The sequence below is a fragment of the Pseudohongiella sp. genome, from assembly GCF_011050365.1.
Classification (GTDB): domain Bacteria; phylum Pseudomonadota; class Gammaproteobacteria; order Pseudomonadales; family Pseudohongiellaceae; genus Pseudohongiella.
In genome coordinates, this window is the sequence record NZ_DRFV01000008.1 from 1 (window position 1) to 422124 (window position 422124).

Below are 422124 nucleotides of genomic sequence, written 5' to 3' on the forward strand. Positions count from 1 at the left end.
GTACTATGTACTATGTATTATTTACTGTAGGCAATGGCCATCAGGTATCGCATTGCCTGAGACCGCCGTTAATGCAATCGGTTTCATGCCTGAGGTCAGTTTACCATCACCGCAAAAAATTGTGGCACTGAGATAAACCGGCCTGACCGCTTGACCTTGTCACAATGGTAAGGTTGAGACTAGGCTGATACACAGGAATAGCGGGAGAGCCCACCATGAACATCAGCGACGCCGCCCGCCGGAGCGGGCTTAGCAACAAGATGGTCAGACACTACGAATCGGTGGGCCTGATACAGCCACCACCGCGCAGCGCTGCCGGCTATCGGCAATATTCGCAACGCAATATCGATGAACTGACGTTTATTGCCCACGCGCGAACACTGGGCTTCTCCATCGCCCAGATAGGTGACCTGCTGAGCCTGCGCCACGATCCGCATCGCGCCAGCCGGGAAGTCAAAGCGGTGGCACAACAACACCTGCAGGAACTGAACGCCAAAATGCAGGAACTCAAACGCATGCAAACGCTGCTCTCGGACATGATAGCCAAATGTCCGGGCGACGATGATCCGAACTGCTCGATTTTGCAGCAACTTGACGCGTCCGATGGTGAATCGCACAACACGGAGTACCGATCATGAGCAAAACCCTGCAACTGGATATCGACGGCATGAGCTGCGCCTCATGTGTCGGGCGAGTAGAAAAAGCGCTGACGGAAACACCCGGTGTGAGCCGTGCAACCGTCAATCTGGCGACCGAGCAGGCGCAGGTGGTGACCGACGACAATACCCCGGTGACAAGTTTGCTGGCGACACTCGACAAGGTCGGGTACCCCGGCCGCGTTCATGACAACGGCAGTGACGCAGAGACCAGCCAGCAGGACAAAAAGGCGCATGAGATCACGGTGCTGACCCGCGATTTTATTATCGCTGCGGGGTTAACCCTGCCGGTTGCCATCCTGGAAATGGGGGGGCACCTGATACCCGCTTTTCACCAATGGATCATGCAGAACATAGGCCAGAGCAATAGCTGGACCCTGCAGTTTGTGCTGACCTCGCTGGTGCTATTTGGTCCGGGCATTCGCTTTCTGCGCCTGGGCATCCCGGCGCTGTTAAAAGGCGCACCGGAGATGAACTCGCTGGTGGCTCTGGGCACCCTGTCTGCGTGGTCCTTTTCTGTGGTCGCGCTGTTTGCCGGCGACCTTCTGCCTGCCGGCACCCGCAACGTTTATTTTGAGGCCGCTGCCGTTATTGTCACCCTGATTCTGCTCGGGCGACTACTGGAAGCGCGCGCCAAAGGCCGCACCGGCGATGCCATCAGGAAACTGGTGGACCTGACACCGGAAACTGCGCATGTGGAACGCGATGGCAAAACCGTTGAAATACCGGTGGCAGAAGTGCAGCTCGGAGATGTCCTGCACCTGCGCCCGGGGCAGCGGGTCGCCGTCGACGGCGAGGTGATATCCGGCGACAGTTATATCGACGAGTCGATGCTGACGGGAGAGCCGATACCGGTGGCCAAAACGGTCGGCGACGAAGTGGTCGGTGGCAGTATCAACAAAAACGGCCAGCTCACTTTCCGGGCCACCCGCATTGGCCAGGATACGCTGCTGTCGCGCATCGTACAGATGGTTCAGGATGCACAAAGTGCCAAGTTGCCTATTCAGGGGGTGGTCGACAGGGTAACAGCGATTTTTGTGCCGGTTGTCATGGTGCTGGCGCTGGTGACTTTCCTGGTCTGGTTACTGTTTGGCCCTGAGCCGGCACTGACGTTTGCCCTGGTCAATGCCGTCGCCGTACTGATCATTGCCTGCCCCTGCGCCATGGGCCTGGCAACGCCGACGTCAATCATGGTCGGTACCGGACGCGCGGCTGAGCTGGGGGTGCTGTTTCGCAAAGGCGATGCCTTGCAGTCCTTGCGTGATTGTCAGGTCATTGCGCTGGACAAAACCGGCACGCTGACTGAAGGCAAACCGGTGCTCAGCGATTTTGTCGTCCAAGACGGTTTTGATCATGACGACGTGCTGCAATTGCTGGCATCAGTCGAGCAACATTCTGAGCACCCGATCGCTCAGGCAATTGTTGCCGCTGCCAGCGAAAGATCGCTGCCGCTGCTGGTGACGGAACAGTACAGGACGGTGCCGGGCATGGGTGTATCGGCCAGTATCAAGGGTACACAAATTGATATTGGCGCAGATCGGTTTGCACAGGAAAAGTCGATAGCGCTGACAACCGTTCGCGACATCAGCGACGAGCTGGCTGCCACCGGCAAGTCGCCGTTGTACGCCATCATCAACAATAAACTGGCGGCTGTTATTGCGGTTGCCGACACGATCAAGGCGTCAACCCCGGATGCCGTGGCGGCGTTCCACGCCATGGGGCTGAAAGTCGCGATGATTACCGGTGACAATCAACGCACAGCTGATGCCATTGCCAGACAGATCGGCATTGATGAGGTCGTCGCCGGTGTCATGCCCGACGGCAAAGTAACGGCGATACAAAAGTTGCGCGAGCAATACGGCGCCATTGCCTTTGTCGGCGATGGCATCAACGACGCACCGGCGCTGGCGGAAGCCAATATTGGTATCGCCGTTGGCACCGGCACGGACATCGCTATTGAGTCATCGGATGTGGTGTTGATGAGCGGAGATCTGAACGGTGTGGTCAATGCGCTGGCGGTCAGCCACGCTACCCTGCGCAATATCAAACAGAATCTGTTCTGGGCATTTGCCTACAATGCCGCACTGATTCCGGTGGCGGCGGGCGCGCTGTATCCCGCTGCTGGTGTGCTGTTGTCCCCCATGCTGGCGGCCGGTGCGATGGCCATGTCCAGTGTGTTTGTGGTGACCAATGCGCTGCGCCTGCGGCGCCTCAAGCTGACGCACTAAGGCGCAGACTGTTATTTTGTCTGGCGGAAGGTCAGGTTGATACGGGCCCGACCGGTGACTGCGTGTTCACCGTCCTTGAGCGGCGCCACACCGTGGAAACGCAGCCGGTCTTCGCCACCCCAGACCACCGCATCCCCGTGCCGCAACATGATGCGCTGGGTTTTACCCACGCGCTGCCAGCCACCCCAGATAAACGTGGCCGGCAGGCCCAGGGAGAATGAGACAATGGGCGCCGTCAGATTGGCTTCGTCCCTGTCCTGGTGTAAACCCATGCGCGCGCCCGGGGCATAATAGTTGATCAGGCACACGGTAGGCTCAAAACCGGGATAGCCACCGTCACCTGCCGCCTGTTGTGCCAATGCCCGCAGGCGTGCCGGCATCGCCGGCCAGACCGTTGCCGTTAACGGATCAATGGTCTGATAACGATACCCGGCGCGATCGGACACCCAGCCCTCCGCGCCGCAATTGGACATGGCCACTGACATGCGCTTGCCGCCGGGTGTGCTCAGATGCCGATACGGCGCCTGCGCCACCACCCGGTCGATCTCCGCCATGACCTCGTCGGCATGCGCCACCAGAAAACCATGGATCCATGTTGCACCTGATCCCAATGCTTCCTGCCAAACACCGTCTTCGTCATGGATATCAAACAGATCCTGCATGGCTAACCTGCGTTGCGCGCTGACTCCGCGCCAAATTGATGTAGTATAGAAGTGCAGGAGCCAAAGGGACACCGTATGATGACCAGAGATTCGCTGCTACCGATGTTGCGCCGATTGTTGCTGCTTCCCGAGCGGCGCGACGCCGACCTCTTGCAATGGCGCATCAGCATCATGCGCAGCATTCAGCTGGCCACGCTGACCCTGGGCTCGCTGACCATGCTGGCACTTACCCTGTTTCCGATCCCGGATCAGCTAGCCATGCTGACGGCAGACTCCGTTGCCCTGCTGTGTCTGGCAGCGATAACCTTTGCCCCTCGCCTGAGCCACCCGACGCGGGCCTGGGTGTTTCTGGCCCTGGTGTATTGTTTCTGGTTGTGGATGTTCACCTTTGTCGGGGTTGTCAGTCTCGTTTTTCTGCTGAGCGTGCCACTGTTCGCAGCCATGCTGGTCGGTCTTGGCGCCGGCATCATCATGCTCACACTAAGCTGCACAGGTCTTTTTGTCATGGGTCTGGCCTACTTGCCCGGACTTGTCATCGGCGATGCCAATGCATTGTCGCCGCTGCAAACCTGGTTAATTTTGCTGATCAACTTTGCCTTTTGTGCCAGCCTGCTTACCATTACCTGTGGTGTGCTGATCAATCGCCTGGAGCTGGCCCTGGCTCTGCGCCGACAGGCGGAGGAGCAGTCACGCGCGATGGCGCAGCACGTTCAGGAGATGGAGAAGTTGCGGGCGGTCGGCACCCTGGCCAGCGGCGTGGCACATGATTTCAATAATATCCTGACCATCATCATGTCGCTGACGGAATCAATAAAAGACAAACGCCGTGACAACGCAGCCACAGAACAACTGGATCAGGTATTGTTGGCCAGTGAACGCGGGCGCGACATTGTGCGCCAGCTACTGATGTTCACCCGGGAATCCCTGCCCGATCGCAGGCTGATCGACCTGAACACGGTGCTCCGGCAAATGGAGCCTTTGTTGCGTGCGCAAATGCCGGCCGGCACGCGCTTTGGCCTGACCACCGAAGATGCTTCGATGTCATGCCATATCTACGCCAATGCCTCGGAAATCCAACAGGTTATGATGAACCTGGCGGGTAATGCTGTCCTTGCATTAAAACCCGTCGACAGCAGTGACGAAGCGCAGGCAGACGAGATTGGTATCACCGTCAGGTCACTGCACCCCGACGATCCATTGCTGGCCTCGTTGTCACTTGATGGCCAGAGACTCTACGTCAGCGTGACTGTCCGTGACACCGGTATCGGCATACCGCCGGCTGTGATCAGTCGCCTGTTCGAGCCCTTTTTTACCACGCGTGAGCCCGGTCAAGGGACCGGCCTGGGCCTGGCCAGCAGCCACGGCATCGTCAGCTCACTGGGCGGTGGTATTGCCGTTGCGTCTGAGCCCGGCAACGGCAGCGCCTTCACGGTCGTGTTGCCGCTGGCGGAACCAGATGTAAAGACTGCGGCACCCGACCCTGCGTCATCTCCGACTGCAGAGGCGCGACCCGCCGGACTGTCGCCGGTATTACTGGTGGACGATGAACCCCTGATTTTGCGCACCGGCTGCGCCATGCTGGAAAATGCCGGCTATCCGGTGACCGCGGCAGTCAACGCTGTTGATGCCCGGGCTGCGCTGGAACACACAGAGTTTGCCATCCTCATCACCGATTATTCCATGCCCGGCGAGAATGGCGTGTCACTAATTCGTCAGGCACGCGCGCTGCAGCCGGACATTCCTGTCATACTGGTCAGCGGACTGGGTCATGTTGATGAGCTGGACAATGAGCTGGCAACCAGATTGGTGATGTTGCCCAAACCCTATAAAAAACAGGATCTGCTTGACGCCATCGCCGGCCTGCTAGCGAACCGTTAGCCGGTAAACCCACACACTTTTTTTGGAGTCCCGCTTTCTGACATGAGTCAAATGCTGACACTTCACACTGGTCCGGAGCCTTGCCTGTCATTGCACGGTGACTGGACGCTGCCGCATTATCGTAACTTGCGCAAACAGCGGATCGGGCCCGCCGACGATGTGCAGCGCCTCGATGCCGGGGCGTTGACGGCACTGGACACAGCTGGCGCAACGGTACTGCTGCAGTTACTGGGGGCCGAGCGCTTACGCACGCTGGTGCCCCACACGAGCGGCCTGTCTGCGGAACGTCAGGCGTTGCTGCTGGCCGTAGCGGACGCCATGGCCACGCAAAGTAACGCGCCGCCCAAACCCGGTTATCGCTTTGGCGACGGGCTGGCACAACTGGGTCGTCAGGTTCTCAGCGCCTGGCAACAACTGCTGGCATTTCTGAACTTCCTGGGCCTGACGCTGGTCACCTTGTTCAGTCTGTTGCCACGGCCATGGCGCTGGCGCATGACCGCGCTGGTAGCGCAAATGCACCAGGCAGGCCTGAACGCAGTACCTATTGTCGCCGTGCTCAATTTTCTGGTAGGCGCCGTGGTGGCCTTTCTGGGGGCGACCGTGCTGCGTGAATTCGGCGCCACCATATACACCGTTGATCTGGTTGCCTATGCCTTTATGCGGGAACTGGGTGTTTTGCTGGCAGCTATTCTGCTGGCGGGCCGCACCGCCAGTGCGTTCACCGCACAGATTGGCTCCATGAAGGTCAACGAAGAACTGGACGCGCTGAAAGTTCACGGCATGAGCGCCATCGAAATGCTGGTCATTCCTCGCCTGCTGGCGTTGCTGATCACCCTGCCCATGCTGGCGTTTGTCGCCATCCTGGCGGGTATTGCCGGCGGCGCAGTGGTCTCGGTACTGACACTGGACATCAGCCTGACCCGTTACATTGCCATCGTGCAGGAGGTGCCGGTGAAACATCTGCTACTGGGCCTGAGCAAGGCTCCGTTTTTTGCCGTGCTGATTGCGCTGATTGGTTGCCTGGAAGGTTTCAAGGTTGCCGGCAGCGCACAATCGCTGGGCGAACGCACAACATCTGCGGTCGTGCAGTCCATCTTTGTGGTGATCCTGGTCAATGCCATCGCTGCCCTGTTCTTTATGGAGATGGGCTGGTGACATCAACGCAAGCCATCATCAAAGTACGCGGTTTGTGCAATCAGTTCGGCAGCAACGTCGTGCATCAGGATCTTGACCTTGATGTTTACCGTGGCGAGATTCTGGGCGTCGTCGGCGGCTCCGGCACCGGCAAGTCGGTGTTACTGCGCTCTATTGTGGGACTCATGACGCCAACGGCAGGTGAAGTTAACCTGTTCGGGAAAAACATGCTCACGCTACCTGCAGCAGAACGTGCCGCGATGGAACAGCGGGTAGGCGTGTTATTTCAGAAAGGCGCGCTGTTTTCATCGCTGACTGTGATGGAGAATATCTCCCTGCCGCTGATCGAACATGCGGGACTGACGCGCCAGGAAGCCAGTGAAATTGCCCGCGTAAAAATTGCACTGACCGGGCTCGCTGCGCATGCCGCTGACCTGTATCCGTCGGATTTGTCCGGTGGCATGATAAAACGGGCATCACTGGCCAGAGCGCTGGCACTGGATCCGGACATTCTGTTTCTGGATGAACCGACGGCGGGTCTTGATCCGATCGGCGCTGCGGCATTCGACCAGTTGCTGAAAACGCTACGCGATGCGTTTAATCTGACGGTATTTCTGGTCACACATGATCTGGATACCCTGTACACTGCCTGTGACCGGGTTGCCGTGCTGTCGCAGAAAAAAGTCCTGGTGGCGGATCGTCTGGAGGTAGTTGCCGGCACTGATGACCCATGGATCCGGGATTATTTTCAGGGCCCGCGAGGCCGGGCGGCGTCGCAGGCCGCTGATCGTATCGAGCGCTAAACCGTTAAGAGCATTACACTCAATAAGCGTTATTTGGAGGCAAGTCAATGGAGACCCGGGCGCACCACATTCTGATTGGTTTGTTCACACTGACCGGCGGCGCGGCCATTCTGCTGTTTATTTTGTGGATGGTGAATTTTGGTGTTGACCGCAATTATCAGACCTACGATATCGTGTTTCGGGAAGCCGTCAGCGGTCTCAATGTCGGCAGCGCTGTGCAATACAACGGCATAGGCGTGGGTCAGGTGGAATCGCTGACACTCGATCCCAATGACCCGCGCCAGGTATGGGCACGGGTGAGCGTCGCCAGTAGCACGCCGATTAAGTCCGATACTCAGGCGCGCCTGACCCTGCTTAACATCACCGGTGCCTCCGGCATTGAACTGAGCCAGGGTACGCCTGACAGCCCCTTGATGGGGACCGATCAGGCGGGCGTGCCGGTTATTATCGCGGAGCCCTCGTCACTGGCGCGGCTGCGCGGCGACAGCGAGGAGCTGATACTCAGCGTCACCACCTTACTGGACAGTGCCAATCGGCTCCTGTCCGAAGAGAATTCAGCCTATATCACCCGGGTGCTGGACAACCTGGATACGGTAACCACCGCGCTGGCGCAAGAGCAGGACACGTTGCGCGAGGGCTTGCAGAGCCTGATTACCGCCGGTCAGGATGTCAGCGGCCTGATCGCGCGTTTTGACCAGCAAACCTCGGATTACGCCGAGCCGCTGTTATCCAGTGCGGTGCAGACCATGAACAATATTGAGCAAATGAGCATGCGCCTGGATACATTACTGAGCGAAAACTCACAGGCGCTGACCACCGGCATGCAAAGTCTGAATGAGTTGGATCCGGCTATTCGCGAATTACGCGATACCATGAGCAGTTTCAGTGCCATTGCTGATCGTCTGGAAGCCGACCCCTCTGGCTTTTTGCTGGGTGGCGACAATATCAGGGAGTTCACACCATGACAAAACGCTTGCTGTTGCTAATGACCACGCTCTTCATAAGTGCCTGTCAGATTCTGCCGGAACGGCCCGAGGTGGCGCTGTATCAGTTACCGCCTTCGTCCATGGCAGCTGCGTCAGAAACTGGCAGTACTGTCGCCGCCAGCCTGCGCCTGGACCGGCCGGGCACCAGTGACGCGCTGGGTGGCAACCGCATACTGGTACTGGCTGCCAACAACAGTTTTGAGGCCTACCCCGGTGCCCGCTGGTCGGCACCGGTTCCGACCCTGTGGCGCGACTGGCTGCTGGATGCATTCTGGCGTGATGGCTCCATAGCTCAGCTCAGTGTGTCCGCAGATGGCTTACAGGCGCAGTTTGAACTGGGCGGTATGTTGCGGGCGTTGCATACCGAGTATCGCGATGGCAGAGCGCAGGCGCTGGTTCATTACGATGCCCTGCTGATTGACACGCGCAGCCGTGAAATTGTCGCCAGACAGCGCTTCGAAGCACGCGAGCTCACCACTGACAGTACTGCCGAATCGGCGGTGCAGGCCCTCGGCGTTGCCGCCGACAGACTGGCAGCAGAACTGATCCAATGGACACTGATCACGATCAGCGACTCGCACTAACGAACCAGGTTGGGCGTTGTTCACGATAGACTGGAGTACTTGCAATGACAATATCGACCGGCATCAATGGTTTTGGCCGCATCGGCAGGCTGGCGCTGCGCGCCGCCTGGGACCGACATATTCTGCAGATTACCCACATTAATGATCCGGCAGGTGATACTGCGACACTGGCACATCTGTTGAACTTCGACTCGGTACATGGTCGCTGGCATCACGAGGCGCGGGCCGACAGTGGGCCAGATGGCGAATTCATCATCATTGAAGATCAGCGAATCCGGGTCACGCAGAATACACAAATCGCTGACACCGACTGGTCGGCATGCCAGGTCGTGATTGAAGCCTCTGGTAAAATGAAAACCAAAGCATTGTTGCAGGGCTACCTTGACCAGGGTGTGCGTCGAGTTGTGGTCACCGCACCGGTCAAGGAAGACGACGTACTTAACGTGGTGATGGGTGTTAATGACAATGAATACGACCCGGCTCTTCATAGTATAGTGACCGCAGCGTCCTGCACCACCAACTGCCTGGCACCTGTGGTCAAGGTGATTCATGAATCACTGCGCATCAAACACGGTTCCATGACCACGATTCACTCGGTGACCAACACCCAGACCATTCTCGATGCACCACACAAGGATCTGCGCCGCTCGCGTGCCTGCGGCCTGAGCCTGATTCCCACCACCACCGGGTCAGCCACGGCCATCACGCATATCTTTCCCGAGCTCAAGGGCAAACTCAATGGCCATGCCGTGCGGGTGCCTTTGTCCAATGCATCACTAACCGACTGCGTGTTTGAAGTTGAACAACCAACCACCGCAGAGGCAGTCAACGACCTGTTCAAAGCCGCCGCTGCCGGCCCGTTGCAGGACATTCTGGGATACGAGGAACGACCGCTGGTCTCTATCGACTACAAAACTGATCCGCGCTCCAGCATCGTTGATGCGCTGTCTACCATGGTGATCAATGGCACACAGGTGAAAATCTATGCCTGGTATGACAACGAGTGGGGTTACGCCAATCGCACGGCCGAACTGGCCGAGCGGGTTGGCCGAATCGATCAGGACGGCTAGCCTGTAACCATTATGCTGGCCAACCTGTCCTCCGACATCAAACAGTATCTGGTAGTCACCGGCAACTACTGGGCGTTTACGCTGACCGATGGTGCACTGCGCATGCTGGTTGTGTTGCACTTCCACAGCCTGGGTTACAGTCCCCTGCAGATTGCCATGTTATTTCTGTTCTACGAGATTTTTGGTGTCATCACCAATCTCTGCGGCGGCTGGCTGGGCGCCCGTATCGGTCTCAACCGCACCATGAACATCGGGCTGTTTCTGCAGATACTGGCGCTGGGCATGCTGCTGGTGCCCGCCGCCATGTTGACCGTGCCCTGGGTGATGGCGGCGCAGGCATTATCGGGTACCGCCAAGGATCTGAACAAAATGAGCGCCAAAAGTGCCATCAAGATACTGGTGCCCGCCGATGCCCAAAACAGTCTGTATCAGTGGGTGGCCTTGCTGACCGGGTCCAAGAATGCGCTGAAAGGTGCGGGCTTTTTTATGGGGGGCGCCCTGCTTACGGCTATCGGTTTTGCCGGCGCAGTAATGGCGATGACTGCAGGCCTGTTGCTGGTATTTTTGACCAGCCTGTTGTTATTGAAAAAAGACCTTGGGCGCGCTACCAACAAGCCCCGCTTCACTGATATTTTTTCCGGGGACCCGGCGATCAATCGGTTGTCCGCAGCACGAATGTTTCTGTTCAGTGCGCGCGATGTCTGGTTTGTGGTAGCGCTGCCGGTGTACCTGTCACAAACACTGGACTGGGATCACTGGCAGACCGGTGGCTTCCTCGCCGCCTGGGTAATAGCTTACGGTATTGTGCAGGCGCTGGCACCGCGCCTGACAGGCATTGCCAGGGCAGCGCCCGACGGACGCAATGCGCTGCGCTGGGCCTGCATCCTGGCGACAGTACCAGCGTTAATAGCACTGGGACTGATGAGTTCGACAGCCGTGAGTATTTTCATGAACCCGGCGACAGTACTCATTGTCGGTCTGATGATGTTTGGTGTGGTATTCGCCATCAATTCGGCGTTGCACAGCTACCTGATAGTCAGCTATGCGCGCGCGGACGGTGTCTCACTGGACGTCGGCTTTTACTACATGGCCAATGCCATGGGCCGTTTGTTGGGTACGGTGTTGTCGGGCTGGGTGTTTCAGGTCGCCGGCCTGGTCGCGTGTCTGTGGATTTCCTGCGCCATGATTGTGCTAACGGCGCTGATCTCGATCAGATTGCCAGCGCGACATCAGGGTCTGAGTTCGTAAACACAGAAACCATCTTCGGCCAGCAACAAGCGACATTGGGAAAAATATTTACCGGCGTGTTTCTCCAGTGGCACAAACTGATTAACGACGAAAATGGCCCGCGTGCTGCGGCGGCTTAAGCGCGAAGCGGCGGCGAGGAACTTTTCTGTCAGCGTGTCGCTGACGGCAAAGCCCTGGTGGAAAGGCGGGTTACAGAGAATCATGTCAAAGCGGCCACGGATGTTGCCCGCGCAATCATCCGCGACGCAATCAACCGTCAGGCCATGTCCGGCAAAATTTCTTTGCGCTGCGTCAATAGCCGCCACGTTATTGTCAGTAGCACAACGTGTCTCTACATCCCACTCTTTGGTTGCCAGCATCAGGTAGCCCCAGCCACAACCCAGGTCAAGCACGCTGTTTACTGATTTCATATAGCGCTGAATGGTGGGCAGAACGGTCGTCAGCAACTCACTGCCGCGGTCGATTTTTTCCCAGCCGAACACGCCCGGCTTGGAATAAAACGTGACGTTTTTATGTTGCACCTGGCGCAGTTGTCCATAGTCGTTGTCTGGCAACAATTGTTTATCGGTCAGCGATACTGGCCGGTTAAAATTTGCCAGATAACTGTTACCAACTTTGCGGGTGTTGTTCTTCAGACCGTAGGTTTTTGCCGTATTTTTGGCAATGGACTTAAGGCCATCCTGTTTGCCGCCAATGATCGTCAACACGCCATCATGACTCAGGTGTCTGAGGGCCTGATTGATACAATGGTGCGCCACCAGTTTTTCTTTGGAAACGCGATACACAATGCTCGGGAACTCGCCCAGCTGCGAGAAATCGAAATCACTGAGCAGTGTCGTGACGCCTTTGGACTGGAGATCTGCATGAATATCATAGCGGTTGGTCATGGCTGTTAAAGCGGCAGCGCCGGGTACCGTCATCAGTGATTCAACCGGCAGACTTTCATCCACAACCCACAAAGTGGGCTGCATGTCTGCGCCCGGAGACAACTGTTGCAGCACCAGGCTCAGGTTGTGATCTTTTACGCCAGACGTGCTCAAGAGCTGACATCTCCGATCTCGGCCCGGGTCAGTGCCCGGTACTCGCCCGGTGCCAGTGCAGTGTCGAGTTCGATGCCGCCCACCTTGATCCGGTGCAATTTTTCCACGTGTCGGCCACAAGCCGCGAACATGCGCTTGACCTGATGGTAACGACCTTCACCAATGCTGACTTCCACCTGCTGGCCCTGCAGTGATCTGAGCATGGCGGGTCTGGTCGGTTTGACCTCATTGCGCAGGGTAAAACCCTCGCTGAAGCGTTGCACAATGGCCTCATCAATCGGTGCATCCAGTTCCGCCACATAGGTTTTCATGCATTCGCGCCGCGGCGAGATGATGCTGTGCACCCATTGGCCATCATCACTGAGCAACACCAGACCAGTGGTGTCCTTGTCGAGACGACCGGCAATGCTCAGGTCATCACCATCAAAACCCATCAGATCAAGCACGGTAGGATAATCGCCGTCAGTGGTGGCGCAGACATAACCTTCAGGTTTGTACAACATGAAGTATCGTGGTCCGCGTATTTCCACGACCTCATCGTCCAGCATCACGGTATCTTCAATGGTAATGCTGAGCGAGGCGCTTTTGACGACCTCATCATTTACCGTCACTCGCTTGCCCCTCAGGGCCCGACGCGCCAGCTCGCGGGACAGTTCAGTGGCATGAGCGAGGAATTTATCCAGACGCATGGGAAATTTGGCAGAGGACATGGGCAATGGCTTCAATAAGGTGGCGTGATGATTGTTTGATTGAAATAGTGACTGATCTGAGCGACAACCGATTCAGTCAGCCTCTCACGCACCCAGCCAGGTGTCGCTAGCATAGCAGGCCAGACATGGCGCAACAAACCGGCGATCGGTTTACTGCCCTCTCCAGCTGGCTTTTAGCAGTCATCAGCAGGCCAATTACCGGAAACTTTCGTATACACTCGACATAACTTACTTGTTGCGAGGTGCCGAACATTGACTGTGCTACCGACCCTGCTGACCAGAACGCTGCGTTACGTCTGCCATTCAGTGCTGATAATCGGCTGCCTGCACTCTCCGGCGATGGCGCAGAACATGGATCGGGCCAGCATCATTGAGACGCTGAAGCTGGAACAGCTGGGCCAACAGGCCGGGGAGCTGCCCAGAATCCACAGCTTGCTGATCAGTCATCAGGGCGAGCGTATTTTTGAACAGTATTATGCCGGGCGCACAGCCAACCAGCCGGCCAATATGAAATCGGCCTCCAAAAGTGTGATCTCGGCACTCGTGGGCATTGCCATCGACCAGGGTTACATCAGTAGCATAGATGAGCCGGTCGCCACGTTCTTCCCGGCATTCAACCATCCCCAATCACCTGAGCAATGGCAGTCACTGACTATTCGCCACCTGCTGACGATGCAGGCCGGATTGCAAAGTACCAGCGGACGAAACTACGGTCGCTGGGTGGTAAGCGATGACTGGGTAGAGAGCGCCCTGTCCCGGCCCTTTATCGCCGAACCCGGCTCAAACATGATCTACAGCACCGGCAGCACTCATATTCTGTCCGCGATCCTGACCACCGCCACGGGCATGAGCACACGCGAATTTGCCCAGCAGTATCTGGCGTCTCCGATGGGCTTTCGCATGGCGTACTGGAGCCAGGATCCGCAGGGCATCTTTTTTGGTGGTAACGATATGGAGATCACGCCGCGGCAAATGCTCGCCTTTGGTGAATTGTACCTGAACAACGGGCAGTACAATGACACGCAGATCGTATCGACTGACTGGGTTGAGCGTTCGCATCAGTCACACGCAGTATCCCCACGTGGCCAGGGTCGTTTTTACGGCTACGGCTGGTGGCTGCGTGAGATGGCCGGCATGCTGGTGCCATTGGCATGGGGATATGGCGGGCAGCTGATTTTTGTTGTCGAAGAGTACGACCTGGTGATTGTAGCAACCTCCGACAGCACACCCGGCAGTGGTCGATCTGGTCACTTGCGACAACTTTATGCGTTTATGGAAAATAATATTCTTGCCCGATTACAGGCAGAAAACGCCTCGGCCTGGTAACACATTTCCATTTACCAATTACCGGTGTCGGGCATACCCAACATGCCTTCACGGCCGAATCAATGGCTTAGCAAAAGGCCCGCTAATGTGTCCCGTTAACACGACAGTTTTTGGCACTTTTTTAGGAGTTTTTTTAAAATTTTCAGGGTAATACCTGAATACTGGATACTTTGCTATCTGGCATAATCTTTGCGACTATGTAACTTGCAAACAGGGATTCATTCGACACAATGATGTCTTAGGAGGATAGCAATATGTTGAGTTGGGCTATTACATTTTTGATCATTGCCATCATCGCAGGCCTATTGGGCTTCACTGGCATCGCAGGCACGGCAGTTGGTATTGCTGAATTATTGTTCTTTGTCTTTATCATTCTGTTCATCGTTGCGATGATCGCACGCGCCGTTCGCGGCAAACCGCCGGTCTAGCCGCGTACCTGTACATTGCCGGGTGAAAGGAGTGACCTGACAAAGGACTGATAGATGCAATGGAGTGCACAAGGGACTATAAGGACGAGAAGCAGAAGAAGGATTTTTGAATAACCGGTGTGTGTTATGTCACACTATCAAGGAAAGTCAGCTAGCCACGAGCCGGCTAGTTGGCTGTTTAATAATGTCCAGGAGGATATATGAATAAGCTTTATTTACTTTTTATTGTCGCTGTATTGGGCCTGGCTGCCTGTGAGCAGCAAGGTCCGGCTGAAGAAGCGGGTGAAAACATCGACGAGGCCATGGAAGAAGTGGGCGATGAGATTGATGACGCGACCAATTAAGTTGCCGTCACCCTGCTACTGACTTCCCCGCGGTAACAAAGCGGCTCAGAAGCAGCGGCAGTAAGCAAAGGTCTGCCAGCAGCGCCAGCAACATTGCCAGCGCTGTTAGCAGTCCGAACACAACACTCGGCACAAAATCCGAGAATGCCAGCATCGAAAAGCCGGCACCGATCAACAGACTTGTATAAAGCATTGCCATACCGACTGTGGCGTGCGAACGTGTGACCGCCTCCGCCGCATTCCCTGCCTTTTTCAATTCCGCCAGATACCGGTGCACATAGTGTATGGTATCGTCCACGGCTATCCCCATCACGATCGCAGCGATGGTAATAGTCATCAGATCCAGCGGCAAACCGACCCAGCCCATAACGCCAAAAATGGCAGCAGTTGATAACAGGTTCGGCGCGATAGCAACCAGCGCCACTGTCAGTGATTTAAAGATCAGCATAAAAGTCAGCGTTAACGCGATGTAGACAATTGCCAGCGTGGTGACCTGAGAGTCAGCGAGTTGTTGCATGATATCCTGATACAACATAAACAGATTGGTCAGCTGGTATTCCGATTCCGCTATCCCTAGTTCGGACATGTCGTTCTTCACACTCTGCAGCAAACCGGCACGGTTGAGACCTTCAGTCAGGTCTTCCACCCAGATATTGAACCGAACCTGATTGTTGTCTTCATCGAAGAATGATCCGATGAGGTCGTCGCGAAACGATTCATCCATCATCCAGTACAGCGCGGTGAGTTCATATTCGGTCAGCGGCCGATCATTATTCACTTCACGCGCCAGATCCGTCATGTTGACCGGCGACAGTATGCGCCCGGTGGCATCATAACGATTGAGCCGGTTCTGGATACGTTGCATGCTCAACACGCTTTCAGCACTCATCACGATATCCGGATCGCCCGATTGTTCGGGCAAGGTGTAGATGATGTCCAGCGGAGTGGTGCCGCCAAAGTGCTGATCAATGTAGGCGAGTTCCTGATAGATCTGGGTAGAGGGTTTGAAGTAGTTGATGAAGCTGTTCTCCACACTCAACCGCATGGCACCTGACACGCCCACACCCAGTATCAACAGACACAGCACCCAGACCACCGCCTGGTATTTCAGTACCAGTGCGCGAAAGCCTTTAACCAGCGCAACCAGCACTGACAAATCCTTGCGAACTTTTTCCCGTGGCAGCAGGTCGATCAGCACCGGGAACAGTATCAGACTTACCACAATCGACACCGACATCGCGATAATCATCATCCAGCCGAAGGAGATAACCGGCTGGATGCCACTGAAAACCAGTGAGGCAAAACCCACCGATGTGGTGATGCCGGCAAAAAAGCAGGGCCCCATCTTTTCATCCAGCGTAGCGCGGACCAACTCGCGCTGCGTCAGACCATTGTCACTTTCGGCTAACTGGCGGTACTGCACAATCAGATGGATGACGATGGCCAGGGTCAGAATAAGCTGCAACGCGATAAAGTTGGCCGAGATCACTGTCGCTTTCATGCCAAACATGGCCAGCAGGCCTATCGTTGGCAGTACGCTGCAAATACAACACACCACCGGAATCAGGATCCAGCGCAGACTTCTGAACAGAATCAGAAGCACAAGGCAGATCATCACTGCTATCGCGGCACCGAAAATGACCAGATCATTACTGATAATTTCAATGAGCTGATAGGCGATGACGTGCACGCCGCCCAGTCTGATATTTGCCTCGTCGGCATACTCGGCGGCAAGTGCCCGTAGCTGATCAATTTCTTCGATACGGGTTTGCTCAAGCGCCTGTTCAATGGGCTCCCGCTCTATGCTGAGGGTTTCCAGTTCCTGCTGTTCTTGTTGCGTCAGTTCGCGATCCACACTGGCGCTGTTGAGGGCGTTGATGCGGCCGTTGAGTTCCTGCAGGCGAGCATCAGTGCGAAACAGAATTTGCAATGCTGCCGCAGTCTGTTCACGATTGACCAACAGATCCGCGTAGATGGGGTGATCGTCGAATTCCTCTTCAATCTGCTGCATCTGAAACTCACCATCATTGATGGTCATGTTTTCCAGATCGCCGCTGACGTCCTGTACGTTGTCAACATTGGCAAAAAGCGGCACATTCAGCATATTGCGCACGGACTCGACGCGTTCCATCGCGAGCACGGCAGCGGTCAGGGAGCGGATACTGGTAAAGGTGGTCTCGGAATACAGTTCGTGGCCAGTGGGCTCATACGTGAGCAGCAGGAATTCCTGCGGCGCATAGCGCTGATTGACATCCTGGGTCTGGATATACAGTTCATTGCCCTGGGTGAGCAAGGTGTCTGGGGATGCGTCGATTTCAAAGTGACGGGCCTGCCAGCCCAGTATTGCAACCAGTATCAGGAAGCCCGCAAGAATGGTCCCGGGCCAGTTCAGCATCAGCTTGATGAAACCGGCTTTCAGCGAACTGAAGATTCCCTCTGCCTGTTGTGATTTATCCTGCCTCGCCGTGTCCTGCGAGGGCACATCCTGTTCAGACTTTGGCGATGGCATCCTGCGACTCCTCACTGCAATGGACGCCCAGAATAGAAGTATTGTCATGCAAAGTCTACGCTGCCGCATGCATTGCTATCAGCGTTCAGCTTGTTTATGATTTTCTGATACTTGCAACTCCGATAATAATCACAAAGAAGGATGTTTTATGGCAGGTCGACTACAACACAAGATCGCTCTTATTACCGGTGCCACCAGCGGTATTGGTGAAGCCACGGCTCGCGTCTTTGCCGCCCAGGGGGCGCAACTAGTGATCGCCGGCCGAACCGTCGACAAGGGCGAAGCGCTGGCCGCTGAGCTCAGCGACGAGTTTGGTGTCCGGGTCGTATTCAAGCGTACTGACATCATGCGGGAAGCCGATATCGCCGCGGCAGTCGACATCGCCATGACTGAGTTCGGCCGACTCGACTGCCTGTTTAACAACGCCGGCGCCGGCGAGCGCAGCAGCGCCGAGTCGGTGACCGAAGAAGACTTCGCCCGGGTCATGCGACTCCTTGTCGGCGCCCCGGTTTTTGGTATCAAACATGCCGCCCGTGTCATGAAACCCGCCGGTGGCGGCAGTATCATCAACAACGCCAGCATTGCCGCGCATCGCTATGCGCAGGGTGGGTATCTGTATTCAGGCGCCAAGGCGGCGGTTACCCACCTGACCCGTCTGGCCGGGGTAGAACTCGGCCCCTGGAATATTCGCGTCAATGCCATTTCCCCCGGCGCCATCGCAACCCCGATTTTCTGGGGCGGTTCGGCTCGTGCGCAAACGCTGAGCGATGCCGAGAATCAGGCCAAAATGGCCAAGCTTGAAGGCAACCTTGCCAACGCCACGCCCATTCCCCGCTCGGGCCTGGCGGAAGACATTGCCAATGCGGCATTGTTCCTGGCCAGTGATGACAGCAGCTATGTGAACAGCCACGACCTGGTCGTGGACGGCGGCCGCATCGCCATGTTCAATGAGAAGTCGTCGTGAAGCCGGCAACGCCGCTGTGGCGACCCTCGGCAGGTCGCATCGCCGATGCCGGCATCACCCGCTATCAGCAATGGCTGAAGGAAACCCGGGGCTTGTCGTTTGCACGCTACGATGACCTGTGGCAATGGTCTGTTACCGAGATAGAGACATTCTGGCAGACCATCTGGGACTATTGCGGCGTGATTTCACATTCGCCCTACGACCAGGTGCTGGTCGAGCGCACCATGCCCGGTGCGAGCTGGTTTGAAGGCGCAACGCTCAACTATGCCGAACACAGCCTGGCCCGCGCGCATATTGCCGTCGCCGCAGATCAGCCGGCCATCATTTTTCAATCCGAACTGGTGGAGCGTGCTGACGTTTCATGGCGCAGCCTTAACGGCCAGGTCGGGTCGATCGCTGCCACATTGAGGGCGCTTGGTCTGGAGCCCGGTGATCGCGCCGTAGCGTATATGCCCAACATACCCGAGACCGTGGCGGCGATGCTTGCGGTCACCAGCCAGGGCGGCATCTGGTCCTGCACCGCACCTGACATGGGCGCAGTGGGTGTGCTGGATCGCTTCCGGCAGATCGAACCCAAAGTCCTGTTTGCCATTGACGGTTATCGATACGGCGGCCGCGACTACGACCGGCGCGAAACCGTGCAACAGCTGGTGCGTCAACTCCCCAGTGTGGAAACCGTGATTTTCGTGCCGTATCTGGATCCTGCTGCCGAACTGACGCTGGCGTTTCCGGACACACCGGAGCGTCAGGTCAACGTTATTGATTTCAAGGCCGCATCCGGCCAGCCGCAACAGGTCGATTTTGTCGCCGTGCCGTTTTCCCATCCTCTGTGGATAGTGTATTCCTCCGGCACCACCGGCATGCCCAAACCCATCGTTCACGGCCACGGTGGCGTGGTCATCCAGAATCTCAAGGCCGGGCTGTTGCATGGCGACTCCCGACCCGGTGACCGCGCATTCTGGTTCACCTCAACCAACTGGATCATGTGGAACTCTGTGATAAATGGCCTGATGAATGGTGTCACCATCATGCTGTTTGATGGCAATCCCGGTTATCCCGACTGCACTACCCTGTGGCGGTATGCCGAGCGCGAGCGGGTCAATGCCTTTGGCACCAGTCCGGCATTCATTGCACTTTGCATGAAAGCCGGCATCAGTCCGGGCGAGCAATTCGATTTGAGCCCACTGCGCTCTATCGGCTGCACGGGATCCCCGCTGAGCGAAGAAGGTTACCGCTGGGTTTACTCTCATGTTAAAAGCGATGTCCGTCTCGGTTGTATTTCCGGTGGCACCGACCCCGGCGCCTGTTTTCTGACAACCTGTTCCATATTGCCGGTGTACGCCGGGGAGATGCAGTGTCGGGAAATGGGCGTGGCGACGCACGCCTTTGATGATGAAGGCAATTCCATTATAGATGAGGTAGGCGAACTGGTAGTTACCCAGCCCATGCCATCAATGCCCCTGTTCTTCTGGGGCGACACCGATGGCTCAAGGTATTACGAAAGTTACTTTGAGACCTTTGCAGACACCCGCCCCGGTGTCTGGTGTCACGGAGACTGGTTGCGGTTGATTCCTCGCGAAGAAGCAGTGACCGGCATTATTTATGGTCGCTCGGACTCCACCATCAACCGGCACGGCATCCGTATGGGTACCAGCGAAATCTACCGTGTCGTTGAAGAACATGACGATATTCTGGATTCGCTGGTAGTAGACCTGGAGTATCTGGATCGGCCATCGTATATGGTCCTGTTTGTGGTCCTGCGCACACCCGGCGTCACTGACGTGGTGCTTAGCGGCCCTGCCCCTGACGGCAAAATCGCGGGCGCTGCTTCCCGCGGCAAGGCGACGCCGCAGCAAACCGGTGTGCCCACTGCCCTGCGAAACGAGCTGCTGAATGCGATTCGCACGACCTTGTCATCACGGCATGTGCCCGACGAAGTATTTGCCATTCCGGCAGTGCCGCGCACGTTGTCCGGTAAAAAACTGGAAATTCCGGTCAAGAAAATATTGCTGGGCAAGGACATCAGCAAGTCGGTGAATCGCGACTCAATGGCGAACCCCGATGCCATCGACTGGTTTGTCGACTTTACAGCGGCTCGTGGCTGATCAGTTGTCTTCTGCGCGAGCCTGCTCAGCATACGCAGCATCACGCTGAATACCCTGAATATGCAGGTTGCGCATAAAGATATAAGGGTCTTCACTTTCTGCCGTAATATCAAGATAGGACTGGATCATGGGGCTGTAAAGCTGGAAATTATCAAACACCCGAATGACAGTGCCTTCCGGGTCATCAACCAGATACTCGATGGTGTTTAACGGCATCTCCAGCAACATGCCACCCACATTGCGCAGATTGGATGAGCCAATAAACGGCAGTACCAGGTAGGCGCCGTAACCTACCCCGTACTGTGCCATGGTGTCACCGGCGCTGGTTACCTGGCGCTCCATTTTCAGCCACGAGTCAGCCGGGTCGAATATACCGGCGATTCCCACGGTTGTGTTGACGACAAACCGGGCCAGGTCTTTCGCTGTCTGGTCCGGCTTGCCCTGGAACAGATGATTCAGGGCATAAATCGGCGTACGCAGGTTGTAGAAAAAATTGCCAATGCCGGCTTTGACAGGGTCAGGCGTCACATTCTGATAGGTTCTCGCTGCCGGCACCAGTACATAGCGATAGGAGACATCGTTGAAAGCAAACACGGCACGATTGAAACCAATCAGGGGATCGTTATAGCCGGCCACTGCCACCATGTCAGGGCCGAAGCGTTCAGAGTCGCTATTCGACCCGTCAGCCCGCTCGACGTTTGGCACCACATTGGGCTCAACATCGTCATCAACCGGTTGGCCGGCTTGCGCCCAGGTTTCTGATCCGGTCGCTAACAACAATAATGGCAACGCCAGATACAGGCTGCGTAATGTCTTCAATTCAATTCCCACTGTCATCTCCCTGCAGCCAGGCAAGCAGCACGCCCGGCTAATAGCCACTTCGGTGATTTAGTTTCCTGGTATAGCATTTCTCGAGCATACTCACAGTGCGGTCGCCGCACAAACGAATTCGACGGCAACACCCGCGTACCTGCTATCCTTGCCGCACCGGCGCTGCTTGGATAGAATTCGCCATTGCGCTAGATTCCACTCGTTACCACCTGCCGCAGGCCAGATACGCCATGGATGCCTTTTTAGTTTCAACCGGTCTGGTCACGCTGGCCGAAATGGGTGATCGCACCCAGTTATTGGCATTTTTGCTGGCCGCGCGTTATCGCAAACCGCTGCCTATCATTCTCGCTATTCTGCTGGCGACCATTGCCAACCATGCCTTTGCCGGCCTGATCGGTACCTGGCTGACCGCATTGATGGGACCACAGACGCTGCGCTGGGTGCTGGGTCTGTCGTTTATTGCCATGGCCGTCTGGGTGCTGATACCTGATGATCTGGACAACACCGAAACCCACGCATCGCGCTACGGCGTGTTCGGCGCCACGCTGGTGACCTTTTTTATCGCGGAGATGGGCGACAAAACACAGATCGCCACCGTCGCCCTGGCGGCGCAATATCAGAGTCTGCTTTGGGTGGTACTGGGCACCACGCTGGGCATGATGATCGCCAACGTGCCGGCCGTGTTTCTGGGCGACAGACTGGCGCACAAATTACCTATCAGGGCTATCCATGTCGTCGCTGCTGCCATCTTCCTGGCACTCGGCATTGCCACGTTGCTGGGCGCCGGAGGCGATTTCGGCCTTTCCCCCGGCGGGTGACCTGACCATGGCAAACGCCAACAGCTCCCTGCCCATTGATGCCATGCTGCCCGCGCTTCGCGCCAGCCTGCAGACAAATCCTCGTTGTGTGCTGGTGGCACAGCCCGGGGCCGGTAAAACCACGCGGGTGCCCTTGGCGCTGCTGGCAGACACACCCGCGAAGCAGCGCTGGCTATTGCTGGAACCACGCCGGGTCGCCGCCCGCCTGGCTGCCGGTTTCATGGCAGAACAACTCGGTGAGCGTGTCGGGCAAACAGTCGGCTACCGGGTACGCGGCGACAGCCAGGTCAGTGCGCAGACCCGTCTGGAGGTGGTAACGCAAGGCATTCTGACACGTATTCTGCAGGATGACCCGACACTGGACGGGATCGCCGGACTGATTTTCGATGAATTTCACGAACGCAGCCTGGATGCCGACCTGGGTCTGGCACTGGCACTGGATGTACAGCAAGGCCTGCGGCCGGATCTGCGGTTGCTGGTCATGTCGGCAACGCTGGACACGGATGCATTATTGCGAGTTCTGGGCGGTGACACGCCGGTGCTGGATTGTCCCGGTCAAAGCTGGCCGGTGGCCACGCACTACCGCCCGCCACCTGGCGGCAACAATCGCCGCGACGCTATCGTCATGCATCAGGCGAGTGTGATCAACGAAGCGCTCTCGGCCCATGACGGTGACGTGCTGGTATTTTTGCCGGGTCAGGCCGAAATCCGACGTCTGCAAGGCCAGCTGGCAACCGTATTGCGGGATATCGACGTGTGTCCTTTGCACGGGCAAATGCCGCTGGCCGAACAGCAGCAGGTACTTCGCGGCGCACATGACGGTGGCCAATCCAAACGGCGCCGGGTCATCCTCGCCACTGCCATCGCTGAATCCAGCGTCACCGTACCCGGTGTGCGCATTGTGATTGATGCCGGCCGCGAACGCGTACCCGTATTCCAGCCCCGCTCGGGGCTGTCGCGACTGGACACCCGCACTGTCAATCGCGCCAGCGCCGATCAGCGTCGCGGCCGGGCGGGCCGGGAGGGCCCCGGCTATTGTTACCGCTTGTGGTCGCAGGAGCAGGTGCTGACATCACACCGCGAACCGGAAATTTTGCAGAGCGATTTGGCATCGCTGGTATTTGAGCTGGCTCGCTGGGGTGTGACCGATGCCGGCGCCCTGAACTGGATGACACCACCGCCGGCAGCTGCGCTAAGCAGTTGCCGGCATCTGTTGCTGTCATTGGGTCTGCTGGACACCAACGCCAGACTGACGGTGCTCGGCCAGCGCTGCGCTGAATGGCCGACGCATCCGCGCTACGCATTGATGCTGGAAACCAGCCGTCGGCAACCCGGACTGGCCGCAACAGCGTGTTGGCTGGTGGCCTGGCTGGAAGAGCGCCCGGGCGAATCCGAACTGGATATGGCCCAGTGCCTGGCGCAGCGTCCCCGACAGGCCACCCGAGGTGCACCCGGACGCTGGCTCATGCTGGCGCGGCAGTGGGCACAACGGTTGCGCTGCCAGCTCGATGACGCCGACATCGAGGCGGCACCGACACTGCTGGCGCGCATTTTCCCTGAGCGTATTGCGCAGAATCAGGGTGACGCTCGTTTCAAACTCGCCAGCGGTGGTCAGGCCTTGTTGCCCGAAAGCCATGCGCTACGCAATCAACCCTTGATCGTTGCCATTGAGCTGGACGGTCAGGCCACCGCTGCCCGCATTTTCCACGCCATCGCCATCAGCCCTGATGCGCTTGTGCAGGCCTTGCCGGCAGTGGCCGAATGGCAAAACATCGCATACTGGGATGACAAGGCAGGACGCCTGGTGGCGGAGCAGCAACAGCAACTGGGTGACCTGGTGCTGGCGCGTCGTCAGGCCAGTAGCGCCGCAACCAGCCTGTCGCCAGCCATCGTCAGTCAGGCGTTGATAGACGCGCTGCGCCGGACCGGACGCCTGTCCTGGTCTGACGAAGACCTGGAGCTGCTTGGTCGCCTGCGTTTATTGCACAACACCTTGGGCGAACCGTGGCCTGATGTCAGCGATGACACTCTGATCGACACGCTGGAAACCTGGCTGGCTCCGCACCTGTCGGGCATTCGCCGGCTGGACCAGGTGCAGCGCCTGCCGCTGGCGCGGTTGTTGGTGCAAAGTCTTGACTGGGCTCTGCAAAGACAACTGGACGAGTTAACGCCCACTCACCTCAAGGTACCCAGCGGATCCAGCATCAAGCTGGACTACAGCGGCGATGAACCGGTGCTGGCGGTCAAACTGCAGGAAATGTTCGGCCAAACCGCCACGCCGGCCATCATTAACGGCCGGGTGCCGCTGCTGATTCACCTGCTCTCCCCTGCGCGGCGCCCGGTACAGGTGACCCGCGATCTGGCCGGATTCTGGGCCAACAGCTATTTTGACGTGCGCAAGGATCTGCGCGGTCGTTACCCCAAACATCCATGGCCGGATGATCCCCTGCAGGCACCGGCCACGCGTTTTACCAAACAGCGTTGATCGTCGCCACCATTACCAGCCCGGCCGGTACCAGCCCAGTCGGTTTACAAACCTAGCCGGTTGCGCAACTCATCTGCCGCGCTGCGGGCGGCATCTTCTGCCTGCTCCAGCTGCTGCTGCAACTCTTCAACGGCCTGACCGGCGTTATCACGCAATTGTGAGGCCGGGATATTGCCGAACGCAGCCGCCGCGTTGCGTGCCAATTGTGTCAGTAATGGCCTTGCGATCTGGCGCGCCAGCTCTGGCGGTGTACCTTCGACAGGCGGCAGGTTGATGTTGCCCAGATTGACATTAACGGGCGTCGACAACAGGTTGGATTGCAAGGTGCCTTGGATGCCACTGATCGTCACTGCCTCTATGCCGATGACCGGTTGCGGCCCCGGCGTGGGTTCGGCAGCCGTTTCCTGGGCCGGAAAGCGCGCCCGGACCACATCAATATTTGCCTGGGTACCCTGCAGTTCGTACAGCACATAGGGGTTTACCGTGCGAATACTGCTGATGCGGATAACCTCGGATCCGATACTGCCCAGATCAATAGCAACACTCAGTTCATCAAATCTCACCATATCCTGATTGCTGAAGCCTTCCGGGTTGGCGATGCTGAAACCCGAAAGCGTAGCGGTGCCTGCGGTCAGATCGATAGCCACGGAATCCACCCGGACGTCAGTGCCGAGCGCGTCAGTACCTGCGCTCTCGATACCATTTTTTACGATAGAGTCGAGGTTGCTGACGACATAAAACATGCCGGCACCAATCAACACTACCAGCACCAGCAATCCAATGAATAATTTTTTCATACGTCCAGCTCCTTGTATTCTTCGTAGAGTCAACACTATGAGTGCCAAGCACTTACATCGTCAAGATAGCTTTATTAGATCCCGGGAATCCATTAGCATGGTCAGCCCGAGTTGTCCCATTTCAGGAGAATAACAATGTGTGACCTCGATACGCTTGAAGAGAACAATGAGTTTTTGCGCAAGTCCGGTCAAATCAGCCGTCGCCAGTTCAATACCCTGACTGCCGGTGCAACCCTGGCCATGATGTTGCCGGCAGTGGCCAATGCCCAGGATGTTATCGAGTCTGACGTCATGATAGAGACGCCTGACGGCGTCGCCGATTGTTATTTTGTCCACCCTGCCAGCGGCAAACATCCTGCCGTGATCATGTGGCCCGATATTCTGGGCCTGCGCCCGGCGTTCCGTGAAATGGGCAAACGACTCGCCCAGTCCGGCTACTCGGTATTGGTCGTGCATCCGTTCTATCGCAATGCGCCATCGCCGGTGGTGCCCGAAGGCGCCAGTTTTGGTGACCCTGCTATCCGCGAAATTGTCATGCCCATGGCCCGGGCCCTGAACGCGGAAACGCACGTCACCGATGCCCGCACGTTTGTCGCCTGGGTTGACCAGCAGGCAGCCGTAGATACCAGCCGCAAGATCGGCACCATGGGCTACTGCATGGGCGGCCCCATCGTCATGAGAACCGCCGCAGCACTGCCCGAACGTATCGGTGCCGGCGGTTCCTTCCACGGCGGCGGCCTGGCAACTGACAGCCCTGACAGTCCACATCTGGGCATTCCCAATATGGATGCGCACATGCTGATTGCGGTCGCGGAGAATGACGACGAACGTGACCCGGAAACCAAGCACATTTTGCGCGCAGCGTTTGACGCGGCCAATGTGCCGGCTGAAATCGAGGTCTACGAAGACGCCATGCACGGCTGGTGCGTCATCGACTCAACGGTTTACCATCAGGAGCAGGCCGAGCGGGCGTGGGGACGCATGCTGGCCATTTTTGAAACCGCGCTGTAGTGCAAAACGCTTGAAAGCACGCGCTGCACACAGTGTTTTAACATAGACGTTAACGACAACAGAGGTATCTGATGAATAACAGGCAATCTTTCACCCACCGCCGTTTATGGTTGACGGCAGCGCTGTCCGGCGCCATATCGTTGCTGGCAGGGTCCGCCCTGGCGCAGCCCGGCGCCACCGGCCCGGCCGAACACGCCGATGTCACTCCCATCAATAACCTGCCCAATCCGTATGAAACCATCCGCGACTGGGGCACCTTGCCGGACGGCCGTAGCTGGGGTTCAGTGAGCGCTGTGCACGTTGATGTGGACGGTGTTCACATCTGGGCCGGTGATCGCTGCGGCGCCAACTCATGCGCCCTGTCCGATGTAGACCCCATCGTGAAACTGGATCCAGAAGGAAATGTGGTACAGAGCTTTGGTGCCGGACAGATTTTGTGGCCCCATGGCATGGAAGTGGACCATGAAGGTAATATCTGGGTGGCCGACGCTCGCTCGGCCAATGCTCAGGAGCTGGCCCAGAACCCGGACGCGTACGGTGGTCACCAGGTCGTGAAATTCAGCCCGCAGGGCGAAGTGTTAATGGTACTGGGCACGCCGGGTGAAGCGGGCGACCTGCCCACTCATTTCACCGAGCCCAATGACGTACTGGTAGCGCCCGACGGCCATATTTTTGTCTCGGAAACGCACAGCGCGCAGTTCCGTGACGAAGACGGCCCGACCTCCATGAGTCGAATTTCCAAGTTCGCGCCGGATGGCACTTTTGTGACAAGCTGGGGCAGCTGGGGTTACGATGACGGCGAGATGCGATCCCCGCACGCGCTGGCAATGGACTCACAGGGACGCCTGTTTGTTGCCGACCGCGGCAACCGTCGAATCCAGATTTTCGATCAGGAAGGCACGCACCTGGATACCTGGTATCAGTTCAGCCGCATCAGTGGTCTGTTTATCGACGATAACGATGTGCTGTATGCCATTGACTCGGAGTCAGACAGCAACTACAACCCGGGCTGGCGTAAAGGTATGCGTATCGGCAGCGCCCGCACGGGCGAGGTGTGGTACTACATTCCCGAGCACAACTCCGAGCGTCCCACCGGTATGGGTGGCATCGGCGCCATGGGCGAAGGCGTGACCGTGGATAGCGCGGGCAATATCTATGCGGGCGAAGTAGGCCCGGTGCAGGGCATGACCAAGTTCATCCCGAGACTGTTGCCAGACAACTTTCCTTCGCATTGATACAGCTGTCGTTTTCAGCGCCCGCTGATAACGGCTTACGGTGACGCTGAACCGGGTGTGGCAACCGCCACTCTCAGTTCAGCAGATCCAGAATCACCGGCAGCATCGACAGCACCAGCAAACCTGCCATCAGGTAATTGAAACGCCGCAGCCACTGCGGATCCGCCAGCAATTTCTGTAACCCGACCCCGAACAGCAACCAGGTCAACGCGCTGGGCACCGCTGCCGTGATAAAAATCATCGCCATGTTAAGCACTTGCTGATTCATGCTGCCTGCCGTGGTAGTGAATGCAGCAATGGCACCGGTCGCCATGACCCAGGCCTTGGGATTGACCCACTGAAACGCCGCTGCCTGCAGAAAAGTCAGTGGCTTGATGTCCCTGACCTGCTCCGGCTGGCCGCTGCGGGCAATACGCCAGGCCAGATACAACAGGTAAATGATACCCACCACCGAGATCAGGGTATGCACTTGCGGATAACGCTGGAATACAGCGCCCAGACCCAGGCCAATGCCGACGAACATGGCCGGAAATCCGATACAGACACCCAGCAACAAAGGTACACTGCGGCGGATGCCAAAATTGACACCCGAGCTCATCAGCATGACATTATTGGGACCCGGGGTGATCGCTGCCGACAACGCGAACAAAAAAACCGATATCATGAATTGTGTAGTGATAGGGAAATACCTGAGTTCTAGTAAACTGTTGGACAGTCTGTCACTAAATCATTTGCCGCGGGTAGTATACTCGCTGCCCCTGTTTAAGGAGAAACACTCATGAAACTATCCATGCTTGCCGGCGCCTTCGCGCTGACCTTCACCACGTTGACCAGCGCACAGGATTTCACCGCTGGCGTGCCTCTGGGCACGGTCAATGAAGCCGGCGAACCCACTCCGATGTCGTCGAACGTCAAGGTATACGGCAGTTTCCGTTTCGCCGAGAGTTGCACTTTCGACCCCGAGCGCAACCTGATTCTGGCCATGAATGCCGGCGTACCCCAGGTCATGGAAGAAAATGACGGTTACGTTTCGCTGATCAATCCTGACGGATCAGTGCATACCGCCAAATGGATCGGTAGCAGCCGCGACGGCCTGACTTTGAACCAACCCCTGGGCAGTGCCGTGCGCGATGGCGTGTTGTACGTTGCCGACACTGATACTGTGCGCACGTTCAATCTCGCCAGTGGCCAGCCGCTGGCCTCACACTCAGTCGCCGATGCGGGCGCCAATGGCCTCAATGGCATTGCGGTTGCCGCCGACGGGACCATCTATGCCTCCAATACCCGTGATCCCCAGCGCGTCTATCGCGTCAGCCCTGACGGTGCGGCGTCCGTGTTTATCGATGGGTCGCCGCTGATATTGCCTAACGGTGTTGCGGTGGATAACGATGGCAATGTGGTAGTTATCAATATCGGTAATAACCATGTTATGACCTTCAACACTGATGGTGAGTTGATCAATACCGAATACGCGGCAGAAAGTGGCAACGACGGCATCATTGTCACTGAAGACGGCACCCAGTATGTCAGCAGCGTGCGTTATGGCAGCATTTCAAGGATTGTGCCGGGTGGTGAGGCCGAGGTGATTGCGGAAGGCATTCCGAGTGCGGCGTCGATCTGTTATGACTCGGTGCAGAATCAGATTGTGATTCCGATGAATAACAATAATGCGCTGGGGTTTCTGCCGTTGGATTGATTGGGCGACTTGTCAGCGGTTTAACTGCAGGGTCGGTGCATGGAAACTTAGAGGGGATGGCCCAAGCCAGTTGGGGCATGCCCCTCTAAGTTTCTGCTACTGACTGTGGAAGATTCTGGTGATGTTGTCAGTTTAGGCGATTAGCCAGCCGATCGCGGCGCTGGCGAGAACCACGAGCCAGGGGGGAAGTTTCCAGGCCATCAGGGCGATCAGGGCGACGAGTGCCATGGCGAATTCTTTGGGGCCGACGATGGCGCTGGTCCACACGGGATCGTAGAGGGCAGCTAAAAGCAGGCCGACAACGCCAGCGTTGATGCCCATGAGTGCCGATTGCATGCGGGTATTGGCGCGAAGTTGTTGCCAGAATGGTAATGCACCGGCGATGAGCAGGAAGGACGGCGCGAAGATGGCGAGCAGGCAGATCAGCCCACCCAGCCAGGCAGTTGGCGGGAATGTCATGGCGGCGCCGAGAAAGGCGGCGAAGGTAAACAGGGGACCTGGCACGGCTTGCGCCGCACCATAGCCGGCGAGAAACACATCTTCCGGTACCCAGCCGGTCGGGACAACCTCGGCCTGCAGCAGCGGCAACACCACATGGCCGCCACCGAACACCAGCGAACCGGCGCGATAGAATGCATCGATAAGCGCCAGCGTCTGAGAAGGAAATAGCTGCATGGCTATTGGCAGCGCCAGCAGCAACACAAAAAACAGACTCAGCCAGAACAGGCCGGCGCCACGACTGACCGGGACCCGCCAGTCATCATTGGCGTCGCTGGCCGCCGGTTTGAAGGCGAACAGACCCACCACACCCGCGGCGACGATGACACCGACCTGCGCGTACACTGATGGCAACAGCAACACCAGACAAGTGGCAACGGCCATCAACGTGAGACGCGGGGTATCCGGGCACAGATTGCGTGCCATTCCCCATACGGCCTGCGCTACCACGGCCACCGCGACGACTTTCAATCCGGTTAACAGACCTGAGGAAACCGCACCGTCGGCAAACCCGTAAATGCCCATGGCCAACAGTATCAGAACCAGTGCCGATGGCAGCGTGAAGCCGAGCCAGGCCGCCAGTGCGCCGCGATAACCGGCACGTGACAAACCCAACGCCAGTCCGACCTGGCTACTGGCCGGACCCGGCAGGAATTGGCACAGCGCTACCAGGTCGGCATAGCTGCGTTCGTTTAGCCATTGACGACGGCTGACAAATTCATCGCGGAAATATCCGATATGGGCAATCGGCCCGCCAAATGAGGTTAAGCCCAGGCGCAGGAAAATCAGAAACACCTGCAATGCATTGTCGGTGCCTTCAGCAGCAGGCCTGGTTAGATTGTTTGCTGACACGATTCAAAATCCCCTTTTCACTATCAACTGCGCAGCGTTGCCAAAAACTCACGCACGGCATCGGCTCTGCCCCTGAACACAACACGCTCCGGGTGTTTCTGCCCCTGATAATCGTACATGGGGTCGTAGTAATCGCGTAGCAGGCTGCGAATCCACACCCGATGTTCGGCGGCATCACCTTCGCGGTGCGTCCGGATGGCATTTTCCAGTTGTTCACTCACCACCGCGTAACGCTCACCGCCCAGACGTTTACGCACGCGGAACAGGGACTCACGCAGGTCCTCGATAAAAAGCTCAAAGCCCTGCTCTGCACCGGCATGTTGCTGCCATTCCGCTGATTTACGCAAAATGTAATTGAGGTAAGAGTGTTCCGTTCGCGCGTCCAGATCACTTTGCAACTGAATCAACGGTGCTTTTGCCATGGCCTCGCGCAAACCATGCGGCAGCGCACAGCGACCGATCAGTCGGCTCTCGTCTTCCAGAACAATTGCTTTACCCGGGTGCCGGTGCTGATGTTTAAGCATGGCAATGATCAGCCGGTTTTCAAAATCAATCTGTGACGGTTGTCCATCGGCGCGCCGGCCGAATGAACTGCCCCGGTGATTGGCAATACCTTCCAGATCAACAGAGTCAGGTAACTCATTTAACAGATCAGTTTTGGCAGAACCTGTGTGTCCCGCCAGTACCAGAATTTTCTGGCGGCTGCAGATCTGCTCCAGGCTACCGAGCAGAAACTGACGCATGGCTTTGTAGCCGCCCTCGACTCTGGGGTAATCCAGTCCCGCCTCATGTAGCCATTGCTGACAGATTTGTGAGCGCAGGCCGCCACGGAAACAATACAGATATCCATTCGGATGCTGACGCGCCTGTGACAGCCACGCGTCCACACGCAGTGCTTTGATATCGCCGTTGACCATTGAATGGCCGAGCGCCATTGCAGCCTGCTGTCCCTCCTCCTTGTAGCAGGTGCCGACCGCTGCCCGCTCGTCATCGGTCATCAGTGGCAGGTTGACGGCATTGGGGAAAGCCCCGCGTGCGAATTCGACCGGTGCACGGGTATCTATCAGGGGCGCATCATCAAGAAACAACGCCAGATAGTCCTGGGTGTCAGCTCGCATATCAACGCAGCCTGACGCGGATATCGTCATCGGCGCTGGCAGACGACAGTTCACCGATTGGCTGGCAAAGTTCCTCTGGCACACCCTGTTGCCGCAGCAGTGCCTCCACTTCATCACGGCTCTCCGGCAGCACTGCTATCAGCAGGCCGCCGCTGGTTTGCGGATCACACAACAGGTTACGCTGAGCGTCGTCCATTGGCGCCAGCCGGTGACCGTAGCTGTCGTGGTTACGCAGGGTGCCGCCGGGCACGCAGCCCAATGCCAGATAATCACGCACTGACGGCAATACCGGCACTCGCGCGATATCCAGCTCGGCAATCAGATCACTGCCTTCACACATTTCCAGCAGGTGACCCATCAGACCGAACCCGGTGACATCAGTCATGGCTTTGACGCCGGCTATTTGTGCCAGGGCAAGGCCGGGTTTGTTGAGTTGACACATGACATCACGCGCCAGAAACTCATGCTCCGGCTTTAGCCTGTTCTGCTTTTGTGCCGTGGTCAGCACGCCGACACCCAGCGGCTTGGTCAGGTACAGCAGGCAACCGTCGGTCGCGGTATTGTTCTGCTTCAGGTGCTCACGCTGCGCCAGACCGGTCACGGCAAGTCCGAACACTGGCTCCGGGCAATCAATGCTGTGACCACCGGCCAGCACGATACCGGCGTCCGAACACGCCTGACGCCCGCCATCGACTACCTGCCCGGCGATTTCCGGCGACAGTTTGTCTATCGGCCAACCCAGTATGGCGATGGCCATCAACGGACGTCCACCCATGGCATAGATATCACTGATGGCATTGGTGGCGGCGATGCGCCCGAAGTCAAAGGGATCGTCGGCAATCGGCATAAAAAAGTCGGTGGTGCTGAGAATAACCTGGCCATTGCCGATATCATAAGCGGCCGCATCGTCTTTCGAGCTGTTGCCCACCAGCAGAGCCGGATCGGTGGCAAACTGGCGTTGTGACGCCAGTATACGGTCCAGTACCGCAGGTGCGATCTTGCAGCCACAGCCGGCACCATGACTGAAAGCAGTCAGACGAACCGTCTGGCTATTGTTTGTATCCGGAGATGACATAGAATTCCCACGATTTAATGTTTTACGGATTATAACGCGCCAACGGCACCATTGCTCTTCAGGGCCACATGTTGACCCATTTTGCGATTTATATGATGCTGATGCTTCTGAAATATAACGTGGTTGGTTTCAAGGAGATGCGGCAATGCTCAAGCACTGGCTTTACATTTCGGTTCTCGGCGCCGGGTTGGCAGCCTCAGCGCCTGTTTGGGCGCAACCGGGAGGCAGTAATGCACTGCCGGACGGACCGGGCAAGGATCTGGTGGAAATTGCCTGCACAACCTGCCACGGCCTGAATCTCATCTCTCGCTCGGCAGGTTATGCCTCTGCCGCTGACTGGCATCGGGTGTTTTCCACCATGGTCGAGCTGCCAGCCGCCCAGGCGGAAACCATTGCCACCTATCTGGCAGCCCACTTCCCTGAAGATACCAGCCGTCGCCCGACACTTGTTGCCGGTGACTTCGACATTGAAATCACCGAGTGGCAGGTACCCACTCTGGGTCAGCGTTCACGCGACCCGGCCGAAGCCCCTGATGGCTCAATCTGGTGGACCGGCATGTGGGCCAGCCTGGCCGGCCGACTGGACCCGGAAACCGGCGCCATGGAAGAGTTTCACTTACCGCCAACGGCGCGGCCACACACCATCGTGCCCGATGAAGACGGCAATATCTGGTACACCGGTAACAGCAATGGCACCATTGGCATGCTTGACCCGGAAACCGGCATGGTGACTGAATATGCAACTGAAGCACGCGATCCCCACTCGGCGGTTTTCCATCCCAACGGCAACCTGTATTTCACCTCTCAGGGTGCTGCGATGCTGGGCCGCCTGAACCCGGACTCCGGCGAGCTTCGGGAGATCAATACCGAACCCAGGCCCTATGGCATCAAGGTAGACCAGGGTGGCGACGTGTGGATTGCCTATAACGGCACCAACAAGCTGGGACGCATGGATCCCGACTCCATGGAAGTGCGCTATTACGAAGTGCCCGATGAGCGCACCCGTATCCGCCGACTGGATCTGGATAGCGCGGGCAACGTCTGGTTCGTCAATTCCACCATGGGCAAGATCGGCAGACTGGAGCCGGAAACTGGTGATATCACGCAATGGGACTCGCCAAGCGGGCCTGATTCACACCCCTACTCCATGGCCGTCATTGATGACGTGATCTGGTACAACGAATCCGGCATGCGTCCCGATGCACTGGTCCGGTTTGACCCGTCCTCGGAACGATTCCAGAGCTGGGCTGTACCATCCGGCGTGGGCATCATCCGCCATGTCTGGGTGACCGAGGACAACAACCTGCTGATTCACCAGAGCAGCAGCAACAAAATCGGCCTGGTACAGATTCCCTAGTCCCTATAACGGACACGCTGATGAACCGGATTGGCTGGCAAATGGTCAATCCGGTTTTAGCGATGCCGTTTACCTCAGCTCGCTGCGGAATCGGCAACGTCCACGTGACCACTGTGCAGATTGACCAGCTGCCAACCAGTCTCGCGATTGTTGCTGGCGATCGGCACTGTCAGCACCGGTATATGGCTGGCTGCCTCTGCGCTGCGCTGCGGACTGGGCCACGGCCACGCGGTCGCAACCACAGAATCGAACTGGATATTGCCGATGCGGTTGTGCAGTCGCTGGTGCACATGCCCATAGATGACATTGACCTGATCAAATGGCGCCAGCATGGCCTGCAGGATGTCGGCATCATCGGTCCAGAAATTCCAGGCTTTGCGAATCTTCTGCAAGGGTGCGTGTGACAGCACCACGATCGGTGTCGTTTTGTCCGTGTTGTCGAGGTCCTGTTGTAGCCATTGACGCTGGGCTGCACCCACCATAAAGGGTGACATGCGCGGGCTGTCCAGACCGGTCATTTCCGCCATGCGGCGTTCAGCTGAATGCCAGCGCCGCAATGTCCAGTCTTCGCAGGTCAGCACGCTGTTCAACACAATAAAATGCACGCCTTTGTGATCAAAGCTGTAGCTCGGCTCGCCAAACAGCGAACGCCAGCGTTCGCCCAGATCCAGGTAGTAATCATGCTCTCCCATGACCATATGTAACGGACTGCGCAAGCGGGACAGGATATCGGCACCATGGTCCAGTTCGGCACGGCTGCCGAGTTGCGCCAGATCACCACCAAACACAACAAAATCCGGACGGGGGCTCATCTGGTTGATTTCTGACACAGCTCGCTGCAACGCCTGTTCCTGCCTGGCGACAAACTGTCTGCCGCGAATCTGCTGCAAATGCGCATCGGAGATGCAGGCAAAACTGAAATCCCGGGTCGACTGACCTGAGTTCGCGAAAGCCACCTTCACCACGCTGACCGGGAGCACACCGGCAATCGTCACGTTGGACAAACATTGCATTGCCGTGCTGATGAACTGGCGCCGATCCATTGCTGATCTCCTGTAAGCCATTGCCCGCAACCGGTGACTCAGCCGGGCAGACCTGTTTTGATTGTTCTCCGTCCGCTGCGCTGCGTCAACCATCCATTGTGTGAGCTCGCGCCATGGATGTACCGGCTGACAGTGGACACCCGGGGCAGGATTGACTATAGTTCTGCCGCATCACCACCCACTCCTTCACCTGACACAGTACCGCCGACAATTCTATGGCCCGAGGCACGCTTTACACAATTTCCGCTCCTTCGGGCGCCGGCAAAACCAGTCTGGTCAACGCATTGCTGGCCGACGGTGACGACACCCTGTGCGTATCGGTATCACACACCACACGTAGCAAGCGTCCCGGCGAGCAGCATGGCGTCAACTACCATTTTGTTGACCGTGACCAGTTTCTGGCCATGCGCGAGGCGGGCGACTTTCTGGAGTCGGCAGAAGTCTTTGGCAACATGTACGGCACATCACGTGTCTGGGTGCAGCAGCAACTGGACCTGGGCATGGATGTCATTCTGGAAATCGACTGGCAGGGTGCTGAACAGGTGCGCAAGCTGATCAGCCCGGTGAAGAGCATCTTTATCCTGCCACCGTCACTGACCACACTGCAGGAGCGCCTGACCGGCCGCGGCCAGGACGATGCAGCGACCATTGCCGGCCGCATGCAATTGGCCAAAAATGAAATATCGCACTACGGTGAAGCTGACTATCTGGTGATCAACGATCAGTTCGACGCGGCGCTGGACGATCTTCGCGCCATCTTGCGGGCCGCCCGCCTGGAGCGCGAACAGCAGTTGCGCAATAACGGCAACCTGCTACAGGATTTGCTGGCCTGACAGCGCTGTTTTTCGCCGTTTTTGCCCCCGGTTCACTGAATTTGCATGCAAGCGCTGCATAAATTCAGTATCATAGCCGGTCCTCTGTTATATGCCACGACGTTTTCCGGCCTGCAGTCCGCGTCCGTCAATCGTCTATCAGCGGCGTAACTGATTTTTAGCAACAGACTTTTAACATCGAATTCTAACATCGGATTCAAGTTCAACAAGGCAGGTTTTATATGGCACGTATTACCGTAGAAGATTGTCTGAGCAAAGTAGACAATCGCTTTCAACTGGTGATGATCTCCAGCAAGCGCGCGCGTCAATTGCAGACCGGTGGCAAAGATGCCCTGGTGCCGGAAGACAATGACAAGCCCACCGTGATCGCGCTGCGCGAAATCGCCGAAGGCCTGGTTGATGTCAGCATTCTCAAGGCACGCCCCGCACCGGCCCGCGAAGTCGCCGAAGCCGAACTGGACGCCACCGCAGCCATGATGGGCGCTATTGTGGCTGACCCTGACGCAGAGCCGGCAGAAGAGCCCCTGTCAGACGACGAGTAAGGTCTAAAGGAGTCGGCTGGTGACATTAACAATCGACTCTCTTGCCAGCAGCCTTTCAGGCTATCTGGCATCCGATCAGGTGAACAGTGTCCGCCGTGCCTACTTCTATGCGGAGCAGGCACATGACGGGCAGTTCCGCCGCAGTGGTGAACCTTACGTCACCCACCCGCTTGCCGTTGCCAATATCCTCAGTGAAATGCATATGGACCATCAAAGCCTGATGGCTGCCATGTTGCACGATGTCATTGAGGATACCGGTGTCAGCAAAACTGCCGTAAAAGGCCAGTTTGGCGAAACGGTTGCTGACATGGTTGATGGCGTCAGCAAACTCAACAAGATTACCTTCAGCAGCCATGCTGAGGCCCAGGCCGAAAACTTCCAGAAGATGGCGCTGGCCATGGCGCGCGACCTGCGCGTGATTCTGGTGAAACTGGCGGACCGCCTGCACAATATGCGCACGCTGGACGTACTGAGCCCGGAGAAGCGCCGCCGCATCGCCAAAGAAACCCTGGATATTTATTCGCCGATTGCTGCCCGGCTGGGCATGAACGCGGTACGGGTAGAGTTCGAGGAGCTGGGTTTTGAAGCGCTGTTCCCGATGCGGGCACGACGCATCAATGCCGCCGTCAAAGCCATCCGTGGCAACCGCAAGGAAATCGTCAAACAAGTGCAAAGCGCTATCGAAGCCTGCCTGGAGCGCGAAGGGCTGCCCGGGCGCACCATCGGTCGCGAAAAGCACCTGTACAGCATCTACGAGAAAATGCGCACCAAGCGCAAATCTTTCTCGGAGATAATGGATGTCTATGCTTTCCGTATTGTAGTCGACTCAGTTGACACCTGTTATCGTGTTTTGGGCGCCGTACATAATCTTTTCAAGCCTGTTCCCGGGCGTTTCAAGGATTATATCGCCATCCCCAAAGCCAATGGTTATCAGTCGCTGCATACCACGCTGTTTGGCATGCACGGCGTACCCATCGAAATCCAGATCCGCACCGAGGAAATGGAAGCCATGGCCAATAACGGCATTGCCGCCCACTGGCTGTACAAGTCGTCGGATGATACCCCCAGCAACGCCCATATCCGCGCCCGCCAGTGGGTCAACGGCTTGCTGGAAATGCAGCAAAATGCAGGCAACTCCCTCGAATTTATTGAAAATGTAAAGATCGACCTGTTTCCGGATGAAATCTACGTATTTACGCCCAAGGGTCGCATCATGGAATTGCCTGCCGGCTCCACTGCGGTGGATTTTGCCTATGCCGTACACACCGACGTGGGTAATAGCTGTGTCGCCTGCCGTATCAGTCGCCGCCTGGCGCCACTGAGCGAACCGCTGGAAAGTGGCCAGACCGTGGAGATCATCACCACGCCCGGTGCACAGCCCAATCCTGCCTGGCTCAGTTTTGTCGTCACCGGCAAGGCGCGCAGCAATATACGCCACTACCTGAAAAACCAGCGTGAGTCCGAATCCATTGCCCTCGGTCGTCGCCTGCTCAACAAGTCGCTGGCCGGTCACGGCGCGCAACTGGAGAAGCTCACCGGCGAACAGCTGCAGGAGCTGCTGACCAACCTTAACGTCAGCGAACTTGATACCCTGCTCAGTGACATCGGCCTGGGTAATCGCATGGCCCACATCGTGGCGCAGAAGATGTTCCCGGAAGAAGCCAGGGAGATGCCCAAGGCCATCAGCAAGGACTCCAAACAGGCGTCTCTGGCCATCCGCGGCTCGGAAGGTATGGTGATGAGTTATGCCAAGTGTTGTTATCCTATTCCCGGCGACCCGATTGTGGGCCATATCAGCTCCGGTCGCGGCATGGTGATTCATACCGAAACCTGCAACAACATCGCCGAAATTCGGCAAAATCCGGAAAAAGTGGTATCAGTGCGCTGGGATCCGGATGTCGAGGGCGAGTTCGCGGTAGAGATTCGCGTCGAGCTGGAAAATGAACGTGGCATCATTGCCAAACTGGCTACCGCCATCACCAGCAAGGAAGCCAATATCGAACGTATCAGTACCGTCGAACGCGATGCCCGGTTCAGTATCGTCAATCTGCTGCTGAACGTGCGCAATCGTATTCACCTGGCCCGCGTGATGAAGCACGTGCGCCTGATCAAACCGGTCACCCGGGTGGCGCGGGTGAAAAGCCGCAAGCTGGTAAAGCCCATAAAAGGCAGCATTACACCCGAAGCTTTAAAGCGTCAGCATTGAAAGTAAGCAGTCACTGACCATCGTCCCTCCACACCTCTGACAAGGAGCCTAACATGGCTGACAAACAGGCAATTTCAACTGAACTCGCACCCTCGGCCATCGGCCCGTATTCGCAGGCCATCAAAAGCGGCAATATGGTATTCCTGTCCGGGCAGATTCCGCTGGATCCGGTTTCCATGGACGTTGTCGAAGGTGACATTGAGGCGCAGGCCCGCCAGGTGCTGGACAATCTGGCAGCGGTAGCAGCTGAAGCGGGCGGCACTCTGGACGATTGTGTCAAACTGACTATCTATATGATCGATCTGAGCCATTTTGCTGTGGTTAACACCACCATGCAGCAATACTTCCAGACACCCTACCCGGCGCGCGCCACCATTGAAGTGTCGGCCCTGCCGCGCGGCGTCCAGGTCGAAATCGACGCCATCATGATGCTGCCTGCGACGGCTTGAACCCGGCCACCATGTCAGGCCCGGTGGCGCTGAGCGATATCCCGGTAACCCAACTCAACGGTGTCGCGGCGCGGCTGGCCGAGCGTTTGGCTACGCTGCATATCCACACAGTGCAGGACCTGCTGTTCCATTTGCCGCTGCGTTACCAGGACCGCACCCAAATCGCCTCCATCGGACGGGTGCGGCTGGGCGATGATGTCATGTTGGAAGCTGAAATCCTCAGCTGTGACATCGACTTTGGTCGCCGGCGCAGCCTGGTATGCAGGATCAAGGATGCCGGCGGCATCATCAGCCTGCGTTTTTTCCATTTCAGCGCGGCGCAAAAGAAGATGCTGGCGCCGGGCAATGTGCTGCGCTGCTACGGCGAGATTCGCAGCGGCAAAAACGGCTACGAGCTCTATCATCCCGAATACCAGGTGCTCAAACCCGGCGAAATTGCTCCGGTAGCTGACCGACTGACGCCAATTTACCCCGCCACCGAAGGTCTGCAACAAACCCGATTGCGCAAACTGATCGATCAGGCGCTGGCGTTGCTTCAGTCCCCTGAATCACTGCCGGACTGGATTCCCGCCTCTGTGCTGAATCGCGTCGCCTTTCCCGGCCTCGCCGACGCGCTGCAGTATCTGCACCACCCACCGGTGCAGGCGCCGGTGACACAGCTGCTCAATGGCGAGCACCCGGCGCAACAGCGACTGGCATTTGAAGAGCTACTCAGCCATCGTTTGTGCCTGCGACGTCTGCGCCAGCAATCGGCACAACATCATGCGCCGTTGATGGCCGCGCACAGTGATCTTGGCCAGGCCTTCCGGCAACAACTGCCGTTTGCCCTGACCCGCGCACAAACCCGGGTGAGCAACGAAATCAGTCACGACCTGGGGCTTGAGCAGCCGATGCTGCGCCTGTTGCAGGGCGATGTCGGTTCCGGCAAGACGGTGGTGGCAGCGCTGGCGGCATTGCAGGCGGTAGACAGCGGCTACCAGGCGGTCATCATGGCGCCCACCGAGATCCTGGCCGAACAACATCACGTCAATTTCACCCAGTGGCTGGCACCTTTGGGTCTGCAGCCCGGCTGGCTCAGTGGCAAGGTCAAGGGTCGTCAGCGCCAGCAGACCCTGCAGGGCTTGCGGGACGGCAGCAGCAAGATCGCCGTCGGCACTCATGCCCTGTTTCAGGAAGGCGTTGAATTCAGCAATCTGGGCCTCATCATTATCGATGAGCAGCACCGCTTTGGCGTCCACCAACGCCTCGCACTGCGCGAGAAAGGCAATACCGGGATGACCATTCCCCACCAACTGGTGATGACAGCCACACCTATCCCGCGCACGCTGGCCATGAGCGCCTACGCCGATCTGGATTGCAGTGTGCTGGACGAACTGCCTCCGGGGCGCACGCCAGTCAATACGGTGATTATTTCCAACGAGCGTCGGGATGAGGTCATCGCCCGCATCCATCAGGCCTGCCTGCAGGGCAATCAGGCCTACTGGGTATGCACGCTGATCGATGAATCAGAGGCCTTGCAGGCGCAGGCGGCAGAGGCCACACTGGCAGCGTTGCAGACCCAGTTGCCGGATCTGGCCATTGGGCTGGTGCACGGACGCATGAAAGCCACTGAAAAAAGTGCGGTGATGGCGGCGTTCAAAAAAGGGGAACTGCACCTGCTGATTGCCACCACTGTGATTGAAGTGGGTGTCGATGTGCCCAACGCCAGTCTGATGATTATCGAGAATCCGGAACGGCTGGGGCTGGCACAGCTACACCAACTGCGGGGCCGGGTGGGCCGCGGCGCCAAGGCCAGTCACTGCCTGTTGTTGTATCAGACACCGCTGTCACAGCTGGGCAAACAGCGACTGGGCATCATGCGTGACAGCAATGACGGTTTTTACATCGCGGAACAGGATCTGGCCATTCGCGGACCGGGACAGGTGCTGGGCACCCGTCAGACTGGACTGATGAGTTTCAGAATTGCCGATTTGGCGCGTGACGCTGCCTTGCTTGATCCGGTAAAATCCGCAGCAGACACAATTGAACACGACTATCCTTCACATATCGACCCGCTGGTAAACCGCTGGCTCGGCGACCGGGAACTTTACGGCAATGTCTGATTATAAACCTGCAGTGCGCTGCGTTCTGTTAAAGGACGATCGCAACCTTGTGCAATGTATTTTGCCCACCGAATCCTTGCTGGATCTGCGCACGCTGCAAAGTGTGACTGAACGCGGTTTCGTTCCAGTGGCACAGGAAGATATCGTCAACGCCAGTCGCAGCCGGCGCCTGCAGCCGCTATCGGAGTGCCGCGACTTTTTTGTGCTGCCAACATTTATCGACAGCAGCCTGAGTGCCGGCGACAACCTGATCGTCGATGCAGACGGCCTGACGTTGTCGGCGCTGCGCGAGACACTGCATGCACGGGAAGTCAATATCCGCCATGTTGCCTTCACGCTGGCTGCCGACTCCCTGCAACGCGACTTGCCCGAAGCTGAACATGACACACAACAGATCAGCGATTCCATCCGTCACTTCACTTCCCTGCGCATTCGTCAGCGACTGGACGAAACCCTGGAAATTCCGCCGCTGTCAGCCACGGCTGATCGCATCATGGCTCTGCGTGCCAATCCCAATGCCACCGTGGCCGAGCTGACCAGTATCGTCGAGGCCGATCCGAGCCTCGCCGCGCAAGTGGTCAGCTGGGCATCTTCGCCCTATTACGCGGCACCGGGCAAGATCCGCTCAGTACAGGACGCGATTGTCCGTGTACTGGGCTTTGATCTGGTCAGCAATCTGGCGATCGGTCTGATACTGGGTAAAACCGTTGAGGTACCCAAAGACCAGAGCGCCGGTTTCACCCCCTACTGGTTGCAGGCGGTATATTGCTCCACGGCGTTAGAAGCCATGGCCCGCATGGTGCCGGCCAGCAAACGGCCGCGCCAGGGCATGATTTACCTGTCCGGCCTGTTGCACAACTTTGGTTATCTGGTGCTGGCACATACCTTTCCGGAGCACTTCTCTACTATCTGTCGCTACGCGGAAGCCAATCCCGAAATCAGCCACGTTGCCATCGAAAAGCACCTTATTGGCATCAGTCGCGAACAGATCAGTGCCTGGCTGATGCAGTCGTGGAATATGCCGGAAGAAGTCTCCACCGCTCTGCGTTACCAGCAGGACGCCGAGTACACCGGCCCGCACGCCATCTACGCCAACCTGATTTTTATTGCCATGCGTCTGTTCCGCCAGCACGGTATCGGCGACGCGCCACCCGAACCCGTCAGCGATGCCATGTTCGAGCGCTGCGGGCTGGAGCGCGGGCGCTGCGAAGAGCTTATCGACAAGCTGGTGCTGTCAGCTGACATCACCCTGATCGCAGATCAGATGTCGATCTGAAACAACCCCTGGACCAACGCATGCGACCGGTACTTTTTATAAACTCTCAGTTGCAAAAATATTTGCCGCGCGTTCATGCGCGTCTGCCTGCGTTTATTTTATTGACCAGACTGAACCGGCCCATTGGCACACTGCTGTTGTTGTGGCCCACCCTGGGCGCTCTCTGGCTCGCTGCCGGTGGCCGGCCTGACTGGCAATTGATCGTCATCTTTGCCTTGGGTACTTTGCTGATGCGCTCGGCGGGCTGCTGTATCAATGATTTTGCCGACAGTCATATCGACGGTGACGTGCTGCGTACCGAGAATCGCGCCATCGTGACAGGTCAGGTCACCCGCAAAGAAGCCATGCTCTGTTTTCTGGGTCTTTGCCTGGCCGCCTTTGGCTTGTTGTTGTTCACCAATGTGTTGACCGTGTGGATGTCCCTTGGTGCGGTTGTTCTTACCGCCATATACCCGTTCATGAAGCGCTACACACACCTGCCGCAGCTCGTGCTGGGCATGGCGTTTTCGTGGGGCATCCTGATGACATTCACCGCGCAGACCGGCGAGCTGCCACCCGCCACGGCCTGGCTGCTGTATGTGGCCAACTGTTTATGGACCGTTGCATACGACACCCAGTACGCCATGGTGGACCGGGAATACGATCTGAAAATCGGCGTCAAATCCACTGCCATTCTGTTCGGCGATGCCGATCGTATGATGATCGGTGCGCTGCAGGCCATGTTCCTGTTCGCCATGTTCCTCGCCGGCGGGCAGTTTCAATTGTCAGCCATTTATTACCTGGCGCTGTTTGTTGCCGCCGGCCTGTTTGTCTACCAGCAATGGCTGATCCGCAATCGCGACACTGACGCCTGCTTCCGGGCCTTTCTCAACAACCACTGGGCTGGCCTGGCGGTGTTTGTCGGCGTGATTCTCAGTATCTGACAGCCAGCGCCACAATTGCGATTGCCTTGCCAGTGCGAGATAATCCGCGCAGCAGCGTCACATCGACGCTACCCAATTCTTACCACTTTCCTGGATTTTAAACTATGAACAAAATACTGTTCGCGACATTGCTATTGCTGATGTTTGCCGCCTGCAGCGAACCTGCAGCACCACCGCCCGCGCCGGAAACCAATACGGCAGAAACGACTGCGCCGGCAGAGACCCAAACCGAAACCGAGCGCCTTAACGCCTGGTTTGATGAAAAGTATGAAGAGCAACTGCAATTGAGCCCGATTGCCATGACTTTTCAGGGTATCAAGCAGCGTTACGACGAGCTTGATGACTATTCTGTCGAGGCCGAGGAAGCACGACTGGAGTGGAGACGCCAGAGCGTTGAGGAAATGCAGCGCGAGTTTGACTACGACGCTCTGACCCAGGAAGCTCAAACGTCCTGGGACATCTGGACCTACCAATATGAACAGGCCGCCCTCGCCGCCGAGTTCCGCTACAACGGTCTCGTTTTCGAACAGATGAATGGCGCTCAGGGCTTTCTGCCCACCTTCCTGATCAGTTTCCACAATGTAGCTGACGTGTCGGATTACGAGGCGTTCGTTTCCCGTTTGTCTGAAACCGGCCGTGCGCTTCGCCAGTTGATTGAGCGGGCCGAAGAATCAGCCCAACGCGGCGTGATCACCCCCGGCTTTGCGCTGGAGAAAGTCATCGATCAATCACAGAATGTAATTACCGGTGCACCGTTTACTGACGGTGAAGACGCCGCCATCTGGGCTGCTGCCAAGACCAACCTGGCGACACTGGTGGATGCTGGGCAGCTGGAGCAACCGGACGCTGATGCCCTGCTTGAGCGCACTGAGACGGCATTGATGCAGGATTTTGCGCCTGCGTTTGAGGGCATCGTTGCCTGGGCCGAATCAGAGATGGACAAGGTGCCGGAAGTATCTACCGGTCTGGTCTCGCAGCCCAATGGCGAGGCTTACTACGAGTACCGCCTGGCCAATCAGACCACCACTGACCTGAGCGCTGACGAAATCCATGACATCGGCCTGGCTGATGTGGCACGACTGCGCGGGGAAATGGAAGCGGTCAAGGACAGCACCGGCTTTGATGGCACCTTGCAGGAATTTTTTGTCATGCTGCGTGAAACCCGGGATGACGAACGCTTCTATTACCCCAACAATGATGAAGGTCGTCAGGGTTATATCGATGATGCTACGGCAGCCATCGAGAACATCAAGGCGCAGCTGCCCAACTACTTTGCCACGCTGCCACAGGCTGACCTGGTGGTACGCCGCGTGGAAGCCTTCCGTGAACAGGATGGCGCCCCACAGCATTATTACGCCGGTACACCCGATGGCTCACGCCCTGGCGTGTATTACGCGCACCTGTCTGACATGAACGCCATGCCCAAGTCCGAGATGGAAGTGATTGCCTATCACGAGGGTCTGCCCGGTCACCACATGCAGATCTCCATCGCGCAGGAACTGGAAGACATGCCGCGCTTCCGCACCCAGGCCGGTTTTACTGCCTACTCTGAAGGCTGGGGTCTGTACTCCGAGCGTCTGGCCAGTGAAATGCCGGACACCTACGAAGACCCCTACTCCCAGTTTGGTCGTCTGACCTCGGAGATGTGGCGCGCCATCCGTCTGGTGGTTGATACCGGCCTGCATTCCAAAGGCTGGACCGAGCAGGAAGCCATCGACTATTTCGCGGCTAACTCCTCTGTGCCGTTGGCGGCCATCACCACCGAAGTGCAGCGCTACATCGTGATGCCGGCGCAGGCTACGTCGTACAAAATCGGCATGATCAAGATCCTGGAGCTGCGCGAAACTGCGCGTGACGCACTGGGCGACGATTTTGATATCCGCGAGTTCCACGACGCCATCCTGCTGGGTGGTGCCATGCCGCTGCATTTGCTGGAACGACGCGTGAACCAGTGGATTGAAGAGGTGCAGGCGCGCAGCTAAAACCTGCTCAAGCTGGACCACCCAAGCTAAAGGGGCGTCATACTATGACGCCCCTTTTTTTGTCAGGCGCCTTTACGTTGGAATAAACCGCAACGCCGCCCCATTGCTGCAATAGCGTATGCCGGTTGGCGGCGGCCCATCCTCAAAGATGTGCCCATGATGGCCATCGCACCGGGCGCAGCGATACTCGGTGGGTGCGCGGAAAGCATAAATGGGTTTGCGGGTGGTGAGATGCTCATCGATCGCCCGCCAGAAGCTGGGCCAACCGGTGCGGCTGTTGTACTTCCAGTCGGATTTGAACAGGGGCAGGTCGCAGCCGGCACAGACGTAGGTGCCGGCTCGATACTCGTGGAGCAAGTCGCTGCTGCCGGCGAACTCGGTTTGCGAGAAGCGCAATACCTCGTATTGCTCGGCAGTCAGACGCTCACGCCATACCTGGTCGCTCAGGTAGAGTTTTTCCACTGCTGGCGGCGTATCAGCCTGCAGCCGGGCACCACGCCCGATGGCGCCAGCCAAAGGTGCAGCGGCGATAATTGTGAGAAACGTGCGTCGGCGCAAGCGTGCAACCTCAATAGAATGTTTTATGATCTGTCTTGTGACCTTTCTTGAGGCCCTGGGGGATAGTATCGCGCTCCAGGCCTCCTGAGAACCTGTCAGAACTATTCCCGATTTATTCCCGGCAAGGGCTTTTAGCCTGTCCATACAGCCTTTTTCTGATTTTGCCACATATGAGTGCAGCCCCATAATGGGTCGCACCACACCAGTGCGGCGCGTATGCCCGAAACACTCATCTCGTCCGTCAAACAGCGTAGTTGGCCGTACTTTTCAACGTTGGCCCACTCTTTGCAGAGTACCCGTCAAGAAAGTCACTACTTTCGAAAGCGTAAAAATAACGCAGAACAGCTTACTATCAAGCACGGATTTATCTTGGAGAAAACTTATGAAAAGATTGACTCAACTCACAGCAGGCCTGGTACTGGCATCAAGCGCACTGGTTGTATCCACCAGCGCATCAGCCGAAGTCTCCTACAACATCGGTTATGCATCTGAGTACTACTTCCGCGGTGTCTTGCAAAAGAACTCTTCTGCCAGCGCTGGTATCGACTATGAGTCCGAAGGATTCTACGCGGGCAGCTGGGCGGCAGACGTGGGTGATGGCCTGGAAGTCGATGGTTACTTCGGCTACGGCATCGAAACGGAATCGGGTCTTTCTGCCAGTATCGGTTACACCGGCTACTTCTACACGGGTGAGTTCGACGACACCTATCAGGAAATCAACTTCGGTCTGGGTTATGGCATGTTCAGCCTGGGCTATTCCGTCGGTGAATGGGACGGTTTCGGCGCCAGCCAAGATTATGACTTCCTTGATCTGACCATCACTGGCGAGTCTGGCCTGTACGGCACAGTCGGCATGTGGGGCGACGAGTTTGACGGCGAATACCTGGAAGTGGGTTACGGCTTCAGCTTTGCCGACTTCGATATGGGTATTGCAGGCATCATCAACAGCGAAGAGCTGTCTGACGAAGTGGGTTCAGGCGGCAGCCCAACCACTGGCGAAGCCATTGTGTTCTCAATCGGCAAATCCTGGTAAGTTCTATACAGGTCCACATCTGTATCAGACATAAAAAAGGCTCCTTCGGGAGCCTTTTTTATTGGTTTGAAATGGGGGGGTAAAGGGGACAAAGGGATTTGCGTAGCAAATCTGACCTCAGTCCCCTTTAAACCCTTTAAAACCATCAATAGAGGTAGATGGCCTGGCGGTCGCCGTTGGGATAGATCAACCAGTAGTCCCCGACGCCATTGCCGCTGAGGTCGCCTGCGAAGGTGTAACGCATCGGACCGCCCGCTGGTTCGGCGCCTTCGCGCACCATCAGCTCAACACGCAGGCGCAGGGTGCCGGCGTCCTGCTCCACCGTGATCAGGCCCAGCTCATTGATGCTCACATCGCGCACATCATCACCCAGTTGCCACAGCAGGTCACTCAGCGCGTTCCAGTCTGCCGGCACCGCGATGATGTCCTGCTCCAGCAACGTGCCGTCGGCAGATTCAAACACCTGTGACATGCCCTGAACGTTACCGAGTCCGGGCATGGCGTGGAAATGCAGGCCTGGCGTGTCATGGCGGTAGGCAGGCACGGCCAGCAGGCCCGGACGTACGACGTAGTAAAGGTTCGGAACATCTTCCGAAGACACGCTCAGGGCAACAGTCTCCCCGGCACTGGCCTGAGTCTCCTGCTCCGCGGCACCCGTCGACGGTCCCGGTTCTCTCGCTACCAGCACACTGCCATCAGACGCCAGTTCCAGACCAATCTCATCATTGAGTACCCCCTCAAATTCATCGGCTGAAACAAGCATCGGCACCAACTCAATCCGCAACCCCTCCGGCGATGCAAACAACACATGACCCTCGGCGGTCACCCGCACCTCTTCATCGCCATCATGACGCTGCACCGACACCGGCACCAGTGCTGCCCGTCCATCGTCCAGCATCAGAGAGAACTCCCCTTGTTGCGAATCAAAACCCGCCTCCGACAACTGCGCGCCGAAGTCCGGCAGATCCGTGATCAGGCTGGCCAGGGTCCGGTCGCCGGACGCCAGCACACTGGCGTTGAGATCCGGTACCGATACCGATTCATCACCATTCCAGCTCAGTTGCGGCAGGGTCTGTGCCAACTCCGTATTCTCCGGAATCTGCTGGACAGAGCTGAAACGCACCCCCTCACCCAGTTCAACACCCGGCTCAAGAACGGTGCCCACACCAATCACCACATGCGATAGTTGCGCGCCAGCGCTCACCGTAGCACCCACAATTCGGCCCGGCGCTGACGGCTGGCCACTCAGGTTCCCGGAAACAACACCGCCGCTAATGATTGCCGACGCACCCAGGGTTACATCACCGGTGATTTCACCTGCGTTGTTCACCGTCCCGTTGATGACACCGCCGTCCAGCACGCCACCCGCCAGGATGGTGCTCACACCATTGAGTGTGGCACCCGTCACCATCCCGCCTACGGTGTTGCCAGAGACCGGTGGCGTCACCGGCGCTGGCGCTGGCGCCGACACACTGACCACTGAAGTCAAAGCCAACACCGTCGTGTTTTCGTCGGCGAATGCCGCGCCACCATCGTCCTGCAGCTCGATCAGCGTTATCTCGCGGCTGGCGTTCGCTGAAATGTCGCCATCGTGCCGATAGCGTATTCCGTCCACCAGTGCATTCATGCCGGCACTATTCAGACTCGTCCCCGTCACACTCACTGTCGCAGTGGAACCCACAACAGAGACCGCAACAGTCAGACCGGTATCCGCCGTGGCGACAGAGTTACCGTCCTGCAACTCAACATCGCTGCCGTCAATAACAAGCCATTCATCCCCGGCTCCACCCAGATCACTCACGGTCAGGGTCAGCGATTGCAGCAACTGACCCGTACGCACCGTGGCGGCCGCATCAGCAAAGAGCTGAACAGCCGCGTCGCCTTCAACAAATTCAGGGTCCAGCGCTGTTACCAACAACGCCGGTGGTGCCAACTCTCCCGTATAGAAAGCATTCACCGAACTCCACTCACCAGCGACCGTGCCCGCATTTTTCGCTCGCACGCGCCAGTAATAAACTGTATCCGCATTCAGTGAAGGCATGTCGACTTGTGTCACGTTGCCGGCCACGTTCAGCGTGGTCTGCGTCGTCGTGAAGCTCTCGTTATCAGCAATAGCCAGTTCATAGCTGTCAGCACTAATTGCTGCAGCCCAGGTAAATACCGGGTCGGCCGTCGTCACGGCCGCCTGGTCCGCGGGTGAATCAAGCACAGCAATGCCCGGCATGGAAACCGGAATATCCAGGTACGGGTAGCCAGCATTGACTTGTGAATCGAGACTCCAGATATTGGCAAAGTCCCAATTGCTGCTATAAGACGAACTTTGCTGCATTTGGGCCGTGATCCACCCTTCGCCTGCCGCACTTTCATCCATGTCGCTGGTAGCCGTGTCCCAGACACTGTCCAGGGTGTTAGGGTCGGATGCAAATATGCCACCTACCAATCCTCCGGCCCCGCCCGAACCTCCGCTCACCATTCCGGTTGAAAAACTGGTCTCGGTACTGGCGTTCTCAAAGTACTGCTCACCGATCAGTCCTCCCACGTCGCTGTCCCCGGTGACCGCTCCTCGCGCAAACGAGTCCACGATCAGAGCACCTTTGTAATTTTGGCCGACCAGACCGCCAATATCGTTGGCACCGGAAACGTCTCCGATGGCAAAACTTTCCCGAATGATTGTTCCGGATCCAAATTGATAGCCTACCAGCCCACCGACCCGGCCAAAAGTGCTGCTGACCTGCACGTCCGCGCCACTGCGTCGAATCTTACTACCGTCCTGACTCCGGCCGACCAATCCGCCAACATTGTAACCTTCGCTGCTTACCTGCCCCGAAGCCCATACGTCTTCTGCCACTGAATTTACAAATTTTCCGACGAATGCACCGACTTCATTTGAGCCGGTTACATTCACATCGGTGAGAAACAGGCTGCGTACTGCACCGCCACTGATCTCGCCAAACAGACCGACGCTAATACCAGTGCTGTTTATATTCAGTCCACTGATCGTGTGTCCGTTTCCGTCCAGCTCACCGGTAAAGGCGGCCGATTCGGATCCGATTGGCACCCAGTCCCCGGCTAACTCGCCCAGATCAATATCCGCCGTCAGTTCAAAATGATCCGAGAGATGTTCACGCATCAAATCAAGCTGCTCCGCGCTGGCTATCTGCCAGGGGTCGGCACTGCTGCCATCACCATCGGCAAATACCACCGCCGGTGTGGTAAACGTGGTGGTCTGCCACTGCCCGATGCTGTCACCAACAACCGCCCGCACGCGCCAATGGTACTCAGTGTCCTTTTCAAGCACCGGACCATCCACACTGGCTGTGGCCAGGCCCGATTGCTCCAGCACAATATCGTTGAAACCCGCATCACGGGCCAACTGGAAGTCATAACTGACCAGATTTGACGTTGTACCCGTATTCCAGGTGAAGGTCTGCGGCAGTGCCGGTTCGGAAAGGTTACCTACGGGTGCCTGAATAGCCAGCGTCGCCCCGGCGGCCACATTCCAAAGTAGCACGGGGTAACCACCATTCAGGCTGCTATCCATGCCCCAGGTACTGTCGAAATTCCAGCCTGAAAAGATGCCGGATGCGGCCATGGTCCCGGCATCAGTCAACTCGTCAGTATCACTGCCGATGCCACCGTCACTGGTACTCTGCCCGCTTGTCACGGTATCCCAATAGCTATCCGTGATATCAGCGACAGTGCCATCCGCAGAGCCAATAAGCCCGCCCTGCGTGTCAGTCGTCGCGGAGGTGGTCACCGGGCCTGTAGCATAACTGTTTTGCACAGTGGCGCCATTCCGGGTATACCCCAACAGCCCGCCGATGTTGGACCCTCCCGATGTCACAGCCCCCCGGGCGAAGCTGTCCTGGATCTCTGAATTGTCGACGTCTCCTGAAAGGCCACCAACATAGCTGTACGTCGCGTTTACATCACCCAGAGCAAAGCTACGCTTTATCACTGTGTCTGTACCCGAGCCAATCAGCCCCCCAGCGAAATTCCCACCTTGTACGCGAACATCTGCACCGCTATCACTTAGCGTGGAGCTTTGAACAATACCAATCAAACCACCGGCATAGTTCGACGCCAAGCCTCTCACCTCGACATCCCCACTGACATAGACATGAGACACTGTGGAACCCGCAGCCCCGCCGGCCAGAACCCCGACTTTGTTGACGCCATGGTCCGAGGTAACGATTTGCGCATCCGTCACATGTAGGTCACGAACCTCTGCGTCTCTCAGATAACCGAACAGACCCTGATCTGACGCATCCCTGTCAAAGTTGAGGTGCAGTCCATTGATGGCGTAGCCATTGCCATCCAACACTCCTCTGAAGCTGTCACTATACTCTGGGCCGATTGGGGCCCAGCTTGTCCCGTCAAGATCAATATCCGCAGTCAGTTCAAAATGGACTGTGGAGTTGTTGAGGTAATTGCGCACCTCATTGAGCTGCTCCACCGTGGCGATTTCATAAGGCGAGCCAGAATCTCCGCTACCACCCGCAAATTCAGCAGCATGGCTAAAACCCGACGCCGCCACCAGGGCGAGCACGGAGAAGAAACGGAACAGGGAAAGGGTGTAGTGACGAGACGGACAAAACGGGAAAATCACGGGGCAGATTACTCCTGAAACGATCGCTGATTCGGTAGCGATTACTTGATCTGCGGCGATTCTACAGAGGTACGGGGGGGGTGACTTGACTCTACAGTGCAGGAAAATTGACTCTACGCCTCAATAACAGCACACTTGGCACCATGAACAGGATACGCCGGTCACAGTTCAGCACCGCAGAACTGCCACCACAGCAACGCTTTGCCGACTGGCGCGACAGCATTGGTACGCTGTTCGATGTGCGCACCCACTCGATGCAGACCGACAGCGCTTTCAGAGCCACGCTGGACAATCTGTTGATCGATGGCCAGTTGATGCTGACACATTGCAGCACACTCGCCCAGCGCTTCGAACGCAGTGCCTACCGGGCCGCCTCGGACGGCCTGGAGCATTATCTGGTGCAGACTCACCTGAGCGGCGAGCAGCAGATCCGGCGTGGCAGGCGGCAAACCACTGTCAAACCCGGTAACCTGCTGATCATCGATCTGGCTGAAGAGCACGAAGCTGTGAGCACGGATTTCAGTCACCTCAGCCTGCTTGTGCCGCGCCCCTTGCTTGCCCCGCTACTGAACCACGCAAACAGTCAGCACGGGCGCGTGCTGCCCGCCGGGAACCCTCTGGTGACGCTTTTAGTCAATCACATAATCACCCTGGCAGACGTCGCGGAACGACTCGGGGACGATGACGCTCAGCAGTTGGTCACGCCCACCCTGCAATTGCTGGCCGGATCCCTCAACGGTGCGCCCGACAGTGTGCCGGAAGGCACGCAGGCCGTGCATAACAGCCTGTTCCTGCAGGCACGCCGGTATATCGCCAGCCGCCTGTATGGGCACATCAGTCTCGACGCGCTTTGCGCGCACCTCAAGTGCTCGCCGGCAACGCTATCCAGGGTGTTCCAGCCCCATCACGGAGTGCGCAGCTACATCCAGGAACAACGTCTGCGCAGCGCCGCGCGTCGCCTCGCCAGTCAGCGCGACGCCCACCTGCGAATCGTCGACATTGCCTGCGAGTCCGGTTTCACCAGCGACGCGCACTTCAGCCGCGCCTTCCGCCGACGCTTTGGCCTGACCCCCTCCGACGCTCGCCATCTACGCCACGACCCGCTGGCCAGCGACACGGACGGAGCGTCCAGGGAACGAGATTACGAGCGCTGGGTCGTAGACAGCCTGACCTGAGGGTTTAAAGGGGACGGAGGAATTTAACTCCTCCGTCCCCTTTATGCGGGATTCGGGTAGATACCTCAACCGCAACAACCGCGCCTGTGTACTGTCATTTGTATTTTTCTCAATGGCGTGCTCAGCCGCCCAGAAACGGCAGGCTCAGCTTCGCCAGTGCATCGCGTGCCACCAGGAAACCAGCTATTCCGATGATCCAGCCCACAGTGGTTTCCCCATGCCGGGAGATCCAGGCATCCAGCTTCAGTAGCACCGGCTCCACCAGGCGCTGGCTGAAACGCCGCAGTGCCAGTAACAAAAGCGCTGGCACCACCATGACCAGGCAGTAGGCCGCCAGCAACCCGACAACTGCAGGTGCGGCAAGTTCAGTAGTGCTCAATATGGCCATGGCAGCCAGGTAGGGCAGCATGGTCGCCACTTCCGCCATGGCAGCGAGCAGTGCCATTGTCATCAGAAAACGGGAGGTGGCGTTTTCGCCGGAGGCCCGTTCCCGCCAGCGCGCGGCCCGGTCCGGTTTCCCCAGACGGCGGCTGCGCTTACTGTCGAACCGGAAGCTCAGCACAAACAGACCCACACCCAGAAGCAGTTGCGCCCAAACCACGATCGGGTTGCCGGTGAACCGGCCGAGCGCATCAAACAACGGCGCTGCGCCTAACATCAGCAAGATCCCGACCAGAAGATAAAACAGGGCGATCGTGGCCACGTAAAGCAATACCCGCACTGGCTTGACGCCGCCGGGAGCCATCAGCAGCCAGATCGGTATGAAAAGGGTTCCGATACTGGTGCTGTCCAGCAGCGCCAGCCCGATCAGACTCAGGATAAGTGGTAGATCCACGAGGGCAGTTCCATTTTGGGTCTGAAGAAGAGTTCCGAAAAGTTAGCACAAACGCGTCAAGTCAGTTTACTAAAACGCTGCGTAAAAACAATATCGGGCACAGGCCACAGGCCGGGGAGATCACTGAAGTGGATTACTGCGTTACCTTTGCCGACAGCTGCTGCCGACAACCAGGGCAGGTGATTTTTGTCGTGATGTATTTATACCTTTACGAGGGGGACAGAGAATATTTATAAAGAATATTCTCTGTCCCCTTTCTTGCAGTCTCTTTACGGATCAGAAGAAGGCTTGAATACCGGTTTGCGAACGTCCCAGAATCAACGCATGGATATCCTGCGTACCTTCATAGGTGTTCACTACTTCCAGGTTTTGCATGTGGCGCATCACCGGGTATTCATCAGAAATACCATTGCCGCCCAGCATATCGCGTGCTTCACGTGCCACTTCTAATGCTTTCAGGCAGGAGTTACGCTTGAGCAGGGAGATCAGCGGAATGCCCAGCTTGCCATCGTCTTTCAGACGGGTGGCCTGCAGACAACCCAGCAGCGCAAGGCTGATGTCGGTCTGCATTACCGCCAGTTTTTTCTGAATCAGCTGGTTCGCCGCCAGCGGGCGCTTGAACTGCTTGCGATCCATGGTGTAGCTCAGTGCTGTGTGCCAGCAGGTTTCGGCGGCGCCCAGCGCGCCCCAGGCAATGCCCAGACGAGCGGAGTTCAGACAGCTGAACGGACCTTTCAGGCCTTCCACATGCGGCAGCATGTTTTCTTCCGGCACAAACACATCTTCCATCACGATTTCACCGGTGATGGAGGCACGCAGGCCCAGCTTGCCTTCAATCTTGGGCGCAGACAGGCCTTTCATGCCTTTGTCCAGAATAAAGCCCTTGATAATGCCGTCATCGTTTTTGGCCCAGACAATAAACACATCGGCGATCGGCGAGTTGGAGATCCAGTTCTTGGCGCCGTTCAGCGTGTAACCGCCATCAACGCTGCGGGCACGGGTGACCATGCCGCTGGGGTCAGAACCGTGGTCAGGCTCGGTCAGACCGAAGCAGCCGATGTACTCGCCGCTGGCCAGTTTGGGCAGATACTTCTGTTTCTGCTCTTCGCTACCGAAAGCGTGAATCGGATGCATGACCAGTGAGGACTGTACGCTGAACATGGAGCGGTAACCGGAGTCGACCGCTTCCACTTCCTTGGCGATCAGGCCGTAGCTGACATAGTTGGTGCCGGTGCAGCCGTAACCGTCCAGTGCCGGGCCCAGCAGACCCAGCTCACCCATTTCACGGAAGATGGCCGGATCGGTGTTTTCATTGCGGTAGGCGTCACGCACGCGCGGCAACAGTTTTTCCTGGGCGTATTGTCTCGCGGTATCCCGGATCATGCGCTCTTCTTCAGTGAGCATGCTTTCCATCAAAAAGGGATCTTTCCAGTCAAAACTCGCGTTGTCTGGTTTTGCAGACATAATCAACTCCTACCTAGAACTTCAAAGAATGTTTGTGAACGGCATTATATACGCTCGGCGCGGAAATTTGGGGCACTGTTTGGGACACTGTGTGTACAGCCGCCCCCGCTACCGAGCAAAGGTTCGATATTTTATCAGCAAGACCTTCCGGTAAAAAGCGCTAATTTGCCCGTGTGTACGCACCCGGTTCCAGCTAGAATACGAGGTTATGGACGTATCTTACATTCTTGACTCCCTGAACGACGAACAACGCCGCGCCGTGGCCGCGCCGCCCGCCAGCATGCTGGTGCTGGCCGGTGCCGGCAGTGGCAAAACCCGGGTGCTGGTGCACCGTATCGCCTGGCTGATGCAGACCGAGGGCGTATCGCCTCACAGCATCATGGCAGTGACGTTTACCAACAAGGCCGCGCGCGAGATGCGCAGCCGCATCGAAGAGCTGCTCACCCACCCGCCCGGTGGCATGTGGGTAGGCACCTTCCACGGCCTGGCACACCGGCTGCTGCGCATGCACTGGAAAGAAGCCAACTTGCCGGAAAACTTCAATATTCTGGACAGCGATGACCAGCTGCGGCTGATCAAGCGTCTGTGCAAGGCACTGGGCGTCAGCGATGACAAGTGGCCACCCAAACAGATCCAGTGGTACATCAACGGCCAGAAAGATGAAGGCCTGCGCGCCAAACACATCGAACACATGGGTGATGAATACACCCGCACCATGCTGACCGTGTATACCGCCTATGAAGAAGCCTGTCAGCGTGGCGGCATGGTGGATTTTGCCGAAATTCTGCTGCGCGCTCACGAATTGTGGCTTAACAACCCCGAATTACTGGCGCATTACCAGCACCGCTTCCGGCATATCCTGGTCGACGAGTTCCAGGACACCAATGCGGTACAGTATGCCTGGCTGCGGGTGCTGGCCGGCGCCAGTGGTCACCTGATGGTGGTCGGCGACGATGACCAGTCCATCTACGGCTGGCGTGGCGCGCGCATCGAAAACATCCAGCAGTTCAATACCGACTTTGCCGGAGCCGAGATCATCCGCCTGGAACAAAACTATCGCTCTACCTCCAACATCCTGAAGGCCGCCAATCACCTGATTGCCAACAATCAGGGCCGGCTGGGCAAGGAGCTGTGGACTGACGGTAACGAGGGAGAAACCATCTCCTTGTACGACGCGTTTAATGAGCAGGACGAAGCGCGCTTTATCGTCGATCGTCTCACAGACTGGATGAACACCGGCCATCGCCTGACTGAGGCTGCTATCCTGTATCGCTCCAATGCACAGTCGCGGGAACTGGAAGAAGCCCTGCTGCGCGTCGCCATGCCCTACCGCATCTATGGCGGTCAGCGCTTCTATGACCGCCTGGAGATTCGTAATGCCCTGGCCTACCTGCGTCTGGTGATCAACCGCCACGACGACACGGCCATGGAACGTGTCGTCAACGTGCCCACGCGGGGCATCGGCTCCAAAACCCTGGATGGTCTGCGCGACATGGCCCGCCGCGAAGGTTATTCACTGTGGGCGGCGTGTCAACAAAGCATCGACCACAAGCTGTTGCCGGCCCGGGCGGCGGCGGCGGTGCAGGCCTTCCTGCGACTGATTGACGACATGGACGCGCATTGCCAGACCCTGGAGCTGGGCGAAAAAGTCGCGCACGTCATCAAACAAAGTGGTCTGGTTGCCCATCATGAAAAAGAAGGTGGCGATAAAGCCCAGGCCCGACTCGAAAACCTGGACGAACTGATTACCGCCACCCGTAGCTTTGCCGAGGATGCCACTGACGACATGCTGGTGGATGAGGACAATCCGGTCAATGACCGTGACGTGCTGTCCGCGTTTCTCGATCAGGCAGCACTGGACGCCGGCGAAGCCCAGGCCTCGGAAAGCGATGACGCCGTGCAGTTGATGACGCTGCATAGCGCCAAGGGCCTGGAATTTCCGCTGGTGTTCATGTGCGGCATGGAGGAAGGCCTGTTTCCGCACAAGATGTCGATGGAAAATCTCAGCGGCATCGAGGAAGAGCGTCGCCTGTGTTACGTCGGCATTACCCGCGCGATGCAGAAGCTGTACCTGAGCAGCGCCGAGTCGCGCCGTCTGCACGGCGACGTTAATATCTGCCGGCCCTCACGCTTTATTCGCGAGCTGCCGCAAGAGCTGATCGAACCGATCCGCATGAAAACCACCATTCAGCGACCCGCACCAACCCCACCGGGCCGGCAACCACATTACCGCTCCGGCGCTGATGTACCGGACACCAACATCACGCTGGGTCAACGGGTGCGGCACGGCAAGTTTGGTGAAGGTGTGGTGCTCAATTATGAAGGCAGTGGCCCCAATGCCCGCGTCCAGGTGAACTTCACCGACGTCGGCAGTAAATGGCTGGTGTTATCGTATGCACGTCTGGAGCCGGTGGCCTGACCGGCTGCCTGGCGACTGTCCGCTGCCTGCGAAAGCCCATTGCTGCCTTTTATTTCATAAGCTTAGTCACAAAAACCGTTTGCTACTGACACTGTTTAAGGGCTATAACGGGCCAATAATAATCAAGGGAGCCCCTCCATGTCAGTTCTGACACTTCTCGGCATTGTCATTTTTATCGCACTGTTGTTTGGCCTGTACAAGCTCAGGAAGCCTGAGACCAGCCTCGCCAAACAGGTCTTTATCGCCTTGCTGCTGGGTGTTGCCTTCGGCTTCTTCCTGCAACTCATCCACGGCGGTGATATTGAGCAGATCCGCCCCACGTTGACATGGACCGATTTGCCGGGCGATATCTACGTGTCACTGCTGCGCATGATCATCATGCCGCTGGTGCTGGTGACCATGATTGCTGCGGTGGTAAAGCTGCATGAAGTGGCCGCCCTGGGCAAAATCGGCGGCTCGGTGATTGGCATACTGGTGCTCACCACCATGATTGCCGCACTGGTCGGCATTCTGGTAACTACCGTATTTGGCCTCAGCGCCGAAGGCATGGTGGGCGGCGAACGCGAAGTTGCCAGGGCAGCCGTGCTGGAAACCCGGGCGCCCGTGGTCGCAGATCTGACCATTGCCCAGACCATTGTTAACTTTATTCCCAGAAACATCTTTGCCGACCTGACTGATGCGCGCAGCACCTCCATTATTGCGGTGGTGATTTTTGGCATGCTGTTTGGTCTGGCGGGGCTGCTGCTGAGCCGTGAGAAGCCGGAGTACGCAGACCGCATCAAGGGTGGCACCGAAACTTTTCAGGCCATCATCATGCGTCTGGTCAAGATCATCATGAGCCTGACGCCGTATGGCATCCTGTCCCTGATGACCTATGTGGTGGCCAGCTCCAACGGCAGTGATATCCTCAACCTGATCGGCTTTGTGGTGGCCTCCTATCTGGCCATTGCCATCATGTTTGTGGTGCATGCCCTGCTGCTTAGTCTGTCCGGCAACAACCCGATGGATTTTTTCCGCAAGATCTGGCCGGTGCTGACCTTCGCCTTTGCCACCCGCAGCTCGGCTGCGACCATTCCGCTGAATATCCGCACCCAGATCGAGGAGCTGAAGGTACCGCCGTCGATTGCCAGTCTGTCAGCGTCCTTTGGCGCAACCATTGGGCAGAATGGCTGTGCCGGTATCTACCCGGCCATGCTGGCAGTGATGGCGGCGCCGACGGTGGGTATCGATCCACTGGCCCCCGGCTTCATCCTGACACTGGTCATCATCATTGCCATCAGCTCGTTCGGTGTTGCCGGTGTCGGCGGTGGCGCCACGTTTGCTGCACTGATTGTGCTGCCGGCCATGGGGCTACCGATTGAGCTGGTGGCGTTGCTGATTTCCATTGAGCCCTTGATCGATATGGGCCGCACCGCGCTTAACGTCAGCGGAGCGATGACCAGTGGCAAGATTACCAGCAGGATTGTGACTGAAGGGGTGTCCTGACAGGCTGCTGTGTGTTGGTCATTTTAACATTGCCGGATCACTTGATCCGGCGTGTGCGTCCATTGTCGTCAATGGCAACAAAGATAAACAGGCCTTCGGCCACCTTGCGCTGGGCTGCCTGAGTCAGTGAATTGGAGATCCATACCTCAATGTTGATGTGCATGGAACTTCGGCCTGTTTCCAGGATCTCCGCATAACAACTCACCACCGAACCAACGCTGACCGGCGCCAGGAACTCGACATTCTTGATGGCAACGGTGGCGGAGCGTCCGTGGGTGACCTGCTTGGTGGCGATACCTGCCGCCAGGTCCATCTGTGACACCAGCCAGCCGCCGAAAATATCACCATTGGCATTGGTATCGCGCGGCATCGCCAGCGTCTGCAGTGCCAACTCACCGGCGGGCGTGGGGTCCCTGTCCATATCGTCATCAATCAGGCCCATCGAAAAACTCCTTATTGTATTGTTATTGCGCAGTTTGCGTATGTTAGCAGCAATCTTTTACATCTGTGCCACGTAGACCAGTTAATTCATTCTTATCCATGCAGCGGCGAGCTGGAAAGTCACCACCACCAGGGCCAGGCTGACCAATAGCATGAACCATGCAAACAGATGATAGAGACCACGGTGCAGTCTGATTTTAACGCGCGCCCACCATGCCATCTCAGGCGTGGCCATGGCCGGTATCCGGGCAAACATATTGATGCCGGACAACAGCAGCAACAGCCAGACAGATATCAGCACAGCAGGTATCAGCCAGCGATCCTGCAACTCTGGCGAAGCCCCGGTAAACACCCAGGCGGTGATCAGCAACATGACCATGAGACCCAGCACAGTGGGCCATTTCAGACCCTGTAGACGGGTCGCAAAGCGTTCAAAGAGTACCAGCATAATGTTTCGCGGGTTACAATAAGCCCTGTTTGACAATGAATTGACACGATCCGGCCCATCTGGCCGGGCATCCGGGAAGCCAACCCCATGGACCAAGCGCAAGAACCCATTCAGATACCGCTGATTGCCGGCTACAATGACAACAACGAACCCGTTGTTGAGCAGGTCAGTGTTGTGCCCGTTGCCGATGCAGGCCGGAAGCAGGTCACTGATCCTGCGGCTTTATTGTCAAAAGCCGGGCTTGAGCAGCCCGTTGAGTTTCGCCTGACCAAATCCCCGGCGTTTATCCGCGGACTGGCCGCCGATGACAGGATTCGGTATCCGGTAGACAACCCTACTACCTATGAACTGCTGGAACACAGCGGTAACCTGAGTGTTCGTGTTTTCAGCAAGCTTAACACAGAGGAACTGGATCAGGCGCTGACGCCAGAAATCGAGCTCATTGACGGCCGCATCGATATCAGCAGCCCTGGACTGCTGGTCTACACCATCCATGTTTCCATTGGTTTTCAGCAGATCGAGGCGGTGCTCAACAAGGTGCTGGCCGGGTTTCCGGACACCATCTGGTTCTATGGCAATGTCTATGACCCCGAGGATGGCGTCACACCATTGAACTGGTGGCAGGACATTGCGCAATCCGTTTAGCCGCTTCTACGTATCAATCGTATCTCTATCAATATCCAAGCTCACGTTATCTGAGGCCCTTATGCTGTTGGTTCTATCGCCCGCCAAGTCCCTGGATTTTGACAAGCCTGTGCCCACCGGCAAGTTTACTCAGCCAGACTATCTGGATGACTCGGCACAATTGATCAAGACCCTGCGCCAGAAATCCCCGGAAGAGCTATCAGCGCTGATGCATATCAGCGCAAAGCTGGGTGAGCTCAATTTTGAGCGCAACCTGAACTGGCAAACACCGTTTGACACCAGCAACGCCCGGCAGGCAATTTATGCCTTCACCGGTGATGTTTACCTCGGCCTGGACGCCCATGCGCTGACCCAGAAAGACATGGCCTACGCGCAGAACCATGTGCGCATCCTGTCCGGTCTTTATGGCCTGCTCCGGCCACTTGATCTGATGCAACCCTATCGGCTGGAGATGGGCACCTCCCTGCAGCATGGCGACAACCGGAACCTCTACGAGTTCTGGGGAACTCGCCTGAGTGAGAGCCTGAATACGGCCATGAACGGACACAAGAACCGCGTTCTGCTGAACCTGGCATCTAATGAATATTTCCGTTCGGTCGATAAAAAGGTACTCAATGCTGACATCGTCAGTCCGGTTTTCAGGGACTACAAAAACGGCCAATACAAGATCATCAGTTTCTTCGCCAAAAAAGCGCGCGGCATGATGGCAGCGCATGTCATCAGAAATCGTATCGATTCGCTGGCAGGTATCCGTGAGTTCGACATGGCCGGTTACCGCTTCAGTGAGAAAGACTCCACCATTCAAGCGCCGGTATTTTTACGTAAACAGGCTGGGTAACCTTGATATGAAAATTCGAATCCTGCTGATTGATGATGCGAGCTTTATTCGCGACCTCATCAAACGTACCTTGCGCAAGTATCTGCCCCAGTGCGAAATCATTGAGGCGGCTGACGGGCGCAAAGCGCAGTCCATCCTGGGCCGGCAACCTATTGATCTTATTCTCAGTGACTGGGAAATGCCCGGGCTTAGCGGAGAAGAGCTGTTGCAATGGGTACGCGCCGATGAAAAGCTGGCAGTTATACCGTTTGTCATGATCAGCAGCCTGGGTGGCAAAGAACATATCATGCGCGCGGTGCAGGCCGGCGTCAGTGATTATCTGGGCAAGCCGTTTACCGGCGAAGAGCTGATGCAAAAAGTACAGAAGGCGCTGATCAAATCCGGTAAGCTCAACAAGGCGGCCTCCGGTTCGCCCAGCAAGGGCGGACCTTTCAGCTCGCTGGAAATTCTCAGTGGCAAGTCCGACGGCATGCCCGGCAGTTCCTCACTGGAAGCATTGACCGGCGCCGCCAAAACCAAAGAGGCACCCAAACTCAAAGGTACGGCACTGGTAGCATGGGGCAAAATTGAATTTCGCTGTATGATCAAGGCCATCAGTGTTGACGAGGTGCTGCTGGTTTGTAAGCGTGGCACTGAACACCCCAGTGTTTTTGCAGACACCACGGTGACGCTGTCGCCAGGCAATCAGGCAAGCAAGGCCATCAGTGACCTGCAGGCATATGTCCACAGCATCTCTGCTGTGGAGAAGCGCCCTGATGCCGAGTTTCTCAACCTGCTCATGCGCTTTGACAATCCCACTGAGGAACAGCGCGTATTGCTCAGCAGCTTTATTCTGGAGAATCCCTGACCGTATCGGTCTGACGGAACGGCAATTGTTCAATGGCCGCTGACTGATAGGCGGCCACATGTGCCATTTCCTGCTGACAAAAGTCGGCAATCGCGGCCCGAAACGCGGGGTCTTTTATCCAGTGAAACGATTGCGTGGTGACCGGTTCAAAGCCTCGACGCAGTTTGTGTTCACCCTGCGCCCCAGCATCAAACAGGCTGATATTGTGCTCGATGCAGTATTCAATGCCCTGGTAGTAACAGGTTTCAAAATGCAGATTGTCGTAGTCCTGTTCGGCACCCCAGTATCGGCCGAACAATGTGTCCGCGCCTTTGAAAAATAGTGCACCAGCGACATAGTTACCGGCTTGCGACGCCATCACCAGAAACAGATTTTCTGGCATGCTCCGGTTGATCAAACGGAAGAAGTCCCGGGTCAGGTAACCCTGCTGCCCGCGAATCTGATAGGTATTCTGATAGTAGCGGTAAAATACATCCCAGATATCTTCGGTAATATCCTCTCCTTCCAGGCACTGAAACTGAATACCCTGAGCAACGACATCAGCACGTTCCTTGCGCAGATTTTTGCGTTTGCGCGAACTGAAGCTTGCCAGGAAATCGTCGAATGTTTTATAGCCTTTATTTTGCCAATGAAACTGGCTGGCTTCGCGTCTGATCAGGTCTGCTTGCCGGAGCACGGAAGCGTTGGCGCGGTCGGGAAACAGAATATGCCAGGAACTGGCGCCGATCTTGTCGGCATACGTCAGCACCGCCTGTTCGATATGCGGCAGCCATTGCTGCAGAGTTTCGCCGTCAGCGACCAGGACCCGGGGCGACTGACTGGGTGTGAACGGTATTGCGGTCAGCAGTTTGGGATAATACTGCTGGCCATAGCGCTGATAGGCGTCAGCCCAGCCCCAGTCGAACACATATTCTCCGTAAGAGTGATTCTTGATATACAGGGGCATGGCTGCCAGCATTTTCTCCCCGTCACCGGCATTGACCATGACGGTCAGGTGACAGGGTTGCCACCCCGATTCTGCCTGCACGGAACCGCTTTGCTCCAGCGCGCGCAGAAATGCATGTTGCAGGAACGGACTCTGATCTCTGACCAGGTTGTCCCACTGCTCAACATCAATGTCCTGCATGGACAGGCCGATGCGTATTTCCGGTGAGTCGTCTGTCATGCGTTTAAGATAACCCTAAGGATGGTACTGAAACCGTGCTTCCTGTTATATTCACTGCCAGCAGTGTAACAGGAAGACAGCGGTGGATGCCCACAATCTGATCAGCAAAATCAAGGAGCGACGCGAGTTGCTGCGCAAGTCGGAACGTAAAGTGGCCGACTTTGTTATCGACAACGCCACCGCAGTGCTGGGCATGCGTATTGTCGATGTCGCCGCACGTGCCGATGTCAGTGAACCGACCGTGGTGCGTTTTTGCCGGGCGCTGGATTTTGATGGGTTTCAGTCGTTCAAGTTGCAACTGGCGCAGCATTTGGGCGCCAACAGCAGCTATTCCCAGTTCTCGGTGGACGATCGCGACACTATCGCCGATCTTAATCACAAAGTATTCGACTCAACCATTGGCTCTCTGCTTACCGTGCGCGATGAGCTTGATCCGGCGGCACTGGAGCAGGCCATTGCCGCGATCAATGAGGCCAATCGGGTCGAGTTTTACGGATTCGGCGCATCCGGATCGGTGGCGTCTGATGCCCAGCACAAGTTCTTCCGCCTGCAGCTGTCCAGCACCGCCTACACTGATCCACACATACAGCATATGTCAGCGATCTCGCTCAGCCCCAAAGACGTGGTGGTGGCCATTTCGCAATCGGGTCGCACCAAGGCCCTGATTCAGAGTGTCGAGCTGGCGCTTGAGGCCGGCGCTACAGTCGTCGGTCTGGCTCCGCAGGACACGCCCCTGAGCAAGCTCAGTACTATCCCCATTTACGTCAACATGGAGGAGGACCTGCAGGTGTTCACGCCAGTCTCATCGCGCATTGCGCACCTGCTGGTGATTGACGTGCTGGCGATGGGCGTGGCGCGGCTGCGCAAGGATTTACTGAAAGACTATCTTAAACGCATTAACAAGAGCTTGCGTGCTCTGCGGACACAGAAACCCAGCGAGTGAATGCAACCTTCAGGTTACGGGTCGCCGATCACAGTCGTTGTTTTCAGAGCCAAGTGCGCAGTCACTCCACCGTAACCGACTTGGCCAGGTTTCTCGGGTGATCGACGTCTGTCCCCTTCAGAATGGCAACATGGTATGACAGTAATTGCAGCGGGATGGTGTAGAGGATAGGCGCCAGCACATCGGGTACCGGTGGCATGCGAATCAGTTTGTAATCGCCATCATCATCAAAGCCTCCGGTTTCATCGGCAAACACAAACAGCTTTCCACCCCGGGCGCTGACTTCGGCCAGATTGCCTTTCAGTTTTCCCAACAGTTCGTCGTTGGGAGCCACTGCGATTACCGGCATCTTGTCATCCACAAGCGCCAGCGGGCCATGCTTCAATTCACCGGCCGGATACGCTTCGGCGTGGATGTAGGATATCTCCTTGAGTTTGAGCGCGCCTTCTTTGGCAACCGGATACTGATTGCCCCGGCCCAGGAAAAGCGCGTGATGCTTGTCAGCAAAGCTGATAGACAGCTCCTGTATGGCTTTGTCCAGCGTCAGTACCTGATTGACGAGGTCCGGCAACTTGTGCAGATCCTTGATGTACTTCGCCTCAGTCTCCTCGCTCATGCCATTGCGGCGACCCAGTACCAGCGATAGCAGCAATAAGGCACACAACTGCGTAGTGAACGCCTTCGTCGACGCCACCCCTATCTCGCGACCAGCCATGGTCAACAGGGAGAAATCCGATTCCCGGACCAGAGAGCTGGTCGCAACATTACAAATTGCCAGACTGCCGACATAGTCCAGCTCGCCGGCATAACGCAGCGCTGCCAGGGTATCGGCGGTTTCACCCGACTGGGAGATGGTAACGAATAATGTACCCGGCTGAACAATTATGTTCCGGTACCGATAGTCGCTGGCAATATCGACCTGACATGGCATTTTTGCAATGTTTTCCAGCCAGTACTTGGTTATAAGGCCTGCATGAAAACTGGTACCGCATGCAACGATCTGAACGTTATTTACCTGGTCAAATATTGCTTTGGCTTTTATGCCAAACGACTCTTCCAGAACATGTGCATCGCTGATGCGACCACTGAGTGTGTTCTTGATAACGGCAGCCTGTTCGTAAATTTCCTTGAGCATGAAGTGGCCGTATTCACCTTTCTCGATCTCGGAAATATCACTGCGAATTCGGGTGCGTTTTCGCTCTACCGCCTTCCCGTCGGAGAAAATACGAATTGATTTACGTTTAACTTCGGCAACATCGCCCTCTTCCAGGTAAATGAACCGGTCAGTGACCTGACCCAATGCCAGCGGATCGGAAGCAACAAAGTTTTCCCCTATTCCCACACCAATGACCAGTGGGCTGCCGCTACGCGCAACCACCAGAGTCTCGGGCTCGTGGGTGCTGACCACACAAAGGCCGTAGGCACCGTGCAGCATGGGCACGATCTGCTGGACTGCCGACAACAGGTTGGCGCTCCCTTGTGTCATGGCCTGATGTATCAGGTGCACGACGACTTCAGTATCGGTATCAGAGGAAAATTTATAACCGTCGTTGATAAGTTGTTTACGCAAGGCATCATGATTCTCGATAATGCCGTTGTGAACCAGGGCGAATTCATCATTCGACATATGCGGATGAGCATTGTGCTCACTGGGCACACCGTGTGTTGCCCAACGTGTGTGCGCAATTCCGGTCTTACCGCGTGTCGGGGTGTCCTCGATTTTGCTAACCAGTTTTTTAACTTTACCGACAGCTCGCACTGAATGAAGCGATTTCCCCGTATCATCCAGTACGGCAAGGCCGGCAGAATCATAGCCACGGTATTCCAGTCGCTTCAGTCCTTCGAGCAATATTTCTACCACGTCCCGCTGTGCCACTGCGCCTACGATTCCGCACATAAACAACCCCTGCTTTCTGCTGATTCTACCGTTATTTTTTAACTGGTCGTTTCCAACCGCTTATGTTTTTCTGCCTGCCTCGTGCGACTGCCAGTGTGTTGTCCGGCACATCTGCGGTTACCACTGAGCCGGCAGCTATTGTCGCTTCGCGTCCTACGGTAACCGGCGCTACCAATGCGGTGTTCGAACCAACGAATACACCGGCCCTGATTGTTGTCTTGTGTTTATTGACGCCGTCGTAGTTGCAGGTGATGGTGCCGGCCCCGATGTTTACATTTTCAGCGACACTGGCATCGCCTATATAACTCAGGTGATTCACCTTGCTACCGGCGCCGATAGTTGATTTTTTGGTTTCAACAAAGTTACCGATCTTGGCATTGTCACCAAGTTCAGTGCCCGGACGCAATCGGGCAAAGGGTCCAATTGTACAACCGGGTGACAGTTTTGCGCCTTCAATATGACTATTGGCCAGTATCACACAGTCATTGCCGATATCGCTGTTGATAAGCGTCACATTCGGCCCGATGCTGACGCGGTCGCCGATACGATTGCTGCCCGCCAGAATAATATTCACATCAAGGCATACGTCACGCCCGATCTGCAGCGGTCCGCGGATATCCAGGCGTGCCGGATCATGAACAGTCACCCCCTGCAATGCCAGTTCTCGTGCCCGTCGAATTTGGTAACTACGTTCAAGATCGGCAAGCTGCAGGCGATTATTGACACCCTGCACCTCGTTTTCGTCATGTGTTAGCAGGCTGCTTACCTTACATCCGTCGCCACAGGCAATAGCCACTGTATCGGTCAGGTAGTATTCGCCCTGGGCGTTGGCGGTGGTCAGGGACTGTAACCATTGTTTCAGTCGAGACGCGCTGAACGCCATAATGCCGGTATTTATTTCTGTTATCTTTTTTTGTTCATCCGAGGCGTCCTTTTCCTCGACAATAGCAGAAATCTGTCCAACCTCGTCACGAATGATACGCCCCAGTCCGGTCGGGTTATCCGTGATCAGGGTCAACACGGCAATGCCGGTTTCTTCCGCCTTCTGTCGCAGTTGTTGCAGGGTTGCGGGCGTGATCAACGGTACATCACCATACAGCACCAGTACTGTTTTATCGTCATCGACGGCCGGGATCGCCTGTAGTACGGCATGGCCCGTTCCCAGTTGCTCGGTCTGCTCAACCCATTTAAGTGGTGTTGCGACCGGGTGTTCAGCAAAATAGGCGCGCACCTGGGACGATTGATAACCGGTGACCACATGAATAGTGTCGGCGGTTATAGCCGTAGCAGCATCAAGTACATGGCTCAGCATGGGTTTGCCGGCCAGGGTGTGAAGGACCTTGGGTTGGTCAGAATACATCCGTGTACCTTTGCCCGCTGCCAACACGATGACGTCTATGCTCATGTTCCGTCCTGTTTTACGTCCATAAAAAAAGGGTAGCTGTTAGGCTACCCTTTTTTGCCGCGCTTTCAAAGCATTACGGACAAAGCTATGTGGGAATTACTTGCGCAATTGCTTGAGTGCGCGCAGCTGAGCAACCGCTTCTGCCAACTGCGTAGCGGCTCGCGAGTACTCGAACTCTGCATCCTTGTTTGCGATAGCAGATTGTACGTCTTCGATAGCCTTTTGCGCTGCAGCTTCGTCAACGTCGCCGGCACGAATCGCAGTATCAGCCAGCACCGTTACGGTGCCGCTTTGAACTTCCAGATAACCGCCGGAAACGTAGTAAATTTCTTCCGCACCATCACGCAGTACGCAACGCACGGGGCCGGGAATAAGTTCGGTCAGTAGCGGTGCGTGGCCTGGAGCCACACCCAGATCACCTAACGTTCCGGTTGCCACAACCATTTCAACCAGGCCGGAGAAGATCTGTTTTTCTGCACTTACGATGTCACAATGCATTGTCATCGCCATAAGGTTTTTCTCTTTGCAATTCTGTCAGACCATTGATGTCTTTGGCAGGCAGATTCAATCGAACCTGCCTGCAAGCAACACTATCAGCCTTTGAGTTTAGCCGCTTTTTCAACAGCTTCTTCAATGGTGCCTACCATGTTAAAGGCCTGCTCCGGAATATGGTCGTAATCACCTTCCAGGATGCCTTTAAAGCCAGCAATGGTGTCTTTCAGAGACACGTATTTGCCGGGAGTGTTGGTGAAGATTTCAGCCACAAAGAACGGCTGTGACAGGAAACGCTGGATCTTACGCGCACGTGCTACGGTCTGCTTGTCGTCTTCCGACAGCTCGTCCATACCCAGAATCGCGATGATGTCCTTCAGTTCCTTGTAACGCTGCAGTACAGTCTGCACGCCCCGTGCCACTTCGTAATGCTCCTGGCCTATAACCAGCGGATCCAGCTGACGTGAGGTGGAGTCCAGCGGATCGATCGCCGGGTAGATACCCAGCTCGGCGATGGAACGTGACAGTACAACTGTTGCGTCCAGGTGAGCAAAGGTGGTGGCCGGTGACGGGTCAGTCAAGTCATCCGCCGGTACGTATACCGCCTGAATTGACGTGATGGAACCGGTCTTGGTAGAGGTAATACGTTCCTGCAGAACGCCCATCTCTTCCGCCAGTGTCGGCTGGTAACCTACCGCTGAAGGCATACGGCCCAGCAGTGCTGATACCTCGGTGCCCGCGAGTGTGTAACGGTAGATGTTGTCGACGAAGAACAGAACGTCACGCCCTTCATCACGGAATTTTTCAGCCATGGTCAGACCAGTCAGCGCCACACGCAGACGGTTACCGGGCGGCTCGTTCATCTGGCCGTACACCATCGCTACTTTTGAGTTGGTCAGGTCATCCATGTCGATAACCTTGGATTCCTGCATCTCGTGGTAGAAGTCGTTACCTTCACGAGTACGCTCACCAACACCAGCAAATACTGACAGACCGCTGTGTGCTTTTGCGATATTGTTGATCAGCTCCATCATGTTGACAGTTTTACCAACACCGGCACCACCGAACAGACCAACTTTACCACCCTTGGCGAACGGACAGATCAGGTCGATAACCTTGATGCCGGTTTCCAGCAGTTCATTGGAAGCTGACAGCTCGTCATAGGCAGGCGCCTTCCGGTGAATAGGCATGCGCTCCTGTTCACCGATGTCGCCGCGCTCATCAATTGGTCGGCCCAACACGTCCATGATTCGGCCCAGGGTTTCTTTACCAACCGGGACAGATACTGGGGCTTTAGTGTTGGACACTTCCAGACCACGGCGCAGACCTTCGGTACTGCCCATCGCGATGGTACGCACGATGCCGTCGCCCAACTGCTGCTGCACCTCGAGTGTGATTTCGCCGCCTTCGACGGACAGTGCATCATAGATACGAGGTACTTCTTCCCGCGGGAATTGTACGTCGATAACTGCACCGATAATTTGTACGATACGACCGCTACTCATGTCCGGTTCCTCTTAAGTATTCCTGATCTTCTAAACTGGTTAAATAACTGTTTGTCGCTGGCGATCAGACTGCGGCCGCGCCGCTGACGATCTCTGACAATTCCTGTGTAATGGAAGCCTGACGCGCCTTGTTGTAAACAAGGCCAAGCTCTTCAATCAAATCGCCTGCGTTTTCAGTTGCGTTCTTCATTGCAATCATTCGGGCCGCTTGTTCACAGGCGAGGTTTTCAACCACTGCCTGATAGACCTGAGTTTCAATGTATCGGGCCAGCAAACCATCGAGCAGTGCTTCGGCCTGGGGCTCATAAATATAGTCCCAGTGATGCTTCAGCTCTTTATCGTCTGACGGCTCCAGCGGCAGCAACTGCGCAACCACCGGGGTCTGGGTCATGGTGTTGACAAAGCTGTTGCTGACCAGGAAAAGCTGGTCGATTTCACCGTTGTCAAACTTGTCCAGCATGACCTTGACGGCGCCGATTACATCCGCCAGCTCGGGTTTGTCACCCAGGCCACGAACCGATGCCACCACTTTCCCGCCATAATTATTGAAGAACGATGTCGCTTTGGCGCCCACTGCAGCGAACTCAACGTCAACATTCTGTTTACGCAAACCGGAGATCGCCTTGACGGCCGCCTTGAACGCGTTGATATTCAGACCGCCACAAAGGCCGCGGTCTGACGATATAACAATAAACGCAGCACGTTTAACTTCACGAGTGGTGAAATAGACGTGACGATACTCCGGGTTCGCGTTGGCGACATGACCAATTACCTTGCGCATGTGTGTTGCGTAAGGTTTGCCAATCGCCATGCGATCCTGCGCTTTCCGCATCTTGGACGCAGCAACCATTTCCATGGCGCTGGTTATCTTCCGCGTATTATTGATGCTGGAGATCTTGCCTCGAATCTCTTTTCCACCAGCCATAATTCACCGCCTACCGAATATTGCCCGGCCTGTAGTTAAAAACCACAGTTACCAGGTTTGAGTTGCTTTGAACTGCTCGATCAACGACTTGAGTTGCGCCGCAATTTCGTCGTTGAAGTCAGGCTTGCTGTTCACGCTGTTCAACAGCTCGCTGTGCTGACTGTTGGCATAAGACACCAGCGCTTTTTCAAACGCCACGATCTTGTTCAGGTCAACATCCTTCAGGAAGCCTTCGTTGGCAGCGAACAATACCAGGCCCATTTCGGCAACTGACATCGGTGAGTACTGACCCTGTTTCATCAACTCGGTAACACGCTGACCGTGTTCCAGCTGGGCACGGGTAGCATCGTCCAGATCTGATGCAAACTGGGCGAATGCCGCCAGTTCTCGATACTGGGCCAGAGCGATACGAATACCACCGCCGAGCTTCTTGATGATCTTTGTTTGTGCTGCACCACCTACACGCGATACTGACAGACCGGCGTTAATCGCCGGACGGATGCCCGCGTTGAACAGGTCGGTTTCCAGGAAGATCTGACCGTCGGTGATTGAGATCACGTTGGTTGGTACGAATGCAGATACGTCACCGGCCTGGGTTTCAATGATAGGCAGTGCGGTCAATGAACCGGTCTTGCCTTTCACTTCGCCGTTGGTCATCTGCTCAACATAATCTGCGTTTACGCGTGAAGCGCGCTCAAGCAGACGTGAGTGCAAATAGAATACATCACCAGGATAAGCTTCACGGCCCGGCGGACGACGCAGCAGCAGGGAGATCTGACGATAGGCCCATGCCTGTTTGGTCAGGTCATCATAAATAATCAGGGCATCTTCACCGCGGTCGCGGTAGTACTCACCCATGGAGCAGCCCGAGTAAGGTGCCAGGTATTGCATGGAGGCGGGGTCGGAGGCACTGGCGGCGACAACAATGGTGTATTCCATGGCGCCGTGCTCTTCCAGCTTGCTGACCACCTGTGCGATGGACGACTGCTTCTGGCCGATAGCGACATAAACACACTTAACGCCTTTTCCTTTCTGGTTGATGATGGCATCAACGGCGACAGCTGTTTTACCCACCTGACGGTCACCAATGATCAGCTCACGCTGACCACGACCAATAGGCACCATGGCGTCGATTGCTTTCAGACCGGTCTGTACCGGCTGGTCTACCGACTTACGCGCGATTACACCGGGAGCCACTTTCTCAACCGGAGCGGTCAGTTTGGCATTGATTGCGCCTTTGCCGTCAATGGGGTTACCCAATGCATCAACAACCCGACCTTCCATTTCCGGACCAACTGGTACTTCCAGAATGCGGCCGGTACAACGACAGGACTGACCTTCTGCCAATACCTGATAGTCGCCCAGTACTACGGCACCTACGGAGTCACGCTCCAGGTTGAGGGCCATACCAAAAAGGCCACCATCGAATTCGATCATCTCACCGTACATGACATCTGCCAGACCATGAATACGAACGATACCGTCAGAAACGCTGACGATGGTACCTTCATTCTTGGCCTGCACAGAAACGTCGAGATTATCGATTCTCTGTTTGATAATTTCACTGATTTCTGACGGGTTCAGTTGTTGCATGCTTATTCCCTCATTCCCAGTTGTTCTAGGAACTCAATGATTCGGCTAATTTGTTCAGTTTTCCGCGAACAGAACTGTCGATGACGGTATCACCTGCCCGAATGACAGCACCGCCGATAAGGCCCTGATCAACGCTGGTGTGCAGTTTAACCTGACGGTCCAGTCGCTTCTGGAGTGCCTGGGTCAGTTGCTCAACAACGGCATCGCTCAAGGCGTACGCGGTAGCGAGCTCTACGTCGACGCTCTTTTCTTTCGCAGCCTTGAGCACATCAAAGATCTCTGCAATTTCGGGCAGCAGCGGCAGTCGGCGATTTTCCGCCAGCAGCCGGATCATGTTTTTGCCCTTGGCGGATACTTCATCGCCACAAATTGCCAGCAAGGCATCAGACTGTTTTTCAGCGGTCAGTGCCGGATTCTTCAGCAAGTTGCTGACTTTATCGTCCGCTGCCACCGCTGCCAGTGTCTTCAGCATTTCTGACCATTCAGCCAGCGCTTTGTCAGCAACCGCTACTTCAAAAGCAGCGTTGGCGTAAGGACGGGCTAATGTAATTGACTCTGCCATCGTATGTTCGCCTATAACTCAGAAGCGAGTTTTTTAACCAGCTCTTCGTTAGCGGCCTGATCCACGGAGGATTCGAGAATTTTCTCGGCTCCGGAGATCGCGATGGCCGCGACCTGCGCTCGCAGTACTTCACGCGCGCGCTGAACTTCCATTTCAATTTCGGCTTTAGCGCCGGCAATCAAACGCTGACCTTCATCACGAGCCTTGTCTTTGGCTTCATCAACGATCTGGTTGGAACGCTTGTTTGCCATATCGATAATTTCAGCGCTCTTGACCTTCGCTTCGCGAAGTTCATCTGCCGCTTTGTTCTGCGCCAGGTTCAGGTCACGCTGAGCACGGTCAGCCGCTTCCAGACCATCAGCAATCTTTTTCTGTCGTTCTGCCATGGCAGCCGTAATCGGCGGCCAGACATACTTGAGACAGAACCAGACAAAGACAGCAAAGGCTATCGATTGGCCGAGTATGGTTGCATTAAGATTCATGGTGTCACCTCTGCGTTAGTAATCCGCTTGGCTTGAAAATAGACTCAAGCGTTCGGTTAACCGAGGAAAGGGTTTGCGAAGATCACCAGGAAAGACACACCCACACCGATGATTGAGATTACGTCAACGAAACCAGCAACCAGGAAGAACTGAACCTGCAGTTTAGGGGCCAGTTCCGGCTGACGTGCAGAGCTTTCGATCAGCTTGCCACCCAGATTACCGAATGCAACCGCTGTACCAGCGCCACAAAGACCAAAGATGAGGGCGATAGCGATTACAGAAAATGCCTGAATAGTTTCCATTTTTTTCTCCAAGATTTAACAAAAGGTCTAACAGTAAAAGATTAAGGGTTTAGTGAGCCTCGGACTTCGTGTGTGCCTGGTTCAGATAGACAATTGTCAGCATCATGAACAGATACGCTTGCAAGGTGATAATGAGGATGTGGAACACCGCCCATGCAAAATGCAGTGGCAGCTGGTACAAGCCAACCATCGCAATCACCATGAAGATCATTTCGCCAGCGAACATGTTGCCGTACAGTCGCAGCGCCAGGGATACCGGCTTGGCAAGAAAGCTGGGGATTTCCATTATGAGGTTGAGCGGCAGTGCCCATTTGCCAAACGGATGGAAAGCAAACTCACCGAGGAACCCACCCATACCTTTGACTTTGATACTGTAATAAATAACCAGTACGAAGACGCTGATAGCGAACCCGGCAGTAATATTCAGGTCTGTTGTCGGAACAGCTTTGAAATAAAGATGGCTATCCTGCGCGACTACCTGTGCCAACAAGGGAATCCAGTCAACCGGCACCAGATCCATCAGGTTCATCATGAAGATCCAGCAGAAAATGGTCAGCGCAAGCGGGCCAATAAGTTCATTGCGGGCAAAAAATGTACTTTTTACCGTGGTTTGAACCATCTCGACAATGAATTCCACGGCGTTTTGCAACGGGCCGGGGATGCCTGATGTAGCACGGCGGCTTACGAAGTAGAACAGGCCCATAAAGATCACGCCCAGTAACAGAGACATGAGCATGGAGTCGACGTTGATCGCCCAGAAGCCCATAGCGTCCGCTTCTTCCACGGAGTGAGCGATGCCCCAGCTGCCATCGGCTTTTTGGCCGAATCTCAGGAAACCAAGGTGGTGGGCAATGTATTCAGTGCCGCTTTCGTATTCAGGCATGGTAAAGCCTGTTGAATTTGCATCTGCCATGGTTTGATTTATTTCTTGTCAGTTTGCCGATTTTACGGGTTGTTCCGGACAGGTCTGCTTACGCGGACAAACATAAGCACGCCTGTTATGTGCACCAGAACAAATCCTGAAAACAAAACCACCACGTTCAGTGGATCTATATAAATAAAACTCAGTGCGAACCCTGCACCCATCAATACCAGTTTTATCGCTTCACCCTGATAAAGCTCTTTGACAATCAGCCCGGCCGATCTTGCTCCCCGGTACTTAAACGCTTTTCTCGCGAAAAGTGTGCCCGGTATTAAACAAATCAAACCACCGATCAGTAAAGAATATGCGTCTGTCCAATTGCTCAGTATCGCAACCGCCAGCACAAGCAAAAACAATGTAACTGCCTGTATTACCGCGACTTTATATATGGGAGGAGCTTTTATCGTTGACATGTGTGACGCTGGTAGTCAAAAGCTCTCTTGTTTTTGGCTTCCGTTCCTCTTTCAGAGGTGCGCATTATAGGGATTTTAGCCCGGCCAATCAACACGGTATTACACTCTCCTGCTTAATGCCTGTTTACTTGATATGCGCAAGAATGCCGTCAAGCTCATCCAGACTGTTATAGCGCAACGTCAGTTTACCGGAACCCTTGCTGCTGTGTTGTATCTGTACTTTGGCGCCGATGCGCTCGGACAGTTTGTCTTCCAGGCTGGCTATATCCGGATCCTGCCGTTCAACCTCGGCTTTTTTCGGCGACTCGTCGGCCAGTAACCGGCGCACCATGGACTCGGTCTGACGCACGGACAGGCCTTTGCCACTGACCGCCTTGGCGGCCTCCGACTGTTGCTCCGCTGGCAGGCCCAACAGGGCTCGCGCATGTCCCATTTCCAGATCGCCGCGCTCCAGCATCAGCCGCACGTCATGGCTCAGCGACATCAAGCGCAACAGATTGGTGACTGTGGTCCGCGATTTGCCGACCGCTTCTGCCACTTCCTGCTGCGTCAATTCAAACTCTTCCTGCAGACGTTTCAGCGCCATGGCTTCTTCGATCGGGTTAAGATTTTCGCGCTGAATGTTCTCGATCAGCGACATGGCAATGGCAGATTCGTCGCCCACCAGCCGGATAACAGCGGGAATGGTATCCAGACCGGCCAGTTGGGTGGCGCGCCATCGGCGTTCACCGGCAATGATTTCGTAACGGTCACCCGGTACCGGTCGCACCACTATCGGTTGCATGACGCCCTGAACCTTGATGGATTCGGCCAGCTCTTGCAGCGCCTCCTCATGCATGTCGGTTCGCGGCTGATACTTGCCGCGCTGGATCAGTTCAACCGGCAGATGCCGCAGTTCGCTGTCTTTGTCGACCCGCGGTTGCGGTTGTCCCGGGGTTGCGTCGGGCTGCACAGGCACCTGCTCACTGGCCTGCGCGGCACGATGCGACGCGGCGGCACTGCCCAGCAGCTTATCCAGTCCCCGACCCAGTTTTTTCTTTCCTGACATGCTCAAACCTTTGTGATCCTTGATGATTAACTCTGACGTCGTCCTGCTCAGGTGGCAGCCTGTTCCTGGCGGCGCAGCATTTCGCCGGCAAGCGCCAGATAGGCAATGGCGCCACGCGACTGACGATCGTATTGCAACACCGGCAAACCGTAACTGGGCGCCTCTGCCAACCTGACATTACGGGGCACAACCGTGCGATACACGCGGTCACCGAAATGGTGGTAAAGCTGTCCGGACACTTCCGTGGTCAGCTTGTTGCGCGGATCATACATGGTGCGCAGAATACCTTCGATCTTGAGTTCCGGGTTATGCCTTTCACTGACTGCGGAGATGGTATCAACCAGCGCAGACAGTCCTTCCAACGCATAATATTCACATTGCATGGGAATAATGACACCTTGTGCCGCCACCAGTGCGTTCAGTGTCAGCATGCCCAACGAGGGTGGGCAGTCGATAACTATGAAGTCGTAGCGCTCCGTTACTTTCGCCAGCACTTCTTTTAACCGGCTTTCGCGCCGTTCCAGCTCCAGCAACTCAATTTCTGCAGCGACCAGATCACCATTCGCCGGCAACATGTCAAAACCCGCTTCGGGCGCCTTGACACAGGCCTGATCAAAATCGGCTTCGCCAACCAACACATCGTAAACGGAGTATTCCAGGTCAGCCTTGTCGATGCCGCTGCCCATGGTGGCATTTCCTTGCGGATCCATGTCGACCAGCAATACACGACGCCTGGTCGCCTGTAATGAGGCGGCCAGGTTAACGGATGTGGTTGTTTTCCCTACACCGCCTTTCTGGTTGGCGATCGCGAGTATTTTTGTCACCGGCGGTTCCTGTCTGCTAAAGCTGGTTGCTGCTGTTGTTAGGGTCTTGTCAGTTGCAATTCGATAATATGGCGCTGTGCATCACAGTACGGTATGTCAATGGCCCGCGCATCCGCTTGCTGCCAGTGTGCAGGCAAATCACGGATTTCATCTGTCGGGTACTGGCCTTTCATCGCCAGCAATCGGGTATCCGGACCACACAGATGTTCGCAGCCCAGGGCAAAATCAGCCAGCGAGGAAAACGCCCGGCTCACGACAATATCAAGTTGGCCAGGACTTTGGTAGCTTTCGATGCGCGTGTTTTCAACTTTGACATTTTTCAACCCCAGCGCCATCAGGGCCTGAAACACAAAGCGGGTTTTTTTGCCGTTGCTGTCCAGCAGGGTAAAATTGACTCCGGGCAAACTCAGGGCCAGTGGAATGCCCGGCAAACCCGGACCGGTGCCCACATCCAGCACTGTCATGTTGGGTTTTTCTGCACACAACGCCTGAATGCGCGGCAACAGACTCAGACTGTCGAGCAGATGCCGCGACACCATGTCGTGTGGATCGCGCACGGCCGACAGGTTGAACGCCTGGTTCCATTTGTCGAGCAGATTGACGTACTCGATCATGGCAGCCTGCTGAGCCTCGCTCAGGTCAAGCGCCATCTCAACCAGTCCGTGTTGCAGTCGTTTTGCCAGGTCCATCTTTATCAAATCCATGTCAGGCCGTTTGTCTGGTTCTGACAGCCTGGTATTTTTTCAGATAAATCAGCAGCAGAGACACAGCTGCCGGCGTCATGCCAGGGATACGCGAAGCCCGGGCAATGGTGTCAGGTTTGGCTGCGAGCAATTTCTGTTTAAGCTCGTTGGAAAGCCCTTCCATGTGCTGATAGTCAAAGTCTGCCGGCAGCGCCGTGTTTTCCTGACGCTTGAGTTTCTGGATATCCTCTTCCTGGCGATTGATATAGCCTTGATATTTAAGCTGTATTTCAACCTGTTGAGTCACCTGAGGATCCAGTTCGGGCAATTTGATCGAGGTTTCATGCAATGCGTCGCGCATAGTCTGATAACTGAGTTCCGGGCGCGCCAGCAAATCCGCCAGATTGTATTCTCGACCCAGCGGTTTATCCAGCAGGCCACTGATGGCGGCCTCCTTGTCAGTGCCTGGCTGCACCCAGACAGACTTCAGGCGTTTCAATTCATCGCCGATACTGTCCTGCTTCTGGCAAAACGCCTGCCAGCGCTCATCGTCAATCAGACCCATATCCCGGCCGACACTGGTCAAGCGCAGATCAGCGTTATCTTCGCGCAGCAGCAAGCGGTATTCGGCGCGGCTGGTAAACATGCGATAGGGTTCTGTGGTGCCCATGCTGATCAGGTCGTCGACCAGCACGCCGATGTAGGCCTGGTCTCGGCGCGGGCACCAGCTTTCCAGCTCGCGTGCGGCACGGGCGGCATTGATACCGGCGAGTAATCCCTGTGCACCGGCTTCTTCGTAGCCCGTCGTGCCGTTGATCTGACCGGCAAAATACAGGCCTTTGATAAACCGGGTTTCCAGCGAATGATGCAGGTCGCGCGGATCAAAGAAATCGTACTCGATAGCGTAGCCAGGACGGGTAATATGCGCGTTTTCAAAGCCTTTGATCTGGCGCACCAACTCGATCTGCACATCAAAGGGCAGGCTGGTGGAGATGCCATTGGGATACAGCTCGTTGGTGTTGAGTCCTTCAGGCTCAACAAAGATCTGATGCGAGGTCTTGTCAGCAAAACGCATCACTTTGTCTTCAATGGACGGGCAGTAGCGAGGCCCTATGCCTTCGATAACACCGGAGTACATCGGCGATCGGTCCAGCCCATTGCGGATAATCTCGTGACAGCGTTCATTAGTGGCTGTTATATAACAATTTATTTGTTCCGGGTGGTCTTCCACCTTGCCCATGAATGACATGACCGGCAGTGGCGTATCGCCGGGCTGCGCCTGCATCACGGAAAAATCCACCGAGCGGGCGTCAATGCGCGGCGGTGTGCCGGTTTTCAGACGACCCACGTTGAACGGCAATTCACGCAAACGGTCGGCCAGCTTGATTGAGGGCGGATCGCCGGCACGACCACCTGAGGTGTTTTCCAGGCCGATATGAATCTTGCCGCCGAGGAAAGTACCGGTGGTTAACACCACGGTCGGAGCAAAAAAGCGCACGCCCATTTGCGTGACAACACCGTCTACGCGCTCACCCTGCAGAATCAGATCGTCAGCAGCTTGCTGAAAAATATCCAGATTGTCCTGGCTTTCGAGAATATGCCGAATCGCAGCTCGATACAGAGCACGATCGGCCTGGGCCCGGGTGGCACGCACGGCTGGGCCTTTGCTGCTGTTCAGTACCCGGAACTGGATGCCAGCCAGGTCTGTCGCTGTGGCCATGGCACCGCCCAAAGCATCGATTTCGCGAACCAGATGGCTCTTTCCTATCCCGCCGATAGCAGGGTTGCAGGACATCTGGCCCAGGGTTTCGATATTGTGCGTCAGCAGCAGGGTTTTCACGCCTGAACGGGCCGCTGCCAGAGCCGCCTCGGTTCCGGCATGGCCACCACCGACCACGATCACGTCATATCGTTTGGAAAAATCCATAGTTTGAACAGTCAATTTTGAAAAGGGTGCTAAGTATAAGCCTTGTAACGCAAATTTAAAGGCTTGTGATGGAAAATAATCCACAAGTAAATCTTATTAACATTAATGATTAAATATAATAGATATAGTTATAGATAAAACATAAAGACTTAATACTGTTAATACTAATGGTAAACCGGTTTTCTGTAGACAACCCTTTTTTTTATATATAAAACATAGGGATACTGACTGTATAGTTCGGTGCACAAGCACTGCTCAAGCTGCAGCAAAGCTTTTATCAAGCTGTGCAGAAGACCCGATGTTATCCACAAGGCAAAAAACAGGAAAATTTCACAAAAAACTTATACACAGAAAATGCGATTTTATGCACAGTTTTTGACCATCTTGAGAACAGGCAAAAATAATTATTTGCCAATGCAAAAACTGGAGAAAATACGTCCCAATAGATCATCGGTGGTGACTGCCCCGGTGATTTCACCCAGATGTCGGTGCGCGTGACGTAGATCTTCGGCAACCAGTTCGGCTGCAGCATGATGGGACAACTGAAAACGAGCCTGTTCCAGACATTGCCGGGTTTTGCCCAATGCGTCCAGATGGCGGCGACGGGCAATAAACCCGCCTTCTGCCGTGGCCTGAAAGCCCATGCAATCTTTCAGGTGCTGACGTAGCAGGTCTATACCAGCGCCCTGTTTCGCGGATAGCCGGATGACACTGGCCTGGCCTGTGTCTGCTGCCGGTATCAGCGCCGGCGGTTTCGACTGCAGGTCCACTTTGTTCTGGATAATGGTCAGTCGGGAAGTGTCCAGTGCGTGGGACAGGGCTTCGAATCCCGGACCCTGCAGATAGGTTTTGATATTGCTGACATCAACCGATTCCTGACTGGCATCGACTACCAGCAGAATGCGGTCAGCCTGCGTTACAGCATTGACCGCGCGCCTTATGCCCTCCTGCTCGACGACGTCATCACTGTCACGCAAACCAGCCGTGTCAGTGATGTGAAGAGGCATTCCGTCGATGGTGATCTGCTCACTGAGTACATCTCGCGTGGTGCCGGCGATGTCAGTGACAATGGCTGATTCTTTACCGGCAAGTGCGTTCAACAGGCTGGATTTCCCGGCATTGGGTTTGCCGGCGATAACCACCGCCATGCCTTCGCGGATCAGGGCGCCCTGACGTGCCTGCTCAAGTACCTTGTCTAACGTCACTATGATGGAATCGAGTTTTTCCGCGATACGGCCTTCGCTGAGGAAATCGATCTCTTCGTCGGTGAAATCGATCGCCGCTTCCAGGTAGACTCGTAACAGGGTGATGGACTCGGCCAGGTTGTCTATCAGTCGCGAGAACTCGCCCTGCAAGGTGCGCATGGCGCTTTTGGCTGCTTCCGCGGAGCTGCTGTCAATAAGATCGGCGATGGCCTCAGCCTGCGCCAGGTCCACTTTGTCGTTAAGGAAGGCTCGCTCGGTGAATTCGCCCGGTCGCGCCAGCCGAGCACCGGCCGCCAGAATGATTTTCAGCAGGGCATCCATGATGAAATAGCCACCATGGCCTTGCAGTTCAAGCACGTCTTCGCCGGTAAAAGAGTTGGGACCCGGAAAATACAGTGCAATGCCCTGATCGATGAGCTCGCCGGTATTGTCGTGGAAGGGGCAGTAATGTGCGTGTCGCGGCGTTGGCGTGAAATGCAGGATGCGGTTGGCAATGTCCTGACACGCCGGACCGGACACTCGCACGATACCCACACCGCTACGACCCGGTGGTGTGGCTACCGCACAAATTGTGTCCGTATCCGATGCGCTCAGCATGATATAGGTATCACTGCTTAGCTTTTGGCTGCCTCTTTGGCAGCGTAGTCGGCTTCAATATTGCGGGTGATATACCATTGCTGGGCAATACCCAGAACGCTGTTTGCCAGCCAGTACAGCACCAGGCCTGCCGGGAACCAGAGGAAGAAGATGGTCATCACCACCGGCATGAACTTCATTATCTTGGCCTGAGTCGGGTCCTGGGGAGTCGGGTTCAGCATGAATTGCACATACATCGATGCGCCCATCAGCAATGGCAGCACAAAGAACGGGTCCATCACTGACAGGTCGTTGATCCACAGAATCCAGGGCGCGTGTCGCAGTTCGACGCCTTCCAGCAATACCCAGTACAGAGCGATGAACACCGGCATCTGCACCAGCATGGGCAGACAGCCGCCAAACGGATTGATCTTCTCTTTCTTGTAGAGCTCCATGGTGGCTTTCTGGAGCTTCATTTTGTCATCACCATAACGCTCTTTGAGCTGGTTCATCTTGGGCATGACACGGCGCATATTGGCCATGGACCGATAGCTGGTGGCGGATAACTTGAAGAACACGCCTTTGACGATGACGGTCAGGATCAGGATGGACCAGCCGTAGTTGCCGATGATGTTATTGATCTGCGTCAGCAACCAGTAGATTGGCGAGGCCACAAACCACAACCAGCCATAGTCAATTGTGCGGTCCAGCCAGGGTGCGATTTCACCCAGACGATACTGGTCCTTGGGGCCGGCATAAAAGGACATTTGCTGAACGTTGTTGCTGTTGGGTGCAACAACAAACTCTGAACTGGTGAAACCACCTATGTATTCATTCTGGCTGTTGCGACGGAACGAAAAGCTGTTGCGCGACTGCTGCGGTGGTACAAAGGCGGAAATGAAGTAGTGCTGGCCCAGGGCAACCCAGCCACCGTCAATTTCGTGAGACGCACGCTCTTCGACTTCATCAAACGGGATTTTGACGTAGTTGTCGTCGCTTGAAGTCGTTGCAAAACCCAGAAAACTGGCCATGCCGAATCCACTGCCCTGAGTGGGATCCTCGTAGTTGCTGCGTTTGATCTGGCCAAACATGTTGGCCTGCCATGGCATATCGGTGGTGTTGTTGACGTCGTAGGCAATATCGATCAGGTAGTTATCGCGCTCAAAGGTAAAACGTTTGATTACCACGACGCCGTTGTTGTCAGTGTAGCGCAGGTCAACATTCAGCACGTTCTGATCCGGTGCCAGTGCGTAGCTGTCGGCGCTGGCGGTGTACAGTGCGCGCTCGGCGCCATCAATTCCGTTCTGACCGATCAGACCGCTCTGGGCAACATAGGTTCTCAACGTGGTGTTTTCGAGCAATACAAAGGGTTGGTCCGGGGTGTCAATTTGTGTGTAGTGTTCCGGCAGAGATACAAACACGATGTCACCACCGCGGCGGTCAATCGTGACGTTTAAAACATCGGTGCTGACCGTGATCAGGGTTTCAGAGGTCTCCACATTGGCAGCAGCGGTTGTCGAACTGGCAACTACCGGGATATCAGAGGAGCTCGTGGATGGCGTATCGGTGATATCTGCAGAGGCTTGCGGTCGGCCAGCAGTGTTGTCGACCGAGGGCAAATCGCCATTATCCTGTTGTGTCTGCACTACGTCCGGTGACGGTGTTGCTGTTGACGGATAGTCGTCCTGCCAGGCCAGCAGCAGCATGTAACTGACAACGGCCAAACCGGATATGAGCGCGTATCTAATATAATCCATGGGTAAAGGCTACTTATTGGTTGAAGACGTTTCACCGTCAGAGTGAGTGTGACTGCCTGGCACAGGATCGTAACCACCCGGATGCCAGGGATGACAGCGCAGAATTCGGCGCGTGCCAAGATAACATCCTTTCACAAGTCCGTGACAGGCAATGGCATCCTGGGTGTAATGAGAGCAGGAGGGGTAAAAACGACACTGATTGCCGATGAGAAGACTGAGGGTGTACTGGTAAACAGTGATCAGCTTGATAGCGAACTTAGCCAGCATGTGAAGTCACCCGTTATCTTGCAGCTATTTCGTGGTCTGGTTTGCGGTTTTGTTCGTGGTCTGGCGGTCGCGGCGCCGAATCAGATCCTGCCACAGTCTGTCCAGAATCTGGTCGATGGAGGCATTGTCCAGAGAGTCCAGTCCTTTGCGTGCCAGAATAACGATGTCCAGCCCGGCGAGCAAATGTTGACGATGTCGAAAAGATTCGCGAATCAGCCTTTTGACCCGATTTCGTTGCACTGCCAGGCGAACGTTTTTCTTGGCAATTACCAGGCCCAGTCTGGGCGTAACATTATCATGTCTGATTGCAAGAATCAGAAACTGGGCACAGGAGACCTTGTGCTGCGCCTGACTGAAGACGGCCTGATAGTCAGAAGCCGTCAGGAGCCGCAGATTTCTACCAAAACCATGACTGGTTACTTGCTGGTCGGTCACATGCAGCTCTTGTCAGTAAAATCAGGCAGACAGCTTGGCGCGGCCTCGTGAACGACGACGCTTGATAACCAGACGACCACCTTTGGTTGCCATACGTGCACGGAAACCGTGAGTTCGGGCGCGTTTCAGCAGGCTGGGTTGGAAAGTTCTTTTCATAATGGCGATCCAGGGTGATTCAGTAAATGGTGGTTCGGATAAATTAAAGAGCGCGGATTTTAGATGTTTTACCAACTTTATGCAATAGATTCCTTGTATTGCGGGTGTGTTCGGCACACGGAATTTTTATCCGACGCTTATACCCTGTTAGTAACAAGTTATCCACAGGATATCCTGTGCATAAATTTTCAGGTGCGGCGACATTGTTACGCCTAAAAACAGCCTGTTTTGCGCGACGATGTTTCCTAACTATATGATAATTAAATATTTAAATAAATTTCTGGAACAGGCATAAACACGCTTGTTTGTGTGGATAAGTGTGCTTCAGCAGGTTAGAATTTGCCCTCGTTACAAACTTGTTCATACAAAAACAGACTACAGGGCAGTGAAAGTCGTGCTTTTAGCAACTTGGCAACGGTGTGTTGATCACCTCAGGGATGAGCTTCCATCCCAACAATTTAATACCTGGATTCGACCCTTGCAGGCGGAGACCTCTAATGACGGTCTGACGCTACTGGCACCCAATCGCTTTGTGCAGGAATGGGTCAAGGATAAATTTTTTGCCCGCATTAATGAGCTGGTGCACCGGCATACTGATGGCGAGCAGGTTGGCATTTTTCTGGAAGTTGGCAGTCGGCAGGCGGCGCGCCCGGCACTGGTGGCCTCCGCTGGCAGTCATCATGTGGCTCAACAGCCTCCGGTGCAGCAACATCAGCGCATGTTTGATGATGACAGGAAAACACCAGCCATCCACCTGGTGGAACCGGCAGGGGTTGCCTTAAGAGGCGATCAACAGGCTGATACCGAGCTTAGAGATGCGCTGGCCGGCAAGTCCTATGCCGGTGGCAGTCAGAGTAAGCGTTCCGGCCGAAACATGGAGCTTATCATCGAGGGCAAGCTTCGTCATAAAGGCTCGCTCAATCATGAAAACACCTTCGATAATTTTATTGAAGGTAAGTCCAACCAGTTGGCACGAGCAGCCGCGCTGCAGGTGGCCGATAATCCCGGCGGCGCTTATAACCCCTTGTTCATATATGGCGGTGTAGGTCTGGGTAAAACGCATTTAATGCACGCGATTGGTAACTTCATGCTTGCCCGCAAGCCCAATGCCAAAGTCGTGTACCTGCACTCGGAAACGTTTGTCGCCACCATGGTTACTGCCCTGCAGCTCAACGCAATAAACGAATTCAAGCGTTACTACCGCTCAGTCGATGCCCTGTTGATTGACGACATTCAGTTTTTTGCCGGCAAGGAACGCTCTCAGGAGGAGTTTTTCCATACCTTTAATGCCTTGCTTGAAGGGGGTCAGCAGATTATCCTGACAAGCGACAGATACCATAAAGAAATCAATGGCTTGGAAGAAAGATTGAAATCCCGCTTTGGTTGGGGTTTGAGTGTGGCAGTAGAGCCACCAGAGCTTGAGACCCGTGCTGCGATTCTGATTAACAAGGCAGCGCAGAGCAATGTCGAATTGCCAGGTGACGCGGCGATGTTTATTGCCCAACGCTTGCGGTCTCATGTTCGCGAGTTGGAAGGCGCACTGAAGAAAGTGATCATCCACGCCAACTTTGTCGGGCGCAAGATTGATCTTGACCTGGTGCGTGAGGCATTGCGCGATTTGTTTGCGCTACACGAGAAGCTGGTTTCAATTGATAATATTCAGCGCTCGGTCGCAGAATATTATAAGATCAAGATGTCGGATATGCTGTCCAAGCGTCGTAACCGATCTGTGGCCCGGCCCCGGCAGATAGCCATGTGTCTGGCCAAGGAATTGACCAACCACAGCCTGCCGGAGATTGGTGATGCCTTTGGTGGCCGTGATCACACGACGGTGCTACACGCGTGCAAACAGATCAAGAAGCTGCGAGGTGATTCGCAGGATCTGGCGGAAGACTATAATAACCTGTTGCGAGCGCTGACTACCTGAATGGGTGGCACCGGGTGGCGCATCAATGACTTCATAAACAAAACGCTAATCTGAGATCGGAATATGCAATTTACAATTTCCAGGGACGCAATCATTAAGCCCCTCCAACTGGCAGCGGGTGTCGTTGAGCGACGCCATACCTTGCCGGTACTGGCGAACGTGTTACTGACATTAAAAGACGACATTTTGGAGATCACCGGTACCGACCTTGAGGTCGAGCTTATCGGTCGCGTGCCGGTCAACGGCGGCAGTAAGCCGGGCGAAATTACGGTGCCCGGCCGAAAATTGATGGATATTTGTAAATCGTTGTCAGATGACGCGGTTCTCGACTTTTCGCTGGATGACGGCAAATTTGTCGTCAAGGCCGGGCGTAGCCGCTTTACTCTGGCTACCCTGCCCGCCTCAGACTTCCCGGTAACGGTAGACGAGCCTGGTACATACGAGATTGGTATCAGCGGTGAGGAGTTGAAACATCTGATCGATTCCTGTGCCTTCGCCATGGCTCAGCAGGACGTGCGTTATTACCTGAATGGCATGTTGTTCGAACTGGGCAGTTCCTGGTTTCGGGTGGTGGCGACTGATGGTCATCGCCTGGCGATGCACACGACCGGTATCAGCACCGGCGTTGAGGAAGTGCAGCAGATAATCGTACCGCGTAAAGGCGTGCTGGAGTTGTCACGGCTGTTGTCCGAGCCTTCGGAAGATGAACTTGTGCTGGTGTTTGGTGCCGGCCACATTCGCGCGAAGCTGAAGGACTTTACCTTTACCTCAAAACTTGTAGACGGTAAATTTCCGGACTATCAGCGAGTGTTGCCCAAGGGTGGTAACAAAACCGTTATTGGCGAGCGCACCCTGCTCCGCCATGCTTTCAGCCGGGCCTCTATTTTGTCCAATGAAAAGTATCGTGGCGTAAATCTGCAGCTGGGTCAGAATGAGCTAAAAGTTGTGGCCAACAACCCTGAGCAGGAAGAAGCCGAAGATATGGTTGCGGTTGAGTACGAAGGCGACACGTTGGAAATTGGCTTTAATGTCGGATATCTGATCGATGTGCTGAACGTGCTGGACAGTGACAAAGTGAAGTTCACCTTGTCTGACTCGAATAGTAGTGCATTGCTGGAGGCTGTCTCCGCCTCCGATGCGCTTTATGTTGTCATGCCAATGCGGCTATAAGGGCGTAAGCTCAGGACTACATGGCTGTTATCCAACGACTGATGGTTGATCGCTTCCGAAACCTGGAAGCGGTCGACTTAATGCTCTCCCCCTCGTTTAATATCTTTTCCGGCATCAATGGCAGCGGCAAGACCAGTCTGCTCGAGGCCATCCACGTTCTCAGTGTTGGCCGCTCCTTCAGAACTCATAAAGTAGACCCGCTGGTAAAGCATGAGCAAAAGGATTTTCTGGTTTTTGCCGATCTCGGCGAACAGGGTCGGATAGGACTTCTTAAATCCAGGGCAGGAAAGAAGGAGTTGAAGTTTGATGGAGAACAGCAAGGTAACTGGCAAAGTGTGGCAGCTGCCCTGCCCTTGCAGGTATTGAATACGGAAAGTTTTCAGCTCCTCGAAGGCAGTGGCAAGATACGCAGACGGTTTCTGGACTGGGCAGTGTTCCACGTGGAACACTCCTATCTGGATGACTGGCGCGCGTACCGTCGCGGCATCGCCCATAGGAATAGTTTGTTGAAGAGCGGTGGGGCAGGATTGCATGCTCAACTGGATGCCTGGGATGTAGAGCTTGCAGGCCTGGGCCAGGCCATTCATGAGAGCAGAACTGCAATCATTGAATCATTTGGCGCCCTGCTCCAGGCGGTCGTCGGCGAACTTCTGCCCAACAGGAAGATCACGCTTGGTTACAAGGCAGGATGGGATAGTGAGCAAAGATTTGCTAGGGTGTTAAAAGAGCTGCGTCCGCGAGACATAAAATACGGCATGACGCTCAACGGCCCTCATCGGGCGGATTTTACGATTAAGGTAGACGGAGTCCTCGCCACAGAGTCACTCAGCCGGGGACAATTAAAGATGCTGGTTTGCGCCCTCAAGATAGCGATGGGCAGGTTTGTCGAACGCAGCGCTGCTGATTCCAACAGGGCCGGTCGAGGCGAATCCAAGTGTATTTACTTAATCGATGACCTGGCTTCCGAACTTGATCGGATCAACCGGGCAAAAGTAGTTTCCCTGCTTGCTCGCGCTGACGCACAATGTTTATTCACAGCAGTAGAAGGAAAAGATCTGGATCTGGATGGCGAATTAACAGAGAGATCAAGAAAGTTCCACGTGGAACATGGTAAAATACAGTCATATCAGTAACACAAGCGGAGAACAGCATGTCTAATGAATCAACCTACGATTCGTCCAGTATCAAGGTACTGAAAGGCCTTGATGCAGTGCGTAAACGACCAGGTATGTATATTGGTGACACGGAAGATGGCACCGGTCTGCATCACATGGTATTCGAGCTGGTTGATAATTCCATTGATGAGGCGCTGGCCGGCCACTGCGATGAGATCCGTGTTGTAGTTCATCCGGGCGAAGGCATCACTGTGTCAGATAATGGCCGGGGTATCCCAACGGAAATGCATAGCGAGGGTGTGTCAGCCGCAGAAGTAATTATGACGGTATTGCACGCTGGCGGTAAATTTGACGATAACAGCTACAAAGTTTCAGGCGGCCTGCACGGTGTAGGTGTGTCCGTCGTTAATGCCCTGTCAGAAGAACTCAAGCTCACCATTCGTCGGGGTGGTAAGGTTCATGAGCAATTTTACGTCCATGGTGTGCCACAGGCCCCACTGGCCGTTGTCGGAGATACCAACATTGCCGGCACCGAGACTTTCTTCAAGCCGTCTACCGCGACCTTTAAAAACATCGAGTTTCACTACGATATTCTCGCCAAAAAACTGCGGGAGCTGGCCTTCCTCAACGCTGGCGTGTCGATTGTTCTGAAAGACGAACGTAGTGGAAAGACCGATACCTACAAATATGATGGTGGTTTGCGGGCATTCGTTGAGTATCTGAATAAAAACAAAACTCCGATTAACAAGATTTTCCACTTCCAGGTAGACCGTCCGGATGATGGCATCGGTGTGGAAATTGCCCTGCAGTGGAATGACAGTTACCAGGAAAACATCTTTCCCTATACCAACAATATTCCGCAGCGCGACGGCGGTGCCCATATGGCCGGGTTCCGCAGTGCGTTGACGCGGGTACTGAAAACCTACATCGACAAAGAAGTTGCTGCCAAAAAAGGCAAGGAAGTCATGACCACGGGTGATGACGCCCGTGAAGGTCTGACAGCGGTTGTATCGGTGAAGGTGCCTGACCCCAAATTTTCCTCACAGACCAAGGACAAGCTGGTCTCTTCTGAGGTAAAAACTGCGGTGGAGCAGGAGATGGTCGGTCATTTCACGGATTTCCTGTTAGAAAATCCACTGGAAGCCAAGCAGATTGTCAGCAAGATGATCGACGCTGCGCGTGCCCGTGAAGCGGCACGAAAAGCACGCGAGATGACGCGACGCAAAGGCGCTCTGGATATGGCCGGATTGCCAGGCAAGCTGGCCGATTGTCAGGAAAAAGACCCTGCCCTGTCCGAACTCTACATAGTGGAGGGTGACTCTGCGGGTGGTTCAGCCAAACAGGGTCGTAATCGCAAAAACCAGGCTATTCTGCCCTTGAAAGGCAAAATTCTGAACGTGGAAAAAGCACGTTTTGATAAAATGCTGAGCTCTGCCGAGATCGGCACACTGATCAAGGCGCTTGGTTGCGGCATCGGCAAGGACGAATTCTCCGCCGACAAACTGCGTTACCATCGTATCATTATCATGACGGACGCCGACGTCGACGGTTCCCACATCCGTACATTGCTGCTGACCTTCTTCTTTCGGCAAATGCACGAGCTCGTTGAGCGGGGATACATCTACATTGCACAACCGCCCTTGTATAAGGTGCGCAAAGGCAAGCATGAACAGTACCTGAAAGACGAGGGCGAGCTGCGCAAATATCAAACACAAATCGCGCTTGATGGATCCAGCCTACATGTTAATCCGGGTGCGCCCGCCATTTCCGGTGATGCCCTGGAAGAGATGGTGCGCCAGTACAACACCACATATAGCATGATTGAACGACTTGAGCGTTTGTATCCATCTGAAGTGATGGAAGCGATTGTGTTCACACAGCCGCTGACCGAAGCTGAATACACTGAGGAAGGCATCAACAACTGGTTGGAAAAACTGGAGAAGGAATTGCAGGACCTGCATCCAAAAACAGCGCAAGGCTACACCATGCGCGCTTATGAAGATCCTGAACGTCATATCTTCCTGCCGGAAATTGTCCACAGCCTGCATGGTCTGACGCGAGAATACCGTTTCTCGAAGGACTTCTTCAATTCAGGTGAATACCGTTCCCTGAGTCGGTTGGGCGTCATGCTGGATGGGCTGATCGAACCGGGTGCTTACGTGCAACGCGGTGAGAAAAAACAGGAAATTAAAACCTTTACCGAAGCATTGCAGTGGTTGACCGAGGACGCCATGAAGGGTCATTACCTGCAGCGCTACAAGGGTCTGGGGGAAATGAATCCGTCACAGTTATGGGAAACCACGATGGATCCTGAGGCAAGACGTATGCTGCAAGTGACCATCGAGGACGCTATCAGTGCGGATCAGCTGTTTACCACTCTGATGGGTGATCAGGTTGATCCCCGTCGCGAGTTTATTGAGTCTAATGCACTGGCTGTGCAGAACCTTGATATCTAGAAAAGTAACAGTTGTGGGGAAAACCACACGTTGATACGGAGGCCCTGCGATTGGCAAAAATCAATTGCGGGTGGCTCCTAAAAAATAGATATATCTTTTAAAAACAAAAACCTAGTGACACTGATGGGTTTATAAGTAGCTTGAAGTAAGTGACTGACTTATTAAAGCTAAAACCGTCCTTGCGTCGTATTTACCTTCCCCGGCATCTCGTTAATAGTCCATAAATGACATCAATGGGAATTCGACTCCTGTGAGGTTGCCAGATTCTGGCTCTCAACGAAAACAGCCCTGGCGAGAACCGGGGCTGTTGCTTTCTTCCTATGTGCACCACATTGGTTTCATTATCGAAGCCGGCGTGCTGTTGCCTGTCAGAGCGGCGGACGAGAACTGTCTGGCAGTGGCACCGGTGGGCTCGGCATACCATCAGGTTTGGATACTTCAGCCATGCGTTGATATGCAGGACGCGCTTCCACCCGCTCCATCCATTCATTAATGTTGGGATACTGACTGCGATCAACAACATTGATCAGGAAAGTATAGTTCATCGGGAAGTGCATCATGATATCCGCCGCACTAAACTCAGATCCGCCAAAGTAAGGATGCTCTCCCAGAAAGTCTTCTGCATACTGAACAGTACCGCGAATATCACGCAACGGAGATCGCCGCTCCGGAGGCTGCAGCTGCCACACGCGGTAATCTATACCCATGCGCGCGGCCAGAGAGCCTTCGGCATAATGCATCCATATCTGGTGCCACGGATAATCCGGGCTATTCAGGTCAGGTTGTAATCGGTCAGGCGCATGGCGATTCAGAATGACATCGATGATGGCACCGGACTCAACCAGGATCTCGTCACCGTAGATGACTGTTGGCGCCACTGGATTGCCCGGATTAACTTCGCGGATTTGCATCAATGATGCACCCAGATTGCCACGCACAAACTCCAGCTCATACGGGAACCCCAGTTCTTCCATTAACCAGACGATGCGCTCCGATCTTCGCGCCTCAAGGTGATAAATGGTAATCGGCGGCAATGGTGTCGCCGCGCGTGCTGATGGCGTTGTATCGGCGCTGTTTGCTGCCTGGCAGCCAGCGAAAAAAAGGGTCATTACAATAATTGCAGCAATGCGCATAGTTATATCTCCTATCCATAGGTGGGGCATCGAACATCCGCTCGGAACTCTATCAATGCGTCGCGAGGAAGTCTATTAATTGCACTTCAACTCATCGGGAAAATCGGCGGGCTGTCGCTGTCGTGCGTTTGTCCGATCATGACAAGATCGTCACTAAATCCTCAACAATCCGTCACGTCACTGACATACAAACTGGTTAGGCTAGTCCGCTTCCTGTAGGACGTTTCTTATTCTTAGAAGGGAAAATGGCGACAGTAAGCATTCACACACTACGCTTCTTTTCCGCCATTCAGACCTGGGACATAAAAGCCTACAAATGATAATTACAGTCTATTTCCCGGAGGTTCAAAATGGCGCACCGTAACAACGCCAGCTCGCTGGCCAAAAGCCGTTACCCATCGTGGGCAAAAATCCGCTACAAATGCTCTCAATTCAGCACGATGTCTGCCACTGTCGTTCTTCTGTCAGTGGGTGCTCAGGTAAACGCCCAGTCTGCGGAAGGGAATCTGGTCGGTCGCGTTGCGGAATCAGGCTCCGGCAGATCGCTGGAAGGCGCGATTGTAGAGGTATCGGGAACCGGTTTCCGTGACTATACGGATGCCACTGGCCGTTACTTCATTAACGACCTGCCTGCCGGTGACTATGAAGTCACCGTGACGTATGTTGGTCTGGCACCCTCCGTGACCGAGATATCGATTTCGGCCGATCAATCGACTTCCTACGATGTGGCTCTGGCGAGTTTGTCCGGTGTGGAAACGATTACCGTGCGCGCGTCGAGAACGGGTACGGATCGCGCGATCAACGAACAACGCACAGCCGCTGGTATCGTCAACGTGATTTCCGAGGAATCATTCGGCGCCATGCTTGATGGCAATATCGGTCAGGCCATGCAGCGCCTGCCCGGCATCAGTGTGAACCAGGGCCAGGATGGTGGCCATGGTGATATCAATATTCGAGGTATTGCCGGCGAATTCAACTCGGTACAAATCGACGGCAACCGGGTACCGTCATCAGGTTCGAGCAACAGCTTTAACCCGCGTCAACTGGCCGCCGATGGTGTCACCAAAATCGAAGTGATCAAGGCCCCGACGCCTGATCGCGACGGCGACGCCGTGGGCGGCATCGTCAACATGGTTTCGCGCAGCGCCTTCCAGCGTCAGGGACGCGAAATGAGCGTGGACATTTCCGGTGTCCTCAACGAGGAACCGAATAACTGGGGTCACTCCGGCAAATTCTCGTTCTCGGACATCTTCAGTGTGAATGGCGAAGAAAACAACCTGGGTATCAGTTTTACCCTGAGCACCTATGATACTGACCGGTACTCCCGTAATGCAGACATGGACTGGGTACAGGTAAACGCAGATACCAACCCGGAACTTAATCTGGATACATTCGGCCAGCCGGTCTGGTTCATGGAATCAACCCACTTCGAATACGACACGCGCACAACGCTGACCAACACACTGAGCGGTTCCATCGACTACCGTGTCGGCGACAACAGCTCGTTCTACTTCAGACCGATGCTCAGCAGCTATGAACAAAACGGCATCAAGTACGAAACCGACATTGATATTGATACACGATTCCAGAACGCAGCGGGCGGCCGTAAAACCTATGCCGAGCTAACACCGACTTCCGGTCGTGGCACCGCTGACAGTGAAGCGTCACGTGGCTGGATCGGTACACTCGAAGACAGCAAAAATAATTTGTATTCTTTGTCGGTCGGCGGCCGACACGAATATGATTCCGACCTGCTCACCTACGACCTGTCCTACTCACGTAACAAAAGTACTATTACTGACGACAGTGAAATCAATATGCTGATGGAACCGGATGACCCCTGGTTCATTTTTGAGTATGACGTGGTTGATGTGCAATCCGGTGACGTCCGGGTGAACGGCCTCAATGGTCTGGATCCGACCAATCTTGATTTGATGACAGAAGGTGAGCTGGAGAAAATATTTGGCGTCAAGGAAGAAGACGTCTTCAGTGGACGAATCGATTGGGAACGCAGCTTCTCGGGTAACAACGGTACCTTTACGGTAAAGACCGGCGCCAAGCATCGTGTCAGCACACAAATGCGCGATATGACAGTGGACGTGTATGAGATGGATGAAACCTTCCCGTATGCCGATGTGCTGGTTCCTACCAATGACGTTATCTTTCTGAAAGAGAAGTACTTCAATGCTCAGCCTCGTGTCGCACTGGACATGCTTCGCAGCAATCCGGAACTGTTTGAGTTCGTTGAGGATGGATCGCTGGAGGACAGCAACATTGAGGACTACGACGCCGAGGAAACCATCTCCGCCGGTTATGTGATGGGCACTTACGAAACCGGTATCCATACCATTATCGCGGGTGTGCGTCTGGAGCGTTATGAGTGGTCAAATGTGAACAAAACCGTCAGCTACCTGAATGAAGTGCCGACCGTCACGCCTGTGCGAAAAAGCGATTCACACTCGTTCTGGCTGCCGGGCATCCACTTTCGTCATGAACTCACTGATAATCTGATTCTGCGGGAAAGCTATAATCGCAGCTATGGACGGCCGCGCTTGAGCGAATTGTCTCGTGGTCGCTGGGTTGACGACGAAGGTAATATCGAAGATGGCAATGCCAATCTGGTGCCCGCACTTGCGGACAACGTTGACGCTCAGCTGGAATATTATACCGAACGTGGTGGCCTGTATTCAGTCGGCCTGTTCTATAAGGACATCACCGATTTTACCTACACGCAGACCTATATGTTCAACGAACTGGGAGCAGATGGCATTCCGGTGCCGGCGGAGGACGGTGCATTTGAATACGAAAGACCTGTGAATGGTGCCGCGGCTACCAACTACGGCATTGAGCTGATTGCCAGACAGGATCTGTTCTTCCTGCCGGGCGCTTTGCAGGGTTTGAGTGTTGCGTTGAGTACAACACTGACCGAAAGCGATGCCGAGTACCCGAATCGTACCGATGGCCGGGACTTGCCGCTGGAAGGGTTTTCCGAACTTCTCTACACGGCGACGCTTAATTATAACTGGGGCAACCTGGGTGCGCGTATCGATTACACCTACCGCGATGATTATATCGAAGGCCTGGGTAACACCATTGAAAGTGACGAATTCTACGCTGCCGAAGACAGGGTTGATGCCGAAGTTCACTATAGTTTTGGCGATAAGTTGCGAGGTTTCATCACGGCAAACAACCTCACGGATGAACCGCAGGTCTCCTATCAGGGCTATCCCGGCTTTGTTGAAGACACCAGCTTCTCAGGCCGAAAGTACACAGTCGGGCTGAGATACGATTTCTGAGCTGATGGCTTCGGTAACACAAAGACGGTAATCCCGGAAAAGGGGGTGTCCAAGGGCACCCCCTTTTTCTATTGGTCGGCTGTCACATAACTGACAGAAAAGTGATGTATGCTTCGTCCATATATTTTTGCTGTCCTGTATTCAGAACCGGAGTTTGCCATGGCCGAGAGTCACCGTGCTGCCACCCTGTCCCGCCGACAATTGCTGCGCCAGGGGCTCGTGACGAGCGGCGTTATCGCCGCCGGCCCGGCGCTATGGGGATGTGGCACTCACGCCGCCTCACCCCGTTCGGCGATGCCCGCCAGCAGTATTGGCCGCATCAGCAATATTCCCAACCTGGCCGGCACATTACACGAAGTCGCTGTCGGCAACGACCCTGCTACCCTCGTCCGGCTGCCCCGCGGTTTCTCCATTCGCGAGGTGGCACGCACGGGCCGGCGCCCGACACCGACATCAGATTACATCTGGCACGAAGATCCGGATGGTGGTGCCACCTTCGCCACCGATGACGGTGGCTGGGTCTACGTGTCCAATGCTGAAGTCAGTGCGCCCGGCCGCGGTGGTGTGGGCGCGCTTCGTTTTGATGCTGAAGGCCAATTGATCGATGCTTATCCCATCTGCAGCGGCACCACCAACAACTGCGCTGGCGGTCCGACGCCCTGGGGCACATGGCTGACCTGTGAGGAAGTCGACAATGGAATCGTTTATGAGTGCGATCCGCAGGGAAACCGGAGCGCCGTTGCCTGCCCTGCCATGGGCGTATTCAAGCATGAAGCAGCCGCCGTCGATCCGGTTCGCAGACACATCTATCTGACCGAGGATACCCCGGACAGTAACTTTTACCGGTTTACACCGGACGTGTACCCGGCTGGCGGCCGGCCTGACCTGTCTTCAGGCAAGCTGGAAGTCGCCATCGTGGACGGTGACGATCTGCTCACCAGTCGTGCACTGCGCTGGGAGACGGTTCCGGAGCCACAGCCTGCCAATGATGGACTGTTATTGAACGTGGATGCAACGCCGACCCGCCACCAGGTGGCAGGGGCCGAGAGATTCAATGGCGGTGAAGGTTGCTGGTATCACAACGGTATCGTGTATTTCACCACCAAAGGTGACAATCGGGTTTGGGCCGTCGATTGCGCGACACAGCGAATCGATCTGATTTACGACAAGCAGAGTCAGCAGGCCTTCAACCCGGGCATCGATGATGTGGACAACCTCACTGTTTCAACCAGTGGCGATATACTTGTGGCCGAGGACGGCGCGGAAATGCGGATTGTTGTGGTCGGACCGGATATCACGCCATTCGAACTGGTCAACTTTAAGGGCCATCGCGGTTCGGAAATCTGTGGACCGGCGTTCAGCCCCGATGGCAGCCGCCTGTACTTCAGTTCTCAGAACGGTGCTGCGGGGACGTCGCAGGATGGCCGCATTTATGAAATGCAGGGGCCATTCTTCGTTTAGCGCCGTGACCATGAGCTGATTGAGCCGGGCTCTCTATGTCGCTGCTGCCGGCTCGCTTGCATATTCAAGGCCCAGTTCATGACGCCGGGATTCCACCCAGTCCAGGAACTCCAGGTTCACTTGTTTGGACGTTTTGCCTGCCGTTTGTATGGGCTGTCCAACAATCAGTTTGATGGTACCGGGATTCTTGCGTGTGGTACCGGCGGGCCAGTGCTTGCCTGCATTATGCAACACAGGCACGATTTCTGTGTCGGTGGCGACTGCCAACTGTGCCCCGCCCCGGGAGAACTTGCCCAGCTTGCCGGTTGCTGCCCGCGTGCCTTCCGGGAATACCAGTACCGACGCCCCTTCCTGCAGCCGTTCAGCGCCCTGCTTCAACAAGGACTTGCCCGCCTCTCTGGGTTTGCTGCGATCAATGGCGATGGGCCGTTGCAGACGCAAGGCCCAGCCCCAGAATGGAATCTCCAACAACTCTTTCTTGAGAATGGGACACACCGGCGTAAACAATTGGTATAGAAAAATGGTTTCCCAGGTGCTCTGGTGATTGCTGAAGATGATCACCGGATGATCCGGAATGTTTTCCTTACCCTCAATTTGATACGACACATTACTGGTAATACGAAGCCAGACAATAACCAACCGGCACCAAAGTGCATACAGGTAATAACGACGTCGGGGCGGTAGCAGCCAGAACAGGGAAATGATCAGTACTGAAATTACAAAGGTCAGGCCGGCATAACCTAGAAAGAATAATATTGAACGAATTTTGCTGATCATTGCGAATCCAATAAAGCGTTGGCGAATGAAGCCAGGTCAGGGTAAACCGGTGTATCGGATAGTGTTTCCGGCAAACCGGCGCCCGCCGTGACCGAGCCTTTGCCGGTCAGCACCAGCACAGGCTGACACCCGGCACTTTCGGCGGCCTGCAGGTCACGCAAACTGTCACCGACAAACGGGGCATTGATCACAGCGACATCCAGCTCCCGGGCAATCTGGTGCACCAGACCCGGCAATGGTTTGCGGCACTGGCAATTGTCGTCCGGGCCATGGGGACAATAAAAAAAACCGGTAATTATCCCGCCAGCTTCTTCGACCCGGTCATTGATAGACTGGTGAATCCGCGCGAGCGCAAACTCGTCAAACAGGCCGCGCGCGATACCGGACTGATTGGTGGCCACCACAACCTGATACCCGGCATTGCTCAGTCGGGCAATCGCTTCGATGCTACCCGGGATCGGGATGCATTCGTTGTCAGATTTGATGAAGGCGTCAGAGTCTTCATTGATAACGCCGTCACGATCCAGAATGATCAGTTTACTCATCACAGTGTTCTGCGTATCAAAATCGTTTTTGGTGCAGACCATCAGGCTTGCTTACGCTGTGTGCAGGCAAGAAATATCAGCCACATGCAGGAACAGGGTCCGTAGTTCACGTAACAACGCCAAACGGTTCTGCCGCACCGCTGCATCATCTGCCATAACCAGCACGTCATCAAAAAAGGTATCCACTACCGTTCGCATGCCGGCCAGAGTTTCCAGCCCCTTCGCATAATCACGCTGTTTAAACATCGGCGCTACTGTTTGCGCCAACCGGTCAACGTCTTCAGCCAGTGCGATTTCGGCAGCCTCGGTAAGCAGTGATTTGTCGACGGACTCGGCGATCGCGCCTTCCTGCTTTTGCAGAATATTGGAAACGCGTTTGTTGGCCGCTGCCAGTGCCCCGCTTTCCGGCAGTTTACTGAACTGCTGAACGGCCGACACGCGCAAGGCAAAATCCAGTGGTTTGGCTGGTTTCAGCTCCATCACCGACTGGAAGACTTCAGGCGATACACCGTCACCGGTATACCAGGCCCGGAACCGCTCCAGCATGAATTCAAATACCTGGGTGGATGTGTCATTTGGTACCACCAGGCCCTGTTCGGTGTAAGCTGCCAGCGCCTCATTGATGGCGTTCTGCAAATCCAGGTCCATGGATTTCTCAACCAGAATGCGCAGCACACCGAGCGCAGCGCGACGTAATGCGAATGGATCCTTGGAGCCGGTCGGTGGCTGACCGATGGCAAACAAACCACAAATGGTATCGAGTTTTTCTGCCACTGCCAGCACGGCGCCGGTGTCACTGGCAGGGACTGCGTCGCCGGCAAAACGCGGCTGATACTGCTCGGTGATGGCCTGTGCGACTTCACTGGCTTCGTTGTCGTGCAGGGCGTAATAGTGGCCCATGATGCCCTGCAGTTCCGGGAATTCGGCAACCATATGGCTGACCAGGTCACATTTGCCCAGCAGCGCGGCGCGTTCACAATGGGCCGGATCAATCGTCAGCGCCCTGGCTATGTTGCCGGCGAGCGCCGCTACGCGTCGTGACTTCTGTTCAACGGTGCCCAGCTGTTGCTGAAATACAATGCTGCCCAATTGTTCCAGACGTGAGGCAAGCGTCTGCTTGCGGTCACTTTCAAAAAAGAATGCGGCATCTGCCAGGCGCGGGCGAATAACCCGCTCGTTGCCGGCAATGACCTGAGCCGGGTCCTTGCTTTCCAGGTTGGCGACCGCAACAAAGTTCGGCAGCATGTTGCCGGCCTTGTCGAGCACGTAAAATGTTTTCTGATGATTCTTCATCGACGAGATCAGCGCCTCCGGCGGCACCGACAGGAAATGCTCATCGAAGCGACCGGTCAGCGCGACCGGCCATTCCACCATGCTGGTCACTTCTTCCAGCAGGTCTTCATCAATGCGAACCTCAGCGTTCAGGGCAGTACCCTGCGCTTCTACCAGCTCGCGCACCTTGTGCTTGCGGCGGTCATAATCAGCGATGACAAAACCCGGGTTAAGCAGTTTGTCTTCGTATTCGGATGGCGATGCCAGGTGGATGTCCGTGTCGCAATGGAAGCGGTGGCCGTGCGTAATACGACCACTCTTGATGCCGAATAACTCAGTGTCGATGACCTCGTCGCCGAACAGCATCACCAGCCAGTAAACCGGGCGCACAAACTCATCGCGCGTGCTGCCCCAGCGCATCTTGCGCGGGATCGGCAACTTTGCCACTGCGGTGGCGACAATGTCGGGTAACAGCGCACGAGTGTCGTCGCCCGCCTTGTCAGCCCGGAATACCAGCTTTTCAACGCCGTCTTTTTCGACGGTTTCCAACGCATCAATGTCAACGCCACAGGAGCGTGCAAAACCGGACGCGGCCGGCGTTGGCTTGCCGTCCTTGTCGTAAGCGGCCTTGACGGCGGGTCCGAAACGTTCAATTTTGGTATCTGCCTGCCTGACTGACAAACCCTCCACATGTGCGGCGAGTCGACGCGGACTGGTATAGGGTTTGATCGCAGCGTAACTCAGACCAGCGTTGTCCAGACCTGTCTGCACGCCGACAATAAACGCCTCCGACAATCCGCGCAAGGCTTTGGGTGGAAGTTCCGCACATCCAATTTCAACTAAAAAATCTTTGTCAGTCTCTGTATGGGTCATGGTGTCAGTTGGCAACGCTGTTCGTGAGATAAATGATGGGTGATTCAGCCTTTCAGGGCTGCTTCGCGCAAGGCGGCAGGCGCCAGCGGGAAACCGAGTTTACGACGACTTTCGTAATACGCCTCGGCAACCTGGCGCGACAGGGTTCGCACCCGCAGGATGAAGCGCTGACGCTCGGTCACCGAGATGGCCTGGCGTGCATCCAGCAGGTTGAAATAATGTGACGCCTTCAGTACCTGTTCGTAGGCCGGCAGCGCCAGGCCTTTTTCGATCAGGGTTGAACACTGGGCTTCGCACTCATCAAAGCTGGTAAACAATGCGTCCACATTGGCATGTTCAAAATTGTACGCTGACATTTCCACTTCGTTCTGGTGGAACACGTCGCCGTAGGTCACCACGCCGTTGGGGCCCTCAGTCCAGACCAGATCGTACAGACTGTCCACGCCCTGCAGGTACATGGCGATACGCTCAAGACCGTAGGTGATCTCGCCGCTGACCGGAAAACATTCAATGCCGCCGACTTGCTGGAAATAGGTAAACTGGGTCACTTCCATGCCATTGAGCCAGACTTCCCAGCCCAGGCCCCACGCGCCCAGAGTCGGTGATTCCCAGTTGTCCTCGACGAAACGTATATCGTGCACCGTCGGGTCAATGCCCAGGTGTTTCAGCGACTCGATATACAGGTCCTGAATATCCGGTGGTGACGGCTTGAGAATGACCTGGAACTGATAATAGTGCTGCAGTCGGTTGGGATTTTCGCCGTAGCGGCCATCGGTGGGTCGGCGGCTGGGCTGCACATAGGCGGTGCGCCAGCTTTCCGGACCAATAGAGCGCAGGAAGGTGGCCGGATGAAAGGTACCGGCGCCTACTTCCAGATCCAGTGGCTGCAAGACAACACAGCCCTGTCTGGCCCAGAACTCCTGAAGCGCCAGGATCAGACCCTGAAAGGTTTTTACATCGGCAATAGCCGGACTCTGCGCGGACAAGACACACCCCAAATTCAATCGGTTGAAAAGCCGCAATTATGCGGGATTAGGCAGTTAATATCTACTGCGCTAAAATGGTCGCTCGTATTCAAACGGCCATTCTGCGAGGCATTGCTCATCGAAACCGTCAAAACCATCCTGGTGAAAAGTCTGCTGCGACTGTTGTCGTGGATTCCCCTGCCGCTGCTGCACAAACTGGCTGAGGCCATTGGCGCCATAGTGTATGCCCTGCCCACCGAAACCCGGCGGGTGACGCTGATCAATCTGCAGCGCGCGCTGCCCGAACTCAGTGAGGAAGAGCGCCGCCGTCTGGCGCGGCGCAGCGTACAGGAAACCCTGAAAGCCGGTTTCGAGCTGGGCCATATGTGGTACGGCAGTATTGAGCACGTCATGAGCATGATTGTGAACGTGCAGGGCAAGGAGCATATTGATGCGGCATTGGCCAGTGGGCGAGCCATCATCTATTGTTCGCCGCATCTGGGCAACTGGGAGCTGATGGGCCTGTATGTCTCCACCCTGGCCCCACTGACAACCTTGTACAAGCCGCCAAAACTGACCGGTCTGAATGACCTGATCGCCGGCTCTCGCGCCCGGGCTGGCGCGGATCTGGTGGCAACGGATCGGGCCGGGGTGGTGAAACTGACCCGGGCTCTGCAACAGGGCGCATCGACCGGTATTCTGCCAGACCAGCAGCCTCGTGAAGGTGGCGTATTTGCCCCGTTCTTCGGTCATCAGGCCTACACCATGACGCTGGTGTCCAAGCTCGCCGCGCGCGCCAATGCTGTCGTGTTGTTTACCTTTGCCAAACGTCTGCCCAAGGGCTCGGGCTTTGAGCTGATTTGCATGCCAGCCGATGCCGACGTTGCCAATGCCGATACCACGCTGGCAGCGGCCGCGCTCAACCGCTCCGTGGAAGCCTGTGTCCGACTGGCGCCGGAGCAATATCAGTGGGAGTACAAACGTTTCCGTAAACGCCCGGCCGAAGAGACCGGGCGCTTCTATTGAGGTCTGGCGGTAACCGGAGCAGCGCTTTTAGCGGCGCCAGAACATGGGCATGAACAACACCAGCAAGGTGAAAATCTCCAGTCGGCCCAGCAGCATGGCCAGGCACAATACCCACTTGGCGGTGTTGCCAATATCAGCATAGTTACTGGCGACGCCTTCAAGGCCCGGCCCCAGGTTATTGAGACTGGCACCGACGGCGCTAAACGCGGTCACCACCTCCAGATCCAGCGCCAGCAGTATAATCAGCAGAATCAGGTAAACCAGCACATAAACGGCAAAGAATCCCCATACCGATTCGATGACCCGGTCAGGCACCATGGTACGTCCCAGTTTGACGGTGATAACGGCATTGGGATGGATCAGACGTTTGATCTCGCGAAATCCCTGTTTGAAGATCAGCAGGATACGGATAACTTTCATGCCGCCGCCGGTCGACCCGGCGCAGGCGCCAATGATGGAGGCGTAGATCAGCAGATAAGGCAGCGCCAGCGGCCAGGAATTAAAGTCGGCGGTGGTGAAACCGGTGGTGGTGGCAATCGAGACGGTCTGAAATACGCCATGTACAAACGCGTTTTGCGCGTTGTAGGTCTCGGTCAGGTACAGTACCAGCACCGTAAAGACGGCCACCGCCAGTAAAATCGAGCCATAGAACCGGGTTTCAGGGTCGCGCAGGTACTGGGTAATGCTGCGGCGCTGCCAGGCGGTGAAATGCAGGGCAAAGTTCAAGCCGGCGATAAACATGAAAAACACCGCGATCATGTTGATAAGGTCACTGTTGAAGTAACCCATGCTGGCGTCATGAGTCGAGAATCCGCCGATAGCGACCGTGGAAAAACTATGACAGATGGCGTCAAACAGCGTCATGCCGGCGGCCCAGTAGGCCAGCGCACACACGGCAGTCAGACCCATGTAGATGTACCAGAGCGCCTTCGCAGTTTCGGCCAGGCGCGGCACCAGATTGTCGTTTTTCACCGGTCCGGGACTTTCGGCCCGATACAGCTGCATACCCCCGATGCCCAGCATCGGCAACACCGCAACAGCCAACGCGACAATACCCATGCCGCCCAGCCATTGCAGCTGCTGGCGATAGAACAGAATGGATTTGGGTAGAAAGTCCAGTCCGGTAATAACGGTGGCGCCGGTCGTGGTCAGCCCGGAGAACGACTCAAAGACTGCATCGGTCACCGATAAGGGCGTATTGGTGGAGAAAAGGAAGGGTAATGCACCGAACGTGCTCAGTACAGTCCAGAACAGAGTAACAACAAGAAAACCGTCACGGGTTCGCATTTCCTGTCGTGAGCGCCAGCTGAAGACCCACAGGCTGAAACCCACACCAAAGGTAATCATCAGGGAGGTCAGAAACGACGAGGCTTCGCCATCTCCGTAGATGAAAGACACCAGAATGGAAGGCAGGTTGGCCAGCATGCTGAACAGCATCAGCAGGACGCCGACGATTTTTGCAACAATTGATATGTGCATGGAAATCAGATGCCTTTCACTATCAGAAGAAACTGAACCCGACGGCAAACAACCGTTCTACTTCAGGGATGCGTTTTTTATCAGTCAGGAACAGAATAACGTGATCGCCGGACTCGATGACGATGTCGTCGTGTGCGATCAGCACCTCTTCAGCGCGCACAATAGCACCGATGGTAGTGCCTGCCGGCAGCTCAATATCTTCGATGGCACGTCCCACCACTTTCGACGAATGGCTATCACCATGCGCAATTGCTTCCAGCGCCTCTGCGGCACCCCGGCGAAGTGAGTGCACATTAACGATGTCACCCTTGCGTACATGCGTAAGCAGACTGCCGATGGATGCCTGCTGGGGAGAGATGGCAATATCGATTTCGCCGCCCTGCACCAGATCCACATAAGCGGGATTGTTTATCAGACACATCACTTTGCGTGCGCCAAGTCGTTTGGCCAGCATCGATGACATGATGTTGGCTTCGTCATCGTTGGTCAGGGCCAGAAACACGTCGGTGTCTTCAATGCCCTCTTCCAGCAAGAGCTGTTTGTCCGATGACTCGCCGTTCAGCACGATAGCCTTGTTGAGGTATTCCGCCAGATATTCGCAGCGGGCATTGTTGCGTTCGATGACTTTGATCTGGTAACGCTTTTCCAGCGCTTCAGCCAGGCGGATACCAATATTACCGCCGCCAGCGATAACAATGCGTTTATAGGGTTTATCCAGGCGGCGCAGTTCGCCGATGACGGCGCGGATGTTTTTCGGGGCTGCGATAAAAAATACTTCGTCATCCGCTTCAATGACTGTTGAGCCTTCCGGTGTGATTGCCCGGTTGCGGCGGAAAATGGCGGCTACCCGCGCATCGACCTTCGGCATGTGTTCGCGCAGGAAACGAATCTCCTGGCCGACCAGTGGACCGCCGTAATAGGCACGTACCGCCACCAGCTGCGCATTGCCATCGGCAAAGTCGAGCACTTGCAGGGAGCCCGGCAGCTCTATCAGTCGGGCGATGTAATTGGACACTAACAGCTCTGGGCTGATGACTACATCCAGTGGAATGGACTCGGGACGGAACAGGCCTTCCTGGGCCATGTAGGAGGCAGAGCGCAGGCGGCAAATTTTCTTCGGAGTTTTGAAGATGGAGTACGCGATCTGGCAGGCAACCATATTGACTTCGTCGTTCTCGGTTACCGCAATGATCATGTCGGCGTCTTCCGCGCCGGCCATGCGTAAAACGTCCGGGTGTGACGGCCAGCCCTGGGCGATACCAACGTCCAGCCGGTCCTTGAGCTCGCGCAGCGCGTCTACATCAGGATCGACCAGGGTAATGTCATTGGCTTCGCTGGCCAGATTCTCTGCCAGGGAAATCGCAACCTGGTTACATCCCAGTATTATTATCTTCATGTAATCGCCTGCTCCTGCGCAATGCCCGACGGAATCAGAGAGCCGCCGGTGTTGCCCGCAAATTATCCGCCCCTGCGTCCGTGCTTACAAGATTCATCCGGCGTTTTTTCGCAGAACGGCGAAATAAAACCCGTCCGGCCCGTGCTCTGAAGGCAATAGCTGGCGCCCCGCATCGGCGCTAACGCCCCATTCTGCAGAGATGGGGATTTCTTCTGCATCCGGCGTCGCGGAAAGGAATTGCACAATTTGTCTGTCATTCTCCGCGCGCAGCACAGAACAGGTTGAATAAACCATGCTGCCGCCGGGCGCCAGGCATGACCACAGGTTGGTCAGCAGCTTGTGTTGCAGGATAACCAGGCGAGCCACGTCTTCCGCCTTGCGCAGCACCTTGATGTCCGGTTGGCGCCGGATGATGCCAGTGGCCGAACACGGTGCATCCAGCAAAATACGGTCAAAAGGCACGCCGTCCCACCAATTGTCCGGCTCACTGCTGTCGGCCGCCAGCAGCCTGGTGCCGGGGCCGGCCAGCAGCAATCGTTGCAGGTTCTCCTCAATACGCTCAAGCCGGCGCGCCTCAATATCGAGCGCCAACAGGATCTGAGGCTCCCCACCTGCCTGAGCCAGTGTTTCCAGCACATGGCAGGTTTTGCCGCCCGGTGCCGCGCAGGCATCCAGAATGCGCTGGCCGGCATCGGCCAACAGTAAGCCGGGGATCAATTGAGAGGCTTCATCCTGCACACTGATCAGGCCATCGCTGAATCCCGGCAGTACAGTCACTGCCCGGGCCTGTTCCAGATACACCGCCGAGTCGGCCAGACTGCCTGCGTGTGCGGTGATACCGGCGGCAGCGAGTTCGTCAAGGTAAGCTGCCCGGCTCACTCGCGACAGGTTGACCCGTAAGGTCATCGGGGGATGCTGATTGCCTGCTGCCAGTATTTGCGATGCGTGCTGTGGCCAGTCGGTCTGGATACTATCAACCATCCAGTCGGTATAGGTCAGGGCGACAACGTCGGCTCCGGTCTCCCGGCTCGCTAGTTGGCGCTGGTATTGCCGGAGCACACCATTGACCAGCGACTTGGCCCAGCCCTTTTTCAACAACGCGGTGGCATTCACGGTTTCATTGACAGCGGCATGGTCGGCCAGGCGCATATGCTCAAGCTGGTACATGCCCACCAATAACAGACAGTGAATATCAATATCTTTATTTTTCAGTGGCTTATCGAGCATCGTAGCCAGGTCGCGCTCGAGTTTGTGGTACCAGCGACAGGTACCAAAACAAAGTTCGCGCAACAGGGCCATCTGGTTCTGGTCAGCTTCGGCAACATCTGACGCCCGCGGTAACAGACTGGCCAGCGAGCCTTGCTGTCTGATCAGCCGCGCCAGTATCTGTGCAGCTGTGGCCCGGACCTTAGCGGGCTTCATGAGCATCGTCGCTGCTGAAGCGCTTGCCGGCGGCAAACAGCGCCGGGCGTGAGTTCCTGATGTCGCGCACGGACACCGGGTTTTTGCCGGGCAGCTGCAGTTCACTCACATCCAGCACCCCATCGGTGCAGGCAATGCTAAGCACATTCCTGTCGTGACCTGGCAAAATGGTACCTGGCGCTGCATCGCCGGCCTGGTCTGCCTCGGAACAGGACGCTCGCAGCAGGCGCAGACGCTCGCCGTCCAGCAAGCTATAGGCCGGTTGACGTCCGATACCGGCACGAATGGTGCGGGCGATATCAGCCGCGCCGGCCCGCCAGTCAATCTGCGACTCCGCCTTGTCCAGCTTGCGGGCGTAGGTGCTCAGTGCATCATCCTGTTTTTCGGCGTGTTCGCGGAGCGCATCGAAATGCGCCAGCGTGTAAAGCAGGCCCTGGCAGCCCAATGTGGCCAGTCGATCCTCCAGTTGTTGCCGGTCATCACTATCGGTCAGCGCAGTGCTTAGTTTGTAAAGCATGTCACCGGTATCGAGACCGACATCCATCTGCATGATGGTGACGCCGGTTTCGCTGTCTCCGGCGAGCAAGGCGCGTTCGATGGGGGCGGCACCGCGCCATCGCGGCAACAAAGAGGCGTGAACATTGATGCAACCAAAACGGGGGATATCCAGCACAGCTTTCGGCAGCAACAGACCATAGGCAACTACAATCATCAGATCGGGTGCCAGCGCGGCCAGTGCCGCTTGTGCGTCAGGGTCTTTCAGGGAGGCGGGCTGCACTACCGGCAGCTGGTGCTCAGTGGCGAGTGCCTTTACCGGACTGGCGTGCAGTTTTTTGCCGCGCCCCGATGCCCGGTCGGGCTGGGTATAAACAGCCGCGATTTCATGGCCGTGTGCTATCAGCGCGGACAGGTGGGAGGCAGCAAACGCAGGCGTGCCGGCAAAAACCAGTTTCATTTGATACCCATGGTGTGAGTTGTGGAGCAAAAGGTGTGTTGGCGAGCCTGCCGTGAGTTACCGGTCCGGCGTTATACTCAGGCCATCGCAGCCTGCTTGTGGGCTTTTTCCAGCTTGCTGCGAATCCGTTGCCGTTTGATAGTGCTCAGGTAATCAACAAACAGTTTGCCATTCAGGTGATCCATCTCATGCTGAATACAGGTTGCCAGCAAACCATCCGCGATCATCTCGAAAGACTCGCCGTTACGATCCAGTGCCTGCACCCGAATCTGACGCGGGCGGCTGACGGTTTCGTAGAAACCGGGTACCGACAGACAGCCTTCATCGTATTCCTCAAGGTCGTCGTCCAGCACGTCAAGCTTTGGATTGATGAACACCAGCGGAGCACTGCTGTCGTCTGAAACATCAATCACAATAAGCTGTTTGTGGACATTGACCTGTGTCGCGGCCAGACCGATACCCGGCGCGTCATACATGGTCTCGAACATATCATCGATGACCTGACGCAGGGCATCGTCCACCTGCGTTACCGGCTTGGCAATAGTACGCAGTCGGGAATCAGGAAATTCCAGTATGTCCAGTTTTGCCATGGTTCAACTCCAGTTACGTGTCTCGATTCAGCAGGGTCGCCACATTTGTGCCATAACCCAAGTACGTGAATATGCTCAGTATAACATAAGGCCCTCGCAGACCTAAGGGGAAGGAAGACCGAATGAACAAGGAAAAGGTTTCAGCCTGGCTGGCACAGCCGGGCAATCATCTGGTGACGGTCGACGACCCCGGTTACCCGCCACTGCTACGGGAAATCAGTGACCATCCTCCGTTTTTGTTTGTGCGCGGCGACCCCGCCATTCTTGCCAGGCCCATGATAGCCATTGTCGGCAGTCGCAACAGTACCGTGTATGGCCGCGAGGTTGCATTCCGTCTGGGCGCGGAACTGACACACAAGGGGTTCGTGGTGTGCAGCGGGCTGGCAGCCGGCATTGATACCGAGGCGCACAAAGCCGCCGTACACTCGGCGGCCCCGACCGTCGCTGTGTTGGGCAATGGTTTGTACGATGTGTATCCACCGGCGAACCGGGGTCTGGCCGGACAAATTGTGGCGCCGGGTCCGGCGCAGGGAGCATTGATCTCCGAGCTGGCACTGGATGCCGGCCCGATCTCTTCGCACTTTCCCAGCCGCAACCGGATCATCAGTGGGCTGAGCCTGGGTGTTTGTGTGGTCGAAGCCACCATGCGCAGTGGCTCCCTGATCACGGCGCGACTGGCGCTGCAACAGAACCGGGAGGTATTTGCGGTGCCCGGCTCAGTGAACAGCAATCGAAGCCGGGGCTGCCATGAGTTGTTGCGCCAGGGCGCGGTGCTGGTGGAGACCGCAGATGATATCCTCGCCCATGTCGAATCCCTGTATCACGGCCAGCTGGATCTGCTGGCGCAGCGTCGGCCCGCCACACCAGACACCGGCGCACGACGCAGGTCAGTTACAACGGCCAGTGACGCCAGTGACCAAACCGGCCGCCTGACAACGCCGCCGGCGCAGGATGAAAATCCGGTGCTCACCTGTATCGGCACCGACCCGATCAATATGGATGCGCTGGTATTGCGAACGGGGCTGACAGTCAGCGAATTGAGCCAGCAATTGCTGGCGCTTGAGTTGGCCGGCGTGATTGAGAAACACGGAGGTCGCTGGGTGCGTTTGGCCGCTTGCAAGTGATCCCGGCCTGGGCTATTTTCAGCGCCCAGCGGGTTCAGCGCCCAGTGGTTTATCAGTGCCACCACCGTTCGGGGCTCAGTGCCTCACAGTTAACATCACCAGGCTTCAGGGTCGGAGACGCAACGCATGTCAGATATTCATGTAAACAAAGCCATTCGCGTCATCGAAGCCGGTGGCGTTATTGCCTATCCTACGGAAGCAGTCTGGGGTCTGGGCTGCGATCCGGATAACCGTGATGGCTGCCTGGCCTTGTTGCAGATCAAACAACGGCCGGTTGAAAAAGGTATGATACTGGTTGCCGCTTCGGTGGCGCAGTTTGCAGAACTGCTGGCGCCGTTGCCGGCATCGCAGCAGCAGCAACTGCATCAAGCCTGGGCGAATCAGGCCACCACCGGACCGGTGACATTTCTGGTACCTGACGAACGTGGGCTGGTGCCATGGTGGGTTAAAGGTGCGCATGACACCGTGGCCTTGCGGGTCAGCCTGCATCCGCGGGTGCAACAACTGTGTCGGGCGCTGGGTGCGCCGCTGGTGTCCACATCGGCAAATATCGCAGGCATGGCCCCGGCCACCAGCCGGTTGATGGTGGAAAAAACCATGGGAGCGCAACTGGACTACGTCTTGCCAGGCGCCCTGGGCGGGGCAACAAAACCGTCGCAGATTATCGACTTGCGTAGCGGTCGCATCATTCGCGCAGGGTGACAGCATCAGCGCAAAGCCCCGGCGCTGTACTTCAGATTTATTGGGAACGAAACGTTATGGCAGACAGCAACAACACAGGTACAAAACCATCGGTCAGCGATGCTGCGACCGACGCCGACCGGGTCCGTGCATTCTTGCATCAACTGCAGGATTCAATCTGTCAGCGACTGGAAGCTCTGGATGGCCGCAGTCGCTTTCACGAAGATGCCTGGCAGCGCGATAAAGGCGGCAGTGGCATCAGTCGCGTTATCAGCGACGGCGCGGTATTTGAAAAAGGCGGCGTTAATTTTTCCCATGTCTTCGGAGACTCCCTGCCGCCTTCAGCGTCGGCCACGCGACCAGAGATGGCCGGCCGCAGTTTCCAGGCCATGGGCGTGTCACTGGTAATACACCCGGACAACCCGTTTGTACCAACTTCGCACGCAAACTTCCGTTTTTTTATTGCCGAGAAGCCCGGTGAGGCGCCGGTGTGGTGGTTTGGTGGTGGTTATGACCTGACCCCTTACTATGGCAATGACGAGGATTGCCGGCACTGGCACCAGGTCGCCAAAGACGTGTGCGATAAACATGATGCTGCGCTCTATCCTCGCTTCAAACAAGCCTGTGATGAGTATTTCTATCTGCCGCACCGTCAGGAAACCCGCGGGGTCGGCGGGCTGTTCTTTGACGACTTCAATGAGCTGGATTTCGAGAGCAGTTTTGCCATGGTGCAGGACATCGCCAACAGTTTTGTTGATGCCTATGCGCCGATTGTTGAAGCCCGGGCGGCGCAGCCCTTTACCGAGGCGCACAAACAGTTTCAACGTTATCGCCGGGGCCGTTATGTGGAATTTAATCTGGTGTATGACCGCGGCACGCTGTTTGGTTTGCAGTCGGGACTGGGCCGGGTCGAATCGATCCTGATGTCACTGCCACCGGAAGTACGTTGGGTCTATGACTGGCATCCCGAGCCCGGCAGTGAGGAAGAAAAACTGTACACCGACTATCTGTGCCCCAAAGAGTGGGTATGACGGTATGAGCAGGAATGACCGTTACGCTGTGGTGGGTTATCCGGTGGCGCACAGCAAGTCACCGATGATTCACGGCCTGTTTGCCGAACAGACAGGTCAGCAGATCAACTATGAGCGCATGGAAATTGCGCCGGAAGATTTCATTTGCAGTGTGCGCGAGTTTTTTGCTCAGGGTGGCAAGGGCCTGAACATTACCCTGCCGCACAAGGAAACTGCCTGGCAACTGGTGCAGTGGCGAGCGCCGAATGCCGACCGTGCGGGTGCGGTCAACACGGTGTACCAGCTTGATGATGGTCGCCTGGCGGGAGACAACACTGACGGGGTCGGACTGGTACGTGACATTGAACAAAACCACGGTGGCAAACTGCGCGGCGCACGCATACTGGTGCTGGGCGCCGGCGGTGCCGTGCGGGGTGTGCTGCCCCGGTTAATCGCAGCGCAGCCGTCTGCCTTGTGTATAGTCAATCGTACCGTGTCGAGAGCAGAAGCACTGACACAGGTGTTCGCTGATCAGTTCAATATAAACGTACTGTCCTACGAACAGCTGCAGGAACAGGCGACGACTTTCGACTGGATTATCAATGGCAGCGCCGGGGGTCTCAAAGGCGAATTGCCGCCCCTGCCCGCGACTCTGGTGGCAGCGGGCACCGCGTGCTACGACATGGTTTATGCGCCAGGTGGCACAGTATTCCAGCAGTGGGCAAAAGCCAACGGCGCCGCGATGGCACTGGATGGTACCGGCATGCTGGTGGAGCAGGCGGCGGAATCCTTCCGGCTGTGGCGCGGCGTCCGCCCGCAGACGGCGCCGGTTATCGCGGCTCTGCGTAAAGCGTTAAGCTGACGCGCTCAGATAACGATCTTTCAGCTCTTTGTATTTATTGGCGCTGTACAGGAAAAAAGATTTCTCTTCCTCATTAAGCGGTCGGGCCTGCTTGACCGGCGAACCGACATACAGATACCCGCTTTCCAGTTTCTTGCCCGGCGGGACCAGGCTACCGGCACCGATAATGACGTCCGACTCAACCACGGCGCCGTCCATGACCGTTGCGCCCATGCCGACCAGCACGCGATCGTGTATGGTGCAGCCATGCAGCATGACCTTGTGGCCGACCGTGACATCGCTGCCCACCGTGCAGGGATAGCCGTCAGGATTAAACGGACCGGCGTGCGTTACATGCAATACCGACCCGTCCTGTATGCTGCTGCGTTCACCAATGCGGATGCGGTGGATGTCGCCCCGGATCACGGTCATCGGCCACACCGAGGAGTCGGTGCCGATATGCACATCGCCAATGACCACGGCACTGTCATCCACGAATACGCGCTGACCCAGTTCAGGTGTATGAGCCTCGAATGATTTGATTGCCACTGTGCAATCCTCCCTTTTGACACGAACAACAATGTTATGATGCCTTAACGCATTCCAGTACGACAGGAGTTTTACCCGATGTCAACGTCATCAGCGACCGCACACAATCCCTTATTGCAGTTTGAGCGCCTGCCCGACTTTCCTGCGCTACGCGCCGAACATATTCGTCCCGCAGTGGAGCAGGTGCTGGCAGAGAACAGGGCAGCACTGGACAGGATTCTGGCTGACGAACAAAATCAGACAGCGCCCGACTGGCATAGCCTGATGGATGCGCTGGACGATCTGGATGATCGACTGACCAAGGTGTGGTCTACGGCCAGCCATCTCAACTCCGTTGCCAATACGCCCGATATTCGCGACGCGTACAATGCCTGCCAGCCGCTGATCACCGAATACTATACCGCGCTGGGTCAGAATGAGCAGCTATTTGCCTGCGTCGAAGCGCTGAGCGCTCGTGCTGATGAGCTCGGGCTCGACGGGTCGCAGCGCAAGATCCTCGCGGACACCCTGCTTGATTTCAGGTTGGCAGGCGTTAACCTGCCAGCACAGGAAAAATTGCGCTTTACCGATATTCAGACCAGGCTTGGCAACTTGGCCAATGTCTTCAGTAACAATGTACTGGACGCCACCCGCGCCTGGACCCGGCATTTGACGGACGATACCCTGCTGGGCGGCATTCCGGAAATGTCAGTGCAGGCAGCGGCCACTGCTGCTGCCAGCAAAGGTCTGGAAGGTTATCTGCTGACACTGGACTTTCCCTGCTACTACGCGGTGATGACCTATGCCGACAATGAAGGTCTGCGCGAGGAGATGCACCGGGCTTTTGCAACCCGGGCATCAGACCAGGCGGTCGGCGCTGAGCCGGGCAAATGGGACAATTACGACATCATTCGCGATATCCTGCAGTTGCGCCAGGAGATGGCCACGCTGCTGGGTTATGACAACTACGCGGCGTTGTCCGTGGCGCGCAAAATGGCCAAGTCGGTTGATCAGGTCAACGCCTTTCTTGACGACCTGACACAGTACAGTCGACCAGCCGCGCAGCGTGAGTTTCAGGAGCTGTGTGATTTCGCGCGCACGGAACATGGCGTGGAGCAGCTCAATGCCTGGGATGTGGGATATTACAGCGAAAAACTGCGCAAGCAGAATTACGATATTTCGCAGGAAGAACTGCGTGCCTGGTTCCCGCTGGACAAGGTGCGTGAAGGCCTGTTTGCCATCGTGGAAACTCTGTATGGCGTGCAGGTGGAGCCCGATACCAGCGCCGGCGTCTGGGATCCGTCGGTGTCGTTTTACAATATCCGCCGTGATGGAGATATCGTCGCGCGTTTCTACTTTGATCTGTTTACCCGCGAGGGCAAGCGCGGTGGTGCATGGATGGCCGATTGCCGCAGCCGACGCCTGATCACGGCCGATGGAATCGCAGTGCAGCAGCAGATTCCCGTGGCTTACCTGGTGTGTAATTTTGCACCGCCCGCCGATGCCGACACGCCCGCGTTGCTGACACACAATGATGTCACCACCCTGTTTCACGAGTTCGGCCATGGCCTGCACCATATGTTGACCCGGGAAAACTATCTGCGCTGTTCCGGTATCAGTGGTGTCGCCTGGGATGCTGTCGAGCTGCCTAGCCAATTGATGGAAAACTGGTGCTGGGATCCCGAGTCGATCGGACTGATCTCCGCGCATTACCAGACGGGTGAGGCTTTGCCGCAGGCGCTGCTCGACAAGATGCTGGCAGCGAAAAACTTCCAGTCAGGCATGCACAGCGTACGGCAACTGGAGTTTGCACTGTTTGATTTTGCGCTGCACCAGACGCCGGTTGATATGTCGCATGATTTTGTGGCGGAGGTGCTGACCATGGCCCGAAGCAAAACCGCCGTTTATCCGGTCCCTTGTTATAACCGCTTTCAGAACAGTTTCTCGCATATATTTGCCGGTGGTTACTCGGCCGGCTATTACAGCTACAAATGGGCCGAAGTGTTGTCCGCCGATGTTTTTTCCCGGTTCGAGGAGACGGGAGTGCTTAATCCGATCACTGGCAAGGCGTTTCTTGACAAAATATTGTCAAAAGGCGGCGGTGCCGACGCTTTATCCCTGTTTACCGATTTTATGGGCAGAGAACCTGATCTGGCCGCATTATTGAAACAGGAAGGCCTGCAAATACAATAAATATCGGGCAATATTGATCTGGCGCAGAGCTGGGTCTGATCAGTATCACTATAGTGCACGCGGACTGAATTGACAGCTTGGTGCCGTCTTTTAACAACACAGCGATCGATTCTGGTCAGTTACGATGGCATTATCGAAATAAGTTTTGTTATAATGCCCGGCGCTTTACATTGTATCCCAATGTCCTGCCAACCAAGTCCGCCCCGGAAAGCATGGGGCAGGTCTGCGATATTTGCGCTGGTATCAGCTCCGGTACGCCGGATCCGACGCCTGCACCTATCGGCACGGTGATTTAAGCCGCCCGCAACTGCAATAATGCAGGCGCCGGGCTAAAACAATAAAACCTGAAAACGTTTATAACAGCCCTTTCTTACTATTACGGAGACACGGCGAATGTTGTCCAAAGCAAAGCTGTGGTTAGGCCTTGCCCTCAGCACTCTGATGTTCTGGAGTGCGGGTCTGCATGCAGCCTGGGAATTGAACATGCCCAGGGGCGTAACCCAAATGAGTCGAGATACCTATGGCCTTCATATGACAATCTTCTGGTGGGTAGTTGCCATCGGGGTTGTGGTATTTGGCGTCATGTTGTGGTCCATCATCCATCATCGCAAATCCAAAGGCGCCAAACCGGCAACTTTCCACGAAAGCACCAAGGTGGAGATTGTCTGGACGCTGATTCCCTTCGCGATCCTGATCCTGATGGCGATTCCGGCAACCCGCGTGTTGACCGATGCATACGACACCACCGGCTCCGAGCTGGATATCCAGATCACCGGTTATCAGTGGCGCTGGGAATACACCTACATGCGTGAAAACATGGACGACGAGGAAGTCTCCTTTTTCAGTACGCTGAGTACCTCCCGCGAAGAAATCAGCAACGACATCGAGAAATCGGAGAACTATCTGCTGGACGTTGACCGTCCGCTGGTGATTCCGACCGACACCCGTGTTCGCTTCCTGATGACCTCTGCCGACGTGCTGCATGCCTGGTGGGTGCCTGACTTTGCCATTAAGAAGGACACTATTCCCGGCTTCATCAATGAAACCTGGGTGGTCGTTGAAGAGCCCGGTGTCTATCGCGGCCAATGTGCCGAGCTGTGTGGCATGGATCACGGCTTCATGCCGATCGTAGTCCACGCGCTGCCGCCGGAAGAGTACCAGGCATGGTACGCCGATCAGCAGGCCGCTGCCGCCGAGATTCGTGAACTGGCAAACGCTGAACTGTCCATGGAAGATGCCATGGCGCAGGGCGAGCAGATCTACACCCAGAACTGCGTGGCCTGCCACCAGGCGGGTGGTGTGGGCATGCCCCCGGTATTCCCGGCACTTGCCGGCAGCGCAAAAGCCACGGGTGATCGCGTAGTCACCATGGACACTCTTGTCAACGGTGTCGACGGTACAGCGATGGCGGCCTATGGCCGACAACTGAACCCGATTCAACTGGCTGCCATTATTACCTACGTTCGCAATGCCTTCGGCAACGACACGGGCGATCTGGTTCAGCCAACCGAAGTCAACGCATATATTCAAGAAGGACAGTAAAAACCATGAGCGCTGCACACGATCATCATCACGGCCCCGCCAAAGGCATATCGCGATGGTTGTTTACTACCAACCATAAAGATATTGGCTCTATGTACTTGTGGTTCAGCTTCGCCATGTTTCTCCTGGGCGGCACTTTTGCCCTGGTGATTCGCGCTGAACTGTTCCAGCCAGGTCTGCAGTTTGTCGACCCTCTCTTCTTTAACCAGATGACGACCATGCATGGTCTGATCATGGTATTTGGTGCGGTCATGCCTGCGTTTGTGGGTATGGCCAACTGGATGATTCCGCTGATGATTGGCGCGCCTGACATGGCGTTGCCGCGGATGAACAACTGGAGTTTCTGGATTCTGCCATTCGCATTCGCGATGATGGTATCGACTCTGTTCATGGAAGGCGGCGGCCCCAACTTCGGCTGGACCTTCTATGCACCGTTGTCGACAACCTATGGTCCGCCTTCAACCACGTTCTTCATCTTTGCCGTTCACATTCTGGGTGCGTCATCCATTATGGGTGCGATCAACGTGATTGCCACCATCCTCAACATGCGTGCCCCCGGCATGACCCTGATGAAGATGCCGCTGTTCGTATGGACCTGGTTGATCACTGCGTATCTGCTGATTGCTGTTATGCCGGTTCTGGCCGGTGTGGTTACCATGATGCTGTTTGACATCCACTTCGGCACCGCATTCTTTGATGCCGCTGGTGGTGGTGACCCGGTTCTGTTCCAGCACCTGTTCTGGTTCTTCGGTCACCCTGAAGTTTACATCATGATTCTGCCGGCATTTGGTATTGTGTCTGCCATCATCCCGACTTTCGCACGCAAGCGTCTGTTTGGTTATGACTCCATGGTATATGCAACTGCATCTATCGCGTTCCTGTCCTTCATCGTATGGGCACACCACATGTTTACAGTGGGTATGCCGTTGGCCGGCCAGCTGTTCTTCATGTACGCAACCATGCTGATTGCGGTGCCGACAGGCGTGAAGGTTTTCAACTGGGTGGCTACCATGTTCCGTGGTTCCATGACGTTTGAAACGCCAATGCTGTTTGCCATTGCCTTTGTGGTGTTGTTCACCATCGGTGGTTTCACGGGTGTCATGCTGGCGATTACCCCGGTTGACTTCCAGTACCATGACACCTACTTCGTGGTTGCTCACTTCCATTACGTGCTGGTGCCAGGTGCCGTGTTCTCCCTGATGGCTGCAACCTATTACTGGCTGCCCAAGTGGACTGGTTACATGTACGACGAGAACCTGGGCAAGCTACACTTCTGGCTGTCATTTGTCGGCGTCAACCTGTTGTTTTTCCCGCAGCACTTCCTGGGTCTGGCCGGCATGCCGCGTCGTATCCCGGACTACGCGTTGCAGTTTGCTGACTTCAACTGGATCTCCAGTGTTGGTGGCTTCCTGTTCGGTTTCTCCCAGCTGATCCTGCTGTTTGTTGTCATCAAGTGTATTCGCGGTGGCAAAAAAGCAACGGCTCAGGTTTGGGAAGGTGCTCAGGGTCTGGAGTGGACAGTGGCGTCACCAGCGCCTTACCACACCTTTGAAACACCGCCCGACCCCGCCCTGATCAAGGCTCAGTAACACTGAGCCTGGTGCCCCACTGATAACGGGTACGGGCAGTACGTTGGGGATAGTAGGTTGAGATAGTACGTTGAGATAGTAAGTTGAGATAGTAAGTTGAGATAGTCCGCTGGTTCGTGATGACTGTATTTGAGTAATAAGTCGGAGTAACGAATATGAAAACTGACAAAGCGCCATCTAAAAACAAGACATTGGTAACAAAGTTGTTGTTTGCTGTTGTAGGCATGTTTGCTTTCGGATTTGCTCTGGTACCTCTATACGATGTGATCTGCGACATCACCGGCCTGAACGGCAAGACCAATAATCTTGCAGTCCAGGCCGAAGCCGGCGAGATCGTTGACGAAACCCGCGAAATTACGGTGCAGTTCATTGCCCGCGAGAACGCTGACATGGATTGGGGGTTTGTTCCCAGCGCCACCCAGGTCAAGGTCAAGGCCGGTGAAGTCAACATGATCAGCTACAAAGTGACTAACAGTAGCGACAGGGTCATGGTCGGACAGGCCATACCCAGCGTGGCGCCCAGCGCAGCCGCAGGGCATCTCAACAAGGTGGAGTGTTTCTGTTTTGAAGAACAGATCCTGCAACCGGGAGAGTCGGCGGATATGCCATTGCGATTTTTTGTTGATCCGGCACTACCAGCCGATATCGGCAAATTGACCTTGTCCTATACGCTTTACGATATCACGGAAAAAAGCAGCAAATTAAAAGCATTAGCAGCACGGTAAACGACAATAATATTGTTTTTTTTGGAGAAATAAGATGGCCAGCGAAAGCTCCCATGAAACCTATTATGTGCCGGAACAGAGCAAATTTCCGTTCTTTGCATCCATTGGTCTGTTCCTGACAGTATTCGGTCTGGGCGGAGTACTGAACGACATCAGCGCAGGGGCCAGTGTCACTGGTTCCACCTGGACGGCACTGATCGGCTTTACGATCCTGTCCTTCATACTGTTCCAGTGGTTTGCCACGACCATACGTGAGAATCACGCGGGTCTGAACAGTGCCCAGCTCAAGCGTTCCTACGTTTGGGGCATGGGCTGGTTTATCTTCTCCGAAGTCATGTTCTTCGCGGCATTCTTCGGCGCCCTGTTCTACGTCCGACAGTTGTCCGTGCCCTGGTTGGGCGGCGAAGGCGACAAAGGCAGCGCAGGTGAGTTCCTGTGGCCGCAGTTCCAGGCAGCCTGGCCACTGCTGGTTAACCCGGATCCCTCCGCTTATCCCAACCCGCATGAAGGGCTGAATGTCACTTCATGGTCGCCCGCGTTTTTTGCCGGCTACCTGCCCTTCTGGAACACCGTAATCCTGATCACGTCATCGGTGACACTGCATTTTGCTCACGTTGCGCTGAAAGCTGAAAACCGCAAGCGTCTGATTCAGTGGATGTCGGTGACAGTCGGCCTGGGTGTTATCTTCCTGGGCCTGCAGGCACTGGAATATGTTGAAGCCTACGGCCATTATGGCATTACACTGGACTCGGGTATCTACGGCTCAACGTTCTTCCTGTTGACCGGCTTCCACGGCTTCCACGTGACGCTGGGTACGTTTATGCTCACGGTCATGCTGATCCGTTGCATCAAGGGTCACTTCAAGCCTAACGACCATTTCGGCTTCGAAGCGGCAGCGTGGTACTGGCACTTTGTTGACGTGGTCTGGGTCGGCCTGTTTATCTTTGTATACTGCCTGTAAGTCATTCGTGACAATCTGGCCTTACGCCTGAGCAAGGCCAGACGACAGCACAAAAAAGAAGAACAACAAAAAAGACGGCTCGCATGACGGGCCGTCTTTTTTTATGCTCTGCTCAACAGATGCGTGTTTTGCTTCGCGCCTATCTCAGCTCCAGGGTGCGCCAAAGCTCAATTGACCGGTGCTGATACCGTAGAACACACAGATCATCAGAATAACGGCCAGAGTGACACGAACACCCAATGCATACATGACACGCTTGGAGCGGCCCTGATCTTTGTAGAAAAACACATAGCCAGCAACCAGGCTGACTACAATCGCAACCAGCAGAAGTATGATAATCACTCTGAGCATGTTGAATCCCGGGGACGAAATAAATAGTCATATTAGCAGATCATAGTAGACTGCTGAACCGTAACTGACGACTGACACAGATCTGAATCTCCAGGTCTGACACCATAGAGGTCTGCGTGCGTCACTTTAACTGGAAACTGACACTGTTTACCGTGCTACTGCTTCCGTTGCTGGTCTACCTCGGTTTCTGGCAATTGCAGCGCGAACAGGAAAAACGCGAAACGCAACTCAGCTACGATCTGAAAGCAGCACAAGCACCGGTGCCGCTGGCGCAGATCGACTGGCAGGCCGTTGAAGACATCGCCTGGAGGCGGATTGAAACGACCGGACGCTACGACAACGACCGGCAGTTCCTGCTCGATAATCGCATTAATCAGGGACGGGTCGGATACGAGCTGATTACTCCGTTGCAAACAGACAGCGGGTTATTGCTGGTCAACCGTGGTTGGATAGCGCAGGGTCCGGATCGTCAGACCCTGCCCGACGTCAGTGTGACAGATGAGGGCGTAAGCATTCGCGGAACAGTGTATGTACCTGGCGGCGATATCATGGTGTTAGGTGAGGAAGAGCCAGCCGGTGACAACCCCTGGCCCAGGGTGATTCAAAGTCTGGATATGGCACAGATGTCAGCGCTGCTCGACGAGCCGGTACTGCCTTACAGCGTCCGCCTTGATGCCGGAGCGCCAGGACTCAGACAGATCAACTGGCAGCCAGTGACGCTGAGCCCGGAGACGCATCGGGCTTATGCGGTGCAATGGTTCTTTATGGCCGTGGTCCTTGTTATTTTGTTTTTGCTATTCAGTTTCAGACGTCCGGAGAATTGATATGAAAGATCTGACCCGCAGCAAGCTCAAGCTGGCGTTCCTGCTGTTAATTGCGTTTGTGCCTATTACCATGGCGACATTTGCCTTCCGTGCCGCCACCGAGAACGGTGGTTTTGGTGGCGGCACCGTTAACAAAGGTAACTTTATCCTGCCGCCCGCTGACATTACTGATCTGGGTATGGCTGACGCAACTGGCGCGCCAATGTTCAGCAGCTTCGAAGAGTTTGTTGCGACGTTGGAAAGTGAAGAAGAATACGATGCACAGCCCTGGCTCATGGTCTACGTAAATGCCGGTGCTTGTGATGCTGCCTGTGAAGGGCGTGTGTTTTATCTGCGTCAGCTTCACATTGTATTGGGCAAGAACGTCGAGCGGGTGCGTCGCTACTATCTGCACGCCGACAGTGCTCCCATCGCGCAACAGACCGCTGATCATTTCCGCGAGGAGTATCCCAGTATGGGAATCGCCTATTCCTCCGCGCAGCAGCTGCAGCAAAGTCTTGCCGCCAAAGGTGTCGACATAGATTTGTCGACAGACGACTATGTATTTTTCGTCGATCCGGTTGGTAATGTCATGATGTATTACGATGGCAGTCACACCACGGAAGATATCAAGACAGACCTGGATCGACTGCTGAGACATTCAAGCCTGGGCTAGGTCAGCGTATGCAAATCAAAAAAGGGTGTTTGTCATTAAAGACAAACACCCTTTTTTTGTTCTGGCAATTAGCGTGTCAATGCTCTACATGCAGAGGCGACCGGTCAGCGTCATGGCCGAAGTACTGCACCCGCGCATCCTCCGTATAATTGCCTTCAACGGCCATAAAGAAAATCAGTAACAGGAGTATCATCGGCGGCCCAAGAATCGTCAACGCCAACGCCATTCTTTCCCAGACCACATGCATGAAAATGGCGAGAATGAAGCCGGCTTTTAACGCCATGAATACCAGCACAAGCGTCCAGCGCATGACGCCTTGCACATCAAAATAGTCCACCATGTAGCTGAACATGCTTAACACAAACAGCAGTATCCAGATTTTTATATAAATGCCTAAAGGATGCTGCTGTTGTCCGCTTGCTGTTGTTGCCATGTGTATTCTCCTTCAGCGGTAAATCCAAAATTCTAACCAAGCTCGTTAACAGTATCCGCCGGTGTTAAAGCAGATAAAAGAAAGCGAAAATGAACACCCAGACAAGATCAACAAAGTGCCAGTACAGACCTGTGATTTCGACTATCTCGTAGCCTTTTTTCTCGTAGTGCCCAAGCCAGACTTTTCGCGCGACAACCAACAGATAGATAACACCACCGGTTACATGCAGACCGTGAAAGCCGGTGATCATGTAAAACACCGAACCAAACTGATCAGCCCCCCAGGGATTGCCCCAGGGTCTGACTCCATAACCAATCAATTTGGACCATTCGTACATTTGCATGCCAACAAAGGTGGCACCTAACGCTGCAGTGGCGCACATCAGAATCACGGTCTTCTTCTTGTCCTTGCGATACCCGTAATTCACCGCCAGCGCCATGGTGCCGCTACTGGTAATCAGTACAAATGTCATGATCGCTATAAGAATCAGGGGAATCGGATCACTGCCAAAAAATGACAGCGCGAACACTTCGGTTGCCAACGGCCAGGGATCTGCCGTTGAGATCCGGACGGTCATGTAACCGACCAGAAAACAGGAGAAGATAAAGGTATCGCTGACCAGAAAGATCCACATCATGGCCTTACCCCAGGGCACATGATATGTCTGTTTGTCGGCCGACCAATCGTTTATGAAACCAGTCACGCCGTCGGCTGCGGGAGCCGTACTACCACTGACGCTTGCATCAACTGTGCTGCTGTGACTCATGATAGATTCCTTGTTTTTCTATTCTTGTGTTCAATCCTGCATCGACTGCGACGCGATCATGTTGATATGAGCAGGTAGAACAACCCGGCCCAGATAACCAGCAGAAAATGCCAGTACCAGGCGCAAAGCTCCAGACTCAGACGCGCGTCTTTGGCATCGCTGCCCAGTGCCAGTCGCAGTTGTGCTTTGCCCCACACCCACAGGCCGCCGAGCAAATGCAGGACGTGGATACCGGTGAGCAGATAAAAGAACGCATTGGCGGCATTGACCCGCAAACCGTGGCCCGCAGCGAGTAACTGTGCCGACACGCTGTATTGTCCGACTATAAACCCGATCGCCAGCAAACCGCCGGCCAGCGATAACAGACCGGCGCCGGAGCCGAAACGCACCGAACCGGTTTTACGGGATTGTAATACCGCGAAATGGAAACACAGACTGCTCAGCACCAGCACGCCGGTATTGACCCACAACATGGTGGGTGTTGCCAGCGGTACCCAGTCGCCCACCGTCATGCGAATAAAATAGGACACCACCAGCAGCGAGAAAAGCACACTGGCACAGGTGGCAAAAATAATCAGGGCCACCTTCTCATTGGGCATGTTGAATGCCGGTCGCGGATCGATGCCCTCCGGCAGTCCTACTGTGTTCCAGGGTTTTCTGGTGACATCACGATAAAAACTCATAACCGTTATGCTCCCTTGTGATGTGCATTTTTTTCATATTCTTCACCCGGCTCGTTCTGCGGAACAAAGTCCTTGTCCATGCCTGGCACACTGTAGTCGTACGCCCAGCGGTACACTGCCGGCAGTTCGTCGCCCCAGTTACCGTGTTTGGGTGGCGTGTCAGGTGTCTGCCATTCCAGCGTGGTAGCACCCCAGGGGTTACCACCGGCTTTCTCACCATGTTTCAGGCTCCAGAAAATGTTGATGAAGAACAGGATCTGCGCGGTGGCAACAAAAATTGCCGCCAACGTGATATTGGCGTTCAGTACCTGCGCTGTTTCCGGAATAAAATCGGTATTGCCCATTTCGTAGTAACGTCGGGGTACACCCAGGAAACCCAGGTAATGCATCGGCAAATAAATTGCGTAGGTGCCCAGGAAGGTACACCAGAAATGCACCTTGCCTATGGTCTCGTTGAACATGCGGCCGGTTACTTTCGGGTACCAGTGGTACAGCGCTGCGAACAACACCAGTACCGGCGACACGCCCATCACCATATGGAAGTGGGCAACAACAAAGTAGGTGTCCGCCAACGGCACATCAATCACCACGTTACCCAGGAACAGGCCAGTCAGGCCGCCATGAACAAAGGTAAAGATAAAACCGATGGCAAACAGCATCGGCGTATTCAGGCGGATGTTGCCCTGCCATAAGGTCAGTACCCAGTTGTACACTTTCAGCGCGGTCGGTATCGCAATCACCAGTGTGGTGGTGGCGAAGAAGAAACCGAAATACGGATTCATGCCGCTGACGTACATGTGATGCGCCCACACCATGAAGCTGAGACCACCAATGGCGATGATGGCCCAGACCATCATGCGATAACCAAAAATGTTCTTGCGGGCATGGGTACTGATGACATCCGAGACCAGGCCAAATGCGGGCAAGGCAACGATGTAAACTTCGGGATGACCAAAGAACCAGAACAAATGCTGGAACAGAATCGGGCTGCCACCTTCGTGGTCGTTCTGTGCACCCAGTTCCATCATTGCCGGCATGAAGAAGCTGGTACCCAGCACCAGATCGAACCCCATCATGATGGCGCTGACCAGTAGCGCCGGGAAAGCAAACAGACCCAGCACCGTGGCCGTGAAAATGCCCCAGATTGACAGGGGCAACCGCATCAATGTCAGGCCGCGGGTTCGGGCTTGCAGTATCGTTGTGACATAGTTCAGGCCGCCCATGGTGAAGGCGATAATGAACACGGCCAACGAAATCAGCATCAACAGAATACCGCCCTCACTGCCGGGGGTGCCATGTGAAATTGACTGTGGCGCATACAACGTCCAACCGGCCCCCGTGGGACCTCCCGGCACAAAAAAGCTGGCCAGCAGGATAATCACGGACACCAGGTAAAACCAGAAGCTCAGCATGTTGAGAAACGGAAATACCATGTCCCGGGTACCGCACATCAAAGGGATCAGGTAATTGCCGAACCCGCCAAGAAAAAGCGCGGTCAACAGATAGATCACCATGATCATGCCGTGCATGGTGACAGCCTGATAATAGAAGGCCGGATTGATCCAGCTGACGGTATCCGGGAAGCCCAGCTGCAGGCGCATCAGGATGGACAGCCCCAGCGCAATCAGACCGACAAAAATCGCAACGCCGCCGTACTGTATTGCAATGACCTTGTGATCCTGACTCCAGATGTATTTGGTCACAAAGCTCTGCGGGTCGTGCAGCGCGTGAGCATCATCCTGGTCCGCTAATGGAACATATGCCATGTAAACGTCCTCCCGGTATCAACCGAACCTGCGGTTATCTTTATTTTAGTTTTCGAAATTCGTTTTGGTGCCTTCCATTAACGCAGGGTATTGATGTAGCTGAGCACATCGTTCTGCTGTTCCTGAGTGCGCATGGCTTTAACCATGGATGTCATCTGATAGCCGTAATCATCGTCGCGATGTGCGCCGCGAACGCCGTCGCGGTATTTCTGCAATTGAGTGGCCAGATACCAGTCGTCCATGCCGGCCAGCGCGGGCGCGTCGGTTGCCCAGCTGCCCTTGCCATCATCACCGTGACAGGACGCACAATTGGCGCTATAAATGCGCATGCCACGTGCCGGGTCACCTTCGGTAATTGTTGTCGCCGCCGGTGACTGTGGCAGTGTCGCGATATAGGCAGAAACATTGGCGCGGGCTTCCGGCGAAGCCACCGTGTTTGCCATAGGCGCCATCATGGCACCCAGCTGATCACCTTCGGCTGCACCGCGGATACCCTGCTGGTAATAACGCAACTGGCGATCGATGTACCAGGGCTGCAAGCCGGCGAGTTTGGGTGCATTCACCTGTGGGTTGCCTTCGCCCTGCTGGCCATGACAGCTGGCGCAAACCATGAAGGATTGCTGGCCGGCGGCGATATCAGCGTCCGGTTGCTCCTGGGTTTCGGCAAACGTGGGTTGCGCCTGCAGCCACGCGGCATACTGGTCGGCCGGAGCAACTTCAACGCGCGCGCGCATGATGTGATGACCCAGCCCACAATATTGTTCACACAGGATATCGAAAACACCGGTACGGGTGGGTGTCAGCCACAGATATGACACCATGCCGGGGACCATATCCATCTTGATGCGGAACTGCGGTACTGTGTAGTTGTGCAGCACATCGCGTGAGCGCAGCAAGGCTTTCACCGGCTGATCGATGGGCAGCATCATGTAGGGTTTCTTGACGACCCGGTCATCCTGGCCATTGGGGTCGTCGGGGTTGATACCCCAGGGGTTGGTTTCGGTAATGTGTTCGATGTCAGCGGTGCCCAACTGGCCGTCGTCACCGGGATAACGGAAGGCCCATTGCCACTGCGAACCGAAGGCTTCAAATTCAGTGGCCTCTTCCGGCACGGAGACAAACTGTGCCCACACAAACAGGCCGGGGGCCAGCATGGCGGCAACGCCAAGCGTTGTCAGTACGGTCAGGCCGGTTTCCAGCCGGGCATTCTCCGGTTCGTAAACCGCCTTGCTGGCTTCACCTTTGCGCTGACGATAGCGGAATACGCTGTACGCCAGGAACAGGTTCACAGCAACAAATACGAACCCGGTCACCCAGAATGTCAGGTTGATGGTGAAATCGACACTCGTCCAGTGCGATGCGATTTCGGTGAACCACCAGGGGCTGACAAAATGAAAGACAACGGAGCCGACAACCAACAGGACAATAACAACAGCAATAGCCATACGCGGGATATCCTTGTGAAAGTGCGAGCACGGACAACAGTGGATACAGCAACTGTATAGCGAAAGATAATAAAGGACCGCGGACCCCGGACAGGCGGGATCAATCGGGTATGAATGTTGCAGTCACGCAGTTGACTACGAACGGTACGGATCAGTACGTTCACAACGTCGCTCCCTCCTTTTATTATTTATCTTTCGGATGGGTACTCAACGTGTAACTTCGATCAATCGAGCGGAGCAGGCGATGTCAGGCACCGCCTACTTCTCCGGATCGTATAGCAATGTTTAAATCAGTGCAACAGCTCCAGTGTCCGGTGCCGCATTTTATGCACGGACCATTTGCAGATCTGCAAACGGGTTGAGGAAGTGCGGATCAACCGCGGCCAGGACAGCCTCGGAATGTTTCTGCGCCATCATTTCCTGAATCTTTTTAACCTGACGCTCCTTGGCATAGATCAGCACCAGATATTTCCCGGCTTTGATGTCATCCTTGAAGTGCGCAATCTTCTTGTTGGTCTGCATGGTGCCGGTCAGACCTCCCACCCAGGCGCCAAAGCAGGTCAACACAAACACAATGCCGATGAACCCGATCAGCGGAATCGGCATGGCAAAGGGCTCAGTGACATACGCCAGGCCGGCCAATGCCAGACCGGCAACAAAACCAATGGATGCGCCGATAAAACCCTCGCGGATAAAGTCCAGGGATTCAAGGTAATTGCTGGAGTGCAGGTGCTCCTTGACCAGTCCGCTTTCATCCTTGCTGTGGATGTGCAGGAACCAGTCGTCTACACCGATGGCATGCAGATCGTCAGAAATCTCGTGCGTACTTTTGAGGGTCGGTGACAGATAATAGATACATTTCATCTAGCTTCTCCTTTTTTATTCATGAGATCGCTGTTCGAACATCTATTAGTCCAGATGACTACTCCAGAAATCAGACTAACAAGGCACAGCGTTATTATTTTTCAACGGTGCATGAGCCCAATTTACCGCTAATAACACTGCTTGTCCTCATTTTTTTCGCTTAAATGGTGTTTTGCGGTACAATTACCAACCCTCATTGACACACTCAGTAATTAGCAACGATCATGCCCCCAAATCAGGTCTGGCGGATCCGGGCAACAGAGAGAGCCTTGTGACAGAGCTTACACAGAAACAGACGGCCAACTGGCGCGACTACTACGAGATGTGCAAACCTCGTGTGGTCATGCTGATGATATTGACCTCAATGGTAGGTATGTTTCTGGCCGTACCTGGCATGGTGCCACTGGATGTCCTGATTCTGGGTAATCTGGGCATTGCGTTGGTGGCAGGCTCCGGTGCCGTGGTCAACCATCTGATTGATCGCAAGGTAGATGCGGTGATGCGTCGCACCCATAACCGGCCCATGCCCCAGGGCCGGGTGGCGCCCAAGCAGGCCGCGGCGTTCGCGGCCGCCATTGGTATTGCGGGCATGGCCATCATGCTGTTCTGGGTCAATGCCCTCAGCGCCTGGCTGACGCTGGCCTCCTTTATTGGTTATGCCTTCATCTATACCGGCTATCTGAAGCGGGCAACACCACAAAACATTGTCATTGGTGGACTGTCCGGCGCCATGCCGCCCCTGTTGGGCTGGTCGGCGGTTACCGGTACCATCGAACCGGGTGCGCTGATTCTGGTGCTGATCATATTTGCCTGGACCCCGCCGCATTTCTGGGCGCTGGCTATTCATCGCAAGGAAGAATATGCCAAAACCGGCATACCCATGCTGCCGGTCACCCATGGCGAGCACCTCACCAAGATCCACATCATCCTGTACACCGTAATCATGATTCTGGTAAGTGTTCTGCCCTGGCTGATCGGCATGAGCGGCCTGCTGTACCTTGCGGCAGCGCTGCTGCTCGGCGGCGGCTTCCTGTGGTGGTCGCTGATGCTGATGTACCGTCCCAAGGCCTCAACGGCCATGGACACCTTCAAATACTCCATCGTTTATCTGATGGTCTTGTTCCCGGTGCTGCTGGTTGATCACTATCTGTTTACCTGACTGTTTTCCTGACAATCGTTTTACAGGCGTCAAATTATGAAGAGAAATATCAAGATCACACTGATTGTGTGTCTGCTGTGGGTGTTGCTGGTGTTGGCAGTCACGTTCTTCCGTTATTCAGGCAACAATGCTGCCCAGGTGTCACAGGAGGAGTTGCGTGAAATCGGCGCCATGGTTTACGAAGAGCCGGTAGCAATCGACCCCTTCAATTTGCTGGACCATCACGGCGAGCCTTTTACCGATCAGTCACTGCAAGGCCAGTGGAGTCTGATATTTTTTGGTTTTACCAATTGCCCCGATATCTGCCCGCTGACCATGAACGAGTTGACCGGCTTTTATCGGGATCTGGCGGCCGGCCCCTATCAGGCTGATACCCAGGTAGTGATGATCAGCGTCGATCCGTTCCGCGATGACACCGCTCAGATCGCACGATACATGGAGACCTACCACGAAGACTTTCTGGGGGTGAACGGGGAGTATTCCGAGGTATCGGGTCTGGCGCGCGATCTTTACATCTCGCATGGTGTCATGCCGGTGCCGACACAGGATGGCAGCGACAGCAATGAGTTTATGGTCGACCACAGCGGCAATATCCTGCTTATCGATCCGCAGGGCCAGTACCGCGGGTTTCTGGAACCCAATATTCGTCGCGCCAATATCCTCGAAGCCTACCAGATTATCCGTCAGACAATCTGATTGAGACGCCGGTAGTTTTTAGCGCGGCGCCGGCTTCAGGTACAGCAGGATAAACAGACAGCAGGCGGTGGCGACGATTGACGGCCCCGCCGGCGTATCCCAGAAGTACGACATCGACATCCCGCCCAGCACCGACAGGCAACCGGCGATGGCCGCGCCCACGGCCATCTGTTCTGGCGTATTGGCGACCCGGCGTGCCGCTGCGGCCGGAATGATCAACAATGACGTAATCAGCAGTACACCCACAATTTTCATCGCGACCGCAATCAACAGCGCAATCAGCATCACCAGCAGCGCGTATAGCCGGTCAACCGCAATGCCTTCTATCTGCGCCAGCTCCCGGTGCACGGTCAATGCCAGGAACTGATCCCAGTACCAGATCAACAGCGCGGCCGTGACCACACAACTGCCAATGATCCATATCAGGTCGTTACGGGTTACGGTCAGCAGGTCACCGAACAGAAACGCCATCAGATTGACCTGAACCATATCCGACAGCGACAGCACCAGCAGGCCAAAGGCCAGCGTACTGTGCGCGATGATGCCCAACAGGGTGTCGGTGGCCAGCAGCTGACGTCGTTCCAGTAACAACAGCACGCCGGCAAATATCGCACAGCTGGTGATGATGGCGAGCTGCAGGTTGATGCTGAACAAAATCGCCAGCGCCACGCCCAGCAAGGACGAATGTGCCAGCGTGTCACCAAAGTAGGACATGCGTCGCCAAACCACGAAGCACCCGAGTGGTCCGGCAACAACGGCGATGAACAATCCTGCGATCAGCGCGTAAACCATAAAATCAGCCATGGTGATGATCCTTGTCATGGGTGTCTGAATGGTCGCAGGCATCGTGGCTGATGTCGCCAGTCAAATCGTGGCTATGATTGTGGTGGTGGGTATACACGGCCAGTGTTTCAGCCTCCCGGCGTCCAAACAGCGCCAGGTAGGCCGGGTCATGGCTGACGTGTTCCGGTTTGCCGTGGCAGCAGATGTGTTGATTCAGGCAAATCACCTCATCTGTCGTTGCCATTACCAGGTGCAGATCATGTGACACCATCAGCACTCCGCAGCCATGCTGGTCGCGGATACTGTTGATCAATTGATACAGCTCCACCTGACCGGTCACATCCACCCCTTGCGCCGGTTCGTCGAGTACCAGCAACTGTGGTGACTGACTCAGTGCCCGTGCCAGCAGCACCCGTTGCAGTTCGCCGCCGGACAGGGCGGATACCTGCTGGTCCATAAGGTGCGCTATCCGGACTTCCTCCAATAGCGGTTTTACCGGCTGCCGGCGCCCCGGCGCAGCGAGCTGCAGAAAGCGCCGGACCGTCAATGGCAGCGTCGGTTCAATAAACAGTTTCTGCGGCATATAACCGATACGCAGACCTGCAGAGCGTTGCAGTGTCCCGGTATGCGGTTGCAACAATCCCAGTACGATGCGCACCAGCGTGGTTTTGCCGGCGCCATTGGGCCCGATAAGCGTTAATAGTTGACCCTGCCGAACCTCCAGATTGATCTGTTGCAGAATTTGACGATCGGCGGCGCTGAAACCGATATTGTCCGCTTTGATGAGTATCTCGCTATTCATATGCCCCGCTCATATGTCATGTCGTTATGCCCCGGCGGACGTTTCCTGCAATCGCGTCATAACGCCAGAATGTGACGTGTTGTCGCAAATACTAAACTGTTTGGAAGAAATGGTATATCATAGCATTTCTAAGAGGCCGTGAAATTTCATGAGTAATCGATTCCCGAAGACAGGACAACCACCGTGCCGGCAGGCAGCGTATTGTACTACGTTTGTATCGGCCTTCACCGTGCCGCGTTTCGCCGTTTTCCTGTTATTGACACTTTCGCTGGTGCTGGCCAGTTCCACGGCTTTGGCGCAAGCAAAGGTGGTCGCCAGTATCACCCCGTTGCAGATGATTGCCCGCGCCATTACTGACGGCGTCAGTGAGCCCGAGGTACTGATTCCGTCCAACCAGTCCTATCACCATTTCACACTGCGCCCGTCCATGCTGCGCACCTTGCGTCAGGCGGATCTGTTTGTGTGGGTGGGTCCGGAGCTGGAAACCTATCTCAGCGACGCGGTTGTACAGGCCGGTGCCTATGGTCGGCAGCTTCAGGTGCTGGCATTGCCCGGCTTACAGGTGCATCACGCGGGCGCAGGCGGCGAAGACAGCCGCGAAGTATTGATTCCTGACGAGGGCCTGCACGCCGGACACAAACATAAACCGGCCGATACCATTGATCCGCATGTCTGGCTCAACACCGGTAATGCACAATTGATTGCGCAAGCCATTGCCGACGCGCTGAGCGAGCTGGATCCCGACAATGCCGGACAGTATGGCGTCAATCTTGAATTGTTCAGGCAGCGCCTGGCAGCATTGGAACGGGGTATTAATGCCCAGGCCCTGCTGCCGGCACAGTCGCAGTACGCTGTTTATCATAATGCCTTTCAATACTTTGAACGCCAGTTTGGACTGCAACACGAACTGGTTTTTGTCGCCAGTGAAGAGCTGCAGCCCGGCGTCAGGCACATGATGATGGTGCGTCGAGCGGTAGAGAACACGCCGTTGAACTGTCTGCTGGAAGATGTGACAACACAGGCGGCAACGGTCGACACCTTACTGGGTGACAAGGATCTGCGGCGCATCCGGGTCGATACTGTGGGTCAGACCCTGACCGCAGGGCCAATGGCCTATATTCAATTGATGGACAATGTCGCCGACGCATTCAGACAGTGCGCCGCGCGCTGAATCGCTCCCGGCTTGACGTCAGGGTCTGATACCATAGGGACATAGCCTGTAAAGAGCTTTGCCCCTTTCACATCGGACGTTTTGATTATGCCAGCCGCCAATCCCCTGATCCTGATTGATGGATCGTCCTACCTGTTCCGCGCCTTTCATGCCTTGCCGCCTCTGGTCAGTAGCCGGGGTCAGCCCACCGGTGCCATCAAAGGCGTGATCAGCATGATCCGCAGCCTGAAAAAGGAATATCCCGGCAGCCCGGTGGCGGTCGTGTTTGATGCCAAGGGCGGCACTTTTCGCAATGACATTTATCCCGAATACAAAGCGCATCGCCCGCCCATGCCCGATGAATTGCGCAGTCAGATCGATCCCATCCACCAGATCATCAAGGCCATGGGCCTGCCCTTGCTGGTGGTGCCCGATGTGGAGGCCGACGATGTCATCGGCACGTTGGCTGCGCAAGCCAGCAAGCAGCAACGCGATACCCTGGTGTCCACCGGTGACAAGGACCTCGCCCAGTTAGTAACCGATCACGTCACTCTGATCAACACCATGACCGGCGAGCGCCTTGACCCCGACGGCGTGGTCAATAAATTCGGTCTGCCACCGGGCCGCATCGTGGATTTTCTGGCTCTGACCGGTGACAAGGTCGACAATATTCCGGGTGTGCCCAGTGTCGGACCCAAAACCGCAGTCAAGTGGCTGCAGGCCTATGACTCGGTGGATAACCTGATCGAACATGCCGATGAAATCGGCGGCAAAGTCGGCGAAAAGCTGCGTGACAATATCGCACAACTGCGCCTCTCCTATGAACTTGCCACCATCAAGCTGGATGTCACGCTGGCGTTGTCGCTGGATGAGCTGATCCCCGGCCCGGAGGACCAGACGCAGTTGATGGCACTGTTCACTGAGCTGGAATTCAAGACCTGGGTCAATGAGCTCGACAAGGCCGGTGTTGCCATCTCGGCCAGCGATCTTGCCGCTGCGCAGGAAGAGCTTGGCAGTGCGCCGGCGCCGGATAATGAGAGTGCGCTGGACGATGAGCAGCTCAACACCGACGAAGAAAATTACCAGCTTATCAATGATGAGGCCGGACTCCGGCAGTGTATTGATGCCATCAAGGCAGCAAAACAGACGGCGGTGGCGATACTGGCCACAGATGAACACTACATGCTGTCGCAGATCATCGGTCTGGCCCTCAGCTGGCAACCCGGGCAGGCGGTCTATATACCGCTGGCGCATGACAGTCTGGAGGCGCCATCGACCCTGGACCGGCGCACGACCCTGAGCATGCTCAAGCCGATTCTGGAAGACCCGCTGGTGCGCAAGGTCGCGCATGACACCAAGCGCATGAGCCATATTTTCCTGAATCATGACATTGTGGTGGGGCGCTGGCACTTCGATACCCACCTGGCTGCTTACGTCATCAATTCGGTGGCGACCAACCACAGTATCGAAGACGTGAGCGCTTACTATCTTCATAAGCGTCTGGATTCAAGGGAGTCACTGACCGGTAGCGGGCGCAATAAACTGGCGTTGAGCCAGTCCGACCCCGCCGCTGCGCTGGCGTGGCTGGGCCCGCAGGTTGATGCAGTATTGCGACTGAGTTACCTGCTGGCGAGCCAGCTGCAAAAAACCGGTGAGCTGGATGGCCTGTATCGCTACTACGAACTGGCGCTGGCGCCGGTGCTGCAGCGCCTGGAGCGCCACGGCATAGCGGTCGACCCGGATCTGTTGCACAAGCAGTCACAGGCGCTGGCGACACGATTGGCAGAGGTCGAGGAAGCCGTCTATGCGCTGGCCGGTGAGACCTTCAATCTGGGCTCACCCAAACAACTGCAGGTCATTCTCTACGACAAGATGCAACTGCCGGTGCTCAAGAAAACTCCTAAAGGCCAGCCATCAACGGCGGAGCCGATATTGCAGGAGCTGGCGCTGGAGTATGAGCTGCCCAGCATGATCATGGAGCATCGCGGTCTGAGCAAGCTCAAGTCGACCTACACTGACAAACTGCCGGCCCAGCTCAACCGCAGCACTCAGCGCATTCACTCCACGTTCCAGCAGGCAGTGGCGGCTACCGGTCGTCTGTCGTCGACCGAGCCCAATCTGCAGAACATTCCCATCCGCAGTGCCGAGGGTCGCAAGATTCGTCAGGCGTTTGTTGCCGCCAAAGGCTACAAACTGGTGGCGGCTGACTACTCCCAGGTAGAACTCAGAATCATGGCGCATCTGTCACAGGACAAAGGTTTGCTCAATGCTTTTGCCAACGCACTGGATGTTCACAAAGCCACTGCGGCGGAAGTGTTTGGTGTGACGCTGGATGAAGTCACCGGTGAGCAGCGCCGCCGCGCCAAGGCCATCAACTTCGGCCTGATCTACGGCATGTCGGCCTTTGGCCTGGCCAAACAGCTCGGCATCGACCGTCATGACGCGCAGCAATATGTGGATCGTTACTTCGAGAAATACCCCGGTGTACTGGAGTACATGGAGCGCACGCGCGAACTCGCTGAATCCCAGGGGTATATTGAAACCCTGTTCGGCCGGCGGCTGTATCTACCCGACATCAAGGCCGGCAATGGCATGTTGCGCAAGGCTGCGCAACGCACCGCTATCAACGCGCCGATGCAGGGCACGGCGGCGGACATAATCAAACAGGCGATGGTAGACATAGATCACTGGCTGGGCAGCGGTGCACTGGATGCACGACTGATACTGCAGGTACACGATGAGCTGGTATTTGAAGTGGCCGAGGCTGATGTTGACCTGCTCAGCGACGGCGTGCGTTTTCGTATGGCCAGCGCTGCCGCACTGGATGTGCCGCTAGTCGTCGACGTCGGGGTCGGTGACAACTGGGACGAGGCTCACTGAGGACAGATCCGCTGACGCGGGGTGGTCGCCCAGCCAGCCGTCAAGGCGCTGGGCCAGCACATCAACACCGTGGCGCTTGAGTGATGAAAACGCCTGTGCGCTGGCGTCCGGCATGCCGTCCAGCGCCAGTCTGGCTTTGGTGAGGGCATCCTGCACGCCGCCGCGTTTGAGTTTGTCGGCCTTGGTCAGCAGGATGTGCAGTGGCAATTGACGCTTTCGGGCCCAGTCAATCATCATCAGGTCGAAATCCTTGAACACATGCCGGATGTCCGTCACCAGCACCAGACCGCTGAGCGCATTGCGTTTGTTGAGATACTGCTCCAGGTGCACCTGCCAGTCGTTTTTCACTGACAGGGGTACTTTGGCGTAACCGTAGCCGGGCAGGTCTACCAGATAGCGCCCTTCGTCGATCGCAAAATAGTTGATGAGCTGGGTGCGGCCCGGCGTTTTACTGGTTCTGGCCAACTGGCCATTGCGCGTCAGGGTATTGATGGCGCTGGACTTGCCGGCATTGGAGCGACCGGCAAAGGCGACCTCACTGAGGCTGTCCGGCGGGCAGTCGCGCAGTTTGGCAGCGCTGATCACGAATTTGGCGGCTTGATAGTTCATGGGCAGGCATTCTACCGGAGCGGGGCTGAATTAAGCCAGCAATTAAACGTCCCCGGCGCGACCATGATAGCCGCGCAAGTCGCCGCTATCGCAGACAATTCGCTGGCGAAACAGAGCAGACTATTGTGGCCTTCAGTGCCTACACATCACAGGCAGCTGTGGTATACTCCCCGGTCGCTGCGTTGTGTCGAAAAACGTCTCGTGCGCGCACCACCGATCTCACAACCGTTCAGGAACTATTTTTAGGAACTACGATTATCCATGAAAAAACTATTTCTCTCCCTGGCGACAATTCTCATGGCAGTTACCAGCGTAACTGCAACTGCTCAAGGTGATGCCGCCGCAGGTGAAGGCAAGGTGGCTGTTTGTGCCGCATGCCACGGTACCGACGGTAACAGTGAACTGGGCAGTAACCCGAAACTCGCCGGTCAAGGTGAGCGTTACCTGCTCAAGCAGCTGCGTGACATCAAATCCGGTGCCCGCGAAGTAGCGCTGATGACGGGCCTGCTCGACAACAGGACTGAGCAGGACCTGATGGATATGGCGGCATTTTATGCGGCACAGGAAATCACCTTGCAGGGCGCTGATCCGGAGCTGGTGCCGCTTGGCGAGCAGATCTACCGTGCAGGGATCACCGATCTGGGTGTTGCCGCCTGTTCTGCCTGCCATTCACCAACCGGCAGCGGTATGGCGCAGGCGGGGTTCCCGGCGCTGGGCGGACAGCATGCGGAATACATTGAAAGCCAGATGAAAGCCTTCCGCTCAGGTGCCCGTGACAATGACGGCGACTCTGCGCCCATGCGTATCGTGTCAGAGCGTCTGACGGATGCCGAAATCGAAGCACTGGCAAGCTATATCTCCGGCCTGAACTAGGTCGGATTGAGCGGCGTTCAGCAATTATTCAGCCGCGTTATGGTCTACTTAAGCACAAGAATCACAGTGGAGTAGCAACATGATCAAGCAAGCAATCAAACTGGGTGCTGTGGCACTGCTAAGCGCTTTGGCATTTTCGGCATCGGCGCAGCCTTCCCTGTACGTGGCAGGAACGCACTATGAGGAACTGCCGGCGCCGGTGCGCACCAATGATGCGGACAAAATAGAAGTGCTGGAAGTATTCTGGTATGGCTGCGGGCATTGTTTCCGCTTCCAGCCACTGGTTGACGACTGGGCCAGCAATGCGCCGGATGACGTCGACTATATGCATTATCCGGCTATCTGGAATGAGTTGATGAAGGTTCATGCGCAGGCCTATTACACAGCAGAAAGCCTGGATGTTGTGGACGCTGTCCATGACCCGATTTTCGAAGCTATCAATCTGCAGGGCAATCGCTTGCAGAATGAACGTCAGCTGGCCGCCCTGTTTACAGCACACGGCGTGGACGAAGAAGCATTCTCCCGCGCCTTCAACTCGTTCCCGGTGCGCACCAAGGTAAACCAGGCTGAGAGCCGTATGCAGGACTACCAGATCCGCAGCACGCCCAACGTGATCGTTAATGGCAAATACCTGGTTACAACCAACGAGGCAGTGCGTACCCAACAGGATATGCTGGCCATCGTCGATTTCCTGGTTGCGCGGGAACGAGCCGCCCTTTAAAACGAGGCCGGCCGTTCTGCCGCGGCTAACAACAGGGCGCTGAGACCGGCGTCAGGAAACGGACCTATGGTTCACCGGATGCAAGAAGGTGAAGAAGCGCTGCGCTGGAAACGCAAGTTTCTTGATGCATTGGAAGAACACGAGGAGCGCGAAAAATCCCTCAGTAACCGGATTCGTTTGCTGCGCCGGGGTCTGCTCGGTGTCAGCCTCGCTGGTGACGGCAATGACCCGGTCCTCGACAAACAGTTGACCCAGTTGCGCAGCACTTTGCGCAACGATGATCGCGAAACCGGTCTGGAAGCTTTACTGGAGCACATCGAAAAGTCCATCATCCGACTGGACAATGAAAAAAACGCCAGTACCTGGGCCCTGAAACAGGCATTTGAAAGCAGCATCAAAGAGCTGGAACAGGTCCCCCTGCCCGGCCCATCCCGCCGCCAGTTAAAAAAATTCTCCCGCAGCCTGTCTTCCCGCCTGGAAGATCCGCAGCAACACACCGGTTTGATCCGCCAGTTCATCGAACTACTGAGCGAATCGGTGCAAGCCCTCAAAGAACAGGAACAACAACATCTGGCTGCCGCCAGCCAGTCCAACGCCAGCGTCGGCCTGTGGCAACGTCTGTTCGGCGCCAGCGACCCCGCCAGGCCAACTGACGAAGAGCCGTCAGCCAATAGAGAGCCCTCAGCGCATAGAGAGCCTTCAGCGAACAGAGAGCCCTCAGCGGGGAAAGAGCCGTCAGCCAGAAAAGAGCCCTTAGCGGGGAAAGAGCCCTCAGCGCATAGAGAGCCCTCAGCGAATAGAGAGCCCTCAGCGCGCAAAGAGCCCTCAGCGCGCAAAGAGCCTTCAGCGGATAAAGAGCCCTCAGCGCGCAAAGAGCCCCCCCCCTACACCGAAGACGATGCCATCACCGGCGAGCTTATGGACCGGGACGACCTCGCTGACCCGGCGCACGGTCACGAGATTCATCTGGAAACAGAGCAGGACCCGGAGCACGGCGGCGCAGACGATGTCTCTGTCACCGCCCAAAAAATCAGTGGTCGGGCAAACGACCTGGAAGACAGCGCCCTGCGTCAGGGTCAGCATCAGGTCAAGTTGGAGCCTGATGACAGTGACAGCATAGAAGGAGAACTCATTCGTGACCGCTCCGGGCTGGCGGAGCCGGCATTTTCCTTTATCGCCGGGCATGTCGAGCCATTGCTGCTGCGTATACTCGAGTCCATCCACATCACCGGTGAATCGGTAAACCTGGCTGATACCATCAGGCGTCATATTCTCAAAGGTCTCAACTGGTACGACTTTGTTGCCGTGCTGGAGGAAATTCTGCAGATATTGCGCAACGCAGCAGACGATCAGCGTCTTGAATTTCAGGATTTTCTTGCCGAAGTGAACGAAAGCCTCGCGCAGGTGCAGGCCTTTGTAGACACGTCCCAAAAACACGCTGACCAGAGCGCTGCTGCCGACGCGGCCCTGGATGCCAGGGTGCGTGAGCAGATTAGCGACATCAGCAATGCTGTTGCCGACTCCGATGCCGACCTCGATACATTAAAAGTCAGCGTGCAATCGCAGATCGGTGCCATTCTCAGCTCACTGGATACCTTCAAGTCCCAGCGCAAGCAACAGGATGATGGCATGACCGGTGAAATGCGTCTGTTGATTGAGCGCATCGGTGCACTTGAGACCGAGTCCAGGGAATTGCGGCTGCACCTGTCGCAGCAGCAGGAAAAAGCACAAACGGACACGCTGACCGATCTGCCTAATCGTGAGGCCTACAACAATCGCCTGCGCAAAATTCTGGACGACTGGCGCGAAGGTGCCAGCCACGAACGCCGTGACGACGACCGATCGCTATGCCTGGCGGTGGCTGACGTTGACAGTTTCAAACAGATAAACGATACCTATGGTCATCTGGCCGGAGACAAAGTGCTGAAAATCATCAGCAAGGAATTGGTATCGCGGTTACGTGACTCCGATTTTGTGGCGCGCTATGGAGGCGAAGAGTTTGTTATCATCATGCCTCATACCCGGCCAGCTGACGCGGAACATGCACTGAACAAAGTACGTGAAGCGATCGCCAACATCCCGTTTCATTTTAAGGAGCGGCAGTTGAAAATAACCGTGTCCTTTGGCGTCACCGAGGCTATCCATAACGATGGCCCCGAATCACTGTTTGACCGGGCTGACAGCGCCCTGTACAAAGCCAAGGCAGACGGCCGCAACCGGGTGCACAGAGACCGTCACGAGAGCTGAGAGCTTTCAGCCCAAACTTTTTTGCGCTGCCAACCGTCACAGGAAGCCAACGCGGCAGGAAACACCAACAGGGATCGATAACATGGGATTGAGCGACATCGGCGATCAGGTCCGTGAATTGCTGTCCAAGGCAGGACGTTCGCTAAACACGACTGATCCGGCCAGTGCGCTATTGCGTCGCATCAATGTTGTGTTGATGGTATTCGACGACAAACTCTATCGATTGGATAGCAGCCGCTGGCGCGAAATCGGCGCCGGTGTTGATGCGGCCGGGCATGCCGTGGGTATCGCGAACGCCGCCGCCATATTGCTGGCCGACATGGATGTCACCGATAGCGCCCGGAACTCGGCGCGCAACGCGGTCAACAACGTCCTGCTGCTGTTACCACCGGCTGATTTTCTCGCCACACCGGTCAACCTGCCGGGCGTGGCGCCAGTTGCCATTCGGCCCGCCTTGCAACTGCAGGCTGACAGCCTGATACCCGGCTACGATGATCCGCTGAGCCTTGCTGTTCACGCCGCAGGACAATCCGGCTCTTTAACCGCTGACGGCTCTTTAACCGCTGATGGCTCTGTATCCGCTGACGGCTTTTTATCCGCTGACGGCTCCTCCACCGCTGGCGGTAGTGCTGAACCTCATATCGCATTCTGGTTGCCAACGGCGACCCTGAACACCTTGCATACGGCATTTGCTGAGCAATCGCTGTTTCTCGCTGCGGTAATGCCTCGACCTGCTGCGCTGCTGGCACAACACCAGCGTGCGGCCCTGATCGAAGATCAGGACAGCCAGCACAGCTCGATTCTGCTACACCGCGACGGCGTCATTCGGCAGTGTCTGCAAACCAGTCTGGCGGATCTTGAAGCGCCTGCTTTTGCTGAACAATGGCAGGCAGAAACCGAGGTGCTGACAAAATCGGCGTCGGAGGTGGCTACGCTGCACAGCGCTGACGATTATCTGAACAGCATTCGACAGCTTGATGCAGGCGGGGCGCAACAGGCCAGTTATGCTTACGCGATCGTACCTGACGCTGCCCTTGCCGCCCGGCATCAGTTCGACAAAGGCAAGCGCCTGTGGCTGGCAGCGGCAGTGGTCGCCGCCGCCACGTTTCTGGCTGCGATTCCCTTCCTGGTTCAGTCCTTTCAGTTACGCAGCCTGGACAACACTCTGGCGGAGCAACAGGAACTGGCGACACCGGCGCGGGAAGACCAGCTCGCCGTGCGTGACTTCGAATCGCGCTGGGGTGTACTCACCGAATTTCCGCGTCAGGACGTACCGGCGATGTTGTTGGCATTGCAGGCCGAAGTCAGTCCCAACGTGCTGACATTTCTGGAGCTGGACGAAGGTTATGTCAGCATTGAAGGCGAGAGTGACGACCCGCAAGGCCTGTTGCAGCAACTTGAAATGAACCCCATGTTCACCGAAGTGGATTTTGCCCGTGCCACCAGCAACAATCGTTTTTACATTGACCTGCGACTGACCACGGTGAACTTCCCTGCCTACCTGGAATGGTACTTCCCGGAGGCACAGTAATAATGCCGGGACTTAGAACGCTGACATCACGGGAAAAAATAATCCTGCGTCTGGCATTGGTGCTGGCGTTAGTGATATGCCTTTCCTACGGCGCGCCGTTAGCGCGCGAGCACTACAATGAACGCGCGCAGACCATTGAGCGGTTGCGCCTGGACATTGAGCGCGAGCAACGTCTTCAGGATGATGCCGAACTCTGGCAGCAGCGGCGTCAGGATATCGATCAGCAACTGCAGACTCTGGATGCACAGCTTTTCACCGGAAACGGCACGGCCTTGCCGACAGTCCCGGTGCTGGCGGCGAATATCCAGCGGCGGGTCCGGCAAATTGCTCAAGAGTCAGGTGTCACCATTACTTCCAGTAGCCTGGCCGAGTCGCGTGAGACCGATGATTGGTTGCTGGTTGAACAAACCCTGTCTTTTAACCTGACTAATCAGAGCGACACCATGGATTTTCTGGCACGACTTGATGCCTCCGAGCCCAGGTTGGCGATTAGCTATTTCAGCATGCGTCGCAATCGCAACATGTACAGTGGCGACATTACCGTGGTCGGATTCAGCCGCGATACCAGTACCAACCCGGAAGGAGACTGAGCCATGGCCAATGTCATCAGCCTGCCGGTATTTACCCAGTTGCTGGAGCCTGCCGGTATCGCTCCTGCGCACAACTTTGTCGATAGCCATGAACTGGTGTGTGACAATCTGCCGGACAGCCAGCTGCGCGCGCGCATCAGATTTGTATTGAATAATGCCGGGCTGGGCAGCAGTTCGTTACCATTACGCTTTCGTCCGGCGCAACCGGATGAAGTCAGGCGACTGATCAAACACTGGCGCGCGGAATTGTCGCCGACCATCGATGCTGCCGGTACTGATGATCTGTTTGTTTCCGGTTTTGAAGACGATGAAGAGCTCAAGGACCTGGCCTCGGAAGCGCCGATCATCCGTTTGGTGAATCACCTGTTTGCGCGCGCACTGGATCTCAATGCCAGCGACATCCATTTTGAGCCCAATGAAGAACACCTTGATGTGCGATGCCGTGTCGACGGCATCATGCATCGCATAGAGCGACTGCCAGGACGTATCACCACCGCCGTGGCATCCCGACTGAAACTGATGGCCCGCATGGACATTGGTGAAAAGCGACTGCCGCAGGACGGCCGCATTGATTTCCGCACCGGTGGCAAGCAGCTCGACATGCGGGTGTCGACCTTACCCGGTGTGCACGGCGAATCCATTGTTTTGCGTATTCTGGATCGCGGCGATACCGCAGTCAGTCTGCAACAACTGGGCATGCCGGATAATATTCTGGGCAGCTACCAAAATCTGATCAACCAGCCCCACGGCATGATTCTGATCACCGGTCCCACCGGTAGCGGTAAAACCACGACTCTGTATGCCACGCTGGAAAAGATCAATAGCCAGAAAACCAAGATCATCACCGTAGAAGACCCGGTGGAATATCAGCTTGAGGGCGTCACCCAGATACAGGCTAATCCGGCTATCGGGCTGACGTTTGCTGCCGGTTTGCGCTCCATCGTGCGGCAGGATCCCGATGTCCTCATGGTGGGCGAAATCCGTGACCATGAAACCGCCGAGATTGCGATCGAATCCGCGCTGACCGGACACCTGGTGTTCTCCACGCTGCATACCAATGATGCCGCCGGCGCCATTACCCGACTGCAGGACATGGGGGTTGAAGGTTACCTGATCAGCTCAAGCCTGTTGTGTGTGCAGGCCCAGCGTCTGGTGCGACGTATCTGTACCGATTGCGGTGAGCCGCACACCATAACGCCTGACGAAGAGCAGGTGTTGCAAATTCGTGCGCAGGACTACCCGCATGTCCGTCGCGGCAAAGGTTGCGAACGTTGCGGTGAAACCGGCTATCGAGGCCGTATCGGTTTGTATGAACTGTTGGTCATGTCCGACGCCATCCGCCATGAAATTGCTACCGGTTCCGATGCCAATATCATTCGCAACCAGGCCATACAGGAAGGCATGAAAACCCTGCGCGAAGATGCTCTGGAGAAACTTGCTGCGGGCATGACGACACCCGAGGAAGTGGTCCGGGTTACCCGTGCCGGAGCGGCATCATGAGCGTTAGCCAGTTCAGTTACCAGGCCTATGATACGGCCGGCAACGTGCAAAGCGGACATATCGCCGCGAATTCGGAGCGCGAAGCGGTCAAGTTGCTGAAAGGCCGGCAGCTGGTGCCCGTGAAAATCAGCCGTGCCAGCGACAGTGAAAAACGTGTGCGCACCGGCAAAAAAATCCGGCAGCGCGATCTGCTCGATTTTACTACCGGTCTGCGGACTCTGGTGGATGCCCGCGTGCCACTGGACAAGGCGCTGCGACTACTGGAGGGCATCACTGAATCCAGCGCCATGCGCGAACTGGTGGTGACCATGCGGCGTGACGTCAAGGAAGGCAAGAGTCTGGCCGAGGCCATGGAAACCCGGCCTGATGTGTTCTCCCGAATGTATATCAATATTGTTCGTGCCGGTGAGGAAGGCGGCATTCTGCATCAGCTGTTGCCGGACCTCGCTGATTTTCTGGAAACCAGTGCTAACAACCGGCAGGCGATAATCTCTGCCATGGTATACCCGATTGTATTATTGGTCACAGGTGTGATATCCGTGTTCCTGCTGCTGGTGTTTGTGATTCCCCAGTTTGCCATCATGTTTCAGGACGCCGGCACTGATGTGCCAGCGTCGGCGGCATTTCTGCTCGCCCTGAGTGATGGCGTCAAACAGTACGGCTATCTGTTTGTGCTGATGATCGTGGCTATCGTGTTCTGGTGGCGGTGGCAGGACCGCGACGCGGCCGGCAAGCTGCGTAAAGATGCGTTTTTGCTGCGCACACCATTGCTGGGCCATTTGTTACTGTATCGCGACTGCGCGGTATTTGCCCGTACCCTGGGGGCATTGCTGGGTGCCGGCATTCCGCTGATCCGTGCCTTGCGGGTGGCACGTGAGGTGGTCAGCAATACCGAATTGGTGCGATTGCTGGCGCGCGTCGAAGAAGATGTGCGAGGTGGCGCCGGACTGGGGATTTCGTTGGAAAAAGCCGGTGCATTTCCGACCCTGTTGCACCAACTGGTAGCCGTCGGTGAAGAGTCCGGGCGAACCGGCAGTATCCTGCTGAAAACCGCCGAGACCTTCGATCAGAACGTAAAAAATCAAATGGCCAGTCTGGTATCTGCCCTGCAGCCCGGACTGATTCTGTTGTTGGGTATCGCAGTGGGTGGTATCACCATCACCATGCTGTCTGCGGTGTTCAGTATGAACGCAGTACAATTCTAACGTCAGGCAAGTATCGTCGTTACTGCTTTGCAGACACAGGTGTGACGACAATTACCGGGAGTACGGAACGTGAAAGGAAACATCAGGCCAATCGCCTTGCTCGGGTTTGCAGTCGCGCTGTCATCCTGCGCCTCCATGCAGACAGACAACGGCAGTCAGAGCCAGCGCACGGCGCCACCGGCCCGCACGACGGCAATGACCGCAGCCAGTTCGGACAGCGCGCAGTCGACGGCAGATTTATCCGCCCGCCAGCGGGCAGAGGCGGCCGATGCTGCGGAGCGACAGGCCCTGATTGCGCAGATCAACCGCGATGGCGAACCTCTCAGCGCCGATGGTTATCGTGAAGCGGTACCGTTGCCGACACAGGCGCCCGCGCAGGATATCGTGGAACTGAACTATGAACAGGCCGATCTGCGTGATGTGCTGACCGAGCTGGCTGACGCGCTCGACATTACCATGATCATCGACCCGACCATCGCCGACCTTGTCAGCATCCGTACCGCCGCCAACCGGCCTCTGGCTTACGATGATATCTGGCCGCTGGTGCGGTTGCTGACGCGACAAAACGGTGTGTTGCTGGAGCGCGTAGGTGACGTTTATTACGCCAGCAAGGGTGATTCCAGCCTGCCGGTGGAAATCACCACGCCTGACAGTCTGCAGCGTGGCTCCGCCAGCTACGTCATGCAGATTACGCCGCTGACTTACGTTTCCGTGGAATCGGCGCTGGAAATACTGACACCGCTGGTCGAGCCTGATGGCTCCGTTATTCGTATCTCCAACAGCAACACGCTGGCAGTCTCTGCCAGTCGCAGCCAACTCTCCCGGGTCAACGAACTGCTGGATTTGATTGATGATGATCCGTTCCGAAATCAGGGTATTCAGCTATATCCATTAAGCAACGCCAGTGCCGGTGATGTTGCAGTGGAGTTACAGGATATTTTGTTATTGATTGAAGGCGGATCCCCGGCGTTTCAGGTGCAGGCGCTGGAGCGTATCAATTCCCTGCTGGTGACAGCGCCGGCCAGTCGCGGCTTCGATGAAATCAGCCGCTGGATTCGCATACTGGATGCAGACCGGCAGGAGCAGGCTGAACAGCTGTTTCGGTATCAGGTTAAAAACCTGAACGCCACCGAACTGGCCACAACCCTGACCGAGGTGTTCCGCCGTGAAGACGACAATGAAACGGTGCCCGGCAATAACGGACAGGACCAGGAAGGCGAACGCGGAACGGTGGTCGAGCTCAACGAGCAGGGGCAACCGGTCTTTCGCAGTCAAGTCAGTGCCAACGATTCGGGCCAGACCGTATCCACGGTAGCGGTATCAGCAGACCTGCGGGTGACCATTGTCGCCGACGACGCCACCAATACCCTGCTGATCCGCAGCAATCCACGGGACTACCGGCAGTTGCTGGCCATTATCAATCAGCTGGACACCGCGCCGTTGCAGGTCATGTTGAATGCCGCCATCGCACAGGTTGTGCTGACCGACGATACCGCCTTTGGTGTCGACTGGTCGCGCGTACTGGAGACAGCGACCGGCACCACCCGGGTCAGCACCGGTTTCCTGCCCTCGCGCGCTGACGGCGGCTCCGGCCTGGGAGGCTTGCTGTTTAACCGGGCATTCCTGGATGGTGCCGCCCGGGTCGAAGCAACGCTGGAGGCGATCGCAGTCAACAACGATGTGCGCCTGCTGGCGCGACCGTCCCTGACAGTGGTCAACAATATGGAAGGTCAGATCCGTATTGGTGCCGAGGTGCCGGTGCGGTTGGGTGAAACCACAACCAATGTCGGCACTACCGAGAATATCCAGTATCGTGATACCGGTATCGAACTCAATATTACACCGCGGATCAATGGTGAAGGTGTCATCAATCTGGTGATCCGGCAGTCACTGTCATCGGTCTCGGAAGCCTCCGGCGTCAGCGGCAACCCGATCTTCGAAAACCAGGAAATCGAAACCACCGTTGTCGTGCGTGATGGCGAGAATGTGGTGCTGGGCGGCCTTATCCAGAACAACAACGATGCCCTGAACACCGGTGTGCCCTTTCTTAATCAGGTACCGGGGATTGGCCGCCTGTTCAGCTATACACGCGACAACAATGAACGGCGAGAGTTGTTTATTGTCATTCGACCGGAAATAATCAATGTCAATGAGCAGACAGATGCCAGCTACCGTGAGATCCTGAGCCGGTTTGAGCTGGCCGCGGAAATGCTCTCGGAACAGAACTAACGACGTGAGGAATCAGATATGAAGTCATACCAGTGCATGGCACAAACAGCCGTCAGACAGCGCGGTTTTACCATTATCGAATTGCTGATTGTGATGGCCATTCTGGGCATGCTGGCGGTAATGGTTGCACCCAACCTGTTCAATCAGGCCGACAGTGCGCGTCGTGATGCGGTGCTGTCTCAGATTTCATCATTGGGCAGCGCTCTGGACGCCTATCGCCTGGATATCGGGCAATACCCGGATTCACTGGACGGTCTGGTACGCGACACCAGCGGTCGCTCTACCTGGAATGGTCCCTACATCCGTGGCGAGCTGCCGGTGGACCCCTGGGGTAATGACTACCAGTATGAGTCTGAGGGCCGTGACTATACGCTGATGTCCTATGGTGCTGACGGCCGCGATGGTGGCGAGGGTAATGACGCCGATATCAGTATCTGACAGAAAGTCCCGCGTTTGTCCGGCGGCAGCCCGGCCTCACTGTGTCCGGCAGCGTGGTTTCACCCTGCTCGAACTGCTGCTGGTGCTGGCCATTCTGGGCATGGCGGCGACGCTGCTGGGACCGGGGCTGGCCACTCTGGACTCGCCCGGGTTTAACGCGCAGACACGCGAGGCCACCGGTCTGCTGAACTACGCCCGGCGCATGGCGGTTGTGCAGGGCACACCCGCCAGCATCGAATTCCTGAGCGCCGCATATGATGCCGACGACGAGGCCCGCCGCGATACCGGTAGAGAGCCCGATCCGCAACAGGCCGATATCGTCGGGCGCTGGGTTGGCGACAATATTGATCTCAGTTATCGTGACAGCGCCGGCCAGGACGCGTCGGTGGATCGCCGTATCCTGGTTACGTTTTACCCCGAAGGCGGCAGCACGGGTGGCGAGTTGATCATGCAGCAGGAAAGTCGTCTGCTGACCATCAGTGTGGATCCGTTCTCAGGTCGCGTACAGGTGCAGGATGAAGAATAGACCTGGCCCTTGCTCTTGCCCCCGCCCCCGCCCCCGCCGCCACCGCGGTTTCACCCTGCTGGAAGTGATGGTGGCACTGACCATCACCAGTCTGGTGCTGGGTGGTTTATTCAGCCTGGCGGCAGGCAGCAAACAACTGGCAGTGCGCACCCAATCGACTTTGCAGGACACCATGGCAGCGCGGGCGCAAATCAATTTTTCGCTGCTGGAAAATGACTACCGCGACATAGAGCCCATCATGACCAATGACCGCTACCAGACCCGGGCAGATGACATATTGCCGGACGTGCTGCGGCGTACCGCGCCGATGAACAATCTGCTGCAGTCCTATCAGGTCATCGACAGTGATACTGATGAAGTCATTGCCGGTGTGCGCTGGATACGTCTGGAGCTGCCGCAGTGATGTCATCATTAGCCCCAGCCACGCCAGCCACGCCAGCCAGGTCACAGGGCTTCACCCTGCTCGAGATCATGATCGCGCTGTCACTGACCGCGATGCTGCTGACCATGTTAACGGCCGGTATGTATGGCGTGGTGCGTGACTGGGACAACAATGCAGAGGGGCTGGAAAGATCACTGGATGAAACGGTTGCCCTGTTGCAACTGGAGCGCGCCCTGCAGGGTGCCTTTCCTCACAGTTACCGCGATACCGACACGCTTGCCCGCCATGTGTTTTTTACCGGCGAACCAGAGGCATTGAGCTGGGTGTCGACCGTGTCGCCGCAACGCAATGCCGGCCTCACCGCCTGGCGTCTGTATGATGAACCCGGGACCGGGGTGTATCTGCAACTGGCGCCGGCACTGAGCGACAATCCGCAGCAGCGTCTGCAGGATGCCGAGCCACGTCTGCTGCTGGCCGACTACACTGTCGAGTTCAATTACCTGTTCGAAGATCTGGAGTTTGCACGGCGCTGGCGCGACACCTGGGCCGGTGATGAACTGACAGCATTGCCCATGGCGGTGCATATCCTGCTGCGACCCGATGCTGACAGCGCGCGCAGCGAAGAGATTAATGTTATTGCCCCGATCAGGACGGTGGAGCACCGCAGCCTGGCGCCGACTACGGGGTTGCTGCAATGATCGCACAACAGCGCGGCGCCGTAATGATCATGGTGTTGTGGACCGCCGTGGTGATGACCATCCTGGTCACGGTGCTGGCCGCCAATATTCGATTGTCAGCAACCACTGCGTTCCACAACAAGGCAGCCAACCAGGATTATGCTGCCGTGATGGCGACCATGCACAAGGCCGAAATGGAACTGATGATGGAGCGTATGCCGGTGCCCGTCGGTCAGGAACTGGCGCTGAACGAGGACGGCGAATTCCGTATTCCGGCGTATCGTTTTAATGGTCAGCCGTTGACGCTTAACTATGCTGCGGACAGCAACAAGGTAGTACGCATATACGACCACGCCGGCAAGATCAATCTCAACCGGCTGGAACGTTCCCGCCTGCAACTGATTATCGAAAAACGCCTGGGTGACGGTTTCGACCCGCGACAGGTGCAGGAACTGCTGGCGGCCTGGGATGACTGGCTGGACCTGAATTCCCTGTTGACGCCGGGCGGCGCGGAGGACGAATATTATGAGTCACTGGAGACGCCCTATACCGCACGTAATGCGCCGGAGATGGACACCGTGGAGGAGCTGCGTCTGATTCGAGGTTTTGATCAGCTGTTCGCTGACGTGAACCTGGACGCTGCGTTTACCATTTATGGCACCGGTGAGGCGGTAAACCTGAATCTGGCAACCCGTGAGGCGATGATGTTGCTGCCGGGGCTGGACGCAGAACTGATTGAAGAAATCATTGCGCACCGCGAACAAACGGATTTTCGCGCAATGCGCGAAATCGGAGAAATTGTACCGTTGGAAGCCATGGTTGAGCTGTCACCCTGGCTGGGTTTTAACACCTCGAGTTTCTATTCGGTGTACGCGTATCCGGCGCGGGACAGCAGCGCTGATCAAGATACCGGGCGAGACTCTGAACCGGCAGCAAACGCGTTGCCGGACGATCCCGTGCAACAGGCTTACATGCAGGTGATGGAAGTACGTTCGTTTAATAACCGCGCGCGCATTTATCAGGTTAATCCCTATGCCCGTCTGCCGGATACCACACCCGCCCGGATAGACCGGTAACGATGCCGGTAGCCCGGCAGGAGATCAGTCGCGCTGCATGCTCCAGGACGAGCGCATCACCAGTGTGCCCCAACCCTTGCCCGGGTTGATATTGATTTCCTTGCTCAGGCGCGTGTCGTACCACAGCAGTCCACTTTCGTCAGCGGCGCCACTAAGCACATGGAATTTTCCCACGCGCATGGCCATGGCCTGCACCCGAACCTGCACGGTAATGCGCTCACCTTTTTTGAACGGCCCATGTTCAACTTCCGGCCGGTCAATGGCGAGATAGGATGACATCACCTCTTCCAGATCTTTCATCAGCGCAAAGCCGAAATAGCAGATAACATTGTCGTTTAATATTTCCGCCTGCAGCTCCATGACAAAATCCTGTAACGGATCAATCGTGTCAATCAGTTCGCCGTCGATATTGCGCACCAGGGTTTGCAGAATGCGACAATCCTTGACCGCCTCCGGTTTTTCATCCTGATGGCTATTGGCCTGCTCCTCACCTTTGGTGTAGACGCGGCGACTGTTGCTATAGTCTTCATACAGCGCAACGACGTCGGCACTTTTGCCCATTTCGCGGATCCTGCCATTCTCCAGCCAGATCGCGGTGTCGCACAATTCCTGCACGTGATACATGGAGTGACTACAGAACACCATGGTCTTGTTCTGTTCTCGAAACTCATTCATGCGCTGCACACATTTCTTCTGGAACGCAATGTCGCCAACAGAAAGTGCTTCGTCAATGACCAGCACGTCGGGGCGCACCATGGTGGCAATGGAAAATGCCAGTCGTACATACATCCCGGAAGAATAGGTCTTCACCGGCCGATCGATAAAGTCGCGTAACTCGGAGAATTCTATGATGTCGTTTTCCAGCGCATCAATATCGTCATCCGGCACACCCAGCAAACTGGCGTTGAGGTGTATATTGCGCCGCCCGCTGAACTCGGGATGGAAACCGGCGCCCAGTTCCAGCAGCGCTGCTACCTGGCCACGAATGGCGATATGGCCACCGCTGGGCTCCAGTGTGCCCACCAGCAGCTTCATCAGTGTGGATTTACCGGCGCCATTGTCGCCGACGATGCCGAGACTTTTGCCTTCAGGTACGTTGAAAGAGATGTCCTGCAGCACATGAAACATGCGATGCCGTGGTGTGCGCAACAGCAGCTCAATCAGGCGATCCTGGGGCCGGTCGTAGATGCGGAAATCCTTGTGCACGTTCTCGACTGAAATACTATTCATTACAGCACATCTCCGAACGCGTGCTTGATACGCATGAACAGCCAGCCGCCGAGCAGGAAACTGACCACCGAGGCGAACACCATGACCTGGAAATGCGGCATCGAGAAATCACCCAGCAGAATGATTTCGCGATAGAACTGCACAAAGCTGTGCATGGGGTTAAGCATCATCCACGGGCGCAGGTCTTCGGGTAACAGCGATAATGGATAAATGATGGGGGTCAGGAAGAACCAGGCGGTCAGCATCAACGTTACCATTTGCTGAATGTCACGCAGGAACACGCAGAAGGCAGACAGAATGGCGACCAGGCCCATGGTGAACAGGAACTGCAGCCCCAGCGCCACCGGCAACCATAGCCACATCAGGTCAAAATAGCCTTGCGTTGCCAGGTATACCAGGAACACAAAAATCGCGATGCCGTGGACCAGATACGGGACCAGCGTACCGACCATGGGGATCAACTGCACCGGGAACATGACTTTGGTAATCAGGGGCGCTTTTTCCAGCAGCAGTCCACTGGCCCGACCCATGGCATCAGCAAAGGCGAACCAGGGCAGATAACCGATCATCAGGAAGACCACAAAAGGCACGTCACCAAAACTCTCCGGTATTGGCGCGCGGAACACCACACTGAAGACAAAAGAGTAGATGCTGATATTAACGATGGGTGTCACAAACAGCCACAGGAAGCCGCCCAGAGACCCGGCGAACTGGCCGCTGAACTCCTGCCGGACAAATTGGTGGAACAACCGGAAGTGACGAACCGGAGACAGCACCCATTGACGCATTAAGCTGAAAAACATAAATTCCCTGACTATTCCGGGCGCGGGAGAAAACCCGTCCGGTAAGATCGCGAATTTAATCACAAAAAGGCGACCAATCGCCAGAAAACGCTAAAAAATACCGCTAAAACCGCCTACAATTCGCGTCATGAATCCAGAACATGTCCTCGTACCTTACCAATGTCATGATTTGCCACCCGGCCCGTGGCTGATTTTTTCTCCGCATGCGGATGACGAAACCTTTGGCATGGGCGGCGCCCTGCGGCTGGCGGCAGATCAGGGTATCAGCACGCATGTGATTGTGTTGACCGACGGCGCCCTGGGCGGTGACGTCAGCGATGCGGCGCAGACCGCTGCGCTGGTGCAAACCCGGCAACAGGAACTGAGCGCAGCCTGCGCATTGCTCGGTGTCAGCCACACCGACACCTGGGATCAACCCGATCGCGGTCTGATACCGGATGCGGCGCTCAGTGAGCGTATCGCCACTGCGATAGCAGATACCGGCGCCGGCACCGTGTTTTTCCCCGGCGCGCTGGAGTTGCACCCGGATCACCGGATGACGGCGCAACTGGTGTGGCAGGCCGGGCAACAATTGCAGCGCCGCGCCTGGCGTGGCGCCCTGCCACAGTTCTGGTCTTACGAGATCAGTGTGCAGAGCCCGGTCAACCGGTTGCTGGACATCACCGCGGTGCTGTCTACCAAGCAGCAGGCAATGGCCGTGTACGCAAGCCAGAACTCGCAGAATAACTACCCCGATCTGATCATGGCACTGAACAAGGCACGTACCTTCTCTTTGCCAGCCACTGTCAGTCATGCCGAAGCCTTCTGCCAGTTCACTGACGACGAGTTAAGCGACAGTTTGCAGGCCGCCACCACGGCAGCGCTGGCGCGCTACTTTGCTGTGTCGGAAACTAAAGGCTAAGATGGTACGTCTAACTGAGTATTAGCGGGACCACAGTCCTGAGCGGAACCACAGCCCCGAGCGGAACCAATGCCATGACCACAACCATCAGCAAACACGCCACCTGTACCGCGGCCATTACCTGTGCCGTGCTGGCGCTTTGGTTGGCGGCGCCTGCTCAGGCTCAGACCGAAGATACCTCGTTATCGTTGTTTGAACCTGTCGATCAGGGCACTGACAACGATCAGTCACAGACCTCCGGACCTCGCAACCCATCGGTGTCTGCCGGTGGCGGACCACAGTTTTCGCTGGTCGGCACCTCCCGTTTTGGGGATCGTTACACAGTTAGTGTCCGTGACAGCAGTGGCGAGGTTATTACCGTGGATGCCGGCGCCGGTGGCGATGCCGCCATCCCGGGCTACCCCGGCTTCAGCGTTACCCACGTGGCCTCGCGTCATGTTCTGTTGCAACAGCCCGCCAGCAGCCCCTGCTTTGAATTCAGTGATCAGGGCGTGACCTGTGAGGACGGCAATACCGCGCGTCTGGCACTGGCAACGGCGGAGCCCGTCGCACCGCCACCGGAACCGGAACGACGCCGCGACCGCCGCGCCGAAGACGGCGACGCCCAAAATGCTGACGCCGGTGAGCAAAACACCGCTGATCAGCCAATGAACCCTTTTGCTAATGCACTGCGCGCTGCACGTGAGCGTGATGGTGAGCCCGATGCCGCAGCCAGCCGTGCTGAAGCCCAGCGCTTCCGGCCGCGTCGCATTGATCCGGAAGACGTGCCCGAAGGTTATCGCCTGGTCCGCACACCGTTCGGAGACCGGATGGTCCCGCTCTAGATGTCTGTGCAACTTACCGTATCGCTGGTTGTTTATGGCTATGATGAGGCCGTGCTCAGCGATACCCTGAGGTCTTTGCGCGAGGCGATCGATGACGCCCGGGTCCAGGGCGAACTGGGCGCCGTGCATATCACACTGGTGGACAATGCCGATCATGAAGCCGCGCTGGAAACCCTGCTGCGTCACTGTTTTCACGCATCCGGCGACGCCGTGACGCTTGATGTCATCTCCGGCCATGGCAACGTCGGTTTTGGTCAGGCGCACAACCTGGTCATCCACCGTGCCGACAGCGAGTACTACCTGATTCTGAACCCGGACGTTATTGTTGATGACAAGGCGCTCAGTGCCGGTATCCGATATCTGCAGCAGACACCATCGGCTGTCGCGGTATCACCGGCCATCTTCGATGGTCATGGGGCGCCGGAATCAGGCTGCAAACGCTACCCCGGGGTGCTGGATTTTTTGTTACGCGGGTTTGCCCCGACCTGGCTCAAACAACGTTTCAGCAAACGTCTGGCGCACTATGAAATGCGTGACCTCCCCGCCGATCAGCTTTGTGCCGACGTTCCCATCATCAGTGGCTGTTTCATGCTGTTCCGGCATAATGCCCTGCGCCAACTGGGCGGCTTCGACCCGCGGTATTTTCTTTATTTTGAGGACTTTGATCTGTCTCTGCGCGCCCGCGCGCTGGGGTCACTGGGTTATCTGCCGCAGATGCGAATCACCCATCTGGGTGGCAACAGCGCCCGCAAAGGTCTGCGCCATATCGTCATGTTCGGCCGCTCCGGCTTCCGCTTCTTTTCCAGTCACGGCTGGCGCTGGTTATGACCACGGCTGTCGACCACCAGCCTGATGTCCTGCTGACCGGCGCCCGCGGTTTTGTCGGTCGGGTTTTGCAACAACGGCTGCAAGCCGGACCGGTGACCGTGCGGACTCTGCAACGACCGCAGCATGACCTGCTGCAGCCACACTCGTTGAGCGGCCTGTGTCAGGGTGTGGATACGGTTTACCATCTGGCTGCCTATGCGCACGTCAACCAGGCACAGATCAAGACCCTGTATGCCACCAATGTTGATGGCACTGCCAATCTGCTGCAGGCCGCCATTGCCGGCGGCGTCAGGCGCTTTGTTTATGTCAGCAGCATTCTGGCCGACCCTGTTTACGATCAGCCTCGCACCGCTTATGGTGATGCCAAGCAACGTGCCGAAACGATACTGCAGGCGGCCCATGCGGCCGGGCAGATTGAGGTTGTTATCCTGCGCCCCGTCAATGTCTATGGCCCGGGCATGAAAGGCAATCTGATCACGTTGCTGCGACTGATGCGCAAAGGTGTGATGCCGCCATTGCCGCGTTTTACCCGGGCGTTTTCGCTGATCGGAGTGGAAGATCTGTGTCAGGCTCTGCTGCAGGCAGCACACTGCCCGGTGACTGCCAGTGCGCCGGTTTACCCGTTAACCGATGGTCAGGTCTACCACATCAAGGCGCTGGAGCAGGCGATGCGGCAGGCATTGGGTAAATCACAACCGGCCTGGGCGACCCCCAAAGCGGTGTTCTACCTGGGCGCGCTGACCCTGGAAATGCTGGGCCGGTTGCTGCCAATCGACAATTCGCCCGGGCTGCGCAGCTACCGCGCGCTGGCCCGCAACTATACTGTGGACAGCACGGCAAGCCAGCGTGATCTGGGCTATAATCCGCAATCTGATTTTTACCGTGCACTGCCCGCCATTGTTGCGGCAATGGACGCCGGCACCACCGACACACATTAAACACAGTAAATGGATGTTGAGGCATATGGGACTTATGAGCGACACGACAGGGCAGCAGGCAACAGGGCAACAGGACGGCAACAAGACCACCAAAGGCATTATTCTCGCCGGCGGTACTGGCACCCGCCTGCATCCGATGACCATATCTGTCAGCAAACAGCTCATGCCCGTGTACGACAAACCCATGATCTATTACCCGCTGAGCACGCTGATGCAGGCCGGTATCCGTGACATCCTGATCATCACTACACCCGCCGACCTGCCGCTGTATCACCACCTGCTGGGTGACGGCAGCAAATGGGGTATCAATCTGCAGTACGCAGAACAGCCCAGTCCCGACGGGCTGGCGCAGGCCTTTCTGATCGGCGAGCAATTCATTGGCAACGACAGTGTGTGTCTGATTCTGGGCGACAATATTTTTTACGGCAATTCGCTGGAAGAAAAACTGCAAAAGGCCATGCTGCAGGAAAGCGGTGCCACGGTCTTTGCCTATTACGTCAATGACCCTGAGCGTTATGGCGTGGTCTCGCTGGACGAAAACAACACGGCGATAGATCTGGAAGAAAAACCGCTGCAGCCCAAATCCAACTATGCGGTCACCGGGCTGTACCTGTATGACAACAGTGTTGTTGATATCGCCAAATCGATCACACCGTCACCACGCGGCGAGCTGGAAATCACCGACGTCAACAAAACCTACCTTGAGCGTGGCACACTGCAGGTTGAACTGTTCAACCGCGGTACGGCCTGGCTCGATACCGGCACGGTGCAGTCATTGCTCGATGCCGCCAATTTTATTCGTGTACTGGAGGAAAGGCAGGGTCTTAAAATCGCCTGCCCGGAAGAAATCGCCTTCAGCAATGGTTACATCAATGCCGATCAATTGCGCGCGCTGGCGGCGCCGCTGTCAAAAAATGGCTACGGACAGTATCTGCTGCGTTTGATCAAGAATTAACAACGTGCATCTTATCCAGCCACTTGAACACCGGAGTTTTTGCCTGATATGAAAATCACACCTACCGCGATCCCTGATGTGCTGTTGCTGGAGCCCACCGTGCACGGCGACCATCGCGGCTTTTTCATGGAAACCTTTCGCCAGTCGCTGTTTGATGAACAGGTGCCGGGTATTCGATTTGTGCAGGACAATCACAGCAAATCGGCGCAAGGTATTCTGCGCGGACTGCATTATCAATTGCAGCAACCCCAGGGCAAGCTGGTGCGCGTAGTAGCCGGCGAAATCTACGATGTGGCAGTGGACATGCGTCAGGGTTCACCCACGTTTGGCACCAGCGTTGGTGCTTTATTGTCGGCGCAAAACCATCACCAATTATGGGTGCCGCCGGGTTTTGCCCACGGTTTTTATGTGGTCAGCGACAGCGCGGAAATGGTGTACAAATGTTCCGATTACTATGCGCCGGGCGATGAGTACAGTCTGTTATGGAATGATCCCGCATTAAAAATAGACTGGCCGCTGATCGCCGGTGCGCCACCGCCGATCCTGTCTGCCAAGGATCGTGATGGCCTGCTGTTACGTGATGCGCCCGTTTTCGATCCTGCCACCACAAGGCCCTCAACATGAGTCAAAAAATAGTATTGCTGGGCGCCAACGGTCAGCTCGGACAGACCCTGCAGCAGCATTTCAAAACGATGGACTGCGAATTGCTGGCGCTGGGTCGCGACACGCTGGATATCAGTGATGAAACCGCGCTGCGCAAGACACTGGGCGAGCTGGCACCGGATGTGATTATCAACGCGGCCGCCTACACCGCTGTTGATCAGGCAGAAACCGACGACCTCGACGCGCGCGCGGCCAATGCCGCCGGCCCCAAACATCTGGCGCGCTGGGTGAAGGAGCAGAATAGCTGGTTGCTGCACCTGTCGACTGACTTCGTGTTCAGTGGGCGCAACCACCGGCCCTATACACCCGATGACCAGACCGACCCTTTAAGTATTTACGGGCGCACCAAGCTGGAAGGCGAACTGCATGTGCGTTATCTGGCCCGCGATAACAGTCTGGTGCTGCGCACCTCCTGGGTGTATTCACAATACGGGCGCAATTTTCTGACAACCATGCTGCGCCTGATGGCGGAGAAAGACAGTCTGAACGTTGTTGATGACCAGATTGGTACACCGTCATCAACGCTGGGTCTGGCGCGCTGTATCGCAGCCGCCGTGGACAAGCGTCCGGTGGGTATCCTGCACTGGACTGATGCCGGCGTTGCCAGTTGGTATGATTTTGCTGTCGCCATTCAGGATGAGGCAATCAAACAGGGCTTGCTGGCCAAGGCGATTCCGATCCATCCCATCCCGACAACGGCGTATCCGACGCCGGCCCGGCGGCCGTCATTCAGTGTGCTGGACAAGACCGCGACCATGGCAGTGCTGGATTGTCAGCCGCAGCATTGGCGACGTGAGCTGGTTCACGTTATCAAACAAATACAAAAATAATGCGCGCCGGCTAAAATTTTCTACCGGTGTTGCAGGTCCATTCATGGATGGTGTTTTTGGAGTTACCGTATGAGAATTATTGGTCGCTGTGCCCTGATCATTTGCCTGTTGGGCGTTTCACCTCTGTTGACCGCGACCACCGTGGCGCAGTTGTCATTCGATGAAGTTGTCGGCACTGCCGACCTGGTATTTGAAGGCCGGGTGGTGAGCGTTGAGGCGCGCGCAACCGGACCCCGCAGCATCCATACCTTTGTTGAATTCGAAATACTCGATGTGCTCAAGGGCGAGTACACCGGGACCCGCATTGAACTGAGCTATCTCGGTGGCCGGGTTGGCAACCGCCAGCTTGAGGTCAGCGACATGCAGCTGCCCGAGGCCGGGGAAACCGGTGTCTATTTTGTCGAGTCTTCCGGAACTCCCCGGGTTCGTCAATTGCATCCGCTGGTAGGCTGGTCGCAGGGTCACTACCTGATCGTGCAGGACAGCAATGGCCGCGCCCACGTGCAGAGTGCCGGTCATCAGCCCATCCGTGCCGTCAACATTGCTCCGTTTGCTGCCGCGCAAACGTTGAATGAGGACGGTGTCGCCAGCGGTGTGCAGATTCAGGCCATTGCTGATGAGGGTTCGGCGATGAGCGCTGCCGGTTTCAAGGCCCTGGTGCGCGAACGCGTGCAGGAGTTGACGCCATGATCTGCAATCCAGTCAGTGGGCTGCGTGCCCTGCGGGCAGTCTTTTGTCTATCTCTGTTGACGACGGCCTTGCTCAGCAGCGCGGCGCAGGCTTTCGACATCAGCGCCAATGCCAATAAATGGCCGGGTGCGCAAACCACCATATACACCGGCGTGCCCGGTACCTCCCGAAGCGGAACGCCCTGGGCGGTTGCCCTGCAGCGTGCCGCCGGGGAATGGACGGACAGCACCCGCTTCAATTTTGAAGCCAGTCCGTCATACCGCGACCCCTGCGCTGGCAGCGGCCCGGGCGGCCGCCCGGATTTTCTCAATGGCATCGATTTCCGCGCTAATGTGTGTGGCGACAGCTTCAATTCATCGACGCTGGCGGTCACTGTTTTCTTCACCGAATTCAATATTCTGGGCACGGCAGATATCGTCGAGGCCGATATCATTTTTAATGACAATCTCAATTTTGATGTCTACGACGGGCCGCAACGTTCGGGTAGCAATGCCACGCGTGAATACGATTTCCAGCGCATTGCCCTGCATGAACTGGGGCATGTCATTGGTCTGGGCCACGACGACAGTCAGGCGGCGATCATGTCCTCAACCATCGGCAATCTGTTCCGCCTGCAGACTGACGATATCAGCGGTGCCGATACCCTGTACGCCGGTATTGAGAACTGTGATTACCGGGCGATCCGCTTCGGCTGGGTCTATGGACGCCTGGATGCCGGCGACTGCCGAATTCAGCAATTGCTCAGCGGCGGCTCCGATGACAGTTTTGTCGATGTCTATACACTGGACCTGACCCAGGATCTGTTTGTGACCTTCGACATGGTGACCGACGGTCAACTGGACAGCGTGTTGTTTGTTGGCAACGCTAATCTGGGCGCGCTGCGCGTTGATGAAGACAGTGCCGGTAACTGCAATCCGCGCTTGACCGCGACGTTGCCGGCAGGCCGGCACACGATTCTGGTCAATACCTACAGCAACAATATTGATCCCCCCTGTGGCGTGACCAATACCGGAAACTATCGAATGTCGGTGGTGGCGCAAAGCGGAGAGCTGCTGACCCTGAGTGGCCAGCAAAGTTTTCAGGGCGGCCGTGCGGATGCGGTGTTCTATGGTGGCGTCACCACCAATGGCGGACAAAACTATACCAACCGGGTGTCGTCACTTGAGCCTTTTGATGTGAGGGGGCGCATCGAGATTGATCCGAAACATCAGGGCCAGCCCGGGTTTCTGGCAGTCGCGCTCATTACCCCGCAGGGTGAAATCCTGGTCAAGAATACCCGCGGCGAACTGGTGGGTTATCAGCCCGAGGTACAATTGGTGCCGGTCAGTGAGCGCAAGGTGCTGGGCGCCGTTGAAGACCTGGAAGTGCTGACGCAGTTTCGCGCAGCAGAAATCGGCATCAGCGAAATTGATGTCGATTTCTACATCGGTTATGGCGTCGACAGTAACCCGGGTGAGCTGTATTTCAACGGCCAGGCAATCAACGTGCTGGTGGAATAACAGTCCGGTAACCGGCGAGCGCGTTACTCTGCGTCTGGTGCCTGCAGGCTGACGCTGATATCAACCAGGTCATCGGCGGTCAGGGTGCCGGAATCACGGCGCAGATACAGACCCATCTTGATGTGTTCATAGCGAATGGCCTGCAGGTCGCGTTCGGCAACAAACTCGTCACGTACCGCATCCAGTACGTCAACGCTGGTCACGGTGCCCAGCTCAAAACCACGCTGTCGTGCGCGGCTGGCGACACGACGTGCTTCCAGCAGTTTCTCCGCAGCGGCAATCTGTTGCTCGGTTGATTGCAGGCGCAGATAGGCCAGACGGGTACGTTCGCTGACGTCCAGATTCAGCTGCCGTAATTCGTTCTGTGCGATGCTTTGCTGACTGCGTGCTTCGCTGACCGCGGCGCGGTTGCTGCCACCGGCGAACAGCGGAATGGTCACATCCAGCGCGAGATAACCGGTATCGGTTCGGCTGTTCAGCAACTGGTTGTCGAAGCCCAAGTTGGACTGTTGCTGTTGCGCGATCAGGCTGACTCTGGGCATATAGGCGCCACGTCGCTCTGAAACCCGTCGCTCGGCTGCCTTTACCGCATACTCACGCGCCAGAATCATGTGATTGTCCTGCCGCGCCCGCGCCACCCATTCCATGGCAGTGCCTTCGATCTGTGGCAGCTGCGCGTCGTCGCCCAGGGTGAACAGGTCACCCACAGCCAGCCCCGATGCTGAATACAGTGACTCGCGGGCCAGTGTCACTTCGGTGGCCAGGTTAAGTCGTTCCGCTTCCACAGCTGCCAGTCGTGCCTGCGCGTCATACAGATCCGTAATCTGCACCATCTGCATGCCATGCATGCGCTCAATTTGCCGTAGCTGGGTCTGAGTCGCCTCCAGTTCGCTGTCGATTGAACGCAGGGCGTCTTCGGCCTGCAGCACCTCAAAATACATCTCTGCCACTTCCGTCAACAGTGCTGACAGTTCGGCAAAATACTCGGCCTCGTATTGCTCTTCCACCATGGATGCAGAACTGCGGCGGGCAAACGTCTGCCAGTCAAACAATACCTGTCGCAACTGCAGCGCATAGCGCTCACCGCGGTACTGATTAACGCGGTCCAGCGCTTCCTGGCGGTTCTCGGAGACATTGGCGGTGGCATTGATCTGGGGCAACAGTTGCCCGGTGGCTGCGCGTTTGCGCGCGGTGCCGATACTGCGCCTGGCTTCGGCGATCTGTATGCGGGGACTGAATTCCATCGCGGCAATAAAAAAGTCTTCCAGCGTGCTGCCTGAGCCGCTTTCCTGCATGGCAGCAGCAGCGGCGGCCTCGGCGGCTATGGTTTCGGACTCATCCGCGACTTCAGCGGCATAAACAGCTGGCGCACCAAGCAATGCGACGAGCGCGGTAGCGCCCAGTAAAGTGGTCAGGGGTCGGGCGATGCTGCGGTGTTGGTAAGTCTGTGTCATACGCATCAGTCTTCCCGGAAGCTACGCGCCAGCGCGTTGGAGACGGGTTTCATCAAATATTGCAGGAAAGTTCGTGAGCCGGTGGCGATAAATACCTCTACCGGCATACCCGGCACCAGCGCCAGGCCGTCCAGGTTGGCGCGTCCTTCCGGTGTCACTTCCACGCGTGCGGTGTAATACGATGCGCCGGTATTCTCATCAGCAAACGCATCAGCCGACACGTTGATGACCACGCCCAGAATGCTCGGCACGGAGCTGCTGAAGGCGGAGAAGCGGATATTGGCTTCCTGCCCCATTGCCACCCGATCGATATCGATGGGGGAAACCCGTGCTTCAATAATCAGCTCGTCAGATTGCGGCACGATATCGGCAATACGGCTACCCGGCGCAATGACGCCACCCTCAGTATGAACTTGCAGACCATTCACCACCCCGGCGACGGGTGCTTTTATCACGGTGCGGCTGACAATATCGCGCAGGGCATTGCGACGCTCGGAGACATCACGAATGTTGGTTTGGACTTCGCTAAGCCGGTTCGCCACTTCATTTTGAAACTCACGTTCCGCCTGAATGATCTCGAGTCGGGTTTCACCGATCTGCATTTCTGTTGACGAAATATTGGCAGTCAGTTCCGCTGCTTCGCCGCGCAGGGTGGAAGCATTACGTTCAAGCTCACGCAGCCGGTTTTTGTCAGAAAATCCTTCTTCCAGCAATGCGCGCACATCATTGAGTTCTTCGCTGAATGATGTCGCCAGCTCTTCTTTGCTCTCACGCAATGCGCGTAAACCCTGCAGTCGCGACTGCAGTTGTTCAATGCGTTGCTGCAATACATCCACGCTGCCTTCCAGCTGACTCTTGCGGGTGCGGAATATCTGCTCCTGCGATGCCATCTCTACCACCGCGTTACTTTCCAGCGCAGACAGCGCAAGTGGAAACTGCACCTGGTCGAGGTCATCGCGCTCGGCAATCAGGCGTGCTTCCAGTGCACCCAAGGCAACAAATTGGGCATTGGCCATTTCCAGTTGTGCCATCTGCTGGGTATTGTCCAGCACCAGCAACGGTTCACCAGCATCCACGACATCACCGCTGCGCACCAGTATCTCCTGCACAATGCCACCTTCCAGGTGTTGTACCACCTGGCGGTTGGAGCGCACGATCACGGTACCGGGAGCATTTGCCGCACCGTCAATGGGCGCCACCGCGGCCCAAACCCCAAAAACACCAAACACCAGGAAAAATATCAGCAGGCCAACACGCTTTGGCGATTCCATGCTGGTTTCCACATTCGGGGCTGCCGTATTCTGTTTGCTGTTATCTGCCACAATCGATTTCCGTTAAGTCTGTCGAATAAAAAAGGTGCGTCTCTTTATCTCGGTACGGCGCTTTATTCAGGTGCCCCGCACTACTGCTGTTACTCAGGCGCGCTGTCCGGTCAGGCTGGCCAGCACTTCATCCTTGGGGCCGAAGCTGACGGCCAGGCCGTCTTTCATCACCAGCAGTTTGTCCATGCCCTGCAGCACCATGGTGCGGTGGGTAATGACAATAACCGTGGCTCCCTGTTCTTTAACGCGTTGCAATGCCGACACCAGTTCGCGCTCGCCGGCATCATCAAGATTGGAATTGGGTTCATCCAGCACCAGCAGCCGCGGGTTGCCGTAGACTGCGCGCGCCAGGCCAATGCGCTGGCGCTGACCGCCGGACAGTGTGCCACCGGCACCGCCAATGACGGTATCGTAGCCGTCGGGCAGGCGCAGGATCATCTCATGCACACCCGCCATTTGTGCGGCGGCCACGATCTGCTCGGCGTCGGGTTCACCAAAACGGCAGATATTGTCGGAAATGCTGCCATCAAACAGTTCAATGTCCTGGGGCAGGTATCCCACATAGGGTCCCAGTTCGCCGCGATCCCAGGCAGCAATATCAGCGCCGTCCAGGCGTACCTTGCCGGCGACACTTGGCCAGATACCGAGAATGGCGCGTGCCAGGGTGGATTTGCCGGAGGCGCTCGGGCCGACGATGCCCAGCGCTTCGCCGGCTGGCAGCTCCAGCGACACGCCTTTAACAACAGCGGTGCGGGTACCCGGTGGTGCCACCATGACCTGCTCCAATACCAGGTGTCCCTCGGGTGCCGGCAGGCTCATATGGTCCTGGGCGGGCGGAATAGTTTCCAGCAACTGACCCAGGCGCTCATATTGTGCGCGTGCTACCGAAAAACCTTTCCAGGTGCCAACCAGCAGGTCAATAGGCGCCAGTGCGCGGCCCAGCAGCAATGAACCGGCGATCATCATGCCCGGTGAAATTTCCTGTTGTAGCGCGAGCAAGGCGCCCAGGCCCAGTATCAGAGACTGGGTGGTGATGCGGAAGGTTTTCGAGATGCTGGTCAGCACGCCGGCCGCCCGGCTCGCCTCGGTCTGCAGGCCCAGCACTTCATCGGATTTTATTTCCTGCTGGTGGCGAATGTCGGCCGTCATGCCCATGGCTGCAATGACTTCTGCGTTGCGTATGCTGCCCGCCACTTGCCCGTTGACCTGGTTGGCCTTGGTGTTGGCGTCTTTCAAACGTTTATTGGTGGCTTTTTCGTTAGCCCAGGCCAGGAGAACCATGACAATGCCAGCCACAATGGCAACAACACCGAACCAGAAATGGAAGACAAACATGATGGCAACATAGATCGGAAACCACGGCGCATCAAAAAAAGCGAACAGGCCGTTGCCGGTCATGAACTGACGCAAACCGGACAGATCATTCAGTGGCTGTGCAGATTTGTTATTACCGGAAAGCAGGGCGTTTTTGAAGGTTGCATTAAAAACCCGTTCGCGTAACTGCAATTCGATTTTGTTGCTGGCGCTGGTCAGAATCATCGAGCGTACCCACTCGAAGCCCCCCATCGCCATGGTTAGAAACACCATCAACAGGGTCAGCATGAGCAGCGTGGAATAGCTGCCGCTGGAGATCACGCGATCATATACCTGCAACATGTAAATGATCGGCGTCAGCATCAGGATATTGACCGCGGCGCTGAACAGACCGGCGTACAGGAAATACCGGCGCACGGACTTCATGGCGTCAAACAGTTCGGGATAGGTAACAGAGCTTTTGGGTTTATTCATTGTGTTTTAATCGTTCATCCGTGCGGGCGACTAACAGCCTGTTAATCTGCTGAATTGATGGAATCGGGCATCAAGCGACATGCTGTATGTGGGGGGTGCGCTGATGGGATTCAACCCCGGACGCCACGACTTAACCGATAATCGGCGGATTATAACCGCGATGGGGGCTTTTTACTAACCGGCAGCGGTCGTGGCCGGATCACAGTTCTTCAGCGCCTTCGGCCAGTTGCTTCAGCGCGCCGGTGTTGGTTACCAGCAGCATGCCTGGGCCGTCACGCTTGACGATCTGCCGGGTCTGCAGAATCTGGAATACCCGACTCACCGACTCCCGGCTCAGGCTCAGCATGATGGCAATTTCCATGTGCGTGGGCGGGTTCATGATCACCGTGTCCTGCAACGACTGCTGTGCCCGTTCCGGCACCAGCATCCACAGCTGGCAGCACACGCGCTGGCTGATATTGGGCAGGCCCAGCAGGGAGCGCTGTCGGGTCATCTGCCGCACCCGCGCGGCCAGTCGCTCGCCCAGCATATTCAGCAGAATGGGGGCCTGCAGCGATACCTCGCGCAGACTGTCCATGGGGATAAAAACCGCCACCGCTGCCGTCAGCGCAATCACGAACTCGGGTTGCGGGCCATGATCAAACATACCCAGTTCACCGCAAAAGTCGCCGGGTTCCACAAAATACAGTCCCACTTCGCGGCCATCTATTGTAAAATCAACGCCCTGCAGGCGGCCTTCAAATAAAAAGCACACACATTCCTCACGCACGCCAGCGTTCAGCACCACCGCGCGGCGGGCGAACTTGCGCACACTGGATTGTTGCGCAAGGTGGGCAAGCGTGGCTTGCGGAAGAGGCTTCAGGCCGGGGAATGTACCCAGAAGCTCCGGAGTGACCTGCATGTGGCGTTCTCTGTATTGGGCTCTGTTATGGGCTCTGTTGTGGGCTGTGCAATCGACGCAAACCGTTACCCGGCGGGCGTTTTATGGGAGCAGAGTCATTATAGTAAGTTCATGCGGGATAGCAAATGCGACGAATGACAAGAGAACTTGGGGCCGGTGTGACCGGAATCACTCGTGTTGCCGGTCTTATGGGATAGGCTTACCTCCACGCTCGAACAGGACTGTCCCGATGGCACAGAAATCGACACCAAAAATGACGCAAACACTGATTAAAACAGCCATAGTTAACGCTTTGATGACATTGCTGCTGGCAGTGGCAGGCCACAGTGTGGCCGTTGCTCAGGAACCTGCTGCGTTGACCATTGCGGCGCCCCAACCTGCCGTGGGCGAAGTCAGTCTGGTGCTGGGCAAGGCCTGGCTGGTGTCAGGCAGTGGCCGCAGGGCCGTGGCAACGGGCACTGAAATCCGTGCCGAGGATCGCATTCTTACTGAAGCCAATGGTCACGTCCATATCCGGTTTGTTGATCAGGCCCTGGTCAGCGTACGCCCCGACAGCCGTCTGGAAATCGTGCAGTATGATTACAACGCCGACGCACCCGAACAATCCACCATCAAGCTGAACCTGGAAGAAGGCATCACTCGCGCCATCTCGGGTGCCGGTGCCAGCGCGGCGCGGGAGCGTTTTCGCCTGAACACGCCGATTGCTGCCATTGGCGTGCGTGGTACCGATTTTGTGGTCAGCGCCACCCCGCGCGCGGTGCGTGCCCTGGTCAATGAAGGCGTTATTGTGATGGCGCCGTTCTCCAGCGATTGTCGCGCCGACAGTTTTGGCCCCTGCCTGATCAACGCGGTCGAACTGACCGGCAGCTCGCTGCAGGTGATTGAACTTGAAGGCAGCAGCACCGCCCCGCGCCTGCTGCCAGCCGCGGTTGAACGTGGCCCCGGCATGATGGAAGAAGAAGTGCGGGTGGCTGTCAACGATGTCCAGAACAATGCCGATGATCAAAACGCCGGTACCGGTATTTATCTGGAAAGCGTCACCTCACAGCGCGTCAAAAATGAGGCGGCTAATGCCACGCAACCGCAGCAGCCCCCACAACAGCCAACACCGGAAACCCCGACGCCGTCGCTGGTCGATTTTACCCCGGAGACGGCCATTGCCGGTGCTGAACTGGCCGAACGTAATCTGATCTGGGGTCGCTGGGGTGACGGCCAGGCAGCGCAGGAGCGCATGACCGTCGCCATGGCTGAAGCCAGCGCAGGCCGTGATGTGACTGTTCCTGGTGGTGCTGACTACCTGCTGTTCCGCGCCGGCAATGGCGGTGAGCGAATCGCCAGCGGGCTGGGCACGGTCAGTTTTGGCCTGGCCAGTGCGCAGGCGTTTTACCACTCGGACAGCGGCGTTGCGGCCATGACCGTCAACGGCGGCTCGCTGGACATCAATTTTGACAACAGCCGCTTTTCCACCGGACTTGACCTGAACCACAGCCTGACCGGCGATGTACAGTTCAGCGCCAGTGGCCGGCTGTATGACGGCGGCTATTTTCATACCCGCTCCGATACCGAGCGCATGGCGGGCGCTGTCAGCCTGGATGGCACAGAAGCCGGTTATTTCTTCGAAAAGCAGCTTGAAAGTGGCAACATTCAAGGCCTGACATTGTGGGACGCGCCTTAGCATGCAACACCTGTCCCGTCTTAACCAGCTCATCAACCCGGTAGCACTCGCCCTGCGTCTGCTGCCGGTGTTCGGCCGCCTGTTGATGCTGGCTCTGGCCGCTGTGATCAGTGTGGTACTGATGGCCGTATTCCCGGGCAGCCTGGATACGCTGGAAGAGCGTCTGGGTGCCCAGGGCTGGTTGATGTCCGCCGATGACACCCCGGAACAGCGCATTACCATTGTTGCTATTGATGAAGCCAGTCTGGCCGAAATCGGCGCCTGGCCCTGGCCGCGCAGTGATATGGCCCGGCTGGTCAGCGCGCTGAACGATGCCGGTGTGCAACTGCAATTACACGATATTACCTACCCTGAAGTGCGCGACGGCGATGCTGAACTGATCGCTGCGCTGAACGCTTCGCGCGGCGCTGTGCTGGCGCAGGTGCCGGTGTTGCAGGCCAACGGGCAGTCAGAACAGAATGTACGCACCGGTGTCATGAGCTTTCCGCTGACCGGTCTGGATTGCTCATCCATGCCCGCCGCCAGCAGCACCAACAGTTTCATCGCGCCACATGCCGGTTTCAGTGCCATCCCCAAGGGTCATATCGCCCCCATTGTTGCCAGTGACGGTGCCATCCGGGAAGTACCTGCCTTTGTTTGTGTTGATGGCGAAGCCTATCCGGCGCTGGCACTGAGCGCCCTGCTGCAAGCCACCAATGCGCCCACCTGGGCAGCCAGTGTCAGCGACGGCAGCGGCCTGTTTGCCCCCGAGCAGGTGCTGCGCCTGGATGCCTATCCGGGCCTGACTATTCCGTTGGATGAAGCCGGCAACCTGCGCATCTCCTACAAAGACCTGCCACAGAACTTCCGCGCCGTGTCGGCGGCCGACGTTATCAATGGCCGCATTGACCCCGGCATGCTGGAAAACGCCTGGGTGCTGGTCGGCGGCACGGCCTTTGGCATGGGCGACATTGTGCCGACACCTTATAATGGTGCCACGCCGGGCGTCGAACTGCAGGCCCGTTTGCTGGGCAGCCTGCTGGATACCACCATGCCTTACACGCCGCGCGGTGCCCAATGGTTGCTGGCACTGCTGGCATTGATATTTGCCGGTATCACCCTGTTGCTGGCCGGTGCCCGCGAGCGTGTTGCGGCCTACGGCCTGCCCGTGGCTGCGGTGCTGATGCCGGTCATCACACTGGCTTTGCACTGGCAATTGCTGGCGGCATATGAAATCTGGCTGGGCTGGCTGTTCCCGGCTGTGTTTGGTCTGCTGGCCGCCAGTCTGCTGCTGTTGCTGGAACAAAGTCGTGTGCGCGCCGAGCGCAGCCGCGTATTTGGCAATCTGAACAGTTACCTGCCCAGCGACATTGCCCGCGAAATCGCTTTCAGCCTGCCCAGTTCGGCGATCAACGCCAAACGCTGTGATGTCACTCTGCTCAGCGCTGATCTGCGCAATTTTTCCGCCTTTGGTGAAGCGCGTCCGCCGGAAGAGTCTGCCGCGCTGCTACACTTCTTCTTCGTCAAAGCTGCCGGCATTGTTGAACACCACGGTGGCCGTATTCAGGAATTCAAAGGTGACAGCCTGCTGGCAGTGTGGGACGGACAAAGCGCCGATGAAGCCCACCGCGCTCTGGCCGCCGGACAGGAAATGCTGAGCATTGTTGATCGCGACATGCCCCAGCACCCGCCCGCCGGGCTGGAACCGCTGGCGCTGGGCATTGGTATTGAACAGGGGCCGGCACTGATGGGTTCCATTGGCCCGGCGCACCGCCGTACCCACACGCTGCTGGGTGACACCGTCACCATTACCCTGCGCATACAGGACATGACCGCCGAACTGGCACAGCCGATTCTGCTGGGTGAATGTGTCGCCCGTCAGTTAAGTGATATGAAACCCGAATCCCAGGGCAGCTATCTGCTCAATGGCCTGCGTATTCCCCATACGCTGTTTGCCCCGGCCATTGATGCCACACAAACTGACAGCCCGCGTCGTAATGCCCGTGCTGAACAGTTGAACCTGAAGATCGTGTCGGGCGGCAAAGGCGCCTGACAGCGGCCTGTACTGGCACCGACACCCGTTTTCACAGCCCTGCAAGTGATATGGGTATCACGTTTCTCTGCCTTGCTATTGCTTAGCGGCAGGCGATTCAAGATAATTGCCCGCATGCCACTCAGCACCTCGCCCAACAGCAAACATGCAGCTCTCTCCAGCCCCCGGCATAACGCTGGCCTATGGCGAACTTTGGCTAGTCTATGGCGCACTGTGCAAGCTGCACTCGCCGCCTTGGCGTTGACGCTGACGATGTCTGGCCTTGCGCAAGGCCAGACAGAGCAACATCAGGCCGAACCTGTCACGCAAACCTGCCCCGACCTGTTACCACTGCTGCAGCAAAACCCGCAACTGCCCGCGGACTGGGCGCAAATTGCAGAGCAGCTTGAGCCACTGCTGGCCCGCTGTCTGCGCAGCACAGAGTATTTTGCCTTAAGAGGCGCGGCGCAAATGAACATGGGACGCCTGGATCGGGCCCTGGAGTCACTGGAGCGCGCCCTGCTGTTGAATCCCGACAACGGTGGCGCCCAGGTGGATTACGCCCAGGCTCTTTACCTGCAAGGCCAGTTGTTTTCGGCGCTTGATCTAAACCGGCAACTGCTGGCGCGCGATGACCTGCCCACCGGTCTGCAGAACGTGTTGCAGGAGCGGGAGCAGACCTGGCGTGGCATGACCCGCCAAACCAGCCTGCAGGCCGACGTGCTGATGGGTTATGACAATAACCTCAATGGTGCGCCGGAACCCGGGCAAATCACCCTGACCCTTTCGGGTGAGTCGGTGGTGTTGCCCCTGAATCCGGAGTTTCGCCCCAAAAGCGGCCCGTACCTGAATCTGCGTCTGGGCGGCCGCTATCGCCAGCTCGCGCCGGAGCACCAGCATAATGTGCTGGTCGAGTTGCGAGGTCGGGTCAGTGAAGATAAGGCATCCGACCTGCTGCAACTGGACACCCGTTACGCCTTTATCAAACCCGGTAATGAGCGCAGCTGGCAGCTTAATGCCGGCGTGAGTCATTTGCTGTTCGGCGGCAGCCCGCTGTATACCGCCACCGAAGCCGGCGGTCGATTCATGCCCGACGCCAGTCTGGGCGCCTGCCGGCCGCAAGTCAGTGCCATTGCCCAGCATCAATTGTTTCATAACCAGAGTCGCCTGAACGCGGTAGAAAGCAAAGTCGGGGTCGGGTTGACCTGTGCATTGTCAAACCGGTTTGGCCCGCAGCAGGTGGTGGCTGAAATCAGTGCCCTGAACAACAGCCCGGTGCGCAACGGTCGGCCCGGCGGCAGCCGCCAGGGCTGGCAGGCTAATGTCGACTGGCAATGGCAGCTGGCGCGTGGGGTACTGCTAGCCCAGCTCAACCACACTGAAACCGACGACAAACGTGGCTATAGCCCCATTCTGGCGGACGGTGCCCGGCGTGACATCAGGCGCAGTTACGCCCTGTTGCAGTATCGCCAACCACTGTTCCCGGGCCGGCCCGATACCCTGCTGCTGTTCAACGTTTACCACCAAAAACAGCGCAGTAATCTGGAGCTGTTCCGCAGCATCGACAGCACCGTGGAAATCGGCGTCAGTCATCGCTTCTGACGGCCTGGAGCGGTCATCTTGCCAAATCCCTGTCTGGCAACTGTTTAGACTAATGGCTATTAGCCATTAGTCTAAGCAAAATAGCTGGTTACACGCTAAAGCTCAGAGTTTTGATGTGTCTTTACTTGTCATTGATACGGGTTCGGCGTATTCTAGGTGCGCTTGTCCGCTTGTGGCACACTTTTGAGTGCGTTTCCTGAGTGGCCCAAGTGAGAGTTTGTCAGGCTTTGCGGAGTAATGTTCTTTGATGTGATTGAGGTCACAGGGAAGAACGCTTGCCTCGTATATTCTTGGCACAGCCGATATGCGGTCATTTGCTGTTTAGGCATGTCACAATCGGATAAAACAATTTGGAATTAATCCTTAAGGAGTTACAACAGATGGCGACACAAGAAACTCGTGCAGAACTGATCACCATAGTAGTAGCAATGTTTGACGCTGCTCCCGGTGTTGCAGTCCTCTCTGACCTGACAGCCGCTTCCGATGCTGGCAACAGCAACACTGCAATTGCTGCAAGCCTGGCCAACAGCGCTGAATTCAAAAGCATTTTCCCAACATTCCAGACCAATGCTGAGTTCGTCAGCAAGTTTGTTGACCAGATGGTCGGCAGCCTGGTCTCAGAAGCTGAGAAAACTACTGTCAAGACAGCTCTGACCGCAGAAATGAACGCTGGCGCAACTCGCGTTGATGTGGTTCTGACTGCTGTAGCTGCCCTGAAAGCAATCCCGACAACTGACACCGTGTGGGGCAACGCTTCTGCTGCCTTTACTAACAAGGTTGAAGTTGCTACATACCACACAGTTGAAAAGCAGCAGCCGACAACTAGCCTGGCAGACCTCCAGGCAGAACTGGCTACAGTAGACAACACTGCAGCAAGCGTGACTTCTGCAAAAGCAGAGCTTGATGGCGAAGCCGCTGCAGGCCAGACATTCACCCTCACCACAGGCGTAGATAATGTCACCGGTACAGTTGCTAACGATACCATTAGCGCTGTTGTTGCAACATCCGGAGCGACTTTAAGCGCAGCCGACCAGGTTGATGGCGGAGCAGGTACGGATACTCTGAACCTGACAGCAGACACTGCTGGTGCTAGTGCTATTCCTGCTACTTTTTTCAAAAATGTAGAGATAGCCAATGTTCGAAACGTTTCGGGTAACGATCAAACACTTAACGGTGCCAACTTCGATTCCGAATCACAGGTCTGGTCTGACCGTTCTACGAGCAAGGTAATTGTTACCAACTTGGCGGCTGGTGCGACTGCCGGTTTGAAGGGCAGTGGCTCTAACGTTGCTTTTGACTTTGGCTACGCTACTGCAAGTTCAGCCGCAACTCTTGCCGTTGCTGACGGCGTAGCTGGCGGTGCGGTTGATATAACCAGCGCTCCGACAAGCGTGACTGTCAGTTCCAGTGGCGCAGCGAACACTATCGGTGCCCTGACTTTGGGCGGCTCTGCCACTGCATTGACCATTAACGCGACTACTAACCTGACTACCAGCGGCATCACTCAATTCACTGGTACTTCTGGCAAGATCACGGCAACTGGTGCAGGCAACGTTAGTATTGGCACATTGGAAAACACTACAGTTAAGACTGTTGATGCTTCCGGCCTGAGCGGTAAACTGACGACTACTCTGAACAGCAATGCCGGTATCGTTGTGACCGGTGGTTCTGGTGATGACACAATCACGACTGGTGCTGTTCTTGCCGGTACTGCATCAGTTGATGCAGGCGCAGGTACAGATACTTTGGTCGTTGCTGATGATGCTCATATAACCGCTACTAGTGGCGCGAAGTACAAGAGCTTTGAAACAGTACGTTTGACTGAAGCTTCGGGTACTTTGGATGTTTCCAATCTGGCAACAAACAATACAATCACTGCCGTTCAGTCTGGCAGCACTGGTCTGACTTTCAACAACCTGAATGCCACTCAAGCAGGTAACGTGCAGGTAGTAGCTGACGGTGCTGTGCTGACACTCGGCGTAAAAGATGCCGGTACAGTTGGCCAGCTGGACACTGTTAAGGTCATTATGTCTGCGACGAATGCCGCTCGCACATTGACCAACGTGGTCGCTTCCGATGTTGAAACTGTTGAGATTATGGCAAGCACCGGTACCGGTACTGCAACTGTTTCAGCATTCAATCATCAAGATACCAACAAGATTATCCTGAGTGGTTCTTCGGCTCTGTCGTTCACTACGGCAACGTCGAACGCCAACATCAACAGCCAGATCGATGGTTCTGCCGCAACTGGTAAGCTGACCATAGATGCCGGTAATACCGGTACTAATGGCTTGAAAATCACTGGTGGCTCGGCCGATGATACAATTACCGGTACTGGCCAAGCTGACGTGATTGTTGGTGGAGCAGGTAAGGATAAAATCACAGGTGGTGTTGGTGCTGATACGCTGACTGGTGGTGCTGATGCGGATACGTTCATTTTCGCGAATACCGCAACTGGCCTGCCTTCTGCGACAAACTTTGATACTATCACTGACTTCGCGAAAGGGTCTGATATCATCGATGGTCCGGCAGCGCTCACCATTAGCACAAGTGCAACAGCTTCTGTTGGAACGGCTGCTATTAATGCCGAAGGTATAGCGACTTTTGTTGCTGCTGACGACACATTGGCTGAGAAGCTCACAGCGGTCGCGGCTGGCGTGGAAGTAGCTACTGCAACTACTGCAAACGACATTGCGATCTTTGAGCATAGTGGCGATAGCTATGTCTTCATCTCAGACGCTACAGCTGGTCTTTCGGCTACTGACGTTCTGATCAAGTTGACAGGCGTGACTGGTTTGACTGATAGCACGATCACTTCAGGTGATCTGACTATTGCATAATCTTTCTCACTGAGAAAGCTACCTGTTTTCGAATAGGTTAAGTAAAAAGCCTCCGACTTCGGTCGGGGGCTTTTTTTTGGAGAGGCAATGACCAACTGAAGAATACGAGCCGAGTAATAGCTGCGAATATTGCATTGCGATTCAGTGCGCTAGTCAATATTTATCTATGTTATAGATTTATGGCAACGCCTAATGGTAAAAGTATATTTTACGGCACAAATACTTAGGGTAATCGAAAGGGGTGTGTAATGAGCAAATGGAGTGCGGGTTATACAGCCGATGTTGGTTATACATTTGGCTACTATACTGAGCTGAACCCGCTGAGAATAAAATTTGCTTTCTTGAACAAAGGGCTGGTATTTCCGGAGGTAGGGACCGCTTGTGAACTTGGCTTTGGGCAGGGATTGAGTGCCACGCTTCATGCTGCCGCATCGATAACGAAATGGTTCGGTACTGATTTTAATCCGGCGCAAGCGAGCTTTGCTCAGGAGCTTGCCGCTGTCTCAGGTGCGGAAGCGCGCCTTTATGACGAATCTTTCGAGGAATTTGCAGCACGCGATGAATTGCCGGAGTTCGAGTATATCGGATTGCATGGAATTTGGAGCTGGATTTCGGACGAGAACAGAGCGATTGTGGTAGATTTTGTCCGTCGTAAACTCAAGGTGGGCGGTGTTCTGTATGTTAGCTACAACACATTGCCTGGCTGGGGTACGTTTGCACCTATGCGGCATTTAATGACGGAGCACGCTGAAGTTATCGGCGCGCAGGGCAGGGGCATCGTGTCACGTATCGATGGCGCTATCGAATTCGCTGACAAACTGATAGCGACGCAGCCGTTGTTCGGTCGCGCCAACCCTGCAGTAGGTGACAGGATAACAAAACTTAAGGGGCAAAATCGACACTATCTTGCCCATGAGTTCTTCAATCGCGACTGGCACCCGATGCACTTTGCTACCATGGCAGAGTGGTTGGAGGCAGCTAAAGTGACTTATGCGTGCTCTGCGCACTATCTTGACAATATCGATACGGTTAATTTGAGTGAAGAGCAAAGAACATTTTTGAACGACATTCCGAATGACATGTTTCGTGAATCAGTTCGTGACTTCATGGTAAACCAGCAGTTTCGAAGAGACTATTGGGTCAAGGGTGCTCGGACGCTCAATGCGCTTGAGCGAGCTGAAGTGATTCGAGAACAAAGGGTTATACTCGTCACGCATCGCCCTGATGTGTCTCTAAAAGTGACAGGGGCTCAAGGTGAGGCTGCTATGAATGAAGGCATTTACAATCCATATCTTGATCTTATGGCGGATCACAAGCCACGTACATTGGCACAAATAGAGCAAGCTTTAATCAAAGACAATATAAATTTAGGAAAAATCATAGAGGCCACCCTTGTGCTTTCCTCTTCGGGCCACATCGCGCCGGTGCAGGAGGAGAGGTTTATTCAAAAAGCCAAAAAGCACGCTGATAAACTAAACTCCGTGATTTGCTCAAAAGCCAGAAGTAGCAACGATATAGGCTTTCTTGCCAGCCCGGTTACTGGCGGGGGTGTTCAGGTCTCGCGATTCAATCAGATGTTTATGCTGGCGATAGACCAGGGGCTCAAACAGCCGGGCGAATGGGCGAATTTCGCGTGGCGGTTGCTGGACCTGCAGGGTCAGAAGCTTCTCAAGGATGGGAGTACGCTGGAGAGCGCCGAGGAAAATATTGCTGAACTGACAGAGGAAGCTGACAAATTTGCGCAGAAACGACTACCAGCACTTAAAGCTTTACTAATAGTCTGAGCAAACAAACCAGCTGTACAAATGCAACGGCAACCACTAAGGTGATGCGCCAATATCGAATCATTAAGTATCAGGAGTTATCATGGGTGCATGGGTAGCGCTTTCACGGAAGGAACATCTCGTCAGCCGTTGTCGTCCACGCGAAGGTTTTGAATTTGCGGCTTCGCGCCAAGTAATACCGGTGATTCTTGCTGAAGTTGTCAAGTTGGTGCCTCACTACGTGACGGGTTTTGTAGAGTCCGATGACGGCTCCTATCAATTGGTGGCGTTGGTGGGCGTTGGCGGGCATAGAAATCTTTATGTCAACAAGGCGTCCCAGTGGCTTTGCAACTACGTACCGGCAAGCTTGAGAGCGTACCCGTTTACTCTTCTAAATGACGCTGACGGAAAGAAGGTTCTTTGTGTCGATGAAGACTACCTCAGTGAAGATGAATCCTTGCCTCGGATCTTCGAGGACGACGGCACTCTAAGTAAAGGAGCTGCAGATACGTTGGAATTTATCACCAAATGTGAGCAAAACCGTTTAGCGACTTCTGATGTTTGTTCAGCACTTGCAGGCGCAGGTCTTATTAAGCCTTGGGAAATCGCAATTGATCGAGGCGAGGACTTCGAGTCAGCAAAGATCGACGGTTTGCATAGAATCGATGAAGAAAAATTCGACTCCATAGGCGCGGACAGCCTGTTAGCTTTGCGCAATGCGGGCGCATTGGGGCTGGCGTACGCGCAGATTTTTTCAACTGCACAAATGGAGCAATTGACGCAGCGGGCTAAATATCTGGCGAATGAAAGCTCAAAAGTGCCCCCTTCTTCCAGTTTGGAGAATTTGTTTAGCAGCGATGATTCTGGCTCGTTGAATTTCGATGCACTTGATTCATGAAAAAATCATAAGCTCGAGCTACATGTGCACAACAAGGCAATGGCGTCGCCCCTGGAGTCGAGATGACCACTCAGAACCCCAAAGACACTACCTATCCCATCAGCAAACAGTTCAACATGCACTTCAGTCCCTATGAAGACCGCCTGGTTGTGCGGGCAAAACGGGTAGGTGATAGCGAGGTGCATATGTTGCTTACCCGGCGCATGGTGATGCTGATCTTGCAGCAGTTGCTGAACAAGCTGCCCGAGCTGACCGGACTGGAGAAGACGCCGGCGATGTATTGGCAGGAAGTGCTACAAATGGCACATCAGGAGGCAATGGCCTCCAAGGTCGCTGCTGATAAAGAGATTGCTGATCGGCAAATGGCTGCGCAGGCAGACAACGCTGAGGAAAGGAAGGAAGTGGAGAGTGGGGCGTCCGATGGTGCGGATTCAGGCCCTGAGCATGTATTCCTGGCAACCGAGCTGGCGGTGCAGTCCGGCGATGAACGCCTGATGCTGGCTTTTAAAGGCCTGCCCATGCCCGACGCGATGGTCAAGCCCAGCCAGTTCGTGCCCATTTTTGCCATCCCGCTGGAGGTGGAAAATGTGCACCAGCTGATAGAGCTGCTGATTGATAAATGTCAGCAGGCGCAGTGGCACCTGCCGCTGGAGCTGCCGTGGATTGAGCCTCCGACGGAGGACACAGGCAACAACAAGAAATATTCTTTGCGCCATCATTAAGCCCTTTACATCCCAATAGCCCATCCAGCGCTGACAGTGTATAATGCGACCGTACATGATCTGCAGCACTCTGTTCCGACGTACAGAGTGTCTAGTCTTTTCCAAGCCAGGAGTTGAAGAATGTTGAGCAACGGTCTTAAATCCCGTGTAGTTAAACTCGGCCTGTTGGTTCTGAGTCTCGGTCTTGCCGGCTCAGTATGGGCTCAGTCCATGAGTGAGCAGCAGATTGCCGAGCGTCTGCAGCCGGCGGGTAATGTATGCCTGGCCGGTGAAGAGTGCGCCTCCGGTGGTGCTACCGTGGCGGCGAGTGCCGCCAGTGCTGTATTCAGTGCAGAAGCCACCTATAACCAGTATTGTGCAATGTGCCACAACACCGGTATGGCCGGTGCGCCGGAGCGCAGCAACGCTGCCCATTGGGAAGCGCGTATCGCGGATGCCGGCATTGACACGATAGTCAGCAATGCGATCAGTGGTATTAATGCCATGCCGCCGCGCGGCATGTGTTCAACCTGTTCGGATGACCAGATCGCCGAGCTGGTGGATTACCTGTCAGGTAATTAGAAAATCCTTTGATTATTCATCTGCGGTTCAGTTTGAATGGCAGATAATGACTGTAAAACCGCAGTACTAATTTAATGCGTGACGTAAGGGGTATTAACGTGAAATTGAAGAACCTTGTAAAAACCGGTGTTGCACTGTCAGGTCTGATCCTGGCGTCTGTTATGACTGTAGGTGGTGTATCGGCGGATCAGCAGTCCCTGACACTGGCGCAGGTTTCAGAAGGCTTCAGCGCTGAGCGTACTTACCAGCAAAGCTGTGCGGCATGTCACAACAGCGGCGCAGCAGGCGCACCTGTATTCGGCAACTCTGAAGACTGGTCAGCACGCGCTGAAAAAGGCAAAGAGACGCTGTACCAGAACACCATCAATGGTTACAACAACATCATGCCACCTAAAGGCATGTGCTTTACCTGCTCCGATGACGAGCTGAAAGCAGTTGTGGATTACGTTCTGGCTGAAAGCGTCGAGTAAGTAGACGCTATCAGGGGACGGAGTAATTAAAAAGGGGACGGAGGAGTTTAAACTCCTCCGTCCCCTTTTTGTTTCAAGCGTTAGCGCTCATCATAGTGTCCACCCAGGGCAAATACATAAATCGATGTCTCATCGAATTTATAAACAATACGATCTTTCCGGGATAGCCGGCGCGACCAAAACCCGGATAAATTGTGTTTCAATGGTTCTGGTTTGCCTGTTCCCAGACCGGGGTCAGCACAGTGAATAAGCTCCTTGATAATCTTGCGCGTAGCATCGTGCAGCTTCCTGTCCTTCAGGCGCATAGTCTCATACGCTTCCCAGGTCCTACCCTCAAACACCAGTGATCTCATCCATTTGCTCTTTGGTTGGCGTGTATCCGTTACGCTCGGCATGAGTTTTGGTCGACTCTGCTATCTGCTGCATCAGCTTGCTGTTCTGTAAAACATACAAGGTTTCCTGTTCGCGCTCCCAATCTTCGGCGCTGACCACTACAAAGTCATCGCCGGATCGTCTAGTGACCCGGAGCGGTTCGTGGTCTCTCAGGCTTTGCTCTACGAGCTTTTTCAGATTATCTCTGAACTTGTTAACACTGACTGTGTCCATGCTGGCCACCATATTATGTACGGGAATACCGTACGATTCTACGTGGGCTTACATGTCAAATACAAGTGCCCGGGGGTTATTTAGTTGAATATCCGGAGGCCTGCCGGATTTCATTCATTTAAAAGGGGACGGAGGAGTTTAAACTCCTCCGTCCCCTTTACCCGCCCAGCAATTCCCGCAACCCCGCCAACGCATCGAGCCCCTTCTGCTTTTTCTGCTCCGGCGTGCTGTCACCACGGCCTTCCCATTGCAGGTTGTCCTGCGGCAGCTCTTCCAGGAAACGGCTGGGTGTGCAACTGATCACCTCACCAAACTGTTTGCGCTTTTTGGTCAGGGTAAACACCAGGCCGCGCTGGGCGCGGGTGATACCCACATAGGCCAGCCGGCGTTCCTCTTCAATGTCGTCGTTCTCGATGCTGTTGCGGTGCGGCAGCAGCTCCTCCTCCATACCCATGATGAACACCCAGGGAAACTCCAGGCCCTTGGCGGCGTGCAGGGTCATCAGCTGTACCTGGTTTTCCACAGCATCGTCTTCCTGGCGCTCCAGCAGGTCGCGCAGGATGAGTTTGTTGATGGCCGCTTCGATATTGTCGGCCTCGCTCAGCTCGTCATTGCCGGCATCTTCAGCAGCCTTGCGCAGACTCTTGGCGAGGGACTCCACCAGCAGCTGCACATTGCCGATTGAGCGTTCAGCGGCGTTGGGGGTGGCGCTGTTCTGATGCAGCCAGCCGTCGTAATCAATGTCGTTGATCATCTCGCGGATGGCTCTGATCGGGTCATCCTGCTGGCAGTGGCGGGCGACACCGCGCAGCCAGTGACTGAAGCGGCGCAGCTTGTCTATTTGTGGCGCCGGCATCACCTGTTCCAGCCCCATCTCATCACAGGCCGCCATCAGGCTGACACCACGCTCGTTGGCGTAGGTGCCCAGGCCTTCGAGAATGGACGGACCGATTTTGCGGCGCGGGGTATTGATGATGCGCAGGAACGCATTGTCGTCATCCGGATTAATCAGCAGGCGCAGGTAGGCCATGATGTCCTTGATCTCGGCGCGCGAGAAAAAGGAAGTACCGCCACTGAGCTGGTACGGGATCTGATGCGCCTGCAGTTTGATCTCCAGCAGACGGGCCTGGTGGTTGCCGCGATACAGCACGGCAAAGTCGCCGTATTTGAGCTGTTTGTGTACACACAGGCTCAGGATTTCGGTGCAGATGCGCTCGGCTTCGGCGTCCTGATCCGGCACTGCCAGCACGCGCATGGGTTCACCCAGTCCCAGCTCACTCCACAGGCTTTTGTCGTAGATGTGCGGGTTATTGGCAATCAGGGTATTGGCGGCCTGCAGGATGATGTTGCTGGAGCGGTAATTCTGCTCCAGCTTGATGACCTTGAGATTGGGATAGTCATTCTGCAGCTCCAGCATGTTCTCTGGCCGCGCGCCACGCCACGCGTAAATGGACTGATCGTCGTCACCCACCACGGTCAGCCCGTTGCGCGGGCCCACCAGCAGTTTGACCAGCAGGTACTGACTGGTGTTGGTGTCCTGGTATTCGTCGACCAGTAAATAGTGCACGCGGTTTTGCCAGCGCTCCAGCACGGCGGGTTTGTCCTGAAACAGGACGGCGGGCATCAGAATCAGGTCGTCAAAGTCGACGGCATTAAACGCGCGCAGATGACGTTGATACTGTTCATAGACACGGGCGGCAAATACGCTGTCGGCATCCTGTGCGCTGGCCAGCGCCTGGGGCGGCAACAGCAAATCGTTTTTCCAGTCCGAAATCTGGTTCTGTATCGTGCGCAGGCTGGCCTCGTCGACGTCCTGCTCTTTCAACATCAAACTTTTCAGCAGCGCCAGGGCATCCTGGCCGTCGAAAATGGAGAAGCCGCTTTTTAAACCCAGGTGTTTGAGCTCGTGCCGGATGATGGTCAGCCCCAGATGATGAAAGGTAGCGATGGTCAGTCCGCGTGCGCTGGCACCCTCGGTGTTGGCGCGCAGCAGGCGACCTACCCGCTCTTTCATTTCCCGTGCGGCTTTGTTGGTAAAGGTCACGGCACAGATTTTATGTGCCGGAATATTGCACTGGTTTATCAGGTAAGAGATTTTTTGTGTTATAACGCTGGTTTTGCCGCTGCCGGCCCCCGCCAGTACCAGTAGTGGGGAGCCGATGTAGCGCACGGCTTCTTTCTGTCGGGGGTTGAGCTTGTTCACAACGGTAGCATGATTCCTGCGCTAGAGATGGACAACGGCCGCGTAGTATACCCTATGCCGGCAGCGACAACCCGGGCGTGACGAGATCCGTGACTGATGTGGTAACTTCAGGCCCAGGTGTGATGATTTTACGGGTAAATTCCGTAAATGTGAGCTGCATCACCCTAAATTATGCAAGTTTATGAATAACTGGCCGATAACTGAAACTGGAGTAGTCCCTTAAGGGATTGTATGGACCCTGATGTTACGCCCAAGCCGGGAGCTGCGCAGTGCGCATATTGCTAATTTCTGAGCAGGACAGCGACCACAGTCTGGTAGAACGCCTGCTGCATAGTATTACCGACATCCCCAGCGAACTGGTCAGCTGCCCGGCTGATCCGCATGCGTTGGCGGCACGGGATCTGGGTCGTTTTGCCCTGATGCTGTGGGGCACCGTCTCCGATGTGCAGATTGCTGCGCGCCTGCTGATGGAGCTCAGCCGCCAGCATATTGCCCTGCCTCTGGTGGTGCTGACCGACAAACCGGCCGCTGGCAGCGACCGTCACCAGGCCTCTACCAAGGATTTTGAGGTGTTGTCCCGCGACACCCTGAGTGCGCCGCTGCTCAGAAGTGCGCTGCTGCATTTTGGCGCCCGCCGGCAACAGTCCGGTTCAATGCCCGCGCGGGTACCGGATCCCCTGACCGGTCTGAGTAATCGCCAGCATCTGCGTGAGCAGTTGGCAACGGTCCTGGCTGACAAAAGCGAACCGGCTTGCGTGGCATTGCTGCTGATTGATGTGGACCAGTTCAAGAAAGTGAATGTGTCCTATGGTCAGGGCGCCGGTGACGCGCTGATTCAGTTGATTGCCGAGCGCATCCAGTCATGTCTGGCGCCGACTCAGCGCCTGGCACGAATAGGCGGCAATGAGTTTGCCGTGGTTTTCCAGAACACGGTGGGTTCGGTGGAGGCAGAAGCAACCTTGCGCACGGATGCCATTCTGCAAGGCATGAACAAACCCTTCCCGCTGGCCCGCCACGCGGTCAAGATGCACGTGAGTATGGGCCTGGCGATCAAGGATGCCGGTCTCATGACGGTGGATACGCTGTTTGCCCACGCCGACATGGCGATGCGGGTTGCCAAACTGGATCGGGGCAACACCTGCAAACTGTATACCCGCGATATGACCGACTCGGCGCAAAAGGAGTTGAAGCTGGAATCCGAAATCCGGCGGAGTCTGCGCAAAGAGGATTTTGTGCTGCACTTTCAGCCGCGCATTGATATCAGCCGGAATCGTATTGTGGGTGTGGAGGCGCTGGTGCGCTGGCAGCATCCGGTGCGTGGGCTGTTGCAACCGGGGGCCTTTATTCGTGTGGCAGAGGAAAGCGGCCTTATTGTGCCGTTGGGGTACTGGGTTATCCACGCTGCCTGCAAATACCTGAATGAGCTCTCTGCCAAGGGTTATGACCATGTTCAGATTGCGGTGAACGTGGCCTTTAAGCAGTTCCAGGATGGCAACTTTGTGCGCACGGTGGCCAACATCATTCGCAAACATGATATCGCCCCGGGCCGTTTGGAGTTCGAGCTGACCGAAACCACCATGATGATCGAGGGTAGCGCGGTCGATCAGAGCCTGCGTCAGCTCAGTGAGCTGGGCATTGCGATCTCGCTGGATGACTTTGGTACCGGATATTCTTCGTTTGCGCATATTCAGCGGCTGCCGATTTCGGCGCTGAAGATTGACCGCTCTTTTGTCAGCGGTGTGCAGAAGAATCTGGATGATGCCACTATTGTCAAAGCCATCATCAACCTGGCCCACAGTCTGAACATGGAAGTGATTGCCGAAGGCGCCGAGACAGTTGAGCAGGTGGACTTCCTGCGCGAGCACGAATGTGATCAGGTGCAGGGCTACTTCTTCAGCCGACCCATCAGTTATGACGACTTTATTGTACTGCTGGCGCTGGAGCGTGAACGCGGTTTTGAGTCGGTGCTGTCGTCAGCCGCAGCGCAAAGCTGAGACGCTTGTTCGTTCGCCAGCGCGTTTTTTGAAAAATTTCTTGTGCAATCCTCCCCTGTTTGAACTACAACACTGATACAGCTTTCATCATGGAGGATGAGCGTGTCACTAGCTGTGGTCTACACAAGGGCAAATCAGGGAGTTGACTCTCCATTGGTGACGGTGGAAACCCACCTGTCCAATGGCTTGCCGGCGTTGTCGATGGTGGGCCTGCCGGAAACCGCGGTCAAGGAAAGCCGCGAGCGGGTGCGCAGTGCCATTCTGAATGCCGGCCTGGAGTTTCCGGCGCGGCGCATCACCATTAACATGGCGCCGGCCGGGGTGCCTAAAAGCGGCGGTCGCTATGACCTGGCCATTGCCCTGAGCATTCTGTCAGCCTCGGGGCAGGTGCCATCGGAAAAACTGGCCACCACCGAAATTCTGGGCGAACTGGCACTGGCAGGCGATGTCCGCAGTGTCCAGGGAGTATTGCCGGCAGTGATTGCTGCGCGCGATGCCGGACGCAGTTTGCTGGTGCCGGCGGCCAACACGGCCGAAGCCAGTCTGGTCGCCGGCTCGACCACGTTTGCCGTTGCCACCTTGCAGGAAGCCTGTCAGCATTTTGTGGATCAGCCGTTGTCCCCGCTGGCGCATACGCGTGGGGACGCCGGAACGGGCGTGTTGCAACGCAATACCGATATTGCCGATATTCGTGGGCAGCATCTGGCCAAGCGCGCATTGTTGATTGCGGCGGCCGGCTCGCACAATATGCTGATGGTCGGCCCACCGGGCACCGGTAAAACATTGCTGGCCAATACCCTGCCCGGCTTGCTGCCGATGCTGAGTGAAGCACATGCCCTGGAGGCCGCGTCGATCCGTTCGGTGGCCGGGCAGCCCCTGAGTCCGGCGCAGTGGGCCTTGCCTCCGTTCCGGGCGCCGCACCACAGTGCCAGCGGTGTTGCCATGGTCGGCGGTGGTCGTCATCTGACGCCGGGTGAGGTGACACTGGCCCATGCCGGGGTGCTGTTTCTGGATGAGCTGACCGAGTTCAAGCGCCATGTGCTGGAATGTCTGCGCGAGCCATTGGAGTCAGGCACAGTGACAATTGCGCGCGCCGACTATCGGGTGACATTCCCGGCAAAACTGCAATTAATATCTGCGATGAATCCCTGCCCTTGTGGATACCACGGCGACAGCCAGGGTCAGTGTCGCTGCACACCGGAGCGTATCGCGCGCTATCTGGAGAAGATATCAGGGCCCTTGCTGGATCGGATTGATCTGCATGTTGAGGTGCCGCGACTGGATTACCGAGAATTGATGGGGCGTGAACCGATGGGGCGTGAAAGCATGGATGCGGGCAATTGTGACAGTGCTGTCCAGACCAGCGAGGCACTGCGCGCCCGGGTGATCGCGGCCCGGCAGGTGCAGATGGCCCGTTCAGGCGTGTTGAACAGCCGGCTGACGGCGGCGCAACTGGAGTTGGTGTGTGCGCTGAACAGTGACAGTGATGCCCTTTTGCAGCAAATTGTGGAGCGCCTGCGGCTGTCCGCCCGGGCCTGTCATCGTCTGATCAAGCTGGCGCGCACGATTGCGGATCTGGAATCGAGTCCGGACATCGGCCCCCGGCACCTCGCGGAGGCGGCCAGCTATCGGGGCATCAGCGCTTTAAATGTGTCTCCAGCGCTTTAACCGCCTCTTCCAGTTCCCCGATGCGCTCCTCAGCGCGGTTCAGCGCCCGCGTTTGTGCGTCAAACTCTTCGCGGGTCAGCAGGTCCATCTTCGCCAGTGATTGCTTCACGGCGCCCCTGACAGTCTCCCTGACCTCTTCCCCGGCCGCGCTGACCTGTGGCAATACCTTGCTGATCTGTTCGCTAAGTTCATCAATAATTGAGCGCTTGGTCATGAGTTTCCCCTTTTAATAAGTCGATTCTGTGCCTCCCCGGCATTATGGCATTTCAACACGCCAAAGGGGACGCAGGGATTAAAGGGGGCGGAGATTAGATTTGCTCCGCAAATCCCTCCGTCTTCTGTAGAGACCCTTCAGAAGCACGGTCGATTGTGGTGCGATCAAAAAATGCTTTGCACCATGGTGGTGCGTCAAATGTTTCTTATCACCGCCATAATGCGTACTGATCACCGTTCAAATGCGTATCTAACTGATATAAAAGTGGATATTCAATATGGCACGGCCCGTGCATAGTGTCTGTCAGGTGTATCTGCACTGAATAGGCGGCGCAGGTATTAACAAGAAAGGAGCGAGACATGAAGTTAGTAACGGCGATTATCAAGCCTTTCAAGCTGGACGATGCCCGTGAGGCACTGTCCGAGATTGGCGTACAAGGCATTACGGTGACCGAAGTTAAAGGGTTCGGTCGTCAGAAAGGTCACACCGAGTTGTATCGTGGCGCAGAATACGTGGTGGATTTCCTTCCCAAAGTAAAGATTGAAGTGGCTATCGGTGATGAACTGCTGGATCAGACACTCGAGGCGATCACCAAGGCGGCCAATACAGGCAAGATCGGTGACGGCAAGATCTTTGTTGCGGACCTGACTCAGGTAATCCGTATCCGAACTGGTGAAACTGGAGAAGCAGCTGTTTAAAGGCTGACTAAGATCTCAAGCGGAGGAAATAACGGTGGAAAACCAAATTTTTGAACTGCAGTACGCTATGGACACCTTCTACTTTCTGGTGTGCGGCGCACTGGTAATGTGGATGGCAGCCGGCTTCTCAATGTTGGAAGCAGGTCTGGTACGAGCAAAGAACACAACTGAAATTCTGACCAAGAACGTCGCACTGTTCGCGGTCTCCTGCACCATGTATCTGGTGTGCGGTTACGCCATTATGTACGGTGGCGGCTACTTCCTGACCGGTATCGCCGGTGGCGAGACGCTGGTCGCAGACGCACTGGCATCAAAAGCCGAAGCAGGCTTTGACGGTGGCTCTGTCTACTCTGGCGCTTCTGACTTCTTCTTCCAGGTTGTATTCGTGGCGACAGCAATGTCCATCGTGTCTGGTGCGGTCGCTGAGCGCATGAAACTTTGGGCCTTCCTGGCGTTTGCTGTGGTCATGACCGGCTTCATCTATCCGATGGAAGGTGCGTGGACATGGGGCGGCGCGTCTGTCTTCGGTATGTACACACTGGGCGACCTGGGCTTCTCTGACTTCGCTGGTTCCGGCATCGTACACATGGCAGGTGCTGCTGCAGCGCTGGCTGGTGTGATTCTGCTGGGTGCCCGTAAAGGCAAATACGCCGCTGACGGCACTGCCCGCGCTATTCCGGGTGCCAACCTGCCGCTGGCCACACTGGGTATGTTTATCCTGTGGATGGGCTGGTTCGGTTTTAACGGCGGCTCTGTACTGAAGCTGGCTGATGTTGCCAACTCCAACGCCGTAGCCATGGTGTTCCTGAACACCAACGCAGCAGCATCAGGTGGCCTGATCGCAGCGCTGATTACTGCACGCCTGCTGTTCGGCAAGGCTGATCTGACCATGGCACTGAACGGTGCGCTGGCTGGCCTGGTAGCTATTACTGCTGAGCCTTCTACGCCGACTGCACTGATGGCAACCCTCTTCGGTGGCCTGGGTGGCATACTGGTCGTGTTCAGCATCATCTTCCTGGACAAGATCAAGATCGACGATCCGGTCGGTGCCATCTCTGTTCACGGTACCTGCGGTCTGCTGGGTCTGTTGCTGGTGCCAATCACCAACGACGGTTCAAGCTTCACTGGCCAGATCATCGGCGCCCTGACTATCTTCGTCTGGGTATTCGTGACCAGCTTCATCGTCTGGATAGCCCTGAAAGCCGTCATCGGTATCCGGGTATCTGAAGAAGAGGAAGATCAAGGTGTGGATATCTCCGAGTGTGGCCTCGAGGCCTATCCGGAATTCACCAAGTAAGTCTGACTCTCGCAAAAAAAAGCCGGGCTCATTGAGCCCGGCTTTTTTTTTGCTTAATGGGGACGGAGGGAATAAAAAGTATTCCCTCCGTCCCCATTAACTTAAAAGTCGCCCCACTGCAGTTGCAGGGCGGTGAGTGCTACCACCGGTGCCGTTTCAGTGCGCAAGACCCGCGGACCCAGTTTGACGGTGGCAAAGCCGGCTGCAATCGCCAGCGATTTTTCAGTGTCGCTGGTGCCGCCTTCGGGCCCGACCAGCAGACACACAGCATCGGGTGCGGCGCCACTGAAGCCGGCCGATCCGGTATGGTCCAGCAGGAAACCCTGTCCGGCCGGCACCGCCGTAACCCATTCGGTCAGCGGCATCGGGCTGTGAATCACCGGCACCGAGCTGCGGCCACATTGTTCGCTGGCGCTGACCGCAACCTTTTGCCAATGCGCCGCGCGTTTATCGGCGCGCTCGTTACTCAGCTTTACTTCGCTGAACTCGGTGAACAGCGGGGTAATCTCGGTGACCCCCAGCTCGGTTGCTTTCTGTATGGCGTAGTCCATGCGCTCGCCGCGCGACAGCCCCAGACCCAGGTGCACCGCCAGTGAGGAATCCGGTGTCGACTTGCGCCTTTCAAGCAGACGGAGCCGGACGTCACGTTTATTGACATCCGTCACCTCGGCCAGAAACTCGCCATCCGCGCCGTTAAACAGCAGGCAGTGCTGCCCGGGTTTTACGCGCAGCACTTTGCCCAGGTAATGCGCCTGGTCGCCGTCCAGCACGACGTCGGTGTCCGGCACCAGGGCATGATCTGTGTAAAATCGGGACAACCGCATATGACCTCCGGCAACTGAACCCGCGTTAGCGCAAGTTGAGTTGCTGCCAGATCTGCCGAACCGGCTCGGTCTGGTTCATGCTGTAAAAGTGCAGGCCCGGCGCGCCACCGGCCAGCAGGTCTTCGCACAGGCTCTGTATCATTTCGATACCGAACTCACGAATGCTGGCGCTGTCATCCCCGTACGCCTGCAGGCGTTGACGAATCCAGCGTGGAATTTCGGCACCGCAACTGTTGCTGAAGCGTTGCAGGTTGGTGAAATTGGTGATCGGCATGATGCCGGGCACAATTGGAATGTCGATGCCAGCTTTGGCACAACTGTCCAGAAAATAGAAATACGCATCCTGATTGTAGAAATACTGCGTAATGGCACTGTTGGCACCGGCATCAATCTTGCGTTTGAAAAAGTCGATGTCAGTGTCATAGCTGTCTGACTGCGGGTGAATCTCGGGGTAACACGCCACTTCAATATGAAAATGGTCACCCGTGGTTTTACGCACGAATTCGATAAGCTCATTGGCATAGTAGTACTGAGAGGCTGTTCCCGTGCCGGAAGGAATGTCGCCACGCAGGGCGACCAGACGGTTGATACCCATGGCCTGGTAACTCTTGAGCAGTGCCTCGATCTCTTCGCGACTTGAACCGCCGAAAGACAGGTGTGGGGCCACATCCGATCCCGCCTGTTTGATGCGGGTGACTGTCTGTCGCGTGCCGTCCTTGGTGGAACCGCCGGCGCCATAAGTCACAGAAAAGAAATCCGGCTTCAGGGCAGTCAGTTCGTCGTGCACAACCTTCAGCTTTTCCACGCCCACGTCAGTGCGGGGCGGAAAGAATTCGAAACTGAAGCGTGCGTCTGTATCTACGATATCCATATATTTTTCTCTCGCACAAACCGCTGGCAGCGGCTATGGCCGCCAGCGGCAACAGCGGGTTTAGTACTTGTAAGACTCGGGCTTGAACGGACCGCTTTCCTTGACGCCAATGTACTTGGCCTGGGTGGCAGTCAGTTTGGTCATCACGCCACCAAAACCACCGACCATCAGGGCCGCGACTTCTTCGTCGAGTTTCTTGGGCAGCACTTCAACGCGCAGCATCTGCGCCTTTTCATCCGTAGAGCGTGATGCAAAGGCCTGCTTGAACATGTGGATCTGCGCAATCACCTGGTTAGCAAACGATCCATCCATAATGCGTGACGGATGACCTGTGGCATTGCCCAGGTTAACCAGACGGCCTTCGGACAACAGGATCAGATAGTTTTCCGGATTCTTTTCCGCGTCACCACGGAATACCTGGTGAACCTGTGGCTTGACCTCGACCCAGTTCCAGTTCTTGCGCATGTAGGCGGTGTCAATTTCGTTGTCGAAGTGACCAATGTTACAGATCACAGCACCATTTTTGACCGACTGCAGCATATTCTTGTCGCAGACATCAATGTTGCCGGTGGTGGTCACGATCAGGTCAGTGTTGCCCAGCAACGCTGTGTCTATATCTTCCAGACGACCTGTGTTGTTGCCATCTTTGTAAGCCGACACGATCTCGTAACCGTCCATACAGGCCTGCATGGCGCAGATCGGATCGATCTCGCTGATTTTAACAATCATGCCTTCCTGGCGCAGGCTCTGCGCAGAACCTTTGCCCACGTCACCGTAACCAACAACCAGTGCTTTTTTGCCCGACAGCAGCATGTCAGTGCCACGTTTGATGGCATCGTTCAGGCTGTGGCGACAGCCGTATTTATTGTCGTTCTTGGACTTGGTCACCGAATCGTTGACGTTGATAGCCGGCACTTTCAGTGAACCTTCTTCCAGCATTTCCAGCAGGCGGTGAACACCGGTAGTAGTCTCTTCAGTGATGCCATGGATGCTGTCGAGCATGGCCGGGTACTTGTCATGCACCATGCCGGTCAGGTCGCCGCCGTCATCCAGCAGCATGTTGGCGTCCCAGGCTTTGCCATCTTTCAGAATGGTCTGCTCAATGCACCATTCGCCTTCTTCTTCAGTTTGTCCTTTCCAGGCGTATACCGCGATACCTTTGGCCGCGATGTATGCCGCCGCATGGTCCTGGGTGGAGAAAATGTTGCACGAAGACCAGCGTACTTCGGCGCCCAGCTCGATCAGCGTTTCGATCAGCACTGCGGTCTGGATGGTCATGTGGATACAGCCGATGATCTTTGCGCCGGCCAGTGGCTGCTCGGCTTTGTAACGTTCGCGCAGTGCCATCAGTGCCGGCATTTCTGCCTGCGCCAGCACAACTTCCTTGCGGCCGTACTCGGCCAGATTAATATCGGCGACTTTATAATCGGTGGTGCTCATAAATAACCCTTATTACGAATGAATTTGTTTACAGACCTGCTGCTTCGCGCAGTGCCTCGGCCTTGTCAGTTTTTTCCCAGGTGAACGCTGCGTCTTCGCGACCAAAGTGGCCGTATGCGGCGGTCGCGAAATAAATCGGACGAATCAGGTCCAGCATTTTGATCAGGCCTTTGGGGCGCAGCTCGAAATGTTCACGCACCAGTTCAACGATACGTTCATCACTGATACGCCCGGTACCAAACGTTTCTACGCTGATCGACGTCGGTTCGGCCACACCAATGGCATAAGACACCTGAATTTCACACCGGTCAGCAATACCGGCGGCAACAATGTTTTTGGCGACATAGCGCGCAGCATACGCTGCTGAACGGTCAACCTTGGAAGGGTCCTTGCCAGAGAAGGCGCCGCCACCGTGGCGTGCCATGCCACCGTAAGTGTCAACGATAATCTTGCGGCCGGTCAGGCCACAGTCACCGAAGGGGCCACCTATCACAAATCGGCCGGTCGGGTTGATAAAGTATTTGGTGTTCGCGTCCAGCCACTCGGCAGGCAGTACCGGTTTGATGATCTCTTCCATCACCGCTTCTTGCAGCGCTTTCTGACTGATGTCTTCGTCGTGCTGGGTAGACAGCACGACGGCATCGATGCCGACCGGTTTGCCGTCCTGATAACGGAAGGTTATCTGGCTCTTGGCATCGGGGCGCAGCCAGGGCAGCGTGCCGTTCTTGCGCACTTCAGCCTGACGCTTGACCAGTCGGTGAGAATAGGTGATCGGTGCTGGCATCAGCACATCGGTCTCATTACTGGCGTAGCCGAACATCAGGCCCTGGTCGCCGGCACCCTGTTCGTGGTCCTGGGTTTCGTCAACGCCCATGGCGATGTCTGGCGATTGTTTGCCGATTGCGTTGAGTACGGCGCAGGAATGGCCATCGAAACCTTTGTCGGAGTGGTCATAACCAATATCGATGACCACTTTACGCGCGATGTCTTCCAGGTCAACGTAGGCTTCAGTGGTGACTTCGCCGGCAACAATCACCATGCCGGTTTTGACCAGCGTTTCGCAGGCTACGCGGGCGTGAGGGTCCTGCTGTAGCAGGTTGTCGAGAACAGCGTCCGAAATCTGGTCGGCGATTTTATCCGGATGTCCTTCGGACACGGACTCGGAGGTGAATAAGCTTGTTGTCATGCTTAAGATCCTTTCTTCTGATGTCAGTTGTTTCGGTTAAAGTCAGTCAATTAAAAGGTTCGGGTAAATACCCGCATCTGTACCTGAAAACCGTTTCGTTGTCCCAGGTAGACACGTTGCCCGCAGTCAAGTCCGGCTTCCTCCGCCCAGGCGTCAAGATCCTGTTCGGTAAAGCCAAGCCACAGATCACCGCAGGATTCGCGTACCCAATCCTGATCATGGTGGCTCAGGTCAATCAGTAACAAGGTGCCGTGGTTATTCAGCAGTTGCGCGCAGTCCCGGAAGGTTTCCCGTGGCGACGGGATATGGTGTAGCACCATATTGTAAATCAGCAGGTCGAATGTCAGACCCTGGCTCAACGCCGCCCGGGTATCGCCATGTATAAAATCTACCGGATTCGATGAACTGTGTTTGCCCAGTCGCTGCGCCAGTGAATTGCGGGCGCGGTTCAGCATCTCCATGGAATTGTCCAGCGCAGTCAGGTGCCGGAACCGGGTCGCCAGCTCGCTCAGCAAAGGGCTCTCACCTGGTCCGACCTCCAGTACCCGGGCCTGTTCCGGCAGTTTCAGGCCCCCCAGCAGGTCGCGCAGGGTGTCGCGGTAATGCGCGTATTCGGCGACCAGCTCCTGCTTTTCCAGAAAGCGCTCAGCGTGACGCTCAAAAAACAGCAGTGACTGCTCGGAGCGTTCATCATGTATCTGTTGTATGCCGCCTGCCAGCTCGCCGCGCAGCGGCAGCTCGTCCAGCGCAGCAAATGCTGATTGTTTGACGGCCAGCATTGCATCGTCTGTCAGCAGCAGCGCGCGGCGGTAAAAAATACTGTTACCTTCGCGCCGGGTGGAGACCAGCCCGGCCCGGGCCAGGATTTTCAGGTGATGACTCAGGGCTGACTGTCGCACGTCGACAATGCGGCATAGCTCCAATACACCAAACGACTCGGCGCGCAGCAGCCGCAGAATATCCAGCCGTAGCGGATCCGCCAGCGCTTTGAACACGCGAGCCAGTTCATCGGCGGTGCGACCGATGGGCAGTTGCGTGTTGATGTCGATCATTTGTGAATGGGTGCTCATAGAGCGCGAACTATACCAGCTGTGGCATCTATATCAAAATATTTTGATAGAGATATGGAGTGGTATAAAGTATAAATCCTTATATATACAGAGATATAGTTAAATATTACGATATATCTTCATATATAACGATTTAATTTAGTTTTACATCATACTCATCATGTATAAAGAGTATGATGTCTAAAGTAACTCTAATCATCATATATCAAGAGTAAAGATATGAATGGCAAGACGCTTGTGATTAACAAAACCTTGTCTGACGAGGCCATACTGGTCGAATTGGGGCGTCGGCTGAGTCGCCATCGCATTGATGCGAAATTGACCCAGCAGGCGCTGGCTGAGATGTCAGGTATTTCCAAAAGCACGCTGGAGCGTATTGAGGCCGGTGCGCCATCCCAGCTACCGAATCTGATTCGTGTGCTGCGCGTGCTGGATATGCTGCCGACGCTGGATCACGCGATTCCGGCCCCGGCGCCCCGGCCCATGGCCCTGCTGCGCAACCAGCGTAAGCCTCCGCAACGGGTACGGCCACGGCAAACGCCCGCTTCCGCACCGGACCAGACAGACAGGTCTGAGACAGGCAAACCCTGGGTTTGGGGGGATGAGCGCCAATGACTACCCTGGCGCAGGTCAGGCTTTGGGGGAGCACCATTGGCGCGGTGGCGCTTGACGAGCGTTCTTCGACAGCGAATTTTGAATACGAAGAAGATTTTGCCAGCAGTGGTATCCAGCTCGCGCCACTGATGATGCCCTTGCCGGGCAGCCATAAAAAAGTATTTCGTTTCCCGGCCCTGGCGCAACAAACCTTTCATGGCCTGCCGGGGTTGTTGGCGGATGCATTGCCTGACCGTTTCGGGCATGCCCTGATTGATGCCTGGCTGGCCAGTCAGGGGCGTGCCCCCGATACGTTTAATGCAGTAGAGCGCCTGTGTTATGTCGGTCAACGGGCCATGGGTGCATTGGAGTTCGCACCGGTCACCGGGCCGCGGGCTAAGGCGTCGCAGCGCGTGGATATTTCGCAGTTGGTTGGCCTGGCTTCCAGGGTGCTGACGCAGCGGCAGTCCTTCGCGACCCATTTGAGCCAGGATGACCCTGATGGTTTGCGCGACATTTTACGGGTGGGGACCTCGGCGGGTGGCGCGCGGGCCAAGGCCGTTATCGCCTGGCACCCGGAAAGCGGCGATGTCCGATCCGGTCAGCTTGACGCTGACGCCGGTTACCAGCACTGGTTGCTGAAATTTGACGGCGTGAGCGCCAACCGGGACAAAGAGCTGGCAGACCCTCAGGGCTACGGCCAGATTGAGTATGCCTACTACCTGATGGCTCGTGACGCGGGCATTACCATGTCAGAATGCCGCCTGCTCGAGGAAGGCGATCGCCACCACTTTATGACGCGCCGTTTTGATCGCACCGACGCGGGCGACAAACTACATATGCAGTCCCTGTGCGCGATGGCGCATTTCGACTATAACGCCGCCGGCGCCTACAGTTATGAACAGGCCCTGCAGGTCATGCAGCAATTGAACCTGTCACATGCCGAGGTCGAGCAACAGTTCCGACGTATGGTATTCAACATCGTGGCCCGCAATCAGGATGACCATACCAAAAATATCGCCTTCCTGATGGACCGCGCCGGACAATGGTCCCTGTCGCCGGCGTTTGATCTCACGTTTTCCTATAATCCGGACGGTGACTGGACCTCAAGCCACCAGATGAGCCTGAACGGCAGGCGCGATCATTTCACGCTTGACGACTTCAAGGCCTGCGCGCGGCTGGCCACCCTCAAGCGTGGCCGCGCCGAGGCCATTATCGAGGACGTTAGCGCGGTGGTCAGACGCTGGCCCGAATATGCCGACAGGGCGACGGTGGCTGCCCGGTGGCGCGACCGTATTCAGCCTTTGCTGCGCGTGGATATCCTTTGACGCGGCGACGGTCATATCTGCCTATCTGTGGCTTCGGGCCGGATATGTCTGGAAAATAAGGCTCAACTGCGGGAAAATACGCGCTTTCTACGACCCGAACCCCGCGTACAGGAGCTCCACTCGTATGTCCACCCGACTGACCTCGCGCAGAGAATGCGCCAATGCCATCCGTGCCCTCGCCATGGACGCCGTCCAGAAAGCCAATTCCGGCCACCCCGGCGCACCGATGGGCATGGCAGACATCGCCGAAGTGCTGTGGAACGACTTCCTGTCTCACAATCCGGTTAACCCGCAGTGGATGAACCGCGACCGCTTTGTTCTGTCCAATGGTCACGGCTCCATGCTGATTTATGCTCTGCTGCATCTGAGCGGCTACGATCTGCCCATGTCGGAGTTGCAGAACTTCCGTCAGTTGCACTCCAGGACTCCGGGTCACCCCGAATTTGGTTACACCCCCGGCGTCGAAACCACAACCGGTCCGCTGGGCCAGGGGCTGGCCAACGCGGTGGGTATGGCAATTGCCGAGAAGACCCTGGCGGCCCAGTTCAACCGTCCCGACCACAACATTGTCGATCACTTCACCTATGTGTTTGCCGGTGACGGCTGCCTGATGGAAGGTGTGTCACACGAAGTGTGTTCACTGGCGGGTACGCTGGGTCTGGGCAAGCTGATCATGTTCTATGACGACAATGGTATCTCCATTGATGGTGATGTCGAAGGCTGGTTCACCGATGACACCAGCAAGCGCTTTGAGTCCTACGGTTGGCACGTGCTGGCGGTTGACGGCCACGACGCGGAACAGATTAAAGGCGCTATTGAGGCGGCCCGAAAAGAAACGTCACGCCCAAGCATCATTCGCTGCCGTACCACGATCGGTTTCGGGTCCCCGGGTAAAAGCGGCACCGCGGGCATCCACGGCGCACCGCTGGGTGATGATGAAATTGCCGCCACCCGCAAGCAGTTGGGCTGGCAGCACCCGCCGTTTGAAGTGCCGGAAAACATAAAGCAGGACTGGGACGCCCGCGAACGCGGTTTCCAGGCGGAAACGCAATGGAAAGAGAAACTGGTGCGCTATGAAGAAGCCCATCCCGATCTGGCAGTGGAGCTGGTACGCCGGTTGAAAGGCGAGTTGCCAGGCGATTTTGCTGAGCGCGCCGCAGAGCACCTCGCGTCATGTCAGGAAAAAGGCGAAAGCATTGCGTCGCGCAAGGCGTCACAAAACAGCATCGCAGCATTTGGCGAGATTCTGCCGGAATTGATTGGCGGCTCTGCCGATCTGGCCGGTTCAAACCTCACGCTGTGGAAAGGCAGTGTGCCGATCACTGACAGCGCTGATGGTAACTACATTAATTACGGTGTCCGTGAATTCGGCATGACCGCGATCATGAGCGGAATCGCGCTGCACGGCGGTTTTATCCCTTACGGCGGCACCTTCCTTATATTCATGGAGTATGCGCGTAATGCGGTGCGCATGGCTGCATTGATGAAGCAGCATACCATCAACGTTTACACCCACGACTCCATCGGGCAGGGCGAAGATGGCCCGACCCACCAGCCTATCGAACAACTGGCCAACCTGCGTACCACGCCGAACATGTCGGTCTGGCGCCCCTGCGACGCGGTGGAAACGGCGATTGCCTGGAAACACGCCTTGCTGCGCAAGGATGGGCCGACATCGTTGGTATTCTCGCGTCAGGGGCTGCCGCACCAGGCACGCGATAATGCGCAGGTCGCCGGCATCGAGCGCGGCGCCTACGTGCTGGAAGACTGTCAGGGTCAGCCCGAACTGATCGTCATTGCGACTGGCTCGGAAGTGTCGATTGCGCGTGATGCCGTGAAAACATTGCAGGATAAAGGCGTCAAGGCGCGCCTGGTGTCAATGCCTTCGACCGACGTGTTTGATGGGCAGGATGCTGCCTATCGCGAGAGTGTATTGCCATCTGCCGTACGCAAGCGCCTGGCGGTGGAAGCAGCCATTGCCGACTACTGGTTCAAGTATGTTGGTCTGGACGGTGCCGTAGTGGGCATGACCAGCTTTGGTGAGTCAGCCCCGGGTGGCGCTCTGATGAAGGCCTTCGGGTTCACTGCCGACAACATTGTTGCCAAAGCCGACGAACTGCTGACGTAGGACGGAGCTTTATTATGCCCTATCGGCTGGCAATAAATGGTTATGGCCGAATCGGACGTTGTGTTTTGCGCGCGCTGCATGAAAGTGCCGCGCACAAGGAATTGCAGATCGTGGCCATCAACGACTTGACGGATGCGCGCACGCTGGCACACCTGACGCGTTATGACAGCACCCACGGCCGGTTCCATGGCGAGGCAGTGCTTGATGATGCCGGGCACATGATCGTGAATGGCCAGAAAATACAGCTATTGTCACAACCCGAAATCAGCGCGCTGCCCTGGCAGGCGCTGGACATCGATCTGGTACTGGAATGTACGGGCACGTTCAACGACCGCAGTACGGCTGAGCAGCATCTGAACTCAGGCGCAGGTCGGGTGTTGTTTTCGCAGCCGGCGCAGAGCGACGTTGACGCCACGGTGGTGTATGGTATCAACCATGATGTACTGCAGGCATCGCATCGGGTGATCTCGGCGGCGTCCTGCACGACCAACTGTGTGGTGCCGGTGATTCAATGCCTGGATGATGCATTTGGCCTGGAGTATGGCGTGATAACCACGATCCACTCGGCGATGAATGATCAGCCGGTGATCGATGCCTATCACCATCAGGATCTGCGCAAGACCCGCAGCGCTGTGCAATCGATCATTCCGGTGGACACCGAAATCGCTAAAGGCATTGGCCGCATCCTGCCGAAGCTGGACGGGCGTTTCTCGGCACAGGCCATGCGCGTACCTACCCTCAATGTGTCAGCCATCGATCTGACGGTGACAGTCCGGGGGGATGCGGACATTGACCGCGTCAATGATGCCATAAGACAGGCGGCCGCGCGCTCCATGCCTAATGTGCTGGCCTGCACCGACGAACCGCTGGCGTCCTGTGATTTCAATCACGATCCCAGGTCTGCAATTGTGGATCTGAGCCAGACACGGGTCAGTGGTCAACATTTGATAAAAGTGCTCGCCTGGTTCGATAACGAATGGGCCTACGCAAATCGTATGCTGGATGTGGCCAATCTGATCCGGCAGTTATAACCGCTTTGACGATACCTGGTCTGGGAGGACCTCAGCGACTCATGACAACACCTTCAGGCACCATCAAGAGAATGCAGGATCTCGATCTGCGCGGCAAGCGCGTATTGATACGCGAGGATCTGAATGTATCGGTAAAAAATGGCCAGGTCGGCAACGACACTAGGATAGTTGCTGCACTGCCCGCGTTGAAGATGGCGATGGAGGCCGGCGCCAGGCTGATAGTGATGTCACACCTGGGCCGGCCCGAAGAAGGACTGCCCGTTGCAGATCAGCCTGACTCATCGCTGGCGCCGGTGGCCGCGCACCTCGGGCATCTGCTGGGTGTCAATGTGCGCCTGGTGGCTGATTACCTGGAAAACCCCGCTGCGGCTCAGCCTGCTGCCGGTGAAGTGGTGTTGCTGGAGAACGTCCGCATTAATCAGGGTGAAAAGAGCAATGATGATGCGCTGGCGAAACAGTACGCTGCGCTGTGTGATGTGTTTGTCATGGATGCCTTTGGTACCGCGCACCGCGCACAGGCCAGCACCCATGGTGTGGCAAAATTTGCTCCGGTCGCCTGTGCCGGGCCGCTGCTGGCAGGTGAGCTGGATGCGCTGGAGAAAGCACTGCAAAAACCCGAGCGTCCGATGCTGGCGATTGTGGGTGGCGCCAAGGTTTCCAGTAAACTGAAAGTGCTGGAGAGTCTGGCAGACAGAACTGACCAATTGATCGTCGGCGGCGGCATTGCCAACACTTTCCTGCTCGCGGCCGGTTATCCGGTAGGGAAATCACTGGTGGAAACGGATCTGGTCGACACGGCTCGCGAGCTGATGAAGAAAACCAATATTCCGCTGCCGGTTGATGTGGTAGTCGCGAAAGAGTTTTCCGCCGATGCCAAGGCAACCATCAAGGACGTCAGTGACGTGTCTGACGATGATATGATTCTGGATATCGGGCCAAAAACGGCGGCCGTGCTGGCGGACATTATCGCCGGGATGAAAACCATTATCTGGAATGGCCCGCTGGGCGTGTTTGAGTTCGAAGCTTTTGCCGGTGGCACCCGGGCGGTGGCAAAGGCGATCGCAGACAACGCGGGTTTTTCTATTGCCGGCGGCGGCGAAACCATATCTGCAATCGACAAGTTCGGCATAACGGATCAGGTGTCTTATATCTCAACCGGTGGTGGTGCCTTTCTGGAATTTGTCCAGGGTGATGTGCTGCCGGCCGTGGCGATACTGGAAACGCGCGGGCAGGATTGAGCGACAATTTGAAAAACAGAATTTCGAACTACACGAATTCGAACTAACAAGAGGAATTTAACATGGCACTTATCAGTCTTCGTCAATTGCTCGACCATGCTGCCGAGAACAGCTACGGCGTGCCCGCATTCAATGTGAACAACCTGGAGCAGGTCCGGGCAATCATGGAAGCTGCTCACGAAGTCAACAGTCCGGTGATATTGCAGGCCTCTGCCGGCGCCCGAAAATATGCAGGCTCCAATTTCCTGCGTCACCTGATCCTGGCGGCCATTGAAGAGTTTCCCCATATTCCCATCGTCATGCATCAGGATCATGGTGTGTCGCCTGCCGTTTGTCAGCGTTCCATTCAGTTGGGATTTTCCTCGGTGATGATGGACGGATCGCTGGGTGTGGATGGCAAGACACCAATGGATTATGACTACAATGTTGATGTTACCCGCAACGTTGTGCAGTTGGCCCACGCCTGCGGCGTGTCTGTTGAAGGTGAGATTGGCTGTCTGGGTTCACTGGAAACGGGCATGGCCGGGGAAGAAGATGGTATTGGTGCCGAGGGCAAACTGACCCATGAGCAAATGCTGACAGACCCGGAAGAAGCCGCTTCTTTTGTCGCCGACACCGGCGTCGATGCCTTGGCCATCGCTGTCGGCACCAGTCATGGTGCCTACAAATTCAGTCGGCCACCCACCGGCGACACGCTGGCAATTGAGCGAATCAAGCAGATTCACGCCCGCATCCCTGATACCCATCTGGTGATGCACGGTTCATCATCGGTACCGCAGGAGTGGCTGGCGATCATCAATGAGTTCGGCGGCGAGATCCCGGAAACTTACGGTGTGCCAGTGTCGGAAATTCAGGAAGGCATCAGGCACGGTGTGCGCAAGGTGAACATCGATACGGACCTGCGTCTGGCATCAACCGGTGCGGTGCGCAAATTCCTGGCAGAAAACAAGTCAGAGTTTGATCCGCGCAAGTTCCTGATCCCGTCCACCAAGGCCATGAAAGGCATCGTCAAGGATCGCCTGGAAGCTTTCGGTGCAGCAGGACACGCCAGTCGCATTGGCAAGATTTACACGCTGGAAGAAATGAGCGAAAAATACGGCCTGAAGTAACGGCCTTAGAATCTGGCACAAGGGCAGGGAGTGGGAGGGAGCGCGGTGGACCAATCAGGCCACGCTTCTCCTTTGTGCGCACAGCCGATCAGCGGGAGGACTGTTTGAGTCCCGAGCGCGCAGCGCGAGGTCGAGTTCCGCCCCGCCGGCTGTGCGTGCAAAGGAGGTGGTCGGTCCAACGTGTCCCTCCCACTTCCTGACCGCTCTCTAAAAAATGCAAATTATCTCGGCGTTTACCAAAGTACCCGGCATCTGATCGTGCCATTGATCTCATGCAGCTTGTCCAGCGCGATATCACTGTCCTCTTCCGCAATATCCATCACCACATAACCAATTTTGTCATTGGTCTGCAGATACTGCGAACAGATGTTGATACCGCTCTCGGAGAAAATACGGTTAATCTGAGACAGCACACCTGGCACGTTCTCATGCACATGCAACAAACGATGCATGCCCGGATGCGACGGCAACGCCACTTCCGGAAAGTTCACTGACGTAATCGAGGAACCATTGTCACTGTAACGAACCAGCTTCTCAGCTACCTCCATGCCAATGTTCTCCTGCGCCTCCATCGTGCTGCCGCCTACATGCGGCGTCAGGATGCAGTTATCGTATTTTCGCAGTGGCGAGATGAACTCATCATCATTAGAGCGGGGTTCCACCGGGAATACATCTATCGCCGCACCCGCCAGGTGCTTGGTTTCCAGTGCCTCGGCCAGCGCATCAATGTCGACGACGGTACCGCGCGAGGCGTTGATCAGAATGCTACCCTTCTTCATCCAGCTCAATTGTTCCGCGCCGATCATGTTTGCCGTTTGTGGTGTTTCCGGTACATGCAGGCTCACGACGTCACAGGTCTGCATCAGCTCCTTCAGCGTCGACAGTTGCACCGCGTTGCCCAACGGCAACTTGGTGACGATGTCATACAGGTAGACTTTCATGCCCATGGACTCGGCCAGCACGCTGAGCTGAGAACCGATGTTGCCGTAGCCGATCAGACCCAGCTTTTTACCGCGGGTTTCAAAAGAACCGGTGGCTACTTTCTGCCACGCACCCAGATGCGCCTGGGCATTTTTCTCAGGCACCCGGCGCAGCAACAGAATAGTCTGGCCGATGACCAGCTCGGCAACACTGCGGGTATTGGAATAGGGTGCATTAAACACTGGTACGCCTCGCACCAGCGCCGCCTTGAGATCAACCTGGTTGGTGCCGATGCAGAAACAGCCGACAGCCTGCAGTTTGGATGCCGCTTCAAACACGCGCTCGGTCAGCTGAGTGCGGGAGCGGATGCCAATAAAATGCGCGTCTTTTACCTTTGCCACCAGATCGTCTTCAGACAACGAGGTCTTCAGGTATTCGATATTGGTGTAGCCGGCTTCGTGCAGCGTGTTGACGGCACTTTGGTGCACGCCTTCCAGCAGCAGGAAGCGAATTTTGCTTTTATCCAGCGACGTAGGTTTCATAACGGTGCGGTATCTCTCAGCGGTATCTGTCAGGAGGCTCTCGGGTTCAAGGCGCGCTATGGTACCATAAACGCCGTCAGTAACATAAAAGGTAATCCTGGTAATGAGCGCGATGCAGCAAACGTTGGCAGCCTCCCTGGCTGAGATTGTAGGGCCGGATCGGGTCAGTATTGATCATGAATCCCTTCAGGTTTTTGGCAAGGACTGGACCAGGGTCTATGAGCCTGATCCGGCTGCCATTGTCTTTCCGGGATCCATTGAGGAAGTACAGGCGCTGGTACGCCTGGCCAATAAACAGAAGTTTGCGCTGGTGCCGTCGGGCGGACGTACCGGTTTAAGCGGCGGCGCGGTAGCGGCCAACGGCGAAGTGGTGGTGGCATTTGACCGCATGAACCAGATACTGGATTTCAGTGCCGTTGATCGTCAGGTTGTATGTCAGCCCGGAGTGATCACCGAACAGCTGCAGCAGTTTGCCGACGACAAAGGCCTGTTCTATCCGGTTGACTTTGCTTCGTCCGGTTCCAGCCAGATCGGTGGCAACGTTGCCACTAACGCTGGCGGCATCAAGGTCATTCGCTACGGCCTGACCCGCGATTGGGTGATGGGCATGAAAGTGGTCACCGGCACCGGCGAACTGCTGGAGCTTAACCACGGCCTGGTCAAGAACGCCACCGGTTACGATCTGCGCCATCTGTTTATCGGTTCGGAAGGCACGCTGGGGTTCATCGTGGAGCTCACCATGGCGCTGGCAACACCGCCCAAGGACCCGACTGTGCTGGTGCTGGCGGTGGATGACCTCGAGTCGACCATGCATGTACTGCAGGCGTTCCAGGGTGCGCTGGATATCTGCGCCTTTGAGTTCTTTTCGGAAAAAGCCTTGCTGCACGTGATGGCAGAAAAAGGTCTGCAACGTCCGTTTGAGACAGTGGGTACCTTTTATGCGCTGATCGAATTCGAGAACACCAGCGAAGCTGTGATGGACGCGGCGATGACTGTATTCGAGCATTGTGTGGAGCAAGGCTGGGCGCTGGACGGCACCATGAGCCAGAATATCACCCAGGCCCGCAGCTTGTGGCGGCTGCGTGAGGACATTTCCGAAACCATTTCCAGATTCACCCCCTACAAGAATGATATCTCCGTGCAGGTCTCCAGGGTTCCTGCGTTCCTGAAAGAAGTTGATTCCATTGTTACCAGTCAGTACCCGGATTTCGAGATTATCTGGTTCGGACATATCGGCGATGGCAATGTGCATCTGAACATACTCAAACCTGACGCCTTGCCCAAGGCAGAGTTCTTCCGTCAGTGCGGAGAAGTCAGCTACGACATCTTTGATGCAGTCAAAGCCTATGGCGGGAGCGTGTCTGCCGAGCATGGCGTCGGTCTGCTGAAAAAGCCCTATCTGCAGTACAGTCGCAGTGACGGAGAAATTGCCTGCATGAAGGCACTGAAACAGGTATTTGATCCAAATGCGGTCATGAATCCGGGAAAGATTTTTGATTGAAATCGGGGACTTGCCTGATTGATGAGACGAACATCACAGTTTTTGCGATAAATTTATTGAAAAAGCGGATATTTCGTCGTTTTTCGTTACAAACTGTATTCCCAGCGACAAAATATAGCGGTACACTGTTTTTAGGGTTCAGTGTCGAATCCAGCAGTTGCCAGATTTGTCAACTGTGTTAATAAATATCGGGATCCGCTGGAAACGTTTTTCTGGTCAGTCCCTTGGAAATAGCAAGAGAGCAATATGTCACAGCAAGTAGAAGGTACCGTTAAGTGGTTCAATGACGAGAAAGGTTTCGGTTTCATTGAGCAGGAAGGTGGAAAGGACGTATTCGTCCATTTTAGTGCCATTAACGGTACTGGAAGAAAGACGCTGCACGAAGGCCAGAAAGTTACGATGGAAGTAACTCAGGGCCAGAAAGGGCCACAGGCAGAGAACGTAAATCCTCTGTAAAATACGAAAACGCAGGGTGTAACAGCCCTGCGTTTTTATATTTGCCGTGCATCGACAACAGATCTGATTGCAGAGTTCTGATTTCAGGGTTCTGATTTCAGAATAGCTGGCTGAATTCCATTGGTTGAATGCAGCGGGCAGACGCTTTAGCGCCTGATATCCCGTAGAGATCAATCCTGGTATTACAGGCTTAGCGTTCTGAGGCCTTCTATTGTTCCCAGAATCAGTTTGTCGGCAGGTCTCATCGCAAACAACCCGTTGGTCACCACCCCGGTGATCTGATTGAGTTGTTGTTCGAGTTTTCGTGGATCGACGATACTCATGTTATGGATATCGATGATGATGTTGCCGTTATCGGTGACGACGCCGTCACGATAAACCGGGTCACCGCCCAGCTTGACAATCTCCCGCCCGACATGACTGCGCGCCATCGGAATAACTTCTACCGGCAGTGGAAAACTACCCAGCACGTCGACCAGCTTGCTGCCATCCGCAATACAGACAAACTCTTTGGCCACGGCCGCAATGATCTTTTCGCGCGTCAGCGCACCACCGCCACCTTTGATAAGCTGCAAGTATTCATTGGCCTCGTCGGCGCCATCAACATACACACTGACTTCGGGTGCCGAGTTCAGTTCGATGACCGGGATACCCAGGGCCTTCAGGCGTTTGGCGGTGTCTTCCGAGCTGGCAACGGTAGCCTGAATGTCCTGTTTGAACTCGCCCAGGTATTCAATAAAGTAATTGGCTGTGGAGCCGGTGCCCACACCAATGACGGTGCGCTCATCCAGGCGGGTTTTGACGTAATCGGCAGCGGCGCGGGCGACGGCCTTTTTCAGTTCATTCTGGTCCATGCTGAATTCCTGTTGTTTGCTGGCAATAAAAGGAGTCGGAGGATATTATAAATCGCCATAATATCCTCCGTCCCCTTTTAATGCCACACGGGAGGATCCGGAACAAGGCAACAGGTATGGACAAGTACGTTAAAGATATTCTTTCCGCCCGCGTTTACGATGTTGCCATCGAAACCCCGATCCACAAGGCTGCGTCACTGTCCCGGCGTTTGGGCAATGAGGTGCTGCTCAAGCGCGAAGACCTGCAACCGGTATTCAGTTTCAAGTTGCGTGGTGCTTACAACAAGATGTCCCGATTATCGCCCGAAGCTGCCAGTCGTGGCGTCATCGCTGCCAGTGCCGGCAATCACGCTCAGGGCGTCGCCCTGGCCGGTACCGCGCTGGGTATCAAAACCACTATTGTCATGCCGGAGACAACGCCGGCCATCAAAATTGATGGTGTGCGCTCGCGTGGCGGCAAAGTAATCCTGCATGGGGATACCTACAATGAGGCGGCTGAATTCGCCATGAAACTGGTGGCGGAAAAGGGTTACACCTTTGTCCATGCCTTTGACGATCGTGACGTCATTGCCGGTCAGGGCACGGTGGGCCTGGAGATTGTCCGCCAGCACAGTGGCCCGTTGGACGCCATCTTTGTCCCGGTCGGTGGCGGTGGTCTGATGGCAGGCATGGCTGCCTACATCAAATACATCCGACCCGAGATTCGTCTGATCGCAGTTGAGGCGGAAGACTCCGCCTGCCTGAAGGCGGCGCTGGCGGCAGGGCGCCGGGTGAAACTGTCACAGGTGGGGCTGTTTGCCGACGGTGTGGCTGTCAACCAGGTGGGCAAGGAGACCTTCAAGATCCTCAGGCATTGCGTTGATGAGGTGGTGACGGTCACAACGGATGAGATCTGCGCTGCCATCAAAGACATATTTGATGATACTCGCGCGGTCACAGAACCGGCCGGAGCAGTCGCTGTCGCAGGGCTGAAGAAAGCAGTACGTGAGCAGTCACTTCAGGGTATGAGCCTGATGGCGCTGGTGACCGGAGCCAATGTTAACTTCGATCGTTTGCGTCATATTTCCGAACGCGCGGAGCTGGGTGAGAGCCGTGAGGCGGTGCTGGCGGTGACACTGGATGAAAAGCCGGGCAGTTTCCGCCGCTTTTCGCGGGTACTGGGCAAACGCAGTGTCACCGAATTCAACTACCGGTATGGTGATGCAAGCGCTGCGAAAATATTTGTCGGTGTCGAAATAGATGACCCGGACAGTGGGCGCGAAAAGCTGGTGCGTACATTACGCAGCAAGGGTTTCGAAGTGCATGACATGACGCACAACGAAGCAGCCAAGTTGCATATACGGCACATGGTTGGCGGGCGCAGTGACAAGGCGTTGAATGAGCGTGTGTTCCGCTTTGAGTTTCCGCAGCGCCCCGGGGCTTTGATGACATTCCTGGATTTGCTGGGTGAACAGTGGAATATCTCCATGTTCCACTATCGTAACCACGGCGCTGCCTACGGGCGTGTATTGGTTGGCCTGCAAGTGGCCCCCGAAGACGCCGCTGCGTTTGATGGTTTTGTGCGCGAAATTCCCTATCAGTTTCAGGAAGAAACCGGCAACGTCGCCTATCAGACCTTTCTGGGCAGCTAACGGCGGCTAACAGCGGCTGTGTGCCGGGCAATCCGCTCCGGCACAATCAGCCAGCTGTCCCTGCCATTGGTATTACCCTAAATAGGAGCAGCAGTAGTCGGTGACAGACATGACTTTGATGTCGAATGCCGAATCTGCCGGGACTTCAAAGGTGTCACCGCCGACGATCTTGCGCCACAGATCTTCGCCTGGCAGCAGAATCTCTACCTGGCCGGACAGGATTTCCATGATTTCCTTTTTCTCGGTGCCAAAGCGGTACTCGCCGGGCATCATGATACCCAGCGTTTTTACGTCGCCGTTGTCGAATTCGACAACCCGGCTGGTCACCTTGCCATCAAAATAAATATTGGCGGCTTTGACCACAGTTACGTTTTCAAATTTGTTCATAGCTGGTTCCCGACTCTGGTTGTATCCCGACATGGTTGTTGTCATTCGACAACGCTGAGGCCTCCGGATTCAGGATATCGTCCGGGCGCGCGATTTTATCGGTTTCTGGTGCGTTCGACCAGTGCGCAACTTATTCGTACAGCTCTTCGTCATCGATGATAGTGCCCAGCCTCTGGCCCATATTGATGTTGGTGCCCGCCGCCAGCTCCGCGTTCAGTTCCACCCGGTTTTCCGCAAACACGGCAATCACAGTTGAGCCGAGTTTAAAGCGGCCCATCTCTGCGCCCCGCGCGATCTGTACGGCGGGACTCTGTTGCCGATAGTCGGTTTTGCGCAGACGGTGGGGCGCCGGGCATACCTGGCCGGCCCATGTGGTATCAACGCTGCCGACGATCATGGCGCCTACCAGTATCAGCGCCATGGGCCCGTGGTCGGTATCAAAAACACAGACCAGACGTTCATTGCGGGCGAACAGATTGTCGACCCGCTCCGCTGTCAGCTGATTGACCGAAAACAGCTTACCCGGCACATAGGTCATTTCCCGCAACGTGCCCGGCAGTGGCATGTGCACGCGGTGATAGTGGCTGGGTGACAGGTAGATAGTGGCAAAACAGCCTGCATCAAACTCCTCTGCCAATGCTGAATCGCCTCCCAGGATTGCTTGCAGACTGAACCGGTGACCTTTGGCCTGGAGCAACAGGCCGTCGCGTACCGGGCCAAGCTGGCTGACTATGCCATCAACCGGACTGACCGCAGTGCGGTCATCACCGTGCAGCGGTCGTGCGTCCGCTCTGAGTGCCCGGGTGAAAAATGCATTAAAACTGGCGTAGGCCGACGGATCAGGATCCAGCGCCTGGCTCATATCAACCTGATAGCGCCGGATAAACCAGCGAATGAAAGGTGCCTTGATCACAGACCATTGGCAGTCTGCCAGTTTGCCCGCCAGTCGGGACAGCAGATGCTGGGGGACCAGATGCTGCAGCAGAATGAAAAGCGAATCTTTCATGAAAGTCCTGTTCGCACAGCGTCATTGCTGAGCTGTTGAGTTCGTCCGTCAAATGGGTCCGGTCCAGCTTAATCAAGGCAGTCCGGACGTACAAGTTTGGCGTAATAATGTCCGTTGAGCTAATGATTTTCCGGAATTGTCCGATGTAAAGAGAGCGGCGCATTTTTACCCGGCTGGAGGTTTAGCAGGATATGTTGTTTATTATTGGATTTGTGGTTGTGCTGCTCAGTGTGGCCGGCGGCTATATCATGCACGGCGGTGTACTCAGTGTGCTTTGGCAACCATCAGAGTTCATTATCATTTTTGGTGCCGCTCTGGGCGCCTTTCTGATTTCCAACAGCATGCATCTGGTCAAGGAAACCGGCAAGCGCCTGCCGAGCGCAATCCTGGGCTCGGCCACCAGTGAGAAATTGTACCTCGACCTGCTTGGTTTGTTGTTTGATATTTTCAACAAGGCGCGCCGTGAAGGCATGATGTCCATCGAAGGCGATATTGAAGTGCCTGCCGAAAGTGGCCTTTTTACGCGTTATCCGGCCCTGCTAAAGGACAAGCGCATCATTGAATTCCTCACCGACAACCTGCGCATCATGACCACCAGCAACATGGCGCCGCATGAAATCGAGTCCATGATTGATGCCGAAATAGAAACCCAGATGCACGAATTGAGTGAACCTTCTCATGCCGTGCATCGGGTCGCCGACGCCCTGCCCGGGTTTGGTATCGTGGCTGCGGTGCTGGGTATCGTGATCACCATGCAGAAACTGGGCGGTCCGCCCGAAGCGCTCGGCCAGAGTGTGGCTGCGGCGCTGGTCGGTACCTTCGTTGGTATTTTTGCCGCGTACGGCTTTATCGGGCCGATGAGTAATCGCCTGGCCGAGGTGGCCGAAGAAGAAATCAAAATGTTTGAATGCGTCAAGGCGGCGATTGTGGCGACTGCTAACGGATTGCCGCCACAACTGGCAGTCGAGTTTGCCCGCAAGACCCTGTACTCTGGCGAGCGTCCTTCCTTTGCCGAGCTGGACGAACATATCCGTAGCCGCTAATCCGGCCTGAATTCATTCGCGGAAGAGAATTGTCTTGGAAAAGTCAGAACAGACCATCGTCATCAAACGTGTCAAAAAGTACGCTGCCGGCCACCATGGCGGCTCGTGGAAAATTGCGTTTGCGGATTTTGCCCTGGCGCTGATGGCATTTTTCCTGGTGCTGTGGCTGATTGAAAGTACCACCGAACTGGAGAAAATGGTCATTGCCGGGTATTTCTCGGATCCGCGCAGCCTGGCCAGTGCCGGCGATGGCGGCACACCCTACGTGTTGAATTTGCAGGGGCGACCCCTGACGTTGCCCAATCAGGGCCTGAATCTGGCCCTGGTGCAGGAAGACCGGGAACAGGCCGTGGAGTCATCGGACGAACTGGAGAACGTTGAATACATTGAGCTGGCACGCCTGCGCGAGACCGAACTGCTGCAAAGCCTGCAGGGACAGCTGGAAGAGGTCATCGCCGGCAATCAGGAGTTTGAGTGGTTCTCCGACAGCCTGTCCATGGAAGTGACAGAAGATGGTCTCAGTATCCAGATCATTGACCGCGACAACCGACCGCTGTTTGCGTCCGGCTCTGAACAGATGCAGCCCTATGCGCTGGAAGTATTATGGGCCATGGCCAATGTGCTGGAAGACATACCGAACAAAATCAGCATCTACGGGCATACCGATAGCGTCCCGTTTGGCAGTGATTTTGCGCAGTACACCAATTGGGAGTTATCCGCCGACCGTGCCAATGCCGCGCGCCGGGCGTTGGTAGAAGGCGGATTGTCATTCCAGCAGTTTGCGCAGATTATTGGCATGGGGTCTTCCCTGCCCTTGTTGCCGGACGACCCGCAGGATGCCTCCAACCGGCGTATCGTCATCATGGTTCTCAATCAGATGGCTGAACGCCGCATTATGGAAGGTACCATGGCGTCCGAACTTGATGGGGGCGCGCCGCCGGAAGACGCTGTACCCGAGGATTTGCCGGAAATCTTTTGACGGCAGGCATGGCCTGGCTTTCGCCCCCCGCTCCGCCCCGCAAAGCCTCTGCGCCTCAGCCTCGGCCCAGCTCCTGCAGGATATGGTGATAGCTGTTAAGCCGGGATGCATGAATTTTGCCTTTCCTCACCGCCGCCAGCAAGGCGCAACCCGGCTCCTGCTGATGCCGACAGTCCCGAAAACGGCATTGCCCGGCATACGGGCGAAATTCCACAAAGCCATACATCAATTGCTCTGCTTCGATGTGCCACAACCCGAACTCGCGAATCCCCGGGGAATCCACCAGATCGCCGCTGCCGGGTAAATGGTATAGCTTGGTGGCGGTGGTGGTATGTGTGCCTTTCTCGCGGCCGATGGCGCGGCCTTTGGACAGGCCACCGACATCGGCAGCACCGCCCGCGTTGTCATCGTCGTTGATGCCGCGCAAGGTGTTGATCAGTGATGACTTGCCAACGCCGGACTGGCCTACAAACACAGCAATTTCACCGCTCAGCATCTGTCGCAATGAGTCGATACTTTCGGGCTGGTGACAGGATACGCGCAGGGTGTCATAACCGATGCCGGCATACAGCTTGAGCAGGTCAGAGACTTTAAGTGCCGCTTCATCGGCAGCGTTGTCACTGTCGTCTGCCGGCATCAGGTCGCACTTGTTGAGCAGCAGCAGGGGTTTCAGGCGCAGGTGTTCAATGGCCACCAGATATCGGTCAAGCAGATTGCCAAAGGGTTCGGGTACCGGCGCAAACACCACGGCGACGCGATCGATGTTGGCGGCGATACTGCGTTGTTCGCCACGGGCATTGGGCCGGCTCATGGCAGAGTGTCGCGGTATCAGTGCTACGATGATGCCGGTGGTGTCGCTTTCCGCCTGCCAGATCACCTTGTCGCCGGTGACCAGAGGTGGCAGGTTGCTGCGCTGGTGGCAGCGAAAAAGCTGGCCTTTGGTGGCCGGATTCAGGGATTCCACATCAAGCTGCTGGCCGTAGTGACAGACGATCAGGCCTTCCTGTTCCGGCCCCAGGGTGGATTCGTCGGTGTTGCCGGCGTTTCGCTCAGCCGAATCTGTCCGCTTGCCGCGGGCTTTTTGCTGGCTGCTGATGCGCCGTAGTTGATGTTCATTCAGTCGTCGTTTGGCCATGACCCGGCATTCTATTACAATGGGTGCCCCGTGGGACCCCGCTGGGCTAAAATAAAACCACGAGGGCTAACGTCTCGTCGGATAAAACCTGGAAGAAACATCATGGCTGTAGTCGACAAAAGCAAAACCCTGATCTGGATTGATATGGAAATGACCGGTCTGGAGCCTGATACCGACCGCGTCATCGAGATTGCCACGCTGATCACCGATGCCAATCTCAACATTCTGGCCGAAGGCCCGGTGGTGGCGGTGCATCAGTCCGATTCTGTACTGGCGGGCATGGATGAGTGGAACCAGCGCACACACGGTGATTCCGGGCTGGTCACCCGGGTGCGCGCCAGTCAGTCAGATGAAGCCGACGCCGAACAGCAGACCCTGGACTTTCTGCGCGAGTATGCTGAAAGCGGAAGTTCCCCGATGTGCGGCAACAGCGTGCACCAGGACCGGCGCTTTCTGGTTAAATACATGCCGACGCTGGAGGCGTTTTTTCACTACCGTAACCTTGACGTCAGCACCGTCAAGGAACTGGCAAGGCGCTGGCGCCCGGAGCTATTGGCTGGTTTCAACAAGAACGGCAGCCATCAGGCGCTGGATGACATCCGTGATTCGGTCAGTGAGCTTCAGTATTACCGTGAGCATTTCTTCAAACTTTAGGCTTGCGCTGTTCATGCTGTTGCAAGGCCCAGGCCACGTGCTCACGCACCAGCGCCGAGGGGTGTTGCTGCCGGCTTTGCAGCGCGGTCAGCACCGGGATGGTGCTGGGCGCGTTGCCCAATCCTACCGCCAGATTGCGTAACCAGCCTTCGTAGCCGGTGCGGCGTATCGCCGAGCCCTCGGTGTTGCGCATGAAGGTGTCTTCACTCCACAGAAACAGCTCACTCAGATCAGCATTGTCCAGACCGTGACGCGGCGCGAAGTCCTTCTCCTCGCTGAGCTGACTGAATTTGTTCCAGGGGCAGATCAGTTGGCAGTCATCACAACCAAACACACGATTGCCGATGGCGCTGCGTAATGCCTCCGGAATACTGCCTTTGAGCTCGATAGTGAGATAGGAAATGCAGCGCCGCGCATCCAGTTGGTTGGCGCCCACGAAAGCCTGTGTCGGGCAGATGTCGAGGCAAGCGGTACATGAGCCACAGTGACCGCTCACCGGCTCGTCGACAGGCAGAGGCAGATCGGTAAACAGCTCACCGAGGAAGAACCAGGAGCCGGCTTTTTTGTTCAGCAACATGGTGTTTTTGCCGATCCAGCCCAGGCCGGCTTTCTCGGCCAGCGCCCGTTCCAGCACCGGCGCGCTGTCAACAAAGGCGCGATAACCGATGGGGCCGGCCAGGTCGGTGATACGTTCAGCCAGTTGCTGCAGACGCTTGCGTATCAGCTTGTGGTAATCGCGTCCGCGGGCATAACGCGAGATGTAAGCGCGTTCTCTGTTTTTTAGCGGAGTGAGCGATTGCTCAGCGTTCAGGCTATAGTCCATACGCACGCTGAGTACCCGTATGGTGCCCGGATGAAGGTCTTCAGGGTGCAGTCGCAAGTCACGGTGGCGGGCCATGTAGTCCATCTCACCATGGAAGTTTCGCGCCAGCCAGGCATCCAGATGGCCTTGATAGGCGCTCAGGTCGATGTCGGTCACCGCCAGTTGCTGAAACCCCAGCGCCGTGGCCAGTTCGCGGATCTGTGACAGCAGGGCACTGGCCTGTTCCGGCGCCATGACGTTACAGCGACCGTAATACCGCAGCGGCGGTTTCCAGCGTGCTGTCGTCCTTGCAGAAACAGAAGCGAATCACTCTGGAGTCTGGCGCCTCGGCGTAAAACGGTGATAGTGGAATGGCAGCAACACCTTTTTCTTCGCACAACCACGTCACGAACTCCATATCGGGCAGGTCGCTGATGGCACTGTAGTCGACGCACTGGAAATAGGTGCCGGCTGATGGCGTCAAGGTGAAGCGCGCATCGGCGATCAGGCGGCAGAAGGTGTCGCGTTTCTGCTGATAAAAATCGGACAATTGCAGATGATGTTCCGGGCAATCGCGCATGAAGTCGGCGATCGCGTACTGGATGAAGCTGGTAGAGGTGAAAGTGACAAACTGGTGCACCTTGCGAAACTCGGCAGTCAGCGCGGGAGGTGCCACGCAGTAAGCGGCTTTCCAGCCGGTGGCATGGTAGGTTTTGCCGAACGAAAACACGGCAAAACTCTTTTCCTTTAACTCGGCATGACACAACACACTTTCATGGCGCCCGCCGCCAAACACCATGTGCTCGTAGACTTCGTCAGACAGCACCAGTATGTCGCGGTCCCGGATCAGGCCCGCCAGGGTATCCAGATCCTGTCGCGTCAGTACCGACCCACTTGGGTTGTGCGGAGAATTGATGATAACCAGCCGTGTGCGTTGCGTTATTCTGCTGGCAAACAGGTCCCAGTCAATGCTCCAGCTCCGGCCGTCGCCCGGCTGCCGCATCGGGACATGCATGGGGACGCCGCCAGCCAGGCGCACAGCCGGATCGTAGGAGTCGTACGCCGGATCAAACATGATGACTTCATCGCCGTTGCCTACGGTGGCCTGAATGGCATCAAACAGAGCCTCCGTAGCGCCCGATGTCACGGTTATTTCCTGATCTGCATCCACGCGGCAGCCGTATAGACTCTGGACCTTTATGGCAATCTGCTCGCGCAGTTCAGGCACCCCGGTCATAGGAGAATACTGGTTGCGACGGTCGTTCAGGTAATATGACACGCGTTCGCGCAGTGCGGCCGGGCAATCGAAGTCGGGGAACCCCTGTGACAGGTTGATGGCATTATGAGCCTGTGCCATTCTCGTCATGATAGTAAAAATGGTGGTGCCCACTTGGGGAAGTTTGCTGCGCAAGGCGATAACCTCTCGAAAAGCGATTTGGGGCAGAGTCTACACGATCTGTCGCAGATACCGAAAACCAGATGAAACCCGGATATAAATCAGGCCGCAATAATACCCGGAACTGATTTTGCACAGAATACAGGATAACCGCTAATGACCCGAGCCTTGGCTGACTCAGATACCGGCATACTAGAACATACCCGCGCGGCCACGTCGTCCGATGACAGTGGCTCCGCGTCGCCATCACCACAGGGCCCGCAACAGGAGCCCCGTTGGCGCGGGCAGCGTGCGATCAGCTTGCCGGGACTGGATATCACTGCGGGCCGGCAGGCCCTGCTCGATTATTTTGATAATACCTGGAAGCTGACCGAAACCCTGTTCTCGGCGCTGGTCAGTGATGAGGCCTATTTTGTCAGGCCGTATCACAAGACCCGGCACCCGCTGATATTTTATTACGTGCATCCGGTGACGTTTTACATCAACAAATTGCTGGTGGCAGGCCTGCTCGACAAACCGCTGAACCCGCATTATGAAATTCTGTTTGAAACCGGCGTTGATGAAATGAGCTGGGACGATCTGCACGAAGGTGAGCAGGAAATATGGCCTACCGTTGCTGAAGCCCGCCAATACCGACGCCAAGTTTACCAGGCAGTGCATCAGCTTATCAGTCTGCACCCTGAATTTGACCAGCCCATCACCATGGATAGCCCCGGCTGGGCGCTGGTCATGTGCTTCGAGCATGAGCGAATCCATCTGGAGACATCCAGTGTGCTGATGCGGGAACTACCATTGAAGTACCTGCGGTCGCCGACGCAGTGGCCATCCCTGCCGTTGGCCGGGAATCCGGCAGAACATGTTGCCCGTCCGGTCGCAGGCCTGCATTATCCGGCAAAAAATCCCATGATAGACGTCGCTGCGCAGGATGTGGTGGTAGGCAAACCGAAAGCCTGGCCCACCTTCGGTTGGGACAATGAATATGGCGAGGATACTCGCGCCGTCAAATCTTTTCGCGCCAGCAAATACTTGATCAGCAATGGTGAGTTTTACGAATTCGTCAGTTCCGGCGCCTACCTCAATGAGCAGTACTGGAGCGAAAAAGGTTGGGCGTGGCGCAAATTCCGCAATACGCGCTGGCCTGCGTTCTGGGTGCAGGATGGGCCGGTGGGGTCACATCAGTACAAACTGCGCACGATCTTCACTGATGAGCCCATGCAGTGGGACTGGCCTGCTATCGTCAATTACTACGAGGCCAAAGCGTATTGCGCGTGGCGCTCGGAACGTGATGGCGTGGAAACACCCTATCGACTTGCCAGCGAGAAAGAACATCTGGCGCTGCATGATGATGAATGGCAATTGGCCCGGCAGCCGCAAGCCAATGACCGGGCTTTCCCTGATCATGATCCCGTGATGCGAGACCAGTCAGCGCTGGCGCCGGGTCAGCGAGCCATCAATCATAACCTGACTTTCGGCAGTGAAGGCTCGGTGGAAAAGTTTGCTGCCAACAACAAGGGTTTCCACGATGTGCTGGGCAACGTCTGGCAGTGGAGTGAGGATACTTTCCATCCCTTGCCCGGGTTTGCCATTCATCCGTATTACGTGGATTTCAGCACGCCCTGTTTTGACGACCAGCATCAAATGATTATGGGCGGCTCTTTTATCAGCACCGGCGATGAAGCCAGTGTCTGGGCAAGATTCCACTTTCGGCCGCATTTTTTCCAGCATGCCGGTTTCCGGCTGGTACAGGGGGATAACAATGCGGTGAGTCAGGACGGTGGCCAGCGTTATGAAACCGACGCCCTGCTCGATCAGTATATGTTGTTCCATTGGGGTTCACGTGCCGAGCAGCGCGATGAGGAAATCAAGGCCAGTGTCGGGCATCCGGACACACGCATGTTCATGGAAACCATGGCCGAGCTGGTTGGCGATTTTGCCAAGACTCACGGTTCGGTGCTGGATCTGGGCTGTGCCACCGGACGTGCCAGTTTCGAGCTGGCGCGGCGATTTGAGCGCGTGCAGGGTCTGGATTACAGCCAGGCGTTTATCGATGCGGCGAGTATCCTGCAGCGTCAGGGCAGTCTGGCCTACTCGCGACTGGAAAGTGGTCGCCACGTCACGCCGATGGTGGCGCGGGTGCCAGAAAAAATCGACCGGTCACGCGTTCACTTCATTCAGGGAGACGCGACCCGGCTGGCAGCCGCTGGCATCAGTGCGGACGAACGCTTTGATGCGGTTTTGATGAGCAACCTGTTATGTCGTTTGCCGGATCCTGCTGCCTGCCTGCGGCAATTTACCGGCCCGGACGCCTTGCTGCGTGACGGTGGCATTCTGGTGTTGTCATCACCCAATACCTGGATGGAGCAGTACACGCCGATCGATGCATTTGTTGATGGCGCCGACAGCGCTGCCGCCCTGGCCCGACTGGGTAAACTGTTGCCGGGATATGAACTGCTGCATCAACAGGACCTGCCCTTTATGATCCGGGAGCATCGGCGCAAGTACGAATACATCGTCAGCCAGGTGTCGGTGTGGCGCAAAAAACCGACCTAGGCTAAAGATGAAGTGCGTCAGGCGCTGACTGAATGCTCTGCCAGCGCCTGACACGCCTGCCCGGCGATACGAACACTGTTGAGGCGCTTGTTGTGGTCAAAAATATGTGCGCTGAACATGATCTCGTCGACACCGGTACGATCAACAAAACGTTTTATGCCCTGCCGGACAGCGTCCGGATCACCAATAATGGCCTCCCCCAGGGCATGAGCCGCGCCTGCCAGCTCGGCGGCGGAAAAATGTGCTTCAATGTTTTCCATGGGTGGCTTTAACGGACCGGGTGTTCCTCTTCTCAGGGCAATGAACTGTTGCTGGGTGGAGCTCATCAGAAAACGTGCCTCTGCCTCACTCTGGGCCGCGTACATGGGAACTGCTGCCATGCAATACGGAGACTGCAGTTGCGCGGACGGGCGGAAGCGGCTGCGGTAAACATCAAGCGCCTGCATCAGTTGATCGGGCGCAAAATGCGAGGCGAAAGCAAACGGCAGGCCCAGCGCGGCAGCCAGTTGCGCGCTGAACAGGCTGGAGCCGAGCAACCACAATGGCACCTCCAGCCCGGCGCCGGGCACTGCCTGCACTGCCTGGCCTGGTTGTGCCGCCTGAAAGTAACTCTGCAATTCCTGCACATCGCGCGGAAACTGGTCCACACTATCCTGATAGCGTCGCAACGCCTGCATGGTCAGCGAGTCTGTGCCGGGGGCCCGGCCCAGGCCCAGATCGATACGCTCCGGGTACAATGATGCCAGCGTACCAAACTGCTCGGCCACCATTAACGGGGCATGATTGGGCAGCATGATGCCGCCCGAGCCGACACGAATACGTTTTGTCCCTTCTGCCACATAGCCGATCACAACCGCCGTCGCTGCGCTGGCGATACCTGTCATATTGTGGTGTTCGGCCAGCCAGAAGCGCTGATAACCGGTGGCCTCGGCGGTCTGGGCGAGGCTGCGTGAATTCAGCAATGCCTGGCGAGGTGTGCTGCCTTGCACCACCGGCGCCAGGTCAAGCAGGGAATAAGGGACCATGGTGTCTCCAAAAACGACGAATTGACGCAATCAATTTAACACGGCAAAGGTCCCAGGGTATAACAGGCTAAAAAGCAGGAACGATCAGAGCCGCTGTCGGGCAGGTCTGACCTTGACCGGTGGTGAGTAGCGGCCTGACGCCCAAAACTGTCTTTATATCGGGTCTGGCCTGCCATAGGCTTGAATAATAGCAGGGGCTGGATTACTCTTCGATGTCCATAATTTGTGCAACTATTACCCGATTTTCTGGAAATTTGTTACTGCAGGGAATGCCGAGGAACAAGTTGAAATCAAGCTCTCTGAGGAGATTAACGTGAAAAAACAGACTATTCTATCAGCAGCGATTGCGGCTGCAGTGGCCGGTTCACTGGCCCTGACGGCTGTCAGCATACAGGCTGATGATCATGATTTCGAAGCACCTCGCACTGAATGGGGTACCCCTGATCTGCGCGGCGTGTGGAACTTCAGCTCCAACACCCCGCTGGAGCGTCCGCGTAATTACGGCGATCGTCAGTTTTACACGCCGGAAGAAGTGATTGCCCGTGACCAGCGTGCTGCCGAGGCTGCCGCGGCCAGTGATGGTAACTCCTCCCAGGGTGGTGTCGGTGGTTACAACCAGTTCTGGGTAGAGGGTATGCCGCAGGATCTGAATCTGAGAACCTCCATCCTGACTTATCCGGAAGATGGTCGCATGCCGGCCCGTGTTGAGGGTGCTCCGGTTGCCTTTGGCGGTCTGGGTCCGGACTACAATGGTGAGCGTCCGGTACGTGTTGCCGTGGGTGGTATTGCCAAAGACGGTCCGGAAGACCGCGGTGTGTCCGAGCGCTGTCTGCTGGGCTTCAACTCGGTGCCCCCGTTCATGCCCAGCATGTACAACAACAACGTACAGCTGTTCCAGACCGAAGACCATTTTGTCATCTACAACGAAATGATCCACGAATCGCGCATTGTGCCGATGGACGGTCGCGATTACATCCCGGAAAACATCACCCAGTGGACCGGCGATTCCCGTGGTTACTGGGAAGGTGACACTCTGGTAGTGGAAACCCGTAACTTCAACAGCAAGACCCAGACTTTCCGCGGCACCGGTATTAGCTCCAACAAGACCTTGACCGAGAAGTTCACCCGTACCGCTGAGGGTGTGGTTGAGTATGAGTTCACCGTCGAAGATCCACTGGCCTTTGAAGACAAGATCACCGGCGTGGTCCCCATGTTCCGCTCCGATGGCGAGATGTTCGAATATGCCTGCCATGAAGGCAACTACGGCATGATCAACATCCTGCGCGGGCAGCGTGTGGAAGATGGCACCTGGGATCACGAGAACAACCGGGCCATGCGTCTGGGGCAGTGATCCCGTCACAGGAATAGACTTTATCAATCATGCACCGGGCCAGCCAGCATCGTTCCAATGCCTGGCGGGTCCGGTCTGGTAACAGACAAAAACAGGGTTGTTCATGAAAACACAATTAAAGACATTTTTTGCAGTAGCGGCGACAGCCGCTGCCGTCAGCGCGTTCTGGGTGACGCAGGACGTTTCACAGGCGCAGGATGAATCACGTACAGCTATCCCCCGCACCCCCGATGGCAAGCCCAATTTCAGCGGTATCTGGCAGTCGATGAATACTGCCTATTGGGATCTGGAGCCGCATGAAGCGCGTCATGGCCAGCTGTCAGCACTGGCTGCCGGTGCCCATCTGGCGGTACCGCCGGGCATGGGTGTGGTGGAAGGCGGCATGCTGCCTTACAAACCCGGCATGCGTGATGTGAAAGAAGAAAACCAGGCTAACTGGCTGGAACGTGATCCGGCAACCAAGTGTTATCTGCCGGGTGTGCCGCGCGCCACCTATCAGCCTTATCCTTTCCAGATCTTCCAGGCACCTGATGCGACCCTGATCAGCTATCAGTTTGCCGGTGCCGATCGTATCGTGCACATGAACCGTCCGGAGCTGGAAGCGCAGGTGGATAGCTGGATGGGTCATAACAACGGTAGCTGGGATGGCGATACGCTGGTGATTGACGTGACCGGTCAGATGCCCGACACCTGGTTTGACCGTTCCGGCAACTACCACAGTGGTTGGGAAATGCACGTGCAGGAGCGTTACACCATGCTGGATCGCAACACCATCCAGTATCAAGCAACGGTTAACGATCCCAATGTTTACGAGCGCCCCTGGACCATCAGCATGCATTTGTACCGTCACCAGGACGAGAACATGCAGTTGCTGGAATACAAGTGTGTAGAGTTCGTGGAAGAGCTGTTGTTCGGCGACCTGCGTGCGCCCGGCTCACCCATAGGCGACGGCATCACCCCCATCAACTAAAACCTGTCCCGGTTTTTGTTGAGGTATAGAGTGTAGAAAACACCGGCAAAACACTGTATAAATATACAGCCGTTTCGCCGGTGTTTTTTTATGCGTGCTACAAACTCCCTGCCTGAGGCGGCGCCGGATTATGCCGAGCTGCATTGCATCAGTAATTTTTCCTTTCTACGTGGTGCCTCTTTTCCCGAGGAACTGGTCAATCGTGCCCTGCAACTGGGCTACCGTGGACTGGCTATCACGGACGAATGTTCTGTCGCAGGTATTGTCCGGGCTTATGCCGCAGTAAAGTCTGCAGGCGAAGTTTATGCTAACTTCAAGCTGTTGATTGGCACTGAACTGGTTTGTCAGGATGGCATGCACCTGGTGCTGCTGGCGCGCAGCCGCCGTGGTTATGGGCAAATGTGTGCGCTTATCAGTGAGGCGCGCCGTGTTGCCCGCAAAGGTGAATACCGGCTCACCCGATCAATGCTGGCGGCGTTTGACGGTGCCGATTGTCTGGCTCTGTGGTTGCCGCCTGCATTTTCCCGGCAGCAGGACATGAGGTCGGTACCGGACGTTGTGAACACATTGGCGCCGGACCTGCACTGGCTGGCCGGACTGTTTCCGGGCCGGTTGTGGATAAGCGCACAAATGTTTCTGGGCGCGGACGATCCGGAAAAGCTGGCCGCATTGCAGGCTCTGGCGGCACATACCGGCCTGCCAATCTGTGCCAGCGGTGGTGTGCAGATGCACCATCCGCAGCGGCGCCCGTTACGCGACACGCTGACCGCGATAAGGCTGGGCACCCCGGTGTCCGGACTGGCCTTCGCCCTGCCAGCCAACGGCCAGCAAAGCCTGCGCACCCGGCAGACGCTGGCCCGGTTGTTCCCGGCGTCCCTGTTGCAGGAAACCTTGCGTATTGCTGACCAATGCCAGTTCTGTCTGTCCGAGCTGCGTTATGAATACCCCAGCGAGCTGGTGCCGGCACGGGAAACGCCACAGAGCTGGCTGCGCCAGCTCACTGAAGCAGGCATGCGGCAGCGCTGGCCGCACGGTGTGCCTGACAAGGTAAAAACCATGGTCAACCGGGAGCTGGTACTGATAGCCGAGCTGGGATATGAGCATTTTTTCCTGACCGTACATGACATTGTGGTGTTTGCCCGCAGCCGTCATATTCTGTGTCAGGGGCGCGGGTCGGCGGCGAATTCGGCAGTGTGTTATTGCCTGGGTATCACCGCCGTCGATCCGGCGCGGCTGGATTTGCTGTTTGAACGTTTTCTGTCGAAAGAGCGCGATGAGCCACCGGACATTGATGTTGATTTTGAACATGAGCGCCGCGAGGAGGTCATTCAGTACATCTATGACAAGTACGGCCGCCATCGTGCCGCGTTGGCGGCGACAGTCATTTGTTATCGACGTCGCAGTGCCATCCGCGATGTGGGCAAGGCGTTGGGGTTAAGCGGCGAACAGATTGAGCATTTGCTGGATATCCTGCGCATGGACAGTGACGGGGAGCCGGTGTGGCTGGAACCGGTGCCGTTGCCGGCACCGTTGCTCAAGCGCCTGGTGTTTCTTGTGCAACAGATCATCGGTTTCCCGCGCCACCTGTCCCAGCACGTGGGCGGTTTTGTCATCAGCGAAGGGCCACTGTCCCACCTGGTACCAATCGAGAACGCCAGCATGCCGGATCGCACGGTTATCCAGTGGGAAAAGGACGATCTGGAAACACTGGGCCTGTTGAAAGTGGATGTGCTGGCGCTGGGCATGTTAACCGCAATACGCAAGGCACTGGACCTGGTCGGTCGCATCCGGGGGCAACCGCTGGCACTGGCAGATGTGCCGGCAGAAGATGCACAGACCTATGACATGATCTGCAAGGCCGACACCGTTGGTCTTTTTCAGATTGAATCCCGGGCGCAGATGAGCATGCTGCCGCGTCTGTGCCCACGCAGTTATTATGACCTGGTCATCCAGATTGCTATTGTCAGACCGGGCCCTATTCAGGGCGATATGGTGCATCCGTATCTGGCACGCAGACAGGGACTGGAGCAGACGCGTTATCCCAGCGAGGCGGTGCGTGGCGTGTTGCAAAGAACCCTGGGTGTGCCGATTTTTCAGGAGCAGGTGATGCAGATTGCGATGGTTGCGGCTGGCTTCAGCGGCGGCGAAGCCGACCAGTTGCGTCGCGCCATGGCCGCCTGGAAGCGCAAGGGCGGGCTGGAACCGTTTCGGGAGAAATTGATCAGCGGTATGCTCGCGCGAGGCTACGAGGAGACGTTTGCGCTGCAGATTTATCAACAGATAAAGGGTTTTGGCGACTATGGGTTTCCGGAGTCACATTCCGCCAGTTTTGCCTTGTTGGCCTATGTGTCGGCCTGGCTGAAGTGTCATCATCCGGCCGCCTTTGTCTGCGCCCTGCTTAACAGCCAGCCCATGGGGTTTTACGGACCCTCGCAACTGGTGCAGGATTTCCAGCGTCACGGCGGTCAGGTGCTGCCGGTTGATGTGCAGCTCAGCGAAGAGGATTGCACATTGGAGCCGGTGGCCATAACCGGTGCCGGTAGCGCAGGTGCGGGGCACCGGTATGCGCTGAGGCTGGGCCTGCGCATGCTCAAGGGCCTGTCCGGCAATGCCATCAGTGCCATTTTGCAGGCGCGGGTCGCGGGACCATTTACCAGCATTGCTGATCTGGTGCGTCGAGCCGCGTTGTCATCGGGGAATCGTGACGCGCTGGCCGCCGGGGACGCGCTGAGAAACCTGGCGGCAGATCGCTACCGTGCGTTCTGGGATGCCAGTGCGGTGGAGGAAGTGCCACCGTTATTCGCAGCCCTGGGTGAGCACTATCGGCGCCCAACAGACAATCTGGATCTGATGTTACCCCGGCCCAGTGAAGCGCAGGACATCATGGCTGATTACAACCACACCGGCCTGACGCTGCGCCGGCATCCGCTGGCTCTGTGGCGTGAACACCTGAGTGCCTTCGCGGTACTCAGGGCCGATGATTTGCCCGCCCTGCCTGATCGCCGGCACATCAAAGTCGCAGGTCTGGTGACCTGTCGTCAACGTCCGCAAACTGCCTCCGGCGTTACCTTCCTGACCCTGGAAGATGAAAGCGGTTTTATCAATGTGGTGGTATGGCCGCAGTTGTTGCAGGCCTATTATCGGCCCGTGCATGAGGCCAGCCTGTTGGGTGTTGCCGGTTACCTGCAGCAAAGTGACGGAGTCATTCACGTGGTGGCCCGGACTCTGGTGGATCTCAGCGACTGGCTGGGTGAGATGCAGGTAGCATCACGCGACTTTGCCTGACCGTGACCGCATCAGCCAGGGATATATCAGCACCACAGCAATGATAATGCTGGCGCCCAGGTAAAAGCGTGCGCTCAGTTCCTGCTGCTCGCCCAGTAGCAGCGCCGCCAGTGCAATGGCGTAAATGGGTTCCAGATTGACCGCCAGTGCACTGGCATAGGCGGACAGGTGGCGCAGGGCCATCAGCGACAAGGCAAATGGCAACAGGGTGCAGCCAAAGGCCAGCACTGCCATCCAGAGCATGTCATTGCCCTGTGGTACGGCGAAGATCGACGTGCTGGTATCAAGAATGCCCGCAACGCTGGTAAGCGCACTGACTGAACCGGCAACCAGCCCGACCACGACCAGCAAGGCACAGCCGGAGGCCATCTCGATAGCGGTCATACAAAGCGGATCGGCGCGCAGGATAAAGCGCTTGTTGAGAGCGGCAAACAGCGCCACGAACATGGCAGAAACAATACCCATGGTGATGCCGGTGTTCATGGTTTCAGGCGTGCCACCGACGACCAGCACAATACCTGGCAGCACCATCAAACCGAGCAGCAACTCCTTTAGCTGAAAACGTCGTCCGGCCAGTACCGGCTCGACCAGCGACAGGAATACCGGCACGGTGGCAATACAGGTCACCGCCACCGAGGCGTTTGAGAGTTTGATGGCGCCATAAAAAGTCAGCCAGTGCAGTGCGACCAGCGTGCCGATGCCCGCATAGACCAGCACCAATGACGGCTTCAGGGCCATGACGGAGCGCCATACCACCGGTAGCAGAAACAGACTTGCGGCAACCAGGCCCATGCGCCACAGCACCAGCGGCAGTGCTTCCAGAGTAATGAGTTTGCCAAGAATGGCAGTGAAGCCCCACAGCACCACACAAACATGAATCTGAACCCAGGCTTTGGTGGTGGCTATGTGTTCAGCTGTTCGCGGAGTGGGCATGGTGTGGTGATATAAACGCTGGCAAAAAACAAAATTCAGATGGAAAACAAAAACCATTCTAGCACTATCATGACGTATCGCGAGGGGCTATCATGCGCAAACACGCGAAACGACAAATAATGTGCAGTGCGCCATAAACATGATAAAAAAAATACCGGTCTCGGATCTGCAGTTGGGTATGTATATCCATGAATTGCATGGCTCCTGGCTCAGTCACCCGTTCTGGAAAACCAGCTTTTTGCTGGAAGACCCGGCCGATCTGGCAAAAATAAAAAGCGCGGGTATTGCGCAGGTCAGTATTGATACAAGCTTAAGTAAATCAATACTGACAAAACCCCAAAGTCTTGCCGAGCCAGCCGCTGCTGACCTGCCTGGTGATCATGACCCGACGGTGATACCCGAAGTCAAGGTCGTGCTGGACAGTTTCCAGAATGAACTCAAGCGGGCGCGTGAACTGTGTAACCGTTCCAGATCTGCCGTGATGAAAATGTTTGGTGAAGCGCGTATGGGCAATACTGTGTCCATGGCTGAAGCCAGAGAAGTCGTTAACGAAATCACGGAGTCTGTGACCCGGCATCCCCTGGCTCTGATTACGCTGGCGCGCCTGAAAACGTCAGACAACTATACCTATATGCATTCCGTAGCTGTATGCGCCATGATGATTGCGCTGGCGCGTGAGATGAAGATGACGGAAGAGCAGGTGCGCGATGCCGGTTATTCGGGTCTGCTGCATGATGTGGGTAAAATGGCCGTGCCAGAAACAATTCTTAACAAACCCGGCCAGTTGACTGACGAGGAGTTTATGGTCGTCAAGTCACATCCGGAAAAAGGCCGCGAAATTTTGTTGCGTGCGGGGGAAATTCCACCGATGGTGATTGATGTGTGTCTGCATCACCATGAAAAATACGATGGCAGTGGTTACCCCCATGGTCTGAAGAGCGATCACATCAGTACCTATGCCCGCATGGGTGCAATCTGTGATGTGTATGATGCGATCACCTCTAACCGACCTTACAAAAAGGGCTGGGGGCCGGCGGAGTCGCTGCAGAGAATGGCGCAGTGGAAAGGCCATTTTGACCCTGCCCTGTTCCAGCTATTTGTCAAGGTGGTGGGCATTTATCCGATAGGGTCGCTGGTGCGGCTGAAGAGTCAGCGCCTTGCTGTGGTTGTCGAGCAAAACGAAAAATATCTGCTAAAACCCAAGGTCAAAGTATTTTTCTCAATTCGTTCCAGTATGCCTTTGCCGCAAAGCCTGATTGATCTTGCCTTGCCTGGTCTGGAAGACGGTATTGAGGGGCGGGAGCATTTTGAAAACTGGAATTTTCCCTACATGGAAGAGCTCTGGCAGTCCGCGCTATAGCAGTCCATGGGACGTCGGCCGGACAGGTCACATACCATCCCCAACCTTATCCGAAAAAACCGTGCAGGTACCAGTCATGCTGCCGCGGCTGCGTTGATGAGTTGCGCGCCAGATCCTGGTAGATCCAAAGCAGCAGCCCCTGTGCATTAGCGGCAACATAATAATCGCGTCGTATACCCTGATCCTGCCACCAGCGTGTTTCGATGCGCCGCGGACCGCGTAATAACGTCAACGGAGAAAGATAGTGCAACTGTTGATGTCGGATGACCAGCGGGCGGGGCGGCTGCAGCAACCAGCATGGATTATGGCTGGTAGTGTAAGCGCTGTCGCTGCTGCCGACATCATCCTCTGCCACGGATGTCAGATAAGGTACCATGCGGGTCGCAAATTCGGGGCAGTAATCCTGTTGCAGTAAAAATCTCTGCACACCACGGCTGCCCAGTTTGGCTGCCAGTGTATCAAGCAGATGCGAGCCGTGCCTGTCAGCGGCTGTGCGCTGTTTTTGCTGATAGCCACCTTCGGGTTGAAAGTGAGCAAGGTGTCTGACCTGCAGAGTGATCGAGTAAACCTCGCCGGCAAAAGTTTTTTCCGCCAGCTGTGTTTCCAGCAACAGCAAAAATAGTCGTGCTGTGCGTCCGGCTTTACGTACATTGACGGTGATACTGTCGTGCTGATCAGATTTGCTGTCAGTTGCCTGTCCCCTGTGACCATAATCAAACAGGAACTCCAGTCGGTCGGTGCACAAGTGGTTTTTCTTTAGAAACGCTTCAAGCTGGTGTAGAAGTTTTTCGCAGGCAGATATAATCTGTTGTACAGAATGCAGGCCATGATCGGCGTCAAAAGACTCATGATACTCAGCTTTTGCCTGCCAGCGCGGGCGACTCTCCGGCCGCAGCCCAAGGCAATTTTCAATGTAATCACTGAAGTGTCTGCCAAATCTTATACGCAGTTCCGTCAATGGTAGGCGCCAGATATCCCTTAAATTGAAAAGGCCACATTGGGCAAGCTTTCTGCGCACCCGCAGGTCAATAGCCAGAGTATGGGTGGGGATGCTGCCGAGACGTGAGCGCAGGTCCTCAGGTGTGCCGATGGCGGCTTCCTGCCCGGCCCGTGCGATCAGCAGGCTGGCGCTGGCGCTGGGAGTCACTGCCTGAAAGTATTGGGTGTGTCCCAAGTGTGAGGCGATACCGGATTCAATGCTCTGTCTGATACGCGCCAGACCGCCGAAATAACGCAGGCTTCTGCTTACCTCCAGCACCAGTGCATCATCCCCGTCGAGGCTTATGTAATCACTGATGTTCTGACAGTGTTGTGCCGCCAGAGAGGTGGCAGATGTCTCTGAATGTGCAATGTCCGGCAATTCCGGAAAATAAATCGCATACCACAGACCTGAACGCTTGCTGCGTACGGCACGGCTACGTGGTACCTGCGGCTGGGGCGAGTGCCTGTTGGCTGCGCGTGCACTGCCACGCGGGGTGCGGGCAAACGGCTGGTTCTGCCTGCGGCTTAGCATGGCAGTTTAATGCGCACCCGTCCCTGTCTGTGACTGCCGCGTGCCTTGAGCACCTGAACGTCCATGTTGCGGTAACCGGCTTCACTGACTGGCGCGCTGCTCAGTTGTAACTGCAGTGTTGACGGTGAGTGTGCTGCCGGTCGCTGGTGAAACAGAACTCCCAGGGTATTGCCTTCGCGCGCAGCCAGTTGCAGGCGGCGGATAACTCGGGCGCTGAGCCAGTTCTGCCATGCCAGCACCAGTCCGCATTCTTCCGACTGCAGAGCCTTTTCAATACTCCACAAAGCCTGGTTGCAACTGGTCTGGGCGGGCACCACAAAACTGTTGCGGGTATTGACGCCCATCTGGGCCAGTGCCGGCCCGTGCAGCGGATAGGGTGGTGCAATCCAGAGGATCGACGTCTGTTGCTGGCTGCGTTCACGCAGCAGGGGCGCCAGTAGCTGCAATTCGCCAATCCCGGCCTGCTTGTTGACGACTTCGATAAGCCCCGATTGCGGCCATGCTCCCCAGGGCAGCAGCGCATCCAGCTCTGCATGACCGGTGCTTTGGCCAGCGTCGCCCGTGGTCTCCGCCGCAAATGGCGTGGGATCGCAGGTAAAAAGGTCGTCCGGGAAAAAGTCACCACTACGTTGTGTGCCGGGTCTGGCAGAGGCTTGTTGAGTGTTGCCGCGCCACAGGTCCTGCGTTTGTTGCAGCAATTGGTCGACCTTGTGTTCCGGCGTGGTTGCCGTGGTGCCTGTGGGTACGTTTGTGTTCATCTGCATGCTCCGGTGCCGGTCAACGAGTTTCGGGCGTCTTGGAGCTGTAAATATATACAGTATATTGCTTTCGGGCAAGTGCCGATATAGAGGTAAGGGGGATAATTTAATGCAAAAATTGCAAAATATTTACAACGAATGATTGTCAAGTCCCTATTATTGTATTACTGTTCAGCATGTTAGCAAAGATATCTTGATAGTTTGTTAGGTAGTAGACTTAATTAACTGGAAAGTGGAACAAATAAATAATTAGATCGTTAACAGTAGCGGACATCTCATGAAGCGCAAACCAGATATGCTAATGGTCGTTGTCGTTATGTTTGGACTCAGTGTCCTGCTTAGCGGTGTAGCACAAAGCGGCTTGTTATAAATCAAGGGCTTACAGAGCCTTTGGGGCGGGTAAACGTTGTTTTACCGTATGGTAGCGCCTGGCTGTTACCAGGGCATCCAGTGCCACGTCCCAGACTGCCGGCGTGAGCCCCTCAGCCACCTGCTGGCATTCGTGAGCCAGCCCGATCAGGGTGGGTCTGCTGCATTGGCGGCGCCGGAAAGCAAAAGTCCGGTCATAATACCCCTTGCCCATACCGATACGATTGCCCGCGTCATCAAAACCCACCAGTGGCATCAGCACCAGGTCCAGCCTGCGTGGCGACACGATGTGCCTGAGACCTGGCCTGGGTTCCGGAATACCCCAGCGGTTGTAGCTTAGCCGGTCGCCCGGTCTGATCCGGACGAACAGCATGCGGTCCTTTTTGACAGGGTGCAAAACCGGCAAATAGCAGGCTTTGCCTTGCTGCCAGGCGCGGCGCAGTGCCTGGCCTGGATCAATTTCTCCATCAATAGCCTGATATAAGGCAATCCGGCGTGCGCATTGCCAGGCGGGTGCCCGGCATAGCCGTCGCGTCACTGCGTGGGCGGCATGGCGTTGCTGGCTGACAGAAAGCTGTCGCCGGGCGCGACGCAAGCGCTGGCGCAGAGCGTTAAGTGTGGCTGGCGTTTGTTGTGGATCCGGTAATGGAGGCTTCATGCATTAAACAGGCATGTTGATCGGAAGGTTGTTGGCACCAGCATGATTAACTGGAAGATCACAGCGAGTGGAAGCCACCCAGAGTACCGCTGCCGAAATAGTCCTGAACCCACAGGTTCAGGTGGTGGCTCCAGCGATGTATCAGGCTTTCCGTCGTGCGGACATGCTCAACAACATCATTGCGAAGAGCCTCCGGAGTAACAGATATCGGCTCAAGAACATTTTCAGCTGGCCTGTACTCCAGGTGACTATGAAATGAGTATATAGAAGTTATTTTGGGGTATCGAGCAAAAGCGAGAATTTTTTTGTAACAGTGTCGCCTGTCAGTCTGAGGGGGGCTGCAGCAGCGGGCTTACAGCTCGATCTGACGGGCACTGTGCAATGCCCGTTCGATTTTGTCTTCCAGATATTTGATCTGTTGCGCCGAACTGTGGCGCGCCTCATTGATCTGACGGTTTTTCTGCAGCAGCTCGTGAGTGATATTCAGTGCCGCCATCACGGAAACTTTTTCCAGGCCATGAATGGTGCCGCGCGCCTTGATTTTTCGCATGTTCTCGTCAAGGTAACGTGCAGATTTGAGCAGTGCATCCTGTTCTGAAGGCGGGCAGCTGATCTGGTACTCGCGATCAAGGATCTTGACAACGACCGTGCTGGCTTCTTGCTGTGGATTACTCATAAGGGGTTCACACTCAGGCGCCTTGCGACTGTTCCATGGATCTCAGACGACTGAGCACCGATTCCAGTCGGCTTCTGGCCTGGCGGTTGTTCTCCAGTAGTTGCTGGCGTTCCGTTTGCCAGTTATGCTGACTGGCGCGCAGCAGCTGGTTTTCCTGCTTCATAGCGGCACACAATGCGATCAGGGCATTGATTTTTTCATCAAGGGTATTGAATTGATCGTCGTTCATATCGATTAAGTACGCAAGAGACTCTTGTCAGTACGCAGGAGACCCTGCCGGCCGGTTCAGTTGCTGGACCCTTACTATAGAGAGCTGGCTGTGGGCGGTCAATAACACGAGACATAATCGCAGGAAAATGTATGACAAAGCGTAAATCACAGCACCCGGACCAGGCCGCTGGCGTGAACAAAGCCTCCGCAGCCGATTGTTATGTGCAGGCGAAAAAGCGTCGCCGTGCCCTGATGGGCAAACTGGGCAAGAAAAGCATAGCCCTGCTCAGCGCGGCACCGCAGCGCACCCGCAGCAATGACACCGAATACCCCTACCGACAGGACAGCGATTTTTACTACCTGACCGGTTTTACCGAAGATGACGCGGTGCTGGCGCTGATCCCCGGACGCAAACAGGGCGAGGTTGTACTGTTTTGTCAGCCCAAGGATAAAACCAAAGAACTCTGGACCGGTATTTTGACCGGGCCGGAACAGGCCAGAGCCCGTTTGTTGCTCGACGAAGCGTATCCCATCAGTATGATTGATGAGATTCTGCCCAGCCTGATGGATGGTTGTGAGCGGGTGTATTACTGTATGGAGCGCGAACCGGCATTTGACAAGCGTGTCAGTGGCTGGGTGCAGAATATTCGCAGCCGGGTACGTATGGGCGCCAGAGCGCCGCAGGAATTTGTCATGCTGGATCCGCTGCTGCATGAAATGCGCCTGTTCAAAAGCAAAAGCGAGATTGCGCTGATGCAGACCGCCGCTGACATTTCCGCCCGTGCCCATAAACGCGCCATGCTGGCTGCGCGCGAAGGCCGTCATGAATACCATCTGGAAGCTGAACTGTTGCATGAATTCATGATGTCAGGCAGTCGTGCGCCAGCCTACAACAGTATCGTCGCTGCCGGCGCCAACGCCTGCATTCTGCATTACATCGAAAACCGTGAACCTTTGCGTGACGGTGATCTGGTGCTGATCGATGCCGGCTGTGAATATGACTACTACGCCGCCGACATCACCCGCACCTTCCCGGTCAGCGGTCAGTTCAGCAAAGAGCAGAAAGCCCTGTATGACATCGTGCTCAAGGCTCAGCTCGAGGCTATCGCAGTGACCCGTCCCGGTGTGCCCTGGGATGAGCCTCACCATGTCACGGTACGGGTTATTACCGCTGGCCTGGTTGAGCTGGGGCTGCTGAAAGGCGACCCGGGCAAATTAATCGAAACCGGCGCCTACCGTGACTTTTACATGCACCGGGCCGGTCACTGGCTGGGCATTGATGTGCATGATGTGGGCAGCTATCAACGCAACGACAAACCCCGTCGGCTGGAACCGGGCATGGTGATGACAGTCGAACCGGGAATTTATGTGTCGCCCGACAACCACAAAGTGGCGAAAAAATGGCGCGGTATCGGTATCCGGATAGAGGACGATGTACTGGTCACCAAAACCGGCAATAAAGTATTGTCTGATGGGGTGCCCAAAACCACCGGGGAAATTGAAAGCTTGATGGCCCAGCGGGCATAAGCCCGGACAGGAACGGCAGACACAGACCATGACAGACAAGACACTGAAGCCTGAATACGACATCGTCATCGCGGGAGGCGGCCTGGTCGGTGGCAGTTTTGCGCTGATGCTCGAGCACCTGGCGCGGGACAGCGGTCTGCGTGTTCTGCTGCTGGATGCTGCTCCGGTAGCCAAAACAGATGACAGTGACGGTGATGATTTCGACGCACGCAGCACCGCTTTGTCCTGGGGCAGCCGCCTGATCTATGAACAGGCCGGTCTGTGGCCGGCCCTGGCCGGTGCGGTCACGGCCATTCGTGATATCCATGTGTCGGATCGCGGGCACTTTGGTGCGACGCGACTGCACAGTGACGAGATGGGTGTCGAAGCGCTGGGCTACGTCGCAGAGAATCGTCATTTGGGGCAAGCCTTGCAACAGGCGTTGCGCGACAGCAGGCAGCTGACAATGCGGTCACCGGCCAGTGTCGAACGGGTTCAGCCGCTCAGCGATGGTGCCATGTTAACCATTAGTGGCGCCGAGCTGGACTCCATCAAGACTCGCCTGCTGGTATTGGCCGACGGTGGCCGCTCCAGTCTGTGCCAGCAGCTGGGTATCAGGTTGCAGAAAAAGCAGTATGACCAGCAGGCCCTGATCTGCAATATCGCTTTCGCTGAGGATCACCACGGCCAGGCTTTCGAGCGTTTTACCGATACCGGCCCGTTGGCGGTGCTGCCGCTGGCTGACCACAGCAGCGGACGCGAACGCCAACACCGTGGCGCGCTGGTGTGGACGCTGGCTGATACCGGATCAGGGGATAACGAGCCCGGCCAGCAGTACAGTGCGCAGCGCATCATGGCATTGCCGGAGGCTGATTTCATCGAGACCCTGCAGCAACGATTTGGCTGGCGGCTAGGCCGGATCACACATGCAGGTGCCCGGTCACTTTTTCCACTGGCGCTGACGGTGGCGGCAGAGCAGATTCGTCCCGGAATTGTTTTGCTGGGGAATTCTGCCCATACCTTGCATCCGGTTGCCGGTCAGGGTCTGAACCTGGCGCTGCGCGATGCACGGGCACTGGCCGAATTGATTGTGGCAGCACATAAAACCAACCGGAACCCCGGTTCAATGGATGTGTTGCAGGCATTTCTGGCAGCACAGTCGGGCGACCAGGCCAATACCATTGCCTTCAGTGACCTGACCACCCGCCTGTTCTCCAATACACAGCCCGCGTTGGCGCTTGGGCGCAATCTGGGTTTGTTGCTGATGGATCTGATGCCGCCGGCCAAAGGCTGGTTTGCCCGTCAGGCCATGGGCATGGCCGACAGGCGCTCCGTCAGTCCCTGAGTGTCGGGCGGTCAGTCAGCTGCCATCAACTCGCGAATACTCTCCACGCGCTCACGGTTTACGCCCAGGTCGCTGTGTCCCAGCCGTGAGGCCGAACGCACGTGTATCTGGCCTGACGCGGGGTCAGCCAGAAACTCGACATCATCCACAAACCCCATCAGGCGGCTGGTAAATTCGGCGTGAATATAATTGCCGTCGTCGGTCACAATCACGGCCTGGGGCATCTGGCCAAGCGCGGCGCGCACTGCGGCGATATTGCCGGTCAGGGGGGCAATTGCATGGCTTTCGCGCTGCTCAAAACTGGACACACAATTAGGTGAGTCCGGGCAAGTTGCCAGTTGATTGTTTTGTACGCCCAGCGTTGTCGGTCGTTCTCCGGCACAGGAAATAAGCGTCAGTAGTCCCACAATCATCAATCCTCGTGCAGTGGTTCGAATTTTTGTATGCATGGTTGTTGTCCTGAAGTGTTGTGGCAAAGAAACTGATGATCAGCCGGTGACGGCCAGGCTCAGCGATTCGGCAATCATCGCCGGCTTGTCCTGATTTTCTATTTCCACGGTGACCTGATGCTTGATCAGGTATTGGCCCGGATTTTTCTCGGTGATGCTGTGCATGACAAAGCGGGCGCGGATACGGGAGCCGACGCGCACCGGGTTCAGGAAACGTACCTTGTCCAGACCATAGTTGATGGTTATTTTGGTGCCGCTCAAACGCACCGTGCCAGCTTCGGCGCCCAGCATGCTGAGCAGCGACAGGGTCAGATAACCGTGGGCGATGGTGCCACCAAACGGTGTCTCCACCTTGGCGCGCTCTTCGTCCAGATGAATAAACTGATGGTCACCGGTGGTATCAGCGAACTGATTGACCTGTTGCTGGCTGATGGTGTGCCACTGGCTGGTGCCGGTTTCTGTGCCAATCAGGGCTTGTGCCGCGTCCAGGCTCATTTCTGCTGTCATGGATGATAAACTCCTGCTGTTAAGGCTGATTTGATACCGTTATGATAAACCGTAATATAGACGATGCGGCAAAAGACAGATAGGGCGAGTTGTGCATGAGTGACTATGATGTAGTGATAGTGGGCGCCGGCATTACCGGAGCGGCCATGACCCTGGCGCTGGCGGACAGCGGGCTGCGCATTGCCGTGATCGACAGTAAAGCCCTGCAGGGCGTGCAAGAGATCACGCCGGCCGCGCCAGTGACCGGTACGGGCGACTATGACCCCCGGGTCAGCGCCATGACCGCTGCCTCGCATCGCCTGTTGACCAGCCTGGGTGTCTGGCAGGCCATGCCCGCCGACCGTCTTTGTGCCTATACCCGCATGCATGTCCACGAGGCCGACGGTACCGCCAGCATTGACTTTGCGGCCCGCGACATTCATGCCCCCGAGCTGGGGCATATCATTGAAAACAGTGTGCTTACCGCTGCCCTGCATGAGGGCCTGCAGCGCCTGGCCGGCACCAATAACGGCAAAACACAATTGACCATCCTGGCTCCGGCAACACTGGAGGCTTACCAGCATGATGCTGAAACCGGCACGCAACTAACCCTGGACGGTGGCCGCCACATCACCACCGGATTGGTGATTGCGGCCGATGGCGCCAATTCGCCATTGCGGGCGATGGCGGGTTTTGAGACCCGGGAGTGGGATTACGAGCATCAGGCCATTGTTACCACTATCAGGACCCGTGATGCCCACCAGTTCACCGCCCGGCAGTGTTTTATGGATGACGGGGTATTGGCATTTCTGCCGCTGGGCTCACCTGAGGCGAGCGGTGCGGATGCCGAACATTATTGCTCCATTGTCTGGTCGCTGGTGCCAGAGCGGGCGTCGGCGCTGATGGCCATGGATGATGCCACATTCTGCCGGGCGCTGAGTCAGGCCAGTGAGCATTGGCTGGGCCCGGTATCGGAGTGTGCACAGCGCTACAGTTTCCCGCTGCGTCAACGTCATGCCCGGCATTATTTCCGGGATTCCGTGGTGCTGATCGGTGATGCGGCGCACAGTATCCACCCGCTGGCCGGCCAGGGCGCCAACCTGGGGCTGCTGGATGTGCAGGTGCTGGCAGATGAATTGCTGCGCGCTATCAATAGCGGACGCCTGCTGACTGATGCAATGGTGTTGCGCCGCTATCAGCGTCGCCGCAAGCCCCACAATCTGGCGATGATGGCGATGATGGAAGGTTTCAAGCGTTTGTACGCCGACCAGCCACTGGCGGTGCGCTGGCTGCGCAACACCGGCATGCGTGCGGTGGATAAGTGGCCCCTGCTGAAGAATCGCCTGATACGCGAAGCCATCGGTTAAATACAAAGCCGCTAAAGATTTCTCCGGCCCGGACGACACATTGAATACGTCTATCAGTCTGCCAATTCGTATTCAGGGGTCTGCCGGTAAAGTCATGAGTCAGAACACAAGCCTAGACATGAGCTGGCCATTTGACGTAGATCTCAGCGCGTTGGATACCGGCAGCATCACCAATATCATTCTGGATATTGAAAATCACCTGCCACTGCTGAAGTCAGAAGGTGATATGAAGGAATTGTTACGTGTCAAAAAACTCTTCGAAGAAGAATTGATGGAATCGCGTCGTCTGCATTGAGCTGTTTTTCTGCGGTATTCCGTTACTCGTATACAGTCGCTTTAAACCCGCCCACCTTCCAGTTAGTGTCATTTTGCCCTATGCTGTTAAGTCTCTGGCCACGATTGCCCGGCAATTCGTGGCGTCTGCCTGTATGCACAGTTTGCATCCGGCCAGGTCGTGTTTCACAACGACATTTATTCAAATAACAGTCATAGTGAAGGGGAATCGCAATGAAAAAAGTGACAAGCATATTCGCAGCATTGATGCTGCTGGTGACGTCAGCCTATGCAATTGACGAGGCACGCCTGACGGCGGCGCTCAACAGCCCGGATCGCGCGGAAGAAGACAAGGCCCGTGATGAGGCCCGTCAGCCCGTTCAGGTGCTCAGTTTTCTGGGCCTGGAAGAGGGCATGACCGCGATGGACATTATGGCCTCCGGTGGCTGGTACACGGAAGTGCTGTCGCACGCCGTAGGCCCTGAAGGTACTGTGCTGATGCAGAACAGCCCACGATCGCTGGGCATGCGCAACACTGAAGAAGCCGTCCAGGCCCGACTGGCGGGAGATCGCCTGCCCAATGTGCAGCGAGTAGATCGCGACATGAGTGATCTGGGCATTGAGCCAGGCACAGTGGATTTTGCCCTGACTGCACTGAATTTCCATGATCTCTACAATAGCAACCAGGAGGCAGCCCAGGCCATGTTGCTGGCGGTCAAGGAAACCCTGAAGCCAGGTGGCATTCTGGGCATCATAGATCACCGTGGCAATGACGGCGCAGACAACGCGGCGCTGCACCGCATCACCCAGGAAGAAATCGAGCAGGCGCTGTTTGATGCCGGTTACGAGAGTGTGGCCAGCAGCGACTTACTGGCGGCCGAGGACGACCCTCGCACCTCCGGTCCGTTTGATCCAGATCTGGGGCGCAATACCGATCGTATATTGCTGCGTGCCTATAATCCCGAAATGTAAGCAGACCACGTAAACACTGACACAGAAGCAATTTCGCTTGAGCCGGCAAACCGAACTTTGAAAGACGCATTATTGTGAAATCTACATTGTCACAGGCAAGGCCGGTCGCCTGGCTCACGCGGTTTGTGTCGGTATTCCGCTACAGCGGCGTAGCGATTGATATTGTCTGGCGCAGCAGCGCCTGGCTGACCATTGCCATGGCGCTGGCGACCCTGATTGCCGGGGTTTTGCCGGCCGCCATCGCCTGGGTCGGTCAGCTGATTGTTGATGCCGTAGTAACCGCCATTGACGCCGAGGGCGCTGCCCGCGACGCGGCAACCGACGACCTGCTGCTCTATATTCTCATCGAGTTGGGCCTGGTTGTGCTGATGACCGGGGCGCAGAAAGCCAATTCGGTCTGTCAGTCAGTGCTGCGTGCGCTGCTGGGCAATCAGGTCAATGTCATGATCCTGGAAAAGGCGCTGACACTTGAGCTGACCAACTTCGAAGACTCCGAATTCTACGACAAACTGGTGCGCGCCCGTCGCGAAGCCTCCAGCCGCCCGCTGAGCCTGGTGATTGCCACCTTTGATCTGCTGCGTGACGGCATCTCGCTGGTCAGCTTCGGCGCCCTGCTGTTCCAGTTCTCGCCCTGGGCTGTGCTGTTGCTGGGTCTGGCCGGTGTGCCGGCGTTTATGGCCGAGGCCAAATATGCCGGTGAAGCTTTCCGTAACCAGCGCCGCCGTTCCTCCGAGCGCCGCATGCAGATTTATCTGGAAATGGTGCTGACCCGTGAAGACGGTGTGAAAGAAGTCAAATTGATGCAGCTTGGCAAGCTGTTTCTGCAGCGATATGTCGACATCTTCCGTCATATCTACAAAGAAGACCGTAATCTGGTGCTGCGTCGTGGCTTCTGGGGTTACGCGCTGGGGCTGATCGCCAGTGTGGCCTTTTATGTGGCATTTGGCTGGGTGGCTTTTGCCGCGGTGGCCGGTGCCATTACCCTGGGCCAGATGACCATGTATATCGCAGTCTTCCGACAGGGCCAGGGCGCAGTCACCAGTTGCCTGACGTCGATCAACAAGATGTACGAGGATAATCTTTATCTGTCCAACCTTACCGAATACCTGGGTCACAATGTGGCCGAACCCACCGGTGATCAGACAGCAGGCCCGCTACCCGATGATGGCATTCGTTTTGAAAACGTCAGCTTCCATTATCCCGGCACCGCAGTGCCGGCACTGGACCGTATCAACCTGCATATCAGGGCCGGCGAGAGCCTGGCCATTGTGGGCGAAAACGGTTCCGGCAAAACCACGCTGATCAAGCTGTTGACCCGGCTGTACACGCCGACCGAAGGCCGGATTCTGTTTCAGGGGCTGGATTTGCAGGCGTGGGATATAGATGCTCTACGGCAGCGAATTGGCGTCATTTTCCAGGATTTTGCGCGTTACCAGCTAAAAGTCGGCGAAAATATCGGTGTCGGCGACGTTGAGTATCTGGCGGAGCGCCCATTGATCACCGAGGCGTCTGAAAAAGGCCTCGCCGCTGACTTTATTAAACAGATGCCGGCCGATTATGACACCCAGCTGGGCACCTGGTTCCGTGACGGCAAGGAGCTGTCCGGTGGCCAATGGCAAAAAATCGCCCTGTCGCGGGCCTTCATGCGCAGCAAGGCCGAGGTGCTGATTCTCGACGAACCAACAGCTGCCATCGATGCCAAGGCCGAAGCGGACATTTTTGCGCATTTCCGCGAATTGACGGCCAATCGCATCTCCATCATTATTTCCCATCGGTTTTCCACGGTCAGGATTGCTGACCACATCATTGTGCTGGATCAAGGCAAAGTTACCGAACAGGGTGATCATGACAGCCTGCTTGCCGAAGGTGGCCAATACGCCACTCTGTTTGAACTGCAAGCCAGAGGATATCAATAAAATCCGGCACTGCGTCAGGCCGGCGATGCCTGTGTATACGGAGCGCTTATGCCCATGGAAAGTGTGTTTGTCGAAGTAGCAGCCATGCTGGCAGTGGTTACTCTGATCGCCTCTGTTGGGTTAATGCTGAAACAGCCCTTGATCGTCGCGTTTATTGCCGCTGGCATTTTGTTGGGCCCCTCGGGCCTGTCCTGGGTGGAGCCCACTGGTGAAGTAGAATTGCTGGCGCAAATGGGTATTGCGCTGCTGCTGTTTGTGGTCGGCCTTAAGCTTGATCTGCACATTATTCGCACCATGGGGCCGGTGGCACTGGCGACGGGTCTGGGCCAGGTGCTGTTCACCTCGGTGTTCGGTTTCCTGATTGCATTGGCACTGGGCATGTCACCGGTGGCTGCGCTTTACGTTGGCGTGGCACTGACCTTCTCCAGCACCATTATCATCGTCAAGCTGCTGTCTGATAAAAAAGAAATTGATGCTCTGCACGGGCGAATCGCCGTTGGTTTCCTGATCGTGCAGGACATCGTAGTGGTGCTGGTGATGATCGGACTGACCGCGCTGGGTGCTGGCACTGATGCCGGGTCAGAAAATCTGGCGATCGAGATGCTGTGGGTGCTGCTCAAGGGCATTGCCATGCTGGGTCTGATCGCCTTGCTTATGAAGTATGTGGTGCCAGTGGTTACCCGCCACATGGCGCAGTCTTCGGAGTTGCTGGTGCTGTTTGCCATCGCCTGGGCAGTGGCACTGGCAACAGCGGGCGAGGCGCTGGGCTTCAGTAAGGAGGTTGGGGCGTTTCTGGCCGGTGTATCGCTGGCTTCAACGCCGTTCCGTGAAGTGATTGGCGCACGCCTGGTCAGTTTGCGTGATTTTCTGTTGTTATTCTTTTTTATCGAATTGGGCTCCGGTCTGCAAATAGCCAGCCTTGGCGCGCAGATTGGCCCTGCCCTGATTTTCTCTGCATTTGTGTTATTGGGAAATCCGTTAATCGTGATCATCATCATGGGCTTCATGGGTTATCGCAAACGTACCGCCTTTCTTTCAGGCTTGACGGTGGCGCAGATCAGCGAGTTTTCCCTGATTCTGGCGGCACTGGGTTTAAGCCTCGGCCATCTGGAAAGCGACACGGTGGGGTTGATTACCCTGGTGGGACTGATCACCATCAGTGGTTCTACCTACATGATTCTGTATTCACATCAGTTGTATGGTCGACTGGCACCATTGCTGTCGATATTCGAGCGCAAAAACCCCTATCGTGAGGGCGAATATGATACCGACGACAGCGTACGGCCGGATATTGTCATTTTTGGTCTGGGCCGCTACGGTCGTGGTATTGCCGATAAACTCAAGGCGCACGGCAGCAAGGTGCTGGGGGTGGATATTGATCCTGAAATTGTACGCCTGCACGCCGGTGAGCATATGCAAATGCGTTTTGGTGATGCCGAAGATCCCGAATTTATCGAAACCCTGCCGCTCAAAAAAGTAAGCTGGATTGTCAGTACGGCACGTGAACGTGACGTCAATATGGCCATGTTAAAAACACTGAGGGGTGAAGCTTTCACCGGGAAAATCGCGGTGACGGCCAACAATGATCGCGATGCAGCATTGCTGGCGAGCGCAGGTGCAGACCTGGTACTGCGACCTTTCGCAGATGCAGCGAATCAGGCCGTAGACTGGTTGCTGGAGGCCTGACCCCGAGTGGTGAAAATCACTATCTGTTAGCTCAATCGTTCGCTGTGACGTCTGGTCATATCCGCTATGTCCAATTATTATTCATATAAAACAGATGCTTAAATTTTGGCACGATCTGTGAATTGTTATTACCAAAGGGCATGTCCCAAGGTAAAAAAACAGTCACAGGCCGTGTAGAAAATGACAAAGACAAGCATCATCGATTTATTTACCCGCCATAAGGTAGCCGCCAACCTGGTCATGATCATGATGATCCTGTCAGGTTTGTGGGCATCCGCCCGCATCAATACCCAGCTTGATCCTTCCGTGGAGTGGCCCGGCATTATCATCAATGCCAGCTGGCCGGGTGCCTCGGCAGAAGACGTCGAGCAGTTGATAGTGGCACCGGTTGAACAGCAGCTGCGCACCATGGTTGGCTTGCAGCAGATGTATTCCACCAGCACCCAGGGCACAGCCAATATCCGTCTGGAATTCAGCTTCGATTCGGACATGAACAAAGTCATCGCAGATGTCACCGACCGGATCGCCCGGGTGCGTAACCTGCCCGCTGACATGGAGCCAATTGTGGCCCGGCGCGGGACCCATTATGAACCCATTGCATCGCTGCTGATCGCGGGCGGGCGCACTGTGTCTGAGCTGGCGCCACTGGCGCGCCGGTTCGAGCGTGAACTCTATGCTGCCGGTGTCGACCGCATTGAGTTCAGTGGCCTGCCAGAAGAAGAACTGGCGATTCAGGTTTCCAGCGCAAATCTGTTGGCGATGAATACTACTCTGGACAGTCTGGCGGCAGAGGTCCGGCAGCGCAGCGCCGATGTGCCGGCCGGCACCATTGCCCGTGATCAGGGCGAGATGCAATTGCGGGCACTGGACCAGCGTCGGGATATCTATGAGTTCGAACAGCTTGAAGTGCGGGTGCCGGAAAGCGGGGAGCTTATCCGTCTGGGTGACGTGGCACAGATCGAGAAAAGACCCCGCGCCGGTCAGCCTGCGCTTAGCCGCAATGGCAAACCTGCCATTGAAATGAATTTGTTACGTATTGCCGACTCAGACGCCATGCTGTCAGCGCAAGCGTTACAGGCCTGGCTGGATGAGACCCGTCCGCAGTTGCCTGATGGCATCAGCGTCGATGTTTATCAGGAAGTGTGGTTGTTGTTGAAGCAGCAGCTGGAAGTGATCGCCAGTAACGCCTGGTCGGGGCTGGTACTGGTTGTCCTGACCCTGTTTGTATTTCTCAATACCCGTACCGCATTCTGGGTAATGGCAGGAATCCCGGTCAGCTTTCTGTTCGCCACGCTGCTGTATTTCTACGTTTTTGATGGAAGTATCAATATTCTGGCGTTGATCACCTTCATCATGGCCCTGGGTATTGTGGTGGATGACGCCATCGTGGTGGGTGAAGATGCCGTCAGCCTGTTTGAGCAGGGTTATTCCGCAGAGGAGGCTGCGTCTGGCGCTGCCAAACGTATGTTCATGCCGGTGTTTACCTCGTCACTGACCACGTTGGCAGCCTTTGTTCCTTTGCTTATCTCCGGCGGCGAAATGGGTGCCGTTATCGCCACCATGCCGATGGTCCTGTTCTGCGTCATTGTGGCTTCACTGGTGGAGTGTTTCCTGGTGTTGCCGGCGCATTTGAAGCATGGTTTTACCCGTATGAACCGCAATCAGCGATCAGCATTTCGTGACAAATTCGATCGCTTTTTCTACGGCTTGCGTGATCGCTATTACCGGCCGGTACTGGAACTGGCGTTGGCAAGGCCGGTGGCAACACTGTTGACCGCTCTGGGCTGTGTCGTGCTTGCCTTCAGCCTGGTGGCCGGCGGCCGTGTCGGCATGAACTTTGTTACCGGCGTCAGTTTGCAGATGCTGGAGGCCAATGTGAATTTTACCGTGGATGCCACACCGCAGCAGCGGGAGTCCTTTATGGCACAGCTGGAGCAGACGCTGCAGCAAACCGACGCTGACAATGGCGCCGATAACATCAGTGGTTATTTTGCACGCTTCAACTCGGCCCGGCTTAATCAGGAGAACAAGACCGGCCTGCAGTATGGTTCGATGCGTGTCGAGTATGCCTGGGAGGACGTCTACTCGCTGGCCCCACAGCCGTTTGTCGATCAATGGCGAGAGCGCGTCGTAATCCCGCCCTATGTGGAACAGTTGGTACTGGAAGTGCGTGGTGGTGCCAATGGCGGGGCGCCGGATATTTCTCTGGTGTTGCGCGGTGATGACCTTGACCGCCTGAAGCAGGCCTCCGAAGAACTGCAAACGGTGCTGGCACGCTATGACGGAGTCAGCAATATTTATGACAACCTGCCGTATGGCAAAGACCAGATGATCTTCTCACTGACGCCCCAGGGTAAGTCGCTGGGCGTGACCACGGCCGCATTAGGTCAGCAGTTGCGGGCAGCCTACTTCGGCAGCCGGGTGCAGATATTCAATCAGAGCAACACCGAGCTGGAAGTGTTGCTGATGCTGCCCGATGAGGAGCGCGATCACATTGCATCACTGAAGCAGTTCCCGGTACGAACACCGGCGGGCGACATTGTCCCGCTGCTGATGGTGGCTGAGCTGAGTACCCGTCGCGGCATTGATGTGATCAATCACAACGGCGGTTACATGTCGGTTATGGTCTCTGCGTCGGTTGACAGCCGACAGAACAACGCCGAACGGGTGTTGGCTGGCGTCACTGACGGGCCGCTGCAGGACATCAACCAGCGCTTTGGCCTGAGCTCAGACCTGGGCGGTTCCAGCCTGTTCAACCAGCAACTGATGGCAGCCTTGCAGATGGGTGCAATACTGACCCTGATCTTTATCTACCTGATTCTGGCCTGGTCGTTTGCCTCCTATACCTGGCCACTGGCCGTGCTCACCGCCATTCCGCTGGGATTGACCGGGGCTATTGCCGGGCACTGGGTCATGGGTGTCGACATCGGCGTGATGTCGATGCTGGCCTTTTTTGCGCTGACCGGCGTGGTGGTCAATGACTCTATCGTACTGGTCAGTTTTCTGCGGCGTGAGCTGGCGGCAGGAACGCCGCTGCGTGATGCGGTGCGCAGTGCCGCGCTGTCGCGATTCCGCGCGGTGATGCTGACATCGTTGACCACGGTGGCTGGTTTGTCACCACTGATGTTTGAAACCTTCAGTCTGGCCATTTATATGGTGCCGATCGCAATCACGCTGTGTTTCGGGTTGGCGTTTGCAACGCTGCTGGTACTTCTGGTGGTGCCGGCCCTGATCGTCATGATTGAAACTATCAAAAGCTCACTGGCGCGACTGCTGTCGCGTACAGGTTATTTAAATGTATCGTCACAAAAAGGATTGTGATCATGAATAAGCCATACTTCCCGGGCAGAACCCTGGCCCGATTCCGTTATCTCGGTGTCAAGGCAGCAGGTGGCCTGATATTTGGCATGTTGCTGTTGTTAAGCATGCTGGTAGTTGCCACCGGTCCGAAGGCAGAACCCGTTGAGCGCGCCGAACGCGAATGGCCGGTGTCCTACCGTGAGGTAACCCCGGTTGCCATGGCGCCTACCATACAAGTGTATGGCAAGCTGGAAACCGACCAGTCGGCGACACTGCGCGCCGGCGTCACGGCAACGGTTGCACAGGTGTTTCGCCGCGAGGGCGACTGGGTGAATGCCGGCGATCCATTGTTGCGCCTGGACGATGCTGAAGTGCTGCTGGCGGAAAAGTCAGCCCGTGCGGCCCTGGCTCGCGCGGAAGCGGCGCTGCGTTCGGTAAACAACGAACACCAGCTGGCGCGTGACCTGGGTCAGCATCATGAAGCGCAGGCGCAACTGGCGCGTGAAAAGCTGCAGCGCTTTGAGTCCCTGCATGCGAAAAGCATGATTGCCGATGCACAGCTTGATGATGTCCGCCATGAGGCCAATGAACGTGCCATGGTGCTGGCGCAGCACCAGTCCCGCCTGCTCGACTTTCCCAATCAGGAACAGCAGGCAGCCGCGGCGGTGGCAGAGGCTGCCGCGCGCCTGGGACAGGCTGAACTGGATAAACAGCATACCGATGTGCGGGTGCCATTTTCGGGCCGGGTGATGGCACTCGATGTGTCCGCGGGGGACCGCATCAGTGTGGGCAGCGCGCTGCTGTCTGTCGCCGATTATGCCGGCTTGCAGGTACGTGCGCCGGTGCCCATGGAGGTGGCGCAACGCCTGCGTCGCAGTCTCGACACAGGCACTCCCGTGGTGGCTGCTGCTACGGTTGCCGGTGAGCGACTTGGCTTCGGGCTGAGCGGTCTTGCCGGTGAGGTGAAAACCGGCCACAGTGGTATTGATGCGTTTTTTCAGGTTGCTCCGGATTCGGTGATGGCATTGGGCACGGTTGTCAATCTGGTTATAGCGCTGCCGGAAGTACCCAATGTCATTGCCTTGCCCATCCACGCGGTATACGACAACAACCGGGTGTACAAAATCACCGATAACCGTTTGCAGGCGGTAGAGATCGAGCGTGTCGGAGAGCACATGGATGCGGCCGGCGACTATCGTGTGCTGGTACGTTCGGCAGAGCTTGAGTCGGGTGATCATTTGATGGTGTCGCAGCTACCAACCGCGATGACGGGTTTGCTGGTCAAGCCCACGTCAACGGCCGCCCTGGAGCCGGCCCTGGTCGGGCAGTGGTCAAGCTGGTAGTGAAGTGATATGGTCTGCGCCATGCAATTTCACCTCCAGAGGAACAGGCAATGGCGCAGTTGTTGGAACAGCAGGGAGTAATCATTACCGGTGGTACCCGTGGTATTGGCAAGGCGATTGCGGAAGCGTTGCTGGCCGAGGGCGCCCGCGTGTTAATCACGGGGCGCTCACAGGAAAGTGTTGATGAAGCGCTGAGCGCCGTCAATCACCCTGCCCTGTTTGGCATGCCTGCAGACGTTGCCAGCGAAGACGATACCATTGCGGTGTTTGCCCGTGCCCTGGAGCTGTTTGGCAAGGTCGATGCCGTGGTGAACAATGCCGGTATCGCCCGCGCCGGCGCCATCCAGAATTTGCGTTTGAAAGACTTTCAGATGGTCATGGATACCAATCTGAACGGTGCCTTTCTGTATAGCCGCGAAGCCTTTCGCGTGATGAAAGATACCGGCGGTGGTCGTATTCTGAATATTGGCAGTATCTCCGCCGAGACCCCACGCTTTGGCTCGGTGCCCTATACCACCAGCAAATTCGGTTTGCAGGGCATGACCCGGGCGCTGGCAATTGAAGGGCGCGAAGTCGGCATCATGGTAAGCTGCCTGCACCCGGGCAATGTGCACACCGACATCTGGGACAAGGCGCCCAAAGCCGTGGTTGATGAACCCAAGATGGCGGTCGCAGACATCGCCCGTGTCGCAGTGTTGATGCTGAGCATGCCGAAAAACGCCACCATCATTGACGCCACTGTGCTGGACCCGCGACAGCCGTTTCTGGGTCGGGGCTGACAGCCGGTATACTACACGTTCACCATGCTAACGGAGTATCTAAAATGAAAACCATGTTCTTGCGATCAATCGCCGGCGTTGCTGCCGTTGTTGCCGGATCTGTGCTGGCTCAGGGTTCTGACCTTGTCGCACCCGGCGCCGAGGTGGAATTACTGACGGATGGGTTTATATTTACCGAAGGCCCGGTTGCCGATGCCGCGGGTAATGTTTATTTCTCCGACATCCCGGCCAATACCAACTATGTGTGGACCAACGACGGCGAGCTGCAGACTTTCCGCACTGACAGCAATGGTACCAATGGTCTGTTCTTTGACCGCAACTGGCAGCTGTTTGCTGCTGAAGGCGGAGCCGGCCGGATAACCGCGCTTGACAGCGACGGACAGGCAACCGTGATAGTGGGTGAGCACAATGGCCAGCGTTTTAACAGCCCGAACGATCTTTGGATCGATGCCAGTGGTGGTATCTATTTCACCGACCCGCGCTACGGTGATGAGTCCAACAATCCGCAGCCCGGCTACTATGTGTACTATCTGGCACCGGGTACAGATGAGGCTGAAGCGATCATCACCGACCTGGTAAAACCCAATGGCATTATCGGCACGCATGATGGACAAACACTGTATGTCGCCGACCATTTGGGTAATGAGACGTATGCCTACGATATCACCGCGCCGGGCGAGCTCAGCAACAAGCGACTGCTGGCGGCCCAGGGGTCAGACGGGCTGACGCTGGATGAGCACGGCAACCTGTACCTGACCGGTGGCAACAATATTACGGTGTACAATCCCGCAGGTGAACTGATTGACACGCTGACGTTTCCGTTGGCACCCGCCAATATGACCTTTGGAGGGCCTGAGCGTGATGTGCTTTATGTCACTGCGCGCAGCAGTCTGTTTGCCCTGCCGATGAATGTGAAGGGTATGTACTGACCCCACGAGGGCGTTATGCCGGGTGAAAGAACTGATACCGGTTGCGCCCGGCCGCCTTGGCCTGATACATGGCGTGATCGGCCTTGGTCATCAGATCCTTGAAGTCGTGACCGTGCTGTGGCGACAGGGCTACGCCCATGGACACAGCCGGTGTCAGGGTTTCATTGTGCAGGGAGACCGGACTGGAGACAGCGTGATAGATCTTTTCCAGGATGGGCTCAACGTCTCTGCCTTTGCTGATGCCGGGCAACAGGATCAGGAATTCATCACCGGCAATGCGCACCAAGCGGTCAGACTTGCGCAGCTGAGAGCCAATCGTTTCACCCAGATAACGCAGCAATTCGTCACCCAGGTGGTGGCCGTGTGAGTCATTGATGACCTTGAAGTTGTCCACGTCTACAAACACCAGGCCGACGCCGGAGTGCTCCTGCTGGCTGAGCATCATCAATTCATCAAAATAATGTTCAGCCATGCGGCGGTTGGGCAGTCCGGTCAAATTGTCATGGTTGGCCAGGTGTTCAGCCCTGAGTCTGGATTGGGTGGCATCGTCCATTTGTATGTGAAGTGCATCGAGCAGTACCAGCAGGTCGGAGGCCAGCACCCGGATGATAAAGGCGGCGGCGGTCAGGATAATGCCGTAATCCCACAACCAGCGGTAGTCTGTTGCGTCCTCCAGCCCCTGGCGCCAGCCAGTATTACTCGCGATCAGCAACACCACCATGAAGGCCAGCATTGACGCCAGCGCCAGATAGAAGGTGCGTTTGCCGATCATGATGATGGCAAACAGCAGCACTGCTGGATATGCCATTAGCGCCGATGAACGCAGCCCCGCACCTCCCCACATGGCTTGTGCAACGCAGACGAACATGACAAAAACGGTCAGTCCGGCGGCACCCTGGGCATGCCCTTTGCGCAGCACCAATAGCGATAGCAGCAGAGAGACGATGGTGAACAGCAGGGTGGGCACGACCACACTTTGCGAATCGAACAGGTTTACCAGAGACAACGCACTGACCGAGAAAAGCATGACCACAATGCCCTGACTTATGCGTTTATTGCGGATCTGCTGTATCGGGTCGGTATGACGGGATTTATTGATAGGTTCGCGCATCCATACTCGTCCTGGTTCCGATAGCAAGCTTTAAATTACGCTGGGTACTATGCCGTGGATCACATGAGTTGGCAATCCTCTGATAGCCTCCCCTGTCGATGACAGGGGAGCCAGCTGCCCGAATCAATGACGAATCAGGTAGTCAAAGGCGCTCAATGAGGACCGGGAACCCTCGCCCATGGCAATGATAATCTGCTTGTAAGGCACATTGGTGACATCGCCTGCGGCAAACACGCCGGGGATGTTGGTCTGACCCTTGGCGTCTATCTCGATCTCGCCATAGGGGCTGGTGGTGACCGTACCTTTCACCCATTCGCTGTTAGGCAGCAGGCCAATCTGCACAAAAATACCTTCCAGCTCCAGCGTGTGCATCTCGTTGGTGTTTCTGTCCTTGTACTCGATACCGGTGACCCTGGTCTTGTCACCAAGCACCTGCGTGGTCTGCGCTGACGTGATGACGCTGACATTGGGCAGGCTGTGCAACTTTCGTTGCAACACATCGTCCGCTTTCAGGGTGTCGGCGAACTCCAGCACGGTCACGTGTTTAACAATACCAGCCAGATCAATGGCCGCCTCAATACCGGAATTGCCGCCGCCCGCGACGGCCACCCGCTTGCCTTTGTACAGTGGACCGTCGCAGTGCGGGCAGTAGGCCACGCCCTTGTTTCGGTACTCGGTTTCACCGGGCACGTTCAGTTCGCGCCAGCGCGCACCGGTACTCAGGATCACGGTTTTTGACCGGACCGATGAGCCGTTCTCGAATTTTATTTCGTGCAGACCACCAACCTCGGTCGCCGGCACCAGCGCCGACGCGCGCTGCAGGTTCATGATGTCGACTTCGTATTGTTTGACGTGCTCTTCCAGCTCCCGGACCAGTTTCGGACCTTCTGTTTCCTGCACGGAAACAAAGTTTTCGATGGCCATGGTATCGAGCACCTGGCCGCCAAAGCGCTCGGCGGCAACACCGGTGCGAATGCCTTTGCGTGCGGCGTAAATGGCAGCAGCAGCGCCGGCCGGACCACCGCCCACAATCAGCACGTCAAACGGTTCCTTGCTGCTGATTTTTTCCGCTTCGCGTTCGGCTGCGCCGGTGTCGATTTTCGCCAGTATCTCGTCAACGCCCATGCGTCCCTGACCAAAGGCTTCACCATTCAGGTAAACGCTGGGTACGGACATGACCTGACGCTGGTCAACCTCGTCCTGAAACAGGGCGCCGTCGATGGCTACGTGTTTGATATTGGGGTTCAGCACCGCCATCAGGTTCAGTGCCTGAACGACATCCGGACAGTTCTGGCATGACAGCGAGAAGTAGGTTTCAAAAACAAATTCGCCCTCAATGGCTTTGATCTGGGCAATTTTGTCGTCACTGAGTTTGGGCGGATGACCGCCTGTCTGCAGCAGAGCGAGTACCAGTGACGTGAATTCGTGACCCATGGGAATGCCGGCAAAGCGCAGGTGCATGTCCGCATCCGGGCGCTGCAGGGCAAAGGAAGGGCGGCGCTCATCCTGACCGTCCTCGCGTACGGTAATCTTGTCAGTCAGACCCGCGATGTCATGGACAAGTGTGCGAAGCTCTGCGGATTTGGCGCTGTCATCCAGCGAAGCAACGATCTCGAAAGGGCGGGTCACTTTTTCCAGGTAAGCCTTTAACTGGGCTTTCATGTTGGTGTCTAACATTTGACAAATTCCTCTTTAAGACAGCTATCCCTTAACAGGCGGTTGGTTAACTTGGTCTTTAGTAAAACAGGTACGGGTAAAACAGCTACGGTTGACAAAATTCGGGCACAAAAAAGCCCGGACGGTTCGCGCCCGGGCTTTCGGGCTAAGATCAGGCAATGTTTGCGATCAAAGCGGATGGATCAGATCTTGCCAACCAGATCCAGTGAAGGTGCCAGAGTGGCCTCGCCTTCTTTCCACTTTGCCGGGCAAACTTCGCCCGGGTGTTTCGCTACATACTGGGCAGCTTTGACTTTGCGCAACAACTCGGACGCATCGCGGCCGATATTGCCGGCAGAGATCTCAACGATCTGGATAACGCCATCGGGATCGATAACAAACGTACCGCGTTCAGCCAGACCCACTTCTTCGATCATGACTTCGAAGTTGCGGCTGATAATACCGGTCGGGTCACCGATCATCGGATACGTGATCTTGCCAATGGTTTCTGAGCTGTCGTGCCAGGCTTTGTGGGTAAAGTGGGTGTCGGTGGATACGCTGTACACTTCCACGTCACGGCTTTTCAGCTCGGCGTAGTTGTCAGCCAGGTCACCCAGCTCAGTCGGGCAAACGAAAGTGAAGTCAGCCGGGTAGAAAAATACCACGGACCATTTGCCCTTGAGATTCGCTTCGGTGACATCCACGAATTCGCCGTTATGGAAAGCAGTCGCTTTAAATGGTTTTACTTCAGTGTTGATCAATGACACGTTAATGCTCCTTTGCCGTGTAGCCGTTCCTTTAGGGGGAGGCCGATTAAGTTAACAGGGGCTATCATAACGGCGAGCGCAGCTTAGGTAAAATGAAATATTTATTGCGTAACGATAGATAAAACGTATCGTTGGTGGCGACTGCCCTGTTGTTGACGGGTCGACGTGAGTCCGGCACTGACTGCGCCGGTGTCTGTTATCGGGATCAGGGGGCTATTGCTGCTGCGTGTATCAATAGAGAAAATCGATGACATGAGTGACTGTGTTCAACTAAAGTCCGGTGAGCGGCCTGGTGAAGGGGTCGGTGAAGGGGTTGGTGAAGGGGTTGGTGAAGAGTTAAGTGAAGGAGTCAGTAAACAGGAATGCCTGGCAGGCAACCACTGTCAGTAAAAAATCAGGATGGAAATCGCTGCCACGGCGACGACAATGAACAGGTAGGTAATGACCATGGCCGGTTCCCGCCGCAGCTGAGTGAGCATGGTATCGGCTGTGCCGGCAGCCCTGTCAGCAAGGTATTGAGCGCGCATACGCTGCAGACGCTGATGTTGATAGTCATCCAGCAGCGCGCGGGCCTCCGGGTAATCCGCATCATGGTGGAGCCACAGGCCGGGCATGGAGATGCCCCAATTGCCGGCACTGGTTTCGTAAAACGAAACGTCATGCGTTGCCAGCAGCTCGCGAACCTCGGCGGCTTCGTCCTCAGGGACATTACGCAGTCGAAACAACAATTTTGCCATGGGTACCGGTCTTTTAGGTGTTCTCGTAGTGAAGATGGCAGCGCACAGCGTGCCTGGTCATGCTCACTATGCTACCTCTTCCCGGAGCCTGGCGACAGCCGTGGTGAGGCGTTAATCACCGGCGCCGCCGTCTGGCACAACGACTATTAACAGGAGCAATCATGAATATGCCTTCAGCATCAAGAGTCAGCACGTCGGCAGTAACCCCCGTCGTTCAGGGTCACGGAGCTTTCATGCGCCGTGTGCTGCAGGCTGCTGCTGTGTCATTGCTGCTTGTCATTGCCCTGCCGGCACGCGCCGACGCTCCGGTATGGCAGGCAAGCAAGGGCGATAACACGGTGTTTCTGGGCGGCACCATCCATTTGTTGCGGGCCCAGGATTATCCATTGCCGGAGGCGTTTGAAACCGCCTACCAGGCATCAGATCGTCTGTTCTTCGAGATTGATCAAAACCAGATGACGGATATGTCAGTGCAGGCACGCATGATGCAGCAACTGACCTATCAGGATGATCGTACCCTGCAAAGTGTACTTGATGATGAAACCTACGCGGCGTTGACTGCCTACGCCGAAAATGCCGGCCTGCCAATGGCCATGATGCAGAAATTCAAGCCCGGTATGCTGCTTACTACACTGTCATTGCTTGAGTTTCAGAGCCGGGGATTCACGCCCCAGGGCGTCGACGCGTATTACAATTCACGCGCCATGGGTGATGGCAAGGATCGGGGTGAGCTGGAAACCATAGATCAGCAGATCGCCATGCTGGCAAGCATGGGGGAAGGGTATGAGAGCGAATTTGTGACCTATTCACTGCGTGATCTGGAAACTGTTGGCGACGCTATCGAAGACATGCTGGCCGCCTGGCGGGCCGGCGACCAGGCATCGTTGGAAGCGCAGTTCATTGCTCCCATGCTGGCGGAGGCGCCAGAGCTTTACGACAGCATGCTGGTCGAGCGCAATAACAACTGGATGTCGCAAATTGAGGCGATGTTTGACGAGCCGGGTACCGAGTTCGTGTTGGTGGGCGCGGCACATCTTGTCGGAGAGCATGGCGTGCTAGCGATGCTCTCTGAACGTGGTTACGAGATTGACAGGGTGAGCGCAGACTAGTTAAAGCTTCTTCGTGGAGTCGGCATAGATGTCGACCCCACAGCGTGAATCAGTTTGCGGTTTTGTGGCTCAGGATGATCTGTCGCGGGCCGCGGGTATGTGTCTGGCCGCTGGTACCGGTTGGAATCTGTTGGACTTTACCACCTGATTTTACGAACGCCGCCATCTGGCGCGCCAGATCATCTCGGTCGCAAACGGGAAGATCTTTTTTGGACTTGGACATGCTGTCAACCTTTGGGTTCACCGTGTAAAGCCGATTATTATACACCATTTCAGCCAAAGCTGTCAGTCGACCTTGCCCGGTTCGAAGTCATGGCTCAGGGCTATGGCGACAGCGTCGGGCAGCGGATCGACATGATGCTGGTAGGCCGGGTGTTCACTGTAAACCGACCAGCGCGTGCCCTTGCGCACAGCGGCCAGCATCTCGGCAGTGAACTCGAAACGCAGGAAGTGCACGGCCGAGGTTTTGTCGGCTGTTGAGCGCGGCAGATCTTCGTCGGCGATGGCGGGTACCGGCGGGCAGCCTTTGATCTGCATATAAACCTGATGTTCCAGGCCCACCAGCTCATGCAGTGCTGTGTTCCGGCGAATGGCGTCGGAAAATTCGATCATCAGGGTACACTTCAGGTTGTGTCCGTCGGGAATCAGGGGATTGTAGGCTGCCAACTCCTGCCGGATTGCTTCGTCACTGCACAGGTTTTCCGCCCGCATCATTTCCAGCACCTGATATTTCATGGTCGCCCGGTCTTCGAAATGCAGTGTCACGTTCGGACCCAGGGCGACACGTCGATGTCTCTTGTGCTCAATGATGGTCCGGCGGATGGCGGGCCGCTGTTGCCGGTAGTGCGCCAGTGTGCCGATATCCGCCAGGGTCAGTTTCCTGTTGCTCATGTCCGGTTCAATCCTCAAGCTGATCAAGTGCCTTCTGGAAACGGTGAGCGTGTGATCGCTCCGCCTTGGCCAGGGTTTCCATCCAGTCTGCGATCTCTTCAAAGCCTTCATCACGGGCGTCTTTTGCCATGCCGGGGTACATGTTTGTGTATTCGTGAGTCTCTCCCGCGATGGCTGACTTCAGATTATCGGCGGTGCCGCCGATCGGCAGCCCGGTAACCGGATCGCCAACCTCTTCCAGATACTCCAGGTGGCCGTGGGCGTGACCGGTTTCCCCCTCTGCTGTGGAGCGGAACAGCGCTGAAACATCGTTGCGACCCTCAATATCAGCTTTCTGGGCAAAATACAGGTAACGACGGTTGGCCTGTGACTCGGCGGCGAATGCGTCCCTGAGGTTTTGTGCCGTTTTTGTGTCTTTCAATGACATCGTGTTGTCTCCGTGTCCTGGCAGATGAGCAAAAGCGCGCAACGCCTGAACATATCGTAGTTATACGCCCGATTCTAATGGTTTTTTTGTCGATACCAATGAGGAAAGTCAAACTTAGTGGGGAGACGTATTTCTTCGTCGGAGCAATCTGCTAGAATCGATCATCCTGACAGAGAGAGATCGGTATGACTGACACTAAAACCAAAGCGACGCGCACCAAAAAAGCCGACACCAGCGCTGACAAACCTGTTAAGACGTCAAAGCCCGCAGCAGGTAAGGCATCGACTGCCAAAAAGCCGGTTGCCAAAAAGCCATTAGCCCAAAAACCGGCTGCGAAAACAACCGCTGCGAAAACCGCGGTGGCCAAAAAGCCAGCTGCCAAAAAGCCAGCGGCAAAGACCACGGCGGCCAGCAAGCCGGCCAAGGCGCCCGCGAAAGCCGCGGCAGCTGCCAAAGGCACAAGCAAGGCACCGGCAAAAGCGGCCGCGTCACCGGCTAAAAAACCGGCACCAAAAGCCGCCTCCGCAGCGACCCGAAAGGCGGCTCCGAAAGCGGCGCCGGCTGCAAAAACAGCAGGCAGCAAGGCAGCGCCCAAAAAAGCGGCTGCCAGCACCAAGAGCAAAGCAGGCGCCAAGCCTGCTGCGAAGACAGCCACGACAGGCAAGGCCGGCGCCAGCACGAGCAAATCTGCCGCCGGGTCTGCGGCAAAAGCCAAAACCGCAAAATCGGCCCCGGCAACCGCCAAATCTGCAAAGCCGATGCCTGCGGCTGCAGCCAAAAAGCCGGCCAGCAAAAAACCAAAGGCCGCTGCCAAGCCGCCCGAGCCGGCACCCAAAGAACGCGTAGAAGGCGCCTCAGTCAACTTCAGCAGTGTTCAGGAACCGCCATCGCATCTGACCATGCGCGTGGATACCAACCGCGTAGTCGCCTTCCATTACCGGCTCTGTGAAGTGCGCCCCGATGGTAATCGTTCGCCATGGCTGGAGGCTTCCTTCGGGCGCCAGCCGCTGTTGTATTTGCACGGTCATGGCAATGTAGTGCCGGGACTGGAGCAGGCCATGGCGGGCAAGCGCGCCGGCGATCGCATCGAGATTACCCTGACGCCAGAGCAGGCGTATGGCCCGCGCACCTCAAACGAACTATTGCGCATTCCGATCAAGCATTTACAGCGCGCGCCGGAACGCAAGCATCTGGTACCCGGCACCATTGTGTCCGTTAAAACCAATCGTGGTGTCAAAAATGCACTGGTGGTCAAGGTCGGCAAATTCAATGTCGACCTCGATACCAACCATCCATATGCAGGCCGCACGTTGCATTATCAGATTGAAGTGTTGGGTGTGCGTCAGGCGACAGCCGAGGAAGTGGCGCATCGCCATGTACACGGGCCGGGCGGGCATCAGCATTAAGCTTGGAAAAACTAAAAATAACGAGAAAAGGTGGGGTTATGACAATTGAGAGCGAGAGCCGCAGAAACATGTTGAAAGCAGGTCTGGGCGCTGGTGTGATGGCTGCAGGTGCCAGTTTTCCCTGGATGGCACTGGCCCAGGGAGAAGAGCTGATGCCGTTTCTGGATGTACCCGAGGGTTACGATCCCGGCCCGCGCAGACCAGGCATGACGCATATCATTGATACCCGCCAGATCAATAATTTTTACAGCGACGACTTTTACGTTGTCCAGCACTATGGTCAGCCGGAGCTGGATGTCGACAACTATCGTCTGACAGTCACCGGGCTGGTCGATCGTCCGCTGAGTTTTACCCTTGACGAGCTGATGGCCCTGCCCGATCAAACCCTGGATGCCGGTTTCGAGTGCGGTGGTAACGGCAACCGTATGTACCATGGTCTGGTGGGCAACGCACGCTGGCGTGGTATCAATCTGAAAGCATTGCTGGAACGCGCTGGCGTACAGGAAGACGGGCGCGAAGTGGTGTTTTTCGGTGGTGATATCGGGCAAGAGGAAATCCGTGGCCGCACGGTGGACAAAGCCTTTGCCCGCAGCCTGTCGCTGGAAGATGCCATGCGTGAAGACAACATGATCGCCTTTGAGATGAATGGCCAGCCCTTGCCTGTGCATCACGGACGCCCGGTGCGGCTGCTGGTACCCGGTTTCTATGGCGTTGCCAATGTCAAATGGCTGACCCAGATCCATGTGCAGGACACGCGCTACATGGGACGTTTCATGGGTCGGGATTATGTCACCCTGAAAAAGGACATGGTTGGTGATCAGGAGCGCTGGGTGGAGAACTCGGTAGCGCGCATGAATCTGAAATCGGTTATCGCCCGGGTGACCAGGCGCGGCAACAGTCACCGCATCAGCGGTTTTGCGCTGAACGATGGCACTCCTTTGCGCAGCATCGACATCAGCATTGATGGCGGTGCCTGGCAGCAGGCTGTCATTGATCCGCAGGCGTCCACCTACAGCTGGAAACCTTTCCATTTTGACTGGCAGGGTGCAACACCGGGTGAGCACACTATTGTGTCGCGGGTCACGGATATTGAAGGCAGTACCCAGGCCGTAACCGAGGATTTGCCGGAGCGGGTCAGTTACTGGGAAGAGTTCGGTCAGTTCCCGCGCCGGGTCATGATAGGCGCCTGAAGCGATTTACCCTGACGTCCGATTAAACTGAAGTGAGTGTTTGTCTATGAAAACGTATCTGGTGCTGACGCTGATCGGCAACGACCAACCCGGGCTGGTGGAGTCACTGGCGCAGATTGTGGCGCAGCATCAGGGCAACTGGCTGGAAAGTAACATGTCACGGCTGGCGGGCAAGTTTGCCGGCATTCTGCGTGTCAGTGTTGACGAAGACAAAGCCGAGGCTCTGGTGTCTGCACTGGATGCGCTGTCGCCGCGTTTAAAGCTGATTGTTGAGCGCTCAGCGCAGGCAGAGCCGGAAAAACCCCTGCGCGCTCTGCGCCTGAGCCTGGTTGGCAACGACCGGCCGGGCATCATCCGTGATATTTCCGGTGCCCTGGCGCGTCAACACGTGAACGTCGATGATCTGGACACTGAATGTGTGCCGGCACCGATGTCATCAGATGTGCTGTTTCGCGCAGAAGCGGTGCTCCACATTCCGGCAGATCTCGATATCGAAGCGCTACGCGCGGAACTGGAGCGCCTGGCCGATGACCTGATCGTGGATATCAGCCTGATCGCAGACTGATGATGCGCCAGCCCCGATCGCTGGCATGCTGGCGTAGCTTGTCATCGGGATCCACGGCCACCGCTTCGCCCACCGCTTCCAGCAATGGAATATCGTTAAACGAATCGCTGTAAAACACCGCGTTCTGCATGGATAACGAGGGATCTTCCTGCTTGCGCAGCCAGGATTCGAGTTTGCCGATCTTGCCCGCCTGAAAGCAGGGCTTGCCATCGATTTTCCCCGTCAGAACGCCGGCCACCTGGGCCAGATCGGTGGCAATCAGATGTGTTATGCCAAGTCTCTCTGCGATCGGCGCGGTGATAAAACGGTTGGTTGCGGTGACAATCAGGCAAATGTCGCCCGCTGCCTTGTGCTCGTTGATCAGTTTCTGTGCGCTGTCCTGCAGCATGGGTTCGATGAACTGGCGCATGAACAGGGCGTGCAACTCGGCCAGGCGGGCAGCGGGCAGACCTGCCACCGGCGCAATGGCAAATTCGCAATATTCGTTCATATCGAGCACACCCTGTTTGTATTGCTGGTAGAACGCATCATTGCGGCGTCGGTGCGCGTCGGCATCCACCAGTTCAGCGTGGCACAGGTATTCGCCCCACGCGTGATCGCTGTCGCCTGCCAGCAGGGTGTTGTCGAGATCAAAAATGGCCAGTTTTGTCATGAAGTCAGTCTCTGCAATTGGCTTGGGTGGGGTCAACGGGCCGGTATTATAACCTGAGACGGGCGCTTTTTTGCCGGGCGGAATTGTGAAACAATGCAGAGTGGGCATCGCGCAACAAATTCGTCACTGAGCAACTGTTCTATCACTGCGTAAACGGGAAGCAATGAGATACCAACATGATTGATGCTGAAGGCTTCAGACCCAATGTCGGTATCATCATCTGTAATGCCAGAGGGCAGGTGTTATGGGCCAAGCGTATTGGTCAGGATGCCTGGCAGTTTCCTCAGGGTGGTATTCGCCAGGGTGAACGCTTGCAGCAGGCGATGTACAGGGAATTAAAAGAAGAAGTCGGGCTTGAAGCCAGGGACGTGGAAATACTCTCCAGCACACGGGATTGGTTGTACTACCAGTTACCGCGACACTACATCCGGCAGAATTCCAATCCGGTGTGTATCGGACAAAAACAGAAATGGTTTTTGCTCGGATTGCGAGGAGATGAATCGCGTATCTGTCTGTCCAGTCAGAACATGACGCCGGAGTTTGATGACTGGCAGTGGGTCAGTTTCTGGTACCCGCTGAGCCAGGTGATTGAGTTTAAAAGAGAAGTTTATCGCCAGGCACTCAAACAGCTGGTCAAGCCCCTGAACCGGTTCATTAACTCGTGAGACGCTGACAGACAGCCCCATATGCTTGATAGATTGCGAGACATAGTTCAGGCGGTGAATTCCGCCCGGGACCTACAGTCCGCGCTCGACGTCATTGTCTCGAGCGTGCGCGAGGCCATGGCCACACAGGTGTGCTCCGTATACCTGCTGGACAGCGATATTGGCAGCCACGTGCTGATGGCATCCGAAGGTCTGCGCAAGGAATCGGTTGGCCATGTCAGTCTGCAGCTCGACGAAGGCCTGGTCGGCCTGGTGGCGCGCAATGCCGAGCCGGTTAATCTGGAAGATGCGCAGTCGCACCCCAATTATCACTACCTGTCGGAAACCGGCGAGGAAGCCTTTAGCTCCTTCCTGGGTGTGCCCATTATTCACCACCGCAAAGTTCTTGGCGTGCTGGTAGTGCAGCACCGGGAGAAGCGTTCCTTTGATGCCGGTGAAGAAGCTTTCCTGATTACCCTGTCGGCGCAGCTGGCCGGGGTCATCGCCGCTGCCGAGGCCACCGGCGCGATTCAGGGCGTGAGCCCGTCCGGCCAGCGTCGTGCCGACAGCAGTTTTTCCGGAATCTCCGGCGCGTCAGGTGTCGCCATCGGGCACGCCGTGGTGGTGTTTCCGCATGCCGATCTGAGCATTATTCCGAGCCGGCAGATTGATGACATCGACGCCGAACTGAGTGCGTTCGCCATCGCGTTATCAGCGGTGCGTGATGATATCCGCGCGCTGAGCGCGAGTGTCGGACAGCAGTTGCGACCGGAAGAGCGCGAGCTGTTCGATGTGTATCTGCGCATGCTTGATGACGATGCGCTGGGCCGCGAAGTCAATGACCTGATCCGTCAGGGTAACTGGGCCCAGGGATCGCTGGCCGATGTGGCCACCGACCATGTTAAATCCTTTGAACAGATGAAGGATCCATACCTGCGCGAACGTGCAGCTGACATCAAGGATCTGTGCAGCCGGGTACTGGCTTACCTGCAGGAAACCGAAAACACCAAGCAGCGGGAATACCCCGAGAATACCATTCTGGTCGGCGAAGAGCTGACGCCATCGATGTTGATGGAAGTACCCCGGGATAAACTGGTGGGTATGATATCCGTCAAAGGGTCAGGTAACTCACACGTAGCGATTCTGGCGCGCACCATGGGCATACCGACGGTGATGGGCGCGGTGGACCTGCCGTACCGAAAACTTGACGGCCGTCCGCTGATTGTCGATGGTTACAACGGCACGGTGTTGACCAGCCCATCGGAAGCAACACTGGCGCGTTACGGCGAAGTGCTGAAAGAGGAAGAACAGTTTGTTCGTGGTCTGGAAGCACTGATTGATTTGCCGTGTATCACGCCGGATCATCACCGCGTCAGCCTGTGGGTGAACACCGGTTTGATGACCGACGTCGTGCGCTCGCTGGATCACGGCGCTGAAGGTATCGGGCTGTTCCGTACCGAAGTACCGTTTCTGCTCAGTGAGCGCTTCCCCAGCGAGCAGGAGCAGGCTGACATTTATCGCGAGCAGTTACAGGCATTCGCACCCAAACCGGTGACCATGCGCACGCTGGATATCGGTGGTGACAAATCATTGCCATATTTCCCGATCGAAGAAGCCAACCCCTTTCTGGGCTGGCGCGGCATCCGCGTGACGCTCGACCATCCGGAGATTTTTATCGCGCAGACACGGGCCATGATCCGCGCCAGTGAGGGCCTCGACAACCTGCAGATCATGTTGCCGATGGTGTCCAATCTGCAGGAAGTCACCAGCGCCACCCAGATTATCAAGCGCGCCCTGCGTGAGCTGCAGGAAGAAGGCCTCGACGTAAAGATGCCACCGATCGGTGTCATGATCGAATTGCCGGCGGCAGTTTATCTGACCCGTGCCCTGTGCCAGATCGTCGACTTTGTGTCCGTGGGCAGCAACGACCTGACCCAGTATCTGCTGGCAGTCGACCGCAACAACCCGCGGGTCGCTGATCTGTACTCTGCTTTCCATCCTGCGGTGTTGAACGCCCTTCAACATGTGGTAACGGCCGCGCATGCGGAGAACCGTCCGGTCAGTATCTGTGGCGAAATGGCCGGCGACCCGGGTGCCGCCATTCTGTTGATGGCCATGGGCTTTGATACGCTGTCGATGAACGCCTCCACCCTGCTGAAAGTCAAAGCAGTGATTCGTGCCATAACACTGAGCACGGCCAAAACTCTGCTGCACGATGTGATGCAGATGAGTGACGCCGAAAGTATCCGCAGCTGTGTTGATCTGGCGCTGTATAACGCCGGTGTCGACCGACTGCTGCGCTCATCGCGCACCAACTGACTCTGAGGAAGATTGATGCTGACATACCCCGATATTGATCCCGTTGCGTTCTCTCTGGGACCCTTGACGGTGCACTGGTACGGCATCATGTATATCGTGGCGTTTACCGGTGCCTGGTACCTTGCCCGTCTTCGTGCCCGACGCGCGTCGACAGGCGGGCCCGCCTTTGAGAAATTCAGATTCACCGATGAACAACTGGCAGATCTGGTGTTTTATGGGGCGTTAGGTGCGGTGTTGGGCGGCCGGTTTGGCTCGGTGATGTTTTACAATTTTGATCGTTTTCTGGCTGATCCCTTGTGGTTGTTGCGGGTGTGGGAAGGCGGTATGTCATTCCACGGTGGATTTCTTGGCGTGATGCTGGCGTTCTATTTTTACTCTCGCCGCATCAATAAAAACTATTTTGATGTGCTCGATTTTATCGCACCGCTGGCGCCATTTGGTCTGGGTGTCGGCAGACTTGGCAATTTCATTGGCGGGGAGCTTTGGGGGCGTCCGACCGATGTGCCCTGGGGTATGGTGTTCCCGCATGTCGATCAGGTGGCACGTCACGCTTCGCAACTGTATCAGGCCGTACTGGAAGGCGTGGTACTGTTCGCACTGATGTGGTGGTTCTCGTCAAAACCACGTCCGCGCTACGCGGTGTCCGGCTTATTTGCCGTCGGCTACGGCGTTCAGCGTTTCTTTGTTGAATTCTACCGTGAGCCCGATTCATGGCTCGGCTTTGTTGCGCTGGACTGGTTGACCATGGGCCAGATATTGTCGGTGCCGATGATCATCGCAGGTGTTGTTTTGCTGGTCGTGGCATACCGCAAGCCCGCGCAGGCATAAAAGAGGAAAAGCATGAAACAGTTCCAGGACTTGCTGCAACGTATTCTTGATGAGGGCGCTGTCAAAACTGACCGCACCGGCACAGGTACCGTGTCGGTGTTTGGCCATCAGATGCGCTTCAATCTGCAGGATGGTTTTCCCCTGCTGACCACCAAAAAATTACATCTGCGTTCCATAATCCATGAGCTTTTATGGTTTCTCAGCGGCGATACCAATATCAAATACCTGAAAGACAATGGTGTATCGATCTGGGATGAGTGGGCCGATGAGAACGGCGACCTGGGGCCGGTTTATGGTTTCCAGTGGCGCTCCTGGCCAGCGCAAGATGGTCAATCCGTCGACCAGATCAGCAAGTTGATAGACCAGATAAAAACCAGTCCGGACTCCCGACGGTTGATGGTGGTGGCCTACAACCCGGCTTACGTCGATGAGATGGCGCTGCCACCCTGTCATTCACTGTTCCAGTTTTATGTCGCCAATGGCAAGCTTTCCTGTCAATTATATCAACGCTCCGCCGACACCTTTTTAGGGGTACCGTTCAATATAGCGTCGTATGCTTTGTTGACACATATGGTTGCGCAACAATGTGATCTGGACGTGGGTGATTTTATCTGGACCGGAGGTGACACACACCTGTACAGCAACCACCTGGAGCAGGCCCGATTGCAGTTGACGCGTGAGCCGTTGCCACTGCCGCAGCTGGAATTCAGGCGTCGTCCGGACAGCATATTCGACTACAAATTCGACGATTTCGAAATAGTGGGTTACCAGGCACATCCCAGTATACCGGCGCCGATTGCGGTATAGCTTATCAATCAGGAAACATTATGAGACTGGCGTTAATCTGGGCCATGGCCCGTAACAGAGTGATTGGCCGCAACAATGCCCTGCCCTGGTATTTGCCCGAAGACCTGCGATATTTCAAACAGGTCACCATGGGTAAGCCCATCATCATGGGGCGCAAAACCTGGGAGTCTATTGGCCGGCCATTGCCGGGCCGAACCAATATCGTCATCAGCCGTGACCCCGAATTCACTGCCGACGGGGTCAAGGTTGTACAGTCACTGGAAGCGGCCATCACGTTGGCGGAGCACGTCACCACCATCGATGGTGGTGACGAGGCCGTAGTTATGGGTGGTGCGCAGATCTATGAAATGGCACTGCCGATGGCTGATCGTCTGTACATGACGCAGGTGCATGCCGATGTTGAAGGCGACGTGACGTTTCCCGAGTTTGAACTGGCAGCCTGGCATGAGTTGGGTCGCGAGGACTTCAGCGCGTCGGATACCAATCCCTACGACTACAGCTTTGTAGTGCTGGAGCGTTAAGCCGTTACCCGCGGTTTCGGCATAAAGGCCTTTTAGCCCAGTATTTTGCGGAAAGCCTTGGAGTTGCGCTGATAATTGTACATTTCCTGCTTTTTGATAGGCAGATTAGCAATTTCTATAGGCGTGAAACCTCGTTCCAGAAACCAGTGAGCGGTCTGGGTGGTCAACACAATCACTTTGGTCATGCCCTGCTTGCGTGCTTCCTTCTCCAGCGCGCGCAACAGATGATCGCCGCGACCGGTTTCCTGGTAATCCTTATGAATGGCAATGCAGGCGATTTCGCCACTGTCTTCGTCCAGCGGATAAATGGCCGCACAGGCGATGATGGTGTCTTCCATTTCGATCACCTTGAAGTAATCGATTTCAGCTTCCAGCAGTTCGCGTGACCGGTGTACCAGCACACCCGCCGCTTCCAGTGGCGCGATCAGCTCCAGTATGCCACCGACATCGTCAATCACAGCCTGTCGCAGCAGTTCGAAGTTGTCGCGTGATACCAGTGTGCCATTGCCGTCGCGAGTGAACAGCTCCTCAATCAGCGCGCCGTTGTCGGCATAATTGATCAGGTGGCAGCGATGCACGGTTTTGCCACTGGCCTTGATGGCTGCTGCCAATGATTCGCGCACGCCGTTCCGGGCCTGTTCGTTGTTGTCGTCGATGCTGTCCAGTAGCGACGCAGCGGCTACCGGGCTCAACGTGCTGACCAGATTATTCTGCGCATCCATGACGCCACGCTGTGGACCAAACAGAATCAGCTTATCGGCGCGCATGGCGATCGCAACTTCGGTTGCCACTTCCTCGGCTGACAGATTGAACACTTCGCCGGTGGGCGAGTAACCGAGGTTGGACAGCAGCACAATATTGTTCTTGTCCAGGTGCTGTTGTATGGCGGTTGCATTGACTTTGCGGACAACGCCGGTCAGGGAAAAGTCCACACCATCAATAATCCCCAGTGGCCGGGCGGTGATGAAATTGCCGCGACTGACCTTGATGTCGGCACCATGCATGGGTGAGTTGGCCAGCCCCATGGAAAACTGGGCTTCCATATCAATCGACATGCCGCCGACCACGTGCTTGATCGCGTGCAGCCCTTCAGCGTCAGTGACGCGCAAGGCATTGTGATAGCGTAGCTCAAGACCAGCCTGATCCAGTGCCTGGTTGATTTGCGGGCGGGCGCCGTGGACCAGCACCAGCTTGACGCCCAGACTGTGCAGCAAGGTGATGTCATGCACAATATTACTGAAGTTGTCATGCGCGATCGCTTCACCGGTCAGCAATACCACAAACACCTTTTTCCGGTGTGCGTTGATGTAACTCGATGAGTGTCGGAACCAGTCGATGTACTGCGCCAGATTTTCCATGCCTTGTTATCCTGCCGGGCGATTCCCTGCGGTATCAGTGTCTGTTGTTGCCAGATCAATGATTGTAACGCGATTTTATCTCGCGGTGGCGTTGCCTTTGACACAATAGTGAGTGATCAACTCTCGCAGCAGGTCCACACAGGGTTGGATGCGGTCCAGCCCCAGATATTCGTCCGGCTGATGCGCCTGTTCGATGTCTCCCGGTCCCAGCACGATGGTGTCCATGCCAATTCGCTGTAGCCAGGGTGCTTCGGTGCCAAAGGCAACTGTGCCGGCGCTATGCCCGGTCAGGCGTTCCGCTGTTTTGACCAGGTCGCTCTCCGCCGGACACAGAAACGCCGGCGCACCGGGGAACAGCGGAATCAGTTCAAAACCGACCTGCCAGCGCTTGGCCAGCGGCCGCAGGCGCTCGTCAATCATGCTGCGCATGACTTCGACTTCCATGCCGGGCAGCAGGCGGATATCAAACTCCAGCTCGCACTGACCACAGATCCGATTGGGATTGTCGCCACCGTGAATGCAGCCCAGGTTCATGGTGGGCAGTTCAATGGCAAACAGCGGATTGCGGTATTTTTCCTGCAGCTCGGCGCGAAACCGGAGTAGCTCGCCGATCACATCATGCATGGCTTCCATGGCATTGATGCCCAGACTGGGGTCCGATGAATGCCCGCTACGACCCTGCAGGCGAATGGACTCCATCATCACCCCTTTGTGTGCATGCACCGGCTTCATGCCAGTGGGTTCGCCGATAACGGCATAACGGGCTTTGGGGCGCCCCAGCTCGGCCAGTTTGCGGGCGCCGAACATGGAGGTTTCTTCGTCGGACGTCGCCAGTACAATCAATGGCTGCTGCATGGGCGTATCGACAAAATTGCGCACAGCTTCCAGAATCAGCGCAAAAAAGCCTTTCATATCAGTGCTGCCCAGGCCATAGATACGATTGTCTTTCTCGGTCATCTGCAGCGGATTGACCGACCACAGCGCTTCATCCATGGGCACGGTATCGGTATGACCGGCCAGCACCAGACCGCCGGGACCACTGCCCAGAGTCGCAATCAGGTTGGCTTTGCCCTGCTCGCTGCTGGATTCACAAGGCATGATTTCACACTGGAACCCCAGCGCGGTGAACTGTTCTGCGAGGTAGTTGATCACCGGCATATTGCTCATGTCGATGCTGCTATTGGTTGAACTGATGCTGGGTAAGCGTAGCACCGCATCCATATGTTGCATCAGCGAACGGGCTTTGATTGCCATGATTGCCTCAGTCCGTGCGCGTGATCAGCGCATCGGTTTTTGCTGCCATAATAAAATCGTTCATGTGCAGGCCATTAACCTTGTCGGTCCACCAGCACACACGGGTCATTCCCCACTCTACGGTCAGACCGGGATAGTGATTCTCGCGTTCGGCCAGCGCGGCGATTTTGTAAGCGAAAGTAAACGCTTCGCGAAAATCCCTGAAATGATAGTCACGCTGAATGCGCTCTACGCCATCCACCTGCACTTTCTTCCACCGCCCTATGGACGGCAACACGCGCTCGACCTCGTCAGAGGATAATGGCCGGGTGCCAATGACACAAGGCTGGCAGTGTTGTTGGGCGAGGGTAGTGCTCATGGGCCACCTCGTTAGGTTCTAAACGAATGCTTCCAGTACGGAATTGAGAAACTGGTAACCGGTATCCGTGGTGCTGATGCGATCGCCGTCAATCCGAAATAACTGGCGCTGATGCAAGGATTCTACCTGCTTTGCGATCAGGCTGAAAGGTAGCCCGGTACGCTGTTCGAACTGACGCCGGGTAAACCCTTCGCGCAAACGCAGGGCATTGAGCAGGAACTCCAGGGGCAGCTGATCGGTTTCGATAGGGCCGGCATCAGCCAGGTAGGGGTAACGATTGAGCAGATTGCCGGCGCTCTGGTTTAGCGCCTGTTTTTTTGCCACCGCCGCCGCCTGCAGATAGTGCCCGGGTTGGCGGCGTTTGTGCATGCGCAAAATGCGCTGCCGTGAGCGCTGGGTGATTTTGCCATGAGCGCCGGCGCCGATGCCCAGGTAATCACCGAAGCGCCAGTAGTTAAGATTGTGGCGGGCCTGGCCGCCGGCCCTGGCGAAGGCCGACACTTCGTAGCGGGTAAAGCCATGATCCGCCAGCAGCGTCAGACCGCTGTCCTGAATGTCAATCAGTGTGTCTTCGGGCGGCAGCGGTGGTGGATGTTTGAAGAACACCGTGTTCGGCTCGATTGTCAGTTGATACCAGGAAATATGTTCGGGTTCGGCATCGATGGCCCGTTGCAGATCCTTCATGGCTGAGTCTGCTGACTGTGCCTGCAGGCCATACATGATGTCCAGATTGAGCCGGTTGAAACCTGCCTTGTGGGCGTATTCAATCGCGCGTTCGGCGTCGTGCTCATCGTGTATACGGCCCAGCTGCTGCAATTGTTGCGGATCAAAGCTCTGAATGCCCAGCGACAGGCGGTTGATGCCGGCACTGTGATAGTCAGCGAACTTGCCACGTTCGGCAGTACCCGGGTTGGCTTCCAGCGTGATTTCGATGTCGCTGGAAAATGCTGCCATTTTTTGCAGCCCGTTTAATAATCGATCGTACGCCGCCGCGGACAACAGGCTGGGTGTGCCACCACCGATGAAAATGGTGCTGATGGCACGTTTTTGTACATAGGACAGGTCGTGGCGAAAGTCATCTAGCAGTGCGTCAACATAATCATCTTCGGGCAGTTCGCCTTTTTGTTCGTGGGAGTTGAAATCGCAGTACGGACACTTGCGCACACACCAGGGGACATGAACGTAAAGACTGAGTGGCGGAAGTTCCAGCGTGAGCGTGGTTCTGTCCTCTGTTGCATTACTCACAGGTGTGTCTGCAGTTGCTGAATCAGCGATTGCATGGCGATGGCGCGATGGCTGATCGCGTTCTTCTGTTCAGCACTCAGTTGTGCGGAGCTGCACGCCATCGATGGCACATGGAACAGCGGGTCATAACCAAAGCCGCCCTCACCTGTCGGGGCCGGCAGAATCCGGCCATGCCACACGCCATGACAAACAATTGGCGTGGGGTCGGCAGCATGACGCAGATATACCAGCACGCAATGAAACTGAGCGCTGCGTTTGTCTTCCGGCAGACCTTCAAGCAGGCCCAGCAGCTTCCGGTTATTGGCGGCGTCGCGCGTGCCACGATCAGCGTCGGCAGGGCAATCGCCGGTCATATCGGCGAAGCGTGCTGAATAGATGCCGGGGGCGCCACCCAGTGCATCGACGGACAGCCCGGAGTCATCAGCCAATGCCGGCAGGCTGCTGGCATCACTGGCATGCCGCGCTTTCAGAATGGCATTCTCGATAAATGTGAGACCTGTTTCGTCGGCATCGCCAATGCCCAGCGATTGCTGTGTCACCAGCTCAACATGAAGCGGCTGCAACAGTTGTTGCAGTTCGCGAAGCTTACCTGCATTACCCGAGGCCAGAACGATTCTTTTGCTCATGGTTGGTCCGGTTTACGGCGCAGGCGCGCGCGAGAAATGGTAAATGGCGATTTCACTGAGCAGGTTCGGTGCTGCCCGGATAAACCAACTGTCGCGATGTTTGTAATCCACCACAGTGCGGGTAATGACGTCGATGTTCTTGTCATGGCAAAAGACGTCAAAATCCCGCACGGTACAAAAGTGTATGTTCGGTGTGTTGTACCACTCGTACGGAATATATTCCGATACCGGCATGCGACCCTTGATAGCCAGGTGCATACGAGCGCGCCAGTTGCCAAAGTTGGGGAAGGTCACAATGCAGTTCTTGCCAATGCGCAGCATTTCCTCGACCAGCAGTTCAGGGAAATGTACCGCCTGCAAGGTCTGCGTCAACAGCACGGTATCAAAGCTCTGTGACTCAAAATTTTGCAGTCCCTGGTTAAGGTCCTGTTGAATAACGCTGATACCTTTGGCCAGGCAGGCATTGATTCTGGTCTCATCGATTTCCAGTCCGGTGCCGACCGTTTGCAGGTTGTCCTGCAGATAACGCAGCAGACTGCCGTCACCGCAGCCCAGGTCAAGCACCCGGCTGCCCGGTGCAATCCAGTTACGAATAATATCCAGATCTGCTCGCATCAGGCACTCACCTCGTCTTTGACAACAGTCAGGTAGGTGGTCAGCGCTTCCATGTAACGTGGCACCGGCAACAGAAAAGCGTCGTGGCCCTGGTCGGCTTCGATCTCCAGGTAACTGACCTGTTTACCGGCAGCCAGCAGCGCGGTGACGATCTCCCGGGTACGCTCGGGTGGGAAGCGCCAGTCCGTGCTGAACGACATCAACAGAAACCGACAGTCGCTGTTGGCAAAGGCTTTGCCAAGGTCGCCGTCATAATCGACGGTGGGGTCAAAATAATCCAGCGCCTTGGTCATCAGCAGATAGGTGTTGGCGTCAAACGTTTCCGAGAAACGTTCTCCCTGATAATGCAGGTAGCTCTCAACCTGAAAGTCGACATCAAAGCCAAAGCTCAGCTTGCCGGCTCTCAGGTCGCGCCCCAGGTTCAGTGATACCTGCTTCAGCTCATCAGACACCTTGCCGAATTTCTCACGCATGGCGCTGTCGGACAGATAAGTGATATGCCCCACCATACGCGCCAGCATCAGGCCTTTTTTCGGCAGTACTTCATGCTCGCGGTATCGGCCGGCGTGAAAGTCCGGGTCGGCGGTAATGGACTGGCGCGCCACCTCGTTGAAGGCGATATTCTGCGCCGACAATTTTGGCGCCACCGCCAGCATGATGGCGTGACGCACACGTTCGGGGTAACTGATGGACCAGCGCATGACCTGCATGCCGCCGAGACTGCCGCCGACGACGGCGGCCCACTGTTGAATGCCCAGTCGGTCTGCCAGACGCGCCTGACTGTTGACCCAGTCGCGCACTGTGACTACCGGGAAGTCCGGGCCGTACCAGGTGCCGGTGTCGGGGTTGATTGACGCCGGGCCGGTGCTGCCGGCGCAGCCGCCGAGATTGTTCAGGGAAACTACAAAAAAATGATTGGTGTCGATGGGTTTTCCCGGCCCGATGCACACATCCCACCAGCCGGGTTTTTTGTCGTCCATGCTGTGATAGCCGGCCGCGTGGTGATCACCGCTCAGCGCATGACAAATCAGAATGGCATTGGACTGGTCTGCGTTCAGAGTGCCGTAGGTCTCCACGATCAGGTCATAGGCCTTCAGCACCTTGCCGCTGCGCAGCGTCAGTGGTTCCTCGAAGCGGTAAAGCTCGGGGGTGACGATGCCAACGGAGTTTTCCGGAAGGACGTCGGGCATATTACAGACCTGGGACAAACACGGGGTTGGCGTTAACCGGCGCAATCAGCACGATTCGTATAATCTGCAGACTCAGGAAAACAAAAATGGGCGACAGATCCAGCCCCCCCATCGCAGGCAACAGGCGTCGGAAAGGCGCCATGATCGGCTCCACCAGTTGCCGCACCAGTACCAGTGCCGGGTGCGCACTGAAAGGAGCAATGAAGCTGGCAACGATGGAGATAAGCAGTCCCCAAAAATAGATATTCAGGACAAAACTCAACAGCCCCACCAGGGCCCAGGTCAGGATCAGCCCGGGGCCAGGCAGGGAAATGCCGGCCAGTAATATAAGCGCACTGATCATGGCACACTGCACCAGGATGGCGAATACCAGCGACGAGAAATCAATGCCGCGAAAGCCGGGAATAAATTTGCGGAAAATCTGTACGCCGGGGTCGGTGGCACGCACGATCATTTGTGTAATGGGGTTGTAAAAGTCGGCGCGCGACAACTGCAGCAAAAAGCGCAACAGGATTGCCAGCAAATACAGCGAGCCCAGAGTGGTAATCAGTAAGGTGCCGATACTGCCAAGTGAGTTCATAGTGAGGTCTCTTGCTGTCGAATTATTTGGCCAGCTCGGCAGCACGTTGCTGCGCCGCGAGCATAGCTTTGGCTACGGTGGATTCAAAACCCTGGTTGGCAAATGACAGCAGGGCCTGCTCTGTGGTGCCACCCGGTGAGGTGACCCTGCGTCGCAGTTCATCGGGCGCGACATCACTGGAGGCGGCCAGTTTGCCGGCGCCCAGTGCGGTCTGAATACTGAGTTGGCGTGCCACTTCGGGCGTCAGGCCCATGGCCACTGCAGCTTTCTCCATGGCTTCCATCATCAGGAAGTAGTACGCCGGGCCGCTGCCTGACAGCGCGGTCACGGTATCAATGTCCTTTTCTGCCTGCAACCAGCAGGCAATGCCGACGGCAGTCATGATGTCGCCGGCCAGTGTTTTATGGTCGGCGCTGCAATTGTTATTGGCGAACAGTCCGGTGGCACCCTCGCCCACCAGAGACGGCGTATTGGGCATGCAGCGCACGATGGCCCGCTCAGCTCCCAGCCATTGCGCCAGGGATGACACCGGAATGCCGGCGGCGATGGAGATGATCAGGCAGTCGGCTTTGGCGATCAAAGGCTTGAGGGCAGTGCATACGGTGGCCATCACCTGCGGTTTGACAGCAACGATGATCACGTCAGCAACAGCCGCAATGCTGGCGGTGTCTCCGGTGCGGATACCGCACTCTGATTGCAGGGCCTGCAGCTTGTCACTGTCGATATCGCTGGCGTGGATATGGTCGGCGGCAACGCCTTTGGCCAACAGCCCGCGAATCAGGCTATTGGCCATATTGCCGGCACCGATAAATGCGATCTGGCGGTTATTCAAGGTATGCTCCTGCCGTGTGTCCTGTTGCAAAGCCGGTATTCTAACCCACACGGCTTCAGCTTGCAGCTAAAGCGCGGTTGCCGCTCAGCGATTGAAGTCCTGGCTGAACGTAGACCAGAAGCTGATAAACAGGGCGGCAATCAAAGGCCCGATAACAAAGCCATTGATCCCCAGCAGACTGATACCGCCGAGTGTGGAAAACAGCACGATATAGTCGGGCAGTTTGGTGTCGCGTCCCACCAGAATGGGGCGCAGTACGTTGTCTGCCAGGCCGATGATGATGGCGCCGTAAGCAACCAGAATCGAGCCCTGCATGACATTGCCGGTGGCAAACAGGTAGATGGCTACCGGCACCCACACCAGGGCAGCGCCGACCGCAGGCACCAGCGAGAGAAAGGCCATGACTACTGCCCACAGTACCGGGGCGGTAATGCCCAGCGCCCAGAATATGAACCCGCCCAGTGCGCCCTGCACCATTGCTACCACCAGATTGCCTTTGACCGTGGCGCGCACCACTTCGGTGAACTTGCGAAACAGAAGTTGTCGGCGGTCGTCCTCGAGGGGCACCGCGGCGCCCAGCCAGCCCATCATTTTGTCGCCATCGCGGAGCAGGAAAAACGTCAGATACAGCATCAGGGCCAGGCCGACAGTAAAGCTGACGGTATTGCGTCCGAAGCTGAGTGCTTCCTGCGATAACAGGCGGCTCAGAGTGATGGCGGAATCAGACAGGTATGAACGCACATTGGACATGTCGATGCCAAGGCGATCGAGCACATCCGGGATGATGGGCACCGCGCTGCCGATGCGCTCGAAGAATTGAGCGGGTTCGATCTGCTGGCTTTCGATCAGGTCGTAAAGCTGAGCGCCTTCCGCGACAAACGCGAAGGCAATAATCGTCACCGGAATGACCACCAGAATAATGCCGGCAAGCAGTGTCAGCAAAGCTGACAGTGAATTCTTGCCATTGAGTCTATGCCGCAGTTTGCCTTGCAGGGGATAGAACAGCAGCGCCATCACACAGGCCCAGAAAATGGAACTCCAGAACGGCTGCAGTATGGTCAGAAAGGCCAGGGTGATCAGTCCCAGAACGATGATAAAGGCTCTGTTTTCGACGGATTGACGTGACACGGGCAGTACTCCTGGCTTTTGTCAGTGATTTACCGGTTGCGCCGGATCAGCTAGCTGAGCGACGCAGCATCCGCCAAAGCTCAATGATACGTGGCGGTTGACCGGATCGCAGAATGCCCTGCCGGAACACCCGTCCGGAAAGCCAGAGCACGGCGGCAGTGCTGATCACCAGCACCACGGTGGTGCCGACAATATCAAACATCGGTGGTTGCGCGGCGGCCCGGTTCATCATGGTAAACGGTGTGAACAGCGGAATCCATGACATCACACGCGCCAGTGTGCCATTGGGGTCCTGGGCGATAAAGCTCATGGTGAGAATGGGTACCACGAGAACAGCCATCAATGGCATCATCAGGCTCTGGGCTTCCTTCAGTGTGTTGCACAGACTGCCGATGGCCAGGAAGATGCCCGCGTACAAGGCATAACAACACAGGTAGTAGAAGATAAAGTAAGGGATCAGGTCGGAGCTTAACAGGACGTCCAGAATCTGCACGATCATGGCAGTTTCAACTGTCTGGTAAAGCCGGATGAACACAAAAAACGAGCCGATCCATGCCAGTATCGTGGTAATACCGGTGATACCAATGCCCAGTAGTTTACCCATCATCAATTCGCCGGGCGTCACCGATGCCAGCAGCACTTCAATAATGCGATTGGATTTTTCTTCGATGGTATTGCTTAACAGGTACTGCACACTCTGCATCAGGGAAATGAAAATCAGATACACAAAGCCCATCGGAGCCCATTGCCGGAAAGTGTCGGCCAGGCTCACAGCTTCCTCGCCGGCGGCCTTGCCGGGGTCCAGCCGGCTGAGCGGCAGGCGGGTGCGTTGCACGTTGCGCACGGCCGCAATATCTATACCCTGGCTGGCATACTCCTGCTGCCGGATGGCACTGTTGATACTGTTCTGGATAGCACCGGATAATCGTGTGTCGGTAAGATTGCCAGCCCAGTACTGTACGCCACGGGGGCCGCTGTCCGGCGCCATCAGGCCCTGAATAGTGGCGGGTCGCACAATATCCTGGTCAACGTCTGCCGGAATCAGTATCAGTGCGAAAAGGCTGACCTGATCGCCTGCCACGTCAATGCGGCGCTCGCCATTGAGGTAGGGACGCAATTGTCCGACCACGGTTTGCGCATCTGCATCCGGATTGACGCCGGGTGGCAGTGGTGCGGCAACAAACTGTGGCCGCGGCTCGGTAAACTCGGGTGCATCGTCGCGCAGGTAGGGTTGCGCCATGGTGAGGGCGTAGTCCAGGCCGCCACTGGCAAGCCACTCGTCCAGTGCTGCAACTTCGTCGTTGTCGAAATTATCCAGCAGCTGATTAAGCTGCGCGGCGGGTTCGGCGCGGATGCTGGCAGCATCGACATCAACGCGGTTTTCCTGCAGGTAGCGCATGAAATCGAGCATCACACGCCGCTGGTGTTCTCGCCGGATGGCAGTTTCCACCGCCGCTGCATACTCGCCGGATTGATCTATGAGCAGGTAATAGCGCGTCGGTGTGGCAGTAGCCAGGCGGCTGGAGACATGGAAAATCAGAAAGAAGACAATAGGCACCAACAGCACGCCGATCCAGAAACCCTTGGTTTTGACGTTCTCCATGTATTCGCGCCAGGCGATCAGCAGCGTAACTCTCATCAGGAAGCTCTCATCTGAAATTGTGTTCCCGTGCGTCCTGTCCGACCAGATGGACAAACACATCATGCAGGCTGGCCTGGGTGAAATCGAAACGGCTGAGTGATACACCACTTTCGAAGCAGTGTTGCAGAATCAGCTGCGGGTCGGTCTGTTCTTTGACATAAAGCTCCCACTGTCGCGTGCCGGGAAGGCGGGACTCATCATCTACCGCGTGCTCCTGTACCGATAACACGCCGTTAAGACAGCGAATCGGACTGATGTCGTCACGCGTCTCCAGCACAATCCGGCGCGGGATGATGGCGCGCGCCTCGTCAACGGTGCCGTCAAAAACCTTGCTACCCTGGGTAATCAATAACAGGCGCTCGCACAGACGTTCGGCGTGTTGCATGACATGGGTTGAAAAAATGACCGTTTGACCGTTTGCCGACAGGTCCCGTATCAGTTGTTCCAGTACTTCCTGATTAACCGGGTCGAGCCCGGAAAAAGGTTCGTCCAGGATAACCAGTTCCGGCTCGTGGGCAATCGATGACAGCACCTGAACTTTCTGGCCCATACCTTTGGAGAGGGATTCGACGCTGGCATTGGCAAAATCGCTGAGGCCGTATTTAGCCAGCAGTGCAAAAGCCTTGTCTTTGGCCTCGCGTCGACCCATGCCTTTCAGTGTCGCGAAGTAGGCGATGATGGCCCACACCTTCATCTTTTTATACAGGCCTTTTTCTTCCGGCAGGTAGCCGATACGATCGCGCACGCTCATGGCAGAGGTGGCGCCCAGCACCTGAATCTGGCCTTCGTCAGGACGGAGGATATCCAGAATCATGCGAATGGTGGTGGTTTTGCCGGCGCCATTGGGCCCCAGAAACCCGTAAACGGAACCTTGCGGAATGCTGATATTGATCTTGTTGACGGCAGTGAAATCGCCGTAACGTTTGGTGACGTCAGTCAGTTCCAGTACTGGTGTGCTCATCCTGCAAATCCGCCTTCATGGATCCGCTTGAATGACTGGATCCGGTGTTTCAGGGAGTGTAGCACAGCGATCGTGGCAGTGTTCTGACGCTGCCTTTTGGTCTGATCATCGCCGGACAGGCCTCAGGCGTATTAAGCCTGAGGCCTGTCCGGCAGTCATGCGGGCCTAGGCGCCCAGGTATGTGTTGATGGCATCGGCCACCAGACGGCCTTCGTCAATTGCGCGGACCACCAGCGATTGCCCACGTCGGCAATCACCGGCAACAAAGACTTTCGGGTGGTTGGTACGGAAGTCCTTGTACTCCGCCTTGTAGTTGGAGCGTTGATCCAGCTCCAGCCCCAGCGGATTGCTGACATAGTGTTCCGGCCCCAGGAAACCCATGGACAACAGAATCAGATCGGCTTCCCAGAACTTGGTAGAACCGGGAACTTCCTTGAAGTTACCGTCCACTTCCACGGTGTTGATACCCAGCAGCTTGCCATGCTCATCGCGTACAAATTCCTTGCCGCTGATCGAGTACACGCGCGGGTCGTTGCCGTCGCGATGTGCTGCCTCTTCGTGGCCATAATCAACACGATGGATTTTTGGCCACAGCGGCCAGGGGTTATCACCCGGGCGTTCACGCGGAGGCTTGGGCATAATTTCAAAGTTGACCAACGACTTGCAGCCGTGGCGCAGTGAAGTGCCAATGCAGTCGGTGCCGGTGTCACCGCCACCAATGACAATGACGTTTTTGTCTTTGGCATTGATGTACTGACCGTCTTTCAGTTCAGAGTCCAGCAGGCTCTTGGTATTGGCGGTGAGGAACTCCATCGCGAAATGCACACCGGGGCCTTCGCGGCCGGGGATGCCCAGGTCGCGTGCCGTTGTCGCGCCGGTAGCCAGACACATGGCGTCGACCTGGCCCAGTAATTCGTCCGCAGGCATGGCGTTGACACTTTTGCCGCCGACATCAACGCCGGTGACAAATTTGACGCCTTCTGCTTCCAGCAGTTTAACGCGGCGATCGACCACATCCTTTTCCAGCTTCATGTTCGGGATGCCATACATCAGCAGGCCGCCGATGCGATCAGCGCGCTCATAAACGGTCACTTCGTGACCGGCCTGATTCAACTGCGCCGCCGCTGCCAGACCGGCAGGGCCGGAGCCGATGACAGCCACTTTTTTGCCGGACCGCAGGGTTGGCACGTTGGCCTGCACCCAGCCATTCTCGAAACCTTTGTCGATGATGGCATTTTCAATGTTCTTGATGGTCACCGCAGGTTCGTTGATGCCCAGTACACAGGAGCCTTCACAGGGTGCCGGACACACGCGGCCGGTGAACTCGGGAAAGTTGTTGGTCTTGTGCAGGCGGTCGAGCGCGTCGCGCCACTGGCCTTTGTAAACCAGGTCGTTCCACTCGGGAATCAGGTTGTAAACCGGGCAGCCATTGTCAGACTGGCAAAACGGAACGCCGCAATCCATGCAACGCGCGCCCTGGGTAGCCAGGTGTTTCTCGTCGTGTTCGGTGTAGATTTCCTTGTAATCAAGGAGTCGCTCTGCCGGCGCCCGATATGGTTCAGTCTTGCGCTCAAATTCTTTAAAACCCGTTGGTTTGCCCATGTCTTAACCTATTCTTCGAAATTTATATCCCGGCTGGCTGTTGTCAAACGGCCGCGCCCAATGGTCTCTATCGCCAGTGTGGCCAACCGCCTGCTACACCGCGACCGCCTGTTCTTTTGCCGCCATTTCCGCCAGCACGCGTTTGTAATCGCTGGGCATGACCTTGACGAATTGTTTGATGGCCTGATCCCAGTTATCCAGAATCTGTTGGGCCACCGCCGATCCGGTGTATTGCAGATGGTTACTGATCAGTGTTTTCAGTTCATCCAGGTCGGCAGCATCGGTGACGCCTTCCAGCTCGTAGGACTCAGTGTTGCACTGACGCGCAAAGCTCTCGTCCTGGTCCCAGACATAGGCGACGCCGCCGCTCATGCCGGCGCCGAAGTTGCGACCGGTTTTGCCCAGGATGACCACCCGGCCACCGGTCATGTATTCACAGCCGTGATCGCCGATGCCTTCAACAACCGCAGACGCACCGGAGTTGCGCACCGCAAATCGCTCGGCAGCAATACCACGGAAGTAGGCTTCACCGCCGGTGGCACCATACAGATTGACGTTACCGGCAATGATGTTGTCTTCGGCCTTGAACGTACTGTTCTTGGGCGGGTAAACCACAATGCGGCCACCAGACAGACCTTTGCCCACGAAGTCGTTGCAGTCACCTTCCACCGTGATGCTGATGCCTTTGGCAAGCCAGGCACCCAGGCTCTGGCCTGCAGAGCCGTGCAACTTGATGTTGATGGTGTCGTCAGGCAGCATCTGCTCGCCCCAACGTTTGGCCACTTCGTTGGACAGCATGGTGCCGACGACGCGGTTGATGTTGATCACCGGTAATTCGATATTGACCTTCTCGCCCTTTTCCAGCGCTGGCGCGGCCAGTTCAATCAGCTGGTTGTCCAGTGCCTTGTCCAGGCCGTGGTCCTGCGCGATGGTCTGGTATGTGCCGGTGTTCGGGAACACAGCCTTGGCTGGCGCCAGGATCTTGCTCAGGTCCAGGCCTTTGGCCTTCCAGTGGTTGATGGCGATGTTGCTTTCCAGCAGATCGACCCGGCCTACCATCTCGTTCAGCGTGCGGATACCCAGTTTGGCCATGATTTCACGCAGTTCTTCCGCCACCATGAACAGGTAGTTCACGACGTGCTCGGGCTGGCCCTTGAACTTCTTGCGCAGCGCCGGATCCTGCGTGGCTATTCCTACCGGACAGGTGTTCAGGTGACACTTGCGCATCATGATGCAGCCCAGCGTGACCAGAGGCGCGGTGGCAAAACCAAACTCTTCGGCACCCAGCAACGCAGCGATGGCGACATCACGGCCGGTTTTAAGCTGACCGTCGGTTTGCAGTACCACGCGTGAGCGCAGGTTGTTCATCACCAGCGTCTGGTGGGTCTCGGCCACACCCAGTTCCCATGGCAGGCCGGCATGCTTGATCGAGGTCAATGGCGAGGCACCGGTGCCGCCGTCATGGCCGGCAATCACCAGGTGATCGGTTTTTGCTTTGGTGACGCCCGCGGCAACTGTACCAACGCCAATCTCGGACACCAGTTTGACGCTGATGCGCGCCTGACGGTTGGCGTTTTTCAGGTCATGGATCAACTGCGCCATGTCCTCAATGGAATAGATATCGTGGTGCGGCGGTGGCGAAATCAGACCGACGCCCGGGGTGGAGTGCCGGATGCGGGCAATCTGCTCGTCCACTTTGCCGCCGGGCAACTCGCCACCTTCACCAGGTTTGGCGCCCTGGGAAATCTTGATCTGGATTTCGTCAGCATTGCTCAGATACCAGATGGTGACGCCGAAACGGCCCGATGCCACCTGTTTGATCGCCGAGCGCTTGGAATCGCCATTGGCCATGGGCTGGAAGCGGATCGGATCCTCACCGCCTTCGCCGGTGTTGGATTTGCCGCCCAGGCGGTTCATGGCCACGGCCAGTGCCTCGTGGCTTTCCTCGGAAATGGAGCCAAAACTCATGGCGCCGGTCGCGAAACGTTTGACGATGTCCTTGGCAGACTCGACCTCATCCAGCGCAATGGCCGCGGTATCCTTGCGGAAATCCAGCAGGCCGCGCAGCGTACAGGCGCGTGTGGTCTGCTCGTTGGTGTACTTGGCGAAGACCTTGTAGGCGTCCGGGCTGTTGGTGCGCGCTGCGTTCTGCAGGTTGAAGATTGCACTGGGGTCCCACATGTGGCTGTCGCCACCGTTGCGCCAGTGGATGTCGCCCGGGTTGTTGAGCACCGGAATACGGTTCTCGTCCTTTTCCGGGAAGCCCAGGCGGTGACGACGCTGGGTCTCTTCAATCAGTGTGGCGAAATTCACACCCTGCACTCGGCTGGCGGTGCCGACAAAGCAGCGATTGACGATATCGTCGGCCAGGCCCACGGCTTCAAATATCTGTGCGCCCTTGTAGGAATGCAACGTGGAGATACCCATTTTCGCCATGACCTTGAGCATGCCTTTGGCCACGGCTTTTTTGTAGGCGTACACCACTTTATCTTCGGTGTTGTAGTCCGTACCCAGCAGGCCGTCGAGCTGTGCCTGCCATACCGCTTCGAAAGCGAGGTAAGGGTTCACTGCGTCTGCGCCGTAGCCAGTCAGCAGGCAGAAGTGATGAACCTCGCGTGCTTCGCCGGTTTCAACGATCAGGCCAATACGGGTGCGCTCATGGGTTTTGATCAAATGGTGGTGGACCGCGCCGCAGGCGATCAGGGCACTGATGGCGGCCCGGTTTTTGCCGATCTTGCGGTCAGACAGCACAATGAAGGCATAACCGTCGGCGATGGCCTGGCTGGCCTCACTGCAGATGCGGCTCAGGGAATCCTGGAAGCCCGTGTCAGCATGCACATCGAACGTGATATCGATGACTTTGGTGCGCAGGCCGTTGTAATCCATATTGGCAATGGTCTGCAGCTGCTTGTTGGACAGAATCGGGTGCTTGAGGCTCAGCCGGTGGGCCTGCTCTTCGCTGGTTTCCAGCAGGTTGCCTTCCGGGCCGATAAAGCATTCCAGCGACATCACCACTTCTTCGCGGATGGAGTCGATGGCCGGGTTGGTGACCTGGGCAAACAATTGCTTGAAATAGTCATAGATCATGCGCGGCTTGTCAGACAGACAGGCCAGCGCCGAGTCGTTACCCATGGAACCCAGCGGGTCACGAGCCTCGGTGATCATGGGCAGCAGCATGAACTGCATGGTCTCGGTGGTGTAACCGAAGGCCTGCATGCGTGCCAGCACGTTATCGGAGTCCAGTGAGTGCTCTTCGTTGCCGTCAGACAGCTTGTCCAGGGTGACGCGCTGGTTATTCAGCCATTCACCGTAAGGGCGCTTGGCGGCAATGCTGTGCTTGAGCTCTTCATCGGGAATCAGCCGGCCTTGCTCAAAGTCGAGCAGGAACATGCGGCCCGGCTTCAAACGGCCCTTTTCCTTGACGTTGGCGGGATCAACTTTGACCACCCCCACTTCCGAGGCCATGATCACCTTGTCATCATGGGTCACGTAATATCGGCTGGGGCGCAGGCCGTTGCGGTCGAGCACGGCGCCGATGTACTGGCCATCAGAGAACACGATGGACGCGGGACCGTCCCATGGCTCCATCAGCGCGGAATGGAACTCATAGAAGTCCTTTTTGTCCTGCGTCATGTTGACGTCGGACTGCCAGGCTTCCGGGATCATCATCATCACGGCCTCCTGCAGGGAGCGACCGGACAGCAGCATGAACTCGAGAACGGCGTCAAATGAGCCTGAGTCCGAGCAATCAGAGTCGATGATGGGGAACAGGTCTTTCAGCTTGTCATCAAACAGGTCAGTGTTCAGCGTACCTTCACGCGCCACCATCTGGTTGACGTTGCCGCGCAAGGTGTTGATCTCGCCGTTGTGGCTCATGAAACGGTTGGGCTGAGCGCGGTCCCACGACGGGAAGGTGTTGGTGCTGAAGCGCGAGTGCACCATGGCCATGTGAGTTTCACAGGCCGGGTTGGTCAGGTCCTTGTAGAACGGGAACAACTGACCGGGCGTCAGCATGCCTTTATAGACAATGACTTTGGTGGACAGGCTGCAGGCGTAGACCATCTTGGCTTCGCTCAGCGACTTGTCGCCGCGCAGCTTGTGGGTGAAGCGCTTGCGGATAATGTACAGCTTGCGCTCGAAGGCTTCCTTGTCCAGGCCGTCAGCGGCACCTATAAACAGTTGCTCGATCTGCGGCTGTGCCATTCGGGCTGCCGGGCCGACATCGGCTCCGTCAGCGTCAACCGGCACTTCGCGCCAGCCCAGCAAGGTCTGGCCTTCTTCAGCAATAATCTGGTTGATCGCGTCGCGGCAGAACTCACGCTCTTTGCTGATCTGTGGCAGAAAGATGTTGCCGACTGCGTACTGGCCGGCTGCGGGCAGCTCGGTGCCCAGCTCGTTTTTGGTGACGTCAGCAAAAAAGGAATGCGGCAACGCCATCAGGATACCGGCACCATCCCCGGTGTTGGCTTCAAAACCACAACCGCCGCGGTGATCCATGCGCGAGTTCAGGTGATAGGCGTCCAGCATGATCTGGTGACTGGGGCGACCTTTGATGTCTGCCACAAAGCCTACGCCGCAGGAGTCTTTTTCACTCGCCGGGTCGTAAAGTCCGGTTTGTTCCGGGAAGCCAAACTTGTAGGGGTATTGGGCTTGATCAGTCATAAGTCGCTAAGTCTCGTTAATTCGTTATAGTGTTTCCGCTTCGGCTATCGTTAACGTTCCTGGCCGACACGATCGATCTTCAAGCGTTGCAAGCAGGGAGATGCGTGGATTTAGGGTTTTTGATTTGACGCGGCTCGATGACGCTGCCTGCACCCCGGACTGCGTGTCCGGCATGGTCCGGACGGTCGTAAAACCACAGTACGCTGTTTTACGGGGGCTGGACACAATACCACCGAACGAAAATATGTCAAGCTGTGACGATCCCGGCATGAGGCGTATCTTGGCTTGATAAATGTTCATGTCTGGATTAACCTTCTCGTCCTGTATGCCCCCTGAATCCCTAGGCTTGACAAGCATTTTAAGGGGTACTGGTACACTTGCTTAATGCCAGTGGCGGCGGCCGGCGTCAGTGTGGTTTCTGAGAGGCCGCCCGGAAAGCGTCAAGCAGGCGTGGTGAATCTGATTTCGCTGCGTGCGTGGTAGGTCACATGGTGTCTGGAAAGCGCCTTAAAAAACAATATCTTACAGATGAGGGGAATTCGCGTGGAAATCGTACGTTATAAACGGGATGTATGGGGTGATGAGGTAATTCTGGGTGTGTCCTGGGATTTGCTTTGGGTAGTTGCCGTCGCAATTCTGGTGCTGCTGGCCGCGCATGCCATTTTTATGGCTGCATTGGCCAAGAAAAAAGCCAAACCTTCGCCTGCAGGTAAAAAAGTAAGCCGACACGATGCCATCGACCGCGCGTTTCACTGGATCATGGCTGGCTCTGTGCTCGTGCTTATCGCCACCGGTGTCATGCCTATCATCGGCATTCGCTTCGCGTGGCTCGATATCCACTGGATCGCAGGTCTGCTGCTGACCTTTGTAGTGGTTTTTCACATTATTCGTGCGTCATTCTGGCAGGACTTCAAGTCCATGATCATGACACCGGCGGATTTCGCCGAGCCGTTTGATGAAACCCGCAAACCGGGCAAATACTCTTTTGAGCAGAAAGGCATGCACTGGGCAATGACCGTGCTGGTGCTGCTGGTTATTGTCACCGGCGTCATTCTGTTTTTGAATATCCGCACCCCGTTCTGGGAACGTCCGTCAGTGGCGGATGAGGCGCAACTGGGCCTGATGTTCCTGCTGCACGGCCTGGCAACCCTGGCGCTGGTGGCATTTACCGCCATCCACATCTACTTTGCGGTGCGCCCCGAGAAGATCTTTTACACGCGCTCCATGGTCAAAGGCTGGATCTCGGAAGATGAAATGCGTGCCAATCACGATACAAACAAATGGAAGGTGAAAGATTGACCGACGTTAAGAACCTGGAAAAAGATATTGAGGTAGTTGAGTCTGGCTACGAGTTCCTGCTGGCGTACGCCGCTCAGGGGCGTCCGCCGCATGACGAGGCGAGTTATCCGACGCCTCATGCCAGACCGACACTGGAAGATATGCTGGCCTCCATGCAAAACGTCCTGGCTGCCCTGGGCGAGACTCAGCATGAATACGAGCTGGTGATCGCTGAGGACCTGCGCAAGGCCAGTGCCACCCTTCGTTTTGTGCTGGCGCAGCCTCTGATGAGCTCGGAGTTGGTGGATAATCTGAACGCGTCGATTCACCTGCGCGCCGTGCTCACTGACTTCTTCCTGTACAGTGAGATTTTTAAGCCCGCTGCGGCAGAGGCCAAACCAGCGGCAGAGAGCGAGCCGCTATTCAGGAAGGCGTAAGCAGGCGCACACCGTCGGTCCCGGATCTGGTCCGGGCCTGATCAGGAAAAAGCCACCTTATACAGGTGGCTTTTTTTTGCCCGGGTTATCGCTTCTGGTCCCGGTTAGCCCGGGCGTACGCACTACTTAAGGGTTGATCATGGTGATGACGATGCCTGTAGCCAGGGTCAGTGTGAGCAGAAACATGAACACCCGAAAGCCTTTTCCGCGCTTGTTCCCCCAGTTGTAGCCCTCATCTTCAATAAAAATGGGATTGCTGCTGCGTTTGAATAATCTCATTGGCATACCTCGTGTCTACTGCTAACTGCTGACTGAGTGAATTGGGGGCATAGTTCTGCCGTCAGTCATTCAGACAACAAACAGAGCAAAAGATTTGCTGTCAATTATGGCAATGTGATGGACAAATATGGCTGATCGCCACAATAGTGCCGTAATGTGACAAAGTTAAACGTGCTGCCATTGTGCGTACTGCGGGCTAGTGGCTTGAATTCAAACTGATATACGCCGCACAATTATAAAGCAAGGTGGCAGATCTTCATGCCGGCTCGTTCTTGCTGTGCGTCGTGCCCCGCACGTCATTGTTTCACGTTTGTTACATTGCGCCAGACCCATGACCAGGACATTGTCGGCGAACTGTCATAAAAGTGTTGTAGACTGCGGGGTCAGCGATATCAACATGACTGCTAAAAAAAAGGATACACTGATGGCAACTGCAGCAATCAAGCGATTTCTGAGCGGAGTCCTGGTCATGGGTCTGGTAGTGGGGAATGTGGTGCCGATCGAGCCTGCCTATGCCCAGCGCGATGCCGCTGGCAAGATTGTGGTCGCGCACCGCGGCGCCAGTGGTTACCTGCCCGAACACACGCTGCCAGCTGTGGCCATGGCTTATGCCATGGGCGCCGATTTCATGGAACAGGATGTGGTGATGACACGCGATGATCAGCTCATCGTCTGGCATGACCTGACGCTGGACCGTAATACTGACGTGCGCCACCAGTTTCCTGGCCGTGCGCGCGATGACGGTCGGCACTACGTGGTCGATTTTGATCTGGCCGAGCTGCGTCAGCTCAGGGTTACCGAAGGCTACCGGGTGGACGAGAGCGGCGTCGAGCGACAGATCTACCCGCAGCGTTTCCCGCTCTGGCAGGGCAGCTTCCAGATCCATACCTTTGCCGAGCAACTGGAAATGGTGCAGGGCATGAACCTCGCTTCAGGCCAGGACATCGGCATCTATCCCGAGATCAAGTCACCTGCGTTTCATCACGACAACGGCAAAGACCTGAGCACCGCCATCATCCGTGAACTGAAGCGCTTCGGCTACACCAGCAAAGACAGCAATGTGTTTGTGCAGACCTTTGAATTCGACGAATTGAAACGCGTTCATGAAGAAGTGCTGCCAGCGCTGGGCGTGGAGCTGAAGCTGGTGCAGCTAATGGGTGACGACGAGGTCTACCAATGGATGCTCAGCGCCGGCGGGATGCGCGATCTTGCGCAGTACGCTGACGGCGTGGGACCGGAAAAAGGCATGATCATCAGCCCGGAGTCTACCCGCAGCGGCCTGATTATCAGTTCGCTGGTCAGTGACGCCCACCAGGCTGGCATGCAAGTGCATCCATACACGTTCCGGCAGGACGAAGGGCAGATTCCGGCCTACGCGGACGATTTTGACCACATGCTGGAACTGTTCTATTTTGAAGCCAATGTTGACGGGGTGTTTACCGACTTCCCGGACCGCGCCGTCGACTTTTTGCGCGAATACGACTGACAGCGCGGGCAGTGCGGGATTCGTGCCGGGGTTAACGGCTATACGTCAGAGCGCTTCTGGCGTATAATCGCCGCCCTTTTATTGAATTCCCCGCGCCTGCAGGCACCATTATGTCGACGACACCCGTTCAGGATCTCAGCTTCGCTGAGCTTGATCTTCCCGCTTTTCTGTTAGAAACACTCAACAAAGTGGGTTACGAAAAACCCTCGCCTATCCAACAGGCGACCATCCCCGCCCTGCTGCAAGGCAACGACATTGTGGGCATGGCGCAAACCGGTACCGGTAAAACGGCGGCCTTCGCCCTGCCTGTGCTGGCGCATATTGATGTCACCAATCCCAAAACCCAGGCTCTGGTGCTGTGCCCCACGCGAGAACTGGCGATCCAGGTGGCGGAAGCATTCCAGACCTACGCTCAGGGTATGCGAGGGTTTCACGTGTTGCCGGTATACGGCGGCCAGGAGATGGGCCGCCAGTTGCAGGCCTTGCGTCGCGGTGTTCATGTTGTGGTGGCCACGCCCGGCCGTCTGCTGGATCACCTGAACCGCAAATCGCTGGATCTGGGCGACATCAAGACACTGGTGCTGGATGAAGCCGATGAAATGCTGCGCATGGGTTTTATTGATGACGTGGAACTGATTCTGCAGAAAACACCGTCGACCCGTCAGGTCGCGCTGTTCTCTGCCACCATGCCACCGGTAATTCGGCGCGTTGCGGAGAAATATTTGCGCAGCCCGATCGAAGTCAGCATCAAGACCGCGACCAGCACCAATGCCAATATTGAGCAGTTTTACTGGTTGGTGCAGGGCACCAACAAGCTCGACGCGCTGACACGCATGCTGGAAGTGGAAGAGTTCGATGGCATGATTATTTTTGTGCGCACCAAGAACAGCACTCAGGAGCTGGCGGACAAACTCAATGCACGTGGTTTCTCTGCCGCGGCGTTGAATGGCGACATGAATCAGCAGCTTCGAACACGCACGGTAGAGCAGTTGAAGAACGGTCAGTTGGATATTGTTGTTGCCACTGACGTTGCCGCCCGTGGGCTGGACGTAGAGCGTATCAGCCATGTGATGAACTACGATATCCCCTACGACAACGAGACCTACGTACATCGTATTGGTCGCACCGGTCGTGCCGGTCGCAGCGGCAAGGCAATCCTGTTCGTTGCCCCGCGTGAGCAGCGCATGCTGCAATCCATTGAGCGCACCACGCGGAAAAAAGTGACGCGCATGGAACTGCCAACGCGCGGAGAGTTGATTCTTCATCGCAGCCAACAGTTCAAGGACACCATTGCGGTGGCGCTGGAAAATGACAACCTGGATTTCTTCCGCGGTCTGATCACTGATCTGTGCAGCGAACATGATTGCAGTGTTGAGGACGCGGCTGCGGCCATGGCGTGGCTGTTACAGAAAGACCGCCCGCTGGAACCATCGTTTAAGGATGTTGGTGTTGCCAAGTCCGGTTATGGCAAGACCCCTGCCGTCAAAGCTGGCAAGTCAGCCAAAACCGCGAATAATACACCTGATGTTGATGCCTTTGTCGCCAGCGCCCGTGATGCCGGCACCGCGTCTGCACCGGCCGACAAACCGGCCCGCAAGGTAAAAAGCAAACCGCCGATGCAGGATCTGTTTGGCGAGCTTAATGATAACGATTTTACCGGTGATCCGGTGTCTGATCGCCCGGCCCGCAAACGCCGCGAAGCGCGTGAGTTCGATGACGGCGAAGACGTCGCTCTGGAGCGCTTCCGTATCAAGGTTGGTCACGAGCATGGTGTGACGCCGCGCGAGATTGTCGGCGCCGTTGCCAATGAAGGTGGCATTGAGGGTCGATATATCGGTCGTATTCAGATTTACGACGATCATACTACTATCGATCTGCCTGCCGGCATGCCCGATGATGTATTTCAGATCCTTCAGCGTACGCGTGTGTGCAACCAGGCGCTGGACCTGGAGCGTATGAGTGCGGCGGAGAGTGCTGCTGAAAAAGACACCCGCCCCGAACGTAAACGTCCGGCCTTCAATAAGGATCGACGTGACGCCGGTGGCAGTGATTTCAAAAAGCCTGCTTTCAGGAAAGAGGGCTTCAAGAAAGAAGTATTCAAGAAAGAGGGCTTCAAAAAAGGCCCATCCGCCGCAGGCGGGTTCAAAAAGGAAGGCTTCAAGTCAGAAGGGGCCAAGCCGGAAGGTTTCAGAAAAAACCGCCCGGACCGCTCCGATGGGCCACCGGCGGCTGCCGATCGGCCCATCCGACGTACCCGTGAAGATTTCAGTGAACCATCCTCGGCGCCAGCCGGGGCCGGTGACGATAAGCGTTTCACACCTAAACCCAAGGCGAAAAAACGCGGTGGCCCCAAAGTACGTATGGACAAGGATAAGGGTAAGCGCCGAACGCCCAGTAAAAAGCCCTGATTGAGGGAGGACTCGGGCCATGAGCCTGACACCAGCCAGCCTGATAGCGTTGTTCAGTGCCATGCTGGTACTGTCCGCTCTGCCCAGTATCAGTGTGCTGGCGGTAACCTCACGCGCACTTAGTGGTGGTTTCCGTCACGGCGCGGCGGTCAGTGCCGGTGTGGTGACCGGTGATATCATCTTCATCCTGATTGTCCTGTTCGGACTCGGTCTGCTGCTGGCGTCTGCCGGCAGTTGGGTCGACTACCTCAAATACGCAGCGGCGGCCTATCTGCTTTGGATGGCAGTGGCGCTCTGGCGCTCCCGTAACGTGACCGGCGCCGCGGGCGACACTGCGCTTCATCTTCGTCCGACATCACTTACATCCAGTTTTTTCAGCGGCCTGTTGCTGACGCTGGGTGATCAAAAGGCTGTGTTTTTCTACCTTGGTTTTTTTCCTGCCTTTGTCGACCTGAGTGTGCTCACTGTGCCTGACATATTGCTTATTGTGCTGATTACCGTCATTACCGTGGGTGGGGTCAAGTTGTGTTATGCCTGGCTGGTGAGTCGGGCGGGGCAGACACTGGCGCTAAGCTCTCGCGCCCGTCAACTGACACGCGCCCTGAATGTGCTGGCGGCGCTGATTCTGGTGCTGGCCGCAGCCATGGTCATTCTGCGATACTGAGGCTTCAGGAATAACGTGGGAGACCTTGTGAAAATAGTCTATCGAGCCAACGACATCATCGAAGCGCATATCGTGGCCGGGATGCTGCGCGCCAATGACATTGATTCCCACGTGGGCGGACACTACCTGCAGGGTGCAGTCGGTGATTTGGCCATGGATGGCTTCGCCAATGTGCTGGTCAATGAAGATGACTATGAGGCTGCCGTCAACATTGTTCGTGACTACGACAACAGCGTTGCCACGCAGAGCGATGAGGCCGATACTGTCGCTGACGAACCGTACAAACCCTGGCTCGCCTGATTTCACCCGCAACAGGCATAACACACGGAGAGACCACCACCATGATCAAGCGCATTGGCGACACCAACATCAGGGAATACCATCCGCTTAGCTGCCATTGTGGCGCTGTGCAGATGGAGATGCACTTGCCCGATGGCGTGGTTGATCCCAAGCGCTGTGACTGCTCTCTGTGTCGTCGGCGCGGCGCCATCATGGGTACCAGCAAGCTGGCGTGTATCCGGATATTAAAGGGCGAGGAAAAATTGGGCCTGTATCAGTTCAATACGCGGGTGGCAAAGCACTACTTCTGCACCGTGTGTGGCATCTACACCCATCATCAGCGCCGTTCCAACCCGGCTGAATATGGTTACAACATCGCCTGCCTGGAAGGTGTGAATCCGTTTGAACTGGACGACGTCGTGGTCATGGATGGCATTAACCATCCATCTGACCGGAAGCCGGTGTCGGCATGAGACAAAAACTGCTGGCATGGAGTCTTGTAAAAGGCGCCTGAAAAGCAGCAGATTCCGATAACTATCCAAGATCATAAGGACATTGTATGCCAACGCCGATTAAAACCCTGCTTCTCTTCGTAATGATCAATTTCAGTAGCATCGCTGTCGCCCAGGACTGGGTCTGGGCACCGGACTTCCCCGAGGGCAACAACATTCCGCCCATTGCAGCGCCAGACCAGAATGGCGATCTCCGAACGCTTGCTGATCTGAGCGGCCGCAACGGTCTGGTGCTGGTGCTGAGTCGCTCTTTTGACTGGTGCCCGTATTGTATCAGCCAGCTACAGCAGTTAGTGGATGTTGCGCCCGAGTTCGAGGCCATGGGCATCAATGTTGCCACCATGACATATGACTCGCTGCAAACCCTTAAAAATGCCGAAACTGACTACGATGTCGACTTCCCGATGTTGAGCGATGAAGATACCAGGCACTTCAGTGCCCTCAACATCGTGAACAACCAATATGAACCTGGCGATCGCGCCTACGGCATCCCCTATCCAGGCATATTCCTGATTGACGCTGATGGTGTCATCCGGTTCAAGTTTGCTGAAGAAGACTACCGCGAACGGCCTGACTTCAGCCAGGTGCTGGCAGCCGCCCGATACCTGTAAATTCTGCACAACGTGCGCGACAGGTTAAACCCTGAAGGAACGCAATGGTTACGCCAGAACTTATTGTTCTCAGCCTGAATTTGACGGTCGCGTTATTGGCATATTTCGTTGCGTACCCGATGTTGTGTGGTGACAATCTTGTGCGCATAGCCGCAAATGACTTATTGGCTACCGGGACCGTGCTTCTTGTCGCTGGAATGCTTTATGCGGGGCGTGACCATGCGTTCGATCTGCTGGTGTTCTCGACCAACTGGTTCTGGTTTGCTTTCATCACCTACGCAGCGGTTGAAACCCCGCTCATGATTCGATATTTCAACAAGCGCGATCTATGGAGTAAATTCTAAAACGCAGAGCCCTGAGCGTTGGCGGTTGCATTGCCGTGCGCAGGCATCGATGCTACCGTGGTGTCGCTTGCGAAAGAAAATTACCGGTGTATTCTGGCTGTCCGGAAGTTTATAGGGTCAGGCGTCACAGAAAGTGAAGAGGGTGTCCAATGACGGCAAAAGTAAAGAACGTTGACCAGGTATCGATACGCGCGGCGCAGGACACAGATCTGCCAGTGCTCGTCGATTTTCTTGCCAAGCTGGCGCTTCACGTAGCGGGTTCTCCGCCCCACACGCTCAAGGAGAAAGAGCACAATCGCCTGTTGGCGACTCTGCGTTCATCCCTGTCCGATCCGGCCAAGCTGATCGTTGTGGCGCAGACATCTGATGAGCGCCTGGTGGGTATGGGTTATCTATACGTATGGCGCAGTCAGGGCATCTGGGAGCAGACGGCAGATGTTGAATTCAAATCCGGAATCATTGATGATGTCTGGGTCGAGCCGGATTTCCGTAAGCTCGGTGTGTTCAGTGCCATCCTGCGAGAGTTGCTGGCCTTCGCAGAAAGCCACAATATCGGCGAGCTGATCCTGGAATATGCCGCTTCCAACAAAGAGGCGGCAGCGACCTGGGCCAAGCTGGGCTTCAAGCCCACGGGAGTTCGGGCTGCGGCGTTCACCGCAGTGGTGCAGGAAGCCCTGGCGAAACGACGATGATTTCCGGGCCTGCAGCAAGCAGGTTCGGATAGCTGAAAAGGGGAATTGAGTGATAGGTGATCGCAAGGTTAAGGTATTTTGTGACGACGTGATGCTGGGGCATGATCCGCAGGTGGATCTGCCTTTTATTGCCAGCCGGGTTGAAAAACGGGTAAGGAGCATCCTGCAAGGCCTGGATTTCAAATGGAGCTACCCGGAACATCCCGGAAGACTGAGTGCGATCAAGACCTACCTTGATGAGAACCCCATTCCGGGCATCCAGTTTGAAGCGGGCGCCAGTGCCACGTACGACCAGTTAAGCCGCGTTCATACCACATCGTATCTGGACCAGTTATTCGAACTGGAAGGCAAAAGCGCCTGGCTGGACAGTGATACCACGGCGGTATCCCCTGACAGCATCAAGGCCGCCACAGCGGCCGCCGGCAATGCGATAGCGGCGGTGGAAAACGTGGTCAGCAAAAAATCACAAAGTGCCTTCGCGCTGGTGCGACCGCCGGGTCATCACGCCGAGGCAGTGCGTGCCAGAGGCTTCTGTCTGTTGAATAACGTCGCGGTGGCGGCAGCGCATGCCCAGGCTAAACTGGGTTGTGAGCGTATTCTGATCATTGACTGGGACGCGCATCATGGTAATGGCACCCAGGATATATTCTGGGCAGATCCCGATGTGTTGTTCTTTGATACCCACTGCGCCGCGCCGTTTTATCCCGGTTCCGGCCATCTGGAAGAAGTGGGCGCCGGACTGGGCGAAGGTTATACCATCAACGTACCGCTGCCGGAAGCTGCGGGCGACATCGCTCTGGAAAAAGCATTTCGTGAGATACTGGTGCCCGCTGCAGAGCGTTTCAAGCCTGATCTGGTGCTGGTTTCTGCCGGCTTTGACCCGCACCACAATGACATGGCCATGAACCTGACCTATAACGGCTTCAAGGTCCTCACCAGCATTGTCCAGAGTATCGCCGACCAGCATTGTGAAGGCCGGCTCGTGATGGTACTGGAAGGCGGCTACAACCTGACGTCCCTGTCCCGTGGTGTTCACGCCGTGCTGGAAGTGATGGCAGGGGGCGAGGTGCCGGAGCTGTTTGAAAGCGGCGTGAAGGAAGTGGCAGAGGCAGCGGAATTTCATCTCTCTGCTTTTAGCGACGATGATTGATCAGTCGTTTCCCCAGATCTCCTCAAGGCGCTCGTCACGACCGCAGTTCCAGCGATAGAATTTATACCTGACTGAATGTTCCTGATAATAGTTCTGATGGTAATCTTCAGCGACATAAAAATCAGCGGGATCGGCGGACACTATGCCGGTCACAATGGGGCCCGGTAATCCGGCCTCGTCATTGAGCCGCGCACGGGAAGCCTCGGCTAATCGTTTTTGCTCTTCGTTATGGTAAAAAATTGCGCTTCGATACTGGCTGCCACGATCGCAAAACTGGCCGCCGGCATCCAGCGGGTCAATGTTACGCCAGAACACCTCCAGCAGCGTTTCATAACTGACCTGGTCTGGGTGGTATTCAACCTGTACGGCTTCGGCGTGCCCCGTTCCGCCTGAGGATACCTGCTCATAGCTGGGGTCCGGGACGGAGCCACCGATGTAACCGGAAATGGTTGCTGTGACGCCTTCCAGTTCATCGTAGGGCGGTTCCATGCACCAGAAGCAGCCGCCGGCAAACGTGGCCACTGCTGTGTCCGGTTGGTGTTGATCCTGTGCCTGCACAATGAGCGCGCCCGTCAATGTCAGGGACAGCAAGAGAATTTTTGTGATCTGCATGTTACACCTCATAGTGCGCCATCAGTCGGTTCATGCCCAGTACATGGGGTTCCACTTTCTCCAGAAAGTCCGCCAGCTCAAGTCCGTCGGCCAGCGCCGGTTCAACATCAAGCGCAAGTACCCAGAAAAAATAGTGATGTCGGCCATGGCCTGCCGGCGGTCTGGGGCCACCGTAGCCGGTGCTGTCGAAATTGTTCACACCCTGTGCGTAATCCTTGCAGCCTTGAGGCAGGTGCGAGACGTCCGGCGGGATGTTATAGAGCAACCAATGCACAAAACCATAATTACCCGGCGTCGAAATTAGCGGGGCATCGGGGTCATGGCAAAATACCGCCACCGATTTTGTGTCCGCGGGCAGTGTTTCCCATTGCAGATCGGGCGATACATTGCCGCCATCAAAGCTGTGTTTGTCTGCGATACGGTCTCCCTGTGTCAGGTCGTGACTGCTTACTTTCATGTCTGAAATGGCAAAGGTCATATCAACTCCTTGTGTCGGGTGTAATGTTTGATCAAAGCAGAATCAGTGCTGCGCCACCTGCCAGCCAGAGTCCAGCTACAACTGACAGTGTGCGCAGCACTTTGTCGGTCAACGACGGGCCACCATGATCATGATGGTGGTGATGGCCGTGTTCGCCTTGCTGACCCTGACGATACAGCCATACCATGACCGCGGTGGCCAGCAGAAAGACGATGTTGAGCACCAGCTGATAATTCACCTGAAAGAATTCGCGCTCGCCTGGATCCCGGCCGCTACCAAACTCTGGCAGCATGCCGAATGCTGCCAGACCGTAGTGCATCACCAGTGCCACAGATACGATGCCGACAAGCATAATGCCGAGGATGTAGAGCGCCATTTTCCAGCCGTAATAGGCCGCGTTGATGCGCAACACTGGCAGAACCACCAGATCTGAAAAGATGAACGCCATGACCCCGGCAAAAGTGACGCCCTGGCCGAACAGCACGGCCGCCAGTGGTATATTGCCCATGGAGCCGATAAAGGTGAAGAATGCCGCCAGCGGTGCTACCAGTGCCTGTTGCAGTGTCAGCCAGAAACCGGGGTTGGCGGCGTTGTCCCCACCTGAACCGAGAAACAGGGCCTGGAAAAAACTCTGCGGCACTGCAGCAGAGATGATGCCAGCGACCGTGAAGCCGATCAGTACATCCTTCCAGACCATCTGCCACTCCATGACATAGGTCATACCAATCTCGTGCCAGTATTTTCGGCTCGTGATTTTCTCTTTCCAGCTGACCGGCTGGCTGTCATGGTCGTGCTCGTGCCCTTCGTCCATTTTCTTGCGGGCCAGTGCTTCCAGCCGGCGCGGACGGGTGATGCGCACCATCAGCCAGGTGACCAGAATCAGCAGAATGCCGCCGACATACTCCCCGACCACAAACTGCCAGCCGAGAAATATCGCTATCACCATGCCCAGCTCAATGACCAGATTGGTCGAGGCCAGCATAAAGGCAAGCGATGGGGCCAGGCCGGCGCCTTTACTGAACAGTGCGCGGGTCGTGGAAAGTGCAGAGAAACTGCAGGAGCTGGACAGGAAGCCGAAGAAAGTGCCGAGAGCAATGCTTTTGGGGCCGTCTTTGCCCATGGTTTTCTGCATGCGCTCTCGTGTCACCAGCACCTGAATCAGGCTGCTGATCAGGTAACCGAGTATGAACGCCCAAAGTGCCATCCAGAAAAAGCCCAGACTGGTAGTCGCCGCTTCCTGCCATATTGTCAGGAAATCCTGCATGCTTCATCGTCTCCTCGGCAATCGCCCCGTGGACAGGGTCTTTCCAGAGAGCCTGGGTATTTACAAAGGCGATTTCCATTGTGTGGTGTTGGTTTCGGATTGACACCATCCTACGCTAAACGTGCAATGATTTCCGCCCCCAGCGCTGTCCCGGGATATGAGCTGTTGCTCAAATCCGCTTAGTCGCGGGTAATATGACGCCATCTCCGCTTATTTGAATTTAAATCCGGAATGAGCGATTATGTTGTTATGGCAACAACACGACGTGTGACATGAATTACAATGCATTTAATCAATTCTGCGGGTCTTTGCCCGCTACGACTCATGTGGTGCAGTGGGGCGGTTCTCATGTCTGGAAAATTGGTGGCAAGGTGTTTGCCATTGGCGGTTGGAGTCGTGACCGACATCCCGCGTTTACATTCAAAACCTCAGATCAGAATTTTGCCTTTCTCAGTGTTCATGAGGGTTATATTCCCGCGCCCTACTTTGCCAATCGTGGCATGAAATGGATACAGCAAATCGAAACCTCAGGTGCGCTGGACGAGGAGCTACGATATTACCTGTCTGAATCGTACCGTATTGTTGTGCAGGGCCTCAGCAAGCGTCAACAACAGGAAATAAAACTAAATCGAACGCCGGATGCTGAATGACGGTGACCATAACCAGGCGGCTGCCGCTATACTGTCGAGAAGGCGGCTGCCTTGCGCACTGCAGCGATATCATCGGGGTGCGACATGGCATGTTCAGATCGGGCCAGGGCGGCGCGAGAGTGTTGGTGAGCAGCGCTGGCCATGGCTTTATCGTCGCTGTCAGCGAGCGCAGCAAATGCTTTTTGTAATCTGATCGATAGTTCTACAATACTGGCCCCGTCGCGGGCGATTGCGGTAAAGGCGTCGTCGAACATGTCCGCTATTGACAGCTCGGGAACCGACACCTGCTGATAGATAATCTCTTCCATGTCTTTTTTATGCAGAGGAGCCTGCCATTCTGTAAAAAGTCGCACCAATGTGCCAACAACATCGATGGCAGTGCCCGGGTCATTAATGCCGGGTGACAGAGCTTTGTCGGCGATCTCCGACAATGCCAGCAGACCAAAACGCGGGTCATCTTCAAAGGTACGGTTTGTGCCTATCTTGAACGCACAGGAGAAGTCTTCCGGGTTAAACTCCGTGCCAGCATCGATACGGAGCAATGCCCGCTGACTGGTCACGAAGGTACCCGGCAGTGCGGTTACCCGAACATGACAGCCAAGCGCTTGTGCGCAGGACTGCAGTGTCTCCATGTCAATATTCTGGATGTAGCCAACGCTTGATGCATACACCGGAATGCCGGTTTCGTCATCGTGTGGTGCTGGCGCCGGCAGGGCGCACAGGGTAGGGGAGCGCCGGCGGCGTTGTAATGCGTTGCTGGTTGCCAGCTCGACCTGTCCGATGGTATTGACGACCCGGCCCAGTCGGGCGATGCGGTCAACCCAGCGTACAAAAGTGACAATGACAATGGCAAACACCAGCAGTGTCAGTATGAAAATGGCAAACAGTCCGGCGACGTCAAACAGCTCGTGCTGCACGGAGACCAGAGAGACAAGGCTGAAAATAAACGCACCGATAAAAGCCGACAACGCATTCTGGGTGACGTCATCAGCAATGACCAGAGGAATCGAGCGGGGCGTCGCTGCGGCGCTGGCCGAGGCGTAGGCGGCGACCATGGAGCCTACGGCGAAGGTCGCAATAACCAGCATGCTGGAGGCCATGATGGACAACAGGGATTCAACTGAGTCAGGGTTGATGCTGGGTGCCAGTTGGTCAAGCCCGGCATCATCTGCCAGTCTGGCGACAAACGTTGCGCCGATGGAGAGCACGCAAAGTATCAGAGGTCTGATCCATAACCGCTCTTTGATGCGACTGATAAAAAAGCGCAGACGGTCGGACGTAAAAAAAGGTGATGATCGGGCCATACAGCATCCTTGGCAGTTCCGTTGACTCACGCATGCTCTGACCGGACAGAGTAGCCACTGACAGATGAACGTTATACCATAAATTGATGTGGAGCGAGTGAACACAAAACAGCTCATCATGCGCAAGTAACAAAGGAAGCTGTTCATGGATAATAGTCTGACAGGCAAGCGTGTGTTGATCACACAAGCCTCCGAGTTTATGGGGCCGGTCTTCTGCGAAGTCTTTGCCGAACAGGGTGCCGTTGTCATCAGGAATGAGCTTGACCTGTCAGCGCCTGACAATGTCGAGGTGATGATGCGTGAGGCGGGTGATATTGATGTTGTGATCGCCAACCTGTCAGTGCTGGCACCGGGTACGGCAGCAGCGGATGTTGACGAGGACGAGTGGCGGGAAGTATTCGCGGCGTTGGTGGACCCGCTTCCCAGGCTGATCAGGTCAGCAGTGCCGATGATGAGGGAGCGTGGTGCCGGCAAGATACTTGTCGTTGGCAGTGCGTCAGCCCTCAAAGGCATGAAGCGCGCTTCCACCTACAGCGCTGCTCGCGGTGCGCAGCTTGCCTACGTTCAGGCCGTGGGTGTGGAGCTCGCGCCATCGAATATTCAGGTTAATGCCATTGCGCAGAATTTTGTAGATAATCCGACTTACTTCCCGGCAGAAGTGCAGGCTAATCCGAAGTTCAGGGACCGGCTGGCGCGCGAAGTGCCACTAGGACGCCTGGTCAGCGCCCGCGAGGACGCCATGTTTGCCGCCTATCTGTGCAGCAGTGCGGCAGATTGTTTTGTCGGACAGGTATTTCCGGTGTGTGGTGGTTGGGTGGCAAGGTGACGATCTCGATTCCTGTGTGTGAACCGACCCTCCCGTGTTAGCGTAAAGAGCTTCGCAACTGTGATGACAAAGGCAACCCAGCATGTTTAAGCGGAAACTGTACCTGTTTGCCGGTGTCTCCACGGCGGCCCTGATTGTGGTGTTGATGGCAGCTGCGGTATCGGCACAAATTACCCGGCAGAATCTCTCGCAGAGCACCATGGCGCAGACGTTGCTTATCGAGCATCAGCAGCTGTCGAGTATCTCCTATCGGTTATTCAAACAACTGACGGATGGATTGATATTCGGGCAGACTGCCAACCAGGCGGGTGTGCGCAACAAGCAGCAGCAAATCGACGAGTCCATCAATAACATTCGTCGTCTCGAGCTTGCGCAACGCCAACAACTTGGCCTTGAGATTACGCGCGGCAGTGTTGAGGACACGGAGGGGCTTGCTCAGCTGATTGCGCAGATCATTGATGAATTTCGCGCTATCGCCGCCAACCGGGATGATGTCCCGTTGAATATGCAAGACAGTTTGCGTACCTTGCTTGAGGTCACGATCGACAATCAGTTCCGTGAAGCGATCAACGACGCGGTCACCCGGCAAAGCAGTGTGGTTGTGGCTATCAATGCCCGCATTGATATGCTGAATACCGCAATTGTATGGTTCACCGTAGCGTTTGGTGTATTGGGTCTGCCTCTGATCATATTGGCCTGCTGGTGGTTGATCAATCAACTCTATCCGCCACTGCAGGCGATCTCCAATGGTGCCAAAGCGCTGGCGCAGGGTAGCTACGACCATCGCTTGCCGGATAACCTGGATAGCGAATTTGATCCTATCGTCGAGTCCTTTAACTCCATGGGCCGACAGTTGCAGGAGCATGAGCTGTCGGTGGAGCGTTCCCGAAAGCAGCTTGAATTTGAAGTCGAGCAGCGCACCCGTGAACTGACGGATGCAAATGCCAAACTTACCGATATTGATAACAGGCGCCGTCAGTTCCTGGCAGATCTGAGTCATGAGCTGCGCACGCCACTGACCGTCATCCGGGGTGAGGCCCAGGTCACCTTGCGTCAGCCTGTGATCAGTGAAACTGCAGGCCGACAGACCCTGGAAGTGATCCACGGCCAGGCTGTGGGGCTGAGCCGGCTGGTTGACGATCTGCTGCTGCTGGCGCGGGCCGAGTCTGGCCAATTGATACTGGAGCCCGAGACGTTCGCGATCGAGCCCTGGCTCAGGCAGCAGGTCGATCACTGGCGTCGCCTCGCACCGGATTACAGGATTGCGTTTGAATGTGATATCGACAGTCCGCAGACGCTGCTCTCCGGGGATCAACACCGGCTGGCTCAGCTCATGGCGATTCTGATAAACAACGCCATCAAGTACTCTGAGCCCGATACAACCGTTCTGGTCAAGGCGTTGCAGCGGCCGTATGAGTTGCTGATCAAAATTACCGATCAAGGCGTTGGTATTGCGCCATCCGACCTTCCGTATATATTTGAGCGCTTCGTCAGGGTCAATCGTTCGATAGAAGGTTCAGGTCTTGGCCTGGCTATCGCGCGAACCATCGCAGAAGCTCACCACGGAGTACTGAGTGTCGATTCAGTGCCGGGCCAGGGTTCTACATTCACGTTATGCCTGCCTATGGAGTCGTCATCATGAAAGTGCTGATTGCGGATGATGAACGCCCGCTGTTGAATTTTATTGCACGTGGCCTCAGTGCTGAAGGCCTGGACTGTGTCACGGTCAGCGAATTGCATCAGGTCAGCATGCAGGCCCATCAACATCAGCCCGATGTGATTGTACTGGACCGACTGTTTGGCACAGAGGACAGCGTGCAGGTGTTACCCATGATTCTGCAGCGCTCGCCGCAGAGCCGCATTTTACTGTTAACAGCGCTGGATGACGTTAATGAACGGGTGGCCGGTTTGCGCGCGGGGGCCGATGACTATCTGTGTAAACCGTTTGATTTTGAAGAGTTGCTGGCACGGGTACAGGCACTGGGAAGACGCCTGGACGACCCGCAGCAAGGCACCAACAGTGTGCTCAGGCACGGCAGCCTGACTCTGGATCAGGGCAGCCGCCTGGTGTGTCTGAATGCACAGGATATCCCGCTGACCAGTCTGGAGTTTGATCTGCTGGCATTCCTGATGCAGAACAGCGGCAAGGCATTGTCCCGGGAACGGATCCTCAACAAGGTCTGGGGCAGTCAGTCCGAGCCGTTGACCAATATTGTCGACGTGTATGTCAGCCGGTTGCGGCAGAAAATAGATCCTGCCTCACCGGCCGCTTCCATGATCCAGACTGTCCGGGGATTGGGTTACCGCTTCCAGTTATCCCAGAACCCGTAACCCGGTATTGCGCCAATCATTCGATTGGCGACAACAGTGCCGGAGCCGTCACCAGATTGCGAACGCCATGCGCTGCACTCTCAGCGAACACGTTGTCGTTACACCAGTCACCCACGGTTTCGATGTCAACAAACGCCACCTCAGGGCGGACGCTCCAGCTCACCAGCAAGGGCGATCCGTTTTCATTGTAAGCCGGTCCCGTCGTTGATCCTGCGTATTGAATTGGCGATCCTGTGTTGGTCGGGATGTTCAGTGCCTGGTGATAACCATTGCGCTCGCCGATAGCCGCCAGCTCGGAGAAGTCCAGCGCTGATCGATCGTTGACCAGCACGAAGACCTGACCTTCCACGCGAAGTTGGGTATTCATGGTGTTATCGTTGAGGCAAGCACCCAGGGTTGGTCCGGGCGCAATCTGCGCGCTGGAGAATACATAGTGCACTTCGATGGTGTCGCCAGGCTGCAGCGATGCGTTATTGGCCGGGCAGATTTGCCCGCTGACCGGCGCTAGCAGGGCACTGGCCAATTCACCGTCGTAGACAAAGCCGGTGTGATTGCCGTGGCCGTCGCCATTGCCGGCGTAACTCGTGAATTGCCCACCTTTGTGCTCGGCACTTGCGTGAAAGTGGATGTTGCACAAGTTCATCTCATCATGCGCCGGTGCCATGCTGAATATGCGCTGATTGTCACCGTGGTGATTGGATAAGTCGCGCGGTGATTGCGGGCCAAAACCCTGGCCGGCCGTGTTTTCCAGCAATGTCTGATTCTGCTGGTCGATGACACTGTCTGCCACGGCGGCGCCATGATCATTTGCAGAGACTGTCAGCGAAGCTGACATGCCTATTGCGCCGATCGTTATTGCCAAGTATTTCATGCTATCACTCCTGGTGTGGGTTATCAGCCACCCACAGTAGTGATAGATTACGAATTGATAATGAACTTTACATTAATATTGGATTAACAGGATTGCCACCGAGGCACACAGAGGTCAGTCAGATGTCCGGAAAATACCCTGACAGGATAAAGCAATTGCCGGTGTTTGATGGCCGTTTTGATGCTTACAAACTGGCAGCAACAGGCGGCGATGTGTTGTTTGCGTCCTACCCGGCCGGCACCGAGATCCCGCCGCATACCCATGACACAGACAACTACGGCGTGATTACACGAGGGGAGTTGCTGTTGACCATAAATGGCAGTCAGCAGCGTTTTGGTGTTGGTGACTGGTATCACGTGCCTGCCAACACCGTTCACGCTGCCACTTTTGACGCAGACACGGATGAAATCGAATTCTGGTTTGCGCCCTGAGCGCGCTAGCGCTTTTTGGACGATTTGGGCCCCAGCAAGAGCCACAGTATCAGCCCCAGTACCGGCAATAACAGCAATACGAGTATCCAGAGCAGTTTGCTGGTGCCGCCGGCGGAACTCTGCGCCACCTGAACCACCGCCCAGATGATCACAATCAGCCAGATCAGGCCCAGTACACCATTAATTTCAACTCCCATCGGTTTGGTCTCCATTCGGGTATTCAGTACCCGTGTGTAAAAAGTAAAGGTCTGCGGCTGCCGGCATCGAGCACAGCACCTGCCTGTTAATTGAACTTACTCCTCGTTTCGGGGCGATACAATGACTTTTAACGCAGACCGTCTAAATCGCCTTGATCCAGTCAACACAGAGTAGAAAGGAACCTTCGCGTTTATCGGCGAGCAGAAAACCCATTTCTTCGACGCCGGCCGGGTCAAAGGCCGGGCCTGACAATTTCCGGCCGCGCACGGTGGCCTGCAACTGACTGAAATGCAGGCGCAGCTCCAGCCAGGTGTTTTCAATGGTCTCGAAAGTCGTGGCGTAGGCAATGCGGGAGCCCTGATAGTGGGCATTGGTATACAGCCTGAACTGATAAGGACGGCCGTCGCCCCGCACGCGCAGTAGCACACTGTCAGCAGCACTGAGATCATGGTGCTGTTTACGGGCCCGAATGGAGGCAAAACCACTGTTATTGGTCAGGGCAATACGGCCCGCGAATATCAGCCTGCCATCAACAATCTGCGGGCTGCTGCGCGACTCTCCACCCATAACACTGTCGTTGACAGGGTGCCAGGCGGTGATGCTGCAAGGATCGCTAAAATCCATTAAGGTCAGGGGTTCGTAAGGTTCTGTATTCATGTTGTAACCATGGACTGATACCCTTGGCCCAGTCAACTTAAACAGAGGTTTTTGTCATGAGCGAACCGATAGTAGCGGATAACAAGCCCATCAAGAAATCGTTGACCAAGGGTGAGACTTACTTCTTCTGTGCCTGTGGCCGGTCCGGTGATCAGCCTTTCTGCGACGGCTCTCACAAAGGCACGGGAATTACGCCGAAGAAATTCACTGCCGAGGGCAGTGAAGATGCCTACCTGTGCCAATGCAAGCACACCCGTAATCCGCCGTATTGTGACGGCACGCACAAACGCTTTACAGACGACCAGGTGGGCAAGGCGGCGGCAGATGCCGGCATCATCGCCACGTCGACCAAGGAAGAACCAACACTGTCATTCATCCAGCAGCTTGCCAAGGACGGCCTGTCATCGGTTGGCCATCACGGGCCGATGACGGCAATGGGCGTGCCACGGCATTCGCTGCCGCATTGGGATGATATACAGATCATGGTGGCGCAGATGGCTAACAAACCCCTGATGGATGATGTGGCCGTCGCAACCGAACTGGTCATCGGACCGGAGGCGAAGAAACCGCTGCTACTGAAAATGCCCTTGTTTGTATCCGACATGAGCTTTGGCGCGTTGTCAGAAGAAGCAAAAGTCGCCCTGGCGAAAGGTGCCGAACTTGCCGGCACTGGCATCTGCTCGGGTGAAGGCGGTATGTTGCCCGAAGAGCAAGAGGCAAACTCACGTTATTTCTTTGAGTTGGGGAGCGCAGCATTTGGCTACAGCGAAGAACTGCTGGCGCGCGTGCAGGCGTTCCATTTCAAGGGTGGTCAAGGCGCCAAGACGGGCACCGGGGGGCACCTGCCGGGCAGCAAGAATCAGGGCAGAATATCGGAGGTGCGTGGCATTCCCGAAGGGGAGGACGCGATATCGCCACCTACATTCAAGGATCTGTCGACCGTTGCGCATTTCAAAAGCTTCGCTGGCCGGGTCCGGGAAATAACCGGCGGTATTCCGGTTGGCTTCAAGTTAAGCGCCAATCATATTGAGCGCGACATCCAGTTTGCACTGGACGCGGGTGCTGACTATATCATTCTGGATGGCCGCGGCGGTGGCACCGGCGCAGCGCCGGAAATGTTTCGTGATCATATCAGCGTGCCCACGATTCCGGCGCTGGCGCGGGCCCGCCATTATCTGGACAAACAAAACGCCAGTGGTCGGGTGACACTCATTATTACCGGTGGTTTGCGAGTGCCGACGGATTTTGTCAAGGCGCTGGCGCTGGGTGCTGATGGCATTGCCGTAGCTAACAGCGCCATGCAGTCAATCGGATGCATGGGCGCCAGAATCTGCAATACCAATAATTGCCCGGCGGGTATCGCCACGCAGCGTCCGGAGTTGCGGCAACGCCTTGATATTGATGACGCCGCCGGGCGGCTGAAGAACTTCCTGGAGGCATCGGTGGCGCTGATGCAGGTCATGGCGCGGGCCTGCGGTCATGATTCGCTGAACCAGCTCAATAACAACGACCTGGCAACCTGGCATCGCGAGATGGCGGATTTATCGGGTGTGCGTTACTCTGGCTTTAATGCACGTTAAACAACAAGGCTGTCGCTTCTGACAGCCGACGATAAGGAGAGAGTAGGAATGTTCAGCCACATCATGCTGGGAGCCAATGATATTGACGCATCAAAGACATTTTACGATGCTACGCTGGGAGCCCTGGGCGTTCAGCCGGGGATGGTCGATGCCAAGGGGCGTTGTTTCTATCGGACCAAAACCGGTGTTTTTGCTTTGAGTAAGCCGATTGACGGCGAAGCCGCCTGCAATGGCAACGGCAGTACCATCGGTTTTGCTGCCGACAGTCCGGAGGCGGCCGATGCCTGGCACAAAGCAGGCCTGGCCAACGGTGGCAGCGCCTGTGAAGATCCACCCGGCGTGCGTGAAGGCGCCGGCATCAAGATGTACCTGGCCTATCTGCGCGACCCTTCAGGCAACAAAGTTTGTGCTTTGCACCGGGTAGCATAGGTTTTTCATCAGCCAGCACAGGCGTGCCGCCCGCGTGAGCGGGCGGGCGCAAATCATTCCTGCTCTACCGCCTCTTCAAGATCATCTTCCAGATCTACAGCCTCGTCTTCATCCTTTCTCTCCAGCGCTTCTGTGTGACGCAGGAAATCCGCCTGATCGCCGTAATAATCATCAACCGCATGCTCTGATGATACCGGGCTGAGGTAGAACGACTCGGTCAGACCTTCTTCGCGCATGGCCAGCCCGGTCAGACAGGCCTTGATGACATGTGCGCTATTCAGCGTGGTCATGTAAGTCGGGTCCAGGTACGGGTGCAGTTCCACCAGTTCAAAACCAACGACGTTGGCTTCTGCGCACAGTCGACGGACGATGGTAATTGATTCGCGCATATCAAGGCCGCCTGACACTGGGGTGCCGGTAGCGACGGCGAATGCCGGATCGATGACGTCAATGTCAAAAGAGATATAAAGCTTGCGACCTTCTTCGCTGGCCTCTTTCACCACCCGTTCAAGGGTCGCGTCCCAGCCGCGCTGTTCCACTTCCGCCATAGTGTGATAACGCATGCCGTTTTCGCGCATCCATTTGAAGGCAGCTTCATCAGGTCCGCTGGAGCGCAGCCCCACCTGAATGTAGTCCTCCATGCGCACATGTCCTTCATTCAGCAGACGATAGACCGGTGCACCATGGCTGATCAGGTGCGCGCTGCCCCACCAGGCGTCGTAGTGAGAGTCAAAGTGAATGACTGATACGCGTTCTTTGCCGTGCACATCCGCCATCGCGGCGACGTTCGAGTAGGACAGCGAGTGGTCACCGCCCACGATGACCGGTACGGCACCGGTGTTGCCGATCTCGCGCACGACTTCGCGGATGTGTTGCATGGAGCGTTCGGTGCTGGCGTTGTCGATGGCAATGTCACCGTAGTCAACGATATTGAGTACGCTGCCAGGGTTAACCTGAACGTACTGGTCCATGCCTCCCAAAGCGCGGCCCCGCACGCGCATGTCCGTGGTGGCCTGCGCGCCTGAATCGCGCCAGCCCGAGCCCATGTTCAGAGGGGCGCCGACAATCGCCACATCCACCTCGGCTGCTTCCAGGTCTTCCGGCGTCAGCGCCAGCGGGAAACCGCCAAATGTGGGAGGACCGCCACCGCCGTTGTAGCGACCCAGTGAAATGGTGCCGGGCTCACGCTCCGGGTCCATGGATGCAGGCCGGCGCAGGCGCCAGGCATTGAACATGGGGGAGTCGGTGTTGAGTGCGATATTGGGTGCGTCGCGATCTGCGTCGTAACGCTGGGCGCTGATCACGCCTTGCATGGCCTCGACCCAGGTCAGGATATGTTCCGGCGTGTTCTCTTCAAGGTACTCAACCGTATCTTCCAGGCTGCCCCGGAAACGACCGGCATCGCCGCTTTGCAGAAATTCGACCTGCTCTTCGCTAAGCAGAGCGAGCTTGTCAGACACACTGTCAGGTAATTCAATTCCCGGGCGGTCGTTCTCGCGCGGGTCTTCGGTATCGTAAGGGTAAGGGTTGGTGCCGGTGACATGCTCGGGTTCATCCGCCGCTGTGGCCGGCTGCGCCGCCAGTTGGGTGCTGGCGCTCAGGCCTGCCCACATGATGGCAGCGGCGAGTGGTAATAGTCTGGTGTTAGTGAGTGTTTTGGTATTTTTCGTTTTCATCATACGTATTCCAGTCATCAGTGCGGGTTTGAGGACGCTGTCAGGATTGTGGCCATGGTTCATGGGCTCAGTCCTGACCATGGTCAAGCGCCAGCGGATGAATTGCGTCCGGCGCAAAGCCGGCCTTGCGCGATGCCATGCCGACCAGGCAGGCATTAAGCACAGCATTGGAGTTCAGGGCAGACAGTCTGGAAAAATCCAGTGCGGGTGCCATGTCGGTGATTTCGAAACCGACGATCTCGCGGGCTGCGCACAAATAGCGCACCGTTGATGTGACATCGTTTATGCTCAGACCATTGGCGGATACGCGGCCGGCCGCGATGAGGTCACCGGGGTCAATGACGCTGACGTCGATGGAAACAAAAAGCTGTTCCGGCAACGCTTCCAGTTCGCTGACCACCCGGTCCATAACGGCGGCATAGCCGTTGCGATTGACTTCGGCCATTGTGTGATAACGTACGCCACTGTCTTGCAGCCACTGCAAGGTGGTTTCGGTAGCGGCATTGCCACGCAGGCCCACAGTGATCAGGTCAGCGCCATTGACGATGCCCTCATCCAGCAACATGAACAGTGCCTGGTCATCAGAAATGGTATGCACGGCATCGCGTCTGGCATCCGGGTGGGCGCTGAAATGCACCAGGCCGAAGCTGCCATTGCCATGCGTGCGGGCAACGCCCTTGACCGCCGGGTACAGGATTGACGTATCGCCACCGACCATCATTGGGGTGGCGTTGGTGGCTGAGGTTTCTGCGACCATGTCAGTGACGTGGTCAACTGAACGCTCGATGCTCATGTTGTCGACGCGGAAGTCACCGTAGTCAACTACGCTCAGTGCTTTCATGGGGTCTACCAGCGTCTGAATATCCGGCTCGGCGATGGTATCCAGTGAACGCATGACGTTCGGGCCGGCTTCCGCGTTGCGACGGCCGCTGCTCATATCGCTGGGAATGCCGACAATGGCAACATCCACGGAACCGGCGGTCAGGTCTTCCGGCCACACGGCAACCGGAGCGCCGGCAAAGGTTGGAATGCCGGATTCGGGGAAGAGATAACGATGGACGCTGAACGGCCCGGGGCTGCGTTTGTCGTCACGCAATATGGCCGGCAACAGAATGCCGCCGTTAAAGCCGGTTGATGTCAAATTAAGAGGCATGGCACCCATATCGCGGCTGGCGTCATAGCCCATTTCACCGGCGACTGCCATCAGGTCGGAGACCAGTGTCTGTACGCCGGCGGCATCACGATTGGTTAGTTCAAGCTCCATTTGACGCGCAGGCATGAATGGAAGAAAGCTGCCATTGGTGACGAAGCTTCGCTCATTGGATGCCAGACCCTGGAGCTTGCTGTTTAGCTCGTCTGGCAGTTCCCAGTTTTCAGCTGCGGTAGCCATACCGCTGCAGAGCAGGGCGCAGGCAGCGAGGGTTTTGAGCATGGGCGCTCGTCGTGACTTGGGGGATTTGTTGGTAGTGTCGGATGTACATATCGTACTGGGCATGCGGCATTGCTCCTGACCTGATCAATTTTCAGATAATTGGATTAAGCAAATTGGGTGCCATAGGCAGCCGCTCGTCGGATCGGCGACGAGACGTATTGCGATGACCCTTTATATATCAGGGGTTGCCGGGTTTCGATGCGTCAAACAACGGTGGTAGGGGTGCCTGTTGTACGAAGGCGGGAATCATGCGTACCGGGGCTGTTACCGGATTCGCATTGGGGCGTCAGACAGGCTGTTGCACTGTTGCGGTGCGCAAGCACAAGATGTTGGCGTTGCCGGGCGCAGGCTGTGGCAGCCTGCGCCCGGGTGTGCCGGTGAATTACGCCAGATCGAAACGATCAGCGTTCATGACTTTGGTCCAGGCCGCAACGAAATCCTTGACGAACTTCTCTTTGGCATCGTCCTGGGCGTAAACCTCGGACAGGGCACGAAGCTGGGAGTTGGAGCCGAAGATCAGGTCGACACGGGTGCCGGTCCATTTGACTTCACCGCTGCTGCGGTCACGGCCCTCGAAGACATCGGCATCGGCCGCAGTTGGCGTCCACTCAGTGTCCGGATCCGTGAGATTGACAAAAAAGTCATTAGTCAGCTTGCCCGGTGTCCGGGTAAACACGCCGTGGCTGGCCTGTTTGTAGTTGGCGTCCAGTACCCGCAGGCCACCCACCAGCACAGTCATTTCCGGTGCGCTGAGCGTCAGCAGTTGCGCCTTGTCGATCAGCATTTCCTCGTCAGGTACCGTGAATGCGGTGCGGCGGTAATTGCGGAAACCATCGGCTTCAGCGTTCAGCGGCGCGAATGAATCGCCATCGGTCTGTTCCTGCGTGGCGTCAGTCCGGCCTGGTGCGAACGGCACAGTCACCTGGTGTCCGGCATCGTTGGCTGCCTTTTCAACAGCAGCACTGCCACCCAGAACGATAAGGTCGGCAACGGATACCTGCTTGTTGCCAGACTGCGCGCTGTTGAAGTCTTGCTGAATGCCTTCCAGGGTCTTCAGTACGTTGCTCAGTTGCGCCGGCTGGTTCACTTCCCAGTCTTTCTGTGGGGCGAGCCGGATGCGGGCGCCGTTGGCACCACCCCGCTTGTCAGAGCCGCGGAAAGTCGAGGCTGCAGACCAGGCGGTGTAAACCAGCTCGGACACCGACAGGCCAGAGGCCAGCACCTTGCCCTTGAGGTCGGCGATATCCGACGTGTCGATCAACTCGTGACTGACAGCCGGGACCGGGTCCTGCCAGATAAGGTCTTCCGCCGGCACTTCCGGGCCCAGGTAACGCGATTTGGGGCCCATGTCGCGGTGGGTCAGCTTGAACCAGGCGCGAGCGAAGGCGTCAGCAAACTCCTCCGGGTTCTTGTGGAAGTGCTGACAGATTTTGCGGTAGGCAGGATCCTCGCGCATCGCCATATCGGCCGTGGACATCATGATGTGCACACGCCTGGACGCGTCCTCGGCATCCGGGGCGTGGTCCTTGTCGGCCAGCCCTTTGGCTTGCCACTGCTGAGCGCCCGCCGGACTCCTGGTCAGTTCCCATTCGTAGCCAAACAGCACCTCAAAATAGGACATGTCCCATGTTGTCGGGGTCGGTGTCCACGCACCTTCCAGACCGCTGGTGATGGCGTCACGGCCTTTGCCGCTACCAAAGCTGTTTTTCCAGCCCAGGCCCATCTGTTCAATCGCGGCTGCTTCCGGCTCGGCGCCAACATATTTGTCAGGGTCGGCGGCACCGTGGGTTTTACCGAAGGTGTGACCGCCGGCAGTCAGCGCAGCGGTCTCATAGTCATCCATGGCCATGCGCTCAAAAGTTTCGCGGATGTCTTTGGCCGACAGTAGAGGGTCAGGGTTGCCATCGGGGCCTTCCGGGTTGACATAAATCAGACCCATCTGGACCGCAGCCAGCGGGTTTTCCAGGTCCCGTTCACCGGAATAGCGGCTTTTGGGTTTGTCACTGGTGGCCAGCCATTCGTCTTCCGCGCCCCAGTAGATGTCTTCTTCGGGCTGATAGACGTCTTCGCGACCACCGGCAAAGCCGAAGGTCTTGAACCCCATGGTTTCCAGCGCTACGTTGCCGGTCAGAATGTACAGGTCGGCCCATGACAGGCTGTTGCCATATTTTTTCTTGATGGGCCACAGCAAACGGCGCGCTTTGTCCAGGTTGCCGTTATCCGGCCAGCTGTTCAGCGGCGCAAAGCGCTGGTCTCCGGCACCGGCGCCGCCTCGGCCATCGCCCATACGGTAGGTGCCGGCGCTGTGCCAGGCCATACGAATAAAGAAAGGACCGTAATGGCCGTAGTCGGCGGGCCACCAATCCTTCGAATCTGTCATCAGGTCGGCCAGATCTTTTTTAACTGCGGCCAGATCAAGTTTTTTGAACGCTGCTGCGTAGTTGAAATCCTCACCCAGCGGATTTGATTTCGTCGAATGCTGGTGCAGGATGTTGAGGTTCAGCTGGTTGGGCCACCAGTGTTGACTAGAAGTACCGCTTCCCCCTATTTTTGTACGGGAGCCGTGCATTACCGGGCATTTTTCGGCATTATTGCCGTTGTTGTTGTCCATGTCTGTCTCCAATCGTTGATGGGGTGGTGAATCCGATATTTTCTCAAGCGTGGTCCACGACTATACCTCATGTCTGAATGGCCGGTGAAAGACGTTTTATAAACCAGTGCAATAGATATTTTCTATCATTCAGCGAATCTGAGCCGGGGCCTGTCATAGCAGAGCCCTTGACAACGAACCCTTTTAAAAATCGTTAAAAAAGCCCGATATAAAATTATTTCCGCAACACAACGAGTGTAGCACCGATATGAAACTCGCGATTCTTGATGCCGATATTCTTTACGACACCTTACGTCCGCGCTATGGCAGCTATGGCGACATGTTCAAACGCTTGTTGGGTCAATCCGGTAGCGACTGGGAGATGTCAATCTATCGCGTTATCGACGGGCAGTACCCAGCCGATCCAGCGTCGTATGACGGGTTCCTGATTACCGGCAGCAAATACGACAGCTTTGCCGATGACGACTGGATAGTGACACTGCGACAATATGCGCGAACACTGTTTGCGGCCGGCAAACCGATGGTGGGCGTGTGTTTTGGTCACCAATTGCTGGCGCACGCCCTGGGTGGCCGCGCCGGGCGCTCGGATGCGGGCTGGGGGCTGGGTGTCATGCAGTATCAACTGGAGCAGCAGCCGGCATTTGTTGACGATCGTGTATCGGTAAATCTGATTGTCAGCCACCGGGATCAGGTGCTGAGTCTGCCCGCCGGAGCCATGCGCTTGCTCAGTAACGATTTTTGTCCGAATGCCGCGTTTTACATTCCGGGCAGGGTGTTGGCGATTCAGGGGCATCCGGAATTCAGTGTTGAGTACGCCAGGGCTTTGCTGGAATTGCGCGCCGATCAGTTGGCGCCCGAGATGCTGGCACAGGTTGAGCGTAGTTTTGCCACGCCACATGATGGGAAATTGGCAGGGGAGTGGATTAGAAAATTTCTGGAACAAAATTCACACAAAAAAAGTGAACACAAAGAAAGCGCCCACAAAGAAAGCGCCCACAAAAAACAGGGGAATGTCATGCGTAAAACGTTAAAGACTGTTGTGATGGGCGCATTTGTCGCCAGTGCTTTTGCCGGCCCGGTCCATGCGCAGGATTGGGTGCCATCACGTTACGGCGCGGATGATCGCATTGGCGCCGCCAACAACCTGAGTGCCGGGGGTGTGCGGGCGGCGGCACAGCTGATTACCACAGGCAAAGTTTATTCGCTGGGCATTGATACCGAAGAAGGCGCGCCAGCGTACGGGGGGCGTAGCTATGATATCGATATTGTCGCCTCAGGCGCCAATGTTGAGGTCGGCGCCGATGTTGTGACGTCCAATGATGAGCGCGTCGTTACCAGCTTTGGCATTGGTTCGCAGATCGATGGTCTGGGGCACCTGGGCATCGGTAACCAGTACTACAATGGCCTGACTGCGGCCGATATCGTGCGCGACACCGGATTGGCGGAGCTGGGCACGCATGACATCCCGCCGATTGTCACGCGGGGGGTGCTGCTGGATATGACCCGGCATCTCGGAGTCGACATGGTCAGGGAAGGCACCGCCTTTAATCGCACCGAAATTGATGCGGCGGCCAGTGCCCAGGGAATACAAATTCAGCGCGGCGATGTGGTGTTGTTTCACACCGGTTGGCTGCAATTGCTGGGCGTCGACAATGAGCGCTACATCTCCAGTCAGCCGGGGCTGGGTGTGGAAGGTGCTGAATACCTGGCAGAGCTGGGCGTGGTGGCGATCGGAGCGGATACCCCGGCGTTGGAAGTGATTCCCTTTGAGAATCCGCAGCGTATATTTGCGGTGCATCAGACGCTGTTGGCAAAGCAGGGTGTGTATATTCTGGAGAGCATGAATACCGCTGAATTGGCAGCAGATGAGGTGCAAGAGTTCATGTTTGTGCTGGGACAGCCCAAGTTTAAAGGCGCCGTCCAGGTCGTAGTGAATCCGATAGCGATCAGATAGCAAGCATTACTGCGTCAGACTCGACAATAGTAAGAGGCAGGCAATGCTGAAAACGCAGACAAAAAAGTGGCGCCCTGAGGCGCCATTTTTTAACCCGGCTGGTAACAGCCGGGTTCGTACTTATAACTGGGTTACGACAAACGCCAGTGGTGTTTCGCTGTAGATCAGTTCGCCACCTTGCGCCGTGTAGCCGATAAAGATTTCGTATCGGCCTGCATCCAGCGTTCCGCTGAACAATTCACCAGAAATACTGCTGCCGATGCTGTTGCTGCTGTAGATCGATACCAGGGTTTCTACATTCTGATCCCAGACAAAGAAGTCACCGTCACCGTTCTCCATCAACCACTGCTCAACGCCGGTGGTGGAGATGTACTTGATGACGACAAACACGTTGGCGGCCTTGCCCACATCCGCTGCTTCAAAGGCCAGTTCAGCATTAACCACAATTTGCTCGCTGGTTGAAAAGCTACTGCTGTAGCTGGCGCCGCCATTTGACGTTGCCCCGGCCTTGATGGTGGCCGTGGACGCCTGACCGGCTGAATTAATGACCTTGTCGATGCCTGGCAGTTCGGTGCCCGGGATCGGTGTTGGTGTCTCACCAGTCGTTGTGGTCGACAGCGTTACCGTATTGCCATCCAGAGTCACTGCGGTTCCGGCCAGTGCTCGACCGACCAGAGTAGCACCCGTATTCAGGGTGATGCCCGCGCCAGCAAGAATGCTACCGTAAAAGGCGGAACTGGTCCCCAGTGTTGCCGAGGTTCCTACCTGCCAGAATACGTTGCTCGCGGTTGCGCCATTGATCAGATTGATGGCGGCATTGTTATTCAGCGTCAGGGCTTCTTCCACCTGAAACACGAACACTGCCGTAGAGCTGCCTTGAGCGTCCAGCACTAGGGAACCGGTAATGTCGGCGGCACTGGTAAAGTGGTAAACCCCGGGTATCAGCACCATACCTGAACCCAGGGCGGCAGCCTGTTCAGTGGTCACCGCCTGGCCAGCCAGATTGTTATATGCAACCAGCGTGTCGGCGACAGCCTGGGCGGCAATGGCGTCATTTGAACGAATCTGACCCAAACGTACAATGCCGGGTGGAAAGCCGGTAATCGCAGTGCCGGGACTGACACCGAGTTCGCCGGTGATGATGCTGGAACCGGTATTGGTTACTGTCGACCCTGCGAGAACCGAGAATTGCGCGGCCTCGCCCAGATCAGGAATGGTCTGGGCAAAGGAGGCGCCGGACACGCTGCCGGCGAATATGGCGAATGCGATTGTGGCACTTTTTAGCATCATCGAAAAAGGTTGCTTTGTAGCTTTCATAGGCTGGTACCTGGTGTGTGTTGCAAGGGCAAGGTGCCCGGCGATATGGCGCGGATGTTTCCGGACATAAAGGGATCTGTTGCATTGAATCAATGCAAATTTATAAGCAAGGGGGGGAGTGGGCTGAATGCGGCGCCCAAGCTTTGGAGGCGCGACGTTCTGAGAGTGATTTATCTCGTCAATTTAACTATACGCGCAATTCTGGCAATAGATAGTTAAATTTATGGATTGCAGTTTTCGTTGTCCGCTTCCTGCAACACGATGCGTCACGGTGGCTGCCGGATCGCAGGCCCGCAAGCGCCTGCGACCATGCGCCTGTTCCTGCCCGGGCTGTTGTTATCAGATGGCTGTTGTTAGACTGCCAACTTCTCTGACTGCCACCTACGGTATAAGTCCATTACCGGCAGTCAATGACATCCGTGAGCGTTCCGTTACCTCGCCCGATGCCGGGTTGCTGACAGGAAGGCCAAATAACCAAGGAGATTGCATGAGCGACAAACCATATACGCCACCCAAAGTATGGCGCCCCGATGAGGTCAGCGGCGGCCGATTTTCCAGCATCAATCGCCCGGTAGCCGGACCCACGCACGACAGGGAATTGCCAGTTGGCAAGCACCCGATTCAGCTTTACTCGCTGGCAACGCCTAATGGAGTCAAAGTGACTATTTTGCTGGAAGAGTTGCTGGCGGCGGGCCATTCGGGGGCGGAGTATGATGCATATCTGATCAATATCATGGAAGGTGATCAGTTTGGCAGTGGATTTGTTTCCGTAAACCCTAATTCCAAAATTCCGGCAATGGTCGACCACAGTGTGTCGCCGCCAGTACGTATCTTTGAGTCCGGAGCCATGTTGCTCTACCTGGCCGAGAAGTTCGACGCCTTTATCCCCAAAGACACAGCCGGGCGCGCTGAGTGTTTGTCGTGGCTGTTCTGGCAAATGGGCAGTGCGCCTTTTCTGGGCGGCGGGTTTGGCCATTTTTATGCCTACGCGCCGGAAAAGTATGAGTACGCAATCAATCGCTACACCATGGAAGTCAAGCGTCAGCTTGATGTGCTCGACCGTCAGTTGGCGGTGAGCCAGTACATTGCGGGCGACGATTATACCATCGCCGACATGGCGATATGGCCCTGGTATGGTGCTCTGGTCAATAACAAGGTGTATGAAGCTGCCGAGTTTCTGCAGACCCATACCTACAAAAACGTAGTGCGCTGGACGCAGGAGCTGGAACAAAGAGCGGCGGTGCAGCGCGGTAAAATGGTTAATCGATCCTGGGGTGAATTGCATGAGCAATTACGTGAGCGACATGACGCCAGTGATTTCGAAACACGGACACAGGATAAACTGGGGGCGGATAAAAACAGTTAGTCTGTTTTCAAATAAAGGGGGCGAAGAGCTGCGGTGAACAGAAAGACGGTGGCGCTGATCTGCAGAGTTTCTTCCCACAGCTGACTTCGTTCGCCAGGCAGATCCACAATGGATTTGTCAAAGAACCAGGACGCCATGTAGAACATCACGCCCAGTCCTGTCTGCACACTGGTCGCTGTCCACAGAATGTCGGCTTTGTATCGCCACAATGCCAGGCGATTGCCAAAGATCTGGGTCAGCAACCAGATCCAGACAGCGCCCCCGGCCAGACGGATCAGAGTTTCGGTGGTTTCCCAGCCTTGCTGGGGCCCCAGCCTGTCGATATCGACTTCCCGCACCATGATGGACAGGCACAACACCCCCAGCACCATGTGACATTGACGCACTGTAATGAAACTGGTGGGTTGACGAACTGTCTGCATAAGGTGCATGGCTGTGGCCAGCATCAGAAAAAACACCTGGGTATTTTCCATGAGGCGGTTTTCGTATGTAACGGAAATGTCCTGATGCCATAATCTGTTGGCTGCGAGTGCGCAAATGGCTGCAATAATAACGGCCAGCGAAAAAATCGCGGCGTTTTTTGAGAGTACTGGTCCGTCTTCAGTCTTGTTGGTTTTGATCATACGTCCATTTTTTTAATTGTGTCGGATTTGAATTGGTGAGTTATCAATCCTGATGAATCAGAATACCAAGACTGCCGGGGTTTTGGTAGCCAGTCTCTGGCTGGTGACCTTAAAGTGTTTTATTATGAAATCCGGTTGAACGACTAATTTTAGTGATTGCGTGGCATTTGCCACGAATCACGCCAGCGCCTGGCCGAGGCTGAGGACAGAAACCTTAAAGGAAAACCTTAAAGGGGACGGAGGGATTACTTTTTGTACAGCCTGATGCCATTTACACAGCTGGCGTGTCCATTGGATGGTGCGGTGCTGCGGGATGCCGGAGGGCACTGGCGGTGTGAGCATGGGCACAGTTACGATGTGGCGCGCCAGGGGTATGTGAACCTGTTGCCGGTACACAAGAAACGCTCGCGCGATCCGGGTGACAGCAAGGACATGGTGGCTGCGCGGCAGCGGTTTCTGGCAGCCGGGTATTATACACCGGTGGCCACGGCGATCAGCAAAGCGATGCTGAGCGGACTGACCGACCAGCAGACCGTTCGATGTCTGGACGCCGGTTGTGGTGAGGGCTACTATCTGCGACAGCTGGCAGCGGTTGCCGACAGACCCGGGCGTCTGGCCCTGATGGGCCTGGATATCTCAAAATGGGCGGTGCAGTCCGCCGCCAGGCAGGATCACAACATGCGCTGGGTAGTGGGCAGCAATGCCAATCTGCCCGTGCAGTCCGGATCGCTGGACCGGGTCTTGTGCATGTTCGGCTTCCCGGTATACAGTGAGTTCGCCCGCGTACTGAGCCACGACGGCTCGCTGATTCAGTTGGACCCGGGCCCGGCACACTTGCGGGAGCTGCGTGAGATAATTTATCCCAGCCTGAAGCCGGCACGCGACAATAGGGATGACTTGCCCGCCGGATTTGAACGGGTATCATCTGATTCCATAAACTATGTGGCCCATATTCAGGACGCCGGTCTGGTGCAGGATTTGTTGACCATGACACCGCATCTGTATCGGGCCAACGCTGAAGGACGCAAACGTGCTGCAGCACTGACATCGCTGTCAGTGACAATCGATGTCGAGCTCCTCAGCCTACGTAAAACAAAACCAATGGAAACCGAATAATGAAAGATGCGCTACGCAAGTTATGCCGCCCGGTACTGGCTTTTTTCGAAAAAGGTGAGCCGGCTGCCAGTTACCGACCCTCACATCGCACTATCCTGCTGGCTGCCGCCACTCTGTTTCTGATTTTGTTTGGAGTGTCACTGTTCTTTGCCCTGGCGGCCGGGCAGCTGGGTGCTGTGGTTCCCGTCGTTGTATTTTTTGTCGTCAGCGTAGTCAGCCTGATTGTGGCGACCCTTGGTAGCGACACCGCAGTGGCTCGCATATGGGGCCTGAAATAGTCGTGCCGGCGATCAGGTCATGGCGTGGCGAAGCATTCAATCAGGTACCCGATTCTGATAACCGTATACATTCCGACGAACTTGCCAGAGAGTATGGTTTTACCGGCGCATTGGTGCCCGGTGTAACAGTTTCGGCTTATCTGATTCAGCCTGCGGTAACAGCCTGGGGACTGCATTGGCTGGAGCGCGGCGCGGCACACGCGACGATCAAGTCTCCCCTGTACGACGAGCACGAATTCATGGTTGAGGTTGAGCAGCAGGGGCCGGAAGACCGCTACCATGCGCAACTTTTCAGTGACGACAGATTATGCGCAATCTCGGAGGTATGGTTACCAGAGGCTCTTGATGTTGAGCCCGAGTACCAGAATCATGAGGTCATGGCCGATGCCTGGCAGGCGCCTGCGGCAAACCGCGAGGTGATGGAGCAGCTGCGTCAGCAAGGTTGTCCGGCAAAAACCTTTTTGTGGTCAGCACAGCACGAGATGGCCGCTTACCTGCGCCGTCAAAGTGATATGCCAGTCCTGCTGAGAACACAGGCGCTTGCGGACAACAACAGGAATGAAAGTGGTTATGCCAATATGTCATTCCTGTTGGGCTGCGCCAATCGTCATTTTGCCGCCGTCGCCAGCATGAGTCCGTGGATTCACCTGGAGATCCGCGCGCAGAACTTCCAGGCGGTGCCCTTGAATACCGCGTTGATCAGTGAAATGACCATTACCGACCTGTTTAATAAAAAGGGCCATGAGTTCGCGGACTGTGTTTTCAGCCTGTTCATGGCCGACAGCAAGCGTTGTGTCTGCTCCATTCAGCAGCGGGCGATTTATAAAATGAGAGTCGGTCAGCCATCGCAGTAATGTCGTGGCGTCGACCCGGACGAATAGTGACCAGGAGGATGCATGAAATACATCTTTGAAGTGCACATAAAGCCGGGGTACACCGCAGAGGATTACGCTGACGCCTGGGTGCGTGCCAGCGAAATAATTCAGCAGGCACCCGGAGCCCGTGGTACAGAGCTGCATCGAAAACTTGATGATCCCGGTGTGTTGATTGCTATCGCCAGCTGGGACAGCAAGGCCAGCCGCGACGCCATGGAAAATAAACATGACACCTCGGTGGCTGACATCATCAGAGGCGCGGCACACTTATGTGACATACGTCCGCTGGGCGAGTTCGATGAGCCTGAGTGGGTGGTCTCACCAGTCAAGTGACATCGGGCACTAAACATCACATTAAAAATTCAATTGGAGAACAGTAAAAGGCAGTAGCCCATATGACCAATCGTACTACAAGTGACACAATGTTTCGGGAACAGGTGCCATTACCGCCAACGGGGCTGGGTAAGCTTAAGTGGTATGGTCCTGGCCTGTTGTGGATGTTGTCGGCTGTAGGTACAGGGTCAATATTATTTACACCACGCGTCGCTTCTGCTTATCAGTACGATTTATTGTGGGTGCTATTGCTGGTTGTTTTTTTCATGTGGGTCATGATCCGGGAAATGGCGCGATTTTCCGTTGTTACCGGGCAAAGCATGCTGGAGGGTATGCACACACTGAGCGGTCCCAGGAATTGGGCGGTCTGGACTATTTTTGTGCCCCAGTTGTGTGCTGCGATGGTGGGTATAGCGGGTTTGTCCGCAATTGTGGGCAGTGCCCTGGGTTCGGCGCTACCTGGGTCTAACACGGTTTACAGTGTGCTGATTGTGGTGACCTGTACGGCATTTACCGCCAGTGGCCATTACATGAAGATCGAGCGCCTGAGCCGGATAATGGCAATGATTCTGATGCTGCTGGCGGTTGTTGCCGCCGCGGTCGTGTTTTCAGACGTGCAAGGCGTTACAGATGGATTGGTGCCGACAGTACCAGCGGACCCTGATCTGTATATAATCCTGCCATGGGTAGGCACCATTCTGGCAGGTTCAATGGGCATCGTCTGGTTTGGTTATTGGACGGCCACGCGGGGTTACGGTGGCGGTCTTATTGCTGAGCAATCTGCCAGCGATCATGTCAATGCAGAGCCACAGGCATCGGAGGCGCGTGTACAGCGACTGCGGGCCTGGCTTGGTGTCATGACCGGCGCGGCAACATTGGGGGTGCTTGGCGGGCTGGCTGTTATTTTTTCTTTTATGGTACTGGGCGCAGAACTACTCTCGCCGGCAGGCGTCATGCCCGAGGGAAGCGATGTGGCGAAGGATCTGAGCCGTCTGTTTTCCGAAACCTGGGGTGTGGCTGGCGAGATCATGATGCTCGCCGCCATCATCATTGCATTGGGTGGCAGCATTTTGGCCAATCAGGATGGCTGGGGGCGCAGCTTCGCCGATATGACTCTGATACTTCTTCGGGGCGGCCAGCAATCTGCGAAACAAGTGTTGGCTGTCAGGATGCTGGCATGGTGTCAGCAACGCACACGGTTGCCCATGTTCAAACGACGATCTCTCAAACGACTGTTCATTGTCGTCGTCACCGGGCTGCTGCCGGTCCTGATAATTCTTGCGTTCGACAATCCGGTACAAATCATGTCGGCCTCGGGTATTATCGCCGCCGTCCATACGCCGTTCATCGTACTGGCAGCGCTGTTCGTCAACTGCACCCGTTTGCCTCAGGCTTTGCGGCCGGGCCTGTTCTATGCCATGGCCATGCTGGCCTCGGGATTGTTTTATCTTGGCTTCGCGGCGCTATATTTTCTGCAGCTGGCAGGTTATGTTTAGCACCGTTTTACCACTGATAACTCAAGATAAACGAATCCATGACCATTTTCATCAGACCCGCCAGTCAGGCCGACGCCAAAGCCATTACTGATATCTACAACCATTACATATCGAACACCGTGGTTACCTTTGAGGAAACTCCGGTGGCGCCGGTGGCGATGGCAGATCGTCTGCAGGGGGTGCAGTCGGCATTGCTGCCGTGGCTGGTAGGTGAAGCCGAATCCGGCGGTCAGAGCACAGTGGTGGGGTATGCCTACGCCACCCCCTGGAAAAACCGCAGTGCCTATCTCTACTCGGTGGAAAGTTCGGTGTATCTGGCACCGGGCGCGGTTGGCCGGGGCTTTGGCACGGCCCTGTACACTGCGTTGCTGGACGAGTTGAAGCGCAGCTCGGTACACAGTGTCATTGGCGGCATCTCATTGCCCAACGCGGCAAGCGTGGCGTTGCATGAGCGACTGGGGTTTCGCAAAATCGCGCACTTGCAAGAGGTCGGTTACAAGGCCGGGCAATGGCTTGATGTTGGATACTGGCAGATTCTGCTGCCAGGTTGACTCGCTGTCAGGCTGGGGCTAATCTGGCCTACGATTTCAACTTTGCCCGCGATCAGCGGGCCCGGAGCGCTCCATGTCTGTATTGTCTCTGTCGTCCGCGACAAAATCCCTGTCTGTTCTGATCTCGTCGTTGGGACTGCTGTTTGTGCTATCAGCCTCGGCACAGGCGGACACTGTTCGTAATGTTGTCTATGGCCAGAAAGATGGTCTGGCAATGGTGATGGATGTCTATCAACCCGAAGACAACGCCAATGGTGCGGCGGTTGCTTACATGATCAGTGGCGGCTGGATGTCCAGCCCGATGATGCAGAATGCGTACGAATCCATGTTTGTGCCCCTGGTGGATGCCGGTTACACGGTGTTCGCGGTTCGCCATGGCAGCAGCCCCCGTTACAACGTGCTGGAGGCATGGAGTGATGTGTCACAGGCGTTCCAGTTTATTGCCGGCAACGCCGGGGATTATGGGGTGGATCCGGCCCGGATCGGGGTTTCCGGTATCAGTGCCGGCGGTCACCTGTCATTGATGTTAGGCCTGTCCACCGACGATCAACCGCATCGTCCGGCAGCTGTGGTGGCCTACATGCCACCGACGAACCTTCGTGGCATGACCGGTCCGAATGACAACTTCCCGGCATTGAACTTTGATGCCGCATTGGCGCCTACTGTGTCGCCGATCGATTTTGCCAGTGCCGGTGACCCACCGGTATTGCTGGTGCACGGCGACGCCGACGACCTGGTGAATATCAGCCACAGTGAGAATATGTATGCAGCCCTGCAATCGGCTGACATCGTTACCGACTTCGTGGTAATCGAAGGCGCCGGTCACGGTCTGTTCACCGGTGCTGATGGCGTGACAGCCGCTGATGCATTAAAAGGCTGGTTTGACCAACATCTGTGAGGGTCGTTGCCATGAAAATGATTCAGGAGTTCAAGGAATTTGCAGTCAAGGGCAATGTCATCGACATGGCGGTTGGTGTCATCATAGGAACCGCGTTTGGACGCATCGTGTCTTCGTTTGTGGCCGATGTCGTGATGCCACCCATCGGCGTATTGCTGGGGGGTGTCGACTTTTCTGACCTGGCCATCACCTTGCGTGAGGCGGTATCTGCCGATGTACCCGCCGTGGTCATTTCCTATGGACGCTTCCTGCAGACGGTGATTGACTTCACCATCATTGCATTTGTCATTTTCATGGCAATCCGGTTTATCAACCGATTAAAGCGTAACCCCCCGCCCGTGCCGGTAGTTGCTGCGCCTCCGGTTGAGCCGTCGGCGGAAGAGAAATTATTAACCGAGATCAGAGATCTGCTCAAGACCAATCGTTAAGGTTCGGTCTCTGTTGTCCACGACAGGAGTCGTTATGTCAGTCCCAAAAGTCGCGCTGGTCACTGGCGCGGCATCAGGAATAGGGCGTGCCAGTGCCATTGCGCTGGCCGCTGCCGGATTTACCGTTGCCGTCAACTACCGCAGTAAAAAGCATGACGCGCTGGCGCTGCTGGAAGAGCTGGATGGCGACGGGCACCAGGCATTCTACGCCGACGTTGCCAGCGCAACAGATGCGGAAAAACTTGTTGAAGACGTTTTGGGTGCCTATCAGCGACTGGATGTGCTGGTTAATGCCGCCGGACAATTTACTCCACAGGACGTCAAAAGTGCAGACTATGAGCAATGGCAAAGTGACTGGCAGCAAAGCCTGCAGCTTAACCTGATGGCGCCGCTGAATCTGGCTTTTCAGGTAGCCAAACCGATGATGAAGCAAGGTGCAGGTAAAATCATCAATATAACGTCACGTGGCGCCTTTCGTGGTGAGCCCACTGCGCCGGCCTACGGTGCCGCCAAGTCTGGTCTGAACTCGGCAACACAGTCGTTGGCACTGGCGCTGGGCAGCCACGGTATCTGTGTTTACGCGATAGCACCGGGCTGGACAGAAACGCCGGCGGCGTCGCCGCGAATCCGCAATCAGGGTTGGGACGATGTCGCTGCACAAAGTCCGTTGGGCCGCATCGGGCGACCTTCCGAGATCGGTAATCTGGTGGCCTTTCTGGCCGGTAGCGAAACCGAATATCTTACCGGCGCCATTATCGATGCCAATGGCGCTTCCTACTTGAGAAATTAACCGCGACAGATGCCGCTGACAGGTCTGTTGCCGGCCGGAGACTTCCGATGTTTACAGTGATGATGCGCAGTACCGTTTTATTTTCGACGTTGTTGATGAGCCAGGTGTCTTTCGCGCAACTGGACACCGCCGTATTTGATGCCGCCACTGCGCAGAAGTCGCCAATGATAACGACCATGGAGAGGTTGGTGTCTGTCGAGTCAGGCAGTGGTGACCGCGAAGGCCTCGGGCAGATCGCGAGTCTGATTGCGGCTGAGCTGAGTGCGCTGGGTGGTGACGTCGAGTTGTTGCAGGCAGGGGACGATGTGTATCGCATGTTTGACACGCCCGAGCAACTGGGCCCGATGGTGCATGCCCGCTTCTCTGGCTCCGGTGACAAAAAAATTCTGTTGATTGCACATATGGATACCGTGTACCTGCGCGGTATGCTGGCGCAGCAACCGTTTCGTATTGACGGCAATCGCGCGTACGGGTTGGGTATCTCTGACGACAAACAGGGTGTGGCACTGATCGTTCATGTCATTGCCATGTTGCAGGCACTGAATTTTGACGACTATGGCACGTTGACAGTGCTGATCAACGGCGATGAGGAAATCAGCTCGCCGGGCTCTCGCACAATGTTGACGCAGTTGGGCGCCGAGCACGATGTGGTTCTGTCAGCAGAACCGACACGCATTGACAACGATTCTCTGTCGTTGGCCACCAGCGGTATCGGTGCGGTCACGATGTCAGTCAAAGGTCGTGCCTCACACGCCGGCGCCGCTCCTGAGCTGGGCCGCAACGCTTTGTATGAAATGGCGCACCAGTTGTTGCAACTGGACGACCTGTCGGAACCCGACGTAGGCTTCAAAGTGAACTGGACGCTGGCGCAGGTGGGTACCAACCGTAATGTGATTCCGGCAGACGCGGTCGCGACAGCGGATGTGCGCATGCTGCGACTGGAAGACTTTGAGCGGCTGGAATCCCGCATTCAGGAGCGAGTGAGCAACCGGCTGATATCCGATACCGAGATCAGTCTGCGTTTTGAGAATCGACGGCCGCCATTGCAGGCGACTGATGCATCCCGTGCCCTGGCAGCACACGGCCAGCAGATTTATGCTGAGCTGGGCATGACCCTGGTGGTCAATGATCAGGCCGAAGGTGGTGGCACCGATGCGGCATTCGCTGCCCTGCAGACTGAGGCGCCGGTGATTGAACGTTTCGGCCTGCAAGGTTTTGGTGCCCACTCCAACAATGACGAATACGTGCTGCTGGACTCGATAGAACCCAGATTGTATCTGCTGGCACGCATGATCATGGATGTGTCCACGGGCGCTGCGCCTGGGGTAAAATAGTAGCTGAATTCGAACAGACAGCCCAGTGGCGCCCAGCGCAACTGAGCAAATATCGCCGTATTGGCGGAGTTAGAGGGATATAGATGATTATAAAGCCAAAATACCGCGGATTTATTTGCACCACGACGCACCCTACCGGTTGCTACAACAACGTCAAAGATCAGATTGAGGTGACCCGACAGCAGGGAGTCCACAGTAATGGTCCGAAAAAAGTATTGGTCATTGGCGCCTCCAGCGGGTACGGCCTGGCAGCACGAATCACGGCGGCGTTTGGATATCAGGCAGCAACAGTTGGCGTGTTTTTCGAAAAGCCTGCCACTGAAACCAAACCCGGGACCGCTGGCTGGTACAACTCATGGGCGTTTGAAGAAGAAGCCAAAAAAGATGGGCTATACGCAAAATCCATTAATGGCGACGCCTTCTCCAACGAAGTACGTGAGCAGGCTATTGCGCTGATAAAACAGGATCTGGGCAAAGTGGATCTGGTGGTGTACTCACTGGCATCGCCGGTCCGTAAACTGCCTGATAGCGGCGAACTCAAGCGCTCTGTGCTCAAGCCCATCGGCGAGGTGTACCAGTCGACCGCTATTGATACCAACAAGGATCAGATCATTCACGCCGAGGTCGAGCCGGCGACTGAGGAAGAAATTGCCGACACCATTACCGTCATGGGTGGCGAGGACTGGGAGCTATGGATGCAGGCGCTGGACCAGGCCGGCGTGCTGGCTGGCGGCGCGAAAACGGTTGCTTTCAGCTACATCGGTACGGAAATGACCTGGCCAATTTACTGGCATGGTGCCCTGGGTAAAGCCAAGGAAGATCTGGATCGCGCAGCGTCCGAACTCAACACCAAGCTGGAGAAAAAATACGGTGGCAGTGCCAATGTTGCCGTGCTCAAATCTGTTGTCACGCAGGCATCGGCGGCCATCCCGGTGATGCCTTTGTATATCGCACTGGTGTACAAGGTGATGAAAGAAAAAGGCTTGCATGAAGGCACTATCGAACAGCTCAATCGCCTGTTCCGTGAGCAGCTTTATCGCGAGGATGAACAGCCATACGATATGGACGACGCCGGACGACTGCGAATGGATGACAAGGAGTTGCGTGATGACGTGCAGTCAGAATGCAAGGATCTCTGGCAGCGTGTCAATAATGACAATCTGTTCCAGTTGACCGACTATGCAGGCTACAAGCATGAGTTCCTGAAGCTCTTTGGTTTTGAGCGCAGTGACGTGGATTATGACGCTGATGTGGCCACTGAAGTAGACTTCAAGGCTTGAGGTGATTGGTACTGGCCGGCGCTGCAAGTGCCGGCCAGTTTGCCTGCGGACCTTTCCTGTGTCCTGTCAGAATCTGCCGCGGCAGTTGATTGCTAGCCAGCTGCGCTTTTGATGGCAGATGAACGAATCATCACTGGCAAGTCTGTATAGCCTTTGACAAAGCTGGAGTAGATACGCACCGGCTCGCCAACGACCTCCACCTTGTCAAAACGCTTGCTGATTTCTTCCCACAGAACCCGCAGCTGCATCTCCGCCAGACGGTTGCCCATGCAACGATGAATACCAAAACCGAATGACAGGTGCTGGCGTGCGCGTGGGCGGTCGATAATAAAATCGTCGGGATTTTCAATTGCGTCGGTGTCGCGATTGGCGGAGGCATACCACATCAGTATTTTATCGCCGGCACGAATGTTTTTGCCGCCCAGCTCGATATCCACTTTTGCCGTGCGGCGCATATAGGCCAGCGGCGTTTGCCAGCGAATAATCTCTGACACCATGGACGGGATAAGCGCCGGGTTGTCGCGCAGCTTCTGATACTCCTGCGGGTTTTCATTCAGCGCGAGTACACCGCCGCTGATTGAATTGCGGGTAGTGTCATTGCCGCCCACGATCAACAGTATCAGGTTGCCCAGAAACTCCCGTGGTGGCATGTTGCGTGTGGCCTCGCCATGCGCGAGCATTGATATCAGATCATTCCCCGGCGGCTTGCTGGCACGTTCCTGCCACAGCCGGGAAAAGTAAGCCAGGCATTCTTTCAGGATCTCAAAGCCTTCTTCATAACTGTCGATCAGTCCGGCCCCGGGGATGGCAGTGGCGACATCTGACCAGTAGGTCAACTTGTGCCGGTCCTCAAACGGGAAATCGAATAACGTTGCCAGCATCTGTGTGGTCAGGTCACGCGATACCAGTTCAACCCAGTTAAAGGTTTCGTCTTTAGGCAGTGCATCCAGGATGGTGGTAACACGCTGCCGTATCAGTCCCTCCAGGTTCTTCAGATTGGCTGGTGCCACGACGCCCTGAACTGTCTTGCGCTGCTCTTCGTGTTTGGGCGGGTCCATGGCAATGAACATGGGCAACGTGAATTCAGGAATCACATCAACGATGCCGATGGTGGGCTCTGACGAAAAAATATGCGGCGCTGCTTCCATGGTCATGATGTCTTTGTATTTCATCACTGACCAGTAGGGCCCCAGCGGCGAATCGGCACAGTAGTGCACCGGGTCGTCCTGGCGCAGCCTTGACAGGAAGGGCAGGAATTCATTGGCCTGCCAGATGCCCGGGTGTGCCAGGTCGATCTCATCCAGTGGCGTTGTCCACGGATCGCGACCAACCAGACTGCGCTTACGTTTGGTGTCCTGAGCTGTTACATCTGACATGTTGGCACTCCGCGATCGGCATGATACTGAAAATTAGTGCGACTAGAACTGGAACTCAGGCAGGCGTACTACCAGGCCGTCAAGGTCGTCATTGATATCAATCTGACAGGACAGTCGCGAGTTGGCGCTTCGTTCCGGGTTGATGTCGAGCATGGGCTCTTCGAATTCGCCCGGCTCGCCGACGGCCTGCAGCCAGGCGTCATCTACAAACACGTGACAGGTGCCGCAGGAGCAGGCGCCGCCACAGTCGGCATCAATGCCGGGTACCAGGTTCTTGATGGCGGCTTCCATCACGGAGTCGCCATTGCTGGCATCGATGCTGTGTTCTGTACCGTCGTGTTCTATATAGGTGATTCGGGTCATGATAAATCAGGCTCTCTGTTTCGGTGGTTTTGGTAGCTTGCTGGCGCTAGCGCACAACAATATTCTGTGCGCCCCTGACGATGTCATCTGGCGTGCGATTGCGCTCCGGTTGTCTGATGCCACGCTGACAGGCCGGGCGGGCATAAAGCGCGTCGAGCCAGCGCTGCAGGTGAGGCAGCCCGTCGACGCTGACGCCCGACCAGTTGTGGGTGCGTACCCAGCACCAGTTCGCAATGTCGGCGATGGTATACTCCTCGCCAGCCAGATATTCGGCCGCTGAAAGTCGACTGTCAAGCACTGCGAACAGGCGTCGGCATTCGTTTTGATAACGATCAATGGCCGGCTGAATTTTTTCCGGAAAATAGCGATAAAATACATTGGCCTGGCCCATCATCGGACCGACCCCGCCCATCTGGAACATCAGCCACTGCAGGGTACGGGATCGGGTGTCGGGGTCTGCCGGGTATAACTGGCCGAACTTTTCCCCGAGATAAATCATGATGGCGCCGGATTCGAATACGCTGAAATTGTTGTTACTGCGATCCACAATCACCGGTATTCGCCCGTTGGGGTTCATGGCGAGGAACGCCGGTGTTTTCTGGTCACCGGCGGACAGATTGACGGGGTGCAGGGTGTAGTCCGCGCCAACCTCTTCCAGCATCACGGTAACCTTGTAACCGTTAGGCGTGGCCGAGCTGTAAACATCGATCATGGGGAGCCTCTGGCTGGGGTGTATTTTCCCTGCGACGAATCGTATGTTATTACGGAATGTGTTACAACATGTATCAGGCCCAACCTTAATACACACGATAATCGAGAGTTCAGGCGTATGAACAACAATAACACCGGTTTTTTCCCGATTCTGACCAGACTTATCGTCGGCACCAGCGCCCGTTTTGCCGCCCTGGTGCTGATTGCGGTGACGGCGCTGGCCGCCTGCAGCGAGCCCGAGCCGCCGGCTGCTCCCGACATCCCGACGGCAGTCAATGTGCCGGCGGTTGATGCACAAGAGCAGACCTATGCCGACTTCTCCGGTCTGGAGCCGGGCTGGAATGCCTTTGCACCCGGCGGCGATACCCTCTGTAGCGATGGCTCGGAATATCGCTTTTTTGTTAAGCAGGGTGAGCCTGACAAACTGATGTTCTATCTGGAAGGCGGCGGTGCGTGTTGGGATGGCGCCAACTGTGACCCCGACCTGCAACCCAGTTACCAGGTCAACCTGGCTGCGACAGACCCTGCCAATGCCCATGGCATTCTCGCCTTTGAGCATCCGGAAAATCCATTCGCGGATTACACGATCGTTTATGCGCCTTACTGTTCCGCCGATGTCCATCTCGGGGATTCGGTACAGAACCACATGGCGCCTGCCATTGAAGGCCATGCATCTCATGAAGTGAACATACAGCATCGCGGCCTGGCCAATGCGACTGCAGCCATGCAGTGGGCATTTGACCATGTGCTGGTGCCAAGACAGATTTTTGTTACCGGCTCCAGTGCCGGATCCATACCGTCGCCGTTCTACGCCCTGGAAATAGCGCAGCAATATCCGCGCTCCAGCGTTGTGCAGTTGGGCGACGCCTCGGGGGGATATCGTGGTTTTGCCAATTTCAATCCCTATGATGTATGGGCAACCGATGAGGTGCTGGCAGAGATGGATTATGTCAGTACTATTTCGGCTGACGAATTCAGTTTTCATCATCTCTACATCGGTGCGGCGCAGCAGCGCCCGGATATTCGCTTTGCTTCATACGACAATGCGGAAGACGATGTGCAGAAACAATTTCTGGCACTGGGCGGTACGCCCACCGAGTCATTGCTGCCACTGCTGGAAACCAACCTGAATGAAATCGGCGAGGCGATACCGGATTTTCGTTACTACGTGGCAGGCGGCTCGATGCACACCATCCTGCTGCGTCCGGAAGTCTACAGCTATGAGGTTGAGGGCGTCCGCTTTGTGGACTGGCTCACAGACCTGGCCGCAGGTGAGCCGGTGCAGAATGTGATGTGCCTGAATTGCGAGCTGGCACCGGAGCCGGTGCAGGCACCGTGATAATTGGTCAGGTCTGGATCGCTGCCAGCAGTGGCGCTATCGGCACATCGAATTTGATGCTGGCAAGGTCATCGGCGCGGGTTCGCCCCTGCGTCAGTATCGCAATTGGGGTGTTGGCCTGGTGCGCCTGGCGGGCAAAACGAAAACCGGAAAACACCATCAGGGACGAACCAATCACCAGCAGGCCCCGGCTGTTCGCCAGTACGTCAAAGACCTGGTCAACACGGGGCCTGGGTACAGTGTCCCCGAAGAAAACCACGTCCGGTTTGAGGATGCCGTCGCACTGCGGGCAACCTGGCACCTCGAAAGTCGAAAAATCCATCTCCAGATCTGCATCACCATCAGGCGCCGCCGTGGCAAAAACGCTGTCCAGCGATGGATTAAGTGATGCGCAGCGGGCATGCATGTGCGCCCGCGCCTCCCTGTATCCGCAGGACATGCATATCAGCTCGTCAGCACGGCCGTGCAGATCGATAACTGCGTCGCTACCCGCCTTCTGATGCAGCCGGTCGACATTCTGCGTCACGATCATCGATAACAGACCTTTGTTCTCCAGTTCGGCTATCTTGCGGTGAGCGAGATTGGGTTGAGCTTTCTGCATGATTGGCCAACCCACCAGGCTGCGCGCCCAGTAACGCTGTCGTGTTGCGGCGCATTGCATGAATTCCTGGTGCTGCACCGGTTGTTTTCGCTTCCAGTTGCCATTGCTGTCCCGGTAATCCGGAATGCCGGAGTCGGTGCTGATGCCGGCGCCGGTCAGCAGCAGCACGGGGGCATGGGCGCGGATAAAGGCCGCCAGTGCGGTGGCATGTTGCTCAGGACTGTTGTTCAGGGCTGTGGTCATGGATTTCCGTTATTCGGGTGCTTGCAGGCCGTAGCGTGGCTCGTATTCATGTCCGCTGGGTGACGATGCTGGCGCTGTTGTTTGTCTGAGCGGTGCGGTACGCTGTCTACCATAACAATCCCGGAGGAAGATGGCGATGCCCGCAACTGACCTGATAAAGCCCCTGTTAATTCTGTTGTGTCTGTCACCGGCATCCGCGCTGGCACAAACCGATAGTCCGGCCCGTTGGCTCGACCCGGCCAATGATACCCGGAATCTGCCCACTGACGGCAGCATTCTGTTCTGGTCGGGTGATCAGCAAATTGCCGGTTTTCGTAATACCGCTCTGCTAAGTCCGGTGCGTCAAGTTGTGACAGGGGAAGAGGTGATGCCCCTGCCGCGCGCAGAGCGCGATTTCTCGGCTTTGCGCTACGAGGTAAACGGTGAGTCCTTCGCGTTGGCTGATTACATGCAGCACAACCATGTCGGTGGCCTGTTGGTGCTCAAGGACGGACAGATCGTGCTGGAGCAGTATGGCCTTGGCAACGATGAGGATACCCAATGGGTGTCATTCTCCATGACCAAGTCGGTGGTCTCATTGCTGACCGGCGCCGCCATTGCCGATGGTTATATCAACAGTGTTAACGATCCGGTGACTGACTATTTGCCGCAACTGCGTGGCAGCGCCTACGACGGTGTCAGCATTCGCAATGTGCTGCAAATGGCGTCGGGCACGGACTGGAATGAAGACTATGCTGATCCGGCCTCGGATGTTGCCACCTCGCCCAGCGACATGCTGGCGCTGATGCAATTCATGGGAGAAAAGGCACGTGTCGCCGAACCCGGAGAGCGCTTCAATTACAACACGGGCGAAACCAATCTGGCAGGGGCCATCGTGCGCGCCGCCATCGGCAACAACCTGGCCGCCTATCTGACGCAAAAGATCTGGCAGCCCTGGGGCATGGAGAGTGATGCTACCTGGATCAGTCACGGCCCTTACGGTGGCGAACTGGGTGGTTGCTGCCTGTCACCGGTGCTGCGGGACTGGGGGCGGCTGGCGCTACTGGTGATGAATGACGGCGTGCTGCACGATGGCTCGCGGCTGGTGCCTGAGGGCTGGATAGCCGAATCCACTGAACCGTCGGCCGGCAGCGACAATTACGGCTATCTGTGGTGGCTCAACGGCGATGGCACGTTCCGCGCCAGTGGCATTTTCGGGCAAGGCATCTACCTGAGCCCGGAGGAAAACCTGGTGATTGTGGTTCAGGGTGCCTGGCCGCAGGCGACTGGCGCCAGCTTTGCCAGCCATCGTGACGGCTTTTTCAAAGCGGTAGAAGCGTCTCTAAGTGCAAACTGAACCGGGTACGCTGCCGGCAACTGCGAAACGGCCAAGCGCCGCTCATGGCGCGTTGTGTTTTGCCGGCAATCTGGCGATTATCGCACTGGGCCTGTTTGCGTTGGGTATCAGTCTGCATATTCTGTTGTTCGCCTGCCTGATCTGGACCGGCCTCAACAGCAGGTTGCTGGGTCACGACTTTGTGGCGATTCGCGACATGATGAACGACGGCATCAGTCGGGCGTTGCCAGCCATTTACATCTTTCTGCTGATAGGTCTGGTGATTGCTGCTTTCATGCAAAGCGGCACCGTGGCTGCTCTCATTTATTATGGTCTGAATCTGCTAAGTCCCGCGTGGTTTCTGGCAGCAGGTCTGGTGCTGTGCAGTGTGATGTCGGTAGCTACGGGGACGTCCTGGGGCACCGCCGGTACCCTGGGTGTCGTGTTGATCGGCATCGGCGGCGCCATGGGGATCCCGCTGCCCATGGTGGCTGGCATGATTGTCTGTGGCGCGACCTTTGGCGACAAACTGTCGCCGGTGTCTGATACCACCAACCTGGCGGCCATGAGCGCGGGTACCTCCCTGTTTCGCCATATCGGGTCCATGTTGTACACCACGGTGCCTGCGTTTGTGATCAGTCTGCTGGTCTTCGTGGTGCTGGGGCTGGCTTATGCCGATAACGCGCTGCCAACGGTGGCGATTGCTGAAATCCGGCAGGCGCTGACGTCGAGCTATGGTTTGAATCTGTGGATTACCCTGCTGCCGTTGCTGGTGATGCTGACCCTCAGTTTGCGGCGTTTCCCGGCTGAGGTTGCCATGACCGCCAGCGTCGTAGTGGCCGTGTTGATTGCCATCCTGTATCAGGGCCAGAGTGTGGTTACCGTGCTGAATAATTTGTGGAGCAATCAGGCGGGCACTACCGGCATCACCAGTCTGGATGAGCTGCTGGGCCGGGGTGGCATGCTCAGTATGAGCTGGACGCTGTTGTTATCCCTGATGGCACTGGCACTGGGTGGTATGTTGTTCGCAGCAGGTTTTCTGCAGGCGATGTTGCAAGGACTGATTGCGCGTCTTAAAAGTACCGCCAGTCTTGTCGCCAGCACCATCGGCGCCGGGATCATCGGCAATATGGGTATGGGCGAAGCCTACATCACCATTATTCTCAACAGTCAGCTCTTCCGTCCTGCCTTCGAGGCAAAAGGCATTGATAACGCCGTGTTGTCGCGGTCAGTCGAAGAAGGCGCGACCATGAGCACCGGCCTGATTCCATGGACCACTGCGGGTGCTTTTTATGCGGCAACACTGGGCGTACCGGTGCTGGATTATCTGCCGTATGCCTTTCTCAATTATCTGAATCCGCTGATTGCCATTACCATGGCGGCGCTGGGTTTGGGTTTGCTGCGGCGCGTGAAAAAAAACTGACATTATTTTGTTGACACTGTTGCGACTTCGAGATTACTCTCAAGCCATGTTCAATTGAGAAATAAAAAGGAGGTGATCCAATGTCGAGTGATTCAGCTAAGGTTTCAATGGATGTTGGTGCAATTAAAAAAGCCGGGAGTAACTTCCTGGTGGTTTGATGACACCCCTCTCTGATCTCAGAGAAGGTTCCATTGGAGCCAGCATCACGGAAAGGGAGCTACGGCTCCCTTTTTTAATGTCTGATATATTGCGGTCGAAAATCTGGAAGGTGTGCTGTGAGCAGAACGGTATTTGTAAACGGGGAATATTTGCCAGAGGAAAACGCCACCATTTCCGTGTTTGATCGCGGATTCCTGTTCGGTGACGGAGTCTACGAGGTGATACCCATTGTGAGGGGCAAGCTGGTCGATGAAGACTACTCGATTGAGCGTCTGCGTCACAGCCTTAGCGCCGTGGAAATTGCCTGGCCCTGCACTGAGGCTGACTACCTGGCTATGCTGCGTGAACTGATTCGGCGCAATGGCGTCACAGAAGGCAGTGTCTACGTACAGATTACCCGGGGCATTGCCGAGCGTGATTTTGCCTATCCGCCGCACATCAAGAGCACCATCATGGCTTACACCTCGTCGCGGAGTCTGCTGGACAATCCGGCAGCGCTGGCCGGCGTCAAGGTCGTGTCGGTACCCGACCTGCGCTGGCAACGGCGTGATATCAAGTCGCTGAATCTGCTGGGCCAATGTATGGCAAAACAACAGGCAGCAGCGCAAGGTGCATTTGAAGCCTGGATGCTGGAAGACGGCATGGTCACCGAAGGTGCTTCGTCATCAGCGTTCATTATCAAAGATAAAACCATCATCACACGGGCATTGTCCAACGCCATTCTGCCGGGCATCCGTCGTCGCGTGATTCTGGAGCTGGCAGAGCTGGCCAGCGTGACGCTGGTCGAACGCAGTTTCAGTCTGGAAGAGGCCCTGGCTGCTGATGAAGCCTTCATCAGCAGTGCCACCACACTGGTCATGCCGGTGGTCAGTATTGATGGCAAGGTGATTGCTGATGGCAAGCCGGGGCCACTGACACAAAAACTCAGAAGCCTTTATATCGAAAGCCTGTTGGCAGAAGCTGCCAGCAAATAGGGTGAATTAACGCTAAAACCGTAGCGGAGTACACGACATGAAAACAACAACAAGAATCAGCCTTTTTTACCGCAGCCTGGCGCTGATATTAATCTGTCTGCTGCCAATTACCCTGTCAGCACAGAGCGGTAAAACGCCGTTACGTGTCGAAAATGGCATAGTCACCAGCGCCTCACGACTGGCCTCGCAGGTCGGTGTTGATATTCTGCAGGACGGTGGCAATGCCGTTGATGCGGCGGTGGCGACGGCGCTTGCCCTGGCCGTTACCTGGCCTACGGCAGGCAATATTGGTGGTGGTGGTTTTCTGGTGTATCACGGTGATGATGGCCACGCCACAACCTTTGATTTCCGTGAGAAAGCACCGCTGGCGGCAAGCGAGCGTATGTACGTGGGCGACGACGGTTTGAGCACCAACGCCCAGCACCGCGGTTTTCTGTCCGTGGGTGTACCGGGCACAGTTGCCGGCCTGTACGAGGCACATCAGGCCCTCGGCAGCCTGCCCTGGGCAGATCTGGTGGCGCCGGCCGTAGCGCTGGCGCGCGACGGTATTCCGATTACCTACGCACTCTATAGCGGCTTCAGTCGCAATCAACCATTCTGGGACCAGTTTCCGTCGTCTGCGGCTGTATTCATGAACAATGGCGAACCCTACCAGATGGGCGATAACTGGGTGCAGCCTGATCTGGCGCGCACACTGGAGCGAATCCAGCACCAGGGTCGCGACGGTTTTTACAAAGGTGAGAACGCACGCATGCTGGCCGCGTTCATGCAGGAGAATGGCGGCCTGATTACCGAGGAAGACCTGGCACTGTACCAGCCAGTAGAGCGGGAACCGGTGCGCGGAACTTATCGTGGCTACGACATCGTCAGCATGCCGCCACCGAGCTCCGGCGGTGTCGGTATTATCGAGATGCTGAATATTCTGGAAGGTTTCGATCTGGCCGCTCTGGGGCATAACTCGGCGGACTATCTGCACGTTTTGACCGAGGCCATGCGCCGGACCTACGCCGATCGCGCCGAATTTCTGGGTGATCCGGATTTTAATCCCGACATGCCGGTCAGTCGTTTGATCAGCAAGGAACATGCGGCCTCACTGCGCGCGTCCATTGATATGACACAGGCCTCGGTCAGCGATGAAGCCGAATTCGCCGATATCTACGAAAGTGAAGAGACCACGCACTTTTCAGTGGTCGACCAGGACGGCAATATGGTGTCGCTGACCTATACTCTGGAGAACGGCTACGGTTCGCGTATTGTTGCCGGTAGCGGCGGCTATCTGCTCAATAACGAGATGGGTGATTTTAATCCAGTGCCGGGTGTCACTAATCGGGATGGGCAGGTTGGTACCGATCCGAACCTGGTGGTGCCGCAAAAGCGTATGCTGTCATCAATGTCACCAACCATTGTGGCCCGGGACGGCAAGCCGGTGCTGGCAATTGGCAGCCCGGGTGGCCGTACCATCATCAATACCACCATGCAGGTGATCCTGAACATGATCGATCATGATCTGAATGTTGCCCAGGCGGTGGAGGCGGGGCGCATGCATCACCAGTGGTTGCCAGATGTCACCAGTATGGAAGCCAATGCCTTTTCACCTGACACCATTCGCCTGTATGAGGCGAAGGGGCATGAGACGCGGGTGCGCGGTAATCAGGGCTCAGCGATGGGCATATTCATCGACCGGGAGACAGGACTGTTTCATGGTGCCGCCGACTCGCGCGCGGGAGATGGCGCGGCCGTCGGCTATTGACGCAACTGCTTCAGGATCTGAAACCCTTGCCGACCAGATAGACCTCACGGGAGCGTGCCCGTGAGGCGTCTGGCTTGCGGGTGACCACCTTGTCAAAGCTGGTGCGCAGGTCTTTGACATAATCGTCATAGCCTTCACCGTGAAATACCTTGGCCAGAAAACTACCGCCCGGTTTCAGGGTCTGCCGCGCCATGTCCAGCGCCAGTTCCACCAGGTACATGGACGCCGCCTGGTCAGCGGCATCAATGCCGCTGATGTTGGGAGCCATATCCGACATCACCAGATCGACCCCGGCACCATTCAGTGCGGCCATAATCTGATCAAAAACCTCCTGTTCAGTGAAATCGCCCTGTATAAAATCCACATCCGCGATCGAGTCCATGGGCAGGATATCGGACGCAATGACGCGTCCCTGGGGTTCGACGATGGGTGCCGCCACCTGGGACCAGCCACCCGGCGCAGAGCCCAGATCCAATACCAGCATGCCGGGCCGGATGATCTTGTCCTTGTTGTTTACTTCCAATAACTTATAGCTGGCGCGCGAGCGGAAACCGTCTATTTGCGCCTTTTTGACGTAAGGGTCGTTGACGTGCTCGTCCAGCCAGCGTTTGCTGCTTTTTGATCGGGCCATGTGCCTGCCAGGAATGCTGATGATGACTTTTTCGGGGTGAAAGCATAGCATAGTCGCCTATTGAGCAGTACCGGGCACTGCCCGCGCTGCGCTTCCATACCTTTTGCCGGAGTCACCGGCCGGGGCCTCAACATGATTCGCCTGACTGAACTAGCCTTGCCGTTGGACCACCCACCCGAAGCACTCCGCGCCGCCATCGTGAAGCGGCTGCAGGTGGCCGGTGATGAACTGCTGGCGTTCAGCGTGTTCAAGCGCAGCTACGATGCTCGTAAAAAGAACAGTGAAATCACGTTTGTTTATATCATTCACGCTACCCTGGTTGATGAAGCCGGCGTGTTGCAGCGCTTCGCCCCAGATCAGCACGTTCGTCCGGCACCTGACACTGCCTACTATCCGGTAGCGCAGGCGGCGGCTGGCATGACCGAAAGGCCGGTAATCATCGGTTTCGGCCCCTGCGGTCTGTTTGCCGCCCTGATACTGGCACAAATGGGATTCAAACCCATTGTGCTGGAGCGCGGCAAGGATGTTCGAAACCGCACCCAGGACACCTGGGCGTTGTGGCGGAAAAAGACGCTGACGCCGGAGTCCAACGTACAGTTTGGCGAGGGCGGCGCCGGCCTGTTCTCTGATGGCAAATTGTACAGTCAGATCAAGGATCCCAAATTCTATGGTCGCAAGGTCATGCATGAGTTCGTCAGAGCGGGCGCGCCTGAGGAAATCATGTTTGTCAGCAAACCGCATATTGGCACGTTTCGCCTGACCGGCGTGGTGTCCACCATGCGGGAAGAGATCAGGGCGCTGGGTGGCGAAATCCGGTTCGAAAGTCGGGTATCCGATGTCACTCTACAAGACGGTCGGGTAAGCGGTGTCACACTGGCCGGCGGCGAGGAGATAAAAACCCGATATGTCGTGCTGGCCCTGGGTCACAGTTCGCGTGATACCTTTCGTATGTTGCATGCCCGGGGCGTGTTTGTTGAAGCCAAACCTTTTGCCATTGGTTTTCGCATTGAGCATCCGCAATCCCTGATCGACAAATCACGCCTGGGGAAATATGCCGGCCATCCCGCACTGGGCGCGGCTGACTATAAACTGGTGCATCATGCCAGCAACGGTCGGGCAGTCTACAGTTTTTGCATGTGTCCGGGCGGCACGGTAGTCGCTGCGACCTCCGAAGTCGGCCGTGTGGTGACCAATGGCATGAGTCAGTATTCACGTAACGAGCGCAACGCCAACGCCGGTATCGTGGTTGGCATCAGTCCCGAGCAGGATTTCCCCGGCGACCCGCTGGCGGGGGTGGCGTTGCAGGAACAACTGGAAGCGCACGCTTTTGAGCTGGGTGGTCGCGACTATTGTGCTCCCGGTCAGTTGGTGGGCGATTTTGTTCGCGGCCAAGCGTCGACGACTCTGGGAGAGGTTACGCCGTCCTACCAGCCCGGTATTAAACTGGGAGATCTGGCGTCTTCGTTACCTGAGTATGCAATCAGTGCCATCCGTGAAGCCCTGCCGGCATTTGGCAAACAGATTCGTGGTTTTGATCGTGATGACGCAGTGTTAACAGGTATTGAAACCCGAACCTCGTCTCCCGTGCGTATCACCCGCGATCCACAAAGCCTGCAAAGCCTTAATACCCGCGGACTGTACCCGGCCGGTGAAGGTGCAGGCTACGCTGGCGGCATTCTGTCAGCCGGTGTCGACGGTATCAAGGTGGCTGAGGCGTTGGCGCTGGCAATGCTGGCAGATGCACAGACCGGCAGCGAAGAGGACTAAGCCATGAGCCGCCTGAAAAGCGATGAGCTGAAAAAACTGCATCAGAAAAAATATCGCCAACAGTTCGGTTGCTTTCTGGCGGAGGGTGAACATCTCGTGCTGGAGTTGCAGAAGGCGGCTGAAACCAACCCGGCACTGCTGGAAAGTGAGCTATATGTCAGTGACTCGTATCAGGACTGGCCCGGACCGCTGCATAAAACCGTTGTCAGTGACAAACTGATGATGCAGATGTCGGACACCAAATCACCGCAGGGTATCATTGCCAGTGTGCCGATAGCGGCGTTGCAGCATTCTGAACCTGCGCCGGTGCAGCGCGCCGTTTATCTGTTTGAAACCCAGGACCCGGGCAACCTTGGCACCATACTGCGCACACTGGGATGGTTCGGCAATTTTGCCTGCCTGCTCAGCCCCGGTTGCGTGGACCCCTACAACGCCAAAGTTGTACGGGCCAGTATGGGGGCCATCTTTCATGTGCCCGTGGAAATTGACGTGCCGCTATCGACGCTGGCATCACGATACGCCGCAATCGGCTGCCTGGACATGCAGGGAGAAAAGCTGACATCCGGCACTTTCCATCAGTCTGATTGCCTGGTGTTTGGAAATGAAGCCAGAGGCGTGCCCGCAGAACAGCTCGATGCGATGAACGCACGGGCATTCAGCATCCCCGGTTGCGGAGATGTTGAATCATTGAACGTCGCAGCCGTCGTGAATATGTGCGTCTATGAAATTAATCGCGAAAATTAAACAGATTGGTTAAAAGGCGTGTATTGGCGGATCAGATAAAACTGAGCGGCAAGGCCAGTGATGCACACACTACCGCCGTCACTGCGAGTCGCATTCGGAAATAGCGCGCGGTAATTCTGCCGGCTTTGTGCAGTCGATAGTCGACCCAGAGCAAGGCCAGGAACACGGCGATAACAATGACAAAATAGACCACAAACGAGGTCACCAGAAATCCGAACCAGAGAATCAGTGTCAGCACATTGCTGGTCATCAACAGATTAAGGCTTCTGGCCTGCGTGTCCTGCAGATACTGCCCCCAATGAATGCCACACATGAACACTGCGATGGCCAGGCTGTAGCTGCGCAGGATTTCTGCGGTGCTGCCCAACAGCGGCAGATTGTACACCCCCAGCGTGAGCAACAGGCTGCTGACCAGGAATGGCAGGGCGCCAAGGCCGGCTAGAATGGCCGGAAGATTGGCGTATCGTGAGTGCCTGTCTGTGTTTGGCATCATGAATTACTCTCCTTGTCTGACAATGGTCGAGCAGGTGTTTCATTTCAGCCGACGCGCATTTACGGGATGCCGTAGGGTCCTTTGTCGGACCTGAAGTGTGCGGATCCGTCAGGCGAGATGCCGGCACGTTTTTCGAGGAACCCGATTGCGTAAGTCACAGCGTGCTTAACGGAAGTATCGTTCAGCCTGTGTTCTTCCTCCGATTCGAAGAAACGGGTATCTACGATATGGCGCACATAACGCGCCGGCAGTTTGTTCAGAGCAACGCAAGCGACGTCGGCAATGTAATCTTCGTCATGCGCTGCCGGGGTATCCCTCAATTGGTGCTTGATGTGGTCATACACCAGGCTTTCGAAATAATTTGTTATCAGGTCCATGGGCAAGCTACTTTATGATTGTTTTATTGATCATACACTTACCGGTCCTCAAGGAGAAGCGGGGCAGAACCTCGCGGTCACAAAATAACCAGTGTCAGGTTGCCGTCGATCCCTCGATTTCCCCGCTTATTTGCTGGCGATCAACCAGTTGCTCATACAGCGCATCGACTGGCGGTGAGTCCCCACACAATGCGGTGATTACGCCCAGTACGGCGCCGCGATGCACGTTGTCGCCCCCCAGGTTGGTATTGGCTATCAGGGCCTGTTTGCTATCGTTCAGATAGCGGGCAGCCAGATAAAGGATGCCCGGCCAGGCGCCGTCAATGTAGCAGGCAATGGAGTATTTACGGCCCAGTACCTCACTGTCGTCATGTGTCCGGGCCAGCAAACCCGGCAGATCCAGTCCCGCACTGTGGCGGGCGGTTTGCGTCAGTAGCGACATCACATCATCAGATTCGTCGCGGAACAACAGGCTGTCCAGCAGGTTTACGTAGGCCCGGCAAACCCTGGCCAGCCCGGCATCGGGGTGCGTCAGAAACAGATGCCGCTGACAAAGATCCTGCACCGTCTCCAGTGAGCGGCCTCGCAGGCGTTCGGCAAACACGATCGGAGCAATGGTGACCAGAGCACCAATGGAAGGTGTGTCATGGGTGACTGCGCCACAGTGCAATGGCGCTTTGCCCTGTTCCAGATTGGCAAAAAAGCCGCGATGACAGGACTCAGCATAAGTGTCGGGATGTTGCGCAGGCTCTGCCGTCAACAGTTGGATATAGTGCTCTACATAAACGCGCGGGTCGTACTGCCCTGCGTTTGCCATGATGGAGCGCATCACTGCGCGGGCGCAATGCGCATTAAGCGTGTTCTCCCCGGCGCGCATGCCCTGATGGTAGTGCTGATTGGGTATATCCCAGAACTGACGTTTGCCTTTCAGTATGACATCACCCACGATATCGCGAGCGGAGTCTGATTTTGCTGCACGACCCTGGCGTCCGCCGTGCTGCGTGGAATGCAACGACATGATGGAAGACGGGTGAAACGCCGGGGCGTCATGGAAGTCCCGCACACCACCGGGGAATTGTTGCGCAATATCTGCCGGGCGATAATACCAGTGTACCGGCATGGCAAGTGCGTCACCCACGAACAGTGCTCTTAGCGCAGCACGCGCGCGATCTTGTGGCTCAATCATATGTCTGTCTCCTGGTCCTGTCGCATGATGCGACCTCAGCACTCAGATATGAGTGTCGAACTGCAGGGCGGAGAGACGTGCGTACAGGGGGCTGCTGCTTAGCAGCTCGTCATGACTGCCGGTGGCAATCAACCGGCCTGCTTCCATTACGGCAATGCGATCAACATTGCGCACGGTCGCCAGGCGGTGAGCGATAATCAGGGTAGTGCGCCCCTGCATCAATTTCTCCAGCGCTACTTGTACTGTACGCTCACTTTCGGCATCCAGAGCACTGGTGGCTTCATCAAGAAGCAGAATTTTAGGATCTTTCAGAATCGCACGGGCAATGGCCAGGCGCTGTTTCTGACCGCCGGACAGGCGGATGCCGGCTTCACCTAGCTGACTGTTCCAGGTTTCCGGCAGGCGGGTGATGAATTCGCTGGCGAAAGCGGCATCTGCTGCGGCGCGCACCGCTTCATCACTGGCATCGGGGCAACCATAACGAATATTGTCCGCCACAGTACCGGTAAAAATGGTGGGCTGCTGACTGACCAGCGCAAAATGCCGTCGCAGCTCCATTGGATCCAGCGCCCGGATATCGACACCGTCCAGCAATATTTGTCCGCTGAGCGGATCATAGAAACGCAGCAGCAAATCAAATAGCGTCGATTTGCCGGCACCCGATGGTCCGACCAGGGCGAGGCTGCTACCGGCTGCAATGGTGAGCTCAAAGCCATCAAGCGCCGGCGTGTCCGGTCGCGTCGGGTAGCAGAAGCGCAGCGTCTTGAACTGAAGGCTGCCGTTCAGGCTGGCCGGCAGCGACGCAGGTGCGGCCGGCGCACTGATAGCAGACTCAGCGTTCAATAGCTCGATCAGGCGTTCGGTGGCACCGGCTGCGCGCTGCAAATCGCCAAACACCTGGCTGATGGCACCGACGGCAGAGGCCACCATGACGGCGTAGACAACAAAGGCGGTGAGCTCGCCTGCGCTCATGCGGCCATTGATAACGTCCTGCCCGCCGACCCAGATCATGCCCGCCATGGCGACAAAAACCAGCGTCATGACGATAGCGATCAGCAATGATCGTGAGCGGATTTGAGACAGCGCTACATTAAAAGCATTTTCGACATGGCCGGCGAACAGGCGCTGATCTTCGCGCTGATGATTGTAAGCCTGCACGGTTTTTATTTGCTGAATGCTCTCGCCGACATAAGCCCCGACATTCGCGATCTGGTCCTGTGTGCGTCGTGACAAATTACGCACCTTGCGGCCGAAAATGATGATCGGGCCAATGATCAGCGGTATGCACAGCAAGACCACGCTGGTCAGCCGCGGGTTGGTAATAAACAGGAAGATGACACCACCGATCAGCAGCAGGGTATTGCGCAGAGCAATGGACGCTGATGAACCGATAACCGTTTGCAGCAAGGTGGTATCGGTGGTGATGCGTGACTGGATTTCGCCACTGACATTGTCTTCAAAATAGGCCGGGTGCATGGTCAGCAAATGATCAAAAACGGCCTTGCGAATATCGGCGGTGACCCGCTCACCCAGCCATGACACCCAGTAAAAACGGGCAAATGTGCCCAATGCCTGCAGGATGGCGACGGCCAGAAAACCCAGGATGGCGCCGCTCAACGACTGCGTGGAACCGGCGACAAAACCGGAGTCCACGATGATGCGCACATATTGCACCAGACCCAGGGTCAGGCCTGCAGTGAACAGCAGCGCGACGGACGCCAGCAGGATCTGTTTTTTGTAGGGCAGAACAAAGCGCGCGGCCTGAAGCAGACTGCTGATACCGGCTTTGTCGGGGGATGATTTTTCCATATCTCTGGCGCTGCAGGCGGTTGCGGGATCTGCAGTCTGGCACGCTACACCGAGCCAGACAATAGCGTCGTCGCAAAGCGCTGTGGTCTGCATTGAGTTACAGCAAGACCTGCTTTACTCTGGCAGCTGAAGTCAGAATCGTTTAAATCACTCTGGAGTTCCATTAATGCAAACTTTAAAACACACGATCGGCGCTATTGCGCTCAGTTTCATGGTACTGCCGGCACTGCTGTCCGCGGCCGAGATGGAAGATACCATCACCGTCAGCAGCACAGCTTTTGACCACCACGGCACGGTCCCGCTGGCGTACTCGGCTTACGGCGACAACACCGTACCGCAAATCAGCTGGAGCAATCTGCCGGCTGGCACTGAACAACTGGCACTGGTCATGGACGATCCGATCGCGCCAACGCCGCAGCCCTTTGTACACTGGGTGGCCTACAATATCCCGGCAGCGGCGTCAGAGTTGCCGGAAGGCCTGAGCAAAGACGCAGAGGTGACTGGTGTTGCCGGGCTGGACGGCATGATCAACGGTGTTAACGGCGCGAGGATGACCGGCTACTTTGGTCCACGGCCACCGGCTGACGGCAAATTGCACGCCTACCATTTCCGGATATATGCCCTTGATGCAGCGCTTGAGCTGCCTGCAGGCCTGAACAAGACTCAGCTGCTGGAAGCTATCGACGGTCATATCCTGGCGACTGGTATGTTGATGGGACACTACGAGCAGAAATAAGCCATGCCGATCTGACTGCTGCTGCCCGATGCCTATCGGCGCAGCAGCACAACGTCAGCGATGTCATTTCACCGCGAGAATATCCGTGTCACGGGTCTCGGTCAGCACTGAGCCCGGCATGAAGATGCCTCGCCGGCCCTGCCGTTGGCAACCCCTTACACCGAGCGCGTGGCCAGTGCGGGCGCAATGCGCGCTGCTGCCCGGGACGGTCCGACCACCGCTAGCTGGCCAACCAGCAACAGAACCAGCATACCGGCGGGTATGTAGAACCAGTCGATCCTGGGCATATTAAACGTCTGTACCAGGAAGATATTGAAAGCAATACTCAGGGCCGCGCCAGCCAATACGCCAATGCCGGAAATCATCACGTTCTCCAGCAGAAAATAACGCAAAATTGCACCCTGGGTTGCGCCTAGAGCCCGGCGGGTACCAATCTGTTTTCTGCGACGGTTGATGCTGAACACGGCAAGCCCCACGATGCCCATGGCCGTGATGAATATCAGTGTCGCGATCACCACATAAAGAATACGTGTCATCACACTGTCGATACGATAACTCTCTTCCCGGGTGTCCGCCATTGTGCGTAGTTGACGCAGGATGCGTTGATCATTGCTGGCTGCCAGCATCTCTTCAACCGCAGGCATCAGACGATCCTGTTCGCCAGCTTCGGTTCGAATCAGATACATTGACGAGCCATCTATGACGATTTCCGGGAAGATCGCGGAATTTTCGATTTCAGGCCACAGCGGCCAGGGTCCCTGCAGCTGGCGTACGACGCCGATGACACGAATAGCCTGCCCCGATGGGGTAAAGATGGACTGCCCAACGGCACTCTGCGCATCAGCCGAGAACAGCCTTTCTGCCAGCGCCCGGGTAATGATGACGGAACCGGCGTTGGTATTGCTGGAAGCAGGGCGTATCAAGACATCCGACTCTGCAAAGTCGACACCCGCGATCAACTCCAGTCCCATCGTGTTCAGACTTCGGTGTCCCGCGTAATAGATGGCTGAGGGTACCATGGAGCCACGGTCACCTGGCTCCAGACTAAAACCGGTTGACGACCCGCTGTTGCTGACCGGGATGGCATTGATCACGGTCGCGTCAACCACACCCGGTGTTTGCCGGAGTCGGTCGAGGTCATCGGTTATGGCTAACTCTTCATTAAAATTCTCACCAAAGCCGATGCTGCGAATGTGAAACAGATTGTCTTCATCCACGCCGCTGGGGCGCTGCATCAATTCGCCCCGCTGATTGATGATATAGACCGCATTCACGATCACGGTCATGGTGAATGCGATTTGTAGTGCGATCAGCACGACACCGAGTTTGTTGCGCAGCAGTGCGCGCAGAATGGGCCCGAATTCCATACGGTTCTCCTACTGAAGTTTAAGGTGAATGGCCGGGTTGATATTGCAGGCACGCCAGATAGGGTAAAGGCCCGCTATCACCGTACAGACAATGGCCAGTGCAATGGTGACGAGCATCACGGTCAGGTTCAGCTGCATCCAGTCGGATACGATCAGGTCTCCCATGAGTATCTTGACACCTTCCATGCCGAGCGCTGCCACGCCCAGACCAAGCACACCGCCCAGTGCACCAATGAATCCGGCTTCGATCACATGCTGTATGAACAGCGAACCTTTGTGTGCTCCCAGCGCCTGACGCACACCAATTTCCGGCGCCTTGCCCAGAAATTTGGACAATAGCAGCCCGACGGTATTGAGCAGGCAAACAGCCAGCAGCATGGCTGCCAGAGCCGACAGGATGCGGGTTTCGTCTGGCACTACTTCCTGTTCAACCATCCATTCATTGACATCAAACAGGCGCTTGTCCACCGGTTGCTGTAAGCGGCCAAATGACTTTTGTTCGGCGGCATAATTGTCTACCAGGTTCAGGTAATCATCGCGTGCCGCACTGTCCTGCAGTTCAACCCAGAACTGTATCCAGGCGCATTCGGCATTCAGGAACGCCTGAAAACCATCACCCTCGGGGGCTGCCCAGCAATTCGTGTTGCCGCTCCTGTCCATGCGTAGCGCAACGATCAGGTGCCATGGGATATAGGCCTCTTCAATCGGATCGAAAGGTCCATTATTGACATCGTAAAATTTTGGCATGGGTGACCATCTGTCCAGTACACCGACAACGGTAAAATTGTAACCGTGAAGATGTACCGTCTCCCCCACCGAATTGCTGCCGCCAAATAATTGATCGTTAAGCTCACTCGACAGCACGATGACCTGCTGCCGGTTCTCGTCAGCCTCGCGGTCCCAGCCGCTGCCATACTGAAACGGAATATCAAACATGGTAAAGAAGTCGCTGAAGTTGCCGCGCCCACTGACCGAAAATGGGCGGATATCCCGGTTCTGCGGCTCCACAACACCGACAAATTTTGAATTCGCAGTTCTCGGGTGTTCACTGCTAAGGTCCAGCAACGCTATGGCATCGATGTAGGTCAGTTGTGGCGGTGGTTCAAAATCGGCGACCGCAGGATCGCCATAGTCTAGTTGAACATGAAACAGCTGCGCACTTTTGTGTGGAATCGGGTCGCCGCCCATGAAGTAGTTGAGGGTAAAGATAACCATGTAGGCGCCCACGCCGATCGCCACTGCCAGCACCATCAGCGAACTGAGTACCGGGTTGCGCCGGTAACTAAGCAGTGCCAGGCGGATATAGTAGATGAACATGTGATATCTCCCTGTCAGCTGACAGCTTCGAGTTGGCCGGCGACGGCTATGTGGTCGGATTCAGCAATGCGTCCATCCAGGAAATGAATGTTGCGTGCACTGCGGCTGGCCAATGACGGGTCATGTGTCACCATAATGATGGTGGTGCCGGCGTCGTTTATGCTTTGCAACAGCTCCATGACGCCTTCAGCGGTGTTCGAGTCCAGGTTGCCGGTGGGTTCGTCCGCTAGCAGAAATCGTGGTTCCCCTACCAGCGCACGGGCAATGGCAACACGTTGCTGCTGACCGCCTGAAAGCTGAGAAGGCAGATGTTTCTTGCGTGATAGCAGGCCAACCGAATCCAGCGCGCGCTCAATGCGATCCTTGCGTTCGGCCCCTTTCATGCCGCGGTAACGCAAAGGCACATCGACATTATCAAACAGATTAAGGTCGGGCATCAGATTGAAACTCTGAAAAATAAAGCCAATTTTCTGGTTGCGCAGTTTGGCACGCTGGAAGTCACTCAATGCCGCGACATCCTGGCCGTCCAGCAGGTACTGGCCATCGGTCCAGGTTTCCAGCAGGCCCGCGATATTGAGAAAGGTTGTCTTGCCGCAACCAGATGGCCCGGTGATGGTAATGAATTCACCCTCGGCAACGTTCAGCGAAATATCGCGCAACGCATGCGTTTCAACCAGGTCGGTACGGAATACCTTACGGATATGAGTCATTTTTAGCATTCAGGCTCTCCTTGTGTTGACTAACGCCGCGCCGGGCGGTGATGTCAGTTATTGATCAATACAGTGTCGGCTTCGTTAAAGGCATCAGTACCGGAAACGATGATGGTGTCGCCCACGTTCAAGCCATCAAGTATTTCCACGGATGCCAGGCTGGTAGCACCGATGGTAATAGGGGTGCGGTAGGCCATATCATCAACCACGCGATAGGCCAGACGGCCGCTGCCGCTTTCGAGGAATTGGCCACGCTGTACCATGAGCACATTCTTTTTCTCTTCGAGAAGAATGCGCGTACTCAGGCGCTGGTTCTGGCGTAATCCTTCGGGTATTGGTTCATCAAAACGCAATCTGGCTGACACCTGGTTGTCGACAATTTCCGGAGATACTGCGATCAGTGTGGCGTTCTGTAACTGCGAACCCGCACGGACTTCCGAGGGCATGCCAATGGCCAGGTCGCCAACATAGTTCTCCGGCACCTGTACCTCGATTTCGAAGGCAGAAAGATCCACCACGCTGAGCACTGCCTGGTTGCGGGCGACGTTGGTTTTCTGGTCCACAAGAAGGTTGCCGACGATGCCGCTGACGGGTGACACAATGGCAAGTTCCGCCACTTGCCGGCCAAGATCATCCACCAGCAATTCCTGTTGTTCTACTGCGAGCTGTCGCGTTTTCAGCTCAAAGGCCAAGCGTTCATTGTCGAGTTCGGTATTAAGCTCGGCATGTTTGTGCATTATCCGGGCGGTATCCATATTGTCGCGTGCCCGTTCCAGGTCCACCGTGGAAATCGCACCCTGGGCTATTGCCAGTTCGGATCGGGTCAGCTCACGTTGGGCGGCCTTTAACGACAGGGTCGCGGTGTCGAGGGCACGGGTGTTCTCCAGTACCTCTTGCTGATTGGCAATGCGCTGGCGGTCGTATTCAATCTGCAGGGACATCAGACGGGAGCGCTCCTGCAGTAACAGATTCTGCATTTCCGGGCTGTCGACGTTGGCCAGGATCTGACCCTCCGCCACGCTGTCGCCAGCGTCAACAGCAAAGGTGATGGTGCCGCTCTGACTGGCGAACAGGGTAGGGCTGACGGCGGCGACGATGCGTCCCTGCACGGTGACATCACGAACAAAGTCGCCGCGCATCACCTGCGCAAAACGCAGGCGCTCACCTGCCACCGATTGTTGTGCCTGGGACCAGCGCTGCACGGCAGGCACACTGACCCAGGCCAGCACCACGGTGGCAACCAACACTGTGATGAGCAGAATTTTCTTGCGACCGTTGGTCGGACTCAGTGTTATATCCTGAGCAGAGGTATCGCTTATTTTCATTTTTGTACCGATGCAGTAAAAAATTTGTTGATGACTGGTCAGTGCTTTATCAATGCTTGGACGTTGTCTATGCCGTCAGGGTTTAAAGTCATTGATAAATAGCTGTCTATTGACGGTAGTACTGCAAAATCGGGGCCAGCACGAAAATATTCCAATTAGTCTTATAAAAACAAATGGATACGTTTTTCTGGAGAAACATTCAGGCCGCAGGAAGGATGTTGCTGCTGGTGAGCAGGATTGATGATTGGTGAGAATCGCCAAGGTTTTCGTAAATACGGCGATTAAAAACAGGCGCAGCCAGAAAAGCCAAAACAGCCACGATAGACAGACAGAATAGACAGCCAGGATAAAAACCAGAACAAAAAAAAGCCGGCTAAGGCAGCCGGCTTCTTGTATGTCAGGGTCAGATTTACTGGATCAATCAATGGCCCCGTAAACCACCCGTTGAGCCACATTGTTGTCGAATGGCGCTCCACGCGGACCACCGCGTTTCTGTTCCATGTAGATCATGAAAAATTCATTGGCCGGATCAACCAGAAACAGGGTGCCGCCAATGCCGCGCCAGCCAAAGTTGCTGGGTCCTTCGGGGTCGGAGGCATCAACCGGTTGCAGATGAAAGCCAAGGCTCCAGCCGCCGCGATCGCCGTAGAAGAAATACTCACGCGATACATCGTCAGTGATTCGCTCTTCCTGCATCAACGCCAATGTCTCTTCCTCAAGGATGCGGGCGCCATTGTACTCGCCACCATTGAGCAGCATCCGGGCAAATCTGACATAGTCTTCCGTGGTTGAGTTCAGACCGCCACCGCCGGACAGCATCGGGCGCACAATGGTGTTGTCGCCCATAGCCCCGTGAACTGGTTCCGCGAGGCGTGACGCCTTGTCTGCCGACACGTAGAAAGTGGTTTCATCCATGCCCAGGGGTTCGAAGATGCGTTCGTTCAGGATAACGTCCAGGGTCTGGCCGGCAGCGACTTCCAGCACCGCCCCCAATACATCGGTGGAGTGACCGTAATGCCAGGCCGTGCCCGGTTCGAACAGTAGCGGCAGGTTGCCCAGGCTGTCGGCAACTTCGCGCGCAGTAGCGCTGCCGTCGGAGGGCACATTGGCTTCATACAGGCCGCCCAGGGTGGTGCCCATGGCGAAGATGGATTGCACCAGCCCGGATTTGTGCGTCAGCAGGTGTGCAACCGTCATCACATTTTGCGCCGGGCGGGTGTCACCGGTTTCCTGATCAATGATTTCCAGCGAATTGAAAGCAGGAATGTATTTGCCAACCGGATCATCGATGCTGAGCAGACCGTCCTCCACCATCGACATGGCAGCGACGCTGACAATGGGCTTGGTCATGGAATAGATGCGGAAAATGGTCTGTTCGTCTACCGGTGTGGCGTCGTCCGGGCCCTGGGTGCCGGCAGTTTCCAGCAGCCCGACGCCGTCATTGTTGCCAACCAGAAGCAGGGCGCCGGCAATGTGGTTGCCGTCAACGGCTGCCTGCATCTGCGAGCGGATGGAGGCTATTTCAGTTTGATCGATACCGAAAGCGGAAGGATCTATCTTGTGAATCGAGCTGTCATCGGCCATGGCCGCCATTGCACCGGCCAGAAGCAGGGTCGCGGCGGCAGTGGTCTGTAGAATCAGTTTCATGGGTGTGTAACCTCGGCGTTGTTGTTATAGATGGGCAGGCCCCGGTGACGGGGCCGCGGGGATGTACTGATTATGCGGTAGCGTCTGAAATGAGTCAATTTGGCACAAGGTACAGCACCTGTCATGCAGGATAGTGCGATTAACTGAGGCATTTCCTTGCCATCAATGATGGTAATTTGACCTCTGACTGTGTATTTTTGCTGTCATCTATCCTTGACAAGAAACTACCACGAGAGCGACTCATGCAACTGATATTCAAACTGATTGCGGGCATTGTGCTGGGCATCCTGATCGGACTGTTTGCCCCCTACGGCGTGACTCAGATATTGATCACCTTCAAGGCCCTGTTCGGTGAGTTGCTGTTTTTCACTATTCCCCTGCTGATCCTGTTTTTTATCACCAGCGGCATCGCCGCTCTGCCGACCAATGCCGGGGGGTTGTTGGGCCGGTCACTGGGCATGGCATACCTGTCCACGCTGGTGGCAGGCACAGTCGCCTTTGTGGTTGCCTCGATACTGGTGCCGATGCTGACGTCAGCCGGGTCCGCAGCGCCTGCGACCGGGCAGGTGACCCTGGCCCCGTTTGTGGAACTGACCATACCGCCGGTATTCAGTGTGATGACGGCGCTGGCGCTGGCTTTTATTTTCGGGGTAGGCATCGCTGCCACCGGCGCCACACAGCTGAAAGATCTGTCCGATCAGGGCCGCGACATCATTCAGCGCTTGCTGGTGAAAATCATAATCCCGTTGCTGCCTCTTTATATTGCCGGCGTGTTTGCCGAGCTTGCTGCTGCGGGCACGGTCTTTGGTACCCTGCGCACCTTTGGTGTGGTGCTGATTATGGCGCTGGTACTGCACTGGGCCTGGATCATGGTGCTGTTCACGCTGGCGGGTATCAAGGCGGGTAAATCACCTTTTGGCCTGATTCGTAATATGTTGCCGGCGTATTTTACCGCGCTGGGCACCATGTCCAGTGCGGCCACTATTCCGGTGTCCCTGCAGGCCAGCAAAAACAATGGCGTGACGCCAAATGTCGCGGACTTCACGGTGCCACTGTTTGCTACCGTTCACCTGTCAGGCTCGACCATCACCATTGTCAGTTGTGCTGTGGCTGTGATGTCGATCTACAACGGTCTGGATATTCCGTCACTGACCATCATCGTGCCCTTTATCCTGATGCTGGGCATTGTCATGCTGGCCGCGCCCGGCGTTCCGGGGGGGGCAGTGATGGCCGCCGTCGGACTGCTGGGTTCCATGCTGGGTTTCAGCGAAACGGCGGTGGCATTGATGATCGCGCTGTATATGGCACAGGACAGTTTTGGCACCGCCTGCAATGTCACCTGCGACGGTGCCTTGTCCATACTGGTAGGCGAGGCGGCCGCCGAAACGACTGCCAAGGCGCCGCCACGGTCATGAGGTCGGGCGGGAATCGCCGGCAACGGGCGCATTCGCGGTGCCAACAGGTCGCGACTCTGGCAGGTAGTCGTTATTGTGAAACACCTCGGCCATGATGGCCTGCTCAATGAAGCCCCGTTGACCGGATTTTGCGGGGACCCTCACAATCAGATGAATTTCGCCCGCCACGGGCACCTGCAGAGTGACCCGTGGGTCCACCGACGGAGTCTCCAGGCCCCGTGAAACACTGAGGCGGTTCATGTAGCGGCGGACCTCTTCAAGGTAGGGGGCGCACTGTTTTCGTGCCGACTCCACGATGGCCTGTTGTGCGCCGCGCCAGTCGTCGTCACGTTTGAACGGCACGGTAAAGACGTGCAGCACATAATCATGGGTGAAGCTTTCATTGATCACCGGCTCGGAGACAAACAGCGCATTTGGAATGACTGCCATGCGTCCGGTGCGTTGATGCGTCAGTTTGCCCGGGCCAACTTCCAGAATGGTTGTTGCCAACAGATTCTGGTCAATAACATCGCCGCGAAAATCCTTGATCTGGATGCGGTCACCGATACTGAAAGAGCCTGCGCCAGCCTTCAGTATGGAGCCGGTGATGCACATGATCAGTTCCTTGGTGGCCACTACGAAGGCAACCGCAATGGCTACAATCGACAATGCCAGCGTGCGCAGTTCTTCGCCCCAGATCAGCACCAGGCCGAGCATTAGCAGCAGTATCAGGCCATTGCGTGATTGCACCAGCCAACGTCGGCGCAGTTCCAGCGAATCGACCTGGCGTTTAATAAAGCGGGAGATCAGGGACCGGATGACCAATAAGCTCAATATAAGCAGCCCGGTGCTGATCAACAGACTCAATATGGAGTCTGATACCACAAAATTGGCCAACGATGTCTGTATGCGTTCAATCATGCAATCAATCCTTCATCTGTCACCGAGCAGTCACCTGCAATTTCAGCTTTCCCTGAGCTGGCTTCGGTCATATTATGAGGCTTTGTTTCGGGTTTTGCCCGGAGTTTAGCCAGAGTCTGTCAGCGAGGTCCCCATATTGACCGATACACAAGCGCATGCCACTGGGGCGGTTGATCCCCGTACACAAACGTCCGCCCGATATACACCGGCAACGGCCATCGCCGTGGTTGTCGCCAACATGGTGGGCACTGGTGTGTTCACCAGTCTGGGCTATCAGATCATTGATATCAAATCGACTTTTGTCCTGCTGATGCTGTGGCTGGTGGGTGGCGTGGCGGCTCTGTGTGGCGCGTTGACTTATGCCGAGTTGGCCAGCCGCCTGCCGCGTTCGGGCGGCGAGTATAATTTCCTCAGTCAGCTATATCATCCGTCTATCGGTTTCGTGTCCGGCTGGGTGTCGCTGACCGTCGGGTTTGCGGCACCAACAGCGCTGGCCGCGATGACCTTCGCCGCTTACCTGGATTCGTCGGTCAGCCACCTGGTACCCATCAACCGAATGATGGCTGCATTGGTGCTGGTCGCGGTGGTGACCTTTGTGCATGGACGCAGTCACAAAGCCAGTGGCGGCCTGCAGAACTGGTTTACCGTGCTCAAAGTGTTATTGATAGTCGGGTTTGTCGGATTGATCGCGACCACAGTCGAGGCGCCACAACAGGTCAATCTGTTGCCGACAGATGGCGACGGCACATTGCTGTTGAGCAGTGCTTTTGCGGTGTCCCTTATTTACGTCAATTATGCGTATACCGGCTGGAATTCGGCGACCTACATCACCGGGGAGGTTGACAATCCGGCACGGACAGTACCGATGGTCCTGATCGGGGGGACCGCCATTGTTATTCTGTTGTATTTGGCACTGAATGCAGCCTTTCTCTATGCCGTGCCGATGACGGAGCTGGAGGGCAGACTGGAAATCGGCGTGGTGGTTGCCCAGGCCACGTTTGGCAGCACGGGTGCGCTGGTGATGGGGGGTGTATTGTCACTGTTGTTGATTTCAACGGTCAGTGCCATGCTGATGGCGGGGCCGCGTGTGCTGCAGGTGATGGGCGAAGATTTTCGTTTGTTCCGGTTGCTGGCCATGCGTAATAAAAGCGGAGTGCCGAGAGCCGCCGTGTATACCCAGGGCGGATTGACCATACTGTTTATTGTGACCTCAACATTCGAGTCAGTGCTGGTGTTCTCGGGATTCATTCTGGGCCTCAGTTCACTGGCCACCGTGCTGGGCATATTTGTACTGCGTTTCCGCAAAGGAGCCGACAGGCAAGCCGGTAGCTACCGGACCTGGCTGTTCCCTTTGCCGCCTCTGCTATACAGTGCCATCATGATCTGGACCTTGAGTTTCATCGCGTTTAATCGGCCGCAGGAGGCAGCGATCGCTGGCATCATTATCGCACTGGGTTTTGCCAGTTATGTGGCCACGGAAAAATTTTCATCTACCATTTCTGAGTCTGTTGCAAAACAGGAATAACGGAGTTCTGCCATGTCCCGTCTGACCGCACATTCGCACGCCATCCGCCAAGGCCTGTTGTTATTGGCATTGCTTATCCTGTTGCCCGCATGCTCAGCGCCGGACCCTGCTGATACCGGTTCGGAGCTACAGCGTCTGCAAGCTATTGCTGAGCGCGTTACCATCATGCGAGACGACTTTGGTGTCGCGCACATCTACGCCGAAACCGATGCCGATGCGGCGTTTGGATTCCTGTTTGCGCAGGCAGAGGACGATTTCCCGCGGATAGAACGAAACTATATCTGGGCGATCGGCCGATTGGCAGAGGTTGAAGGTGAACCGGCGCTGTACAGTGATCTGCGGGCCCGGCTCTATATGAGTGAGGCGGAAGCGCGCGATGCCTACGCGTCGGCACCGGACTGGTTGCAAGAGCTGAGTGATGCCTTTGCCGATGGTCTGAACTACTATCTGGCCACGCACCCGGAAGTGCAGCCAACACTGCTGACCCGGTTTGAGCCATGGATGCCCTTCTATTTCTTCGAGGGTTCCATCGGTGGTGATATAGAGCAGATTCCCCTGCACGGTATTGAAGCGTTCTATTCAGGGCCGGAGCCGACAGCGGTGGCACATCTGACACCGGCCACTCTTGCCGACAGCATTCATGATGAACCTGTTGGTTCCAACGGTTTTGCCCTGGACGGGTCGCGGACCGCGTCGGGTGACGCGATGTTGTTGATCAACCCGCATACCAGTTTCTTCTTTCGCGGAGAATACCATGTCGTCAGCAACGAAGGTTTGAATGCCTACGGTGCTGCCACCTGGGGACAGTTTTTTATCTATCAGGGTTTCAACGAAACCACCGGCTGGATGCACACCTCGACAGGTGCCGACTTTATGGATGAGTTTGTCCAGGATGTGGTGCAACAGGACGATGAGTTGTTCTATCGCTACGGCGACGAGCTGCGCCCCTTGGAGGTATCGGATATCACACTCAGTTTCATGGATGATGACGGTGTCATGCAGCAACGCAGCTTTAAGCGTTACATGACGCATCAGGGTCCGATAACACACATGCAGGACGGCAGTTGGGTGGTCACCCGCATCAACTGGAATTCGGTCGACGCCCTGCGTCAGTCCTACCTGCGCATGAAGACCGATAACCTTGACGGGTTCATGGAGATGATGGATATCCGTACCAACTCATCCAACAACACCGTTTTTGCCGATGCCGAAGGCAATATTGCCTACTTTCATGGCAACTTTATGCCTCGCCGGGATACGCAGTTTGACTATTCGCAGCCGGTTGATGGCAGCAACCCGGCGACTGACTGGCAGGGTGTGCATGCGGTGGAAGAAACCGTCATGATGGTGAATCCACCCAATGGCTGGCTGCAGAACACCAACGCGACGCCGTTCACCATGGCGGGTGTAAACAGTCCCCGCGCCCAGGACTACCCTGCCTATATGGCGCCGGAGGCCGAAAATTTCCGCGGGCTGCAGGCAGTACGCCTGTTGCAGGGGGCCTCGGATATGACCATTGATTCACTGATAGCGCTGGCGTACGACCCCTACATCAATGGCTTTGAACAACTGGTGCCGGGGCTGATCAGTGCCTGGGAAGAACTGGAGCCCGACTGGCCTGATCTGGAACAGCCTATCGAGGCCTTGCGCAGCTGGGATTATCGGGTCAGCACAGACTCGGTAGGCATGACGCTGGCGCATTTTTACGGTATGAATGCCGCGCGCGAGATTGATACACCGGCCGGACTAAGCCAGATGGAGCAGATCAACTGGCTGGGCACGGACAGTGACATGGTGGACAGATTGTCGGTGTTTAGCGCTACCCTGTTGCAACTTACCGAGGCCTTCGGCACCTGGAACACACCCTGGGGTGAGATTAACCGCTATCAGCGTATCACCGGTGATATCGATCATCCGTACAGTGACAACGCGCCCAGTTTACCCGTTGGCATGGCATCTTCGCGTTGGGGTGCACTGGCATCATTTGGCGCGCGTGCCTATCCGGGCACCAATCGTATTTATGGCTCGTCTGGCAATAGTTTTATAGCGGTGGTGGAGTTTGGCGACCGGGTGCGGGCCAAGAGTCTGCTGGCCGGTGGTCAGAGCTCGGATCCGGCATCGCCGCATTTTGATGATCAGGCGCAGCGCTACGTGGATCGCGAATTCAAAGACGTGGCGTATTACCGAGAAGACGTTGAGGCCCGGGCAGTTCGTACCTACCACCCGGGTCAGTAACGCGGAATAGCATTAAAAACAGATTGTCAGAAAGCCCCGGCAGGGCCCGGGAAGACCACGGGGCTCTGCACGCCGCTGGCGGACACGCTGGAAACACCAAAAAAGTAATTGTCGATCACCACATTCTCCAATGTGAACGCATCGACATCACCCACGGTGCGCGAGTTGGTCCATTGCGCATCCGTGGTCAGGCGCCAGTGCACACGGTATTGCGTGGCACCCGGTACTTTATCCCAGCTCAGCGTGGTGTCCGGACTGACCTGACCGCTGATGCTGACGTTTTCAGGGGGTGCCGGCGCCCATGACATGGCAGCCATGGTGACGGCGTTTAATGCTGTCAGTTTCGCTGCATAGTCAAAATCCACATGCTCCAGGACGTCGCCGTAAGCGATGCCATCCTCGACCCGGATGTCCTGATGTTGCCAGTTATAGTTCTCGTTGGTCTCCATGATGCGCACGGCGGGAAAACCGACTTCGTTAAACGGCCGGTGATGCCCGCCACGGCCGAACCGGTCCAGCCGGTAGACCATCATCACGTCCAGGTTGGGAATGTAACGGTCAGCCATGTCGTCAATATAACGCGCCATGTTGCGTGACGCAGAATCCACTTCACCGCCCTGGAACCGGCGCTGACGTGCTTCTTCTTCGGTTTCCACATATCGGGTGCCTTCGGAGAAAACCCGGGCTGTGGTGTTGTTGATGACACCGTTGATACCGCGAATATTACCGATCATGTCATTGTTGATGACTGCCTTGATGTCCCAGTTGTTAGCGAGCGCATGCGCCGCCAGAATGGCGCCACCGGTCAGGCCCTGCTCTTCGCCTGACAAGCCGGCATAGATAATGGAGCCGGCAAAGTCGTATTGGCTGAGGACACGGGCTGCCTCAATTGTGCCTGCCATGCCGGAGGCATTGTCGTTGGCGCCGGGGGAGTCGCTGGTTGAATTCATAATGTCACTGACGCGGCTGTCGATGTCGCCGCTCATCATGACAAAGCGGTTTGGCTCTTCGCTGCCGCGCTGAATGGCGATGACGTTGACCACTTCCACCGGATCCGGTATCCGTGCCGTACCGGAAGCGATATCGCTGACATAGAATACCTCAAGGCAGCCGCCGCAATCGGCCGAAATCCTGTCGAACTCGGCCTTGATCCAGCGGCGGGCGGCGCCAATACCACGGGTATCGGAGTCAGTCCCGGACAGCGTGTGCCGGGTGCCAAAGCCGGCGAGCGTGGTGATGTCCTGCTCCAGTCGCTGTGCCGATGTGGCGGCTGCAATGGCGTGTAACGACTGTTCATCTGCGCTTGCCATGGACGGCGCCAGGGTAGTGGTGGCCAGCAGACCTAATGCCATGCCGGGGATGATGGTTTTCATGGTCAGACCTCTCTTGCTGCAGTAATGTAAGCATCAATTTCACGTTCCAGGACTGTCAATGGCACGACGCCCAGGCTAAGTACAACGTTGTGGAAATCCTGCATGGAAAAGCGTTCGCCCAGCGCTTCACGGGCGCGGTCACGAAGCTCGATGATACGCAACTGACCAATCATGTAGGACGTTGCCTGTCCCGGGTAGACCACGTAACGATCCACTTCGCTCGGCGGAATACCATAGTCGATGGCCTGTTGGCGGGTCCATTGTTTGGCGTGCAGCCCGGTGTCGACAACCAGCCGGCGTGCGCGGAACAGCTCTGAATCGAGTTGACCAAGCAGGCCTTCTATATCATCTTCGTACCAGCCTTCTTCGGCAGCCAGTCGTTCGGCATACAGTGCCCAGCCTTCGGAGCTTGCCGAGATACCACCGAAGGCACGTATCTGCATGAAGCGCGGCAGCTCGTCATTTTCGGTGATGAGTGCGATCTGGAAGTGATGACCTGGCACGGTCTCGTGATAAACCAGCGTTCGCAGGGTGAAATTGCTTAATCGATCGAGTCGTAATGGCATCTGGAAAATACCCGGACGCGATCCATCCAGAGGTGGCGACGTGTACGAGGCGGCCGCGTTCTCCCAGCGGAACTCCGGGTAAGGCTGCGCAATGACGGGTGTTGTCGGGCGGTTGTCGAACAGGCTTTCGGCGCGTGCTTCGGCATCGCGCAGATATACTTCGATATCGTCCATCAGGGCAGCCCGACCTTCGTCAGAATCCGGATAGGCGAGGCGTTGCTGCAGTATGACCGAGCGTTCTTCAACCGTGCCCTCATCCAGTCCGATCTGGCGCATCAGGGTGTCCATCTGCGATTCAATACGTGCCACCTCTCGCAGGCCAATCTGGTGGATCTCATCGGCGGTCAGCTCGGTTGTGGTGAAGCGTTTGAGCTGCGCGGCATAATACGTATCGCCACCCGGGATGGCCCACAACCCCGCGTCGCTGGTTGATAGCGGAAGTTGCTCCTCGAGTTCGTTGATCGCATCGCGCCAGGCCGGATAGACTTCATCGGCGACAATGGTCGCCGCACGTTCCAGCAACTGGATGCGTTGATCTTCGCTCAGACCTTCAATGGATGCGGTCTTACTGAACAGTGTGGTCGCTAACGGGTTATCGCGCGGTGTGTCGGAAATAAACCGGTCCATCTGATCAATAGTGGTCTGCAGAATGAACGTGGGCGGGCGAATGCCGATTTCGGATTGCCGCGCTGCTTCTGTGGTGGCTTCACGCATACGGTCATCCAGTAACTGCAGCCGCGTCAGATAGTTTTCTGCGTCGTTGGCTGAACGCAGTGGGTGAACTACCGTCAGTTGATTGACCAGGCCGACGTTGGCGCCGTTCATTTGTTGCAACGGGAATTCGAAATCGAGGAAGGCACCGTTATCGACTACGCGCTGCAACGACCAGCGCATAACGTCGGCGGAGATACGCACGGTATCGTTTTCCTGATCCAGGTCGTAGCGATCAAGTTGCGCCAGGCCTTCGTGCGCCAGGGTAATGCGGCGCTGTTCCTGAGCCCGCGTCAACGGCGTGACCTGTTGCTCAAGCTGGTTCTGTTCAGCGCCGTCAAAAAAGCCGGTGCTGATAGCCTGATTGGGATTGGCCCGAACCCATTGTGCGGTGAACTCCGAGAAAAAGTCGTTGATCCCGGCCGGTACTGGCGTCGCCGCGTCATCGGCCCGGGTAACGGGTGTCTGGGTATCGGCTATCGGTGGTGGTGTGGGTTCGCTCTCCGGTGAACAGCCCAATACCAGTGCCACGAGCAGAAGTCCTGTCGGGATAATGCGTTGTGTTCTGTTTCTCATCATGACCTCGTATAAAGGTAAATCGAGCCATTAACGTAGCACCTGTCAGCGGCGCATCTCCCCGGCGACAGGTGTTTTCATGTTTTTGGCAATGTTGTCAGCACTGTATCCCAGCGCGATCAGGTAGTACAGTTTGGTCAGCGCCGCTTCGGTGGTCATGTCCCGGCCACTGATGGCACCGGCGCGCGCCAGGGCACTGCCGGCCGCGTAACTGCTCATACGCACAATGCCGTCCAGTGGCTGGGACACCACAACCACCACGATACCGCGGTGTACGGCGTCCCGGATGGTGTCCTGAAAGTCCTGATTCTGACCGGGACCATTGCCGGCGCCGTAGGCTTCCAGCACGATGCCGCGCAGATTACTGTTGCCACAGATGGCGCGCAGCGTCGTAGCACTGAAACCGGGGAACAGTCGAACCAGTGCGACAGCATCGTCGGGTGGCAGCTGACCGTGTCTGGTGAAATTGCCGAAGCCAACCGGGAAGCGGCGCCGGCGATTGTATTCGATGTCGATGCCGATGGTGCCCAGGTGCGGGTAACGTGGAGAGTCAAAGGCATCATAGGCTTTGGCCGATACTTTGATGGCACGGTTGCCACGCAGAATTCTGGAGCCGAAGACGACACAGACCTGGGTCATGGATGCAGGCATGTTGGCCGCCACCTCCAGCGCCGAGATCAGGTTGTTGCGCGCATCGCTGCGTGGGTAGGCAAAGGGCAACTGCGCGCCGGTGATGACCACGGGCTTATCGGTGCGCTCAAGAAAAAAGCTCAGCGCCGAGGCCGTGTAAGCCAGCGTGTCGGTGCCGTGCAACACCACAAAACCATCGTAATGCTGATAGTGCTGCAGTATATCGCGGGTAATCTGCACCCAGCGCCCGGGTGTCATGTCAGAGCTGTCCAGTAGCGGGTCGTAGCTCAGGGTCTCCAATAGGGGAGGGTGCGTCTGAAATGCCTGCCCCAGTTCCGGCATGTGCCGGATTTCGGCAGCAAGATCGGGTGCCGGCGCCAGGCCTGCGGGCGTCTGCTGCATACCGATGGTGCCACCCGTGTAGATGATCAGTAGTCGTTTGGTCATGGTTCGGATTCGATATCGCTTGTGCGGTTGGTTTAGCCTATCACGTTTTCGATGGCCCACAGAATGACGCCCAGGCAGGCAGACCACAGCAAGCAGGCGCCGACATCAAGCGCCGAATAACGCGCAGCGTTAAAACCACTGATGCCCAGCATGGCCGGAATGAGGCTGCGGATGGCGGGGAGAAAGCGGCCGATAAAGATGGCGTAGGGGCCATATTTGACAATCATGGCTTCGGATTTTTGTAGTTTGGCCCGGTGTTTCTGCGCGAAGGTAAAGTGATGAAAACGAGGGCCAATCCAGCGACCGGTGTAGAATCCGGCATGGTCGCCGAGCAGGGCGCCGGCCATCGCCAGTGGCAGAATCTGACTGAGGTTGGCGATGTCGTTGGCGAGTAGCACCGAACCTATTGCCACCAGAATGGCGCCGGAGATCAGCAGGCCAATACCGACGCAGGCTTCAGCGAAGGCAAAAACAGGAACAAGAAAAATCGCAATGTCGCGATTGCGTTGCAGCCACTCAAAGATGAAGGTGTCTATTTTATTTCTCCCCGGGTATTCGGGGTTTGCGGTTGTTGCCGGTGAGGCAACGCATCCTGCGGCAGGGATTCCGGTGGTTCCAGCCAATGCGGGTCGGTCGCCAGTGGCGCCGTGAGGCTACGCAAAAAGCTTTCCAGCTGCTTTTTCTCAACCGCACGCAGGCCGAGCGGTTTGGCTTCGTTGTGACCTATCATGGCCAGGTCAGCCTCGTTGTAGTGCTCGATAACCCGGGCGAGGTCGGTTATCTGACCGGCATGCATATAGGGAGCCGTTTTGCTGACATCACGCAGGCTGGGCGTGCGTTGCGCGCCGATCATGTCATCACCGCCTTTGGCGAAGCGCAGTTCCTGGCACTCGCCCTCACCGGCGCCACTGAAGTCGCCCAGGCAATTAAACGGGTCAGCCTGCGCGCGTCGCAGACCTTCTGTCCGTCCCATCGCGGGCAGCATGCCGGGGGCCGCCAGCACCGCAGTGTTGTGGAAAGAATTATTGGTGAGTAGCGGGCCATTGTGACAGTTGGTGCAATCTGCCTTGGTGATAAAAAGTCGCAGCCCGGCAAGCTCCTCGGTGCTCATGTGTGTATTCGGCTGCAGCTCGCCGGCATCGTCCAGGCCGGCCACGTAGTCGTCAAAGGCTGTCGCCCCCGGTAGCAGCCGGCGCTGGTAGGCCGACAGGGCTTTACCGACATTGGCAAATACCTGGTCGGTGGACTGCTGGCTCGGCACGCGGCCAAAAACGCTCTCATAGCGCTGGCGGTAATCTGTGTCGGATCTTATCAGGGCGACGATATCGCTGCGGTTGCTGCCGTGCTCCAGCGGGTTTTCCAGAGGCTCCAGCGCCTGCGCCCACAAACTGTCCTTGCGTCCATCCCAGAATAGCCAGGGACTATAGGCAGTGCCCACCAGGCTCATGGTGTTGCGATCAACCTCGGCAATGCCTTTGCCGAGTTGCAGTTGATCGGTGAAATGATGCTCAGGCTGATGACAGGTGGCACAGGCAACATTGCCTGTTATGCTCAGGCGCGTGTCGAAGAAAAGGTGGTGTCCCAGTTCGGCTGCGCCGGGATCGTCAGCCACCGCGTTGCCGGGGTCAGGTGGCAGTGGCGGCAAGCTTTGTAACGCCAATGATTGCAGTATTGCGACCTCCTGTGGCGACCAGCGTGCGGGCAACGGTGCCGGAACATGTTGCCAGGCAAGGTATGCCAGCACCGGGGTCAGTCCCAGTGCCACCAGCAATATTGTCAGTTTCTTCCGATGCATAAGAATGGCGACTGTTAAAGTGTCAGCGTAAATGTGGCTTGATAGGGCACTCCGGCATGTTCAATCTGCAGGCGTAATTCCCACTCCCCGTTCATGTGAAAGCGCACGCCCTGCAGGCGGTAACGACCCTCGCCCGGTTGTCCGGTCACCTGCGGACTGGTTGCCAGTCCGTGGTTGTGTAAAGGCATGCCGCCGTCAACCTGGATGACGGCATCATTGATGGCTTCGCCCTGTGTATCATGGACGCTGATAATCCAGGTATGCATCTGATTGATGGTCACAGGTTCCAGTTCACTTTGCATGGTTACGTGCAATCCTGCCGGCTGGCTCACTGTTGTCAGGGGACTGGTAGCGGCGCCGCTGGTAGCCATGGCGAAAGTGAAACCCAGGACAATGACGATCGCCAGGCTGCGTTCAGGTTGCTTCATGGTTTACTCCGGTTGCACTGGATTGACTGCGACGGCCCCGGCGGCGGACTGCAAACCAGAGCAGCGCCAGTATCGGCAACCCCAGGGGCCAGTTGGACCAGACAGACGCGCCAACCCGGAAAGGGAAAACGGCGTGATAAAGAATGTCGTCGCTGGGATGCGGTATGCTGACGATGCCGATGTAGTCACCGGTGCTTTCAAAGTCGTGCAATATCCGGGCTACGCCGTCGGGCTGAGCAGGCAGGGATTGTAAAAACACGGTGTCGGCGCTGAGCTGTTCGGCCGTCATCCCGGCTATGTCCTGCCAGCGCACAAAGCGGCCCAGTCCGCTGTTGTTGTGCATGATGCGGAACTCAAGTGGCACCTGGCGCATGGAGTCATGCCGATATTCCATGACAAACACGCTTGCGTCGGCGTTGGGTATATCTTCGCAGAAACCCTGATGGCCAGTGGCTTCGGGCTGGAAAATGGAAAAGTGCGCGCTGTAAAAACCGAACTGGATAACGCAGGCGTCACCTTCGTCAACCACGCTGCCGTGGCCCAGAACCTGGCCGCTCTGCGTCAGTGTCCACGCCAGAATCAGCAAGGCCGCGAGCCTCCGGCGCCAGCTGGCCTGGCCTGCGATTGCGTGCATGCGGGTATTGGCGGGCAACTGAGTCACGATGACACCTGACTTATTATTATGTTATCGAGGATAACGTAACAAGGCGTGAATGGGAAACAGGCTGGAAACTCTGTGCAAAGCCTTCTATTATCTTGCTCGAACCAATGAATGGTGTTTTTCACAATTTGCCCTGACAGGAGTGGCTGAATGTTTTTGTGTCGACGATTATTGACTGTGAATGTTCTGGCCCTGGCCGTGCTGTCGGCCTGCAGTGGAGAACCGGCGCAGGAGGACCAGCCGCAATGGATGGACGCACGCACCGCCCTGAATGCGCTCAATACCGGTGAGCTGAGCAGTCAGGCGCTGGTCACCTACTATTTGAATAATATTGCCCGGGACAACCGGCAAGGGCATGAACTGGCGGCCATTATCGATGTCAATGCGCAGGCGCTGGCGCAGGCGCAGGCTCTGGATGCGGAGCGCGCCGCCGGTACCGTGAGGTCGGCACTGCACGGGTTGCCGGTGGTGTTGAAAGCCAATATCGCGACCGCCGACGATATGCCAACAACGGCGGGCGCGTTAGCGCTGCAGGGCCATCTGACCAACCGTGATGCTGCGCTGGTGGCGCAGCTACGTGACGCCGGGGCTATCATCCTGGCGAAAGCGAATTTGTCCGAGTGGGCCAATTTTCGGGGTGAAGACTCAATCAGCGGCTGGTCCGCGCTGGGCGGGCAGACCCTTAATCCACATTTGCTCACCCATACGCCTTGCGGTTCCAGTGCCGGTTCTGCGGTTGCCGTGGCCGCTGACATGACCCTGCTGGCAATTGGCACCGAGACGGATGGCTCGATCATGTGCCCGGCCGCGATCAATGGCATTGTTGGTATCAAGCCCACCCGCGGCAGTGTGTCTGGCGAGGGCATCATTCCGATTGCCAGCGCACAGGATATCGCCGGACCGATGGCGCGTAATGTATTTGATGCGGCGCTGTTGCTGGATGGCATACTGACACCGGAGGCCCGCAGCCGGTTTCAGCAACCATTGAGCTACAGCGTCGATCAGGTCCCTGACTTGCAGAAGGTGGTGCTGGTCAGAGCCTATGATGCCAGAGAGTCGGCTTTCGCGCCGGTGTTCGATCAGCTGACAGATATGTTTGAATCGCGCGGCGTTGAAGTTGTTCAGCTTGCCGACTGGCAGGCGCCACGGGAGATGGGAGCGGCCGAGTTTGAGGTATTGATCTATGAGTTCCGGCGCGACCTTGAGCAGTGGTTACAGGATTATGATGTGGCAGAAGACGTCAACACCTTTGCCGAACTGGTCGCCTTCAACAACACCCGTGGCGAAGCGGCGCTGGGGCCATTCGGTCAGGAATACCTGGAGCAGGCTGCAGCAGTTGATCTGGTCGCGGATCAGGCCTCCTACCAACAGGCACTGGCAAGCAGTCGGCAGCTGGCCGAAGCCATGCTCAATGAATATCTGCAGGTGCAGGGCGCTGATGCCATTATCCTGCCGTCCTACAGCAAGGCCTGGCCGATAGATCCGGATAGCGGTGATGGATTTGGTTTCGGTACATCGGGGCCGGCGGCCATTTCCGGGTATCCGTCGATCACGCTACCGGCTGCGTTCAATGGCATCTTGCCGCTGGGGATCAGTGTGGTGGGACTGCCCTGGTCCGAACCCACGCTGCTCAGCCTGGCGGCCGAGCTGGAGCGTGAACTGGATGCGTATCAGGCGCCGCAATTTGCCACTGCAGCGCCTTGATGATGATCAGGCTCTGTGCTGGCCCGGGGCATCACATTTGAAATGACCAACCAGGGTTTGCAGCTCGGCTGCAAGCCTGGCCAGTTCATTGGCACCGGTGCTGATTTCGCGTGAACCGGTAGCAGTTTCATTGGCAACATCAGAGATGTTGTTGATATTGCGATTGATCTCCAGGCTGACGGCAGATTGTTCTTCTGAAGCACTGGCGATCTGGTTGCTCATGTCCTTGATCACTGATACCGCGCGGGTGATGTTCTGCAAGGATTGTCCGGCACGGCTGGCGTGATCCACACTGGATGCGGCCTGATCCTTGCCTTTCACCATGACCTGCACAGCCTGGTTGGCGCCTGTCTGCAGCTTGCTGATCATGTTCTGGATTTCTTCGGTCGATGCCTGGGTGCGGCTGGCCAGAGTGCGCACTTCGTCGGCCACCACCGCAAATCCGCGACCCTGCTCACCCGCTCGCGCCGCTTCAATAGCCGCGTTCAGAGCCAACAGGTTGGTTTGCTCGGCAATGCCACGAATGACATCAAGTACCGAGCCAATGCTGTCGGTTTCCTTCTGCAGATTCGTGATCACTTCCGAGGCCTGATCGATATCAAGTGCCAGGGCGTTAATGGCGCCCATGGTCTGGGTTACCACATCGGCGCCTTTGCTGGATTCGTCATCCGCCTTTTGCGCATCATTTGCTGCCATGCCAACATTGCGCGCGACTTCCTCAACCGTGGTCGACATCTCTGACATGGCTTTGGCCACGTGTTCGATCTCGCTTTGCTGGCGCAGCGCGCCGGCAGAGGTTTTGGTAATGGTGCCTGACAACTGCTCGGCGGCGGCGCTCAGATTGATGGCAGATTCCTTGAACTTGCCTACAACATCATGCACGCGAGCGGCAAACAGGTTGAACCAGTGCGCCAGCTCGCCCACTTCGTCCTTGCTGGTAACGTGTATGCGTTTGGTGAGGTCGCCGTCACCTTCAGCCATGTCGCGCAGCGCGTTCACCACTTCAACGACAGGGCGTACTATGGAGCGCTGAATCAGGAATGAGATTGCCAGTGCCAGCGCGGTCACACCCAATACGATCAGGACCGAGATAAGGGTAGTGGCGCTGACCAGTGCTTCCCGCTCTGCCAGACTCACCCGCATGTACAATGTGCCGATAACATCGCCGTCCATCGCTACCGGCTCAAACAGTTCCAGGTAGCCAAGGTCGTTGTGTTGCACGACTTCATGCCGGCCCGGACTTTGCGGCAGTGCGCCGGCGCTCTCACCATCAGCAACAAAGTTGGCAAAAGGACTGCCGCTGTCGTCAAACAATACCGCCGCCATGATGTTTTCATTGACGTCCAGTGCGCGCAATGTCTCGGTGGCAGAAACATCGTCAAAAAACGCCAGCGCCCCGGTAGTGTTGGTACCGATCAGGCGGGCAGTGGTTAACGCCTCTGTTCTCATGGCCTCATCAAGACGGTTCAGTTCGACGGTGAACAATATCGCCGTCGACATGATTACCGCCAGCGCGCTGGTCAGTGTGACTCCCGTCAGCACTTTCCATTTGAGACTCCAGTTTATATTTGACACGGTTAGGTCCTCCAGCGGCAGTCGTGTGGTTTACACCCTCACTGAATTGCGCGCATTAACTGTTCGCGAACGTTCAGGCCGGTATTCTCGATCAGAGTCCGGTTCATACGGATGGCGATACGATCACCGCGCTCGCCGCTCAGGCCGATCATGCCGCCGTCTTCAGGGAAATTGCTGATTTCGCTGACGGTCAGTGCGTGCGAGCCGGCAACAGCGCCGGTAATTTCCGCAGTGCGGCCGGTTTCACTGGAGCTGACATAAACGATGTGACATTCACGGGCAGAGCTCAGGTCGCTGCCGGGCAGATTGCTCACGGAGATCGTGCGGTCGCCGGCGCGCTTACCATTAACGTGCTGGTCAAGTGAACGGCCGAGCTCGTTTTCGCCCAGCACACAAACGCGCAGATCGCTGTCAGCGCTGCTGAAAGCAGCTGCCGGCCAGTCGATGAAACGGCCAAAGTTCATCACGAAGCGGGCAATGGCGTCGCTACCGCCGTCACTGCGGGCAATCTGACCCTCCTGGGCGTGGCTTGATGTGGCGGCGAATGCCGAAAGTAAACCGATGATCATAAACCGGCGTAAGAGGGGACGGGTCGAAATGATAGTCATGAGCTTTCTCTGCTGTAAAATGTTTGTTAGTGTCGCCTGTCGGCTAAACGCAGACATGTGATTGCAGCTGCGTTATTGATTTCAGGTGTAGGGGATGGCTGCAAGACAGTAAACGGCCGAATATTCGAAAGCTTTAGAAAAAAATATTCTATTTTGTGTCATTGGGTAGCGGCACCGCCAAGGTGACTTGCCACAAACCATGTCGGCGCGCATTGGTACAGCAAATAAGCGAGGAGCAACAATGGCTCATGGCGACATGGAGAGGACGGTCGGCCGCGGATGGTTTACCCGGTTTCTGGACGGCGTTGAATGGCTCGGTAACTTGCTGCCCCATCCGGTAACGCTGTTCGCCCTGCTCGCCTTTGGCATGGTGTTAGTGTCCGGTTTGTTCGGTGCGTTGGGTGTTTCGGTACCGGATCCGCGGCCGTCGGCAGCCGACGGTGCCACGATTGAGGCGGTCAGCCTGCTTAATGCTGAAGGCTTGCGCCTGATTCTGGGCAATCTGGTGAGCAACTTTGTCAATTTTGCGCCCCTCGGTGTTGTTCTGGTTGCCATGCTCGGTGTCGGTATCGCCGAAAAGTCGGGCCTGTTATCCGCGATGGTGCGGGGCATTGTGCTTAGTGCGCCCCGGCATGTAGTCACGGTCGCAATCGTTTTTGCCGGTGTCATCTCCAATACCGCCTCGGAAATGGGTTATGTGGTGTTGGTGCCATTGGCCGGTGCCATCTTTTTGGCCCTGGGGCGGCATCCGCTGGCCGGTATGGCTGCCGCCTTCGCCGGCGTATCCGGTGGCTACAGCGCCAATCTGCTGATTGGAACGGTAGATCCGTTGCTGGCCGGAATCACCCAGGAGGCGGCGCGCCTGCTCGATCCGTCCTACGAAGTCTATGCCACCGCCAACTGGTACTTCATGGCAGTCAGCACCTTCCTGATTACCACCGTCGGTTCACTGGTCACGATCTATATTGTTGAGCCCAAGCTGGGCGAATATGACGACAGCAACGCTGACCCGAGTGTGCTCGATGGCAGTAGCATGGAAAAACTGAAACCGGTGGAACGCAAGGGTCTGTTGGTTGCCGGTATGGCCGCCGCACTGGTGCTGGCGCTGATTGCATTATTGGCGGTGCCCCAGGGCGCGCCATTGCGCGATCCCGTTGACGGCGGTGCCGGGCCATTCTTTCGCAGTATCGTGGCCTTCATTTTTCTGTTTTTCCTGGTGACCGGATTTGCCTATGGCCGTGTCACCGGCACCATGCGTAATGACCGGGATGTGATTGATGCCATGGCGTCGGCAGTGTCGACCCTGGGGCTCTATGTGGTGCTGGTATTTTTCGCCGCGCAGTTTGTGGCTTTTTTCGGCTGGACCAATCTGGGTGTCATTACTGCCGTCACCGGCGCCGAGTTCCTGATCAGCGCTGAATTGACGGGACCGCTGGTATTCCTGTTTTTCATCATCATGTGCTGTTTTGTCAACCTGATGCTGGGCTCGGCGTCCGCGCAATGGGCGGTGACCGCACCGGTGTTTGTGCCCATGCTGATGCTGGTGGGTTATGCGCCGGAGCTGATCCAGGCGGCGTACCGCATCGGTGACTCAACCACCAATATCATCACACCGATGATGAGTTATTTTGGTTTGATTCTGGCCTGGGCTACCCGCTACAACAAAAACATCGGCATCGGTACCATGATCGCGACGATGTTGCCGTTTTCCATATTCTTCTTCATTTTCTGGGTCATTCTGTTTTATGTCTGGGTGTTCCTGCTTGGTCTGCCGGTCGGACCTGGCGCCGCGACCTACTATCCGGCGGGCTGAATGGCATCGCACTGCTGAAATGATCAAGGTTTGAGGGGCGATTCTCTGTATAATTGCCCAAATCTGATTATTCGAGTATGACATGTTGCAGCTAGGCAAGGTTTATACCTTACAAGTCGTTGAATTTGCCGATTTTGGCGTATATCTGGGAGCCGGAGAGGGGGAGCGTGTGTTGCTGCCCCGGCGCCATGTGCCGGCAGGTGCCGCTATTGGTGACGATCTTCGGGTGTTCGTATACCTGGACAGTGAAGACCGACCGGTGGCAACCACAAAAATGCCCAATGCCATGGTTGGGCAATTTGCCTACCTGCCGGTAGTGGATCGCAATGCCGTAGGCGCGTTTCTGGACTGGGGGCTGGAGAAAGACCTGCTGGTTCCGTTTATGGAGCAGCACCGGCCCATGGAAGAAGAACGCTCCTACCTTGTCTATATTTATGTCGACAAGGTGCACGGACGCATTGTGGCATCGTCAAAGATCGACAAATTCCTTGACGATGACAAACCGCATCGCTTCAATGCCGGGCAGGCTGTTGACCTGATTATCGCCAACAGTACTGATCTGGGCTTCAAGGCGATTATTAATCACCGCCACTGGGGTGTGCTGCACTCTGCCGACGTGTCACAGCGATTGAGTTTTGGCCAGAGCATCCGTGGTTATATCAAACATGTCCGTCCCGACGGGCGCATTGACCTGTCGCTGCGACCGGCGGTTGAGGTGTTGGATGAACAGGGTGCGGTGATTGTGGCGTACCTTGAAAAGCAGGATGGTTTTGCGCCGGTGCATGATAAATCGTCACCCGAAGAAATAGCCCGCCTGTTTCACATCAGTAAAGCGGCGTTCAAAAAAGCCATTGGTCGTTTGTACAAGCAGGGCGTGATAGAAATTCGGCCCGATGGCATTCAACTTTGCGCCCGGACGTGAACGAAAAACTCAACGAAGTGGAAAACTATGACCAGCAATACACCCGATAACCCGGACAGTCAGCAGTCGGCAACGAAGGCAGTGGATGTTGATGTCAACATCGTGCCTGTGGAGTTGTACAAGATTCTCAAATTCGAGGGCCTGGTCGGCAGCGGCGCTGAAGCCAAGTCTGTGGTCGCCGACGGCCTGGTGCGTGTCAACGGTGTTGTTGAGACCCGCAAGCGCAAGAAAATAGTTGCCGATGATGTCATTGAATTCGCCGGCCAACGCATGCGAATCGTATTCGCGGGAGCTGACGCATGATTAATAATGATGTGTTGCGACGGCTGCGTTACGCGTTTGACTACAGCGACCAACAGATGATGGATATTTTTGCCCAGGCTGAGTGCCAGGTGACGCGTGACCAGGTGTGCAACTGGCTGAAAGCGGAGGAGGATCCTGATTTCGTGTTCTGCGATGACACCACACTCGCTATCTTCCTCAACGGGCTGATCAATCACCTGCGTGGCAAAAAAGATGGCCCGCAACCTGAACCGGAGCAGCAGTTGAGCAACAACATGATTTTCATGAAATTGCGCATTGCCCTGAATCTGAAATCAGACGAGGTACTGGTCATGCTGGAAGATGTTGGTATGAGCCTGAGCCAGCATGAGCTGACAGCCCTGTTTCGGAAGCCCGGACATAAACATTATCGTGAATGCAAAGATCAGATCTTGCGAAATTTCCTCAAAGCGGTGCAGTTGAAATACCGTGGACAAAGTACTTCCTAGGAGTTCCGTGATGAACATCAGACCAGTATTGGGCGCCGCCGCGGCCATGTTGCTCACTCACTGCACGTCACTTGCTGTTGACCAGGGCCTGCCTGCAGGGTTCAGCAGTTTGGCGTTGGTCGATGATACGATTGAACTCGACATGCGGTACCTGGAAGCCAACAATTTTGTTGGCGAGCCAATTACCGGTTACCAGGCATCAGCCTGTGTGTTGACAACGAGCGCGGCCTCGGCACTGGCCGAGGTGCAAGCGCAAGCCAATCTGCAGGGCTATTCGCTCAAGGTCTATGATTGTTTTCGCCCGCAGCGCGCAGTTAACCATTTTGTCGCCTGGGCTGCAGATGCGGATGACAACAGGATGAAAGCCAGATTCTATCCGGATGTGCCCAAAAACGAGCTGTTTTCCCGAGGTTATATTGCCGAGCGCTCCGGGCATAGCCGGGGCAGCACCGTGGATCTGACGCTGGTGCCGCTGGGTTCCACGCAGCCCCTGGCTGACCCGATGGGTAACTACGATTGCCGGGGCGATCAGGCGCGACGTTTCCCGGACAATAGTCTCGACATGGGAACCGGGTACGACTGTTTTGACGCCCTGTCCCATACTGACAATCCCGACGTCGGCGCACAGGCGCTGGCCAACCGGCATCTGTTGCGGGAACTGATGAATGCTGCCGGCTTTGTGAATTATGATCAGGAGTGGTGGCACTACACGCTGCGCGAGGAGCCCTTTACGGACCAGTATTTTGATTTTCCTATTCAATAACTTGATAAAGGTCTGTTGTGTCAGCCACCCGTTTAACTAGCAGCCCGGGTCATAAGGATTTCTGGTTCGTGCCGCTGGGCGGGTGTGGCGAAATCGGTATGAACCTGAACCTTTATGGTCATGCCGGTCAATGGTTGATGGTGGACTGCGGGGTCACTTTTGAAAAAATCGATGACCAGCCCGCGTCCGGCAACCGGGTTGAAATGCCGGATCCGGTTTTTATTGCCAATCGCAGCGAAGCTTTGCTGGGTATTGTGGCAACTCACGCGCATGAAGATCACATCGGCGCCATTCCGCATTTGTGGGAGCAGTTCCGCTGTCCGATTTATACCACGCCGTTTACCCGACAGGTACTGCAGCGCAAGTTGCGGCAGGCCGGTGTTGACGCGCCGCTGGTCACCGTCCATCCGGGCGAAACGGTGGAACTGGGACCGTTCCGGTTACGCTGGTTACCGATAACGCATTCAACACCGGAAACCAATGCCTTGTTGATCAGCACTCCGGTTGCGCGAGTGCTGCATACAGCAGACTGGAAAATTGACGCGGCCCCGGTGGTGGGGGACGCCATTGATCCGGCACTGTTCCAGGCTGCAGGTCGGTCGCGCATTGATGCCATTGTGTGCGACTCGACCAATGCCACGCATGCCGGCAGTTCCGTGTCGGAGTCGGAACTGTTTGAGGATTTGCTGGCAACGGTCAGGGAGAGCGAAGGCAGAGTCGTAGTGGCATGTTTCGCGAGCAATATCGCCCGTCTGCAAACGCTGGGCAATGTTGCCCATCTGGCCGGACGGTATCTGGGTGTGATCGGGCGCTCGCTGCACAATATGACAGCCTGCGCCCGCGCCGCCGGTTACCTGCGGGAGAATTTTACTGTTGTGGACAATGCCGATCTGGGCTACCTGCAGCCGCAGGAGATGCTGCTGCTGGCAACGGGCAGTCAGGGTGAAATGGGTGCGGCACTGCACCGGTTGGCGATGGACAGCCATCGTGATGTGAATCTGGCCGCCGGTGATCACATCATCTTCAGCGCCAAAACCATTCCCGGCAATGAGGCCGATGTCGCGCGCCTGATTGCCGGTTTTGAAGCGCGTCATATCAAAGTGACACATGCCGATGCCAGTGACCGCTCCCTGCATGCTTCCGGCCACCCGTATGCCGACGAGCTGGCGCAAATGTATCAGTGGGTCAGGCCGCGAATCGCCATTCCCGTGCATGGCGAAGCCCGACACATGCGGTGTAATGCCGACATTGCGCAAGCCACGGGTGTGCCCATATGTTTACAGGGGCAAAATGGTGATGTCTTTGATATCGTCAATAACAGGGTACACAAGTCCGCGGTGCCGGTTGGCCGGCTGTGGTTTGATGAACGCCGCCGTCGGTTGGAAAAAGTCTGATTTTTATTAATGTCATGGCCATAATGGCCACAGGAGTTGCACTTTGTTTGCGGTATTGCTGGGTGGGTTTGTCGGATCCCTGATGGGGGGACCATTAGGATTGGTCGTTGGCGCTGTGGCCGGCTGGTTTTTGTCAGCGTACCTGAGAAAACAGGCTGTGGCGGGCCTGTCCAGAATTCAGTCCGGCTTTCTGGATTCCATGTTTGCGGTGATGGGTGCGCTGTGCAAGGCAGATGGCGTCGTTACCCCAAACGAAGTGCAGGCCGCAGAGGCGGTTTTCACACAAATGCGGCTGTCAGCTCAGCAACGTGAAATGGCGATTGCCGCATTTAATCGTGGCAAGGAAACAGGATTTGACCTGGATGCCGAACTGGCGCGCTTCCGCCAGATCAGTCGCGGCCATCCGGCCATGTTGCGCATGTTCCTGCAAATACAGATCAGTGCGGTGGCCGCCGACGGTCAGATTCATCCTGCCGAACACAAGATGCTGCTGCATATCGCCCGTGGTCTTGGTTTGCCTGAATCGCAGGTGGCGCAGCTGGAGGCGATGCTGCGCGGCGGGCAACGCGGCGGCAGTGGCCGCTCACCGGACCAGCAATTGGCCGACGCGTACCAGGTGCTGGGTGTCTCCGCCAGTATCAGTGATCCTGAGCTAAAGCGCGCCTATCGCAAGCTGATGAATGAGAACCATCCGGACAAACTGGCCAGTCAGGGCTTGCCGGACAGTATGCGCGAAATAGCTGAGCGCAAGACGCGCGATATCGCCAGCGCCTACGATCTGATTCGCGACGCCCGTCGGCAATAGGGGACAAATTCCGTATAGCCATCGTTGCCGCAAGTCGATATTCTGACCAATAACAATGCGATGAGCGGTAATCAACCAACAAAAACTGGTGCCACTATGAATACAGCCCGAAGCAATTCTTTCCGGAACTCAAACAAGTGCAATACGAATCTGGTCAACCAAGGCTCGCGTAAACCCTGGTCGGGTGTCTTTTGTGTGCTGGCAGTACTGGCCGGCCTGCAGATGCCGCTGGCCGGCGCGCAGAATCCGGCCGACGCGGAAGCGACCATGGCCTACTACCTGCCTGAGGGTGTGCAGTATGATCCGGCAATACCGACGCCGGAGCAGGTGCTGGGCACGGTACCGGGCGAATGGCATGTGCGTCACGATCAGTTGGTCAATTATATGTATGCCGTGGCCGAGGCGTCTGACCGGGTCAGCATAGAACGTTTTGGCAGCTCCTATGAGAACCGGCCCCTGGTGGTCCTGACCATTACCTCTCCGCAAAACCATGGCCGGATCGAAGAGATCCGCCAGCAACATCTGGCCCTGAGTGATCCCTCGCGAGCTGATGAGCTGATGACAGCTGATATGCCGGTGGTGTTGTACCAGGGTTACAGCGTTCATGGCAACGAACCCAGCGGTGCCAATGCTGCGCTGTTGTATGCGTATCATCTGGCTGCCGCACAGGGGCCGGACATTGAAAACGCATTGGCCAATGCCGTTGTTCTGCTGGATCCCTCCTTCAACCCGGATGGTCTTGACCGGTTCGCGCAATGGGCCAATAGCCGCCGCGCCATGACGCTGTCTACCGACCCGAATAACATGGAGCACAATGAGCCATGGCCGGGCGGGCGTACCAATCACTACTGGTTTGACCTGAACCGTGACTGGTTGCCGTTGCGGCATCCCGAGAGTCGTGCCCGGTTGTCCAACTTCCACCGCTGGCGCCCGAATGTACTGACCGATCATCATGAAATGGGATCGGATAACACATTTTTTTTCCAGCCGGGTATCCCGTCCCGCACCCACCCGATGACGCCCCAGCGCAATCAGGATCTGACCGAAGCCATCGCACAGTTTCACGCGCAGGCACTGGATGCAGATCAGCGGCTGTATTATGCGCGCGAAAGTTTTGACGACTTTTATTATGGTAAGGGCTCGACCTATCCGGATATCAATGGCGCGGTTGGCATTCTCTTTGAGCAGGCCAGTTCGCGCGGGCATGCCCGCGACACAGCACACGGCGTATTGCGTTTCCCGTTTACCATACAGAACCAGTTCCTGAGTTCACTGTCGACGCTGGAAGGCGCGCTGGCACTGCGTACCGAGCTGCTCGACTACCAGCGCGAGTTTTACCAGGAGGCGCTGGACATGGCGGACGCCGCTGACACCAAAGCCTATGTATTTGGTGATGCCGATGACAGCGGCAGTGCGTTCCGTATGGCCGAGATTCTGCGCCAGCACCAGATTGCGGTGCATGTGCTGGATGAGGATCTGCAAGTGGGCGAGCAGGCTTTCCAGCGCGGACAGGCATACGTTGTGCCCACCAATCAGGGACAGCATCGACTGATTGAATCCATCTTTGAGCGGCGCACCACCTTCCCCGATACACTCTTTTATGACGTGTCCACGTGGACTTTCCCTTACGCCTTCAACACACCCTTTGCAGAGCTTGGCAGCCGTCAGTTTGGTAGTGGCCTGCTCGGCGAGCGTGTTGAAGTCGGACAATTCCCGGCAGGCGAATACGTCGGTGGCAACAATGCCTACGCCTACCTGTTCGAATGGGATGAGTTTTATGCGTCGCGGGCGATGTACCGGTTGCTGGATGCAGGCATTCGCGCCAAAGTGGCCACTGAGCCGTTTACCGCAGTGACCGCTGACGGGCCGCGGGAGTTCGATTATGGCACCATTCTGGTTCCGGTAGGGCCGCAGGAGGTGTCAGCAGACGACATTCGCGCACTGATGCGTCAGGCCAGCGAAGAGGACGGCATGACCGTTTACGCAATGGAAACCGGCCTGTCATCTGCCGGCATAGACCTGGGCAGTCCGAGCTTCAGCAATCTGCGCCGACCCAGTATCGCTTTGATTGCCGGCGAGGGCACCCGGTCATCCGAGGTGGGTGAGGCATGGCATACCTTCGACCAGAAGTTCCGGATTCCGGTTACGCTGCTGACCCAGTCGCGTATGCGCCAGGCCGATCTCAATCAGTACAATGTGCTGATCATGGCCAGTGGCAGTTATTCGCAGGTGCAGACCGACAGGGTAAAGCAATGGGTCGAAGCAGGCGGCACCCTGATTGTCTATAAAACCGCACTGAACTGGGCAGCTGAGAACGAGCTTGCCAATATTACCCTGATCGACAATGCGGCGCAGGAAAGCGAAACCACCCGCGCCTATGCAGAGATGTCCAGGGATCGGGGCGAGCAGCTCATTGGTGGCAGTATATTCAACACCACGCTGGATCTGAGCCACCCGCTGGGTTACGGCTACAATTCACCGCTGCTGCGGGTCTTCCGTGACAGTACACTATTTATGGAACTGGCAGAAAACCCTTACGCTACGCCGCTGCAGTACACCAATGCGCCATTGGCCAGTGGTTATGTGTCACAGGAAAATATCGACAGAATGGCGGGCACCGCTGCGATTGTTGTCAGCGCACACGGTTCGGGCAGGGTGATTGCGATGACGGACAATCCAAACTTCCGTGCCTTCTGGTTCGGCACCACGCGGCTGTTTATGAACGCGGTATTCTTTGGTCACACTATCAGCGGCGGGGCATCCAACTGAGTCGGACTGCGTCATGTAAAATTTCACGTAGATCCGGCTGCGCTCGGTTGCGCCGGTCATGCCAGTGACAGAGCACTCAGCATCCGTCGTAGCGCCGGTGGTCACGGGCAATAACGCTACATGGATGATTTTTTGTACCGCTGTCGATAACTTCGGTGATATCGGCGTGTGCTGGCGTCTGGCGCGGCAACTGGTGCGCGAGCATGATCTGCCTGTGACTCTGTACATTGATGACTGGGACAAGGCGTTGTCGTTTCTGGGCAGGCAGGATGCCCGACTGCTGGCGGAAACCCGGGAGCAGGGCGTGCGATTGTGCCACTGGTGTGATGCGGTTGACTGGCAATCAGCGGTGTCAGGTGCGGCGCTGGTCATTGAAGCATTTGGCTGTACTTTGCCGGAGGGGGTCATTGCCGGGATGGCAGCTATGGGTGCAGTGAGCGCACCGCCGCGCTGGGTCAACCTGGAGTACCTGAGCGCGGAATCCTGGATTGAGGATTACCATGGTCAACTCTCGCTGCAAACCGTTACCCACCCTGATCTCCCGTCGGCAGCAACGACATTGTGCAAGACCTTCTTTTTTCCAGGCTTCACCAGCGGCACTGGCGGTTTGCTGCGCGAGCACGATTTGCTGGAGGCCCACAAAAGCTGGCAGGCAGACCAGGCCGGTACTCGAGCCGGGCTGTTACAGGCACTCGGGATAAACAAGGAGTGGCACGAGGATGCATTGCTGATTTCGTTGTTCGCCTATCCACGGCCACCGGGCAACGTTGCACTGAAAAGCTGGTTTGCGGCCATGGCCGAAGACAGTCAGCCCGTGCTGTGCCTGGTGCCGGTCGGCGCAGTGTTGGCTGACGTTGCTGACGCGTTGGGTCAGATGCAAATTCTCGCGGTTGGCGAGGTCGCGACGCTGGGTTCGTTGAGCGTGGCAGCGATACCATTCCTGCCACTGGATGATTACGATCGCCTGCTCAGTGTGTGTGACCTGAACCTGGTGCGGGGCGAAGATTCCTTTGTGCGTGCCCAGTGGGCGGGCAGGCCTCTGATTTGGCATATTTATCCGCAGCAGGATGACGCGCATCTGGTGAAACTGGATGCCTTTCTGGCACGCTATGGCGAAGACTCATGGTCGGCCCGCAGCGCCGACAAGCTGGTCCGGTTCAACCGGTTCTGGAATCTTGATGCAGACTGCGGAAAATTGTGGCATGATCTGCGCCCGCAACTCCCGGACCTGACCTATAGGGCCCGGAACTGGCAGCAAAAACTGGCTGAATTGCCTGATCTGGCAAGCAGTCTGATGCAGTTCTACCGTAACCGGCCATAGCCGTTACCCTATTATATTGAGTACTCATTCATGAAAATCGCACAAGAAATCCGTGCCGGTCAGGTCATCATGGTCGGCGGTTCGCCCTGGAAAGTGCAAAAGACAGAGTTCAACAAGTCAGGCCGCAACTCTGCCGTTTGCAAGATGAAACTCAAGAATCTGCTTAATGGTGTCGCGACCGAAACCGTTTTTAAAGCGGATGACAAACTGGAGAACGTGGTGCTGGAGCAAAAGGAAGTGACCTATTCCTATTTTGCCGACCCCATGTACGTGTTTGTTGATACGGACTATGAGCAGATCGAAATTGAAAAAGAAGACCTGGAAAACGTCATCGACTACATCGAAGACGGCATGGACGATATCTGCCAGGCGGTATTCTACAATGGCAAGGTAATCTCCATTGACCTGCCCAACTCGATTGTGCGCGAAATCGCCTACACCGAACCGTCCGCACGTGGCGACACCTCCGGTAAAGTGATGAAAACCGCACGCCTGAACAGTGGCTACGAGTTGTCGGTATCGTCGTTCTGCGAAATCGGCGATTACGTCGAAATCGATACCCGTACCGGTGAGTACAAGTCTCGCGTCAAACGCTGACGTTAGCCGCAACAACACACCTGCCCAACAGCCGGTGCGCACCGCCAGGGTTCGCATCGGTTGACTTCACTGTCTGAGCTGCCTTTAATAGCTCCTCCCTAACGTCCGGAGGAGTCTGTTTTGACTGATTCACCAGGTCAGCAACCACGTCCGCAAGACCGTGCCGATGATCAGGCGGCCAGCCGCGTTAATCCGGTAGTGATGGCCGGCTCTGCCGCCGGGATTCTGCTGTTCGCGCTGTGGGCGCTGTTGTTCTCCGGGCAGGCCATCAGTGTTATTGACACTGTGCTGGGCCAGGTCTCACGCAGTTTTGGCTGGTTCTACTTTCTCGCGGTACTGACCTACCTGCTGTTTGTTATTGCCATTGCCGTGTCACGCTTTGGTGATATCAGGCTGGGGCCGGACGGGTCCACACCCGAATTTCCGCTATTGAGCTGGGCGGCCATGCTGTTCGCCGCTGGCATCGGTATTGATCTGCTGTTCTTCAGTGTGTCCGAGCCCCTGTTCCACTTTCTGATGCCACTGGATCTGACACCAGGCAGCATTGAGGCGGCACGACACGCCATGGAGCTGACATTTCTGCACTGGGGTCTGTCAGGGTGGGGGGTTTACACTCTGGTTGGCATGTCGTTGGCTTTCTTCTGTTACCGGCGCGGCTTGCCGCTGACCATCCGCTCTGCCCTGTATCCCGTTTTCGGCAAGCACATCAATGGCGTGGCCGGGCATACGGTCGATATTGCCGCGGTGCTGGGCACGGTATTTGGCATCGCTACCAGTCTGGGTATTGGTATTATTCAGCTCAACTTTGGCCTTAATTACATGTTTGGTCTGCCCGAAGGACTGGTGGTGCAGACCTCACTGGCGGTGCTGATCGTGCTTTTCTCTGCCATCTCTGCGGTCACCGGTGTTGACCGTGGCATCCGCCGCCTGTCGGAATTCAATATGGCACTGGCATTGTTGCTGCTGCTGTTCGTCCTGTTCAGTGGCAAGACGATTTTCCTGCTCAATGTGATGGTGACCAATGTGGGTGACTATCTGTCCGATTTTTTCCAGCTATCAACCGATACCTACGCTTTCGACCGGCCGGCAGACTGGCTCAATGCCTGGACGGTATTCTTCTGGGCCTGGTGGATTGCCTGGGGGCCGTTTGTGGGCCTGTTCCTGGCACGCATCTCCCGCGGCCGCACCATCCGCGAATTCGTCGCGGGTACGTTGATCCTGCCGTTATGTTTCATGATGGTATGGATGTCAGTGATCGGCAACAGCGCCATTGATCTGGCGATGACCGGGGCTGCCGGCAGCGAGTTTGCCGAACAGGCGATCGACCACCCGGGCTCATCGATTTATCTGTTTATGGAAACTCTGCCCTGGTCGTCAGTGACCACGGTCGTGGTCAGCATCCTGGCCATCGTGTTTTTTATCACCTCGGGTGATTCCGGTTCGCTGGTATTGTCCAATCTCACCGTAAAACATCCGGTCATTGATGGCCGCGGTCTGGCAGGCAAAGTGCGACAACCCGACCCGGCGTCATGGTTGCGAATATTCTGGGCGGTTGTCATTGGCGTGCTGACCCTGTCGTTATTGTTGGCCGATGGTTTGACAACGCTGCAGGGCGCAGTTGTTATCATGGGGCTGCCTTTTGCCTTCGTGCTGTTCCTGATGATGTTATCCCTCTACAAAGCTTTAAAGCAGGAAGTCTCCAAATGAGTGAAACAGAATTCGAGCGTAGCGCCGATTATGTCATTGTCGGCGCCGGTTCCGCGGGATGTGTGTTAGCTGAACGGCTCAGTGCCGATGGCAAGCACGATGTATTGGTGCTGGAGTTTGGCGGCATGGACAATTCCCTGTTTATTCAGATGCCGACTGCATTGTCCATACCCATGAGCAGCCCGAAGTACGACTGGGGCCTGCACACGCAGGCCGAACCCGGCCTCGGTGGGCGCTCGGTGCACCAGGCACGAGGCAAGGTCATTGGCGGTTCGTCCTCGATCAACGGCATGGTTTATGTTCGCGGCAATGCCGGCGACTTTGAGCAATGGCGGGAACAAGGCGCTGAGGGCTGGGGATACGCCGATGTACTGCCCTATTTTCAGCGCGCGGAAGATTGTCTGTATGGCGCTGACGCCTACCGTGGCAGTGAGGGGCCAGTTGGCATATGTAATGGCAATGACATGCAAAACCCCCTGTACCGGGTTTTTATCGAAGCAGGGCGCGAGACCGGTTACGGTGTGAGCGAAGATTACAATGGCTATCGCCAGGAAGGCTTCTGTCGCATGGACATGACCGTGCGTGGAGGCGTGCGTTGCTCTACTGCCAATGCCTACCTCAAGCCTGCGTTGGACCGGTCCAATCTGACGTTACAAACACATGCGCTGACCACACGTATTCTGATGGAGGGCAAGCGCGCGGTGGGTGTGGAGTACCGCTATCATGGCCAGGTGGTGAAAGTGAGGGCGCGGCGTGAAGTCATTCTGTGTGCCAGCGCGTTTAATTCACCCAAGCTACTGATGCTGTCCGGCATTGGTCCGAAAGCACATTTGCAGGATATGGGCATTGAAGTGGTGCACGATCTGCCGGGCGTCGGTCAGAACCTGCAGGATCACCTTGAGGTCTGGGTACAGCACGCAAGTCGCAAACCCGGTACGCTGAACGGTTGGCTGAATCCGTTGGGCAAAATGCTCATAGGTGTGCGTTGGTTATTGTTCAAAACCGGCCTGGGCGCCACCAATCATTTTGAGTCCAACGCCTATATCCGCAGCCGTGCGGGGTTGCAATACCCGGATCTGCAATACCATTTCCTGGCTGGCGCCATCGCTTATGATGGGTCGAGCGCGCTGAAAGGGCACGGGTTTCAGGTTCACCTGGGCGCCAATAAGCCGTTGAGCCGCGGCCGTATACAACTGTCATCAGGTGATCCGGAAGCACCGCCGGATATACTGTTCAACTATCTTAGTGAGGAAGCGGATAAGCAGGCGTATCGTGACGGCCTGCGCCTGACCCGAGAAATTTTTGCGCAGGCTGCATTTGATGCCTATCGCGGCGAAGAAGTATCACCTGGTCCGTCGGTGCAGACAGATGAAGAGATTGATGCCTGGGTGGCGACGTCGGCAGCGACCGCCTACCACCCCTGTGGCAGTTGTCGCATGGGCAGTGATGCGCTGGCGGTGGTGGACGTGCAGTGTCGTGTGCATGGCGTGGCAAATTTGCGGGTGGTGGACTCGTCCGTCATGCCCACGCTGACTAACGGCAATATTAATGCCCCCACCATCATGATTGGCGAGAAGGCGGCTGACCATATTCTGGGCAAACCGCTGTTGCCCGCCAGTACGGCAGCGTCATGGCAGGCGCCGGACTGGCAGCATCGGCAGCGCGAATCAGCGGCCAGGCGGCTCGCGCCGTAGCGCCCCTGGTGACGCCATAAAACGGGTGACTGCCACAGCGTATAACCACCCCTCTTTACGGGTCATCCGGCCATAAAGCGTGCCGGGCAGTGGACCGGCGCTAGCGCCAGCCCTGCAGCCAGGTATTGGCGTCCTGCAGCTCACGCCAGGGAATCTGCATTTTACGGCCCGTATATACTGCCTCAATCTCAATGAATTTTATGGGCGCCTGCGGGTCATGTTCGTCCAGTATCAGCTGCGTTACCATAAAATGTTTCTCTTTATGGATGGGGCGCGCGGCGGTCCATTTGCTGTGCAGCAGGACTTTGGGGTTCAGTTTGACCATGGCTTGATGGTGGCCCTGTTGAGAGTGCGTGATGGTTGTTGGGTGTTGGTGACTATTGGGCAGTATAGAGCAAAGATCAGGCAAATTATCGCCATCGTGATGGCATGTAGGTGACGTGGTAACCAGAGTCGGCAGATAAATGCACACGTATTTTCTTTGCTTTTGTTACCAATTGCCTGGGTTTCAGGGCATACATTCATTTTTCGCATCGATATCATAGCTTCTTTAAATTAAAACTAATTTTATATTCGTTTTACTATATTGGTCGGCATAACGATCAATACCCAAAAAGGAAAACTATAATGCGAAAACACTCACTCTCTCTTGCAATAGCGATGGCCGCCGCCGTATCGACGGCTGCCCTGACCACCCCTGTATTCGCGCAGGACGGCCCGCCCACCAATGAGTATTGGTGGCCTGATCAACTGAGTCTTGAGCCGCTGCGTTATAACGACGCTCGTGCAAACCCGCTGGGCGCAGATTTTGACTATGCAGAAGCCTTTGCCAGCGTAGATCTGGATGAACTGAAGGCCGACCTGGAAGAGCTGATGACCACCTCCCAGGATTGGTGGCCGGCAGACTACGGCCATTATGGTCCGTTCTTCATCCGTATGGCCTGGCACAGTGCCGGTACCTATCGCATCACCGATGGTCGCGGTGGCGCTGACGGTGGCATGCAGCGCTTTGCCCCGCTCAACAGCTGGCCTGACAATGCCAACCTGGACAAGGCACAGCGGCTGCTGTGGCCTCTGAAGGCAAAATATGGCAACAGTGTATCGTGGGCGGATCTGATGGTGCTCGCCGGCACGGTTGCCATGGACTCCATGGGTTTTGAGACTTACGGTTTCGCCGGTGGTCGCGTCGATGCCTGGCAACCTGAAGAAGTGAACTGGGGCCCTGAAGGTGAATGGCTGGCGGATAACCGTCGCACGGCTGATGGTGATCTCTCCGGACCGATGGGCGCAAGCCAAATGGGTCTGATTTACGTTAACCCGGAAGGCCCGGGTGGGAATCCTGATCCGTTGGCAGCGGCAGAAGAAATTCGTCGCACCTTTGGCCGTATGGCGATGAACGATGAAGAGACTGTGGCCCTGATCGCGGGCGGGCACACCTTCGGCAAGGCGCACGGTGCTGCGCGCCCCGACGGCAATGTTGGTCCTGAGCCGGCTGCCGCCGGTATCGAAGAGCAGGGTCTGGGCTGGCAGAACAGTTATGGCAGCGGCAATGGTGCGGATACCATTACCAGCGGCCTGGAAGGTGCCTGGACGGTGAATCCTGCTGCCTGGACGCACAACTATCTGGAAAACCTGTACGGCTATGAATGGGTGCAGACCCGAAGCCCGGCAGGGGCTCTTCAGTGGATTCCCGCCGATGGTGAAGCATCCAACCTGGTGCCGGATGCTCACGATCCGTCCAAACGCCATGCGCCGATCATGTTCACTACCGACCTGGCACTGAAAGAGGATCCGGCCTATCGCGAGATCACCATGCGCTGGTTGGAAAATCCGGAACAGTTTGAAGTGGCCTTTGCCAAAGCCTGGTTCAAGTTGACCCACCGTGACATGGGGCCAGCCACACGTTACCTGGGTAACCTGGCGCCACAGGAAGACATGATCTGGCAGGATCCGGTGCCTGAAGTCGACCACACGCTGGTCAATGACGCAGACGTCGCAGCCCTTAAGGCGGACATTCTGGCGACCGGCCTGTCAACCGGCGAACTGATCAGAACCGCATGGGCCTCGGCCGCAACCTACCGCGGTACCGATATGCGTGGTGGTGCCAATGGCGCCCGTATTCGTCTTGCACCCCAAAACCAGTGGGCAGTTAATCAGCCTGATGAGCTGGCAGGGGTACTGGAGACGCTGGAAGGCGTACAGCGCGAGTTCAACAACAGTCAATCGGGCGACAAGCGGGTATCGCTGGCCGACCTGATTGTGCTGGGTGGCGCCGCTGCCATTGAGCAGGCGGCCGAACGCGCCGGACACGACGTAGAGGTGCCGTTTGTTGCCGGTCGCACTGACGCGACAGCAGAGCAGACTGATGCAGACTCTTTCGCACCGCTGGAGCCGACAGCTGATGGCTTCCGCAACTACATTGCAGATGGTCATCCGCGCTCGCCGACTGAAGCCCTGATTGAGCGCGCTGCACTGCTGGGTCTCACCGTTCCGGAAATGACGGTGCTGGTGGGTGGCATGCGTGTACTGGACGCCAATGTGGGTGGTCTTGGCCACGGGGTGTTTACCGATCAGAGCGGTACCCTGAGCAATGACTATTTTGTGAACCTGGTTGACATGTCAACGGTGTGGTCGAAGTCTGATGCTTCTGAGGGCATCTACGAAGGCCGCAATCGTGACACCGGCGACCTGATGTGGACAGCTACGCCAGTGGACCTGATCTTTGGTTCCAATTCCGAGTTGCGTGCGGTGGCCGAAGTTTATGCCATCGACGGAGCCGAGGAGAAATTCGTGGGCGACTTTATCGACGCCTGGACCAAGGTGATGACGCTTGACCGCTTCGATATCTGATCGTAGGGTCTGAGGTAACAAAAACGGCGACGCTAACCACGTCGCCGTTTTTGTTTCTGGCGATGCTGATGTGGTCCGATATTGATTGGCCACCGTCCAGCAATACCGCAGCACGCTACAGCCACACGTCCCGCCGCTGTTCACGCTGATCGCAGATTTCGGCCCATCTGACTCTTTCCGGGTGTCGGGCGGCCACGCCTCTGTGTACAGTAGAAAGCTGATATCGACAGTGGGTCGAAGCCTGGAGGAATATTGTATGCGTCGGATAACCATGAAATGTCGGGTCGGCAAAACCTTGCTGGCCCTGTTTATGCTGGCGGCCGGTCAGGCCGCGCTGGCTGCAGATGTGCTCGGCGTCGCCTGTGAGACACCACCGCCCATGCATTGCGCTGAGGGTGATTGCGCTGCCAAAACCGCGATGCCGGGTAATGTCACGGAGCCTGACAGTGGTCGCCAGTACTTCCTGGATTACCCCTGTGACCTGCAGCCGGGTGAGGAAATTGTATTTGTGCTCAACATCCACGGTGCCGGCTCTATTGCCAACTGGCAGCGGCATTATTTCCCGGCTTCCGACTACAAGGAAGAGTATCGCCTGGTCGTGGCCACACCCAGCGCCGCCGGCTCCGCGTCCATGGGTAGTGGCAGCGGCGTGCGTGTGTGGACACCACAGACCGACGATGCCTATCTGCAGGCAATTACCGAGCAGGTGACCGAAACGTTTGGTGCGGACAACATCAAGTCGTTCTGGTTGGCCGGACACAGTCAGGGCGGTATGACGTCACGTCGTCTGGTGTGCAGCGAATTTTTTGCCGACAAGGTGGATGGCATGCTTAGTCTGTCGGGTGGCCGCATCGGTCAGGCACCGTTTGTGGCCAATTTTGGTCCACCCCTGGCCGATGGCTCTCCGCCCCCGTCACGACCGCGGTCGAGCGCAGAAGAAACCCTGCCCGGCTGCGATTTCTCCCATATTTTTGCCATTGGCGAGTACGAGATTGAGTCCCTGCCGGACAGCTCACCCTGGGCAGAGCGTTATCAGTGTGAGGCGCGCAATCACACCCAGGTCGTCGACACACGCCCGGGCTGGGTATACGACACCGCCCGTGCCGGCTATCCGGTATGGGGCCGCGAACCTGCGCCGGGCACAGCGGATGTGTATGAGTATCCCGCCTGCAGTGATAACCGGGTGGTGGCGGATGTAGTTCGACTGGACAAAGGTCACACTGAAGGTCTGGAGCCGGAGATTACCCAGCGCATCCTGGAACTGATGGTGTCCGCCAAGGGTGGCAAGCTGCAAGCAAGCGCGCAGTGACATCGATCACCGTGGTCCCGCGTCGGAGGTAAGGTCATATCAGGGCTGCTCGCGTGCAAGCGTGAGCAGCTCATTGACCAGATTGTTGGGAAACTGGCGAGCAATGGTAACCGCATAAAAATTCTCGAACACATTCTCCAGCGTCATGTAATGCACCAATTTACCGCTGTCCAGCTCATCCCTCACCACGACCAGCGGCAATACTGAAATTGCACCCGAGTCACGCGCCAGCAGACGCAGCATCGCCATATCATTGGCCTCAGCGATAACGTCCGGGGTGAAATGATGTTGCGCGCAGATTCCTTCAAACGCTGAGCGTATGGGACTGTCATTCACCGGCAGCACCCAGCGTTGTTTCCTGTAGCTGGCATTAAACCGTTCCGGCAGTTTTAGCCCGGGCGGGCCCACTATTGCGATCGGCTGCCGCGCCAGCAGCTGGCATTGCCAGAGCTGTTTGTCGTCGCCAATAACGGCGATATTGGTCAGGGCAAGATCAAGTTGATGGTTGCCCAGCGCCGCCAGCAGGTTGCTTTGCTCGCGAGCCTCCAGGCTGTACTTGACGTGCGGACGCCCGACCAGGGGCTGCATCAGGTTCTCGATAAAGTTACGCGACATGGTGGCCAGCATGCCAATGCGTAAAGCAGCGCCCTCCTGTTGCTCTCCGGTGAGCAGGTAGGACTGCAGCTCATCCCCCTTCCTGAAGATTTCCTCCGCGTAACTGAAGGCTTTACGACCGGACTCCGTCAGGACCAGTTTGCGCCCCTCGCGTTTGAACAGGTCAAGGCCCATGCTCTGTTCTAACTGTTTGATTTGCGAAGAAAGTGCAGATTGTGAAACATGCAGCTGGTGGGCACATTGGGTCAGGTTGCCTTGTTTGGCGACCCGCCAGAAATAGTAAAGATGATGATAGTTAAGTCGGCTCATAGTTCTCTAAAATAGAATATATCGTAAATTAATATATATTTTACAGAATGTATTCTATGCCGGAGAATTGCCGCACTTCAACAACAGAGTGTGATTATGATGATATTCAATGGATTTGCGTTGTTGACGGCAGCTGTCGTGTTCGCGCCCTTAATGGTCCTGGCGTTATGTTCGTTCTCATGGCGCTGGACGGCGGCAAAGGTGATTCATGGGGCAGCATTCGCGGCGGCACTGATAAACAGTATTGTCGTTCTGTTCCTCGACGTATCGGCCCCGGTCCTGTTCTGGTTCCACATCAATGCCCTTGTCAGTATCGTGTTGCTGCTGATCAGCTTTATAGCCTGGATCGTGCTGCGCTATGCTGCCACCAATTTTGAGCAGGACAGTCACGGCAAACGATTTTTGACATGGTTCAGCGTCACCGTGTTCGCGGTCATGTGTGTTGTGTCGAGTCAGAACCTGGTCCTGTTCTGGTTAGCCTGGGTTGGCATCAGTCTGAGCTTCCATCAATTACTGATGTTCTACCCCAATCGTCCCCGCGCGTTGCTGGCCGCGCACAAGAAATTCCTTCTCGCCCGCCTTGCTGAAGTGTGTCTGGCCATCGCGTTTTACCTGTTGTGGCAAGTGCATGGCACGTTAAACCTCAATGACATTCTCTCCAGCTATGGGGCACAGCCACTCAGTGTTGCCGAGCAGGTCGCTGCAGTCCTGATTGCCCTGGTCGCGCTTATCAAGTGTGCCCAATTGCCGGTCCATGGCTGGTTGATTCAGGTAGTGGAATCGCCTACTCCGGTATCGGCGCTGTTGCATGCGGGCATCATCAATCTGGGTGGCTTTCTGCTGATTCTGTTTGCTCCCTTGTTCAGTCTGTCCGTCGCCGCGCAAGGCCTGGTATTGGTCGTTGCCGGACTGTCGATGCTGGTGGCTGCGCTGGTGATGATGACCCGCATCAGTATCAAGGTACGCCTGGCATGGTCAACAACAGCGCAAATGGGGTTGATGCTGGTCGAGTGCGCGTTAGGTCTTTACGAGCTGGCGCTGCTCCATATGCTCGCCCACTCATGTTACAAGGCCTTCGCTTTCCTAAACTCGGGAGAAGCGGTAGCTGACTATCTTCGGGCCCGGCACCGTGAACGTGACCTGCCGCAGCGCCATGTCTGGCTTCTGGCGGCGCTGTTTGTCGTGCCCAGTGTCGCACTGTATATCTATATCGCAGGCGCGGCGCTTTTTCCCCTGAGCCCATGGCTGGTTCTCTCGGTGGCGCTCATGGTCTATGTCGCCCAGTTTGTTGCGACCGGAGGGCGTCGGCAGGCGGCTCATGCCGCTGGTCTGTGCCTGTTGCTGCTGGGGAGTTACCTGGTACTGAAGACAATACTGGCGCCTGCGGTCGCCGTTCACGGTCACACCTACAGCGCCTGGTTTGATGTGTGGGTCGTGTGTCTCTTTGCGGCACAGGTACTGATCTATCTTCAGATGCAATACAGGCCTCTTAGCATGACAAGTCATCGCTTGTTCATTGCCTTGAATGCAGGCTTTTACCTGGACGAATGGATGACCCGGCTGACACTGAAGGTATGGCCAACGCTACCGCCACGTATGGATTATAAGAACACGACTGTTCCACAAGAGGTGATCTGAGATGAACGGGACCACGCTGGAAATGAACACAATCAATCAACAATCATTGCGCGACAAAATGCAGGCGGCATGCGCAGGATGCGCGCCCAGCTGGCCCCTGGACCGTTCCATTGCAGTCAATCCATGGTGGCAGATGCGCAGTGAGAAGTTCACCGGGGTGTCAGCGAAACTGTCGGTACTTGGCAGCGTAAACTGCCTGATGCCAGCTGAGTTCTACCGCGCGCACTGGGGTACAAACATTCTATCAGAGCACCTTGAGCATGCCCGGCGTGAGCTGCAGGTAGAGGCGACGGAAGAGCAGTTGCTGGCGGCACTCGACGCCACTGACACCGCCAGGCCCTGGCTGAACATCGTCGATTATCTGGACGCCATGCCAGAGCAGCGACGCAGGATGGCCTGGCATGCTGAAGTACAGCAACAGATCAGTCAGTTCTGTGGTGCCTACTTCCAATACCCGGAAAGAATGAGCAGCGCTGCACTAAAAACGCAGTCTTTCTTTCATTCGTGGCGCGAGGTTCTCAGCCTGGACAAAGGCATCGGCATTTTGATGGGCGCACGCGAGATCAACCAGCAGATTCGATTGCTGCCGCAGTCTGTCGCAGAGGTATACCAGGCGTTTCATGATGAGGTGTTATCTGGTCGTGCCGGTACCCAAGGCTGCGCCGACTACGCTACCTCATTGCTGCTGGATGTGAATGGCTGGGCCTCATGGTTGGCCTATCAGGTGTGGCAGGACCAACTGGCAGGCAGGGAGAATGACCTTGTTGAACAGTTGCTGGCAATCCGGCTGTCATGGGAGCTACTGTTGTGGCGTCACCTGCAAACCAAAAAGGGTGCGAGTTATAAATTGATCCAGCACCAGTTCCTGGCGCAGTTCGACGATGTCAGTTCACGCTATGAGAAGGCAACGCAAAATCAGCAGCTGATCTGGGTCTGGCAGCGAGCGCTTGAGTGTGCGTATCAGCTTCCTCTGGCCGGGAAGTTGCTGAGTGCACAACCCGCGCAGACAACATCGGTAACACTGCAGGCAGTGTTCTGCATTGATGTGCGTTCAGAGCCCATGCGACGTGCACTGGAGGCACAGGACCCGGACATACAGACCCTGGGCTTTGCCGGATTTTTCGGGCTGCCAATCGAATACCGTAACGCGTTTGTCAGGGACGCCAGGCCGCAGCTGCCCGGGTTGCTGAGTCCCGCGCTCAGTGTTAGCAGAGCAGCGCCGGCGCCTTCATCAATGCGCCACAATGATCAGTTGCAGCGTGAGGTCGCCGCAAAAGGTGCCTCCGGCGTCGCACCGGCATCGTTCGGTCTGGTCGAGGCCGGCGGTCTGTACAAGGCTTTCGATCTGCTTCGATGCAGCTTCGCCAAAACCATGGGGTTCAGCACCGGCAACACAACTGAAGAAACCAGTCCGTGGGAATTGCGCAAAAACGGAGAGCAGATCAGTCTGGAAGAACAGACTCAGCTACTGCAGTCAATTCTGACCGCGCTGGGGCTCACGGCAGGGTTCGCCAGCCATGTATTGCTGGTCGGGCACGGCAGTCAGAGCGCCAACAACCCCCATGCTGCCGGCCTTGACTGTGGCGCCTGTGGCGGACAAAGCGGCGAGGTCAATGTGCGTGTGCTCGCGCAGATGCTCAATGACACGCAGCTCAGAAAGAGTCTGCTCCGCCATGGTATCGATATTCCGGACGAAACCAGATTTGTCGCGGCCCTGCATAACACATGCACAGATGAGATAGTCTGCTTCGATTCCCCAAACCACAGCCCTTATGCTCAATGGCTGAAGGATGCGCAGGCCTTGGCGCAGGAGCATCGAGCACCAGGCTTGGGTATTGCCGGTGGCAATGCAGCAAATATTGCACAACAGTTGTTGATTCGCAGCAGGGACTGGGCGCAGTTGCGACCGGAATGGGGGCTGGCGAACAACGCCTCCTTTATCGTGGCGCCGCGCGCTTTAACACGAAACATTGACCTTGAAGGGCGCAGCTTTCTGCACGACTATACCTGGCAGCACGACCTGGAATACAAAGTGCTGGAGCAGATAATCACTGCCCCTATGATCGTCACCAACTGGATCAATCTGCAGTATTACGCCTCCGTGGTAGATCCGGTAAGGTACGGCAGTGGCAACAAGATGCTGCACAATGTGGTGGGCGATCACATCGGCGTGTTTGAAGGCAACGGCGGCGACCTGCGCATCGGCCTGCCAATACAGTCTGTTCATGATGGTATCAACTGGCGTCATCAACCGCTCAGGCTTAGCGTTTATATTGCCGCACCAACGGATGCCCTTGCCGATATTATTAATGCGCACACCGCGGTGCGTGAGTTGCTCGACAACGGCTGGTTGTTCCTGTTCGCCTGGGATGTAAGCCGGAACCTGATACAGCGTTATGATCTGGGTCAGTGGGTAGCCGTTGAGTCAGGAGAGGGGCATGTTTGACCTGACGCATATGCGTAAACTGGAGGCAGAGTCCATTCACATCATTCGTGAAGTCGTTGCCTGCTTTGAAAATCCCTGTATGTTCTATTCGATTGGCAAGGATTCCACAGTAATGTTGCACCTGGCGCGCAAAGCACTTTATCCCGCCTCAGTGCCGTTCGCATTATTGCATGTTGACACGACCTGGGAGTTTGCAGAGATGGCCCGTTTTCGCGACTCGCTGGCACTCAAACACAACCTTAACATGATCGTCCACACCAATACTGAAGCTCTTGAGGCGGGTGTACACCCGGTTGAGTCCGGGTCGGTTCAATACAATGACCACATGAAAACCATTGCCCTCAAACAGGCACTGGCCAAATACGGCTTCGATGCTGCGCTGGGCGGGGCACGACGTGATGAAGAGAAGTCCCGGGCCAAAGAGCGCGTGTTCTCAGTCAGGGGGCGGAATCAGGTATGGGACCCCAAGAACCAGCGTCCCGAGTTGTGGGATATCTACAACACCAGGATCAATCGGGGTGAGAGCGTGCGGGTCTTCCCGTTGTCGAACTGGACTGAGCTGGATATCTGGCAGTACATCATGATCGAGAAGATAGCGCTGGTTGATCTGTATTTTTCTGCGCCCCGCAAGTGCTGGATCGCCAGCGACAGTGGACAGATATTTGCACTTGATGATGACCGTATGCTGCCCTACCTGGATCCGGCAGAGCGTGAGTCTGTTGCGATTCGCGACATTCGGTTCCGGACACTGGGTTGTTATCCCCAGACCGGGGCGGTGCTCAGTCAGGCTACCAGTGTGTCCGAAATAATTCAGGAATTACTGTTGGATAAATCCAGCGAACGGCAGGGCCGTACCCTGGACAAAGATCAGGTTGGATCGATGGAGAAGAAGAAGCGTGAAGGTTATTTCTAGGTGGCGAGCTTCGATGGATTAACATTTGCGCCTGCGTACCCGGCACGGCAAGGAAGCCACCATTGCGCCAGTATTAAAGGCGCGTTAACCCTGCAAGCGCGGGTATGGCACCGCCGGGGACAGGCAGCAATATGCCTGAGGCCACGGTAAACCCCGATGCTGCCGGCATGGTGCTGGTTTGTGCTGTGCTTTTGAATTGCATTGCGTGAACAAGTACACTGGCAGATCTCAGGCGTTTTAACGGCCACTACTGCCGACAGGTACCCCATGGAATCCATTTATTACGTTTTGTGCTGGCACTGCCATCGTCGCTGCAAGCACTGTTATGAAGACCGGTTCCACCCTTATGTCCGCGACGAACTTGAATCGGTGGTCAGCGAGGCCGAGCGTAACGCGCCGCGTATCGTCGCCAATCTGCCAGCAACCATGCAGTACCGGGATCGCAAAAGTCCTGTGGTCGGTGAGCCAACAGAATTCGAGCTAAAAACCGGCCGTATCATCATCTCCGGCGGCGATGTGTTGACCGATCCTGTGCGTGAGCGCGTGCTTTATCCGACGCTGGAGGCGATCCGCGACAAATACCGGGACAAGGGGGGCGTCAAAGTGATCGTGCAGACCACCGGCGATCTGCTGACTCCCAAAATTGTGCGAGAGCTGCTGGATCGCGATGTGTGGTCGATTTCAGCGGCCGGTATGGATGACTACCATGTGGGCATGCAGGATAACGGTAAAAAGTTACTGGCAGACAAACTGGTTGCCATGTTTGAGGCCGCCGGCATGATCGGCATGGCAGAGCATGAAGCCCGGCGTCAGACCGGAAAAGACAGTCCACCGGTGTACAGCATGTTCGGTGCCACTGATGAGGCCTGGATCGGCAAGTTGTGGCCGCGCGGTCGGGCCTGGGAAAATGGCCTGTCAAAGGCCACTATGGCGGATAATTTTTGCAGTGCCTGGTCCGGTGGCCTGGGGTTTCTGGAGGCCGGCTATGAGGGCTCGGAGGTTTCCATTGATCCCAGTGGCGACGTGTATCCCTGTTGTATTAAAACGGCTGAGCCGCTGGGCAATCTCACTGAAGAGCCATTGCTGGCTATTCTGGACAGCCTGGCGGGTGATCCTGCCATTGAGGCGATCAATGCCGGCAAGCCGGAGCGGATGGGATTGACCCATGGCTGGAGTGTAGAAGACTTTATTGGTGCCAGTGTGGTTTCGACGCCCCAGGGCGAACCTTATGCCAACCTGTGCATAGGCTGTGACACCTTTCATCGTGAGGTGCTGGGCGATATTTTACGCAGCCGCCGCCAGCAACGCGTGGCGGGGCGCATGGGTATTATTGCCAGCACCACGGTGACGGCCTGATGGCCAGGTGGCTGCGTGGGTACCTGGCAGCGCTTGTTATCAGTCTGGGGCCGGGGCTACCCCTGTTGGTCTTGGCGGAGCCCGATCCCGCGGACTGGGATAGTGTGCTGAAGCAGGCGACAGGGCAGACAGTCTACCTGAATGCCTGGGGTGGTGAGCCGCGCACCAATGAGTTTTTTGCATGGACAGCCTCACAAGTCGATGAGCGTTTCGGTATCACCCTGCAACACGTCAAGCTCAGTGATACCGCCGAAGCGGTGTCCAGAGTGCTGGCAGAAAAGCAGGCAGGTAATGTTAATAACGGCGCCATCGATCTGCTCTGGCTAAACGGTGAGAACTTTGCCAGCATGCAGCACAACGCACTGCTCTATGGCCCCTGGGCTGAGCAGTTGCCCAACTTCCGCTGGGTGGACGCAGACAACAATGCGGACATGCGCAAAGACTTCACGATCCCGGTTAACGGTTTCGAGTCTCCCTGGCTGCGCGCCCAACTGGTGTTCTTTCATGACACTTACCTGATAGCACAGGCGCCACGGACAATGTCTGAGTTGCTGGCATGGGCGCAGCGCCATCCCGGGGAGTTCACTTACCCCAGGCCTCCGGATTTTTTGGCGACAACGTTTATGAAGCAGGCATTGCTGGAATTGGTGCCGGAGCCGGAAAAACTGTATCAACCGGTAACTAACAGCGATTTTGACGCGGTGACCGAGCCGCTGTGGGCGTATCTGGATGCACTGCATCCGGTGCTGTTGCGTCAAGGGCGCAGTTTTCCTGCGTCAGGTGCGGAGATGCGGCGTCTGATGGCGGACGGCGAAACTGCGCTGGCTTTTGCTTTCAGTCCCTCGGAGGCAGCCATTGCCGTTGACCGCGGCGAACTACCGGACAGCGTGCGCGCTTACACAATGAATGGTGGCACACTGGCCAATGTCAGCTTTTTGGCGATCCCGTTCAATGCCACTCACAAGGCTGGCGCGATGGTCGTGGCTGATTTTCTGTTATCCCCTGAAGCCCAGCTTCGTGCCCAGGACCCTGACTATCTGGGGAGTACATCGGTACTGTCTGTGACTGCGCTCCCGGCCCAGTGGCGTGAACGCATGCAGCTGATCCGGCGCCATCCTGCCGCGCCATCTGAAGAGGATCTGGCGAGGCGTCTGGCCGAGCCGCATCCAAGCTGGGTGGTTGCGCTGGAAGACGCCTGGTTGCAGCGCTATGGCGTGCGGTGAAGCGGAAGTTGGCTAAGAAAAATTTTGTGTTACCACTGGCGCCAATTCTGTTGGGCCTGCTGGTGGCGGGACCGGTTGCGCTGGGCCTGCTCATGATCCTGCTGCCAGCGTTTGGCTATCTGCCTGCCATTGGTCAGGAAACGCTGTCATGGCAGTCGTGGACAGCTTTGTTCGATACGCAGGGGCTGGGTCAGAGTGTGCGCCTGAGTTTTGTCGCAGGCGTCGTCACACCGGTCATTGCACTGGTCAGCGTCATTCTGTTTCTGGCAGCCACGGCCGGCACGGCGCTGGACAGACTAATAAGGCGCCTGGTCTCACCCTTACTGGCAGTCCCGCATGCAGCCGCTGCTTTTGGTCTGGCTTTTCTGATTGCCCCTTCCGGCTTCCTCAGTCGATTGATATCACCGGGCCTGACCCAGTGGCAACGCCCGCCGGACCTGTTGATTATCAATGATCAACTGGGCCTGACCATGATGCTGGGCCTGGTCATCAAGGAAATACCGTTTTTACTACTGATGGCGCTGGCGGCGCTGCCGCAACTGGATGTGCCACGGCGTGTGGCGATGGCGCGATCACTGGGCTATCAACCGGTGCTGGCCTGGCTCTTCACCGTGGCGCCCGCACTGTACCCCATGATCCGGCTGCCGCTGTTTGCGGTCATTGCGTTTGCCTCGGCGACCGTGGATGTGGGGATTATTCTCGGGCCAGGCTTGCCCGCTACCCTGAGTGTACGCATTCTGGGCTGGTTCAATGATCCGGATCTCAGTATGCGGTTATTAGCGGCGGCCGGTGCGTTGTTGCAACTCATGGTCAGTGTCCTGGCCATTTTGACCTGGCTGGTGCTGGAGAAACTGATCGCGCAAGGCTGGCAGCTCTGGCAGGCGAGTGGCAACCGCTCCCGCTTTAACCGGTCATTAAAGATGATGGGCTTCACCGGACTCAGTGTGGCCACAGTTCTGTTGCTGCTCAGTGTCATCGCTTTGTTGATCAATGCATTTGCCGGCACCTGGCGTTTTCCATCGGCGCTGCCTGATGCCTGGACCCTGCGTCACTGGGAGACCACCTTGACGAGTTTATCGGGACCGGTGATCAATACCCTGGTGATCAGTTTTGTTGCCACGGTGCTGGCCGTGATACTGGTACTGGCGGCACTGGAAAGTGAACAGCGCCATGGCCGGTCGCGCTTCACCTCGTTATGGTTATTGTATGTGCCGCTGCTGGTGCCTCAGGTCGCGTTTGTGTTCGGTTTGCTGGTGTTCACCGAATTCATGCACTGGCAACCCGGGCTGGTTCTGGTGATACTGGGGCACAGTGTTTTTGTTGTGCCGTATGTGTTCCTGACCTTGTCGGCGGCCTATCGCCGCTTTGATCCGCGCTGGGCGCAGATAGGGTTGTCACTCGGCGCGTCTGCAGACCGGGTGTTCTGGCACATCAAACTGCCGATGTTGCTGACCAGTAGCCTGACAGCGGCAGCGATCGGTGTTGCGGTCAGTGTCGGGCAGTTTTTGCCCACGCAACTGCTCGGTGCCGGGCGGGTGCCGACCATCACTACCGAGGCAGTAGCGCTGGCGTCGGGCGGCAGTCGCAATGTGATTGCCATCTGGGCATTGATGCAGACATTGATACCCATGGTGGGATTTATACTGGCACTGGCCATACCACAGCTAATTTGGAGGAGGCGCCGGGCGATGCGAAGCGTCACGTGACTACACACACACTCGACATCAGAGACTTGCGTATTTCCCTCGCGGGTCAAACTCTGGTGAGCGTGAATACCACGATCAATCCGGGCGAGGTGTTGACCGTCATGGGGCCTTCGGGTTCCGGCAAGTCAGCCTTGCTGGCGGCCATAGCCGGTTTTCTGGGCAGTGATTTCACAGCGCAGGGCGAGGTATGGCTGGGCGCCGACCGTATTGACACATTACCGGCCGAGCAGCGAGGTATTGGTCTGCTGTTTCAGGATCCGCTTCTGTTCCCGCACATGTCGGTAGGGGGCAATTTGCGTTTTGCCATGCCCGCCGAGGAGCCCGACAAAGCAGGACGTATCGCCGGGCAGCTCACTGCGATGAATCTGGGGGGATATGAAAATCGTGATCCGGCAACATTGTCCGGCGGCCAGAAAGCGCGCGTGGCGCTGCTCAGACTGTTGCTGTCCCGCCCGCGCGCAGTATTGCTGGATGAGCCCTTCTCCAAGCTGGATGCCCACCTGCGACAGGACGTTCGGGCACAGGTGTTTGCCGGGCTGATTGCGGCAGGGTTGCCCTGTCTGCTGGTAACTCACGATGCCGACGATGCCGCGGCAGCGTCCGGTCCGGTGATTCAGCTGTAATGCAGGCAGTGTTTTAACCAGCGTCAGACTGGTGCAAGCTGCTACAGTCTTTTCTGGTACTCAACCAATTCAATACCTGATCTGGTTTTACAACCGACAAGCCTGAAACCGTGCTTGAGGTACAGGGAGGTCGCGGGTGTATTCTTTTTTGCGGTTGAAACCGAAACAAGCTGGCCGAGACAAGTCTCCAGAACATGGGCTATCAGCGCTGATGCGATGCCGCGGCGTTGGAAATGTGGCTCAACAACCAGGCTGCTGATACTGGACGCTTGCAAGTGCAGAACACCAGCCAGGGTTGAATCTGCCAGCGCGCCAAAATATGTACCGGAATCATGCCGAATGTCTGCTGCTGTTCTGTCGAGCGGCGGAAAGGGTTCTGCCCCTATCAGCTCAGCTTCCTGACGATATGATGCTTGCATAATCCGGTGGATAGCTCCGGATATCTCGTCGTTGTTATTATCAAGGACGGTGATTTTCATTGTGCTGAACGCTGCGCTCTCTGTTTATCTGCCGGGTCATGTTGTCGCTTGTGGCGAAGGCCAATACAAACAGAGGCCAGAAAAATAATAAGCACACCAAGCAAGCCAGGCAGACGCATGCTTTGAATCACCGAGTCGGTATCGAGAATATCGGGATAACCGGTTTGCCAAAGTACCCACTGTGAGCCAATGCTGGTTGCCAAAGAGGGATGCCCGGTCTCCAGCAGTATGATGGCGTCCCTGGTGTCAGGGTTAATCCTGGCGGTGCTGTTGATGGCGGGGTCATTGCCGCCGTCATGGCCGAATACAACATCGCCCGTGCCGGTCGGTGCGTACAAAATGGTACCCAGACCCCAAACATCAAAGCCCAGTGTTTTACCATGGGCCTGCCGCATGGCTACCAGCGTGTTGCGATTCAGTATACTGTCCGTGTCCGGCGGAAGAATCTGGGCAGCAACGAATTTTGCCAGATCCGCCGTCGTGGTGGCGAATCCGGTTGCCGCGCTTGATGCATACCGGTAAATCGGCGTCGGCTCGCCATGCTGGTTGAATGAACCAGCATTGTTGTCAACGCTGCTTAAGGGCTCATAGGCTGACCGGTTCATGCCCAGCGGGATGAAAAACGTCTCATTCATGTACTCTTCGAAGGCCATGCCAGATACTTCCTCAATCAATAGCTGAAGGATCAGGTAGCTTCCTCCTGAATATTTCCACTCAGTCCCGGGCGCTACAGTGACGGCAATTCTGGCTGTGCTGCCATCGGATGTGCGCGGGTTTTCCAGGGATTCCTCAAGGCTTGGTATCGCCTCGTCAAGATGGTAGTCACCAAAACCCAGCTCGTCTGTCAGTCCTGCGGTATGACTCAACAGGCGTCTTACGGTGACTTCGTTGCTGTCGAACTCGCCGGTTGGCAGTGTCCATCGCGACACATAAGCGGACATCGGCGAGTCAAGGTCGACTTCTCCGTCCTGTACCAGTTTCATGACGCCGGCGGCCGTCAGCCACTTGCTCATGGACGCTGTTGCGAACACTGTGTCCCGGCCAATCAGGTCGTTTGAGGTCGAGTAATACTCTCTGCTGATCGCGCCGTCTTCGATGAGGATAAAAGCTGCATTGCCTGAGTTATGTTCGGCAATGAGGTCAGTTGCCTGGCGGAAAAATGCATCGCTATCTCCTGTCGGTGCGATAGGGTGCATCCACCAGCCGAAGAGTGCTGTGACAATAACAAAGGCAAGCCATAAGGCCATCAGAATCAGCGTGGCTGCCGTCAATCGAGCGAATGTCATATTTCTCCCGTCAGTATGTTCTGGGCCGACAATGATCAAACCACCTCAATCATTTCGGGTTTGCGCAGGAAGTAGACGGCCAATACGATCAGTGCGACCGGGTATATCACAGCAGTAAAAAAAGAAAACAGGATGGTCAGTTCAAAAATACCCTGTATCAACGTCACGATTGCAAAGACCTTGACAGGATAAGGCAGTTGCACAGAATTTCGCATAAGCACGAAGGCGATCAGGATATCAATGACACCAAAAGCGACGGTGCAGGCAACTGTCAGCAACATATTCAAGCCAAGCGCTGACTCGTGTCTTGATGCCAGGCTGTCTCCGAACAAGGGGGCAGACAGTTCTAGAGCGAACCCCCCAAGATGGAATACAACATTGACTGCGATGATCATCGTCAGGAAAATGTCCAGGTCACGAAAATTATGATGATCATGCAGCTTGCGCCTGAGTGAGTAGTAGACATAAACCGTCGCAAAACCCATCAGCAGAAATACCCAATCCGCCGCCACCAGTCCATATCCGATGCCATCGGTATAATCCGACAGCGCCACATAAAGCCAGAAAACGGGTGTCAGCATCGCCAAAGCGATGGCTGCAAATCCGGGCCAGACGTAGTCATTATTCATGTGTGCCTCCTGTCAGCGAAGTAATCCCTGGCGCTTCTGTTTGCGTGTCGGTGCCGTCTACTTTTTGTTGCTATCGTCAATGTACTCAAGGATATCTCCGGGCTGGCAACCCAGCTCCTTGCAGATCACGGCGAGCGTACTGAATCGAATGGCTTTGACCTTGCCGGTTTTCAACAAGGACAGATTGGTCATGGAGATACCGATCCGCTTTGACAGTTCCGTCAGCGAGATCTTCTTCTTGGCCATTTCCACATCAAGGTTTATACGAATTTCCATGAAACGTAGGCTAGCCGCGTAATTTATGCCTGTCAACATAAATATTACGATAAACGTAAAATATAAGGGCGTAAAGCAAGTGTTGTTGTCTGGTCGGGGGAATTGTTCCGTAGCCGATATTTGGAGATGCTTTAGGCGTCTGGTCGGCGACAGGTCGGTCAGCCGGGTTGATCTAGAAGCCGAATTGATACCGCGATTCCCGCTCATTGTTTCGGGCTTGGTGCCGAATACATGTTGTGAATGATTCTGCTGGCATTACTGATACTGGGTAGTTGCATGTGAAGGGGCATGGTACTCTTTGTCAGGTGTAAGCGCTGATCACACCAGTATTGTCAGGTGGCACGATTGGCCTTAATTAGAAGGCACCTCAGGAAATGATTTCAACCCGGGACACGAGCATAGAACGTCGCCAGAGACAGGCGCGGAATGTTGTCCTGATCGCTTTGCTGGTCGGGTTCGCCGGCGCCATGCTTGGCGTTGTTTTTGGTGTGCTGGCCGGAGCCTTGATTGGGGCTGAAGCCTGGCTGATCGGTTTTCTTGGCGTGGTTACGGGCGTCCTGATAGTTCTTGTGATGTTGAAGCCGGCGATGGCGACGAGTGTCGCCGCCGGCGTATTGACTACCTATTTCGCTTTTCACCTTAATGCCGGCGCCATCATCGTCTATCAGGCTTCCGGGGAAGTTCTGCGGATTATTCCCTATATCACGTGGTTCTTTCCGCTGGTTGTGTTTCACCAGTTCACGAACTTCGGCTTCTATAAGCGCCCCATCAGTATTCTTGTCGCTCTCAGCCCGCTGCCGACGGCGGCGTATGTGCTTGCGCATCTGGCCAATGCCTCCGATCTCGGCGCCCTGGACGCAATGGGAACATTCGTGTTCAGTTACCTGGTCTTTGCTTTGTGCTTCGGTTTTTTTACCCGACATCGCGATGAGGCGGTTCAGCGTGCGGCCATGGCCGAGGAAGCCGCTCGCAGTGCTGCCGCGCTGCGGCAGAGCGAAGAGCGATTCAGGCTGGTAAGCCTGGCAACAAACGATCTCATTTGGGATGCTGATCTTAAGTCCGCCAGAATCTGGTGGAACAAGTCATTGCGCGACGCTTTTGGTTATGACATATCGGGGTCCAGTACGGACCTGACTACTTGGCAAAGCTGGATTCACCCCGACGAACGAGATCGGGTACTGAAAAGCCTGCAGCGGGTAGTCAAAAGTGGCGGCAGTAACTGGAGCGACGAGTATCGGTTTGTGCGCGCGGACGGCACGATATTGAACGTGGTTTCCCGCGGCCTTGTTCTCAGCGACGAGTCGGGTGAGCCTGTCCGGGTGCTCGGCAGCACGACCGATGTCACAGAATTGCGCGCTCTGGAAAAGAAATTGCGTCAGTCCCAGAAAATGGAGGCTATAGGTCAATTGACGGGTGGTATTGCTCACGATTTCAACAACCTTCTGACAATCATTATGGGCAGTGCCGAAGCTCTGGCACACATTCATGCAAACAACCCGGCAGCGCATGAACTGGCGCAGAATACGATGCACGCTGCCGAACGCGGGGCAAGTCTGACCGGTCGCCTGCTCTCGTTCGCGCGGCTTCAGGCGCTTACGCCTGAAACTCTTCACCCGGGGCAATTGCTGGAAGGCTTTGAAGGATTGATCCGCCGAACCATTGATGGGGATATCGAGATCGGGTTCAATGTTGCGCCTGATGTTCTGCCTATTGAGGTCGATCAGGGGCAACTGGAGAATGCAGTGCTGAATCTGGTGATTAATGCCCGTGACGCCATGCCCGAAGGTGGACGACTGACAATCGAGGCATCAAACAGGACGCTCACGGCCGATGATTTGCCGCCCAATGAGGGAATGCAGGCGGGACAATACGTCATGATTGCGGTGTCAGATAATGGCTGCGGAATGTCACGGGATGTGATGGACCGTGCCTTTGAACCTTTCTTTACCAACAAGGAGGCTGGCAAGGGGTCCGGGCTTGGTCTGTCAATGGTTTGGGGTTTTGTGCGGCAGTCGCAGGGTCAGGCTGTGATCTATTCGGAACCCGGCGAGGGCACGACGGTGAAGCTTTACTTCCCTGCAGCAAAAGACAAAACGCTGCAGGCGAAATCGCCATCCGTGGTCGACGCAGTAGTGGGCGGAAGCGAGAGCATCCTGGTGGCTGAAGACAATGATCTGGTTCGCGATCATGTGGTGGCGCAACTCGTGGGGCTTGGCTACGAAGTAAAAGCAGCCGCGTCGGCAGCAGAGGCGCTCGCATTCATCGACGCTGGCTGGACCTTTGACTTGCTATTCACGGATGTGGTGATGCCCGGAGGCATGAGTGGCAAGCAACTTGCTGATGCTGCCTGGCTTCGCCAGCCCGGTCTCAAGGTGCTCTTTACCTCCGGCTACACCGAAGATGCCATCGTGCACCAGGGGAGGCTTGAGCCCGGCGTAAATCTTTTGGGCAAACCCTACCGTCGCGCAGATCTGGTCGCGAAGGTCCGCCACGTACTGGATGGGGGAGCATGATCGTGCGGCTGCATGCTGATCAAACGGGTTCTTTGCATCCCTAGCGATAGCAAAGCAGGGCGCCTGTCATCGTCTGTGCTCGCTCAGCAATGTCCGCTGTGCTTAATTCTTCCGAGTTGTCAGACAACTCATATCTGATGTTGTTGGCCCTGAGGAATGACTGCGTAATGTCGGAGGTAATTGCAAAGTTTACATTTTGCGGAATGTTGCCTGACTGCTGGGCGAAATAATCCTGATTGGCTGTCGACACGACCACGCCAACGACTGCACCATATATATCAAAAACAGGCCCGCCACTATTCCCGGGCTGGATTTGTGCAGAGATCTGAAACGTTGATAAGTCATCGCCTAATCCTGTTAGCGCGCTGACAAGCCCGTTGGTCAGATTGCCACTGGAAGACAGGTCTCCGAGAAGCGGAAAGCCGTACACTACGATGTCATCGCCCAAGCGAATTCTGCCCTGAGTCCGAAATGGCGCCGCTCTGGTGGTGCTATCTGTTTTCAGAAGTGCCAGGTCAAAGCTCTCATTCGTGGCCACCACGGTGGCTTCAATCGCGAGCGCGCCAGGTAACTGAAATCTTAACGAGCTGCATTCCGAGATAACGTGGTAGTTTGTAATCAGATGGCCTTCGTTGGTAACCGCAAATGCCGTTCCGGATCCGATGACCTGCGGGCTACCATTTGCAGCGGTTCCGGATGAACCACTTGTTTCGGAACCTTGATCCGTCAATAAACTGGCTAGCTCAGTGATGTATAATTCAGTCTCGGCATAGACATCACCCTCATTATAAACTCCGACCCAGATGTCATAGATGCCCGCCAACGGTCGTTCGAACGTAACCCCTGCCGTTAATCCCAGCTCCTCACTGTAATCGTCATTGCAATGCCATTGACCGTCAGGAGCATTGATTAGCAGTACCGTATCAACTGTTGATTCAGCAAAAAAGCTAAGCTCAAAGTCTGCGCTGCCAGTGGAGTAGTCAATCTGATAATCAGGTGCATCGCTAACGAACCCGTTGCAGTCAAACTGGTTTGCTTGAGACAAATTTACCGATCCCCCTGCAACCATGTCGATCACACGCGGGTCATCGGCGAAACCAGCGGAGAGGGATATTTCTCCAAAGTAGGCATCGCGCGAAACATCCTGAGCCATCACTGCGGCAGGGGTGATGGCCATGAGCAACAAGAAGGTGGAGGATCGCATGACACTAAACCTTGTTGCTGTACTTTTCACCCGGCGAAGCCTGGGTGGTAAGCATGCAAAATTTATTCATTCGGCTGCTCCGATTGACAAACCGCTAAATACGGATCGACAATGATATGGCGTTTAGACCCCAATGTGCAATAAAGCATGAGAAGGATGCCAGCGTACATCATGGACCTTTCTAGTCGAGTAACGATTGTACTGCTGTTCATGTTCGTTGTGGCGGTAGCTCTGTGGCTGTTTGTTTACCCTCGCTGGCGCCGCAAGCGCCTGGATAGCAAACCGTTTCCCGACAGTTGGCATGCTATCGTCAGACAACGCCTGCCGTTTTACCAGCGAATGCCTGCCGATCTGAGACTGGCCCTGCAAAACAGGATTACGCATTTTTTGGCAGGCAAGCAATTTTACGGGTGCGCCGGACAGCACGTGGACGACAACGTCAGAGTCAGTATCGCCGCGCAGGCCTGCCTGCTGGTGCTGAATAGATCCGGTGACTACTACTCGGAGCTGCACACCATTCTGGTTTATCCTTCCGCGTTTCTGGTAACGCATGGCGGTGTCAATGAGCATGGCCTGGTGTCACATGACGAGCGCGTGTTGGCAGGTGAGTCCTGGAACAATGGACGTATCGTGTTGTCCTGGGATAGCGTTGAGCACGGGGCGCGTGATTTCAGCGACGGCAACAATGTAGTGCTACATGAGTTTGCTCACCAGCTTGACCATCAAAGTGGTGCCACCAATGGCGCGCCGCTGTTGGCCAGCCGCAGTGCATATCAGCAGTGGGCAGCCGTCTTTACCGCAGAGTTTGAAAGCTTAAGGCAGTTGGCTATGAGGCAGAGTACCCAAAGCGTCCATGCACAGCCTCAGGAGGTTCTGGATTTCTACGGCGCAACAGAGCCCGCAGAATTTTTCGCCGTGGCGACTGAAACCTTTTACGAAAAACCCACACAGCTTGAAGCGCGCCATCCGCAATTATTCGAGCAGCTGAGGCAATACTACGGTGTGGATCCTCGCGAATGGCAATAACGCGGAAAGGTCATTGCAAGATGGCTGGGTGCTACTCGTGAAATGTCAGGTTGTACTTTTCGAGCAGTAACCGTTCCCGTTCGCCTTTCAGTGACAAGCGACCCTCATTCCAGATTCGCATCAGGGTTTGTCTTCTTGCGGCCGGCATGGCGGTAGAGAAAATGGGCATCTCCACCAGTTTGGTCTCCAGTCCCGGGTGCACGACTATCAGTTCATTCTCCAGGTTTAAACGATTCAGAGCGTACTGCAGGACCAGTTCGTTGTCGGCATATATGTCAACTCTGTTGTCTCTGATCATACGTAAAATCCGGTCTACCACGTCATCGTAACCCGCGATCACCTCAACGAAGTCCGAATTCTGCGGGTCACTGATAAAGTCCTGGTAACCAGCGCTCATGGAGCTGTAATCCCAGCCGGGACCGGTTGCGACTCGTCTTCCCTGGATGGACTGAACGCCGTCGTATCGCCAGGGATCGTCTCGCCTGACGACAAAGGCCGAGGGGTATGTGAATGTTTCTTCGGCGGCATATACAAAGCCTTTTTCCGAATTTCTGGTGTACAGGTATTCCGGCAACATATCACAAAGGCCCTGCGCGACCATGTCCAGCCCTCGTGCCAGGGGAACTTCATAATATTCGAGTTGATAGCCTTGGGCTGTGTATATTTGCTCAAGCATATCGATGACGACACCACGTTCAGGCGACTCTGCCGAGGGAAATATCGTCATCGGCGCCCAATGGTCATAACAGACTGATATTGTATCGGCATGACTCAGTCTTGCCGTGCCGGCAGCTGTCAGAGCCAGCATGACCAAGATGGATCTATACATTTTTTTATTTTTCAACACGGTTTCGGCCCTTGTCTTTTGCTGCATAGAGTTTCAAATCGGCACGCTTGAATAATTCACTGATTGATTGGTCTTCTGCCTGCGAAGAGTCAACCCCAATGCTCACGGTGTAACTGACTGCCGCTCCGTCAATATCCAGCACCGAGCTGGCAATGGCTGTCCGTATTTTGTCGGCAAGGCGGTAAGCATCATCAACGCCGGTGTCATTAAGGAAGACAGCAAATTCCTCCCCGCCAACCCGTCCGGTAAGGTCAGACTTCCGCAACAAACTCTGGATGGTCTGCGTAAAATGAATCAGGACCTGGTCGCCAACGAAATGGCCATGTGTATCATTTATATTTTTGAAATTATCCAGGTCAAGCAACATAAACGAGGACACTTTTTTCCGCCGCTGCGCAAGTGCCAGCAGCTGTTGTGCGGTATCGATAAAGGCGCCCCGATTCAACACACCGGTCAAGGAATCTCTTGCCGCCAGATCCTTGAGCTTGTCATTTGATACTTGCAGCTCTTCGGTTCGCTCTGCGACGGCTTGCTCCAGCCAGCTTCGTTTGGCCTTTTCGCTTTCCAGCAAGCGTTGCCTGTCGCTCTCCATGGCGGCCAGCATCCTGTTCATATGGCCCTGGAGCTGATGGAGCTCATTGTCCTCCAGATTGGAAAGGTCGATGCGTTTGCCTGCATTTTGGCTCAGCTGGACTTCATCGACCTGCGACATCAGTTCTTTCAACGGGACTGCCAGATATCGATCAAAAGCCCAGATAAACAAATAGAATAAAACGAATAACTTTATGATTGCAGTAATCGCGATTAAAGAGAAACCAAACAGCACCCGGTCCAGCACAACTTGCGATGACGAATAAAGGGTGAGTGAACCCAGAAATATGTCTCTTTCATTCAGCGTCCAGTACAAATCTGAACGTGTCTCAAAAACCGACACAGGAAGTGATGGCACAACGGCAGATCGTTTGGAGACGATATCAATGGAATTGGTATCCTGAATATCCACCCCTACGATAATGGGCGTCTTCAGAAGTCCGTCTATCAGTACATCCAGCTGACTCTCGTTGTACTGCCACAGGCTGGTGGAAATCGGTTCCCGCACTGTTTCTTCCAGTTGCTTGAGTTCCTGGACGATGGAGTCCTGGGTTTTCAGGTACTCCGTCAGAAATTGCAGACTTGTGATCAGGAGCGTCACGCCCAGATAGATGGAAAAGATGACGCGCATCATTTTCTGGGAGAGGTTGTTTGGACGAAGAAATTTTGTCAACACCAGAAATGCGCCATCCGTTCTTGAGCGATCTAACGCCATGATTATGTTGTTTTTTATTTTGCCGTCACGAGTGCTCTGACGGGCGATAGGATAGCGGAGTTATCCTCCATGAGCAATCTCTGGTGCCCGTGCCGGTTAAGTCGGTTTATCGCGGCGGTCTGGATGGTAACGCCGGCAGAATGGCCATTTATTACTGTCAGTCGTTGGGATATGCTGAGCTTCAGCCGGTGTCATCCTTGAATTTTTGGCGTTGGCTGTGTTCAGGAGAATCAAATGAATCTACCAGCGTTGTTAAGTGGTCTGGCCCTGACTGTCCTGTCTACGTGGTCGTGGGCCGGTGGCACTGCCGTCCTGGAGGCTGGCGCGGGCGCTAACCGGGTCAGCACCACCATTGAGTTTCATGACGGCAATATGCGCATGGGTGCGGCAATGCCGGGGTTGAATGGTTATATGGTGATGACCGATACCGGCATTTATATGGTGACTGCTCAGGCAGGACGCCCGATGGTGCTGGACCTGGGCGCGATGATGAGCATGCTGGGTGGTATGGCTGGCGAGATGATGCAGTCGCAGGGCTTCAGTGTGCCCAATGGCATTGGCCAGTTCCTGGAAATGAGCGACACCGGGCGTGAAGAGGTGGTGGCCGGGATCCCGGGTCGGGTATACGATCTTTCCTACGTCAACGATCGCGGCACTCGGCAAACCGAAGAAATTGTCCTTGGCCGTGATGACACCTTGCGTGAACTGACTGACACCATGGCCACCTGGAGTCGAATGATGGCGGCCTACCTGAGCATTGACCTGGGTGATTATCAGAGTGCGATGGATGACCTGTTGCCGCATGGCGACGGGATTCTGCGCCTGGGCTCAGGTTACCGGCTGGTGTCCATCAACAACAATGCGCCGGACTCTTCGCGGTTTACGCTGCCCGCCGCGCCGCAGCAGATGCCGAGCTGGATGCCGTGATGCTGAGGTAAGGCAGCCGGCAGCAACGACAAGCCAGCCTTCAGGCAGGGCACGCACGGAAAGTTGGGGTATATTTAGAGTAAAAACCGGTAAAAAGCAATTGCCCGCATGGGGCAGGGTGCTGGCGTTCGCGCCCGGATGATTTGGTCGACAATTGCGTGTATGTTGCTACAGTCATTCAACAACGAGAATAACCGGGCATGACAGATCTTTCCCGCGCTGCAGAAAAACGATTTATTGCTGTCGCGCCGCCGCTGTGGCTGCTGGCCTTTGCTGGCTTCAGCCTGTTGTATATCACTCTGCCGGACTTCATACCGTCCGATTGGCGCTGGCTGTTCAAGATCATTCCGATCGCGTTGCTGCTGCAGCTCGCGTTGACCAATACCAGCGGGAAGGTCCGGGCGCTTCTCGGGCTGGGTCTGGTGCTGTCTGCTATCGGGGATGTATTGTTGGCGCTGGAGGGTCTGTTTGTGCAGGGGCTTGCGGCGTTTCTGTTGGCGCAAGTCATTTATGCCGTCCTGTTCCTGTCGCAAAGTCGCTGGCAGCCCCGGCGCCTGCCCTGGGCTGCGCTCATCGTTGCTTATGCGCTGGTGTGCACGCTGCTGATAGTGCCTGAGGCGGACGGTATGAGGGCGCCGGTGACCGCTTACATGATTGCCATCAGTATGATGGCCATTGCAGCGGGTTTCCGGGACGAATCACAGTTCCTGTGGGTGGCCATGGGCGCGCTGATCTTCATGGTCAGCGACACGCTGATTGCCGTTAATCTGTTCGTTCTCCCATTTGAGTATTCGGGTATTGCAGTGATGGTGACTTACTACACGGCTCAGTTGTTGATCTGTGTTGGCATCGTCAGCAAATAAAGCGGGCGCGCTCCCCGGCGCCATCACCGGCTGGCACATGTCCAAAAAGAGTCCGCCCACGGCCACTGCAGTGTCATCCGCGTATACCTAAGTCGTTTGACAGATGTGCGAACCTGACTTGTGCATTGTCTCTCACCAGCCCTCGTGTCAGTATAAGTGCTTTAACGTGCGATAGTCTTCTCGACTCTACATGGCGGTGTTCTTCTGGCTTTATCACCACCAAGGCAGCCCCATTTGGGACAGAGAGGCAATCTAATCCGATTATTTTCAGGCTGTTAGCGCGTTCGCTGACCCAGGTGTCTGACCAAAAGGAGGAAAGATTGTGAAGACCAATATGCAGGCTTTTTGCCAGGAACTCTCCAAGGAACTCGAGCCTTTCGGCGAAGAGCTGCGGCAGGCGTTATCCGAGCTGCCTCCACGCAAGGATTTTACCAAGATTGATGCTCACGTCCGCGGGCTGCAGGAAGTGCAGCAGCGGCTGTCAACGCTGCGAGAGAAAGTGAGTAAGCAGAGCACGTTCCTGCTTATCTTCGGTCCGCTCAAGAGCGGCAAGTCTACACTCATGAACGCTTTGAGCGGTGCCTATGTGAGTGAGGTGTCCAGTCTGCCGGCCTACCCTGCACTGGTCTACGTCAAGAACGGCGATCAGCGCCGCTTTGAGGCCACCGACTACGAGGGTGACAAGCGTGAGTTTCCCGACAACGTAGCAATGGCCGAGGCCATTCAGCAAGATCACGCCCACCTGGCGGATGCCATCGTTGCTGCGGAAAACACAGGCGAGGCATTTGATCCACAAAAGCACTATCCGCAGGCCATACGCCGGATGGATATCGAAGTGCCCGCGGCGAGCCTTGCTGAGTCCGGCTCCGTTCTGGTGGACACGCCCGGGCTGTACAGCCGAATGAGATTCGGTTACGACCAGATGACACGGGATTTCCGCGATACGGCCACATGCGCCATTTTTGTCGTCAAGACTGACAATCTGTTCTTTGAAAAGGTCTTCGAGGAGTTTGAGGAACTGCTGAACTGCTTCAGCCGTATCTTTCTGGTGGCGAACATCGACTCATCGAAACAGGACCTGAGCCCGGATGGCACGCTCACGCCCAGTCTGGAGAGCCTGGATCCTGACAAAATCATTGATTCTTTCCGCTCGCTGTCGATGAGTGCGACTCTGAGCGGTGCCATCGAGAACGGGCAACTGAAAATCTACCCGATCGATCTGCAGAAAGCGGCGACCAGAATGCTGGGCAAGAGTACTGACAGTGTGTCGGATGTTGCCGCGGATGACACTGCGATGGCCGGACACCGGAACGATGGTTTTGACGAATTCGTCGACGATCTGACCAGCTACCTGAATAGCAGCGATTATTTCCACGATTTCAAGCATGACAGCGTGCGTCTGGCCCGGGACCTGTCGGAAGAGGCTGGTGAGCTGGTTACGGGCGATGCAGTGACGCAGCTGCGTCAGGACAGCAGGGAGGAGCTGGAGCGTGAACGGGAGCGTCTGGCGGCCCTCCAGAATCTTGAGCAGCAGAACTGGGAACACGCTTTCAACACACTTCAGAACTCCAAGGGCGGTCTGCTCGAAGAGCTGACTGAGCACAACGCGGAGCAACTGGAAAAATCCTGCCAGGAACAGCTCTCGGCGTGGATGGACAGCGATGAAAGCTGGAATGCATTGTTGGCGCGCCTCAATCCGGAAATCGAGCGGGAAAGCAGACGGCAGTCTGAGTTATTGCTGGAGCATCTGAAAAAGCAGTTAAAAGGCGAACATGCCGGTGCAGAATTTACCGAATCTCAGCTTGCCGCGCTTCGCGATGCCGGTTTGCAGGTGGAGAAGGCGCTGGCCGGCTGCCTGCAGGATCTTGGCACAGGAACGCCTGCTGTCGTCGCACAACTGGAGGTGAAGGCAGAGGACATTCCCATTACCCGCACATTGGGTGATTACCTGAAGTTGCGCAGTCGCACCCGGGTGTGGCAGCGAGTATTCGGTGATGACGGCAGTCAAAGTGTCGAGGCAGCGGTCAAAAAAGAGCGTCTTGGCAATGACAGCCTGGAGAAATTGCACGCCATTGCGCGCGACGCCGTCAACCGGCAAATGCCGGAATTGCTGCAACGCTACGCTGACGAACTGACCGATGCACACGTGAGCAGGTGTGTGGCGGCGCTTGAGCAAGAGATTGCCAAGCTCAAGGCTGCGGCTGAGGAGTCAGTCGCACCACTGGAGTCGACAATGCAGTTTTGCGTGCGGGCACAGGAGGTGTTCGATCGTATCAAGGCCAGCAGTACGCGCTTCAGTCACGAACTGAACGAACTTCAGAGCCAGCTTGACCTTGAGCAGGCAGCGGCCGATGAGGCCGGGGTCGACGCCCGGGTTGAGGAAACAGCCGCGGAGTATTGACTGGTCGCATGCTGCCGGGACAACGTGTCCCGGCAGCACTGCTGAATTTTCTAAGGCAAAGTGATGCTTTTCAGATAATCCACGATAATCGTACCGCAATCCGTTTCCTCACTATCCTGCGGGTTAGCAAAGTCACTTAAAGTCGCCAGATTCCCGTCTACTATGCGGTAGGTTGCAGTGACCTGGCCAATATACTGGTGTGTTGGCTCCCTGAGCTCGTCTCTTGTAATTGGCGGTGGACAGTGGTGAACACGATCTTCTCTGACGCATATGTAGGGATATATTATTTTCGATGCACCCACCTGCAATGTGCCAGGCACCAACGTTTCTTTAACGCTAACGGCGCAGGCTCCATCTTGAACCAGGTAATTCCTGAGAGTGGGCTTTACTAAATCATGAGGCAGCGCGAGCTGATTGTCCCAGCGATCCTGGGCCAGGGCCGGGCTCAATAATACCAGCGTGCCTATACAGAAGATAAATTGATATGTTTTCATGATTCTCTCTCTTGCGATGAAAGATCCTGGTTGAAAGTGCTGCGGTGCAACCCTGTTGAGAGACAGTATATGCCTATTTTCCAAATCACGTTTCACTTATGCTGATCCAGTCCTCATTTTTGCCGCCTGAGTGGTGAGTTGATTGCCGCTCACCCGCCAGGTCAGGTGCGGTCACGGCTCGTTTCAGGCTCAACACACGTCAGCAACAGATCCCGACATCAGGTACACTGACGACAGAGACACATATCAACTCACCTTCAATGCATCAGCGGGATCCTTATGTCAGTACCTTCTAGCTATCTGCAAATGTTTTCTACCGTCAGTGAGTCTGGCGAACTACGTCTTGAATTAATGGAAAAGCCCATGCCGACACCTGAGGCCAATCAGGTACTGGTCAGGATAGAGGCAACGCCCATCAATCCCTCGGACCAGGGCGTGATGTTTGGCTGGTCGGATATCAGTGCCTCCACGTCTTCCGGTGAGGGTCAGAACACGGTGTTGACGGCACCGGTATCCGAGCAGGGTATGCGCGTTATGAAGGCGCGCGCAGGACAGACGCTGGCTGTGGGTAACGAAGGCGCGGGTACCGTTGTTGCAACGGGGAGCTCTGAACTGGCCAAAAGCCTTGAAGGCAAAGTGGTGGCGGTAATGGGCGGCAGCATGTATGCGCAATATCGTTGTGTGGATGCCGACACCTGTCTGCCTTTGCTGGAAGGGCAGACCGCCAAAGACGGCGCATCCTGTTTTGTCAATCCGCTGACCGCGCTGTCAATGGTTGAAAACATGAAAATGGAGGACCACTCTGCGCTGGTGCATACCGCGGCCGCGTCCAATCTGGGACAGATGCTGGTACGCATCTGTCAGGCCGATGGCGTGGAGCTGGTCAACATTGTGCGCAAAGAGGAACAAGTGGCGCTACTGCGAGATATGGGTGCCAAGTACGTTATTAATACCAGTTCGGATAATTTTATGGCTGAGCTGACTGATGCCATTCATGCCACCGGCGCCACGCTGGCGTTTGATGCCACCGGCGGCGGCACACTGGCGTCGAATATTCTCGCCTGTATGGAAGCGGCAGCGGCGCGCACACCGGGCGCTTACAGTATCTATGGTTCGGTTAAACACAAACAGGTGTATCTCTACGGCAACCTGGATACCTCACCCACTGTGTTACAGCGCGCGTATGGCATGGCGTGGGGCGTCGGCGGTTGGTTGTTGCCCAATTTCCTCGCCAAAGCAGGGGCGGAGGTGGCTTCCCGGTTGCGAACGCGGGTCGCCCGCGAGCTGAAGACAACCTTTGCCAGTCATTACACCAATGAAATTTCTCTGGCGCAGGCGCTCGATGCAGACACAGTGCGTCAGTATTATGCCAAACATACCGGCGAGAAGTTTTTGATTTGCCCGCAAAAGTAAGCTGGAAAAGCCCGGAAATTGATCGGGTGCTTTGACGTTTGTACTGACAAGCTGAAAGAGCTGCGACGCAGATAACCAGAGTTTGGGCGGGCTGACGGCACCCTAAGGTGCTATCAGACCCGCGCGGATGGCAATGATTGCCAGTTCGGCACTATTGGCCGCATCAAGCTTTTGTTTGATGTTGTAAAGGTGCGTCCCGATGGTACGGGGGCTCAACGACATCACAGTGGCTATCTCCTGCACCGAATTGCCTTTGGCCAGCTCAATAAACACTTTGAATTCTTTTTCGCTCAATGCATCCAGCGGATTTTTTGATCCGGAAACCTGCTCAACCGCCATGGCCTGAGCAATATCGGGCTCCAGGTAAATCTGGCCTTTGTGCACGGCTCGTATGGCTTGCATCAGTACTTCTGCCGCACTGCGTTTGGTGACATAACCGGCAGCGCCCGCTTTAATTACCCGCCGGGCATGCATCACATCTTCGTGGGCCGATAGCACCAGGATTTTCTGCTGCGGCTCTTTGGCCAGCACTCTGCCAATGGTTTCAAGGCCGCCAATACCGGGCATGGAAATGTCCATCACCAGCACATCCGGCGCCAGTTCCTGAAACTGTTTAATGGCGTCTTCGCCGCATTGCGCTTCACCGATGACATCAATGTCTTCGGAGCCTTGCAGTAATAGCCTGAAACCCATGCGCACGACGGCATGATCGTCAACCAACATGACCTTGATTGGTTTATTGTTCATAGGTTGTCCTGTAGCAAGGGTAGGGTGGCGACAATGGTTGTGCCCGCACCCGCGCCGGATTCGAAGCGCACTTCGCCGCCAAACGCTTGCACGCGCTCTTTGATGCCGACGATGCCGAAGCGTTGACTTTCAGCCAGCTCGCTGGCCATGCCCTTGCCGTCATCGCTGACCTTGATCTCAAGTCGATCCGGATTGCCGGCTCGCAGTGCCAGCGCTACTTTAACTTCGGAGGCTTCGGCATGTTTGACAGCGTTGGTCAAACACTCCTGTACCACGCGATAAACCGTAATGTTGACGTTTTCATCAAAATTGTTAAGACCGTCCTCGGTTGACAGTTCAATATTCAGTTGCGGATGCTGACGGCGATACTGGGCTGCCAGCTCCCCGATGGCATCATTAAGGCCCAGGTGATCGAGGGCGCTGGGTCTGAGCTGGCGAATCATGGAGTGCACAACGTCGTAAATGTGAGATGCGACCTCCACTATGGTCTGTGCGTTCTGTCGGGTTTCGTCCTGTTTGTCGTTCCCCCGCGACGCAATGGTCGTGCCGATAGTCTTGATGGCGGTGACGCACTGGCCAAGCTCATCGTGCAGCTCTCTGGCGATGGCTCTTCTCTCTTCTTCCAGTTTAACCTGAATAAGCTGGGTAAACCTGCGGTTCTGCTCCAGTTCAAGCTCGGCAGCCAGACGCTGTTGCTCTTCTTTGGCCAGCCGCGCATTCTCGATAAGCGCGTGCTGCAGTGATGAGGTCATTCTGTTGAAGGTTTGCGAAATGGCATCGAATTCGGGCAATCTGTAGCTGTCCAGTCTTACGCCATAGTTACCCTGCTCAATCTGGGACAATGCGGTGACAATGTCTTTAATGGGGCGCAGCGTATGTCCCAGAGTCATAAACACGGCGATATTAAGCAGGACAAAAAACACCAGGATAAACAGCGTAAAACGCCAGAGTTCATCCCAGGCGTCCAGCACCGATCTGGATGAGTCAGGCGTAATCACGATCGAACCTTGTGCCACCGGCAGTCGGATTTCCGCGGTAGCTGGCGCTACCAGCGCGGTGAACCAGTCAGGTGCCCAGCGCCCCTGTTTGTACTCAGAGGGAGGCGACTCATACAACAGGGTGTTGTTACTGTCATACAGGCGTACTTCATTGGCACGAACCCGACCAACATTGCTCAGGTAGTCTGTCATGCTTGCCAGTGGATCAGTGCTTCGGGCCGACTCCACGGGAGAGGGCAGAATGGATTGCAGCAGTTGAATGGCGACCCGGGTCCCGGCCTCAATCTCCTGATCGATAGACTTGCGCTTGTAGTCGATCAGCATATACGCCATGACGGCCACCCAGGCAATACCGATCAGTGAAATGGTCAGACTGACTCTGAAGCGCAGGTTCATGGCAGGTTCTCCGTCAGTGATCAACGAGACGGTCGCGCAGGGCATCGACCTCTTCGCGTAGTATCGGCGCGAGGGCATCTGACAGAGCGCCATGCCCGGCCCTGCTTACCATGCGCAGTTTGACATTGGGCAGGCGCTGACTTAATTTCCAGGCGGTAATGGGCGGGCATACCAGATCGAGTTCGCCCTGCACAATCGTGATCGGCGCATGAATTTCGTGCGCGGCCTCCAGCAGGGGCGAGTCAGCCAGGAAGCACTGGTTTTTCAGAAAATGTAACTGCACACGAGTACTGTTCAGCAGAGCCTGGCTGGCGGACAGTGTTGGGGGCGTGGCAGATGCTTCAGTCCCGATTCTCATAATCTGCATCTCGTATTCTACCCAGCGCCTGGCTGCCTCGCTGGCGTGACCCTGGTCGGCATCAAAGACCGCCCGGTAGTAGGCGTCTATCAGATCGGGGCCCATGCCCTCAGCAAGCTGTTGGCAGGCCTGCGGTGCAAAGCGCGCCACGCCATGCGTGAACCAAGAGACCTCCTCATCAGTGCCCAGGAAAACGCCGCGCAGTATCATCTCTGCTACATTCTGCGGGTAGAGCCGCGCGTAGACCAGCGCCAGCGTGCTGCCCCAGGAGCCACCAAACAGGCTCATTTTACCACTGATGCCCAGTGCCTCACGGATAATGTTGATATCCTCAGCCAGTGTCTGCGTATCGTTATCCTGTGCCTCGCCCGCCGGTGAAGACTGGCCGCAGCCGCGCTGGTCAAACAGCACAATATCGAAAAATTCCGGGTCAAAGTAGCGGCGATGGGCAGCCCTGACCTGGCTGCCCGGGCCACCGTGCAGAAAGATTATCGGATGGCCACCTTTTTTCCCGCTGCGCTCCACATACAGTGAATGGCGTGAGGAGACCGTCAGCGTCTGGGTAAAGAACGGCTCTATGTGTGGATATAGTGTGTTGATGGACAGCTCCCGAACCGCGTGGTGAATAACATGGACAAATATTAAAGCTGAACTTTTTTACAGTGATACGGGCATTTTGCCAATAGCGCAACCAGCAATCTAATGAAAATCATGAGTGCCTTTTACTGATAATGCGGCAGCGCGGCAGTGCCTGACAGGGCCAGAATCGAATGGTCTTGTGGTCAAACAGCTGAAACTGGCTGGGGCCCAGGCCCCGGGAAACCGGGATAACCCAACTACTGTGGAGATTACACCTATGTGGACTAAACCAGATTACACCGAAATGCGTTACGGTTTTGAAGTGACCATGTATTTCGCCAACCGTTAATCGGTCGGTTGATGCATGGAGATTGACCCCAAAGAGAGAGCCGCCTTATCAGGAGGCTTTCTCTTTGATTTAACGTCAGTAGAATTTGTGTAAGGACAAACCATGAGAGTACGCGTTCTGGGTTCTGCCGCCGGCGGCGGATTCCCGCAGTGGAACTGCAACTGTCCGAATTGTGACGGTGTGCGCAAGGGTACGATCAAGGCGTCGCCGCGTACTCAGTCATCCATTGCCATCAGCAGTGACAACATCAACTGGCTGCTGTTTAATGCCTCTCCCGATATTCTGGCGCAGTTTCAGCGCTTTCCGGAACTGCAACCGGGTCGTGCCATTCGTGACACTGCCGTCAAAGGCATTGTTCTGATGGATGCCCAGATCGACCATACCACCGGGTTGTTTATGTTGCGGGAGGGTAAAGTGCCTCTCAATATTTACTGCACCGGCATGGTCCATGAAGACCTGACCCAGGGTAATCCCATATTTAATGTGCTGGAGCATTTCTGCGGCGTGTCCTGGCATCAGGTGCCGACAGCACCGGGAAGCACGTTCGAGGTGGACGGCATCACGGATATCCGCATCACCGCCGTTCCCCTTAGCAGCAAAGCGCCGCCATTCTCGCCGCATCGCCATGATCCGCACGAGGGCGACAATATCGGCATACAGCTGGAGGATACGCGCACTGGCAAGAAACTGTTTTATGCCCCCGGGCTGGCGGCCATCGAGCCACACCTGCTGCCGTTCATGCAGCAGGCCGATTGTCTGATGGTGGATGGTACCTGCTGGACCAATGATGAAATGCGGGCGCTGGGTATCAGCGAGAAGCTATCACTTGATATGGGTCACATGCCCCAATCAGGACCCGGCGGCATGATTGAGGCATTGGGGCGTTTGCCAGCTGCGCGCAAAATACTTATCCATATCAACAATACCAACCCAATCCTGCGCGACGATTCCGATGAGCGTGAGATCCTGCATCAGGAGAAAATCGAAGTGGCTTTTGATGGCATGGACTTCAGTCTGTAACGCCGTCCTGACTCCAAGGCAGTTCCAAATAGATACCGCGGGAGCTTCTGCAATGACAATCGATACTGCTGCACCCTGGTCAACCGAAGAATTTGAAGCCAGGTTGCGTGCCAAAGAAAACTGCTATCACATCTTTCATCCTTTCCACATTGCCATGAACAGTGGACAGTGCAACAAAGAGCAGGTGCAGGGCTGGGTGCTTAACCGTTTCTATTACCAGATCATGATTCCGATCAAGGATGCCGCCGTCATGTCAAATATGCCGGATAGGGACCATCGTCGCCTGTGGGTGCAGCGTATCCTGGATCATGATGGCGCCGAAGGCGAGGAGGGTGGCATCGAGGCCTGGCTGGCGCTGGCCGAAGCGGTGGGCCTGGATCGTGAAGAAGTAATTTCGCTGCAAAGCGTGACACCTGGCGTAAAGTTTGCTGTTGATGCGTATGTCAACTTTGCCCGAACCGCGCCCTGGCAGGAGGCGGTATGCTCGTCGCTGACTGAGCTTTTTGCGCCGACCATTCATCAGAAACGCCTGGACAGCTGGCCGCAACATTATCCCTGGATTGATGCCAACGGCTATCAGTATTTTCGCAAACGTTTGTCCGAGGCACGGCGTGATGTTGAACACGGTTTACGGGTGACACTGGCGCATTTTAAGACCCGGACTGAACAGGAGCGCGCGCTTGATATTCTGCAATTCAAACTCAACGTTCTGTGGACCATGCTGGACGCCATGCAGGTCACCTACGGTATTGGCGATCACAACAGTGGCGCGATAGCGAGGATGACACCGTGAGCCTGGCTAAAGACAAGGCGCTGCGATTTGCCCGGCAATACAAACTGCAGTGGGAAAAGGCCCAGGACGCCTGGGTGCTGTTGTACCCCGAAGGCTTGATCAAGTTGACCGAAAGCGCCGGCGAGATTCTCAAACGTATTGACGGGCAGTGCAGTGCCACGGACATCATCAACAGCCTGCAGGCCGCCTTTCCGGGCGCTGATCTGCAGCAAGACGTCACCGACTTTCTGGAGCATGCCCATGACAAAGGCTGGATTATCACCGACTGACAGCATCAAGCCGCCGCTGTGGGTCAATGCCGAGATCACCTACAAGTGCCCTCTGCATTGCGTGTTCTGCTATAACCCGCTGAACTATGCCTCTACCTTTGACAAAGAGTTGACCACCGAGGAGTGGCTGAAGGCGCTGCGCGAGGCTCGTGAATTGGGCGCTGTGCAACTGGGTATTTCCGGCGGTGAGCCCCTGATGCGCGATGATGCGGAGGTCATTGTCGCCGAAGCCAGCAAAATGGGTTATTACGTCAATCTGCTGACCTCCGGCATTGGTCTGACCGAAAAACGTATTGCCGCATTCAAGGCCGGCGGGCTGGATCAGATTCAGCTATCGTTTCAGGACTCCACCAAAGAGATGAACGACTTTCTGTCCAGCACCCGCACATTTGACCTCAAGCTCAAAGTCGCCAGGCTGATCAAGCAGTACGACTACCCGATGGTGCTGAATGTGGTGCTGCACCGGCTTAATATCGATCACATCGAACAGATCCTGGAGATGGCAGAGGAGATGCAGGCGGATCACGTGGAACTGGCCAACAGCCAGTACTATGCCTGGGCGTTTAAGAACCGTGAGCACCTGATGCCCAGTCGCGAACAGCTGGAGCATGCGGAGGCGGTCTGCAATCAATTTCGAGCCCGCCTGGGCAACAAGATGAAACTCTATTTTGTGGTGCCCGATTATTATCAGGATCGACCCAAAGCCTGCATGAACGGCTGGGGTACTGTGTTTCTGAATATCGCGCCGGACGGTCTGGCGTTGCCCTGTCATGAGGCCCGCATGCTGCCCGGGCTGGAATTCCCCAACCTGCGCGATCACGAAGTGCGCAGCATCTGGTACGAGTCGGAAGCCTTTAATGCCTATCGCGGTGATGGCTGGATGAAGGAGCCCTGCCGCAGCTGTGATGAAAAAGACAAGGACTTTGGCGGCTGCCGTTGCCAGGCTTTTATGCTGACCGGCGATGCCCGTAACGCTGATCCGGTGTGCAGCAAATCGCCACATCACTCAGTCGTGACCGATCAGGTGGCGCTTGCGCAGCAACCGCGGCGGCCGGACGACGAAGTGCGACCCCTGATCATCTTTCGGGATGACGGCAACTCACGCCGCCTGTCGTGAAAACCTGGCCAGAGCAGGTCGCAAATCAGGTGTTTTGCCGCCTGCTAAACTGGACACCGGGCTTTATCAATATTACGTTCTACTCATCTGATACATTCAATGTTTATAAACGGACGGAGGTACAGAGATGAGTAGCAATGTGCACAGCGACAGTCCGGTTCTGGTCATCACCGGGGCTTCTTCGGGAATTGGCGCTGCCACCGCCAGAGCCATGGCCAATGCAGGATACCGGCTGGTACTGGCAGCCCGCTCACGGGATAAGCTGAAAACGCTACAGGATGAGCTGGGCGGCGACGGCAAGGTGATCACCGTGGCCTGCGATGTGCAACAGGTCGCGGACCAGATAGCCATGGTGGACGAGGCCCTGAAGGCCTTTGGCCGCATCGATGCGGTATTCGCCAACGCCGGGCGCGGCGGCGAGCCGGGAGGCTTCAGCGGCGCAGATCCGGAGATCTGGAAGGATATGATTCTCACCAACATCCTTGGTGTCGGCATTACCCTGCAGGCGTGTATGCCGGAACTCCGGAAATCCCGGGGCCACCTTCTGATTACCGGCTCCGCTGCGGGCCGTGCGACCATTGCAGGTTCAATGTACAGCGCCACCAAATGGGCAGTGTCGGCGATCGGTTACGGCGTAAGGGAAGAGCTGCGCGGCAGTGGCATCCGGGTGACGCTGATTGAGCCAGGCATGGTAGACACGCCGTTCTTTGACGAATCCCCTGACCATGCGCTGCGGCCGGAAGATATCGCCGAGGCCGTCAAGTACGCCCTGGCGCAGCCTGCCCATGTTGATGTGAACGAGCTCCTGATCAGGCCGACGCCGAAGGCATAACCGTGGAGTTCTTCGCCCTGCTGTTTCAATCTGAAGTGAGCACAGGGCTACTGGTTGCGCCTAAGGCTACTGATGGGAGTGGCGTCTACCGGGTCTCCGCTTGGCGCGCACCTGCCAGTATGCCGGGTAGAGCGTAATTGCCTTCATGGCAGGCATATTCGTAGATACGGTCAGGTGAGGGGCGCATGTGCAGAATGCCTTTGATTGGTTCAACGAAGGTGGCTGGATCATTAATGGTAAATTCGTAAACCAGTGAGCCATTGCCATTCAAGGTGAAGCGCTCCTCAAGCTGCATGTTTTCAGCTGAACCCCAGGCCGCATAAGGTTGGGACAGGCTGGCTATCTTGTCAGTAAAGTTGCGGGTGTGCACCACCAGCGTGTCGCCCTGCCAGTGACCACGGGCATTGCCGCCCCACTGCGTGATCGCCGGATCCGCATGGGGCCGACCGTCCAGCGGAATGATGCGCGCGTCATGGATCATTTCGGTGACGATGACGACATGATCGCTAAACTGCAGCAACTGCATATTATTATTGTATTTGCTGGGCAGCATGGGTGGGCCGGTGTTAAAACCCACCAGACAGCGTTCGGACAAGCCACGATCCTCCGGGCCGTCCTTGCTGATGCCGCCCAGCAGGAAGCGTGCCGGGCGCTGGCTTGGCACATCGCCATTTGCTGAACTGCGTTGCAGAACGGCGCCCTCACTTAACGGCGGGATACGACCATTAGCCGGGCTGACAATGATGGATGTGCGCAGATTGTCACCGACGCCGTCTCCCCATTCGTCCCAAAAGTCGTTGTAACCGATATTGAGGCCGTCCGGTTCGCGTTCGAAGCGTGCCTGACGGGCGGTGACGATCGACTGCTCAAATTCCCTGGCTTCCTGCACGGTCATGAACTCTTTGTCTGCCAGGTGTTCAGGGCGTTGCAGGGGAGTGACGGAGGCAAAGCTCCAGAACCCCTGCATGTCGGGCTGCCCGAACTGATTGCGGGCAGGGGTGGCAGCGTCAGGGGCCGCCAGGACCGATAACGTCAGTGTCGCACCGGAAAAGGCGGTCAAAAAAGCTAAGCCGTACAGATAGCGGTCTGGCCATCTCATCAAGAGTGTCTCTCCTCAGCGATTATTTTTCTGTTGTGTGCCGATGAGTCCAAAGTTATCGCCGATTGTGCTGTTTGTACAGTTTTGAGGACAATTATCCATAACATGGCAGCGCGCAATTCACTGATATCACGCCCCTGGTGTAGCCACTGTTACAGCTGTTAGTGCGGGCCCGGGGAACTGTGTTTATGCATACATCATGATGATGCAACACGCACTATTGCAGGATAACAGCATGTCCAGACGTATCAGGCATTGCCACAACGTGGAAAACCTCCGACTGTTGGCTAAACAACGAAAGTGGAAGTCCGGTTTTTAGGGCAAATGTTGAGGGAAATGGCGGATTGGAATTGCGCTTTGCACCGGCTGGTGTTAGCCTCGGCGCAAGACCGGGCAAATACATGAATGAGTTCAGATATTCTGATGCAGCCCTTCACGCACACTCTCCCGGGTCTATTTATTAAAATATATTGCTGGCCTTCAGGCTGGAGGAGATTATGCGTAAGTTGCTCGGAGACATCAAACTCAATGGCAGAAGAACGATATTTGCCAGTGTAACCGCCCTGGTATTTTCACTGAGCGCCGCTCAGAGTGTGGTCGCTCAGGACCGCGCAGGCGATTTTGCTCTGCTGGATCAGGATGGACGCTTCCATCACATGGCCTGGTACGACAACAATAAAGCCATCGCGTTTCTGGTGCAGGCCAGTGGTGATGCTGCTACCCAAAGCTCGTTGGCCTCTTATAATGCCCTGAAAGAGCAATACGCTTCTCAGGGGATCGTCTTTATGATGATTAACCCGCTAGGGGAGCAGCGCGATGTTGTGAAAGCTGACGCGGACAGCCTGGGAATAGACATACCTGTGCTGATTGATGACGCTCAGGTAGTCTCCGAAGCGCTGGGTATCGATAAAACCGGTGAGGCCTTCCTGTACGACCCGAAGTCTTTTCGCGTGATATATCGTGGCCCGGCAGATCAGTCAATGGCAAACGCCCTTGCTGCTGTGGTGGCAGGTAATGCTGTTCCCAATGCAGTTGTGGCCACACAGGGCACTGCGGTTGCCTATCCTGCCCGCGATAAACTGCTGCAAGAAGGCGTCTCCTATAGCAAGGACGTAGCGCCGGTGCTTGCTGAAAACTGTGCAAGCTGTCATCGCGAAGGAGGCATAGCCCCGTTTGCGTTAAACAGCCACACCATGGCACAAGGCTGGTCGCCCATGATTCGTGAAGTGCTGATGACCAAGCGTATGCCGCCGGGACAAATTGACCCGCATATTGGTGAATTCCGTAATCACTACACGCTGACGCCAGACGAACAGCAGAAAGTGCTGCAGTGGATAGCAACAGGTTCCGTCAAGGATGGCGATGCCGATCCGCTGGCTGAGCTGACCTGGTCACAGGAAAAGTGGGCGTTTGGCGAACCTGACCTGATCATCAAGGTTCCGCCGCAGAGTATTCCGGCAACCGGCGTGCTCGACTACATTGATGTGGTTGTGCCGCTGGAAGGCCTGGATCGTGACCGATGGGTGCGCGCCAGCCAATATGTTCCCGGTGACCGCACCGTGTTGCACCATACCCTGAACGCGTTTATTGAACCGGGCAAGCGCCCATCACAAGGTTTGATTACCCGTTTCAGTGACCCTGATCAGGCTTACATCACGCCTTACATCCCCGGCGCAGATCCACATCTGGAAGAGCCAAACACCGGTGGTATTCTGCGTGCGGGCACCTCGCTGGCATTGAACCTGCATTACACAACCACAGGTCGTGAGACAGTAGACAACAGTGAAATTGGTGTGTGGTTCTACCCGGATGATGAAATCCCGACCGAGCGTCGCCTGGGTGACTGTGCCTGTATCTTCACGCCCACCTGGACTGACATTCCGGCGTTCGATCCGGATTTTGAGCAGACTGCGTCTATCACCATCCCGACTGATGCCGAAATCATGGCGTTCACGCCGCATATGCACTTCCGTGGCAAGCGTATGGTGTTCGACGCACATTACCCTGACGGCAGCGTTGAGCGACTGTTGAATATTGCCCAGTACAACTACAACTGGCAGATGGAGTATCAGCTGGCTGAACCCAAGTTTGTGCCAGCGGGTACACGTGTTGTGGTTACCGGCGCATTTGATAACTCGGAGCAGAACAAAGCTAACCCGGATCCTTCGCGTGTTGTGCCATGGGGCCAGCAGAGCTGGGATGAGATGTTCTTCGGCCAGGTTTACTGGAAAGAAGTGAAAGCAGCTACGGCTATCAGCTCAAACTAATAGCAACAAGCGTCTGACAAAAAAGCAGGAGATTTAATCTCCTGCTTTTTTTTGCGCTCAATTGTAGTGTCGCCAGTAATTATCGATTCGACGTGAAGAAACTATATGCAGACGATCAGATTATTTTTAATCCGACCGTACCTTTTTCAAGTCGCGCAACGACTCAATCGGGGCCACCAAGACGACCGTCATACGTCTCCATGATGCTTGCCGCTGAAAAACCAGCAATGACAACAACAGTATGTTCTCAGGTACAACCTGGATGGGAGTAAGCAGTGGATTTTGATGAAGTGGTACAGCGTCGACGTAGTATTCGTGGTTATCTGAAGAAGCCGGTGCCGAAGGCACTGATCCGTGAAATTCTCGAACTGGCGATGCGGGCACCAACTTCGCTGAACACGCAGCCCTGGAATTTCTACGTTGTCGCGGGCGAGGTGCTTGACCGGATCCGCGCCGGCAATGTTGAGCGCAATCTTGCCGGCGTGCCCGATAGTCGGGAATTCCGTATGGGACCTGGTTATGAGGGCGTACATCGAGAGCGCCAGATCGAGATTGCCAAACAGCTATTTGGCGCAATGGGAATCGCGCGCGAGGATAAAGAAAAGCGCCATGACTGGGTTCTGCGCGGTTTTCGGCAGTTCGATGCGCCGGTCTCGATCGTTGTGACCTATGACAAGTCAATTCAGGGCAGCGACATCGCGCCTTTCGACTGCGGTGGCGTCGTTAACTGCCTCGTCAACGCGGCCTGGTCACGAGGTCTGGGCTGTGTGATCAACAGTCAGGGCATCATGCAAAGCCCGGTGGTGCGTGAACAGGCCGGTATCCCCGACGATCAGGTGATACAGACTTGCGTGGCAATGGGGTGGCCGGATGAAACCTTTCCGGCTAATGCTGTGGTCTCAAAACGCAAGTCGGTGGCGGACGCAGCGGTATTTGTGGGGTTTGAGGACTGAGCAAACTGGCCGTACTTCGCGATGAGATGCTCGTGACGCTCCAGTGCGGGAAAAATTGTTTATTGTGGCTCCATAATGTCCAGGGCCAGAGGCACAAGGATGATGAGTAAAAGCTAGAGCGGCCAAAGCACAATGCCCCAGATTATTGCCGCGCCAATCAGGCTGAGCATCACGGCGGCAGACCCCATGTCTTTTGCTCGTCCGCTCAGCACATGGTCTTCGTGTCCGATCCGGTCAATGATAACCTCAACGGCAGTGTTCAGTATCTCGGTGATGAGTATGAGTAGCAATGACACCACCAGCAGTGCGCGCTCTGCCGGCGTCACGTCAGCCATGATAATTACGGGCATCAGCAACAGCGCCAGCATAACTTCCTGCCGGAAGGCAGCTTCGTGCCGCCACAACGCCCGCAGTCCCTGAGACGAATAACGTGTGGCGTGTAGCAGGCGTTTCAGCCCCTTTTTTTGCGGTTTCATTTGGCTTCCTGTCTTTATCACCGGGGTTGTAATCTCCCCTTGTTTTTCGTCGCGCAGCGGATCTCCCGACCAGGGTCAGGCGATCCGCTAAAAGTCAGTCTGGCGCTGCCGCAAGGTCTGCGCGTAAATTTGTGGCGGCCAGGTAAAAATGGCAGGACGACCAGAACAGTACCGTCGGAATCAATGCCACCATGGCATAACGCAGTGAGTCATTGCCCAGCGTTGGTAACAGGTAGTCACTGAGCATGCCGACTGACCAGGGGCCAAGACCAAGACCAATAATATTGAGTATCAGGAACAAAATTGCCGATGCGGTGGCGCGCATGCGTTGTCCTACCAGGGCGTGTGAGGTAGCGATGGTAGTACCCAGATAAACGTTAAACAGTAAGCCCGGTACAAAGGCAAGAATCAATGCCGTGTATTGGCTTGATGTTAAATAGACTGCCAGTGTAAAAGGCAAACTGATAAAACCAGCGATGGCAGGCAGCCACATGTACCATCGTTTGTCGCGCGGCGCCAGTTTGTCGGCAAGGATACCGCCAGCAAAAACGCCTATTGCTCCAAACAGCCCGGTCGACAGCGCCAGCCAGGTACCGAGTTCACCGGTCGTCATGCCGTGAGTGCGGATAAAAAAGGAAGCCAGCCAATTCAGTGTGCCGTAGGCCGCAAATGCATTGAGTCCCGCGGCCAGCGCCATATGGCGGAATGATTTTCTGCTCCAAAGCAGCGCCAATACCTGCTTGAAGGGCGCCAATGCTTCGGGCACATGTTTATTTTCATTCAGTCCACGGATTGGCTCGGCTAACGTTCTGCGAATCAGCAAAGCGATCAGGATGCCGGGAAAGCCCACGACCACAAAGGCAACGCGCCAACCAAAAAACTCATTAAGCCAGCCGCCAAACAAAAATCCAAAGAGGATACCGATGTTGACACCTGTCGAGTAAATTGACAGCGCAGTCGCACGTTTTTCCGGCGGGTAAATGTCAGACACAATTGAGTGGGAGGGTGGGCTGCCGCCCGCTTCGCCGACCCCAACGCCGATACGCGCCAGCAATAGCTGGAGATAGTTCTGTACAAAGCCACTGATGGCGGTCATAAAGCTCCACACACCGATGGCCAGGGCAACAATATTGCGCCGGTTGCCGCGATCGGCCCAGCGTGCGATGGGTATACCTGCAGTGACATAAAACATGGCAAACGCGAATCCGGTCAACAAACCCAACTGGCTGTCTGACAACGACAACTCCAGTTTGATGGACTCCTGCAGAATCGATAATAATTGTCGGTCAATAAAATTAAAGCTGTAGACAACGGTGAGCAGGCCGAGCGCGTAATTCCTGGCGCGGGTAGTTGAGTACGGGTTGAAGACGGGCGGTGGCGTTTGCTGTTCTTCTTGTTTGCTTTCGCTTGTGTCAGTCATTTTCTTTGTCCTGATAAGGCGTGCGTTTAAGAATTACTTGCCGGACTGCTTTACTCCCGGTTTATTCGTTTCCCGGGATAATCTTCCCCAGGATAGGGCAAACAAGAAACACTTAAGACACCAACCGCCCCGTATCAGCACGAGAGCAGCTCTTTGAATTTTTCTTCTATTAATATGCCGCTGTCAGACATCATATTGTGTTCTGCGTAATAAAAATAGCTGTGCGGCCTGTTACACACGAGATGAATATGGGGGCTCGAACCAGGGACAGACGGACCGTGAGTCAAAAGAAGCGGTATTCCCCTGATGCGCCCAACTAGCCGATCTCAAAGGTGTTCCTGATTCTGAACTTGCCATCTCCGGCGAACCGACACACATCTGAGCCCGATGACACCGTACTTGCCTGCTCGATACCTGCATAGGCAGATCACGCCATATTCAGGGGCGTGACATATGGCCATTAAAACTCCACTTTGAACTAAACCTTTATCCAGGTCTCTGCGTCTTATAGACGTGAGCTAGAGAAAATTGGCGAGTTGGTAGCCATAAAACTCAGGGGTGGTGATGACCAGGTCAAGTCCGGGAAAGATTAAAAAATACCTTGCGATATTGTTGTCCTTGCTATTCTGCGTCTCGTCAGTCGTGGCGCAGGTCAAAACCCCAATACCCCTTGCCTCAACGTTTAGTATGCACTCGCAAGTACTCGGCGAAGATCGCACTATCGTCGTGGCGCTGCCAGCAGGTTATGTGAGTAGTAATGCATCCTATCCGGTATTGTATTTGCTCGACGGCGATCAGAATATCTGGCATGTAGCGGGAAGCGTAGAAATTCTGACCCGGACCGGGGCTATGCCACCGGTAATTATTGTGGGCGTTAAAAGCGAGAATAGAATGCGGGATTTCACGCCCTCATCCGTTGAAGGTGTGCCCTATAGCGGAGGTGGCAAGAATTTCCTCAATTTCATTAGCGCGGAATTGATTCCCTACATTGAGAGCAATTACAGAACACACCCTTATCGTTTGCTCGAAGGACACTCCTTGGCGGGTCTTTTTGCTGTCAATACGTTCCTGGAGAATACGCAACTATTCGATGCGTATATCGTTATGAGTCCTGCCATGTGGTGGAATAATGAGGAGATGACGGAGAAAGCAAAATCATTCTTTAAGAATGACGCGGAATTGAATAGATCGATTTATTTCGGCATTGGCGCTGACGATGGACAAGGGATGCAGAATGAACTTGGCCGGTTCGTGGAGACTATTCAGCAAGATGCGCCAAAAGGTTTGAGTTGGAGTCATAAAGTTTTCGAGAATGAAGGGCATATGTCAGCCCCGTTGCTTGCCAATTACTATGGTTTAAAGTTTGTGTTTTCGACACTGAAGCTTCCTGATGCATTGTGGCAAGAATTCGACAGCGAGAAATTTCTGGCTCATGAAAGGATGATCATGGAAACCTATGGGGAGTTCGCAAAACAATCAGAAGGAGACTACGTTACTTTAGGCTTGAAATTAGTAGAGGAGGGGAACTACGAAGGAGCGATAACGGTTTTTAAACGCAACACGGAAGCCTATCCGATCTATCCTGCCAACTTCGCGTGGCTGGCGGATGCATATGAGAAGCATGCAGACTACGATAAAGCCATAGAGGCTTATTCTTTAGCGCTTACAAAATCCAAAGCCATTAATTTTGGCCAAGAAAAGAATTATATGCATAACATAGAGCGGCTTTCGAAACTGACACAAACTGAATGACGGATTATCGGGGGATTACACCATGGTGAGGAATCCTCGTATGGGTTCTACCCCGATTTTACGGACACTTCAAAGAAGCCTTATGATAGGCAAAAGGAGTGTTTATGTCGAAGAGAAGAAAGTTCAGCCCCGAGTTCAAACAAGGTGCCATTGAGCAGGTTCGCCAGCCGGGTGTCAGCTGCGCCCA

General features: G+C 56.1%; 374 protein-coding genes, 1 other RNA gene and 2 pseudogenes. 210 read left to right on the forward strand and 167 right to left on the reverse strand.

Annotated elements, in window-relative coordinates; genetic code table 11:
* The first annotated feature begins 215 nt into the window (after window positions 1-215).
* The gene (gene cueR / locus ENH71_RS05895) at window positions 216-638 is read left to right on the forward strand and encodes a Cu(I)-responsive transcriptional regulator (RefSeq protein ID WP_294135872.1); all 423 of its coding nucleotides are present in this window, start codon (window positions 216-218) and stop codon (window positions 636-638) included.
* The gene (locus ENH71_RS05900; RefSeq protein ID WP_294135870.1) at window positions 635-2884 is read left to right on the forward strand and encodes a heavy metal translocating P-type ATPase; all 2250 of its coding nucleotides are present in this window, start codon (window positions 635-637) and stop codon (window positions 2882-2884) included. Before cueR ends, ENH71_RS05900 begins: the two co-directional genes overlap by 4 nt.
* A gap of 11 nt (window positions 2885-2895) precedes the next feature.
* On the opposite strand, the gene alkB is transcribed toward ENH71_RS05900, so the two are convergent.
* Entirely contained in the window at window positions 2896-3546 is a 651-nt protein-coding gene (gene alkB / locus ENH71_RS05905; protein WP_294135868.1) for a DNA oxidative demethylase AlkB, read from the reverse strand.
* A gap of 75 nt (window positions 3547-3621) precedes the next feature.
* Here alkB and ENH71_RS05910 point away from each other — a divergent pair, with 75 nt between their 5' ends.
* From ENH71_RS05910 to arsJ, 7 genes are read left to right on the forward strand one after another with little or no spacing between them, the layout of a single operon-like run.
* Entirely contained in the window at window positions 3622-5424 is a 1803-nt protein-coding gene (locus tag ENH71_RS05910; RefSeq protein ID WP_294135866.1) for a hybrid sensor histidine kinase/response regulator, read from the forward strand.
* A 42-nt stretch (window positions 5425-5466) separates the two neighbouring features.
* Window positions 5467-6579: an MlaE family ABC transporter permease gene (locus tag ENH71_RS05915; protein ID WP_414704717.1), complete on the forward strand. Its 1113-nt coding sequence runs from the start codon at window positions 5467-5469 to the stop codon at window positions 6577-6579.
* Window positions 6576-7361, forward strand: a complete 786-nt coding sequence (locus ENH71_RS05920) for an ABC transporter ATP-binding protein (RefSeq protein ID WP_294135862.1) — start codon at window positions 6576-6578, stop codon at window positions 7359-7361. Before ENH71_RS05915 ends, ENH71_RS05920 begins: the two co-directional genes overlap by 4 nt.
* Window positions 7362-7408: 47 nt before the next feature.
* Entirely contained in the window at window positions 7409-8326 is a 918-nt protein-coding gene (locus ENH71_RS05925) for an MlaD family protein (RefSeq protein ID WP_294135858.1), read from the forward strand.
* Entirely contained in the window at window positions 8323-8931 is a 609-nt protein-coding gene (locus tag ENH71_RS05930) for an ABC-type transport auxiliary lipoprotein family protein (RefSeq protein WP_294135855.1), read from the forward strand. Before ENH71_RS05925 ends, ENH71_RS05930 begins: the two co-directional genes overlap by 4 nt.
* 44 nt (window positions 8932-8975) lie before the next feature.
* Window positions 8976-10001: an ArsJ-associated glyceraldehyde-3-phosphate dehydrogenase gene (locus ENH71_RS05935; protein WP_294135853.1), complete on the forward strand. Its 1026-nt coding sequence runs from the start codon at window positions 8976-8978 to the stop codon at window positions 9999-10001.
* 12 nt (window positions 10002-10013) lie between these two features.
* Entirely contained in the window at window positions 10014-11249 is a 1236-nt protein-coding gene (gene arsJ / locus ENH71_RS05940; RefSeq protein ID WP_294135851.1) for an organoarsenical effux MFS transporter ArsJ, read from the forward strand.
* Here the strand turns inward: arsJ and ENH71_RS05945 are convergent.
* Entirely contained in the window at window positions 11231-12289 is a 1059-nt protein-coding gene (locus ENH71_RS05945) for a class I SAM-dependent methyltransferase (RefSeq protein ID WP_294135848.1), read from the reverse strand. The genes arsJ and ENH71_RS05945 overlap by 19 nt on opposite strands.
* The gene (gene rsuA, locus ENH71_RS05950; RefSeq protein WP_317622416.1) at window positions 12286-12999 is read right to left on the reverse strand and encodes a 16S rRNA pseudouridine(516) synthase RsuA; all 714 of its coding nucleotides are present in this window, start codon (window positions 12997-12999) and stop codon (window positions 12286-12288) included. Before rsuA ends, ENH71_RS05945 begins: the two co-directional genes overlap by 4 nt.
* 258 nt (window positions 13000-13257) lie before the next feature.
* Here rsuA and ENH71_RS05955 point away from each other — a divergent pair, with 258 nt between their 5' ends.
* The 3 genes from ENH71_RS05955 (at window position 13258) to ENH71_RS05965 (ending at window position 15097) form a co-directional block, all read left to right on the forward strand.
* Entirely contained in the window at window positions 13258-14325 is a 1068-nt protein-coding gene (locus ENH71_RS05955) for a serine hydrolase domain-containing protein (RefSeq protein ID WP_294135875.1), read from the forward strand.
* Window positions 14326-14579: 254 nt separating this feature from the next.
* Window positions 14580-14753, forward strand: coding sequence for a DUF1328 domain-containing protein (locus ENH71_RS05960; protein WP_294135846.1), 174 nt, complete (start codon window positions 14580-14582; stop codon window positions 14751-14753).
* 200 nt (window positions 14754-14953) lie between these two features.
* Window positions 14954-15097, forward strand: coding sequence for a hypothetical protein (locus ENH71_RS05965; protein ID WP_294135844.1), 144 nt, complete (start codon window positions 14954-14956; stop codon window positions 15095-15097).
* 7 nt (window positions 15098-15104) lie between these two features.
* On the opposite strand, the gene ENH71_RS05970 is transcribed toward ENH71_RS05965, so the two are convergent.
* Window positions 15105-17606: an efflux RND transporter permease subunit gene (locus ENH71_RS05970; RefSeq protein ID WP_294135841.1), complete on the reverse strand. Its 2502-nt coding sequence runs from the start codon at window positions 17604-17606 to the stop codon at window positions 15105-15107.
* Window positions 17607-17754: 148 nt separating this feature from the next.
* Between ENH71_RS05970 and ENH71_RS05975 the strand changes: the two genes are divergently transcribed.
* The gene (locus ENH71_RS05975; protein ID WP_294135838.1) at window positions 17755-18570 is read left to right on the forward strand and encodes an SDR family NAD(P)-dependent oxidoreductase; all 816 of its coding nucleotides are present in this window, start codon (window positions 17755-17757) and stop codon (window positions 18568-18570) included.
* The gene (locus tag ENH71_RS05980; protein ID WP_294135835.1) at window positions 18567-20675 is read left to right on the forward strand and encodes an acetoacetate--CoA ligase; all 2109 of its coding nucleotides are present in this window, start codon (window positions 18567-18569) and stop codon (window positions 20673-20675) included. The genes ENH71_RS05975 and ENH71_RS05980 overlap by 4 nt, the downstream gene beginning before the upstream one ends.
* On the opposite strand, the gene ENH71_RS05985 is transcribed toward ENH71_RS05980, so the two are convergent.
* Window positions 20676-21506 carry an MlaA family lipoprotein gene (locus ENH71_RS05985; protein ID WP_294135833.1) on the reverse strand — a complete coding sequence of 277 codons (831 nt, stop codon included), beginning with the start codon at window positions 21504-21506 and terminating at the stop codon, window positions 20676-20678.
* A 230-nt stretch (window positions 21507-21736) separates the two neighbouring features.
* Between ENH71_RS05985 and ENH71_RS05990 the strand changes: the two genes are divergently transcribed.
* Together ENH71_RS05990 and hrpB are read left to right on the forward strand one after the other, a co-directional pair.
* A complete protein-coding gene (locus tag ENH71_RS05990) occupies window positions 21737-22324 on the forward strand; it encodes a TMEM165/GDT1 family protein (protein ID WP_294135831.1) in 588 nt (195 codons plus the stop codon).
* Between the two features lie 7 nt (window positions 22325-22331).
* The gene (gene hrpB / locus ENH71_RS05995) at window positions 22332-24809 is read left to right on the forward strand and encodes an ATP-dependent helicase HrpB (protein WP_294135829.1); all 2478 of its coding nucleotides are present in this window, start codon (window positions 22332-22334) and stop codon (window positions 24807-24809) included.
* 44 nt (window positions 24810-24853) lie between these two features.
* On the opposite strand, the gene ENH71_RS06000 is transcribed toward hrpB, so the two are convergent.
* Window positions 24854-25606 carry an AsmA family protein gene (locus ENH71_RS06000; RefSeq protein WP_294135826.1) on the reverse strand — a complete coding sequence of 251 codons (753 nt, stop codon included), beginning with the start codon at window positions 25604-25606 and terminating at the stop codon, window positions 24854-24856.
* 135 nt (window positions 25607-25741) lie between these two features.
* On the opposite strand from ENH71_RS06000, the gene ENH71_RS06005 reads away from it, so the two are divergent.
* Complete coding sequence (locus tag ENH71_RS06005; RefSeq protein WP_294137631.1) at window positions 25742-26617, forward strand: dienelactone hydrolase family protein; 876 nt, start codon at window positions 25742-25744, stop codon at window positions 26615-26617.
* A 71-nt stretch (window positions 26618-26688) separates the two neighbouring features.
* Window positions 26689-27852, forward strand: a complete 1164-nt coding sequence (locus ENH71_RS06010; protein ID WP_294136154.1) for a peptidyl-alpha-hydroxyglycine alpha-amidating lyase family protein — start codon at window positions 26689-26691, stop codon at window positions 27850-27852.
* 73 nt (window positions 27853-27925) lie between these two features.
* Here the strand turns inward: ENH71_RS06010 and ENH71_RS06015 are convergent, their stop codons facing one another.
* The gene (locus tag ENH71_RS06015; protein ID WP_294136156.1) at window positions 27926-28516 is read right to left on the reverse strand and encodes a LysE family translocator; all 591 of its coding nucleotides are present in this window, start codon (window positions 28514-28516) and stop codon (window positions 27926-27928) included.
* 114 nt (window positions 28517-28630) lie between these two features.
* On the opposite strand from ENH71_RS06015, the gene ENH71_RS06020 reads away from it, so the two are divergent.
* A complete protein-coding gene (locus ENH71_RS06020; protein ID WP_294136158.1) occupies window positions 28631-29548 on the forward strand; it encodes an SMP-30/gluconolactonase/LRE family protein in 918 nt (305 codons plus the stop codon).
* Window positions 29549-29680: 132 nt separating this feature from the next.
* Here the strand turns inward: ENH71_RS06020 and chrA are convergent, their stop codons facing one another.
* From chrA to selD, 3 genes are read right to left on the reverse strand one after another with little or no spacing between them, the layout of a single operon-like run.
* Complete coding sequence (gene chrA / locus ENH71_RS06025) at window positions 29681-30898, reverse strand: chromate efflux transporter (RefSeq protein WP_294136160.1); 1218 nt, start codon at window positions 30896-30898, stop codon at window positions 29681-29683.
* 23 nt (window positions 30899-30921) lie between these two features.
* Window positions 30922-32016 carry a tRNA 2-selenouridine(34) synthase MnmH gene (gene mnmH, locus ENH71_RS06030; RefSeq protein WP_294136162.1) on the reverse strand — a complete coding sequence of 365 codons (1095 nt, stop codon included), beginning with the start codon at window positions 32014-32016 and terminating at the stop codon, window positions 30922-30924.
* A gap of 1 nt (window position 32017) precedes the next feature.
* Complete coding sequence (gene selD / locus ENH71_RS06035; RefSeq protein ID WP_294136165.1) at window positions 32018-33091, reverse strand: selenide, water dikinase SelD; 1074 nt, start codon at window positions 33089-33091, stop codon at window positions 32018-32020.
* 145 nt (window positions 33092-33236) lie between these two features.
* On the opposite strand from selD, the gene ENH71_RS06040 reads away from it, so the two are divergent.
* Window positions 33237-34448 carry a Vgb family protein gene (locus tag ENH71_RS06040; RefSeq protein ID WP_294136167.1) on the forward strand — a complete coding sequence of 404 codons (1212 nt, stop codon included), beginning with the start codon at window positions 33237-33239 and terminating at the stop codon, window positions 34446-34448.
* Between the two features lie 74 nt (window positions 34449-34522).
* Here ENH71_RS06040 and ENH71_RS06045 read toward each other — a convergent pair whose 3' ends face one another.
* A complete protein-coding gene (locus ENH71_RS06045) occupies window positions 34523-35491 on the reverse strand; it encodes a metallophosphoesterase family protein (RefSeq protein ID WP_294136169.1) in 969 nt (322 codons plus the stop codon).
* 215 nt (window positions 35492-35706) lie between these two features.
* On the opposite strand from ENH71_RS06045, the gene gmk reads away from it, so the two are divergent.
* The 8 genes and pseudogenes from gmk (at window position 35707) to ENH71_RS06085 (ending at window position 45804) form a co-directional block, all read left to right on the forward strand.
* Window positions 35707-36324, forward strand: a complete 618-nt coding sequence (gene gmk / locus ENH71_RS06050; protein ID WP_294136171.1) for a guanylate kinase — start codon at window positions 35707-35709, stop codon at window positions 36322-36324.
* A 221-nt stretch (window positions 36325-36545) separates the two neighbouring features.
* Window positions 36546-36729 (forward strand): annotated as a pseudogene (gene rpoZ, locus ENH71_RS16195) (DNA-directed RNA polymerase subunit omega); the annotation flags it as partial.
* 156 nt (window positions 36730-36885) lie between these two features.
* Window positions 36886-39009 (forward strand): annotated as a pseudogene (gene spoT, locus ENH71_RS06060) (bifunctional GTP diphosphokinase/guanosine-3',5'-bis pyrophosphate 3'-pyrophosphohydrolase); the annotation flags it as partial.
* A gap of 116 nt (window positions 39010-39125) precedes the next feature.
* On the forward strand, window positions 39126-39521 hold the full coding sequence (locus ENH71_RS06065; protein WP_294136173.1) for a RidA family protein: 396 nt from the start codon (window positions 39126-39128) through the stop codon (window positions 39519-39521).
* An 11-nt stretch (window positions 39522-39532) separates the two neighbouring features.
* On the forward strand, window positions 39533-41623 hold the full coding sequence (gene recG / locus ENH71_RS06070) for an ATP-dependent DNA helicase RecG (RefSeq protein ID WP_294136178.1): 2091 nt from the start codon (window positions 39533-39535) through the stop codon (window positions 41621-41623).
* The gene (locus ENH71_RS06075) at window positions 41616-42899 is read left to right on the forward strand and encodes an HDOD domain-containing protein (RefSeq protein ID WP_294136175.1); all 1284 of its coding nucleotides are present in this window, start codon (window positions 41616-41618) and stop codon (window positions 42897-42899) included. Before recG ends, ENH71_RS06075 begins: the two co-directional genes overlap by 8 nt.
* 38 nt (window positions 42900-42937) lie before the next feature.
* Window positions 42938-43822, forward strand: a complete 885-nt coding sequence (ubiA, locus tag ENH71_RS06080; RefSeq protein ID WP_414704718.1) for a 4-hydroxybenzoate octaprenyltransferase — start codon at window positions 42938-42940, stop codon at window positions 43820-43822.
* A 104-nt stretch (window positions 43823-43926) separates the two neighbouring features.
* The gene (locus ENH71_RS06085) at window positions 43927-45804 is read left to right on the forward strand and encodes a DUF885 domain-containing protein (protein WP_294137633.1); all 1878 of its coding nucleotides are present in this window, start codon (window positions 43927-43929) and stop codon (window positions 45802-45804) included.
* A 72-nt stretch (window positions 45805-45876) separates the two neighbouring features.
* On the opposite strand, the gene msrB is transcribed toward ENH71_RS06085, so the two are convergent.
* Window positions 45877-46362 carry a peptide-methionine (R)-S-oxide reductase MsrB gene (gene msrB / locus ENH71_RS06090; RefSeq protein WP_294131199.1) on the reverse strand — a complete coding sequence of 162 codons (486 nt, stop codon included), beginning with the start codon at window positions 46360-46362 and terminating at the stop codon, window positions 45877-45879.
* A 382-nt stretch (window positions 46363-46744) separates the two neighbouring features.
* On the opposite strand from msrB, the gene ENH71_RS06095 reads away from it, so the two are divergent.
* Window positions 46745-47395: a TorF family putative porin gene (locus ENH71_RS06095; protein ID WP_294131201.1), complete on the forward strand. Its 651-nt coding sequence runs from the start codon at window positions 46745-46747 to the stop codon at window positions 47393-47395.
* A 145-nt stretch (window positions 47396-47540) separates the two neighbouring features.
* Here ENH71_RS06095 and ENH71_RS06100 read toward each other — a convergent pair whose 3' ends face one another.
* Window positions 47541-52004 carry a glycoside hydrolase family 78 protein gene (locus ENH71_RS06100; protein ID WP_294131203.1) on the reverse strand — a complete coding sequence of 1488 codons (4464 nt, stop codon included), beginning with the start codon at window positions 52002-52004 and terminating at the stop codon, window positions 47541-47543.
* A 143-nt stretch (window positions 52005-52147) separates the two neighbouring features.
* Between ENH71_RS06100 and ENH71_RS06105 the strand changes: the two genes are divergently transcribed.
* Entirely contained in the window at window positions 52148-53179 is a 1032-nt protein-coding gene (locus ENH71_RS06105; protein WP_294131205.1) for an AraC family transcriptional regulator, read from the forward strand.
* Between the two features lie 121 nt (window positions 53180-53300).
* On the opposite strand, the gene ENH71_RS06110 is transcribed toward ENH71_RS06105, so the two are convergent.
* Both ENH71_RS06110 and ENH71_RS06115 read right to left on the reverse strand, forming a co-directional pair.
* A complete protein-coding gene (locus ENH71_RS06110; protein ID WP_294131206.1) occupies window positions 53301-54014 on the reverse strand; it encodes a GAP family protein in 714 nt (237 codons plus the stop codon).
* A 276-nt stretch (window positions 54015-54290) separates the two neighbouring features.
* Window positions 54291-55478: an acyl-CoA dehydrogenase gene (locus tag ENH71_RS06115; protein ID WP_294131207.1), complete on the reverse strand. Its 1188-nt coding sequence runs from the start codon at window positions 55476-55478 to the stop codon at window positions 54291-54293.
* A 208-nt stretch (window positions 55479-55686) separates the two neighbouring features.
* Here ENH71_RS06115 and uvrD point away from each other — a divergent pair, with 208 nt between their 5' ends.
* Both uvrD and ENH71_RS06125 read left to right on the forward strand, forming a co-directional pair.
* The gene (gene uvrD, locus ENH71_RS06120) at window positions 55687-57897 is read left to right on the forward strand and encodes a DNA helicase II (protein WP_294131210.1); all 2211 of its coding nucleotides are present in this window, start codon (window positions 55687-55689) and stop codon (window positions 57895-57897) included.
* Window positions 57898-58035: 138 nt separating this feature from the next.
* Window positions 58036-59382 (forward strand): L-cystine transporter, encoded by a 1347-nt coding sequence (locus ENH71_RS06125; RefSeq protein ID WP_294131213.1) that lies wholly within the window; start codon window positions 58036-58038, stop codon window positions 59380-59382.
* Window positions 59383-59419: 37 nt separating this feature from the next.
* Here the strand turns inward: ENH71_RS06125 and ENH71_RS06130 are convergent, their stop codons facing one another.
* Both ENH71_RS06130 and ENH71_RS06135 read right to left on the reverse strand, forming a co-directional pair.
* Window positions 59420-59824, reverse strand: coding sequence for an acyl-CoA thioesterase (locus ENH71_RS06130; protein WP_294131215.1), 405 nt, complete (start codon window positions 59822-59824; stop codon window positions 59420-59422).
* 81 nt (window positions 59825-59905) lie between these two features.
* On the reverse strand, window positions 59906-60271 hold the full coding sequence (locus tag ENH71_RS06135) for a hypothetical protein (RefSeq protein ID WP_294131217.1): 366 nt from the start codon (window positions 60269-60271) through the stop codon (window positions 59906-59908).
* Between the two features lie 87 nt (window positions 60272-60358).
* On the opposite strand from ENH71_RS06135, the gene ENH71_RS06140 reads away from it, so the two are divergent.
* From ENH71_RS06140 to ENH71_RS06150, 3 genes are all read left to right on the forward strand, one after another.
* Window positions 60359-60916 carry a DUF4265 domain-containing protein gene (locus tag ENH71_RS06140; RefSeq protein WP_294131218.1) on the forward strand — a complete coding sequence of 186 codons (558 nt, stop codon included), beginning with the start codon at window positions 60359-60361 and terminating at the stop codon, window positions 60914-60916.
* A 61-nt stretch (window positions 60917-60977) separates the two neighbouring features.
* Complete coding sequence (yaaA, locus tag ENH71_RS06145; protein WP_294131220.1) at window positions 60978-61754, forward strand: peroxide stress protein YaaA; 777 nt, start codon at window positions 60978-60980, stop codon at window positions 61752-61754.
* Window positions 61755-61761: 7 nt separating this feature from the next.
* Window positions 61762-62601, forward strand: coding sequence for a response regulator (locus ENH71_RS06150; protein ID WP_294131222.1), 840 nt, complete (start codon window positions 61762-61764; stop codon window positions 62599-62601).
* Here the strand turns inward: ENH71_RS06150 and ENH71_RS06155 are convergent.
* Window positions 62582-63766 (reverse strand): GNAT family N-acetyltransferase, encoded by a 1185-nt coding sequence (locus ENH71_RS06155; protein ID WP_294131225.1) that lies wholly within the window; start codon window positions 63764-63766, stop codon window positions 62582-62584. The genes ENH71_RS06150 and ENH71_RS06155 overlap by 20 nt on opposite strands.
* Window positions 63767-63848: 82 nt before the next feature.
* Between ENH71_RS06155 and ENH71_RS06160 the strand changes: the two genes are divergently transcribed.
* Entirely contained in the window at window positions 63849-64709 is an 861-nt protein-coding gene (locus tag ENH71_RS06160; RefSeq protein ID WP_294131228.1) for an SIS domain-containing protein, read from the forward strand.
* A gap of 61 nt (window positions 64710-64770) precedes the next feature.
* Here the strand turns inward: ENH71_RS06160 and glmS are convergent, their stop codons facing one another.
* From glmS to rpmH, 20 genes are all read right to left on the reverse strand, one after another.
* Entirely contained in the window at window positions 64771-66606 is a 1836-nt protein-coding gene (gene glmS / locus ENH71_RS06165) for a glutamine--fructose-6-phosphate transaminase (isomerizing) (RefSeq protein ID WP_294131230.1), read from the reverse strand.
* Between the two features lie 31 nt (window positions 66607-66637).
* A complete protein-coding gene (gene glmU, locus ENH71_RS06170; RefSeq protein WP_294131232.1) occupies window positions 66638-68011 on the reverse strand; it encodes a bifunctional UDP-N-acetylglucosamine diphosphorylase/glucosamine-1-phosphate N-acetyltransferase GlmU in 1374 nt (457 codons plus the stop codon).
* A 96-nt stretch (window positions 68012-68107) separates the two neighbouring features.
* Window positions 68108-68521, reverse strand: coding sequence for a F0F1 ATP synthase subunit epsilon (locus ENH71_RS06175; RefSeq protein WP_294131235.1), 414 nt, complete (start codon window positions 68519-68521; stop codon window positions 68108-68110).
* A gap of 83 nt (window positions 68522-68604) precedes the next feature.
* Window positions 68605-70008: a F0F1 ATP synthase subunit beta gene (gene atpD / locus ENH71_RS06180; protein WP_294131238.1), complete on the reverse strand. Its 1404-nt coding sequence runs from the start codon at window positions 70006-70008 to the stop codon at window positions 68605-68607.
* Between the two features lie 64 nt (window positions 70009-70072).
* Entirely contained in the window at window positions 70073-70933 is an 861-nt protein-coding gene (gene atpG, locus ENH71_RS06185; protein WP_294131241.1) for a F0F1 ATP synthase subunit gamma, read from the reverse strand.
* A 48-nt stretch (window positions 70934-70981) separates the two neighbouring features.
* The gene (gene atpA / locus ENH71_RS06190; protein ID WP_294131243.1) at window positions 70982-72526 is read right to left on the reverse strand and encodes a F0F1 ATP synthase subunit alpha; all 1545 of its coding nucleotides are present in this window, start codon (window positions 72524-72526) and stop codon (window positions 70982-70984) included.
* 25 nt (window positions 72527-72551) lie between these two features.
* Window positions 72552-73088, reverse strand: coding sequence for a F0F1 ATP synthase subunit delta (locus ENH71_RS06195; RefSeq protein ID WP_294131244.1), 537 nt, complete (start codon window positions 73086-73088; stop codon window positions 72552-72554).
* 11 nt (window positions 73089-73099) lie between these two features.
* Window positions 73100-73570 (reverse strand): F0F1 ATP synthase subunit B, encoded by a 471-nt coding sequence (atpF, locus tag ENH71_RS06200; RefSeq protein WP_294131245.1) that lies wholly within the window; start codon window positions 73568-73570, stop codon window positions 73100-73102.
* Between the two features lie 56 nt (window positions 73571-73626).
* Window positions 73627-73872 (reverse strand): F0F1 ATP synthase subunit C, encoded by a 246-nt coding sequence (gene atpE / locus ENH71_RS06205; protein WP_070117135.1) that lies wholly within the window; start codon window positions 73870-73872, stop codon window positions 73627-73629.
* Between the two features lie 49 nt (window positions 73873-73921).
* Complete coding sequence (gene atpB / locus ENH71_RS06210) at window positions 73922-74755, reverse strand: F0F1 ATP synthase subunit A (RefSeq protein WP_294131670.1); 834 nt, start codon at window positions 74753-74755, stop codon at window positions 73922-73924.
* A 62-nt stretch (window positions 74756-74817) separates the two neighbouring features.
* A complete protein-coding gene (locus tag ENH71_RS06215; protein ID WP_294131258.1) occupies window positions 74818-75207 on the reverse strand; it encodes an ATP synthase subunit I in 390 nt (129 codons plus the stop codon).
* Between the two features lie 124 nt (window positions 75208-75331).
* Window positions 75332-76255, reverse strand: coding sequence for a ParB/RepB/Spo0J family partition protein (locus tag ENH71_RS06220; protein WP_294131260.1), 924 nt, complete (start codon window positions 76253-76255; stop codon window positions 75332-75334).
* Window positions 76256-76302: 47 nt separating this feature from the next.
* Window positions 76303-77079, reverse strand: a complete 777-nt coding sequence (locus tag ENH71_RS06225; protein ID WP_294131263.1) for a ParA family protein — start codon at window positions 77077-77079, stop codon at window positions 76303-76305.
* 38 nt (window positions 77080-77117) lie between these two features.
* Window positions 77118-77783 carry a 16S rRNA (guanine(527)-N(7))-methyltransferase RsmG gene (rsmG, locus tag ENH71_RS06230; RefSeq protein WP_294131266.1) on the reverse strand — a complete coding sequence of 222 codons (666 nt, stop codon included), beginning with the start codon at window positions 77781-77783 and terminating at the stop codon, window positions 77118-77120.
* 1 nt (window position 77784) lies between these two features.
* Window positions 77785-79689, reverse strand: coding sequence for a tRNA uridine-5-carboxymethylaminomethyl(34) synthesis enzyme MnmG (gene mnmG, locus ENH71_RS06235; RefSeq protein WP_294131268.1), 1905 nt, complete (start codon window positions 79687-79689; stop codon window positions 77785-77787).
* A 404-nt stretch (window positions 79690-80093) separates the two neighbouring features.
* The gene (gene mnmE, locus ENH71_RS06240; protein WP_294131271.1) at window positions 80094-81491 is read right to left on the reverse strand and encodes a tRNA uridine-5-carboxymethylaminomethyl(34) synthesis GTPase MnmE; all 1398 of its coding nucleotides are present in this window, start codon (window positions 81489-81491) and stop codon (window positions 80094-80096) included.
* A 17-nt stretch (window positions 81492-81508) separates the two neighbouring features.
* Window positions 81509-83227: a membrane protein insertase YidC gene (gene yidC, locus ENH71_RS06245; RefSeq protein ID WP_294131273.1), complete on the reverse strand. Its 1719-nt coding sequence runs from the start codon at window positions 83225-83227 to the stop codon at window positions 81509-81511.
* Window positions 83228-83236: 9 nt separating this feature from the next.
* On the reverse strand, window positions 83237-83494 hold the full coding sequence (gene yidD, locus ENH71_RS06250; protein WP_294131275.1) for a membrane protein insertion efficiency factor YidD: 258 nt from the start codon (window positions 83492-83494) through the stop codon (window positions 83237-83239).
* A gap of 24 nt (window positions 83495-83518) precedes the next feature.
* On the reverse strand, window positions 83519-83929 hold the full coding sequence (gene rnpA, locus ENH71_RS06255; RefSeq protein WP_294131277.1) for a ribonuclease P protein component: 411 nt from the start codon (window positions 83927-83929) through the stop codon (window positions 83519-83521).
* Between the two features lie 21 nt (window positions 83930-83950).
* Window positions 83951-84085 (reverse strand): 50S ribosomal protein L34, encoded by a 135-nt coding sequence (gene rpmH, locus ENH71_RS06260; RefSeq protein WP_294131279.1) that lies wholly within the window; start codon window positions 84083-84085, stop codon window positions 83951-83953.
* Between the two features lie 394 nt (window positions 84086-84479).
* Here rpmH and dnaA point away from each other — a divergent pair, with 394 nt between their 5' ends.
* The 4 genes from dnaA (at window position 84480) to gyrB (ending at window position 90753) form a co-directional block, all read left to right on the forward strand.
* A complete protein-coding gene (gene dnaA / locus ENH71_RS06265) occupies window positions 84480-86012 on the forward strand; it encodes a chromosomal replication initiator protein DnaA (protein WP_294131281.1) in 1533 nt (510 codons plus the stop codon).
* 63 nt (window positions 86013-86075) lie between these two features.
* The gene (gene dnaN / locus ENH71_RS06270; protein WP_294131285.1) at window positions 86076-87182 is read left to right on the forward strand and encodes a DNA polymerase III subunit beta; all 1107 of its coding nucleotides are present in this window, start codon (window positions 86076-86078) and stop codon (window positions 87180-87182) included.
* Between the two features lie 20 nt (window positions 87183-87202).
* Window positions 87203-88315: a DNA replication/repair protein RecF gene (recF, locus tag ENH71_RS06275; protein ID WP_294131286.1), complete on the forward strand. Its 1113-nt coding sequence runs from the start codon at window positions 87203-87205 to the stop codon at window positions 88313-88315.
* A gap of 17 nt (window positions 88316-88332) precedes the next feature.
* Entirely contained in the window at window positions 88333-90753 is a 2421-nt protein-coding gene (gene gyrB, locus ENH71_RS06280; protein ID WP_294131288.1) for a DNA topoisomerase (ATP-hydrolyzing) subunit B, read from the forward strand.
* Between the two features lie 368 nt (window positions 90754-91121).
* Here the strand turns inward: gyrB and ENH71_RS06285 are convergent, their stop codons facing one another.
* Window positions 91122-91886 (reverse strand): glutathione S-transferase family protein, encoded by a 765-nt coding sequence (locus ENH71_RS06285; protein WP_294131290.1) that lies wholly within the window; start codon window positions 91884-91886, stop codon window positions 91122-91124.
* Between the two features lie 350 nt (window positions 91887-92236).
* Between ENH71_RS06285 and ENH71_RS06290 the strand changes: the two genes are divergently transcribed.
* The gene (locus ENH71_RS06290; RefSeq protein ID WP_294131293.1) at window positions 92237-95182 is read left to right on the forward strand and encodes a TonB-dependent receptor; all 2946 of its coding nucleotides are present in this window, start codon (window positions 92237-92239) and stop codon (window positions 95180-95182) included.
* Between the two features lie 159 nt (window positions 95183-95341).
* The gene (locus ENH71_RS06295) at window positions 95342-96643 is read left to right on the forward strand and encodes an alkaline phosphatase PhoX (protein ID WP_294131296.1); all 1302 of its coding nucleotides are present in this window, start codon (window positions 95342-95344) and stop codon (window positions 96641-96643) included.
* Window positions 96644-96676: 33 nt separating this feature from the next.
* Here the strand turns inward: ENH71_RS06295 and ENH71_RS06300 are convergent, their stop codons facing one another.
* From ENH71_RS06300 to glyQ, 4 genes are read right to left on the reverse strand one after another with little or no spacing between them, the layout of a single operon-like run.
* A complete protein-coding gene (locus tag ENH71_RS06300; protein WP_294131298.1) occupies window positions 96677-97420 on the reverse strand; it encodes a lysophospholipid acyltransferase family protein in 744 nt (247 codons plus the stop codon).
* Window positions 97417-97965 carry a D-glycero-beta-D-manno-heptose 1,7-bisphosphate 7-phosphatase gene (gene gmhB / locus ENH71_RS06305; RefSeq protein ID WP_294131299.1) on the reverse strand — a complete coding sequence of 183 codons (549 nt, stop codon included), beginning with the start codon at window positions 97963-97965 and terminating at the stop codon, window positions 97417-97419. Before gmhB ends, ENH71_RS06300 begins: the two co-directional genes overlap by 4 nt.
* A 51-nt stretch (window positions 97966-98016) precedes the next feature.
* Window positions 98017-100110, reverse strand: a complete 2094-nt coding sequence (gene glyS, locus ENH71_RS06310) for a glycine--tRNA ligase subunit beta (RefSeq protein WP_294131301.1) — start codon at window positions 100108-100110, stop codon at window positions 98017-98019.
* A 44-nt stretch (window positions 100111-100154) separates the two neighbouring features.
* Window positions 100155-101096 (reverse strand): glycine--tRNA ligase subunit alpha, encoded by a 942-nt coding sequence (gene glyQ, locus ENH71_RS06315; protein WP_317622358.1) that lies wholly within the window; start codon window positions 101094-101096, stop codon window positions 100155-100157.
* Between the two features lie 111 nt (window positions 101097-101207).
* On the opposite strand from glyQ, the gene ENH71_RS06320 reads away from it, so the two are divergent.
* Window positions 101208-102101, forward strand: a complete 894-nt coding sequence (locus ENH71_RS06320; protein ID WP_294131304.1) for a lysophospholipid acyltransferase family protein — start codon at window positions 101208-101210, stop codon at window positions 102099-102101.
* 27 nt (window positions 102102-102128) lie between these two features.
* Here the strand turns inward: ENH71_RS06320 and ENH71_RS06325 are convergent, their stop codons facing one another.
* From ENH71_RS06325 to def, 5 genes are all read right to left on the reverse strand, one after another.
* Complete coding sequence (locus tag ENH71_RS06325; RefSeq protein WP_294131307.1) at window positions 102129-103580, reverse strand: TrkH family potassium uptake protein; 1452 nt, start codon at window positions 103578-103580, stop codon at window positions 102129-102131.
* A gap of 22 nt (window positions 103581-103602) precedes the next feature.
* Entirely contained in the window at window positions 103603-104976 is a 1374-nt protein-coding gene (gene trkA, locus ENH71_RS06330) for a Trk system potassium transporter TrkA (protein WP_294131309.1), read from the reverse strand.
* Between the two features lie 93 nt (window positions 104977-105069).
* Window positions 105070-106398, reverse strand: a complete 1329-nt coding sequence (gene rsmB, locus ENH71_RS06335) for a 16S rRNA (cytosine(967)-C(5))-methyltransferase RsmB (RefSeq protein ID WP_294131315.1) — start codon at window positions 106396-106398, stop codon at window positions 105070-105072.
* Window positions 106385-107353, reverse strand: coding sequence for a methionyl-tRNA formyltransferase (fmt, locus tag ENH71_RS06340; protein WP_294131316.1), 969 nt, complete (start codon window positions 107351-107353; stop codon window positions 106385-106387). Before fmt ends, rsmB begins: the two co-directional genes overlap by 14 nt.
* A 77-nt stretch (window positions 107354-107430) precedes the next feature.
* A complete protein-coding gene (gene def / locus ENH71_RS06345; protein ID WP_294131319.1) occupies window positions 107431-107943 on the reverse strand; it encodes a peptide deformylase in 513 nt (170 codons plus the stop codon).
* Window positions 107944-108065: 122 nt separating this feature from the next.
* Here def and dprA point away from each other — a divergent pair, with 122 nt between their 5' ends.
* From dprA to aroE, 4 genes are all read left to right on the forward strand, one after another.
* Complete coding sequence (gene dprA, locus ENH71_RS06350; RefSeq protein ID WP_294131322.1) at window positions 108066-109067, forward strand: DNA-processing protein DprA; 1002 nt, start codon at window positions 108066-108068, stop codon at window positions 109065-109067.
* Between the two features lie 126 nt (window positions 109068-109193).
* Window positions 109194-109769 (forward strand): L-threonylcarbamoyladenylate synthase type 1 TsaC, encoded by a 576-nt coding sequence (tsaC, locus tag ENH71_RS06355; RefSeq protein WP_294131325.1) that lies wholly within the window; start codon window positions 109194-109196, stop codon window positions 109767-109769.
* 56 nt (window positions 109770-109825) lie between these two features.
* Window positions 109826-110779 carry an oxygen-dependent coproporphyrinogen oxidase gene (gene hemF, locus ENH71_RS06360; protein WP_294131328.1) on the forward strand — a complete coding sequence of 318 codons (954 nt, stop codon included), beginning with the start codon at window positions 109826-109828 and terminating at the stop codon, window positions 110777-110779.
* A 4-nt stretch (window positions 110780-110783) separates the two neighbouring features.
* Window positions 110784-111620: a shikimate dehydrogenase gene (gene aroE / locus ENH71_RS06365; protein WP_294131331.1), complete on the forward strand. Its 837-nt coding sequence runs from the start codon at window positions 110784-110786 to the stop codon at window positions 111618-111620.
* On the opposite strand, the gene ENH71_RS06370 is transcribed toward aroE, so the two are convergent.
* A complete protein-coding gene (locus tag ENH71_RS06370) occupies window positions 111612-112148 on the reverse strand; it encodes a gamma carbonic anhydrase family protein (protein ID WP_294131333.1) in 537 nt (178 codons plus the stop codon). The two genes, aroE and ENH71_RS06370, sit on opposite strands and share 9 nt — an antisense overlap.
* Window positions 112149-112226: 78 nt before the next feature.
* Between ENH71_RS06370 and ENH71_RS06375 the strand changes: the two genes are divergently transcribed.
* From ENH71_RS06375 to ENH71_RS06395, 5 genes are all read left to right on the forward strand, one after another.
* Window positions 112227-114320 carry a M3 family metallopeptidase gene (locus tag ENH71_RS06375; protein ID WP_294131336.1) on the forward strand — a complete coding sequence of 698 codons (2094 nt, stop codon included), beginning with the start codon at window positions 112227-112229 and terminating at the stop codon, window positions 114318-114320.
* 393 nt (window positions 114321-114713) lie between these two features.
* Window positions 114714-115862, forward strand: a complete 1149-nt coding sequence (gene coxB, locus ENH71_RS06380; protein WP_294131339.1) for a cytochrome c oxidase subunit II — start codon at window positions 114714-114716, stop codon at window positions 115860-115862.
* A 5-nt stretch (window positions 115863-115867) separates the two neighbouring features.
* Entirely contained in the window at window positions 115868-117451 is a 1584-nt protein-coding gene (ctaD, locus tag ENH71_RS06385) for a cytochrome c oxidase subunit I (protein ID WP_294131343.1), read from the forward strand.
* 155 nt (window positions 117452-117606) lie between these two features.
* Entirely contained in the window at window positions 117607-118176 is a 570-nt protein-coding gene (locus ENH71_RS06390) for a cytochrome c oxidase assembly protein (RefSeq protein WP_294131345.1), read from the forward strand.
* 34 nt (window positions 118177-118210) lie between these two features.
* Window positions 118211-119137 (forward strand): cytochrome c oxidase subunit 3, encoded by a 927-nt coding sequence (locus ENH71_RS06395; protein WP_294131347.1) that lies wholly within the window; start codon window positions 118211-118213, stop codon window positions 119135-119137.
* Window positions 119138-119281: 144 nt separating this feature from the next.
* Here the strand turns inward: ENH71_RS06395 and ENH71_RS06400 are convergent, their stop codons facing one another.
* Window positions 119282-119488 (reverse strand): DUF2909 domain-containing protein, encoded by a 207-nt coding sequence (locus ENH71_RS06400; RefSeq protein WP_294131349.1) that lies wholly within the window; start codon window positions 119486-119488, stop codon window positions 119282-119284.
* Between the two features lie 116 nt (window positions 119489-119604).
* Here ENH71_RS06400 and ENH71_RS06405 point away from each other — a divergent pair, with 116 nt between their 5' ends.
* A complete protein-coding gene (locus ENH71_RS06405) occupies window positions 119605-120312 on the forward strand; it encodes an SURF1 family protein (RefSeq protein WP_294131350.1) in 708 nt (235 codons plus the stop codon).
* A 1-nt stretch (window position 120313) separates the two neighbouring features.
* A complete protein-coding gene (locus tag ENH71_RS06410; protein WP_294131352.1) occupies window positions 120314-120967 on the forward strand; it encodes a redox-active disulfide-containing membrane protein in 654 nt (217 codons plus the stop codon).
* A 76-nt stretch (window positions 120968-121043) separates the two neighbouring features.
* Here the strand turns inward: ENH71_RS06410 and ENH71_RS06415 are convergent, their stop codons facing one another.
* The 6 genes from ENH71_RS06415 to ENH71_RS06440 all read right to left on the reverse strand — a co-directional run bounded on the left by ENH71_RS06415 (window position 121044) and on the right by ENH71_RS06440 (window position 126924).
* On the reverse strand, window positions 121044-121400 hold the full coding sequence (locus tag ENH71_RS06415) for a cytochrome C oxidase subunit IV family protein (RefSeq protein ID WP_294131355.1): 357 nt from the start codon (window positions 121398-121400) through the stop codon (window positions 121044-121046).
* Window positions 121401-121464: 64 nt separating this feature from the next.
* Window positions 121465-122169 carry a heme-copper oxidase subunit III family protein gene (locus ENH71_RS06420; protein ID WP_414704686.1) on the reverse strand — a complete coding sequence of 235 codons (705 nt, stop codon included), beginning with the start codon at window positions 122167-122169 and terminating at the stop codon, window positions 121465-121467.
* 53 nt (window positions 122170-122222) lie between these two features.
* Window positions 122223-122849 carry a cytochrome c oxidase subunit 3 family protein gene (locus tag ENH71_RS06425; protein ID WP_294131360.1) on the reverse strand — a complete coding sequence of 209 codons (627 nt, stop codon included), beginning with the start codon at window positions 122847-122849 and terminating at the stop codon, window positions 122223-122225.
* Window positions 122850-122854: 5 nt separating this feature from the next.
* Window positions 122855-124615, reverse strand: a complete 1761-nt coding sequence (locus ENH71_RS06430; protein ID WP_294131362.1) for a cytochrome c oxidase subunit I — start codon at window positions 124613-124615, stop codon at window positions 122855-122857.
* A 77-nt stretch (window positions 124616-124692) separates the two neighbouring features.
* A complete protein-coding gene (locus ENH71_RS06435; protein ID WP_294131365.1) occupies window positions 124693-126060 on the reverse strand; it encodes a c-type cytochrome in 1368 nt (455 codons plus the stop codon).
* Between the two features lie 324 nt (window positions 126061-126384).
* On the reverse strand, window positions 126385-126924 hold the full coding sequence (locus ENH71_RS06440; protein WP_294131366.1) for a hypothetical protein: 540 nt from the start codon (window positions 126922-126924) through the stop codon (window positions 126385-126387).
* Window positions 126925-127195: 271 nt separating this feature from the next.
* On the opposite strand from ENH71_RS06440, the gene cyoE reads away from it, so the two are divergent.
* Window positions 127196-128083, forward strand: a complete 888-nt coding sequence (cyoE, locus tag ENH71_RS06445; RefSeq protein ID WP_294131369.1) for a heme o synthase — start codon at window positions 127196-127198, stop codon at window positions 128081-128083.
* Between the two features lie 36 nt (window positions 128084-128119).
* Complete coding sequence (locus ENH71_RS06450) at window positions 128120-128779, forward strand: SCO family protein (RefSeq protein WP_294131372.1); 660 nt, start codon at window positions 128120-128122, stop codon at window positions 128777-128779.
* Window positions 128780-128797: 18 nt separating this feature from the next.
* Here the strand turns inward: ENH71_RS06450 and znuB are convergent, their stop codons facing one another.
* Window positions 128798-129583, reverse strand: a complete 786-nt coding sequence (gene znuB / locus ENH71_RS06455; RefSeq protein WP_294131375.1) for a zinc ABC transporter permease subunit ZnuB — start codon at window positions 129581-129583, stop codon at window positions 128798-128800.
* Window positions 129576-130364, reverse strand: coding sequence for a zinc ABC transporter ATP-binding protein ZnuC (gene znuC, locus ENH71_RS06460; RefSeq protein ID WP_294131378.1), 789 nt, complete (start codon window positions 130362-130364; stop codon window positions 129576-129578). Before znuC ends, znuB begins: the two co-directional genes overlap by 8 nt.
* A gap of 148 nt (window positions 130365-130512) precedes the next feature.
* On the opposite strand from znuC, the gene ENH71_RS06465 reads away from it, so the two are divergent.
* Both ENH71_RS06465 and polA read left to right on the forward strand, forming a co-directional pair.
* Window positions 130513-131535 carry a zinc ABC transporter substrate-binding protein gene (locus ENH71_RS06465; RefSeq protein WP_294131379.1) on the forward strand — a complete coding sequence of 341 codons (1023 nt, stop codon included), beginning with the start codon at window positions 130513-130515 and terminating at the stop codon, window positions 131533-131535.
* A gap of 87 nt (window positions 131536-131622) precedes the next feature.
* Window positions 131623-134394, forward strand: a complete 2772-nt coding sequence (gene polA, locus ENH71_RS06470) for a DNA polymerase I (RefSeq protein ID WP_294131382.1) — start codon at window positions 131623-131625, stop codon at window positions 134392-134394.
* Here polA and yihA read toward each other — a convergent pair.
* Complete coding sequence (yihA, locus tag ENH71_RS06475; protein ID WP_294131384.1) at window positions 134347-135003, reverse strand: ribosome biogenesis GTP-binding protein YihA/YsxC; 657 nt, start codon at window positions 135001-135003, stop codon at window positions 134347-134349. The two genes, polA and yihA, sit on opposite strands and share 48 nt — an antisense overlap.
* 261 nt (window positions 135004-135264) lie before the next feature.
* On the opposite strand from yihA, the gene ENH71_RS06480 reads away from it, so the two are divergent.
* The 13 genes from ENH71_RS06480 (at window position 135265) to ENH71_RS06540 (ending at window position 148998) form a co-directional block, all read left to right on the forward strand.
* The gene (locus tag ENH71_RS06480; RefSeq protein WP_294131385.1) at window positions 135265-135876 is read left to right on the forward strand and encodes a c-type cytochrome; all 612 of its coding nucleotides are present in this window, start codon (window positions 135265-135267) and stop codon (window positions 135874-135876) included.
* A 79-nt stretch (window positions 135877-135955) separates the two neighbouring features.
* Complete coding sequence (locus ENH71_RS06485; protein ID WP_294131386.1) at window positions 135956-136597, forward strand: thiol:disulfide interchange protein DsbA/DsbL; 642 nt, start codon at window positions 135956-135958, stop codon at window positions 136595-136597.
* Between the two features lie 66 nt (window positions 136598-136663).
* A complete protein-coding gene (locus ENH71_RS06490; protein ID WP_294131388.1) occupies window positions 136664-138844 on the forward strand; it encodes a GGDEF domain-containing protein in 2181 nt (726 codons plus the stop codon).
* A gap of 82 nt (window positions 138845-138926) precedes the next feature.
* Complete coding sequence (locus tag ENH71_RS06495) at window positions 138927-140375, forward strand: hypothetical protein (protein ID WP_294131389.1); 1449 nt, start codon at window positions 138927-138929, stop codon at window positions 140373-140375.
* 2 nt (window positions 140376-140377) lie between these two features.
* On the forward strand, window positions 140378-140965 hold the full coding sequence (locus tag ENH71_RS06500) for a GspMb/PilO family protein (RefSeq protein WP_294131391.1): 588 nt from the start codon (window positions 140378-140380) through the stop codon (window positions 140963-140965).
* 3 nt (window positions 140966-140968) lie between these two features.
* Window positions 140969-142465, forward strand: a complete 1497-nt coding sequence (locus ENH71_RS06505; protein ID WP_294131394.1) for a GspE/PulE family protein — start codon at window positions 140969-140971, stop codon at window positions 142463-142465.
* Window positions 142462-143670, forward strand: a complete 1209-nt coding sequence (locus tag ENH71_RS06510) for a type II secretion system F family protein (protein ID WP_294131396.1) — start codon at window positions 142462-142464, stop codon at window positions 143668-143670. The genes ENH71_RS06505 and ENH71_RS06510 overlap by 4 nt, the downstream gene beginning before the upstream one ends.
* Window positions 143671-143739: 69 nt before the next feature.
* Window positions 143740-145899 carry a type II secretion system secretin GspD gene (gspD, locus tag ENH71_RS06515; RefSeq protein ID WP_294131398.1) on the forward strand — a complete coding sequence of 720 codons (2160 nt, stop codon included), beginning with the start codon at window positions 143740-143742 and terminating at the stop codon, window positions 145897-145899.
* Between the two features lie 18 nt (window positions 145900-145917).
* On the forward strand, window positions 145918-146337 hold the full coding sequence (gene gspG, locus ENH71_RS06520) for a type II secretion system major pseudopilin GspG (protein ID WP_294131401.1): 420 nt from the start codon (window positions 145918-145920) through the stop codon (window positions 146335-146337).
* The gene (locus ENH71_RS06525) at window positions 146315-146863 is read left to right on the forward strand and encodes a GspH/FimT family protein (RefSeq protein ID WP_294131403.1); all 549 of its coding nucleotides are present in this window, start codon (window positions 146315-146317) and stop codon (window positions 146861-146863) included. Before gspG ends, ENH71_RS06525 begins: the two co-directional genes overlap by 23 nt.
* Window positions 146853-147266, forward strand: coding sequence for a PulJ/GspJ family protein (locus ENH71_RS06530; RefSeq protein ID WP_294131406.1), 414 nt, complete (start codon window positions 146853-146855; stop codon window positions 147264-147266). The genes ENH71_RS06525 and ENH71_RS06530 overlap by 11 nt, the downstream gene beginning before the upstream one ends.
* Window positions 147266-147943 carry a prepilin-type N-terminal cleavage/methylation domain-containing protein gene (locus ENH71_RS06535; RefSeq protein ID WP_294131409.1) on the forward strand — a complete coding sequence of 226 codons (678 nt, stop codon included), beginning with the start codon at window positions 147266-147268 and terminating at the stop codon, window positions 147941-147943. The genes ENH71_RS06530 and ENH71_RS06535 overlap by 1 nt, the downstream gene beginning before the upstream one ends.
* Window positions 147940-148998 carry a type II secretion system minor pseudopilin gene (locus ENH71_RS06540; protein WP_294131415.1) on the forward strand — a complete coding sequence of 353 codons (1059 nt, stop codon included), beginning with the start codon at window positions 147940-147942 and terminating at the stop codon, window positions 148996-148998. The genes ENH71_RS06535 and ENH71_RS06540 overlap by 4 nt, the downstream gene beginning before the upstream one ends.
* A 24-nt stretch (window positions 148999-149022) precedes the next feature.
* On the opposite strand, the gene ENH71_RS06545 is transcribed toward ENH71_RS06540, so the two are convergent.
* Window positions 149023-150228, reverse strand: coding sequence for an ABC transporter ATP-binding protein (locus tag ENH71_RS06545; RefSeq protein WP_294131418.1), 1206 nt, complete (start codon window positions 150226-150228; stop codon window positions 149023-149025).
* A complete protein-coding gene (locus tag ENH71_RS06550; protein WP_294131421.1) occupies window positions 150228-151031 on the reverse strand; it encodes an ABC transporter permease in 804 nt (267 codons plus the stop codon). The genes ENH71_RS06545 and ENH71_RS06550 overlap by 1 nt, the downstream gene beginning before the upstream one ends.
* A gap of 127 nt (window positions 151032-151158) precedes the next feature.
* On the opposite strand from ENH71_RS06550, the gene ENH71_RS06555 reads away from it, so the two are divergent.
* The 9 genes from ENH71_RS06555 (at window position 151159) to ENH71_RS06595 (ending at window position 159159) form a co-directional block, all read left to right on the forward strand.
* Window positions 151159-151932, forward strand: coding sequence for a PIG-L deacetylase family protein (locus tag ENH71_RS06555; RefSeq protein ID WP_294131423.1), 774 nt, complete (start codon window positions 151159-151161; stop codon window positions 151930-151932).
* A gap of 74 nt (window positions 151933-152006) precedes the next feature.
* A complete protein-coding gene (locus tag ENH71_RS06560; protein WP_294131425.1) occupies window positions 152007-152756 on the forward strand; it encodes a hypothetical protein in 750 nt (249 codons plus the stop codon).
* A complete protein-coding gene (locus ENH71_RS06565; RefSeq protein ID WP_294131428.1) occupies window positions 152757-153584 on the forward strand; it encodes a glycosyltransferase family 2 protein in 828 nt (275 codons plus the stop codon).
* Window positions 153581-154522 (forward strand): NAD-dependent epimerase/dehydratase family protein, encoded by a 942-nt coding sequence (locus ENH71_RS06570; protein ID WP_294131430.1) that lies wholly within the window; start codon window positions 153581-153583, stop codon window positions 154520-154522. The genes ENH71_RS06565 and ENH71_RS06570 overlap by 4 nt, the downstream gene beginning before the upstream one ends.
* A gap of 34 nt (window positions 154523-154556) precedes the next feature.
* Complete coding sequence (rfbA, locus tag ENH71_RS06575) at window positions 154557-155477, forward strand: glucose-1-phosphate thymidylyltransferase RfbA (protein ID WP_294131432.1); 921 nt, start codon at window positions 154557-154559, stop codon at window positions 155475-155477.
* Window positions 155478-155525: 48 nt separating this feature from the next.
* Window positions 155526-156101, forward strand: a complete 576-nt coding sequence (rfbC, locus tag ENH71_RS06580; RefSeq protein WP_294131435.1) for a dTDP-4-dehydrorhamnose 3,5-epimerase — start codon at window positions 155526-155528, stop codon at window positions 156099-156101.
* Complete coding sequence (rfbD, locus tag ENH71_RS06585) at window positions 156098-156970, forward strand: dTDP-4-dehydrorhamnose reductase (RefSeq protein ID WP_294131438.1); 873 nt, start codon at window positions 156098-156100, stop codon at window positions 156968-156970. Before rfbC ends, rfbD begins: the two co-directional genes overlap by 4 nt.
* A gap of 69 nt (window positions 156971-157039) precedes the next feature.
* Complete coding sequence (locus ENH71_RS06590) at window positions 157040-157660, forward strand: hypothetical protein (protein WP_294131440.1); 621 nt, start codon at window positions 157040-157042, stop codon at window positions 157658-157660.
* Window positions 157657-159159 carry a matrixin family metalloprotease gene (locus tag ENH71_RS06595; protein WP_294131442.1) on the forward strand — a complete coding sequence of 501 codons (1503 nt, stop codon included), beginning with the start codon at window positions 157657-157659 and terminating at the stop codon, window positions 159157-159159. Before ENH71_RS06590 ends, ENH71_RS06595 begins: the two co-directional genes overlap by 4 nt.
* A gap of 23 nt (window positions 159160-159182) precedes the next feature.
* Here ENH71_RS06595 and ENH71_RS06600 read toward each other — a convergent pair whose 3' ends face one another.
* The 4 genes from ENH71_RS06600 to ENH71_RS06615 form a co-directional block, all read right to left on the reverse strand.
* Complete coding sequence (locus tag ENH71_RS06600; protein WP_294131444.1) at window positions 159183-160619, reverse strand: TolC family protein; 1437 nt, start codon at window positions 160617-160619, stop codon at window positions 159183-159185.
* Window positions 160619-161935, reverse strand: coding sequence for an HlyD family type I secretion periplasmic adaptor subunit (locus ENH71_RS06605; RefSeq protein ID WP_294131447.1), 1317 nt, complete (start codon window positions 161933-161935; stop codon window positions 160619-160621). Before ENH71_RS06605 ends, ENH71_RS06600 begins: the two co-directional genes overlap by 1 nt.
* Window positions 161936-162028: 93 nt before the next feature.
* Window positions 162029-163723 (reverse strand): type I secretion system permease/ATPase, encoded by a 1695-nt coding sequence (locus ENH71_RS06610; RefSeq protein WP_294131452.1) that lies wholly within the window; start codon window positions 163721-163723, stop codon window positions 162029-162031.
* Window positions 163724-163922: 199 nt separating this feature from the next.
* Window positions 163923-164624 carry a Crp/Fnr family transcriptional regulator gene (locus ENH71_RS06615; RefSeq protein ID WP_294131454.1) on the reverse strand — a complete coding sequence of 234 codons (702 nt, stop codon included), beginning with the start codon at window positions 164622-164624 and terminating at the stop codon, window positions 163923-163925.
* A gap of 229 nt (window positions 164625-164853) precedes the next feature.
* Here ENH71_RS06615 and ENH71_RS06620 point away from each other — a divergent pair, with 229 nt between their 5' ends.
* The 9 genes from ENH71_RS06620 to ENH71_RS06660 all read left to right on the forward strand — a co-directional run bounded on the left by ENH71_RS06620 (window position 164854) and on the right by ENH71_RS06660 (window position 177166).
* On the forward strand, window positions 164854-166299 hold the full coding sequence (locus ENH71_RS06620) for a FecR family protein (RefSeq protein WP_294131456.1): 1446 nt from the start codon (window positions 164854-164856) through the stop codon (window positions 166297-166299).
* 1 nt (window position 166300) lies between these two features.
* Entirely contained in the window at window positions 166301-168331 is a 2031-nt protein-coding gene (locus tag ENH71_RS06625; RefSeq protein WP_294131459.1) for a CHASE2 domain-containing protein, read from the forward strand.
* 213 nt (window positions 168332-168544) lie between these two features.
* Entirely contained in the window at window positions 168545-169912 is a 1368-nt protein-coding gene (locus tag ENH71_RS06630; RefSeq protein WP_294131462.1) for a tetratricopeptide repeat protein, read from the forward strand.
* Between the two features lie 380 nt (window positions 169913-170292).
* Window positions 170293-172752 carry a beta strand repeat-containing protein gene (locus ENH71_RS06635; RefSeq protein WP_294131465.1) on the forward strand — a complete coding sequence of 820 codons (2460 nt, stop codon included), beginning with the start codon at window positions 170293-170295 and terminating at the stop codon, window positions 172750-172752.
* Window positions 172753-173000: 248 nt separating this feature from the next.
* Window positions 173001-174536, forward strand: a complete 1536-nt coding sequence (locus ENH71_RS06640) for a methyltransferase regulatory domain-containing protein (RefSeq protein WP_294131468.1) — start codon at window positions 173001-173003, stop codon at window positions 174534-174536.
* 82 nt (window positions 174537-174618) lie between these two features.
* Entirely contained in the window at window positions 174619-175413 is a 795-nt protein-coding gene (locus tag ENH71_RS06645) for a SapC family protein (protein WP_294131471.1), read from the forward strand.
* A 62-nt stretch (window positions 175414-175475) separates the two neighbouring features.
* Window positions 175476-176135 carry a hypothetical protein gene (locus ENH71_RS06650; RefSeq protein ID WP_294131473.1) on the forward strand — a complete coding sequence of 220 codons (660 nt, stop codon included), beginning with the start codon at window positions 175476-175478 and terminating at the stop codon, window positions 176133-176135.
* Between the two features lie 120 nt (window positions 176136-176255).
* Window positions 176256-176696, forward strand: a complete 441-nt coding sequence (locus ENH71_RS06655; RefSeq protein WP_294131476.1) for a c-type cytochrome — start codon at window positions 176256-176258, stop codon at window positions 176694-176696.
* A gap of 98 nt (window positions 176697-176794) precedes the next feature.
* Entirely contained in the window at window positions 176795-177166 is a 372-nt protein-coding gene (locus ENH71_RS06660) for a c-type cytochrome (RefSeq protein WP_294131478.1), read from the forward strand.
* Between the two features lie 80 nt (window positions 177167-177246).
* On the opposite strand, the gene ENH71_RS06665 is transcribed toward ENH71_RS06660, so the two are convergent.
* The 3 genes from ENH71_RS06665 to rep all read right to left on the reverse strand — a co-directional run bounded on the left by ENH71_RS06665 (window position 177247) and on the right by rep (window position 179975).
* Window positions 177247-177519, reverse strand: coding sequence for a Txe/YoeB family addiction module toxin (locus tag ENH71_RS06665; RefSeq protein ID WP_294131481.1), 273 nt, complete (start codon window positions 177517-177519; stop codon window positions 177247-177249).
* A complete protein-coding gene (locus ENH71_RS06670; RefSeq protein ID WP_294131484.1) occupies window positions 177500-177772 on the reverse strand; it encodes a type II toxin-antitoxin system Phd/YefM family antitoxin in 273 nt (90 codons plus the stop codon). Before ENH71_RS06670 ends, ENH71_RS06665 begins: the two co-directional genes overlap by 20 nt.
* 157 nt (window positions 177773-177929) lie before the next feature.
* Window positions 177930-179975, reverse strand: coding sequence for a DNA helicase Rep (gene rep / locus ENH71_RS06675; protein WP_294131486.1), 2046 nt, complete (start codon window positions 179973-179975; stop codon window positions 177930-177932).
* A gap of 269 nt (window positions 179976-180244) precedes the next feature.
* Between rep and ENH71_RS06680 the strand changes: the two genes are divergently transcribed.
* Entirely contained in the window at window positions 180245-181969 is a 1725-nt protein-coding gene (locus tag ENH71_RS06680) for a putative bifunctional diguanylate cyclase/phosphodiesterase (protein WP_294131489.1), read from the forward strand.
* A gap of 102 nt (window positions 181970-182071) precedes the next feature.
* Window positions 182072-183637 (forward strand): YifB family Mg chelatase-like AAA ATPase, encoded by a 1566-nt coding sequence (locus ENH71_RS06685; RefSeq protein WP_294131491.1) that lies wholly within the window; start codon window positions 182072-182074, stop codon window positions 183635-183637.
* Here the strand turns inward: ENH71_RS06685 and ENH71_RS06690 are convergent.
* On the reverse strand, window positions 183606-183851 hold the full coding sequence (locus tag ENH71_RS06690; protein WP_294131494.1) for an accessory factor UbiK family protein: 246 nt from the start codon (window positions 183849-183851) through the stop codon (window positions 183606-183608). The two genes, ENH71_RS06685 and ENH71_RS06690, sit on opposite strands and share 32 nt — an antisense overlap.
* Before the next feature lie 359 nt (window positions 183852-184210).
* Between ENH71_RS06690 and glnK the strand changes: the two genes are divergently transcribed.
* Both glnK and amtB read left to right on the forward strand, forming a co-directional pair.
* Window positions 184211-184549 (forward strand): P-II family nitrogen regulator, encoded by a 339-nt coding sequence (gene glnK, locus ENH71_RS06695; RefSeq protein WP_294131496.1) that lies wholly within the window; start codon window positions 184211-184213, stop codon window positions 184547-184549.
* 67 nt (window positions 184550-184616) lie between these two features.
* Entirely contained in the window at window positions 184617-185846 is a 1230-nt protein-coding gene (amtB, locus tag ENH71_RS06700; protein ID WP_414704687.1) for an ammonium transporter AmtB, read from the forward strand.
* A gap of 101 nt (window positions 185847-185947) precedes the next feature.
* On the opposite strand, the gene ENH71_RS06705 is transcribed toward amtB, so the two are convergent.
* From ENH71_RS06705 to ENH71_RS06725, 5 genes are read right to left on the reverse strand one after another with little or no spacing between them, the layout of a single operon-like run.
* The gene (locus ENH71_RS06705; RefSeq protein WP_294131501.1) at window positions 185948-186670 is read right to left on the reverse strand and encodes a 16S rRNA (uracil(1498)-N(3))-methyltransferase; all 723 of its coding nucleotides are present in this window, start codon (window positions 186668-186670) and stop codon (window positions 185948-185950) included.
* Window positions 186671-186695: 25 nt separating this feature from the next.
* Window positions 186696-187541 (reverse strand): methylenetetrahydrofolate reductase [NAD(P)H], encoded by an 846-nt coding sequence (metF, locus tag ENH71_RS06710; protein WP_294131504.1) that lies wholly within the window; start codon window positions 187539-187541, stop codon window positions 186696-186698.
* A 60-nt stretch (window positions 187542-187601) separates the two neighbouring features.
* On the reverse strand, window positions 187602-188981 hold the full coding sequence (gene ahcY / locus ENH71_RS06715) for an adenosylhomocysteinase (protein WP_294131508.1): 1380 nt from the start codon (window positions 188979-188981) through the stop codon (window positions 187602-187604).
* 28 nt (window positions 188982-189009) lie between these two features.
* Window positions 189010-190167, reverse strand: a complete 1158-nt coding sequence (metK, locus tag ENH71_RS06720) for a methionine adenosyltransferase (protein WP_294131511.1) — start codon at window positions 190165-190167, stop codon at window positions 189010-189012.
* Between the two features lie 50 nt (window positions 190168-190217).
* Window positions 190218-191237: an ArsR/SmtB family transcription factor gene (locus ENH71_RS06725; RefSeq protein ID WP_294131514.1), complete on the reverse strand. Its 1020-nt coding sequence runs from the start codon at window positions 191235-191237 to the stop codon at window positions 190218-190220.
* A 219-nt stretch (window positions 191238-191456) separates the two neighbouring features.
* On the opposite strand from ENH71_RS06725, the gene ENH71_RS06730 reads away from it, so the two are divergent.
* From ENH71_RS06730 to fba, 6 genes are all read left to right on the forward strand, one after another.
* A complete protein-coding gene (locus ENH71_RS06730) occupies window positions 191457-191852 on the forward strand; it encodes a helix-turn-helix transcriptional regulator (RefSeq protein WP_294131516.1) in 396 nt (131 codons plus the stop codon).
* Window positions 191849-193159, forward strand: coding sequence for a type II toxin-antitoxin system HipA family toxin (locus ENH71_RS06735; protein WP_294131519.1), 1311 nt, complete (start codon window positions 191849-191851; stop codon window positions 193157-193159). Before ENH71_RS06730 ends, ENH71_RS06735 begins: the two co-directional genes overlap by 4 nt.
* A 136-nt stretch (window positions 193160-193295) precedes the next feature.
* Complete coding sequence (gene tkt / locus ENH71_RS06740; protein ID WP_294131674.1) at window positions 193296-195287, forward strand: transketolase; 1992 nt, start codon at window positions 193296-193298, stop codon at window positions 195285-195287.
* Window positions 195288-195301: 14 nt separating this feature from the next.
* Window positions 195302-196318: a type I glyceraldehyde-3-phosphate dehydrogenase gene (gene gap, locus ENH71_RS06745; RefSeq protein ID WP_294131522.1), complete on the forward strand. Its 1017-nt coding sequence runs from the start codon at window positions 195302-195304 to the stop codon at window positions 196316-196318.
* A gap of 41 nt (window positions 196319-196359) precedes the next feature.
* Window positions 196360-197556 (forward strand): phosphoglycerate kinase, encoded by a 1197-nt coding sequence (locus ENH71_RS06750; protein WP_294131525.1) that lies wholly within the window; start codon window positions 196360-196362, stop codon window positions 197554-197556.
* 62 nt (window positions 197557-197618) lie between these two features.
* Window positions 197619-198665: a class II fructose-bisphosphate aldolase gene (gene fba, locus ENH71_RS06755; RefSeq protein WP_294131527.1), complete on the forward strand. Its 1047-nt coding sequence runs from the start codon at window positions 197619-197621 to the stop codon at window positions 198663-198665.
* A gap of 233 nt (window positions 198666-198898) precedes the next feature.
* Here fba and serA read toward each other — a convergent pair whose 3' ends face one another.
* Entirely contained in the window at window positions 198899-200128 is a 1230-nt protein-coding gene (serA, locus tag ENH71_RS06760; protein WP_294131529.1) for a phosphoglycerate dehydrogenase, read from the reverse strand.
* Window positions 200129-200240: 112 nt separating this feature from the next.
* Between serA and ENH71_RS06765 the strand changes: the two genes are divergently transcribed.
* On the forward strand, window positions 200241-201629 hold the full coding sequence (locus tag ENH71_RS06765) for a D-2-hydroxyglutarate dehydrogenase (RefSeq protein WP_317622364.1): 1389 nt from the start codon (window positions 200241-200243) through the stop codon (window positions 201627-201629).
* A 246-nt stretch (window positions 201630-201875) separates the two neighbouring features.
* A complete protein-coding gene (locus ENH71_RS06770; RefSeq protein ID WP_070117378.1) occupies window positions 201876-202085 on the forward strand; it encodes a cold-shock protein in 210 nt (69 codons plus the stop codon).
* Between the two features lie 182 nt (window positions 202086-202267).
* Here ENH71_RS06770 and rpiA read toward each other — a convergent pair whose 3' ends face one another.
* Complete coding sequence (gene rpiA / locus ENH71_RS06775; RefSeq protein WP_294131547.1) at window positions 202268-202939, reverse strand: ribose-5-phosphate isomerase RpiA; 672 nt, start codon at window positions 202937-202939, stop codon at window positions 202268-202270.
* Between the two features lie 116 nt (window positions 202940-203055).
* On the opposite strand from rpiA, the gene ilvA reads away from it, so the two are divergent.
* Window positions 203056-204570: a threonine ammonia-lyase, biosynthetic gene (ilvA, locus tag ENH71_RS06780; RefSeq protein ID WP_317622359.1), complete on the forward strand. Its 1515-nt coding sequence runs from the start codon at window positions 203056-203058 to the stop codon at window positions 204568-204570.
* Between the two features lie 72 nt (window positions 204571-204642).
* Here the strand turns inward: ilvA and ppnP are convergent, their stop codons facing one another.
* Both ppnP and asd read right to left on the reverse strand, forming a co-directional pair.
* Window positions 204643-204957 carry a pyrimidine/purine nucleoside phosphorylase gene (gene ppnP, locus ENH71_RS06785; protein WP_294131551.1) on the reverse strand — a complete coding sequence of 105 codons (315 nt, stop codon included), beginning with the start codon at window positions 204955-204957 and terminating at the stop codon, window positions 204643-204645.
* A 130-nt stretch (window positions 204958-205087) separates the two neighbouring features.
* Window positions 205088-205963 (reverse strand): archaetidylserine decarboxylase, encoded by an 876-nt coding sequence (gene asd / locus ENH71_RS06790; protein WP_294131553.1) that lies wholly within the window; start codon window positions 205961-205963, stop codon window positions 205088-205090.
* A gap of 191 nt (window positions 205964-206154) precedes the next feature.
* Between asd and motA the strand changes: the two genes are divergently transcribed.
* Window positions 206155-207006, forward strand: a complete 852-nt coding sequence (gene motA / locus ENH71_RS06795) for a flagellar motor stator protein MotA (RefSeq protein WP_294131555.1) — start codon at window positions 206155-206157, stop codon at window positions 207004-207006.
* 34 nt (window positions 207007-207040) lie between these two features.
* Window positions 207041-207985: a flagellar motor protein MotB gene (gene motB / locus ENH71_RS06800; protein WP_294131557.1), complete on the forward strand. Its 945-nt coding sequence runs from the start codon at window positions 207041-207043 to the stop codon at window positions 207983-207985.
* 55 nt (window positions 207986-208040) lie between these two features.
* On the opposite strand, the gene rsgA is transcribed toward motB, so the two are convergent.
* Window positions 208041-209120 (reverse strand): small ribosomal subunit biogenesis GTPase RsgA, encoded by a 1080-nt coding sequence (gene rsgA / locus ENH71_RS06805; protein ID WP_294131559.1) that lies wholly within the window; start codon window positions 209118-209120, stop codon window positions 208041-208043.
* 102 nt (window positions 209121-209222) lie between these two features.
* On the opposite strand from rsgA, the gene orn reads away from it, so the two are divergent.
* On the forward strand, window positions 209223-209774 hold the full coding sequence (gene orn, locus ENH71_RS06810; RefSeq protein WP_294131561.1) for an oligoribonuclease: 552 nt from the start codon (window positions 209223-209225) through the stop codon (window positions 209772-209774).
* On the opposite strand, the gene queG is transcribed toward orn, so the two are convergent.
* Together queG and ENH71_RS06820 are read right to left on the reverse strand one after the other, a co-directional pair.
* A complete protein-coding gene (queG, locus tag ENH71_RS06815) occupies window positions 209764-210831 on the reverse strand; it encodes a tRNA epoxyqueuosine(34) reductase QueG (RefSeq protein ID WP_294131564.1) in 1068 nt (355 codons plus the stop codon). The genes orn and queG overlap by 11 nt on opposite strands.
* Before the next feature lie 4 nt (window positions 210832-210835).
* Window positions 210836-211987: a methionine aminotransferase gene (locus tag ENH71_RS06820; RefSeq protein WP_317622360.1), complete on the reverse strand. Its 1152-nt coding sequence runs from the start codon at window positions 211985-211987 to the stop codon at window positions 210836-210838.
* Between the two features lie 141 nt (window positions 211988-212128).
* Here ENH71_RS06820 and ovoA point away from each other — a divergent pair, with 141 nt between their 5' ends.
* Window positions 212129-214522, forward strand: coding sequence for a 5-histidylcysteine sulfoxide synthase (ovoA, locus tag ENH71_RS06825; RefSeq protein WP_294131566.1), 2394 nt, complete (start codon window positions 212129-212131; stop codon window positions 214520-214522).
* A 17-nt stretch (window positions 214523-214539) separates the two neighbouring features.
* Here ovoA and ENH71_RS06830 read toward each other — a convergent pair whose 3' ends face one another.
* A complete protein-coding gene (locus ENH71_RS06830) occupies window positions 214540-215547 on the reverse strand; it encodes an LLM class flavin-dependent oxidoreductase (RefSeq protein WP_294131568.1) in 1008 nt (335 codons plus the stop codon).
* Between the two features lie 313 nt (window positions 215548-215860).
* Here ENH71_RS06830 and ENH71_RS06835 point away from each other — a divergent pair, with 313 nt between their 5' ends.
* From ENH71_RS06835 to ENH71_RS06845, 3 genes are all read left to right on the forward strand, one after another.
* The gene (locus ENH71_RS06835; protein WP_294131569.1) at window positions 215861-216898 is read left to right on the forward strand and encodes a hypothetical protein; all 1038 of its coding nucleotides are present in this window, start codon (window positions 215861-215863) and stop codon (window positions 216896-216898) included.
* 103 nt (window positions 216899-217001) lie between these two features.
* Window positions 217002-217868 carry a hypothetical protein gene (locus ENH71_RS06840; RefSeq protein WP_294131571.1) on the forward strand — a complete coding sequence of 289 codons (867 nt, stop codon included), beginning with the start codon at window positions 217002-217004 and terminating at the stop codon, window positions 217866-217868.
* A 90-nt stretch (window positions 217869-217958) separates the two neighbouring features.
* Entirely contained in the window at window positions 217959-221153 is a 3195-nt protein-coding gene (locus ENH71_RS06845) for an error-prone DNA polymerase (protein WP_294131573.1), read from the forward strand.
* On the opposite strand, the gene ENH71_RS06850 is transcribed toward ENH71_RS06845, so the two are convergent.
* The gene (locus ENH71_RS06850) at window positions 221136-222143 is read right to left on the reverse strand and encodes a DMT family transporter (RefSeq protein WP_317622743.1); all 1008 of its coding nucleotides are present in this window, start codon (window positions 222141-222143) and stop codon (window positions 221136-221138) included. The two genes, ENH71_RS06845 and ENH71_RS06850, sit on opposite strands and share 18 nt — an antisense overlap.
* An 82-nt stretch (window positions 222144-222225) precedes the next feature.
* Between ENH71_RS06850 and ENH71_RS06855 the strand changes: the two genes are divergently transcribed.
* Window positions 222226-223446, forward strand: coding sequence for a cyclic di-GMP phosphodiesterase (locus tag ENH71_RS06855; protein ID WP_294131577.1), 1221 nt, complete (start codon window positions 222226-222228; stop codon window positions 223444-223446).
* A 46-nt stretch (window positions 223447-223492) separates the two neighbouring features.
* Here the strand turns inward: ENH71_RS06855 and ENH71_RS06860 are convergent, their stop codons facing one another.
* From ENH71_RS06860 to ENH71_RS06885, 6 genes are all read right to left on the reverse strand, one after another.
* Window positions 223493-224959: a DNA polymerase Y subunit UmuC family protein gene (locus tag ENH71_RS06860; protein ID WP_294131579.1), complete on the reverse strand. Its 1467-nt coding sequence runs from the start codon at window positions 224957-224959 to the stop codon at window positions 223493-223495.
* Window positions 224953-225717 carry a translesion DNA synthesis-associated protein ImuA gene (gene imuA / locus ENH71_RS06865; protein WP_294131581.1) on the reverse strand — a complete coding sequence of 255 codons (765 nt, stop codon included), beginning with the start codon at window positions 225715-225717 and terminating at the stop codon, window positions 224953-224955. The genes ENH71_RS06860 and imuA overlap by 7 nt, the downstream gene beginning before the upstream one ends.
* A gap of 379 nt (window positions 225718-226096) precedes the next feature.
* Complete coding sequence (locus tag ENH71_RS06870; protein WP_294131582.1) at window positions 226097-226744, reverse strand: 5-formyltetrahydrofolate cyclo-ligase; 648 nt, start codon at window positions 226742-226744, stop codon at window positions 226097-226099.
* Window positions 226745-226815: 71 nt separating this feature from the next.
* A non-coding RNA gene (gene ssrS, locus ENH71_RS06875) (6S RNA) lies at window positions 226816-226994 on the reverse strand.
* Between the two features lie 102 nt (window positions 226995-227096).
* Window positions 227097-227420, reverse strand: coding sequence for a cell division protein ZapA (locus ENH71_RS06880; RefSeq protein ID WP_294131584.1), 324 nt, complete (start codon window positions 227418-227420; stop codon window positions 227097-227099).
* A 13-nt stretch (window positions 227421-227433) separates the two neighbouring features.
* Window positions 227434-227649 (reverse strand): TIGR02449 family protein, encoded by a 216-nt coding sequence (locus tag ENH71_RS06885; RefSeq protein ID WP_294131587.1) that lies wholly within the window; start codon window positions 227647-227649, stop codon window positions 227434-227436.
* A gap of 131 nt (window positions 227650-227780) precedes the next feature.
* Here ENH71_RS06885 and pepP point away from each other — a divergent pair, with 131 nt between their 5' ends.
* Entirely contained in the window at window positions 227781-229157 is a 1377-nt protein-coding gene (gene pepP, locus ENH71_RS06890; RefSeq protein ID WP_294131589.1) for a Xaa-Pro aminopeptidase, read from the forward strand.
* A gap of 28 nt (window positions 229158-229185) precedes the next feature.
* On the forward strand, window positions 229186-230481 hold the full coding sequence (ubiH, locus tag ENH71_RS06895; RefSeq protein WP_294131591.1) for a 2-octaprenyl-6-methoxyphenyl hydroxylase: 1296 nt from the start codon (window positions 229186-229188) through the stop codon (window positions 230479-230481).
* Between the two features lie 11 nt (window positions 230482-230492).
* On the opposite strand, the gene ENH71_RS06900 is transcribed toward ubiH, so the two are convergent.
* Window positions 230493-230930 carry a DUF1499 domain-containing protein gene (locus ENH71_RS06900; RefSeq protein WP_294131594.1) on the reverse strand — a complete coding sequence of 146 codons (438 nt, stop codon included), beginning with the start codon at window positions 230928-230930 and terminating at the stop codon, window positions 230493-230495.
* 39 nt (window positions 230931-230969) lie between these two features.
* Window positions 230970-231437 (reverse strand): MaoC family dehydratase, encoded by a 468-nt coding sequence (locus ENH71_RS06905; RefSeq protein WP_294131596.1) that lies wholly within the window; start codon window positions 231435-231437, stop codon window positions 230970-230972.
* Between the two features lie 95 nt (window positions 231438-231532).
* Between ENH71_RS06905 and ENH71_RS06910 the strand changes: the two genes are divergently transcribed.
* The 9 genes from ENH71_RS06910 to ENH71_RS06950 all read left to right on the forward strand — a co-directional run bounded on the left by ENH71_RS06910 (window position 231533) and on the right by ENH71_RS06950 (window position 243981).
* Window positions 231533-232783: an FAD-dependent monooxygenase gene (locus tag ENH71_RS06910; RefSeq protein WP_294131599.1), complete on the forward strand. Its 1251-nt coding sequence runs from the start codon at window positions 231533-231535 to the stop codon at window positions 232781-232783.
* 94 nt (window positions 232784-232877) lie between these two features.
* Entirely contained in the window at window positions 232878-233078 is a 201-nt protein-coding gene (locus ENH71_RS06915; protein WP_294131600.1) for a hypothetical protein, read from the forward strand.
* A 212-nt stretch (window positions 233079-233290) separates the two neighbouring features.
* Window positions 233291-234028, forward strand: coding sequence for a class I SAM-dependent methyltransferase (locus ENH71_RS06920; RefSeq protein WP_294131601.1), 738 nt, complete (start codon window positions 233291-233293; stop codon window positions 234026-234028).
* A 74-nt stretch (window positions 234029-234102) separates the two neighbouring features.
* Window positions 234103-235944, forward strand: coding sequence for an ABC transporter ATP-binding protein (locus ENH71_RS06925; RefSeq protein ID WP_294131602.1), 1842 nt, complete (start codon window positions 234103-234105; stop codon window positions 235942-235944).
* A 48-nt stretch (window positions 235945-235992) separates the two neighbouring features.
* The gene (locus tag ENH71_RS06930; protein ID WP_317622361.1) at window positions 235993-237630 is read left to right on the forward strand and encodes a cation:proton antiporter; all 1638 of its coding nucleotides are present in this window, start codon (window positions 235993-235995) and stop codon (window positions 237628-237630) included.
* A 180-nt stretch (window positions 237631-237810) separates the two neighbouring features.
* Entirely contained in the window at window positions 237811-240951 is a 3141-nt protein-coding gene (locus ENH71_RS06935; protein ID WP_294131603.1) for an efflux RND transporter permease subunit, read from the forward strand.
* A 2-nt stretch (window positions 240952-240953) separates the two neighbouring features.
* Entirely contained in the window at window positions 240954-242273 is a 1320-nt protein-coding gene (locus ENH71_RS06940) for an efflux RND transporter periplasmic adaptor subunit (protein WP_294131605.1), read from the forward strand.
* A gap of 50 nt (window positions 242274-242323) precedes the next feature.
* Complete coding sequence (locus tag ENH71_RS06945; protein ID WP_294131606.1) at window positions 242324-243052, forward strand: SDR family oxidoreductase; 729 nt, start codon at window positions 242324-242326, stop codon at window positions 243050-243052.
* 44 nt (window positions 243053-243096) lie between these two features.
* Window positions 243097-243981, forward strand: a complete 885-nt coding sequence (locus ENH71_RS06950; RefSeq protein WP_294131607.1) for an SMP-30/gluconolactonase/LRE family protein — start codon at window positions 243097-243099, stop codon at window positions 243979-243981.
* A 13-nt stretch (window positions 243982-243994) separates the two neighbouring features.
* Here the strand turns inward: ENH71_RS06950 and ENH71_RS06955 are convergent, their stop codons facing one another.
* From ENH71_RS06955 to ENH71_RS06970, 4 genes are all read right to left on the reverse strand, one after another.
* A complete protein-coding gene (locus ENH71_RS06955) occupies window positions 243995-245092 on the reverse strand; it encodes a GGDEF domain-containing protein (RefSeq protein WP_294131608.1) in 1098 nt (365 codons plus the stop codon).
* Between the two features lie 123 nt (window positions 245093-245215).
* Entirely contained in the window at window positions 245216-246769 is a 1554-nt protein-coding gene (gene ahpF / locus ENH71_RS06960; protein ID WP_294131609.1) for an alkyl hydroperoxide reductase subunit F, read from the reverse strand.
* Between the two features lie 182 nt (window positions 246770-246951).
* Window positions 246952-247515 carry an alkyl hydroperoxide reductase subunit C gene (ahpC, locus tag ENH71_RS06965; RefSeq protein ID WP_294131610.1) on the reverse strand — a complete coding sequence of 188 codons (564 nt, stop codon included), beginning with the start codon at window positions 247513-247515 and terminating at the stop codon, window positions 246952-246954.
* A 383-nt stretch (window positions 247516-247898) separates the two neighbouring features.
* Window positions 247899-248252 carry a DUF6164 family protein gene (locus ENH71_RS06970; protein ID WP_294131612.1) on the reverse strand — a complete coding sequence of 118 codons (354 nt, stop codon included), beginning with the start codon at window positions 248250-248252 and terminating at the stop codon, window positions 247899-247901.
* Between the two features lie 161 nt (window positions 248253-248413).
* On the opposite strand from ENH71_RS06970, the gene ENH71_RS06975 reads away from it, so the two are divergent.
* Complete coding sequence (locus ENH71_RS06975; protein WP_294131615.1) at window positions 248414-249361, forward strand: TraB/GumN family protein; 948 nt, start codon at window positions 248414-248416, stop codon at window positions 249359-249361.
* Between the two features lie 49 nt (window positions 249362-249410).
* Here the strand turns inward: ENH71_RS06975 and ENH71_RS06980 are convergent, their stop codons facing one another.
* The 4 genes from ENH71_RS06980 to ENH71_RS06995 form a co-directional block, all read right to left on the reverse strand.
* The gene (locus ENH71_RS06980) at window positions 249411-249584 is read right to left on the reverse strand and encodes a PFL_1563 family small protein (protein ID WP_294131617.1); all 174 of its coding nucleotides are present in this window, start codon (window positions 249582-249584) and stop codon (window positions 249411-249413) included.
* A 62-nt stretch (window positions 249585-249646) separates the two neighbouring features.
* On the reverse strand, window positions 249647-250252 hold the full coding sequence (locus tag ENH71_RS06985) for a DUF3501 family protein (protein ID WP_294131618.1): 606 nt from the start codon (window positions 250250-250252) through the stop codon (window positions 249647-249649).
* Between the two features lie 7 nt (window positions 250253-250259).
* Complete coding sequence (locus tag ENH71_RS06990; RefSeq protein ID WP_294131619.1) at window positions 250260-250679, reverse strand: rubrerythrin family protein; 420 nt, start codon at window positions 250677-250679, stop codon at window positions 250260-250262.
* 151 nt (window positions 250680-250830) lie between these two features.
* Entirely contained in the window at window positions 250831-251493 is a 663-nt protein-coding gene (locus tag ENH71_RS06995) for a hypothetical protein (protein ID WP_294131620.1), read from the reverse strand.
* A gap of 85 nt (window positions 251494-251578) precedes the next feature.
* Between ENH71_RS06995 and ENH71_RS07000 the strand changes: the two genes are divergently transcribed.
* From ENH71_RS07000 to ENH71_RS07010, 3 genes are read left to right on the forward strand one after another with little or no spacing between them, the layout of a single operon-like run.
* Window positions 251579-252085: an FKBP-type peptidyl-prolyl cis-trans isomerase gene (locus ENH71_RS07000; protein ID WP_294131623.1), complete on the forward strand. Its 507-nt coding sequence runs from the start codon at window positions 251579-251581 to the stop codon at window positions 252083-252085.
* Between the two features lie 38 nt (window positions 252086-252123).
* Window positions 252124-253275 (forward strand): sulfite oxidase, encoded by a 1152-nt coding sequence (locus tag ENH71_RS07005; RefSeq protein WP_294131625.1) that lies wholly within the window; start codon window positions 252124-252126, stop codon window positions 253273-253275.
* Between the two features lie 46 nt (window positions 253276-253321).
* On the forward strand, window positions 253322-253840 hold the full coding sequence (locus ENH71_RS07010; RefSeq protein WP_294131626.1) for a glycine cleavage system transcriptional repressor: 519 nt from the start codon (window positions 253322-253324) through the stop codon (window positions 253838-253840).
* Here the strand turns inward: ENH71_RS07010 and ENH71_RS07015 are convergent.
* A complete protein-coding gene (locus ENH71_RS07015; protein ID WP_294131628.1) occupies window positions 253821-254492 on the reverse strand; it encodes a histidinol-phosphatase in 672 nt (223 codons plus the stop codon). The two genes, ENH71_RS07010 and ENH71_RS07015, sit on opposite strands and share 20 nt — an antisense overlap.
* A 176-nt stretch (window positions 254493-254668) precedes the next feature.
* Between ENH71_RS07015 and rppH the strand changes: the two genes are divergently transcribed.
* The 5 genes from rppH to folA are packed head-to-tail and all read left to right on the forward strand — an operon-like array spanning window position 254669 to window position 259611.
* Window positions 254669-255157, forward strand: a complete 489-nt coding sequence (gene rppH, locus ENH71_RS07020; protein ID WP_294131630.1) for an RNA pyrophosphohydrolase — start codon at window positions 254669-254671, stop codon at window positions 255155-255157.
* Between the two features lie 21 nt (window positions 255158-255178).
* Window positions 255179-257455 (forward strand): phosphoenolpyruvate--protein phosphotransferase, encoded by a 2277-nt coding sequence (gene ptsP / locus ENH71_RS07025; RefSeq protein WP_294131634.1) that lies wholly within the window; start codon window positions 255179-255181, stop codon window positions 257453-257455.
* Between the two features lie 15 nt (window positions 257456-257470).
* Window positions 257471-258283, forward strand: coding sequence for a prolipoprotein diacylglyceryl transferase (lgt, locus tag ENH71_RS07030; RefSeq protein ID WP_294131636.1), 813 nt, complete (start codon window positions 257471-257473; stop codon window positions 258281-258283).
* Window positions 258284-258295: 12 nt separating this feature from the next.
* Window positions 258296-259090 (forward strand): thymidylate synthase, encoded by a 795-nt coding sequence (gene thyA / locus ENH71_RS07035; RefSeq protein ID WP_294131638.1) that lies wholly within the window; start codon window positions 258296-258298, stop codon window positions 259088-259090.
* Between the two features lie 20 nt (window positions 259091-259110).
* On the forward strand, window positions 259111-259611 hold the full coding sequence (gene folA, locus ENH71_RS07040; protein WP_294131641.1) for a type 3 dihydrofolate reductase: 501 nt from the start codon (window positions 259111-259113) through the stop codon (window positions 259609-259611).
* Between the two features lie 32 nt (window positions 259612-259643).
* On the opposite strand, the gene argA is transcribed toward folA, so the two are convergent.
* The 14 genes from argA to gltB form a co-directional block, all read right to left on the reverse strand.
* The gene (argA, locus tag ENH71_RS07045; protein ID WP_317622366.1) at window positions 259644-260960 is read right to left on the reverse strand and encodes an amino-acid N-acetyltransferase; all 1317 of its coding nucleotides are present in this window, start codon (window positions 260958-260960) and stop codon (window positions 259644-259646) included.
* An 84-nt stretch (window positions 260961-261044) separates the two neighbouring features.
* The gene (gene argE, locus ENH71_RS07050; protein WP_294131644.1) at window positions 261045-262223 is read right to left on the reverse strand and encodes an acetylornithine deacetylase; all 1179 of its coding nucleotides are present in this window, start codon (window positions 262221-262223) and stop codon (window positions 261045-261047) included.
* Window positions 262224-262230: 7 nt separating this feature from the next.
* Window positions 262231-262581: a 4a-hydroxytetrahydrobiopterin dehydratase gene (locus ENH71_RS07055; protein WP_294131646.1), complete on the reverse strand. Its 351-nt coding sequence runs from the start codon at window positions 262579-262581 to the stop codon at window positions 262231-262233.
* An 18-nt stretch (window positions 262582-262599) separates the two neighbouring features.
* Complete coding sequence (gene hemW / locus ENH71_RS07060) at window positions 262600-263826, reverse strand: radical SAM family heme chaperone HemW (protein ID WP_294131648.1); 1227 nt, start codon at window positions 263824-263826, stop codon at window positions 262600-262602.
* Window positions 263823-264452, reverse strand: coding sequence for an RdgB/HAM1 family non-canonical purine NTP pyrophosphatase (gene rdgB / locus ENH71_RS07065; RefSeq protein WP_294131650.1), 630 nt, complete (start codon window positions 264450-264452; stop codon window positions 263823-263825). The genes hemW and rdgB overlap by 4 nt, the downstream gene beginning before the upstream one ends.
* A 12-nt stretch (window positions 264453-264464) precedes the next feature.
* Window positions 264465-265067, reverse strand: coding sequence for a methionine biosynthesis protein MetW (gene metW, locus ENH71_RS07070; protein WP_294131652.1), 603 nt, complete (start codon window positions 265065-265067; stop codon window positions 264465-264467).
* The gene (gene metX, locus ENH71_RS07075; RefSeq protein ID WP_294131654.1) at window positions 265067-266257 is read right to left on the reverse strand and encodes a homoserine O-succinyltransferase MetX; all 1191 of its coding nucleotides are present in this window, start codon (window positions 266255-266257) and stop codon (window positions 265067-265069) included. The genes metW and metX overlap by 1 nt, the downstream gene beginning before the upstream one ends.
* Before the next feature lies 1 nt (window position 266258).
* A complete protein-coding gene (locus ENH71_RS07080) occupies window positions 266259-266837 on the reverse strand; it encodes a YggT family protein (RefSeq protein WP_294131656.1) in 579 nt (192 codons plus the stop codon).
* A gap of 22 nt (window positions 266838-266859) precedes the next feature.
* The gene (gene proC, locus ENH71_RS07085; protein ID WP_294131659.1) at window positions 266860-267669 is read right to left on the reverse strand and encodes a pyrroline-5-carboxylate reductase; all 810 of its coding nucleotides are present in this window, start codon (window positions 267667-267669) and stop codon (window positions 266860-266862) included.
* An 84-nt stretch (window positions 267670-267753) separates the two neighbouring features.
* Window positions 267754-268797 (reverse strand): AI-2E family transporter, encoded by a 1044-nt coding sequence (locus ENH71_RS07090; RefSeq protein WP_294131660.1) that lies wholly within the window; start codon window positions 268795-268797, stop codon window positions 267754-267756.
* Window positions 268798-268843: 46 nt separating this feature from the next.
* Window positions 268844-270436, reverse strand: a complete 1593-nt coding sequence (locus tag ENH71_RS07095) for an ABC transporter permease (RefSeq protein ID WP_294131664.1) — start codon at window positions 270434-270436, stop codon at window positions 268844-268846.
* 10 nt (window positions 270437-270446) lie between these two features.
* Entirely contained in the window at window positions 270447-271400 is a 954-nt protein-coding gene (locus ENH71_RS07100; RefSeq protein ID WP_294131666.1) for an ABC transporter ATP-binding protein, read from the reverse strand.
* A 165-nt stretch (window positions 271401-271565) separates the two neighbouring features.
* Entirely contained in the window at window positions 271566-273002 is a 1437-nt protein-coding gene (gene gltD, locus ENH71_RS07105) for a glutamate synthase subunit beta (RefSeq protein ID WP_294131668.1), read from the reverse strand.
* Window positions 273003-273095: 93 nt separating this feature from the next.
* Window positions 273096-277664 (reverse strand): glutamate synthase large subunit, encoded by a 4569-nt coding sequence (gltB, locus tag ENH71_RS07110; RefSeq protein WP_294137639.1) that lies wholly within the window; start codon window positions 277662-277664, stop codon window positions 273096-273098.
* A gap of 543 nt (window positions 277665-278207) precedes the next feature.
* Between gltB and ENH71_RS07115 the strand changes: the two genes are divergently transcribed.
* Window positions 278208-278963: a cytochrome b/b6 domain-containing protein gene (locus tag ENH71_RS07115; protein WP_294132554.1), complete on the forward strand. Its 756-nt coding sequence runs from the start codon at window positions 278208-278210 to the stop codon at window positions 278961-278963.
* The gene (locus ENH71_RS07120) at window positions 278960-279379 is read left to right on the forward strand and encodes a hypothetical protein (protein WP_294132555.1); all 420 of its coding nucleotides are present in this window, start codon (window positions 278960-278962) and stop codon (window positions 279377-279379) included. Before ENH71_RS07115 ends, ENH71_RS07120 begins: the two co-directional genes overlap by 4 nt.
* Before the next feature lie 126 nt (window positions 279380-279505).
* Here ENH71_RS07120 and ENH71_RS07125 read toward each other — a convergent pair whose 3' ends face one another.
* Complete coding sequence (locus tag ENH71_RS07125) at window positions 279506-279658, reverse strand: hypothetical protein (protein WP_294132557.1); 153 nt, start codon at window positions 279656-279658, stop codon at window positions 279506-279508.
* A 424-nt stretch (window positions 279659-280082) separates the two neighbouring features.
* On the opposite strand from ENH71_RS07125, the gene glpQ reads away from it, so the two are divergent.
* From glpQ to ENH71_RS07170, 9 genes are all read left to right on the forward strand, one after another.
* Window positions 280083-281144: a glycerophosphodiester phosphodiesterase gene (gene glpQ, locus ENH71_RS07130; protein WP_294132560.1), complete on the forward strand. Its 1062-nt coding sequence runs from the start codon at window positions 280083-280085 to the stop codon at window positions 281142-281144.
* 110 nt (window positions 281145-281254) lie between these two features.
* Window positions 281255-283552, forward strand: a complete 2298-nt coding sequence (locus ENH71_RS07135) for a DEAD/DEAH box helicase (protein ID WP_294132563.1) — start codon at window positions 281255-281257, stop codon at window positions 283550-283552.
* A gap of 19 nt (window positions 283553-283571) precedes the next feature.
* Window positions 283572-284216, forward strand: a complete 645-nt coding sequence (locus ENH71_RS07140; protein ID WP_294132565.1) for a LysE family translocator — start codon at window positions 283572-283574, stop codon at window positions 284214-284216.
* A 27-nt stretch (window positions 284217-284243) separates the two neighbouring features.
* Complete coding sequence (locus ENH71_RS07145) at window positions 284244-284516, forward strand: putative signal transducing protein (RefSeq protein ID WP_294132568.1); 273 nt, start codon at window positions 284244-284246, stop codon at window positions 284514-284516.
* A gap of 41 nt (window positions 284517-284557) precedes the next feature.
* Window positions 284558-284968, forward strand: coding sequence for a GFA family protein (locus ENH71_RS07150; protein ID WP_294132570.1), 411 nt, complete (start codon window positions 284558-284560; stop codon window positions 284966-284968).
* A gap of 86 nt (window positions 284969-285054) precedes the next feature.
* Window positions 285055-285618: a peroxiredoxin family protein gene (locus tag ENH71_RS07155; protein WP_294132573.1), complete on the forward strand. Its 564-nt coding sequence runs from the start codon at window positions 285055-285057 to the stop codon at window positions 285616-285618.
* A 44-nt stretch (window positions 285619-285662) separates the two neighbouring features.
* Window positions 285663-285962, forward strand: a complete 300-nt coding sequence (locus ENH71_RS07160) for a hypothetical protein (protein WP_294132576.1) — start codon at window positions 285663-285665, stop codon at window positions 285960-285962.
* A 149-nt stretch (window positions 285963-286111) separates the two neighbouring features.
* Window positions 286112-286654 carry a GNAT family N-acetyltransferase gene (locus tag ENH71_RS07165; RefSeq protein WP_294132580.1) on the forward strand — a complete coding sequence of 181 codons (543 nt, stop codon included), beginning with the start codon at window positions 286112-286114 and terminating at the stop codon, window positions 286652-286654.
* A 49-nt stretch (window positions 286655-286703) separates the two neighbouring features.
* Complete coding sequence (locus tag ENH71_RS07170; RefSeq protein WP_294132582.1) at window positions 286704-287804, forward strand: histone deacetylase family protein; 1101 nt, start codon at window positions 286704-286706, stop codon at window positions 287802-287804.
* On the opposite strand, the gene msrA is transcribed toward ENH71_RS07170, so the two are convergent.
* The 3 genes from msrA to ENH71_RS07185 are packed head-to-tail and all read right to left on the reverse strand — an operon-like array spanning window position 287805 to window position 290158.
* Window positions 287805-288416 carry a peptide-methionine (S)-S-oxide reductase MsrA gene (gene msrA, locus ENH71_RS07175; RefSeq protein ID WP_294132584.1) on the reverse strand — a complete coding sequence of 204 codons (612 nt, stop codon included), beginning with the start codon at window positions 288414-288416 and terminating at the stop codon, window positions 287805-287807.
* Between the two features lies 1 nt (window position 288417).
* On the reverse strand, window positions 288418-288894 hold the full coding sequence (locus ENH71_RS07180; protein WP_294132587.1) for a YbhB/YbcL family Raf kinase inhibitor-like protein: 477 nt from the start codon (window positions 288892-288894) through the stop codon (window positions 288418-288420).
* Window positions 288895-288925: 31 nt separating this feature from the next.
* The gene (locus ENH71_RS07185) at window positions 288926-290158 is read right to left on the reverse strand and encodes a permease (protein ID WP_294132589.1); all 1233 of its coding nucleotides are present in this window, start codon (window positions 290156-290158) and stop codon (window positions 288926-288928) included.
* A 272-nt stretch (window positions 290159-290430) separates the two neighbouring features.
* Here ENH71_RS07185 and ENH71_RS07190 point away from each other — a divergent pair, with 272 nt between their 5' ends.
* On the forward strand, window positions 290431-290808 hold the full coding sequence (locus ENH71_RS07190; RefSeq protein WP_294132591.1) for an MmcQ/YjbR family DNA-binding protein: 378 nt from the start codon (window positions 290431-290433) through the stop codon (window positions 290806-290808).
* Window positions 290809-290834: 26 nt separating this feature from the next.
* On the opposite strand, the gene ENH71_RS07195 is transcribed toward ENH71_RS07190, so the two are convergent.
* Window positions 290835-292112: a DUF2254 domain-containing protein gene (locus tag ENH71_RS07195; protein ID WP_294132593.1), complete on the reverse strand. Its 1278-nt coding sequence runs from the start codon at window positions 292110-292112 to the stop codon at window positions 290835-290837.
* A 145-nt stretch (window positions 292113-292257) separates the two neighbouring features.
* Here ENH71_RS07195 and ENH71_RS07200 point away from each other — a divergent pair, with 145 nt between their 5' ends.
* The 3 genes from ENH71_RS07200 to ENH71_RS07210 all read left to right on the forward strand — a co-directional run bounded on the left by ENH71_RS07200 (window position 292258) and on the right by ENH71_RS07210 (window position 295269).
* A complete protein-coding gene (locus ENH71_RS07200; RefSeq protein ID WP_294132595.1) occupies window positions 292258-292938 on the forward strand; it encodes an SDR family oxidoreductase in 681 nt (226 codons plus the stop codon).
* An 82-nt stretch (window positions 292939-293020) separates the two neighbouring features.
* Window positions 293021-294580, forward strand: a complete 1560-nt coding sequence (locus ENH71_RS07205) for a sensor histidine kinase (RefSeq protein ID WP_294132598.1) — start codon at window positions 293021-293023, stop codon at window positions 294578-294580.
* Window positions 294577-295269 carry a response regulator transcription factor gene (locus ENH71_RS07210; RefSeq protein ID WP_294132601.1) on the forward strand — a complete coding sequence of 231 codons (693 nt, stop codon included), beginning with the start codon at window positions 294577-294579 and terminating at the stop codon, window positions 295267-295269. The genes ENH71_RS07205 and ENH71_RS07210 overlap by 4 nt, the downstream gene beginning before the upstream one ends.
* 16 nt (window positions 295270-295285) lie before the next feature.
* On the opposite strand, the gene ENH71_RS07215 is transcribed toward ENH71_RS07210, so the two are convergent.
* The gene (locus ENH71_RS07215; RefSeq protein ID WP_294132603.1) at window positions 295286-296140 is read right to left on the reverse strand and encodes a delta-class carbonic anhydrase; all 855 of its coding nucleotides are present in this window, start codon (window positions 296138-296140) and stop codon (window positions 295286-295288) included.
* A gap of 122 nt (window positions 296141-296262) precedes the next feature.
* Between ENH71_RS07215 and ENH71_RS07220 the strand changes: the two genes are divergently transcribed.
* Window positions 296263-296571, forward strand: coding sequence for a cupin domain-containing protein (locus tag ENH71_RS07220; RefSeq protein WP_294132607.1), 309 nt, complete (start codon window positions 296263-296265; stop codon window positions 296569-296571).
* Between the two features lie 5 nt (window positions 296572-296576).
* Here ENH71_RS07220 and ENH71_RS07225 read toward each other — a convergent pair whose 3' ends face one another.
* Window positions 296577-296768, reverse strand: a complete 192-nt coding sequence (locus ENH71_RS07225) for a PLDc N-terminal domain-containing protein (RefSeq protein ID WP_294132611.1) — start codon at window positions 296766-296768, stop codon at window positions 296577-296579.
* A gap of 142 nt (window positions 296769-296910) precedes the next feature.
* A complete protein-coding gene (locus ENH71_RS07230; RefSeq protein WP_294132613.1) occupies window positions 296911-297426 on the reverse strand; it encodes a CIA30 family protein in 516 nt (171 codons plus the stop codon).
* Window positions 297427-297482: 56 nt separating this feature from the next.
* Here ENH71_RS07230 and ENH71_RS07235 point away from each other — a divergent pair, with 56 nt between their 5' ends.
* Both ENH71_RS07235 and ENH71_RS07240 read left to right on the forward strand, forming a co-directional pair.
* On the forward strand, window positions 297483-299006 hold the full coding sequence (locus tag ENH71_RS07235) for a glutamate synthase-related protein (protein WP_294132616.1): 1524 nt from the start codon (window positions 297483-297485) through the stop codon (window positions 299004-299006).
* A gap of 48 nt (window positions 299007-299054) precedes the next feature.
* Window positions 299055-299435 (forward strand): VOC family protein, encoded by a 381-nt coding sequence (locus ENH71_RS07240; protein ID WP_294132619.1) that lies wholly within the window; start codon window positions 299055-299057, stop codon window positions 299433-299435.
* Between the two features lie 53 nt (window positions 299436-299488).
* On the opposite strand, the gene ENH71_RS07245 is transcribed toward ENH71_RS07240, so the two are convergent.
* The 3 genes from ENH71_RS07245 to katG (ENH71_RS07255) all read right to left on the reverse strand — a co-directional run bounded on the left by ENH71_RS07245 (window position 299489) and on the right by katG (ENH71_RS07255) (window position 305154).
* A complete protein-coding gene (locus ENH71_RS07245; protein WP_294132622.1) occupies window positions 299489-301114 on the reverse strand; it encodes an agmatinase family protein in 1626 nt (541 codons plus the stop codon).
* Window positions 301115-301178: 64 nt separating this feature from the next.
* Entirely contained in the window at window positions 301179-302606 is a 1428-nt protein-coding gene (locus tag ENH71_RS07250) for an arginase family protein (RefSeq protein WP_294132624.1), read from the reverse strand.
* Window positions 302607-302925: 319 nt separating this feature from the next.
* Window positions 302926-305154, reverse strand: a complete 2229-nt coding sequence (katG, locus tag ENH71_RS07255; protein WP_294132627.1) for a catalase/peroxidase HPI — start codon at window positions 305152-305154, stop codon at window positions 302926-302928.
* A gap of 247 nt (window positions 305155-305401) precedes the next feature.
* Here katG (ENH71_RS07255) and ENH71_RS07260 point away from each other — a divergent pair, with 247 nt between their 5' ends.
* Window positions 305402-307108 carry a cyclase family protein gene (locus tag ENH71_RS07260; protein WP_294132629.1) on the forward strand — a complete coding sequence of 569 codons (1707 nt, stop codon included), beginning with the start codon at window positions 305402-305404 and terminating at the stop codon, window positions 307106-307108.
* A 120-nt stretch (window positions 307109-307228) separates the two neighbouring features.
* Here ENH71_RS07260 and ENH71_RS07265 read toward each other — a convergent pair whose 3' ends face one another.
* Window positions 307229-308425 (reverse strand): ice-binding family protein, encoded by a 1197-nt coding sequence (locus ENH71_RS07265; RefSeq protein WP_294132632.1) that lies wholly within the window; start codon window positions 308423-308425, stop codon window positions 307229-307231.
* A gap of 487 nt (window positions 308426-308912) precedes the next feature.
* Between ENH71_RS07265 and yghU the strand changes: the two genes are divergently transcribed.
* Complete coding sequence (gene yghU / locus ENH71_RS07270; RefSeq protein WP_294132635.1) at window positions 308913-309791, forward strand: glutathione-dependent disulfide-bond oxidoreductase; 879 nt, start codon at window positions 308913-308915, stop codon at window positions 309789-309791.
* Here yghU and ENH71_RS07275 read toward each other — a convergent pair.
* Window positions 309788-310264 carry a hypothetical protein gene (locus ENH71_RS07275; RefSeq protein ID WP_294132638.1) on the reverse strand — a complete coding sequence of 159 codons (477 nt, stop codon included), beginning with the start codon at window positions 310262-310264 and terminating at the stop codon, window positions 309788-309790. The genes yghU and ENH71_RS07275 overlap by 4 nt on opposite strands.
* A gap of 414 nt (window positions 310265-310678) precedes the next feature.
* On the opposite strand from ENH71_RS07275, the gene ENH71_RS07280 reads away from it, so the two are divergent.
* From ENH71_RS07280 to fabV, 11 genes are all read left to right on the forward strand, one after another.
* Complete coding sequence (locus ENH71_RS07280; protein ID WP_294132641.1) at window positions 310679-311530, forward strand: putative RNA methyltransferase; 852 nt, start codon at window positions 310679-310681, stop codon at window positions 311528-311530.
* The gene (locus ENH71_RS07285) at window positions 311530-311808 is read left to right on the forward strand and encodes a hypothetical protein (RefSeq protein WP_294132645.1); all 279 of its coding nucleotides are present in this window, start codon (window positions 311530-311532) and stop codon (window positions 311806-311808) included. The genes ENH71_RS07280 and ENH71_RS07285 overlap by 1 nt, the downstream gene beginning before the upstream one ends.
* A complete protein-coding gene (locus ENH71_RS07290; protein WP_294132648.1) occupies window positions 311793-312662 on the forward strand; it encodes a hypothetical protein in 870 nt (289 codons plus the stop codon). Before ENH71_RS07285 ends, ENH71_RS07290 begins: the two co-directional genes overlap by 16 nt.
* A 42-nt stretch (window positions 312663-312704) precedes the next feature.
* Window positions 312705-313016 carry an antibiotic biosynthesis monooxygenase family protein gene (locus ENH71_RS07295; protein WP_294132651.1) on the forward strand — a complete coding sequence of 104 codons (312 nt, stop codon included), beginning with the start codon at window positions 312705-312707 and terminating at the stop codon, window positions 313014-313016.
* Window positions 313017-313078: 62 nt separating this feature from the next.
* On the forward strand, window positions 313079-314512 hold the full coding sequence (locus ENH71_RS07300; protein ID WP_294137641.1) for an Nramp family divalent metal transporter: 1434 nt from the start codon (window positions 313079-313081) through the stop codon (window positions 314510-314512).
* Between the two features lie 38 nt (window positions 314513-314550).
* Entirely contained in the window at window positions 314551-315063 is a 513-nt protein-coding gene (locus ENH71_RS07305; RefSeq protein WP_294135805.1) for a GNAT family N-acetyltransferase, read from the forward strand.
* A gap of 73 nt (window positions 315064-315136) precedes the next feature.
* Window positions 315137-315961, forward strand: a complete 825-nt coding sequence (locus ENH71_RS07310) for an alpha/beta hydrolase (protein ID WP_294135802.1) — start codon at window positions 315137-315139, stop codon at window positions 315959-315961.
* An 11-nt stretch (window positions 315962-315972) separates the two neighbouring features.
* Complete coding sequence (gene mscL, locus ENH71_RS07315; protein ID WP_294135799.1) at window positions 315973-316389, forward strand: large-conductance mechanosensitive channel protein MscL; 417 nt, start codon at window positions 315973-315975, stop codon at window positions 316387-316389.
* Window positions 316390-316423: 34 nt separating this feature from the next.
* Window positions 316424-317179, forward strand: a complete 756-nt coding sequence (locus ENH71_RS07320) for an SDR family NAD(P)-dependent oxidoreductase (protein WP_294135797.1) — start codon at window positions 316424-316426, stop codon at window positions 317177-317179.
* 47 nt (window positions 317180-317226) lie between these two features.
* Window positions 317227-318513, forward strand: a complete 1287-nt coding sequence (locus ENH71_RS07325) for a M20/M25/M40 family metallo-hydrolase (RefSeq protein ID WP_294135795.1) — start codon at window positions 317227-317229, stop codon at window positions 318511-318513.
* An 83-nt stretch (window positions 318514-318596) separates the two neighbouring features.
* Window positions 318597-319793, forward strand: coding sequence for an enoyl-ACP reductase FabV (fabV, locus tag ENH71_RS07330; protein WP_294135790.1), 1197 nt, complete (start codon window positions 318597-318599; stop codon window positions 319791-319793).
* 92 nt (window positions 319794-319885) lie between these two features.
* Here fabV and ENH71_RS07335 read toward each other — a convergent pair whose 3' ends face one another.
* Genes ENH71_RS07335 through ENH71_RS07345 form a run of 3 tightly spaced genes read right to left on the reverse strand, consistent with a single transcriptional unit; the run spans window position 319886 to window position 322244 of the window.
* Window positions 319886-321169: a cytochrome P450 gene (locus ENH71_RS07335; RefSeq protein ID WP_294135788.1), complete on the reverse strand. Its 1284-nt coding sequence runs from the start codon at window positions 321167-321169 to the stop codon at window positions 319886-319888.
* Between the two features lie 42 nt (window positions 321170-321211).
* Complete coding sequence (locus ENH71_RS07340; RefSeq protein WP_294135786.1) at window positions 321212-321532, reverse strand: 2Fe-2S iron-sulfur cluster-binding protein; 321 nt, start codon at window positions 321530-321532, stop codon at window positions 321212-321214.
* 46 nt (window positions 321533-321578) lie between these two features.
* Entirely contained in the window at window positions 321579-322244 is a 666-nt protein-coding gene (locus tag ENH71_RS07345; RefSeq protein WP_294135784.1) for a glutathione S-transferase family protein, read from the reverse strand.
* 117 nt (window positions 322245-322361) lie between these two features.
* Between ENH71_RS07345 and ENH71_RS07350 the strand changes: the two genes are divergently transcribed.
* Window positions 322362-323582 carry a pectin acetylesterase-family hydrolase gene (locus tag ENH71_RS07350; protein ID WP_294135783.1) on the forward strand — a complete coding sequence of 407 codons (1221 nt, stop codon included), beginning with the start codon at window positions 322362-322364 and terminating at the stop codon, window positions 323580-323582.
* A 7-nt stretch (window positions 323583-323589) separates the two neighbouring features.
* On the opposite strand, the gene ENH71_RS07355 is transcribed toward ENH71_RS07350, so the two are convergent.
* Window positions 323590-324426 carry an NAD-dependent protein deacetylase gene (locus tag ENH71_RS07355; protein WP_294135782.1) on the reverse strand — a complete coding sequence of 279 codons (837 nt, stop codon included), beginning with the start codon at window positions 324424-324426 and terminating at the stop codon, window positions 323590-323592.
* 136 nt (window positions 324427-324562) lie between these two features.
* Here ENH71_RS07355 and ENH71_RS07360 point away from each other — a divergent pair, with 136 nt between their 5' ends.
* The 4 genes from ENH71_RS07360 (at window position 324563) to ggt (ending at window position 330047) form a co-directional block, all read left to right on the forward strand.
* The gene (locus ENH71_RS07360) at window positions 324563-325762 is read left to right on the forward strand and encodes a serine hydrolase domain-containing protein (RefSeq protein WP_294135778.1); all 1200 of its coding nucleotides are present in this window, start codon (window positions 324563-324565) and stop codon (window positions 325760-325762) included.
* Window positions 325752-327164: a Na+/H+ antiporter NhaC gene (gene nhaC / locus ENH71_RS07365; protein ID WP_317622415.1), complete on the forward strand. Its 1413-nt coding sequence runs from the start codon at window positions 325752-325754 to the stop codon at window positions 327162-327164. The genes ENH71_RS07360 and nhaC overlap by 11 nt, the downstream gene beginning before the upstream one ends.
* Before the next feature lie 275 nt (window positions 327165-327439).
* Window positions 327440-328297 (forward strand): D-amino-acid transaminase, encoded by an 858-nt coding sequence (locus ENH71_RS07370; RefSeq protein ID WP_294135776.1) that lies wholly within the window; start codon window positions 327440-327442, stop codon window positions 328295-328297.
* A gap of 37 nt (window positions 328298-328334) precedes the next feature.
* The gene (gene ggt / locus ENH71_RS07375; protein WP_294135774.1) at window positions 328335-330047 is read left to right on the forward strand and encodes a gamma-glutamyltransferase; all 1713 of its coding nucleotides are present in this window, start codon (window positions 328335-328337) and stop codon (window positions 330045-330047) included.
* Window positions 330048-330057: 10 nt separating this feature from the next.
* Here the strand turns inward: ggt and rlmE are convergent, their stop codons facing one another.
* Window positions 330058-330678, reverse strand: coding sequence for a 23S rRNA (uridine(2552)-2'-O)-methyltransferase RlmE (gene rlmE / locus ENH71_RS07380; protein ID WP_294135773.1), 621 nt, complete (start codon window positions 330676-330678; stop codon window positions 330058-330060).
* Between the two features lie 132 nt (window positions 330679-330810).
* Here rlmE and ENH71_RS07385 point away from each other — a divergent pair, with 132 nt between their 5' ends.
* Together ENH71_RS07385 and ENH71_RS07390 are read left to right on the forward strand one after the other, a co-directional pair.
* Window positions 330811-332445 (forward strand): NAD(P)/FAD-dependent oxidoreductase, encoded by a 1635-nt coding sequence (locus ENH71_RS07385; protein WP_294135772.1) that lies wholly within the window; start codon window positions 330811-330813, stop codon window positions 332443-332445.
* A 12-nt stretch (window positions 332446-332457) separates the two neighbouring features.
* Window positions 332458-333189, forward strand: a complete 732-nt coding sequence (locus tag ENH71_RS07390; protein WP_294135816.1) for a TrmH family RNA methyltransferase — start codon at window positions 332458-332460, stop codon at window positions 333187-333189.
* 31 nt (window positions 333190-333220) lie between these two features.
* Here the strand turns inward: ENH71_RS07390 and ENH71_RS07395 are convergent, their stop codons facing one another.
* The 4 genes from ENH71_RS07395 to ENH71_RS07410 form a co-directional block, all read right to left on the reverse strand.
* A complete protein-coding gene (locus ENH71_RS07395) occupies window positions 333221-333682 on the reverse strand; it encodes a DUF3429 domain-containing protein (RefSeq protein WP_294135769.1) in 462 nt (153 codons plus the stop codon).
* Window positions 333683-333741: 59 nt separating this feature from the next.
* Window positions 333742-334059, reverse strand: a complete 318-nt coding sequence (locus ENH71_RS07400; protein WP_294135767.1) for a late competence development ComFB family protein — start codon at window positions 334057-334059, stop codon at window positions 333742-333744.
* Between the two features lie 94 nt (window positions 334060-334153).
* The gene (locus ENH71_RS07405) at window positions 334154-335245 is read right to left on the reverse strand and encodes an ADP-ribosylglycohydrolase family protein (protein ID WP_294135766.1); all 1092 of its coding nucleotides are present in this window, start codon (window positions 335243-335245) and stop codon (window positions 334154-334156) included.
* Between the two features lie 42 nt (window positions 335246-335287).
* A complete protein-coding gene (locus ENH71_RS07410) occupies window positions 335288-337054 on the reverse strand; it encodes an ABC transporter transmembrane domain-containing protein (RefSeq protein ID WP_294135764.1) in 1767 nt (588 codons plus the stop codon).
* 166 nt (window positions 337055-337220) lie between these two features.
* Here ENH71_RS07410 and ENH71_RS07415 point away from each other — a divergent pair, with 166 nt between their 5' ends.
* Window positions 337221-337790 carry a YbhB/YbcL family Raf kinase inhibitor-like protein gene (locus tag ENH71_RS07415; RefSeq protein ID WP_294135760.1) on the forward strand — a complete coding sequence of 190 codons (570 nt, stop codon included), beginning with the start codon at window positions 337221-337223 and terminating at the stop codon, window positions 337788-337790.
* A gap of 155 nt (window positions 337791-337945) precedes the next feature.
* Here the strand turns inward: ENH71_RS07415 and ENH71_RS07420 are convergent, their stop codons facing one another.
* From ENH71_RS07420 to ENH71_RS07440, 5 genes are all read right to left on the reverse strand, one after another.
* Window positions 337946-339157 (reverse strand): ABC transporter permease, encoded by a 1212-nt coding sequence (locus tag ENH71_RS07420; RefSeq protein ID WP_294135758.1) that lies wholly within the window; start codon window positions 339155-339157, stop codon window positions 337946-337948.
* A gap of 9 nt (window positions 339158-339166) precedes the next feature.
* The gene (locus ENH71_RS07425) at window positions 339167-340474 is read right to left on the reverse strand and encodes an ABC transporter permease (RefSeq protein ID WP_294135756.1); all 1308 of its coding nucleotides are present in this window, start codon (window positions 340472-340474) and stop codon (window positions 339167-339169) included.
* A 14-nt stretch (window positions 340475-340488) separates the two neighbouring features.
* The gene (locus ENH71_RS07430; protein ID WP_294135754.1) at window positions 340489-341193 is read right to left on the reverse strand and encodes an ABC transporter ATP-binding protein; all 705 of its coding nucleotides are present in this window, start codon (window positions 341191-341193) and stop codon (window positions 340489-340491) included.
* A 44-nt stretch (window positions 341194-341237) separates the two neighbouring features.
* Window positions 341238-342509: an efflux RND transporter periplasmic adaptor subunit gene (locus tag ENH71_RS07435; protein ID WP_294135751.1), complete on the reverse strand. Its 1272-nt coding sequence runs from the start codon at window positions 342507-342509 to the stop codon at window positions 341238-341240.
* A 417-nt stretch (window positions 342510-342926) separates the two neighbouring features.
* Window positions 342927-344156 carry a serine hydrolase domain-containing protein gene (locus ENH71_RS07440; protein ID WP_294135749.1) on the reverse strand — a complete coding sequence of 410 codons (1230 nt, stop codon included), beginning with the start codon at window positions 344154-344156 and terminating at the stop codon, window positions 342927-342929.
* Between the two features lie 242 nt (window positions 344157-344398).
* Between ENH71_RS07440 and ENH71_RS07445 the strand changes: the two genes are divergently transcribed.
* Complete coding sequence (locus ENH71_RS07445) at window positions 344399-345571, forward strand: dicarboxylate/amino acid:cation symporter (protein ID WP_294135747.1); 1173 nt, start codon at window positions 344399-344401, stop codon at window positions 345569-345571.
* Here the strand turns inward: ENH71_RS07445 and ENH71_RS07450 are convergent.
* Window positions 345566-346471, reverse strand: a complete 906-nt coding sequence (locus tag ENH71_RS07450; RefSeq protein ID WP_294135746.1) for a mechanosensitive ion channel domain-containing protein — start codon at window positions 346469-346471, stop codon at window positions 345566-345568. The genes ENH71_RS07445 and ENH71_RS07450 overlap by 6 nt on opposite strands.
* Before the next feature lie 136 nt (window positions 346472-346607).
* Between ENH71_RS07450 and ENH71_RS07455 the strand changes: the two genes are divergently transcribed.
* Window positions 346608-347996, forward strand: coding sequence for an APC family permease (locus tag ENH71_RS07455; protein WP_294135744.1), 1389 nt, complete (start codon window positions 346608-346610; stop codon window positions 347994-347996).
* Between the two features lie 12 nt (window positions 347997-348008).
* Window positions 348009-350231 carry a penicillin acylase family protein gene (locus tag ENH71_RS07460; RefSeq protein ID WP_294135743.1) on the forward strand — a complete coding sequence of 741 codons (2223 nt, stop codon included), beginning with the start codon at window positions 348009-348011 and terminating at the stop codon, window positions 350229-350231.
* Window positions 350232-350257: 26 nt separating this feature from the next.
* On the opposite strand, the gene ENH71_RS07465 is transcribed toward ENH71_RS07460, so the two are convergent.
* From ENH71_RS07465 to ENH71_RS07495, 7 genes are all read right to left on the reverse strand, one after another.
* A complete protein-coding gene (locus tag ENH71_RS07465; protein WP_317622414.1) occupies window positions 350258-351604 on the reverse strand; it encodes a M28 family metallopeptidase in 1347 nt (448 codons plus the stop codon).
* Window positions 351605-351606: 2 nt separating this feature from the next.
* Entirely contained in the window at window positions 351607-353412 is a 1806-nt protein-coding gene (locus ENH71_RS07470; protein WP_294135740.1) for a DUF885 domain-containing protein, read from the reverse strand.
* A gap of 90 nt (window positions 353413-353502) precedes the next feature.
* The gene (locus tag ENH71_RS07475) at window positions 353503-354534 is read right to left on the reverse strand and encodes an asparaginase (protein ID WP_294135737.1); all 1032 of its coding nucleotides are present in this window, start codon (window positions 354532-354534) and stop codon (window positions 353503-353505) included.
* 32 nt (window positions 354535-354566) lie between these two features.
* A complete protein-coding gene (locus ENH71_RS07480; protein WP_294137643.1) occupies window positions 354567-355157 on the reverse strand; it encodes a DedA family protein in 591 nt (196 codons plus the stop codon).
* Window positions 355067-356329, reverse strand: a complete 1263-nt coding sequence (locus tag ENH71_RS07485) for a cytochrome-c peroxidase (RefSeq protein ID WP_294135731.1) — start codon at window positions 356327-356329, stop codon at window positions 355067-355069. Before ENH71_RS07485 ends, ENH71_RS07480 begins: the two co-directional genes overlap by 91 nt.
* Window positions 356330-356343: 14 nt before the next feature.
* Window positions 356344-356757, reverse strand: coding sequence for a FixH family protein (locus ENH71_RS07490; protein ID WP_294135729.1), 414 nt, complete (start codon window positions 356755-356757; stop codon window positions 356344-356346).
* Window positions 356744-357418: a hypothetical protein gene (locus tag ENH71_RS07495; RefSeq protein ID WP_294135727.1), complete on the reverse strand. Its 675-nt coding sequence runs from the start codon at window positions 357416-357418 to the stop codon at window positions 356744-356746. Before ENH71_RS07495 ends, ENH71_RS07490 begins: the two co-directional genes overlap by 14 nt.
* A 150-nt stretch (window positions 357419-357568) precedes the next feature.
* Here ENH71_RS07495 and ENH71_RS07500 point away from each other — a divergent pair, with 150 nt between their 5' ends.
* The gene (locus ENH71_RS07500; protein ID WP_294135724.1) at window positions 357569-359122 is read left to right on the forward strand and encodes an amidase family protein; all 1554 of its coding nucleotides are present in this window, start codon (window positions 357569-357571) and stop codon (window positions 359120-359122) included.
* A gap of 6 nt (window positions 359123-359128) precedes the next feature.
* Here the strand turns inward: ENH71_RS07500 and ENH71_RS07505 are convergent, their stop codons facing one another.
* On the reverse strand, window positions 359129-360697 hold the full coding sequence (locus ENH71_RS07505; RefSeq protein WP_294135721.1) for a methyl-accepting chemotaxis protein: 1569 nt from the start codon (window positions 360695-360697) through the stop codon (window positions 359129-359131).
* A gap of 38 nt (window positions 360698-360735) precedes the next feature.
* Window positions 360736-361305: a YfiR family protein gene (locus ENH71_RS07510; protein WP_294135719.1), complete on the reverse strand. Its 570-nt coding sequence runs from the start codon at window positions 361303-361305 to the stop codon at window positions 360736-360738.
* A gap of 241 nt (window positions 361306-361546) precedes the next feature.
* On the opposite strand from ENH71_RS07510, the gene ENH71_RS07515 reads away from it, so the two are divergent.
* From ENH71_RS07515 to betA, 12 genes are all read left to right on the forward strand, one after another.
* Window positions 361547-363118 carry an AbgT family transporter gene (locus ENH71_RS07515; RefSeq protein ID WP_294135716.1) on the forward strand — a complete coding sequence of 524 codons (1572 nt, stop codon included), beginning with the start codon at window positions 361547-361549 and terminating at the stop codon, window positions 363116-363118.
* Window positions 363119-363200: 82 nt separating this feature from the next.
* Window positions 363201-364040: a CvfB family protein gene (locus ENH71_RS07520; RefSeq protein ID WP_294135713.1), complete on the forward strand. Its 840-nt coding sequence runs from the start codon at window positions 363201-363203 to the stop codon at window positions 364038-364040.
* Between the two features lie 27 nt (window positions 364041-364067).
* Complete coding sequence (locus tag ENH71_RS07525) at window positions 364068-364343, forward strand: RNA-binding S4 domain-containing protein (protein ID WP_294135711.1); 276 nt, start codon at window positions 364068-364070, stop codon at window positions 364341-364343.
* A complete protein-coding gene (locus ENH71_RS07530) occupies window positions 364340-364810 on the forward strand; it encodes a YehS family protein (protein ID WP_294135709.1) in 471 nt (156 codons plus the stop codon). Before ENH71_RS07525 ends, ENH71_RS07530 begins: the two co-directional genes overlap by 4 nt.
* 10 nt (window positions 364811-364820) lie before the next feature.
* Entirely contained in the window at window positions 364821-365573 is a 753-nt protein-coding gene (locus ENH71_RS07535) for a M15 family metallopeptidase (protein WP_294135706.1), read from the forward strand.
* Window positions 365574-365641: 68 nt separating this feature from the next.
* Window positions 365642-366967: a ribonuclease J gene (locus ENH71_RS07540; RefSeq protein WP_294135703.1), complete on the forward strand. Its 1326-nt coding sequence runs from the start codon at window positions 365642-365644 to the stop codon at window positions 366965-366967.
* Between the two features lie 43 nt (window positions 366968-367010).
* On the forward strand, window positions 367011-367772 hold the full coding sequence (djlA, locus tag ENH71_RS07545; protein WP_294135700.1) for a co-chaperone DjlA: 762 nt from the start codon (window positions 367011-367013) through the stop codon (window positions 367770-367772).
* Window positions 367773-367868: 96 nt separating this feature from the next.
* Window positions 367869-370541 (forward strand): M14 metallopeptidase family protein, encoded by a 2673-nt coding sequence (locus tag ENH71_RS07550; RefSeq protein ID WP_294135697.1) that lies wholly within the window; start codon window positions 367869-367871, stop codon window positions 370539-370541.
* A 124-nt stretch (window positions 370542-370665) separates the two neighbouring features.
* On the forward strand, window positions 370666-371862 hold the full coding sequence (earP, locus tag ENH71_RS07555; protein WP_414704716.1) for an elongation factor P maturation arginine rhamnosyltransferase EarP: 1197 nt from the start codon (window positions 370666-370668) through the stop codon (window positions 371860-371862).
* 30 nt (window positions 371863-371892) lie between these two features.
* Window positions 371893-372459 (forward strand): elongation factor P, encoded by a 567-nt coding sequence (efp, locus tag ENH71_RS07560; protein ID WP_294135691.1) that lies wholly within the window; start codon window positions 371893-371895, stop codon window positions 372457-372459.
* A gap of 120 nt (window positions 372460-372579) precedes the next feature.
* Window positions 372580-374166 (forward strand): choline BCCT transporter BetT, encoded by a 1587-nt coding sequence (locus tag ENH71_RS07565; RefSeq protein WP_317622413.1) that lies wholly within the window; start codon window positions 372580-372582, stop codon window positions 374164-374166.
* Window positions 374163-375860: a choline dehydrogenase gene (betA, locus tag ENH71_RS07570; protein WP_294135688.1), complete on the forward strand. Its 1698-nt coding sequence runs from the start codon at window positions 374163-374165 to the stop codon at window positions 375858-375860. The genes ENH71_RS07565 and betA overlap by 4 nt, the downstream gene beginning before the upstream one ends.
* Window positions 375861-375960: 100 nt before the next feature.
* Here betA and ENH71_RS07575 read toward each other — a convergent pair whose 3' ends face one another.
* Window positions 375961-376185 (reverse strand): TIGR02450 family Trp-rich protein, encoded by a 225-nt coding sequence (locus tag ENH71_RS07575; protein ID WP_294135685.1) that lies wholly within the window; start codon window positions 376183-376185, stop codon window positions 375961-375963.
* A 335-nt stretch (window positions 376186-376520) separates the two neighbouring features.
* Here ENH71_RS07575 and katG (ENH71_RS07580) point away from each other — a divergent pair, with 335 nt between their 5' ends.
* Window positions 376521-378710 carry a catalase/peroxidase HPI gene (gene katG / locus ENH71_RS07580; protein WP_414704715.1) on the forward strand — a complete coding sequence of 730 codons (2190 nt, stop codon included), beginning with the start codon at window positions 376521-376523 and terminating at the stop codon, window positions 378708-378710.
* A 256-nt stretch (window positions 378711-378966) separates the two neighbouring features.
* Window positions 378967-380019, forward strand: coding sequence for an alpha/beta hydrolase family protein (locus ENH71_RS07585; RefSeq protein ID WP_294135681.1), 1053 nt, complete (start codon window positions 378967-378969; stop codon window positions 380017-380019).
* A 39-nt stretch (window positions 380020-380058) separates the two neighbouring features.
* Here ENH71_RS07585 and ENH71_RS07590 read toward each other — a convergent pair whose 3' ends face one another.
* Window positions 380059-380943, reverse strand: a complete 885-nt coding sequence (locus tag ENH71_RS07590; RefSeq protein WP_294135678.1) for a LysR family transcriptional regulator — start codon at window positions 380941-380943, stop codon at window positions 380059-380061.
* A 96-nt stretch (window positions 380944-381039) separates the two neighbouring features.
* Between ENH71_RS07590 and ENH71_RS07595 the strand changes: the two genes are divergently transcribed.
* The 7 genes from ENH71_RS07595 to ENH71_RS07625 all read left to right on the forward strand — a co-directional run bounded on the left by ENH71_RS07595 (window position 381040) and on the right by ENH71_RS07625 (window position 390848).
* A complete protein-coding gene (locus ENH71_RS07595) occupies window positions 381040-382581 on the forward strand; it encodes an NADH-quinone oxidoreductase subunit L (RefSeq protein ID WP_294135676.1) in 1542 nt (513 codons plus the stop codon).
* Between the two features lies 1 nt (window position 382582).
* Window positions 382583-385027: a YbcC family protein gene (locus tag ENH71_RS07600; protein WP_294135674.1), complete on the forward strand. Its 2445-nt coding sequence runs from the start codon at window positions 382583-382585 to the stop codon at window positions 385025-385027.
* On the forward strand, window positions 385020-385940 hold the full coding sequence (gene cysD, locus ENH71_RS07605) for a sulfate adenylyltransferase subunit CysD (RefSeq protein ID WP_294135672.1): 921 nt from the start codon (window positions 385020-385022) through the stop codon (window positions 385938-385940). The genes ENH71_RS07600 and cysD overlap by 8 nt, the downstream gene beginning before the upstream one ends.
* Window positions 385941-386207: 267 nt before the next feature.
* Complete coding sequence (locus tag ENH71_RS07610; protein ID WP_294135670.1) at window positions 386208-387296, forward strand: radical SAM/SPASM domain-containing protein; 1089 nt, start codon at window positions 386208-386210, stop codon at window positions 387294-387296.
* Window positions 387296-388519, forward strand: a complete 1224-nt coding sequence (locus ENH71_RS07615) for an ABC transporter substrate-binding protein (protein ID WP_294135668.1) — start codon at window positions 387296-387298, stop codon at window positions 388517-388519. The genes ENH71_RS07610 and ENH71_RS07615 overlap by 1 nt, the downstream gene beginning before the upstream one ends.
* Before the next feature lie 8 nt (window positions 388520-388527).
* On the forward strand, window positions 388528-390225 hold the full coding sequence (locus ENH71_RS07620; protein ID WP_294135666.1) for an ABC transporter permease: 1698 nt from the start codon (window positions 388528-388530) through the stop codon (window positions 390223-390225).
* A complete protein-coding gene (locus ENH71_RS07625) occupies window positions 390222-390848 on the forward strand; it encodes an ABC transporter ATP-binding protein (RefSeq protein WP_294135664.1) in 627 nt (208 codons plus the stop codon). Before ENH71_RS07620 ends, ENH71_RS07625 begins: the two co-directional genes overlap by 4 nt.
* A 41-nt stretch (window positions 390849-390889) precedes the next feature.
* Here the strand turns inward: ENH71_RS07625 and ENH71_RS07630 are convergent, their stop codons facing one another.
* From ENH71_RS07630 to ENH71_RS07645, 4 genes are read right to left on the reverse strand one after another with little or no spacing between them, the layout of a single operon-like run.
* Window positions 390890-391327: a GNAT family N-acetyltransferase gene (locus ENH71_RS07630; protein WP_294135662.1), complete on the reverse strand. Its 438-nt coding sequence runs from the start codon at window positions 391325-391327 to the stop codon at window positions 390890-390892.
* Window positions 391324-392613 (reverse strand): serine hydrolase domain-containing protein, encoded by a 1290-nt coding sequence (locus ENH71_RS07635; protein ID WP_294135660.1) that lies wholly within the window; start codon window positions 392611-392613, stop codon window positions 391324-391326. Before ENH71_RS07635 ends, ENH71_RS07630 begins: the two co-directional genes overlap by 4 nt.
* A gap of 35 nt (window positions 392614-392648) precedes the next feature.
* The gene (locus ENH71_RS07640; RefSeq protein ID WP_294135658.1) at window positions 392649-393242 is read right to left on the reverse strand and encodes a hypothetical protein; all 594 of its coding nucleotides are present in this window, start codon (window positions 393240-393242) and stop codon (window positions 392649-392651) included.
* A 57-nt stretch (window positions 393243-393299) separates the two neighbouring features.
* Window positions 393300-393518: a helix-turn-helix domain-containing protein gene (locus ENH71_RS07645; protein ID WP_294135655.1), complete on the reverse strand. Its 219-nt coding sequence runs from the start codon at window positions 393516-393518 to the stop codon at window positions 393300-393302.
* Between the two features lie 488 nt (window positions 393519-394006).
* On the opposite strand from ENH71_RS07645, the gene ENH71_RS07650 reads away from it, so the two are divergent.
* The gene (locus ENH71_RS07650; protein WP_294137645.1) at window positions 394007-396031 is read left to right on the forward strand and encodes a hybrid sensor histidine kinase/response regulator; all 2025 of its coding nucleotides are present in this window, start codon (window positions 394007-394009) and stop codon (window positions 396029-396031) included.
* A 40-nt stretch (window positions 396032-396071) separates the two neighbouring features.
* On the opposite strand, the gene ENH71_RS07655 is transcribed toward ENH71_RS07650, so the two are convergent.
* Complete coding sequence (locus ENH71_RS07655) at window positions 396072-397235, reverse strand: S1C family serine protease (protein WP_294135649.1); 1164 nt, start codon at window positions 397233-397235, stop codon at window positions 396072-396074.
* 171 nt (window positions 397236-397406) lie between these two features.
* Here ENH71_RS07655 and ENH71_RS07660 point away from each other — a divergent pair, with 171 nt between their 5' ends.
* The gene (locus ENH71_RS07660) at window positions 397407-398261 is read left to right on the forward strand and encodes a M90 family metallopeptidase (protein WP_294135648.1); all 855 of its coding nucleotides are present in this window, start codon (window positions 397407-397409) and stop codon (window positions 398259-398261) included.
* Window positions 398262-398292: 31 nt separating this feature from the next.
* Here ENH71_RS07660 and ENH71_RS07665 read toward each other — a convergent pair whose 3' ends face one another.
* Both ENH71_RS07665 and ENH71_RS07670 read right to left on the reverse strand, forming a co-directional pair.
* Window positions 398293-399069 carry a substrate-binding periplasmic protein gene (locus ENH71_RS07665; RefSeq protein WP_317622412.1) on the reverse strand — a complete coding sequence of 259 codons (777 nt, stop codon included), beginning with the start codon at window positions 399067-399069 and terminating at the stop codon, window positions 398293-398295.
* Window positions 399070-399094: 25 nt separating this feature from the next.
* Window positions 399095-400414 carry a GGDEF domain-containing protein gene (locus tag ENH71_RS07670; RefSeq protein WP_294135642.1) on the reverse strand — a complete coding sequence of 440 codons (1320 nt, stop codon included), beginning with the start codon at window positions 400412-400414 and terminating at the stop codon, window positions 399095-399097.
* A 234-nt stretch (window positions 400415-400648) separates the two neighbouring features.
* Here ENH71_RS07670 and ENH71_RS07675 point away from each other — a divergent pair, with 234 nt between their 5' ends.
* The 3 genes from ENH71_RS07675 (at window position 400649) to ENH71_RS07685 (ending at window position 404605) form a co-directional block, all read left to right on the forward strand.
* Window positions 400649-401341 (forward strand): hypothetical protein, encoded by a 693-nt coding sequence (locus tag ENH71_RS07675; protein WP_294135640.1) that lies wholly within the window; start codon window positions 400649-400651, stop codon window positions 401339-401341.
* Window positions 401342-401541: 200 nt separating this feature from the next.
* Window positions 401542-402204, forward strand: coding sequence for a lysoplasmalogenase (locus ENH71_RS07680; protein ID WP_294135638.1), 663 nt, complete (start codon window positions 401542-401544; stop codon window positions 402202-402204).
* Window positions 402205-402526: 322 nt separating this feature from the next.
* Window positions 402527-404605: a dynamin family protein gene (locus ENH71_RS07685; RefSeq protein ID WP_294135636.1), complete on the forward strand. Its 2079-nt coding sequence runs from the start codon at window positions 402527-402529 to the stop codon at window positions 404603-404605.
* 50 nt (window positions 404606-404655) lie between these two features.
* Here ENH71_RS07685 and ENH71_RS07690 read toward each other — a convergent pair whose 3' ends face one another.
* The gene (locus tag ENH71_RS07690) at window positions 404656-405099 is read right to left on the reverse strand and encodes a hypothetical protein (protein WP_294135634.1); all 444 of its coding nucleotides are present in this window, start codon (window positions 405097-405099) and stop codon (window positions 404656-404658) included.
* 279 nt (window positions 405100-405378) lie between these two features.
* Here ENH71_RS07690 and ENH71_RS07695 point away from each other — a divergent pair, with 279 nt between their 5' ends.
* Entirely contained in the window at window positions 405379-406512 is a 1134-nt protein-coding gene (locus ENH71_RS07695) for a zinc-binding dehydrogenase (protein WP_294135632.1), read from the forward strand.
* A 102-nt stretch (window positions 406513-406614) separates the two neighbouring features.
* Here the strand turns inward: ENH71_RS07695 and ENH71_RS07700 are convergent, their stop codons facing one another.
* Genes ENH71_RS07700 through ENH71_RS07710 form a run of 3 tightly spaced genes read right to left on the reverse strand, consistent with a single transcriptional unit; the run spans window position 406615 to window position 409536 of the window.
* The gene (locus ENH71_RS07700) at window positions 406615-407259 is read right to left on the reverse strand and encodes a response regulator (RefSeq protein ID WP_294135630.1); all 645 of its coding nucleotides are present in this window, start codon (window positions 407257-407259) and stop codon (window positions 406615-406617) included.
* Window positions 407256-408653, reverse strand: a complete 1398-nt coding sequence (locus ENH71_RS07705; RefSeq protein WP_294135628.1) for a HAMP domain-containing sensor histidine kinase — start codon at window positions 408651-408653, stop codon at window positions 407256-407258. The genes ENH71_RS07700 and ENH71_RS07705 overlap by 4 nt, the downstream gene beginning before the upstream one ends.
* Window positions 408654-408666: 13 nt before the next feature.
* Entirely contained in the window at window positions 408667-409536 is an 870-nt protein-coding gene (locus ENH71_RS07710) for an alpha/beta fold hydrolase (protein WP_294135626.1), read from the reverse strand.
* 331 nt (window positions 409537-409867) lie between these two features.
* Here ENH71_RS07710 and pqqA point away from each other — a divergent pair, with 331 nt between their 5' ends.
* The 6 genes from pqqA to ENH71_RS07740 all read left to right on the forward strand — a co-directional run bounded on the left by pqqA (window position 409868) and on the right by ENH71_RS07740 (window position 413970).
* Entirely contained in the window at window positions 409868-409939 is a 72-nt protein-coding gene (gene pqqA, locus ENH71_RS07715; protein WP_294137653.1) for a pyrroloquinoline quinone precursor peptide PqqA, read from the forward strand.
* A 102-nt stretch (window positions 409940-410041) separates the two neighbouring features.
* On the forward strand, window positions 410042-410959 hold the full coding sequence (gene pqqB / locus ENH71_RS07720; RefSeq protein WP_294135624.1) for a pyrroloquinoline quinone biosynthesis protein PqqB: 918 nt from the start codon (window positions 410042-410044) through the stop codon (window positions 410957-410959).
* A 52-nt stretch (window positions 410960-411011) separates the two neighbouring features.
* Window positions 411012-411752 (forward strand): pyrroloquinoline-quinone synthase PqqC, encoded by a 741-nt coding sequence (gene pqqC / locus ENH71_RS07725; RefSeq protein WP_294135622.1) that lies wholly within the window; start codon window positions 411012-411014, stop codon window positions 411750-411752.
* The gene (gene pqqD / locus ENH71_RS07730) at window positions 411749-412021 is read left to right on the forward strand and encodes a pyrroloquinoline quinone biosynthesis peptide chaperone PqqD (RefSeq protein WP_294135620.1); all 273 of its coding nucleotides are present in this window, start codon (window positions 411749-411751) and stop codon (window positions 412019-412021) included. The genes pqqC and pqqD overlap by 4 nt, the downstream gene beginning before the upstream one ends.
* Window positions 411993-413138 carry a pyrroloquinoline quinone biosynthesis protein PqqE gene (gene pqqE, locus ENH71_RS07735; protein WP_294135619.1) on the forward strand — a complete coding sequence of 382 codons (1146 nt, stop codon included), beginning with the start codon at window positions 411993-411995 and terminating at the stop codon, window positions 413136-413138. Before pqqD ends, pqqE begins: the two co-directional genes overlap by 29 nt.
* Window positions 413139-413265: 127 nt before the next feature.
* Window positions 413266-413970: an SDR family oxidoreductase gene (locus tag ENH71_RS07740; protein WP_294135618.1), complete on the forward strand. Its 705-nt coding sequence runs from the start codon at window positions 413266-413268 to the stop codon at window positions 413968-413970.
* A gap of 85 nt (window positions 413971-414055) precedes the next feature.
* On the opposite strand, the gene ENH71_RS07745 is transcribed toward ENH71_RS07740, so the two are convergent.
* Window positions 414056-415069, reverse strand: coding sequence for a hypothetical protein (locus tag ENH71_RS07745; RefSeq protein ID WP_294135616.1), 1014 nt, complete (start codon window positions 415067-415069; stop codon window positions 414056-414058).
* A 497-nt stretch (window positions 415070-415566) separates the two neighbouring features.
* Here ENH71_RS07745 and ENH71_RS07750 point away from each other — a divergent pair, with 497 nt between their 5' ends.
* Both ENH71_RS07750 and ENH71_RS07755 read left to right on the forward strand, forming a co-directional pair.
* Window positions 415567-417336: a thioredoxin domain-containing protein gene (locus ENH71_RS07750; RefSeq protein ID WP_294137647.1), complete on the forward strand. Its 1770-nt coding sequence runs from the start codon at window positions 415567-415569 to the stop codon at window positions 417334-417336.
* Between the two features lie 275 nt (window positions 417337-417611).
* Window positions 417612-418289: a nitroreductase gene (locus ENH71_RS07755; RefSeq protein ID WP_294137648.1), complete on the forward strand. Its 678-nt coding sequence runs from the start codon at window positions 417612-417614 to the stop codon at window positions 418287-418289.
* A 113-nt stretch (window positions 418290-418402) separates the two neighbouring features.
* Here the strand turns inward: ENH71_RS07755 and ENH71_RS07760 are convergent, their stop codons facing one another.
* Both ENH71_RS07760 and ENH71_RS07765 read right to left on the reverse strand, forming a co-directional pair.
* A complete protein-coding gene (locus tag ENH71_RS07760) occupies window positions 418403-418765 on the reverse strand; it encodes a diacylglycerol kinase (protein WP_294137649.1) in 363 nt (120 codons plus the stop codon).
* A gap of 94 nt (window positions 418766-418859) precedes the next feature.
* The gene (locus ENH71_RS07765; RefSeq protein WP_294137650.1) at window positions 418860-420185 is read right to left on the reverse strand and encodes a spinster family MFS transporter; all 1326 of its coding nucleotides are present in this window, start codon (window positions 420183-420185) and stop codon (window positions 418860-418862) included.
* Between the two features lie 564 nt (window positions 420186-420749).
* Here ENH71_RS07765 and ENH71_RS07770 point away from each other — a divergent pair.
* Window positions 420750-421937 carry an alpha/beta hydrolase-fold protein gene (locus ENH71_RS07770; RefSeq protein WP_294137651.1) on the forward strand — a complete coding sequence of 396 codons (1188 nt, stop codon included), beginning with the start codon at window positions 420750-420752 and terminating at the stop codon, window positions 421935-421937.
* Between the two features lie 104 nt (window positions 421938-422041).
* On the forward strand, window positions 422042-422124 hold an 83-nt coding region (locus tag ENH71_RS07775), incomplete at its 3' end, for a transposase (RefSeq protein ID WP_294137655.1).

Bases quoted from the DNA above. Each gene is read 5' to 3' on its own strand.
- ENH71_RS07645 (WP_294135655.1), bottom strand. From the start codon at position 393,518: ATGGAAATTCGTATAAACCTTGATGTGGAAATGGCCAAGAAGAAGATC.
- ENH71_RS06615 (WP_294131454.1), bottom strand. From the start codon at position 164,624: ATGCAGGTCACTCCGGAGCTTCTGGGTACATTCCCCGGCCTGAAGCCT.
- ENH71_RS06940 (WP_294131605.1), top strand. From the start codon at position 240,954: ATGAATAAGCCATACTTCCCGGGCAGAACCCTGGCCCGATTCCGTTAT.
- gspG (WP_294131401.1), top strand. From the start codon at position 145,918: ATGAAGTCATACCAGTGCATGGCACAAACAGCCGTCAGACAGCGCGGT.
- ENH71_RS07700 (WP_294135630.1), bottom strand. From the start codon at position 407,259: ATGAACAATAAACCAATCAAGGTCATGTTGGTTGACGATCATGCCGTC.
- ENH71_RS07465 (WP_317622414.1), bottom strand. From the start codon at position 351,604: ATGAAAACCATCATCCCCGGCATGGCATTAGGTCTGCTGGCCACCACT.
- ENH71_RS06000 (WP_294135826.1), bottom strand. From the start codon at position 25,606: ATGAAAAAATTATTCATTGGATTGCTGGTGCTGGTAGTGTTGATTGGT.
- ENH71_RS07395 (WP_294135769.1), bottom strand. From the start codon at position 333,682: ATGATGCCAAACACAGACAGGCACTCACGATACGCCAATCTTCCGGCC.
- yihA (WP_294131384.1), bottom strand. From the start codon at position 135,003: ATGAACTATCAAGCCGCCAAATTCGTGATCAGCGCTGCCAAACTGCGC.
- ENH71_RS06135 (WP_294131217.1), bottom strand. From the start codon at position 60,271: ATGCTGGTACTCTTTGAACGCTTTGCGACCCGTCTACAGGGTCTGAAA.
- polA (WP_294131382.1), top strand. From the start codon at position 131,623: ATGCCAGCCGCCAATCCCCTGATCCTGATTGATGGATCGTCCTACCTG.
- ENH71_RS06975 (WP_294131615.1), top strand. From the start codon at position 248,414: ATGAATATGCCTTCAGCATCAAGAGTCAGCACGTCGGCAGTAACCCCC.
- ENH71_RS06530 (WP_294131406.1), top strand. From the start codon at position 146,853: ATGAAGAATAGACCTGGCCCTTGCTCTTGCCCCCGCCCCCGCCCCCGC.
- ENH71_RS06565 (WP_294131428.1), top strand. From the start codon at position 152,757: ATGTCTGTGCAACTTACCGTATCGCTGGTTGTTTATGGCTATGATGAG.
- ubiH (WP_294131591.1), top strand. From the start codon at position 229,186: ATGACAGACAAGACACTGAAGCCTGAATACGACATCGTCATCGCGGGA.
- ENH71_RS07340 (WP_294135786.1), bottom strand. From the start codon at position 321,532: ATGACCCGAATCACCTATATAGAACACGACGGTACAGAACACAGCATC.
- ENH71_RS06010 (WP_294136154.1), top strand. From the start codon at position 26,689: ATGAATAACAGGCAATCTTTCACCCACCGCCGTTTATGGTTGACGGCA.
- ENH71_RS06485 (WP_294131386.1), top strand. From the start codon at position 135,956: ATGATCAAGCAAGCAATCAAACTGGGTGCTGTGGCACTGCTAAGCGCT.
- ENH71_RS06885 (WP_294131587.1), bottom strand. From the start codon at position 227,649: ATGAACGACGATCAATTCAATACCCTTGATGAAAAAATCAATGCCCTG.
- recF (WP_294131286.1), top strand. From the start codon at position 87,203: ATGGCTGTTATCCAACGACTGATGGTTGATCGCTTCCGAAACCTGGAA.
- ENH71_RS07100 (WP_294131666.1), bottom strand. From the start codon at position 271,400: ATGAGCACACCAGTACTGGAACTGACTGACGTCACCAAACGTTACGGC.
- ilvA (WP_317622359.1), top strand. From the start codon at position 203,056: ATGGACAAGTACGTTAAAGATATTCTTTCCGCCCGCGTTTACGATGTT.
- ENH71_RS06125 (WP_294131213.1), top strand. From the start codon at position 58,036: ATGTCAGTTCTGACACTTCTCGGCATTGTCATTTTTATCGCACTGTTG.
- dnaN (WP_294131285.1), top strand. From the start codon at position 86,076: ATGCAATTTACAATTTCCAGGGACGCAATCATTAAGCCCCTCCAACTG.
- ENH71_RS07320 (WP_294135797.1), top strand. From the start codon at position 316,424: ATGTCAGTCCCAAAAGTCGCGCTGGTCACTGGCGCGGCATCAGGAATA.
- ENH71_RS06985 (WP_294131618.1), bottom strand. From the start codon at position 250,252: ATGAGCAACAGGAAACTGACCCTGGCGGATATCGGCACACTGGCGCAC.
- metW (WP_294131652.1), bottom strand. From the start codon at position 265,067: ATGCGAGCAGATCTGGATATTATTCGTAACTGGATTGCACCGGGCAGC.
- ENH71_RS07400 (WP_294135767.1), bottom strand. From the start codon at position 334,059: ATGGACCTGATAACAAATTATTTCGAAAGCCTGGTGTATGACCACATC.
- ENH71_RS06880 (WP_294131584.1), bottom strand. From the start codon at position 227,420: ATGAGTAATCCACAGCAAGAAGCCAGCACGGTCGTTGTCAAGATCCTT.
- ENH71_RS06220 (WP_294131260.1), bottom strand. From the start codon at position 76,255: ATGTCAGGAAAGAAAAAACTGGGTCGGGGACTGGATAAGCTGCTGGGC.
- mnmE (WP_294131271.1), bottom strand. From the start codon at position 81,491: ATGCTGAGCGCATCGGATACGGACACAATTTGTGCGGTAGCCACACCA.
- ENH71_RS07475 (WP_294135737.1), bottom strand. From the start codon at position 354,534: ATGACCAAACGACTACTGATCATCTACACGGGTGGCACCATCGGTATG.
- ENH71_RS06115 (WP_294131207.1), bottom strand. From the start codon at position 55,478: ATGTCTGCAAAACCAGACAACGCGAGTTTTGACTGGAAAGATCCCTTT.
- ENH71_RS06855 (WP_294131577.1), top strand. From the start codon at position 222,226: ATGATAAAAAAAATACCGGTCTCGGATCTGCAGTTGGGTATGTATATC.
- ENH71_RS05915 (WP_414704717.1), top strand. From the start codon at position 5,467: ATGAGTCAAATGCTGACACTTCACACTGGTCCGGAGCCTTGCCTGTCA.
- ENH71_RS06600 (WP_294131444.1), bottom strand. From the start codon at position 160,619: ATGCGTATGACACAGACTTACCAACACCGCAGCATCGCCCGACCCCTG.
- ENH71_RS06770 (WP_070117378.1), top strand. From the start codon at position 201,876: ATGTCACAGCAAGTAGAAGGTACCGTTAAGTGGTTCAATGACGAGAAA.
- ENH71_RS05965 (WP_294135844.1), top strand. From the start codon at position 14,954: ATGAATAAGCTTTATTTACTTTTTATTGTCGCTGTATTGGGCCTGGCT.
- mnmG (WP_294131268.1), bottom strand. From the start codon at position 79,689: ATGGATTTTTCCAAACGATATGACGTGATCGTGGTCGGTGGTGGCCAT.
- ENH71_RS06020 (WP_294136158.1), top strand. From the start codon at position 28,631: ATGAAACTATCCATGCTTGCCGGCGCCTTCGCGCTGACCTTCACCACG.
- ENH71_RS06915 (WP_294131600.1), top strand. From the start codon at position 232,878: ATGAGTCAGAACACAAGCCTAGACATGAGCTGGCCATTTGACGTAGAT.
- ENH71_RS07615 (WP_294135668.1), top strand. From the start codon at position 387,296: ATGGCCAGGTGGCTGCGTGGGTACCTGGCAGCGCTTGTTATCAGTCTG.
- ENH71_RS07010 (WP_294131626.1), top strand. From the start codon at position 253,322: ATGAAAACGTATCTGGTGCTGACGCTGATCGGCAACGACCAACCCGGG.
- ovoA (WP_294131566.1), top strand. From the start codon at position 212,129: ATGACCCGAGCCTTGGCTGACTCAGATACCGGCATACTAGAACATACC.
- ENH71_RS07190 (WP_294132591.1), top strand. From the start codon at position 290,431: ATGAATTACAATGCATTTAATCAATTCTGCGGGTCTTTGCCCGCTACG.
- atpF (WP_294131245.1), bottom strand. From the start codon at position 73,570: ATGAATCTTAATGCAACCATACTCGGCCAATCGATAGCCTTTGCTGTC.
- ENH71_RS06375 (WP_294131336.1), top strand. From the start codon at position 112,227: ATGTCAACGTCATCAGCGACCGCACACAATCCCTTATTGCAGTTTGAG.
- ENH71_RS07350 (WP_294135783.1), top strand. From the start codon at position 322,362: ATGAACAACAATAACACCGGTTTTTTCCCGATTCTGACCAGACTTATC.
- gmk (WP_294136171.1), top strand. From the start codon at position 35,707: ATGGCCCGAGGCACGCTTTACACAATTTCCGCTCCTTCGGGCGCCGGC.
- ENH71_RS06495 (WP_294131389.1), top strand. From the start codon at position 138,927: ATGGGATTGAGCGACATCGGCGATCAGGTCCGTGAATTGCTGTCCAAG.
- ENH71_RS06560 (WP_294131425.1), top strand. From the start codon at position 152,007: ATGACCACAACCATCAGCAAACACGCCACCTGTACCGCGGCCATTACC.
- ENH71_RS06400 (WP_294131349.1), bottom strand. From the start codon at position 119,488: ATGCTCAGAGTGATTATCATACTTCTGCTGGTTGCGATTGTAGTCAGC.
- ENH71_RS07515 (WP_294135716.1), top strand. From the start codon at position 361,547: ATGGCTCATGGCGACATGGAGAGGACGGTCGGCCGCGGATGGTTTACC.
- ENH71_RS06935 (WP_294131603.1), top strand. From the start codon at position 237,811: ATGACAAAGACAAGCATCATCGATTTATTTACCCGCCATAAGGTAGCC.
- znuB (WP_294131375.1), bottom strand. From the start codon at position 129,583: ATGGCTGATTTTATGGTTTACGCGCTGATCGCAGGATTGTTCATCGCC.
- ENH71_RS06750 (WP_294131525.1), top strand. From the start codon at position 196,360: ATGACAACACCTTCAGGCACCATCAAGAGAATGCAGGATCTCGATCTG.
- coxB (WP_294131339.1), top strand. From the start codon at position 114,714: ATGTTGTCCAAAGCAAAGCTGTGGTTAGGCCTTGCCCTCAGCACTCTG.
- ENH71_RS05975 (WP_294135838.1), top strand. From the start codon at position 17,755: ATGGCAGGTCGACTACAACACAAGATCGCTCTTATTACCGGTGCCACC.
- ahcY (WP_294131508.1), bottom strand. From the start codon at position 188,981: ATGAGCACCACCGATTATAAAGTCGCCGATATTAATCTGGCCGAGTAC.
- atpD (WP_294131238.1), bottom strand. From the start codon at position 70,008: ATGAGTAGCGGTCGTATCGTACAAATTATCGGTGCAGTTATCGACGTA.
- queG (WP_294131564.1), bottom strand. From the start codon at position 210,831: ATGGCGCCGGAACAGGCCAGTGCCCTGCTGTCACAGATCCGCGAACTG.
- dprA (WP_294131322.1), top strand. From the start codon at position 108,066: ATGAACAAGGAAAAGGTTTCAGCCTGGCTGGCACAGCCGGGCAATCAT.
- ENH71_RS06015 (WP_294136156.1), bottom strand. From the start codon at position 28,516: ATGATATCGGTTTTTTTGTTCGCGTTGTCGGCAGCGATCACCCCGGGT.
- ENH71_RS07005 (WP_294131625.1), top strand. From the start codon at position 252,124: ATGACAATTGAGAGCGAGAGCCGCAGAAACATGTTGAAAGCAGGTCTG.
- ENH71_RS06655 (WP_294131476.1), top strand. From the start codon at position 176,256: ATGTTGAGCAACGGTCTTAAATCCCGTGTAGTTAAACTCGGCCTGTTG.
- rlmE (WP_294135773.1), bottom strand. From the start codon at position 330,678: ATGGCCCGATCAAAAAGCAGCAAACGCTGGCTGGACGAGCACGTCAAC.
- ENH71_RS07610 (WP_294135670.1), top strand. From the start codon at position 386,208: ATGGAATCCATTTATTACGTTTTGTGCTGGCACTGCCATCGTCGCTGC.
- ENH71_RS06735 (WP_294131519.1), top strand. From the start codon at position 191,849: ATGACTACCCTGGCGCAGGTCAGGCTTTGGGGGAGCACCATTGGCGCG.
- ENH71_RS06285 (WP_294131290.1), bottom strand. From the start codon at position 91,886: ATGCGCATTGCTGCAATTATTGTAATGACCCTTTTTTTCGCTGGCTGC.
- ENH71_RS07185 (WP_294132589.1), bottom strand. From the start codon at position 290,158: ATGCAGGATTTCCTGACAATATGGCAGGAAGCGGCGACTACCAGTCTG.
- ENH71_RS07280 (WP_294132641.1), top strand. From the start codon at position 310,679: ATGCCATTTACACAGCTGGCGTGTCCATTGGATGGTGCGGTGCTGCGG.
- gltB (WP_294137639.1), bottom strand. From the start codon at position 277,664: ATGACTGATCAAGCCCAATACCCCTACAAGTTTGGCTTCCCGGAACAA.
- ENH71_RS07640 (WP_294135658.1), bottom strand. From the start codon at position 393,242: ATGAATAATGACTACGTCTGGCCCGGATTTGCAGCCATCGCTTTGGCG.
- ENH71_RS06155 (WP_294131225.1), bottom strand. From the start codon at position 63,766: ATGACAGACGACTCACCGGAAATACGCATCGGCCTGTCCATGCAGGAC.
- rsmG (WP_294131266.1), bottom strand. From the start codon at position 77,783: ATGGATTTGATAAAGATGGACCTGGCAAAACGACTGCAACACGGACTG.
- rdgB (WP_294131650.1), bottom strand. From the start codon at position 264,452: ATGAGCAAAAGAATCGTTCTGGCCTCGGGTAATGCAGGTAAGCTTCGC.
- ENH71_RS06295 (WP_294131296.1), top strand. From the start codon at position 95,342: ATGGCCGAGAGTCACCGTGCTGCCACCCTGTCCCGCCGACAATTGCTG.
- ENH71_RS07760 (WP_294137649.1), bottom strand. From the start codon at position 418,765: ATGAAACCGCAAAAAAAGGGGCTGAAACGCCTGCTACACGCCACACGT.
- ENH71_RS06540 (WP_294131415.1), top strand. From the start codon at position 147,940: ATGATCGCACAACAGCGCGGCGCCGTAATGATCATGGTGTTGTGGACC.
- ENH71_RS07215 (WP_294132603.1), bottom strand. From the start codon at position 296,140: ATGAAATACTTGGCAATAACGATCGGCGCAATAGGCATGTCAGCTTCG.
- yidD (WP_294131275.1), bottom strand. From the start codon at position 83,494: ATGCTGGCTAAGTTCGCTATCAAGCTGATCACTGTTTACCAGTACACC.
- ENH71_RS06670 (WP_294131484.1), bottom strand. From the start codon at position 177,772: ATGGACACAGTCAGTGTTAACAAGTTCAGAGATAATCTGAAAAAGCTC.
- ENH71_RS07595 (WP_294135676.1), top strand. From the start codon at position 381,040: ATGATGATATTCAATGGATTTGCGTTGTTGACGGCAGCTGTCGTGTTC.
- ENH71_RS06625 (WP_294131459.1), top strand. From the start codon at position 166,301: ATGCAACACCTGTCCCGTCTTAACCAGCTCATCAACCCGGTAGCACTC.
- ENH71_RS05935 (WP_294135853.1), top strand. From the start codon at position 8,976: ATGACAATATCGACCGGCATCAATGGTTTTGGCCGCATCGGCAGGCTG.
- ENH71_RS06930 (WP_317622361.1), top strand. From the start codon at position 235,993: ATGCCCATGGAAAGTGTGTTTGTCGAAGTAGCAGCCATGCTGGCAGTG.
- ENH71_RS07055 (WP_294131646.1), bottom strand. From the start codon at position 262,581: ATGAGCACTACCCTCGCCCAACAACACTGCCAGCCTTGTGTCATTGGC.
- ENH71_RS07665 (WP_317622412.1), bottom strand. From the start codon at position 399,069: ATGCTGGCTCTGACAGCTGCCGGCACGGCAAGACTGAGTCATGCCGAT.
- betA (WP_294135688.1), top strand. From the start codon at position 374,163: ATGAGTGAAACAGAATTCGAGCGTAGCGCCGATTATGTCATTGTCGGC.
- fabV (WP_294135790.1), top strand. From the start codon at position 318,597: ATGATTATAAAGCCAAAATACCGCGGATTTATTTGCACCACGACGCAC.
- ENH71_RS06430 (WP_294131362.1), bottom strand. From the start codon at position 124,615: ATGGCATATGTTCCATTAGCGGACCAGGATGATGCTCACGCGCTGCAC.
- ENH71_RS07525 (WP_294135711.1), top strand. From the start codon at position 364,068: ATGACCAGCAATACACCCGATAACCCGGACAGTCAGCAGTCGGCAACG.
- ENH71_RS06645 (WP_294131471.1), top strand. From the start codon at position 174,619: ATGGGTGCATGGGTAGCGCTTTCACGGAAGGAACATCTCGTCAGCCGT.
- ENH71_RS06545 (WP_294131418.1), bottom strand. From the start codon at position 150,228: ATGAATAGTATTTCAGTCGAGAACGTGCACAAGGATTTCCGCATCTAC.
- orn (WP_294131561.1), top strand. From the start codon at position 209,223: ATGGCTGTAGTCGACAAAAGCAAAACCCTGATCTGGATTGATATGGAA.
- gmhB (WP_294131299.1), bottom strand. From the start codon at position 97,965: ATGAGTAAACTGATCATTCTGGATCGTGACGGCGTTATCAATGAAGAC.
- ENH71_RS07095 (WP_294131664.1), bottom strand. From the start codon at position 270,436: ATGAGAGTTACGCTGCTGATCGCCTGGCGCGAATACATGGAGAACGTC.
- uvrD (WP_294131210.1), top strand. From the start codon at position 55,687: ATGGACGTATCTTACATTCTTGACTCCCTGAACGACGAACAACGCCGC.
- ENH71_RS06425 (WP_294131360.1), bottom strand. From the start codon at position 122,849: ATGAGTTTTTATCGTGATGTCACCAGAAAACCCTGGAACACAGTAGGA.
- ENH71_RS07500 (WP_294135724.1), top strand. From the start codon at position 357,569: ATGTTTTTGTGTCGACGATTATTGACTGTGAATGTTCTGGCCCTGGCC.
- ENH71_RS06150 (WP_294131222.1), top strand. From the start codon at position 61,762: ATGAAAATTCGAATCCTGCTGATTGATGATGCGAGCTTTATTCGCGAC.
- ENH71_RS06900 (WP_294131594.1), bottom strand. From the start codon at position 230,930: ATGCATACAAAAATTCGAACCACTGCACGAGGATTGATGATTGTGGGA.
- ENH71_RS06650 (WP_294131473.1), top strand. From the start codon at position 175,476: ATGACCACTCAGAACCCCAAAGACACTACCTATCCCATCAGCAAACAG.
- ENH71_RS06490 (WP_294131388.1), top strand. From the start codon at position 136,664: ATGGTTCACCGGATGCAAGAAGGTGAAGAAGCGCTGCGCTGGAAACGC.
- glmU (WP_294131232.1), bottom strand. From the start codon at position 68,011: ATGAGCATAGACGTCATCGTGTTGGCAGCGGGCAAAGGTACACGGATG.
- ENH71_RS06730 (WP_294131516.1), top strand. From the start codon at position 191,457: ATGAATGGCAAGACGCTTGTGATTAACAAAACCTTGTCTGACGAGGCC.
- hemF (WP_294131328.1), top strand. From the start codon at position 109,826: ATGGCAGACAGCAACAACACAGGTACAAAACCATCGGTCAGCGATGCT.
- metX (WP_294131654.1), bottom strand. From the start codon at position 266,257: ATGCCCGACGTCCTTCCGGAAAACTCCGTTGGCATCGTCACCCCCGAG.
- earP (WP_414704716.1), top strand. From the start codon at position 370,666: ATGATTTTTTGTACCGCTGTCGATAACTTCGGTGATATCGGCGTGTGC.
- ENH71_RS07290 (WP_294132648.1), top strand. From the start codon at position 311,793: ATGGGGCCTGAAATAGTCGTGCCGGCGATCAGGTCATGGCGTGGCGAA.
- ENH71_RS07285 (WP_294132645.1), top strand. From the start codon at position 311,530: ATGAAAGATGCGCTACGCAAGTTATGCCGCCCGGTACTGGCTTTTTTC.
- ENH71_RS06130 (WP_294131215.1), bottom strand. From the start codon at position 59,824: ATGGGCCTGATTGATGACGATATGGACAGGGACCCCACGCCCGCCGGT.
- ENH71_RS07520 (WP_294135713.1), top strand. From the start codon at position 363,201: ATGTTGCAGCTAGGCAAGGTTTATACCTTACAAGTCGTTGAATTTGCC.
- yaaA (WP_294131220.1), top strand. From the start codon at position 60,978: ATGCTGTTGGTTCTATCGCCCGCCAAGTCCCTGGATTTTGACAAGCCT.
- ENH71_RS07360 (WP_294135778.1), top strand. From the start codon at position 324,563: ATGCCCGCAACTGACCTGATAAAGCCCCTGTTAATTCTGTTGTGTCTG.
- ENH71_RS06595 (WP_294131442.1), top strand. From the start codon at position 157,657: ATGATCTGCAATCCAGTCAGTGGGCTGCGTGCCCTGCGGGCAGTCTTT.
- argE (WP_294131644.1), bottom strand. From the start codon at position 262,223: ATGGCAATCAAAGCCCGTTCGCTGATGCAACATATGGATGCGGTGCTA.
- ENH71_RS06555 (WP_294131423.1), top strand. From the start codon at position 151,159: ATGAATCCAGAACATGTCCTCGTACCTTACCAATGTCATGATTTGCCA.
- ENH71_RS07205 (WP_294132598.1), top strand. From the start codon at position 293,021: ATGTTTAAGCGGAAACTGTACCTGTTTGCCGGTGTCTCCACGGCGGCC.
- ENH71_RS07150 (WP_294132570.1), top strand. From the start codon at position 284,558: ATGATCAAGCGCATTGGCGACACCAACATCAGGGAATACCATCCGCTT.
- ENH71_RS07080 (WP_294131656.1), bottom strand. From the start codon at position 266,837: ATGAACTCACTTGGCAGTATCGGCACCTTACTGATTACCACTCTGGGC.
- ENH71_RS07160 (WP_294132576.1), top strand. From the start codon at position 285,663: ATGGTTACGCCAGAACTTATTGTTCTCAGCCTGAATTTGACGGTCGCG.
- ENH71_RS06415 (WP_294131355.1), bottom strand. From the start codon at position 121,400: ATGGCAACAACAGCAAGCGGACAACAGCAGCATCCTTTAGGCATTTAT.
- ENH71_RS06990 (WP_294131619.1), bottom strand. From the start codon at position 250,679: ATGTCATTGAAAGACACAAAAACGGCACAAAACCTCAGGGACGCATTC.
- ENH71_RS07670 (WP_294135642.1), bottom strand. From the start codon at position 400,414: ATGGCGTTAGATCGCTCAAGAACGGATGGCGCATTTCTGGTGTTGACA.
- rsmB (WP_294131315.1), bottom strand. From the start codon at position 106,398: ATGAAGCCCGCTAAGGTCCGGGCCACAGCTGCACAGATACTGGCGCGG.
- ENH71_RS07210 (WP_294132601.1), top strand. From the start codon at position 294,577: ATGAAAGTGCTGATTGCGGATGATGAACGCCCGCTGTTGAATTTTATT.
- ENH71_RS07585 (WP_294135681.1), top strand. From the start codon at position 378,967: ATGCGTCGGATAACCATGAAATGTCGGGTCGGCAAAACCTTGCTGGCC.
- ENH71_RS07260 (WP_294132629.1), top strand. From the start codon at position 305,402: ATGAAACTCGCGATTCTTGATGCCGATATTCTTTACGACACCTTACGT.
- ENH71_RS06105 (WP_294131205.1), top strand. From the start codon at position 52,148: ATGAACAGGATACGCCGGTCACAGTTCAGCACCGCAGAACTGCCACCA.
- recG (WP_294136178.1), top strand. From the start codon at position 39,533: ATGTCAGGCCCGGTGGCGCTGAGCGATATCCCGGTAACCCAACTCAAC.
- ENH71_RS06325 (WP_294131307.1), bottom strand. From the start codon at position 103,580: ATGCACATATCAATTGTTGCAAAAATCGTCGGCGTCCTGCTGATGCTG.
- aroE (WP_294131331.1), top strand. From the start codon at position 110,784: ATGAGCAGGAATGACCGTTACGCTGTGGTGGGTTATCCGGTGGCGCAC.
- ENH71_RS07385 (WP_294135772.1), top strand. From the start codon at position 330,811: ATGATTCGCCTGACTGAACTAGCCTTGCCGTTGGACCACCCACCCGAA.
- gap (WP_294131522.1), top strand. From the start codon at position 195,302: ATGCCCTATCGGCTGGCAATAAATGGTTATGGCCGAATCGGACGTTGT.
- ENH71_RS07250 (WP_294132624.1), bottom strand. From the start codon at position 302,606: ATGCCCAGTACGATATGTACATCCGACACTACCAACAAATCCCCCAAG.
- motA (WP_294131555.1), top strand. From the start codon at position 206,155: ATGTTGTTTATTATTGGATTTGTGGTTGTGCTGCTCAGTGTGGCCGGC.
- ENH71_RS07245 (WP_294132622.1), bottom strand. From the start codon at position 301,114: ATGATGAAAACGAAAAATACCAAAACACTCACTAACACCAGACTATTA.
- ENH71_RS06610 (WP_294131452.1), bottom strand. From the start codon at position 163,723: ATGAATAAACCCAAAAGCTCTGTTACCTATCCCGAACTGTTTGACGCC.
- ENH71_RS07680 (WP_294135638.1), top strand. From the start codon at position 401,542: ATGACAGATCTTTCCCGCGCTGCAGAAAAACGATTTATTGCTGTCGCG.
- ENH71_RS05910 (WP_294135866.1), top strand. From the start codon at position 3,622: ATGATGACCAGAGATTCGCTGCTACCGATGTTGCGCCGATTGTTGCTG.
- glnK (WP_294131496.1), top strand. From the start codon at position 184,211: ATGAAGTTAGTAACGGCGATTATCAAGCCTTTCAAGCTGGACGATGCC.
- ENH71_RS06040 (WP_294136167.1), top strand. From the start codon at position 33,237: ATGCTCAAGCACTGGCTTTACATTTCGGTTCTCGGCGCCGGGTTGGCA.
- ggt (WP_294135774.1), top strand. From the start codon at position 328,335: ATGAAAACAACAACAAGAATCAGCCTTTTTTACCGCAGCCTGGCGCTG.
- atpA (WP_294131243.1), bottom strand. From the start codon at position 72,526: ATGCAACAACTGAACCCGTCAGAAATCAGTGAAATTATCAAACAGAGA.
- ENH71_RS06950 (WP_294131607.1), top strand. From the start codon at position 243,097: ATGAAAACCATGTTCTTGCGATCAATCGCCGGCGTTGCTGCCGTTGTT.
- ENH71_RS06550 (WP_294131421.1), bottom strand. From the start codon at position 151,031: ATGTTTTTCAGCTTAATGCGTCAATGGGTGCTGTCTCCGGTTCGTCAC.
- ENH71_RS06640 (WP_294131468.1), top strand. From the start codon at position 173,001: ATGAGCAAATGGAGTGCGGGTTATACAGCCGATGTTGGTTATACATTT.
- def (WP_294131319.1), bottom strand. From the start codon at position 107,943: ATGGCAAAACTGGACATACTGGAATTTCCTGATTCCCGACTGCGTACT.
- ENH71_RS07180 (WP_294132587.1), bottom strand. From the start codon at position 288,894: ATGACCTTTGCCATTTCAGACATGAAAGTAAGCAGTCACGACCTGACA.
- ENH71_RS05960 (WP_294135846.1), top strand. From the start codon at position 14,580: ATGTTGAGTTGGGCTATTACATTTTTGATCATTGCCATCATCGCAGGC.
- ENH71_RS06945 (WP_294131606.1), top strand. From the start codon at position 242,324: ATGGCGCAGTTGTTGGAACAGCAGGGAGTAATCATTACCGGTGGTACC.
- tsaC (WP_294131325.1), top strand. From the start codon at position 109,194: ATGTCAGATATTCATGTAAACAAAGCCATTCGCGTCATCGAAGCCGGT.
- ENH71_RS07535 (WP_294135706.1), top strand. From the start codon at position 364,821: ATGAACATCAGACCAGTATTGGGCGCCGCCGCGGCCATGTTGCTCACT.
- ENH71_RS06290 (WP_294131293.1), top strand. From the start codon at position 92,237: ATGGCGCACCGTAACAACGCCAGCTCGCTGGCCAAAAGCCGTTACCCA.
- rfbA (WP_294131432.1), top strand. From the start codon at position 154,557: ATGAGCGACACGACAGGGCAGCAGGCAACAGGGCAACAGGACGGCAAC.
- glpQ (WP_294132560.1), top strand. From the start codon at position 280,083: ATGGCAACTGCAGCAATCAAGCGATTTCTGAGCGGAGTCCTGGTCATG.
- atpG (WP_294131241.1), bottom strand. From the start codon at position 70,933: ATGGCTGGTGGAAAAGAGATTCGAGGCAAGATCTCCAGCATCAATAAT.
- ENH71_RS06440 (WP_294131366.1), bottom strand. From the start codon at position 126,924: ATGAAATGTATCTATTATCTGTCACCGACCCTCAAAAGTACGCACGAG.
- pqqB (WP_294135624.1), top strand. From the start codon at position 410,042: ATGAGAGTACGCGTTCTGGGTTCTGCCGCCGGCGGCGGATTCCCGCAG.
- ENH71_RS06390 (WP_294131345.1), top strand. From the start codon at position 117,607: ATGAAAACTGACAAAGCGCCATCTAAAAACAAGACATTGGTAACAAAG.
- ENH71_RS06510 (WP_294131396.1), top strand. From the start codon at position 142,462: ATGAGCGTTAGCCAGTTCAGTTACCAGGCCTATGATACGGCCGGCAAC.
- ENH71_RS07125 (WP_294132557.1), bottom strand. From the start codon at position 279,658: ATGAGATTATTCAAACGCAGCAGCAATCCCATTTTTATTGAAGATGAG.
- ENH71_RS06500 (WP_294131391.1), top strand. From the start codon at position 140,378: ATGCCGGGACTTAGAACGCTGACATCACGGGAAAAAATAATCCTGCGT.
- atpB (WP_294131670.1), bottom strand. From the start codon at position 74,755: ATGCCTGAATACGAAAGCGGCACTGAATACATTGCCCACCACCTTGGT.
- ENH71_RS07675 (WP_294135640.1), top strand. From the start codon at position 400,649: ATGAATCTACCAGCGTTGTTAAGTGGTCTGGCCCTGACTGTCCTGTCT.
- yidC (WP_294131273.1), bottom strand. From the start codon at position 83,227: ATGGATTATATTAGATACGCGCTCATATCCGGTTTGGCCGTTGTCAGT.
- ENH71_RS07445 (WP_294135747.1), top strand. From the start codon at position 344,399: ATGCAACTGATATTCAAACTGATTGCGGGCATTGTGCTGGGCATCCTG.
- ENH71_RS06840 (WP_294131571.1), top strand. From the start codon at position 217,002: ATGAAAACACAATTAAAGACATTTTTTGCAGTAGCGGCGACAGCCGCT.
- atpE (WP_070117135.1), bottom strand. From the start codon at position 73,872: ATGGAAACTATTCAGGCATTTTCTGTAATCGCTATCGCCCTCATCTTT.
- ENH71_RS06140 (WP_294131218.1), top strand. From the start codon at position 60,359: ATGGACCAAGCGCAAGAACCCATTCAGATACCGCTGATTGCCGGCTAC.
- ENH71_RS06920 (WP_294131601.1), top strand. From the start codon at position 233,291: ATGAAAAAAGTGACAAGCATATTCGCAGCATTGATGCTGCTGGTGACG.
- glmS (WP_294131230.1), bottom strand. From the start codon at position 66,606: ATGTGCGGAATCGTAGGCGCAGTGGCACAGCGGGACGTGGTAGAAATA.
- pqqE (WP_294135619.1), top strand. From the start codon at position 411,993: ATGACAAAGGCTGGATTATCACCGACTGACAGCATCAAGCCGCCGCTG.
- rfbC (WP_294131435.1), top strand. From the start codon at position 155,526: ATGAAAATCACACCTACCGCGATCCCTGATGTGCTGTTGCTGGAGCCC.
- ENH71_RS07490 (WP_294135729.1), bottom strand. From the start codon at position 356,757: ATGAAGCAACCTGAACGCAGCCTGGCGATCGTCATTGTCCTGGGTTTC.
- fmt (WP_294131316.1), bottom strand. From the start codon at position 107,353: ATGAAACTGGTTTTTGCCGGCACGCCTGCGTTTGCTGCCTCCCACCTG.
- ENH71_RS07300 (WP_294137641.1), top strand. From the start codon at position 313,079: ATGACCAATCGTACTACAAGTGACACAATGTTTCGGGAACAGGTGCCA.
- ENH71_RS07155 (WP_294132573.1), top strand. From the start codon at position 285,055: ATGCCAACGCCGATTAAAACCCTGCTTCTCTTCGTAATGATCAATTTC.
- metK (WP_294131511.1), bottom strand. From the start codon at position 190,167: ATGACAACAAGCTTATTCACCTCCGAGTCCGTGTCCGAAGGACATCCG.
- ENH71_RS07425 (WP_294135756.1), bottom strand. From the start codon at position 340,474: ATGTTCATCTACTATATCCGCCTGGCACTGCTTAGTTACCGGCGCAAC.
- rsuA (WP_317622416.1), bottom strand. From the start codon at position 12,999: ATGTCCTCTGCCAAATTTCCCATGCGTCTGGATAAATTCCTCGCTCAT.
- ENH71_RS07530 (WP_294135709.1), top strand. From the start codon at position 364,340: ATGATTAATAATGATGTGTTGCGACGGCTGCGTTACGCGTTTGACTAC.
- trkA (WP_294131309.1), bottom strand. From the start codon at position 104,976: ATGAAGATAATAATACTGGGATGTAACCAGGTTGCGATTTCCCTGGCA.
- selD (WP_294136165.1), bottom strand. From the start codon at position 33,091: ATGTCATCTCCGGATACAAACAATAGCCAGACGGTTCGTCTGACTGCT.
- ENH71_RS07740 (WP_294135618.1), top strand. From the start codon at position 413,266: ATGAGTAGCAATGTGCACAGCGACAGTCCGGTTCTGGTCATCACCGGG.
- ENH71_RS06860 (WP_294131579.1), bottom strand. From the start codon at position 224,959: ATGCTAAGCCGCAGGCAGAACCAGCCGTTTGCCCGCACCCCGCGTGGC.
- mscL (WP_294135799.1), top strand. From the start codon at position 315,973: ATGAAAATGATTCAGGAGTTCAAGGAATTTGCAGTCAAGGGCAATGTC.
- rpiA (WP_294131547.1), bottom strand. From the start codon at position 202,939: ATGGACCAGAATGAACTGAAAAAGGCCGTCGCCCGCGCCGCTGCCGAT.
- yghU (WP_294132635.1), top strand. From the start codon at position 308,913: ATGAGCGACAAACCATATACGCCACCCAAAGTATGGCGCCCCGATGAG.
- ENH71_RS07405 (WP_294135766.1), bottom strand. From the start codon at position 335,245: ATGATTGAGCCACAAGATCGCGCGCGTGCTGCGCTAAGAGCACTGTTC.
- ENH71_RS06535 (WP_294131409.1), top strand. From the start codon at position 147,266: ATGTCATCATTAGCCCCAGCCACGCCAGCCACGCCAGCCAGGTCACAG.
- efp (WP_294135691.1), top strand. From the start codon at position 371,893: ATGAAAATCGCACAAGAAATCCGTGCCGGTCAGGTCATCATGGTCGGC.
- fba (WP_294131527.1), top strand. From the start codon at position 197,619: ATGGCACTTATCAGTCTTCGTCAATTGCTCGACCATGCTGCCGAGAAC.
- ENH71_RS06065 (WP_294136173.1), top strand. From the start codon at position 39,126: ATGGCTGACAAACAGGCAATTTCAACTGAACTCGCACCCTCGGCCATC.
- ENH71_RS05900 (WP_294135870.1), top strand. From the start codon at position 635: ATGAGCAAAACCCTGCAACTGGATATCGACGGCATGAGCTGCGCCTCA.
- ENH71_RS06525 (WP_294131403.1), top strand. From the start codon at position 146,315: ATGACGCCGATATCAGTATCTGACAGAAAGTCCCGCGTTTGTCCGGCG.
- ENH71_RS07220 (WP_294132607.1), top strand. From the start codon at position 296,263: ATGTCCGGAAAATACCCTGACAGGATAAAGCAATTGCCGGTGTTTGAT.
- cueR (WP_294135872.1), top strand. From the start codon at position 216: ATGAACATCAGCGACGCCGCCCGCCGGAGCGGGCTTAGCAACAAGATG.
- ahpF (WP_294131609.1), bottom strand. From the start codon at position 246,769: ATGTTAGACACCAACATGAAAGCCCAGTTAAAGGCTTACCTGGAAAAA.
- ENH71_RS06395 (WP_294131347.1), top strand. From the start codon at position 118,211: ATGGCCAGCGAAAGCTCCCATGAAACCTATTATGTGCCGGAACAGAGC.
- ENH71_RS06910 (WP_294131599.1), top strand. From the start codon at position 231,533: ATGAGTGACTATGATGTAGTGATAGTGGGCGCCGGCATTACCGGAGCG.
- pepP (WP_294131589.1), top strand. From the start codon at position 227,781: ATGACAAAGCGTAAATCACAGCACCCGGACCAGGCCGCTGGCGTGAAC.
- gltD (WP_294131668.1), bottom strand. From the start codon at position 273,002: ATGGGCAAACCAACGGGTTTTAAAGAATTTGAGCGCAAGACTGAACCA.
- ENH71_RS07460 (WP_294135743.1), top strand. From the start codon at position 348,009: ATGTCCCGTCTGACCGCACATTCGCACGCCATCCGCCAAGGCCTGTTG.
- asd (WP_294131553.1), bottom strand. From the start codon at position 205,963: ATGAAAGATTCGCTTTTCATTCTGCTGCAGCATCTGGTCCCCCAGCAT.
- mnmH (WP_294136162.1), bottom strand. From the start codon at position 32,016: ATGCGAGCTGACACCCAGGACTATCTGGCGTTGTTTCTTGATGATGCG.
- ENH71_RS07765 (WP_294137650.1), bottom strand. From the start codon at position 420,185: ATGACTGACACAAGCGAAAGCAAACAAGAAGAACAGCAAACGCCACCG.
- ctaD (WP_294131343.1), top strand. From the start codon at position 115,868: ATGAGCGCTGCACACGATCATCATCACGGCCCCGCCAAAGGCATATCG.
- ENH71_RS06955 (WP_294131608.1), bottom strand. From the start codon at position 245,092: ATGCGCGAACCTATCAATAAATCCCGTCATACCGACCCGATACAGCAG.
- ENH71_RS07305 (WP_294135805.1), top strand. From the start codon at position 314,551: ATGACCATTTTCATCAGACCCGCCAGTCAGGCCGACGCCAAAGCCATT.
- hrpB (WP_294135829.1), top strand. From the start codon at position 22,332: ATGGCAAACGCCAACAGCTCCCTGCCCATTGATGCCATGCTGCCCGCG.
- ENH71_RS06215 (WP_294131258.1), bottom strand. From the start codon at position 75,207: ATGTCAACGATAAAAGCTCCTCCCATATATAAAGTCGCGGTAATACAG.
- znuC (WP_294131378.1), bottom strand. From the start codon at position 130,364: ATGAATAGCGAGATACTCATCAAAGCGGACAATATCGGTTTCAGCGCC.
- ENH71_RS07510 (WP_294135719.1), bottom strand. From the start codon at position 361,305: ATGACTATCATTTCGACCCGTCCCCTCTTACGCCGGTTTATGATCATC.
- ENH71_RS07430 (WP_294135754.1), bottom strand. From the start codon at position 341,193: ATGCTAAAAATGACTCATATCCGTAAGGTATTCCGTACCGACCTGGTT.
- ENH71_RS07705 (WP_294135628.1), bottom strand. From the start codon at position 408,653: ATGAACCTGCGCTTCAGAGTCAGTCTGACCATTTCACTGATCGGTATT.
- katG (WP_414704715.1), top strand. From the start codon at position 376,521: ATGGCCGCCGCCGTATCGACGGCTGCCCTGACCACCCCTGTATTCGCG.
- ENH71_RS06410 (WP_294131352.1), top strand. From the start codon at position 120,314: ATGAAAGATCTGACCCGCAGCAAGCTCAAGCTGGCGTTCCTGCTGTTA.
- ENH71_RS07575 (WP_294135685.1), bottom strand. From the start codon at position 376,185: ATGGTCAAACTGAACCCCAAAGTCCTGCTGCACAGCAAATGGACCGCC.
- ENH71_RS07690 (WP_294135634.1), bottom strand. From the start codon at position 405,099: ATGAAAACATATCAATTTATCTTCTGTATAGGCACGCTGGTATTATTG.
- amtB (WP_414704687.1), top strand. From the start codon at position 184,617: ATGGACACCTTCTACTTTCTGGTGTGCGGCGCACTGGTAATGTGGATG.
- ENH71_RS07420 (WP_294135758.1), bottom strand. From the start codon at position 339,157: ATGGAATTCGGGCCCATTCTGCGCGCACTGCTGCGCAACAAACTCGGT.
- ENH71_RS07750 (WP_294137647.1), top strand. From the start codon at position 415,567: ATGCGTAAGTTGCTCGGAGACATCAAACTCAATGGCAGAAGAACGATA.
- cysD (WP_294135672.1), top strand. From the start codon at position 385,020: ATGTTTGACCTGACGCATATGCGTAAACTGGAGGCAGAGTCCATTCAC.
- ENH71_RS07660 (WP_294135648.1), top strand. From the start codon at position 397,407: ATGGACCTTTCTAGTCGAGTAACGATTGTACTGCTGTTCATGTTCGTT.
- rpmH (WP_294131279.1), bottom strand. From the start codon at position 84,085: ATGAAAAGAACTTTCCAACCCAGCCTGCTGAAACGCGCCCGAACTCAC.
- ENH71_RS06665 (WP_294131481.1), bottom strand. From the start codon at position 177,519: ATGAGATCACTGGTGTTTGAGGGTAGGACCTGGGAAGCGTATGAGACT.
- ENH71_RS06465 (WP_294131379.1), top strand. From the start codon at position 130,513: ATGAGTAATCGATTCCCGAAGACAGGACAACCACCGTGCCGGCAGGCA.
- ENH71_RS07140 (WP_294132565.1), top strand. From the start codon at position 283,572: ATGAGCCTGACACCAGCCAGCCTGATAGCGTTGTTCAGTGCCATGCTG.
- ENH71_RS06570 (WP_294131430.1), top strand. From the start codon at position 153,581: ATGACCACGGCTGTCGACCACCAGCCTGATGTCCTGCTGACCGGCGCC.
- ENH71_RS07135 (WP_294132563.1), top strand. From the start codon at position 281,255: ATGTCGACGACACCCGTTCAGGATCTCAGCTTCGCTGAGCTTGATCTT.
- ENH71_RS06980 (WP_294131617.1), bottom strand. From the start codon at position 249,584: ATGTCCAAGTCCAAAAAAGATCTTCCCGTTTGCGACCGAGATGATCTG.
- ENH71_RS07265 (WP_294132632.1), bottom strand. From the start codon at position 308,425: ATGAAAGCTACAAAGCAACCTTTTTCGATGATGCTAAAAAGTGCCACA.
- ENH71_RS07335 (WP_294135788.1), bottom strand. From the start codon at position 321,169: ATGTCAGATGTAACAGCTCAGGACACCAAACGTAAGCGCAGTCTGGTT.
- thyA (WP_294131638.1), top strand. From the start codon at position 258,296: ATGAAACAGTTCCAGGACTTGCTGCAACGTATTCTTGATGAGGGCGCT.
- katG (WP_294132627.1), bottom strand. From the start codon at position 305,154: ATGGACAACAACAACGGCAATAATGCCGAAAAATGCCCGGTAATGCAC.
- ENH71_RS06905 (WP_294131596.1), bottom strand. From the start codon at position 231,437: ATGACAGCAGAAATGAGCCTGGACGCGGCACAAGCCCTGATTGGCACA.
- ENH71_RS07435 (WP_294135751.1), bottom strand. From the start codon at position 342,509: ATGAAAATAAGCGATACCTCTGCTCAGGATATAACACTGAGTCCGACC.
- ENH71_RS07345 (WP_294135784.1), bottom strand. From the start codon at position 322,244: ATGATCGATGTTTACAGCTCGGCCACGCCTAACGGTTACAAGGTTACC.
- ENH71_RS06075 (WP_294136175.1), top strand. From the start codon at position 41,616: ATGTCTGATTATAAACCTGCAGTGCGCTGCGTTCTGTTAAAGGACGAT.
- ppnP (WP_294131551.1), bottom strand. From the start codon at position 204,957: ATGAACAAATTTGAAAACGTAACTGTGGTCAAAGCCGCCAATATTTAT.
- ENH71_RS07600 (WP_294135674.1), top strand. From the start codon at position 382,583: ATGAACGGGACCACGCTGGAAATGAACACAATCAATCAACAATCATTG.
- rsgA (WP_294131559.1), bottom strand. From the start codon at position 209,120: ATGGCCAAACGACGACTGAATGAACATCAACTACGGCGCATCAGCAGC.
- ENH71_RS06450 (WP_294131372.1), top strand. From the start codon at position 128,120: ATGAAGAGAAATATCAAGATCACACTGATTGTGTGTCTGCTGTGGGTG.
- ENH71_RS06850 (WP_317622743.1), bottom strand. From the start codon at position 222,143: ATGGTTTTTGTTTTCCATCTGAATTTTGTTTTTTGCCAGCGTTTATAT.
- gyrB (WP_294131288.1), top strand. From the start codon at position 88,333: ATGTCTAATGAATCAACCTACGATTCGTCCAGTATCAAGGTACTGAAA.
- metF (WP_294131504.1), bottom strand. From the start codon at position 187,541: ATGGATATCGTAGATACAGACGCACGCTTCAGTTTCGAATTCTTTCCG.
- ENH71_RS07410 (WP_294135764.1), bottom strand. From the start codon at position 337,054: ATGGAAAAATCATCCCCCGACAAAGCCGGTATCAGCAGTCTGCTTCAG.
- ENH71_RS06435 (WP_294131365.1), bottom strand. From the start codon at position 126,060: ATGGCTATTGCTGTTGTTATTGTCCTGTTGGTTGTCGGCTCCGTTGTC.
- folA (WP_294131641.1), top strand. From the start codon at position 259,111: ATGAGACTGGCGTTAATCTGGGCCATGGCCCGTAACAGAGTGATTGGC.
- ENH71_RS06830 (WP_294131568.1), bottom strand. From the start codon at position 215,547: ATGGTCCCTTATTCCCTGCTTGACCTGGCGCCGGTGGTGCAAGGCAGC.
- ENH71_RS06005 (WP_294137631.1), top strand. From the start codon at position 25,742: ATGTGTGACCTCGATACGCTTGAAGAGAACAATGAGTTTTTGCGCAAG.
- ENH71_RS07550 (WP_294135697.1), top strand. From the start codon at position 367,869: ATGAATACAGCCCGAAGCAATTCTTTCCGGAACTCAAACAAGTGCAAT.
- alkB (WP_294135868.1), bottom strand. From the start codon at position 3,546: ATGCAGGATCTGTTTGATATCCATGACGAAGACGGTGTTTGGCAGGAA.
- rfbD (WP_294131438.1), top strand. From the start codon at position 156,098: ATGAGTCAAAAAATAGTATTGCTGGGCGCCAACGGTCAGCTCGGACAG.
- pqqC (WP_294135622.1), top strand. From the start codon at position 411,012: ATGACAATCGATACTGCTGCACCCTGGTCAACCGAAGAATTTGAAGCC.
- ENH71_RS06725 (WP_294131514.1), bottom strand. From the start codon at position 191,237: ATGAGCACCCATTCACAAATGATCGACATCAACACGCAACTGCCCATC.
- arsJ (WP_294135851.1), top strand. From the start codon at position 10,014: ATGCTGGCCAACCTGTCCTCCGACATCAAACAGTATCTGGTAGTCACC.
- ENH71_RS07770 (WP_294137651.1), top strand. From the start codon at position 420,750: ATGACCAGGTCAAGTCCGGGAAAGATTAAAAAATACCTTGCGATATTG.
- ENH71_RS07450 (WP_294135746.1), bottom strand. From the start codon at position 346,471: ATGATTGAACGCATACAGACATCGTTGGCCAATTTTGTGGTATCAGAC.
- msrA (WP_294132584.1), bottom strand. From the start codon at position 288,416: ATGCAGATCACAAAAATTCTCTTGCTGTCCCTGACATTGACGGGCGCG.
- ENH71_RS06045 (WP_294136169.1), bottom strand. From the start codon at position 35,491: ATGGATCGGCGCCAGTTCATCAGCACGGCAATGCAATGTTTGTCCAAC.
- ENH71_RS06635 (WP_294131465.1), top strand. From the start codon at position 170,293: ATGGCGACACAAGAAACTCGTGCAGAACTGATCACCATAGTAGTAGCA.
- ENH71_RS07630 (WP_294135662.1), bottom strand. From the start codon at position 391,327: ATGAAAATCACCGTCCTTGATAATAACAACGACGAGATATCCGGAGCT.
- ENH71_RS07440 (WP_294135749.1), bottom strand. From the start codon at position 344,156: ATGAAACTGATTCTACAGACCACTGCCGCCGCGACCCTGCTTCTGGCC.
- ENH71_RS06300 (WP_294131298.1), bottom strand. From the start codon at position 97,420: ATGATCAGCAAAATTCGTTCAATATTATTCTTTCTAGGTTATGCCGGC.
- ENH71_RS06690 (WP_294131494.1), bottom strand. From the start codon at position 183,851: ATGACCAAGCGCTCAATTATTGATGAACTTAGCGAACAGATCAGCAAG.
- ENH71_RS05925 (WP_294135858.1), top strand. From the start codon at position 7,409: ATGGAGACCCGGGCGCACCACATTCTGATTGGTTTGTTCACACTGACC.
- ENH71_RS07485 (WP_294135731.1), bottom strand. From the start codon at position 356,329: ATGCATCGGAAGAAACTGACAATATTGCTGGTGGCACTGGGACTGACC.
- ENH71_RS06765 (WP_317622364.1), top strand. From the start codon at position 200,241: ATGCAGCAAACGTTGGCAGCCTCCCTGGCTGAGATTGTAGGGCCGGAT.
- lgt (WP_294131636.1), top strand. From the start codon at position 257,471: ATGCTGACATACCCCGATATTGATCCCGTTGCGTTCTCTCTGGGACCC.
- ENH71_RS05930 (WP_294135855.1), top strand. From the start codon at position 8,323: ATGACAAAACGCTTGCTGTTGCTAATGACCACGCTCTTCATAAGTGCC.
- ENH71_RS07590 (WP_294135678.1), bottom strand. From the start codon at position 380,943: ATGAGCCGACTTAACTATCATCATCTTTACTATTTCTGGCGGGTCGCC.
- ENH71_RS07695 (WP_294135632.1), top strand. From the start codon at position 405,379: ATGTCAGTACCTTCTAGCTATCTGCAAATGTTTTCTACCGTCAGTGAG.
- ENH71_RS07000 (WP_294131623.1), top strand. From the start codon at position 251,579: ATGCGCGTGGATACCAACCGCGTAGTCGCCTTCCATTACCGGCTCTGT.
- ENH71_RS07015 (WP_294131628.1), bottom strand. From the start codon at position 254,492: ATGACAAAACTGGCCATTTTTGATCTCGACAACACCCTGCTGGCAGGC.
- ptsP (WP_294131634.1), top strand. From the start codon at position 255,179: ATGCTTGATAGATTGCGAGACATAGTTCAGGCGGTGAATTCCGCCCGG.
- ENH71_RS05990 (WP_294135831.1), top strand. From the start codon at position 21,737: ATGGATGCCTTTTTAGTTTCAACCGGTCTGGTCACGCTGGCCGAAATG.
- ENH71_RS06705 (WP_294131501.1), bottom strand. From the start codon at position 186,670: ATGCGGTTGTCCCGATTTTACACAGATCATGCCCTGGTGCCGGACACC.
- ENH71_RS06095 (WP_294131201.1), top strand. From the start codon at position 46,745: ATGAAAAGATTGACTCAACTCACAGCAGGCCTGGTACTGGCATCAAGC.
- ENH71_RS06845 (WP_294131573.1), top strand. From the start codon at position 217,959: ATGCGTGCTACAAACTCCCTGCCTGAGGCGGCGCCGGATTATGCCGAG.
- ENH71_RS07355 (WP_294135782.1), bottom strand. From the start codon at position 324,426: ATGACCACAGCCCTGAACAACAGTCCTGAGCAACATGCCACCGCACTG.
- ENH71_RS06970 (WP_294131612.1), bottom strand. From the start codon at position 248,252: ATGGCAAAATTGTTGTTTCGACTGCGTAATGTCCCTGAGGACGAAGCC.
- ENH71_RS07415 (WP_294135760.1), top strand. From the start codon at position 337,221: ATGCAAACTTTAAAACACACGATCGGCGCTATTGCGCTCAGTTTCATG.
- glyS (WP_294131301.1), bottom strand. From the start codon at position 100,110: ATGACCCATACAGAGACTGACAAAGATTTTTTAGTTGAAATTGGATGT.
- ENH71_RS07195 (WP_294132593.1), bottom strand. From the start codon at position 292,112: ATGGCCCGATCATCACCTTTTTTTACGTCCGACCGTCTGCGCTTTTTT.
- ENH71_RS06480 (WP_294131385.1), top strand. From the start codon at position 135,265: ATGAAAAAACTATTTCTCTCCCTGGCGACAATTCTCATGGCAGTTACC.
- ENH71_RS07310 (WP_294135802.1), top strand. From the start codon at position 315,137: ATGTCTGTATTGTCTCTGTCGTCCGCGACAAAATCCCTGTCTGTTCTG.
- ENH71_RS07200 (WP_294132595.1), top strand. From the start codon at position 292,258: ATGGATAATAGTCTGACAGGCAAGCGTGTGTTGATCACACAAGCCTCC.
- ENH71_RS07655 (WP_294135649.1), bottom strand. From the start codon at position 397,235: ATGCGATCCTCCACCTTCTTGTTGCTCATGGCCATCACCCCTGCCGCA.
- ENH71_RS06195 (WP_294131244.1), bottom strand. From the start codon at position 73,088: ATGGCAGAGTCAATTACATTAGCCCGTCCTTACGCCAACGCTGCTTTT.
- ENH71_RS06870 (WP_294131582.1), bottom strand. From the start codon at position 226,744: ATGAAGCCTCCATTACCGGATCCACAACAAACGCCAGCCACACTTAAC.
- ENH71_RS06620 (WP_294131456.1), top strand. From the start codon at position 164,854: ATGGCACAGAAATCGACACCAAAAATGACGCAAACACTGATTAAAACA.
- ENH71_RS06175 (WP_294131235.1), bottom strand. From the start codon at position 68,521: ATGGCGATGACAATGCATTGTGACATCGTAAGTGCAGAAAAACAGATC.
- ENH71_RS07240 (WP_294132619.1), top strand. From the start codon at position 299,055: ATGTTCAGCCACATCATGCTGGGAGCCAATGATATTGACGCATCAAAG.
- rppH (WP_294131630.1), top strand. From the start codon at position 254,669: ATGATTGATGCTGAAGGCTTCAGACCCAATGTCGGTATCATCATCTGT.
- ENH71_RS06085 (WP_294137633.1), top strand. From the start codon at position 43,927: ATGAACAAAATACTGTTCGCGACATTGCTATTGCTGATGTTTGCCGCC.
- ENH71_RS06590 (WP_294131440.1), top strand. From the start codon at position 157,040: ATGAGAATTATTGGTCGCTGTGCCCTGATCATTTGCCTGTTGGGCGTT.
- ENH71_RS05970 (WP_294135841.1), bottom strand. From the start codon at position 17,606: ATGCCATCGCCAAAGTCTGAACAGGATGTGCCCTCGCAGGACACGGCG.
- ENH71_RS07165 (WP_294132580.1), top strand. From the start codon at position 286,112: ATGACGGCAAAAGTAAAGAACGTTGACCAGGTATCGATACGCGCGGCG.
- ENH71_RS07325 (WP_294135795.1), top strand. From the start codon at position 317,227: ATGTTTACAGTGATGATGCGCAGTACCGTTTTATTTTCGACGTTGTTG.
- ENH71_RS06505 (WP_294131394.1), top strand. From the start codon at position 140,969: ATGGCCAATGTCATCAGCCTGCCGGTATTTACCCAGTTGCTGGAGCCT.
- ENH71_RS07230 (WP_294132613.1), bottom strand. From the start codon at position 297,426: ATGAATACAGAACCTTACGAACCCCTGACCTTAATGGATTTTAGCGAT.
- serA (WP_294131529.1), bottom strand. From the start codon at position 200,128: ATGAAACCTACGTCGCTGGATAAAAGCAAAATTCGCTTCCTGCTGCTG.
- ENH71_RS07235 (WP_294132616.1), top strand. From the start codon at position 297,483: ATGAGCGAACCGATAGTAGCGGATAACAAGCCCATCAAGAAATCGTTG.
- ENH71_RS07635 (WP_294135660.1), bottom strand. From the start codon at position 392,613: ATGACATTCGCTCGATTGACGGCAGCCACGCTGATTCTGATGGCCTTA.
- ENH71_RS07745 (WP_294135616.1), bottom strand. From the start codon at position 415,069: ATGAGATGGCCAGACCGCTATCTGTACGGCTTAGCTTTTTTGACCGCC.
- ENH71_RS07225 (WP_294132611.1), bottom strand. From the start codon at position 296,768: ATGGGAGTTGAAATTAATGGTGTACTGGGCCTGATCTGGCTGATTGTG.
- imuA (WP_294131581.1), bottom strand. From the start codon at position 225,717: ATGAACACAAACGTACCCACAGGCACCACGGCAACCACGCCGGAACAC.
- ENH71_RS07275 (WP_294132638.1), bottom strand. From the start codon at position 310,264: ATGGAAAATACCCAGGTGTTTTTTCTGATGCTGGCCACAGCCATGCAC.
- ENH71_RS07295 (WP_294132651.1), top strand. From the start codon at position 312,705: ATGAAATACATCTTTGAAGTGCACATAAAGCCGGGGTACACCGCAGAG.